Origin of the sequence: Streptomyces sp. NBC_01390, from assembly GCF_045040105.1 — a bacterium.
GTDB lineage: Bacteria > Actinomycetota > Actinomycetes > Streptomycetales > Streptomycetaceae > Streptomyces.
This window is the reverse complement of the sequence record NZ_CP109551.1, coordinates 7221323-7682695: the sequence shown is the minus strand read 5'-3', so window position 1 is coordinate 7682695 and position 461373 is coordinate 7221323. Positions and strand designations below refer to the sequence as shown.

Genomic DNA, 461373 nt, shown 5'->3' with positions numbered 1-461373 from the left:
CCAGGTCAGAGCCTGCTCCGTGCACCACCAGTACTCTTCCAGGGTCTCGCCCTTCCAGGCGAAGACCGGGACGCCCTGCGGGTTCTCGGGGGTTCCGTTCGGGCCTACCGCGATGGCGGCGGCCGCGTGGTCCTGGGTGGAGAAGATGTTGCAGGACACCCAGCGGACCTCGGCGCCCAGGGCGACCAGGGTCTCGATCAGGACAGCGGTCTGCACGGTCATGTGCAGCGAGCCCATGATGCGGGCGCCGGCCAGCGGCTGGGTGGCGGCGAACTCCCGGCGGATGGACATCAGGCCGGGCATCTCGTGCTCGGCGAGGGTGATCTCCTTGCGGCCGAACTCGGCCAGGGAGAGATCGGCGACCTTGAAGTCCTGTCGGCTGTCGACAGTCGTCATTACGGGCTGCTCCTCAAGATGGGGTGAGGTGGGTACGGCTGTTCTGCGCGGCGGCGGACACAGGGGTGCCCGCAGAGGGCACAGGCATGCCCGGGTACGCGCAGCGCAGTCCGTCGGAGGCCCTCTCTCCCTCGGCCGGTCCGCGGTGGGACCGCCCGACCGCCATCAGCAGCGACGTCTGGCTCCGTCCCAAGCTACACCTGTCGGCCCGGCCGCCCCCAGTCCGCCCGCGAACACATCAGGACAGATCCACACCGAGCGGAGGGGAACTCAGTGGGCGGCGGGCTGGGCCGGGCCGCCCGGGGTGGCCTCGCGGTCGGGACCCTTGGCGGCGTCCCTGTCGCTGTAGATGTCCGGTTCGAGGTAGATGACGCGGGCGATCGGGACGGCGGCGCGGATGCGGGACTCGGCGGCGTTGATCGCGGTGGCCACCTCGGCGGCGGTGTCGTCGTGCTGGACTGCAATCTTGGCGGCGACCAGGAGTTCCTCGGGGCCGAGGTGGAGCGTGCGCATGTGGATGATGCCGGTGACGGTGTCGCCGTCGACGATCGCCTTCTCGATCCGCACGACCGTTTCCGGGCCCGCGGCCTCGCCCAGCAGCAGGGACTTGGTCTCCACGGCCAGCACCAGGGCGATCAGGATGAGCAGGATGCCGATGCAGAGAGTGCCGATGCCGTCCCAGACGCCGTCGCCGGTGGCGAGGGCGAGGCCGACGCCACCGAGGGCCAGGACCAGGCCGACGAGCGCGCCGAGGTCCTCCAGGAGGACGACGGGCAGTTCAGGGGCTTTGGCATGGCGGACGAAGTCCTTCCAGGACTCGTTGCCGCGCAGCGGGTTGGACTCCTTGATGGCCGTACGGAAGGAGAAGCCCTCGGCGATGATCGCGAAGAGGAGGACGCCCACGGGCCAGTACCAGTGTTCGAGCTCGTGCGGGTGCTTGATCTTCTCGTAGCCCTCGTAGATCGCGAACATGCCGCCGACCGAGAAGAGCACGATGGAGACGAGGAAGGCGTAGATGTACCGCTCGCGGCCGTAGCCGAAGGGGTGTTGGGGGGTCGCCTCGCGCTGGGACTTCTTGCCGCCGAGGAGGAGCAGGCCCTGGTTGCCGGAGTCGGCGAGCGAGTGCACGGACTCGGCGAGCATGGACGACGAACCGCTGAAGAGGAACGCCACGAACTTCGCTGCCGCGATCGCGAGGTTGGCGCCGAGTGCCGCCACGATCGCCCTGGTGCCGCCTGACGCGCTCATGTGTTCGCGTTGTCCCTTCGTACGTTCGCTGTCCCGGGCTTTGCCCGCCCTTTGCCGGTGGGTCATTGTTGCAGCCCCCTCCGACAACAACCGGCCAGGCTGCCACACGGCCCCCGGCAACCAGTGCCCGGGATGTGCTCGGGCAGTCTCCGGCCGCCGGGTTTCCGGGTGGTGTCAGACGACGACTGTCGCCCTGAACACCGTTCCGGAGCCGGCGACCTCGGCCTTTTCGTTCGCCGGTACGAAGACGGACTGCCCGGGGGCGAGTTCGATGTCTCCGGTACGGACGGAGCCGGCCGTGCAGAGCAGGATCTGCGGGGTCGGGAGGGTGAGGTCGCGGGCGGGCGCGCCCTGCGGGAGGACGTGGCGGGACAGGCGGAACTCGTCGATCGGGGTCTCGTAGACCTCCTCGCCGTCAGGGGAGGCCTCCGGGCGCAGTACGCCGGGGCCGCTCGCCTCGAAGCGGACGACGCGCAGGAGTTCGGGGACGTCGACGTGCTTGGGGGTCAGTCCGCAGCGCAGGACGTTGTCGGAGTTGGCCATGATCTCGACGCCGAGGCCGTTGAGGTAGGCGTGCGGGATGCCGGCGCCGAGGAACAGGGCCTCGCCCGGCTGGAGTCGGACGTGGTTGAGGAGCATGGCGGCGATGACGCCGGGGTCGCCCGGGTAGTGCTGGGCGATGTCCGCGTAGGGGGCGTAGTCGCCGCCGAGACGGGCGCAGGCGGCCGCGGCCTCGGTGACCGTGCGGGCCATGTCCTCGCGGTCGGCGCTGAGTACGGCCGTCAGGACCTCGCGCAGCGCCGCCTCCTCGGGGTGGGCGCGCAGCAGGTCGACGTACGGCTTGAGGGAGTCGACATCCAGGCCTGCCAGGAGGTCGGCGGTCTGCGAGGGGTCGCGGAAGCCGCACAGGCCGTCGAACTCGGTGAGGGCGCAGATCAGTTCGGGCTTGTGGTTGGCGTCCTTGTAGTTGCGGTGCCCGGCGTCGACCGGGATCCCGCGGGTCTCCTCGTCCTCGTAACCCTCCTTCGCCTGGGCGAGGTTGGGGTGCACCTGGAGGGAGAGGGGGGCGCCGGCCGCGAGGATCTTGAGGAGGAAGGGGAGGCGGGGGCCGAACTTGGCGACGGCCGCCGCGCCGAGTTCGCCCTGCGGGTCCGCGTCGATGACCTCGACGAGCGTGCCGCGTCCGGTGCGCGAGGGGGCGCCGGGGTGGGCGCCCATCCACATCTCCGCCTGCGGTTCACCGGTCGGCTCGATGCCGAGGAGTTCCGCGATGGCGGTGGTGGAACCCCAGGCGTAGGGGCGGATGGTGTTGTCGAGGCGGTCCATACCGGTCTTTCTGCGCGCAGGTGGAGAAGGTGGGTGAGGATCAGGATCAGGATGAGGGTGAGACTGGTCGGGGCGGGGGCGTCCCGGCTGTTCTCTGTCGTTCGGATCAGGTGCCGGCGGCCAGTGCGAGGTACACCGCCGCGAAGTCCGTGGTGGCGATCAGTTCCGCCAGGGTCTCCAGTTCGGCGCCTTCCTCCGGTTCGAGCTCGCTGATCGCCGTGTCGTGGCCGATGGCGAGCTCGCGGGCGGCGGGGGCGGCACTGAGGCCGCCGGTCGGGCGGTCGCGGAGCAGGACCACGCGCGCGTGCAGGGCGGGCGCCTCGTCCACTCGGTCGCGGAAGAAGTCGTCGGGGTCGGCGCCGGCGGTGAGCCGGCTCGCGAGCAGGGCACCGTGCGCGGCGAGCGCCTCGGGGAGTTCGGCGGTGAGCGCGGGGCGGCCTGCGAGTTCCGCGAGGGCGGCGGCGAACCGGCGGCCCGCAGGCCCGGCCGATGTCCCCTCCGTCCAGATCACCGGCAGCATGTCCGCGAGTTCGACGGCGAGCGTCTTGGCCGGATTGCTGTACGTCGCGACGGTCGGACCGCATCGTTCGGCGATGTGGTCGAGGCGGTCGGCGACCTTCTCCAGGGCGTCCGGCGGAGCACTGAGCAGGCCGGTGCGGTCGAGGATGGCCAGCAGCGGGGTGAGCAGCGCCCACAGGACGCCGGGGGCAGACGCGGCGGGCGGCTGGTCCGCCTCCTGCTGGTCGTAGGGGGCGGTCGCCATCGGTACGAACAGGCCGTGGGCCGCGCCCCGCACCGTCTCGGTGAGCGGGGTGCCGTCGGGGGCGACGGCGACGACCGTACAGCCGCGGCGGTACGCCTGCTCGGCGAGCAGGGACAGGCCCGGTTCGGTGCCGTCGGGGGTCGCGATCAGGAGCAGGTCCACGGAGCCGGCCCAGCCCGGCAGCTCCCAGCGCAGGGCGCCTGCCGCGGGGGCGACGCCGGTGGGGGCCAGGCGGGTGACGGGACTGGCCGCGCCGGCGAGGGTGCCGAGGAGGTCGGCGACGCAGGTCGCGGCCGCGCCGGGGCCCGCGATCAGGACGGCGCGGGGTCGGCCGTCCGGTTTCAGGTTGTTGATGCCCGCCTCTGCCGCGTGGCGGGCGGCGGTGCGGACGCGGGCGCCCGCTTCGGCCGCACCGCGCAGGAGGCCGCGGCGGTCTGCGTCCGCCAACGCCTCGGGGGCGTCGAGCAGCGATTCGTCGAGCATGGGTGGCACCTCCGATCGCCGGGGCGGGCTTACGCGGGGCGGCGGGCCTCGTCGACGAGCAGTACGGGGATTCCGTCCCGGACGGGGTACGCCAGACCGCAGTCCTGGCCGGTGCAGATCAGCTCGGTGTCCTGCTCCTTGAGGGAAGCGTGGCAGGCCGGGCAGGCGAGGATCTCCAGGAGGCCGGCTTCGAGCGGCATGTGGTGTCCCTTCGGGGGTGCGCTGATGTGGCCTGGTCAGGGTACCGCCGTGGGGGGCGGGGTGTCGGGGGTGGAGCGGGTGAGGGCGGGGGTGTGGTTTTTCGCCCCCGCCGCCCCTACCCGTCCCATCCTGTTCCTGGGGGCTGTGCCCCCAGACCCCCGCTGTCGGCCTGAACGGCCTCGTCCTCAAACACCGGACGGGCTGGGGGTGCGGGCCTGCGCTGGAAAGGTGCCGCCGGGGCTGGTGGGTGCGGGTGGGTGGGAAGCAAGCCGGCCCTGAAGGGGCCTTGTCCTCAAGCGCCGGACGGGCTGGATGGTGTTGGTCAGGATCGGATGAGGGTCAGTACCTCGTCGCGGATCCTTGTCATCGTCGGCTTGTCGCGGGCCTCCGTGTTCAGGCGGAGCAGGGGTTCCGTGTTGGACGGGCGGACGTTGAACCACCAGTCCGCCGCGGTGACCGTCAGGCCGTCCAGCTCGTCGATCTCGATGCCCTCCTGGCCCTCGTACGCCGTCCTGATCGCGGCCAGGCGGCCTGTCTGGTCGGCCACGGTGGAGTTGATCTCGCCGGAGCCGGTGTACCGGTCGTACTGGGCGACGAGGGCCGACAGGGGGCCGTCCTGGCCGCCGAGCGCGGCGAGGACGTGCAGGGCGGCCAGCATGCCCGTGTCGGCGTTCCAGAAGTCCTTGAAGTAGTAGTGCGCGGAGTGCTCGCCGCCGAAGATCGCGCCCGTGCGGGCCATCTCCGCCTTGATGAAGGAGTGGCCCACGCGCGTGCGTACCGGTGTGCCGCCCTGTTCGCGGACGACCTCCGGGACCGACCAGGATGTGATCAGGTTGTGGATCACCGTGCCGGAACCGCCGTTCCGGGCGAGTTCACGGGAGGCCACCAGGGCCGTGATCGCCGACGGCGAGACCGGGTCACCGTGTTCGTCGACCACGAAACAGCGGTCCGCGTCGCCGTCGAAGGCGATGCCCAGGTCGGCGTTCTCCTCGCGGGCACGCTTCTGGAGGTCCACGAGATTGGCCGGGTCGAGCGGGTTGGCCTCGTGGTTCGGGAAGGTGCCGTCCAGCTCGAAGTACATGGGGACGAGGGTGAGGGGCAGGCCGGCGAAGACCGTGGGGACGGTGTGGCCGCCCATGCCGTTGCCCGCGTCGACGACGACTTTCAGGGGGCGGATGGAGGTCAGGTCGACGAGCGAGCGGAGGTACGCCGCGTAGTCCTCCAACGTGTCCCGCTGTGTGATCGTTCCCGGGGTGACGGGTTCGGGTTCCGGTGTGCCCGAGTCCAGCCAGGATTCGACCAGTTCACGGATGTCGGTGAGGCCCGTGTCCTGGCCGACCGGTGCGGCGCCTGCCCGGCACATCTTGATGCCGTTGTACTGGGCAGGGTTGTGCGAGGCGGTGAACATGGCGCCGGGCAGGTCGAGGGCGCCCGACGCATAGTAGAGCTGGTCCGTGGAGCACAGTCCGATCTCGGTCACGTCGACGCCGCGTGCCGCCGCTCCGCGCGCGAAGGCCCGCGACAGGCCGGGCGACGAGGGTCGCATGTCGTGTCCGATCACGATCGCGTCCGCCCCGGTCACCTGGACGAAGGCGGCACCGAACAGTTCCGCCAGCGGCTCGTCCCACTGGTCCGGGACCACACCACGTACGTCGTACGCCTTCACGAGCTGCGACAGGTCTGCGGACACGGCCACCCCTTCTGGAACAATCGGTCGCCCCAAACTACCCGCCCTCACTGACATCCCCACTGCGTGGCGCCTCGCCCGTACGCCCGGATGTCCGGGTGCCGGGGCGACCGTGCCCGCCAAGGCGGCGCCGACGTCGGCGAGTTGTACGAAGTCGTGGTGGGAAGCCGTGGTTGTGGGCTCAGTTGTCCGGTGAGCGCAGGACTCTGAGGTGTCCGCGGCGTGCGACCTCGCGCGGGTCCGCGGTGCGTGCCCTGCCGCCGTCGGCCGCCCGCTCCGGCGGACGGGCCGCTTCACGGACCGCGTTGGCAAGCGCTTCCAGATCGTCTCCGCTGGGCCGTGCGGGAGCGGAGGCGTCGAGGAGCCGGACGACCTCCCAGCCGCGTGGCGCGGTGAGGCGTGCGGAGTGCTCGGCGCACAGGTCGTAGCAGTGGGGTTCGGCGTAGGTCGCGAGGGGGCCGAGGACCGCGGTCGAGTCGGCGTAGACGTACGTCAGCGTCGCGACGGCCGGACGGCCGCAAGCGGTGCGCGAACAGCGACGTACAGGGCTCACGACGTTGGACGGTACCGCACTCTTGAGCGGGCCGCGACGACTCCCCAGCAGGCCACTCTCCCGTGTCGTGCTGTGAAACCGCCCACACAGGGCTTCCGGAACAACTCGTTGACCTGGGGCGACATCGGGTAACGAGATGCCGAACAACCCTGAAACCGATCCTTAGTTGGTAAAAACTATGCTAATTGCCCTGATTTTGACCGTCGGAGGATGTACGAAATCGAGCCCAACCTTGGCTTGAATGATCATCCTGTGTCAGTCGGTGGCAGGCGTGCCCGGCACCCGTGCGGCGGTCGCGGGGACTACGCTTCGTCAGTGATGGACAACCCCGTACCGCCCCGCGCCGCAGGCCCCGGGCCCCGCCGCCGTGATCGCCACGGCCGTGGCATGCGCGGCCCCGTGGCGCCGCCGCAGGTTCCGCTCTCCGCGAGCCGTGCCGAGGCGTTCGCGGATCTGGTGCAGGACTCCGTGGAGCGGTTGGAGCGTCGGTGGCCGCAGCTCTCGGACTTCGACTTCCTGGTCCTCGAAGTGCCCCAGCTCGAAGGCCCGCCCGAGGCCTGGGCGGAGGAGGCAGTCCCCTTGGGGGGCACGATTCCCGCCCGTGAGGGTCACCCCGCGCGCGTGGTGATCTATCGCCGCCCGGTCGAGATCCGGACCAAGGGCCGCGACGAACGTGCGGCACTGGTCCACGAGGTCGTCGTCGAGCAGGTCGCCGAACTGCTGGGACTCACCCCGGACACCGTGGACCCGCGGTACGGCGAGGAATGACAGAGCCGATCGCCCCTCCCCGGGGCGATCGCTTCCGTCCGTCGATCACTTCTGCAGGACCGAAAGATCCTGCTCCGCGTCCGGTACCGCCACCGTCCCCCGGTCGTCCGGCAGCGTCTGGATGGTGAAGGCCGGCACGCCCTCCGACGGGGCCGCGAGGGTCCGGGAGGCGTAGACGTCTCCCCCGGAGACCCGTTCGACCGTCAGCGCGTACGTGCCCTTCAGGCCGGCCGGGACGGGGAGTTCGACGTCCTGGGTGGTGCCGCCCTTGATCGTGTACGTCTTCGTCGCCGCCGTACCGCCCTCGCTGCCCGCGGACGCCGTGACCTTGACCTCGGCGGCGCCCCCCGGGGCGGTCAGGGAGAGCGTGGTGCCCTTGGCGGTGTTGCCGACGACCGTCGCACGCGCGGAGACCGGGCCCGTGGCCGGGATGAAAGCGGTCTCCTGCTTGGCGCCCTTGCCGCGTACGACCTCCAGGGCGGCGACGAACGGCACCGACCTGTCGGTCGGGGTGAGGACCAGGGAGCCCGCCTCGCCGCGCGTGAGGTCGCCGAGGTCGGCGGCGGCCGTCATGCCCGCCTTGATGTGCAGCGTCTCGTTGCCCGCCGGGGTGATCAGGCCGGTTGGGGAGGCGAGGCGGACCTTCAGGTCGGCGTCGCTTTCGCCGGGCGTGAAGGCGATCAGCCGTACGGAGGTGGCGTCCTTGGGGATGCCCGGCAGCACCAGGCTGCCCGCCGGTTCGGTGGACGCGCTCAGCCAGTCGCCGCCGGTCTTGGCGTCCAGGGCCTGGACGGCGGCGCCGACCCGGCCGCTGCGCACGCTCACGTGCACCGTGAGGTCGGGCTGCGGTCCGTCGGCGAGCGTGGACAGCAGGATCGGCTCGCTGCCGAGCGGCGGGACCGTGATGCCCTCGCCCACCTCGGACTTGAGGGTGCCGTCCTTGCCGTACAGCTCGATGTCGACGACCGCGGCGGAGTCGTCCGGATTGGTGAGATGCACGTAGTCCGTGCGGCCGGCGGCGGTGCTGGCGCCCGGGAACCAGAACTCGGTGTCCGGGACGGTGCAGTTGACGCCCAGTAGGCCGCGTCCGGTGCCCGCGGCGACCTCGGTGGTCTCCTGCACGGTCCAGCCCGGCGCGAACTTCCCCTCGGCGGTGCCGACGAGTGCGGGCGAGTCACCGCCCGAGGTGTCCCCGGTGACGGGCTTGCCGGGCTCCTTGGGGGTGAGGACGGGCTTGACCGTCTTCGCCTTGCCCTTGCCCTTGCCCTTCCCCTTCGCTCCGGTCGCCGACTCCGCCGTGGCGGCGGCCAGTTCGGCCTTGCCGCCGCTCGCGGTGCCCTCCGTGACGGGAGTGAAGGACGTGTACGTCGTCTCCGCGAGGTCGGACGTACTGGGAGTCGGGCAGAGCAGGCTCGTGCGCTCCACGGGGAGCTGGGCGGCTGCTTTCGCCGTGCCCGCGTCGGCCGCGTCCGGTGTGTTGAGCGAGGCGAACCCGGTGACGGCGGCGAGCACGGTCGTGCCGGCGATCAGGGAGATGGTGGTGCGGTTCACTGCTGGCTCCCGTCGGGGCGCTCACCCTGCGGGTGGGGCTGCTGTGGCTGCGCCGGGTCGTACGCGGGGTCGTAACCCTGGGTGTACGTCTGGTCGTACGCCGTCGTCTGCGGCGAACCGCCGTACGCGTACGGGTCGTACTGGCCGTTCTGGTACGGATCCCCCTGGTACGCCGGGTCGTAGGTGCCCGGTGGGTACTGCTGGGCGTTCTGGTACTGGTCGGCGTTGTAGCCGTCGTACTGCGTGCCCGGGTAGGCCGGGGTGTTCCATTCGTCGCCGTACGGCTGCTGTTGCGGGATCGCGGCCGGAGCCTCCTCCGGAGCCGGAGGGGTGCCGGTGTCGGCGGGGAACTCGGCCTGGTCGTCGCTCTGTTCGGCTTGGTCCGCGTCGGCCTGGGCGCGCAGACGGCGGGCTCGGCGGCCGTCGCCGGTGGCTGTCTGGGCGGGGATCTCGCGCTCTTCCTCGGGTAGGTCGTCGTCGACGTCCCGGCGTCGGCCCGGCAGGGCCATGACGACCAGGACGACGGCGAGCGCGCCCTGTGTCCACAGCCAGGCGGTGTGGCCGATCGGGGTGTCGAAGGTGACGTCCAGCTTCCCTCCGGAGGAGGGAAGCTCAAAGCCCTGGGCCCAGCCGTCGAGGGTGGTGGGGGTGAGGGGTTCGCCGTCCAGCGTGGCCGTCCAGGCCTCGTCGGCGGAGTCGGCGAGGCGCAGGACACGGCTGCCGGAGCCGGCCGGGATCGTGGTGTGGATGTCGGCGGGGCCGGAGGCGACGGGCTGGGCGGCGCCGGAGCCGGACGCCGGGACGATGGCGGCGCGCGAGACCTCCTGGTCGACGCGCCACAGCGCGCCGCCCTCCTGCTGGCTGAGCCTGCTCAGGCCGGGCGTGGCGTCCAGGATGCGGCTGATCTGGCGTGGGGCTCCCCGGTGGACGAGGACGTAGCGCACGGCGAAGCCGCCTAGTTCGTCGGCCTGGTCGGCGCCGGAGCCTGCGACGAGGTTGGCGACGACCTTGTCCAGCGACGCGTTCTCGCCGCTCTGGGCGGCGAGTTCGCCGTCACCGAGGCGGGCACCGGAGCCGCGGACGAGGGTGTAGCCGACGCGGGCGGTGGAGTCGCTGGCCAGGACCAGGGTGCGGGCCTGGTCGCGGGTGCCGCTCTCCTCGGCGACGAACGCGGGCACCTGGACCGGGTCGCGCCGTTCCAGTGGGCCGTCGGCGCCGCGGATCATCCAGCCGGCGGCCAGGAGCAGCGGGCCCGCCGCGGCGGCGAACGCGATCAGGGCGGCGACCGGCTGACGCCAGCCGAAGCTCTGCTCGGCCACGCGCGAGCGTGCCCCGTCGGCACCGAGGGCGGCGGCTGCCAGCAGGGCGAGGCCGTAGACGAGGGTGGCGGGCCCGGCCCAGGCGGAACTGTTGGAGAGGACCGCGAAGACGAGCGCCACCAGGGCCACCGTCCAGGCGGTCCAGATGCCGAACTGACGCTCCGTGCGCAGCAGGGCGGCCAGTGCGGCCAGCACGACGCCGATGAGCATCAGCCCGCTGACCGTGCCGGGGCCGCCCGGACTGGCGCTCAGGAGGTCGAGGGCGCCGGCGGCGCCGGACCCGTACTCCAGGCCGGCTTCCTGGAAGAAGCCGAACGGGAGCAGGGACAGCGACCAGGGGGCGAGGACCAGCAGGGGCACACCGAACTGGGCCAGGAAGCGCAGCCCGTAGGCGGTGATCTCGCCCCGCCGTACGACGAGGAGCGCGAGGCCGAGCAGCAGGGCGATGGGCCACACGATCGGGGTGAAGGCGGTGGTGATCGTCAGCAGCAGCGTGTACGCCCAGGTGGCGCGCCAGCTGCCGCGTGCTCCCGACGCATGTGTCAGGCCGCTGGCCGCGATGCCCGCGCGGGCCATCAGCGGGAGGAGGACGGCGAGTACGGCGGTGCCGATCCGGCCGCCCGCCAGTGCGCCGGTTGCAGCGGGCAGGAAGGCATAGACGACGGCCGCCCACGCGCGCAGGAGCCGTGATTCGACGAGCGGGCGCGAGGCGAAGTACGCGGTGAAGCCGGCCAGCGGCACCGAGGCGATCAGCAGGACGGTGACCGCGAGGCCCGTCGAGCCGAACAGGGTGGAGGCGAGCATCGCGACGAGCGCCAGATAGGGGGGCGCCGACGAGGTGTCGCCCACGCCCACCGGGTGCCAGGCGTCCAGATAGCGCGCCCATAGGTCGGCGGAGTCGGCCGGGGCGGGCAGCAGGGCACCGCCCGCGAGGGCACCGCCGCCGAGCAGTTCGCGGCAGGCGACGAGTGAGACGAGCAGGAGTACGAGGAAGAGCACCGGCCCGGGCTTGCGGGCGATGCGCTTGAGGCGGACGAACTGCTCGACCTCGAGGAAGTCGGCGTCGTCGCCGCCGGGCCCGGACTCCACGGCGTTGCCGTGCCGGCCGGCCCCTGAGGTGACTTCGGGGTCGGAGCGGCCGAGGAGGTCGCCCGCGGCCTGTTCGATGGTGGCCCGCACGGTCGCGCCGGGCGGCGGGAACAGGGCTCGCAGCTCGCCCTTGTCGATCTGGGAAACGCCTCGTCGGCGACGTCCGGCGATGATCCGCTCGGGTCGCAGCAGAGTGCCCAGGAGGCCGCGGATCTCGTCGACGGCCTGTCCGGGGGCCTTGCCGACGAGATACGCCACCATGCGCACCATCGTGCCGAGGATCACGCGCAGCAGCACCCAGGGCAGCTTCGCCGTACGGCTGTTGACGAGCAGGGTGTAGACCGCGCCGGCCTTGTCGACCTTGTGCGGGGACGCGGAGGTACGGCCCACACAGTCGACGGTGCGGCGCTCGCGGGAGGACGCCTCGGCATGCCGTACGACCGCCTCCGGGGCGACGAGGACGCGGTGGCCGGCGGCGGTGGCGCGCCAGCACAGGTCGACGTCGTCGCGCATCAGAGGCAGCCGGCGGTCGAAGCCGCCGAGTTCGTCGAAGATGTCGCGCCGTACGAGCATGCCCGCGGTGGACACGGACAGCACCGGGCGGACGTGGTCGTGCTGGCCCTGGTCCTGCTCGCGGCGGTCCAGGCCGGTCCAGCGGCGGCCGGAGTCGGCGATGGTCACGCCGACTTCGAGGAGTTGTCTGCGGTCGTACCAGCCGCGCAGTTTGGGGCCGACGACCGCGATGTCGTCGCGGCCCAGCTCGTGCTCGCTCTCCACGACCCGCAGCAGTTGGGCCAGCGCGTCCGGGTCGGGGGCGCAGTCGTCGTGGAGCAGCCAGAGCCATTGCACCGGTTCCCCGTGGGGTAGCTCCGGCATGTCGTACGCGTCGTCGCGCCAGCTGCGGGTGACGGGGTCCCAGCCGCTGGGGCGCTTCAGGTACGTCAGCTCGTCCGGGGTGAGGACGGGCGCGGTGCGGTTGGCCTCCTCGACCGCCTGGCCGAAGCCGGTGCGGCGGGCGAGGTGCAGGACGCGGTCGGCGCCGAGGGCGTCGGTGACCAGCTGGGCGGAGTCGTCCGCGCTGCCGGTGTCGGCCGCCATGACGTTCTGCACCGGGCGCTCCTGCCCGAGCAGCCCGGCGAGCACCTCGGGCAGCCAGCGGGCGCCGTCGTGGGAGACGAGTACCGCGGTCACCACGTGACGCGGGAACTCGGGCGTGGTGGCAGTGCCGTAGTCGGCTGCCGTGTGGCTGTGCGCGGACATCGAGGTACGGGCCCCGGTTCGGTGGACTGCGGTGGACGCCTGTGCCCTGATGTGAGCGGCGGGGCGTCTCGGACGAGCAGCCACACTATCGGCTGGGCAGCACGGCGGCCCGCCGCCTGTGGACAACCACCCGCGACGGGCCGTTCGCTGTGTTGCGTCGTGCGTTGCGTTGTGTGCTGCGTCGTGTACTGCGTTACGTGGAACCCGGTGCCGTACGCCTCAGACGGCGGCCTTCTTCAGCCGGCGGCGTTCGCGCTCGGACAGACCGCCCCAGATACCGAAGCGTTCGTCGTTCGCGAGGGCGTACTCAAGGCACTCGGAGCGGACCTCGCAGGCGAGGCAGACCTTCTTGGCCTCGCGGGTCGAGCCGCCCTTCTCGGGAAAGAAGGACTCGGGGTCGGTCTGGGCGCACAGTGCGCGCTCCTGCCAGCCGAGTTCCTCGTCCGCGTCGTCGACCAGCAGTTGCTGCACCGTCTCGGTCATGTGCGCCCCTCGTCTGTCTTTCGCGTCCCCGTGAGGTTGCCGTCAACCGATATCGGCCGAACGACACGAGTGAAATTACAAGTGTGCTGCTCCGGGCGAGTCAAGCTGAGATCTGCTATTGGGTCCCTTATTCACTCTGCGGAACCAAGGCCATGCGGAAAGTGTTCAAATCGGCATAAACCTTGACAGGGCAGAGGAGGCCCCGGAGGGCGACTACCCCCGCGCAGAGCTTGTACAGGGGATGACGCCCAGAAGTTCGATCTCGTTCCGACATACGCGCCGAAGCGAACCGGATCACATCGGACCGCCTGCGGGTCGCCCGCGGGTTGCCTGGGGACCATTGGGTCGCGGTGAGGTCCGTACGCCCGGTTGTGCGCCATGTGTCCTCGGAGGCGGACGCACAAACCTTTCGCCAGCGAGATGGACCGGATGAGGTGAAACTCGTCCCACATACCGGGTGTCGAGTTGACAGTGCAGGTGTGAACCGATGTCCTTGTGGGCATGCTCGCGAACTCGGCACTCACCTCGACCCGCCCCGCGCGGTCCCTCGGTGCTGCTCGTGCTCGCTGTAGCTGTTGTCGCCGTTCCAGCTGTTGAGCCCAACGCGCTCCGGCTGCCTCTGAGTCCACCGCGACTCGGCTGCTGCTCCCTCGAAGCCCACATCAGGGCGATGCCTTTCCCGCCCGCGACCCGGGCGGACGGTACGCGACACCCAGCCAACCCCCACACTTCTCCCGCCGAGGACCTCCGCACTCCATGAACAGCGACAGCGACCTCCAGATCGCCGGCGACATCCTCGAAGTACCGCACCTCCTCCAGGCCCCCCGCGAGCACCCGGCCACCGTCGCCGACTTCGTCGGTCTGGCCCGCGCCATCGCCGGGGACCGCTCCCAGTGGGAGCACCTCGTCCAGTACGACGCGACGTCGCGCTGGTACCACCGGCTGCGCACCGGCCCGGGATACGAGGTGTGGCTGCTGTCGTGGGTCCCCGGGCAGGGCAGCGGGCCGCACGACCACGGCGGTTCGTCGGGTGTCCTGACCGTCCTGGACGGGCAGCTGACCGAGCGGACGGAGCGCGGCACGCGCGCGTTGCGGGCGGGTGCGCAGAGGGCGTTCGCTCCGGGTTACGTGCACGAGGTGGTCAACGACACCCTCGAACCGGCCGTGAGCCTGCACGTCTACTTCCCGGGCCTGACGGAGATGCCGATGCACGCGGCGCGCTGCGCGCCGGCGACGGCGGAGGCGGCGGAGGCGGTCGTGACCGGCTGAGAGCGGCGCCCCGGCCCACGGCTCGACGACCGGTCGACGCGTTGTCGTACCCGCCTGCAAGACTTGGCGGCATGCGCATTGTGGTTCTGGCAGGCGGCATCGGCGGTGCCCGGTTCCTGCGCGGTCTTCAGCGGGCCGTGCCGGACGCCGATATCACCGTCATCGGCAACACCGGGGACGACATTCACCTCTTCGGGCTGAAGGTCTGCCCGGACCTCGACACGGTGATGTACACCCTCGGCGGCGGTATCAACGAGGAGCAGGGCTGGGGGCGGACCGACGAGACCTTCCACCTGAAGGAGGAGCTCGCGGCGTACGGCGTCGGGCCGGAGTGGTTCGGTCTCGGCGACCGGGACTTCGCCACGCACATCGTGCGGACGCAGATGCTCGGCGCGGGTTATCCGCTGAGCGCCGTCACCGAGGCGCTGTGCGACCGGTGGAAGCCAGGGGTGCGGCTCATCCCGATGTCCGACGACCGGGTGGAGACGCATGTAGCCGTCGAGGTGGACGGCGAGCGCAAGGCCGTCCACTTCCAGGAGTACTGGGTGCGGCTGCGGGCCTCCGTTCCGGCCGAGGCCATCGTGCCGGTCGGCGCGGAGCAGGCGAAGCCGGCGCCGGGGGTCCTGGAGTCGATCGCCGACGCCGACGTGATCCTCTTCCCGCCGTCCAACCCGGTCGTGTCCGTCGGCACGATCCTGGCCGTGCCCGGGATCCGCGAGGCCATCGCCGAGGCCGGGGTGCCCGTGGTGGGCCTCTCCCCCATCGTCGGGGACGCGCCCGTGCGTGGGATGGCCGACAAGGTGCTCGCGGCGGTGGGCGTGGAGTCCACGGCGGCGGCCGTCGCCGAGCACTACGGCTCGGGACTGCTGGACGGCTGGCTCGTCGACACGGTCGACGCGGGCGCGGTGGCGCGGGTGGAGTCGGCGGGCATCCGCTGCCGTGCCGTGCCGCTGATGATGACGGACGTGGAGGCGTCGGCGCAGATGGCGCGCGAGGCGCTGGCACTGGCGGAGGAGGTGCGGGGCGCGTGAACGGCGAGCTTTCCGGTGCGGGGGGCGGGGGCGGTCGGGTCCCGGGGGCCCCCGGGCGTGGAGTCGGCGGCGGGAGCGGACAGGTGCCGGGCGCCGTTGAAGGTGGAGTCGAAGGCGAGCTCGGTCAGGTGCCGGGGGCCTCTGAGGGTGGAGTCGGCGGCGGGGGCGGTCAGGTGCCGGGCGCCGTTGAGGGTGGAGTCGAAGGCGGAGGCGGCCAGGTCCGGGGCGCCGCTGACGGTGGAGTCGAAGGCGAGGGCGGTCGGGTCCCGGGGGTCCCTGAGGGTGGAGTCGGCGGCGGGGGCGATCTGGTGCCGGGCGCCGTTGAAGGTGGAGTCGAAGGCGAGGGCAGTCGGGTGCCGGGCGTCGCTGGCCGTGGTGTTGGTTCGGGGGGCGGGTATCGGGTCTGGGCTGTGGGTGGGCTGCCCGAGGTTCAGCGGGGGGACGATCTCGCGAAGCTCATCGCCGTTGCCGAGCCCGGGCTGCTCGACGGGGACGTGTTGCTCGTCACGTCGAAGATCGTGTCCAAGGCCGAGGGACGCGTCGTCAAGGCGGTGGACCGGGAGGCCGCCATCGACGCCGAGACCGTGCGGGTCGTCGCCCGGCGCGGCGCCCTGCGCATCGTGGAGAACCGGCAGGGGCTGGTGATGGCCGCGGCCGGCGTCGACGCCTCCAACACGCCCTCCGGGACGGTGCTGTTGCTGCCCGAGGATCCCGACGCCTCCGCGCGCGCGGTCCGGGACGGAGTGAGGGACGCGCTGGGCGTCAACGTCGGCGTCGTCGTGACCGACACCTTCGGGCGACCGTGGCGCGCGGGGCTCACGGACGTGGCGATCGGCGCCGCGGGCGTACGTGTGCTCGACGATCTGCGCGGGGGCACGGACGCGTACGGCAACCCGCTCTCCGCGACGGTCGTGGCGACCGCCGATGAGCTGGCCGCCGCCGGGGATCTCGTCAAGGGCAAGGCTTCGGGGCTGCCCGTCGCCGTCGTGCGCGGACTGCCGCATGTGGTGGTCGAGGGCGACGACGCCGAGGGGTCGGGGGCGCGGGACCTGGTGCGCGATGCCCGCGACGACATGTTCCGGCTCGGTACGTCGGAGGCCGTACGGGAGGCCGTGACCCAGCGGCGTACGGTGCGGGCCTTCACGGACGAGCCCGTCGACTCCGGTGCGGTACGGCGCGCGGTCGCCGCCGCGGTGACCGCGCCCGCTCCTCATCACACGACGCCCTGGCGCTTCGTACTGCTGGAGTCCGAGCGGTCGCGGACCGAGCTGCTCGACGCGATGCGGGACGCCTGGATCGCGGATCTGCGGCGGGACGGGAAGAGCGAGGCGTCCGTCGAGAAGCGGGTGCGGCGTGGGGATGTGCTGCGGGGGGCGCCTTATCTGGTGGTGCCCTGTCTGGTGATGGACGGGTCGCACACGTACGGCGACGCTCGGCGGGACGGGGCCGAGCGGGAGATGTTCGTGGTGGCGACCGGGGCCGGCGTGCAGAACTTCCTCGTCGCGCTGGCCGGGGAGCGGCTCGGGTCGGCGTGGGTGTCCTCGACGATGTTCTGCCGGGATGTCGTGCGGGAGGTGCTGAAGCTGCCCGCGGGGTGGGATCCGATGGGGGCGGTCGCGGTCGGGCATCCGGCGGAGGCGCCGCGTGCTCGGGTGGATCGGGATGCGGGGGCGTTCATCGAGGTGCGGTGAGTTCGGGGGCACAGACCTCGGGGTGCGGCTGTCCCTCTAGAGGGTTCGTTTCTTCTGGCTTTTCTTCGGGCTTTGTTCTCTGTGTGCTAGGAACGGTTTCGTGGCAGGACGGTTCGCTTCCCAGCCTTCCCGGCCCACTCGTGCGACTGTGCGGGGTGGGCATGTCGCCGTGCCCGGTGGGGTGCCTCGGCAGGCGTCCGCGCCGGGGCGGACCCGGACCTGGGTGCCCGGGGTGCCGCTCGACCTCGGGCTGGTGCTGGGGCCGTTGCGGCGCGGGCCCGGCGACCCTACGTTCCGGGCGGCGCCGGACGGGTCCGTGTGGCGGGCCTGTCGTACGCCCGCCGGGCCCGGGACGCTACGGGTCGCACTGCGGGACGGGGTGGTCCGGGGGGAGGCGTGGGGGCCCGGGGCCGAGTGGCTGCTGGAACAGTTGCCCGAGTTGCTGGGGGCCGCCGACGATCCCGAGGCGTTCGCGCCTCGGCACCGGATTGTCGCGCTCGCTCGGCATCGGCGCCCCGGGTTGCGGCTGACGCGGACCGGGCTGGTCATGGAGTCGCTGATTCCGTCCGTGCTGGAGCAGAAGGTCACGACCGATGAGGCCTATCGGGCTTGGCGGTTGCTCGTACGGAAGTTCGGGGAGCCTGCGCCTGGGCCGGAGAGTTCGCCTCGTGGGTTGTTCGTTGTGCCCTCGGCTCGGGACTGGGCTCTGATTCCGTCCTGGGAGTGGCATCGGGCCGGGGTCGACAACAAGCGGGCGTCGACGATTCTGCGGGCGGTACGGGTCGCGGCGCGGCTGGAGGAGGCTGTGGCGCTGGATCCGGAGCGGGCGCGGGCTCGGTTGGAGCTGGTTGTGGGGGTGGGGCCGTGGACCTCGGCGGAGGTGGTGCAGCGGAGTCATGGGGCGGCGGACGCAGTGACTGTGGGGGATCTGCATCTGCCGGGGATCGTCGGGTTCGCGCTGGCGGGGGATCGGGATGCGGATGACGAGGTGATGTTGTCGTTGCTGGAGCCGTATGCGGGGCAGCGGCATCGGGCGGCTCGGTTGATTCTGCTGAGTGGGCGTACGCCGGGGCGGCGGGCGCCGCGTATGCGCAAGGTGGATATTGGGCGGCTTTGAGTCGGCGGGGCGGTTTCCTCGCCCCCGCCGCCCCTACCCGTCCCATCCTGTTCCTGGGGGCTGCGCCCCCAGACCCCCTGTCGGCCCTGAAGGGGCCTCGTCCTCAAGCGCCGGACGGGCTGGAAATGCGGGCCTGGGCTGCAGAAGCGGTGGGGGCGGGTGGGTGGGAAAGAAGTGCGGGCCGAATCGAGCCTCGGCCCGCGCTGAGCACAGACGGTGAACGGGTGGGTGGGTGGGAAACCTCGGCCTGGGCTGAAACGGGCTCGTCCGTGGTCGCCGGGTCGGCCGAGACGCCTCGGCCCGCGCTGGGCACAGACGGTGAACGGGCGGGTGGGAAACCCCCGCCCGCGCCGCAGCACCGTTGGTCTACTGGTCCGACGAGAAGCGGAGCGCCCCCGCTGGGATTCTGGCGTCGCACCAGACCCGTACGCCCTCCCTCAGTTCGTTGTCGGCGCCGATGATCGCGCCGTCGCCGATGACCGTGCCGGTGAGGACCGAGCGTTCGCCGACGCGGGCCCTCGTACCGATCAGGGAGTCGGTGATGACCGCGCCCGGTTCGACCACCGCGCCCGCCAGGATCGTGCTGCCCGAGACGCGTGCCCCCTCCGCCACGAACGCGCCCTCGCCCACCACCGTGCCGCCGGTCAGCTTGGCGTCGCGGGCCACCCGGGCCGAGGGGAGGATCAGTCGGTCGCCGCAGCGGCCGGGGACCGCGGGGGACGGGGCCCGGCCCAGGACGAGGTCCGCCGAGCCGCGGACGAAGGCCGCCGGGGTGCCGAGGTCCAGCCAGTACGTCGAGTCGACCAGGCCCTGGAGGTGTGCGCCGACGGAAAGGAGTTCAGGGAACGTTTCTCTTTCCACCGACACCGGGCGGCCCGCCGGGATCGTGTCGATGACCGAGCGGCGGAAGACGTACGCCCCCGCGTTGATCTGGTCGGTGACCATCTCCTCGGGAGTCTGGGGTTTCTCCAGGAACGCGGTCACCCGGCCTGTTTCGTCGGTGGGGACCAGGCCGTAGGCCCTGGGGTCCGTCACCCGGGTGAGGTGGAGCGAGACGTCCGCCGACGTCGACTCGTGGGTGCGTACCAGGGCCCTGATGTCCAGGCCGGTGAGGATGTCGCCGTTGAAGACGAGGACCGGGTCGTCGGGGGCGGAGTGCAGGCGCGAGGCCACGTTGCGGATCGCGCCGCCCGTGCCGAGGGGTTCGTCCTCGGTGACGTACTCCAGATGGAGGCCGAGCGACGAGCCGTCACCGAAGTGCGGTTCGAAGACCTCGGCCAGGTAGGAGGTGGCCAGGATGATGTGCTCCACCCCGGCCGCTCTCGCTCTCGCCAACTGGTGCGTGAGGAAGGGGACACCGGCGGCCGGGACCATCGGCTTCGGGGTGTGCACGGTGAGCGGACGCAGTCGGGTGCCCTTGCCGCCGACCAGGAGGATCGCTTCTGTCACCTGTCGTCTCTGCTTCCTGCCGGGACCGACCGAACGTCGTTCGGTCGGCCAGTGTATGCAGACCGTTTGTATGCAGAACCGAACTCCGGTGGCCCGATGAAGGTGCTCAGCGCCCCTGGTATTTGGCCGCCGTCTTGCGCGCCGAGCCGAGCCTCCCGTAGAGCAGTCGGCCCGGACACTCGGTGGCGAAGCCGTCCCGGTGGCCGGAGATCACGTTCAGTCGTACGTTCTTTCCCTTTGGGTAGAGATTCCCACCACCTGACGTCAGGTATGTCTTTCCGTTCGGATTGCCCCCGAACAGGCCGAGCTTCCAGGCGGTGAGCCGGGCGATCGCCCCCACTGCCCGCTTGGACGGCTTGGAGTTGACGAAAGTTCCGAGGACGGCGATTCCCATGCTGTTGGTGTTGAAGCCGAGCGTGTGCGCGCCCCTCACCGGCTTCGCCACACCGCCGGCGCGTCCCTCGTAGATGTTTCCGCACCGGTCGACGAGGAAGTTGTAGCCGATGTCCCGCCAGCCGCTGCTTTCCACGTGGTAGCGGTAGATGCCGCGGATGAGGGACGGGACCTCCGAACACCAGTACTTGTTGCCCGAGGCCGTGTGGTGCACGAAGGCCGCCTTCACCGTCTTCGTGTAGACGAAGCCGCTTTCACGCAGGCCCTCGTCCGCACCCCAGCCGCGCCGGGTGACGATCCGCGGACGCGGGCCGATGAACGGCGTCACCCGTCGCTCTTCCGGTCGGGTCTCCTGCCGCCGCAGGGCCAGTGCCTCTTCTTCGGTCCGTTGTCTGTCCAGGGCCGGGATCTCGGTCGCGCCCAGCGGGGCCAGATCTACGTTGGCCTCGGCCGATTCAGCGGCCGATTTCGCGGACGCGGTGGCGTACTCCGGCTCCGTCGTTCCCTTCGGCCCCGTCTGGCCCGTCTGGCCCGTCGGTTCCATGGTGCGGGTGGGCTGCCCTGCGGGTTCGGTGGGCGCCTTGCCCGGGTCCACCAGTTCGAGGCGCATCCCTGCCGGGAGGGGGGACCGGGCGTCCGAGGCGTGCCCCTCGCCGTCCGCCCGTACGCGCACCTCGACGCCGTCCGAGTCGCCCACCCACAGGGGAGCCGTGGAGCCGCGGACCCGGCCCGAGACACGCTCGGCGGTGTCGGGGTCGGCCGAGTGCTCGTGGTTGTGCGTCTCGACGTCCTGCCAGCCGGACCAGTGACCGCCGACGGCCTCCCGGGTGCGGACCTGGACCTTGCCGTACAGCTCGGTGTCCGGGTTGTCCCAGATGACGCCGACCAGTGAGAAGTGCCGTACGTCCGGACGGTACAGGCCCTGTTCGGCGGCCGGGCCGAGCGTACGGTCACCGGGGCGGGGGGCGAGCGGGAGCGACTGGGTGCTGCCGGGAACGTCCGGCGCAGCGACAGCCACGGTGGCCGCAGGGGCTGCGGGGGTCGATGTTGTCGGTCGCGTCTCGGCGGGTCTCGCCGAGGCCGAAGCCGGGGTTGAGGGCAGGGTCAACGGAAGCGCCAGGGCTGTTGCGCATACGACGCCGATGGAAGAAGAAAGGTATCCACGCATGCCCCTGATCCTGGACATAGTCATACATACCTGTCCAACGATGAACTGACGGACAGTCCGCTGCGTTCACCCGAACCGGTGGCTCCGCGAGGCGGCCCGAGCCCACGGCCGGGCGCGCTCCTGCGTACTCTTGCGCGGGTGAACGCCACCGACCGCACCCCTGCCCACCTGCTGCGTTCCGCGCTCGCCGCGGACCCCGCGCGCCCGCTGGTGACCTTCTACGACGACGCCACGGGCGAACGTGTCGAATTGTCCGTGGCCACCTTCGCCAATTGGGTGGCCAAGACCGCGAATCTCCTCCAGGGCGAGCTGTCCGCCGAACCCGGTGACCGGGTCGCGCTGCTGCTGCCCGCGCACTGGCAGACGGCGGTGTGGCTGCTCGCGTGTTCGTCGGTGGGTGTCGTCGCCGACCTGGGGGGCGAGCCCGGCGCCGCCGACATCGTCGTCAGCGGGCCCGACACGCTGGAGGCGGCGCGCGCCTGTTCCGGCGAGCGGATCGCGCTCGCGCTGCGGCCGTTGGGCGGGCGGTTTCCGCAGGCTCCGGCCGGCTTCGCCGACTACGCGGTGGAGGTGCCGGGGCAGGGCGACCGGTTCGCGCCGTACGCGCCCGTCGACCCGGAGGCGCCCGCACTGATCGTGGCCGGGGCGCAGCTCACGGGGGCGGAGGTCGTCGAACGGGCACGGGCTGACGCGGTCGAGTTGGGACTTACGGGGCCTGGGTCGCGGCTGCTGTCGGGGTTGGACTACGACACGTGGGACGGGGTCAGCGCGGGGCTGTACTCACCTCTCGCGACCGGGGGGTCCGTGGTGTTGTGCCGGCATCTCGAGCGGGCGGACGAGGGTGTGGTGGCCAAGCGGGTCGAGGACGAGCGCGTCACGGCCACGCGCCACGGCCAGGGCCACGGATAGGGCCACAGATAGGGGCACCCTGCCCTCCTCCCGGCTGCGGGCCGGTGGGGCCCTGTCGCGCCCACGCGGCTGAGCCGCACATGTCACAGCCCCGCATCCCTGGGCGACAGCCCCGCACCCCTGGGCCGGTGCCCTCCCCCGCAGTCATCCGCAGTCATTCGTTCGGCCCAACAGCGGGCGCCCTCGCCTCTCCGCCGGGACATGGTCGTAGAACACGTACACGCCATGGAGGGGTGGGCCAGTCGTGACCGAGACCGTACGCGCCCTCGGGCCGGGTACCGGGGCCACCCGGCTCGTGCGGCGGCGTTGGGTTCGGCGGGCCGTTCTCGGGGTCGGAGTCCTGTCCCTCGCCACCGTCGGGGTCGGGATCGGGGTCTACGCCAAGCTCGACGGGAACATCACCCCGGACCACGATGCCGCCGCCGAGCTCGCCCGGTACGAGAAGGAGCGGCCCACCGCGCTCGTGCGCGGGGCGCAGAACATCCTGCTGATCGGGTCCGACTCACGGGCCGGGGACGGGAACCGCGAGTACGGGCGGGACTCGGGGACCGCGCGGTCGGACACGACGATCCTGTTGCATCTGGCCGCCGACCGCCGGAACGCCACCGCCATGTCCCTGCCGCGCGACCTGATGGTGGACGTGCCGAGTTGCCTGCGGCCGGACGGGAGTCGCGGGAAGCCGATGTTCACGATGTTCAACCAGGCCTTCCAGCAGGGGGGTTCGGCCTGCACGATCCGTACCGTCGAAAAGCTGACGGACATCCGGATCGACCATCACATGGTGGTCGACTTCCACGGCTTCAAGGACATGGTCGACGCCGTCGACGGGGTCGAGGTGTGTCTGGCGAAGCCGGTCGACGACCGGGAGGCCAGACTGCGGCTGCCCGCCGGGAAGGTGACTCTCGACGGCGAACAGGCGCTCGGGTACGTGCGGGCGCGCAAGTCCCTCGGCAACGGGAGCGACACCGGGCGGATGGACCGGCAGCAGCGTTTTCTCGGGGCACTCGTCAACAAGGTGCAGAGCGACGACGTACTGCTGAACCCGGTGAAGCTCTATCCGGTCCTCGACGCCGCGACGTCGTCCCTCACGACGGACCCCGCTCTGGCCAGTTTGCGCGGTTTGTATCAGTTGGTGCGTGGTATGCGCGACATTCCTACCGAACGTGTGCAGTTCCTGACCGTTCCGCGCGAGTCGTATGCCTACGACGCCAATCGCGACCAGTTGACCGAGCCGGCTGCCGGGCGGCTGTTCAACCGGCTTCGGACGGATTCCCCGGTCGCCGTAAGGGCGGAGAAGTCGGTTCCGGGCGCCACCTCCACCTCGCCTCCCGAACACACCCGCGTCCCCGTTTTTCGCGGGAACACGGCCGCCCAGGACGTCTGCGGGTAAAGCGCTTGCCAAGTCGGCGAACCTTAGTTCAAGAAATTGGGCGGATTGCCCAGTTGTAGGGACGTGGAATTTGTCACCGCCGTCACTTGACGCCCAACTGGACGGATAGTGTGAGCGATCCGGTGCGTCAGGACACGTGTCGTGTGCACACCGGCAGACCGAGACCCGAGCGCCTTTGGAGGGGGAAAGGCGCCGCGTGGCCCCGACGGAGGATGCAGACAACCGTGGACGCGCAAGGCCGTGGGCAGGCGGGCGACATCGACCCCGCAGACCAGTGGGTGCTCAACCCGAGCACCGGCGAATACGAACTGCGACTGACTCCCTCCGCACCGCAATCAGCGGTCCCGGGACCTCGTCGATCCGCACCCGCCAACGCGGGTACGGGACGCGGGCGTTCGGCGGCACCGGAGCGGGAGCGAGAGCGAGAGACGCACGGGGTGCCAGGCACTCCCGGGCAGGTACCTCCGCCGAGACGGCGCCGTGGTGTGCCCGAGGAGGATCCGCTGCCCGGGCGGCGCCGTTCGCGCGCCCCGCAGAAGAAGAAGTCGAAGGCCAAGAAGGTGCTGCTCTGGACGGGCGGGACCATGGCCTTCGTCCTGGTGGCCACCACCGCAGCCGGCTACTTCTACCTCAAGCACCTTGAGGGCAACGTCCAGACGACGGATGTCGGTACGGCGGCCAAGTCCGGCTTCAGCAAGGACGAGGCCTTCAACATCCTCATCATCGGCACGGACAAGCGCACCGGCGCGGGCAACGAGGCCTACGGTGACGCGGGTAGCGTCGGGCACGCGGACACGACGATCCTGCTGCACGTCTCCAAGGACCGGACGAACGCGACCGCGCTGAGCATTCCGCGTGACCTGATCGTCGACGTCCCGGACTGCCCGACCGTACTGAAGGACGGGACCGAGAAGATCGTCGCGGGCACGCAGGACGTCCGCTTCAACACCAGCCTCGGGCAGGACGAGCGCGACCCCGGCTGCACCATGCGCACGGTGAAGGAGGTCACGGGCATCTCGCCGGACCACTTCATGATGGCCGACTTCAACGCCGTGAAGACGCTGACGACTGCTGTCGGCGGGGTCGAGGTCTGTGTGACCAAGGCCGTCAACGACAAGGAGTCGAAGCTGAAGCTGCCGGCCGGCAAGTCGACGGTCGAGGGGGAACAGGCGCTCGCCTTCGTCCGTACGCGGCACAGCTTCGGCAACCAGGGTGACCTGGACCGGATCAAGGTCCAGCAGCAGTTCCTCAGCTCACTGATGCGCAAGATGGCCTCCAGTGACACGCTGACCAACCCGGCCAAGCTGCTGAAGCTCGCGGATGCGGCCACCAAGGCGCTGACCGTGGACACCGGTCTCGGCAAGGTCTCCACGCTCAAGGACGTGGCGCTGGAGCTGAAGAAGGTGCCGACGAAGAACATCACCTTCATGACAGTGCCGGTCATCGACAACCCGGCGGACGGCGTCGTACGCAAGACGGTGATCGTCAACCCGGTCTCGAGTCCCGAGGTGTTCAACGCGATCGCCAACGACGTGTCGTTCACCGCCGTCAAGCAGCAGAAGGCCAAGGAGGCGGCTGCCGTCGCCGCCCGCCTCAAGGGGACCAAAGCCGCCGCCTCCGACGTGCGGGTGCAGATCCTGAACGGTGGTGCCGTCGCCGGCTCCGCACAGGCGACTCTTAACTACCTGCAGAATGATGAGGGTGTGACCAAGTCCGAGAACGCGGGCAACGCCTCGGCGGAGCTCGCGAAGACAACGCTGGAGTACGCGCCCGACCAGGCCGACCAGGCCCGGCGGCTGGCCGCCATCATGGGGCTGTCCGGTGCGGCGATGAAGCCCGGCAAGAGTGTGACGAACTCCCAGGGGCTGCCCACCATGACGCTGACCCTGGGCAAGGACTTCAAGGGAGCCGGCGTCTCGCTCACCGCGCCGGCGAAGGCACCGACCGTGGAGGGACAGTCCACGGCGGACAAGGTGAAGTGCGCCAGCTGAGCACACCGATCGACTAGTGGGCGTCTGCGCCAGAAGTTTTTGGTGCGCCGATTGACCTGACAGGCCTGCCTTGCGTCTTACCCGACGCAAGGCAGGCCTGTTCGACGGCGGCGCAAGGGTGGGGAGGCAGGGGAATGACACAGAGCAGTGTGCACGGGGAGGGGACGCGACGAGGCGTCCGGCCTGCTCGGGTTCCGGGGCAGCGAAGCGGCTCGCACGAGCAGGAGGGCGACTCCGGCGACGGCGACAGCGGTGGTGGCGGCAATGCGGCTGACGGCAATGGTGGCAACGGGGACCGTGGTTCGGCGGGAAGACAGCGTCGGCCCGGCAAGCGCAAAGTGCTGCGCTGGTCGGCGGCGACCCTCTCGGTGCTGATACTCGCCACGGCCGGGGTCGGCTACCTGTACTACGAGCACCTGAACAGCAACATCCAGAAGGGCAAGCGCAGCAGCGGCGACTCCAAGGCGGAGAAGACCGAGCCGAACGCGGCCGGGCAGACCCCGCTGAACATCCTGCTGATCGGCTCGGACAGCCGTAACTCCGACGCCAACGTGTCCCTGGGCGGTGACAGGGCCAACCGCGGCAATCCGCCGCTGGGCGATGTGCAGATGCTGGTCCACGTCTCCGCCGACCGCAAGAGCGCGGCCGTGGTGAGCATTCCGCGCGACACCCGCGTCGACATACCCAAGTGCACCAACCCCGACACCGGTGAGAAGTTCGAGGCGACCAACGCGATCATCAACACCTCACTGGCCCGGGGCGGCGCCGGCTGCACGCTGGCCACCTGGCAGAACCTCACCGGGGTCTACATCGACCACTGGATGACGATCGACTTCGCGGGCGTGGTGAAGATGGCCGACGCCATCGGCGGCGTCGAGGTCTGTGTGAAGCAGAACGTGTGGGACCGCCCGCTGCCAGGCGTGTCCGGCGGCTCCGGGCTCAAGCTCACGGCCGGCAAGCACAAGGTCCAGGGCAAGCAGGCGCTGCAGTGGCTGCGTACCCGGCACGCCTTCTACAGCGACCTGGGGCGCGCGAAGGCCCAGCACATGTACATGAACTCGATGATCCGCACGCTGAAGTCGCAGAACGTCTTCACGGACGCCGGGCGGCTGACCGGTCTGGCCGAGGCGGCCACGAAGTCCCTGACGGTGTCGGAGGAGCTCGGCACGGTCAAGGAGCTGTACGACCTGGGCATGCAGCTCAAGTCGGTGCCGACCGACCGCATCACCATGACGACGATGCCGACCGTCGAGGACCCCCAGAACAAGAACCATCTGGTGGCGGCCGACGCCGACGCCGAGACGTTGTGGACGATGCTCCGCGACGACATCGCGTTCGACGGGAAGGGCGGCGCCGCGGCGACGAAGGCTCCGACGGCCGCGGCCTCGACGGCGGCTTCGACGGACCCGGCGGCCGATCCCGGCAAGATCGGTGTGCTCGTACAGAACGGCACCCGGACCGCCACGCTGGCCGCGGTCGGCGGCCGGGCGTCCGCGATCAGCGGGGTCCTCTCGGGCAAGGGATTCACCAACGCGGCGGCGGACAGGTCCGGTTCGCTGTCCCTGGAGAAGACGGTCGTGCGCTACCCGAGTGCCGATCTGGCGGGCGACGCCCAACTGGTCGCCAAGTCCCTGGGAATTCCGGTGAGTTCGGTGAAGAAGTCGACGGACGTCTCCGGTGTGACGGTGATCGTGGGCGCCGACTGGCGTGAGGGCGAGGCCTATCCGAAGCAGGCGGCGCCGAAGGCCGGCCAACTGCCCGCCACCGCCGACAAGGTGGTCGGTTCGGACACCGACGCGTGCATGGACGTCTACTCGCCCTACCGCTGGTAGCGGCGGCGCTCACATGGGGGCGCGCACATGGATGGGGAGCCTGCCGTCAGTGACTGACTGACAGCAGGCCCCCGTTGTCGTTCAGGCCGATTTCAGGCCGCGTTCGCGCCGTCCAGCACCGCCGGCCGACGTGCCGCGATCACCTTCCTGGCAAGCGACTTGGGGCTCGTCAGGAAGCCCCAGCCCCAGCACATGTGCATGGTGGCGAGGGCGACGGGGATCTGCAGCCGGGCCTTCAGGGAAAGTCCCTTGCCGGCCGGGACCGAGCCCGCCGTGATCGCCGCGAGGTAGCCGCCGGGCACCAGGAAGGCCCACGGGGTCACCACGGCGCCCAGCAGCACGCCCGCCACGATCGCGATCACGGCGGTGGGCGGGGCGAGGTAGCGCAGGTTGATGGAACCCTCGTGGTAGCGGGCCACGACATGGCGCCAACGGCCGTAGTCCTTGTACTGCTTGGCCAGCGCGCGCACGGAGGGCCTCGGGCGGTACGACACCCTCAGCTCGGGCGAGAACCAGATGAGGCCGCCCGCCTCGCGGATGCGGAAGTTCAGCTCCCAGTCCTGGGCGCGGATGAACTCCACGTTGTAGCCGCCCTGTTGCTCCAGGGCTGCACGCCGGAAGACACCGAGGTACACGGTCTCGGCGGGCCCGGCCACGCCTCCCGTGTGGAAGGCGGCGTTGCCGACCCCGATCTTCGAGGTCATCGCGGCGGCCACCGCGTGCTCCCAGGCGTTCTCGCCCTCGGCGTGCATGATCCCGCCGACGTTCTGCGCGCCGGTCTCGTCGAGGAGACGTACGGCGGTCGCGATGTAGTCGGGCGAGAGCATGCCGTGCCCGTCGACGCGTACGACGACGGGGTGGCGGGAGGCCTTGATCGCGGCGTTCAGCGCGGCGGGCGTACGGCCGGTCGGGTTGGGGACCGTGTGGACGCGCTTGCTCGTGCCGGCCGTTTCCCGTACCAGCTCGGCGGCGATCTCGTCCGTGCGGTCCGTGGACGGACCGAGGGCGATGACGACCTCCATCTCGCCGGCGTACTCCTGGGCGAGGATCGCTTGGACGGCTCCGCGCAGATGCCGCTCCTCGTCGAGGACGGGCATGATCACGGACACGGCGGGCAGCTGCACGTCGGGCTTGGCGTTCATAGGGGGCTCACGTTACCGCGAACGGGGGACACCGACGCGCGCCGCCCGCTTGCCGAACCGGTCCACAGATCGTATGGGCCTACGGTGCTCACGGATCCCACGTTCGGCCCCCGCTTCCCCTCGCTCCTCCCCCCATTCCCTCCCCCGGCCAGCCTTCGCGGAGGTGCTCCCCCATGCCCGTATCCCCCGCATCCCCCCGCTCCCCCGGTTCCCCGCAGCGCCGGCCACGGCCGTCGTCCGGGCGACCGCGTCCCCCCGTACGGCGTAAGAAGCCCCGTTGGGCCATGCGGGCGGTGACGACGCTGTCCGTCGTGGTGCTCGCCGCGGCCGGGATCGGGCACGCGGTGGTCTCCAGCCTCGACGCCGACATCGCCCGGGTCGACCCCTTCAAGGACATGAAGAACCGTCCGCGGGCCGGGCACGGTATGAACGTGCTGCTGGTCGGCACGGACAGCCGGGAGAAGATCAGCGAGGCCGAGCGGCGGAAGTACCGGCTCGGCGGCGCGCCCTGCCACTGCACCGACACGATGATGATCGCCCACATCTCGGAGGACCGGGAGCGCGCGAGCGTGGTCAGCCTGCCGCGCGACTCGTACGCCGAGACGCCCCCGCACATCGACCGGACCACCGGGCGACGGCACGGCGGGCATGTCATCAAGCTGAACGCGGCGTACGCGGAGGGCGGCCCGAACCTCACCGTGCAGACGGTGGAGAACATGACGCACGTGAAGATCGACCACTACCTGGAGATCGACTTCACCAGCTTCATGAAGACGGTCGATGTGCTCGGCGGCGTGGAGATCTGTACGCCGCGAGCGCTGAAGGACTCCTACACGGGGCTGGATCTGACCGCCGGGAAGCATGAGCTGAACGGCGGGGAGGCCCTGCAGTACGTCCGTTCACGGCACGCCGACGGGTCCTCCGACCTGGGGCGGATGCAGCGACAGCAACGCTTCATGGCGGCGCTGATCGCACAGTCCACGTCGTCCGGGGTCCTGCTGAACCCGATGAAGTTCCGGGACATCACACGGGCGGTCCTGGGGTCGGTGCGGGCGGACAAGGAGTTCGGTACGGGTGAGCTGCTGGACCTCGGGCGGGCCATGCGGAACTTCTCCCCTTCGTCGTCCGAGTTCACGACCGTGCCGATCGGGCGGATGGGGTTCGCCGTCAAGGGCATCGGTTCGACGCTGAAGTGGGACGAGGCGAAGGCCGGCCGCCTGTTCCGGGCGCTGCGCGAGGACGAGCCGCTGGCGGTACGCAAGGGTGGGGGCGGGGGCGGCGGCGGTAAGAAGGGCGCGCCGGTACGGGTCGAGGTGGCGCCGCAGCAGATCCGGGTGCAGGTCGAGAACGGGACGCTCACGGCAGGGCTGGGCCGGAAGGTGGACCGGGAACTGGCCGCGACCGGGTTCTCGACGACCCGGGCGCCGGTGAACGCGCGGGAGCGGGGGGCGGCGACGCGGACGGTGATCGCGTACGACCCCCGGTGGGACCGTTCGGCGAGGTCGCTGGCGACGGCGTTGCCGGGGAGTTCGCTGCGGGTGGTGCGGGGGCAGGGGGCGCTGCTGAAGGTGACTGTCGGGGCGGACTACCGGGGGGTCCGGAAGGTTCGGGTCGGGGAGTTCGGGGTGAGTACGGGGGACGAGGTGGTGTGCCGGTGAGTCGGTGAGCTGGCGGGTCGGTGAGCTGGTGAGTCGGGGAACTGGTGAGTCGGTCCGGGTCGGTGCGGTGCAAGCCGGGCTTGGCGCCCGCCCAGCCGTTTCCGGTCCGGTGGTCGGCCAGTGGCCCGGTCGACTACTGGGCCGGTGGGCCAGTGGGCCGGTCTGCTAGTCGGCCAGGCCCTCCGCCGCTCTCCGTTCCCTGAGTTCCATGATCGCCCGCCGCCTCGCCAGGCGGTGGGTGCGGCGGATCTGGGCCTCCTGGCAGCGCCGTTCGTCCCGTTCCGTCTCCGGGAGGACCGGGGGCACGCGGCGGGGTTTGCCGTCGGCGTCCACGGCCGCGAAGACCAGGTAGGCCGACCCGACCTGGGTCGCGGGCGTCGACTCGTTCCAGCGCTCGGCGAGGACCCGTACCCCGACCTCCATCGAGGTCCGGCCGGTCCAGTTGACCTGTGCCTTCACATGGACCAGGTCGCCCACCCTGACCGGCTCCAGGAACGCCATCTCGTCCATCGACGCCGTGACCGCCGGACCACCGCTGTGCCGGCCGGCCACCGCGCCCGCAGCGTCGTCGACCAGTTTCATGATCACACCGCCGTGCACCGTACCCAGGAGGTTGGTGTCGGCGTGGGTCATGATGTGGCTGAGGGTGGTGCGGGAGGCGGAGGTCGGCTTGCCCGGGGGCGCCGTTTCCGCCCCGCTGGCCTGGTCTGTCATGGCGTCCACCTTATGCCGGACGTACACGTGGGCGATTTGTGTCAGCTTGGCAACAGCACTGTTCCTAATTTCCCTCGACCCTTGTAAAGGGCACAGTCGGGCACTGCACACTGGTCGGCATGAACGATTGGCCCGACGCGTGGTCCGACGACAACCGCAACAACCGGCACGGACGCGGCAGCGCGAACGCACAGCCCGAGGGTGCGCGAGTGATGCGGCAGGTCCAGCGCGGCCAAGGCGGCCCGTACGGCCAGAACCCGAGCGCCCCGCCCTACGGCGGCGGGGTCCCGCAGCAGCAGCCGTACGCCGGCGGCTACGGCCAGGACCCGTACGGAAACGGAAACGGGGACGGCTATGACAGCGGCTACAACACCGGCCAGGTCTACGGCGGCGCCCCGGGCGGCAGCGGACCTGGCGGCGGCGGACCCGGTGGCGGGCAGGGCGGGCCCGGTTCGATGAGTGGCCCCCGCTCGGCCCCGGACTGGCGCAAGCGCATCAAGTGGACCGCGATCACCGTGGTCACGCTCCTGGTCGTGGTGTCCGTCGGTACGTACTTCTGGGCCGACGGCAAGCTGAACCGCCAGGTCGACCTGTCCAAGGTCATCGAACGGCCGGACGGCGGCAAGGGCACCAACTATCTGATCGTCGGCTCCGACAGCCGTGAGGGCATGTCGGCCGAGGAGAAGAAGGCGCTCCACACCGGCTCCGCCGAGGGCAAGCGCACCGACTCGATGATGATCCTGCACACCGGTGACAACGGGCCGACGCTCATCTCCCTCCCCCGTGACTCGGACGTCGAGATCCCCACGTTCGTGGGCTCCGAGTCCGGCAAGACGTACAAGGGCACCGGCAAGCACACCAAGCTGAACGCGGCGTACGCGACGGACGGGCCCGAACTCCTTGTGCGTACCGTCGAGTTCAACACCGGTCTGCGCATCGACCACTACGTCGAGATCGGCTTCGCCGGCTTCGCGAACATCGTGGACGCGGTCGGCGGCGTGGAGCTGACCATCCCCAAGGGCGGGATGAAGGACACGAAGTCCGGCGCGAACTTCACGGCGGGCAAGCAGACCCTCAACGGCGAGCAGGCCCTGGCCTTCGTCCGTACCCGGTACGCCCTCGCGGGCAGCGACCTCGACCGTACGAAGAACCAGCAGAAGTTCCTGGCGGCGCTGGCGAGCCAGACCGCGACGCCGGGCACGATCCTGAACCCGTTCAAGCTGTACCCGACGATGAGCGCGGGCCTCGACACCCTGATCGTGGACAAGGACATGGGCCTGTTCGACCTGGGCGACATGTTCTGGGCGATGAAGGGCGTCACGGGCGGCGACGGTAAGTCAATGAACATGCCGATCTCGGGCTCGACCGGCGGCAACCTCGTCTGGGACAAGACGAAGGTGAAGACCCTGGTGACCGAACTGAAGAACGACGACACGGTCACGGTCTCGGGCAACTGAGCCTTCCTTCAACCGCTTTCACGCCGAACCGCTCGTACGCCGACCTTGTGCGTACGAGCGGTTCGGCGTCGTGCATCGGGGCGACGAGCCCGACACGAACCCCCGCAGGCTCATCCGCCCACCTCGAACCAGAGCAGCTTCCCGGCCCGACGATCGGCCAGGGTGCCTTCCGAGAGCGACCAGCCACCCCAACAGTCGGCGTACTCCTGGACGAGGCCCAGCCCTCGCCCGCCCCCGGCGTCCAGCGGGGCGAGCGGGGCCCGGTCCCACGGCGGACCGGCGAAGGGCGCGGGAACGCGGGGTGAGCTGTCCCAGACGCCCACCCGCAGGCGTCCGTCCTTGAGCGCGGTGAGACGGAGGGAGGCGGGGCCGCCGGTGTGCAGGTAGGTGTTGGTGACCAACTCCGAGGTCAGCAGCTCCACGGCATCGAGGATCTCGGGGCGGCCGTGGCTCTCCAGCACCGACCGTACGGTCATGCGTGCGACGCGTGCCGCGCGCGGGTCGTGGGGCACGCGAAGGGCGTACGTCCAGGTGTCCTGCGGGGATACGGTGCCCATGAAAACCTCCTGCGGGAAGGGGAAAAGGTTGCGTGCTTGCCCAACAATCGCGCCGAGCGGTGGCAGTGCCAGGGTTGGTGCGCTTCCGGCTTACAGGAGCGGGGAGTTGAGCGTCGGACTGAAGCAAACCCTAGCGGCATCGATGTGATACTTAACATTGAACAAAGGGGATGATTAACAATTCCCTCGTGTGAGTGACGCGAGGGTGTACGCCGTGACGAGAGAAGGACAGTGCCGCCCAGCACCCCGCCCACCCTGCGCCAGCAACGTCTCGGCGCCGAACTCCGCAAGCTCCGCGAACACTCGGGGCTGACCGCGACCGCCGCAGCGGGACTCCTCGGCCTAAAGCAGGCGCAGGTCAGCAGCATCGAGGCGGGCCGCTACGCCGTCAGCGCGGACCGTGTACGCACCCTCGCCCGGGCTTACAACTGCGCCGACGAGGCACTGACCGAAGCCCTCGCAGCGATGACAGGCGGCCGCACCCGGGGCTGGTGGGATGAATACCGCGACCATCTGCCCGTCGGGCTGATCGATCTGGCCGAACTGGAATACCACGCAGCCGCGCTACGTGTGGCTCTCGCGCTCCACATCCCCGCATTGCTGCAGACTGCCGATCACGCCCGGGCGATGCTCAGGGAGGCCGTCCCGCCCTTCCGCCCCTATGAGCTTGAGCATCGTCTCTCGTACCGCATCAAGCGACAGGAAATCCTCCACCGCGCCGGGGGCCTTTCCTACACAGCCCTGGTACACGAAGCGGCCCTGCGCATGCAGTACGGAGGGCCGGACGTCACCCGTGCCCAACTGGTCCACATCCTCGAATTGAGTGAACTGGACAACATCACCGTCCGGGTCATCCCCTACGCCTCACCCCACTATCCGGGAAACGGCCAGCCCTTCGACTACGTGGCCGGACCGGTTCCCCAACTCGACACCGTTCAACTGGACACCCACCATGGCGGTTGCGAATTCCTCGACGCCGAGGCCCAGTTGGTCAAGTACCGGACCCTCCTGGCCCGCATGGAGACCTGCGCCCTCACTCCCGCCGCATCACGCAAGTTCATCGAACGCATCACGCCCAGCCTCTGAAAGGACCCGACGTGCACTCCCTCACCTGGCAGAAGTCCACCTACAGCCCCGACGGCTCCAACTGCGTCGAGATAGCCCCCGCTCCCAGCACCATCCACATCCGCGACTCCAAGACCCCCACTGGCCCCCGGCTCACCGTCCGGCCCGCGGCCTGGGCGGACTTCATGTCGTACACGGTGGAAGCGGAACACTGACCCCAAGGGCCCTGGTCCACTTACCCGGCCTTTGGGGTTGGAGTTGATGCGGAGCAGCGTCGTGATCGGCAACAGGGTCGTGCGGCCTGGCTGCCGGTCAATCACAATGCGCCTGACCGGCCCTCTTCCTCCCTGCTCAGACAGTGTCGGCCGATGACTCGCACCCACGGGTCTATGCGACTTCGTGACTAGCGGCCGGATCACCCTTGCCCGACGGGTGTCACGGTTCGTAGTTTGCTGACCACAGAGACTGGAAGGGGCTCAGTGGACGCACTACAGGTAATCGCGGGCGGGCCGTGCAGGAGCGGCGACGACGACAAGTGTGGGAACGGCGACTGCCCCACCGTGTACGCCACCCAGGAACCGGGCATGTTGGCCATCCAGGGCTACGACGTGACCCACCCGACGCCGGAAGGCGAGTCAGTTGTACTGATCCCGGAAGACATCCTCAAGGAGGCTGCGCGTGCCCGTGGATGGCTCTAGCCCCGTTCTGCTGGACGGCGACGAGTGGCAGGCGTACTTCCGCGGTTTCAAGCGCTCCGCCTTCCGGCTGGAAGTCCACCAGACCTACACCATGCCCGCGGAGGCTCAGACGGTTCGCGACTTCCTCGCAGGGGCGTCGAGGCCGGAGGGCTTCAACGCGTCGTGGCACCGGACGATTCGCGGCCACGCGGCGGCCGGTCGGACGATGACCCGCGCAAAGATCGTGCGTCGACCGCTCACTCCATACAGCCGCTACCTGTTCGAGTGGTGCATCCCCGGAAATGTCGCGGCTGGGGAGGACTATCAAATAGTTGATTTGATGGACCAGCCGAACCTCGGACTTCCTGACCAAGATTTCTGGCTGTTCGACGAAGCGACCGTGGTTCATCTCAACTACCGCCCTGACGGTACGCAGATCAATCGGGAACTGATCCAGAACCCGGACATCAGTAAGTATCTCGCGTGGCGGGATCTCGCGCTAGAAAGTGCCGTACCGTTCAGTGCCTATCGAACCTGAGACACAAGCACGGGAACGGAAGAATTTGGCGGAGGCCCTTCGGGGTCTCCGTCGCGCTTCCGGTCTCAGTGGCCAACGTCTGGCGTTGCGCTGCAACATGAGCCAAACGAAGATCAGCCGCATCGAGACAGGCCGTGCCCTGCCCACAGTCATCGATGTCGAGCGCATCCTCAGAGCTCTCGCTGTGCCTGACGAGGTGGCCGACGAACTTCTTCGACTGGCTCGCCGAGCCAATGTGGACTACGCATCCTGGCGGGCTTATGCGCGTGTCGGCCTGCATCACAAGCAGGCCGAGCTAAGAGCCCTTGAGTCTTCCTCGCGTGTGATGCGGCACTTCCTCCCAGCAATCCCTACCGGCCTGCTTCACGTACGCGAGTACGCCTTCGAGACTCTGTCACCTACGGTGACCAGCGACCCGGCCAGGGACATCTCGCGGGCGGTACAGGCCCGTATGGACCGTCAGGCCATCCTGGATGACACATCGCGCTCATTCTGGTTCTTGATGACCGAACAGGCCGTCAAGTGGCAACGGGCGAGAATCAACGTTATGGCAGCCCAGTGCTCACACATGGCCGAGATCAACAGGAAACCCAACGTCGAAATTGGAATAATCCCACAGAGCGTTCATATTCCCGGCACCCCTATGAACATCTTTGTGGCCTACGACGATCGCCTCGTGACCGTCGAACTCTTCTCCGGCGAAGTCGTGTTGCGTGATCCTCGCGACATAACCCAGCACCTCAGTTTGTTCGATCTCTTCTGGTCACACGCCCTTACCAGCGATGATTCTTCCGCCTTTCTGGAAGAGGCAGCAGACGGGTTTATGCGTCAACGTAACTAACACTCCACGCGGGCTCATCGAAGGGCCATGATGGAGTTATGGAGAGCGAACGGAAAACCCCGTCCAGCGAAGACGCTCCCGTTGACGGAGCGTTGCCCATCAAACTGGATCGCGAACCGCAGGCGATTCCTGGCTGCCCTGTTTGCCTTTCGCATTCGGTCGCAAGACAGAATGCCCGCTCCCTTTTCGACTACAGCGCCGTTGCTGATGCCAACGTACGGATGCGGCTGCACCAATCGACGGAGCACCACCCATGAGTCGCAATGAGGCAGCCGGGCTCTTCAGTGACCTGCCCTTGATGACCATGCGGGTCTCTCGTGACTCCGGGCAGACCTGGGAGCCGGAGCGGGCCGTGTACACCACGGAGGACCTTTCGCCTCTGCTCACGGGTGCTTGGCCACCATGCGAGTGCCGGCGGTGTGCGGGACGCGGTCAGGGTTCCAGGCGCTGACGCTTTCCCGCTCTCCTCCCCGATGAACTCCCGCCCGGCATGGGCGGGTGCGGTCAGCCATGGCCGCGACCAGTTGAAGAGGAAGGTGCAGAGATGCAGAACGGAACCGACCTGTACGCGCTCGACATCGGCGGGGCTTCGTTCGTGAAGGCCTGCGGGGGCAACACCCACCCGGACGGCGAGTCGTGCGTGACCCTGGCCCGGATCGGTGACGACGCCTGGGCGCTCGGCGACAGCAAGCAGCCCGGCGCGCAGCCGCTGCGGTTCACGACGGAGGAGCTGGGCGCGGCCGGGATCGACCCCGCGTGCTTCGGCCTGAGCACCTGATCCTCCGGCCTCTCTCCAACCGGCTCCGGTCCACCCTCCACAGGCTCGGGGCCGGTTGGTCTTTCGACCGACGACACGGAACAGGAACGACAGGTGCACCACCACGGCTATCTGTGGACCGGCCCCAAAGAACGCTTCGACCAGGAGGCGCTACGACGGCCTCCGCATCCCGTGCCGCCCCCGGCCGGAAGCAGGCCGGAACTTGTCCAGCGGTACCGCGAAGTGGCGGCAGAGTTCCCGGCCGTCGACCTCCCGCCCCTGGAAACGGCGTACTGGCTCATCAAGCCGCGTTCCCTGGTTCGTGGCACGTGGGATGAGGCGAAGGAGGCGGCGTCATGGCTCGGGGAGCGACTGACCGAGTACGCTCCCCGGTTCGCCTCCCGGACGCAGGGCGACACGACCCAACTGCCCCTGCTCCTGAACTCCGCTGCTGAGCGGCTGGATTCGAAGGCTGATGTGTCGCTCGGGTTCTACCTCGAACGCCCCTCCTATCTGTCCCTGGCGCTGGTGACGTGTTCCCCGAATCGCACGATGCCTCAACTGGTCTGCCCTGTGGCGTAGTCGGCCCGACAGACGAACGCCCCCGCCGTTGCCGGCGGGGGCGTTCGTTCAGCCTCCCCGAGGGGGCCCAAAATGGAGCTGACCTGCGAAGTCCCCGCTAGGGAAGGTTCCGCGCCATCACGATCCGCTGCACTTGGTTCGTGCCTTCATAAATCTGCGTGATCTTGGCGTCGCGCATCATCCGCTCCACCGGGTAGTCGCGGGTGTACCCGTACCCGCCCAGCAGCTGGACCGCGTCCGTGGTGACCTCCATCGCCACGTCCGACGCGAAGCACTTCGCCGCCGCGCCCTGGAAGGTGAGGTCGCTGTCGAGGCGTTCCGAGGCCGCTGCGGCCTGGTAGGTCAGGGCGCGGGCGGCGGCGATCTTCATCGCCATGTCGGCGAGCATGAACTGGATGCCCTGGAAGTCGGCGATCGGCTTGCCGAACTGCTTGCGCTCCTTGACATAGCCCTTGGCGTAGTCGAGGGCGCCCTGCGCGATGCCCAGCGCCTGCGCGGCGATCGTGATGCGGGTGTGGTCCAGCGTCTTCATCGCGGTGGCGAAGCCGGTGCCCTCCTCGCCGATCATGCGGTCGGCCGGGATGCGCACGTTGTCGAGGTAGACCTCGCGGGTCGGGCTGCCCTTGATGCCGAGCTTCTTCTCCGGGGCGCCGAAGGAGACTCCCTCGTCGGACTTCTCGACGACGAACGCCGAGATGCCCTTGCTGCGCTTGGTGGGGTCGGTCACCGCCATCACCGTGTAGTACTCGGACTCGCCCGCGTTGGTGATCCAGCGCTTCACGCCGTTGAGGACCCAGAAGTCGCCGTCGCGGACCGCCTTCGTCTTCATGCCGGCCGCGTCCGAGCCCGCGTCGGGCTCCGAGAGGCAGTAGGAGAACATGCCGTCGCCCTTGGCGAGGGGCGTCATGTACTTCTTCTTCAGCTCCTCCGACCCGGAGAGGATCACGGGAAGGGAGCCGAGCTTGTTGACGGCGGGGATCAGGGACGACGAGGCGCACACACGCGCCACCTCCTCGATCACGATCACCGTCGCCAGCGCGTCCGCGCCCGCGCCGCCGTACGACTCGGGTACGTGCACGGCGTGCAGGTCGGCCGCGACCAGCGCGTCGTGTGCCTCCTGGGGGAAGCGGGCCTCCTCGTCCACCACGGCGGCGTACGGCAAGATCTTCGCCTCGGCCAGGGAGCGGATCGCGTCGCGGAGCATGTCGTGCTCCTCGGACGGGCGGTACAGGTCGAAATCAGCCGATCCGGCCAAGGTCTCTCACGCTCCAAAGACGCTGTGTGACTGACGCTAACTACTGTTAAGTAACCCAGTCGGTAATTCAGATTTTAAGGGCCTGCCCACCCGACTGATACGTGAGCTGCGCGACAGAGGGATTCTGCCCGGTCAAGGGCCCCGACAGCCCTCGGCGGGCCCGCGACTATGCTCGCCCTCGCACGCCTGACCGCCCCCATGCCACACCCCAGGAGCACCCATGGCTCTCAAGATCACCGTGATCGGCACCGGATACCTCGGCGCCACCCACGCCGCCGCCATGGCCGAACTCGGTTTCGAGGTGCTGGCACTGGATGTGGTCGAGGAGAAGATCGACCTGCTGCGGCGCGGCCAGGCCCCCATGTACGAGCCCGGGCTCGACGAACTGCTGCGCAAGCATGTCGCCGGGATCGAGGGTTCCACCGGGCGGCTGCGCTTCACCATGGACTGGGCCGAGGTCGCCGCCTTCGGCGACATCCACTTCGTCTGCGTGAACACCCCGCAGAAGCACGGCGAGTACGCCAGCGACATGTCGTACGTCGACTCCGCGATCGAGTCCCTCGCCCCGCACCTGACCGCCCCCGCCCTCGTCGTCGGCAAGTCGACCGTGCCCGTCGGCTCGGCGGACCGGCTCGCCCGTACGATCGCCGGCCTGGCACCGGCCGGCGCGGACGCCGAGCTGGCCTGGAACCCGGAGTTCCTGCGCGAGGGCTTCGCCGTCCAGGACACGCTGCACCCCGACCGGCTCGTGGTCGGGGTCCGGAGCGAGCGGGCCGAGAAGCTGCTGCGCGAGGTGTACGCCACGCCGATCGAGGAGGGGACGCCGTTCGTCGTCACCGACTTCCCGACCGCCGAGCTGGTGAAGACCTCCGCGAACTCCTTCCTCGCCACCAAGATCTCGTTCATCAACGCCATGGCGGAGGTCTGCGAGGCCGCCGACGGGGATGTGGCGAAGCTCGCCGAGGCGATCGGCTACGACGACCGGATCGGCAAGAAGTTCCTGCGGGCCGGGATCGGCTTCGGCGGCGGCTGCCTGCCCAAGGACATCCGGGCGTTCATGGCGCGCGCCGGGGAGCTGGGCGCCGACCAGGCGCTGACCTTCCTGCGCGAGATCGACTCGATCAACATGCGTCAGCGCGGCCAGATGGTGGAGCTGGCCCGGCAGGCGTTGGGCGGCGGCCCGTTCCTCGGGAAGCGGGTCGCGGTCCTCGGCGCCACCTTCAAGCCCGACTCGGACGACGTCCGCGACTCGCCGGCCCTGAACGTCGCCGGGCAGATCCACCTCCAGGGCGGCCAGGTGACGGTGTACGACCCGAAGGGCATGGACAACGCACGACGGGTCTTCCCGACGCTCACGTACGCCGACACGGCCATAGAGGCGGTACGAGGCGCCGACGCCGTACTGCACCTGACGGAGTGGCGGGAGTTCCGCGAGCTGGACCCGGCGGTGCTGGGCGAGGCGGTGGCCCACCGGCTCGTCCTGGACGGGCGCAACGCCCTCGACCCGGAGCTTTGGCGGCGGGCCGGGTGGACGTACCGGGCCATGGGGCGCCCTACTGCCTGACGGCGTTTTTCCGTTGGCGGAATTACGGGACTCCTTCCCGAATTCCCAACGGCAGGCAAATTCGGGGAATTCAACGTTTGACCCGCCGTGGCAGCGACAACGCCGGCGGGCGCCCGATCTGCGCGAAATCCGTGACACGTGAAGGGTCACGGATGGCGGGTGGCGGAGTACCGTCACGCGCCACGCGAGGCCACTCGAGGCCTGGCGCCACGGCGCTGCAGCGCTGCGGACCGGCATATGCCGCCTCCCCGGAATCCCCAGAACTGGTTCGAATTCCATTCGAATTACATTCGGTGATGTGTGGGAATTGACATCCCTTCTGCGCGAATTCTTCACGTTCGCATTGCGCGTATTGACAGCGTTCTCGACCCATCTCACAGCGGGGGTGTCCCCGAAAGAGAGGTGGGTAACGGGCAGTTAACTCACGCGTAGTCGAGCGGAATCCGCACCCCCCTCCAATGGTCCGCATTCACCGACCTGATTGATCGGACCATGCCAGGGAGTGATCATGCCCTTGTTCCGCAGGGGGGAGTGGCCGAGGGACCACCGTGACGAGTTCGTCGCGGGGGCTCTCGTCGGGGCGGTGGTGATCGTGCTCGGCTACGCGTCGGGCATCGGCACCTCCACCACCCCCGGCGCCCCCGAGGCCGCCACTCCCCCGTCGTCGCCGCCCGCGGCCACGGCACCCCCGATCGCCGCCCCGGGCGACCCCGCCGCCCAGGCACCGGGCGGCGGCTGGATGGGCCAAGTCCCGGTGGGCGCCGGCGAGTTGCCGGTGTTCGGCGACACGGGCACCGGCGACGGCACCGCAGGCAACGGGAGCCATGGCGGACACGGTGGCCATGGCGGGCAGGGTGCTTCGCCCGCCCCGACGCCCACCCTTCCTCCTCCCGCCGCCTCCATGCCCCCGTCCCCGTCACCTTCCGACTCCGGGCCGCCGAGCGGTGACGGCGCCTGTGCCGACGGCGAGGTACGGCTCGTGGCGCCGCTCCTCACCGGCATCACGCAGCCCCTGTTCGGCCTCCTCAACGGCACGGACACCGGGGGTACGGACACCGGGGGCACTGGCGAGGAGACCCCTGAGCCGACGGCCTCGCCGTGCATCGGGCTCCCCCCGCTCTCCGCCCTGCTCGGCGGCTCCGGCTCCGCCTCTCCGCTGCCGGAGGCCACCCCGTGACTCGCCGCCGCGCGCTCCTCCCGCTCCTGGTCGCCGTCCTCGCCGCCTTCCTCTGCGGCGTGGTCGGCGCGTCCCCGGCCGCGGCCCACACCGAACTCGTCCGGTCCGCCCCGAAGGACGGCGCACGGCTCGCCAAGGCCCCCGACCACCTCACGCTCACCTTCGACGAACCCGTCGACCTCGGCGACGTCCGCGCCATGACGCCCGACGGCGACCGGCTCCCCGTAACGCGCCCGCCGCACACCAGCACCGACACCGTGCGGATTGCCACCGGCCGGCCGACGAACGGCACGCTCTCCGTCGTCTGGTCCGTCGTCGACATGGAGGACGGGCACGCCTCCTCCGGCCGGCTCACCTTTGCCATCGGTACGCCGGCGAGCGCGACGGGCGCCCAGGAGCACGCCGACGAGGCCGCCGCCTCTTCCCCCTCACCCCTGGTGCGCAGGGCCCTCGTCGCCGCTCGCTGGGCCGGTTATCTCGCGCTGGCCCTGTTCATCGGCGGGCTCGCCTTCGTCACGCTGCTCTGGCCGCGCGGCGCGGAGACGTCCCGGGCGCGGGCGCTGCTCACCCTGGCCTGGGTGTGCGGGCTGGTGTCGACGGTCGCGAGCATCGGGCTCCAGGGCGCGTACGTCTCCTTCGGCGGCCTGCGGGACGCGCTGCGGCCGGCGTCGTACGTCGAGGTGCTCACCACCGAGCCCGGTGTCGCGCTCGCCGCGCGCGGGCTGCTGTGGGTGCTCGCGGCCGTCGTACTGAGCGCGCTGTTGCAGGGCGGGGCCCCTGCCTCGCGCTCGCCCGGCTGGCGCGTGGGCGCCCTCGCCGTGGCTCTCGGGCTGTTGCGGACGACCGGTATGCGCGGGCACAACTCCGAGGGCAGCGAGCCGGCCTGGGGTGCGGTGGCCGACCTCGTCCACCTGCTCGGGGCGGCCCTGTGGATCGGCGGGCTGGTGATGCTGACGGTGGCCGTGCTGCCGCGCCGGGAGCCCGTCGAACTGGCGGCCGTGGTGCCCGGCTACTCACGGCTCGCCGCCGTCTCGGTCGCCGCGATCGCCGTCGCCGGGCTGGTGCTCGCCTGGCAGGTCGTGGGGTCGTACGACGCGCTGCTGCACACCTCGTACGGGCAGTTGCTGCTGGTCAAGGGCGCCGTGCTCGGGGGTGTCCTGGTGGCCGCCCACTTCAGCCGCCAGTGGGTGCGCACCCGCCTCGATCTCGCCGTGCTGCTGCGCGGCGACGCCGCCACCGTGCGGCCCTTCTGTTACTCGGTCGCGGCCGAGACGGGGCTCGTCCTCGTCGTACTCGCCGTGACGAGTCTCCTGGTCACTGCCGATCCCGGCCAGTGAACTCCCCCTGAAATCCAAGGAGTCGTAGTGAAACGCACCAACGAGACAGGCGAGGGCGCCACGCGCCCCGTGCCGCCCGCCGGGAACCGCTCCCTGCTGGTCGCGGGGCTCGGTGCGGCCTTCGCCGCCGTGCTCGGCCTGGGACTGATCCAGGCGACATCGGGCAGCGCGACGGCCACCACGTCGGACTCGGCGGCGGGCGCGGCTCAGGCGCCCGCAGCCGTTGCTGCCGCTGCCCAGGCGCAGCCCGCCGTCGCCGCGGCGCCCGACCACCAGGTCGACATCATGAACTACAAGTTCGGCGACGGTAAGCAGCTCGTCGTCAAGGTCGGCGAGACCGTGCGCTGGACCAACCACGACAGCGCGCCGCACACGGTCACCACCACCAAGGGCCCGAAGAAGTTCGACTCGGGCACGCTGGCGCAGGGCAGTTCCTGGTCGTACACCTTCACCACGGTGGGGACGTACGAGTACTACTGCGCGGTCCACCCCGACATGGTCGCGTCGGTGAAGGTCGTCGCGGCCGACGACGGCTCGTCGGGCGGCACTTCGGGAGGCTCGTCGGGCGGTTCCACCGGCGGTTCCACGGGTGGCTCCACCGGCGGGTCGAGCGGCGGTACGTCGGGCGGGTCGTCCGGTGGCACCTCAGGTGGCTCGACCGGCGGGTCGAGTTCGGGCGGCAGCAGCACCGGTGGCAGCACCTCGGGCGGCTCGACCAGTGGCGGTACCGGCGGTACCGGGGGCGGTGACGGCGGTTCCGGGCAGTGCGCCAGCGTCCAGGACGTGCTCATGCCGATCCTCCAGCACATCAACGCCGCGCACCTGGAGCGGTCTCCGGGCCAGCAGGTGCAGGACGCGCTCGCGCTGGACTCGTACATCAAGCTGCACACGGTGTGGATCGAGACGATCCTGACGCCCGCCGTCGAGGGCGGCGGCACGGTTCTCGACGACACGCTCAGCGTGCTGCTGAACCACATCAACTCGGCGCATCTGGAGGAGCCGCTCGGGCAGCAGATCACCGACCTGCTCAACGTGGACAGCTACGTGAAGATGCACACGGTCTGGGCCGAGCACCTGCTCGCCCCCACCGAGGACTTCCTCACCGGCAGCTGCTGACGGGGCTCGCCCCGATGAAGGACGCCGGTCCGGCCGAGGCTCAGTCGGCCGGACCGGCGCTGCCCCCATTCTCCACATGCCCGCCACACTTCGGGAACCGCCTTCCAAGGAGACCTGGGATGACAACCGTCACCCTGCCCACAACCGCTGCCGCCGCCGCCGCGCTGCCACACCCCGGCCGGTACACCGTGGCCCCCACCCGCTCGCTCGTCGAACTCACCACCTGGTACGGCCCGTTGCCCACTCGGCGCCGACGCGTCACCCTCACCGACGCCTCCCTGACCGTGCCCGACGACGACCTGACCCCCGCCACTTTCCGCTTCGAGTTCGGGGATCTCGACCGGGCCGACGGCGCCCCCACCGTCCTGGCCTCCGACACCGTCGAGCTCCTCGACGGCGGACGGAAGCTGCAGCTCATCGGAGACCTGAACCTGCGCGGAGTCCGTTTCCCCGCCCTGCTGCGCCTCCGGGTCGTCGAGCGCGCCGACGACCGCCTGCTCGTCGTGGGCACCGCCCGGCTGCCGTACCGCCTTCTGCGCCGAGCGACCGGTTTTCGACCCGGCCGCCTGCCACGCCCGGCCACACGGCTGCGGCTGCTGGTCGCCGCGGAGTTCGCATGACGACGCCAGGAGGGCAGACAAGAAGGCAGGCAGCCCTCCTCCTCGTACTCGCCCTCGTCGCACTGCTGTCGGCCGTGCCCGGGCAGGCCTCGGCGGCCACCTACCGGGTCACCATGCAGGGGTACGCCTTCGCGCCCGCGTCACTGACCGTCCCCGCCGGCGCCACGGTGACCTGGACCAACCAGGACACGGCCCCGCACGACGTGAAGACCACCTCGGGCCCGGTCCAGATTCACTCGCCGATGCTGAACAAGGGCGAGAGCTGGAGCTTCACCTTCACGACGGCCGGTTCGTACGCCTACTACTGCACCGTGCATCCGAACATGACGGCCGGAATCGCGGTACAGGCAGCCGCACCCGCCCCTGTCCCGGCCCCGACGCACTCCCACGCCCACACCGGCTCAGGCACCGGCACCGGCTCGGAGCCCCAAGAGTCCGGGACAGGGATGGGTATGGGCCGGTCGACGGCATCGAGCGGTCGTACACCAACACGCACGGCCCCGCCCTCCGCGTCCTCCGCGGCCGCGCCGAAAACTCCCGGCCGGGCCTCGCCGACACCCACGGCACCGGCCGCCGCGCCGGCCCCTTCCTCCCCACCACCGGCCGGGGCAGCGCCCCAGGTGCAGACCACCACCGTCGCCTCGGCACGACCACTGGACCCGCTGCTCCTCCTGACGGGTATCGTCGCCGGGATCGCCGTACTGTGCCTGCTGTTGGTGGGTTCACGGGCCGCCGCTCCCCGCGGGAGGGACAAGGCCGAAGTCGAAGCCGAGGCCTAGGCCCAGCAGCGCGGGGAACCACGGAACGCAGAGCGCAGAGCAGGCAATCAACGGAGGAAGCCATGCCCATCGCCAAGTTCGACAGCGTCGTCCTGGACTGTCCCGACCCCGGCGCGCTCGCCGCCTTCTACGCCGGGCTGCTGGGCGGCACCCCCGAGGTCGAGGAGGACTGGGTCGACCTGCGGATCCCGGACGGGCCGAACCTGGCCTTCCAGGCCGCCCCCGGCCACGTACCGCCGAAGTGGCCGTCGGCCGACGCCTCGCAGCAGTTCCATCTGGACGTGACCGTGGCCGATCTGGACGCGGCCGAGCGGGAGGTGCTGGCGCTGGGCGCGAAGCCGCTGGACACGGAGGACCGGGCTCGCTCCTTCAGGGTGTACGCGGACCCGGCGGGGCACCCGTTCTGCCTCTGCGTGGGCTGACCGCTGACCCCAGCACGGGCTGAACAGTCCTCATGGGCGCATCAGCCGTATCGACCGGAGGAACCATGACACCCGTAGCCCGTTTCCGTACCGTCGTCGTCGACTGTCCCGAGCCGCGCGCGCTGGCCCGGTTCTACGCCGAGGTCGTCGGGGGCACGCCCGCGGACGAGGACCCCGAGTGGGTCGTCCTCCAGGTCCCCGGCGGCCCGCGCCTCGCCTTCCAGCAGGCGCCCGGGTACTCCCCGCCCGAGTGGCCGCGGGCCGACCACGGCTCCCAGCAGTTCCATCTCGACCTGGACGCCGGCTCCACCTGGGCGGAGCTGGACGCGGCCGAGGAGGCGGTCCTCGCGCTGGGCGCCCGCCCGCTGGACCTGGACGACCAGGACGGGAAGCGGGACTTCAGGGTGTACGCCGATCCGGCGGGGCATCCGTTCTGCCTCTGCCGGATCGAGCGACCCTGAATCTCCTGAAACCCTGATCCAGTGAGCCAGGTCAGCCGTCCAGCGCCGCGATCCGGGCCGTCGACGGCTCGCGGCGCTGCTGGGCGGCCTTGGCCGTGAAGTCGGCGCTGCGCAGGACGCGTTGGACGTTTCCCCAGGTGAGAAGGGTGAGGTCGGGTTCGGTCCAGCCTCGGCGCAGGAGTTCGGCGATCAGGTTCGGGTAGCAGGAGGCGTCGCCGAGTTCCTGCGGGTGGGCGCTGCCGGAGTCGTAGGTGCCGGACAGGCCGACGCACTCCGGGCCCGCGACCGCGCGGACGTGGTCGAGATGGTCGGCGACGTCACGGACGGACGGCCCGGTCTGCTCGGCCGTCAGCGGCACCAGGCACAGGCCTCTGGCCGCGCCCAGCTCGGCGAGCATCTCGTCGGGGAGGTTGGCGGGGTGGGGGCGCAGGGCGCGGGCGGCGGAGCGGGTGCAAAGGACCGGCGCCTTGGAGATCGTGACGACCCGACTGATGGTTGCCGGTGAGGCGCCCGAGAGGTCCGCCAGCACGCCGAGGCGGTTCATCTCGCGGACCACCTCCTCGCCGAACCGGGTCAGCCCGGCCTTGCTAGCCCATGACGTCCCGGCGAGGGTGAGCACGCGCAGCCCCAGGGAGTGCAGGACGCGCAGGATGGCGATCGAGTCGTCGAGGGCGACCGCGGCGGCGGGCCCGAGGACGACGGCGACCCGACCGCAGTTGCGCGCGTCGGTGACCTGCCCGGCGGTGCCGGCGAGCCGCAGGCCCTCGGGGTGGCTCCGGACCACCGTCTTGACCAGGTCTAGCTGTTCCAGGGTGGCGCCCACGGCACGGTCACCGGCGAGGCCGTCGGGCAGGTGCAGCGCCCAGAACAGTGCGCCCACGTGGCCGCGTCGCATCCGGGGCACATCGGTGTCGACGGTGCTCTCACCGAGTTCCAGGTCGTACCAGGGCAGGTGGCGCAACGCCCAGGGCAGCCCGCTGTAGCCGTCGGCGACGGGGTGCGCGGTGAGGAGTGCGTGGGCGCGGTCGAGGGGATCGGCGTCCGGGTCGCGGAGGAGGGCGAGCGCGAGCGCCGCGTCCTGGTCGTCGCCGGGTGGCTCGTCGGGGTGCTGCTCGTCGGACTCTGGCGCGGGGACTGGCGGTGGGGCCGACGGGTCGAGTTTCCCGACCTCGGCTGTGGTGCGCAGTTCGTCCTGCAGGTCGGCCATGACGGGCTCCCGTACGTCGTGATCTACCTCGTGATCGCAATATGGTCACCGTCGCACGGAGGCGGGGAGGCTTCCTGGTGGGTGGGGCGTTCGGGGGTACGGCGGGCTCGGGCCCCCCATGGCGGAGCCACAGCAGCCCCACTCACCTCACTCGCCCCGTCCGCCTCCGTCCTCCACGTGACCTGCACAACTTCGACGGTCGCCGACAGCTCCCGTCGATTAGACATATGTCGATTGGGTACGCCCATTGAGACGGCAGCAGCGCGCTTACATCCATTCGGGTAACGCCGATTCGAGGTAGGGCGAGTCGACCTATACGATGGAAGTTTCGGCACGACAAGTGCCTAAACGCCGCTGTCAAATCCAGAGGGAGCATCATGCCCACGGCCGTGGACCCGAGTCTCAATCGCCGCAAGCTGCGACTGGCGCTGAAGTCAGCCCGCGACAAACGCGGTCTGACGCAGCGCGAGGCGGCCGACGCGCTCGAGTGGTCGCTGTCCAAGCTCATCCGCATCGAGGCCGGCACGGTCAGCCTGTCCGTCACGGATCTACGGGCGATGCTCCTCGAATACGGCGTGGACGACACGTCGGTCGTCTCGGAACTGGAAGAGGCGGCCCGGGGCAGCAAGGGCCAGTCATGGTGGTCCGAGTACAACGACGCGATCAGCCAGCCGTTCTCCCAGTACCTGGGCTACGAGAGCGCGGCGACCACGATCCGCGGGTACCACCCGGGGCTCATTCCCAGCCACCTCCAGACGGCCGACTACATCGCAGCCATCTTCGAGCCCGGCCCGACCAACCCGAAGACCAGCCAGCTCATCGACCTGCGCCTGGCTCGGCAGGAGAGGGTCTTCCAGGAGGGCGGCCCCCGGGTCGAGATGATCCTGGACGAGGCCGCCCTGCGCCGTCAGACCGGCGGCCCCGCGACCATGCGCCGCCAGCTGGCGTTCCTCAAACAACTCGTCACCGAGGAGCGGGCCGTCCTGCGGGCGCTGCCCTTCACGGCCGGCGCGCACGACAGCGTGGACAGCAGCTTCTTCCTGCTGGGATTCCGCGACGACGAGGACGTCCTGTATGTCGCCGGCCCCCGAGGCATGCTCACCAACCGGGACGACCGTGAACTGATCGCCCGTTACCAGGAGTGCTTCGAGGATCTGCAGAACAAGTCGCTCAACAAGGAGGACACGATGGCGCTCTTCGACGACCTGATCGAGAACTTCCACCGCTCCTGACACACAGTCAGTGCGCGCTCGACCCCGGGGGACGTGATGAAAAGCGACGACGAGTGCAAGGGTCCGGAGCTGGATCCCGGCCGCTCTCGCCGCCCCGGGCCCAGTTACAACTTCTTCCTGGAGACAGGAGCCACCGCCGCCGAGCCTCCGGCCCGTCCGGCCCGTCCGTCCCGTCCCCGGCGCGGACGGGCCGATGCCGACGGTACGGTCAGACTCCTGCGCAACCTCGCGGCCCTGCTCGTGTTCTCCTCCGCGCCCAGTGCCCTGGTGGCCATCGCCGGTGTCGGGCTGGGCGTATCGCCCTGGTTCTGCCTGACTGTCGCCTTCGGCGGCGGACCGCTCACGATCTGGGCGTTCGTCATGACCTTCGAGACGATACGTTCCTCGATGCCGGACGGTACAGAAGATCCACCGTCCAATGGCGAGCCGTAGCCGGTGAGCGCACCCACCACCAGCCCGCCGCCGCGGACACCGCGACGAGCACCGCCAGCCACATCACGAGCCGCACCCACGGCCTTCCGCCGAGCAGTGAGACCCCCGCGCCGGCAGCCGTCGCGAGTACACCGGCCACCACGCAGTACCCGGCCAGCCCGGGATACCTGGTCACCGCCTGCTTCCGGCGTTCGCCGCTCATCTCACATCCCGAGTGAATGCGTCAGTCACACGTTCGACGTCTGGCTCCGCCCAGAAGGCACCGGGGCGAGGAACAACGCTATCCCCGCGTGCCAGGCATCCGCTGTGAAAGTCACCAGCGCGCCGCCCGGTCGTTTGGAATCCCGGACCCAGACCGCCCCAGGCGATCCGGCGATCTCACAGCACTGATCATCCTGACCGCTGTAACTACTCTTCCGCCAGACGACGGCACCCCGGTCCCCGGCCAACACCGCCCCCTCCAACTCTCGCCCCGCTCCGAGAAACGCCGAACGCGCCTACGGTTCTTACCCGTTGTGGCCGCGGTTCAACAGAGGGTCGTGCCTCTGGCGCGTTCTGGGGGTCGGGCCGCGCCTCACCCGCCCCTCACCCGTCCAGTTCCTCCAGCGTGGCGTTAGAGGGCTGACGCCTCTCCCGCACCTCCCGTGCCACATCCTCCGCCGCCCCCAGCACCCGCACCGCGTTGCCCCAGGTCAGCTTGGCAAGATCACCCTTCGACCAGCCCCGGTCCAGCAGCTCCGCGATCAGGTTCGGATAACCGGAGACGTCGTTCAGCCCGTCCGGGGTGAACGCCGTGCCGTCGTAGTCGCCGCCGATGCCCAGGTGGTCGATTCCGGCCACCTCGCGCATGTGGTCCAGGTGGTCGGCGACCGTCGAGACCGTGGCGACCGGGCGCGGGTTGGTCTCCTCGAACGACCGGTGGACCTTCATCGCCTCGGGGGTCGTGGCGAGATGGTGGAAGCCGTGGGCGCGCATGTTGTCGTCCGCGGCGGCCGTCCAGTCAACGGCGGCCTGGAGCACGAACTTCGGTACGAACGTGACCATCGCCATCCCGCCGTTGACGGGCAGGCGTTCCAGCACGTCGTCGGGGATGTTGCGCGGGTGGTCGCACACCGCGCGCGAGGAGGAGTGGGAGAAGATCACCGGCGCGACCGAGGTGTCCAGGGCGTGATGCATGGTCGTCGCCGCCACGTGCGAGAGGTCGACCAGCATGCCGAGGCGGTTCATCTCGCGGACCACCTCGCGGCCGAACTCCGACAGCCCGCCGACGCCCGGCTCGTCCGTCGCCGAGTCCGCCCACGCCACGTTGTCGTTGTGGGTCAGCGTCATGTAGCGCACGCCCAGCTCGTACAACCCCCGCAGCGTGCCGAGGGAGTTGGCGATCGAGTGACCGCCCTCCGCGCCCATCAACGAGGCGATACGGCCCTCTCGCCGGCCCGCCTCCATGTCGGCGGCCGTGAGGGCGGGCCGCAGCTCGCTCCCGTACCGCGCGATCAACTGACGTACGCAGTCGATCTGTTCAAGTGTCGCCGGCACCGCGTCCGGCAGGTCCGAGCGGACGTACACCGACCAGTACTGCGCGCCGACCCCGCCCTCGCGCAGGCGCGGGATGTCGGTGTGCAGGTGGGCGTTCTGGGCGGTGGCGATGTCGCGGGCGTCGAGGTCGTAGCGGACCTGCTCGCGCAGCGCCCACGGGAGGTCGTTGTGGCCGTCGACGACCGGGAACTCGCGCAGGAGTTCCCGGGCTTCCTCCAGGGAGGTCACGGACGTCACTTCCCGAAGCCGAAGCCGCCGCCGTTGCCCGAGCCGCTCTCGACCTTGGCGCGCAGCCGTTTGCCCTTCTCGGTGGCCTGGTCGTTCAGTTCCTGCTGGAACTCCCGCATCCGGCCGAGGAGTTCCTCGTCGTGCGAGGCGAGGATGCGAGCCGCGAGCAGGCCCGCGTTGCGCGCGCCGCCCACCGAGACCGTCGCGACGGGCACGCCCGCCGGCATCTGCACGATCGACAGCAACGAGTCCATGCCGTCGAGGTACTTGAGGGGTACGGGGACGCCGATCACCGGGAGCGGGGTCACCGACGCCAGCATGCCGGGCAGGTGGGCCGCGCCGCCCGCGCCCGCGATGATCGCCTTCAGTCCGCGCTCGGCGGCCTGCTCGCCGTACGCGATCATCTCGTGCGGCATGCGGTGCGCGGAGACGACGTCGACCTCGTACGCGATCTCGAACTCGTCGAGGGCCTGGGCGGCTGCCTCCATGACGGGCCAGTCGGAGTCCGAACCCATGACGATGCCCACGACGGGGCTTGCGACGGAACTCATTCGGTGATCGTGCCTCTCAGGTAGCCGGCTGCGTGACGGGCGCGCTCCAGCACGTCGTCCAGGTCGTCGCCGTAGGTGTTGACGTGGCCGACCTTGCGGCCGGGCTTCACGTCCTTGCCGTACATGTGGATCTTCAGCTGCGGGTCGCGGGCCATGCAGTGCAGGTACGCGGAGTACATGTCGGGGTAGTCGCCGCCCAGGACGTTCGCCATGACCGTCCATCTGGCGCGCGGGCGCGGGTCGCCGAGCGGGAGGTCGAGGACCGCGCGGACGTGGTTGGCGAACTGCGACGTGATCGCGCCGTCCATCGTCCAGTGGCCCGAGTTGTGCGGGCGCATCGCCAGTTCGTTGACGAGGATGCGACCGTCGCGGGTCTCGAACAGTTCGACGGCGAGATGGCCGACGACGCCGAGTTCCTTGGCGATGCGCAGGGCCAGTTCCGTGGCCTGGAGGGCCAGCTCCTCGTCTATGCCGGGCGCCGGGGCGATGACCGTGTCGCACACCCCGTCGACCTGCTGCGATTCGACGACCGGGTACGCGACGGCCTGGCCGTGCGGGGAGCGGACGACGTTTGCCGCCAGTTCCCGTACGAAGTCGACCTTCTCCTCGGCCAGGACCGGTACGCCGGCCCGGAAGGGGTCGGCGGCGTCGGCCGCCGAGCGGACGACCCACACGCCCTTGCCGTCGTACCCGCCGCGGACCGTCTTGAGGACGACCGGGAAGCCGTCACCCTCGGCCGCGAAGGCCACCACGTCCTCAACATCGCGGACGATGCGATGGCGCGGGCACGGCACCCCGATCTCGTCGAGCTTCGCCCGCATCACACCCTTGTCCTGGGCGTGCACGAGCGCGTCGGGGCCGGGGCGGACGGGGATGCCGTCCGCCTCCAGGGCCCGAAGATGCTCGGTCGGGACGTGTTCGTGATCGAAAGTGATCACATCGCACCCCTGTGCGAACGCGCGCAGCGTCTCCAGGTCGCGGTAGTCGCCGATGACGACATCACCGACCACCTGCGCCGCGGAATCCTGCGGGGTGTCACTGAGGACCTTGAACCTGATGCCGAGCGGGATGCCCGCCTCGTGTGTCATACGAGCGAGCTGCCCCCCGCCGACCATGCCGACTACCGGGAACGTCACCCGCCAAGAGTATCGGCCCGGCCATCCCGGCCTGAATGGCACGCATTACACGCTTGTGACTCGATGCGCACAGGCAACCCTCAGAGGGGGTGGTTAGCATGGCTGGGTTGACGAAATCCCACACTGCGATCCCACAGACGGGGGCAGACAGACCATGGAACGTGGTTCCGAAGGTGGTTCCGACGGGCTTCATACCCCGCCCCGGAGCGCCGTACGCCGACGATTCGACCAGTTCGCGGCCGAGGTGGCGAAGTTCGGGGCGGTGGGCACGGCGGGGCTTCTCGTCAACCTGCTCGTGTTCAATCTGGTGCGCACCACGACCGATCTCCCGGTGGTCCGGGCCAGTGTGACCGCCACGGTCGTCGCGATCTGCTCGAACTACGTCGGCTTCCGCTACTTCACGTACCGGGACCGCGACAAGAGCGGCCGTACGAAGGAACTGACACTGTTCCTGCTGTTCAGCGCGGTCGGACTGGTCATCGAGAACGGCGTGCTCTACGCGGCGACGTACGGCTTCGGCCTGGACAGCCCGCTGCAGAGCAACGTCTTCAAGTTCGTCGGGATCGGTGTCGCGACCCTGTTCCGGTTCTGGTCGTACCGTACGTGGGTGTTCCGTACGCTTCCGGCGCGCGAGGCGGTCGCCAGCGCCGAATCGTTCCTCGAAGAGGCGCCCCTCGCGGAGGGACGGAAGATTCCCGAGGGCCGGACACAGCGCCAGCGAGTCGGCTGACAGCCCCCGGGCCTGCTCACCGCCCTACCGGACCGTCCGCTCCTCCTCGTCCCCCTGCGGCTTCTTCAGCGGCGTCCGGGACAGGAAGAGGCCGAAGACCGGCGGCTGGGCCTGGAGCATCTCCAGGCGGCCTGCGTCGGCCTCCGCGAGGTCTCGGGCGACGGCGAGGCCGATGCCGGTGGAGTTGCGGCCGCTGATCGCCCGCTCGAAGATCCGGGCGCCGAGGTCGGCCGGGACGCCGGGCCCCTCGTCCGTGACCTCGATCACGGCCTGGTTGCCGATGACACGGGTGCGCAGCGCGACCGTGCCGCCGCCGTGCATGAGGGAGTTCTCGATCAGCGCGGCCAGCACCTGCGCGACCGCCCCCGGTGTGCCCACGGCCTGCAGATGCCGCTTGCCGGAGCTGACTATGGCGCGGCCCTCGCTGCGGTAGGCGGGGCGCCACTCGGCGAGCTGCTGCTGGATGACCTCGTCGAGGTCGAAGGAGACCGCGGAGCCGGTGCGCGGGTCGCGGGCGTTGGTGAGGAGCCGCTGGACGACGTCCGTGAGGCGTTCGACCTGCGTGAGCGCGATCGTGGCCTCCTCCTTCACCGTGTCCGGGTCGTCGGTGAGGGTGATCTCCTCAAGGCGCATGGAGAGGGCCGTGAGGGGCGTACGCAGCTGGTGCGAGGCGTCCGCCGCCAGCCGGCGTTCGGCGGTGAGCATCCGGGCGATACGTTCCGCCGAGCTGTCCAGCACATCCGCGACCCGGTCGAGCTCCGGGACGCCGTACCGCTTGTGCCGGGGGCGCGGGTCGCCCGAGCCGAGGCGTTCGGCGGTCTCGGCGAGGTCGGTGAGCGGCGAGGCGAGCCGGTTGGCCTGCCGTACGGCGAGCAGGACGGCGGCGATGACGGCGAGCAGGGCGACGGCGCCGATGATCAGCAGGGTGCGGCCGACCTCACGGGTCACGGAGGAGCGGGGTTCCTCGACCCGGACGGTCTCGCCCTCCTCGCCGTCCTCCTCGGCGGAGATGACGTCACCTACGGGCTGCTCCCCGACCTCGATGGGCGCGCGGCCAGGGATGTGCACCACGGCGTACCGGTCGCCGGTGACGAGGCCGCCCAGCACCTTGGGGTTGATCTGCTCGTCACCGAGGATGCGGCTGTCGACAATGCTGGCCAGCCGCACGGCCTCGGAGTCCACCCGTTCCTGGGCGCTGGAGCTGATGGTCCGCGTCTCGACGATGACGAGGGACACCCCGAACACGGCGATCACGACGAGCACCACAGCGAGAGTGGACTGAATAAGACGACGACGCACAGTGCTCTCCGGACGATGGCATGAAGACGACCAGGCCCCCTGGAGGCAGCCCCGTCGGGGGCGCCTCCAGGGGCGCGGGGAACTGCGCGAGAAGCCCCACCGGCCGGCAGCCGCACACAGCGCCCGAACCCCCAGGACGTTACGCGCGTAGTTCGGCTAACTCTTCTCGAACCGGAAACCGACACCACGGACAGTCGCGATGTACCGAGGGTTCGCCGCGTCATCCCCCAGCTTCTTCCGCAGCCACGAGATGTGCATGTCGAGCGTCTTGGTCGACGACCACCACGTCGTGTCCCACACCTCGCGCATCAGCTGGTCGCGGGTCACGACCCGCCCCGCGTCGCGCACGAGCACCCGCAGCAGGTCGAACTCCTTCGCGGTGAGCTGGAGTTCCTCGTCGCCCATCCACGCGCGGTGCGACTCGACGTCGATACGCACCCCGTGGGTGGCGGGCGGCTGCTGCGGCTCGGACGCGCCGCGCCGCAGCAGGGCCCGGACACGGGCGAGCAGTTCGGCGAGCCGGAAGGGCTTGGTGACGTAGTCGTCGGCGCCCGCGTCGAGGCCGACGACGGTGTCCACCTCGTCGGCGCGCGCGGTCAGGATGAGGATCGGGACGGTCAGCCCCTCGGCGCGAAGCCGTCGGGCCACTTCGAGGCCGTCCATGCCGGGCAGTCCCAGGTCGAGCACGACCAGGTCGATACCACCCTGGATGCCGGCGTCGAGCGCGGTCGGTCCGTCCTCGCGCACCTCGACCTCGTAACCTTCCCGGCGCAGTGCGCGGGCCAGCGGCTCCGAGATGGACGCGTCGTCCTCAGCGAGCAGTACACGGGTCATGACCTGATGGTAGACCGCCCTGGACGCGGCCCGGGGTGTGACCAGGCGTTCTTGCTTCTTACCTTCGGACACCGGGACGAGGGCACTTAGGACGGCGCGACCCGCACTCACCGCCCACCACCGGCCGAACCTGCGCCTCTACGATGAGAACCTGTCTCTTACCTTGGAACAGGCGACCGGCATCCACCCGCCACCTGTGATTCACATCTCAAGTCCTTCTATTTACGACTGTGGAGCATTACAAGGGAAAAGGTGCCCTTCACGGCACTCATGAGTCTTGGGGTATTTCCGCCGAAGGTCTTCTTTGCGCCTGGGCGCGCAGGTATTCGATCTGCCCCGAGGTGGGGCGGCAGCGCTTCGCCGTCCGTGGTGACTGTGTGTCGCTGAAGGACGTAGGGGAAATAGGCCCGCCGAACGTGGGCATACGGCCCTGTCCACGCGGATTCCGCCCTGTTGACGCGGCATGCTCGTCCTACCTGCCTGAACACGCACCGTAATCCGGCGACTGCGTGCGTCACACAGCCCTGGCGCCGGAGCCTCCACCCGAGGAGTGACCCGCATGACGACGACCTCCCTCCCCCGTCTCCCCCGCCGCCCCCGCACCACCACCCACCGCACCGCACCCGCCCCCTCCTGGACCCCGTCCGGCGCCTGGGCGGCGCCGACCCCCGAGGTCCTGCGCTCGCTGGAGGCCGCCCTCGCACGGTGGTCGGTGTGAGCACGGCCGCCACGTCCCCAACACCTGCCCAGACACCGCCCTGTGACGTGTGCGAGGCACTGACCGCACAGCGGGACGCGGCTCGGGAGGCCGGACGTACGAGCGAAGTCGACGACTGCGAGCGGGAGTTGCGGGAACACGACGGCCACGGACGGCGTACTTCGTCTCCGTGAACCGCGCGGGAGAACGCCGGACCCCGCCCCGCCGCACACTCCGGAGCGGGGTCCCGACTCGGCCGGTCAGCGCAGGCGCCGCCGCCCCGGCATGAACGTGAACACCGCCACGCCCGCCAGGATCACCGTGCCGGACACCAGGCCCAGCGCCTTCAGGGCCCCGTTGTTCTCGGCGCCCGTGTTGGCGAGGCCGCCGCTGGTCGACGTACCGCCGGAGCCGGACGTCGTGCCGCCCGACGTCGAGGAACCGCCCGACGCCCCGCTCGCCTGTTCCTCCGTGTCCAGCGTCAGGGAGACCATGGACTCGGTCGGGGTGCAGGTGGTCGTCGTACCGAGGGCGCTCACCGTCAACACTCCTGGTGACAGGGTCGATTGACCGGTCGCGCCCGGCTTGTACGTGCCTGTCATGTCGGAGATCGTCATCGGATCACCGGTCTTGATCGGCTCGGTGTTGGCCGGACCCACGACATGGACCTTGCCCGTGTCGGAGCCACCCAGGACGACGTCCATGGACGGGTTCACCGAGTTCGCCGGCAGGTCGGCCGGGCTGTTCATCACGGAGCCCTTGAACTGCACCGTGATGTCGTAACTCCCGCCGTTCTTCTTGGCGTTGATCTGAATGGGGGACGTCACGTCCTTGTCGCCGATGGGCGTCACGCACTTGTACGGGACCTCGACGAGCTTGCCGGTGAAGTCCGTCTGGCCGTCGTCCGTCGGGGTGGGGGTCGGGGACGGGGACGTGGAATCCGTCTCGGTCGGTGTCGGAGTCGGTGTCGGGGTGGGGGTCGTTGTCGGGGTCGGAGAGGTGGACGTCGACGGTGAACCGCCGCCTCCCGCCGTCACCTTGATCGTCGCCGACGACTGCACCGGCTCGGTCGGCGCGCACTTCGTGTCCGTCCCGAACGCGTTGATCGTGTACGCGTCCGGCGTCAGCGTCACGTCTCCCGCCGTCGTCAGTTTCACCTTGCCCTTCATGGCGGACAGGACCATCGCCCCGCCCTTGGGGATCGCCGGGTTCTCGCGCGGGCCCACCATCGCGATGTCGGCCGTCTGTGCCCCCGCCGCCTTCAACACCCCGCTCGGCTGGACCGAGTTGGCCGGGAGGTCGATCAGGTCCGGGTTCTTGGACGCGGCCTGCGTGAACTGCCAGACCACGTCGACCTCGTCGCCCACCTTCGCCGTCGCGGGCGCGGTGATCTGCACCTTGGTCGTGCCGTTGACGGGCTCCAGACCGGAGGCCGCCGGCGGCACGCACTTGGTCGCGTACGACACCTCGGCGGCCTGGGCGGGCCCCGCCGCGGCCATGCCCAGCAGAACACCTCCCGCTCCGCCGAGCAGCAACAGGGCCCCTGCCGCACTCACGCTCCGTCTCCGTTGCGTTCTCACGTGTTCCCCTTCGTCTTCGTCGTGTTGGTCGTCGCAGTGCCCGCGCCCGTGTCGATGCCCTCGCCGATACCCACGTCCGCTCCCGCCCCCGTTACCGCGCCCGGGTCGGCCTCGGGGGTGAACCACGGCAGGGTCGAGGAAGCGGTCACCGGCTCGGGTTGCCCCTGGCCCTTCCTCGCACCCAACCGCGGCATCCGGAGGGTCAGTTCGGGTCTCCGCAGCGCCGTGCCGCGACGCGCCGACGCCCGCCCGCCCCCTCCGCCCGCGCCCGCCGCTCCGCGTGGCCGTACCCGGTCCACCACGGCCATCCCGACGCGGAACAGCGCCGCCGGTACGACGACACCCGCCAGGACCCAGAACAGGGTCACGCCCCACGGCCGGCCCACGCCCCAGGGCTGCTCCGCGAGCACCTTCCCGCCGTACTTCAGCGAGACCGTGTAGTCGCCGTGCGCCCCGCTCGCCAGGGTCACCGGCAGTTCGACGCGTGCTTTCCCGCCCGGCGGGATCGTGCCGCGCCACTGCTGCTCGTCCCACTGCGGGGCGAACACCCCGTGGGAGGTGCCGATGTGGAAGACCGGGTCCTTGACCGCCCCCGTGCCGAGGTTGCCGACGGTGACCGCCAGCGTCCGCGAGGGAGGCGCCCCGAACCAGGTCAGCAGCCCGCTCGAACCGTCGAGTCGCGGGTCGGTGAGGACCGAGAGACGGCCCGTGCCGACCTCGGCGGGCAAGGGTTCGACGGGGTGCCCCGCCACCTGGAACGCCGCGTCGCCCGACGCCGGAGACGAGCCCGTCACCGTCACCACATGCACCACGCACGGGCACGGCACCGGCGGTTCGACCACCGGCAGGACCTTGCTGAAGCCGCCGTTCGCGTCCGTGGTGACGGCCCGCCCGTCCGCGTTGGCGCAGGAGTTGGTGCCGCCGATGACCCCCCGGCCCGGCTCGGACCGGCCGCAGATCAGCATCATCAGCAGCGTCTTCGGCTGCCAGCCCGTCCCTGTCACGACGACGGAACCGCCGGTTCCCGCCTGGGCCTCGGAGACCTTGACGGTCGGCCCGTCGGCCGCCGACGCCGTGGTCGCGGTGGTCGCTGGTACCGAGAGCAGAGCGATCGCCAGTGCCGCGACCAGTGCAGGAATCCGCCGCATCACGTCATCGCCCCCGTCAGTCCGTCCGTCCTGGCCACCAACTCCTGCTGCGCGCGCGGCTGTTTCCCCCGCCTACGGCGCCCGAGCCGTCGTACGACCACGAGGGCCCCGCCCGCCGTCAGCGCCCCCGCGACCCCCGCCACCGCGCCCCACGGCACGAACCGCACCGACGTGCTCGCCTCGTCGCGTACCGTCCCGTCCGCCGCGGTGACCGTCAGCCGGACATCGACGGCGTCGAACCCGGGGCGCCCCGGCCAGGGTTCGGTGAGAGCGAGACGCCGACCCGGCGGCAGCCGTACGGGAAGCGTGCGCGGGGCCCGGTCGAGGAGCGGGCCGAGGACGCCGTCCGCGCGGACGGCGAGGGTCGGGGTCAGGGCGATGGTGCCGCGGTTGACCAGCTCGTACGCGATGCGGTCGCCGCGTACCGCCACGTGTTCGACGGTCAGCGCGGCCAACCGGGGTCCCCCGACCCTGAGTCGGACCCGTACCGTCGCGGTCCGGCCCGACGCCCGGGCGGTGATCGTCGCGGTGCGGTCACCGGGAGGCGTGCCCTCGGGGACGCGCACCGTGAAGGGCACGTCGGCACGCGTCCGGGCGGGGACCTCCACCTCGGGGGCGGCGAGGGTGATCCAACTGCTGCCGGTGAGCCGTACGGCGAGGGTTCGCTTCGTCGGGTTGCGGACGGAGAGGGTGTCCTGGAGAACCATCTTCGGGGTGCCCTCGGCGTAGAAGTACGGCCGGCCGGTGCCCAGGGGCGTGACGGACCAGCCCTCGGCGGCGACGGCCGGTGTCCCCGTGGACAGCAGCGCGAGGAGGCCGAGCAGCCCGAGAAGGCGGTGGCGGCTGGGGACAGGGCTGGGGCTGAGGACACGCATCGGCGGCTCCCGGAGGTCGTACGGGTCTCGTACGGTCCTCAGCGGCGGGCCGTCGGCTGCCGTCGTACCGTCCCCGTCTGGTTCCTGCGGGTCAGCCACAGCGTGCCCGCCGCGCCGGCGAGCAGCACGGTGCCGCCGAGCGTGCCCAGCGCCACGAAGGAGTCCTCGGGGCCGGTCTGCGGGAGTCCGCCGCCGCCCGTACCGCCGGTGGCGGCGCTGCCGCCCGTGCTGCTCGTGCCGCCCGTGTCGCCGCCGGAGGCCCCCGTGATGTCGAGCGTCAGGGACGGCTTGGGGTTGTTGGTGGGCGTGCACGTGGTGGTCGTACCGGCGGCCTTGATCGTCAGGACGCCGGCCGTGAAGGTGACCTTGCCGTTCTTCGACGGCGTGTACGTGCCGCTCAGGTCATTGATCTTGATGGGGGTGTTGGCGGGGAGTGCCGCCTCGTTCGCGGGCCCGCTGACGTTCAGCGTGCCGCTGTCCGCGCCGCCGAGTTTGATCGTGGCGCTCGGGCTCATCGCGCCCTTGCCCAGCTCGACCGGGCTGGACGAGACGCCCTTCTGCCAGGACATCGTCACCTTGTAGGCGGCGCCGCTCTGCACGGCCTTGATGTCGATGGACGAGAGGGCGCTCTTCACGCCGATCGGCGTGTCACAGCGGTAGTTGACGTCCACGACCTCGGCCCGGGCGGCGGGAGCGGCCAGCAGCACCGCCGATCCGGCCAGGGCCGCGGCGGACGCGAGCGCGGCGCCGTGTTTCGGGTGCGTTCGGCGGCATGTCCGGTGGTACGACATCGTCGTCCCCCATTCCTGGCGGTCCTGGCGGCGTTTCTGACGGCACATCAGATCGCGGATCGGCCGTCAAGGTACGCCGGGGGACCAACAGTTGGAAGACACAGCACACACCGGATCGGCGGTAATTCGGCCTGATTCCAGTGGTGCGCACTGATCCCAGTGGTGCGTCTCGCGCCGGAACGGCGGGAACTACGCCGGAGCGCCCAGCTCCGCCCAGACCCGCTTGCCCGCGACGCCGGGGATCCGTACGACTCCCCAGTCCAGGCACAGGCGCTGCACGATGAACATCCCGTGACCGCCGGGGCGCCCGGCACGGTGCGGGGTGCGCGGGGCGGGCTGACCCGTGCCCCGGTCCGAGACCTCGACTCGGATCACCTTGTTGTCGCAGCTGATCCACATCTCGTCCGGGCCCTCGGCGTGCAGACAGGCGTTGGTGACGAGTTCGGAGACGACCAGCAGTACGTCCTCGGCGGCGGCCCGCCGGTCGGCGGTCGCGGCGGGCAGCCAGCCCCACGCGTACAGCGCCTGCCGGGCGAAGTCGCGGGCGAGCGGAACGACACCGCTCGCACCCTCGAAACTCAGGTTGCGGGTCTGACGACCCCCGGAGGCGCCACCGCGCTCGGAGGGCTCGGAGGACTCCGAGGAGCCCGGCGAGTCGGGCCGGGTGGTGCTCATCAGCGCTTCACCTCACCGATTCACCAGTTGCGCGTACACGGTCGTCATTCAACACAGTTCCTTTACGCACGCCCTTGTGTGCATATTCAGGATGTCTCCTGCCCGGCGGAACCGACAGAACACCCCCCAAAAAGAGCGCGCTCGGAACCGGCCCGGCCGAGCAGGAGGACTCGGCCGGAAAGGTTAGGAGGATTCGACGGGCTCGGGCGACCCGGGCGACTCGGGCGGCTCCTCGGCAAGGGCGTCGGCGAGCGTCTCGTGGACGGTGAAAACGGCGTCCGCGCCCGTGATCTCAAACACCCTCGCGACCACCGGCTGCATTCCGGCGAGGTGTACCCCGCCACCCGCGGCCTCCGCCTTCAGGCGGGCGCCGAGCAGCACGTTGAGGCCTGTGGAGTCGCAGAACTCCAGCCGCGTGCAGTCGATGACCAGCCGTGCCACGCCCTTCGCGAGGCAGTCCTCAAGTGGTTCACGCAACAGATCGGCGGTGTGGTGATCGAGCTCACCCGTCGGCGTCACTACGGCGCTGGGGCCGTCCTGCCGAACCTCCACCAGAAGCCGGCCAGACTGTGCGCTGCCGACCGTCTCGCGGTCCATGCCGTCCCTCTCTCCCGAGACCTCTGCTGCTTACCGTGCTGCTTACCGGCGCATGCTCGCGCCCAACTGACGTCCACGAACACTACGCCTTCCTCACACTCTCCGACACCTGAACTAAAGCCCAAATGCGGACATATAGGAAGGGAACGCACTTGCGGCGGGCTCGGGAAACCGGGTAGGCCTAGTACTGAGCCAGTTCCCCCAGCGAGCCGGCCCGAGACACGCACCCGACACGGCCGGCATTGGAGGCGCCGCACACCGCACCGCACGCCCCGGCTTCGGCAGCCTTATGCCGAGAACCATGGAGGACACCATGTCACCCCGGCTCGACGCATCGCATACCCACTGGGCGACGTCGACACCCCCTCCGGAAAACACGGACTCCCAGCATCTGGACCATTACATCCCAGGCCCGCGCGTTCCGGAGGCCCTGGACGGGCTTCCCGAGATCCCGCCGTTCGACGAGGTGGGGGCGGTCGACGCCCGGGCCCTGTCCAAGACCCTCTTCGCGCGACTGGAGTCCCTCGAAGAAGGCACGCACGACCACGCCTACGTCCGTAACACGCTCGTCGAGCTCAACCTCGCGCTGGTCAAGTTCGCCGCCGCCCGCTTCCGTTCGCGCAGCGAACCGATGGAGGACATCATCCAGGTCGGCACCATCGGCCTGATCAAGGCGATCGACCGCTTCGAACTGAGCCGCGGCGTCGAGTTCCCGACGTTCGCCCTGCCCACCATCGTGGGCGAGATCAAGCGCTTCTTCCGCGACACGTCGTGGTCCGTCCGTGTTCCGCGGAGGCTCCAGGAGCTCCGGCTGGACCTGGCACGGGCCGGCGACGAACTGGCCCAGCAGCTCGACCGCGCCCCCACCGTGGGCGAGCTGGCCGAACGCCTCGACCTCTCCAAGGACGAGGTCGTGGAAGGCATGGCGGCCTCGAACGCCTACACCGCCAGCTCTCTTGACGCGCAGCCCGAGGAGGACGACTCCGAGGGCGCGCTCGCGGACCGCATCGGCTACGAGGACCACGGCATCGAGGGCATCGAGTACGTCGAGTCCCTGAAGCCGCTGATCGCCGAACTCCCGCCCAGGGACCGGCAGATCCTCTCGCTGCGGTTCGTCGCCAACATGACCCAGTCGGAGATCGGCGAGGAACTCGGCATCTCCCAGATGCATGTGTCGCGGCTGCTGTCACGGACGTTGCAGCGACTGCGGAAGGGCCTGACCGTCGAGGAGTGACGGTCGGGGTTCGTCGTCGGGACGTCGAGAACCGGCGTCCGTTCGGGAGGGGTTTCCGGTTACTCACGGAAACCCCTCCTCTCTTTTCCCAAAGGCCCCCTGCGTCACCGAGTGCGCCCTCAGACTGTCCGGTACGTCAGCACGGGGCCGGAGTCGGGGGTGCGAGGAGGCGGACGGATGTCCCAGGACACCGACGACAGCGGGGGGTACGAGGTGTACGTCGGCGCGTCCGACGCACAGCTCACGGAGTGGCTGCGCACCAACTCCCCCACCGCGTACCCGGCGTTGCAGGAACTCCGTGGCCGGCACCGGGCGTCCGTCCTCGCCTTCGCCCGCCTGTGCGCGGTGAGCGACTCCACGGCACGGCAGTTGGCGGACCAGGCGTTCACGGCGGCGGCCCGGGACACGGCGCGCGGTACCGAGCCGAGCGTCCCGTGGCGCCACCAACTCCTGCTGCTGACCGCCGATCTGGCGGCCGCCTGGGCCATGGACGAGCGTGCGGCGGGCCTCGACGCGAGCCTGCTCCTCGTCCTGAGCACCGGCGGCGGCAGCTGGCCGCCGCCGCCCATGCTGGGCCCGTTCCAGTCGCTGCCGTCCCGCACGCAGGGCCTCATCTGGTACGGCATCGTGGAGCGCGAGTCCGAGGACCGGACCGCCGCGCTTCTCGGCCTGACGCCCGAAGACGTGACGTACGAGACGCAGGCGGCGCTCCAGACCCTGGCCCAGGCCTGTCTGCGGTCCCGGCTGGCCGCCTCCGACGACCCGCGCTGCCAGGACTTCCGCCGGCTGATCGAGGAGTCGGTCCGCCCCGTCAACCCACGCCACAGCACGGACCTGAACTCCCACATGGTCATCTGCCCGCACTGCTCGGGGGCCTACGAGGAACTCTCCGCCCTGCGGGACCACCCGCGCACGGCGCTGGGAGAGGGCCTGCTGCCGTGGTGCGGTCCGGCGTACGCGAGGGACGCGCCGACGGTCACCCGCGCCAACACCCCTCCCCCTGAGCCCAGTTGGCCCTGGTCGCCGGCCCGGCGGTCCCGTCGGCGGTTCGTGCTGGCGTCAGCGGTGCTGGGTGTGACGCTGGTCCCGCTGCTGATCGTGCTGCTCTCGTCGGGCGACAGCTCGCCGAACCAGCGGGGAGTGTCGGAAACGCCCCCGCTCACCTCGGTACCGAGCGGCCTCGGCGCGGCGACCCCCTCGGCGTCGGCTTCCACCGGGTCCCCTTCCCCGCCGCCGACCTCACGACCGCGGACCACTCCGACAGCGACCGCCAAGCCGACGCCCACGCCGGATCCCTCCCCCAGTCCCACGCGCACGTCCGTGTTCCGGGCGCCCGGAGCCTCGTACGCCCAGGTGGTGAACCTTGCCTCGGGGCGCTGCCTGGACATCCGGGACGGTGAGCTGAAGAAGGGCACGGACGTCGTCACGGCGCCCTGTTCCGCCTCGTCCAGGACCCAACGCTGGCGTGTGGACGCCGACTTGGGGCTGGTGCGCTCGGCCGCCGACACCGAGCTGTGCCTGGACAGCCGGGGTGACGTGAACAAGGGCGTCGGCATCTGGGAGTGTGCGTCGGTGGACAGTGACAACGGCGACAACCTGCGCTTCACCGTGGACGACGACGGTGTGATCCGTCCGGCGATCGCCATCGCGACGGCGCTCACGCCGGACGCCGACGGCGGTCTGTCCCTCGAACCGCTGACGGGTGGGTCGGAGCAGCGCTGGCGCGCGGGCGCCAGCTGAAAAGTCCGTACTCGCCAAGCTCCCTCGCGGGCCCGGCGTTTGACTCGGCTGACCGTCCGGTTCGTTCAGAGCACGGGTACGCCCCGCCGCCACACCCCGCTGACCAGCGGAACTCCCGGCCGGTAGGCCAGGTGTACATGGCTCGGGGCGTCCAGGATCGTCAGGTCGGCGTACGCCCCGGGCGTGAGGCGGCCGATGTCGGTGCGGCGCAGCGCCCGTGCGCCCCCCGCCGTGGCCGACCAGACCGCCTCGTCCGGGGTCATGCCCATGTCCCGTACAGCCAGCGCGACGCAGAAGGGCACGGAGGAGGTGAAGGACGACCCCGGGTTGCAGTCCGTGGAGAGCGCGACCGTGACGCCCGCGTCGAGGAGCCGGCGGGCGTCCGGCCACTGGGCCCGGGTGGAGAACTCGGCGCCGGGCAGCAGGGTCGCGACCGTGTCGCCGTTCGCGAGGGCGTCCACATCGGCGTCGGTGAGGTGGGTGCAGTGGTCGGCGCTGGCGGCGTCGAGTTCGACGGCCAGCTGCACGCCGGGGCCGTACGAGAGCTGGTTGGCGTGGATGCGCGGGTGCAGCCCCTTCGCCTTCCCGGCGGTGAGGATCGCGCGCGCCTGGTCGCCGTCGAAGGCGCCCTTCTCGCAGAAGACGTCGACCCAACGGGCGTACGGGGCACAGGCGTCGAGCATCTCGCCGGTGACCAGGGCGACATAGGCGGCCGGGTCGTCGGCGTAGTCCGGGGACACGATGTGGGCGCCGAGGTAGGTGACCTCGTCGGTGTGGGCGGCGGCGATGCGCAGGGCGCGGGCCTCGTCCGCCACCGTCAGGCCGTACCCGGACTTGGTCTCGAAGGTCGTCGTGCCCTGGTGGAGTGCCTCGCGGAGGTAACGGGTGAGGTTGGCCTCCAGTTCCGCGTCGGTGGCGGCGCGGGTGGCGGCGACGGTCGTGCGGATACCGCCTGCCGTGTAGCTGCGCCCCGACATGCGGGCGTTGAACTCCTGGGTCCGGTCGCCCGCGAAGACGAGGTGGGAGTGGGAGTCGACGAAGCCCGGGAGGACGGCCCGGCCACCGGCGTCGACCCGATTGTCAGTGGTGGGTGCTTTGCTGGATTCACCGGTCCAGACGACGCGGTCGCCCTCTATGACGACGGCCGCGTCCAGGACCAGCCCAAGAGGAGAACTGTCGCCGAGAGAGGGGTCGTTGGTGACCAGGCTGCCGATGTTCGTGATGACAGTCGTCGTGCCGGTGGTGGTGTCGGTCGTGCTGCCGATAGCGCTGTTCGTCCGGTTCGGACTGCCCGGACTGCTCGGTGTGCTGGTGCTGTTCATGGCGTCCTCGTGGGTGGCGGGCCGGGCGGTGGGACGGACCGGTATGCGTGCGGGAGGCGTGCGTACGGGGTTCAGCCGCGCAGGGCTTCGACAGCGGCCGCAAGGGCCTGCGGCACCTCGGGTACGAGGGTGTGCGCCCCGTCGCGGACGACGTGCCGGCCGCCCACGACCGTATGACGCACATCCGCTGCCGACGCTGCGAATACCGCGGTCTCCGCTCCCAGTCGAGGCACCGGCCCCGCAGTTCTGACCGAGTCGAGCGCGATCGTCGTGAAGTCGGCGAGCGTACCCGCCTCAAGGGTGCCCGCGTCGTCCCAGCCGAGGGCCGCGTGCCCGTCGGCGGAGGCTGCCCGGAGCAGGGCCGCCGCTGTCCAGTGGCCGCGGGTGCGGGTGCGCAGGCGCTCGTTGAGTTCCATGGCGCGTGCCTCTTCGAGCAGGTCGATGACGGCGTGGCTGTCGGAGCCGAGGGAGAGCGGTGAGCCCGCGCGTTGGAGGGCGACGGCGGGGCCGATGCCGTCGGCGAGGTCGCGTTCGGTGGTGGGGCACATGCACGTACCGGTGCCGCTGCCGCCGAGGAGCGCGATGTCCTCGTCGGTGAGGTGGGTGTTGTGGACGCCGGTGGTGCGGGGGCCGAGGACCCCGTGGTCGGCGAGCAGACGGGTGGGGGTGCAGCCGTGGGCGGCGAGGCAGGCGTCGTTCTCCGCCGTCTGCTCGGACAGATGCACATGGAGCGGCGCCCGCCGCTCCTCGGCCCAGCGTGCCACGGTCGCCAACTGGCCTGCGGGCACGGCCCGTACGGAGTGGATGGCGGCACCGATCCGCGCGTGATCCCGGTCCTTGAGAACTGAACAGCGTTCCGCCCAGGCGTCGGCCGTGCCGTCGGAGAAACGGAGCTGGTGACGGTTCGGGGGCTGTCCGTTCTTCTTGTCGTGGATCCGGGAGGACAGGTAGGCGGTGTCGAGGAGGGTGATGCGGATCCCAGCGTCGGAGGCCGCCGCGAGAAGGGCCTCGCCCATCGCGTTCGGGTCGGCGTACGGGGTGCCGCCGGGGGCGTGGTGGACGTAGTGGAACTCGCCGACGGCGGTGATGCCGGCGAGGGCCATCTCGGCGTACACGGCACGGGCGAGGGCGTGGTAGCTCTCGGGGGTCAGCCGGTCGGCGAAGGAGTACATGATCTCGCGCCAGGTCCAGAAGGTGCCGGAGCCGACCTGGACTGTGCCGCGCAGGGCGCGGTGGAAGGCGTGGCTGTGGGCGTTGGCGAGCCCGGGGAGAGTGAGCCCGCGGAGGATCTCGGCGCCGGGCGGCGGGGCGTCGACTCCGGTGCGGACGGCGGCGATCCGGCCGTCCTTCACGTCCAGGCCGACGCCCGGCTCGACGTTGGTGTCGAGCCAGGCGTGCTCCAGCCAGTAGGTGCGCTGCGGATGAGGGTGCGTCACGTGCAGGCCAGCCCTTCCAGTACGTCGGCGAGTGCGGTCACCCCGGCCACGCAGTCGTCCTCGGCGGCGTACTCCGCCGGGGAGTGCGAGACGCCTGTGGGGTTGCGCACGAACAGCATGGCGGTCGGGATGCTCCCGGAGAGAATCCCGGCGTCGTGTCCGGCACCGGTGCCCAGGACGGGGACGGTGAGTGCGGCGTCCTTCTCGTCCCGGCCCAGCAGTCGGGCGAGTTCGTCGCGCAGGGCATGGTCGAACTCGACGACGGGGGTGAACGACTCCCGGACGACGTCGAGATCGACGCCGTGCGCCTCGGCGTACTCGCGGGCCGCCTTCTCTACACCGGAGACGACGGTGTCGAGGGCGTGCTGGTCGGCGGCGCGGGAGTCGAGCCAGCCGCGTACCAGGGAGGGGATGGCGTTGACCCCGTTGGGCTCGACGGCGATCTTCCCGAAGGTGGCGACGGCCCCGGCGAGCTGTGCCTCGCGCCGGGCGGCGAGGACGGTCTCGGCGTACGACAGCATGGGGTCGCGCCGGTCGACGAGGCGTGTCGTACCTGCGTGGTTGGCCTCGCCGCGGAAGTCGAACCGCCACCGGCCGTGCGGCCAGATGGCACTGGCGATGCCGACGCGGTCGCCGCTCAGGTCGAGAGCCCGCCCCTGCTCGACGTGCAGCTCGACGAAGGCGCCGATACGGGCGAGCCGCTCGGGGTCCGGCCCGATGGCGTCCGGGTCGTACCCGGCGGCCTCCATGGCGCGCGGCAGGGTGACACCGTCCCCGTCGGTCAGCAGCCGGGCCTGCTCGACGGTGACGGCACCGGCGGTGAGCCGCGACCCGACACAGGCGAGCCCGAACCGGGCACCTTCCTCGTCCCCGAAGTTGACGATGGCCAGCGGCTTGGTGAACCGCACACCCCGGCCCCGCAGCGCGTCGAGAGCTGCGAAGGAGGAGACGACACCGAGGGGACCGTCGAAGGCCCCGCCATCGGGCACGGAGTCGAGATGCGACCCGGTGACAACGGCGTCCCCGGCGTCGGGATCCCCGAGCCAGGCCCACTGGTTCCCGTTCCGGTCGACCTCGTAGGTCAGCCCCCGAGCCTCGGCCTGCTCCTTGAACCAGGCCCGGCATTCGAGATCAACCCCGGTCCAGGCGAACCGGCGATAGCCGCGAGAGTCGGGATGCCGCCCGATGGGCGCGAGGTCCCGCCACATCTCGTGAAAGGAGGCACCGGAAGACCCGCCCGGCCGCAGCCTGCCCGGCCGCGAACCATCAGCCTGTGAGCCGCCGGGCTGTGAGCCGCCAGCCCGTGGACCGCCGGGCTGTGGGCCGCCAGCCTGTGAGCCGCCAGGCTGAGGGCCGCCAACCTGAGGGCCGCCCGGCTGTGAGCCATCAGCCTGAGGGCCGCCAGGCTGTGAGCAGTCGTTCCGTGGGGCGATGGGGGTCCCCCCGCTCGAACGGAGTTGAGAGTGGGGGAGGGTGGGCACAGCCGAACCCGCAGTCGGCGACGACCCGCCCGCCCCCACCGAAGAGTTGCCGCCCCCGCCGGAAAGACCCGTCACGCGTCGTCACCCTCGCGCATCGGTACCCGCACACCGCGCTCGTCGGCGACGGTCTCGGCGATGTCGTAGCCGGCGTCGACGTGTCGGATGACGCCCATCCCGGGGTCGTTGGTGAGCACCCGGCGGATCTTCTCGCCCGCCAGCTTGGTGCCGTCGGCGACGGAGACCTGGCCGGCGTGGATGGAGCGGCCCATGCCGACGCCGCCTCCGTGGTGGATGGACACCCAGGACGCCCCGGACGCGACGTTGACCATGGCGTTGAGCAGGGGCCAGTCGGCGATGGCGTCGGAGCCGTCGAGCATGGCCTCGGTCTCGCGGTAGGGGGAGGCGACGGAGCCGGAGTCGAGGTGGTCGCGGCCGATCACCAGCGGTGCGGCCAGTTCACCGGACGCCACCATGTCGTTGAAGCGCTCGCCGGCCTTGTCGCGCTCGCCGTAGCCGAGCCAGCAGATCCGGGCCGGCAGGCCCTGGAAGTGGACGCGTTCGCCGGCCATCTTGATCCACCGGTGCAGCGACTCGTTCTCGGGGAACAGCTCCAGCATCGCCTTGTCGGTCTTGGCGATGTCGGACGCCTCACCCGACAGGGCGGCCCAGCGGAAGGGGCCCTTGCCCTCGCAGAACAGGGGGCGGATGTAGGCGGGGACGAAGCCGGGGAAGGCGAACGCCCGCTCGTACCCGGCGAGCTGGGCCTCACCCCGGATGGAGTTGCCGTAGTCGAAGACCTCCGCGCCGGCGTCCATGAAGCCGACCATCGCCTCCACATGCCGGGCCATGGACTCGCGGGCCCGGGTGGTGAAGCCGGCTGGGTCCTTCGCCGCGTAGGAGGCGAGGTCGTCGAAGTCGACGCCGACGGGCAGGTAGGACAGCGGGTCGTGGGCCGAGGTCTGGTCGGTGACGATGTCGATGGGGGCGCTCTCGGCGAGCATCCGCGGCAGCAGCTCGGCCGCGTTGCCCAGCAGGCCGATGGACAGAGGCCGGCGCGCATCCCGCGCCTCGACGGCGAGCTGGAGGGCGTGCTGGAGGGAGTCGGCGCGGACGTCGAGGTAGCGGTGCTCGATACGGCGTTCGATGGCCCGCGGGTCGACGTCGATACAGATCGCGACGCCGTCGTTCATCGTCACCGCGAGCGGCTGGGCGCCGCCCATCCCGCCGAGCCCGGCGGTCAGGGTGATGGTGCCGGCGAGGGTGCCGCCGAACTTCTTCGCGGCGACGGCGGCGAACGTCTCGTAGGTGCCCTGGAGGATGCCCTGGGTGCCGATGTAGATCCACGACCCGGCCGTCATCTGCCCGTACATCGTCAGACCGAGCTGCTCCAGGCGGCGGAACTCCTCCCAGTTCGCCCAGTCGCCCACCAGGTTGGAGTTGGCGATCAGCACACGGGGGGCCCACTCGTGGGTCTGCATGACACCGACCGGACGGCCCGACTGGACGAGCATCGTCTCGTCCTGCTTCAGCGTGCGCAGGGTACGGACCATGGCGTCGAAGGAACGCCAGTCACGGGCGGCCTTGCCGGTGCCGCCGTAGACGACGAGCTTGTCGGGGTGCTCGGCGACCTCCGGGTCCAGGTTGTTCTGCAGCATCCGCAGAGCGGCCTCCTGCTGCCATCCCAGGGCACTCAGTTCCGTACCGCGCGGCGCTCGTACGGGGCGGGGTCCTGACATGGTCTGCCTCCCAGCGGACTGATAGCGACTATTGCAGTGGATATTCACATCTTCGTCGCCTGAATAGAACTAGTCAATACATTCTTGCGCCAGCATGCGCGCGCCGGGGATGTTTGGCTTGCCCCATCGATACGGACGTCGATACGGACATCGACGCATACATCGACACGGACAACGACACCACGGGGGATGTCATGGAGCACAACAGGTCGGATCGGGTCAGCCGGCGGGACGAAGCCGTACGCGCCGCCGTGGAGCAGGGGCTGCTCCGCACCCACGCACCCATCGTCGGTCTGCTCGACGTCAACGGCATCCGCGAGTCCGCCGCCGAGCTGCGCGCCGCCTTCGACTCGGTCCTGGCGCCCGGCACGCCCGTACTGCACGCCTTCGCGGTGAAGGCGACCCCGCTGGTGCCCGTACTGCGGCTGCTGCGTGAGGAGGGGATCGGGGCCGAGGTGGCGAGCCCGGGGGAGCTGGCGCTGGCGCGGGCGGCGGGCGTGCCGCCACAGCGGACGGTGCTGGACTCACCGGCCAAGACGCCCGCCGAACTGCGCGAGGCGCTTGCACTCGGCATCGCCGTGAACGCCGACAATCCGCAGGAGCTGGACCGGATCGACGCCCTGATGAGGTCCGCGACGAGCCGGTCCCCGATCGGGATCCGGGTGAATCCGCAGATCGGCGGAGGGTCGATCGGGGCCACGTCGACGGCCACGGCTACCTCGAAGTTCGGGGTCGCACTGCTGGACGAGGGGGCGCGCGAGTGGATCGTGGGGGCGTACGCCGAGCGCCCGTGGCTGACCAGGCTGCATGCACACACCGGGTCCCAGGGCATCCCGCTGTCGCTGATGGTGCGGGGCGTCGCGGAGACGTACGCGCTCGCCGAGGAGATCAACCAGCGGGTCGGGCGGCGGCAGATCGACACGATCGACATCGGCGGCGGACTGCCGGTCAACTTCGCGTCGGACGCGACGAGTCCGACGTACGCGCAGTACGCGCGGCTGCTGGCCGACGCGGTGCCGGGGCTGTTCGCGGGGCGGTACGGGCTGGTGACCGAGTTCGGGCGGTCGCTGCTGGCCAAGCACGGCACGGTGGTGGCCCGGGTCGAGTACGCGAAGAGCGCCGGCGGACGCCCGGTCGCGGTCACGCACGCGGGCGTGCAGGTCGCCACCCGGACGGTGTACGCGCCGGGGTCGTGGCCGCTCAGGATCGCCGCGTACGACGGGAAGGGCCACCCCAAGTCCGGGCCGGACGTGGTGCAGGACGTGGCCGGGCCCGCCTGCTTCTCCGGGGACCTGCTCGCCGAGGGCCGGGCGCTGCCGCTGCTCGAACAGGGCGACTACGCGGCGGCGCTGGACACGGGCGCGTACTACTTCGCGCACCACTACGGCTACAACTCCCTCGCCCGGCCGGGGATCTACGGGTTCGCGCCGGTCGGGGGCGGTGCCAGCAGGGTCGGGGACGTCGCCTTCGCGGTCGTACGGGAGCCGCAGACCGTCGCCGAGATCGTGGCCGAATCCGGCGGGGCGCACGCCTCCGCGCTCACCACCCTCGCCACATCCGCCTCCCCCTCGGCGCGCCCTTGACGGACTCCGGGGAACATGCAGGTCAACTGCCCTGAAAACAGGCTCAGTCGACCCACCTTAGTCATCCAGCGCATGTTCCACTGGAAAATGCCAGATCTCTCACTCCTCGTGCACACGTTGCGTAGCGTCTGCGTCACTCAGCCGAACACCGGGCTGGCCGAACATCCGTCGGCCGAACGCCAGGTGGAGCGGCCGAACACCGGCCGGACAGACGCGAGCGGGACAGGCGGGAGGGGCTCAGGGTGCCCGGAATCGACGAGTGCTTACTGGAAGCCATGCGGCTGCCCGGTGCCCGGGGCGCCGCGCTGGTCGACTGGACCAGCGGGCTGGCACTGGGCACCGTCGGGGAATCCCCGGGCGGTGACCCCGAGACGATGGCGGCCGAGGCGGCCGAGCTGGCCCGGCTGGCAGCCGAGCACCGCGCCTTCGCCCCGGAGGAGGACTACGACGCCGACGCCGACGAGTTCAGCGGCGGCCGGCCGGGGCAGGAACCTCCGGTCGAGGACCTGATCATCAGCAACCGCGACAGCTACCACGTCCTGCGGTTCGTCACGACGAGCTTCGACAGCAGTGTGTTCCTGCATCTGTGGCTGGCCCGCGCGGACGGCAATCTCGCGCTGGCCCGCATCCGGCTCGGCGAGATGGCCGGACGGCTGGTGCTGGGATGACGACACTGCGCACGAACCTGACGACCCCGCCGCCACGCCTGCCGGTGCGGGACAGGGCGGCGGCCCGGCAGCGGGCGTGGGGCGGGGTCTCGCCGATGCTCGCCCGGCTCGCCACCGAGCGGGCCACGGGTGTCCTGGTCCGCGAGCGCGGCTCGCTCTACCTCGCCGACGGCCAGGTCGTGCACGCGGAGAGCCCGGCCGTACCCGGCCTCGACGTGCTGCTCACGGCGCGCGGCACGCTGGACGCGGACGGCTGGCGGGACGCGGTCGGCGCGGCCGGCGAGCTGCACCGGGTCGGGCGGTTCCTGGTGGAGAGCGGCCGGATCGGCGCAGGCGCCCTCGAGGTGTGCCACCTGGGGGCGCTGTACGACGCGGCGTACTTCGCCCTCTCGCCCAGCGGCACGCCGGGACACTTCCGGTACGGGGACACGCACTGGCTCGGCCCCGTGAGACCGGTGCCGGTGGCGGCGGTCGAGCACGAGACTCTGCGCAGGCGTGCCCTGCTGCACCGCATCTGGCCCGACCCGGCCCCCGACAGCGCCCCCCTGCTCCTCTCCGGCAGCCCGGCCGCACCGACGGTCACAGCCCGCCAGCACGCCGTACTGGCCCTGGTGAACGGGGTCCGGACGGCGGCGGACATCGCCCTGGCGCTGGCCCGCCCGACGTTCCACGCCCTCGTGGACATACGGCGGCTGGCAGCCGCGGGCGTCATCGCCCCGGAGGCCACCCCGGCCCCGATATCCGCCGACCCTGCCCGCGCCGACCCTGCCCTCGCCCCGCCACCACCGTCCGAGTCCTCCGCTCCCCCGGCTCCCCCCGGGACACTGCCGCCGTCGTTCGCCGACCCCAACATCACGCTGCTGAAGAGGCTCAGGGATGCGCTGGAGGCCCTTTGAACGGCAGCGCCCGCGTGCCGAGAGGAGACAACTCATGGCAGCCGAGGCCGAAGTCATGGACGAACTGCGCCGGTTGCGGGCCCGCGTACCCCAGCTCACCGGCGCGCTCGCGGCCAGCGTCGACGGTCTCGTCCTGGTGCAGGACACCCCCGGTGTCGAACCTGAGACGGTCGCGGCGCTCACCGCCACCGCGCTCAGTGTCGCCGTGCGGATGGCGGACGCGACCGGCCAGGGCGACTTCCGCGAGCTGCTGGTGCGCGGGGTGTACGGCTATGTGGCGACGTACGCGGCCGGCCGTACCGCCGTCCTGACACTGCTCGCCCAGGACCGCGTCAACGTCGGGCGACTGCACCTGGAGGGCCGCCGGGCCGGCCGGCGCATCGGGGAACTGGTCGACGCGGCGGCCGAGACCCGGTCACCACCGGCCGTGGCCGAACCGGCCTCCGAGCCCACCGACCCCACAGCGCCCGCAACGCCCCCCATGCCCACCGTCGCACCCGCCCCCATGCCCACCCGAACCAGAACCCCGCGCGCGGCACGCACACCGTCAACCACGCCCAACGCGCGTACCACCACGGATAGTTGAACCGGAAGCAGGAGAGGAACACCGTCATGGCCAACACCGAGACCGCGCTCAAAGAGGCGCTGACCTCCATCGAGGGCGCCACCGGAGTCGCACTCGTCGACTACACCAGCGGCATGGCCCTGGGCACGATGGGCGGCAGCAAGACGTTCGACCTGAACGTCGCCGCCGCCGGCAACACAGATGTCGTACGCGCCAAGATGCGGACGATGGAACACCTCGGCCTGAAGGGCGAGATCGAGGACATCCTGATCACGCTCTCCACCCAGTACCACCTGATCCGCATGATGAAGGGGCGCGGCGGCAACGGCCTCTTCCTCTACCTGGTGCTCGACATCAGCCGCTCCAACCTGGCGATGGCCCGCCACCAGCTGAAGAGGATCGAGGCGGACATCGAGGTCTGAGGAAGTAGTACCGACGGGCTAGACCAGTACGTCGCCGCGGCGGCGCGCCCCACCCGGGGTCGCGTCGCCCGCGGCGATTCCCGTGGTGCGGTAGGCCTTGACCGGCTTGCCCACCGGAGCTCCGGAGCGCGGGCCGAGCCAGTCGACCCGCACCCAGAGCAGTACGTCGTCGGCGCGCTCGCGGCGGCCCAGCCAGGCGGCCTTCAGCCGCAGCCCGGTACCGGCCCCGGCGAGCAGCAGCCCAACCGCCGCAGGTACGACGAAGGAGCTGCCCAGTGCGGCGGCGAAGGCGAGCAGCAGCCACCAGCGGTGGCCGCGGCGCCAGTTGCGTACCGTCACCGCGCGGTCCTGGAGCACATCGTGCCTCCCGGCCCGGGCGGGACCGGCGGCGAGCGCGGTGTAGCGCCCGCTCCGCAGGTACGCGACGACCCCGGCCGCGATGATGAACAGCGCGGCTCCCGCCATCACCCCTATCCGGCGGCCGGTGATCCCCGGCAGCAGTACGCCGATGCCCGCCGCGAACACTCCGAACCACCACATGGGCGCCGCTCCCGCCCGTACGACCACAGCCACCCGCGCCAGCCCCTGACCTCCGCGCGCCACGTCCGCCTCCCGGTTCCTCCAGCCCGCACAGCTCTGCCGGAGCGGGAGAGTAGCGAGCGAACGTGAGACGAGTCTGAGAGCCGGGGACGAGTGCGCGAAGGACCCTCGATGAACCCGCGCGGGCCTGCCTACTCGACGAACAGTCCCCGGGCCGCCGCCCTCGCGTCGAACTCCTCCAGGCGGGCCTGGGCGTCCGGCAGGTCGTCGCACATGGCCTCCAGCAGCACCCGGCCCAGCAGCATCGGCGCGCAGGCGGTGTCGAAGGCGAGGCCGGTACCGACGGCGGCCGGCAGCAGCAGGTCGGAGACCTTCGCGACCGGCGCGAACGCCGAGTCGGCGACGGTGACGACGGTCAGCCCCGCGCTCTTGGCGTAGGCGAGGGTGTCGACGACCTCGCGCGGATGCCGGGGCAGCGCGAAGCACAGCAGGGTCGTGGCGCCCGCCCGTACGGCGGCGTCGATACGGTCGTGGATCATCGTGCCGCCCTCGTGGAGCAGCCGTACGTCCGGGTGGACCTTGGCGGCGAAGTAGGCGAAGCCGTACGCCTGGGACGCGGCGGCGCGCAGCCCGAGGACGGGCAGGGGGCGGGACGCGGCGAGCAGCCGCCCCGCCCGGTGCAGGGGGCGCGGGTCGGCGAGCACCTCGGCCAGGTGCCTCAGGTTCTCGATCTCGGCCTCGACGGCCTGCTGGTACTCGTTGTACGAGCCAGGCTCGGCGCCCTGTTCGGTGGGGGCGACCTCGCGCAGGTGCTTGCGCAGCGCCGGGTAGCCGTCGAAGCCGAGGGCGACGGCGAAGCGGGTGACGGACGGCTGGCTGACGCCGGCCAGCTCGGCCAGCTCGACGCTGGAGAGGAAGGGCACCTCGGAGGCGCGGCGCACCATGCTGTGCGCGATGCGCCGCTGCGTCGGGGTGAGCCGGTGCCCTTCGAACAGTGTCTGGAGCCGGGCGGCGGGGCTGTCGGGAAGGTGTCCGCCCATGCCCACGTCTCCGCCCGCACCCACGTCTCCGCCCGCACCCACCTCTCCTGCGGCGCCCACCTCTCGCGCGGCGCCCTCCGTCCCCACCGTCCTCTGCATCCCCTCCGCGCCCGTACCGGCGTCCCTGTTGTCGTCCGCGCTCGGCGCGCTCGGCGTGCTCATTCCCCGCTCCCCCTCCAGATCTCCGTGAACCGGTCCAGCAGTGCCGACGCCGCTGTCACGTCGTCCGTGAGCGGCCGGTCGGCCGAGTCCGCGTCGAGGACCGACTCGGCCAGCTCCAGCGCCCGTCCGGCCGGCAGTTCCGGGTCCGGCCGCAGGTCGCGCTGGCGCAGCGCCCGTACGGCGGCGACCAGTTCGCAGCCCACGACGAGACGGTACGCGTCGCACGCGCGCAGTGTCTGGCGGGCGGCGAGCGAGGCGAAGCTGGCCTGTTCCTCGACGCCCCGGGAGAGTACAGCGTGCCCGAGCGAGGCGGGCGCGGAGAAGGCCCGCAGGTCACCGAGGGCCGCGCCGGCGGCGTACTCCAGGATCATCACCCCGGAGGCGGCGGGCTCGTGGTCGGCGAGGAAGGGGCGCAGGCGGGTGAAGGCGGGCTCGTTCAGGGTGGACAGGCGTGAGGTGGACAGCCGGGCCACCTGGGTGATGGCCAGCCTGAAGTGGTCGAGGGCGAGGGCGAGTTGGGCCTGGTAGAAGCCGCCGTGGTGGTAGGCGGTGAGGTCCTCGGGGGAGATGAGCGGGTTCTCGGCGGCGGCGTTGATCTCGATCGCGAGCACTCCCTCCAGCGCGTCCGCCGCGTCGTGCGCCGGCCCGTGGATCTGCGGCAGGCACCGGAAGCCGTACGGGTCCTGGATACGCCCGAGGGGAGGGGTGGGCCGGTCCGCGGAACCGATCAACTCCCGCATCCGGCGGGCGACTTCGACCGACCCCCGGTGCGGACGGGCGGCGTGTACGGGCGCCGCGTAGGCCTCGTGGGATCCGTCGACGGCGTGCAGCGAAAGCGCGGCGACGACCTGGGTGGCGGCGATGAGCCCGCGCAGTTCGTGCAGGGCGAGCGCAGCCTGCCCGAGGGTGAGCGCGTTGCTGCTGATCAGGGCGAGGGCGTCGTTGTTGTCGAGGGCCTGGGGCGCGGGGGCCCCGGCAGCGCTCCACCCCCGGGAGGCCGATCCACCCGTTCCCGCTACCGTTCCCGCTCCCGCTGCCGTTCCCGCTCCTTCTCCCGCGTCCGTCCCGATCCACTCGTGCTCCCCGGCCAGCGCCAGCCCCACCTGGGCCAGTGCCGCGATGTCCCCGGTGCCCACCGACCCGAACTCGTTGACCACGGGATACGCGCCGTTCTCCAGCGCCTCGCACAGGGCGGTGACGACCCCGGGCCGCAGTCCCGCGCCCCCCGCCAGCAGCTGGTTGGCGCGCACGGCGAGCATCGCCCGTACCTGCCGGGCCGGCAGTTCCGCGCCGATGGCACCGGCGTGACTGCGCAGCAGACGCAGGCCGTGGTCGGCGGCGGCCTCGGTGGGGACGGCCTCGTTGCGGTTGGCGCCGACGCCGGTGGAGCGGCCGTACACGCGGCCGGTCGCGGCGATCCGGCGGGCGACGTCCCAGACCTCCTCGACGCGTTTCATCGCGTCGGTGCCGGGGACCGGCCGCGCGGCCCCGTCGGCGAGGCGTACGACGTCGTCGACGCCCAGGCCGACGCCGTCCAGAACAACGATGCCGGTGGAGAGCGGCGATGACACCGAGGGCGTCGCATCCACGATCCGAGACGACATAAGGCGAATACTCCCCTCAAACAGGACGAAAGCCGGACGCTCGATCTTGCTTGCCGGACGTCCGTAACCTCGGATTAACACCAGGGCATTGACAATCTATTCAGACACAGAGAACTCTGCATGACGTTATACAAGCCCGGCAAGGGACACCCCATGATCCAGTTCGACGCGGTCCACAAACGTTTCCCGAACGGCACCACAGCGGTACACGATCTCTCCATCCGGATGCCGGAAGGCGGCGTGACCGTGCTCGTCGGATCCTCCGGATGCGGCAAGACAACCACCCTGCGGATGATCAACCGGATGGTCGACCCGACCTCCGGCACGATCAAGGTCAACGGTCAGGACGTCCTCCGGCAGGACGCCGCCGACCTGCGCCGATCCATCGGATACGTCATCCAGCAGTCCGGCCTCTTCCCGCACCGCACGGTCCTCGACAACATCGCGACCGTGCCGCTGCTCCTCGGCTGGGGCCGGAAGAAGGCCCGCTCCCGCGCGGCGGAGCTGCTGGAGACCGTCGGTCTCGCCGCCGACGCGGGCAAGCGCTACCCGCACCAGCTCTCCGGCGGCCAGCAGCAGCGCGTCGGCGTGGCCCGCGCGCTGGCCGCCGACCCGCCCGTCCTCCTCATGGACGAGCCGTTCGGCGCGGTCGACCCGGTGGTCCGCACCCAGCTCCAGGACGAACTGCTGCGCCTGCAGAAGGAGCTGAACAAGACCATCGTCTTCGTCACCCACGACGTCGACGAGGCCGTCCGGCTCGGCGACCAGATAGCGATCTTCCGTACCGGCGGCCATCTGGTCCAGTGCGCGGCCCCCGCCGAACTCCTCGCCCACCCGGCCGACGACTTCGTCGCCGACTTCCTCGGCGCCGAGCGCGGCCTCAAGCTGCTCTCGCTGAAGACCGTCGCGGCCCTCCCGCAGGCCCCGGCCCCCGAAGGGGCTGCCTGGACCCTCGTACTCGACGAGGCCCGCAGGCCGCTGAGCTGGCACGAGGCGGGTTCGAGCACGCAGGGCACGGACATCCCCGTGCGGCCGCTGCGGGACGGCGACTCGCTCCTCGCGGCGCTCAACGAGTCGATCGCCTCCCCCACCGGGCTCGTGGCCCGCGTGGACGCGACGGGCGCCCTCACCGGTGTCTCGTCCCGCGACGACATCCACGCGCACGCCGGCCGGGCGCACACGGAAGCCCGGACGGAAGCCCTGGCAGCCGGCCCGGAGACCACGGAATCCCAGGTCACGGCATGACCATCGACTGGTCGTGGATCGGCGACCACACCGACGACCTCACCAGCCTCACGGTCTCCCACCTGCAGGCGGCCCTCTCGGCGGTCTTCTTCGGCCTGCTGATCTCCCTGCCGCTGGCCGTGGTCGCCCACCGGGTCCGTCCGCTGCGCGGCTTCCTGCTCGGGCTGTCCAACGTCCTCTTCACGATCCCGTCGATCGCGATCTTCGTGCTCCTGCTCCCGGTGAGCGGCCTGACCCGCACCACCACCGTGATCGGCCTGACGGTGTACACCCTGGTCGTGCTGCTGCGGAACACCGTCGAGGGCCTGGACTCGGTGCCGGTGAAGACCAAGGAGGCGGCCAAGGCGATGGGCACGCGCCCGCTGCGCACCCTCCTCACGGTCGAACTCCCGCTCGCCCTCCCGGTGATCATGGCGGGCGTCCGCATCGCGACGGTCATGTCGATCTCGCTCGTCTCGGTCGCGACCTACATCGGCGACGGCGGCCTCGGCCAGCTCTTCACCGACGGCTTCCAGCGCGACTTCCCGACCCCGGTGATCGTGGGAGTGGTCCTCACCCTCCTCCTCGCGGTGGTCGCGGACGCGCTGCTGGTCGCCGTCCAGTACGTACTCACTCCGTGGACGAGGCGGCGAGCCTGACATGTACGAACTCTTCAAGGACCTCGGCTCCTGGCTGACCAGCGGCGACCAGTGGTCGGGCTACGACGGCATCGCGCACCGCCTCGCCGAGCACCTCCAGTACTCGCTGCTCGCCACCCTCATCGCGACGGTCATCGGCCTCCCGCTCGGCCTGCTCATCGGCCACACGGGCCGGGGCGCGTTCGTGGCGATCAACCTGGCCTCCTTCGGCCGCGCCCTGCCGACCGTCGGCCTGGTCGTGCTGGTGTTCCTGGCCAGCGGGCTGTCGATGTGGCCGGTGTACATCGCTCTCGTAGCGCTCGCGGTCCCGTCCATCGTCACCAACACCTACGCGGGCATGACCGCCGTCGACCCGGACGTGAAGGACGCGGCACGCGGCCAGGGCATGCGCTGGCACCAGGTCCTCCTCCACGTCGAGCTGCCCCTCGCCCTCCCGCTGATCATGACCGGCCTGCGCCTGGCGCTGATCCAGGTGGTCGCCACGGCCACCATCGCCGCGTACGTCTCCTTCGGGGGCCTCGGCCGCTACGTCTTCGACGGCCTCGCCCAGCGCGACCTGGTCCAGGTGATGGGCGGCGCCGTACTGGTCGCCGTGGTCGCCATCGCCCTTGACCTGGCCCTCTCCGGCGTCCAGCGCTTCCTCTTCCGCCACCGCCCCGCGTAACCCGAACCGGGTAAACCGAACCGCCCAGGAGTCCTTCCGATGGCCCTTCCGATGAACCGACGCGCCCTCCTCGGCGGCCTCTTCGCAGCCGCCGCCGTCCCCGCCCTCGCCGCGTGCGGCGGTGGCATCACCTCCCTCGACGAAGGCGGCGGCAGCTCGGGCGGGGGCGGCGGCTCCAGCGCCGGCGGCCTCACCATCGGCACCGCCAACTTCACCGAGAACCAGGTGCTGGGATACCTCTACGCGGCCGTGCTCGACGCGGCGGGCGTGAAGACGAAGGTCCGCCCGAACCTGGGCAGCCGCGAGATCCTCATCCCCGCGATGAAGGGCGGCGACATCGACCTCCTCCCCGAGTACCAGGGCGCCCTGCTGCACTACGTGGCCCCCAAGGCGACGGCGACGGAGGAGGGCGAGATGCAGAACGCCCTCACCATCGCCCTCCCGGCGGGCCTCCAGGTCCTCCCGTACGGCATGGCGGAGGACTCCGACGCCTTCGTGGTGACCCGCGAGACGGCGGCGAAGTACGGCCTGACCTCGCTGGCCGACCTGAAGAAGCAGAACGGCAGGCTGACGCTGGGCGCGGCGGCCGAGGTGAAGACGCGCGAGGTGGGCGTGGTGGGCCTCAAGGAGGTCTACGGGGTCGAGTTCAAGGAGTTCAAGTCGCTCGACTCGTCCGGCCCGCTGGTCAAGGGCGCCCTGAAGAAGGGCGACGTCGACGTGGCGAACCTCTTCACCACGGACACCGACATCCTGGACAACGGCTGGGTGGTGCTGACGGACCCCAAGAACCTGATCCCCGGCCAGCACATCGTCCCCCTGATCGCCGACCGCAAGGCCGACTCTACGGTCCGCAAGGCCCTCGCCGAACTCGGCAACGTCCTCACCACAGCCGACCTCACCGAGCTGAACCGCAAGGTGGACAAGGACAAGAAGGACCCGGAGGACGTGGCGAACGCGTACGCGAAGGACAAGGGCCTGACGAAGTAACCGCAAGTAGCCGCAAGCAGTCGCAAGCAGTCGCAAGTGGCCGCCCTGGGGGTCCGATGCTCCGGCGATCCGGTCCCCTAGGGTCCGGCCCAGGGGCAACAGGGGGGCTAACCCCAGTGCCCGGCGGATGCCGTTTCCCTACCGTGGTGTGCATGACCGGTATGGACGCGACGGGCGCACACGACGCCGACCTGAAGAAGGAACTCAACGCCACCCTGCAGGCCCGCAGGGAACTGGGCGACGAGTACGAGTCCGCGTTTGTCGACTCGTTCCTGGAGAAGGTCGAACAGCGGATAGACAGCTCGGTGGAGCGCCGGGTACGGCGGCAGCTCGCCGAGCAGCGGATGGTGGTGGCGCGTGACTCGCGCGGGCCCAAATCCACCGACAGCTTCGGCGAGCGCTTCGGCTTCGGCATCGTCTCGCTGGTCCTGGCGATACCCCTGTCCGCCATCGGCGGCGGCGTCTCGGGCCTGCCCGGTCTGCTGGTCGCCTGGGGCGGCATCGTGGGTGTGAACGCGTTCCATGCGGTACGCAGTTCGGCCTGGCTCTTCGGCAGCAGGCACCGCGGGTCCGCGCAGGGCGGCGACTGGGAGGACTGAGGAGTCGATGGGCCGCCGGGCCGCCGGGTGAGAAAGCTGTGCGCGGGGACCGCCGCACCCCCGTTGCCGGGGGGCGGGACGACGGCGGTCCCCGCGAGGGACGCGGGCCGGGTCAGGGCCGGGCTGGCGCGTCCAGGGCGTCGGTGGAGGTCCGGGAGCCGCTCCGGAAGTCCGTGACGCCGTTTGGGTGCCGGCCTGGGCGGGGAGCCGCTCCCGCCCTTGCCGACATCCACTACTGTGCCGGTCCCGTGTTAAGCGTGTGCTGCGCGGACGTGACGCCCTCGTACCACTTCCGCGAAGTCTCCGCCGGAAAGGAATCGGGACGGAACATCGCGGCGAACACCGCAAGTTCCGTCCCGACACGCCCCGTACACCGGACGTTCCCTACTGGTTGCCGCCCTTGGCCAGGAAGGCCAGCAGGTCCTGCCGGCTGACCACACCGGTCGGCTTGCCCTCGATCAGCACGATCGCCGCGTCGTGGGCGCCCAGTACGGACATCAGGTCACCGACCGGTTCACCGGAACCGACCTGCGGCAGCGGCGGCGACATGTGCTTGTCCAGCGGGTCGTCGAGGGAGGCCCGCTGGGTGAACAGCGCGTCGAGCAGCTCACGCTCGACGACCGACCCGACGACCTCCGCCGCCATGACGTCCGGGTGACCGGCGCCGGGCTTCACGATCGGCATCTGCGAGACGCCGTACTCACGCAGCACCTCGATGGCCTGACCGACGGTCTCGTCCGGGTGCATATGGACGAGGGAGGGGATGTGGCCGTGCTCCTTGTAGTCGAGGACGTCGGCGACGCGGGCGGAGGGCCCGGAGTCCTCCAGGAAGCCGTAGTCGGCCATCCACTCGTCGTTGAAGATCTTGCTGAGGTATCCGCGCCCGCTGTCGGGCAGCAGTACGACGACCACGTCGTCCGGGCCGAGCCGCTCGGCGACCCGCAGCGCGGCGACGACGGCCATCCCGCAGGAGCCGCCCACCAACAGGCCCTCCTCCTTGGCGAGCCGCCGGGTCATCTGGAAGGAGTCCTTGTCGGACACGGCGACGATCTCGTCGGCGACGGTCCGGTCGTAGGCGGTGGGCCAGAAGTCCTCGCCCACACCCTCCACCAGGTACGGCCGCCCGGATCCGCCGGAGTACACGGACCCCTCGGGGTCGGCCCCGACGACCTGGACGCGCCCGTCACTGGCGTCCTTCAGGTAGCGCCCGGTCCCGGAAATGGTCCCGCCGGTGCCGACGCCCGCCACGAAGTGGGTGATCCGCCCCTCGGTCTGCTCCCACAGCTCGGGGCCGGTGGAGTGATAGTGCGAGAGGGGGTTGTTGGGGTTGGAGTACTGGTCGGGCTTCCAGGCGCCCGGCGTCTCACGCACCAGCCGGTCGGACACGTTGTAGTACGAGTCCGGGTGCTCGGGGTCGACGGCGGTCGGGCAGACCACCACGTCGGCGCCGTAGGCACGCATCACGTTGATCTTGTCGGTGGAGACCTTGTCAGGGCAGACGAAGATGCACTTGTAGCCCTTCTGCTGGGCCACGATGGCCAGCCCCACCCCGGTGTTTCCGCTGGTCGGCTCGACAATCGTGCCGCCGGGCTGCAGTTCCCCGCTCTTCTCCGCCGCCTCGATCATGCGCAGGGCGATGCGGTCCTTCACGGACCCGCCGGGGTTGAAGTACTCGACCTTCGCGAGGACGGTCGCCTGAATGCCCGCGGTCACACTGTTGAGCCTCAGCAGCGGGGTGTTGCCGACGAGGCTGATCATCGAGTCGTGGAATTGCACCGTTGTCTCCGGTTGCCGCACATGAATGTGGTCGTCATTGGTGCCGCCAGCCTAAGGCTCAGCCCCGGCATTCACCTCACGTCACGATTGACGGACCGCCGCTACGGGGCAAGGAGTGGGTGTACGGCTACGAGGAGGTGGCGGCGACGCATGACGAGCATGTCCAGGGCAAGGGTGGCCCGGCGGATCGCGGCCGGAGCCGCGTACGGCGGTGGCGGGATCGGCCTGATGAGCGTGGCGGCCGTAGGACTGGTACTGGCCGAGGTACGGCTGGCGAAACGCCAGGTGGGCAACGGACGCGGTCCGCACCCGCCGAGCGCGGACGGCCTGTACGGACGCGGATACTCCACCCCGGGTGAACCCCCACTCAGACTCGTCCTGCTGGGCGACTCCACGGCGGCCGGCCAGGGCGTCCACCGGGCCCGCCAGACCCCGGGCGCACTGCTCGCGTCCGGCCTGTCGGCGTTCGCGGAACGCCCGGTGGAACTGCGCAACGTGGCGCTGCCCGGCGCCCAGTCCGACGACCTGGACCGCCAGGTGGGGCAGGTCGTCTCGGCGGCCGACCGGATCCCGGACATCTGCGTGATCATGGTCGGCGCGAACGACGTCACACACCGGATGCCCCCGACCCGCTCGGTCCGCCATCTCTCCTCGGCGGTACGCCGCCTCCGCACCGCCGGCGCGGAGGTGGTCGTGGGCACCTGTCCCGACCTGGGCACCGTCGAACACGTGCAGCAGCCGCTGCGCTGGCTGGCCCGGCGGGCGTCCCGGCAACTGGCGGCGGCACAGACGATCGGGGTCGTGGAGCAGGGGGGCCGCACGGTGTCGCTGGGCGACCTGCTCGGCCCCGAGTTCGAGGCCAACCCACGTGAACTGTTCGGCCCGGACAACTACCACCCGTCGGCGGAGGGCTACGCGACGGCGGCGATGGCCGTACTCCCGACGGTGTGCGCGGCGCTGGGCCTGTGGCCGGCGGAGGAGGAGCGCCCGGACGCCTCCCGCCGCGAGGGCTTCCTCCCGGTGGCGAGGGCGGCGGCGGAGGCCGCGTCGGAGCCGGGCACGGAGGTCGCGGCGGCGATGCCCACGGGGCCGCGTGGCCCCTGGGCCCTGTTGAAGCGCAGGCGGCGCAGGCGCGTACCGGCGACGGACCCGTCCCCTACAGCGAGGGGAGTGTCGAGCGGCTGATCCCGGCGAGGGCGTCCCGGAGGGTCGGACGACCCGAGTCCCCGGGAGCCCGTTCGACCCAGCGGGCACCGATATGCCCGTCGGGCCGGACGAGCAGTGCGCCACACGGACGAAGGCCGCACTGCTCGGCGTACGCACCGGGCAGAGCCTCGACGCGCAGGGGCAGCTGGGACCCCCGGGGCACTCGGGCCGAGGCGGCGGCCTCCTGCTCCCACTCCTCCGGAGCAGGAGTGAGCAGTGTGAACCACTCACCGAAAGAATCGAGGGTGGAGCGGCCGGGCGTGAGCCAGAGGTGGGGCATGCGATGCCCGGGCTCGGCGGTAGGCACGTAGTCAGTGCCGGGCTCGGGCAGCTCGGCGGAACTGCCGTGATCGCCGCCGTAGCCACTGCTGTGATCGCTGCTGTGATCGCTGCCGTGATCGCTGCCGCCGACGAAAACGGCGCCGCCGGAGCCGTAGACGACCCCGAGCACAAGCCCGAGTTGGGCGAAGTACCGCTCCGACCAGGGCAGTTCGACCTGCCCCGGGGCTGCCGGGCCCGCCCCGCTCCGGAGTTGTTCGCGGCGCCGGTCCTGGGCCTGGAACATCAGCTGGGCGTTGGCCACCGCTTGACGAAGCGTAAGTCGGGCAACGGGTTGCCGCTCCACCTCGTAGCTCTCCAACAACCTGGCTCCTGCCCACCCCTGCAGAACCCCGGCCAGTTTCCAGCAGAGGTTGTGGACATCGGCGATGCCGACGTTCATGCCCAGACCGCCGGCCGGGGGCAGCGTGTGCGCGGCGTCACCGGCCAGCAGGACCCGGCCGCGCCGGAAGCGCTCGGCGACGTACGCGGTCGTGGTCCAGTGCTGGACGCGCAGCACGTCGGCCCGTACGTCGTGTCCGTCGGGCCCGAGGGCGCGCGAGACGAGGCCGGGCCAGTCGGCGCGCGCGGGGTCGTCCGGGGTGGGAGCGATCCAGGCCCAGCCTCCCTCGGGGTAGAGCGGCAGGAACGAACCGTGGGCGGTGGCGTAGACGCCTGCGGGTTGACCGGCGGACCAGCTGGTGAGGTCGGCGTCGAACACGACGGTGGTGACGCGCCCCAGGGCGCCCGGACCGGCGGTGTCGATGCCCAGCAGCCCCCGGACGGTGGAATTGGCCCCGTCGGCGGCGAGGACGTACCGGGCCCGGACGCGGGTCTCCTCCCCACTCCCCCGGTCGACGAGCCGGGCGACGACGCTCGCGCCCTCCTCGACGAGCCCGACGACCTCGACCCCGAACCGCACCGTCACGTCGTCGTCGGCGGCGGCTCCGAGAAGGGTGGGCTCCAGCCGGTCCTGCGAGGTGACCACACCGATCGCGGGACTCTCGGGCACGGGCCCGTTGACCCCGATCATCGCCGCGCTGGCGAAGTCACGGCCGAGCAGGGTGTCACGGAAGCGGATACGCCCGTACTCCGGTGCGAAGGCGTTGCCGGCGATGGTGTCGGCCAGCCCGAGCTGCCGAAAGATCTCCATCGACCGCACATTGACCAGCCGCGACCGCGGAAAGGGCGACAACTCGACCCGCTTCTCGACGAGCAGCACCCGCACACCCCAGCGCTCCAGCAGCGCGCGAGCGGTGAGCCCGACGGGGCCGCCGCCGACGATCAGCACATCCACCGTCATGAGATCCATCATCCGGACTGGGCGCCCGCCCGCAAACGGCGAGGCGACCGGCGCGGGCAGCACGGGCGGCGGCGCATCGGGGGCGTACCGGGGATACCGGGGGTAGGCCGTGCGGGAAACCAGTGGGCTCGCCCCGGGCACATCGGGCAAGCTGCTCTATCCGATCAGGGGGAGGCTCTGGGATGGGTTACCAGCTGGAAGCAGTGATCGCCGGGGACGAGTTGCTCCGTACCGCGTCACGAGAGGTTCCGGGCGCCCGGGTGGCAAGGCTCCACCAGGGCCTGTCGCTGATGCCGATGACGGATGAGGTCTTCGACGCCGTCACGGACGGCAGCACAGAGCAGATCCTGGGATTCTGGCGACTGCCGGGAGGCTTCGACGGACTGCTCGCCCAGTGGTCCACCGCAGGGCCGGTCGCCTATGTCGAGGCCGAGTACTTCGGCGGCGCCGGTGAGCAGAGAGCTGTCGTGTGGGCCAAGGGTGTGCTGACGCTGGGGCCTGTGGACGATGCGACGAGCGAGGGCTTGTCCAGCGCGGTCAGCCCGATCTCGCAGGCGCTTCGACGCCTGGGCGCAGGCCGAGCTCCAGGCACGGACGAATTCGAGACCGTGGGCCTGAACCGCCACCGGGACAACGAGGGCTGGCTCTCTTCCAGTACCGGCTGAGCCGCCGCCCGCTCCCCCCTCCATGCACCACCCTGGCCCAGTCCTCCGTGACCTGTCCACGGAAAGGCCGGGCCTTGGCGTCACCCTCCGAGCCCGGAACCAGCGCCAACCTTGCGTGGTTCAGGGAACCTCACGCGCAGGTTTCCGTCGCCGTCTCCGGGGCTGGGGTCGGGAGCGGGTTCGGGTGGTGGCATGTGCAGGTGCAGACGAGGTAGTGGACTCCGGGTACGCCGGTGTCGCGGGGTTCGGAGTCCCGGCAGTCGGGGTGCTGGCTCAGAGCGCAGCGGGGGGAGCGGAAGGGGAGTTCCGGTGCCCAGGCGGGTTCGGGGGTGTGGGTCATCGCCCACCCATGTCCTCGCCGAGGCCTGACCCACCGACGAGGGGGATGACGTTCCAGCGTGCGCCCTTGGCGTCCAGGTGATCGTCCTCGTGCTCCTGGGGAAGGATGCACGCGCCGGTCTCGCTGAGGATGGGTGCCCGACAGAACAGAGAAGCGCGGATCGTCCCGCACTTGTCGGCCTCGCCGATGGGGCTGGTGGTCATCCGACACCTCCGTCGTACGCCTGGCGGTAGGCGCCCCACAGTCCCTGTCCGCTCTCACACCCTTCCTGCGCCGTCCGGACCCGCTTGCAGTGGTCGCATTTGCGGGCGTGCTCGAACCAGAGTCGGTAGGCGTGCAGCATGGGCAACTCGGCCTGGCGTACGGCGGCTTGGACCTTAGTACCCCTCGCGCTGGTCATCGGGCCATCACCGCATCCGACTCGGCGTGAATGTCCCGGATGCCGAAGTGAAACCCGAAGTCGGCTGCCAGCACCGCGACCTCGCGTCGGCGTAGCCGCACCGCCCGTGCACGCGCCGCCCCGTTGCGACGCACACGTGCAGTACGGCGCGCGGCGACAGCCTCCGACTCCAATTCCGGAACCGAGTCCGCGAGGGCGGGCAGGTAGGGCCGTGACAGTCGGGACGCGGAACCGTCCAGGGGACCCTGGTCGGTGCTGTACGGCGACCGGCGCACAGCCTGCACTCGTACCCGCCGATCGGCGTGGCCCCTTGGGGTCTCGCTGGTCACGACCATGCGCGTCGACGGCGTTGCTTTCCGGCGAGTGCCGGTCGGTGGGATCAGGCAGGTGATGCCCCAGAGAACCAGGGTCACCACAACCCAGTGCAGCGCGGCAGCGCTACGCTCGGCCACGTTCATCAACTCCAACCAGTTGGTGGGCCACGCCCCGGGAGTCCTGACCGACTCGCCGGGGTCTGTCTCATCTCAAGGATACGCGCATTCGCGCATTCGCGGTCGCTCGGTTTCGCGAAGACGCATACGTTCGAGGGCATGGATCTCGACCGGGGCAAACCTGTATGGACCCAGATCGCCGATGAACTGCGACGCAGGATCGATGCCGGTACGTACGTTCCCGGTGCGCGTTTCCCCGCCGTGGTGGACCTCGCCGCAGAGTTCGACGTCGCGGCCTCGACGATTCAGAAGGCTGTGGCCGCGCTGCGGACGGAAGGCAGGCTCCGCACTGTGCTGGGGCAAGGCTCGTTCGTTGAGGACGCTCCCCCGCGCCGCGGATAGACACGCGCGTCATATGGTTCACGGACTCGCACTGCGCTCTCCTGAACGACGATCCCGAGGTGCAGGCCGAAGCACTGGGAATGCTCGATATGTCCGTGCTGCATCAGGGATCCCTGTACAGCTCCACCCCGCCAGCGGCACTGTTCGTCACAGCCATCCTGCCCCACCGCCAGACTTTGGCCGAGCACGAGAGCTTCTTCCCCTGGGACGACCGGACTCGCCCCCTACGGGCCGCGCTACTCGACTGGCTCGGACAGATCGCCGACTCGGCCTCCTACGGTGAGGACCCCGGCAGCGAGGACGAGTACGGGGTTGAGTACGACGGCGAGGACGAGCTCGGAGCGATCCACGCATGCCGGAGTATCCGACGCGAGCTCTACGACGCGGTCGAACCGTTCCTTGACGATCCGCATCCGGACACCCGAGAGGCAGCCCTCGGAGCAGTCACGCTGCTTCTGAAGGCACCCGACCTCGCCGAGGTCGTTCCCCGCGCCGCCCACCGCCTGCGTAACGTTCTCTCAGCGGACGGCAGTCGCCGAGAACGCTCCTCCGCAGTTCTCGCCCTGGGTACCTGGGGCCAGGACACCACCAGCCTCCTCAACGATCCTGATCCAGCTGTGCGCACCTGCGCCGCTCTGGCCAGCGGATGCGCGCCAATGCCACGCGCCACCGCCGTCCTGACAACCAGGGCTACGGAGCCGCCTACGCGGCGGAACTCGCCCACCGCTGACCCACGCCGCTCAGTAATCGGTGGAGGGCTCTGCCGAGGCGTGCAGCAGCAGGTCGCGCAGCGCCGTGGCGGTGTCCGACGGCTCGGTGGAGGTGAGGACGACCTGGTCGGCGGTGGTCGAAGGGCCGGTGAGGGGGATGATGCGCAGGCCGGGTGGCTGGTGGTCGAGTGCGGACTCGAGGGTGATACCGATGCCCGTTCCCGCGGCGACATGAGCGGCGATGGCGTGCACGCTGTCGGCGGTTCTGATGATGCGCAGGTCGGCTCCGCCGATGTGGAAGGCGTCCAGGAGGCGGTCGCAGAGACCGCTGTTGATCTGGTGGGGCCAGGTGAGCAGGTCGGTGGTTGACAGTTCGGAAGCGGTCAACTCGGCGTGCCCAGCGAGGGGGTGGGCCGCGGGTACGAGCGCCATGAACCTCTCGGTGGACAGCACCCTCGCGCGTACGCCGGTGACGTCGCCGGTCGCCCAGCCGATGCCAAGGCCGATCGTCTCCGCCCGCAGGGCGGTGAGCTGGGCTGTGGTCGGCATGGCCTCCGGCACGATCGTCACGTCGGGGAAACGGCTCCGCAGTTGCGGCAGGCAGCGCAACAGCAGCTGGTGGCCGGTGTATTCGGCGTGAGCGACGACGAGAGTGGTGCGGGTTCCCTCGCCGGCGGCCAGGGAGCGTCCGCGCTGCTGGAAGCCGCGCAGCTGGGCCAGGGTGGCGTGGGCGTCGGGCAGCAGCGCTACGCCAAGATCAGTCAGTGACACCCGGCGGCTGGTGCGGTGGAACAGCCGCCCGCCCAGGGCGCTCTCAAGGCGCCTGACGGCGTCGCTGACGGTGGGCTGCCCCCTGTGTAGGCGCACGGCAGCACGGCCGAAGTGCAGCTCTTCGGCGACCGCGACAAATGCTTCCAGTTCCATCCTGTCCACGGGACCAGGCTAACGCGATCGATCGGTGTGACCGATCGCTGCGTGCCGAAGTTCGGCGTTGATGCTGTGCCGTCCGCCGAGTGTGATGGGTGGGCAAGCAGGGATTTCCCCACGACCGGAAGTAGTGAAGAGCAGATGGCAGTCAATGACGTTGTCCGTGAGCACGATGCGCTGATGGCCACGGTGACGGTGGTCTACCACTCGGTGCACGGGCACACCCGGGTGCTGGCCGAGCACCTCGCGGACGGGGCGCGGCTGGTGCCGGGTGCCCAGGTGCATCTCGTCGAGATCCGGCCCGAGGACGTCACTGCGGGCCGTTGGCACGATGCGGAGGTGCTGGCGCTGCTGGAGCGCTCCGATGCGATCGTCTTCGGCAGCCCGACGCTGATGGGCAGTGTGTCTGCCGTGTTCAAGGCGTTCATGGAGGCGGCGTTCACGCCGTTCATCACGCAGGCGTGGAAGGACAAGCTCGCCGGAGCGTTCACCATGTCCGCCTCGCAGAGCGGCGACAAACTGGCGGTCCTGGAGCAGTTGGCGGTCTTCGGCGCGCAGATGGGCATGCAGTGGATCGGCGTGGGCGACATGCCGGGCAACAACTGGAGCGGTGGCACCCGCGACGATGTGAACCGGCTGGGCTCATGGCTGGGCCTGATGAGCCAGAGCCACGCCGACCTGGGGCCGGAGCAGGCCGGATCGCGCGGCGACCTGATCACCGCGGAGCGGTACGGCGAGCGGATCGCCCGGCTGACTCAGCGTTGGGTCAACGCCGTGCCGTACGAGACTCCCCGGATGACCGAACACGAGGCCCGCGCCCTGTCGGCCTCCCTCAGGGAGACGGACGACGCACCGGCAGCGCTGACCAGCGCCTGACCTCGCAGATCGCCCCGCCCGCAGCGCACGGCACCTGACCGGCCGGGCCGAGCCATTCCGCAGCTTCCGATAGCCGGGCTTACCAATACACGTCCAGCAGACCCGGGTCGAGGACGCCTGGGTGACCGGGCAGCAGCGGGCCGCGAAGCGGCTGGAAGGACTGATGGGATGAAGTGGAACCTGCGGCTGACCGCTGCGAATAAGAGCCCGCGCAGATAGGCAGCGTGGAAAGCCTCGCCATCAAGGTGGGCACAGGCCCAGTGAATATTGAGTTGCGACGCTCTGTGACCGTTGGCGAGACCTGTGCGCATCCTTCGTTTCAGATCGCCTGCGTGGCCAGCCTGCGCAGGGCCCGCACGGCAGGTGATCCGGGGTCGGCCGTCATCAGGACAACCTCCTGGTCATCCTCGGGCACGAGCAGGACGTCGCAGTTCAACCGCAGCGCACCGGCCTCTGGATGGTCCAGGGTCTTGGTGCGATGCCCGGGAGCGTGGACGGGACGCGTCTCCCAGATCTGCCGGAACTCCTCACTGCCGGCGTGCAGTTCGGCCAGCAGCGCGGCCAGCTGCGGGTCATGCGGGTAGCGGTCCGCGGCCCGGCGCAGCCGCGCCACCACGATGTGCCCGAACTCCTCGGCGCTGGAGCTCTCGTACGTCCGCCCCTGGCCCAGGAAGCGGCGTCGGGCCAGGTTCGTCGTCCCGCCTCCAAGGTCGGCGCCGAGCAGTGCCCGGGCCAGGGGGTTCCAGGCGACAACGTCGTACGCCGCGTCAGTGACGATGGCACCGGTCTCCGGCAGCCGCTCCAGCATCCGGGCCACGTGCGGGCGCACCCGCCGCACGGCGCTGATGCCGGGCGGCGCGCTCGAACCCGCCAGGCGGAACAGATGGCTGCGCTCGGCCGGCGTGAGCCGCAGCGCGCGGGCCAGCGCGTCCAGGATCCGGGCCGATGGCCGCGGCCCCCGGGCCTGCTCCAGCCGCGTGTAGTAGTCGACCGACATGTGGGCGAGCTCCGCCACCTCTTCGCGGCGCAGACCCGGTGTGCGGCGGTCGGTGCCCGTCGCCGCCAGGCCGATCTCGTGCGGACGCAGGGCCGCCCGGCGGTCCCGCAGGTAGTGGGCCAGCTCCTGCCGCGCCATGTCGCCTCCTCCCACTGCCTGGTACAGGCTGTCCCTGGCAGGGCACCCACGACCAGGGAAGTGTGGTTGCCATGAATGAACGCACAGCTCTGGTCACCGGTGCCAACAAGGGCATCGGCAAGCATATCGCCCGGCTGCTCGCTGCCGAGGGCCTCACCGTGTACGTGGGCTCCCGTGACCCCGGGCGCGGGCAACGGGCCGTCGAGGAGATCGGAGCCGGGGCCCGTCTGCTGGTCCTCGACGTGACAGATCCCGACGGCGTCGCACAGGCCGCGGCTCAGATGGACCGCTTGGACGTGCTGGTCAACAACGCCGGCATCTCGCCGTCACTCGCCCCGCCGACCGACACCGGCGTCGAGGAGTACCGGCGCACATACGAGACCAATGTGTTCGGGGTAGTGGCGGTGACCAATGCCTTCCTGCCCGCCCTGCGCCGGTCCCCGAGCCCGCGCATAGTCAACATCTCCAGTGGCACTGCGTCGCTGACCTGGAGCACCACCCCCAACCCCCAGTTCACCCCGGGAAGCGGCGGCGGCGGCGCCTACCGGTCGTCCAAGGCCGCCCTCAATGCCCTCACCGTCCTCTACGCCCAGACGCTGGCTGAGGACGGGTTCAAGGTCAACGCGCTCGCCCCCGGCCTGCGGGCCACTGATCTCAACCCCCGGGCCGCCGCTGCCGACGGCGACCCGGCCGAGGCCGCGCAGGGTGCCCTCCGCCTGGCCCTGCTGCCGGACGACGGCCCCACCGGTGGCTTCTTCTCCTGGGACGGAACGCCCGTGCCCTGGTGATCAGTCATGGGCGGCGTCGAGGACGGGTGTCCCATCGGTGTGTGGTCCATGCCTGCCGGATCAGACTGCGCACGGTGATGATCGTGTCGGCGAGGTCGAAGAAGGCGTCGATGACGGTGGTGCGCCGCTCGTAGCAGCGGGCGAGCCGGTAGAAGGCGTTCTGTCAGGCGTGGGTGCGTTCGACATGCCACCTCTGACTGGCCTGGATGGGCGCCTTCTCCCCTTGTGCGCGATGCGTCCGTGCAGGCCGCGTTCGTTGAGCAGCGCGCGGGTCCTGTCCGAGTCGTAGCCGGCGTCTAGATGCACCGTGATGTCGTCGGGTAACAGCCCCAGGTCGTTCAGACGATCCAAGGTCGGGGCGGGCAACGGGGAGTCGTTTCGGTTGGTACCGGCCAGGACACGACCCAGCGGAATGCCGTACCCGTCCGTCATGCCCGAGCGTTTCAGGCCCTGTTTGCCGCGGTCGACCGGTGAGCGACCGGCCACCTCGCCGCCTCCGGGCGCCTTGGTGATGGAGCCGTCCACGGCGATCTGATCGAGGACGAGGCCGACGATCCGGTCGTAGGAGGCAAGAATGGCGCTGCCCGAGCTTGCGCAGCGCCATTCTTGCCTCCTACGACCAGGTGGGGATCACTGCGAACGAGCTTGCACGCCAGAGAAAGCCCAGCGCCACGAACTTGCGCGAACTTGCACGCGGCGGCGCCCCGCCGGGCGGGTGAAGGCCCCCAGCCATCACCCGCCCGCACCTCATCTCACCAGCAGCGCCACCTCAGCCCACCCGGTACCCCCGAATCACCCGGTACTCCACCGCTCCCCCGTCCGCGAACCCGGCACTCGCCCGCAGCGACACATACCCGCCGGTCACCGGCCGCCCCGGCAGCGGCACCGTCCAGGCATCCCGACCCACCTTCACCAGCCGGGCCTTCCGCCAGCTCGCCCCGTCGTCGTACGACACGTCCACCGACACCGTCCGTACCGCCGAGGGAGCCGCCCCCGGCTGCCGTACCAACCGCATCGGAATGACAGCCGTACGCCCCGTATTGGTCTGGTCGACGGCCGGAGCGAAGTCGAAGGCCGACAGGGCCACCGGCATGCTCCCGCTCACCTCTCCCGAGCGGAAGGTCCAGGAGCCGCTGATGTCCGTACCGAGGTCGAAGTCTCCCTTGGTGGCGCTGCGCGCGGAGGAGTACTCCAGGCGGTAGGTCGACTCGGCCGCCGGGACCGGGCCCGAGGCGTCGGTCCAGGGGTAGTCCAGCTCGACGATCTTCTGGTCGCCGCGGTAGAAGGCGACCCTGCTCGTGTCGCACTCCGTGTAGCCGGTGTGGCCCGCGTGGTCGCCGGCCATCGGGATGTTGAAGGAGAGGCGGTTGCCGTCGCGGGTGACGAAGGTCTGGCGGCCGAAGCGTGGGCCGGGTACCGCCTGCTGCCAGTTGATGGTGTAGCGCTTGCCGGGCCTGTAGGTCTCGTAGTTGTTCGAATAGAACTGCGTCTGGAACGTCCCGTCGGCCGCGTACTGGTTGTAGCGCGCCTCCCACATCGTGTCGGCGGCCTTGTAGTAGACGGTCCGGTGGCCCGGGTTGTCGAACCAGATCGCGCCCGCCGACAGCGCGCTCCCGCCCTCCGGCGGGAAGCCGAAGTTGTGCTGGAAGGCCCGCGAGGGCGCCCCCGTCACCGAGTAGTACTTCTGCTTCACCTCCGCCAGTTCGCTCTGGCGCACCACCCGGCGGAAGTTCGTCTGCAGATGGCCCCGTTCGAACCACACCAGCACGTATTCGTACGGCGAGTCGTCGTACGTTCCGTCCTTGCCCTTCTTCGCCCAGAAGCCGCGTACGTCGGCGACCAGCGCTCCCTCCCCCGGGCCCACGTCGTCGCCGAGCGCGGCCGTGAACAGTTTGCCGAAGGAGTCGGCGGTGACCCGCATGCCGTAGCCCGTCCCGTTGGTGAGCTCGCGGCGGAAGCCGACCGCGGCGAGACGCAGACTCGCGTCCTTGCGCGAGAGGGTCGCCGAGACGGGGGTGCCCTTGCGGGCGTCGAGGACGATCTCGCTGTCGCCGGTCACCGTGAGGGTGGGTCGGACCAGCAGGGTCGAACTGCCGTCCGACGGGGTGATGACCGACGCGTTGACCGTGTAGCGGCCCTCGGGGACGGAGACCGTGCCTGAGCCCGAGGGGTCGTACACGAAGCGGTAGACCTTGCCGTCCAGGCTCATGATGTCGGTCCAGTAGTCGGCCGCCGGATTTCCCGCGCGGTCGATGACCTTGACCGTCAGTTTGTGGGTGGGGGTGGCCTTGGTGATCGTCAGCGGTACGCGGACCGAGGTGTCGGTGGTCGTGTCCACGCCTACCAGCGCGCCCTCGAACACTCCCGTGCCGCTCTCCACGCGCGTGTCGGCGGTCACCGTCACAGTGGTCGTGCCGCCCGCCGGGACGGTCGCCCGCTCCGGGGTGACCGTGAACATGCCCGCCGGGGAGGGGGAACCGTCGGGGCCGGTCACCCGTGCCGCGAAGTCCAGGGTGCGTGGCTCCGTGCCGTCGTTCCGGTACGTCACGGACCTGACCACCGGTACGTCGTCGTCGGCCGGGGCCTCCTGGGTGCCCAGAGGCAGGGACGTGGGCGTGGCGAGGACCGACTGGTGAACGGCGCGGGCCACGTCCACCCGGCCCGCGCCCTGCGCGTCGACGTCGGCGCCGGGAGTGGGCGTCGCCGACGCCATCAGGGCCGCTTTCAGCTCGGCCGCGCGCCAGTCCGGGTGCTGCCCGGCGAGCAGGGCCGCCGCCCCGGCCACGTGCGGGGTGGCCATGGAGGTACCGGATAGGGCGGTGTAGCCCGGCTCGACCTCCAGGTAGTCGCTGGTCGCGTGCACGGCCCGCGCGGCGACGATGTCCACGCCCGGTGCGGTGATCTCCGGCTTGATCGCGCCGTCCTCGCGCGGGCCCCGGCTGGAGAAGGACGCCATCACGTCCTGCTTGTCGACGGCGCCCACGGAGAGCGCGGCGTCCGCGGTGGACGGGGAGCCGACCGTGCCCTCCGAGCTGCCTTCGTTGCCCGCGGCGATCACGAAGAGGGCGCCGGTCCGCGCCGTCAGCGTGTTGACGGCCTCTTCGAGCAGGTCCTCGCCCGGTGTGTCCTCGGCGCCCAGGCTCATGTTGATCACCTTGGCGCGGGGAGCGGCCCACTCCATGCCGGCCAGGATCGACGAATCGGCGCAGTTGCGGTCTCTGCACACCTTCCCGACGATCAGTGAGGCGCCGGGCGCGACCCCCTTGTACTTCGCGCCGCCGCCCGCCACCGTCGACGCCACGTGCGTACCGTGGCCGACGTTGTCGTCGGTGTCCGCCGCGTCCGTGAAGTTCACGGCCTCCGTGACCCGTCCGGCCAGGTCGGGGTGGGTCGCGTCGTACCCGGTGTCGAGGACGGCGACGGTCACTCCCCGCCCGTCGTACCCCGCCTGCCAGGCCGTCGGCGCCCCGATCTGCGGCACGCTCCGGTCCAGGCCGACCTGCCGTTTGCCGTCCAGCCAGAGCTTGGCGACACCGCTCGCCGTGCGCAGTCCCGCCGTAGGGCTGCCCGCGGTCATCCCGTCCCAGAAGGTGCCCGCGGTCTTCTTCTCCACGGCCACGGCCGCGCCGTCGACGGCCTGCAGGGTCCGGGTCACCCGGGCTCCGGCCGTGGCGCGCAGGCTGCGGCTGCCGAGCGTCGCGTCGGCGTACGTCACGATCGTGGGCAGTACGGCCGTACCGGCGTCGTCGTACCCGGCCGCGACCAGGCCCGTCACGTCGAACAGCCGCTCGTCGACCTGACCGCCGGTGACCAGGCGCAGGGCGTCGTTCGGGACGACGTACTGGTGGCCGTCGCGCTCGAACTGCTGGAAGCCCATCGCCTCGCGGCCCGCCCCTGGCTGGATGGCCACGGCGGCCCCCGACAGGTCGACGCGGTCGCCGGTGACGAGGGTGACCCGGTGGGTGGCGGCGCCCTGTCCGGTTCCGTGGGTCCAGTCGGAGGCGGTGGCGGTCGGGTCCGTCGTACCGGTCGCACTCATGCCGCCGGTCGCGCCGGTCGCGGGGGTGACCACGGCAACTCCCTGCACCAGCAGGGCGGTTACCAGTGCACCGCTCAGTCTTCGGGACATGCGGGACATACGGCCTCCACTGTTGTGGTGGTGGTGACGGTCGTGACTCCGGTTGCGATCGACTGTCCGCCCGGTGCGATCTTCCGGGTACTCCCAACCGCCCATAACATCGCGCTATGGAGCTGGAGGTCCGCCACCTACGCGTCCTGAACGCGATCGCCGACGCCGGCTCCATCAGCCGTGCCGCAGCGGCCCTCGGCTTCACCCAGCCCGCGCTGACCGCTCAACTCCAGCGCATAGAACGGCTTTTGGGCGCTACCTTGTTCATACGGGACGGGAACGGCTCGCGGCCCACGGCGTTCGGCGCGATGGTGCTGGCGCACGCGCATGGCATCCTCACCGCCCACGAGGACCTCATGCGTGACGTAAGGCAGCGTGGCCCCGACGACTCCGACCTGACCGCCCTGCGGCTCGGCTCGATCCCCGGCCCGCTCACCGCCGTACTGGTGACCACCGCGCAACGACTGCTGCCCCGGGCCGAGATCACCCTGCACACCTGCGACACGGAGGAGGAGCAGCTCGAACTGCTCGCCACCGGCCGGCTCGACTTCGGGCTGGTCGTGGACTACCCGGAGTACGAGCTCGCGTTGCGCCCCGGGCTCAGCGACGCCCTGCTGGCCGTCGAACCCGTCTTCGTGCTGATCTCCGAAGGGCACCCGCTCGCCGACCGGCCGGACATACCGCTGCGGGACCTGTCCGGCGAGGCCTGGCTGGCCGGGGAGAACAAGGACGTACGGATGCGGGCGCAGTTCAGGGCAGCGTGCCGCCTGGCCGGGTTCTCCCCGCGCCGGGTGCAGCGCCTCAGCGGGAGCGTGGTGTTCCCGCTGGTCGGGCAGGGGCACGGGGTCGCTCTCGCGCACCCGCTGGTGACCGAGCGCGAGGGTGTCGTCGTACGGCCGCTGACCGGGGACCCGATGGGCGTGCGCCAACGGCTGGTGTGGGCGGCGTCCAGCCCCCTCGCCGAACACGCGTCCGCCCTGCACGACGCGCTCACGAAGGCGTACTGGGCGGAGGCGCGGCGGGCGCGGGTGTACTGGGAGTGGCTGGAGAGCAAGGGGCAGCTGCCGCCGGCCTCTCCCTCTCCCTCATCCTCTCCCCCACCCATCTGAGCAAGCGCTTAGAAAAGTGCGGCCCGAGTCACACCGCCACACCCGTGACCGGGGCCATACGTACGGGTAACTTCCCAAGCAGGTCCGCCCGCAAGAAGTAAAGAAGTAAGAAGCCCGAGTCGCCCCCCCGTACGCCAATGGAGTCGTCATGCCGGAAGCCGTCATCGTCTCGACCGCCCGCTCCCCCATCGGACGCGCCTTCAAGGGCTCCCTCAAGGAGCTGCGCGCCGACGACCTCACCGCCACGATCATCCAGGCCGCGCTGGCCAAGGTCCCCGAGCTGGACCCGCACGACATCGACGACCTGATGCTCGGCTGCGGTCTGCCCGGCGGCGAGCAGGGCAACAACCTCGGGCGGATCGTCGCCGTACAGATGGGCATGGACCACCTGCCGGGCTGCACGGTCACCCGTTACTGTTCCTCGTCCCTCCAGACGTCCCGTATGGCACTGCATGCCATCAAGGCGGGCGAGGGTGACGTCTTCATCTCGGCCGGTGTCGAGATGGTCTCCCGGTTCACGAAGGGCAACTCGGACTCGCTGCCGGACACGCGCAACCCGATCTTCGCCGAGGCAGAGGCCCGTACCGCCGCCGTCGCGGAGCAGGAGGGCACCTCCTGGCACGACCCGCGCGAGGACGGCCTCGTGCCGGACGCGTACATCTCCATGGGGCAGACCGCCGAGAACCTCGCCCGCGTGAAGGGCGTGACCCGGCTCGACATGGACGAGTTCGGTGTCCGTTCGCAGAACCTCGCCGAGGAAGCCATCAAGAACGGCTTCTGGGAGCGCGAGATCACCCCGGTGACGCTGCCCGACGGCACGGTCGTCAGCAAGGACGACGGTCCGCGTGCGGGCGTGACGTTGGAGGGCACCCAGGGGCTCAAGCCGGTGTTCCGTCCCGACGGACTGGTCACGGCCGGCAACTGCTGCCCGCTGAACGACGGCGCCGCGGCCGTCGTCGTCATGAGCGACACGAAGGCGCGCGAGCTGGGCCTCACGCCACTGGCCCGCATCGTGTCGACCGGCGTCTCCGGCCTCTCCCCCGAGATCATGGGCCTCGGCCCGGTCGAGGCGAGCCGGCAGGCGCTGCGCCGGGCCGGTCTCACCATCGACGACATCGACCTGGCCGAGATCAACGAGGCGTTCGCCGCCCAGGTGATCCCCTCCTACCGCGAGCTCGGCATCCCGCTGGAGAAGGTGAACGTGAACGGCGGCGCCATCGCCGTCGGCCACCCCTTCGGCATGACGGGCGCCCGGATCACCGGCACGCTCATCAACTCCCTCCAGTTCCACGACAAGCAGTTCGGCCTGGAGACGATGTGCGTCGGCGGCGGCCAGGGCATGGCGATGGTCATCGAGCGCCTGAGCTAGACCCGGGCGACACCCTCGGCGGCCCCGGGCGGCACCCGCGATCCCCAACTGGCGGAATCGTTTCGGTAATCGCGCGGACGCGGTCAGTGACAACTCGGCCCGGAACCCTGTAACCACTGGGGTTCTGGGCCGATTTGTGATCCAATCTCCCCCAGGATGTGACCTATCTCGCTCCAGCGAGGCATTTGCGCAGCTCAAGGCAGGTTCGACCCCAAACCCCGGGCCCAAAGTCCTGTCCGTTTCGTGACGTTACGCACTGACAGGTGGTTAGTCCATCCTTCAAGCTGATGTAGGAAGTCGGGGGTCGACTTTGAACCGGGAGTACGTCAGTGAGCGCTACGCCTCTTGCTCTGCTGCTCGCCACAGCCACCATCACCACGGCCGTGGGCGTCGCCGTTCTGCGCACCCTGCTGGGGCTGCGTCGGCAGATCGCGGCCCTGCACGCCGAACTGGCCGCCCAGACTCTCGCCGTAGGAGCGCACGGTCTCGTACCGCAGGCGCGCACCTCCGGTGACACCGACCGGATACGCGCCGCCGTGGCCGAGGCGCTCGCCGAGGAGCGGGAGCGGGAGCTCGCCGAGGCACGTGCCTTCTGGGCCGCCCAGGAGGCCCGTGACACGTCTGACGCGCCCTCCCTGCTCGGCCTCCCCGACAGTGAGCTGTTCCTGCCGCGCCCGGCCGACTTCGCGGGCCTGGAGTCCCTGGAGCCGGTGACCGAGGCCAGCACGGACACCGACGAGTTCGCCGGGGAGTCCGCCGAACTGGCCGCCGCCCGTCGCCGGCACCCCTCGCACCCCGACTTCGTACCGGCCCAGTCGCCCATCGTGAACGACCACGAACGCACGGTCGCCTGTCTCGAGGATCTCGCCGACTCCCGCACCGCGCTGGCCGACGTCCGCCCCGGCCCCCTCGGCACCCTCGACGTCTACGTCTTCACCGACGGCACGACCCTCTGCATGACACCGGGCCACCGGGAAACCGCCGAACGCCTCTCCGCGGCCCTGCGCTCGGGCGCGGCCCCGGTCCTCCTCGGCGGCTCGGGCATCTCGGGCGCCTACGCCCTGACGTTCGAATGCGGCGAGGAGACGGTGTACGTCCTGGCGGACAGGGTCATAGCTTCCCTGTGAGGGTCCGCCGGACCGCAGCGTGAGGGTCCGCTACACCGCGGCCCGTTGCTGAGCCTCCGCGACCAGTGTGAGCGCCGAGGCCAACTCCCCCTCGTTTCTCAGTACCAGCGCCAGATCGTGCGCGGCCACCGTCACCTGGTCCGCCGCGGCGAACATCCCCACGTCGGGCATCACCCGGGGCTCGTCCGCCGGTGACTCCAGCAGCTGGGCACGCCGTGCCAACTCCCTGGCCAGCCCCAGTGCCTCCGCCGCGGCCCCTCTTTGCAACCGACTCTGCGGCGCTGCCCGCAACCGGTCGGCAAAGTGATCCACTGCGAGCGTCAAAGGCGAGGTATCCAGCACGCCGCGAGACTACGCGTCGCAACCGGACTGTTGCCAACAACCCAACCCTCAGGCACCGTGGCGTGAAGGACCGGCTTACATCCCCTTTGCGTCCGGAGGCGCCGATGTCCCACGTCCTCTCCGAGGAGACCCACCGCAACATGCTCGCCCGCATCCCCCAATGCACCGGTCGTGAGGTATCCGACTGGTTGCGCACCGTAGACGAAGGGCCCTCCCTCTTCTGCTTCGAGGAGAAGGTCAGCTGGCTCCGGCACGAGCACAATCTCGCGTACGGCCACGCCAAAGCCCTCATTCACGAGTACGACCTGAGGAGGGCCGCGCGCAAGTTTCTCTGAGAGCACGGCCCTCTGAGAGACCGAGGCACGCACCGACACCAAGCCGAAGGGCCCCGGGGTGACCCCGGGGCCCTTCAACCGCCTACTGCGTACTGCCTACTGCCTGGCGTGCTAGTCGTTGCCCTGCAGGATGGCGACCAGCCGCAGGAACTCCAGGTAGATCCAGACCAGCGTCATCGTGAGGCCGAAGGCGGCGAGCCAGGCCTCCTCGCGCGGTGCGCCGTACGCGATGCCGTCCTCGACCTGCTTGAAGTCGAGGGCGAGGAAGCACGCGCCGAGCAGGATGCCGATGATGCCGAACATGATGCCGAGGCCGCCGCTGCGGAAGCCGAGGCCGTCACCGCCGCCGAACACCGCGAACAGCAGGTTCACGGCCATCAGCAGCACGAAGCCGAGCGCCGCCGCCATCACGAAGCCGTAGAAGCGGCGGTTGACGCGGATCCAGCCCGCCTTGTACGCCACGAGTACGGCCGTGAAGACCGCCAGCGTGCCGATCACGGCCTGCATGGCCGCACCGCTCGCGATGCGGTTGTCGACGACGCTGGAGACGACGCCGAGGAAGACACCCTCGAGCGCCGCGTACGTCACGATCAGCGCGGGCGAGGCCTTGCGCTTGAAGGACTGGACGAGGCCCAGGACCATCGCGACGAGACCGGCGCCGATGGCGATGCCGTAGGACCGGTTGATGTTCGCGTCGTCGACCGGCAGCAGCGCCCAGGCGAGCGCCGCCGTGACGACGAGCACACCGAGCGTGGTGGCCGTCCGCATGACGACGTCGTCCATCGTCATCCGGCCGGTGGAGACCGGGGCCTGCGGCGGTGCGCCGTGCTGAAGGCCCTGCTGGGCGTAGGGGTTGGTCGCGTACGGGTTGCCGCCCTGCTGGGCGTGCGGGTCCGCATACGGGTTGCCCGGCTGCGTACCGACAGCTGCGCCCCCGGCCTGCGGCGCGGTGTTGAAGCCCGCGTAGCCGTTGTCGCGGCTGAACCCCCGTCGCGAGAAGACCGGGTTGCTGCTCCTCATTGCACTCCTCCATGGCCACACTGCGTGGTCTTGGGCTCAAGAGTAATAGGTGGGCAAAGGATTGACCCTAGTGCTTGGGGAGGATCTTTCCCTCGTCCTGCTGTCGCGAACACGCTACGCGTCCCCCTGATTCCCGGCCACGGAGGCCCCGGACCATGACCAACCCGGTACAGAGCCGAGACCGCCCGCTGATCTCGTGATCGTTTGGACCTCCGTCACCTGTCCCGTCAGTCGAGAGGGAAACCCGTGTACCCCTCAGCGAGGTCGGTCTCCGCCGAGGGGGCGCCGGCGATGCGTTCCAGCCGGGCCAGCTGGAGCCGGTCCTCGAAGGGGGTGGCGTCCGGGGTCCGGTGCAGAAGGGTCGTCATGTCGTACGAGAACCGCTCGGCCTGCCAGACGCGGCGCAGACAGGTCTCGGAGTAGGCGTCGAGCAGCTGTGCCGACCCCGTCTCCTTCTGGTGCGTCAGTGCGCGCGCGAAGGTCACGACGTCACCGACGGCGAGGTTGAGCCCCTTCGCGCCGGTGGGCGGCACGATGTGCGCGGCGTCCCCGGCCAGGAACAGGTGTCCGTGGCGCATCGGCTCGTGGACGTAACTCCGCATCGGTGTCACGGACTTCTGGGTGATGGGCCCCCGGTCGAGCTTCCAGCCGTCGGCGGTCTCGAAGCGGCGCTCCAGCTCGTCCCAGATCTCCTCGTCGCCCCACTCGTCGGCGTCGGTGCCGTCCGGCACCTGGAGGTAGAGGCGGGAGACGGACGGGGAGCGCATGGAGAGAAGGGCGAAGCCGCGGTCGTGACGGGCGTAGACCAGCTCGTCGTGCGAGGGCGGTACGTCGGCGAGGATGCCGAGCCAGCCGAAGGGGTACGACCGTTCGAAGACCTGGGTGAGTTCGGCCGGGATCGCGTTACGGGCCACCCCCCAGAACCCGTCGCACCCGACGACGTACTCGCACTCCAGTACGTCCTCACGCCCCTCGTGCCGGAACCGCACCCGTGGGCTGTCACTGTCCGCGTCCTCGACGGCGAGCGCCTCCGCCTCGAAGAGCAGCGGGCCGCCGTCCGCCAGCTGGAGGGCGATGAGGTCCTTGCAGACCTCGGTCTGCGCGTACACCATCACGGACCGGCCGCCGGTGAGGGCGGGGAAGTCGACGCGGTGGCGCTTCCTGTCGAAGCGCAGTTCGATGCCGTCGTGGCGCAGGCCCTCCCGGTCCATGCGAGCACCGGCCCCGGCGGCGCGCAGCACGTCGACGGTCCCCTGCTCCAGGATCCCGGCCCGCTGCCGCCGCTCCACGTACTCCCGGTCGCGGCTCTCCAGGACGACCGAGTCGATACCGGCGTTGTGGAGCAGCCGGGCGAGCAGGAGCCCGGCGGGGCCGGCTCCGATGATGCCGACGGTGGTACGCATCGGTCGTTCCCTTCGTACACCCACGCGGGATGCTCATATCGGTCGTTGACCGTTGACCGTTGACCGTTGATCTTGGCCATTGGCCGTTCTGTTCGTGTAGTGAAATTTCCTTCACGATCTGACTGTGATGAGTGTCTGACCGGATACGGCCGCTGTCAACGGCTCGACAGTTCTACGGTTCCGCGATGAAGACCTGAATGAAGGCAGCACCGACAAATCCGGCATACGACTGTCGAAAGTGCCCGGAGCCGGACTTGAACCGGCACGCCCGCGAAGGGGCAGCGAGGTTTAAGCTCGCCGTGTCTGCATTCCACCATCCGGGCAGGCCCTGGGCTCCGCATCGAGGTTCCGAGCCTATCGGGACGCCTCACCCCTACTGAGGGTGAGGTCCCCGATGTTGTCTTATTTTATTGACTTCTGAGGGTGCATCAGCACCTGGAACGGGCCATCCGCACTTGCCAATAGCCTTTCGCGAGGCCGCCCGGCGTGCATGCGGAATGACGGAATTTCACCGCCCGAACAAGGGGGCTCCACCTGTTCTTGCCATAACCCGTCGGGGTGGGACCTAGGGGACGACCGTCATCCCCAGGTATGACACCGGCCCCCGGGGTCCGTCCGGAGTCTGCCTTCGGAACCGGAACAGCGGTTGACTACACGGCTTCCTTCGGCCACGACGATGGTTCACGAGCCTCAGACCTCGTGCCGCCGTCCCGACAGGAGCCCCACCCGTGACCACCACCCCCCTCGCCGACCGGACCACCACGGTGGCCGCCCGCGCCACGGAACTGTCCAAGGTCTACGGACAGGGAGAGACGCGGGTCGTCGCCCTCGACCAGGTCTCCGTCGACTTCCGGCAGGCCGAGTTCACCGCGATCATGGGCCCGTCCGGTTCCGGCAAGTCCACGCTGATGCACTGTGTGGCGGGCCTGGACTCGTTCTCGTCCGGCTCCGTACGCATCGGGGACACCGAGCTGGGGTCGCTCAAGGACAGGCAGCTCACCAAGCTCCGCCGGGACAAGATCGGCTTCATCTTCCAGGCGTTCAACCTGCTGCCGACGCTGACCGCCCTGGAGAACATCACCCTCCCGATGGACATCGCGGGCCGGAAGCCCGACAAGGAGTGGCTGGACTCGGTGATCTCGATGATCGGCCTCGCCGACCGTCTCCGTCACCGCCCGTCCCAGCTCTCCGGCGGCCAGCAGCAGCGCGTCGCCGTGGCCCGGGCGCTGGCCTCCCGCCCCGACATCATCTTCGGCGACGAGCCGACCGGAAACCTCGACTCCCGCGCGGGCGCCGAGGTACTGGGCTTCCTGCGCAACTCCGTACGGGAGCTGGGGCAGACGGTCGTGATGGTCACCCACGACCCGGTGGCGGCGGCGTACGCGGACCGGGTGGTCTTCCTCGCGGACGGGCGCATCGTGGACGAGCTGTACGGCCCGACGGCCGACGGCGTCCTGGACCGCATGAAGCAGCTGGACACCAGGACGGTCCGAACCAGCTGACGCGCTGCAGCGGTAACGCGGTACTGCGCTGCCGGCGGTACGGGAGTTGACGACCGGTCAACTCCCCTACCCGGCCTCACCCCTCACCCGCCTCACCCCTCATCATCACGACCCCGACTCGACGGACTGAGACGACACCCATGTTCCGTACCGCCCTGCGCAACGTACTCGCGCACAAGGCCAGGCTTCTGATGACCGTGCTCGCCGTGATGCTCGGCGTCGCGTTCGTGTCCGGGACCCTGGTCTTCACCAACACGCTCTCCAACGCCCTCCAGAACAGCTCCGCCAAGGGCTTCGACCAGGTCGACGTCGCCGTGGAGCCGGGCTACCGGGAGGACGTGGGCGACAAGATCGGCAAGACACCGGAGCTGACGCAGGCCCTGCTGGAGAAGACCGCGAAGGTTCCGGGCGCCGGCTCGGTCATCGGCGTCGTGACCGGCTTCACGGCCATCGCCGACAAGGACGGCAAGCTCGTCGGCGACGGTTTCCAGTCACAGGGCGCGAACTACTGGGGCGACAAGGACGCCCGGTACCCGCTGAAGGACGGCGCCGCGCCCACGGGCGCCGGCCAGGTCGCCCTCGACGCGCGGACCGCCGAGCGGGCCGGCTACAAGGTCGGCGACACCGTGCGCCTGTCGGTGGACGGCCCGGTGCTCTCCCCCACCGTCTCCGGCATCTTCACCACGGACGACGGCAACGTGACGGCCGGCGGCAGCCTCGCCCTCTTCGACACGGCGACCGCGCAGCGGCTGTTCGGCAAGGCGGGCACGTACGACGAGATCGACGTCAAGGCGGCAGCCGGGACAAGCCAGGCCGCGCTCAAGTCGGCTCTGGACAAGGCGCTGCCGCGAGGCAGTGTCGAGACGACGACGGCTACCCAGCTCGCCGACGACCAGGCGCGGATCATCGCCTCCGGGATGAGCGGCCTGAAGCAGGGCCTGCTGGTCTTCGCGGGCATCGCGCTGTTCGTCGGCACGTTCATCATCGCCAACACCTTCACCATGCTGGTCGCCCAGCGCACCAAGGAACTCGCGCTGATGCGAGCGGTCGGTGCCTCGCGCCGGCAGGTCACCCGGTCCGTGCTGATCGAGGCGTTCGTGGTCGGCGCGGTGGCGGCGGTGACCGGGCTGGTCACGGGCATCGGTATCGGAGCGGGACTGAAGTCGCTCCTCGGCATGCTCGGCGCGATCGTGCCCGACGGGCCGCTGATCGTCACGCCGGGCACGGTCGGCGCGGCCCTCGCGGTCGGCATCCTCATCACCATGCTGGCGGCCTGGCTCCCCGGCCGCCGCGCCGCGAAGATCCCGCCGGTCGCCGCCATGAGCAGCGTCCACGCGACCGCGACCACCAAGTCGCTGGTGCTGCGCAACACGCTCGGCGTGCTCTTCTCCGGCGCGGGCGTCGCCGTGGTCCTGGCGGCCACGACGATGAACGGCTCGGACGGCCAGGCCCCCATGGGCATCGGCGCGGTCCTGCTCATCATCGGCGTCTTCATCCTCACCCCGCTCCTGTCCCGCCCGATGATCGCCGCCGCCGCCCCGCTCATGCGCGGGTTCGGCGTCTCCGGGAAGCTGGCCCGCCAGAACTCGGTCCGCAACCCCCGTCGTACGGCCGCCACGGCCTCCGCGCTGATGATCGGGCTCACCCTCATCACCGGCATGACGGTGATGGCGGGCAGCCTCCAGAAGTCGATCGACAAGATGGCCACGGCCGCGATCAGCGCCGACTACATCGTCTCGATGGCCAACGGCAACAACCTCTCCCCCGACGTCGCCCGGACCCTGGCGAAGACGTCCGGGGTGACCGCCGTGAGCCCCCTGCGCAACTCCTCCGTAAGCATCGGCGACGAGTCGGAGTGGGTGACCGGCGTCAACGGCAGCACGATCGGCAGGCTGACGAAGCTGACGGTCGACGACGGCACGTTCAAGGTCGGCGGCACCCAGGTGGTCGTGGACGACAGCACGGCCAAGTCCCGGGGCTGGAAGGCGGGTTCGGCCTTCACAGCCACCTACGACGACGGCCGGAAACAGCGGCTTACGGTGGCGGGCGTGTACGAGGGCAACGAGGTGCTGAGCGGCATCATGCTCGACAACACCCTGCTGGCCGCACACCGGACCGACGTGGCCGACCGGTCCGACGCGCAGGTCATGGTGAAGACGTCGGACGGCGCGACCGGCGCGACGAAGGACAAGCTGAAGAAGGCCCTGGGCACCAACCCGGCCATCAAGATCCAGGACAAGAAGGACCTCTCCAACGAGATCGCGCGGACGTTCACGCTGATCCTGAACATGCTCTACGGTCTGCTGGCCATGGCGGTCCTGGTCGCGGTGCTCGGAGTCATCAACACCCTGGCCATGTCGGTGTTCGAACGCTCGCAGGAGATCGGCATGCTCCGCGCGATCGGCCTCGACCGCAAGGGCATCAAGCGGATGGTCCGCCTGGAGTCCCTGGTCATCTCGCTCTTCGGCGGCGTCCTGGGCATCGGGCTCGGGGTGTTCTTCGGCTGGGCGGCCGGTGAACTGCTGGGCACCAGCATGCCGACGTACGAACTCGTCCTGCCCTGGGCCAGGATGGCGCTGTTCCTGCTCCTCGCCGCCACGGTGGGCGTCCTGGCGGCCCTGTGGCCGGCCCGCCGCGCGGCCGCCCTGAACATGCTGACGGCGATCAAGTCGGAGTAGACGTTCAGCAGTACCGGACGGTAGTTGGGCCCCGCTCACCCCTGAGCGGGGCCCAACTACCGTCCAATCACAGTCAGTTCCAGGTGCGGGCCCGCAGGGGCATCCCGGAGGAACCGGAGTCGGTGGCCCGCACGGCGAGAACCTGGTTGACGCCGAGGCGGTTGTGTTCGAAGGCGAGGGCACAGGCGGCCATGTACAGCCGCCAGACACGGGCCCGCCCCGGACCGGTGAGCCGCACGGCCCGCTCCCAGTCGGCCTCCAGATTGGCGACCCACCGGCGCAGGGTCAGCGCGTAGTGCTCGCGGATCGACTCGACGTCACGCACCTCGAACCCGGCCCGTTCGAGCTGGGTGACGGTGGTGCCGACCGGCGCGAGTTCGCCGTCCGGAAAGACGTACGCGTCGATGAACCCGTCGAGGGTGTACGCGCCCTCGTCCGTCTGCGGTCGGCGGGCGATCTGGTGGTTGAGCAGCCGGCCGCCCGGTCTGAGCAGGGCGTACAGCTCTCGCGCGTACGTCAGGTACTGCTCGCTCCCCACGTGCTCTGCCATCCCCACGGAGGAGACGGCGTCGAAGGGCTCGTCGGTGACGTCGCGGTAGTCCTGCACCCGGATCTCGACCCGGTCCGTGAGCCCCTCGTCCGCGACGCGCTTACGGGCGTACGCGGCCTGTTCCTGCGAGAGGGTGATCCCGACGACGTGGACGCCGTGCTCACGGGCGGCGTGGACGGCGAGGGAGCCCCAGCCGCAGCCGACGTCAAGGAGCCGTTGCCCCGGCGTCAGGGCGAGCTTGCGGCAGATGAGTTCGAGCTTGTCGCGCTGAGCGTCTTCGAGGGTGCCGGTGCCGGAGGCGCTGCCAGGGGCTTCCCAGTAGGCGCAGGAGTACACCATGGACGGGCCCAGGACGAGTCCGTAGAAGTCGTTGCCGACGTCGTAGTGGTGGCTGACGGCGCGCTTGTCGGTGCGCTTGGTGTGGAGGCGCCGGCGCCGCCGTGCCACCTCTTCACGGGGCGGAGCCGGAGGGACCGGAAGCCCGGCCAGCTTCACGAGCCCGCGCGCGGCGGCCCGCGCCTCGGGATCACGCAGGGTCTCGGTGAGGGTCCGGGCGTCCTCCCCGCGCTCCCAGACCAGCCCGGACAGCAGATCGAGGGCCGCGTAGAAATCCCCCTCAATGCCCAGGTCACCGGCGACCCAGGCCCGGGCCAGCCCCAGTTCGCCGGGTTTCCACAGCAGCCGGCGCAGGGCCCGGCGGTTGCGGACGACCAGTGTGGGAGCGCCGGGCGGCCCGGCCTGCGAGCCGTCCCAGGCGCGGATGCGCATCGGGAGCGGGACCCCCAGCAACTGTTCGGCGAATCTCTGCAGCCGCGACGCGGCTCCGGGCATGGCGCACACCTCCGTTACGACACAACCGAGAATGTCCAACACCCACCCAAACACCAACCCCCCGGGCCCGCAGTCCCCAGGGTTGATCACAACTGGGCAAAGGGGATACGAGGGCCGCACCCTCTCCAGCCCTGGCCGTCCGGCACGTGAGGACAAGGCCCCACCAGCCCCAGCTCTTTCCCACCCACCCGCCCCCGCCGCATCTACAGCCCAGGCCCGCATTTCCAGCCCGTCCGGCGCTTGAGGACAAGGCCCGTTCAGGGCCGGCTTCCTTCCCACCCACCCGCCCCCACCGCGTCTACAGCCCAGCCCGCACCCGCCTCCAGCCCCCAGCGGCACCTCTCCAGCGCAGGCCCGCACCCCCAGCCCGCGCCTCCTCCTCCCCAGCCCAGGCCCGCACCCCCAGCCCGTCCGGCGATTGAGGACGAGGCCCCTTCAGGGCCGACAGGGGGTCTGGGGGCGCAGCCCCCAGGAACGGGATGGGACGGGTAGGGGCGGCGGGGGCGAGAAAACGCCTGAAGGGGCCGCCCGCACCACGGATGGCGAGCAGCCCCTTCAGGGGTAATCCAGGTAACTCAGGTAACTCAGCGACCGGAGGTCAAAGGAACGAACGCGTCAGGAGGCCTTGGCCTCTGTCTTCTCCTCGGCCTTCGTCTCCGCCGCCTTCGCGGCAGCGACCGGCGCCGGCTTCGCAGCCTCGTAGAACTCCTCACGAGGAGTCTCCAGCGCGCCCAGCGCAACAACCTCACGCTTCAGGAACATCGCCAGCGTCCAGTCCGCGAACACCCGGATCTTCCGGTTCCACGTCGGCATCGCCAGACCGTGGTAGCCGCGGTGCATGTACCACGCCAGCCGGCCCTTGACCTTGATCTTCACCTTGCCCATGACGATCATCGCGACGCCCTTGTGCAGGCCGAGACCCGCGACAGCGCCCTTGTTGGAGTGCGCGTAGTCCTTCTGCGGGAAGCCCCGCATACCGGAGACCACGTTGTCGCCGAGCACCTTCGCCTGCCGCAGCGCGTGCTGCGCGTTCGGCGGGCACCAGGCGTTCTCCACGCCGGCCTTGCGGGCGGCCACGTCCGGCACCTGGGCGTTGTCGCCCGCGGCCCACACGTAGTCCGTACCCGTGACCTGCAGCGTCGGCTGCGCGTCCACGTGCCCGCGCGGCCCCAGCGGCAGGCCGAACCGGGAAAGCACCGGGTTGGGCTTCACACCGGCGGTCCACACGATGGTGCTGGAGTCGACCTCGAGGCCGTTCTTCAGCACCACATGACCGTCGACACACGAGTCCATCGACGTCGAGAGATAGATCTCGACCCCGCGGCTCTCCAGGTGCTCCTTGCCGTACTGGCCCAGCTTCGGGCCGACCTCGGGAAGGATCTTGTCGGCGGCGTCGACGAGAATGAACCGCATGTCCTCGCGGGACACGCTGGTGTAGTACTTCGCCGCGTCGCGAGCCATGTCCTCGACCTCGCCGATGGTCTCCGCACCCGCGAAGCCACCGCCGACGAAGACGAAGGTGAGCGCCTTGCGGCGGATCTCCTCGTCGGTCGTGGAGTCAGCCTTGTCCAGCTGCTCGAGGACGTGGTTCCGCAGGCCGATGGCCTCTTCGATGCCCTTCATGCCGATGCCCTGTTCGGCGAGGCCGGGGATCGGGAAGGTGCGGGAGACCGCGCCCATGGCGATGACGAGGTAGTCGAAAGGCAGCTCGTACGCCTCACCCACGAGGGGGGCGATCGTGGCGACCTTGCGGTCCTGGTCGATGGTGGTGACCCGACCGGTGAGGACTTCCGCCTTGGGCAGCACACGTCGCAGTGGTACGACGACGTGGCGCGGCGAAATGCTGCCGGCGGCGGTTTCGGGGAGGAAGGGCTGGTAGGTCATGTACGACCGGGGGTCGACGACCGTGACGGTCGCCTCGCCGTAGCGCATCTTCTTGAGGATGCGCCGAGCTGCGTACAGGCCTACGTACCCACCGCCTACTACGAGGATCCTGGGACGCTCCGTGGTGCTCATGCCATCGAGTATCCACCCGGTCCAGGGGGGTCGCTCGTGCGCCCCTTCACAAGCTTATCCGGACCCTCTGTTACACTGCGCGGCCCACCTCGCCGGGGCCATGCCACGCGAGGGGTACCAGCGGGCGGTACGCCCCGATGTCAATGCCGCGTGAACTGCTCTTCCGGGTCTCCGGGGCGACTGGACCAGCGCCCCGCAACACCCCCCGGAAACACCACCGCAATGCTCCCCCGAGCAGGCTCCCACCCCAGGTGAGCCCCCGAAAGGGCCCTCCGGACCACGTTCGTCGCCCAACAGGACCGAATTCCTTGTGAAGAACTTCACGAACTTTCCCGGGAGGGCGTCACCGAGGGGCCGCGAACAGCCCCTCAAGTGCGCTCATGCGTCATCCGACCTGCTCAGTCGAGGGGTTACGCGACCGACCAGGCGATGCCGTCGAGGATGTCGTGCTCGCTCACGACGACCTCCGACGCCCCGATCCGTTCCATGATCGACAGCAGCACCAGAGCTCCCGCGCCGATCACGTCCACACGCCCCGGATGCATGGACGGAATCGCCGCCCGTTCGGCGTGCGTGGACCGGAGAAGGGTCTCCGTGATCTCGCGGACGCGGTCGTAGGAGACCCGGGAGTGGTGGATGGCCGCCGAGTCGTACGCGGGCAGGTTCTGGGCGATCGACGACACCGTGGTGACCGACCCCGCGAGCCCGACCAGGGTCCGCGCCTCGCTCAGCGGGACGGTCTCGGCGGCCAGGTCGAGGGCGGCCTCGATGTCGGCCCGTACGGCGGCGATCTCGGCGTCCCCCGGCGGGTCGATGACAGCGCCGTCCCGAACCAGGTGCCGTTCCGTCATCCGTACGCAGCCGATGTCCACGGACCGGGCCCCGCGCACCTGGTCGTCGCCGACCACGAACTCGGTCGAGCCGCCGCCGATGTCCACGACGAGGTAGGGCTTGGCGAGGTCGTCGCGCCCCGTCAGTTCCCTGGTGGCGCCCGTGAAGGAGAACTCGGCCTCCTGGTCGCCCGAGATGACCTCCGGCTCGACACCCAGGATGTCCAGCACCCCTCGTACGAACTCGTCCCTGTTCTCCGCGTCCCGGGAGGCGGACGTCGCGACGAAGCGGAGCCGCTCGGCGCCGTGCTCCTTGATGATGCCCGCGTACTCACGGCAGGCCGCGAAGGTCCGCTCCAGCGCCTCCGGGGCGAGGCGGCCCGTACGGTCGACGCCCTGGCCGAGGCGGACGATGGTCATCCGACGGTCCAGGTCGACGAGTTCACCCGTCTCCGGGTCGGCGTCGGCGACGAGGAGGCGGATCGAGTTCGTACCGCAGTCGATGGCGGCGACACGGGTCACTTGTCGCCCTCCCCGGACTCCGCCGCGTCCACCGGTTTGAACGCGAAGTGGCCTGTGCCGGAGTCGTTCGTGTGCACTGTCCAGTCCTGCCCCACCGGAGGCCCCGCGCGCATCACGCACGGCCCCTTCGCCCACCACTCCGGCAGCATCGCGATCGCCTCGTCGCCCAGCGGGTTCACCCCGGGGCCGGCGGCCAGCGAGTGGCCCACGAGGACGTGCAGGCACTTCACACGGTCCGGCATGCCGCCCGCGCTCGGGAAGCCCTCCAGGACCTCGATCGCGTCCCGGCGGGCGATGTAGTCCTCGTGCGCGGCCCGGTACGCGGCGGCCAGCTCCGGGTCCGTCGCCAGCCGTTCCGTCATCTCCTTCATCACGCCGTTCGCCTCCAGCGTGCCGATCGCCGAGGCGGCGCGGGGGCACGTCAGGTAGTACGTCGTGGGGAAGGGAGTGCCGTCCGGCAGCCGCGGCGCCGTCTCGACGACGTCCGGGTGCCCGCAGGGGCAGCGGTGCGCGATGGCGCGCAGCCCGCGCGGCGGGCGGCCGAGCTGCCGCTCGAAGGCCGCGACGTCCGCGTCGGTCGGCTCGGTGCGCGGGGTGGGAGGCGGGGGCGTGTCCATACCTGTCTTCTCTGTTCCGTTCACTTCACTGGTGAGCTCACTGGTCGGCGGCGTCGGCCTTGTCCACGCCGTCCCAGACGTTCGCGTACCAGGGGCGGTCGGCCGCGCCCAGGTCGACGCGCGACTGCTTCGCCGCGTCCGGGTCGATCACGACGTATCCGGTCTCGCCCGGCATCACATAGTGCAGCCGCTGCCTGATCTGCTGCTCCGCGTACGAGTCGTCCTGCCAGCGCGCCTTAAGGTCGCGCAGCTGTTCGACCCGCCGGCTGGCCTGGTCGCGCTCGCGCTCCAGGTCGGCGATGTCGGCGCGCTGGGAGACGTACTGCCTTATCGGGTAGGCCAGCGCCACGATCAGCGAGCAGAGCACCAGGACGAGCAGGGCCGCACGGCCGGTCAGGCGGGAGCGGCGGGCCTGACGCTTGGTCTGCGAACGGTAGACGCGGGCCGCCGTCTGCTCGCCGAGCAGCTTGATCCTGGTCGCGGTGGAGAACCGGTCCCGGTCCTTCACGGCCATGTTCCCGCCTCCCGTTCACACGCGCGTACGTCCCCGCACACGGTACGGGACCGGGTACGGGGACGTACGTACGACTGGCTATGCCTTGACCCAGGTCGGGGTCAGCCCTTGAAGCGGGGGAAGGCCGAGCGGCCGGCGTAGACCGCCGCGTCGTCGAGGATCTCCTCGATGCGCAGGAGCTGGTTGTACTTGGCGACGCGGTCCGAGCGGGCCGGGGCGCCGGTCTTGATCTGGCCGCAGTTCACCGCGACGGCGAGGTCGGCGATGGTGACGTCCTCGGTCTCGCCGGAGCGGTGGGACATCATGCACTTGAAGCCGTTGCGCTGCGCCATCTCGACGGCGTCCAGGGTCTCGGTCAGCGAGCCGATCTGGTTGACCTTGACGAGCAGGGCGTTGGCCGAACCCTCCTCGATGCCACGGGCGAGGCGCTCCGGGTTGGTGACGAAGAGGTCGTCGCCGACGATCTGGACCTTGTCGCCCAGCTTGTCGGTGATGGTCTTCCAGCCGGCCCAGTCGTCCTCGTACAGCGGGTCCTCGATGGAGATGAGCGGGTACGCGGAGACGAGCTCCTCGTAGTACTCGGTCATCTCGGCGGCCGTGCGGGACTTGCCCTCGAACTCGTACTTGCCGTCCTTGTAGAACTCGGACGCGGCGACGTCGAGCGCCAGGCCGATCTGCTCGCCGGGGACGTAGCCGGCCTGCTTGATGGCCTCGATGATGAGGTCGAGCGCGGCGCGGTTGGACTCCAGGTTCGGGGCGAAGCCGCCCTCGTCGCCGAGACCGGTGGACAGGCCCTTGGTCTTCAGCACCTTCTTGAGGGTGTGGTAGATCTCCGCGCCCCAACGCAGCGCCTCGGAGAAGGACTCCGCGCCGATCGGGGCGATCATGAACTCCTGGATGTCGACGTTGGAGTCCGCGTGGGATCCACCGTTGAGGATGTTCATCATCGGGACGGGCAGCAGGTGCGCGTTCGGGCCGCCGAGGTAGCGGAAGAGCGGCAGGTCGCTGGCCTCGGAGGCGGCGTGGGCGACGGCGAGGGAGACGCCGAGGATGGCGTTGGCGCCGAGGGAGCCCTTGTTGTCGGTGGCGTCCAGGTCGAACATGGCCTGGTCGATCAGGCGCTGCTCGGTGGCGTCGTAGCCGACGAGCTCCGGGCCGATCTGCTCGATGACGGCGAGGACGGCCTTCTCGACACCCTTGCCGAGGTAGCGGTTGGGGTCACCGTCGCGCAGCTCGATGGCCTCGAAGGCTCCGGTGGAGGCGCCGGACGGGACGGCGGCACGACCGGTGCTGCCGTCATCGAGGCCGACCTCGACCTCGACGGTGGGGTTGCCTCGCGAGTCGAGGATTTCCCGGGCTACGACGACGTCGATGGACGGCACGAGCATCTCCTTATGGAATGTGACGCGGGTACGCGGGGCTGCTGAGGCCTCGCGAGTACGGGGCCGCGGCGGCTCCGCGTTGATGAGCCTAACCGGCTCGGGGGGATCGGCCAGCCGTCCGACCACCCCATGGACGGAACACGAACGGAACCGAGGGTAAACATTGTTCCCCCAGGGAACAAAAAGCCCCGCTCCGGTGCGTACGGGGGAACACGCACCGGAGCGGGGAGCCCGTGGGGGACGGGGGGTGACCCGCACGAGGCCTTCACTCTGGAAGGCACGGCTGTGAGGGTCCTGTGGTTCACCTTCGGGCCGGCTGGGATCTGGGGGATGCACGGCCCGAAGGTGACCGGGATCAGCTGAGGTGCAGCTGCTGGCCCGGGAAGATGAAGTCGGCGTCGTCGATGATGTCCTTGTTCAGCTGGAACAGCTTCTGCCAGCCGCCCTTGACGTGGTGCGCCTGGGCGATCGCACTGAGGCTGTCGCCCTTGACGACCTTGTACTCGCCGTCGCCCTTCTTGACCTTCTTGCCGGTCGGGGTGGTGACGGTCTTCTTCGCGGCGGGCCGCTCCTGCGAACGGGAGGCCTGCTGGCTGTCGGTGGAGCGGGTGGAGGTCTCGCTCGACCCGCTGGAGCTGGAGCCGCTGGACGAGTTGTTGTTGCTCGTACCCGTGCTCGTGCCGCCGCCGTTGCTGCTGCTCGAACCGCCGTCGTAGGAGGCGCTGGACAGGCCCGTGCCGCAGACCGGCCAGGCACCCTTGCCCTGGCCCGCGAGGACCTTCTCGGCGATGGTTATCTGCTGGGACTTCGACGCCTGGTCGGCGGTGCCGGCGTACGCCGTGCCGCCGTACGCGGCCCAGGTCGAGGCGGAGAACTGCAGGCCGCCGTAGTAGCCGTTGCCGGTGTTGATGGACCAGTTGCCGCCGGACTCGCACTGGGCGACGGTGTCCCACTCGGCGGAGGTGGCGGCGGAGGCGGAGCCGGCCGCCAGCAGCGGAGCGGCGACAGCGGCACCGGTCACGCCGGCGATGGCGACGACGCGGGTGGCCTTGGACGGACGACGGTGCTTGCCCTTGCCGGAAAACAGCATGAAAGATCCCCTCACCGACGCCTGCGAGGTGAGCTGTCGGGTTCGGGCCGGTTGAGTTGCCCGGCCGTACGCCCCTGTCGGGCGGCGTACGGCTTCACCCCGAGCCGCTCCGGACAACTGCCCGGTGCGGCACCTACCTTGGGTCCCCCGCTCCTGCCTACGGCGCTTTACGCGACGACTGTTCCCGTTCGGCCGTTGGCAGGATTCGGCGTTGCGACCGGCGGGGCCCACTGTGGCGGGCGATGACGACCGTAAACAGCTGATCCGATGAAATACAAAGACGATCAGGGCTTCTGAGACCTATCTCTCACCGCATCGATAACGGACATTCAGCCCGAAACCAGGACGTGAACTCCGGTTAGTTTTGCCCGGGTTCGCTACCTACCGCAAGGATCTGACCGGGGAGAACGAGGCCCGAGCCCGAGTCAAGGAAGTCGTCGCTCCCGGCGGTGGGCTCGGCGGGCTTGGAGGGTTCGGGCTGCTCGCCGACGAGATCGATGGAGCCGGTGACATCCCAGAGGGCGTCCCCGATGCTCGCGGTGTACGACCCTTCGGCCTTGCCGCGGTGACGGCCGGTACCGGCAGAGGTCTCGGTACTGCCCGAACCACCCGTCTTTTCCGCCTTCTGGCCTGATTTGGCAGACTCTTCACCCTTTACGTCCCCTACGGGTGAACTGTCGCCCTTCTTCGAGCCGTTCGCGCCGGGCGACGAGTCGGAAGGGGACGGTGAGGTGGCCGACCCGGCGGAGTCACCGGCGCCGGAGGAGCCGGTCTTCACCCCGCCGGACGGCGTCGGGGACGGCGACGAGTCGGAGCCCCCGGTCAGGGCCGAGGAGCCGGTGGAGGGGGATCCCGAGGGCGTGGGCGACGCCGAAGTCGAGGAGGAGGAAGAGGAGTCCGACCCCGAGCCCGAGATCACTCCCAGACCCAGCCCCGAGACGTCACCCTTGTCCCCGTCGGTGTCGCCCCCGGCCACACCGGTGTCGACGTCGGCCGAGCCGGTGTCCTTGCCGAGCCCGGACAGCAGCGCGCAGGCCTCCCAGGCCCCGGCGCCCTGGTCGGCGAGGATCTTCTCGCCGACGGCGATCTGCTGGGAACGGCTGGCCTGGTCGGCGCTCGGAGCGTAGGACAGACCGCCGTACTTCTCCCAGTCCGCCTGGGTCAACTGGAGCCCGCCGTAGTACCCGTTGCCGGGGTTGGCACTCCAGGAGCCGCCGCTCTCGCACTCCGCGACCCTGTCCCAGGTGGTGCCACTGGCCGCGCTGGCGCCGGTTGCGCCGAGCAGCGGGATGGCGATGGCGGAGCCGGCGACGCCGGCCGAGACGAGCAGCGCCGGGGCCTGGCGGGGGCGACGGTGACGACCGTTCCCGGAGAGCATGCGGTTGCCTTTCACGAGACAGCGGGGACCAGTGCGACGCGTGATGCCGGGCATCGCACTGGTGCACGAACGTAGCCGCAGGCGATCACTTGTCACAAGTTCATGCCGCACAGATCACGTGAAGATCACATTGTTGAGGGAGCGTCACCTTCTCGTGATCTTCTACGGCGCCGCCGGCAAGGTTTGGCCGGATTCGCGCACCGGCGTGAACTCGACGGGCAGGGTGCGCAGTCCACGCATGATGAGCCCGCCCCGCCATCGCAACTCGGCCGTATCCACGGCGAGTCGCAGGTCAGGGAGGCGGGTGAGGAGGGTGGCAAGCGCGCTGCGGCCCTCCAGGCGGGCGAGCGGGGCACCGAGGCAGTAGTGGATGCCGTGGCCGTATCCGAGGTGCTGGTTGTCCCGGCGGCCGAGATCGAGGGTGTCGGGGTCGGCGAACCGCGCCGGGTCCCTGTTGGCGGCGGCGAGGACGACGAGGACGGGGTCGCCGGCCGCGATGTCCTGCCCGCCGATGCTGACCGGGCGAGTGGCGTAGCGCCAGGTGGCCAGCTCGACCGGGCCGTCGTAGCGCAGGAGTTCCTCGACACCCGTTTCGAGGACGGAGGAGTCCTCGTCGGCCAGGGACGCCTGGAGGCGGGCGCGTTGCTCGGGGTGGGTGAGAAGGGAGTGGACGCCGTTGCCGATCAGGTTGACAGTTGTCTCAAAACCGGCGAACAGCAGGATGAAACTCATGGCGACGACCTCGTTCTCCGTGAGGTGCTCACCCTCGTCGGAGGCGCGGATGAGTCCGGAGATGAGGTCCTCACCGGGCTCGGGCACGTCGGACAGCGCCTCGCGCTTGCGGTGGATCAGCTCCGCGAGATAGCTCCGCATCTTCTTCACCGACCGGGCGACCCCGCCCCGGGGCCCTCCCCCGTGCCGGATCATCATCCCGGCCCAGTCCCGGAAGTCGTCCTGGTCCTCGCGGGGTACGCCCAGCAGGTCGCAGATCGCGTAGATGGGCAGCGGGAAGGCGAACTCGTGGATGAGGTCGGCGGAGCCGCTCGCTGCGAACCGGTCGATCAGCTGATCGGTGAGTTCCTGGACGCGGGGCGCGAACTCGGCGACCCGGCGCGGGGTGAACGCCTTGGCGACGAGCCTCCGCAGCCTGGTGTGGTCCGGCGGATCGATGTTCAGCAGATGGGTCATCAACTCGGCCTTGCGCTCACCGGGGATACCGGTCTTGCCCTTGGCGTGCGCGGGCTCGTCGTGATGGGCGGGGTTCTTGGAGAGCCGGGGATCGGCGAGGGCCTGCTTGGCATCCCCGTACCGCGTGACCAGCCAGGCCTCGACCCCGCTGGGCAACCTGGTCCGGTGCACGGGCGCGTGCTCACGAAGCCAGGCGTAGGCGGGGTAGGGGTCGGTGGCGAACTCCCAGGTGAAGAGTTCGGGGGCCGGAGGCGTGGAGTGGGGCTGGTTGGTCACTCGTCGACGGTATCGGGAGGATCGGGGGGCTCCGGGAGCGCCTGCTCGCCAGCCGGGTGGCCACCCCGCCGGTCCCGCGCTGCCGGCACTCTGTTCATCATTCATCGAGTCCGTGCTTCTTAGAGAGACGGGCGATGAGGCGGGCGACACGGGCGTCGTCACGAGCATCGTCATGGGCGTCGTCACGAGCATCACCTGGGGCGTCGTTATCCGTCTCACGGCCGCCGTCGCGCGGCGAGCTGTCCGCTGCGGGCTCCCGCTGGTCGAAGCCCCTCCCGAACTCCCTGTCTCCGCGCAGCAGAAGCAGCAGTTCGGGCACTCTCGCCGGGTCTTTCGACTCGGACGCCATCCCCAGCCACCAGAGCCCCCGGTCACGAAGAACGGTCCCGAGCAGGTGCGCCGCTCCGAAGTCCCCGGCCCTGGCGGCCATCTCCAGAAAGGGTTCCGCCTTCCGCTCTTCCCTCTTGTCCACCAGCAGCCGTCCCAGCTTCCCCGCGGCCTCCGGCTCCCCGGCCTTCACCGCCCGCCGAAACCAGCTCTCCGCCGCTTCCCAGTCCCCGAGGCTCTCCTCCAGTACGCCCAGCTCGAACATGGCCCGCACGTCACCCGCGTCCGCCGCCGCCCGGAAGGCTCCCCGTGCCCCTTCGACGACCACCGCGAAGTCGTACGCCGAGTTCGCCCGGGCCACCTCCAGCGCCACCCCCCACACCGCCACATCCACCGCCGGAAACGTCTCGTCCTGGGACGCGGTGTCCACCAGGGAGGGGGACGCCTCCCACGTGCTCGCCCCACTCCTCATCAGCATCCGCAGCACCCCGTGCCGCTGCTCCGCCGCCCAGGCCAAAGCGTCGTCCACGGACTCCCGTTCCAGGCCGGCCGCGCCGTCGTACCCCTCATACCCCTCGTGCACCTGAAGGAGGAGGTCCTGGGACAGCGGGCCCCGCAATCCGCACCGGGCCAGGTCGACCGCCGCCCGGACCAGGGCGTACCCGCGCGGATGCCGGTCCGCACGCCGGGCCCGCCGCCACTCCTCCCACAGCATCGGCCCGACCGCGAGATACCCCGCCACGCCCTCCGCCCCGGACCTGCGCGCTGCGTCCTTCAGCCTGGGGTCCTCGGTCTCCCCCGCCCGCTGCCGCTCCGCGTGGCTCCACTCCCGGGGCAGTTCGACGATGTGCGCCAGATCGAGAACGCGGCCCCGGGACGACTTCCGGAACTCGTCGTACGTGTCCTCGCTCATCGTCGCGACCACCGCCACCCCCTGCCCCGTCAACTGGGCCAGCAGCCGCGGTTCCAGGCCCCCGTCTCCGAGGTGACCGTCGAGGTCGTCGAGCCACAGCGCGCAGCGTTCGCCGGGCAGGCTTCTCAGCAGGGCGGGAAGCTGCCGCAGGTTCTCGTGCCGGGCGGGCGCGAACACCCGTACCCCGGGGAGCACTTCGGCCATCGCGGCAAGCGCCGTACGCGACTTCCCGACAAACGCGTCGCCTCGTACGACGACCAGGCCGCCCTTCGAAGCCGCCAGCTCCAGAGCCGAGTTGACCGCCGGATCGGCGTCCCGTGCCACATACGGCGGGAGTTGCGGAAGCCCATTGCCTCGCCATGTCGGCCGTACCCCGTATGCCAGCGGATCCATGCCCTCCGCCACGGGCCAGTCCTCCGAAGGGGACCGGGGAGCGTCCCTCGGGGCATCCCCATCCGTCTGCTGCACCTGCCGCACGTGCTGCACACCGACGAACTGGCCGTTGACCGTGATCCCTTGGAAGTCGAAGCGATCCCCCGGCACCACGGGATCCGGAGCGGAGGCCGGATCTGGAGCGGAGGCCGAAACCGAAGCGGAGGCCGAGACCGGAGCCGGAACGGAAACCGGAGCCGGAGTCAGCTCCGCGGCCGACGCCTCGCTCCTCGGGGGCAGCTTCAACTCCTCGATGACAATGGCCAGTTCATCAGCGCCGTCCAGATCCCACGCGTCGGCGAGTGCCTCGCTCAACCGGTCGCGCCAGATCGGCTTCTCCGTGTCGGCGAACTCAGCCGGTCCACGCAGCGCGCGGAGGGCATGGACGCAGTCGTCCTGCCCACGCTGGTCGAACCACTCGGCGAACCAGTCCCGAACCCGTTCCCAGTCGGCCGACCTGAGCCCGGCAACCAGTGCCTCGGCGCCCTCGGCCGCCAGCTGATCCATCTTCTCGTCCACGCACGCCCCCACGCCTCAGCACCGGCCCTGGGACAACCGTACTGATCCGGGGGCGCATCAGCGCTCCAGCGCCCCCTCCGTCGCCGCCCGCTACGTCACCGCCCCTTCCGTCGTCGCACCCTCACTCACCCGGACCGCGTCCCGGTAGGCCCGGGCGGCGGCCCGCAGCGCCCCCTCCGGATCCACTCCCTCGCGCTCCGCCCGTACCGCCAGCTCCAGCAGCTCGTATCCGATGCCCGCGCCCTGCGGCAGCGGAACGTCCAGGCCCGCAGTGTGGACGCGGGACGCCAGTTTCGCCGTGAGGGCCAGGGCGGGCTGGCCGAGCGGGATGCCCTCCGTCACCGAGGTCCGGCGCTTCTCGACCGCCTTGGTACGCAGCCAGAGCTCCTTGACGTCCTCCGGTGTGGACGCCGTCTCGTCGCCGAAGACGTGCGGGTGGCGGTGGATGAGTTTCGTGACGATGCCGGCGGCCACGTCGTCGATCGAGAAGGGGCCCGCGCCGTCCTCATCCTCGTCCTCCGCGCTCTCCTCACTCGCCCCGCTCCCCTCCTCGGCGATGCGGGCGTGGAAGACGACCTGGAGCAGGACGTCCCCCAGTTCCTCGCGCAGCTCGTCCCGGTCGCCCTCCTCGATCGCCTCGACGAGTTCGTACGCCTCCTCGATGCCGTACTTCGCCAGGCCCTTGTGCGTCTGGCGGGACGACCAGGGGCACTCCAGGCGGATGCGGTCCATGACCTGGACGAGGTCGAGGAGGCGGGCGCCGGGAAGGTCGTAGGAGGCGGGCAGAAGTTCCAGGTCCGGCATCTGTACACGGCCGGAGCCCGCGAGACGGGCCAGGCCGTCGGTGAGAGCCGGGTCCCCCTCGCCCGTCGTCACGACCACGACCGTCCGACCGCCGGCGCAGGCGTCGAGCAGGTCCTGGGCGGTCGGGGCGGTCTCCTCGACCGTTATGCCGGCGTCCCGCAGATAGGGCAGCTGCGGATGGTCACCGTCCGCGCACAGCACCCGGTCGGCCGCGTGCAGCACCTGCCAGGCGGGCCAGGACAGCAGGCCGGGGGCCACGCGGTGGCTGGTGGTGAGCAGGACGACTCGACCGGAGTCGGTCCGCGTCCCCATCTCCGTCTCCGGAGCCGTCTCGAAGCTGCTGGTTGCGTTCACCCTCCGAACGTAACCCACGCCACCGACAGCCCCACCGGTTGTCCACAGCCTGCTCAGTTGTCCACAGGCCGGGGCAGTCCGGGCGCGCCCATGAACCCGCGATCGCCCGTACGCTCGTACGCCTGTTCGGACAGCCGTTACGCCGTAGACGAAGCCGTAGCCGTTACGCCGTGCCCTGGGCCGTCTGCGGCGCTGTGATCTCCCGTACCCAGGGGGTCTTCGCGTCGACACGGCTGCTCTTCTTGACGTCCCAGGTGCCGTAGCGCGGGTTCAGGTCGACGTCGAGGGTCTTCGAGGCCTCGGACATCGCCTTCCAGAACGTGGCCTGGCCGTCCGGCGTATTCATGTCGGCGCCGAGGGCGGCGGCCAGTTTCTGGGCCACGATCTCGGTGTGGAGGCTGTCGTCGAGGCGGGCCGGAGCGACACCGTACTGCTGGAGCCAGGCGTCCTCGAGCGCCTTCGCGTTGCCCGCCTGCTGTTCCAGGGAGGCGCGCAGGCTCTGGACGTCCTTGCGGGTCACGGTCACGCCCGCGTTCTTCGCGGCCTGGTTCAGGACGCGGTCGAGGACCAGGGTGTGCAGGGTGTCCCGGGTGAGGCTGCCGGTTCTGGCGACTGTCTGCGCGTACTGGGCCTGGTCCGGGGTGGCCGCCCGCTGCGCCGCGCGCACCTCGTTCACCCTGCTCTCCAGCTGCGCGACCGTGATCCGCTGGCCGCCGACGACGGCCGCCGCGCCGGGATGCGCGTCACTTCCGCAGGCGGTGAGGAGCGGTGCCGCGGCGACGATCGCGGCGGAGAGGAAGAGCGCGGTGCGGCGACGGCGGTGCAAGGAAGCCTCCTGAGGAGATTGTGCAAACCAGCAGGTGTGGCGCGCAGCGCCTCGTTGAGGGGCGGTGGTCGGGCGACGGGCGGGCGCACAAAGTCTTGCGGTGATCGATGTTAGGCAGTGGCTCAGCTCTGGCCAAGCCATTCGACCAACGATTCACCAGGACTTCGGGCACCGCCTCACTACCTTGCGGCGTCGGTCGGGCCTCGGTCGCGCCTCAGCCGGTGATCGCCACCGGCGCGTCCCACGCGTCGCGGTCCACGGTGATCGTGTAACCGCCGCGCGTCTCCTTGCTGTTGACCATGTACTGGTGGGCCCGGCTGTGGTTGGTCCACTGCGTGGCGGCGAAGGGCCAGTCCGCGGTGGTGGTGTTCTGCTTGTCCCACAGCGCGTACCACATATTGCCCGGCAGGTTGGTGCGGTCGGTGGCCTGGGCGATCGCCTTCGCGCTGGAGCTGGTGAAGCCGTAGTAGCCGGTGCGGTACGTCTTGGCCTGCAGTGCCTTGTCGAAGGCGCGTACGTACGTCAGTACGGCGTCGTTGCACGCCTTGTTCGTGATGTCGTACGACTCCATGTCGAGGTAGACCGGGCTGCCGGCCTTCATACCGAGCGCCGAGGCCTTGGCCACCGCGTCCGCCGCGTCCGTCGCGCCGAGGGAGGCGGCCGTGGCGGCGGTGAGCTTCTCGGGGCTGGAACCGGTCTGGCAGGACGGCTGGGCGCCGACGTACAGGGGGATGAGTTTCCAGCCCTGGGTGCTGACCGACTTCACCCAGGACGCGGTGAGGTTGGGCTGGGCGCAGCCGCGGTTCTTGCCGCCGATGTAGACGGCGGCGGCGCCGTAGAAGTTGTTGGTGCGCCAGGCCTTCATCGCGGCGACGGAGGGCGCGGTGCAGGTGTCGAACGCGCGGCCGGTGAAGGTGCGCTGCGCGGGCCAGGTGGTGGCGGCCATCGACGACTGCGCGGCGAGCCCTGCCCCGGCGACGACGGCCGTACCGGCCACCGCCCAGGTGATGTACCTGCGCTTCTTGGACTGCCGGTGACTGGACACCACGTAAAACCCACCCCTGGTATGCGACGGTATGCGCCACGAAGTCTGCGACACGAAAGCAGGTCGCAACGTAACCGGCGTCGTTCCTGTGTTCGGAAAACATCGGTCCTGCGGACCCACAAGATTCCCTCAAGTCACGGCAAACCCTAGCCGCGCACCTGTCCCAGCCACTCCAGGGTCCGCCGGATCTCGGCCGCCAGCGGATGTCCGGGGCCGCGCAGGCGGTCCACGTCGTGGAGGAGGCGGGCGAGGGTGTCGCGGGCGGCGGTGCGGTCGCCGAGGGCGAGGAGAAGGTGGCCGATACGGCGGCGGACGTCGAGGGAGAGTTCCGGGTCGCCGGCGACGTACTGGTTCTCGTAGTACGGCAGCAGGGCGCGGTACTCGGCGAGAGCCGCCGCGGGTTCGCCGAGCTGTTCGAGGCACTGGGCGGCCTCGTAGCGGAAGCGCAGCGACTGGGGGTCGGCCTGGCCCGCCTCGGCGGCGCGTTCGTCGGCGAGGCGGCGCAGTTCGGGCAGCGCGCGGCGGTACTGGCCATCGTCCATGAGGGTGGCCGCGTACTGCTTGCGCAGGGTGCGGACGACCGGGGAGTGCTCGCCGTGCTGTTCGGCGGCGGCGGGCAGGATTCCGCCGAGGATGTCGACGGCCTGGGTGATCCGGCCCTCGCCGAGGAGGCGTTTGACCTCGTCGACGGCTCCGGCGACGTCGGGCCGCTCGGCCACCGGGGCGGCCGTCGGCTGGGGCGCGGGGGTGCGGGCGCGGTCCGGCCAGGGGGCGTGCGGGCGTAGGAAGGGGCGCGTGGGGTCGAGGGGCGCTCCGGTGGGCATCCCGCGCTCCGGGAGGAGCAGCGACAGGTGCTCGTAGACCTCCTGCGCGGAGGCGGGCCGGTGCTGCGGGTCCTTGGCGAGCAGCCGCAGGACGAGCGCTTCCAATGCCTCCGGCACCTCCGGCCTGAGCCGGCGCACGGGCAGCGGCGGCTCGTAGAGGTGCCGGTGGAGCACGCCGAGGGCGGTCGAGCCGGAGAACGGCACGTCCCCGCTGAGGAGTTCGTGGAGGAGTACGCCGAGTGCGTACAGGTCCGTGTACGGGCCGACCGCGCCGCCCATCGCCTGCTCGGGGGCCATGTAGGCGGGCGAGCCGATGGGGGAACCGGTGTGCGTGAGGCGGGTCGTGTCCGTGTCCATGACCGAGGCGACGCCCAGGTCGAGGACGGTGACCGTGCCGTCCTGCTTCACCATCACGTTGCGCGGCTTGAGGTCGCGGTGGACGATCGGCACGGCGTGCACGGCGCTCAGTACGGCGCACAGTTGTGCGGCCACGGCGACCGCCCACTGCCAGGGGTAGGGGTCGTGCTCGGCGAGGTGGTCGGAGAGGTCGGCGCCGTCGACGTACTGCATGACGAGGAACAGTTCCTCGCCCTCGCTGCCCGCGTCGTGGACCGTGACCAGACCGGGGTGGTCGACCTGCGCGGTCACCCGGCACTCGCGCACGAAGCGGCGGCGCAGCTCGTCGGCCTCCTGGCCGGCGACCTTGTCGGGGCGCAGCAGCTTGACCGCGACCCGCCGGTCGAGCCGCTGGTCGTACGCCGTCCACACCTGGCCCATGCCGCCCTGCCCGATGAGCGTGGACAGTTCGTACCGGTCGGCGATGACGCGTCCCGTCGCCACGCTCACCGTCCGCCCTCGTGACCGCTGCTGCCCCCGCTGCCCTTGCCATTACTGCCGTTGCTGCCATTACCGCCGTTGCCGTCGCTGCGGCGCAGGAAGTCGCTGAGCTCGTCGAGTTCGGCGCGGACCTGGTCGATACGGGCGGGCGCGGGGCGCGGCGGGTCGACGGGCGGGCGGCCCACGGGGGGCTGGGGTATCAGGGTCTGGCCATGGTTCTGGGGTACCGGCGTGTGAGGCTGGGGCTGGGGCTGGGGCGGGTACGGGGGCGCGGCGGTGTACGGCGACGGCGTCGGGGGCTGAGGTTGGGGCTGGGACTGGAACCCCACCGGGGGCTGTGGGTAGCCGTACGCGTGCGGGGGCTGCTGCGGGATGTACCCGGGGTGCTGCGGGCCGGCGAGGGCGGCATTTCGGAGCCGGTGGAAGTGGCGTACGTCCGCGGCGATGTAGTACCCGATCATGATCGCCAGGGTGCCGAGGAGCAGCACGAGGCCCGTGTAACCGCCCGGGGTGTGGATGTCCTCACCGGGCTCGTTGCCCAGCAGGACGAGGCTGAGGATGTCGGCCGCCAGTACGGCGACGAACAGGCCCCAGTCGAGCGACTTGCGGGTCACGATGGCCAGCCGCAGCAGCATCGTCCAGGTCAGGAGGCCGCAGCTCATCACGGAGATCACCACGAAGAGCACGCGCAGGAAGACCAGCCACCCGCTTGGGGGCGGCTGCTTCACCGGCTGCGGGTAGCCGTGGCCTGACATGGTTGCTCCTGATCGACTGAACCTGCGCGACTGAACCAGCTCGCCCGAATCCGATGACCTGACAAGGACGAATATCGCGTCGAGCGTATAGGCCGACAACGACAACAGGTCCCGGGTTGTACCGAACCGTTGTCCGACTCATCAGTTGATACGTCCATGTACGCACCTGCACGCGCCCGCGTGCCTCCGATACGCGTTTCCCACCGGCTCAGTCGGGCCGCTCAATCGGTCTGTTCAGTCGGTCCGCTCAGTCGGGCGCGACGGTTCCGTCCGTCAGCCCGTCGTACATGCCCCGGACGAGCTGCCCGCCGAGACGGCCCGCGTGCCGCAGGGCCTCCTCGAACTCTGCGAGCGCCCTGAACCGGGCGCCGTAGCGCCGCTGTTCGTCCAGGGGCAGCCGGGGCAGCTGCAGTCGGCGCACATCGAGCCGGGTCGAGGTGGACGCGTAGCTGCTGGCCTGCCGGTTGTTGGCGGTGCCGCGCAGGAACCCGGCGAGGAACCACGGGTCGAGGGCGGCCGGATCGGGCCTGAGGAGGACGAGGCTGCGGCCGAGAACGGCCCCCGCGGTCACGTCGTCGACCACCCGTGCGACGGACCCGCCGCCCAGCACCGGCACGACGACGTCACCCGCCGCCACCCGCACGGCCTCCTCGTCGCTCTCGGGCAGTGAACCGGAGGGAGCGGTGCCGGCGACGACGTCGTGGTCGGTGAGCACGGGCACGCGCGCGTGGCCGCCGTTTCCGCCCGTACGCATCACCAGGGCGCCCCCGCGCGCGAGTTCACCGATGGTGATCAGCGGCCAGCGCCCGGGCTGCCCCTCGGTGGGCCCGGCGGGGGCGGGCGGAGTGAGGTCCACGGTCAGCCGCAGGGTCTCACCGAGCCGCTCCCGTACGTCGCTCAGCTGCTCGCCGTCGCCCGCGGTGGCCGGCGGGAGGTGACGGGCGGGGGCGAGGTCGACGTCGTCGTCGAGGAGTTCGATGACGGGGACGGCACGCGCCACCCCCGGCCGCTCGACCGCCGTCCCGGCCCGCTCGAAGGGCCGCCAGGCATCGAGGACGGCCGTACGCACGGCCTCCCAGTCGAGCCCGCCGCGCCCGGTGTGCTCGGCGACGGTCCCGGTGTCGGCGAGCAGCACCTCGGGCTGCGCGGGCGCCTTGTCGGGCCGCCGCAGCACCCACAGGTGCAGCGGGATGTTGTACGGGGGTGCCGCGCCGACCGGCAGCGCGATCACCGCGCGCAGCGCCCCGCGCCGCAGCAGATCCGCGCGGATACGGCGCCCCGAACGCCGGGAGGCCGCGGCCGGCGGCATCAGCAGTACGGCCGTGCCACCCTCCTTGAGCCGCGCGAGCGCGTGCTGCACCCAGGCCAGCTCGGACTCGTTGCGGGCCGGGAACCCGTACTCCCAGCGGGCGTCGTACGCGAGTTCGTCGTGCCCCCAGTTGCGCTCGTTGAACGGCGGATGGCAGAGGACCACGTCGACCCTGAGCCCCGGATACGCGTCACTGCGAAGCGTGTCCCCGACAGCCGTGCGCACCACGTTCTGCCCCTGGAGTGCGAGCCGGAGTGCGGTGAGCGCGGCCAGCTCCGGGGCGCTGTCCTGCCCGTACAACTCCCGTTCGGAATCGTCCCGTTCGACCTCCCGCGCACCCCGCACGGGAACGGCGCGCAGGAGTGCGCCGGTGCCACAGGCCGGGTCGAGCACGGTGCGCGCCGGACCGGCGAGGTCCCCCATGAGGCGGGCGAGCTCGGCCGGGGTGAGCGTGTACTGCCGCGGGTTGGCGTCGAGATGCCGCCCGACCAGGAACTCGTACGCCTGCCGCGCCCCCATCTCGGCCGCGAGCTCGGCGACTCCACGGAGAAGGGGGACGGAGGGGAGGAGTGCGGGGCCGGTGGGGGTGTGTACCGCGGGTTGGGTGTGTACGGGTGGGGCGGTGAGGGGGGTGTGTACGGAGGGGGCAGGGGGCGGGGTGTGTACGGAGGATGCAGCGGGCGGGCTGTGTACGGCCGGGGCGGCGGGGTTGGTGTGTACGGAGGCTGAGCTGTGTACCGGGGGTGGGGCCGGGGCGGTGTGAACGCCGGGGGCAGGGTGGCGGGCGTGTACTCCGGGTGGGGTGTTCACAGCCTCCGCGGTGTTCACACCGCCCGACTCGTTCACGGCCGACGCGGCACGCACATCCGTCGGAGTGTGAACTCCCCGAACGTCAGTCGGACTGTGAACCCCTTGTTCGGCGGACGCCGTGTGAACTGCCCGCGCGGCCGGCGAGGTGTGAACCCCGCGCTTCTGAGCGACGCCGAAGCGTGGGGTGATCACCTGTTCCAGGGTGGCGGGGAGGCGGGCGGCGAGGCGTTCGTCGGAGACCGCGCCGAGTTCGAGCCAGACGGTGGGGCGGTCGTGGATGAGCAGCAGAACGCAGCCCGCGTGGACGAGGGCGGTGGCCGGCCCCTCAGGGTGGCCGACGAGTTGCTGCCAGACGCGTTCCCGGAGGGGCACTTCGGCAAGTTTCCCCTGGTGACGGAGCCAGGATTCGACCTCGGCGAGAGCGAAGGCGGGGCTGGTCTCGGTGCCGCCGACCGGTTTGGGGAAGTCGGCGTGACGGCGGCGCCAGTTGCTGACGGCGGCGCGGCCGACGCCTGCGAGCCGTGCGATACCGGCGGCGGTCACTTCCGTGGCGTTGTCCTGCACGCGCCGCGCTCCCCTCGTCCCGTGCACGGCCCCCGGTGTTCCTGTGTGCGGCTCTGGTGACCTGTACACAGCCCTGGTCGTACACCCTCGTTCAACGTGTGACGCCGAGCATACCGGCGCACACAAGATCTACCCCTTCACGGCCGTGTACATGAGTCAGCGCGTGAATCGTGTTGACTCGGTTCACACGGTCTGCTGTTATTGACCCAGCGAACGAGGGGGCCGCCGGGAAGAGGTGGCTTCTCCTCCTTCTCTTCCCCAACCCCTCGCGTCGCTTCGGGCCGGGCGGCGGTGGCGAAGCGCCGGGGACTGCGCCACCGCCGCCCACACCGCTCAGCACTCGTCCGCGCTTCTCGGCCCTTCTCGTCACTCCTAGCTCCCTCAGTCCTCAGTCCTCAGCGCTCTCAGCGCTTCCGGCTCAGTTCGTCCTCACCAGAAACCTCGAAGGAAATCCCATGCGCCGAACCACACTTGCCGCCCTCTGCCTCACCGCCGTCACTGTCGCCGGGGTCGCCGGCTGCCAGACCGGCGGGGACAAGGCGACCGACAAGACAACCGACAAAGCGGCCGGCAAGACCGCGGCCGACACCGCCGACACCGCCGACAAGAAGAAGGACCCGTTCGCCGGGCTGACCGCGGGCGAGATAGCCGAACGAGCGCTTACGGCCACCTCGGGTGCCTCGTCGCTCCGCATGACGGGCGATGTTGCGGACGACGAGGGCGGCGGCACGATCCGGATCGACATGGCCCTCAACAAGCGGGGCGAGTGTGCCGGGACGATGAGTATGAACGGTCAGGGCAAGGCCGACCTCGTGAAGTCCGGTAGCACCCTCTACATGAAGTACGACGAGAAGTTCCTGCGAGCGCAGAGCGAGGGTTCGTCGAAGGAGGAGACCGACGGGGTCGTGGCGATGCTGGCCGGCAAGTGGACCAAGATGGCCACGACGGGCTCGGACGCCAAGGACCTCGCGGGCTTCTGCGACCTGGACAGCGTGCTCGCCGATTTCAAGGACGGCACTTCCGGGACCGCCTCCGGGGTGACGCGCGGCGCCACGACGACCGTCGACGGCAAGTCCGCTGTCGCCGTGACGGAGAAGGACGGCAAGGACACGTACACGATGTACGTCGCCGGTGAGGGCAAGCCCTATCTCCTGCGCGTCGACAGCAAGTCGGCGAAGGACCCCGGGACCGTCGTCTTCAGCGACTACGACAAGCCGGTCGCCGTCCAGAAGCCCACGGGCAAGATCCTCGACCTGGACGCGCTGGACGGCTGAGCGTCAGGGGCCGGAGGGACGGTCACAGGGTGTGCCGCATCCACACGTTGGGCTCCACGTAGACCCCGTACCCGTGTGCCAGGTCGCACCGCACCGGTGCCAGCGCGCCAGGCACCTCCACCTCGCCCTCGCTGTCGAAGGGCAGGCCGGTCCAGGCGCGCCACTCCTCCAGCGAGGCCGCGACGCACATCGACGCCGGTGCCATGGCGACGATGGTGGCGCCGGCTCGGGCGTGCACGCGCAGCCAAGGGTCGTAGGGCAGGCCGTCCTCGCGCACCCGGTACGCGTACTCGGAGATCGGTGTCCGGGGCTCCAGGTGCTTGGCGCTGGGCCGGACGGGGGCGACGACCTCGCGGAAGCCGTGCGCGGCGGCGTTGTCGCGCATCGCCGCGAGCATACGTCCGGACAGTCCCGTGCCCTGTGCGTGCGGGGAGACGACGATCGAGATCGCGCTCACCGTGTCCGGACGGGTACCGGCGCGCAGGTCCTGGAACGCCCACACGAGGATCTGGTCCCAGCCACGGGCGGGCAGTTGGCCCCCGCCCCGCCCCTCGGCGGCGAGCGCGAAGGGCACGCTGTAGGCATGGGCGACAATCTCGCCCCGCTCGTCCTCGGCGAACAGGACATGCTCCGGGAGTTCGGTGGCGATCCGGTCGTAGTGGGCGTTGCCCGTGAAGTCGTGCTGCATCAACTCCGGCCAGGTGTCCGGCATTTCGACGACCTGGCGATACATCTCGGGACGCTCGGCAAGGGACGAGACCTTCAACTCCATGGGCGAAACGGTACTCGGCGGGGGCGGTGACGCACCGTCGAACAGGCAGATCCTTCCCCCCTCCCCCATGCGCGGAGCCCGGCACGCAGGAGGCCGTACCGCGGCTGAAAAACGGACCTTGATCTCCTGCACCCCTACACCAACAATGTGCATGCCAATTGCGGGTGGCCGGAGGGTCTCCGGTCGCCCTTTCGAAAGACGGGACCCCCCCCACGTGAGAAGACCTCTCGCCACCGCGATCGTCGCCCTGGCCGTCGCCGGAACGGTCACGGCGCCCGCGGCCGAGGCGGCCGAGCCGACGCTCAAGGCCGTCAGCCTCGCCGGCACGGTGGCGCTCAGCAACTGCTCCGGCTCGCTCGTCCGCTTCCCGAACTCCGTGGACACCGACCCGGCGCTGGTGCTCTCCAACGGCCACTGCAGCAGCCTCATGGCACCGGGCGTGGTCATGACCAACCGGTTCGCCAACCGGCCGTTCTACCTGCTCGACGCCTCAGGCGCACAGGTCGCCACACTGAACGCCGCCAAGCTGGCCTACGGGACGATGACCGACACGGACGTGGCGATCTACGAGCTCACCACCACCTACGAGGCGATCAAGAGCTCGTACGGGGTGTCGGCGCTGACCGTGCGGGACACGCACCCGGCCGTCGGTACCGCCGTCACCGTGGCGTCCGGCGCCTGGAAGAAGCTGCTGGACTGCAACGTCGACGGGTTCGTCCACCGGCTCAAGGAGGGCGAGTGGACCTGGAAGGACTCGGTCCGCTACACCTCCGCCTGCCAGACCATCGGCGGCACCTCAGGCTCGCCGGTGATCGACCAGGCCACCGGTGAGATCGTCGCCGTCCACAACACCGGCAACGAGAACGGCGGGTCCTGCACGCGGGACAACCCCTGCGAGGTGGACGAGAAGGGCAACGTCACCGTCCGCAAGGGCATCAACTACGGCCAGCAGACGTACCAGATACCGGCCTGCTTCACGACCGGCAACCAGCTGGACCTGAACGCCGCCGGGTGCACCCTGCCGAAGCCGTAGCGCTCCGGCAGGCGCGGTCCTCCGGCGGGGGCGGCGCACCGGCTCGGCTGTCCGCCGCTGCGGTTCCCGGCTCGGGGGACGCAGCGGCTGCGTGACGCATGGCCGTCGTCACGCAGCCGTCGTCACGCCAGGCCGTCGTCACACGTGACCGTCGTGACGCGTCCGGTGCGGGATCCCGCTCAGTTCACGTTGACCGCGCTCCAGGCCGCCGCCACCGTGTTGTATTCCGCACTGCCGGTGCCGTAGAGGTCGCGGGCGGCGTTCAGGGTGGCCGTCCTCGCTCCGGCGTAGTTCGTCGAGGACGTCATGTAGACGGTCAGGGCCCGGTACCAGATCGCGCCGAGCTTGGCGCGGCCGATGCCCGTGACGGTCGAGCCGTTGTACGTCGGGGAGTTGTAGGTGACCCCGTTGACGGTCTTGGTGCCGCTGCCCTCCGCGAGGAGGTAGGCGAAGTGGTTGGCGATGCCGGACGAGTAGTGGACGCTGAGGTTGGCGGTCGAGGGGCTCCAGTAGTCCGCGGAGCCGCCGTCCTTGCTCGGCTTGTCCATGTAGCGCAGGGCGTCCTGCCCGAGGCGGGGGCGGACGACCTTCTCGCCGATCAGATAGTCGCCCACGTCCTGCGCGTTCGCCGCGTAGAACTCGACCAGCGTTCCGAAGATGTCGGACGTCGCCTCGTTCAGGCCGCCGGACTCGCCCGTGTAGATCAGTCTGGCGGTTCGCGAGGTCACGCCGTGGGACATCTCGTGAGCGGCCACGTCCAGCCCGACCATCGGCCCGAAATAGGTGCCGTCGCCGTCGCCGTACGTCATGCAGAAGCAGTCGTCGTTCCAGAAGGCGTTGGAGTAGTTGTTGCCGTAGTGGACGCGGTTGAAGGAGCCCCTGCCGTCGTTGGCGATGCCGTTGCGGCCGTGGACGTCCTTGAAGTAGTCCCAGGTGACATCGCTGCCGTACTGGGCGTCGAGAGCGACTGTCGAGCGGTCGGCGGTCGTGCCCGTCCCCCACTGGTTGTCGTCGTCCGTGAAGAGGGTCAGGGGGACACGGCTGCTGCAGACGCCGCCGCCGCACACGTCCATCTTGTCGGCCGCGTCACCCGTGTATGTGTTGCCGCGTGTGGGGTCCTTGAGCTGGTACGTCGATCCCGAGAGGGTCGTCTCCAGCGGGACGGTGCCGCTGTACAGGGACGCGCCCTCGCCGCCGACCGTCTCCGTGGTGTCCCAGGCGTCGATCCGGGCGCCGGTGCGCGCGTCGGACAGCACCGCGCGGGCGACCGGGTTGCCGAGCGAGTCCAGGGCGGCGACGTTCGTACGCCAGGCCAGTCGCGGGGCACCGTGAAGGGCGTCGACGACGAGCTGGGGCTTGGCTGTCACCTGCTTCAGCGCCTCGCCCGGCTCGGCCGCGCGCAGGGCGTTCACGGCGCCGTCCGCGGCCTTGGGGGCCGACACCTTCGGGGTGGTGCTCGGCAGCGAGATCGCCGCCCCGGTCGCCCGGTCGGCGCTGCGGTAGGTGCCGTCGGGAGTCAGGTGGAGGACGAAGTCACCACCCAGTACCGGGAGTTGGCGGTAGGTACGGTCGTAGCGGACGTGCTGGGCGCCGTCCTGGTCCACGATGACGTCCTTGACGGAGGCGTCCTGCGCGGAGGTGAGGCCCAGGGACGCGGCCCGGTCGGCGAGGACCCTCGCCGCGTTGTCGAGCGCGAGGGCGCGGGTCGGCCTGTCGGCCGCGTCGGCGGCGCCGGCGGCCGGGGAGAACAAGCCGGCCAGAAGGGTGGCGGTGGTGGCGATCCCGGCGGTGGCGCAGCGGGCACCACGGACGTTCTGCCGTATCCGACTCATCAGTGTCTTCTGTCTCCTGGAGATGGCGCCGTGGGGGCGCGTGCGGTGGTGGGCACCGGGGGGGGGTGGCACATGAAGGGAGACCGGGAGCGTGACCGATGGTCAGCGCCGATCTTGTCCTGGCATTCAAGAGGGCCCAGGCCTGTCATGTCCACACCCTCCATCCAGAAGACAGGGTGTCCGTGGCCGACATTCCAGTACGTTGCGGAAGTTCGTGACGGGGCGGCACGGGGACGTGGCAGTACGGGGGCTTGGTGGTACGGAGACGTGGCAGCGGCGGGCGGCGACCCGGTGAACCGGTGACACGGGCGCCACCCGCGGGGACGTGAGCGCGAACAGCCGGCCGTCAGTTCGCGTGGAACCGCGTCCGGCCGGTTCTCTCGGACCCGGCCGCGCAGACAACCGACGGCGTCCAGCTGAAGAGGTCGCGACCTGGTGGCGCTGTTCGCGGCCGGTCAGTTGGTCGCCGAGGGGGCTTCGGCGGTACTGGACCTGCCGTCCGTCGCGAGCCCGGGTGACCGGACCCGTGACGCGGCTCGGAGTACGCACCTACGGTCGGGGCAGGTGGCGGGGCGTGTGCGCGCTCGTGGCATTGCCCACGTTGCTCGCCCTCGCCTGCCACGGGGTGGAGCTGTGCAGCCGGAGGCCCGGAGCTACGAGAAGCCGGTCACGGACACTGCCGAGGATCAGCCGATCCGCCCTCGTTGAGATACCTGTACTGCTCATCAACCGCCGCACTGGCGCAGCATCATCTGCTTGTCCGGGGCGGTCACCGGCATCTCGTACTTGATGGCGACCTGGGCGAACCGGACCGCGTACGCGCACCTGATCTGCTTGTTCGGTGGCAGCCAGGTCGCGGGTCCGGAATCGCCCTTGGCCGAGTTGGCCCGGCCCTCGACCGGGATCAGATTGAGCACGTCGTTCGCGAGCTGCTTGCGCTTGCTCACCGACCAGCGCGACGAGCCCATCTGCCAGCTGTAGGACAGGGGCACGACATGGTCTATCTGCACCTCGGACGCCTTCGCCTTGCGCCACTCGATGGTCGTCCCGGTGTACGGATCGTGCAGCGTCATCGCGATGACCACACAGTCGGAGCCGGATCGGAGGCGGAGGTTCTGGCCATCGCGATGGATGAGATCGTTCCGCGTGTCACACCCGTTCCTCGCGAGCGGCACTCCGTCGGCCGTGTCCATCCAGGCATAGCCGAACTTGTCCCGCGCGTAGCCCGTTTTGGGCCCCCGCCCTTTCGTGGCCAGCTCCTCAATGAGCTTTCGGGCCGCGGCTTTGTCCGCGTCTGTGGTCACGGCCGCAAGTCCCGGCTTCGTACCGTCCGGATTCTTGAGAGGGCTGATCGCCCGCCCATCCGGCGCAGGTGGACCCGACCCCGTCGAGGAACTGCCCTCGCCCAGCCCCTCGCATCCCGAGACGAGGAGTGCGGCGACTGCTGCCGTCGCTGCGGCGCGAAGGAAGCGCGTGCTCCCAGCGCCCCTGTGCCTCATGTCCCTCTCAGTAAGCACAGCCCACCACTCCCTGTATGAGCTGCACAAAGGCCTCGATCGCTCGGCGAGGCATAGAGATAACACGCGTATCGCACTTGTTGGAGTCGGTGTCCGCCCACGCGGTGCCGAACCGGTCCCGGGAGTAGCCCGTCTTGGGAGCCCGTCCCTTCACGGTCAGCGAGTCGACGGCCGTGAGCGCCGCTCCACCGCCGCCGCCTCCCCCGCCTGCCGCTCCGCTCGCGCTCTTCTCGGGCCCGGCCGACCCCAGGGTCTCGCCGTCGCAACCACTGACGCCGAACATCACCGCGAGTACGGCGGCGGCGACGCCCCCACCCCTCAGACACACCACGTTACGTCCCTCCCCTACTGCCCCGTTCACGTCCCGGCCTGCGGATTTCCGCTGGTCGACAGGCTAGCGGGCGCGCTCTCCCCGCCACAGGGCGCCATCCGGCACTCAAGGGGCGTATTACGCATACTGGGCGTATCGTCGATGCTGACCCACCTCCGGAAGGAGCTCCTGGATGGGCATCCTCGACAAGTTCAAGGACCAGATGCGCGGCAAGATGGGGCACAACGCCTCCGATGCCGCGGAAAAGAAGATCAACGAGAAGACGGGCGACAAGTACACGAGCCAGGTCGACGACGCGCAGCGGAGAGCCGAGGGCGCGATGGGCATGGATCGTGATCGCGACAGGCCCGAACAGCCGTAGAGCGCGCCGGAGGCAGGCTGAATCCTCGGCCCACCAACAGAAGAAGCCGCCCACGACCCCCAACGGGCCGTGGGCGGCTCCCTGTTGCCTGCTACCTGTTCTCTACGGCCTGTTCCCCAGCGCCTGTTCCTGACTGCGCTGCCCGCTCACTCGCTCGCTCACTCGCTCACGACCCCAGGATCGAAGCCAGGAACTCGCCGGTCCAGGCGAGCAACTCCCGCCCGACCACCGGCTTTCCGCCGACCTTCGCGGTCTTGGGGCGCGGTACGAGGATCTGGTGCGCGGTCGGCTTGATGACCGTCCCCGGGTAGAGGCGCTTGAGCCGCAGCTCCTGCGACTCCCTCAACTCCACCGGCGAGAAGCGGATGTTGTTGCCCTGGAGCACGATGTCGCCGACGTCGCAGGCCCGCGCGAGCATCCGCAGCCCCGCCACGAGCAGCAGGTTCTCGACCGGCTCGGGCAACTTGCCGTAGCGGTCGACGAGTTCCTCCCGTACGGCCTTGATGTCGGCCTCCGTGTTCGCGGAGGCGATGGCACGGTAGGCCGCGAGGCGCAGGCGCTCGCCGGGGGCGTAGTCGTGCGGGACGTGGGCGTCGACGGGGAGCTCGATCTTGACCTCCAGCGGCGGCTCCTCCTCCACCCCGCCGTCCAGTGAGGCCCGGTAGTCCGCGACGGCCTCGCCGACCATCCGTACGTAGAGGTCGAAGCCGACTCCCGCGATGTGGCCGGACTGTTCGCCGCCGAGGAGGTTGCCGGCGCCGCGGATCTCCAGGTCCTTCATGGCGACGTACATGCCGGCGCCCATCTCGGTGTGCTGGGCGATGGTCGCGAGCCGCTCGTGGGCGGTCTCGGTCAGGGGCTTCTCCGGGGGGTACAGGAAGTACGCGTATCCGCGCTCCCTACCGCGCCCGACTCGCCCGCGCAGCTGGTGGAGTTGGGAGAGGCCGAAGTTGTCGCCGCGCTCCACGATGAGGGTGTTGGCGTTGGAGATGTCGATGCCGGACTCGACGATCGTCGTCGACACGAGGACGTCGTAGCGCTTCTCCCAGAAGTCGACGACGACCTGCTCCAGCGCCTGCTCGGACATCTGGCCGTGGGCGGTCGCGATCCGCGCCTCGGGGACGATCTCCCGCAGCCGGGCCGCCGCCCGGTCGATGGACTCGACCCGGTTGTGGATGTAGAACACCTGGCCCTCACGCAGGAGTTCGCGGCGGATCGCGGCGCCGATCTGCTTCTCCTCGTAGGGGCCGACGAAGGTCAGCACCGGGTGGCGTTCCTCCGGCGGGGTGGTGATCGTCGACATCTCGCGGATGCCGGTGACCGCCATTTCGAGCGTACGGGGGATGGGGGTCGCGGACATGGTCAGCACATCGACGTTGGCGCGCAGCTTCTTCAGCTGCTCCTTGTGCTCGACGCCGAACCGCTGTTCCTCGTCGACGATGACGAGCCCGAGGTCCTTGAACTTGGTCTCGGACGAGAACAGCCGGTGGGTACCGATGACGACGTCGACCGAGCCCTCGCGCAGGCCCTCCAGGGTGGCCTTCGACTCGGTGTCCGACTGGAAGCGGCTCAACGCCCGCACGTTGACCGGGAATTGGGAGTAGCGCTCGCCGAAGGTGCCGAAGTGCTGCTGTACGAGGAGAGTTGTGGGCACGAGGACGGCGACCTGCTTGCCGTCCTGGACGGCCTTGAAGGCGGCGCGGACGGCGATCTCCGTCTTGCCGTAGCCGACGTCGCCGCAGATCAGGCGGTCCATCGGGACCGTCTTCTCCATGTCGTCCTTGACCTCGGCGATCGTGGTCAGCTGGTCGGGCGTCTCGGCGTACGGGAAGGCGTCCTCCAGCTCGCGCTGCCAGGGCGTGTCGGGTCCGAAGGCGTGCCCGGGGGCCGCCATGCGCGCGCTGTACAGCTTGATGAGATCGGCGGCGATCTCCTTGACGGCCTTCTTGGCGCGCGCCTTGGTCTTGGTCCAGTCGGCGCCGCCGAGGCGGTGGAGGGTGGGTGCCTCGCCGCCGACGTACTTGGTGATCTGTTCGAGCTGGTCGGTGGGGATGTAGAGGCGGTCGCCGGGCTGGCCGCGCTTGGCGGGCGCGTACTCGACGACGAGGTACTCGCGGGTCGCGCCCTGCACGGTCCGCTGGACCATCTCGATGTACCGGCCCACACCGTGCTGCTCGTGCACGATGTAGTCGCCGGTCTCGAGGGTCAGCGGGTCGATGGTCTTGCGGCGCCGGGCGGGCATCCGGGCGCCGTCCTTGCCGGCGGCCTTCTGCCCGGAGAGGTCGGTCTCCGTCAGCACGGCGAGCTTCAGCTTCGTGTCGACGAACCCGAAGTCGATCGAGCCGCACGCCACATGCACGACGGAGGGGCTCAGGGCGGTCAGGTCGGCGTCGAGACGGGCCGCGATGCCCTCTCCGCCGAGCACCTCGACCGTACGGGCGGCCGGGCCGTGCGCCTCGGTGACGTAGACCGTGCGCCAGCCGTCCGCGAGCCAGCCCTTGGTGTCGGCGAGCGCCTTCGCGGTGTCCCCGCGGTAGGTCTCGGGCGCGTGCATGCCCAGCTTGAGCGTGTCCGCGTCCAGTTCCTCGTCGGCGGCGAAGGGTGAGACGGACCACCACATCATGTCCAGCTCGCGCGCCCGGTCCCGTACGTCCGCGATGGACCACAGGGAGGCCGCGCCGACGTCGATGGGCGCCTCGCCGCCGCCCGCGGTGGCCGCCCAGGAGGCCTGGAGGAACTCCTGGCTGGTCGCCACCAGGTCGGCGGCACGCGTCCGGACCCGCTCCGGGTCGCACACGACGGCCATGGAGCCCTTGGGCAGCACGTCGAGCAGCAGTTCCATGTCGTCGACGAGCACCGGTGCGAGGGACTCCATACCCTCGACCGCGATCCCCTCGGCGATCTTGCCGAGCAGTTCTCCCAGCTCAGGGTGTGCCTCGGCGAGGGCTGCGGCACGCTCCCGCACCTCGTCGGTGAGCAGCAGCTCACGGCAGGGCGGCGCCCACAGTCCGTGCTCGGCGACTTCCAGGGAGCGCTGGTCGGCGACCTTGAAGTAGCGGATCTCCTCGATGTCGTCGCCCCAGAACTCCACCCGGAGGGGGTGTTCCTCGGTGGGCGGGAACACGTCGAGCATGCCGCCGCGTACGGCGAACTCGCCGCGCTTCTCGATCAGCTCGACGCGCGAGTACGCGGCGGCGGCCAGCGCCTCGACGACGGTGCCCAGATCGGCGGTCGACCCGGTGCGCAGCGCGACCGGCTCCAGCTCGCCCAGCCCCTTGACCTGCGGCTGGAGTACGGAACGCACGGGGGCCACGACGACCGACACCGGGCCGGTCTCCGGGTCGTCGGAGCTGGGGTGCGCGAGGCGGCGCAGTACGGCGAGGCGGCGGCCGACGGTGTCGCTGCGCGGGGAGAGGCGTTCGTGCGGGAGGGTCTCCCAGGCCGGGTACTCGGCGACCGTGTCCGGCGGCAGCAGCGTTCTCAGGGCGGCGGCGAGATCCTCGGCCTCACGTCCGGTCGCGGTCACGGCAAGCACCGGGCGCCCGGCCTGCCTGGCCAGCGCGGCCACGGCGAACGGACGGGCGGCGGGTGGTCCGACCAGATCGACGTGCATACGGTTGCCGTCGCCGGCGGCCTTGATCGCTTCCGCGAGGGCGGCGTCCTTGACTACGACGTCGAGCAGACCGTGCAGACTCATGAGCGAGCTTTCGTGAGGTGTGGGCTGTGAGGGGTGGGCAACGCGAACCGCCCGACACGTGTGACGGGCCGGGGGGGGTGTCCAGAGTACGTCGCCGCGTCGGCGAGCGCGGCGACCTGTGGACAACGCCCGCCCCGCCGTCCCCGGGCGCCACTCAATCATGACCTCAGGCAGCGGTCCGAGACGGTGAGCGCAAGCTCCGGGCCACCGCCGCCAAGCGGCCCCTCGGCGCCGGGTCCGTCAAAACCGCCCGCACCCAGCTCATCCAGGCAGCCGCCTTCCTTACCTGGCTCGCCGAACGGGACCGCGTCATCGGCGAGTGCACCCAGGCCGACCTCGACGCCTGGTTCGCCCAGGACGCCATCGTCCGCCGCGTCGTCCAGGCGTTCCTGCGCTGGAGCATGGACCACCAGGTCAGGCCCCGGTTGAAGGTCCTCACGATCCGCACGGAGAACCCGGCCCCGATCAGTCAGCACCACCGCATTGCCCTGATTCGCAAGATCATGACCCGCGACGATCTCCCGCTCATGGAACGGATCGCGGCAGCCCTGATCCTCCTCTATGCCCAGCCCGTCCGTCGGCTCGTCCGGCTCACCGTCCACGACGTCCAGCACGACGGCGACCAGGTCGCGCTCCTCCTTGGCGACCCGCCCACACCGGTTCCCGAGCCCTTCGCCGAGCTACTACTCGGCTACATACGTGACGGACGCCCAAACCGGCCAGACGGCTCTTCCCGCCAGCGACTGGCTCTTCCCCGGACGCCGGGCCGGACAACCCGTGGACCCCGCCACCCTCGGCAAGCGACTCACCGCCGCAGGCGTCCCTACTCTCAACGGCCGGACCGCCACCCTGCGGCAACTCGTCCTTCAGGCACCGCCATCGGTCGTCGCGGGCATGCTCGGCTACCACACCGTTCACGCCGAGGCCTTCGCAGCCCAAGCCGGAGGCACCTGGAAGAAGTACGCCCCCGGTGATCACACTCGACAGCCACCGATGCCGTCACCGGCCGTCAACGCCCGGAGACAGCAGCAACCGATTCGACAACACCGCGCCAGGTCCTGCGATAGCCCTCGCGAAGAGGCCCGCCGACCAGGTCGAGGATCCCTGATGTTGCGTCGATCATGAGTCCTGGGTCTCCCGACTTACACAGGTGCAGGTGCCCCTTGAGCAGGGCGGCCCCGCGCTCTGCGTCCGCCTCCAGGAGACGCCGCGGCAGCCACTTCCCGCCGCCGATCCACGCGTGGTGGTAGTCGCAGAGCAGATCGGCCGCGGCGTTGAGAACGAACCCGGCCACCGCAAGGCGCTCAATCTGGTCGCCAGCGTCGGCGAGATCGTCCAACGCGTCCGTCAGCCCATACCTCTTCGTTTCGACCGTCTCCGCTTCCAGCGCCGGCGGACCATCACGAAGGTCCGCATCGGCCAGGGCACGGGCACGCCCGGCCTCACCATTCGCATCTACCAGGACGAGACCGGTGGCATACATGCTCTGCAAGACAGCACGACGTGCGGCAAAGTCCGCCGCGAAGAGGTCCACGAGACCGGCACGGGTGTGGATAAAGAGCTCCACAACACGTCCCTCGAACCGGATCGTCTCCCGACAGGTCTCGCCACCGTCCCCGACGAGCACCGCGATGTCCAGGTCACTGCTTGCAGTAGCTCGCCCCGCAGCCGTCGACCCGGCAAGGATCACGACGAGCGCATCGGGAAAACGGTCACACGCAAGACGTCGAGCCTGGTCGACGGGGTCCGGGGTCATGACAGTCAGAATTTCAGGAACCTTGTGTCAACAGCGACTGGGTTTTCCATTCCCACCGGCTTGACCGCTACGGACCGTGGCGGATCCAAGAGCACCGAGTGCGGATACAGACCAGTCGAACAACGACTTCTACCAGTACGATACCCCTTCCCCGTCCACAACTCGGTGGAAGGCGACCGCCGTCGCGGATCGAAGCACGAAGACGCGCTCGACCGTGTCCGTCACGGAGCGACCGCGCGGACGAGGAGCGTGCCGATGTGCTCGGGGTGAGGCGCGTCGAGGATCCACGCGTCGGCCGTGGCGAACCCGGCCCGGGTGAGGAGGCGTTCCCAGACGGCGGTCCGGTAGCTGTAGCGGTAGGTGAACATCGCCTTCCCGGCGAAACCTCCCTTGTACATGCCCTGCGGCCCGTACGCGCCGGGGATGGCCGGAGGCTGCGAGAACACGAACACACCGCCTGGCGTGAGCCGTTGGCGGACGAGAGGGAAGAGACGGCCCGGGTCGGTGAACCAGGCGGCTCCGAAGATCGAGTAGACCGCGTCGTACTCCTCCTCGCGCTCACTCAGATGCTCCAGCACCTCGGAGCACACGAACTCCGCGCCCGTCCCGCCCCACTTGGCGGTGCTCTTCTTGACCATGACAGGGGACAGGTCGACGCCCCGGCCGGCGATGCCGCGCTCAGCGAGGCGAGCGAGTGCACGGCCGGTGCCGCAGCCGATCTCCAGTACGGAGCGCGGGTCGCCCAGAAGCTCCGGGCCGGGTCCGTGACCGGCGTATTGGGTCCAGCAGAAGCTCGGCTCCGCGTCGTCCTTGAAGGCGGAAGCGGCGAAGGTGTCCCACAGCTCCGTCTCGGCGGCGATGTCATGGTGTGCGGGCAAGGCGATTCCTCTTCGCAGGGGCCGACCCCAGTCCTCCGGGGGACCGTGGACTGGGGCCGGCGTAGGGCCGTTCAGTGGCTGTCGGGGACCTTGTTGTCACACGGGGAGCAGTCCGTGCCGTCGATCGCCCACAGCTCTTCGTCGATGTCGAAGCCGACGGACTTCAGAAAGTCTGCCGTGCGCAGGCACAGCCCGTCGCGGCGGCGCTCGACGAACGGGGCGTGGTGCTTGTAGCGGCCCTCGTTGTACGCGTCACAGAGGGCCCACCACACGGGTGTGTCGAGGATGAGCTGGTGAACGCCGATGTCGACGAGCTTGCCGACTCCGAGGTGAACCTCCGGGTGTTCCATGCAGCCGATGGTGTACATGACCGCGTTGCCGAGGACGCGTTCGGCCATGTCGCGGACCATCGTGTGGTCGCGCAGCAGCAGGGCGATTTCGCGGTCCCAGAGGGTCATGCCGCTGTCCAGCACGTTGATCGTCAGGTGCTTGACGCGGGGCTGGACGGCATTGAGAAGTTCCTTCGGGTCTCGTGTGCGGGTGCTCACAGGCCGGTCGAGTGTGGTGGTCATGGACTACTCCTTCGGAGACAGGTCATGTCGTACCGGTTCGAGCCCGCCCAGCCTGTCAGCCTGTCCCGGCTGAAAGCGCGGCGCGGGCGCCTTGCGGATCCCTTTCCAGCGAGGGCTACTGGGTGGCCTGGCTGGAACGGGCTGCTTGGGTGGAGCCCTGGCGGCTGCCCATCCAGCAGACATGGCCGAGGTGTCCGGAGTGGTCACGACAAGACCCCGCCACTGCTTGCCGAGTTCAGAGCGCGGGTTCGCTCCCGCATGGCCTGCTGCCGCTCCTCGTCCGTTGCACGGCGGACGCGCGCAGGGTCGACGTCCCACTCACGTCCGCCTGTCACCGGCCGAAGCTGCACAGCCCGTCCAAGGTGACCCATGACGTAGCCGAGCCTGTCGCGCTCGGTGTCGACGACCAGCGCACCCTCCGGCTGCTGTTCCTCAGGCATCACGTGTCGCCCCTCGTCGGATCGCTTCGGCCAGGCGGGCGGCCACGTCGGAGCGCACCCGCCCCAGCTCGACGTCGGACGGCGCCGCTCTCAAGGTCTCCGCCGCCGCGTGCGGGTCGGCGTTGTTCCGTTCATTCGTAGCCATGGGCAGGACGCTAGAAGCGTGGCGTTGACCGGCGATACGCTGTTTTCTCGAATTTGCTCGCCGTGCTCCCGAGATTGCTGGTGTTTTCTCCTGAGCCCTGCCTGACCCCGTAGTGCCAGGCCCGGACGCCCGACCATGCTGATGGGATCAACACCCCGCGGAAGGGAGAGCGTCCATGGTTCGTCGGTTGCGCTTCACCGGCACAGACAGCAAGGTCGACGGTTGCCCCGCCCTGCACACGGACGAGAGCAATGCTCAGGACTTGTGGATCGGTTCCGGGAGGGCGTGCGAAGGGCGTACCTTCCCGAATGATCCTTTGATGGTCACCGAGTAGGCCCGCGTTCGCAGCGCGGGTCGGGAAGGCACGCCCGTGCTCAGCGTAGTGAACGCCGATGGCTCGACCGAGACCGGCTCCCTGATCGACGAGATCGTCCGCGAGGGCGCCCGCCGGATGCTGGCCGCCGCCTTGGAGGCCGAAGTCAACCAGTACATAGCCGAGTTGACGACCGAGACCGACGAGCGGGGGCGTCGGCTCGTGGTCCGCAACGGTCATCACCGGCCCCGGACCGTGGTCACCGCAGCCGGGCCGGTCGAGGTCACCGCGCCTCGGGTGAACGACCGTCGAGTGGACGAGGCCACCGGTGAGCGCAAGCGGTTCTCGTCGAAGATCCTTGCGCCGTGGTGCCGCAAGTCGCCCAAGGTCAGCGAGGTGCTGCCGCTGCTCTACCTGCACGGACTGTCCTCTGGGGACTTCGTGCCGGCGCTGGAGCAGTTCCTCGGCTCGGCCGCCGGACTGTCGTCGGCCACCGTGACCCGGCTGACGAAGCAGTGGGGCGACGACCACGCCGCCTTCCAGGCCCGTGACCTGTCCGACCGGGACTTCGTCTACGTGTGGGCTGACGGGGTGCACCCCAAGGTCCGGCTCGGGCAGGCGCACTCATGCGTCCTGGTCCTGCTCGGGGTGCGCGTCGACGGCACGAAGGAGCTGATCGCGATCGCGGAGGGGCTGCGTGAGTCCACGGAGTCGTGGGCCGACCTGCTGCGCGATTGCCGCCGGCGCGGCATGCGCGACCCGGAGCTGGTGGTCGGTGACGGCGCGATGGGGCTGTGGCGGGCCCTGGCCGAGGTCTTCCCCGCAGCCAGGCATCAGAGGTGCTGGGTTCACAAGGCCCGAAATGTCACGAACGCCCTGCCGAAGTCCGCGCAGCCGGGCGCGACGAAGGCGATGCAGGAGATCTACAACGCCGAGGACCGCACGCACGCCGAGAAGGCAATCGACGCGTTCGCGAAGACCTACGGGCAGAAGTGGCCCAAGGCCGTCGCGAAGATCCTCGACGACCGGGAGGAACTGCTGGCGTTCTACGACTTCCCGGCCGAGCACTGGATCCATCTGCGGACCACAAATCCGATCGAGTCCACGTTCTCCACGGTCAAGCTCCGCACCAAGGTCACTCGCGGCGCTGGCAGCCCAGCCGCGGCCCTCGCCATGGTGTTCAAGCTCGTGGAGTCCGCCCAGGCCCGCTGGCGGGCGATCACCGGCGCACACCTGGTCCCGCTGGTCCGCGCGGGCGCGAGGTTCGAGAATGGCCAGCTCGTGGAGCGAAACGAGGTCGCGGCCTGATGACCGCCCTGGATCCCCTCACCGACGAGGAACTGGACGAACTCGACGAGCTGGCAGGGGCCGCGACTCCGGGCCCGTGGTTCGTCCGCAGCCTCGACGATGCCGACGCCATGAGCCTTGTCGCCGTGAGCACAGTGCCCGACACCGGCCTCGGCGAGCGGTGGCCGGGCTTCGACCACCGCGAAATCGTGGCGGCGACCCTCATCCAACAACCCCGCTACGTCGATGCCGTCGATGAGCGATGGGACGAGAACGCGCACTTCATCGCGGCCACCCGCGGCACCGTCCCCCGCCTCGTCGCCGAAATCAGGCGTCTGCGCCAACAGCTGGAGGCCACCAGTCCTACGAATGGTCAAGAAGCGAACTGATCCACAACTATTGACAATTGCTCCACGGACGAGGGCACCGGCGAGATCATCGTTCAGGGCACGCCCGTCACCGACCCCGAAGACCTCGCACAACTCCAGCACTTCGGAGTCGACGAGGCAGCGGTGGCCGTGCCGCGCGAACTGCTCGTGAACTGGGGGCCGAAGGAGATGGAGCGAGTGCCGGAACGCGTGGACCGGGCCACCTTCCGCCGCCTGTTCGAGACCTTCGAGCACACCGCCTGGCGGCTGGAGACGCGGCGCGGTTACGCCTCGGACCGGCAGGACCCCGACTTCCAGGCGTTCCTGGCCACCGGCTCGTCGCCCTGCGACCCCGACGAACCCTGGTTCGTCAACATCAAGACCCAGACGGGCGCCGGAAAGACAGTCGGCCGTGTCCGCATCGCCGACAACCCACCCACCACGGAACAGCTGTTCCTGCTCGACTACGCCAGGCACAACGCCACCTTCGGCGAGGACATCCGGTACTTGTGGCGCGAGGACGCCGCGCGGGCCGGCCTGCCCGCCGAGGACTTCTGGATCTTCGATTCACGGCTGGTCGCCCTGCTGCACTTCGATGACGAGGACAACATGCTCGACATCGAGCTGATCACCGAACCGGCTGAGGTCGTGCGGTACTCCATCGTGCGCGACGCAGCGATGCACCACGCGATCCCGCGCGAGCAGTTCGCCGCGCAGGTGGCCACGACCGAATAGCACCTGACCGATGAGCACTGACTACCAGCAGGCACGGGCGGCGTTGGGTGCGCGGCTGCGCGAACTCCGTTTCACCTGCCTCGGCGGTCGGCTCACCGGTCAACAGCTCGCGCAGCGACTCGGCTGGCCGGGCTCCAAGGTCAGCAAGCTGGAGAACGGCAAGCAGACGGCCACCCCAGAGGACCTGATGGCGTGGGCCCACGCGACCGGGCAGCCGGAGGTGTACCCCGAACTCGCTGCCCGGCTGGCCGGGTTCGAGTCGCACATCAGGTCATGGCGTCGAGCGCTGGCGAACGGCTTCAAGCCCCTTCACGAGGGGCTGAGCGCCGAGATCGACCGCACCTCGGACATGTGGGTCTGGGAGGAGTCGGTGATCGCCGGACTGCTACAGACCCCGGAGTACGCCCGACACGTCATCCAGCGGTACTCGGAGCTGCTGGGCGGCCCCGGCGACATCGAGGCAGCCGTCCTCTCCCGGGTGCAGCGCCAGGAATGGCTGTACCGGTCCGGCCGCAAGCTGCACGTGTTGATGTGGGAGGCAGCGTTGCGGTCGCTGATCTGCCCGCCCTCGGTGCTGGCGAGCCAACTCGACCGTCTCAGCGGCATGATCGGTATGGACACCGTCGAGCTGGGCGTCATCCCCTTCACGGCGTCCGTCAAGATCGTGCCAGCCAACGGCTTCTGGGTGCTCGATGACCGGCTGGTCGTCGCCGAGGACTGGCACGCCGAACTGTGGCTGGACGACGCCGACAACATCGCCTTGTACAAGAAGGTCTGGAAGACCCTCAGTGAGTCGGCGGTGCACGGGGCCGACGCCCACAACGTCATCAACTCGGCGCGCCGTGCCCTGAACCCGCCCTGATGACGTTGGGTGCGTGCGCAGGGCCCTGGGCAAGCACCCACCTGCCGAGGGCCCTGTCCCGGCTCAGAGCGCCGTGAACTCCACGAACGCGGTCCACGCCGTGGGTTCTACGGCGAGTGCGGCGCGGGTTGTGTCCTTTGAATCGCGGACGTGGACCGTGGCGGGGCGGGCGGCTACCTCGACGCATTCGCCGCCCGAGCCTGTGCTGTAACTGCTCTTGAACCAGGCCGACTCGGGCAGCGGCTCTATGAGCTGTTTGGCGTTCATCTCTCTCCAAGCAACTTCTCGATGAGGGCCAGCGACTCGCGCGGAGTGAGCGCCTGGGCCCGAAGGATGCCGTACTGCTCCTCGATCTCCCGTACCTGTTTCCGCTCCGTGTAGAGACGGCTGTCCTTGTATGCCTCTACGTAGGCGATCCTCTGCCCTTCGTGCGTCTCGATCAAGGTGAAGGGGCCTTCCAACCCAGCATGCTCGTCCCGCTCGATCGGCATCACCTGGACTTCCACGTTGCGCCGGTGCCCGTACAACAGAACCTGCTCCAACTGGCCTCGCATCACGGCCCGTCCACCGAGCGGTCGCCGTAGGACGAACTCCTCGATGACAAAGCTGATGGTGGGCAGCTGGGCCTGAGAGAAGACCTCCTGGCGGGCCAGACGAGCCGCAACCCGCTGGCTGATGGTCTCCTAGTCCAGCAGCGGACGCCACATGGAGAACACCGCTCGCGCGTAATCCTCCGTCTGCAACAGCCCTGGTACTGCCTTCGTCGCGTACACATGCAGGGCTGCCGCCTTGGCCTCCAACCTGGCCGCATCACGGAAGAACGCCGGATACTGAGCCCGAGCCACCTCCTCCTTGCTCGCGCTCAACACCCCGCCCGCATCAAGCACTTCGTCCGCCCGGTCGATGAACTTCGGCGGCGGGATGCGTCTCCCCTGCTCGAACGCCGCGATCGTCGAGGCGGAGTACCCGGTCAGCGAGCCGAGTTCCGCGCGGTCCATCCCCGCCCGCTCGCGGAACAGCTTCAACTGCCGCCCGAACACGTAGAGAATGCCCGCCCCGAACTCGTACTCCGGCTGCTGAACCTCGTCGTCCACGCCGCAGCTCCTCCCGTACGCCCACCACCGCCACCACCGGACTTCACCCAACGCGAGGCACCAGGAACCAGTCACGCCTCGCGCCGCATACAAGCGCGCAGCCCGCGCGTACAGCCCGTACCCGTCAGCGCGTCACTCCTGGTCAACGCTACGCAGAGTCGACGACCGTTGACCTCATGAAGTCAGCAACTCCCCCCAACGGGCATATGCCACAGCGCCTCGCACCCGAACGCGAGTTCACCATGCGCTTCACCTCAACCCCACGCGGCGCCCGCCTCGCCCGCCGACTCGTCTCCCACCGCCTGAACGACTGGGGCCACCCCTACACGACCCCGGCCAACGAGACGCTCACCCTCGTCACTGCGGAACTGACCGCCAATGCCGTACGCCACGGTCACGTCCCCGGCCGGGACTTCCACCTCCAACTCACCCTGGCCGAGGGCATCTTCCGCATCGAGGTGACCGACACTCGCGCCGAGAAGGAGCCCCCGTCCACTCCCCCGACCCCCGACTGCTCATCCGAGTCCGGCCGCGGCCTGCTCCTTGTCTCCGCCCTCGCGGACGACTGGGGCGTCACTCCTCGCCCGGCCGCCCCCGGCAAGACCGTCTGGGCCCAGCTGCGCGTACCGACCGGCGGCCACCCGCGCATTCACCGGGTGGCCCCTCGTCCAGGACAGGAAACGCGGCGGCCTCGGTGAGCATCAAGAACGCTCACCGAGGCCGCCGCTCCCCCGTATTCCCCCGTGCTCCCCCTGCTTCCCCCGCTCCCCCTGGCCCGTCAGTCCGTAGCGATAGCGTTCAGTACGTTCATCCGCCCCGCCCTGAACGCCGGTACCAGTGCCGCGAACAGGCCCACGAAGGCCGAGCCGATGAACACTCCGGTGATCGTCGGCCAGGGGATCTCCAGGACGTTCAGGCCCTCCAGGGCCAGCAGTTGCTGGGCCGTCGCGCCCCAGCCCATTCCCAGGCCCAGGCCGAGCAGTGCGCCGAAGAGGGCGATCACGACCGACTCCAGCCGGATCATCCGGCGCAGCTGCAGCCGCGACAGGCCGATCGCCCGCATCAGGCCGATCTCCCGGGTCCGCTCCACCACCGACAGGGCCAGGGTGTTCACCACGCCCAGGACCGCGACGACGATCGCCAGGGCGAGCAGGCCGTAGACCATGTTGAGGAGCTGGCCGATCTGGTCCTTCAGTTCCTGCTTGTAGTCGGTCTGGTCGCGGACCTGGTACTGCGGGTAGGGGTCCAGGGCCTTCTTCAGCGCCGCGTACGCCGCCTCCTCCTGGCCCTTCTTCGCCGAGGCGAACATCACGCTGCTCGGCGGGACCTTGGCGGCCGGCAGGTACTTCTCCATCGTCGCGATGGACAGGTACTGCGAGCCCTTGTCGATCGCCACGTCGTCGTCGGTGATCGCGGCGACCCTGAGTTTCGCCGTCGAGCCGCCCTCGAAGGCGACGGTCATCGTGTCGCCGACCTTCACACCGTGGTCCTTGGCGTAGTCGGAGCCCAGCGACATGGCGTCCCTGCCGTACGCGGCGCTCAGCGTGCCCGAGACGGTGGTGCGGCGCAGGTCGGAGGCGTACGTCGGGTCGGCGGCCGTCAGTTGCGTCTTCTCCCCCTTGCCGGTGGGCGGGGTCAGGGTGACCTCGACCTCCTTGTAGCGGGTGACGTGGGTGAGGCCCGGCGAGCTCTGCATCGCCTTCTCCGCCTGCGGCACGATCCGCTGGTTGCCCTCGACGATGAAGTCCGCGCCGACCGACTTGTCCAGCTCGCTCGTCGCCGAGGCGACCATCGAGGAACCGACCACCGACAGACAGGCGACCAGGGCGAGGCCGATCATGAGGGCCGCGCCGGTGGCGCCGGTGCGGCGCGGGTTGCGCAGGGCGTTGCGCTCGGCCAGCCTGCCGACGGGGCCGAAGCCCCGCAGCAGCACGGCGCTGAGCACCCGTACGACACCGCCGGCGAGCAGCGGGCCGATGATCACGAACCCGAGGAGCGAGAGCACGACGCCCGCGCCGAGGACCAGTGAGCCGTCGCTCGCCTTGTCGGCGGTGGCGGCCAGGTAGAGGGCGAAGCCGCCGGCACCCGTCAGGACGAGGCCGATGAGACCCCGTACGAGGCCCGCCTTGCCGTCGGCCGGGGTGCCGGCGTCGCGCAGGGCGGCCATCGGGGAGACCTTGCCCGCCCGGCGGGCGGGGAGGTAGGCGGCGAACACGGTGACGACGACGCCGAGGACCAGACCGATCACCGGGGTGGTCGCCTTGACGGTGAGGTCGTCGGTGGAGAGGTTCATGCCGGCCATCGCCATCAGCTTCATCAGGCCGATCGCGATGCCGACCCCCGCGCCGACACCGAGGATCGATCCGACGAAGCCGAGCAGCAGCGCCTCCACCAGTACGGACCGGTTGACCTGCTTGCGGGAGGAGCCGATCGCCCGCATCAGGCCGATCTCGCGGGTCCGCTGGGCGACCAGCATCGAGAAGGTGTTGATGATCAGGAAGATGCCGACCAGGAACGCGATTCCGGCGAAGCCGAGCATGGCGTACTTGATGACGTTCATGAACTGGCCGATGCCTTCACGGCTCTCGTCGGAGAACTCCTTCTGCGTCTGCACCTTGAACACACCGTCGGCCGTGAGTGCCTGGGTGACGTTCCGCTTGAGCTGGGTGTCGGTGACACCGCCCGCCGCCGTGACGTTGAGCTGGGTGAACCGGCCGGTGGCGCCCAGGAGTTCGCGTTGCGCGGTGGCGGTGTCGAAGTAGACGACGGCCGCACCGGGGTTGGTCACCTTGAAGGTGGCGATGCCGACGATCCGCGCCTTGATGTCACCGGTCTGCGCGATGGTACGAAGCTCGTCGCCCATTTTCAGGTGGTGCTTGTCGGCGGTGTCGGCGTCGACCATCACCTCGGTGGGCCCGCGTGGTGCGTGACCGCTGGTGATCTCCATCGAACGCAGGTCGTTGCGCGTCCAGTTGCCCGCGATGGTCGGAGCGCCGGTGGTGGACCCCATGTTCTCGTTGTCGCTGTTGACGACGGTCACGTTCATCGAACTGACCGCGCCCTCGGCCGACTTGACGCCCTGGGCCTGCTGCGCCTTGGCGAGCACGGAGGCCGGCAGCGACTCGGGTACCCCGTTCTGCGGGGTGTCGTCGGTCTTGGCCGCCTTCGGGGACACCGTGACGTCGGACGACGTGGTCGAGAAGAGCTTGTCGAACGTCGTGTTCATGGTGTCGGTGAAGACGAGCGTCCCGCACACGAACCCCACCGACAGCAGCACGGCCACCGCCGACAGGGCCATCCGGCCCTTGTGCGCGAAGAAGTTGCGCATCGAGGTCTTCAGCACAGTCATGACGTACGCCCCCGCGCGTCGAAGTCCTTCATACGGTCGAGGACGCTGTCGGCGGTCGGCCGGAACATCTCGTCGACGATCCGCCCGTCCGCCAGATACAGCACCCGGTCGGCGTACGAGGCGGCCACCGGGTCGTGCGTGACCATCACGATGGTCTGGCCGAGCTCGTCCACCGAGCGGCGCAGGAAGCCCAACACCTCAGCACCCGCACGGGAGTCGAGGTTTCCGGTCGGTTCGTCACCGAAGATGATCTCGGGGCGTGCCGCCAACGCCCTTGCCACGGCCACGCGTTGCTGCTGACCGCCGGAGAGCTGGTTCGGTCGGTGCTTGAGCCGGTCCTTCAGCCCCACGGTCTCGACGACCTGGGCCAGCCAGCCCTTGTCCGGCTTGCGGCCCGCGATGTCCATGGGGAGCGTGATGTTCTCCAGCGCGCTGAGCGTCGGCAGCAGGTTGAACGCCTGGAAGATGAACCCGATCCGGTCCCGGCGCAGTTGCGTCAGCTTCTTGTCCTTGAGCCCGGTGATCTCGGTGTCGTCGAGGTAGATCTGCCCGGACGTCACGGTGTCGAGACCGGCGAGGCAGTGCATGAGGGTCGACTTGCCGGAGCCCGAGGGGCCCATGATCGCGGTGAACTGTCCCCGCGCGATGTCCACGTCGACCTGGTCCAGGGCGACGACGCGGGTCTCACCGGACCCGTACGCCTTCACGACCTGCCGCGCCCGTGCGGCAACGGCCGTACGCCCTCCAGTGCCCCCGTGCCTGGTGATTGTCACAGCCGATGTCACGGTATGTCTCCTAAGTCGGTCAGTGCCGAAGCGCACTGAATCCCGCCGATGCGGATTCTGATGTGGATGCGTTGCCCTGCGGTATGGCTATGAGTCTGCTGGTCGGACGGGGGCCGGGTCTCTGGTGCCCGGCCCAGTCTTCTGCGGGGGAAAACCCCACCCCCGAAGTTCAGGAACGCCGTCCCCGGCGGCGTAAAGCCAGATTAAGGACGGCCGGGGTCCCGTCTCGTCCTCCGTCGGTACGAACCCTCCCCGAGCCGTAGTAAGGAGGTACCCCTAGGGGCAGTCCACCCGTCGGTGGAGCTGATCTCGGGGTCGCCTCCACCCTCCCGGCGCGTGAGGGTCAAGTGGCAGAGTGGTCGTCGGCAGATAGATGCAGGGGGAAAGGAAACCGGGTGGGCAGTGGCCGCCGTACGAGACCCGCGATACGCGACACCGCGCGGCGCACCGGAACCGAGAAGCGAGGGGCCGTCGTCGCCGCCCTGATGCTCGCCATGGCGCTGGCCGCGCTCGACTCCACCATCGTGTCCACCGCCGTACCGCAGATCGTCGGCGACCTCGGCGGCTTCTCCGTCTTCTCCTGGCTGTTCTCGGGCTATCTGCTGGCCGTCACGGTCACCCTCCCCGTGTACGGCAAACTCTCCGACACCTTCGGCCGCAAACCGGTCCTGATAGCGGGCTGCGCCCTGTTCCTCGCCGGCTCACTGCTCTGCGCGCTGGCCTGGAACATGGGCGCGCTGATCGCGTTCCGGATCATCCAGGGCCTCGGCGGCGGCGCCCTCCAGGGCACGGTCCAGACGCTGGCCGCCGACCTCTACCCTCTGGAGCAACGCCCCAAGATCCAGGCCAAGTTGTCGACGGTGTGGGCGACCTCTGCGGTGGCGGGCCCCGCGGTGGGCGGGATCCTGGCGGCCTACGCCGACTGGCGCTGGATCTTCCTCGTCAACCTCCCCGTCGGCGCGGTGGCGATGTGGCTCCTGGCCCGCCACCTCCACGAACCACAGCGCGACACCTCCGGCGCCCGTCCGCGTATCGACTGGGCCGGCGCACTGGCGGTGTTCGCGTGCGGCGGCGTACTCCTGACCGCCCTCGTCCAGGGCGGCGTGGCCTGGCCCTGGCTGTCGTGGCCGTCAACCGCCTTCTTCGGTACGGGACTTGCGCTCGTGCTGCTCGTCGTCGTGATCGAACGCCGCGCGGCGGACCCGATCATCCCCGGGTGGGTGTGGCGGCGCCCCACGATCGCGGCGGTCAACCTGGCGCTGGGCGCGCTGGGCCTCCTGATGGTGGCCCCGACGGTGTTCCTGCCGACGTACGCCCAGTCGGTGCTGGGCCTGACCCCGATCGCCGCCGGATTCGTGCTGTCCGTATGGACGTTGAGCTGGCCGGTGTCGGCGGCGCTGAGCCAGCACGTGTACCGCAGGATCGGCTTCCGCAACACGGCGATGCTCGGCATCGGCACGGCGACACTGATCCTGCTGGCGTTCCCTTTCCTGCCCTACCCGGGCTCGCCCTGGCAGCCCACGCTGCTGATGCTGCTGCTCGGCGGCGCTCTCGGTCTCTTCCAACTCCCGCTGATAGTGGGCGTCCAGTCGACGGTCGGCTGGTCGGAGCGCGGCACGACGACGGCTTCGGTGCTCTTCTGCCGCCAGAGCGGCCAGACGATCGGCGCGGCCCTGTTCGGCGCGGTGGCCAACGGAGTACTGGCGTCCCGGCTGGGCGGCGCGGGCGACCTGGACTCGGTGACCCGGGCCCTGGGCGCGAGCGTCGCCCCGGAGGCGACCCGGCGGGCGATCGCGGACGCGGTGCACTCGGTGTACTTCGGCGCGGCGGGCGCGGCGGCACTGGCGTTCGTGGTGCTGCTGGTGCTGGCGCCGCGAAGGTTTCCGGTACTGGAGAGGGACCAGTAAGGGAGCAGTGGGGGACCAGTAGGGGAACGGGCGGAGCGGGGCCTCAGTCCCACCAGCCGGAGTCGTCGAAGGCGTTTTTCAGGTCCTCGAACAGGCTGAGGTCACAGGGGCTCAGGCTGGTCGACTCGGCCGCGTTGACGACGGCACGCGCGATCCTGCGCACCACTTGCCAGTACTCGGACCGGTTCCCTTCGTCCATCAGCCTGGCCAGGCCCTCCGCCGGGTATCTGCCGCCGAACCGGGGGTCGATGTAGGGGACCGAGCGGGTGGCGAGGGGCCGTCGCCACTCGTCTGTGCCGGCCCAGAGGACGGGCACGATCGTGGAGACACCCTCGCTCTCCGACGCGAACTGCCGGCGGCGGCTGAAGGCGTCCCACTCCCTGCCGCACCACTGGCTCGCGAAATACTGGCGTGAGTAGAGCGGCACGAAGACCCGGGCGCTGGCGAGGGCGAGTTTCGTCCGCTCCTGCCGGTTCTCGTCGCCACGCAGCTCCTCCTCCGCGAAGAAGCCCGTACCGGAGACCAGGGCTGGGGTCAGACGGGAGATCTCGGCGGTCAGATCGCGGAAGAAGCGCCTTTCGCTGCCGCCGCCGCCCGCTCCGTGAACGCAGCTGAGATAGAAGTACGGCGGCTGCGGGGCCTCGCGCGTGGGCTGCGGCGCCACCGGCATACGGTCACGGGCGCGGACGCCGGCAGCGAGGTCCGCCAGCAGTCCCGGTGTGACCTCGATGGTCCCGGCCGAACCATCGGTCGAGTCCGAGTCCGGGGCCGCCGTCAGGGCGCGGGGCCGTCCGGCGGTGTCGATCAGCGCGGTACCGGTGGGCAGGCTGGTCACCGGCGCGGAGCCGGGCCGCAGCCGGATCAGCGGTGCCTCCCGGGTGCTCTCCGCCGGGGCGTACCACGCCGCGACGAGGTCGGCGTTCTCGTCCTCGCGGGAGAGATCGGAGTGTGCGGGCATCAGCCCCGGCACCCTCAGCAGGGTCAGCTGGGAAATTCCGCCGGCTCGGTCCCATCGGAACACCGGCATGTGCGAACGGCCCTGCCAGTGAACCTCGACGGCACCCGGCAGGTCCTCGATCACCGTGGTCAGCACCGCCCCGGGCCACGCGACCACCCCGGTACCGACGAAGACGCCGTCACGTGCGAGCCAGACGAGGGAGTCCCTGAACCCGGCGCCCCCCGCGTCTTCCAGTCGCTTCGCCAGCACCTGCTCGACATGGACATGGACGGGCCGACGAGCGTCCTTGACGGCCGCCACGGACAGGACGAGCTCGCGCGGGTGCCTCCCTGTCACCACGGCCAGATCGGCCAACTCGTCATCCCACACCCACAGTTCTCCGCGCTCGTCGGCGAGTGTGCTGTGCAGGTGGTTCAGGACGTCGAGGAAGCTCAACTCGCTCATCCGCACCCGCTCGTGCATGCGCCAGAACATGCTGTCGGGCCAGGGCCAGGACGCGTCCGTGTCGGCGGTCACCAGCAGGCTGCCGTAGCCCTCCGGCGGCAACCAGTGCGGGGAGAACCCGGAGGTGACTCCGTCGTAGATCAGCAGCCAGCCGGGGTGCTCGCGCAGATACCGGGTGAGGCCGTTCATGCGGGCAGGCGCATCGCCCTCGTCGGGGATCCCCAACTCGGTTGCGAGCGCGGTGAGATCGGCTTCGAAGTCCGCCCCGGTGCCGACCCGGATCCAGTGGACGGAGGTGAACCCCGCCGAGCCCTGTAGCTCCCGCACACAGTGGAGGGCCAGCGTCGTCTTGCCCGCACCGGGAGCTCCTTCGATCACACACTCCGCCACGCTGTCGACCGGATAGCTCACGCCGGTCGAGGGTGCGCCCCTGCGCAGCACCGCCAGGACATCGGCGGCTTCCGCAGGGGGGATGTACGACGCCGGTGCCGGGCCGGCCCAGGGCAGCGCCGGGACTTCCGCCCGCGCGTGCTCCGGGCCGTCGCCGGCCCCGGCTTCCGCAGGCCGCACACCCCGCCGCCTGCCGGAGAACCGTCCCAGGCCCCGCCCCAGCCTGACCGCGAGGCGGGCCCCGACCGTCCCCCGCTCCTCGTACTCATCCGCCTCTGTATCAGTCTCAGCCTCGGTCTCGGTCTCGGTCTCTGCCCCTGTGTCCGACCGTGTCTCCGCCTCCGCCTCTGCGCCGGCAGCGCCCGTACTCCCGACCGCCGCCACGCCCCCCGCCAACCGGTCCACCAGCCACTGGTAGTCACCCCCCGCCCCACCGATGACCGCCAGCGCGACCTCGGCGAACGCCCGGCTGTCCTCGGGGAGTTCGAGACCGTCCAGTACCGCGGCCCCAGCCCCGTTCTCCGCCGCTGCCATCAGCGCGGCGAAGTCGGTCACGCCTCCCAGGGTCGCCGCCACCCGCTCGCTCACGCCGTCGGTCACCTGCCGCAGCACCCGCCGGGACTCCGTGCGGGTCATCCGGGCCAGCAGCGCGTCCCGTACGCCGTCCCGGAAGTCGTACACCACCGAGTCGGGGTCCTCACCCGGTTCCACGGGGGTACGACGGACCAGGAGCCCGGAGAGGAAGAGCTCCGCGAGGTGCATCGGGGTGGACGCGGGAAGCAGGGCGCGCTGGACCAGGCGCATCACCGGCAGGCTGAGCGGGGCGGCGGAGAGCAGGCGCAGGAGGCGGAAGGCGTCCGGGGAGTAGCCCACCTCGAACCGTTCGATCCACCCGGCCGGGGTGTCGGGCTCGTCGGCCGGAGTGGCGCGTGCCGGGCGGTCCACGACCGTCAGCGCGGCAGCTCGCAGGGGCGTCCAGTCGCTCGTGCGGCCGGAGACCAGCCGGGCCCACGGGCTGAGCCACGGCTCCGAAACCTCCAGTACCGGCAGCCAGTCGACCCGGGCCCGGTCGGCCGTACCCGCTCGGCCCCGCGCGATCCCGGGCAGCGGAGCGGACGAGACCGCCTCGATCGTCGCACGGGGCGCCGCCGCTCCCCGGGCCCGGACGACCGCCGTACGCAGCGCCGTACGGTGCCACAGCCGGCTCGGCAGGACCTGAAGCGCGGCCACGGGACGTTGCCCGGACCAGCGGGCCAGCATCCTGGGCAGTTCGGCGCCGTACCAGGACGGGCCGACACCGTCCGTCAGGACCAGCACGACCCGGCGTCCGGTGGGGTCGTACAGAACCTCACCCCAGCGTCGGGTGGGGGCCGGTGCCTGCGGGCCGCGCCGGAAGGGTGCCAGCCTCGGCTCCGGACCGTCCGTGTGCAGCGCCCAGGCGCGTACGTCGGCGAAGGTGCCGTGCCGTTCGAGCAGGGTGCGCAGTTCGCCGGCGAGCCGGTGCCAGACGGTCATCGTCGTGCCCACGTCGACCAACAGGTCTACAGAGAAGCGGCGTTCGGTGGCCGGGCGCAGCACCGGCAGCAGCAGTCCCGTGTCGCCGGAGGCGGCTGCGGTGGCTGGGACGTCGAGGGTGCGGACATGGGCCGAGGGGACCGTCTGGCGCAGCGGGCGCAGTGCGCGGGTCAGGGACAGTACGTCGGGGAGTGCGGCCGGTTGGGCGACGCGGATGGCGTAGGCGCCGCCGGGTGCGGACGGGACACCGCGCGGCCCGCCGGGCAAGTGAAGCCGGGCGGCGGGGAGTTGCGGGGCGACGCCCTCCCGGCCGGAGGCAGGAGTCCGCTCCGGGTTCGGCGAGGTCGGCGCCGTGGAAGAGCCGGGGGAGGCGGGCGAGGCCGATGGGAGTGGAGCGGCGGCCGTCGTGGAATCCTGGCCCGGTCCCATAAGCGACGCGGGTGACACAGACGACACGGGCGACCGGTCCTCCGCGGTGAGGCCGCTGAGCCGGGCGATCCACAGCACGTCGAGCACGTCGCAGGCGTCCATTACGTCCGGTGCGGCGCCCGCTCCGGGTCCCGCACCCGGGTCCGAGCCGCCGTCCGGTCCCCAAGTCCCGGCGGCGAGCAGTCGGCCGAGTTCCTCCCGCAGGACACCGTCGGCGCCCCCCGCCCGCGAGCCGCCGCCCGGCACGGCCTCCCCCGCCTGGGGTAAGGCGCCCGGTCCCGGTCCCGGTCCCCCGCCCGTCCCCGGCACACCCCGCGCCGCGCCGCCCGCGAACCCTCGCGCCTTGTACCTCGGCACGGCAGCCCCTCAGCCCTGGTCCAGGGGGCGCATCAGGTGGTCGCGCACCAGGCTCTGGCCGACCTCCCCGTCCCCCAGGCCCCGTTCCGCCATCAACAGCGCGTTCAGTAGCTGGTCGTTGGCCAGCGGCCCCAACTCCCGTTGCCTGGTGAGGAACTCGGAGATGAGCCGGGCCCGGGTCGCCGCCGCACGTCCGGAAGCATCGGAGCCCGGACCTCCCGGACTTACCCCTTCCCCGTCCCGTTCCTCTGCCTCACCCGGGGCTTCCAGCCGACCGAGGTGCGCGGCGACGATGCCGGCCAGCCGCTCCCCGTCCGCCGCGCCGATCTCCAGGCGGATGCAGCGCCGCAGGAAGGCCATCGGGAACTCGCGCTCCTCGTTACTGGTCAGCACCACCAACGGGAACTCCGCGCAGGCCACTTCACCCCCGTCGACGTCGCGGCCCTCGCGGTCGGCCGTCTTCACCAGCTGTCGGCCCGGTCCCATCCGGGCCAGTTCGGGGATGACGAACTCGCCCTCCTCGAAGACGTTCAGCAGATCGTTGGGGAAGTCCATGTCACCCTTGTCGATCTCGTCGATGAGCAGGACCCGGGGGCGTGCCCAGGGCAAGAGCGCCGTTCCCAGCGGGCCGAGCCACAGGTACTTGCCGATGTCCGGCGGTTCCTGGACCGGGGCGTCGCGGCCCGCGAGGGCGCCCGCGTTGCGCAGGCCGGCGTCGTACAGCCGGCCGACGGCGTCGTACTCGTACAGGCCGTCCTTGAGGGTGGAGCGGCTGGTGACGGCCCAGCGCAGGACCGGGCCGAGTTTCAGCTCGTGTGCGACGGCGTAGGCGAGGGTGGACTTCCCGGTGCCCGGCTTGCCGGTGAGCAGGAGCGGACGGCGCAGGTGCAGGGCGAGGTTGACGAGGTGGATCTCCTTGTCGTCCGCCTGGTACGCCGCTCCCTGCCCGGCCCGGCCGAGGTGGCGCCGTACGGTGTCCCTGTCCGGTTGCGTCGGCGGCTCGGGCAGACTGCCGGGGTCGGCACCGCCGTAGCGGAAGGCCCGCCAGGGAGGCGCCGCGGGCAGTCGACGGATACCGTCGTGCGGGGTGCCGACGCCCTGGTAGACCCACCAGTCCTGGCTGTCCGGCCGCTGTGTCATGGCGCTCCTTCGCCGGCCCCGTGGGTGCCGGACATCTGGTGGTCCTGGTCGCTGTCGACACAGTTCGGGTCGTCCCACAGCAGGGTGACCTGACGGCGTACGTCCGTCTCGTCGTACCGGTTGCGTCTGCGGGCCTGGTGCACGCTGTGCGGCAGGTCGGCCAGCAGGGCGGGCGGCGCTGTCTGGCGCAGCGCGTCGAGCAACTGAGCGGGATCGCCCGGGTCCCGGCGCCACACCATGGCGGGGATGCCGTACGCCACCAGGGCTTCGCGCACCGCCTCCTGGAGGAGTGGATCCTGGTCGCCGTAGGGGGCGACCAGGCCCACACAGGCCATGTCGGCGTTGTCCAGCAGCCAGTCCTCGATGTCCGCGAGAGCCGACAGCTGCAGGGGCGGATACTTGCCGTCGGGCCAACTGAACTGCGGATCGGGTGAGTTCTCGCCGCCCGACGGGCCCGTCCCGGCGCCGACGCCCATCCAGCCGATGCGCTCCAGCGCGTCTCCAGGAGGGCAGCCCCGGTCGAGCGCCTTCCAGCGGAGGATCCAGTCGTCGTGGACCGCGCCTTCCCCGTAGCGGAGCAGAGACCGGACGACGACCTGGGCGTTGAAACCGACCTGCGCCCTGGGCGAGGTCGACCAGGCGTCGGCGGGGTACCCGAGCAGCGAGTGCGGCAGCAGGAACTCCACCCGCTTGCTCCCGCCCCGGGCCGCGAACCAGGGTTCAGTCCAGCCGGCCACGAACTCATGTCCCCGGCGGTCGAGTTCATCGCCGGTGAACAGTCCGGGCCCAGCCCGTGTGCCCTGGAGGACGAGCGGGTCGTCGCCGGTGCGCACGTAGTGGAAGCCGCGCAACAAGTAGCGACGCCGACGGAAGGGGAGGTCCGGCGGGTCCTTCTCCTCGACCCGTATCTGGATGATGGTCTGGAGCTGTGACTCGTCGCCAGCCGGGCGAAGGCGGGCCCGGTCCGGACCGAGGATCCGAACCAAAACGTCGACCAGGCTGCTCTTCGCCGCCGGGCCGCCGGCCTCCGCGAGCATCAGCTGAAGGAAGTCCAGCAGGTCGGCTCGTGGGCTGCCTGGGGCGGCGGCGGGCCGCCATGCGTCGAAGAGTTCGTGAAGCACCCTCGGCAGGGTGACGGCGCCGTCGCCCAGCGGCCGATGTTGACGGCGCCGCTCGGACAGGTACTGGGCCACCACCCGTCCGCCGAACTCCGGTGTACAGCAACGCAGTTCACTGATGAGGTCGATCATCTGACGACGAGACAGCGGGCCGTCCACGGTGAGCACGGTGACCACGAGGTCGAACCAGACGGTGCCGAGGTCACCCGGCTCGATGTCCTTGAGCGTGTCCCGCAGCGACTCCAACGCGCCTTCCATGCTCCGGGCAGTCACGACGATGGACCGCAGATGTTTCCGGGCGGTCGTGGAGTATGGAGTCTCTTCGATGAGCTCGTCTCGGGCGTCGCCAAGCAGTTCAACGCGTGCCTCAGGCGTTGACAGCCTCTCGACGCCGAGCAGGATCTTCGTCAGCAGCTGGTTCTCCTGCCGATACTCCTGCTGTTTGTCCTGCAGGTTCTCCTGGTTCTGTCGCGGGACCCCGTACTGGTACTGCCGGGAGGGCGCCACCGGCGGGTCGGCCTCGTCCCGGGCCTGTCGGCCGAGACCACGCCGACGCAGAGCGTCGAACACTCACTCCTCCCCGAGGGCCAGACCATGGACGACGAGCAGTTCCCGCACGCCGCGCGTGCCGCTGTCGTCCGGCGCGATCTCCACCAGGGCGAGATACAGGGCCTTGAGCACGGCATCCCGCAGCAGGGCGGTGCGCTCGACACGGCGGACGAGTGAGCGCAGGTGCGTCCGGGCATCGGCGCTCTCCGCAACGGAGAACGGGTGCCCGAGGCCCAGGTTCTCGCCCATCAGACCCAGTAACTCGTGCCGGTCGCCGAGCCGGTGGAGACCCTCGCAGGCGACGAGGCTGTCCAGCAGCACCTTGGCATCCGGGAACACGAACTCCGGCGAAGCCGGGACAGAAGGCACCACGCCCCGCCCTTCCCCCACGACGCCTACGGCACCCACGGCACCCACGGCACCCACGGCAGGCGATCCACCCCCTGCACTCACCGCAATCTCCCGCTCCGCCTCGTACGGTTGCCCCGTCAGCTTCCGCAGCAGCCGCTCCGCTCCCGCGCCGGTGAGGTCGTCGAGCCGGTAGAAGGTGTCCGTCCACCGGCCCAGCCACATGGGCAGGTCGTCGGGTGAACCCCCGGGCAGGACAACGGGGATGATCCGGTCGAGGGCGGCAGCGTGATCCTCGTACAGCATGTTCCGCAGCAGCCGCGCCTCCCACTGCACGCCCATCCCCACACCGGCCGGGGCGTCCCCGTCCGCCCTGCGCCGGTACTCCGGCGAGGCGACGACGATCACGTACCGGCTGTCGCGGATACCGCGCAGCATCCACAGGGCCCAGTCCTGGCGGCTCTCGTCCGCGGGCAGATCCAGCCCGGCGTCGATCCCGCACGAGCGGAGCAACTGCCAGAACTCCCTGACCTGCGCCACATGTTGCTTGTTGTCATGCGCGTACGAAACGAACACCCGCACGGGTGGCACCGGTTCGACACTCATGTGGCATCCCCCTTGCGTCCCCCACACCACCACGAGTGCGTACATCATGGCGCAAGCCGGTCTCACAGGTGGCTCATTGGCCATACTTCAGAACTTCGGTCGCCCGCTACTCCGCCGCCGCCCGCCCCGTGAGCGTGGTCAGGCTGCTGCGTACGTGATCCATGTGGGCCTGTACGTCGTCCCACTCCTGCCCGTGTTCCCGCAGCACGCGCTCCGTCTCGCGGGCGACACGGTCCTCCTGGACACGGGCCTCGGCGAGGATCTCCGCGGCACGGATCCGGGCGTCGTCCTCGGTACGCCCGACCGACCCCTCGGCCTCCGCGAAGGCCCGCTCCGCCTCGGACAGCGCGGCCTCGGCAGCCGCCATCCGTTCCGTGTTCCGCGTCTCCAGGGCGACTTCACGCTCGGCGGCGAGCCGTTCCGCCTCGGCCCACCGTTCGGCGTACTCCTTCTCCTGCTCGGCGAGCAGCCCCGAGGTCCGCAGCCGCATCTCGCGCAGCGCGGCCAGCGCCTCCCCCCGGCCCTCCTTGACCTCCCGCCGGGCGCCGATCCGGATCTCGTCGGCCTCGGCGCGGGCGGCTAGCAGCCGGTGCCTGGCACGTTCCTCGGCCTCGGTCCGTACGGCCTCGGCGGCGGCACCCGCGGCCTCCAGCAGGGCGTCGGCGCGGGCCTCGGCCTCCGCGACCAGCTGCCGCGCCTCGCTCCGCCCCCGCTCCCGTACGGCGCCGGCCTCCTCGACGCCCAACTCGAAGAGCCGCCGGGCGCGTTCACCGAGGGTGTCGTACGTCTGCGGCGCCAGTGCCGCCACGACCTGCCGCAGCCGCTCAGACTCCGCGGCCATCTCCCGGGCGAGCACGGTCAGCCGCGCGGCCCGCTCCCAGGCGGCGTCCCGCTCCGCGGAGAGCGCGGCGGCGTACGCGTCGACCTGATCGGGCCGGTAGCCACGCCCCCGTCCGGCCCCGAATCCGGCCACGAATCCGTGCGACATCGCTGCGCCGCTCATCCTGCGACCCCTCTCCGCGTACGACGTAATGATTTCGCGCACATCTTGATGGATTGGGGTGAAATGTGCCTAACGCGACACTCCGGGCCAGGACACGCTCGGCACACGAAGGGGGGTGGGTGACCGTACGGTCACCCACCCCCCTTCGTCGAAACGGCCGGTCGGCCGGCTAGAGCAATCCGTCCCACATCTGCTCCAGCAGCACCGACCACCAGCTCTCCGGCGAGCCGAGCGCCGCCGGGTCGAGGGAGGCGAGCTGAACCTGGAAGTCGACGGTCCAGCGGCCCGCCTGCTCCTGGTTGAGGCCGTAGCGCAGCCGCCACATACGGCCGAGCAGCGCGAGACAGCGCGCGAACTCGGGCAGCCCCGTGTTCACGAACTGCGGCGGTACGGGCGCTCCGCCCGGCCCCGCCTCCACGGGCACCGCGACGATGTTCGCCGTCCCGTACTGCACGCAGATCGCCTTGCCGAAGTCAGTGCCCATCACGAGATACGACCCGGCGTCCGACGCCGGCCGCACCCCACGCTCCTGCGCCAGCTCGGCGAGTGTCGGCACCGGCCGCCCCGGCTGGGCCTGAGCCCAGAAGAACGGCCCCATGTCGGCGGGCAGCCCGGCGACGACCAGTGTGTGCGCCACGATCGGCGGCACCCCCTGCCGCGACACCGCCGCCTGGTCGAACCGGAACACGCCCGGCCCGAACGCGCCGGCCAGCTCCTGCGCGACCCCCTCCGGGTGGATCGGCGGCGCGGGCTGCACGGGCGGAAGCGGCGCACGCACCGGCCCCGGTCGCGCCGGACCATCCGCCACCTGGTGCAACTCACCCTGGTGCGCGAGGAGTTGGGCCATGCCCTGCTGGCGGCTCGCGTGATCGGTGCCGTAGGGAGCGATGCTGGTGATGCGGGCGTTCGGCCACTGCTCGCGGATCATGCGCGCGCAGTAGGCACCCGGCAGCTCACAGCTCTCCAACTCGGTGTGCAGTTCGAGAACCTGATCCTGCGGGATACTCATCGCCCGCAGCTCGTGGAAGATCTGCCACTCCGGATGCGGCGTCCCCGGCGCGGACCGCCGGATCACCTGCTGCTCGGACCCGTCGGGCGCCCGGTAGCGGAGCACGGCCTGGTAGCCGGGACCGACCGTGGGCTGCCCGGGCGGCGGGTAGCCGTACGAGGGGGGCTGAGGGCCGGGAGGGGCAGCGAGGTTCGGCGCGGGCGGCGGCGGAAACCCTTCGGCGGACGCCGACTGGGGGTGCCCCGCGAAACCGGGCGCCGTCATACCGTGCACAGGCTGACCACCCGGCGCGGGCATACGCCCCCCGGGGTGCGGAGGCATCGCACCGGGGGACACAGGGGGCTGCGGACCACTGGGGGGCGCGCCCGGGAAACCCGGAGCACCGGACGTACCGGGGAAACCGGATCCGCCAGGGAAACCAGGAGCACCCGGCGCCCCAGGAGCACCTTGCGCGCCCGGGGTGGGGTAGCCGCCCGGAGCACCGGGGGCACCCTGCCCGCCGGGCGCGCCCTGGGCACCGGCGAAACCGGGGGCACCTGGCCCGCCAGGCATGCCGTGGCCACCCGGAGCACCGGGAGGCTGGGGAGCACCAGGAGCAGGCGGTACGCCCGGAGCACCTGGCGCACCCGGGCCGCCGGCGAAACCAGGAGCACCCGGCCCGCCAGGCATGCCATGGCCACCCGGAGCACCCGGCCCGCCAGGCATGCCATGGCCACCCGGAGCACCGGGGCCACCGGGAACGCCCTGCGCACCCGGGCTGCCGGGAAACCCGGGAGCGCCAGAGGCACCGGCAGCGCCCGGAGCGCCGGGGAACCCCGGTGCGTTAGGGGAGCCGGGAGGACCGGGAGGACCGGGTACACCGACGGCCGGGGGCGGCGGGGGCATACCGGGCCCGGCGACCGGGGGACCGGCCAGCACGGTCTCGGCATGGTGCACGGCACCCGGGGCCCCAGGAACGCCGGGAGGCTGGGGAGCACCAGGAGCAGGCGGGACGCCCGGCACACCCTGCGCACCCGGAGGCTGGGCAGCCCCGGGATTCCCAGGAGCACCCGGCGGCCGGGGCACGTTGGCGGCGCCGCCCTGAGGGTCGGCGAACATGGTCGCCGCCTGATGGACACCGCCGGGAGGAGTACCCCCGGGTGAGTGCGGAACGCCAGGACGGTTCGAGGCACCAGGTGCACCCGGAGCGCCGGGCGGACCGGGCGGCAACGGAGCGCCCGCCGGCTGGGCAGCCCCAGGATTCCCAGGAGCGCCAGGCGGACCCGGAGGCAACGGAGCGCCGGGCGGGTTCGGCGCACCCGGAGGCCGAGGAGCACCGGACACCCCGAGCCGACCGGACCCGGCCGACCCACCGGGGGCACCCGGCGCCTGCCCCCCGCCCGCGCCCGGAGCCTGACCCACACCCGGAGCCCCGGGAGCCGCCGGAGGCTGGGGCGCACCGGCCCCGCCGGGGCCACCAGGCCCGGAGAACATCGTCGCGGCCTGATGAACGCCCCCAGAGGGCGCGCCCGGCCGATTCGGTCCGCCGGCCGGACCCTGACCCGGACCGCCGACGCCCTCTGCCCCGTCAGCCCCGTCAGGCCGTTCGGCGTCGAGGGCCGACACGAACTGCGTGGGCACGTAGCCACCGGCGGGGCCGGGTCCCGGCGGCCCAGGAGGCGCAACTCCCGGACGGGCGCCCGGAGTTCCGGGGGCGCCCGGCGGAGGCGGGGTGCTCGCGACCCGGGCACCGCGTGGCGGCGGGGCCTTGCTGGTCGCCGCGTCGGCGATCTCACCGGCGTTGGGCGCGAGCGCCCGCGCCGGAGGGGTGGGCGCACCGGGCGCCCCCTGCGGGTAACCGTACGAAGGCGCACCGGCCCCCTGTGGATACCCGTACCCCGCGGTCGCGGCAGGCCCTGAAGCCGCCGCGGCTCCGTTGAAGGCGTCGCGGTCCTCGTCGCCGAGCGGCGGCGAGAACACGGTCGCCGGCAGGGGCACGGAACGGTCCTCCCCCGCGTCGACACTGGTCGTGTCGGTCCCGGTCCAGGGCGTGGCCCCCGGCGGCACCGCGTCCACCGGCCCCCCGGCCGAGGAGGCCGCAGCAACCGACGCCGCCCCACCGCCGGAGACACCCGCACCCGCACCCGTACCCACACCGGAACCCGGCCCGGACCCCGAACCCGACCGCTGATCAGGCTGGATCCCCAGCCTGTCCGCCGCCTCCTGCAACCACTCCGGCGGCGTCAGCAGGAACGACGTCTGGTTCAGGTCGACCCGCGCCGGAGGCGCCGGTACCGCGTCCTCGACCGAGGCCGCACGGCCGTACTCCTCCTCGTACCGGCGGATCACCTCACCGACCGGCAGGGCGGGCCACAGCGTGGCCTCGCCGCTGTCCCGGGCCAGGACCAGCCGCTGCGCGCCCCCGTCCGAACGCGGACCCTCAGCGCGGTCCTCCGCCCACACCACGAACCCGAGCTCGAACTCCCGTACCCGCACCTCCCGGTGCTGATACGACGGCACATCCCCGTTGACCCATTCCTCGGCGTGCTCCTGCGCCTGCGCGAAAGTCACCATCGGTCAGTCACTCCCCCACCGAAGACACCGCGGACGCCGAAGTCACCTGCGTCGGCACCGGAACCGCACGCGCGAAACCGCCGTCCACCATCAGGTTCGCCACCGTCTCCAGCTCCGGCGGATTACCCGCGAGCCGAGACAGGAACTGGTCGAAGTCGTCACCGCACGGCAGCAGCAGCCGCTCCACCCGGTCGGCCGGCGGCCACGTCGGATCGACATCCCGCGCATCGTCGTACGCGCAGAACCACACCGAACCGAGCCGCTCACCCTTCACCCGCACGGCCAGCAGACCACCCTGCACGAACCCGACGCACAGATAGTCCTTCGTCAGATGATCACGCAGACACTTGTTGACGTACACGAGGTCGTTGACCGCCGCCTCGTCCCGCACCGTGAAGAACGGCTGGTCCACCAGCAGTCCCAGCTCGGCATCGAGCGCCGCACCCACCGGCGCACACCCGCCCGCCGCCTTCAGGAACGACCGGTACGCCCCCGGCAGTCGGTAGCCGAGGTCCTCCTCGACGCCCTGCACCTGCAACTCGGTCACCGCCACCGCCGACTTCGGCAGCGCGAAGTGCGCGGGCCGCGTCTCCTGCAGGGGCCGCGTACCGCGCTTGTGCTGGTCGACGCCGGACGTCGCGATCCCGCCGTGATGCCGCAGCAGCGCCTTCACCTCGACCGGCACCAGCTCCAGCCGCCGCCCGCCGGGTACGTGGTGCCAGGTCCAGCCGTGCGGCGTCGCCACCGCCGGAACCGTGTCCCACAGCTCGTGCCCGGACGCGGCGAGCGCCGCGTTCGCCGACACGTAGTCCGTCAGCCGCAGTTCGTCGACGCCGAAGCCCTCGGGCGGCTCGGCGATCTCCGCCACCGCACGCGCGTAGAGCGAGAAGTCGGGATAGCCGCGCTCGTCGACCCGCACCCCTCTCGGGTGCCGGGTGGCCCGTACCGGATCCGGGAAGTGCACGACCTGCCCGGCATAGGCCGCGTTCGGCGGCACGGCTCGCTGCCCGAGCCGACCTGTCGTCATGGCGGTTGCCCCCTGCGGCGTTTAAAAAGGCCTGTACATCAGTACGACCCGTACGTCTGTCACAACACGTCACGTCACATCACCCCCGTCCCGCCTGTCAGCACATCAGTGCGGACAGCAACCCGGACGGCGCTGCGGATCGCGGCTGCCCGACAGCCTATGCGGTACGCCGACACCGGTCACCGGCGCCGGTCAACGGCCCCCCGCTTCCGTGACCTGCCGTCACCCCGCCGTGACGGTACGACGAAGCCCGGGCGTGTCACACCGCCCCAGCTACCGCACCAGGCACGCCATTTGGCACTCTGTCTCCGCCGGAGCGTTGTACGGGGGAGACACCGGAGGGGATGACGATCATGAACGCGACACAGACAGGGACTCAGACGGGCAGGCCGACAGGACGGCCGACAGACAACCCGACGGAACCACCCACGCCCGGAATGCCCGGTACGACCGGCAGACCCGGCGGCGACCCACGCGTCGGCTGGAGCTCCAACGAGACGCCCCGCGTCCCCACCCTCCGCCACCGCCGCGACGGCATACTCCCCACCGTCGCCGCCGCCCTCTCCGTTCGCGGCGCCACCCTCACCGGCACCGCCGCACGCACCGACCAGCCACCCGCCCTGCACCCCCTCGTCCAGGACTTCCTGGACACCCTCGCCAGCACCCAACGCGACCGATCCACCGGCCGCTGCGCCGAGGCACTCCTCATATCCCGGCAGATCACCCTCGCCGACGAAGGCCGCAGCCGACGCGCCGCCCGCAAACCCATGACCAACGGCGAAGCCCGCAGAGCACTCAAACAAGCCAAACTCACCACCCGCCGCATCCGCGAGGACGGCGACCCCCTCCACGGCAGCTTCGCCACACCCTGCCGCTCCTGCACAGCACTCAGCGCCCACTTCGGCGTCCGCATAGTCGACTCGTCGGCCCCCACCGACTGACGCCACCACCCCTCTCCCTCCCCAACCCCCCACCGCACCACGGCGCCGTACCGAGCACGCGCCCGCACCCGCGCCGGTCCATGACCTCGACGATCGAACGGCAGATGCACACCGACCGCACCTCAACCACCCGCTTCCCCGTGGCCGTCGACGCCGCACTGCGCGCCGCCGGCTGGCAGCCAGGCCGCTGGGACATAAAACAGGCCGAGATCTGGGCCGACGCCCTACGCGGCCACGCCTCTCCCGCCGGACACCGCCACGCCGTCTTCCCCGCCGCCGTCGAAGCCTGGGCCGAGTTCGGCGGCCTGCACATCACACCCCCCGGCCCCGGCCGCCAGCTCGCCCCCACCGCCCTGCACCTCGACCCCCTGCACGGCCTCCACATGGCCCGCACCCTCGCCGACCTGGGCCGCGCCCTCGACACCGAGGTCTGCCCCCTCGGCGAGGAACCCGAGACCCAGACCCTCCTCGCCATCGACACGACAGGCCGCGTCTACGCCCTCGACCACACCGGAGACTGGTACCTCGGCCCCGACCTCGACCAGGCCCTCGCCACCCTGATCACCGGCCTGGAACCCATACGCCTCACAGCCCCCTGAACCCACCCCGGCAGGGCAACACCGGGAACGCCCCAGGCCAAACCACTAGGTCTGGGTCGGGATGACCGCCGACACCCGAAACCCCCCGGCCTCCGTCGGCCCGGACACGAACACCCCGCCCAACGCGGCAACCCGCTCCCTCATCCCGAGCAGACCATTGCCCCCGGACGGAAACCGCACCGAAGAGCCCGACACGGGCTCGGGCGGCGGCTCGTTCTCCACCTGCATCGCGATCTCGTCACCCCGATGCGCCAGCCGTACATGCGTCTTCGCACCCGCCGCATGCTTGTGGACGTTCGTCAACGCCTCCTGCACCACCCGGTACGCCGTCTGCTCCACCTCCGCGCCGTACAACCGAACATCACCCTCGACCGACAGCGCCACCACCATCCCCGCAGCCGCCGACTGCCCGATCAACTCCTCCAACTCGGACAGACACGGCCCGTCCCCCACACCCTCACCACCCGACGCGGCACGAGACGCGGCCACCGCCGCCGCCACCCCCACCGCCGCCAACGGCACACCCTGCACCCGCCGCTCCAGCCCCTCCCCCGACCGCAGCACGCCGAGCATCTCCCGCAACTCGGTCAACGCCTGCCGCCCCATGTCCCCCACAAGAGCGGCATTCCGCACAGCCTTCTCAGGATCCTTCCGGGCGATCGCCTGCAGAGCCGCCGCATGCACCACCATCAGACTCACCCGATGCGCCACCACGTCGTGCATCTCACGGGCGATACGCGTCCGCTCCTCGTTCCGCGCCCACTCCGCCCGCTCCTCGGCCCGCTCGGCCAGCAACTGAAGCTCCCGCTCCAGACTGTCCGCCCGCTCCCGAAGACTCTCCATCAACCGCCGCCGCGCCCCCACGTACAACCCGAGCAGCAACGGCGGCGCAGTCACACCCAACGACGTGGTGATGGCGACGACGGGAACCAGCCAGTCCCCGATCTTCAGACTCCCGTCCGCCATGTCCTGGTGCGACCGCACGAACGTCACGATGAGCGTCCCCACCATCGCCATGCCGGCCAGCGCCCCGATGATCCGCCGGGGCAGCTCGGAGGCTGCGAGCGTGTACAGCCCGACGACGCCCATCAGATAGCCCATCTGGGCCGGCGCGACAGCGATCGACACCAGCACGACAGCGATCGGCCACCGCCGCCGCAACACCAACACCGACCCGGCGACAAGCCCGAACACGATCCCGGCGGACACCGGGATCCCCGCCTCCCGCGCGAACCGGACGCCCTCCCCCGCACACTCCCCGGCGGACACCAGCGCGAGCCCCACATCAAGCACCGCACCGCGCCACCTGGTCCACCACCAGGGCCCGGTCAAGGCCGCGGCGTGGTCTTCCCCCGTACTGGTCATGCGTCCAGCCTACGTTCGGGCGCGGCCGATTTTCCGGCGAGTTTCAACGACTGGCCTACACCACATCGGCCGCCGCGTCCGCAATCGAACAGAAGCGAAACCCACCAGAATCCCTCGAACTGCTGAATCGCGCACCGTTCGACCCCGGAAGCGACGATTCCGCCGGGAGGGTTTGTCCATGGAACATGCATGTGGCAAGTACGCAGACTTCGAGACGCTGCGGGAGCGGGCGGTGGCGTTGCGGCGGGAGGGGCTGAGCCGCCGCCAGATCCGCGACCAGCTTCGCGTCCACAACAACGACATCCTCAACCGCCTCCTGGAGGGCGAGCCGCCCCCGGACTGGACAAAGCGCCCGAACGCGAAGGACGACCTACGACACCGGGCAAGGGAACTCCGACTCCAGGGCTGGACATATGACCGGATCCAGGTGGAGCTGGGGTGCTCGAAGAGTTCGATCTCCCTGTGGGTACGGGATCTGCCGAAGCCGGAGCGGACGCGGTCCCGCGAGGAGGCGTCGGCGATCGCCAAGCGGGGGTGGGAAGCGACGCTGCGGCGGCGAGAAGAGGAACGGCAGCAGACCAAGAAAGCGGCAGCCACCACTATCGGTGAACTCTCCGACCGTGAACTGTTCGTCACAGGCGTCGCCCTGTACTGGGCCGAGGGCACTAAGGACAAGCCCTACGCCCGGCGTGAGCGGGTCATCTTCGTCAACAGCGATCGCAACGTGATCAGCCTCTTCCTGGCCTGGCTCGACCTCGTTGGAGTCGAACGGGAACTCATCAGGTACCACGTGATGATCCACGAGTCGGCCGATGTAGTAGCGGCCGAGAAGTTCTGGGCAGAGCTGGTTCAGGCCGACGGCAGCGCGTTCGGCAAGACGGTACTGAAACGCCACAACCCCAAGACGGTGCGCAAGAATACGGGCGACGACTACCGCGGCTGCCTCGCACTCACCGTGCGGCAAAGCTCCGAGCTGTACCGTCGCATCGAAGGCTGGTGGTACGGCATAGTAGGTGCCGCAACTAAGCCCGATTCCAAGAATCGGGCATAAAGGGCGAACCATCCCGGGTCGTCTAATGGCAGGACAAATGGTTTTGGTCCATTGAATGAGGGTTCGATTCCTTCCCCGGGAGCCCTACCAGAGTGGGCCCTGACAGCACAGTCAGGGCCCTTACTCATGTCCCCCACGAAACGCCCCGGTATCCTGCGGATGTCGTCCCGCCCCCCTCCGCAGCCGAAGGGCACACCCCGTGAGCGCCAATCGCCCCGCCGCCGTCGTCGTACTCGCAGCGGGTGAGGGCACCCGTATGAAGTCGGCCACACCCAAGGTCCTGCACGAGCTCTGTGGCCGTTCCCTGGTGGGCCATGTGCTCGCCGCCGCAGGCGAGTTGGACCCCGAGAACCTGGTCGTCGTCGTGGGGCACGCCCGTGAGCAGGTCACCGCGCATCTGACGGAGGCCGGCACCGGTATCCGTACCGGCATCCGTACCGCCTTCCAGGCGCAGCAGAACGGCACCGGTCACGCCGTACGCATGGGGCTCGAAGAGCTCGGCGGGACCGTGGACGGGACTGTCGTGGTCGTCTGCGGCGACACCCCGCTCCTCACCGGGGCTACCCTGCGCACGCTCGCGGCGACCCATTCCGGCGACGGCAACGCCGTGACCGTGCTGACGGCGGAGGTGCCGGACGCGACGGGGTACGGGCGGATCGTGCGGGACGAGGCGTCGGGGGCCGTGACGGCGATCGTGGAGCACAAGGACGCGACCGAGGCGCAGCGGGCGATCCGTGAGATCAACTCCGGTGTGTTCGCGTTCGACGGGCAGTTGCTCGCGGACGCGCTGGGGAAGGTGCGGACGGACAACAGTCAGGGCGAGGAGTACCTCACCGACGTCCTGGGGATTCTGCGTGAGGCCGGGCATCGGGTGGGGGCCTGTGTGGCCGGTGACCACCGGGAGATCGCCGGGATCAACAACCGGGTGCAGCTGGCTCAGGCGCGGCGGATTCTGAACGACCGGCTGCTGACGGAGGCGATGCTCGCGGGGGTGAGTGTGATCGATCCGGCCAGTACGTGGGTCGATGTGACGGTCACCTTCGAGCAGGACTCGATCGTCCATCCGAACACGCTGCTTCAGGGGTCCACGCATCTCGCGGAGGGTGCCGAGGTGGGGCCCAACTCGCGGCTGAAGGACACCTGGGTGGGCGCCGGGGCGAGGGTGGACAACACGGTGGCCGACGGGGCCGTGGTGGGGGCTCAGGCGACTGTGGGGCCGTACGCGTATCTGCGTCCCGGCACCCGCCTGGGCGTGAAGTCCAAGATCGGGACGTACGTCGAGACGAAGAACACGTCGATCGGTGACGGGACGAAGGTGCCGCATCTGTCGTATGTCGGGGACGCGACGATCGGTGAGTTCACGAACATCGGTGCCGCGAGTGTGTTCGTGAACTACGACGGGCAGGACAAGCATCACACCGTTGTCGGGTCGCACTGCAAGACGGGTTCGGACAACATGTTTGTGGCGCCTGTCACTGTCGGGGACGGTGCGTACACCGCGGCCGGGTCGGTGATCACGAAGGACGTACCGCCCGGTTCGTTGGCCGTGGCCCGTGGCCAGCAGCGGAATATCGAGGGCTGGGTGGCTCGTAAGCGTCCGGGGAGTGCGTCGGCGAAGGCGGCCGAGGCGGCTTCTCGGGAGCCGGGCGACGAAAGCTGACCGGAAACACTCGCGTCCGACTCGGGCTACCGTGATAGGCGCACACCCCGCACACCCCCAGCTGAGCAGGCCTCTCAGGGCTGATCACGGCTGAGAAACCTCTGAGGAGACAGTGCTGTGACCGCGACCAAGACGACCGGCGGGAAGAACGGGAAGAAGAAGATGATGTTCTTCTCCGGCCGCGCCCACCCGGAGCTCGCCCAGGAGGTCGCTCAGCAGTTGGGGGTCGAGGTGGTGCCGACCAAGGCCTTCGACTTCGCGAACGGCGAGATCTACGTCCGTTACGAGGAGTCGGCGCGTGGCGCGGACTGCTTTGTGATCCAGAGCCACACGGCTCCGATCAACCAGTGGATCATGGAGCAGTTGATCATGATCGACGCGCTGAAGCGTGCGTCGGCCAGGTCCATCACCGTGATCGTGCCGTTCTACGGTTACGCGCGGCAGGACAAGAAGCACCGTGGGCGTGAACCGATCTCGGCGCGTCTGGTCGCGGACCTGATGGCGACGGCGGGTGCGGACCGCATTCTCACCGTGGATCTGCACACGGACCAGATCCAGGGTTTCTTCGACGGTCCGGTCGATCATCTCTTCGCGTTGCCGCTGCTCGCGGACTATGTGGGCGCGAAGGTGGACAAGGGCAAGCTGACGGTCGTGTCGCCGGACGCGGGCCGGGTGCGGGTGGCCGACCGTTGGTGCGACCGTCTGGGTGCGCCGCTGGCGATCGTGCACAAGCGGCGTGACAAGGACGTGGCGAACCAGGTGACCGTCCACGAGGTCGTGGGTGAGGTCAAGGGTCGTGTGTGTGTGCTGGTCGACGACATGATCGACACGGGTGGGACGATCGTGGCGGCGGCGGACGCGTTGTTCGCGCACGGTGCGGAGGATGTCATCGTGACGGCGACGCACGGTGTGCTGTCGGGTCCCGCGGCCGATCGCCTGAAGAACTCGCGGGTGAGTGAGTTCGTGTTCACGAACACGCTGCCGACGCCGGGTGAGCTGAGTGTCGACCTGGACAAGATCAAGGTGCTGTCGATCGCGCCGACGATCGCGAGTGCGGTGCGTGAGGTGTTCGAAGACGGTTCGGTGACGAGCCTGTTCGACGAGCAGTAGGACCCGGCTGCTGGATCGCTTCTGCATGATCGATTTTTCTGCGGCCTCCCCTGCCGAGTACTCTGTCGGAGTTGCTCGGCGAGGGAGGCCGTTTCCGTGTCATTCACGGGCCGGTACTCCGTTATCGACGCGCTCTTCGTAGCAGGCCGTTCGTGGCCGGGTGACCTGTCCGTCTCGCACCCGTACGAGGAGTGAAAAGCATGTCCGAGGTAAAGCTCACCGCCGAGACCCGCACCGAGTTCGGCAAGGGCGCCTCCCGCCGCATCCGCCGCGAGGCCAAGGTTCCCGCGGTCGTCTACGGCCACGGTGCCGAGCCCGTCCACATCTCGCTGCCGGGCCACGAGCTCCAGCTCGCCCTGCGTACCCCGAACGTCCTGCTCACCCTCGACATCGAGGGCCGCACCGAGCTGGCGATCCCGAAGGCCGTGCAGCGCGACGCGCTGAAGGGCTACCTCAAGCACGTCGACCTGCTCACCGTGAAGCGCGGCGAGAAGGTCACCGTCGAGGTCTACGTCCACACCGAGGGCGACCTTGCGCCGGGCGCCTACCTGCTCGAGCACGTGCTGAGCACGCTGACGGTCGAGGCCGAGGCCACGCACATCCCCGAGTCCGTCACGGTGTCCATCGAGGGCCTGGAGGCCGGTGCCTCCATCCTCGCCAAGGACATCCCGCTGCCCTCGGGCACCACGCTGGCGATCGACGAGGACGCGGTCGTCCTCCAGGTCCTGGCCGCTCAGGCGGAGGAGGCCCCGGCCGACGCCGAGGGCGAGAGCACCGAGGCCTGATCGCCCCGGAGACTTCGTTTGCCGGCCGCCGCTCCCATCGGGGGCGGCGGTCGGCGCGTATCCAAGGAGAGATGGACGTGACGACCGACGCGGGCGGCCCCTGGCTGATCGTGGGGCTCGGTAATCCCGGGCCGGAGTACGCGATGAACCGGCACAACGTGGGGTTCATGGTGGCCGACCTGCTCGCGGAGCGGATCGGCGGGAAGTTCAAGCGGGCCGGTAAGGCGCAGGCGCAGGTCATCGAGGGGCGGGTGGGGCCGCCGGGTCCGGCGAACCGTCGGGTGATCCTGGCGAAGCCGATGTCGTACATGAACCTGTCGGGCGGGCCGGTGAACGCGCTGCGGGAGTTCTACAAGGTGCCGCTCGACCGTGTGGTGGCGGTCCATGACGAGCTGGACATCGACTACGGGGTGCTGCGGCTGAAGCTGGGCGGCGGGGACAACGGTCACAACGGTCTGAAGTCGATGACGAAGGCGATGGGTCCGGACTACCACCGGGTGCGGTTCGGGATCGGGCGTCCTCCGGGTCGTATGCAGGTGGCGGATTTCGTGCTGAAGGACTTCTCGTCGGCGGAGCGCAAGGAGCTGGACTACTTCGTGGACCGGGCGACGGACGCGGTGGAGTCGCTGGTGACCGAGGGTCTGGAGCGGGCGCAGACCGCGTACAACTCCTGAACCTGTTCGACGGGTGCCCAGGTGCCCGGGGATACGTGCGTACAACTGCCGACTTTGTCGGGCAGGAGTTGACCGATCGGCCGACCATGGCCAATGATCCCGGCCATGCCAGCCACCGCCCACCGTCGCAAGTCCGCCGCCTCGCCGCGGCTCGGGCGTCTGGGGCGGTTCGGGCGGCTCGCGGTGATGGGTACGGTCACCGCGCTGATCCTGATCGCGGGTGTGTGGGCGTCCTGGGGGACGGCTCAGCACGTGATGCTCTCCAAGGGCCGCGAGCAGGGCACGATGACCGTGGCGAAGTGCGAGGACAGCGTCTGTACGGGGTCGTACCGGCCGGTGTCGGTGGGTTCCGAGGCGCGGGACCAGGTGGTGCTGGACCAGACGGTCGGGGTCAGCGAGGGTGAGACGTACACCGTGGTCGTGAAGCCCGGCAGCCGTGACGTCGTACGGTCCGGCCCGGCCGGTTTCCTCTACGCGTGGGTCCCGCTGGGCGGTGCGCTGCTGCTGGCGTCGGTCGTGGTGGCGGGCGGCCTGGGGCTGACGCGGACGGGCTGGGCGTTTGCCGGTTCGGGAGTCGCACTGCTGACGGCTGCTTTTGTGGCGCTCTGAGCGGATTGGGACGTGAAAATTCCGTTCGTTGCCTGTTTGTGATTGACCGCAGGTCAGGCGGGGCCTGATGCTGAGCCGCCCCCTCCACATCTTCCCCGCTCGACTCCCGAAGATGGACTGCCCCATGCGCACACTCCTCCGCGCCGGCACGGTGACCGCCGGCATCTCGGCCGCGCTGTTCCTGGCCCCGGCTGCCCACGCCCTCCCCTTCACCGCGGTTCCGGGTGACAACGGCACCGTCAAGATCCACGACGCCACCACCGGTGAGGAGCTCCACCAGAACGAGCCCCATGTCTGCACCTTCTACCTCGACGCCTTCGGCTTCGACGCCGGCCAGGAGGTCGACTGGCACATCGAGGTGTGGGCCCCGTCCGCCGCGGTGAAGGGCACGACCGTGAAGTCCGGCGAGATCGCGCTGGATGCCGAGGGGCATGGCCGTACGGATGACCTGTCGCTTCCCGACGGGCACTACAAGCTGTTCTGGAAGTTCGAGGGCGAGAACGGCGCCGGCAAGCACAAGGTGTTCTGGACGGACTGCTCGGGCAGCGAGGGGGGCGGTGCGACACCGTCGTCCTCCGGGTCTCCTTCGACGTCCCCTTCGACGTCTCCTTCCTCTTCTGCTTCCTCGTCCTCTTCGCCGTCCCCGTCGTCGGCGGAGTCGGGTGGGGCGACGGCCTCCCCGAGTGCGTCCGAGGCCGGTTCCGGCGCGGTGCCGGAGCCGTCCGCGACGTCTTCCGCTCAGGGCGGCGCGGGTGATCTCGCGGAGACCGGCAGCAGCGCCCCGGCGGGCCTGCTGTCCGCCGCCGCGCTGGCGCTCGTCGCCGGCGGTAGCTATCTGGTGCTGCGCCGCCGGAGGGCGTCCGGCAACTGACGTCCGTACGGGTGTCCGTTCGACATGACGATGCCCCCCGTGCCGCTGAGGCGTACGGGGGGCATCGTCACGTTCCGGACCGGACCGAACCGAAGGGAACGGAACGGAGCGGATCGGTCAGCCGGTGTTGCGCAGGCCTGCCGCGACTCCGTTGACGGTGAGGAGGAGGGCGCGGGCGAGGAGCGGGTCGGGGTCGGTGCCGGCTGCCGCGGCGTCGCGCTGGCGCTTGAGGAGGGTCACCTGGAGGTAGGAGATGGGGTCCAGGTAGGCGTCGCGGATGGTGAAGGTCTGCTTCAGCACGGGGGTGGCGTCGAGGAGTTCGGTCTCGCCGGTGACGCGGAGGATCTCGGCGACGGTCAGCTCGTGCTCGGCCCTGATGATGTCGAAGATGTGCTTCAGCTCGTCGGGTACGAGGGTGTCGACGTAGTGGGCGGCGATCCTGAGGTCGGTCTTGGCAAGGGTCATCTCGACGTTGGAGATGAAGTTGCGGAAGAAGTGCCACTGTTCGTGCATCTCGTCGAGCACGGTGTCGAGGCCCGCGTCACGCAGGGCCCTGAGGCCGGAGCCGACGCCGAACCAGCCGGGGACGATCTGGCGGGACTGGGTCCACCCGAAGACCCACGGGATGGCGCGCAGCCCGTCGAGGGAGACGCCGGAGCCCGGGCGGCGGGAGGGCCGGGAGCCCAGGTGCAGGTCGGCGAGCTGGTCCACCGGTGTCGACGCGAGGAAGTACGTCGGCAGGTCCGGGTCCTCGACCAGGGAGCGGTAGCGGGCGTGGGCGGCGTCGGAGACGAGGTCCATGGCGGCGTCCCAGCGGGCGAGGGACTCGTCGGACTGGCGGGGTGAGGTGTGCAGGGCGGAGGCCTGCAGGGTGGCGGCGACCGTCAGTTCGAGGTTCTCGCGGGCGAGCGAGGGGACGAGGTACTTGTCGGAGATGACCTCGCCCTGCTCGGTCACCTTGATCTCGCCCTCCAGGGTGCCCCAGGGCTGGGCGAGGATCGCGTCGTGGGAGGGGCCGCCGCCGCGGCCGACGGTGCCACCACGGCCGTGGAAGAGGCGGAGGCGTACGCCGTACCTGTGGGCGACGTCGCGCAGTCGGCGCTGGGCGCGGTGGATCTCCCACTGCGACGTGGTGATGCCGCCGAACTTGGAGGAGTCGGAGTAGCCGAGCATGACTTCCTGGACGTCGCCCCGGAGCGCGACGAGGCGCCGGTAGGACGGGTCGGAGAGCATGTCCTCGAGGATGGTGTCGGCGGCCTTGAGTTCGTCGGTGGTCTCCAGGAGGGGCACGATGCCGATCTTGGCCCAGCCGGCGTGGAGGTCGATGAGGCCGGCCTCGCGGGCGAGTACGGCGGCGGCGAAGACGTCGTCGGAGCCCTGGCACATGGAGATGATGTAGGACTCGATGACCTCGGGTCCGAAGACGGTGAGGGCCTTCTTGACGGTCTCGAACACGCCGAGTGTCTTGGTGCCGGCGGCGTCGAGGGGTGCCGGGGTGGGGGCGAGCGGCCTGCGGGAGCGGAGTTCCTTGGCGAGGAGCTTGTTGCGGTACTCGCGGGGCATGTCCTCGTAGCGCCAGGATTCCTCGCCGAGGCGGTCGAAGAGCTGGCCGAGGGTGTGGTGGTGGGCGTCGGCGTGTTCGCGTACGTCCATGGTGGCGAGCTGGAGGCCGAAGGCGGCGAGGGTGCGGATGGTGCGGTCCATGCGGCCGTCGGCGAAGAGGCCGCCGCGGTGTTCGCGCAGGGAGGTCTGGATGAGGGTGAGGTCCGCGAGGAGCTGGCCGGTGCCGAGGTAGTCGCGGCCGGGCTGGTGCGGGGTGTCCTTGGCGAGGCGCTGCTTGGTGTTCTCGAGCTTCTGGCGGATGCAGGTGGCCTTGAGCCGGTAGGGCTCTTCGGCGTTTAGGCGCTTGTAGCGGGGGCTGATCTCGGGCAGGAGTTCGATGTCGGCCCGGAGGGATTCGAGGAGTTCCTCGGTGGCGCCGGTGTAGCGGATGGAGTTGGAGAGGAAGCCGCGCAGCTCGTCGATCAGTTCGAGCGCGTCGTTGATGCCGTGTTCGTGCTGGAGGATGAGGACGTCCCAGGTGACCTGGGGGGTCACGTTGGGGTTGCCGTCGCGGTCGCCGCCGATCCAGGTGCCGAAGGTGAGGGGCCGGGTGTCGTCGGGGAGCTTGACGCCGACGCGCTCCAGTTCCGCCGTCAGATCCTCGAGTACGTCGCCGACGGCGCCGGCGTGGAGTTCGTCGAGGTAGTAGATGGCGTTGCGGGCCTCGTCGGCGGGTTCGGGGCGTACGACGCGCAGTTCGTCGGTCTGCCAGACGAGGTCGATGTTCTCGGCCAGACGGGTGTCGTAGCGGCGGCGGTCCGCCTCGATGACGGGGGTCTCCAGCAGGGCGGCGATACGGCGCAGCTTGTTGAGGACCGAGCGCCTGGCCGCTTCCGTGGGGTGGGCCGTGAAGACCGGGCGAACGTTGAGGTTCTTGACCGTGGCGCGGAGGTGGTCGGGGTCCGCGTCCTTGAGGCGGTCGGCCGTGCGGGCGAGGAGGCTGCCTTCGGCGGAGCGCTTGGCGCGCAGTTCGCGGCCTCGGTGGACCTGTTCGGTGACGTTGGCGAGGTGGAAGTAGGTGGAGAAGGCGCGGACGAGCTTGGCGGCGGTCTCCAGTTCGGTGCCGCGCAGCAGTTCGGCGGCGGCCTCGCCGTCCTCGCGGGTCAGTTGGCGGACCTTCTCCACGAGTTCCAGCAGCTCAGGGCCCTCTTGGCGGACGAGGGTCTCGCCGAGGAGGTCGCCCAGGCGGCGGATGTCGGCGCGCAGCTCACTGCTGGTCGTCGTGGCGGCCATGTCGGTCTGGCCACGGTCGTCGGCACTGCTCACAGGTGCGGCTCCTTGCAGTGTGGAGGCTCGGCGGGTGGGTACCCGGCGGTTGTCCGGGCGGGCAGGCCGCACCGGAAGCGGGGTGCCGGGCGGCATAGGGGCGGGGCATCCGGGAAGAAAAGAGAGCGGACCGCGCTGTCCGACCGGCTCAAGGATAGGTGTCGGGGGGTACGCGCAGAATTTCGGGCTCTTGCCGCCGGGCGACGCGCTGACATACTTACGACGCCGTAGGTTACGCAACCGTAGGGAGCCTGAATCCGTGGGCGACCTCGGATTCCGTACCCCCGGCATCTGTCAGGACCCACCACCCCCCAGGGGATGCGCATGACCACCTCACCTTCCGACGCGCTCGAAGACGCTGGGAAGACGCCCGACGACTCCTCACTGCCCTCGGCCACGCTGGGTGGCGAACAGAAGCGTTCACTCGAACAGATCACGCTTCTTCTCTTCATCATCGTCCCGTTCCTCGCTGTGCTGGCGGCGGTGCCGCTGGCGTGGGGCTGGGGGGTCAGCTGGCTGGACCTCGGCCTGCTCGTCTTCTTCTACTACCTGGGCTGCCACGGCATCACGATCGGCTTCCACAGGTATTTCACGCACGGTGCCTTCAAGGCCAAGCGGCCGCTGCGGATCGCGCTCGCCATCGCCGGTTCGATGGCGGTGGAGGGTCCGCTGGTGCGCTGGGTGGCCGACCATCGCAAGCACCACAAGTTCTCGGACGCGGAGGGCGATCCGCATTCGCCGTGGCGGTTCGGGGAGACGGTTCCGGCGTTGATGCGGGGCCTGTGGTGGGCGCACATCGAGTGGATGTTCGACGAAGAGCAGACTCCGCAGGACAAGTACGCGCCCGATCTGATCAAGGACCCGGACATCCGGGCGATCTCCCGTCAGTTCATCTGGTGGGCGATGCTGTCGCTGGCGCTGCCCGCGCTGATCGGCGGTCTGGTGACGATGTCCTGGTGGGGCGCGTTCACGGGCTTCTTCTGGGGCTCGCTGGTGCGGGTCTGCCTGCTGCATCACGTCACCTGGTCGATCAACTCGATCTGCCACGCGGTGGGCAAGCGCCCCTTCAAGTCACGGGACCGCTCGGGCAACGTGTGGTGGCTGGCCGTGCTCTCCTGCGGCGAGTCCTGGCACAACCTGCACCATGCCGACCCGACGTCGGCGCGGCACGGTGTGATGCGCGGGCAGGTCGACTCCTCGGCTCGGCTGATCCGCTGGTTCGAGATGCTCGGCTGGGCCTATGACGTGCGCTGGCCGTCACGCTCGCGTATCGATTCCCGCCGGAACACGGACCTCGACGACTCTCGGCGCCGGAAGGAGCCGGCGAAGGCGGCATGATTGACGGCGTGGCGACCGACTCCAGCAGCACTCCGAGCAATGAGAAACCGCGGCGCCCCCGCCGCACCCGGATGACGGGTGCCGAGCGCCGGGCCCAGTTGCTGGAGATCGGCCGCACGCTGTTCGCCTCCAAGGGCTTCGAGGCCACGTCGGTGGAGGAGATCGCGGCCAAGGCCGGGGTCTCCAAGCCGGTGGTGTACGAGCACTTCGGCGGCAAGGAGGGTCTGTACGCGGTGGTCGTGGACCGCGAGATGCGGCGCCTGCTGGACATGGTGACGAGTTCCCTGACGGCGGGGCATCCGCGTGAGCTGTGCGAGCAGGCGGCGTTCGCGCTCCTCGACTACATCGAGGAGTACACGGACGGTTTCCGCATCCTGGTGCGCGACTCCCCCATCCCCCAGTCGACGGGTTCCTTCGCGTCGCTGATCTCGGACATCGCCACCCAGGTGGAGGACATCCTGGGCCGCGAGTTCAAACGCCGCGGCTTCGATCCTCATCTGGCCCCGCTGTACGCCCAGGCCCTGGTCGGCATGGTCGCGCTGACGGGCCAGTGGTGGCTGGACGTACGGCGCCCGAAGAAGGCGGAGGTGGCGGCGCATCTGGTGAACCTGGCGTGGCACGGGCTGGACGGCCTGGAGGCGAAGCCTCGCCTGATTGGGCGACGCAAAAGCTGAATGAACGTTCCTCTAGATTAACCTTGTGGCATCATTCGGCTATGACTGAGATTGCGATCAGCGCGGCCCGCTCCCAGCTCGGCGACCTGGTCCGCCGGGCCGCCCACGGCCGCGAGACCATCGCCCTCACCGACCATGGGCATGTTGCCGCGCTCCTCGTATCTCCCCAGGTGATAGAGGATCTCGAAGACGCGCTGGCCGTGGCCGACTACCAGCTGCGCAAGGCCCAGGGCACGCTCGGGCCGGGCATCCCCCACGAAGAGGTCGGACGCATCCTGGGGCTCCGCCCGTGATCTACCGCGTCATCTGGGAACCGTCCGCCACGGACCAGGCCGTCCGTTTCCTCAAGGACGACCCGACAGGCCTCGCTGCGGTCTACGAGGCTGTCGACACGCTCGCCCACACCCCACGCCCCACCAACTCAACCGCCTACGGCCCGGCCATCCGGCGCCTCCGCGTAGGCGCCTACCGCGTCATATACGTCATCGACGACGCCGTGATCCACATCCTCGTCACCCACCTGGGCCGGACACCCTGAGCGGCTCCAGAAACTCCAGCCGGTTGCCCACGGGGTCGGAGGCGTAGAAACGCAGGTGGGGCCCGGCAGAGCGTCGTCCCAGGTCACCTGCACCCCGCGAGCCTCCAGCCGGGCCGCGTACGCCTCGATCCCGACGACCCGCAGCCCCGGATGCGCCTTCCCGGCCGCCCTACAGCGACATTTTCCGCCTCCGGCGGGGGCCTCCTCCACCCCGAGGTGCAGCTGTACCGGCCCGGCCCGGAACCAGCAGCCGCCCCGCGCGGCGAGGGTCGGCGGCTTGGGGATCTCGGTCATGCCGAGGACGTCGACGTAGTACGCGCGCAGCTCACCCTCCGTTCCCGCCGGTGCGGCCAGCTGCACATGGTCGAGGGCGACGATCACCGCTCGGCCCGCCGTCCCCCGCCCTTCCGTGCCACGGCGAACAGCCGCTGGAAGGGCAGCACGGTGCCGTACGTCTCCGTCGGATACACGGCGCGCAGCAGGTCGCGGTACTCGGTGACGAACGCGTCCCGGGCCTCGGGGTCGTCGGCCAGGGCGGTGAACACGGGCCGCAGGCCGGTCCCCTTGGCCCAGTCGAGCACCGGGTCCTCGCCCTGCAGGACGTGGAGATACGTCGTCTCCCACACGTCCGCCTCGCAGCCGAGCCGGGCGAGCCGGTCGAGGTAGACGAGGGGCGGGTGGACGGAGTCCTCGCCGCGCAGCACCTCGCCGAGGCGGCTCCGCCAGCGGGCGCCGGTGCCGAGTTCGCGCATCAGGGTGTGCAGGGGCGCGTCGAGGTTGTTCGGCACCTGGAAGGCGAAGGTCCCGCCGGGCGCGACGGCGTCCAGCCAGGCCGGGAACGAGTCGAGGTGCCCCTCGACCCAGTGGAGGGCGGCGTTGGAGACGATCAGGTCGTACGTCTCGGAGGGCGTCCACCGTGAGGCGTCCGCGTGGGCGAAGTCGAGCCGGCCGCCGCCGGCCGTGGGGCCCACGTACCGCGCCGCCCGTTCCAGCATCGGTGCGGAGTTGTCGTACCCGGTGATGTGCGCGGTGGGCCAGCGGTCGGCGAGGAGGGCGGTGACGTTGCCGGCGCCGCAGCCGAGGTCGGCGATACGGGGTGGCTCGGCGGCCGGTTCCGAGGGGAGGTCGGGGACGCGGGCGAGGAGGTCGGTGAAGGGGCGGGCGCGATGGCCGGCGTGGCGGAGGTACTGGGCGGGGTCCCAGGTGGGGGTGGTCATACGGCTACCCTCCCGCGAAATATCTCTCGACGTCAAGAGACTTGACATCAAGAGACTCCACATCGACACAACCACTACACTGATCGTCATGGAGGACGAGGTCGATCGGCTGGTCGCTGCGTGGCGCCGGGAGCGCCCGGACCTCGACGTGGAACCACTCGAAGTACTCAGCCGGGTCAGCAGGCTGGCCCGGCATCTGGACCGTGCGCGCAGGCTGGCGTTCGCCGAGCACGCCCTGGAGCCCTGGGAGTTCGACGTCCTGACCGCGCTCAGGCGCGCCGGAGACCCGTATCAGCTCTCCCCCGGCCAGCTCCTCACCCAGACGCTGGTCACCTCCGGCACGATGACGAACCGCATCGACCGGCTGACCAAGAAGGGCCTGGTGGAGCGCCTCCCCGACCCCACCGACCGTCGAGGGGTGCTGGTCCGGCTCACGACGGAGGGGCAGGACAGGGCGGATCAGGCGCTCGCGGGTCTGCTGGACCAGGAGCGCGCGATCCTGGCGGAACTCTCGCGTGGGCAGCGAGGTGAACTGGCCGGGCTGCTGCGCCAGTTGACGGCGCCGTTCGACAACATCCCCGGCTGACCGTCGGGATGGGCCGGCCGGTCAGGCGCTGCTGCTCTCCTCCACCGTGATGCGCCCGCCGTGGCCCAGGTCGACGGGTCCGACGCCGGCCCGCCGGGCCAGTGCGACGGCGGCGAGGGTGGAGTGGACGCCGAGCTTGCCCAGCACGTTCTGCATGTGGGTGCGCACGGTGTGCGGGGAGAGGAACAGCCGTTCGGCGACGGCCTTGCGGCCCAGCCCGGCGACCATACATCGCAGCACCTCCCGCTCCCGGGGCGTCAGCGACTCGACGAGCCGTTCACTCTCGGTGCGGTGCTTACGGGCGGCGGTCAGCTCTCGCAGCACCCCGGTGAGCAGGGCGGGCGGCAGATGCGTCTCGTCGCGCAGTACGCCCCGTATGACGGTCAGCAGCCGGGACAGCGAGCAGTCCTTGGCGACCCACCCGGAGGCACCCGCCTGCAGAGCGAGCGCGGCCCTGCGGGGGTCGTCCTTCTCGGCGAGGACGACGGTCCGGACGTGCGGATGTCCCGAACGGACGCCCGCGACCAGCGAGATGCCGTCGACCAGGCCCTCCGCGTTGCCCTCCTGCACGGGCACCGCCGGACGCGCCCCGGGCATGTTGCCGCCCAGCTCGGAGTCGACGAGCAGGACGTCGAACCGGCGGCCCTCGGCCACCGCGCGCTCCAGACTGCGCAGCGCGGCGGGACCGCTGCCGGCGGCGGAGACGTCGACGTCGGGCTCCGCGGCCAGTGCGGCGGCGAGCGACTCGGCGAAGATGCGATGGTCGTCGACGACCAGGACTCGGATGCGAACCACTGAAACCCCCTTCCCCGAGCTCCTCAGGAGCTGGGGACACCCAATCGTCGGGGGGACAACCCGTGCGGACACGACGCCCGGAGCAATCCCCGGCTGCTGTTGCCGGCCTCGAACGGGGCTGCCGCAGTCACTGACGCGCGGCAGCCGCCGTGCGATGACTGCTACCCCCACTCCGGGCGTCGTACCCGGCTGTCTCGCCCCCTGATCAGCACCGGCCCCCACCGGTGCTGTTCATCAGGGTACGGCTGGGAGGCAGGAGCGGAAGGTAATTCGCAGAACTGATTGGCCAGCGCGTTTATGGTGTGCCGCATGTTTCGTATTGAGACAGAAGTCGACAAGGAATGGCTCTCTGTTCTCCGCGCGCGGTTGCGCGAGGCGAACACGGCGGCCTCGCCTGTCCTGCGCGCCCTGCGCGGCACCCCCGCCGAGCGTGAACTCCCGCTCCAGGTATGGGCGTTGGACGAGGAGGGAAACCTGGCCGGCGGCCTGGTCGGCCACACCTGGACCACCTGGCTGCACGTGACGTACCTCTGGGTCGACACCCGCTACCGGGGCAGGGGCCTGGGCTCCCACCTCCTCGCGGAAGCGGAGCACGCGGCACGGGAGGAGCGTGCGTGCACGAACGCACGCCTGGAGACCTGGGACTTCCAGGCACCGGATTTCTATCGCAGGCAGGGGTACGAGGTGGTGTGCGTGATCCCGGACTATCCACCGGGGGTCACGGAGTACACGCTGACGAAGAGGCTGGGTACCGTCGCACCCGGCTGACCGTCAGACCTCCTTGAGCGCTTCCGGCGAAAGAGATACCCGAGGTGCTGCGGGGGATGTGCCGGGCCCGGGGGTATCTGCAGGGCGGACCTAGTGGGCCCAGGGCGGGGTGACGATGCTGCCGTCGGACAGTTCGGCGCTGAGTCCGACGCTTGTGGTGACCCACATGTGCGCGGGCCGGTCGGTGGTGTTGGTGACTGCCAGTTCGGAGCCTGCCGGGGCCACCGCCGCGTCACCGGCGCCGAGTTCGGCGCTCTCGCCGCCGATGGTGAGCCGGAGGCTGCCGGACAGGACGTAGAAGGACTCCTCGTGACTGATCGTGTGGGCCACACCCACCGTTCCGGCGGGGATCTCGGCGCGCCAGGCGGTGAGGTCGCGGCTGCCCGTGTCCGGGCGGATGTAGGAGACGAAGCGGGCACCGTGGATCTCGTGAACGGCGGCCTCGCTGCTGCGAACGAAAGACATACCAACCCCCCATAGACAACCTACTTGTCCATAAAGACAAGCAGGTTGACGAGTTATAGTCAACCCATGGATGACGCCCTGGCCTTCTCCGCACTCGTACTGGCCCTCTCGGGGCAGTTGGTGCAGGAGATCCACGACCGCGTGTCCCAGCAGGGATTCGAGGACCTACGGCCGGCACACGGCTTCGCCTTCGTCCGGATCTCCCTGGGCGACGCCACCACGGCCGACGTGGCCGAGCACCTCGGGGTGACCAAGCAGGCCGCCGCCCAGCTGGTCGAGGACCTGGTCCGCAAGGGATACGTGGTGCGCCGTCCCCACCCCCACGACGCCCGCGCGCGGCTCCTGGAACTGACCGAGACCGGCTGGGCCGCCACCCGCGCCGCCGACCGGGCGGCCCGGGCCGCCGTCGCACCGATGCGAGAGACACTGGGCGAGCCCCGCTTCAGCGAACTCGTCACCGCCCTGACCCGCATCGCACCCTCGGGGCCCGTCCGCCCGGCCTGGTGAACCAGTGGGCCGCCTGCCCGGACTGCCGCGGATCGCGGTCAGGGGCGGTACGGGTGGGTGAGGTTCATGGGGGTGTGGGCGATGTCGGCGGCGGGCTGGGGGAACCGGGGGCCCGCGACGTAGATATACGTTCGTCGAGACCGCTCTCCTCGGCGAAGTCGGCGAGAGCCGTCCACACCCGGCCGGAGCGGACGAGGCGCCCTTGGACGGTCTGGGCCTGCTGGTGGTAGGCGGTGAGATTGAAGCGGACCCAGGTGGAGACATCCTGCCGGGGTGTGTAGTGGGTACCGCGGTCATTGAGTTGGCGGTAGCACTCCCAGGTGTTGCCGGGCCGCCCGAGCCGGCTCTCGATGGAGGAGAACTCCGGGGCGAGGACACCTTCCCTGGCGATCATGAGGTGTCGCCGCGCCCCGTGCCGGGGGTCCGAGGGCGGAGCCTCTCCGCCCTCGGACCTCACACTCTCGCCACTGTCACCGCACCCGCCTCGCCCCCGCCGAAGGCACCGCCGCGAACACCCGGGGGGCCGTGTACCCGGCTGCGCCGAATGACTGTTCCACTGCCTTGCCGATGCGGTCCGCGTCCTCCGCCTCGACCAGGACGATCGCCGAGCCGCCGAAGCCGCCGCCCGTCATGCGGGCGCCCAGGGCGCCGGCCTCGACCGCGGACTCGACCACCAGGTCCAGCTCCGGGCACGACACCTGGAAGTCGTCGCGGAGGGAGGCATGGCCCTCCGTGAGGATCGGGCCGATGGCGCGGGTGTCGCCGCCCGACTTCAGCAACTCCACCACCCGCTCCACCCGGTGGTCCTCCGTCACGACGTGGCGCACCAGACGGCGTACCTCCTCGTCGGCGCCCGCGTCGGCCAGCCGGGTCAGTGCCGCGTCCAGGTCCTCGTACGGCACATCCCGCAGCGCGTTCACGTCGAGGAGTTCCGCGCCCTGTTCGCAGCCCGCCCGGCGCTTGCCGTACTCGCCCTCGCTGTGGGAGTGCTTGACCTGGGTGTCCACGACCAGGAGGGTCATGCCCTCGGCCGCGAGGTCGAAGGGGATCTGGTCCTGGGAGAGGTCCCGGGTGTCCAGGAAGAGGGCGTGCCCGCCGGTGCAGCACGCCGACGCCGTCTGGTCCATGATGCCGGTCGGAGCGCCCACGTACACGTTCTCCGCGCGCTGGCACAGGCGGGCCAACTGCCAGCGTTCCAGGCCGAGTTCGTGCAGGTCGTTCAGGGCCAGGGCGATCACGACCTCCAGCGCCGCCGACGACGACAGGCCCGCGCCCGTCGGTACCGTCGAGGTCAGGTGGATGTCCGCGCCGGTCGCGACCGACTCGTGGCCCGCGTCCAGCAGCGCCCAGATCACGCCCGCCGGGTACGCCGTCCAGTTCTTGTCCGACTCGGGGGCCAACTCCGCCACCCGCAGCTCGGTGACACCGCCCTCGATGTCCGACGAGTGCAGGCGTACGACACCGTCCGTGCGGCGGGAGACCGCTGCCACCGCCGTGTGCGGGAGGGCGAAGGGCATGACGAAGCCGTCGTTGTAGTCGGTGTGTTCGCCGATCAGGTTGACGCGGCCCGGCGCCGCCCACACTCCCTCCGGTGCCGATCCGTACAGCTCCTCGAATACCTCGGCAACCTCGGCGACATCCGCAGTCGTCATGCCCTCTACCTCTTGCCTTCTCGTACGTTCCAGTACCGCTGGTTACCGCTACTTGTCGCTGTGCTGCCGCTGCGCGAACTCCCACGCGTCCGCGACGATTCCGGCCAGGTCGGACCGGGTCGGGTTCCAGCCGAGGCGGGTCCGGGCCCGGTCGGCGGAGGCGACCAGGACGGCCGGGTCGCCTCCCCTGCGCGGGGCCACGACCTCGGGGATCGGGTGCCCGGTGACCTGACGGACCGTCTCGACGACCTCGCGGACCGAGAAGCCCTCGCCGTTGCCGAGGTTGCAGATCAGGTGTTCGCCCGCTGTGGCGGCCGTGAGGGCCAGCAGGTGGGCGTCCGCCAGGTCCGCGACGTGGATGTAGTCCCGTACGCAGGTGCCGTCGGGGGTGGGGTAGTCCTCGCCGTAGACCGAGATCGCGTCCCGCTTGCCCTGGGCGACCTGGAGGACGAGGGGGATCAGGTGGGACTCGGGGTCGTGGCGCTCGCCCTGGGTGGCGTACGCGCCGGCGACGTTGAAGTAGCGCAGCGACACCGCGGCCAGGCCGTGGGCCGTCGCCTCGCTGGTGATCATGTGGTCGACGGCCAGCTTCGAGGCGCCGTAGGGGTTCGTCGGGGAGGTCCGGGCCGTCTCGACGATCGGGGTCTCCTCCGGTTCGCCGTACGTCGCCGCCGTGGACGAGAAGACCAGCTTGCGGACGCCCGCCTCGCGCATCGCCGTGAGCAGCGCCATCGAGCCGCCGACGTTGTTGTCCCAGTACTTCTCGGGCTTGACGACCGACTCGCCGACCTGGGAGGAGGCCGCGAAGTGGAGCACCCCGTCGAAGGAGGCGTCGAGCCACTTGGCGGCGTCCTTGATGTCGCCCTCCACGAACGTGGCACCTGCCGGGACGCCCTCCCGGAAGCCCGTCGAGAGGTTGTCGAGGACGACGACCTCGTGGCCGGCCTCCAGCAGGTGCTGGGCGACCACCCCGCCGACATAGCCCGCACCACCGGTGACCAGGTACTTACCGCTCATGAACTCGCTACCTCTCGCAGTCGCTGGGCCGCGGATTCCGGCTGGATGTCGTTGATGAACACGCTCATCCCCGACTCGGAGCCCGCGAGGAACTTCAGCTTGCCGGAAGTACGGCGAATGGTGAAAAGCTCGAGGTGGAGACCGAAGTCGTCGCGGCCCACACCCTCGAACTCCTCCAGCGTGCCGAACGGCGCCTGGTGCCAGGCCGCGATGTACGGCGTCGGCGGTTCACCTTCGCCGAAGATCCGGTCGAAGCGCCTCAAGAGTTCCAGGTAGACCTTGGGGAACTCTGTGCGGGCGTCCTCGTCGAGAGCGAGCAGGTCCGGCACGCGGCGGCGCGGGTACAGGTGCACCTCGTACGGCCAGTGGGCGGCGTACGGCACGAAGGCCACCCAGTGGTCGGTGGCCAGGACGATGCGCTCGCCCGCGAGTTCCTTCTCCAGGATCGAGTCGAAGAGGTTCTCGCCGCCCGTCGCCTCCTTGTGCGCGGCCACCGAGCGGAGCATCAGGGCCGTACGGGGGGTGGTGAAGGGGTACGCGTAGATCTGGCCGTGCGGATGGCCGAGGGTGACGCCGATCTCGGCGCCGCGGTTCTCGAAGCAGAACACCTGCTCGACCGCGGGGAGGTGCGACAGCTCGGACGTGCGGTCGGTCCACGCCTCCAGGACCAGCCGGGTCTGCTCCTCGGTGAGGTCGGCGAAGGACGAGTTGTGGTCGGAGGTGAAGCAGACCACCTCGCAGCGCCCGGAGTCGCCGGCCAGGGAGGGGAAGCGGTTCTCGAAGACGACCACGTCGTACGACGAGTCCGGGATCTCGCTCAGCCGGTCGCCCTGGGTCGGGCAGAGGGGGCACTCGTCGGCCGGGGGGTGGTAGATGCGGCCCTGGCGGTGCGAGGCGATCGCCACGTCATCGCCGAGCAGCGGGTCCCGGCGCACCTGCGACGTGGTGACCGTGCGCTCCAGGGGCCGCCGGTCCACCGCGTCACGCACCGTGTCGTCGCGCAGGTCGTAGTAGATGAGCTCACGACCGTCGGCGAGCCTCGTCGAGGTCTTCTTCACGCCGGACTCTCCATCCGTACCAAAAACCTAGCTTCAAACAGAACCGAACACATTAAATCATAAATCCACAACCACCGATATGGCTAGAGAGGTCGTGAACGGGTGCCGTGAACGGATGCCGTGACACAGGAGCGGAGCCGGAGTTCACGGGAACTCCGGCTCCGCGGTCCGAGGAGAGCTGCCTGGTCAGAAGTCCGGGCCAGGAGGTGAGTGCTGCTGCACCGGGCCCGCCCGGTCCAGCAGTCCCGTACGGGCCGCCAGCGCCGCCGCCTCCAGTCTCGACCCGACCCCCAGCTTCATCAGCACCCGCTGCACATGCGTACGGGCCGTACTGGGCGCGATCCCCATGCCGGCCGCGATCAGCCGGGTGTCCTCACCGTCGGCGACCCGGACCAGGACCTCGACCTCCCTCGGCGTGAGCAGCTGCAGCAGGCGCTGCCCCTCGTCGTCAGGCTGGGCGGCGGGGTTGAGGAGTTCGCTGAACGCGCCCTGCAGCAGCTGCGGGGAGACCGCCACCTCGCCCGCCCTGGCCTTCATGATGGCGCGCTCGACGCCTTCTATGCGCTCGTCGTGACGTACGTATCCGGAAGCGCCCGCGGCGAAGGCGGCGGCGATGCCGCGCGGACTGGGCACCGGGCCCAGCACCAGGACCGCCACCTGCGGACGCTCTCGCTTGATCCGTACCACCGGGTCGAACATGCCCGGCTCGGCCGGTGTGGCCGTGCCCAGCAGGCACACCTCCGGCGCGCGTGTGATCACCAGTTCCGCCGCGCCCGCGGCGGGCGCCGCCGCGGCGAGCACCCGGTGCCCGCGCAGCTTCAACGCCGAGGCGAGAGCCTCGGCGAGCAGTCGGTGGTCGTCGACCACCATCAGCCGCACTCCCATCGAGCCACCCCCCAGTCCCCCCAACGGTTGTCCCTTCTGGATGCCCATTGGTCCCCACGGACGGGAGCCCCCCGGCTCCCCCCGCTTCTCATGACCCCGGAAGCTACACGCTTGTTCGACGTTGCGCTTCCCCTACTGGAGAGAAGTGCCCCGGATCGTCGAAAATCCTCTCATTCGAGGGTGATGAGTAGTACGTGCCCGACCCCGCCCCTGAACAGGGACGGGGCCGTCAACGGCAGCGGTCGGCGATCATCCGATCGTGTTCGGTTCGTGTGCGGTCAGTTCGTGTGTGGTCAGTTCGTGCCGTACGCGATCGCCAGGTACCTCTTCTCCCCCGTGGCGGAGGGCTTGTGGGCGTACACCTGGGACATGTAGAGGCGGCCGTCGGCGTAGATGAGCTCGGCGTACTCGGGCTGCATGCCGAACTCGATCTCGCGGACCGTCTTCGTCGCCGGGTTCTCCATCAGCTTCGTCTGCGCGAAGGAACCGCCGTCGATGCTGACGACCTGACCGCCCTTGTCGTAGGGCGGGCGCTTGTACGCGATCACGTTGCCGCCGTCCATGGTCAGCGGGGAGATCGAGTAGCCGTCGCCCGCGTCGGCCCGTTGGCCGTCCAGCTTGCCGGTGCCGAGGTCGAAGGCGACGATCTCGTTGGTCTTGCTGTACTCGCCGGTGCCGTCGTGGTCCTCGGTCGGGAGGTACAGCCTGTCGTTGCCGACGGCCAGCTTGGTGCAGTACTCGATCCTGGTGACGCCCTCGCACTCGGCGGCGTACCGGTCGCCGGGCGCCGAGATCTTCGTACGGAGCCGGCCGGTCGTGTTGTCGATGGAGAAGAAGTCCGAGATACCGCTGCCGTCGCCCGCCGAGCGGTTGACGTCGGCGGCCACGACGAGCGGGTTCGTCGACACCACGCTGGCGTCCTCGATGCCCTTGGCCATCGCGTACTCGGAGAGCACCTTGCCGGAGACCGGGTCGATGGTCTGGATGTTCAGCTGCCGGGCGCCGTAGGAACCGCACTTGCGTACCGCGACCAGCTTCTCGCCGCCGCCGTAGCCCGCGTCGTAGCAGGCGTCGGCCGGCTTCGGGGCCCAGAGGGCCTTGCCGGTGATGTCGAAGGCGGCGCCGCCGCTGGTGCCGCCCACGGCGACCGTGTTCGCGCTGACCGTCACGTTGTCGAGGTTGATCACCTGGTCGCCGGTCTTGACCGTCCGCGTCCACAGCTTCTTGCCCGCGCCGAGGTCGATCGCCGCGACCTGGCTGCAGCCGTGCGAGGGCTTGTCCTTGGTCGGCATGGCGGGCTCGTACACGATCGCCGTCCGGTGGTCGGCGGTGGCGTGACGGCTCGCCTCGCACACCGGGCCGGGCAGCGGGACCGTCCAGAGCTTGGTGCCCTTCACGGGGTCGTATCCGACGATCTCGGCGCGACCGGTCTTGGCGTACACCGTGTCGGTGAGCCAGGACCCGACGACGGTGGTGCTGTTCTCGTCGGCGCTGACGACGGGCTCGGGGACCTGGAAGAGGACCTTGGAGGCGGTGTTCGCGGGTGCCTTGTCCGTACCGCCGTCGCCACTGGTCTCCCCGGTGCCGCCGGTGCCGCCGGTCGTGCCGGAGGCGTTGTTCTTGTCGTCGCTCCGGCCGTCCTTGGAGGAGGAGTACCAGACACCGCCACCGATGATCAGTGCGATCGCGGCGACGGCCGAGACGATGATGACCGCCTGCGCGTTCGACTTCCGTCCAGGACTTCCAGGAGAAGGAGGTTGAGGCGGATAGACGGGGTGGGGCTGCTGCTGCGGGTAGCCGTACTGGGGCTGCGGCGGCTGGGTGTACGGGTTCGGCCCCTGGGGATAGCCGTAGCCGGGGGGCGGCGGAGGCTGGTTGGGCGGAGGCGGGGGCGGCGGCTGGGTCATGACGTGGGTACCTCGGGAGCGGAGAGAAGAAGAAGGGGAGGGGAGAACTGGGGAGGGGGAGCGCGGGGAGAGGGCTGGGCCTACTTGCCGTAGGCGAGCATCAGTTTCTCCTTCAGCTCGTCCTTGCCGCTCAGCCTGGTGGTGGAGAGGAAGAAGCGGCCGTCCACCCAGTCGTACGCCTTGGAGTAGAAGCCGTTCTCCACCTTGGCGGCGCCCGCCGGGTTCTGGAGCAGCTTCTTCGGGGTGTGGCTCGCGCCGTTGACGGGGATCGACACGACCTGGCCGCCTGCGTCGTACGGCGGCTCGACGTACGCGACGAGTTCGCCGCCCTCGACCTTCATCGGCAGCATGGGCTGCTCGGCCGGTGACTTGACGCGCCACTTCTCCTTGCCGGTGGCGAGGTTGATCGCGACGACCTCGTTCGCCTCGGTCGGGAGATAGAGGGTGTCGGCGTCGGTGGCCACGCCCTGGCAGCCCTGGAGGTCGCGTTCGAGGATCGCCCAGCCGCACACGGGGGCGAAGGACTCGTCGACGGAGACCTCGGAACGGAAGGTGCCGTCGTCCTTGAGCGTGGAGATGTTCCACGACTTCTTGTCCTCGTTGGTGAGGTAGAGGACGACAGGGTCGACGGAGTAGGTACGCCCGACCGCCCAGCCCTTCGGAATCGGCCGGGTCCAGCGGGCCGCGCCGGTCTTCGGGTCCAGTTCCTGCACCTCGTCGTGTTCCGTGGAGGTGGACGCCCCGCAGGACGACACGACGATCAGCCTGGCGCCGCCCGCGAAGGCGGCGGGGAAGCAGGCGGCCCCGTACTTCACCTTGTCGAACAGTTTGGCGCCGGTGTTCAGGTCGTACGCCGTGCCGGACTGCGAGCGCCCGACCATCAGCGTCGTGCCGGTGACCGACAGCTCCACACTGAGCGAGCTGTCGAACAGCGCCCCGTCGGCGACCTCACCGCTCCAGCCCTTCGCACCCGTGTTCAGGTCGAGCAGCTGGAGCTTGTTGCACTTGGCCCGCTCGCTGGCCCCGCTCATATAGGCGACCACGATCTTGTCGTCGGCCGACTTCTGCGGAGTGACGGCGCAGATCTTCTGCGGGAAGGTGATCGGCCCCCACGCGGTGCCCCCGTCCCCGACCCGGAACGCGAACACCTCCTTGTACGCCGTCTTCACGGCCACCTTGTCGGTGATCCACATGCCGTCGGCGTTGGCGCCGGAGGCGGGTGCGTCCGGCGCGTCCTTGGACCACAGCACCTTCGCGTCGCCGGCCTTGCGCCCCGCGTTGAGGTTGTCGGGGTCCGCGCCGGCGGTACCGCCGCCACCGTTGTCGTCGTCGCCGGCGGCGGGGTCGGCGGGGCCGGAGGCGGGCGCGGAGAGGTCGGGGCCGGCCTGGCCGCCTCCCGAGCCGGGCTTGTCGTCGCCGCCACCGCTGGTCACGGCGTACACCGTGCCCCCGATGACGAGCAGCGCGGCGACGGCCGCTACGAGCATCAACGCGGGCCGCCCCTTGAAGGGGCCGCGGGAGCCGCCGCCGGGCGGGAGCTGCGCCGGGGGTACGGGCGCGCCGGGGAACTGCGGGGGCTGCGGGCCGGGGTAGCCGTACCCTGGCGCGGCGCCGTACGCCGGGGGCTGGGGGGCGTAGGGGCCGGACTGGCCGCCGTACGGGCCCGGTTGGGCGTAGGGGCCGGGATGCTGCGGCTGGCCGTAGCCCGGCTGGGGTGTGGGCGGGGCCGGTGGCAGGGGTGGCGGCGCGCCGTGCGGCATGGGGGGTGGTGACCCGTACGGCGTGGCCGGCAGCGCGCCCGGTGCCACGCCCGGGGGCCCGCCCTGCGGTACCTCCGGTGACGGTCCGAAGCCACCCTGGGGCGGGCCCTGGGGTGAGCCCTGGGGTGGTTGGCTGGGCGGCTGGGTCATCAGCGCGTTCCCCCTTCAGCTGACTTTTAGCCACGCCCTGAGGTACCCGAAGGGCGCGCGGACGCACTCGGCAAGGTCCTCAGGGGAGTTCTCAGAGGGCTCTTTCTACCACTCCGTGGCCACCCCGCACCTGACTGTATCCGCCCTGTCCGCCTCTGTTCCCAAGGGCGAACAGGCCCGTGATACCGCCGTTATGCGTGTTCACGCGCCCTTCACGCCACGTCTGCGAACTCCACGCCCTGGCCGCCTTCGGCTATGGCCCTGGCCGCCGTCGGCTATGCCTCGTCCGCGAGTTCCAGCCACCGCAGTTCCAAGTCGTCGCGCTCGCCGGAGAGTTGGCGCAGCTCGGCGTCGAGCTTGGCGACCTTCTCGAAGTCGGTGGAGTTGTCGGCGATCTGGGTGTGCAGCTTGCTCTCGCGCTCGGACATCTTGTCCAACTGCCGCTCGATCTTCTGGAGTTCCTTCTTGGCGGCGCGGACGTCGGCGGCACTCTTCTCGGTGCCGGCCCTGGTCGCGGCGGGGGCGGACTGGATCGCGGCAGCGGCGACCTCCTCCATCCGCTTGCGCCGCTCCAGGTACTCGTCGATGCCGCGCGGCAGCATGCGGAGGGAGGCGTCGCCGAGGAGGGCGAAGACCCGGTCGGTGGTGCGCTCGATGAAGAACCGGTCGTGGGAGATGACGACCATGGAGCCGGGCCAGCCGTCGAGGAGGTCTTCGAGCTGGGTGAGGGTCTCGATGTCGAGGTCGTTGGTGGGCTCGTCGAGGAAGAGGACGTTGGGCTCGTCCATGAGGAGACGCAGGATCTGCAGCCGCCGCCGCTCACCACCGCTCAGGTCCCCGACCGGGGTCCACTGCTTCTCCTTGCCGAACCCGAACGTCTCGCAGAGCTGTCCGGCGGTCAGTTCGCGCCCCTTGCCGAGGTCGACGCGGTCGCGGATCTGCTGCACGGCCTCCAGCACCCGCAGGTTCGGGTTGAGCTCGCCGACCTCCTGGGAGAGATAGGCGAGCTTGACGGTCTTGCCGACGGCGACGCGTCCGGCGGCGGGCTGCTTCTCGCCGTCGCTGCGGGCGGCCTCGGCCATGGCACGCAGGAGGGAGGTCTTGCCGGCGCCGTTGACCCCGACGAGCCCGATGCGGTCACCGGGGCCGAGCTGCCAGGTGAGGTGCTTGAGGAGCACCTTTGGCCCGGCCTGCACGGTCACGTCCTCGAGGTCGAACACGGTCTTGCCGAGCCGGGTCGAGGCGAACTTCATCAGCTCGCTGGTGTCGCGGGGCGGCGGTACGTCGGCGATCAGCTCGTTGGCGGCCTCGACGCGGAAGCGCGGCTTGGACGTACGGGCGGGCGCCCCGCGTCGCAGCCAGGCCAGCTCCTTGCGGACCAGGTTCTGCCGCTTGACCTCTTCGGTGGCGGCGATGCGCTCACGCTCGGCGCGGGCGAAGACGTAGTCGGTGTAGCCGCCCTCGTACTCGTACACGTCGCCCTTCTGCACGTCCCACATGCGGGTGCAGACCTGGTCGAGGAACCAGCGGTCGTGGGTGACGCAGACGAGCGCGGAGCGGCGCTCGCGCAGATGCCGGGCGAGCCAGGAGATGCCCTCGACGTCGAGGTGGTTGGTGGGCTCGTCGAGGACGATCAGGTCGGGCTCGTCGATGAGCAGCTTGGCGAGCGCGATCCGACGCCGCTCACCACCGGAGAGCGGCCCGATGACGGTGTCGAGCCCCTGCGGGAACCCGGGGAGGTCGAGCCCGCCGAACAGCCCGGTGAGTACGTCCCTGATCTTGGAGTTCCCGGCCCACTCGTGGTCCGCCATGTCACGGATGACCTCGTGGCGGACGGTGGCGGTGGGGTCGAGGGAGTCGTGCTGGGTGAGCACGCCGAGACGCAGGCCCCCGGAGTGGGTCACACGCCCGGTGTCGGCCTCCTCCAGCTTGGCGAGCATCCGGATGAGGGTGGTCTTGCCGTCGCCATTACGACCCACGACCCCGATCCGGTCCCCCTCGGACACCCCGAGCGAGATCCCGTCGAGCAGGGCACGGGTCCCGTACACCTTGCTGACGTTCTCGACATTGACGAGGTTGACGGCCATTTCGCTCCTGAGGTGGGGTGGATCGACCTTCCAGGGTAGTGGGCGGGGTGGGTGGGGTGTCGGGGGTGGGTTCTGCAGGGCGGGGGCCGCCCTCTCACCGGCGCCTGCGGTCGGGCGACCACGACCGGGCCACCGAGACCGCGGACTCCGGCCACCGCGCAGGTGAAGTGTGGCACCCTAACGAACGCGGCCCTTCGATGATCGCGGAGTTCACATACGGATGAAGCAATGGCTGGCCCGACGGGGCATTCACTATCTTTTCCTCCTCTTCTCCGCAGGCCTCGGTGTGGCCGTAGCCGTTGTCTCGGTGTGGGCCGACGGGGCCCAGGGCGCGGACAAGGAACACTGGGCTCTCATAGCCGGCGTATCCGCCTTCGGTGTCGTGCTGATCACCCACTTCGAGAATCGCTCCGTGGAGAAGGCCAAGAAGCGGGCCGAGGATCGCGCCATCCGGGCGGAGGCGGACATGACGATGCTGTACTCGACGACGCTTCGCCCCTTGAGCAACAAGGTCAAAGAGCTGGCCGCGCTGTACGCAACGGCGGCGCCGCTGTCGTCCTCTGTCCCGTCCCAGACGGTCGACGACCTCAAACAAGCGCGTAGGGACATCCTCAACCAAGTCCTGATGGGAGCAGTCACCCTCACCGCTCCGCCGGTGGGTCCGACCTTCATTCCTCGGGCCCGGTGCAGCTTCTACCTCTACGACGCCGCCACCGGCGATTTCACGCTGGAAGGCTCCCTTCCCGGGTACCGGGCTCCCAGGGGAGTCATCGATCCGGTCGGCGCAGCGCACATGAAGAACCACATCCTCGTCGGAAGCGGGAAGACGTTCAGAATCGACGGCACCAGTGTGTCTCAGTCCTACCTGCTTCCCGCTGGCACTGGATACAAAGCCGTGATCGCCGTCCCCGTCATTCACGGAACGGAGAAGATAGGTGTTCTCTCCGTCGACGCGCCCAACCTCTCGGACTTCATCGACCCACATGTCACGCTGATGGAGACACTGGCAGACATTCTCGCGGCTTCCTACGCACTGAAGTAGGGAGGAGGCTTCCGATGGCACAGCGAAACCGGCGCCGCCTACGTAGGCAGTCCGGCGAGCCCCCCATGCCGGACCACATGGAGGGCGTCAGCGACGAGACCTGGGAGTTGCTTCAGGCTCACGAGTACACGCGCCGCGCCGCCCTCGCGGCGGCTCGCCGCCATGTGGAGGCCGAACTGGCTCGGCCACGCGAGGAAACCCTGTCGAACCTGAGCATCACCGCAGTCGCAACGTTCGCGTTCGGCGTCATCGCTGTCGCCCTGTTCAGCATGGGGTTCTGGGGGTGGGGCCTCTTGCCGGCGGCTCTACTGGTGCCGACGTTCGCACTGGCCCTTCTCTTCGCCTGGCGGTTGCTGCGCCCCGAGAATGAGGGTCGTACGTCTGGCCCCGGGCGCAGTGGTAGCGGTGCACCTGGGTGATGGTCGGTACCCGTCGCGCGGAACCACCCGCAGGGCTGCCGTGCTTGGCAACTTCCGCATCCTGCCCAAGGGATGGGTACCGTTCTTAGGGACAGGCCCGAAGGAATGGAGCCCCGATGCCCTGCCGACCACGTCAGCACGACAGGCCCGCCGCGCTCCGGGAAGTGCGCTGATGCTGGAGGAAGCCGAAGAGATCGGGCGCCGGGTACGCCGGGCACGACTGCGTCTAGGGATGCCGCAGGCCGACCTGGCCACAGCCCTGGGGAAGACGCAGGGGTGGGTGTCCAAGATGGAGCGCGGGCAGATTGAGATAGACCGTGTGGGTCTCCTCAACGCTATCGCCGCCGAACTGCACATCCATCCGAACGACCTGACCGGGCGCCCGTATGCGAGCAGTCCGGCCGAGAACCAGTGGCGGGTTGCCGCGACCTCGATTCTGCGCGAGCTGCGTCGCTACGACCTGACCCCGGTGTTCGACGGCATACCTCGGACTTCCGTTGAGCTGTGGCGGGACATGACCCGTCTGCACCGCCTCCGGGATGCGGCGGCCAACTCCGCGATCCTGCGCGTCCTGCCGGACCTGCTCCGCGAGGCCCGAGCACTCGCCGAGGTCTCCACTGGCCACGAGCGGGAAGAGGCGTACGCGGTGTACGCCGTCGCCTGCAAATTCGCCCATACCGCCGCGCATTCCCTCGGTCACCCCGAACTGATCACCATGGCCGCCGAGCGTGCAGCATGGTCCGCCCGTCTGTCTGGCGACCCCGTCATGCCTTCGCTCGCCGACTGGATGCGTGCGTGGGACATGTGGGCGACGGCTGACTGGGCCGACTCGATCGCACTGTCTGACAAGGCCCTCGCGCACCTTCAGAGCGACTACGACGACGGCGACCCGCTCGCCCTTCGCATGTGGGGCTCACTCCAGCTCCGCGCCGCCGTGTCGGCAGCCCGCGCGGGACGGCCGTCCGAGGCCGAGGACCGCATCGGGCATGCCCGTGACGCGGCCAACCGCGTACGCGACTGCCGGGGGCGACCGGTCTACGACCGCCACTCGCTCACGTTCTCACCCGGCAACGTCCAGATCCACGCGATCAGCGTTGCTCTGGAAACCGGCGACCAGACCAGGGCCCTCGCCATAAACCACCGCACAAGCCCCGAGTTGGTCGCCGCACTCCCCAACTCCCGCCAAGGGCACCACCACATGGACCTGGCCCGGGCATGGCTGTGGGACGGCAACCGGAGCAAGGCCCTTGCCGAGTTGGAAACGGCCGAGCGGATCGCCCCCCAGCTGGTACGCAACCACCCGATCGCCCGATCGACCCTGCGGAGCATCGTGTACGCCGAGCGAACCTCGACGCGCGAGAGGTTGCGCCGCATGTCCGATCGGTTCAGTCTGGACGGCTGAGGACCATATTCCTCTGATTCATATTGGGCTCCTGGCGCACTTCTAGCGTCAGTGGCATGACGCAACAGTCAAGCTCCAATCTCTCCTGTCCGGACAACGAGTTAGGGTCGGAGCCCTTCCGCCCACGGCTCGGTGACCTCGCCCGGGACATCGCCCGGGAGGGGCAGATCGGCGTCGTCGTCGCCTTGCCCGGCGAAGGACGACGCACCTATCACCTACGCCCGCCGGGTGGCGGTACGGAGTGGTCCGCCGCTGCCGACGGCACGACACTCGCGCCCGTCCCCGCGAAGATCACTCACGTCACACCTGAGAGCCGGGAGCTGGCCTACGACCAGCGGGCGCAGCAAGGCGCTCTGTCCGTCCGCATCCACTACGAGGACGGCGGAACAACCGAGACCCTGTTCATCCTCACTACCGATCAACTTCATTTGTACGGCAGCCAGTTCACGCGCTTCCATAAGCGCCACGACAAAAACGCCGGGGGCAGCTCGTGAAAGACGGACGGATCGGCGGGGCCGTACAGGCCGCCGAGGACCCCACGCTACGCGCCTACCGACTCTGGTTCGAGCACACCCGCAAGTGCGACCACTGCAAGGGCGTGCGCAAGGCGTCGGACGGCTGCGCGGACGGACGCGAGCTGTGGGGCACGTACCGCCTCGCCTGCATCGGACGGCTGGAGACGAAGGGGGACCCCTCATGACCTGGAAGGTCGAGCGCATCCCCGGGCGTCCCTTGCGCCGCACCGACGACGACCGCCTGATCCTCCCTCTGCGCCTGACTCGCAACAGCGACCAGACGGCCGACACCGAACTGACCCTCACCCCCGCCGAAGCCGAACACCTCCACGCCGCCCTCTGCCGCGCTCTCGACGGCCACCCGGCGCCGCCGTCCGGGCCGGACTGCCGCCAGTCCGTCCAGGTGTCGTCCGGCACGGCGCGCGTCACAGGGCGCACGTAGGGGCGTAGATCTACGTCGGTCCTCGCACAGGGGGCGTGGAACGCGCGCCCCGGGGCGGTCCCACCGCGCCCGGGGCCGCACGCTTGTGTCAGGCCCAGCAGCCGTTGACGGTCGCGGCGAGGCCGTCCATCGCGTCCTTGATGGCGCTGCCGGCGGCCGTGGAGTCGTTCTCCACGAAGGAGAAGACCTTCCACCGGCCGTCCTTGCCCTGGGTCAGCCCGCTCAGTGCGATGGCGCCGGTGAGGGTGCCGGTCTTCGCGTACACCTTGCCCACGGCGCACTGCGAGTTCGCGTCGTCGAAGCGGCCCCACTCCGGGCCGAGGGTGCTGCCTGCCTCGCCCGCGACCGGGAGTCCGTCACGGATCGAGATAAGCAGGGGCTCGTAGCGCTTCTCCGTCAGCAGGTCGAGGATCTCCGCCAGGGTCCGGGCCGGGATGCGGTTGGCACGGGAGAGGCCGCTCCCGTCGTACATCTCGAAGTTCTGCAGCGACACTCCGTACTGCCGGCTCAGCACATCGCGTACGACCGCCGTGCCGCCCTCGAACGTGGCGGGCTGGCCGGCGCCCAGCGCGGTCATCCGCAGCAGGGTCTCGGCGGTGTTGTTGTCGCTGACCTTGATCATGTGGTGGACGATGTCCGACAGGTTCGCGGACGTGTGGCGGGCCACCGGTACGTCGGTGATGCTCGCCGTCCGGCGGGTGATCTCGCCGTCCACGGTGACGCCGTCGGCGGCGAGTTGCTGGGCGAAGACCTGTCCGGCGTCGATCGAGGTGTCGTCGACGCTGTGTCCGTCGACGACGAGGGCGCGGACCGGAGCGACGTCGCCGGGGAAGTAGTCGGGCTTCCAGCCGTTGGCCAGGGTCGGTTCGGGGAAGAGACTGTCGTCCACGGCGACCTTCACGCCGGTGAGGCCCGCGGCCTTGAGCCCGGCCACCGCGTCCTTGGCCATTTCGGCGAGGTCCGCGCTGGTCAGCGTCCGGTCGCCGCCGCCGACGAGGGTGAGGGTGCCGTCGCCGTAGACGACCCTCGTCTTGAACCGGTGGTCCGGGCCGAGCACCGTCAGGGCGGCGGTCGCGGTGGCGAGCTTGGTGTTGGACGCCGGCATCAGCGCGGTGGCGGCGTTGTGGTCCCAGACGGTGCCGTTCGACTCGGCGTCCAGCACCACGCCGCTGACGTTGGTGCCCAGGCGCGCGTCGACGACGCGGGTGTCGAGGTTCGCGGCGATCGCCTGGTCGGCGGTGTCGAGGCCTTCGTTCGTGTCCGGGGCCGTGTCGGGGGCCGTCGCGGTGGTGTTCCCGTCGGCGGCGAAGGCCGAGGGTCCGACGAGGGCCGCCGACGCGACGGGCACGGCCAGAGCCAGGACCAGGGCGCGGCGGGCGCCCGCACCGAGCTGTCTCGGCTTGCGGTGCCCGTGGCGACCACCCGGCGTGAAGGTGGGCGGGACTACGACTTCGGTGCTGTCGTTCATGGGGGGACTTTCCGTGATGTGCGTCGGCGGAAGCACAAGCCGACGCGGTGGGAAGGCAGTTGGCCCCTGGGGCGCGAATGATTTGTACCTCACCAGTGATCCCATGACGTCATGGCCCCGACAGGCAACTCACAAGTAAGAGACGAGGATCACGAGTTGGCACACTCCACGCTCAGACCTTCCGCACGCGACCTTATGAGGGTGGCCCCGACGCCCGTGACCGGGATTCGCGTCCGGCGCTCCGGCGCTCCGGCGCTCCGGCGCTCCGGCGCTCCGGCGCTCCGGCGCTCCAGCAGCTTCAACGTCGATGTCACGCGTCAGGCAGCGGCACGCTCTCGCCCACTGGCGGGTTGAGGCGGGCGAAGCCTTCCTGGCGTTGGTAGGGGAAGTGCGGGTAGGGCGCTGTCCTGGCGCTCGCCGCGTTGAGTCTCGTCAACTGGTCGGGGGTGAGCGTCCAGCCGACGGCACCGAGGTTCTCGCGGAGCTGTTGCTCGTTGCGGGCGCCGATGATGACGGAGGAGACGGTCGGCCGCTGCAGCAGCCAGTTGATGGCGACCTGCGGGATTGTCCTGCCGGTCTCCTGTGCGATCTCTTCGAGGGCGTCGACCACCCGGTAGAGGAGTTCGTCCTCGACCGGGGGGCCGAAGTCCGCGGTGTGGTGCAGTCGGCTACCGGCCGGCAGGGGTTGGCCCCGGCGGATCCTGCCGGTGAGGCGTCCCCAGCCGAGGGGGCTCCAGACGAGGGCGCCGAGTCCCTGGTCCAGCCCGAGCGGCATCAGCTCCCACTCGTAGTCGCGGCCGACGAGGGAGTAGTAGACCTGATGTGCGACATAGCGCGGGTGGCCGTACCTCTCCGCGATCGAGAGGGACTTCATGGCCTGCCATCCGGAGAAGTTGGAGATGCCGACGTAGCGGACCTTTCCCGCTCGTACGAGATCGTCGAGCGTGGACAGGACCTCCTCGATCGGCGTGCCGGCGTCGTAGGCGTGCAGTTGGAACAGGTCGAGGTAGTCGGTGCCGAGCCGGCGCAGGGCGTCCTCGCACGCGGTGATCAGACGCGAACGAGAGGAGCCCGCGTCGCCCGGACCGTCGCCCATCGGCAGGCTGGTCTTGGTGGACACGAGCACCTGGCCCCTGCGGCCTTTGATCGCCTCGCCCAGCACCTCCTCCGAAGCACCGCCGGAGTAGACGTCGGCGGTGTCGAACATGGTGATTCCGGCGTCCAGGCAGATGTCCACGAGACGGCGCGCTTCCCGCGCATCGGTGTTGCCCCAGGCACCGAACAGCGGTCCTTGGCCGCCGAAAGTGCCGGCGCCGAAGCTCAGTTCGGAGACCTTGAGGCCGGATGCACCCAGTCGTCTGTATTCCATGACTGTTTCCCCATCTCGTTGCCCGCGGCCCGCTAATGGCTCTACAGTTCCATTAGTGGCAGTCAGCGGTACGGTAGCAGGCATGCGCCATTAATGAAACTGGAGTCCCTTTATGGAGTTCGAGGGTGTTGACCCGGGGACCGTCCGTCCTGGAGGGCGTACGGCGAGGGTGCGGGCGGCGGTGTTGCGGGCGGCCGGGGACGCCCTGGCCGAGCAGGGCTTCGCCAAGCTGGACCTCGCCGACGTCGCGCGCCGTGCCGAGGTGGGCAAGACCACCGTGTACCGCCGTTGGGGAACGGTGACCGGCCTGGTGGCCGACCTGCTGCTGGACATGGCGGAGCAGTCGCTGCCACGGACCGAGACCGGCTCACTGCTCGGCGACCTCAAGGCAAACGCCCGGCTCGTGCAGAGCACCTTGGCCGACCCTCGGCAAGGATCGCTGTTCAAGGCAGTGATCGCCGCCGCCACCTGCGAGGCGAAGACGGCCGAGGCACTGCACCGCTTCTACGACATCCGCGTCAGGGAGTGGGCCCCCTGCGTCCAGCAAGCTGTCGACCGGGGCGAGGTGCCCGAGGGCACCGATGGCAACGAGGTGATCCGCGCCGTCTCCGCCCCCCTCTACTACCGCCTGCTGACCACCGGCGACCGCCTCGACGAAGCAGCGGCGGACCGAGCCGCCGAGACCGCCGCAGCCGCAGCGCGCGCGGGTAAATTCGTGCGGGGGTGAATAAGGATGAATGGGGATTGATAAGGAACAGTCAGGAGGTCAGCGAGGTCTACTCGCCCCGCTGCTGCGGAATCAGTGCCGCCGCCGGTGCCAGGGACTGGCCGGGCATGTCGTCGCGGAGGAGGTTCTCGGGAATGAGGACCGCCGCGGTGACGCCGCCGTTCGGGGAGTCGCGGAGTTCGACGCGTAGGCCCTGGCGTGCCGCGATGCGGTTCACCACGAACAGGCCGATCTGCTTGGCGTCGAGGAGGTCGACCTTCTCCGAGCGGAGCTTGCGGTTGGCGTCGGCCATCGCGTCCTCTTTCATGCCGAAGCCGCTGTCCTCGACCTCGATGATGACCCCGTCGCTCAACCGGGCCGCGCGCAGCCGCACCTTGGTGCTGGGCGGGGAGAACGACGCCCCGTTCTCGACGAGTTCGGCGAGCAGATGGATGACGTCGGCCACCGAGCCGCCGTTCAGCGACACCCGGGGGACCGGCCAGAGCTCGACGCGGCTCGCGTCCTCGATCTCGGACACCGCCGCGCGCAGGGTGTCCGCCAGTGGGATCGGGTCCCGCCAGCCGCGGCCGGGCGCGATGCCGGAGAGGATGAGAAGGCTCTCGGAGTGGCGGCGCATCCGGGTGGCGAGGTAGTCGACGCGGTACAGCTCGTGCAGCTCGGCGGGGTCGCGCGGGCGCTGCTCCAGCCGGTCGAGGATGTCGAGCTGGCGGTGCAGCAGCACCTGACTGCGGCGGGCGAGGCTGACGTACACGCCGGAGATGCCGCTGAGGAGTTCGGCGCGTTCGGAGGCGGCCTTGAGCGCCGCCCGCTGTACGGCCGTCAACGCGGTGCCCACCTGGGCGAGTTCGTCCCCGGCGAGTCGGCGCAGCGGGGCCTCGGCGTCGATGTCGACGCCCTGCCCGGCGTGCAGCCGCCGCATGGCCTGCGGAAGCCTGCGGCCGGCCACTTCGAGGGCCGAGTTGCGCAGGTCGAGCAGCTCCACGATCAGCCCCCGGCCGACCGACACGGAGACGAGGAGGGACAGCAACACGCCTACGAGGCCCAGGATCACGGCGATTCCGGAGGTGCCGAGCGTGGCCCAGCCGAACGGGTTCGCCTTGGCCGCAGCCGCCGTACCAGCCTCGGTCTCGGCGGTGCCGAGTGCGCGCAGCACACCGCTCGCAGCGTTGTCCCAGCCCCTCAACAGACCGTCGCCGACCGCCGATTCGCCGGCTCCGGCACTGCGTACGCGGTTCTCGGTCTCCACCAGCTGACGGTAACTCCCGCTCTGCAGAAGCTCGTTGTACGCCTTCTGGTGTTCGGGCCGCAGATCGGCGACCGCCGGCTTCAGCAGACCGCGCTGGACGGTGACCGCGCCGACGAACAGCGCGTACTGCTCGCCGGTGAGCTTTCCGGAGGCGGCGCCCGCCGCGAGGAGTGCCTGTTCCTGGGCCACGGCCTCGCGGGCACGGGCGAGTTCGAGGACGACGCGGGCCTCGGAGGCGGTGGTCGTGCCCTTCTCTCCGGTGAGCGCGCCGGTGACGGCGAAGGCGTCCTCGACGAAGCCGGTGTACGCCGTGAACGCCTTGTTCGCGGCGGAGGCGGCGGAGGCCGTGGCGGCGGTCTGCTTCGCGTTGCTGTCGCCGGTGGCCGACGCGCGCAGCGCCGTGAGTCCCTTGACGTCGTCGGTGAGCCTGCCGAGGCGGTCGGGCAGGGCGGAGTTGAGGAGCGTCGCGTCGGAGCTGGTGGAGTTGACACCGTCGAGCAGGGCCTCGGCCGCCTTGTCGGTGGCCACCTGGGTCCGGGTCAGGACGTCCGAGTCGCCGGCCCCGGGGTCGCCGGCGTAGCGGGCGGCGACGGTGCGCTCGGTCTGTATCGCGGTGACGAAGTCGGCGACCGGGGCGAGCAGTTCGGAGTTGACCTCCTTGGCCCGTTCGGCGTCACCGATGGTGGAAGCGGTGGTGACCGCCGCGAAGCTCCACAGAGCCATGAGGGAGACGACGGGCAGCATCAGCAGGGCGACGATCTTCGCCCGGACGGATCTGGGGCGCAGCCGTTCGGATGTGCGAGCCATGCTCATGGGGAACCTCGATGTTCTTGGTGGTTCTTGGTGCTTTTCGGCCTGTCCGGGGAGTGAGGACGAGCGCGTTCAGCGCGAAAGGGGGGTCTTGGGGGGGGCGAATCAGGCGGTGGACAGCTCGACCTCGCGGAGCAGCTCCGCCGCGATCGCCGACTCCGCCCGCTGCCCAGTGGGCGACAGCGCGACATACGCCGACGCCAGGAACAGGAACGACCCGAGCAGTACGGCCAGCGGGAACAGGAACTCCGTGGACGTGGCCCCCGGCAGCTCCGCGCTGCTGGGCGCGAGTGTGACCTTGACCGCGAACATCGCGGTGTAGTGCATGCTGCTCACCGCGAGGCCCATGACCAGCGCGGCGATCGTCGCCAGCACGGGCCCGCGCACGATGAGCGTGAGGGTCAGCGCGGCGGTGGCAGCGACGACGGCGATCGCGACGGAGGCTACGACGAGCAGCGGGTCGTACGAGATGTCGCCGTGCAGGTTGAGCGCGTACATGCCGGCGTAGTGCATGGCGGCGACGCCGAGACCGGTGCCGAGGCCGCCGAGGATCACCGACCTGACGCGGGAGCGGCCGTACCCGGCGGTGAAGACACCGGCGGCGACGACGGTGATCGCGGTGACGAGGCTGACGATGGTCAGCGGGACGTCGTAGCGGATGGGGGTGCCCTCGACGCTGAAGCCCATCATCGCGACGAAGTGCATGGTCCAGATGCCGGACCCGATCGCGAACGAGGCCAGCGTCAGCCAGTTCCGCTTGGAGGAGCCGTCGGAGTCCAACGCCCTCACCGTGCAGCGCAGTCCGAGTGCCGAGCCCAGACAGGCCATGGCGTAGGAGAGAACGGGGGTGACCCATCCGGCACTGAAGTGGTCCATGTGGCCCATGGGGAGTTCCTCTCGCCCGGGCGCGGGCAGGGGGCCGCGCCCGGGTAGTACCGCAGGTGAGCGGGGATCACGGATGCCGTGATCAGGGATGTCGTGACAAGGCGGACGCCACGATCAAGCGGACGCCATGGTCAGGCGGACGGCCTGACCAGGCGAAGGGCGTGTTCAGGCGGACTTGCCGTCGGCGACAGCCGTGCGGACCTCGCCGAGGAGGTCGTACATCGTCTGGCCGGGGCAGTCGGTCGACAGCCAGTCGCGGTGGCCGCTGATCGCGTTGACGTCCTTCGTGACGCCGTTGACCGGGTTCACATAGGTCAACTTGGCTTGCGGGTCCAGGCCCTTGAAGCGGGCGATCACCTTGATCAGGCGGATCAGCGACGCCTTGGCCGCGTCCGTCGGCGGCTGGTCGACCAGCGTGCCGATGAGGGCGATACCGAGGTTGCCGGAGTTGAAGCCGCCGGTGTGGAAGGCGGTGACGAGCTTGCCGTCCTTGTCGAAGGCCGGGATGAGGTCGTCGCCGGAGTAGCGGCCCTCGTAGACGTCGCCCGCCTCGTCGATGAGGAAGTGGTAGCCGATGTCGCCCCAGTCGAGGGTGATCGCGTGGTACTCGTAGATGCCGCGCACGGTCGACGCCGGGTCGGGGTCGGCGTTCGGGGTGTCGGTGTGGTGGACGGTGACCGTCTGGAACGGGTAGTACACCTCGGGCGAGTTGACCTTGCCGTCCTTGTACCGCTTCGACTCGTCGGCCCCCCACGCCGGTCGCGACAGGTACTGCACCCCGCGCACCCGGGTCGGCTCGGTCGGCACCCGGAAGGTCTTGCCGGCCCCGCCGGTCGTGTCGATCGCCAGCGACAGCGCCCCGCCCGCGCTCGCCCCGTCGGGCAGCTTCAGCTCGTACGCGGTGGCGTCCCCCGCCGCCACCAGCGCCGTGCCGCCGTCCTCGACGGTCGCGCAACCGCCGCTCAGCTCCTGCCACTTGCCGGGCGCGGAGGCACCGTCCGCGAACCTGATCCCGGCGCCGTCCGCCGCACCGCCCCAGCGCACACCGACGTACGAGATAGCGAAGGCCGCCTTGGCCTCGGTGGTGCCGGTGGCGGCCTCGGTACGGGTGGCCGGGAACTTCTGCGGCTCGGTGCCGTCGGTGCCGGACGAGCTGACCGTCGTACCGGACGCGGAGTCCTCGCCGTTGGTGGCCGCGAAGACCACCGGGGTCAGCGCGCCGCCGACGGCGACAGCGCCCGCGGCGCCGATCACGCCGCGCCGGGTGAGGGGAACCTTCCGGCGGTGGGAGGGAGAGGGTGAAGGAGTGGAGGAGGGAGAGGAGGGGGGAGGTACGGACACGGAGATGCCTTCCGGAAGTGCTGGGGCAGTTGGCAACTCAAGGGGGACCCCACGCCATCGCGCGCACCCAGGGGACTCGTGAGAGGCGACGAGCCCTGCGACGGACGGCGAGTGCTTGAAGTTGAAAAGACCCTACGTGTCACGTCCGCCCCACCTGCGCTCCCTCAGGCCAAGGAACGGTGAATTCCCTGTGGAGGTCGGAAAAATGGGTTAACTCAGAAGTAACTCTGTGTGTTCACCGTCACAGCACGGTCGCGCCCGGTACCGGTCCTGCGGCAACGCGTACGGACCGGCAGGTGCCGGACGCGGACAGTGCCCGTGCCACCTGCTGTGCGGCCTCCGCGTCGCGGGCGAGAAACGCGGTCGTCGGGCCGGAACCCGAGACCAGCGCGGTCAACGCACCCGCCGCGCGGCCCGCCGCGAGGGTGTCGGCGAGGGCGGGGAAGAGCGAAAGGGCAGCGGGCTCAAGGTCGTTGGAGACGGTTGCGGCGAGCGCCTCGGGGTCGCCCTTGGCGAGTGCGCCGAGGAGTTGGGGCGAGGCTACGGGCACCGGAACCTCACTGTCAGCGACCAGCCGGTCGAACTCCCGGAACACGGCGGGCGTCGACAGCCCGCGCTCGGCCATCGCGAACACCCAGTGGAAGGTGCCCCCGGTCTCCAGAACGGTCAGCTTCTCCCCGCGCCCGATCCCGAGTGCGGCCCCGCCCACCAGACCGAACGGCACATCGCTGCCCAACTCGGCGCAGATGTCGAGGAGTTCGACGCGCGAGGCGCCGGTCCCCCACAGCGTGTCGCAGGCGAGCAGCGCACCGGCGCCGTCGGCACTGCCGCCTGCCATGCCCCCAGCGACGGGGATGTCCTTGGCGATGTGGATGTGCACGGCGGGCGTACGGCCGTACCGCTCGGCGAGCGCGACGGCGGCGCGGGCGGCGAGATTCGTACCGTCGAGGGGGACTTGGGCGGCGTCGGGCCCGTCACAGGTGATCCGGAGTTCCGCCGCCGGGGTGACGGTCACCTCGTCGAAGAGGCCGACGGCGAGGAAGACGTTGGCGAGGTCGTGGAAGCCGTCGGGGCGCGCGGCACCCACCGCGAGCTGGACGTTGACCTTGGCGGGAACCCGTACCGTCACGCTCACAGCTGCCCGGACTCCTCGTGATCGGTCTTCTCTTCGACCTTGTTCTCCGCGATGCGGACGAACTCCTCGACGCTCAGCGACTCGCCGCGGGCCTGCGGGGAGACACCCGCGGCGACGAGGGCGACCTCGGCGGCGGCGGCCGACCCGGCCCACCCGGCGAGGGCGGCACGCAGGGTCTTGCGGCGCTGTGCGAAGGCGGCGTCCACGACCGCGAAGACCTCACGCCGGTCGGCGGTCGTCTTCAGCGGCTCGGCCCGCCGGACGAGCGAGACGAGCCCGCTGTCGACGTTGGGCGCGGGCCAGAACACGTTGCGCCCGATGGAACCGGCCCGCTTGACCTCGGCGTACCAGTTGGCCTTGACGGAGGGGACGCCGTACACCTTCGACCCGGGCGGCGCGGCGAGCCGGTCGGCGACCTCGGCCTGCACCATGACCAGCGTCCGCTCGATGCTCGGGAACGTCTCCAGCATGTGCAGCAGCACGGGCACGGCGACGTTGTACGGGAGGTTCGCGACCAGTGCGGTGGGCGGGGGCCCGGGGAGTTCGGTGACGCGCATGGCGTCGGAGTGGACGAGCGAGAACCGGTCTGCCCGGGTGGGCATCCGGGCGGCGACCGTGGCGGGCAGGGCCCCGGCCAGCACGTCGTCGATCTCGACGGCCACGACCCGGTCGGCGGCCTCCAGCAGCGCGAGGGTGAGGGACCCGAGCCCCGGCCCGACCTCGACGACCACGTCATCGGGCCGCACACCGGCGGTGCGCACGATACGGCGGACCGTGTTCGCGTCGATCACGAAGTTCTGCCCGCGCTGCTTGGTCGGCCGCACACCAAGGGCGCCGGCCAGCTCACGGATGTCGGCAGCGCCGAACAGGGCGTCGGGGGTGGAGGGCGCATCGGGGGCGGGGCTGGTACTCACGGGTCCAGGGTACGGGGGGTGGGGGGTGGGGGTGTGCGGGCGGCCTGGGGGCGAAGCACTGCGGAGTAATCCAGGAGGAAAGCCTGGAAAAGGTCCCTTATCGTCCGAATATGTCAACTTCACGTACCCGTCTCTCCGTGATGACAACGGTCCTCGGTCTGATCGCGGTGCTCGGTGTCCTGTGGCTGGTCAGGTCGGCCACTACCGGAAGCGAGAGGACGAGTAGCAACAGCGCGGAGACGACCAATGCCACGGCGCCATCGGATGACACGGACGGGGGAACGACGGGGTCCGATGGGGGAACGACGGGGTCCGGGAAGGCAACGGGGTCCGGGAAGGCGTCGGATCCCGGAGAGACGTCGGGAACCGGAGAGACGACAGGGAGCGCGACCGGGGACGGGAGTCGTACACCGGGCGGTGGCAAGACGGGTGGAGGGGGTCGGCGGTCGATTCACGTGAACGGGCTGAACCTCGCCGGCGCGGACGACGAGAATGGCTGTGTGATGTTCATGAACACCTACGGCACGGCCGCGAACATCACAAGCGTCTCCTTCACCGTGACCGACGGGCCGGCGGGGCCGAATAACCCGGCGCTCCACTCCGGCAACGCCGACTGCCCCGACCGTCCCACGTGCGTCGGCGCCCGGCTGGTCAAGGACGGGCGGTGCGAGGCGGGCACGACCCTCCCGTCGGGGGCCCCATCCGGCGAATACCAGATCACCGCGACGGCCGCCTTCACCTTCCTGTGCGAGAACGCCACGACCGATCCGTGCAAAAACGCCTTGAAGGCGGGCGGTCCACCGCCGACACCCAAGGACCCTGTACTGATCCGCGCCTCGTCCACCATGACGACGGAAATCTCTGGCGACGGCCCGCCCACCACGACACCCCCGGGCGACAACCCACCCCAGCCCGTCAACCCCCCACCGGACACCCCGACCACCCCCACCGCCCCGGAACAGTGATGACGGCCGACGACGCACCGCCGCAACCGCAACCGCAACCGCAACCGCCGGCCGAACCCCCCGACCAGCAGCCCGTCTCCGCCCGTGTCCGGCACCTCGCGGAGGCACTCGGTCCGACGACGCTCGCGACCGCGCTGCTGATCTACTTCGGCTACGTCGCCACTCGCGCGCGATACGCCTACTTCGGCGTCCCCGTGGACATGACCGGCCGGTCCAACCAGAGCCTGATGCTCGACGGCATGGAAGTCGTCTTCGTCCCGGCGGCAATGATCTTCCTCGGCGTCCTGGCCCTCGTGGCGATCCACGCCCTCGTCACATGGGTGCTGGCCCGCGACGCGGGGGACGACGCGTCCGCCGCCGCCTTCCTCGCGTACGGCTTCGTTCTCGTCGGCGTCCTCCTGATCGGTGAGGCGCTCATCGGCATGTTCGTCCAGAGTTCCGACACGAGCGTGAAGTTCGGCATCGTGCCGCTGGCCCTGGCCTTCGGACCTGCGGCGGTGGCGTACGGGACCTGGATCTACGGCCGCCAGCGCGGGCGCCCGCTACTGTCACAGCGCATGGCCAGGAACGGCGTGATGTGCGTACTCGCGCTGGGGGTGGCCGGACTGTTCTGGGCATCGACGCAGCTGGCGTGGGCGTACGGCAACGGCCGGGGCGAGGAGGATGCGAGCGCTCTGGGTGACCGCCCCGAGGTCGTCATCGACACCAAGGAACCGATGGAGTGGCTGCCGACGGGGGTGACCGCGACCCGTCTCGGAAAAGCCGGCGAGAGCGGGCGGGAGTACCGCCACCGCTACCGGGGATTCCGGCTGCTGCTGTCGTCCGGCGGACGGCTGTTTCTGGTCAGCCCGCAGTGGCAACTCGGCCGGGACCAGACGATCGTCCTGCCGTACGCCGACGACATCCGGGTGCAACTCGTGCCGCAACCCTGAAACGCGGCCCCGCGCTTGTCTCCGGAGGACTGGCCGATGGACCCGGGGCCGTGCTCATCGCCCGTGGATGAAGTCACGCGACCGTCCGGGGTCGAGCGACACCGCCTCCACCGTGTCCAGCTTGGCTACGGTGCCTGCCGCGTAGGTCATGGCGCCCGCGGCGCCGGCGAACCCGTCCAGGTCGAAGGGGATGACGCGCACGGTGATGTGGTCCGCACCGGAGAGTTCGAGGACGGGCGCGGCCTGGGCATGGTGCGGGCCTGTGCCGATCTCTGGGGATGGCAGCCGCTGTCCCGGTTCGGGAACCGGGGCAAGTTGGTGTGGTGCGAACTCGCGGGCGCCGGTGCCGTCGGCGGCCGCCCAGCGGCACGTGTCCCCGCGGCCTAGCGCCAGAGCGTGCGTTCCGCGAAGCGGGCCCGGAAAGCCAAGGACCATACCGGATGCCGTCCTTGCGGATCGAGAACCGGACAGCCACCAAGAGGGCGGGTGTCAGGCCGCGTCCTGCAGTCGGTCAAGAACCGCCCCGCCCTGCGCACGAATCACATCCAGGTCCGGGAGACAGCTCCTACCCGTGCAACCGCCCCCCGCAATGCGGCCAGGGCCCCGCCCCCCGCTTCACATACAGCCTCTTCGCCCGCAGCGTCTGCTCCGCGCCCGTCGCGTCCTGGGGGCGCCCGGAGCCGCCCAGGCTCTGCCAGGTCTGGGTGTCGAACTGGTACAGGCCGCCGTACGTGCCCGACGGGTCCACCGCGTTCGGGCGGCCCCCGGACTCGCAGGCCGCCAGGGAACCCCAGTCCAGATGGTCCGCCCCCCGCACCGAGGTCGGCAGGGGTTTCGTGCCGACCCTCACCAGCTGGGCCCGGGGCTCGCGGACCACCTCCGTGCGCACCCGGCGTGGTTTCTGCTTCACGCCGTTGACCGCGCGCAGGGCGAAGGTGACCCGGCGCAGGCCCGGGCTGCCCGCCTGGTCGACGATCTCCGTGCCCTTGAACAGGGACGCGTCCTGGGTGCGCCGGACGTCGTAGGGGATTTCCTCCTCGCGTACCTCCGTGGAGCCCGTCACCCGCAGCACCGTCACCGCCTGGCCGTCGCGCGGGAAGCTCCCGGCGGCCACCGACAGGGTGTCCTCGCCGCGCAGGGTGATCCCGGCCTCCCGCACCGCCTCGCCGACCGTCGCCGCGTTCGTACGGATCGTGCGGGCCCGGCCGTCCGCCATGATCGTCACCGTGCGCTCGGTGCGGACGTCGATGGTGAGCCCGTGCCTGCCGATCTTCTGGGAGCGCGCGAGCGACAGGTACGCGCCCTCCGCGCGCACCCCGAGCTGCCTGAGTGCTTCCTCCACCGTGTGTGCCGTCGTCCACACCTCACGCCGTTCACCGTCCAGAGTGATCCGTACGGGTCGCCCGTAGTGGACGTGGACCTCGTCGCCGCTGGCCAGTGCGGTGCCCGGCGCGGGGGCGATGACGTCGTGGGCGCCCACCGCGACCCCCTCGTCGGCCAGCAGTTCGGTCACGTCGTCGGCGAAGGTGTGCAGGGTGCGCGGCTTGCCGTCGACGTTCAGTTCGATCGCCTTGTCCTTGGCGACGAAGGCCGTCGTACCGCCCGCCAGGAACGCCACGACGAGTGCCTGCGGCAGCAACCGGCGGATGGCGTCGGGCCGTTCGGAGCCCTTGCGGCGCCTGGCCGCCCGCCCCTCGCGGGACCGTCCGTCCCGGGCCCGCCCGTTCGCCGCCTGCTGCCGGGGCAGCCCGGGCGGCGGCAGCGGCGGCTCCGGGGGCTCCGGGGGCGCCGGGGGCTCATAGGCGGGCCGGTACGTGTCCGCGTACGGCAGCACCCCGTACGCCACCGTCTCTGCGGTGTGCGGGTCGTACCCCTCGTATGGCGGCGGTGGCCCGCCCACAGGGCTGTACGTCTCGTACGGCGGCGAACTGCTCACGACGACACGCTCCAGGTTCCGGCGACGGGCACCAGAACCTAGCGGAGCGGCCGTCACTCTCCAAAGCGACGCGACTACCGAGCGTCAACGCACGTCAGTGCTGTCAGTAATCGAAGGCACGTGCGGTGTTGGTCGCGATCGCCGTCGCCAGCGTGTCCTCGTCGATGCCCCGCACCTCGGCCATCGCCCGCAGGGTGACCGGGATGAGATAGGGAGCGTTGGGCCGGCCCCGGTACGGCGCCGGGGTGAGGAAGGGCGCGTCCGTCTCGACGAGGACCAGCTCCAGGGGTGCCACCGCGAGCGCGTCGCGCAGCGGCTGGGCGTTCTTGAAGGTCATGTTGCCGGCGAAGGACATGAAGTAGCCGCCCGCCGCACAGACTTCGGCCATCGCCGCGTCCCCGGAGTAGCAGTGGAAGACGGTCCGCTCGGGGGCGCCCTCCTCCTTCAGGACCCGAAGGACGTCGGCGTGGGCGTCCCGGTCGTGGATGACCAGTGCCTTGCCGTGCCGCTTGGCGATCTCGATGTGCGCCCGGAAGGACCGCTCCTGGGCCGCCTTGCCCTCGGGCCCGGTGCGGAAGTAGTCGAGTCCCGTCTCGCCTACGCCCTTGACCTGCGGGAGTCCGGCCAGCCGGTCGATCTCCGCGAGCGCCTCGTCGAGGGCGGCGTCTCCGCCGGGCACCCGCGCGCCCTGCCGGGACCAGCCGTCGGGGTCGCCGTGGACGATGCGGGGGGCCTCGTTGGGGTGCAGGGCGACGGTCGCGTGCACGCTCTCGTACGTGGCGGCCGTCTCGGCGGCCCAGCGGGAGCCCTTGAGGTCGCAGCCGACCTGGACGACCGTCGTCACCCCGACCGACGCGGCCTTGGCGAGGCCTTCCGCGACGGTGCCGGACTGCATGTCGAGGTGGGTGTGGGAGTCGGCGACCGGCACCCGGAGGGGTTCGGGCAGCGGCGGGGCTTCGGCGGCACGGGACTTGGCGGGCATGCCCCTGATCCTACGAAGAGCGGAAGACCCGCGCCCCAAAGGGGCGCGGGACTGCTTCACTCTGCGGCTCCGCCGCGTGGGCGCGGCCGGCCCCCACCGGCCCGCAGCAGACGGACTACCCAGCCGGCGGAGCCTAACTCGCCTTGCGGTGGAAGGGGTGGAGGAGATCCGAGAGGTGCCAGTGATGGTCTTCCTTCGGTGCCCCTGAAGCCTCGTCCGGTGTCCCTGAAGCCTCGTCGGCCACGGGGACCGCCCTGGGCGCCGTGCGCTGCCGCTGCATCGAGTTCTGCACCGACGACACCTGGCCCGCGCGCATGATGCGTACGACATGGCCGTCGCAGTTCTGGCAGGTGGGCCGGGTCAGCGGGGACGGGACGACGCGGCCCTCCGCCACGTACATCACCATCTGGCCGCCCTCGGTGTCGGTGTGGTGCTCGATCTCGTACGACTGTTCCCAGCCGTGCCCGCAGCGCATGCAGGCGAAGGAATACGACTCGTGTACGACGGCGGTGGCCGTGCTGCGGTGGCCGGTGATCTCGCTCATGCCAGCTCCTCTTGTCCGCTGGACACAGGACGGGTGCGTCCCTGTGAACCAGTGGACGCCTCTGCCGCCGCGAAGGCATCAGACCTGTCGACTGTTGAAGGCGTCTTGGCCATTCCTTGTCGGAACGGCCCGGATCCGAGGTCTGGGCTTTGCCGTTCGCCGTCCGTCTTTGCCCCCTTATGGCGTGACCGGCGTCGCAGTCCCCGTGCCACCGGTACCGCCCGCACCCTGCGCGTTCTTCGCCGCCACGACCGCGTCGAACACCTCGCGCTTGGGCAGCCCCGCCTCCGCCGCAACGGCCGCGATGGCCTCCTTGCGCCGCTCCCCCGCCTCCTCCCGCACCCGCACCCGCCGCACCAGTTCCTCGGCCCCGATCTCCCCGCCGTCCTTCTCGGGGGCGCCCTCGACGACGACGGTGATCTCACCCCGTACGCCCTCGGCCGCCCACTCCGCCAGCTCCGCCAGTTGACCGCGCCTGACCTCCTCGTACGTCTTCGTCAACTCCCGGCAGACGGCGGCCCGTCGGTCCGTGCCGAACACCTCCGCCATGGCGGCGAGGGTGTCGTCGAGGCGGTGCGGGGCCTCGAAGTAGACGAGGGTGCGGCGCTCTTGTGCCACCTCCCGGAGGCGGGAGAGGCGTTCGCCCGCCTTTCTCGGCAGGAAGCCCTCGAAGCAGAACCGGTCGACGGGCAGCCCGGAGAGCGCGAGCGCGGTGAGCACCGCCGACGGGCCCGGTACGGCCGTCACCTTCACATCCTTCTCCACGGCGGCGGCGACCAGCCGGTACCCCGGGTCGGACACCGACGGCATGCCCGCGTCCGTCACCAGCAGCACCCGCGACCCGCCGAGCAGCGCCTCGACCAGTTCGGGGGTGCGCGCCGCCTCGTTGCCCTCGAAGTACGACACCACCCGGCCCTTCGGCTGCACACCGAGCGCCTGGGTGAGCCGGCGCAGCCGCCGGGTGTCCTCGGCCGCGATGACGTCGGCGCCCTCCAGTTCCGCCGCGAGCCGGGGCGGCGCGTCCGTGACGTCGCCGATGGGAGTGCCTGCCAAAACCAGTGTTCCTGTCACGTTTCCATCCTCGCAGGGCCCTTCCACGGGACGCACACAGCGCTGTTCCCTACGATGGCGCGGTGACCAGTACCGCGCCCTCCACGGACACCCGGCAGACCGCACCCTCGCCAGAGCAGCGGCCGGCGTGGCAGCAGCGACTGCGCCGCTACGGATACACGGCGCAGCCGAGAAGCGATGTCCGGGACCGGCTGGTGCCGCCGTACACGAAGCCGAGCCCCCGCCTCTGGGCGACCCTCGGGCTGCCGCCGACCCTCACCGACCGGATCACGCGCTGGTCCGGCTGGGGCGGCCCGCTGCTGGTGACGCTGCTGGCGGGTCTGCTGCGCTTCTGGGACCTGGGCAGTCCGAAGCGGGTGATGTTCGACGAGACGTACTACGCGAAGGACGCGTGGGGTCTCATCCACCGCGGCTTCGAGGTCAGCTGGGACAAGGACGTCAACGACCTGATCCTGAAGACCGACGGGCACGTGCCCGTCCCGACCGACCCGGCCTATGTCGTACACCCGCCGGTCGGGAAGTACGTCATCGGGCTCGGCGAATGGATGTTCGGGTTCAATCCGTTCGGCTGGCGCTTCATGACGGCGCTGCTGGGCACGCTGTCGGTCCTGATCCTGTGCCGCCTCGGGCGCCGTCTCTTCCGCTCCACCTTCCTCGGCTGCCTGGCGGGCACGCTGATGGCGGTGGACGGCCTGGCCTTCGTGATGAGCCGCACGTCACTGCTCGACGGCGTCCTGCAGTTCTTCGTCCTCGCCGCCTTCGGCTGTCTGGTCATCGACCGCGACAAGGCCCGCGAACGGCTGGCGGCGGCGCTGCCACCGGACGCGGACGGCGCCGTACGACCGGACGCGCACATCGCCGAGACGACACTCCTCGGCTTCCGCCCCTGGCGCCTGCTCGCGGGTCTGATGCTGGGTCTGGCCATCGGCACCAAGTGGAACGGCCTGTACATCCTGGTCGCGTTCTGTGTGATGGCGGTGCTGTGGGACGTCGGCTCCCGCAAGGTCGCCGGCGCCCGCCACCCGTACCAGGCGGTCGTCAAGCACGACCTGGGCTGGGCGTTCCTCTCGACGGTCCCGGTGGCCGTCCTCACCTACCTGCTCTCCTGGACGGCCTGGATCCTCTCCCCGTCGGACGGCACCGGCGGCTACTACCGCAACTGGGCCGCGACCGAGGGCAAGGGCAGCAGCTGGTCGTGGCTGTTCCCCGACTGGTGGCGCAGCCTCTGGCACTACGAGCACGCGGTGTACGAGTTCCACGTGGGCCTGCACACCCCGCACAACTACCAGTCGAACCCGTGGAGTTGGCTCGTCCTGGGCCGCCCGGTCTCGTTCTTCTACGAGTCCCCCGCCCCCGGCAAGGACGGCTGCCCCACCAACGCGGGCGAGCAGTGCGCCCGCGAGGTCCTGGCCCTCGGCACACCCCTCCTGTGGTGGGCGGCCTGCTTCGCCGTCCTGTACGTCCTGTACCGCTGGCTGTTCCGGCGCGACTGGCGGGCGGGCGCCATCGCCTGCGGGATCGCGGCGGGCTACGCGCCCTGGTTCATGTACCAGGAGCGCACGATCTTCTTCTTCTACGCGATCGTCTTCCTGCCGTTCCTGTGCCTGGCCCTGGCGATGATGATCGGCGCGATCGTCGGCCCACCGGGTTCGAGCGAACGGCGTCGGGTCGCGGGTGCGGCGGGCGCGGGTGTGCTGGTGCTGCTGATCGCGTGGAACTTCATCTACTTCTGGCCGCTGTACACGGGGACGGCGATTCCCATCGACAGCTGGCGTTCACGGATGTGGCTGGACACCTGGGTCTAGCCGCCCCCGGACGGCCCGCACCGAAAAGTGCGGGCCGTCGCCGCGCGCCGATGCTCAGAGGCCCGTCGAGCATTCCTTCACGCTGTTCGCGGTGAGGACTATGCAGACCCGCGACTGCGCACTGCCGCCGTTCCAGTGCCATGCGGTCTTCCGCCACTCGCCGCTCGGGACGAAGTAGAGGTCCGAGACCCGCTTCCAGTTGTAGGCGTCGGTCTTCCGTTCCAGCCAGCCTTCGCACCCGAAGCCCGAATACGCCTCGAAGAACCCTTGTACGTCCGAGTGGTGATTGCTTTCGACGTCATTCTTTATCGATGCGTAACACGCCAGCGCGGAGCCGGCCTTGATCGTGGCGGAGTACGTGTTGGAACTCGCGCCGGCCGGGGACGCGGTTGCCGCGAGGAGCAGTGCGGCAGCACCGAGCGAGACGGCGATCTTCTTTTTCATGAGGTGTCTCCCGTGAGATGTGGCTGCCTCAGGGGGAGATCGTGGCATTCCGTGCGCTTACTGCCGTCCCATCCTGGTATGAGGTGTGGGTAAACCTGTGACGTACGTACGGGTAAACCCACGTGATCGGGCAGACGGTGACGGACCGGCGGCGCATCGACTCGTCAGACGAGATGTAGACAACATCATGGCAACACTCCCCACAGCAGCCCCTCGGCCCACATACAGTGCTGTGGCCAACGGGGAGGGGAAGTACGCATGCGCAAGGGAGCGAAGGCCGCCATCGTCGGGTCCGTGTTCACGGTGATGGTCGGAGGGGCCGGGTACGGCGTGTTCAACGTCGTGTCCGCGCTCAACGAGGACAGCGGCGGTACGGAGACGGTGAAGACCGGGCCGCCGTCGAAGGACGAGATCGCGGAGACCAGCGAGGAGTTCTTCGCGGCCTGGGAGAAGGGGCAGGCGCAGGCTGCCGCCCAGCTCACGAACAACGCGGCACCGGCGGCCACGCTGATCGGCGACTACAGCGCGACCGCGCACATCACCGGCCTGAAGATCACCCCCGGGACGGCCACCGGAGCGACCGTGCCCTTCTCGGTGAAGGCCACGGTGTCCTTCCAGGGCAGGAGCAAGCCGCTCGCCTACACCAGCAGCCTGACGGTCGTCCGGGGTACGACGACCGGGAAGGCGCTGGTCGACTGGAAGCCGTCGGTCGTCCATCCCGGCCTCAAGGCCGTCGGGGACTCACTCGTCACCGGGGAGGCCGGCAGCCCGCCGATCGAGGCCGTGGACCGCGACGGCAAGGTCCTGACGAAGGAGAAGTACCCCTCCCTCGGGCCGATCCTGGACACCCTGCGGGCGCGCTACGGCGACAAGGCGGGCGGTAAGCCGGGTATCGAGCTGATGGTCAGGCACGCCGACACGAACATCGCCGACACCTCGCTGGTGACCCTCGCCGAGGGCACACCGGGCAAGCTGGAGACGACGCTGAGCGCGAGTGCGCAGGCCGCCGCCGAGAAGGCGGTGCTCAAGTTCTCCGAGTCGTCCGTGGTCGCCGTACAGCCGAGCACCGGTGAGGTGCTGGCGGTCGCCAACCACCGCAAGGACCAGTTCAACGCGGCCTTCGAGGGGACGCTGGCGCCGGGCTCCACGATGAAGATCATCACGGCGGCGACGCTGATAGACAACGGCGTGACGTCGATGAACGGGCCGGCGCCCTGCACGTCGACCGCGGTCTGGAAAAGCCAGACCTTCAGCAACCTCAAGGGCATGGCACCGAACGAGAACGCCACCCTCGCCAACGACTTCCTGCGCTCCTGCAACACGGGTTTCATCAAGCTGATCGACGGCACCGACGCGAACCCGCTCACCGACGAGTCGCTGACGACCGAGGCGCAGGAGCGGTTCGGGCTCGGGCAGGACAACTGGAAGACCGGGATCACGTCCTTCGACGGCAGTGTCCCCGCCTCCCCCGGCCCGGACCGCGCGGCCAACGCGATCGGCCAGGGCCAGGTCCAGATGAGCCCGCTGAACATGGCGTCGGTGACGGCGACGGCGATCACGGGCGAGTTCCGCCAGCCGTACCTCATCTCGCCCGACCTGGACAAGCGTGAGCTGGCGACGGCGAAGGGCCTCCCGGCGAGCACGTCCGCGCAGCTCAAGCAGATGATGTGGATGACGGCGACGCAGGGCACCGCGACGCAGGCCATGGCCGGGCTGAGCGGGGACATCGGGGCGAAGACGGGGTCGGCCGAGGTGGACGGGCAGGCCAAGTCCAACAGCTGGTTCACCGGATTCCGGGGCGACATCGCGGCGGCGGCCATGACCCAGGAGGGCGGCCACGGCGGCGACGCGGCGGGCCCGATTGTCGCAGCCGTGCTACGGACCGGAGGCTGAACTCACCCTCGCGGAACGGGACTCTAGGGTGGTCGTTGTCGTTGAGGTGCATGAGGGCAACGGGGACCCTGGGGATTTCGCGGAGGATCGGGAGCTGTGGGCAACAGAAGGCGCGTCGCCGAGCGACGGAGTGCACGCAAGACCAGACCCGCCGTGGTCGGCGGGATGATCGCCGTGGTCGTCGGCGGCGCCGGTTTCGGCGTGTACGCGCTGTACGGCGGCGGAGCGGCGGCCGAGGACGGTTCCTCGACGGCCGCCACGGCCGACAAGAAGCCGTCGGTTCCGACGGGCCCGGTGCCCGCGACCCAGGTCAAGGCGGTCGCCACCCGGTTCCTTACGTCCTGGCAGACGGGCAAGGTCGCTGCTGCGGCGGCGTCGACGAACGACACCACGTCATCGGCCGCCACCCTCCTCACCGGCTACACCAAGGACGCCCACATCTCCGGCGTGACGATCACCCCGGGCACGGCGACGGGCGCCAAGGTCCCCTTCACGGTCAAGGGCACGGTGAAGTACGGCGACACGAGCAAGCCGCTCACCTACGAGAGCGCCCTGACCGTGGTCCGCCGTACGTCCGACGGGAAGCCGCTGGTCGACTGGCACGCGTCGGTGATCCACCCCGACCTGGCGGACGGCGACAGACTCCTCACCGGGGAGTCCGGCACCCCGCCGATCAAGGCCGTCGACCGGGACGGCGGTGAGCTGACCGTTGCCAAGTACCCCTCACTCGGCACTGTCCTGGACAGCCTCAGGGAGAAGTACGGCAAGAAGGCCGGCGGCAAGGCGGGCATCGAGCTGCGTGTCGTGCGCGGCAAGGAGTCCAAGGCGGCCAAGTCGGCCGACAAGACGCTGCTGGAGCTGAGCAAGGGCACACCGGGCACCGTGAAGACGACGCTGAGCCCGGCCCTGCAGACGGCGGCCGAGGCACAGGTGGCCAAGAAGCCGAAGTCGTCGGTGGTGCTGCTGCGCCCCTCGACGGGCGAGATCCTGGCGGTGGCGAACCAGTCGCACGGCTTCAACACGGCGTTCCAGGGCTCGTTGGCGCCGGGCTCGACGATGAAGGTCATCACGTCGTCGCTGCTGATCGAGAAGAACCTCGCGTCACCGGACAAGCCGCACCCCTGCCCGAAGTTCTCGACGTACGGCGGCTGGAAGTTCCAGAACGACGACAAGTTCGAGATCAAGGGCGGCACGTTCAAGGCGAGCTTCGCGCGGTCCTGCAACACGGCCTTCATCAGCCAGGCGCCCAAACTCGACAACGACAGTCTGACCAAGCAGGCGCAGCAGGTGTTCGGCCTCGGCATGGACAACTGGGCGATCGGCGTCTCGACCTTCGACGGCTCGGTGCCGGTGCAGTCGCAGGCCCAGATGGCCGCGTCGCTGATCGGGCAGGGCGGGGTGCGGATGAACCCCCTCAACATGGCGTCGGTGGCGGCGACGGTCGGCTCCGGCGTCTTCCACCAGCCGTACCTGGTCTCACCGGACGTGGACGGCCGTACGTTGGCGACGGCCGCGCGGACGATGTCGTCGTCGACGCTGTCGCAGCTGCGGGAGCTGATGCAGTACACGGCGGCATACGGAACCGCGGCGGAGGCGATGGCCGGCCTCGGCCCGAACTACGGCGCGAAGACGGGCTCCGCGGAGGTCGACGGCCAGGACAAGCCGAACGGCTGGTTCACGGCATACCGGGGAGACCTGGCAGGCGCGGGAGTGGTCGTGGAGGGCGGCCACGGCGGCAGTACGGCGGGCCCGATCGTGGCGGCGCTGCTGCGCGCGGGTTCGTAACGGAGGCCCACATTTCCAGCCCGTCCGGCACCTGAGGACCAGGCCCGCATTTCCAGCCCGTCCGGCGTTTGAGGACAAGGCCCGTTCAGGGCCGGCTTCTTTCCCACCCACCGGCCCCCACCGCTTCTACAGCCCAGACCCAGGCATATCCAGCCCGTCCGGCGCTTGAGGACAAGGCCCCTTCAGGGCCGGAGCGGGGGTCTGGGGGCGGCAGCCCCCAGCAACGACGGCGGGACCCGAACACCCCGACGTCAGCTCGACACCCGCTCCGCCGCCATATACGTACGCCGCAGGAACCGCATCAACGTCTTCCTCTCGAACTGCACCACCGACACACCCCCCGCCGAGTGAAACTCGACGACCGCCTGCACCCGCCCGCACGGCCACACCCGCACCTCCCCGGACCCCACCGGCGCCCGCAGCCCCTCCTCCAGCAGGGACCGGGAGAACGTCCACTCGTGGGGGCCGGGCAGCCCGACGCGCACCGCGCGCGGATCGGTGTCCGGGTCGTAGCGCAGGACCACCGGGACCGCGTCGCGATCGTCGTCCTCAGTGTCCGTGACGATATGGGCTCGCGCGTACTGCTCGACTACGGACATCGGACTGCCCCTTACGCTGCGTAACCTGTGCGGAAACTGTGGATCCGCTTCCACTTCCTCTCCAATGTCGCATATTTTCCCATTTACGCCTCAGATTGCTTTCATCTCGCTCTTGCGAAAGGTTCGCAACAAGCCACTATCATCAGACGGTGCATGTGCCCGATGGATTCATCAACGCCCCCGTCTCCGTAGCGGCCGGAGTCGTCGCCGCCGGTGCCGTCGCCGTGAGCCTGCGCGGCGCCCGGCGCGAGCTGGACGAACGGATCGCGCCCCTCGCCGGTCTGGTGGCCGCGTTCATCTTCGCCGTGCAGATGCTGAACTTCCCGGTCGCCGCCGGGACCAGCGGACACCTGCTCGGCGGCGCGCTCGCCGCGATACTCGTGGGCCCCTACACCGGGGTCCTGTGCGTGTCCGTCGTCCTGCTCATGCAGGGCATCCTCTTCGCGGACGGCGGCCTGACCGCGCTCGGCGTGAACATCTCGGTCATGGCCGTGACGACGACCGTCGTCGCCTACGCCGTCTTCCGCGGACTGGTGAAGGTGCTGCCCAGGAAGCGCCGTTCGGTCACCGTGTCCGCGTTCGTCGCCGCCGCACTCTCCGTACCGGCCGCCGCCCTCGTCTTCACGCTCGTCTACGCGATCGGCGGCACGACGGACGTACCGATCGGCCGGGTCCTCACCGCCATGGTCGGCGTGCACGTCCTGATCGGGCTCGGCGAGGCCGCGATCACCGCGTTCACGGTCGGCGCCGTCATCGCCGTACGGCCGGACCTCGTGTACGGCGCCCGGGGCCTGCGCCAGAAGCTCCAACTACGGGTCGGCGGCGAACTGGTGGACGCGACCCCCGAGCCGGCACTCACCCCCTCCCTCACCCCCTCCCACCGCACCCGCAACGTCTGGCTCACCGGCCTCGCCGCCTCCCTCGTCCTCGCGGGCGTCGTCAGCTTCTACGCCTCCGCCAGCCCCGACGGCCTGGAGAAGGTCGCCGCCGACAAGGGCATCGACGCCAGGGCCGAGGCCCACGCCGCCGCCGACTCCCCGCTCGCCGACTACAGCGTCGAGGGCATCACCGACGGCCGGCTCTCCGGCGGCCTCGCCGGGGTGATCGGCGTCGGCGTCACGGTCGTCGCCGGGACAGGGATCTTCTGGACGGTCCGCAGACGCAGCACCACAAGCGAGACCACCACTACCGCCGCCTCCACCTCACCCACGAGCGTCTGACATGGGCGCCGGACACGCCCACAGGCTCTACAGGCAGGCGCACTCCCCCGTGCACGCGCTGCCGCCGCACACCAAGCTCGCAGCCGCGTTCACCTTCGTGATCGTGGTCGTCTCCACGCCCCGCGAGGCGGTGTGGGCCTTCGCGGTGTACGCCGTACTGCTGGCGGCCGTGGCCCGCGCCGCCCAGGTGCCCGCCGCCTTCCTGCTCAGGCGTCTGCTGATCGAGGTCCCCTTCGTCGCCTTCGCCGTGCTCATGCCGTTCGTGGCGCAGGGCGAGCGGGTGGACGTGCTGGGCATGTCGCTGAGCGTCAACGGGCTCTGGGGCGCCTGGAACGTGCTCGCCAAGGGCACCCTCGGCGTCGCCACCTCCGTACTCCTCGCCTCCACCACCGAGCTGCGCGAACTCCTCCTCGGGCTCCAACGCCTCAAGCTTCCGCCGCTGTTGGTGCAGATCGCCTCGTTCATGATCCGGTACGGCGACGTCATCGCCGACGAGATGCGGCGGATGCGGATCGCCAGGGAGTCACGGGGCTTCGAGGCGCGGGGCGTACGCCACTGGGGGGTGCTGGCGAAGTCCGCCGGGGCACTGTTCATCCGGTCGTACGAGCGGGGCGAGCGCGTACATCTGGCCATGGTGAGCCGGGGGTACGCCGGTTCCATGCCCGTCATCGACGAGGTGAGCGCGTCCCGGGCGCAGTGGTCGTACGCCTTCGCCCTGCCCGTCACGGCACTCGCCGTATGTCTGCTGGGATGGACCTTGTGACAACCTCAGCCGCTTCCGCTCCCGCGCCCGCCTCCCTGGAGGTCTCCGGGCTCGCCTACGCCTACCCCGACGGCCACCAGGCCCTCTTCGGCGTCGACTTCACGGTCGGGCGCGGTGAGCGCGTAGCGCTGCTCGGGCCCAACGGGGCCGGCAAGACGACGCTCGTGCTGCATCTCAACGGCATCCTCACCGGCGGGGCGGGCACGGTCACCGTCGCCGGGATGCCCGTCGGCAAGCGGCACATGGCCGAAATCCGACGCAAGGTCGGGATCGTCTTCCAGGACCCCGACGACCAGCTCTTCATGCCGACCGTGCGCGAGGACGTCGCGTTCGGACCGGCCGCCGCCGGGATGAAGGGCGAGGAGTTGGAGCAGCGCGTCCGTACGGCCCTCGACCTGGTCGGAATGGCCGACTTCGCCGGCCGGCCGCCGCACCATCTCTCCTTCGGGCAGCGCCGCCGGGTGGCCGTGGCGACGGTGCTCGCCATGGAGCCCGAGATCCTCGTCCTCGACGAGCCGTCCTCCAACCTCGACCCCGCCTCGCGCCGCGAACTGGCCGACATCCTGCGGTCGTTGGACGTGACGGTCCTCATGGTCACGCACGATCTGCCGTACGCCCTGGAGCTGTGCCCGCGTGCGCTGGTCCTGAGCGAGGGCGTCATCGCCGCCGACGGCCCCACCGGGGACCTCCTGGCCGACGACGACCTGATGCGCGCCCACCGTCTGGAACTGCCTTTCGGGTTCGACCCGCGTTCCGTCTCCGCCCGCACCGCGTGACGCCCACGGCATCCGTGACAATGGGCTTGTGATCGAACAAGAGGACGCGCACAACCCCGGGTCGCCGCGCCTCGACGACCAGTTGTGCTTCGCGCTGTACGCGGCCCAGCGCGCGATGACCGCCGCCTACCGCCCGCTCCTCGACGAGCTGGGCCTCACCTACCCGCAGTACCTCGTGCTGCTGGTCCTGTGGGAGCGCGGCGAGGTGACCGTGAAGGAGCTGGCGGCCGCCCTGTGCCTCGACTACGGCACGGTCTCGCCGCTGCTCAAGCGGCTGGAGGCGGCGGAGCTGGTCCGCCGGGAGCGGTCGGCGCTGGACGAGCGGTCGGTGTCCGTCCGCGTCACCGTGCGCGGCGAGGAACTCCGGGAGCGCGCGGCCCGCGTACCGGCAGCGCTGCTGGCGGCGACGGAGCTGAGCGGGGGCGAGGTGGCGCGGCTGCGGGGCGAGTTGTGGGCGCTGGCGGAGCGGGCCCAGGTGGCCGCCGATCGCGCCCGTCTGACCTGAGGTTATTCGCGGTCCGCACCCCCGGATGACGGATGCACCCCTACCAGCCGGTATCTTGTGCACGATGTAGTTGTGCTATTCGCAGTTTCTACACATGGCCCTGTTGTCCGCTTTGGGGGAGGTTCTGCCGTGACTGACGCCGGTATCGACGTCGAGGCCCGTACCGCCGAGACGCGTCCGGACTCCCGTCCGACGAAGATCATGTACGTCGCCGAGGCCACCGCCCACGGCGGCCGGAACGGGGATGTCACCAGCCAGGACGGCCAGATCGCCCTGAGGGTGGCGATGCCTCCGCAGATGGGCGGTGACGGCAACGGCACCAACCCGGAGCAGCTGTTCGCGGCCGGCTACAGCTCCTGCTTCCACAACGCGCTGGTCCTGGTCGGCCGCCGCGAGGGCTACGACCTGACGGGTTCGACGGTCGCCGCGAAGGTGGGCATCGGCCCCAACAAGCAGCAGGGTTACGGCCTCGCGGTCGCCCTGAGCGTCTCGCTGCCGATCCTGGACCAGGACATCGCGGCCAAGCTGGTCGACGCGGCCCACATGGTCTGCCCGTACTCGAACGCCACCCGCGACAACATCGACGTGACGATCATTCTGGGCTGAGGAATCGCAACCGGGTGAGCGCGCGTTGCACCCGCGTGGACCTGAACGTGGACCAGAACCTGGGCGTGGCCGTGAACGGCACTGTGGCGGAGGGCTTCGAGCCCGTACGAGCGGCCTTCGCGGCGAACTTCGCGACCGGCGGCGAGCACGGCGCCGCCGTCACCGTGTACCGGGACGGGCGCCGGGTCGTCGACCTGTGGGCCGGAACCCGTGATGTCGACGGCGACGCGCCCTGGGAGCACGGCACCGCGCAGATCGTCCGCTCGGCGACGAAGGGCGTCGTCGCCGCCGCGCTCCTGATGCTGGCCGAGCGCGGCAGGCTGGACCTGGACGCCCCCGTGGGCGAGTACTGGCCGGAGTTCAAGGCGGCGGGCAAGGACCGGACCCTCGTACGGCATCTGCTCGCGCATCGCGCGGGCGTCCCCGTCCTCGACCGGCCGCTCACCCCCGCGCAGGCGGCCGATCCCGACCTCGGCGCCGCCGCGGTCGCGGCGCAGACGCCGGCCTGGGAGCCGGGGACGGACCACGGGTACCACGCGCAGACGTACAGCTGGCTGACGGGCGAGCTCGTCCGCCGGGTGGGCGGGCGCCCGGTCGGAGAGTGGGTAGCGGCGGAGATCGCGGAACCGGCCGGCCTCGACCTGTGGCTCGGGCTGCCGGACGCGGAGGCCGGACGTGTGGGCCACGTGGGCCGGGTCGAGACCCCTCAGACGGGTGGCCCGGGCCTTAGGACGCGCCCCAAACGGTCCGTCGCCGACGCCTACGCCGACCCGGACTCCCTCACCAGCCGTGCCTTCGCCGCGATCACCCCGATGCCCGACGAGAACGATCCCGCGTACCGGGCCGCCGCCCTCCCCGCCTCCAACGGCATCGCCACGGCCGACGGACTCGCCCGCTTCTACGCCTCCCTCATCGGCCCGGTCGACGGCGGGACCCGCCTGTTCACCCCGGCGACGGTCGAACTGGCCCGGCGCGAGCAGTCGGCGGGCCCGGACCGCGTCCTGGTCATCGGCACCCGCTTCGGCCTCGGCTACATGCTCCACGGCACGGCCGCGCCCCTTCTCTCCCCCGACTCCTTCGGCCACCCGGGCAGGGGCGGCGCCCTCGGTTTCGCCGACCCCGAGTCGGGCATCGCGTTCGGCTATGTGACGAACGGCTTCCGCAAGACCGTGACGGCGGACGGACGGGCCCAGGCGCTGGTACGGGCGGTGCGGGCATCCCTCCTCGCCGAGGGCCAGTGAACCGGCGTCGGCGTCCTATCGGAGGCCCAGTGAACGGGACGTACGCCCCGAGGCCTCGTCGATCTCGTCGTGGGCCTTCGTCAGCAGCCTCATCGCCAGTTCGTTGAGGGCGCGCGCCCCGGCGATCTCCTCGCCGATGCGCGGCTGGTTCTCGTCGGACCGGTGACGGCTGGCGTACCCGTTGGCCCGTACCTCGCTGCCGTCCGCCAGCCGTACGAGGGCGGCGGCGCGTGTGCGCTGCTCGTCCTCCTCGAACTCCAGCTCGACATGCCATCCCACTGCGGTGTGCGTCATGACGATCACCTCCGGTACCGCTGCTTCCAGGGTGCGCCTGTCGGCCCCCGCACGCACATGTGCCGCGAGTACCGAGTCCGGCGTATATCCGGCGCGTCCGTTGTGTGACGTTCGTCGCGATCGCCCCGGGCGAGGGATGGGTGCTCTCCCCTCAGCCGTACGCTGCAAGAGCCCCCGCACCGAACTCCCATCCCACCCCCACCCCGACCGCACCGACGCCAAGGAGTTGTCGTGCCCCAGACCTTCGGCCGCCCCCGCCTCCACGGCTGCCGTTAACGGGCCACGGGCACGTTCCGATCATGCGCTGCTGTCTCTCCGCTCCCCTCGCCGCCCTGGCCGCCTTCCCCGACCCCCGCGACCTCGCCCGGTCCGGCGCGCTTCTCACGCCCGCCGTCCTGCGGTCCGCGCTCGCCAGGCGCCGGGAACGGGTCACGCGCGCCGACGTCGTGACGGCGCTCAACCTGGAGCTGGTCACCCTCACCGAGGACCGCGCCGTCATCACCTGGTACACGGCGGTGCCGGGCACGGACGACGGTTTCGGCCATCTGATCCCGGCGGTCACCGAGGGCGAGGTCGTGTACGGCACCCACCCCGCCCACCTCGACCGCACGGCGTCCGAGGGCCACCCGACCGCCCACCACCACGTCGAACTGACGGACCTGGAACCGGGCCAGACGTACTACTACCAGGCCCGTTCACGCGGTCGGGCGGCCACCCCGACCCCGCTGCACCTGGTGCGCGGCAATGCGGTCGGCACCTCGCTGCACGGTCTGGGCTCGCACGGCGGCCCCTACTCCTTCACGACCCCCGAGCCGCCTCCCGGCCGCCACCTTCTCTCCATCGCCCTCTGCAACGACCTGCACCTCGGCGAGACCACGGCGGGCCGGGTGGCCGGCGTTCCGATGCTGCGCGGGGTCTCGCAGCAGCCGGGCCTCGACCCGTACCCGGAGATCATGAGCGTGGCGATGGTCGAGGAGGCCCACCGGCGCGGCGCGGACGTACTTCTCGCCGCCGGGGACATCTCGGCGGCCGGCGCACCCCGGGACCTGGCGGAGGCCCGCCGCATCCTGGACGGCTTCGGTACCCACGGGCGGGACTACTTCGTCGTACGGGGCAACCACGACCGCCCCAGGCACCCCGACGACGCCTTCCGCGACGGTTTCCTGGGCGGCGCCGACGGCCCCGGCTACTTCGCGCGCGACCTGGGCGGCCTGCGCCTGATCGGCCTCGACACCTACGAGAAGGAAGGCAACGGCGGAGACGCGGGCGGGCTGAGCACGGAGCAACTGGCTTGGTTCCAGGGCGAGTTGCGGACGGACAAGGACCAGCCGACGATCGTCTTCGGCCATCACCCGCTGACGACAAGGGACTCGGTCTTCCCCATGGGACGCGGTCAGCGCCTGGACCGCGCCCAGGCCCGTTCGATCGTCGACGCGTACGCCTCCTCCCCCGGAGTCTTCCTCCACCACGCGGGTCACACCCACCGCAACAAGCGCACGGTCCTGACCAGCGCCCCGCACGTCACCCAGCAGGAGGTCAGCGCGGTCAAGGACTACCCGGGCGGCTTCTGCCTGCTGCGCGTCCACACCGGCGGCTACGCCCTCAACTACTACAAGAACAGCAGCGTCCCGGCCCGCGCCTGGGTCGAACGCAGCCGCCTCACGGCGGGCGGCCTCTGGCCCCACCACGCCCTCGGCCGCTCGGTGACCGACCGCAACAGCATGCGCCCGCACGACCTGTCCGGCGTCCGTGCTTACATGACCGGATGACCGTCACCACAGACAACAGCCCCGTCGGCACAGCCCAGTTCCACATCCGCCGCCGCACGGAGGCCGACCTCGACGCATGCGTACGGGTGCTGGCGACGATCCACGAGCAGAACGCGTACCCCCTCAACTGGCCCACCGACGCGGCCGGTTGGCTGACCCCACGGTCACTCCTCGCGGTGTGGGTGGCGGAAGGGGCGGGCGGTGAGGGGATCGTCGGCCACGTCGTCCTGTCCCGCAGCGACGCCGGCAACGCGGCAGCGAAGCTCTGGAACGACGGCCCCACCGCCGTGATCAACCGCCTGTACGTCGATCCGGCGGCCCGCGGCCGGGGAATCGCCGCGGCCCTGATGGCCCGGGCGGAGGCGGAGGCGAAGTCCCGCGGCCTGCACCCGGTCCTGGACGTGGCATCGACGGCCACGGCAGCGGTGACCCTGTACGAGCGCCTGGGCTGGACCCTGCTGGCCGCAGACGTTGAACAGGAGTGGCTGCCGGGCCAGTTGGTGAAGCTGCACTGCTACGCGGCGCCGGCATCCTGAGCAAGCGCCGCCGGAATCGCGAGAGCGCGCCCGGCGTTGGCCCGACATGAGCTCCGACCAGCGCACGATCACCAACCCGCCCGCCCTGCACGACCCGACGCCCTTCGGCTACAGCCACGCCGTCTCGGCGCCCGGCGAAGCCGTGTACATCGGCGGCCAGTACGCCTCCGACGCCACCGGCGCACCCGTCCCCGGTGACTTCGCGGCCCAGGTGGACCTGGCCTTCGACCGGCTGCGCTCGGCACTCGAAGGGGTCGGCCTCGGCTACGAACACGTCGTACGCCTCGGCACGTTCATCGTCGACCACGACCTCGACAAGCTGGAGATCCTGGGCAAGGCGCTGCACGCCCGCTTCGGCGACCGCCTCCCGGCGCAGACCCTCAGCGGTGTCGCCTCGCTGGCCCTCCCGGGCATGCTGTTCGAGGTGGACGCGGTGGCGGTACGCCCGTAGGCAACCACCAAAACGCCGGGGGCCGCCTACCCCGCGTGCAGCATCAGCCCGATCCCGAGGACGAGCAGCCCGGCGGCGGCGATCCTGGGCGCTCCGAACCGCTCCTTGAAGAACACGGCTCCGATGGCCGCCCCGACGATGATCGACGATTCTCTGAGTGCGGCCACGGGGGCGAGTTCGGCCCGGGTCTGCGCCCACAGCACCAGCCCGTACGCGGCCACGGACAGCGCGCCGCCGAGCAGTCCGACGGCGGCGAACGGCCGTACCGTCGCGATGAATCGGCCCCGCCACCGGTACAGCGCGTAGGCGGGTACGGCGATGCCCTCCAGGGCCATCAGCCAGGCGATGTAGGCGAGCGAGGAGCCCGAGGCCCGTACGCCCAGCCCGTCGACGACGGTGTACGCGGCGATGGACAGCCCAGTCGCCAACGCGGCCCCGATCGCCGCCCAGTTGGGCCGCCGCCCGCGCAGTCCCCACAGCGCGACGCCGGTAAGTCCCGTACAGGACACGGCGATTCCGGCCGCCGCCCAGCCGTCGGGCACCTCGTGCGCGAACACGGCGGCGAGGACGGTGACGACGAGGGGTGCGGTGCCGCGCGCGATCGGATAGGCCTGGCCGAAGTCGCCGAGCCGGAACGACCGCATGAGCAGCATGTAGTACGCGATGTGGATGAGGGCCGACGCGGCGAGATACGGCCACGCCCCGGCGGCGGGGACGGGCAGAAACGGCACAGCGACCAGCCCGATGAGCATCCCGCCGCCGGCGATGAGGGTGAACCCGACCAGCTTGTCGGTGATGCGGTGCGCGAGCGCGTTCCAGCAGGCGTGCGTGACAGCGGCGAGCAGTACGGCGGCGGTGACGGCCGGGGTCACGAGGTGGCCGACTCGCGCACATCCACGAGGGTCGCACCGGCGTGGGCGATCAGAGCCTTCGGCTCCATGGGGAACACGGTGTACGGCGTGCCGGCGGCGGCCCAGACGACGTCGTGCTCCAGCAGCGAACGGTCGGCGAGGACACGGGTCCTGGTCCGGTGCCCGAAGGGCGGCACGCCCCCGATGGCGTACCCGGTGGTCTCCCGTACGACGTCCACCTTGGCCCGGGTGACCTTCGCGGCGCACAGCTTCCGCCGGACGAGCTCGACGTCGACCCGGGAGGCGCCGTCCATGAGGACGAGGACCGGGACCCCGTCGGCGGAGAAGATCAGCGACTTGCAGATCTGGCTCAGCTCACACCCGATCGCGGCGGCGGCCTCGACGGCGGTACGGGTCTCGTCCGGGAACCGGCGGATACGGGAGGTGAGTTCACTGAGGCCCAGCTCATCGAGGCCCTCGGCGAAACGGGTAGAGGTGGTCATGCCCGGCACGTTAGCGGGCGGACAGATGCGTCACGAACGAATTCCAGGTGGTGGGCGCAGGGGTGAGATGCGGGGTCGCGACCTCTACGCAGTCGCCGGGTTCGCTGCTGTAGTTGTAGCTGCTCTTGAGTGAGACCCGACCACCGGGATGGCCGCGTCGATGAGGACGGCGGCGATGGCGCCCGCGGTGGGGAAGGACTCGGCGTTGAGGACTCGGGTGCGGGCCGCGGCACCGTCGAGGAGCAGCGCGAGTTGTTCGCCGAGCTGTTCGGGGTCGGCGGCGCCGGCTTCACGGGCTGTCTCGGCCAGGCGTGCGGCGATGGCCTTCTTGTAGTCGCGTGCGTATTGGGCCGCGGGGTGTTGGGGGTCGTGCAGCTCGACGGCCGCCGCGATGTAGGGGCACATGGGCGTGAGGTCCTGTGACCCGGACACGGGCAGCTCGAAGGCGGCGAGCAGTCTCTCGCGGGGCGTGAGGTCGGGGCGGTCGAACACCGCGGCCATGAGGTCGGGATCGAACCGGCGCAGGTATTCGGCAACGAGTTCGTCCTTGCCGGCGAAGTGCTGGTAGGCCGTGCGCTTCGAGACCTGGGCCACCGCGCACAGCTGGTCCATGCCCGTGCGGTTGATGCCCTGGTCGCGGAACAGCTGCCGGGACGCGCCGAGGATGCGCTCGAACGCGCCCCTGCCGCGCCGCCGGCCCTGGGGGCCCTTCTCCAACTCCGTCATGCCTCCAGCCTAGCCCCTTTGGGTACCGGCCGGTGTACATAGCTTGCGCTCCCGGCGACCCTCGCCTACGTTAAGCACACAGCCCGGTGTACATAACTTCGCCGGGCCGTTCCGAAATACCCCACCAGTTCAGGAGTGATCGTGGGAAAGCTCGATGGCAAGGTCGCGGTGATCACCGGCGGCACGACCGGCATGGCACTGGCCGGCGCCCAGCTCTTCGTTGATGAGGGAGCCCACGTCTTCGTCATGGGCCGGCGGCAGGAAGCGCTGGACGAAGCCGTCAGGCTGATCGGCCGCAACGTCACCGGCGTGCGGGGCGACGCGGCCGAGCTGGACGACCTGGACCGCCTGTACGCCACGGTCGAGAAGGAAAAGGGCTCGATCGACGTTCTGTGGGCCAGCGCCGGGACGGGCGAGCCGGGCAACCTCGGCGAGATCACCGAGGCCCAGTTCCACGACGCCTTCTATCTCAACGCGCGCGGCACCCTGTTCACCGTACAAAAGGCGTTGCCGCTGCTCAACGACGGCGCCTCGATCTTCATGACCGGCTCGAACGCCTCCCTGAGGGGCTTCCCCGGATGGAGCGTGTACGCCGGCAGCAAGGCCGTACAGCAGGCGTGGGCCCGCGTATGGCTCAACGAGCTCAAGGACCGGCGCATCCGCGTCAACGTACTCACCCCCGGCCAGGTCGCCACGGCCAAGCAGGAAGAACTGTTCGACGAGGCAACCATGAAGGCCTTCGAATCCCTCATCCCCCGCGGAAAGATGGGCCGCCCCTACGAGATCGCACAGGTCGCGCTCTTCCTCGCCTCCGACGACTCCAGCTACGTCAACGGCCTGGAACTGGTCACCGACGGCGGCGCCACCGTCGTCTGACCCCAACTTTCCTGGCCCCCACACATCTCGCATCTCGCACCCCGCATCGCGAGAACAAGGAAGAGGGCATACCTCATGAGCAGCATCAGCATCATCGGCACCGGGAACATGGCCCGCACCATCGGGGCGCGAGCGACATCGGGCGGCAACACCGTCGAGGTCATGGGCCGCGATCGATCCAAGGCCGTTGACCTGGCCAAGGCTCTCGGCGGCGGCGCCACGACCGGGGAGTGGGGCGCCGCCCCGGCCGGGGACATCGTCATCGTGGCCCTGTTGTTCGACGGTGTCGTTCCGGCCGTCACCCGGTACGGAGACGCCCTCGCGGGCAAGATCATCGTCGACATCAGCAACCCGTTCAATGCCGCGTTCGACGGGCTGGCCCACGGCGAGGAGACCTCGATCGCGCAGGAGGTCGCCGATGTGGCGCCGACCGGCGCCAGCGTGGTGAAGGCCTTCAACACCGTCTTCCGCGGCGTCCTGGAGAAGGGCAGCCCCGACATCTTCATCGCCGGTGACAGTGCACGGGCCAAGGCGAGCACGGAGGTGTTCGTCAGGAGCCTCGGGCTGCGCCCGGTGGACGTCGGCGGCCTGAAGATGGCGCACTGGCTGGAAGGGGCGGGCTTGATCACGGTGGGCCTCGCCCAGCACGGAGTGGGGCACTGGGACCTCGCCCTCGGCGTCACCGAGTTCCACGGCTGAGCCGCACCGCCCCGCAACGCCCCGCTCCGAGCCGTCAACAGACAAGGAACAGACGAGGAGGGGCACCCCGCGCTGCGGCGGGGTGCCCCTCCTCGTCTGTTCCTTGTCTGCTCCTGGCCGGCGGCCGGCTCAGACCTGTACGAGCTCCCGGTCCTCGTCCTTCGGGCGGGTGTCGTCGTCCAGGGTGCGCAGGCCCTCGCCCTCGACGTCGACGTTGGGCAGGACGCGGTCGAGCCACTTCGGCAGCCACCACGCCCGCTTGCCCAGCAGGGCCAGTACCGCCGGGACGATCGCCATGCGGACGACGAACGCGTCGAAGAAGACCGCGATCGCCAGGCCGAAGCCGAACAGCTTGATCATCGACTCGCTGGAGCTGATGAAGCCGCCGAAGACGGCCATCATGATGATCGCGGCGGCGACCACGACCCGGGCGCTGTGCTTGAACCCGGTCACCACGGCGTCGGACGGCGACTCGCCGTGGACGTACGCCTCCCGCATCCGGGTCACGAGGAACACCTCGTAGTCCATCGCGAGGCCGAAGACCACGCCGACCATGAAGATCGGCACCATCGACATGATCGGGCCGGTCTCGTCGACGCCGATCAGGCTGCTCAGCCAGCCCCACTGGAAGACCGCGACCACCGCGCCGAGGGCGGCGAGGACGCTGAGCAGGAAGCCGAGGGCCGCCTTCAGCGGAACCAGGATGGAGCGGAAGACCAGGATGAGGAGCAGGAAGGCGAGGCCCACCACCAGGCCCAGGTACGGGATCAGGGCGTCGTTGAGCTTCTGCGAGAAGTCGATGTTCATCGCGGTGGCGCCCGTGACCAGCACGGTCGCGCCGGTGTCGGCCTTGACCTCGGCGCTCTCGGCGCGGATCGCGTGGACGAGGTCCTCGGTCTGCGTCGAGGACGGCTTGGAGTTCGGGATCACGGTGATCGTGGCGGTGTCGCCGGCCTTGTTGAACTGGGCCGGGGTGACCGTGACGACGTCCTTGAGACCCTTGATCCTGTCGACCAGCTTGTCGGCGCCGGCCTGGGGGTCGGCGACGCCCTGCGCGTCGTACACGGCCAGCAGGGGACCGTTGAAGCCGGGGCCGAAGCCCTCCGACAGCAGGTCGTACGCCCTGCGCTGGGTCGTGGACGTCGACTGCGAGCCGTCGTCGGGCAGGCCCAGCTCCAGCTGGGTGACCGGCAGCGCGACCGCTCCGAGCCCGAGGACGCCGAACATCAGTACGGCGACCGGGCGGCGGATGACGAAGCGCGCCCAGCGGGTGCCCATGTTGGGCCCGGCCGGCTTCTCGGACGTGCCGCCCTTCGCGTCGGACTGTGCGTCGGAGAGCTGCTCGCCCTTCTTGTTCCGCCTGCTCTTCTTCTGGCCGGCCGGTTGGACCTTCCGGCCCGCGTAGCCGAGGAGCGCTGGGATGAGGGTCAGTGCGATGAGAACGGCGACCACGACCGTGCCGGACGCGGCGAGGCCCATCTTGGTCAGCATCGGGACGTTGACGACGGCGAGGCCCGCCAGGGCGATCACGACGGTGAGGCCGGCGAAGACGACCGCCGAACCGGCGGTGCCGGTGGCGCGGCCTGCCGCCTCCTCGTGGTCGCGGCCCTCGGCCAGCTCGCCGCGGTAGCGGGAGACGATGAACAGCGCGTAGTCGATACCGACCGCGAGACCGATCATCAGCGCGAGCGTGGAGGTGGTGTCACCGAGGTCGAGCGCGTTGGCGAGGGAGGTGATGGTGGCGCCTGCGATACCGACGCCGATGATCGCGGTCAGCAGCGGCAGTCCCGCCGCGACCAGCGAGCCCAGGGTGATGACGAGGACGATCGCGGCGATGGCGATACCGACGGCCTCGCCGACGGCCCCCGGCTCGGACGCGGCCTGCAGCGCGTCACCACCGACGTCGACGGTCAGCCCGGTGGCCCGTGCCTCGTCCCCGGCCTTCTCCAACGCGTCCTTGGTCGAGTCCGCCAGTTCCATGCCGGGAAGCTTGTACTTCACCGACGTGTAGGCGACCGACCCGTCCTTGCTCACGGCGTTCGTCGTGAACGGGTCGGTGACGGAGATGACTTCGGAGCCGTCACCCAGTTGCTTGACGGTCTTCTCGACGGTCGCCTTGTTGGCGGCGTCCGTCATCTTCTGGCCCGCGGGCGCCTTGAAGACCATACGGCCGGTCGCTCCGTCGGCGCTGGCGCCGGGGAACCGCTGTTCCAGCAGGTCGAAGGCCTTCTGCGCCTCCGTACCCGGAATGGAGAAGGAGGTGGTGCCCGCGGCGGGCGCGCTGGCCGCGCCGACTCCCGCGAGCGTCAGCAGCGCCACCCATATCAGGGCGACGAAATGCCGTCGCCTGAAGGCGAGCCGGCCGAGTTTGTAGAGGAACGTGGCCACGAGGGCGAACTCCCGGTCAGGTCGTTGAACAGCAACAGGACGTGTTGACCGGCCTGTTGGGGCGCAGGCGGGATCAGCCCGACGACGTGAGCGGTCGCGTCAGGTTGGCAGGTGATGTGTTGTGCAAACGGCCCGGCGTACTGAGTAGGTCGGTCGGGTACAGACGAACTCAGCAGCTGGTACGGACACCGAGGGCGGGGAGCACCACGGCATCGATGTACGAGCGCAGATAGCCCTGCGTCGGAGGCTGGTCGTCGATGACCGTGCGGGCGATGAAGCCGCCGATCATCATGTGCAGCACATAGTCGATCGCCGGGTTGTCCGCACTGACCTCACCCCGGTCGATCGCCCGCTGCAGCACCTTGCGGAACGCTGCCATCTCGGGCTCGATGAGCAGTTCCCGGAACGCCTTCAGGAGATCCGGATTGGCGTGGATCGCCATGCCCAGAGCCCGCATCAGCGCGGAGTTCTGTTCCATGGCGCAGTCGTCGTCACGGAGCAGCAGCGCGTACATGTCACTGGCCAGGGATCCGGTGTCGACGCCGACGAGGGCGAGGCCGCCCGGCTTGCTGTGCCGCATCGCCCTGACGACCAGTTCGGCCTTGCCGCCCCACTGGCGGTAGAGCGTGGCCTTGCTGGACTTCGTACGGGCGGCGACGGCGTCCATGGTGAGTGCCTCGTAGCCGACTTCCCGGAGCAGGTCGAGCGTGGCGCCGTACAGCTCGGCCTCGCGCTCGGGCGTGATCCGACTACGGCGCGCCGTTGCGACCTCGGTCATGTCTCTCACCCTTTCCAGCTCCGGTATCGGACGACACCGTGGCGTACAGCTCCGCCGTACGTCAATGAACATACCCTGAGAACCATAGAAACGAAACCGTTTCGTACGTGTCGTCACTCACGGGCGGTATCGGGAACCATCCGGACCGGACACCACCCGGGACGTTGCCCGGGTCGGCTCCCGGGACATCGGCACCGGACATTTCACACATTGACGGAAATTGAAGCGCGTCCGAAGTTGCTGGGGCCCCGTTCCCGGAAAAGCATGGGGAGGTGAGCTATCTGCGCCTGCCCCACCTCAGCGGAGACCTGCTGTGCTTCGTCGCCGAGGACGACCTCTGGCTCGCCCGCCTCGACGGAGACGAGGAACCGGGGTCGCCCGGAACCGACGCCCGGGCCTGGCGGCTCACCGTCGACCGTACGAAGGTCGGGCACCCGCGTTTCTCGCCCGACGGCCGGCACATCGCGTACACGAGCTGGCGCAGTCTCGTGCCCGAGATCCACCGGGTGGCGGTGGACGGCGGCCCGGCCCGGCGGCTCACCTACTGGGGCACTGCCGACACCCAGGTCTGCGGCTGGTCCCCGGACGGCGACATCCTCGCCGTCGCCTCCCACGGCCAGCCCTTCTCTTACTTCACCTGGGCCTACAGCGTGCCCGCGGACGGCGGCCCCGGCGGCCGGCTCCCCTGGGGCCCGGTCTCCGACATCCAGGTCGCGGACATCGAGGGCGAGCGCAGAACCCTCCTCCTCACGGGCACCCCGCCCCACGAACCGACCGCCTGGAAGCGCTACCGGGGCGGCGCGACCGGCCGCCTCTGGCTGCACGGCGAGCGGCTGCTGCCCGACCTCGACGGCCACCTCCACTCCCCCATGTTCGTCGGCGACCGCATCGCCTTCCTCTCCGACCACGAGGGCGTCGGCAACCTGTACTCGTGCGCGTACGACGGATCCGGCCTGCGCCGCCACACCGACCACGACGCCTTCTACGCCCGGCACGCCTCGAGCGACGGCAGCCGCGTCGTGTACCAGTGCGCGGGCGACCTGTGGATCGTCGACGACCTCTCGGCCGACTCCCTCCCCCGCCGCCTCGACGTGCGCCTCGGCGGACCGAGCGCCGGCCGTCGTACGTACCAGGTGCCCGCAGCGCAGCACGTCGACGGCATCTCGGTCGACGAGACGGGCCGCGCGAGCGCCGTCGTCGTACGCGGGAGTCTCTACTGGCTGACGCACCGGGACGGGCCGGCCCGGACCATCACCGACACCCCGGGGGTACGGGTCCGGCTGCCCGAGATGCTCGGCTCGGGCGGGCAGGTCGCGTACGTCACGGACGCGGAGGGCGAGGACGCCGTCGAGATCGCCTACCTGCCGAGGGCCAGCGGCGAGCGGGAACCGAGGCGGCTGGCGTCCGGCGGGCTGGGCCGGGTCCTGGAACTGGTGTCCGACCCGGCGGGCGAACGCCTCGCCATCGCCGCCCACGACGGCCGCCTCCTCCTCATCGACGCGGCCGAGGAGTCGGACGGGGAGGTCACCGAGCTGATCTGCTCCCTCAACGGCCCGGTCACCGACCTCGCTTTCTCTCCGGACGGCGCCTGGCTGACCTGGTCGCACCCGGGCATCGGCCGCTCCCTGCGCCAGATCAAGATGGCCCGTATAAAGGACCGCCTGATCGTCGATGTGACCAACGGCCGCTTCGAGGACGAGAACCCGGTCTTCACTCGCGACGGCCGCTACCTCGCCTTTCTCTCCTGGCGTGGCTTCGACCCCGTGTACGACGTCCACACGGGCGACCTCTCCTTCCCCCTCGGCTGCCGTCCCTACCTCGTCCCCCTCTCCTCCGCCACCCCGTCCCCCTTCGCCCTGTCCCCCGACGGACGACCGGCTGCCGGGGGCCTGGACCCCGCCGAGGAAGAGGGCGCCGACGGCACGGTGACCGTCGAGGTCGAGGGCCTGGAGAGCCGGGTCACACCCTTCCCGGTCGCCGCCTCCAAGTACTCGGCGCTGTATCCGGTCGCGGGCGGCGGGCTGGTGTGGCTGCGCTGGCCGATTTCCGGCGCGCTGGGCGAGACGTTTGCGAACCCGGACGACACGAGCGGCCGGCCCACCCTCGAACACTTCAACCTCAGCAAGGGCAAGAAGTCCGAACTCGTCGACCACCTCGACTGGTTCGCGGTGAGCGGCGACGCCTCGCGGCTGGTCGTGGTCGACGAGGACGAGTTGCGCGCGGTGCCGTCCACCGACCCGGGCGACTCCGACACGACCGTCTGGATCGACCTGCGCCGGGTCCTGCACGAGGTCGACCCCCCGGCGGAATGGCGCCAGTCGTACGAGGAGGCTGGCCGCCTGATCCGCGCCTACTTCTGGGAACCCGGGATGTGCGGCATCGACTGGGACGCGGTGCTCGCGCAGTACCGCCCGCTCGTCGAACGGGTCGCGTCCCCCGACGAGTTCGCGGACCTGCTCAGGGAGGTCCTGGGCGAACTGGGCACGTCCCACGCGTACGTCACGGCCGCCCGCCGTAACGAGGGCCCACCCCACTACCAACGCCGACAGGGCCTGCTGGGCGCCAACTTCGTGCGCAGGGAGGGCGGTTGGATGCTGGACCGAATTCTCCCCGGCGACTCCTCCGACTCCAAGGCCCGTTCCCCGCTGGCCGGTTCGGGAATCCGGGAGGGCGCGCTGCTCACCCAGGTGGACGGCCGCCCGGTGGACCCGGTGACGGGCCCGTTCCCGTTGCTCGCGGGCGCGGGCGGTACGACGGTGGAGCTGACGTTCACCCCGGCGGAGGGCGAGGGACCGGCCAGGCGGGTCGCGGTGGTCCCCCTGATCGACGAACGCCCGCTGCGCTACCAGGACTGGGTGGCCAAACGCCGGGAAGTGGTACGGGAGTTGAGCGGCGGACGGTGCGGCTATCTGCACATCCCCGACATGGGCGGCTCGGGCTGGGCCCAGTTCAACCGAGACCTGCGCATGGAGGTGTCGAGGCCGGCCCTCATCGTCGACGTGCGCGGCAACGCGGGCGGGCACATCAGCGAACTGGTGGTGGAGAAGCTGACGCGCACGATCCTGGGCTGGGACCTGACACGCAACGCCCAGCCGGTCTCGTACGCCTCGAACGCTCCCCGGGGCCCGGTGGTCGCCCTGGCCGACGAGGCGACGTCCTCCGACGGCGACATGATCACGGCGGCCTTCAAGCTGCTGGATCTCGGCCCGGTGGTGGGCCAGCGGACCTGGGGCGGAGTGGTCGGCATGACCGGCCGCCACCGCCTGGGCGACGGCACGGTGATCACGGTCCCGATGAACGCGGCCTGGTTCGACGCCTACGGCTGGACGATCGAGAACCACGGCGTCACCCCGGACCTGGAGGTCCTGCGCACCCCCCTGGACTGGGCAGAGGGCCGCCACGTAGAAACGGACGCCGCCATCAAACTGGCCCTGTCCCTCCTGGAAACCCACCCAGCGGCAACCCCCCCGACCTACAACAAGGTCCCCAACAGAACCAGACCAACCCTCCCCCCACGCCCCTGACCGGCCGCGAACACCGGCCAGCCCCTCACCAGACACGGGGTCCAGGTACTTATCCGGACGCGGAGGCCAAGTTCTTGACAGGCACAGGGGTCAAGTTCTCAACGGGCGCCCGGGGAACCCACCTAGGGGCGCGGGGAACTGCGCGACAAGCCCCCACCCACCCGCACACCCCCACCACCCCTAAAACCAAAACGCAGGGTGCCCTCACCAAAGCCGAGGGCACCCCACGCAAACCAGAACCGGAGCCGAACTACGCGTCGTAGTCCCGGTTCATACGGTCCTCTTCCTCCCGCATCGCCCGCTCCGTCTCCTCATCCCGAGCCCGCCCCCGCTCCGGAGTCTCCCCCTGCCCCGGCCGGCGCTGACCCTCCTGCCCCGGCTGGCCGCCCGGCTGGCCCGGCTGACGCTGACCCTTCTGGGCCCGCTCCATCTTCTCCTTGGCCTGACGGGCCTTGTCCTGCATCTCGTCCTTCATGCCCATGTGGGTTCACTCCCGTAAGTGGGTGAGGGGATGGGGGCTCGACCACATTTGCACGCCCGAACAAAGCACGCATTTCGATCAGTAACGTTCAGTCACCGACCGTGTCCGACCCCCGCCCCACAGCCACCCCCCGAGCCTCCTCGTCCGCCGCCCCACCCGCACCGACCAGCCCCGTACCCATCCCCTGCAACCGCCCCGAGAACCGCCCGACCTCGCGCTGCCCCACCGCACCGATCAGCCCCGGCAGATACCCCCGTACCCCCTGCATCCCGCGCAGCCACCACTGCCCGTACACATGGCTGGACCGTCGCTCAATGCCCGCCACAAGCCGGTCGACGGCCGGCCCCAGCGGATACGTCTTGCCGGCCGGCCACGGCAGCCGCTGCCTCAACTCCCGCATGACGTCGTCCTGGTCGGCCCCCCGCACCATGTCGGTGTCGGTCCAGGACAGATACGCGACGCCCACCCCGACACCCTTGTACCCGACCTCGGCGCGCAGACAGTGCGCGTACGCCTCGACGCCCGACTTGGACGCGCAGTACGCGGACATCATCGGCGCCGGCGTCATGGCGGCCAGGGACGCGATCTGCAGCAGATACCCGCGGCTCTCGGTCAGCACCGGCAGGAACGCCCGGCCCGTGACCGCCGAGCCGATCAGATTGACCTCGATGACCCGTCGCCACGACTCCGGATCGGAGTCGACGAAGGGCCCGCCGCTCGCGACCCCGGCGTTGGCGACGACGATGTCGACCTTCCCGAACCGTTCCTTGACCTCCGCCGCGACCCGGGACATCGCCTCGTGATCGGTGACGTCGGCGTACCAGTACGCGCTGTCGGTATGCAGCCGGCCGGCCACCTCCTTGAGCGCCTCGGCCTCCAGCCCGACCAGCGCGACCCTGGCCCCGCGGGCGGAGAGCTTGCGCGCGAGCAGCTCACCGACCCCCCGAGCGGCCCCCGTGACGACAGCGACCTGCCCGTCCAGACTGACCTTGCTCATGCGCTCTCCTCCATACGTACGCTGCTGTCGGCCTGTGTGCTCCGCCTGCCCGGCGACCCCAACTCCCGGTATGTCAGCACCAGTTCCCGGATCAGGCCGGTCACCGCCTCCGGCGCCTCGACCGGCGTCATGTGCCCGAGCCCGGGCAACTCGGTCACGCCGTGGCACTTGGGCAGTAGGGCGGCCAGCGCCCGCGCGTGAACGGGCGGGGTGAGCCGGTCGGCCGTACCGACGACGACAGCGGTCGGCACGGTCAACTCCCGTACCTGGCCGTCAAGTTGAAGCCCGTCCAGCACCCGCGCCCAGGCGTACCGCACCTTGCGCGGACACGCGTGCACGATCCGGGCACACGCCTCGACCATGGCGGGGGTCGAACCGGCGCCCAGCGTCGCGTACTTGAGGATGCGCCTGGAGACCGGCGTGACCGGACCCATCGGGGCGCGTGAGCTGAGGCTCCGCCGGGTGAGCCAGGTACGCAGCCGCCCGGCGCGCATCGGGAGGACCAGCGCCTCGGCGACGAGCCGCGAACTGCCGGTGCTGCACAGCAGTACGGCCGACGCGTGCTCCCGAAACCCCGGGCGCGCGGAGGCGGCCAGCACCGTCATCCCGCCCATGGAGTGGCCCACGACCACGGCTTTCTCACCGGGCGCCAGGGTCGCCGCGAGGACGGCTTCCAGGTCGTCGGCGAGGAGGTCGGTGCTGCAGACGGGGCTCGCCGGGCTGCGTCCGTGACCGCGCTGGTCGTAGGCGACGACCCGGTGGTCCAGGGCGAGTTCACGGATCTGGGCGGCCCAGAAGGCGGTGGAACAGGTCCAGCCGTGCGCGAGAACGACCACGGGCCCGTCGGCCACGCCGTGCACCTCGACATGCAGCCGGGCGCCGTCGGCGGAGACGACGGTCAGCTCACGGGAGGGGACGGGCGGGGCGTACGGCCCGTCCGCCACGGAGGCCGGCCGCCCCGGCCGCCCCGATCGCCCTGGCCGCGTCAGCCGGCTCACGCGCCCACCTCCACAGCGGAGTTGGCGCCCTTGATGCCGTTGCCCGAACCACCGGTCGCCCGCAGGACCTCGTACTCGGCGAGATCCACCCGCCGGGTCGCCCGCCGGAACTCGGAGGTCGTACCGGGCCAGATGGTGGTGTTCTGCCCGGTCCCGTCGATGTACCAGCTGCTGCACCCGCCCGTGCTCCACACCGTGCGCAGCATCCGCTCCTGGACCCGGTCGTTCCAGGCGTCGACGGCGGCAGGCCGGGCATCGAGGGCCACCCGGCCCCCGAGGACGTCCAACTGCCTTATGTAGTCGGCCATATAGTTCAGCTGGGACTCGATCATCAGGATCATGGAGGAGTTCCCCAGGCCGGTGTTGCGCCCGATGATCGTCATCCAGTTGGGGAACCCGACGACGGAGGCCCCGCGCAGCTCCCGCATCCCGCCCCGCGCCCAGGCCTCGGCGAGCGTATGCCCGTCGGCGCCGACGACCCGGTCCGCGATCGGTATGTCGTTCACGTGGAACCCCGTACCGAAGACGATGGCATCGACCTCGGCCGTGCTCCCGTCGGCCGCGACGACGGTGGAACCCCGTACCTCGCTCAACCCGCTGGCCACGACGTCCACGTTGGGCCGGGTGAGCGCCGGATAGTACGCGCTCGACAGCAGGATGCGCTTGCAGCCGATGCGGTAGTCGGGGGTAAGCTTGGCGCGCAGGGCCGGATCCTTGACGGCCCGGTGCATGTTGCGCTTGGCCAGCGCCTCCACGGCCCCGAGCTCGCCCGGATGCTTCGTGAACGCCTGGACCTGCAACTCCCTTACGCCCCAGGAGAGTCCGCGCCGCAGCCGGGTGGTGAAGGGCAGCGCGCGGTGCACTGCGCGCTCGGCGCCGCCGATGGCTCGGTCGATGCGGGGCATCACCCAGGGCGGGGTGCGCTGGAAGAGGGTGAGGCGGGAGACGTCCGGCTGGATGGCGGGCACGATCTGGATGGCGGAGGCCCCGGTCCCGACGATCGCGACCCGCTTGCCGCGCAGGTCGTAGTCGTGGTCCCAGCGAGCGGAGTGGAAGACCTTGCCGGGGAAGGTGTCGAGCCCCGGGACGTCCGGAACCTTGGGGTCGGAGAGCGGGCCGGCCGCGGAGACGACGAGATCGGCGAGGAGCGTCCCGCTACTGCTCTCGATGACCCACACCAACCGACCGGCGTCCCAAGTCAGCTTCTTCACGTCGGAGTTGAGGCGGAGATGGGGCCGCAGCCCGAAGACGTCGGTGACGTGCTCCAGATAGGCGCGGATGTGCTCCTGCCCGGAGAAGGCGCGCGGCCAGTCGGGATTGGGCGCGAAGGAGAACGAGTACAGATGGGACGGCACGTCGCAGGCGCAGCCGGGATAGTCGTTGTCGCGCCAGGTCCCGCCGACGCTGCCGGCCCGCTCCAGCACGACGAAGTCGGTGACCCCTTCGCGACGCAGCCGCACGGCGGCCCCGAGCCCCGCGAACCCGGACCCGATCACCGCCACCCGCACATGTTCGTGTCCGGCTTCGCGTTCGGCTTCCTGTTCGGCCATGCCGATGCCCTTCCCTGCGCGACCGCGCCAGTGAACACTGGCGCAATGGGGAGAGTAGAGGAGGTCCGTACCGATGGGTAGGGTCCGGAAGGGGGAAAGTTACCGGCGGTACGTCTTAAGGTTCCGACGTGGCAGACGCAGAGAACGCCGAACATCGCGAGGACCGGGACGAGGACCGGCGCGAGGACCGGCGTGAGTACCGGATGGAAGAGCTGGCCGGGCTGGCCGGCATCACCGTCCGCACCCTGCGCTTCTACCGCGAACGCAAACTGATCCCGCCACCCCGCCGCGAGGGCCGCATCGCCTGGTACGACGACCACCATCTGGCCCGTCTGCGCACGATCTCGGCGCTGCTGGAACGCGGGCACACCCTCAACGGCATCGCGGAACTGGCCGAGGCCTTCGACCACGGCCGGGACGTCGCCGACCTGCTCGGCCTCGGCGACCCCACCGACGAGACCCCGGTCCGCCTCACCCCCGAGGATCTCGCCGCCCGGTTCGGCCCGGACGCCACCCCCGAGAATTTCGCGGCCTCGATGGACCTCGGCTACCTGGGCATCGACGGCGAACAGATCGTCCACATCAGCCGCAGCCTCCTGGACGCGTCGTCGGCGCTGGTCCAGGAGGGCATCCCGCTGTCAGCCGTCCTGGCAGCGGGCAAACAGGTACGCGAACACACGGACGCCCTGGCCGAGATCTTCACGAACGTGATCCTCACCCACGCCACGGACGCGAACCCGGACCGCCTGCGCCCCCTGGCACAACGGGTGGTGGAGGCGGAACTGTCCCTGGCGCTGGACCGACGGATGCGCCAGGACACCTGAAGCCCCTGACAAGGCGACCCAGAAGGCGACTCAGAGGTCGTAGACGACCGTGACGGGCGCATGGTCCGACCAGCGCTCGGCATGCGTCGCCGCACGCTCGACGTACCCCTTGACCGCCTTGGCGGCGAGCCCCGGCGTCGAGATCTCGTAGTCGATCCTCCAACCTGAATCATTGTCGAAGGCCCGCCCCCGATACGACCACCACGAGTACGGCCCCTCCACCTCCGGATGCAGCGCCCGCACCACATCCACGTACCCGCCGTCCGCCTCGTCGAGCACGCGCCCGAGCCACTCCCGCTCCTCCGGCAGGAACCCGGAACTCTTCTGGTTGGCGCGCCAGTTCTTGAGGTCGGCCTGCTGGTGGGCGATGTTCCAGTCGCCGCAGACGACGACCTCGCGCCCGTCGGCGGCGGCCCGCTCACGCAGGCCCTTCAGATAGGCGAGGAACTCGTCCATGAAGCGGATCTTCTCGTCCTGCCGGTCCGTGCCGACCTCACCGGACGGCAGATACAGACTGGCGACGGTCACGCCGGGCAGATCGGCCTCGACGTACCGCCCGCTGCCGTCGAACTCCTCCGAACCGAAGCCGACCTGGACACGGTCGGGCTCGCGACGGCTGTAGAGGGAGACACCGGCGCGGCCCTTGGCGGCGGCGGGCGCGTGCGTGACGTACCAGCCCTCGGGCGCGCGGACCTCCTCCGGCAGTTGCTGCGGTTCGGCGCGCACCTCCTGGAGGCACAGCACGTCGGCGGAGGTTGCGGCGAGCCACTCCACGAAGCCCTTTTTCGCGGCGGCCCGGAGTCCGTTCACATTCACACTGGTCACAGTCAGCACGCGGGCACGATACCCGTAGCCGGAAAGCCCCTGGCGACAGCGGCGTGCATAGATGTACCGTGTTCAGCATGAATATCCGCCGGGTCTCCTTCGACCACCCCGACGCCGTCAAGCTCAACGACCAGGTCCAGGCCGAGTACGCCGCCCGCTACGACGACGAGGGCGACGCCACCCACCTCGACCCGGCGATGTTCGACCCGCCCTCCGGCCTGTACCTGATCGCGTACGACGAGCGGGACCGCCCCGTCGCCACCGGCGGCTGGCGCGGCCACGATGAGGAGAACGACGAGGGGTATCTTCCCGGCGACGCCGAACTGAAGCGGATGTACGTCGTCGCGGAGGCCCGTGGACTCGGCCTGGCCCGCCGCATACTCGCCGCCCTGGAGGAGGACGCCCGCGCCGCCGGCCGCACCCGCATGGTCCTGGAGACCGGCGACAGACAGCCGGAGGCCATCGCCCTCTACACCTCCAGCGGCTACGAACCCTCCGCGAAGTTCGGCTACTACCGCCACCACGAGGCAAGCCTCTGCTACGCCAAGAGCCTGTAGGGACTCTCGTACGGGGGCCGGTTGCTCACGCCCGCAGAAAGGCCAGCACCGCCAGCACCCGGCGATGCGTCTCGTCCGCCGGCGGCAGATCCAGCTTGGTGAGGATGCCGCCGATGTGCTTGCCGACGGCCGCCTCGGAGACCACCAGCTCACGGGCTATCGAGCCGTTGGACCGCCCCTCCGCCATCAGCGCCAGCACCTCGCGCTCACGCGGGGTCAGCCGCTCCAGCGGGTCGCGGCGCCGGCGCAGCAACTGCCGTACGACTTCCGGGTCGACGACCGTCCCACCGGCCGCGACCCTCCGCAGCGCGTCGACGAACTCCTCGATCTGCCCGACCCGGTCCTTGAGCAGATACCCGACGCCCGTGCCGTCCCCGGAGTCGAGCAGTTCGGCGGCGTAGGCCCGTTGGACGTACTGGCTGAGGACCAGGACGGGCAGTGCGGGACTCTCCTCGCGCAGCTTCACCGCGGCGTGCAGCCCCTCGTCCTGGAAACCTGGCGGCATGCGTACGTCCGTCACCACGATGTCCGGCTTCTGCTCGGCGACCGCCGCGAGCAGCGCCTGGGCGTCCCCGACGGCCGCCACGACCTCGTGGCCGACCCGGGTGAGCAGCCCGATCAGCCCCTCCCTCAGCAGCACGCTGTCCTCGGCGAGGACTACGCGGAGCGATGGGCTCGATCCGTCGACTGGCTCAACTCGCAAGGAATCTCCACCCGCAGCAGCGTCGGTCCACCCGGCGGGCTGGACAGGGAAAGTCTGCCATCGAGCACTGACACCCGGTCCGCGAGCCCGGTGAGCCCGCTGCCGCGCCCAGCGTCCGCCCCGCCGCGCCCGTCGTCCCGTACCTCCAGGAACAGCCGTCCGTCGCGGTGTCCGCCGCCGACCTCGGCCCGGCTCGCCCCGCTGTGCCGGTCGACGTTGGCGAGCGCCTCGCAGACCACGAAGTACGCCGCCGACTCGACCGCCCGGGGCAGGCGCCCGGGTACGTCGAGACCGGTGACGTCCACGAGGGCCGCCGCCCGGTCGGCCGCGTCGGTCACCGCGGCCTGGAGTCCGTAGTCCGTGAGGACCTGGGGATGGATCCCGTGGATCAGCTCGCGCAGTTCCTCCAGGGCCCTCCCGGCCTGTTCCTGCGCCTTGGCCAGTTGTTCGGCGAGCGGCCCCGGCGGTGCGTCCAGCCGGGCCAGGCCGAGCGTCACCGACAGGGCGACCAGCCGCTGTTGAGCACCGTCGTGCAGATCACGTTCGATGCGTCGGCGTTCCGCCTCGAAGGCGTCCACCAACCGCACCCGGGAGCGGGCGAGTTCGACGACCCGCTCGCCCAACTCGACGTCCCTGGCGCTGATCAGCAGCCGCGTCAGCCCGGCCCGCGCTCCGGCGGCGACCCCGAGCCCATAGGCGCCGAGGGCGAGCAGCACCAGCCCGCCGACCGAGCAGCCGAATGCGGCCGGCCAGTCGGTGACCGTCCACTGCTTGAGCACCTTGGCCTCCTGCCCGGCACCAACGGTCGCCATGAGCACCGGAGTTGCCACCAGAGACACCGGGATGAGCAGCGCGACGGTGACGACGAGGGCGTCAACGGGCCACAACAGGCCCGCGAACAGCAGCGCGTACCCGAGCTCCCGCCAGGTCGCCCTCTCCCGCAGCCGGACGATCAGCCAGGGCCGGAGGCCGGGCGCGCCCGGCTCCCGATGCGGATCGGACGCCGGTTGCGCTTCGACCATCCGCAGCCTGAGCCGCTCGACCCTGGCCACGGGAAGCCCGGCCAGGGCAAGGGCACCGAGCAGCGGCAGGCCGACGAGCACGATGGCGAGCGCCCCGCCGGCCACTGCCAGCAACAGGAGCGACAGCAGGACGAACACCCCGGCCACGACGCCACTGACGAGATAGGCGACCGACCTCCAGGGCCACCAGGACAGCAGAAATCCCGGCCGGGTCATGGCCTGCCACACGTTCCTCGGGTCCATGGAGATCACCGTAGGAGGCAGCCGCAGGGCAGGACCATCGGGCCTGTGGGCGAACCGGGAGTATGCCTGGCCCTACCCCAAGTCTCGTCTCTGCCGCACTGTTTCACCGCCCGGCGCGGGGTTGCCTTGACCCCATGAACATCGACGCCATTCAACTGCGGTCCGTCACCCGTAAGTTCGGCACCGGCAGGACCGAAGAGGCGGTGACCGCCCTGGACTCGGTCACCCTCGGCTTCCCTCGGGGCACGTTCACCGCCGTGATGGGGCCTTCCGGCTCGGGCAAGTCGACGCTGCTGCAGTGCGCGGCAGGCTTGGAGCGGCCGACGTCCGGGTCGGTCAGGATCGGCGGCACCGAGCTGACGGCCCTGAGCGAACGCGGGTTGACCCTGCTGCGCCGCGACCGCGTCGGTTTCGTCTTCCAGGCGTTCAACCTGCTGCCGTCCCTGACCGCCGAGCAGAACGTGGCGCTTCCCCTGCGCCTGGCCGGCCGCCGCCCCGCCAAGTCGCGGATTCGTGAGGTGCTGACGCAGGTGGGCCTCGCCGACCGGGCCCGTCACCGTCCGCCGGAGCTCTCCGGCGGTCAGCAGCAACGGGTGGCGCTGGCCCGTGCGTTGATCACCCGGCCGGAGGTCCTGTTCGCCGACGAGCCGACCGGCGCCCTGGACTCCCGAACGGGCCACGAGGTACTCCGGCTGCTGCGCGCGATGGTCGACACGGACGGCCGGACGGTCGTCATGGTCACACACGACCCGGTGGCGGCGTCGTACGCGGACCGGGTGGTCCTCCTCGTCGACGGCAGGGTGCACGACGAGGTGGCGGCCCCGTCGGCGCAGACCGTGGCGGCCCGTCTGGCGACCCTGGAAACCGCCCGGCCGATCAACTTCCGCCCGGAGTCCGCCCCGTGCTGACCACAACCACTCTCCGTACCCGCTGGAAGGCCTTCACCGGCAGCTTCGTGGCCCTCTCCCTCGGCGTCGCACTGGTCGCCGTCATGGGCCTGGCCCTGGCCGCCACCCTGGACGCCCCCACCCGCGGCCCCGAACGCTTCGCGGCCGCACCTGTGGTCGTACGAGGCGCGGACACCCTCCGCGTACCGACCCCGAACGGCACGAAGACACAGCGACTGGCCCATCCACGCCCCGTGCCCAAGGAGATCGTCGCCCAACTACGCACCCTCGGAAGGGTCGTGGAGGACAGAACACTGCCGGTGCGAGCCCGCGCGGGCGCCCCCGGCGACCTGCTGGCCCACCCCTGGTCGACCGCCGCCTTCGCCCCCTACGAACTCACCGGGGGCCGGCCTCCGCGAACCGCCATGGAGGTTGCCGTGACCGGCGCCTGGGCGCAACTCGGTGACCGAGTGCCCACCGACCACGGCACGGTACGAGTCGTAGGCACACTGAGCCTCCGGGACTCGCCGACGCCGCCGGGCTTCGAGAACGCCATGTTCCTCACGGATGCCCGGGCAGCCGAACTAGCGCCATACAGCGCCCAGTTGACAGTGGAAACCAACGACGTGACGGCCGTACGGGAGACAGTGCGCGCGTTCGACGGCGTCACGGTCCTGACCGGCGACGCCCGGCGCCTCGCGGACGCGGACCCCGACCGGGACAGCGAGGCACTCACCGCTCTGAACGCCCTGTTCGGCACGGCGGGCGGGGTCACCGGCTTCGTGTCGGTGTTCGTCGTGGCGTCGACGTTCGCGTTCACGGTGGCCCAACGGCAGCGTGAGTTCGGCCTGTTGCGTACCGCCGGAGCGACCCCGGGCCAACTCCGCCGCATGGTGTTCGCGGAGGCCCTGACAGTCGGCGTCCTCGCCTCGGCCACGGGCTGCGTACTCGGCGCGTACGGCGCACCGCGACTCGTCGAGTGGACGGTCGAGGGAGGCGTCGCACCGCCCTGGTTCGCGCTCGGCGACCACGCCTGGCCGTACCATCTGGCCTTCTGGACAGGCCTGTTGGTGGCCCTGTGCGGCGTGGCGACCGCGTCCTGGCGTGCGGGTCGCACAGCTCCGACGGAGGCGCTGCGAGAGGCCGCGCCGAACACCCGCCCCCTGCCCCGCACCCGCCTCCTGATCGGCGCGGCACTGCTGCTCACAGCTGTACTGACCCTCGCCGTCTCCCTCCTCACCGAGCCGGGCGATCTGCTGCACCGCAAGACGTACACGAGCCGCCCCCTGCTGCTGATCACCGCGACCGCGCTCCTCACGCCAGCCCTCGTGGGCCCCCTGACCCGCCTCCTCACCCGGCCGCTGGCCCGACTCCCGGGCGCCACCGTGCTGCTGGCGCGCGAGAACACGACCGCGAACGTCCGCCGTACCGCCACGATCGCGGCCCCCGTCCTGGTCACCGTGGCCTTGGCGGGCTCGCTCCTGGGCGCCACCGCGACCCTCACCGAGGCGAAGGCGACCGAGCTGCGCCACGCGACGACAGCGGATCTCATCGCCACCGCCCCCGTCGGCACGCCCTTCGGCACACAACTGGCAGCCCGCCTGCGGGCCATGCCCGGCGTGGCCGAGGTCTCCGCGACCGCGCCGACCGCCGTGTACGCCCTGGAGGAAGGCGTGGCCCTCGTCAAGTCCGAGGCACGCGCCGCCGATCCGGCCCCCCTCGCCGCGACGACCCACCTGCCGGTGACCTCGGGCCGGGTGACCGACCTCGACGACGACTCGATCATCGTCAACGAGGAGTGGGAAGAGCACACGGTGGGCGAGCAGGTGACGGTGTGGCTGGGCGACGGCACGAAGCGCTCACTGCGGATCGCCGCGACCCTGGCCACGGGCACGGGAAACAACGGCGCGTACGTCACCCCGGCCAACGCACGAGGCGCCCGCCCCGACCGCCTGGACGTGACACTGACGTCCGACGCGGACCCGCCCGCGACAACAGCGTCCCTGCGCGAGACCATCGCGAAAACGGGCGGCCGACTGTTCACCAACGCCCAATGGACAGAGGCAGGGACAGATCACCAGCCTCCCCCCGTGACCCGCACAGGCCTCCTCCTGGTTCTCGGCATCGCGCTCGCCTACACGGGCATCTCCCTCGCCAACACCATGACCATGGCAACGTCCGACCGAACCCGCGACCTGGCCGCACTGCGCCTGGCCGGCGCCACCCGCCGACAGGTACTGGCATCGGTCGGCGCGGAGGCCCTGCTGGTGGTGACGGTGGGTGCGATCCTCGGCCTGCTGGTCGCCGCGCTGAACCTGCTGGGCATGTGGAGCGCGCTGCGCGTCCTGTCCGTACGGACCTCGCTCAAACTCCCGTGGCCGGCCCTCGCGACAACGACAACGGCCTGCGCGGCCCTGGCCGTGACCTCGGCCCTGGCCCCGGCGGCCCTGTCACTGCGCCGAAGGCCGACGGACCCGGCGGCAGCCCGCCAGTGACCCCCGCCCGCCCCGGACATGCCGAAGCCCCGAAGGGAAACTGTGCGTGGGGTGTTCCCGAGTACCGCTGATCGGGCGGGCCAGAAGCGGCTGGAGCTCGCTTCTCAGTCGACGGGAGATCATTTCCCGAAAATCAGGTCGTCGCAGGCCGGCCGTCCGGGCCAGACTGCACCGGTGAATACCCGCCGCCCCTGCCCCTGTTGCGGTCGCCTCGTCTTCGACATCGAGGACGGATGGCCCGGATCGTTCGCCATCTGCCCCATCTGCTTCTGGGAAGACGACGCGCAGCAGTTCCGCTGGCCTTCTATGCCGGGCGGCGCCAACCGTGTGTCGCTTGTCGAGGCTCAGGAGAACTTCCAAGCCTACGGCGCCTGTGACCAGCACGGCAGACGGTTCGCGCGACCGTCGGCGGACGATGAGCCGCTTGATCCCGATTGGCGCCCGATCGACCTGGCCGTGGACTTGTTCGAGGACTGGAGGAGTGGCACGCATCGTCCCTGGCCTACAGCCCCATCGGTTCTGTGCTGGTGGCTCCCATCCTTCTGGGGATCCGCCGAGGAGCCGGAATCAGCGGTACCCCACAGTGTGGTGATCGATGTCGGGACGGTCAGTAGCGACCACGACCTTCACAACGTTCTGAAGCAGGAACTCGGCTTCCCCGCCTTCTACGGCATGAACTGGGCCGCATTCTGGGATGCGATCACCGGCCTCGTCGAGATGCCCGGACTATTGTGCTTCGTCCGCTGGGCCGAGCTGGAACGGCGAGTGCCTCTGGCAGCGTCCGCGCTCCGCCAACAGTTGAACCGGTACGAGGAGACGACCCGGGGCTTCACCGTCGTCTACGACCAGTAGCTCTGGACTGTCGCTCGCTATCGGCAAGCCTGCCCAGCTCAGCGTCCGTGAGTGGCGCCGATCGTCAGTCGTTGCCCTCCCGCTGGCTCGAGCATGGCGAGTACTCTTCGCCGCAGCGTCGACGGGAGGGGCGTACAACTCCGGTGCCTACGGCGCCTACGGACGCCTGGCACTCTCTGGCCGCGACTGACACCGACTGACGATCCCTGTTCTGGGGTTGAGCTTCTCCTGAAGAGGTGTAAATGGAGCAGGCGGTCTTCGAGTCGATCGGCTATTCGACTGCATGCCCGGACTGTGGTGCGGAGTTGGAGTGCTGGGGTGTCCAGGCTCTCGTGAACGGCTCCTTGCGCTGGGACACCGAGTCCACGTGTTCGGCGTGTCGGTTTACGCTGGCTGCCTGCGGCGGTGACATGCCAGCTGAGCTGCGAAGCCGCCTGCTCTCCGAGCGCGGACCTGCTCGGCTCCAGGTGGATCCGTCGGCTAGCAACACTGTGATCATGCGCGTACTGCGGGCAGAACTCGGCCTTGGTCTGGCCGACGTCAGGTCGGTGCTGAGCAGGGTCGTGACCGGCGGATACTCAGGCACGCTGCCCGAGATGGAATTCCTGGCTCGCAAACTCCGGGCGTCGGGGATCGATGCCGCTGCTGATCAACTGAAAGAGCTCTGACCTGACCGTTCAGACGGATCTCCGGGGCTTGGTATGACCACTCCTTGGGAGTCCACGGGTTGAGGGCCTGCCGAGGTCTGTGTCGGTGGTGCCGTGCATGATCGGGCACATGACTCATGGTTCCCGAGATGCCCTGCGCTCTCTCGCCCTGCAACACCTGTCGCCCGAGGTTGCAGAGAAGTGGCTCGGTCTCCTGCGCCCCGGTGCGCGTCTGGAGGCGGCGGCCAGCTCTGACGACGGTGTCGGTCAGCTCGGAGGCCTCCCGTCCTTGCCGGTCAATGTCGAGTGGCCGGTGTGGGACGACCACGGTCCGCTCTCTTTCATTGCCTCCATCGACTGCGCGAGCCTGCCGAAAGACGCGTTGGACATCGATCTGCCCGAGGCGGGAACACTGCTGTTCTTCTACTTCGACGGGCACATGGACGGCGGTGAAGCTCTCGTCCTTGCTGAGGACCGGGAGAGCCGGGCGGGCGCCCGCGTGCTCTTTGTGGCGGCGGCCGAGGAGGTGGTGGAGCGCGGGACGCCTGCAGGACTCAAGCCGTATCCGGCGGTGCCGCTGGCCGCTCGGACGGCGATGACGGCGACCGAACCCTGGCACCCCTCTGTCCGGGCCGCCTTCGCCCCGGATGCCCCACTGGGGAACCGGTACGACCACCCCGTCTGCTCTCAGGAGTTCCTCGACGCGCTGTGGGACTTCGACGACGAGGTGGGGCATCAGATCGGCGGGCACGTTCACTCGGTGCAGAACCCGGTCGAGATCGAGATCGCGGAGGCGGTCCTGGACGGCGAGGTGCCCTGGGACGACCCGCGACTGTCCAAGGAGGCGGGCAACTGGGTGCTGCTGGCCCAGTTCGACAGCGAGAATGCCGCGGACATGATGTGGGGCGATGCCGGAGCCCTGTACTGGCTGATCCACCCGGAGGACCTGGCCGAGCGACGCTTCGAGCGGGCGATGTTCACCTGGCAGTGCAGTTGATGACTGCGGCACATCCCGCTTGGGGTGTCCAGTACACGCTGAGCCTGCCGAGCGAGGGCGCTGCCCGCGCCGCCGCGGCCGAGCTGTCCGGGATGGGGCACCGTCTGACGGCAGTGCGCGTCCACGATCACTTCCGGTTCGTTCCGTCGAGCTTTTGGTACGGCCGGCCGTCGATGGATCCGGAGCTGGAGGGGTGGTGGCAGGTCTTCTCGCTGGCCGTCTACAGCGGGTACGAGCGCATGGCTCTCGAGCCGTTCTTCCGGAGTGAACGGACTCGGATGGACTGTGTGGCCCGCGCCCATGGCGGTTTCCAACTGGGGTACAGCGAGGGACATGCCGCCACTGCCGAAAGAGTCTTCCAACGGGACGGCCTGGTCCATGAGCAGGCCGACGCCGACGTCGCCCTTCCGAGTCCTCTGCCCAAGGATCCCGTGCGACCTCCGGCCGGTCCGCGGTGGAAGTGCAGTGAGGTCGGTGAGCCCGCAGCAGTGGTCCGGGCCGTGGTAGCGGTTGCAGAGCGCATGTACGGCAGCGCGGAGGACGTTCCGAATGCCGTGGGGTGGCTGCTCGATGAGGAGTTCGCGTTCGGCGAGCCCTATGGGTCGACGGGTGAGTTCCTCGGTGATCTCGCCGATGCCGTGGCCCACCAGGGCACCTGCACCGACGCCACGGTCGAGGCTGTCCCGTTCCTCATGGAGCTGGTTTGCGACGACAATGTCGCGCCCGGCAGCCGGTTGGTTCTGCTCGGCGACCTGTTGCGGCTTGCTGCTTCGGGGCCGGCAGCCACGGTTTCCCTGGCCGATCGCATCGCCGCACTCGGGGGTGTCTGGGAGGAGTCTGCGGCTGAACACCTGACACGGCGGGCCATCGGCAGCGACCTGCCGAGGCTGCTGTCCCGCTGGGAGGACGAAAAGGATGCCGCCCGATTCGCTCTCGCCGCCCTAGCGGCGCTTTGTGGCACTCGTAACCAGCGCGCTCTCTCAGGGCTGGCCGCTCTCCCGGCTCCAGCAGGCAGCTCCCGTGCCGATGTCGTGTTGCTCGTGGCAGCCCTGCTCAGTAACGACCGAGAAGGGTTGGTATCTGCGCTGGACCGGCTGGCCTCCTGGTCGCCCCGCGTTGCAGAGAAGGCAGCCAGCCCGAACGTGGATCTTCAGAGTCTGGGACTGGCCGTCCTTCCGGACCTCGTCCTCGAAGACGTGGTGTCACGAATCACAGCAGAGCGTGATCTGCCGTAACTGTTAACGACGTGAAGAATTACGACTGGCATCGCAGACTCACAGGCCCTCGCCTCCCACGTCTCAACCGCCTTGTGGTACCGAAGAGTTGGCTCGCCTGCGGAATTGGGTGAATCATCTGCCGGACCAGGCTCGACTCAACGGCCTCCCCCTCATGGCACTCGGAGCCGGGTGCGGCCTGACGCCGGGCGAGGTCCCGCCCAGGCGAGGCAGTCACGTTCGCGTGACCTCTGGTGGGGTCGCAGCGCTGGAGGAGAAGCTGCTCGGCCGACTCGTGGCGTGCCACTCCGATCGGGAAGGCACGCCGGCCGAGCTGGCAGAGACCTCCGGAACGGGATTCCTCTTCAGGCCGGAACGAAAGGTCGCCGCAGCCAAAAACCTCGTCTCGCCCTGGCCTGCCCGCCATCGGCCGCAACCGGGCCTGCCCCCACTGGCGGGCCCGGCGGTTGCAGTCCGACGATGCGGGCGCACGCGCCGGCGAGGGCGTCGAACTCGGGCAGGGCGGCACGGTAGTCGCCTCCGGGGAGGCGGACCGCTGCTTGCTCTCGGAACCGAGGGCGTGGGCGACGGGTTCGATGACTTCACCGAGCACCTCGGCGGCCTGCACGAAGCGCTCTTTCCCCAGGACGGCGTCGGAGTCGGCGTACGCTTCCTTGATGTCCTCGCGTTCATGTCCTCTCGCAACTGGGCGGGGACGGGCACCGGCTGGGCGCCCGGGAGGACCGCTGTCGGCGTCGAACCCACCGGGTCCGGGGGCCTGGGCGCGGGCGCGGGGCGCAAAAGAGTGACGGAACACGCCCGTCGGGTCGGGTGCGCCGACTGGCCCGGCTTCGGCCGTTCCGGGTTCTCCGCCTGGCGGCGGAAGAAACGGCAGCAGCCGCGCGTACACCGGCGGGCCGCGCCGCGGACGCCTTGTGCGGCAGGTGCAGGACCGGCGCCTCCAGCGCCTCGGGCACGGTAGGGGCACGGGCACCTTGGGAACAGCGGGAGTTCGTAAGATGGCGGGCAAGGCGGAGCCGTAGCGCAGAGGTCGTCGCGCGCGGTCTCCAAAACCGCGAGGACGCCGGTTCGAATCCGGCCGGTTCCGCCGGTCCTACAGCCCTTCGTCGCGGGCCAGGATCAGGCTGCCCGAGCCGTCTTCGAGACTGATGTCGGCCTCAAGATGCTCGTGATACCCGTCGCTGATTTCGGGATCCGCGAGGCCATGAGTCGCTCAGCCAGGTCCGCAACCCTGCGGCATTGGCCGCTACCGTGATTTCGGTCGCTGAGCCGTACACACCACGCTCCCACTGCCGAAGATCTGGGTAACCGCTCTGCAACTCCACCTGAAGGAACAGGAGTTGACGAAGAAGCCGTCGGCGAACCTTGGGGCGCCTCCGACTTCGTGTTCACCATCCGCTACGGCACGCCATTCGGACACGACACCCGGCACACCTGCGGCTCCCTGCTCGCGGCGCTCGACGTGCACTCCGGGTCGCGGTGCAGATCCTCCACACAGCAAGATCGCGGTGACATGGACGACGCCAAAGAGCCCCAGCCGGATCTCTCCGACTGGGGCTCTGAGCTGCGGTGGACCTGTGGGGATTTGAACCCCAGACCCCCTCGATGCGAACGAGGTGCGCTACCAGACTGCGCCACAGGCCCTTGCAACGAGTGAAACTCTAGCATCCCGATCCGGGTGCTCGGAAATCCGTTCCGCGCTGGTCAGTCGGGGCCGACGCATGCTCTCCCACCTGCCCGGAGTCCGGGCCGAGGGTGGCCCGGAACAGCCGGGAACGGCCGAGCGGCGCTCGCTACTCGTTGGCCGCCCTGGGCCGCTCGCCGTCCTCGTACTGGTCGAACAGGGGCGTGCGGCCGCGCTCCCGGGCCCTGCGGGCGGATGCCGCGCGGCGCGCGTCGGTGCGGCCGTCCGCGTCCTCCGGGCCCAGCTCCGCGTCGGACTCCGGCGACAGGTCCTCGTCCGTCTCCGCCGCGTCCTCCGCCGGCATCGGCTCGTCCGCCGACGCCTCCGACTCGCGGCCCACCGTGCTGGACCGCGCCGCGCTCCACGCGTCCGGTGCGCCGAGGTCGACGTCGGAGGTGGCGCGGGGGGCGACCGGGGCGGTCACGTACGTCGGCAGGGGTACCGGGACCGGGTCCCAGCTGTCGCCGTGGCCGGGGCGGCGCTGGCGTTCGCGCTGCTGGTCGACCCACTCCGCGTGGTCGGTCTGCTCGACGAGCGCACGCCTGTCGGCGGCGAGCGCGGACAGCCCGGGGTCCGTCTCCGGCTCCGGGTGCTCGTCCTGCTCCTCGGCGCCGGGGTCGGTGGACGGCCGTCGCCGGGGCTGGCGCTCACGCAGTCGCTGCGCGGCGAGCTCGGCCTGGCGCCGGTCCATCTGGTAGGTGAAACGGCGCCGTTCCTGCGTACGCAGATAGGCGATGTATCCGCTCAGCATGACCGCCGGGACGGCGGGGGCCCAGAGCAGGCCGAGTCCGCCGACCGCCGCGACGATCGCGCCGAGCGTGAAGGCGATGAACAGCATCACCGTCGTACGCCGACGGCGCGCGAGGACCTTCGAGCGCCGGGCGCGCGCGGCGGCTTCCGCCGAGGTGCCCGCGCTCCGACGAGCCGCCGGTACGCGCTCGCGCTTCCGTTCCCTCGCCTGAGCCGGAACGGGAGCCGAAACCGAAGCCGACGCCTGTGCGTGCTGCTCCCGCTTCGGCGCCCTCGGCGGTTCGTGCGCCTGCGCCGGTGACTGCTCCTGGTGCGCCTGTGCCTGTACCTGGACCTTCGCCTTGTGGCGGGTCGGGGGCGCGGCGAAGGCCCGGACGTCCACCGAGTCGGTGGCACCCTCCGGGTCTCCGGCGCTGTGCTCCCCCTCGTCGGTGGAGCGCGCCCGCAGGTCCTTGGCGTACCGGCGCTCCATGCCCGCCCGTCCGGACAGAAGCCGGATGGCGGTGCTGAAGCGTTCCGTCGGACGAGCCTCGTTCAGCTCGTCCTGCCTACGGAGCCACATCGGCACCAAGTAGGCGGCCCAGGCCCCGACAATGACTGCGTAGATGAGGCCGCTGCTGCTCACGCCTCACACGGTAGAGGGGTTTGCGTGAGGCCATCTGCCAATTGAGCCGGTGTGTCGCACGATCTGGCTGATATTTCGAGCTTTTTTTGTGATCGATGCGATCAGCGGGTCATCGAAGGCGTGAATTTAGCGTCCCAAGTCGATCGTCGGACGGACGCCAGTCGGTCACCGGCCGACCGTCCGTCAGTCGCAACCGAATACTTTTCGAACACTTATTCAATTTACGCGGGATTCCTCGGTGTGTTCTGAGAGCGTGCCCGCTGCCAGCGGCTCAGCAACCCCTCCGGCACCTCTTCCGCGGTGAGCGCGAAGACGAGATGGTCGCGCCAGGCGCCGTCGATGTGGAGATAACGGGGCCTGAGTCCCTCCTCGCGGAATCCGAGTTTCTCGACCACCCGACGGCTGGGCCCGTTCTCGGGGCGAATGCAGACTTCGACCCGGTGCAGTCCGACCGTGCGGAAACAGTGGTCGACCGCGAGTGCGACCGCCGTCGGCATAACGCCACGGCCCGCCACCGCCTCGTCCACCCAGTAGCCGACGTGGCCCGAGCACATCGAGCCCCAGGTGATGCCGGCGACCGTCAACTGGCCGACCAGCTGCCCCTGGTACTCGATGGCGAAGGGGAGCATCCGGCCCGCGTTCGCCTCCGCGCGCAGATGCCGGATCATCTGGCGGTAGGTCGGCCGGTGGGCGATCGGGCCGCTGGGCGTGGGCGGCGGGATCGTCGCCTCCCAGGGCCGCAGCCAGTCCCGGTTGCGCCGGTTGATCTCGCGCCAGATCCGCTGGTCGCGCAGCCTGACGGGCCGGAGGACGACATCGCCTTCCACCAGCTCGACGGGCCATGACGGGCTGTTCAGCTCGCACCCCCGCTGGTTCCGGCGGGTCTTGGGTGATCGCCGCCCCTGATCTGGTCCACCACGTGCTTCAACAGGGGCTCCAGGACGGCCAGTCCGTCCTTCACCCCGCCGGTGGAACCCGGCAGATTGACGATCAGCGTCCCGCCCGCGACGCCGGCGAGTCCGCGCGACAGCGCCGAGGTCGGCACCTTTTCCCGGCCGAACGCCCGGATGGCCTCGGCGATGCCCGGCACCTCCTGGTCGATCACCGCGCGGGTCGCCTCCGGGGTGTGGTCGGTGGGCGAGATGCCGGTGCCGCCGGTGGTGACGATGACGTCGTACCCGGCCTCGACACCGACCCGCAGGGCGTTCTCCACCGGGTCGCCGTCGGGCACGACCCACGGTCCGTCGACGGCGAAGCCGAACTTCTCCAGGCCCGCCGCGATCAGGGGGCCGCCCTTGTCCTCGTACACGCCCGCCGCCGCGCGGTTGGACGCGGTCACGACCAGGGCGGCGTACGGCGCGAGCAGCGCGCCCCCGGCGTCGTAAGGCAGCGGTACCGGTGTCATGACCTGCTCCAGGTGCCCGACTTGCCGCCGGTCTTCTCCTCCACCCGGACGTCCGTGATGACCGCCCCCTTGTCGACCGCCTTGACCATGTCGATCACGGTGAGCGCGGCGACCGAGACCGCCGTGAGGGCCTCCATCTCGACGCCCGTACGGTCCGTCGTCTTCACGGTGGCCAGGATCTCCACGGCGTCGTCCGCGACCGACAGGTCCAGTTTCACACCCGACACCGACAACGGGTGGCAGAGCGGGATGAGATCCGGGGTCCGCTTGGCGCCCATGATGCCCGCGATCCGCGCGGTGGCCAGGGCGTCCCCCTTGGGGACCCCTTCCCCTCGCAGCAGTTCGATCACGCGCGGCGATACCAGGACACGGCCGCTGGCGCGAGCGGTGCGCGCGGTCACGTCCTTGGCGGATACGTCGACCATGCGGGCGGCGCCCGTCTCGTCGATGTGCGTCAGTCGGTCGTCCTGCGTGCTCATGTGCTGCGGCGCTCCCGGTCGGGCCTGTTGTGCGCGACACGGTACTCCCAACCGGCGCTCCTCAGCCGCCCCGCCCACCCGGTCGGGCGGGCCCCTGGTCGGCGTACGGCGCGCCCCGGTCAGCCGAGCAGCACGACCTCGACCTCGGTGCCGGGCTCCACGGACTCCTTGTCCTCGGGTACGACGATCAGCGCGTCGGCGTGGGCGAGGGCCGCGATCAGGTGTGATCCGGCGCCGCCGACCGGCGTCACCCGGCCGTCCGCGTAGGTGCCGCGCAGGAACTGGCGGCGCCCGGCCGGCGAGGTGAGCGCCTTGTCCGTTGCCAGTACTGCCCTGGTCGTGGGCCGGTGGATGTCCTTGAGGCCCATCAGGGCACGGATCGCGGGCCGCACGAACAGTTCGAAGGAGACGTACGACGACACGGGGTTGCCCGGCAGGGCGAGCAGCGGGGTGTGGTCGGGGCCGACGGTGCCGAAGCCCTGGGGCTTGCCGGGCTGCATGGCGAGCTTGCGGAAGTCGACGCCGGTGCCGGGTTCGTCCTCGTCGGCGACGTGCGAGAGGGCCTCCTTGACCACGTCGTAGGCGCCCACGCTGACGCCTCCGGTGGTGACGACGAGGTCGGCGCGGACGAGCTGGTCCTCGATGGTGGAGCGGAGGATCTCGGCGTCGTCGGCGACCGCGCCCACACGGTAGGCGATCGCCCCGGCGTCCCGGGCGGCGGCGGTGAGGGCGAAGCTGTTGGAGTCGTAGATCTGGCCGGCCGTGAGTTTCTCGTCGGGCTGGATCAACTCGCTGCCGGTCGACATGACCACCACGCGCGGGCGTGGGCGCACGCGCACGGTGCCGCGGCCGATCGCGGCGAGGAGGGCGATCTGCGGCGGCCCGAGGACGGTGCCCTCGGCGAGGGCGCGGTCTCCGGCCTGGACGTCGCTGCCCTGCGCGCGCACGTGCGCGCGTGCCGGTGCCGGGCGGTGCACGCGGACCTGGCCGTAGGCGCCGTCGGGGTCCGCGCTGCGGGCGCGCATCCCGGTGACGGGACCCTCCCCGAGGCCCCCGTCGGTCCATTCCACGGGGACGACGGTCTCGGCGCCGGGTGGCAGCGGGGCGCCGGTCATGATGCGGGCGGCCTGGCCGGGGCCCACGTGGAGCAGGCCGTCCTGGCCGGCCGCGACGTCCCCGATCACCGTGAGGGCGGCGGGGTACTCCTCGCTCGCGCCCGCGACATCGGCGACCCGGACCGCGTACCCGTCCATGGAACTGTTGTCGAACGGCGGCAGGGACACCTGCACCGTGACGTCCTCGACCAGGACACAGCCCTGGGCGTCGAGGAGCTGCAGCTCGATGGGTTCGAGGGGGCGGACGGTCGCGAGGATGTCCTCCAGGTGTTCGTCCACCGACCACAGTTGGTCCTGGCCGGCGGTGCGGGGCGCGGCGCTGCTCAACGTTGCTACATCTCCTCGGCTACGTAACTGCGGAGCCAGGTCCGGAAGTCCGGGCCCAGGTCCTCACGTTCGCATGCGAGTCTGACAATGGCACGCAGGTAGTCGCCACGGTCCCCGGTGTCATAGCGGCGGCCCTTGAAGACGACGCCGTGCACGGGGCCGCCGATCTTCTCGTCCGAGGCGAGCTGCTGGAGGGCGTCGGTGAGCTGGATCTCGCCGCCGCGGCCGGGCTCGGTCTGGCGGAGTATGCCGAAGATGTGCGGGTCGAGGACGTAGCGGCCGATGATCGCGTAGTTCGACGGGGCGTCCGCGGCGTCCGGCTTCTCGACCAGCCCGGTGACCTTGACGACGTCGCCGTCGTCGGTGGTCTCGACGGCCGCGCAGCCGTACATGTGGATCTGCTCGGGGGCTACCTCCATGAGGGCGATCACGCTGCCGCCGTGCTGCTCCTGGACCTCGACCATGCGCTGGAGCAGGGGGTCGCGGGGGTCGATGAGGTCGTCACCGAGGAGGACGGCGAAGGGCTCGTGGCCGACGTGCGGGGCCGCGCACAGGACGGCGTGGCCGAGGCCCTTGGGGTCGCCCTGACGGACGTAGTGCATGGTCGCGAGGTCGCTGGACTCCTGGACCTTGGCGAGTCGCGCGGCGTCGCCCTTCTTCTGAAGGGCGGACTCCAGCTCGTAGTTGCGGTCGAAGTGGTCCTCGAGGGGGCGCTTGTTACGGCCCGTGATCATGAGGACGTCGTCGAGGCCCGCGGACGCGGCCTCCTCGACCACGTACTGGATCGCCGGCTTGTCGACGACCGGCAGCATCTCCTTGGGAGTGGCCTTGGTGGCCGGCAGGAACCGGGTGCCGAGGCCTGCTGCGGGGATGACAGCCTTGCTGATCCTGGGGTGCGACTCAGTCATGGCGGCAACCTTATCCGGAGCCTTTGTGCTGATTCTGTGGCACCGATGAACTGATGCTCATATCCACATATGAAGCACATGAGAACACCGGACACGGTAGAGGGAGCGTCATGGGGGCAGAGCCCGACAAGCGCACGTCACGGCGGGACCTCCTCGCGGTGAGAGGCGGGCTGACGGCCGCCGACGTCGAGGCGGCGGGGGCCGAGCTGGCCGCCCGCGCGCTCGGCCTTCCCGAGCTCGCGCACGCGCGCACGGTCGCCGCGTACGTCTCCGTCGGCACCGAACCCGGCACCCGGGCACTGATCGACGCCCTGCACGCGCGCGGGGTACGGGTCCTGCTGCCGGTCCTCCTCCCGGACAACGACCTCGACTGGGGCGCGTACGCCGGTGCGGGGTCCCTGATGGAGGTGCGGCACGGCGGGCGGATGGTCCTGCTGGAGCCGTCCGGTGACCGCCTCGGAGCGGAGGCGGTCACCGGCGCCGACGCCGTCCTGCTGCCCGGCCTGGCCGTGGACGACCGCGGGATGCGCCTCGGGCGCGGTGGGGGCTCGTACGACCGTGTGCTGGCCCGGCTGGAGCGCTCGGGCGTCGATCCGGCGCTGGTGGTGCTGCTGTACGACTCGGAGGTCGTCGCGCGGGTCCCGGCCGAGCCGCACGACCGGCCGGTGCACGCGGTGGTCACCCCGTCGGGGGTACGGCGCTTCCGCGGCCCCTCCTGAAGCGAACCGGAACCGGCCCTCCACGCGCGCGTGGAGGGCCGGTTCGTGGTTTCGGGGACTACCGCGCGCTCACGACGGCTTCAGCAGCAGTGTGTCGCTCGTGCTGTCGTCGACCGCCTTGTCCGTGAAGGACCAGTCCAGCAGTTCGCCCTGGACCCACTTGCTCGTCTGGTCGGTGTAGTGGTCGCTGAAGGCGTGCCCGGAGGCGCCCGTCAGGTTGATCCACTTCGACTTGTCGAGGTCACCGAGGTTGACCACCATCCGCATCGACGGCACCCAGACGACGCCGTAGCCGCCGGCCGAGTTCCAGCCGGTCGCGTTGACCGTCGCCTCGCCGCCGCCGAGGTTCCAGGGGCCGCGGTTGAGGATGTACTGCACGAAGCCGGGGCCTTCGGTGCCCAGGGTCTGGTTCTTCAGGAACAGGCGGTGCAGCCGGCCCCAGCTCCAGGTGTCGATGTCCTTGCCGAGCTTGGCGGTCAGCTCCCAGCGGGCGTCCGACAGGGCGCGTGCGAACAGCTCGTCGCGGTTGGTCGCGGCCTTCTTGGTGCGGGTGGCCGGCGTGCTCCACCAGTCGTTGTCCTGGTCGTTGATGATCTTGCGGACCACCTCGAACCAGCGGTCGCCGCCGTCCGGCTGCGCCTGGTCCGCGTCCCGCTCACCGCATTCGAGCACGGGCTGGTCGGCGTCGGCGGGGCCGGTGGTGTTCACCGGCCTGACGTACAGGCACTGGCCCTCGACGCGGACCTCCTTGGGCAGCTTGTTGCCGAAGGCGAGCTTCAGGATGTTGCGCCAGACCGAGTTGAAGTAGGCCGCCGCGGCCGAGTCGGAGTCCTGGGTGTAGTCCCAGCCCACGAGGAGTTTCTGCGCCTCACGGACGTACTTGTCGTCGACGTCGATCGCCAGCAGCTTGGGCACCAGCAGCTTGGCGATCTCACTGCTGTTGTCCAGCTGCATCTGACGCATGTCGTCGGTGGAGATCTTGCCGCCGCCCTTTATCTTCGAGGCGATCAGGTCGGCGATGCGCTGGCTGCGAGTGCCGTAACCCCAGTCCGTGGTGAGCGTGTACGGGTACTTCGACTTGTCGACGACTGCCTGGTTCGCGGTCACGATGTAGCCGCGCTTGGGGTCGAACTCGAAGGGCAGCTCGGACTGCTTGAGGTAGCCCTTCCAGCGGTACTTGGAGTCCCAGCCGGGCACCGGGAGCGAGCCGTCGTCGCCCGCCGCGCGCGTGGGAATGCGTCCCGGCATCTGGTAGCCGATGTGGCTTGCGGTGTCCGCGTAGACCAGGTTCTGCGAGGGCACGTCGAAGGAGGCCGCGCCCGCGCGGAACTCGGTCCAGTTCGACGCCTTGTCGATCAGGAAGACGGCGTCCATGGAGGTGCCGGGGTCCAGCGCGGTCCAGCGCAGCGCGATGCCGTAGCCGTCGCCCCGGTCGGGGGCCGCGGCGTCGACGGTGGCCTTTTTGCCGACCTGGACGAGCTCGTCGTCGCGGTCGGACAGAAGAGGCCCGTTGTCGGTCTCCCGGACGACGATCTTCTTCGACGCGCCGCCTGCGACCTTGATGGTCTCCTCGCGCGAGGTGAAGGGCTTCGTCTTGCCGTCGTACAGGTAACCGTCGCCGGAGAGCTTCTCCAGGTAGAGGTCGGTGACGTCGGCGCCCGAGTTCGTCATGCCCCAGGCGATGCTGCCGTTGTGCCCGATGACCACACCGGGCATGCCCGCGAAGGTGTACCCGGAGACGTCGTACTGGCACTTGGCGGAGACACTGCGGCAGTGCAGGCCCATCTGGTACCAGACGGACGGCAGCGCGGGCGACAGGTGCGGGTCGTTGGCCAGCAGCGGCTTTCCGGTGATGGTGTGGGTGCCCGCGACGACCCAGGAGTTGGAGCCGATGCCGTTGCCGTTCACCCCCACGGCGGTCGGGACGTCGTCCAGGACCCGGTAGAGGCCCTCCAGCTGGCTCTGGAAGGCCGCGGAGTCGACGGACGAGGTTCCGGAGGTACCCGAGGACCCCGACTGCGTGCTCGTGCCACTGCCGCCCTGGACGAACGTCTGCGTCGCCGCGTCGTACTCGCCTTCCTGGACGATCGGCTTGTTCCGGCTGTACGGGTACTCCGGGTACAGGTCGGCGATCTGCTTCGGTCCGAGGCGGCTGGTCAGCAGGGAGCGGTCGATCTCGTCCTGCATGTTGCCGCGCAGGTCCCAGGCCATCGCCTTCAGCCACGCGACCGAGTCGACCGGGGTCCACTCCTGCGGCTTGTAGTCGTTCTCGAACCCGAGGGCCGCGTACTCCAGGGAGATGTCCGCGCCGTCCTTGCCCTTCAGATAGGCGTTGACTCCCTTGGCGTACGCCTGGAGGTACTTCTTCGTGGCGGCCGACAGGGTCTTGTCGTACTCCTCCTTGGCCACCCGGTCCCAGCCCAGGGTGCGCAGGAACTCGTCGTTGTCGACCTGCCCCTTGCCGAACATCTCGGACAGGCGGCCCGAGGTCATGTGCCGGCGGACGTCCATCTCGTAGAAGCGGTCCTGCGCCTGGACGTAGCCCTGCGCCATGAACAGGTCGGCGTCGGAGGAGGCGTAGATCTGCGGGATTCCGTAGCTGTCGCGCTTGACGTCGACGGGCCCCGACAGGCCTTCGAGGGTGATGGAGCCCTTGGTCTGCGGGAAGGAGGCCCGGACGGTACTGACGGACCAGTACGCGCCGTAGGCCACGCCTCCGATGATGGCCAGGACCAGGACAATCACGAACAGTCGGGCTTTGCGCCCCTTCTTCCTGCCGGACTTGCCGGGCTTGTGTCCGGAAGAGCTGGTGGTGGTGGGGGGCATCGCTGTCCTTGCTGTCCTAACGCGAGCGGCAGGCGGTACTGGAGTGCTGGAGCAACCATAGGCGCAGGGCCCGGCGCGACTTGACGCGGAGTCGGGTACGCGAACGGACAGGCATTCGATCATGCCTGTGGAAGTGTCAAGAAATCGTCAAGAGTTAGGTAAGGTAACGAAGTACTTGGTTACGCGGTGGCCTCACCTCGTGTCCGATGTACGTGACCCGCGCGCGTGCCGTGCGCGGGCCAGGGAAGGGAACGGCCCGCTGACTGTCCACGACCTCAACCAGCTCCTGCTCGTCTGCTCGCTCGTCCTCCTCATCGCTGTGGCAGCGGTCCGGATCTCCTCGCGCAGCGGGCTCCCCAGCCTGCTCGTGTACCTGGGGATCGGCGTCGCCATGGGCCAGGACGGCATCGGCGACATCCACTTCGACAACGCCGAACTCACCCAGGTCATCGGGTACGCGGCCCTGGTCGTGATCCTGGCCGAGGGCGGACTCGGCACGAAGTGGAAGGAGATCAAACCGGCCCTCCCGGCCGCCTCCGCCCTGGCGCTGGCGGGCGTCGCGGTGAGTGTCGGGGTCACGGCGACAGCCGCGCACTACCTGGTCGGGCTGGAATGGCGGCAGGCGTTCATCATCGGCGCGGTGGTGTCCTCGACGGACGCGGCGGCGGTCTTCTCCGTCCTGCGGAAAATCCCCCTCCCCGCGCGCGTGACGGGCACCCTGGAGGCCGAGTCGGGCTTCAACGACGCCCCGGTGGTCATCCTGGTCGTCTCGCTGTCCACGGTGGGCCCGGTCGAGCACTGGTACAAGCTGCTCGGCGTGATCGTCATGGAGCTGGCCATCGGCGCGGCCATCGGCATCACGGTCGGCTGGCTCGGCTCCTGGGGCCTCAGGCACGTGGCCCTGCCCGCGTCCGGCCTCTACCCCATCGCCGTGATGGCGATCGCGGTCACCGCCTACGCCTCGGGCGCCATGGCCCACGGCAGCGGCTTCCTCGCGGTCTACCTGGCCGCCATGGTCCTCGGCAACGCCAAGCTGCCGCACTGGCCGGCCACCCGCGGCTTCGCCGACGGACTCGGCTGGATCGCCCAGATCGGCATGTTCGTCCTGCTCGGCCTGCAGGTGACCCCGCACGAGATGGGCGACGACATCTGGCCCGCGCTCGTCATAGGACTGGCCCTGACCATGGTGGCGCGCCCACTGAGCGTGTTCGTCAGCCTGACGCCGTTCCGCGTGCCGTGGCAGGAGCAGACCCTGATGTCCTGGGCCGGGCTGCGCGGAGCGGTGCCCATCATCCTGGCGACGATCCCCATGGTGAGCGGCATCGAGGACAGCCGTCGCATCTTCAACATCGTCTTCGTCCTGGTGGTCGTCTACACCCTCATCCAGGGCCCGACGCTCCCCTGGCTGGCCCGCCAGCTGCACCTCGGCAAGGGCGACGAGGCGACCGACCTCGGCATCGAGTCCGCCCCCCTGGAGCGCCTGCACGGGCATCTGCTGTCCGTCGCGATACCGGACGGCTCCAAGATGCACGGCGTCGAGGTGGGCGAGCTGAGGCTGCCCCCGGGCGCCGGGGTCACCCTGGTCGTCCGCGATGAAAAATCGTTCGTTCCGCTGCCGACGACCATCCTGCACCGCGGTGACGAACTCCTCGTGGTGACCACCGACCCGGTCCGCGACGCCACGGAACGCCGGCTGCGGGCCGTGGGACAGGGCGGCAAGCTGGCACAGTGGCTGGGGACGGGCGGGAACGGAGCAGAGGCGTGACGCACCTCTCCACTTCCTTTCACAGGCCCACAGGGCCGCTTGCCCTGTACAGTGAAGGCGCACCCTGATCGAACCAACTCTGTCTGAAGCAGAGCTGGCGCGACCGTATGGCGGCCGGGACATCCTCGTACAGGGGCGTCGGCATCTACCGCAGTCCGCGCAAGAGGACAGCTCTCGGCGCCGCCCGCCTTGAAAAGAGGGGCCGCGCCACCAGGCGGCAGAAAGGCATGGGCCGTGGCATCCACGGTCACCTACGGACAGCTGCTCCGCACCCCCGGCGCCTGGACGTTCCTGCTCCCCGGTTTCGCCGCGCGACAGCCGTTCGCGATGCTCACCATCTCCATCGTCCTGCTCGTCCAGCACACCACCGGCTCGTACGGCACCGCCGGCGCCGTGGCCGCCGTCACCGGCGTCTCCATGGCCCTGTGCGCGCCCTACGGAGGCCGCCTGGCCGACCGCCACGGCCAGCGCACGGTCCTCGTCCCCGGCGTCGTCCTGCACACCCTGTCCGGCCTCACCCTGACGGCGCTGGCGCTGACCGGCGCCCCCCTGTGGACACTGTTCACCGCCGCCGCCCTGACCGGCGCCACCACGCCCCAGATCGGCCCCATGGTCCGTGCCCGCTGGGCGGCGAAGCTCCAGGACTCGCCCCTCATGCCGACGGCGGCGGCCTTCGAGTCCGTCACCGACGAGTTGACCTTCGTCTTCGGCCCGCTGCTCGCCACCGCCCTGTGCACCGCCTTCGACCCGGCCACCGGCCTGGTCACCGAGGCCGCGCTGACCCTCCTCGGCGGCCTCCTGTTCGCGGCGCAGAAGAGCACCCAGCCGCCGGTGGCCGCCGGCAGCGCGCTCGGCGGGACGCACGCGCGCGGGGAACGTGTTTCGGCTCTGGGCATCCCCGGGGTACGCGTCCTGATCGTCGCGTTCCTGGGCATCGGGGCCGTCTTCGGCGGGATGCAGGTCTCGCTCGCCGCGTTCAGCGAGTCCACCGGCAACCCCGGCCTGAACGGCGTCCTGTACGGGGTCTTCGCCGCCGGCAACATGCTTTCCGGCCTCGTCTGCGGAGCCGTCGCCTGGCGCATGGCCCCGCAGCGGCGCCTGGTCGCCGGTTACGCGGCCCTCGCGGTCACCGCCTCCGGCCTGTGGACGGCGGAGTCCGCGCTGACGCTGGCCGGGCTGGGCCTGCTGGTCGGCATGTGCATCGCGCCCGCGCTGATCACCGGCTACACCCTGGTCGACGGTCTGGTCCCGGCGGGCGCCCGTACCGAGGCGTTCACCTGGCTGACCGGTGCGGTCGCCCTCGGCCAGGCGGCGGCCGTCACCGTCGCCGGGCAGCTGGAGGACCACCTCTGGGACGGCGCCGGGTTCCTGGTCCCCATGGGCGGCACCCTGCTGGCCCTCGCGACCCTCGTGACCCTGCGTTCACGGCTCACGCCGGAGTCGGCGAACCGCCCGGCGAGCCGGACTCTCGCACGTGGCGTCGGTCACCGCGTACCGGTGACAGTGGACTGATCCCCGGGAATACGTCACACTGGACCGTCGTTAGCACTCATCGAGTGAGAGTGCCAGGAGGAAGACAAAGTGCCGACCTACCAGTACCAGTGCACCGCGTGCGGCGAGGGCCTCGAAGCGGTGCAGAAGTTCACCGACGACGCCCTGACCGAGTGCCCCGCCTGCAATGGCCGCCTGAAGAAGGTGTTCTCCGCGGTCGGCATCGTCTTCAAGGGCTCCGGCTTCTACCGCAACGACAGCCGCGGCTCGTCGTCGAGCAGCGCGCCCGCGTCGAAGCCGTCGACGTCCTCTTCTTCGACGTCGTCCTCCTCGGACTCGTCGTCGAGTTCGTCGAGCTCCTCGTCGTCGGGTTCGTCCTCGTCGTCCAGCTCCTCGTCGGGCTCCAGCAGCTCGTCGAGCACCAGCTCGGCCGCGTAGCACCGCCTCTTTGCCTTCGGGACCCTGTCGTCGTACGACGACAGGGTCTTCGGCGTTCCCGCGTGCTGACGGGGTGGTTCCCGTGCCGGGCTAGGGTGCGGGCATGGTGAATCAGGTGAGTCCCGCGGGTGCCGAGATCGGCGTGATCGGTGGCTCCGGCTTCTACTCCTTCCTCGACGACGTGACCGAGATACAGGTCGACACGCCGTACGGCTCCCCCAGTGACTCCCTGTTCTTCGGCGAGCTCGCCGGCCGCCGGGTCGCCTTCCTGCCCCGGCACGGACGCGGTCACCATCTGCCGCCGCACCGCATCAACTACCGAGCCAACCTCTGGGCGTTGCGTTCGGTCGGCGTACGCCAGGTGCTCGCCCCGTGCGCGGTGGGCGGGCTGCGGCCCGAGTACGGCCCGGGCACGCTGCTCGTGCCGGACCAGCTGGTCGACCGTACGAAGTCCCGGGTGGGGACGTTCTTCGACGGACTGCCGCTGCCCGGCGGCGCTGTCCCGAACGTGGTGCACGTGTCCCTCGCCGACCCCTACTGCCCGGTCGGCCGCAAGGTCGCCCTGGAGGCGGCGCGCGGGCGGGACTGGGAGCCGGTGGACGGCGGCACACTGACCGTGGTCGAGGGACCGCGCTTCTCCACCCGCGCAGAATCGCTCTGGCACCGGGCACAAGGCTGGTCGGTGGTGGGCATGACGGGCCATCCCGAGGCGGCGCTGGCCCGTGAACTGGAGCTCTGCTACACGACGTTGGCCCTCGTCACCGATCTCGACGCGGGCGCGGAGACCGGCGAGGGCGTCTCGCACGAGGAGGTGCTCCAGGTGTTCGCGCAGAACGTGGACCGGATGCGGGGCGTGCTGTCCGACGCGGTGGCCGCGCTGCCGGCGGGCGAGACGCGGGACTGCCTGTGCACAAAGGCACTCGGCGGGATGGATCCGGGGTTCGAACTGCCCTGACAGCGGGGCGGAACACGAGGTCGGCGGGGCCAAACCTCCCGTTCGGGTGAGCGAGTTGTCCACAACCGGCGAGTAACACACAGGCCTCGGCACGATTCGCCGAAAAGCCTCATCGTGGGAGCGCAAGCAGCTCCCTCGTCACAGGTGGTGGTCCCCGTGTCCTCCGTACGCTCCGCGTCCTCCGTGCATTTCGCGCCCTCCGCGTCCTCCGCTCTCTCTGCTCCTCTCTCTGCTCCCTCCGCGCATCCGGTACGTCCCGTGCGTTCCGTCCCCCTCGTCCCCGCGCCCTGCGAGGTGCCGCACTTCGCTCCCGTGCGGGTGCGCGGCGGGCGGTATCAACTGCGGCGCCTGGTACGGCACCGGAGGCGGGCGCTCGCCCTCGGCCTCGCCGTGACGGCCGCGGCCATCGTCGCGGCGGGCCCACGCGAGGCGACGGGTCCACCGCCCGACGTCGGCCGGGTCCGGGGGCACCCCGTGGCGGATCCCGTACGGGCCCGCCCGGCGCTGGAGATGGTGACGGCGCCGGTACGGATCGCCGACGCGGCCACGGTCCGGTTGCTGCGGCCCGGCGACCGGGTCGACGTCATCGCGGCAGAGGAGTCTCCGACGGGCACCGCCGCCAGGGTGGTCGCGCGCCGGGCACGGGTGACACAGGTGCCCGAGGCCCCGACGTCGCCGGACAGTGTTGCCGAAGGCGGGGCGCTGGTCGTGCTCTCGGTGCCGCACACGACGGCGTCCCAGCTGGCCGGCGCGGGTGCGACAGCGCGGTTGGCGGTGACCCTGTGGTGAACCGACGCGTGATCACCTCGAACCGTCCACCGTCAAGTCCCTCGTTGGAGTCACCCAATTGGACAGGCCTGCCGGGCGTTGACGTAAGTTGCGGAGCTGTTTGTTCCACCATTCGCGTGTACGACGCGTACGAGGAGAGGCCCCGCGGTGAGCGAGAAGAAGCAACCGAGCATCTGGGAGGGCTTCAAAGCCTTCCTGACGCGCGGCAACGTCGTCGATCTGGCGGTCGCGGTGGTCATCGGTACCGCGTTCACCAACATCGTCAACTCGGTGGTCAAGGGCGTCATCAACCCCATGGTGGGGGCGTTCGGGACCAAGAACCTGGACAACTACAGTTCCTGCATCAAGGACCCCTGCACCGGCACCGGCGACACCGCGACCGGCATCCGGATCATGTGGGGCTCGGTCCTGGGCTCCACACTCACCTTCCTGATCACCGCGGCCGTCGTCTACTTCCTGATGGTCCTGCCGATGGCGAAGTACCTGGCCAGGGTGAGCGCACGCCAGAAGGCGAAGGAGGGCGCGCAGGAGGTCATCGAGGTGAGCGAGCTGGAGGTCCTCAAGGAGATCCGCGACGCCCTGGTGGCCCAGCGGGGCACCGGGCACAACGAGCGGTAGAGGACGGCCCGGTCCGACGGGGTCAGAGGTGGTGGGGCGGCTTCTCGTCGAGGAAGCGCCTCAGGTCGGCCGCACTGTCGCCGCCGTCGCCCGGGCGCTCGCCCCACCCCCGGTCCGTGTCGTCCGACGACTGCTGGTCCAGTGGGTCATCGAAGATCAACGCGGGCTTCGGCTCGCACGGTCCGGGGGCGGCAGGGCTGCTCATGACTCCAGGGTACGTCCCGCCTGCCGGGGCCTGTCCGGGCCGTGCGGCACCCGCCGGATCACGATCACGCTCCGGCGCCGCACTTCGGCCTGCGCCCTGTGTGTCCGTCTGCTGTGCTGGGGCGTATGACGTCCAGTTCCTCACCCGCGTCCGACCTACCCGACACGCACGACGCTCACGACGCCTCGGCCGGTGGCAGCCTCGACGCGCCCCTGCGCAGGCTGACGGCGCGCGAACGCGACGAGTCGCATCGGGTCGCCTCGCCGCTGGAACTCTTCTTCGACCTCTGCTTCGTGGTGGCCGTCGCCCAGGCGGGCGTCCAGTTGGTGCACGCCGTCGCGGAGGGGCACGCGGGCGAGGGCATCCTCAGCTACACGATGGTCTTCTTCGCCATCTGGTGGGCCTGGATGAACTTTTCCTGGTTCGCCTCGGCCTACGACAACGACGACGTGCTCTACCGGGTCGTGACCCTCGTCCAGATCGCCGGCGTCCTGGTGCTGGCGGCCGGGGTCTCGCGGGCCTTCGAGGACCACGACTTCGTGATCGTCTGGCTCGGCTATCTGATCATGCGGCTGGCGATGGCCGCCCAGTGGCTGCGGGCCGCCCGCGCGGCCGACGGCGCCGAGCGGACGACGGCACTGCGGTACGCCGGTGGCGTGCTCCTGTGCATGGTCGGCTGGCTGGGGCTGGTGGTCCTGCCGGAGTCGGGGCGCCCCTGGGTGTTCCTGGTGATGGCGCTCATCGAACTGGCGGTCCCCCTCTACGCGGAGAGCGGCTTCACGACGCCCTGGCACCCGCACCACATCTCCGAGCGGTACGGGCTGTTCACCATCATCGTGCTGGGCGAGGCGATCGCGGCGGCGACGGTGGCCGTGAAGTCGGGTGTGGAGGAGAACGACGCGCTGGCCGAGCTGCTGCCGATCGCTGCCGGCGGGCTGCTCATCGTCTTCTCCGCTTGGTGGATCTACTTCGCCGTCCCCATCCACGGGCGACTGCGTACCAGCGGCCAGGCGTTCCTGTGGGGGTACGGCCACTACCTGATCTTCGCGTCGGCCGCCGCGATCGGCGCGGGCCTGGAGGTGGCGGTCGAGCAGACGGTCGGCAAGGCGCACCTCTCCACGACGGCCGCGTCCGCTGCCGTGACCCTGCCGACGGCGCTCTACCTCGTCACGGTCTGGGCTCTGCACTCGCGCTATTTCAAGGTGGGCATCGCCGAGCAACTGGTCCTGCCGTGCGCGGCGTTGCTGGTGATCGTGTGCACGTTCCTGGGCGACTGGGCGGTGCTCGCGGCGGGACTCGTGTCGGCGCTCGCGGTGGCGACCGGGGTGACCTTGACCGCTCGGACGGTGGCCGGGGCGCGCCATGCCCAAGACGCGGAAGCGGCGCTGGAAGGCTGAGCAAGAAGGAAAGCCGAGCAAGAAGGAAGGCTGAGGAAGCGGGAGAAGGGGGCGCTGCACAACACTGGGTGTCATGACAGTTGACGCTCTGACAGATGTCGCCGGCCTGCGGGTGGGCCACGCGACCCGTATCGGCGACGGGTGGCTCACCGGGACGACGGTCGTGCTCGCACCGGAGGGTGGAGCCGTGGCGGCCGTGGACGTACGGGGCGGCGGACCCGGCACCAAGGAGACCGACGCCCTGGATCCGCGCAACGTGGTGCGAACCGTCGAGGCGGTGGTGCTGACCGGCGGCAGCGCGTACGGGCTGGACTCGGCATCGGGGGTGATGGCGTGGCTGGAGGAGCGGGGTCGCGGGGTGCGGGTCGGCCCCGGTCCCGGGCACGTTGTGCCGGTGGTGCCCGCCGCCTGCGTCTTCGACCTGGGCCGGGGTGGTGACTTCCGGGCCCGGCCGGACGCGGCCACCGGTCGGGCAGCCGTCGAGGCGGCCGCCGCGAGCAAACCCGGCGCGCCCGTCCCGGAGGGGTGCGTGGGCGCCGGTACGGGGGCCGTGGTCGGGCACCTCAAGGGCGGGGTCGGCACCGCGAGCGCCGTCCTCCCGTCGGGGATCACTGTGGCGGCGCTGGTGGTGGCCAACGCGGCGGGGTTCTCGGTGGATCCGGAAACGGGGGTGCTGTACGGGGAGTTGTTCGAAGGACGGCGGGTCCGGTATCCGGCGGCCGGTGTGCACGAGGCGGCGCGGCGGCGGCTGGCCGAGGTCGCCGCGCAGGCTCCCCTGCCGCCGCTGAACACCACGCTGGCGGTGGTGGCGACCGACGCGGCGCTGTCGAAGGCTCAGGCGCAGAAGGTGGCCGGCACGGCGCACGACGGCATCGCACGGGCCGTACGGCCGGTGCATCTGCTCACCGACGGGGACACGGTGTTCACGTTGGCTACGGGGGCGCGTCCGTTGGCCGAGGACAACCCGCTCGCGCTGAACGAGATCCTGGAGGCGGGTGCGGACCTGGTGACGCGGGCGATCGTCCGGGCGGTGCGGGCAGCAGAGTCGGTGGCGGGACCCGGCGGGGCGTGGCCGTCGTACGGGGAGTTGTACGGGGAGCCGGCTGGGGAGCTGTCCGGGGACGCCGGGGGCCGGTAACTCCGGCTGTCTTCTTCTTGGTTGAGGTGTGATTGTCGCGGTTCTGTCACGTGATGGGCGTGGGCATGATCGGCGGGAACCCGGGCCGGGGGTGATCCCCTCTTTCCTCACGCAGCGGAACGGATCACCCACATCACACAAAACTGGAGCAGCCCGTGACAACGCCGAACACAACAGCTCGGCGCGCACTGGGGGCATGTGCCGTCCTGATGGTCGGCGCCCTGAGCCTCACCGCGTGCGGTGGCAACAACAGCGGAGACGACGACAGCAAGGGGGGCAAGGGAGGTAGTGGCAGCGGCAAGGGCGGCAGCGGCTCCGTGGCGACGTCGGACGTGCGGATCGCCATCTCCGCGAAGGACGGTTCGGCGGGCGCGTCGGTCAACACGACCGGCGTGAAGGTCAGCGGCGGCACGCTGACCGACGTGCGGATGACCGTCGCGGAGACGGGGACGGCCGTGGCGGGGGCGGTCTCCGCGGACGGGCACAGCTGGCGGCCGGCGCAGCAGTTGGAGCGTGGGACGCGGTACCGAATAGCGGCGACCGCGAAGGACGCCGACGGGCAGACCCGGGCCGCCGGCTCGACCTTCACGACGATCACCAAGGCGAACAGCTTCATCGGGACGTACACGCCGGACAACGGGACGACGGTCGGGGTGGGGATGCCGGTCTCGTTCACCTTCGACAAGGCCATCAGCGACCAGGCGGCGGTGCGGTCGCACATCACGGTCACGTCGAGCAGCGGGCAGGAGGTGGTGGGGCACTGGTTCGGGGCGCAGCGGCTCGACTTCCGGCCCGAGGAGTACTGGAAGGCCGGTTCCAAGGTCACGATGAAGATCGACCTGGACGGGGTGAAGGGTGCCAACGGCGCGGTCGGGGTGCAGAAGAAGACCGTGAGCTTCACGATCGGGCGCTCGCAGGTGTCCACGGTCGACGTCAACACGCAGACCATGACGGTCGTACGGGACGGACAGCCCCGCAAGGACATCCCGATCTCGGCCGGCGCCCCGGAGTTCACCACGTACAACGGGCAGATGGTGATCTCCGAGAAGCTGCGGGAGACGCGGATGGACAGCCGTACTGTCGATCTGGCCAACGCGTACGACATCAAGGACGTACCGAACGCGATGCGGTTGACCACCTCCGGGACCTTCATCCACGGCAACTACTGGTACAAGCAGGGCAACCCGCCCTTCGGGCGTACGGGCACCAGTCACGGCTGTGTGGGGCTGCGGGATGTGCAGGGGGCTCAGGGGGACACGCCCGCCAGGTGGTTCTTCGACAACTCGATGATCGGGGACGTCGTCATCGTGAAGAACTCCGCGGACAAGCAAGTCGCGCCGGACAACGGTCTCAACGGCTGGAACATGCCGTGGAGCGAGTGGACGGCCGGGAGCGCTGCCTGAGGAGACGGCTGAGCACCAGTAGCATGTGAAGTGCCGTCGGAGCAGGGCGTGTTGGGCGGATCATTTGACGGTTTTCGGGGCCGCGCGGGAACTTTTCGTGCGGCCCGGGCGTCTTCCGGGCATACGTTTTCTCGGTTCCCGGACATGATGTCCGACCGAGGGGCTACGGTATGCACCCACAAGGTGACATGCAGCAACGCCGGGAGAAGCCTTGAGCGTTCCGTACGAGACGGCAGCGTACGAACCACCCGAGTCGCCCGAGTCTCCGGAGGAGCATCTCGAGCGGCTCCTGGGTCGTGCGCTGAACTCCTTCGAACTGCCCGACGACGCGATACGGCGGCTCGACTGCGCGCTGGCGCACGACAGTTCGCTGCACTCCGCGCACCACAGCGCGGGCCTGCACCGCGAGACGTACCGCCACACCTGGCTGCTCGCCGACGGTTCGGCGCTCACCCTGTGGGAGCTGGTGCACAACACGGCGCCCGGGGCGGGTCCACAGGCCGAGGTGTACGTCGACGAGGAGGAGCTGCGCGCCGCCACGGCCCGGCTCCCGCTGCCCGCGGACACACCTGACTTCGAGCTGCCGGTGACGGTCCAGCTCGCCGCGGTCGTCCAGCCGCGGCACATGTACGTGCCGGACGACTCGGCGGACCACGCGCGCAGGTTACTGAGGCGCGCGGAGAACGCGGACCGGCCGGGGGCGGAGACCGCCGAGCTGCTGCGTGAGGCGTTCGCACACCAGATCACGCAGGCGTTCGGGCGCCCGTGCCGCGCGGGCCGGGCCGGTATCGGCTTCTCGCTCTACGAGCACGCCTTCCTGCTGCCCGGCGGTGAGGAGGTCTCCCTCTGGGAGATCGAGCACACGGCCACCCCCGACGGCCGGCACATGTGCGAGGTGTATCCGACGGAGGACCGAGCGCGCGACGCGATGGAGCGCCGGGCGGCGCGGACGTCGTAGCCCGGACCGAAGTAGTCGAACGCGCGGGTGGGCCGGTCGTCTCTACGACCGGCCCACCCGCGCGTTGACGTGCTCGTCACTCCCCTTACGACTTCCCCTACGCCGCCACCGGCTCCTTCTTCGCCGGCGCCGCAGCCGTCGCGCCGTCCGGCGTCTCGGCGGTGGTGGTGCCGAGGGCGGGCTTGCGCATGCTCTTGAGGAGGATCACCAGGGCCGACGTGACGCACGTGCCGGCCGCGACGGCGACCAGGTAGAGGAACGGGCTGCCGATCAGCGGGACCACGAAGATGCCGCCGTGCGGGGCGCGGAGCGTGGCACCGAAGGCCATCGACAGGGCACCCGTGACAGCGCCGCCCGCCATCGAGGCCGGGATGACGCGCAGCGGGTCCGCCGCCGCGAACGGGATCGCGCCCTCGGAGATGAAGGAGGCGCCCAGTACCCAGGCGGCCTTGCCGTTCTCGCGCTCGGCCGGGGTGAAGAGCTTCCGGCGGACGACGGTGGCCAGCGCCATACCCAGCGGCGGGACCATGCCGGCGGCCATCACGGCGGCCATCACCTTCATCGCGGCGTCGCTCGGGTCCTGGACGGCGATTCCGGCGGTGGCGAAGGCGTACGCGACCTTGTTGACGGGCCCGCCGAGGTCGAAGCACATCATCAGGCCGAGCAGGATGCCGAGCAGGACGGCGTTGCTGCCGGAGAGGCCCGAGAGCCAGTCCGTCATGCCCTTCTGGGCCTCGGCGATCGGCTTGCCGACCACGACGAACATCAGGAAGCCGACGATCAGCGAGGAGATCAGCGGGATCACCACGACCGGCATGATGCCGCGCAGCACCGGCGGGATCTTGATGCGCTGGATGGACAGGACGATTCCGCCCGCCAGCAGACCCGCGACCAGACCGCCGAGAAAGCCGGCCGCGATGTTCGAGGCGATCATGCCGCCGACGAAGCCGGGGACGAGACCGGGCCGGTCGGCCATGCCGTAGGCGATGTAGCCGGCGAGGACCGGGATGAGGAAGCCGAAGGCGACGCCGCCGATCTGGAACAGCAGTGCGCCCCAGCTGTCGACCTGGGTCCAGGAGAAGTGCTCCATGACCGAGGGCGCCTTGTTGATCTCCCAGCCGCCGATCGCGAAGCCGAGGGCGAGCAGCAGACCGCCCGCTGCGACGAACGGGACCATGTAACTCACGCCGGTCATCAGCCACTTGCGCAGCTTGGTGCCGTAGCTGTCGCCGGAGTCGCCGGCCCGCTCGACGGGCGTGCTGCCGCCCGTGGCGCTCGCGGTGACCTCACCGCGCTCGGCCTTGCCGCGTACGTCGGCGATGAGCTGGGCGGGCTTGTTGATGCCGGCCTTGACGCCCACGTCGACGGTCGGCTTCCCGGCGAAGCGTTCCTTCTCCCGTACGGGCACGTCGTGGGCGAAGATCACGCCGTCGGCGTCGGCGATGAGCGTCGGGTCGAGGCGGGTGAACCCGGCCGAGCCCTGCGTCTCGACGACGAGTTCGACGCCCGCCTCACGGCCGGCGTTCTCCAGCGACTCGGCCGCCATGTACGTGTGCGCGATACCGGTGGGGCAGGAGGTGACGGCGACGATACGGAACGGCCGCCCCGCCCCCTCCTCCTCGGCGGTACCCGCGGCGGCTTCGGCGGAGGCCGCCGCCGAAACCGCCGCGGAGTCTGTGGACGCGGTCGCCGGAGCCGGAGCCTCGTCGCCGCGGATCAGCGCGGCGGCGCTCGCCGCGTCGCCCACCGAGCGCAGCGCGGCCGTGAACTCGTCGTTCATCAGCTGCCGGGCCAGCGACGAGAGGATCGTCAGATGGGCGTCGTCGGCGCCGGCAGGGGCCGCGATCAGGAAGATCAGGTCGGCGGGTCCGTCGGCCGCGCCGAAGTCGATCCCTGCGGCGCTGCGCCCGAAGGCGAGCGTCGGCTCGGTCACGTGTGCGCTTCGGCAGTGCGGGATGCCGATGCCGCCGTCGAGCCCGGTCGGCATCTGCGCCTCACGGGCGGCCACGTCGGCGAGGAAACCGTCGAGGTCGGTCACCCGGCCCTTCGCCACCATGCGCTCGGCGAGGGCACGGGCCGCCGCGTCCTTGGTCTGGGCGGACAGGTCGAGGTCGACCAGGTCCGCGGTGATCATCTCGCTCATCGCGGGCTCCTTCGCACGCGTATTGCCCGGGGAGTGGGGTGGGCGGGGCTGGGGACTGGGGTGGTGCGGGTGATGCGGTGGGGGCTCATGAGGGGGGTGGCTGCGGCGGGGCCGGGGGAACCCCGCCGCGTCAGGGCCTGTTCAGGGGGACAGCCGTACCGAGGAGTGCGGGTCGTCATGACACCGGCTCCCTCAGTACGCGGTCCACGGGTACCTCGCTCGTCACCGTCACGGCGGACGGGTCGAGATCGGCGGGGGTCGGCATCACGCTGCCGGGCAGCTGGACGGCGGCGGCACCGTGTGCGACAGCGGAGGCGAGTGCCTCGGGTCCGCTGCCGCCGGCGATCAGGAAACCGGCGAGGGAGGAGTCACCGGCGCCCACGTTGCTGCGTACGGTGTCGACGCGTGCGCTGCCGAACCAGGTGCCGGTGCCGTTGACGAGCAGCTGGCCGTCGGCGCCGAGGCTGGCGAGGACCGCGCCCGCGCCGAGTTCGCGCAGTTCCTCGGCGGCTTTCAGGGCGTCGCCGATCGTGGCGAGGGGGCGGCCGACAGCTTCGGCGAGCTCCTCGGCGTTCGGCTTGACGACGTCGGGCCGCTCGCGCAGGGCGGCGAGGAGGGCCGGGCCGGAGGTGTCGAGGGCGATCCGGGCACCCGCGGCATGCGTACGGGCGACGAGGTCGGCGTACCAGGACGGGCCGAGCCCCCTGGGGAGGCTGCCGCAGCAGGCGATCCAGTCGGCGTCGGCCGACTGCCGGCGTACGGTCTCCAGGAGCAACTCCTGCTCGGCGGCGGAGAGTTCGGGCCCGGGTGCGTTGATCTTCGTCAGGACGCCGTCGGCTTCGGCGAGGGCGATGTTGGACCGGGTCGCGCCCGCGACCGGTACCGGCGCGACCTCGATGCCCTGGGCGTGGAGCAGGTCGGCGACGAGCGCCCCGGGCGCGCCGCCCAGCGGCAGCACGGCCACGGTGCGCTGCCCGGCGGCGGCGACGGCCCGCGAGACGTTGACGCCCTTGCCGCCCGGGTCCATCCGCTCGCCGGTGGCCCGGATGACCTCGCCGCGGTCGAGGGACGGGACCTCGTACGTACGGTCGAGGGACGGGTTGGGAGTGACGGTGAGGATCATGCGCACTCGTTTCTAGACATACAGCACTTCCGTGCCGCCGAGCTCGATGTCGTGGGCGTCCTCGGGGCTCAGACCGCCGTCGGTGATCAGCAGGTCCACATCTCCCAGGGCTCCGAAGCGGGCGAAGTGCTCCTGTCCGTGCTTCGTGGAGTCGGCGAGGAGCACCACGCGTCGGGCGGCGTCCACGGCGGCCCGCTTCACGGCGGCCTCGGCGAGGTCGGGCGTGGTCAGCCCGTGCTCGACGGAGAACCCGTTGGCGGCCACGAACAGGACGTCGGCGCGGATCTCGCCGTACGCCCGCAGCGCCCAGGCGTCCACGGCGGCGCGCGTACGGTGCCGGACGCGCCCTCCGACGAGGTGCAGCTGGATGCCGGGGTGGTCGGCGAGCCGGGCCGCGATCGGAAGGCTGTGCGTGACGACGGTGAGCGTCGCCTCCAGCGGGATGGCGGCGGCGAGGCGTGCGACCGTCGACCCTGCGTCGAGGATCAGGGTGCCCTCGGTGGGCAGCTCGGCGAGGGCGGCCTTGGCGATCCGGTCCTTCTCGTCGGCGTAGGTCGACTCGCGCTCGGTGAGGTCCGGCTCGAAGTCGAGGCGACCGGCCGGTATGGCCCCGCCGTGCACACGCCGCAGCAGGCCCGCGCGGTCCAGAGCCTTCAGGTCCCGCCGGATGGTCTCCGCGGTGACCTGGAACTGCTCGGCGAGAGACAGCACGTCCACCCGCCCGCCCTCACGGGCGAGCCGCAGGATCTCCTGCTGCCGCTCCGGTGCGTACATGCCCGTTTACCTCCGCCCGATGCCCGAGTCTGTGGATTCATCCGGAGGCTACGCTCAGATTTCCGGAAAGTAAACAGGTTCGGGCGCGATACGGACACAATCAGGCATCCAGCTATGGCCGTGGGCTGTGACCGTGGGCTGCGGTGGCGTTCGTACCGGCGGGCCCGTACAGCCGGAAAGGGCCCCGGCACGCGAGTGCCGGGGCCCTGCTCCACCGTCCTGTCCGCGCTCAGCCGACGAGGACCTTGTCCCGCTCCTCCTCCGTCGCGGTCGCTGTCCCCTCCCGCTCGTCCGTCGCCGCGGCCCGCCCCGGCAGCGCGAACATCACCAGGAAGATCGCCCCCATCAGCCCGGCCACCCATCCCAGCGCGTTCTGGAACGCGTCCACGAACGCCGGGCCCACCTCGGCCTGGGTCAGTCGGTCGTTCATCGTGCCGAAGAAGACCACCGACACCAGGCCGAGACCCAGCGCGTAGCCCATCTGCTGCACGGTGTTGATCAGGCCGGACGCCGACCCGGCATGCTCCTTCGGGACCTCCGAAAGGACCGCGTCCGTCAGCGGGGCGACGATCAGGCCCATGCCGGCGCCCATGACGACCAGCGGGAGGGCCATCTGCCAGGACGCGATGGCCATGCCGTAGCGGCCGGCCTCCCAGATGTAGATGAGCACGCCGAGGCCCATCACCAGGGCGCCCGTCTGGAGCACCTTGCGGCCGAAGCGCGGGACCAGTTTCTGGACGGACATCCCGGCCGCCACCGACACCGCGATCGAGAAGGGCACGCCGGTCAGCCCGGCCCGCAGCGGGCTCCAGCCGAGGCCGAACTGCATGTACAGGGTCCAGACCAGGAAGAAGACGCCCAGGCCGACCCCGAAGACGGTCTGTACGGCGATGCCCGCCGCGAAACTCCTCACCTTGAACAGCGACAGCTCGATCAGCGGGGAGCCGTCGATCCGCGTCTTGCGCTTCTCGTACGCCACCAGCGCGCCGAAGACACCGAGCGCGCCCGCCATCGACAGGTACCCCCACAGCGGCCAGCCCAGCTCGCGCCCGCGCGTCAGCGGGTACAGCAGCATCAGCAGGCCCAGGGTCACGAGGGCGACGCCGACCAGGTCCAGCTTGAGGGCCCTGGGAGCCTTCGACTCCGTGATGAAACGGTGGCCCAGGACGAAGCCCGCGATGCCCACCGGCAGGTTGATCAGGAAGATCGGGCGCCAGCCGAGGCCGAACAGGTCCCACTCCGTCAGCAGTGCACCCAGCAGCGGACCGGTCACCGCGCCCATGCCCACGATCGCGCCGAAGAGGCCGAACACCTTGCCGCGCTCGTGCGCCGGGAAGGTCGCGTGGACGATCGACAGGACCTGCGGCACCATCATCGCCGCCATGGCGCCCTGGAGGATGCGCGAGGCGACCAGCATCTCGGGGTTCGCGGCGAAGCCGCAGAGGGCGGAGGCGAGGGTGAAGCCGCCGATGCCGACGAGGAACAGCCGCTTGCGGCCGTGGATGTCGCCGAGCCGCCCGCCGGTGACGAGGCCCGCGGCGAAGGCGAGCGCGTAGCCCGCGGTGATCCACTGGATCTGGCTGAAGGAGGCGCCGGCCTCGCGCTGGATCGACGGGATCGCGACGTTGACGATCGTGACGTCGACGAGGTCCATGAAGGCCGCGGTCATCACGATGGCGAGGGCGAACCAGCGTCGCCGGTCCGGCACGGCGTCCGGCACGGCGTCCGACGTGCCCAAAGGGGTCTCGGTGGAGTTCATGCCCTCAACCTAGGACCCCATTAGGTCAGATTGTGTCCTAGTCATACGGCATCCTCGTATCCATGACGACGGACACCCCGGCCCGGCTCCTTCAGCTCCTCTCCCTCCTCCAGACGCCCCGTGAGTGGCCCGGCGGTGAGCTCGCCGACCGGCTGCGGGTGTCCCGGCGTACCGTCCGGCGGGACATCGACCGGCTGCGGGAACTCGGTTATCCCGTGCGGGCGAGCAAGGGTTCCGACGGCGGGTACCGGCTCGTCGCGGGCAAGGCGATGCCGCCGCTGGTCCTCGACGACGAGGAGGCGGTGGCCATCGCGGTCGGCCTGCGGGCGGGCGCCGGGCACGCGGTCGAGGGGCTGGACGAGGCCTCCTTGCGGGCGCTGGCCAAGCTGGAGCAGGTCCTGCCGTCCCGGCTGCGCCGCCGCGTCTCCACGCTCCAGGCCGCGACCACTCCGCTCACCAGCGGAGACGGCGCGGTCATCGCCCCCGAGACACTGACCGTGATGGCCTCGGCGGTGGCCGGCCAGGAACGGCTGCGGTTCGCCTACTGCGCCAAGGACGGCACCCCCACCAAGCGGCTGACCGAGCCCCACCGGCTCGTGTCGACCGGCCAACGCTGGTATCTCGTCGCCTACGACCTCGACCGCGCCGACTGGCGCACCTTCCGCGTCGACCGGGTCAGCGACCCCCTCGCGACGGGCGCCCGTTTCGCCCCGCGCGAGCTGCCGACGGGCGACGCGGCGGAGTATCTGCGCCAGTCGATGCACGCACGGCAGGAGGCATACGTGTTCGAGGCGACGTTCGCCGCCCCGGCCGCGTTCGTCACCGCACGTCTCCCCGCGTGGCTCGGCGTCCCCGAGCCCCTCGACGAGCACAGCTGCCGCGTCCGGGCCTCGGTCGGTGATCCGGTGGAGTGGCTGGCGGTACGGCTCGCGTCGCTCGACTGCGAGTTCACGGTCCGGGAGCCCGCCGAACTGGTCGGAAAGCTAAGGGAGTTGGGCGCCCGTATGACTCGCGCGGCAGGTAACTGACCGACGTGCGTCCGGACAGGGTCGCTACCTGATGGCGCTGTGGCACAATCTGCCATTCGGCGGGCCACCCCGGGGTTCAGGTACGGGGTGCCCCGCCCTTAGGACCTGTCCGCCCGGGCACAAAAGAGCCGGGCCCCGGCACCTGGGGGGGGGTAGGTGCCGAAGCCCGGCTCGGGATGAGCCCCGACGCTGGGGGGGGTTGCGTCGGGACTCGGCTCAGGGGGTCCGAGGCGTTGCCGTCTGGACCCGAAGTCCTGGGCCCGGAGTTCTTGTGCCCCGGACCCGGTGGTTTGAAGCAGCCTTGCACCACTGTCTTTGCGCGGCCTTCCGCCACCCCGCGCACGCGACCCCCAACAGTCGTACGCCGCCCGGCGTGCGGAGCGCTCTCGTGCGCCCCCAGGTGCCGGAACCGGTACGCCCATCAGGCCTCTCGACGGCGGCGGCCCGCTCCACGGCGACTACGCCGCCGCGTCGAAGCCCGTGTCGCGGGCCAGCTTCTTCAGCTCCAGCAACGCGTGCTTCTCGATCTGCCGGATCCGCTCACGGGTCAGCCCGTGTTCCTTGCCGACCTCCGTCAGCGTGCGCTCCCGGCCGTCGACGATGCCGTACCGCATCTTGATGATGGAGGCCGTGCGCTGGTCGAGGCGGCCGATCAGGTCGTCCAGTTCCTCGCTGCGCAGCAGGGTCAGGACGGACTGCTCCGGCGATACCGCCGACGTGTCCTCCAGGAGGTCGCCGAACTGGGTGTCGCCGTCGTCGTCCACCGCCATGTTCAGTGACACCGGGTCGCGTGCCCAGTCCAGGACGTCGACCACGCGCGCCGCGTTCGTGTCCAGCTCGGCGGCGATCTCCGCGGGCTCCGGGTCCCGGCCGTTCTTGCGGTTGAACTCGCGCTGCACGCGCCGGATCCGGCCCAGTTCCTCGACCAGGTGGACGGGAAGGCGGATCGTGCGCGACTGGTCGGCGATGGAACGGGTGATGGCCTGACGGATCCACCAGGTGGCGTATGTCGAGAACTTGAAGCCCTTGCGGTAGTCGAACTTCTCGACCGCGCGCACCAGGCCGGCGTTGCCCTCCTGGATCAGGTCGAGAAGGGGCAGGCCGCTGCGGGGGTAACGGCGCGCCACGGCGACAACCAGCCGGAGGTTGGAGCGGATGAAGACGTCCTTCGCCCGCTCGCTCTCGGCGTAGAGCGCCTCGAGCTCCTCGACGGTGGCGTCCGCCTCGGCCTTCGCCTCGCCGTCGAGGATCTGGCGGGCGAAGACACCGGCTTCGATGGTCTGCGACAGCTCGACCTCCTTCGCGGCGTCGAGCAGCGGGGTGCGGGCTATCTCGTCCAAGTACATGCCGACCAGGTCGCGGTCGGCGATCTCGCCGCCATGGGCGCGAACACTGCGTGCGCCGCCGACGGTCCCGCCGGTGGCGGACGACGTACGACGGGCGACGGCACGGGTTGCCATGCTTGCTCCCTTGCGATGGTGGGCCAGCGGGTGGTCCTGGGGGTCCCTGTTTGTTACTGAACGCTCAGCACACTGCTCGCGTGCCCAGCTTCCGAAGGAAACAACGACTGGAATCAGGACAGAATTCCCAACCCGTCCCCCTATTTTTCTGATCTTGCAGTACCCTGTGCCGCCGCAGAGGAGGCGTGATGTCGTCGGAATTCGCGAAGGTGCAGGTCAGGCCAGGGACCGAGGAGGACCTCGAAGGTCTGACCGAGCTCTACAACCACTACGTGCTCAACACGCCCACGACTTTCGACACCAGAATCTTCACAGCGGAGGAGCGCCGTCCCTGGCTGCTCTCCTACCCCCAAGACGGCCCACACCGCCTGATGGTTGCCACGGATGTGGACTCACAGCGGATTCTGGGGTACGCCACGTCCGGGACCTTCCGTGCGAAGCCGGCGTACGGCACCACCGTGGAGGTCACCGTCTATCTCGCGCCGGACGCGGGCGGGCGCGGGGTCGGCACCCTGCTCTACACGGCGCTCTTCGAGGCACTGGACGGCGAGGACGTGCATCGCGCTCTCGCGGGGATCGTGCCACCGAACGAAGCGTCCGTGCGGCTGCACGAACGCTTCGGGTTCCGGTACGTCGGTACGTACCGCGAGGTGGGCCGCAAGTTCGACCGCTACTGGGACGTGGCCTGGTACGAGAAGGAGCTCTGAGCCCCCTGTTCGGCCCCGAGAAGCCCCCTGTCCGGCCCCGGGCGTCTGCCCGAAGGGGCCGAACCGAGGGCCGCAGGGGTCAGCCGAACTGCACCGAGCGCTTGGCCATCCCGAGCCAGAAGCCGTCGATGACCGACTTCTGCGAGTCCAGCTCGCCGGCCACCTCGGCCGCGCCCATCGTCACGAAGAGCGGCGCGAAGTGCTCGGTGCGCGGGTGGGCGTACCGGCCCGCGGGAGCCTTGTTCAGGAAGTCCAGCAGGCCGTCCACGTCGCGTGTCTCCAGTGCCCGGTGGCCCCAGTCGTCGAACTCGCTGGACCAGGTCGGCACTCCGGAGCCGGTGTGCCGCAGGGCGGCCAGGTTGTGGGTGAAGAAGCCGGAACCGACGATCAGGACACCCTCGTCGCGCAGGGGCGCGAGCTTGCGCCCGATGTCCATCAGTTTCACCGGGTCGAGGGTCGGCATCGAGATCTGCAGGACAGGGATGTCCGCCTCGGGGAACATCTCCACCAGCGGGACGTACGCGCCGTGGTCGAGGCCGCGGTCGGGGACGTCCTGAACGGGTATGCCGGGGGCACGCAGCAGCTTGCGTACGGACTCGGCAAGTGCGGGGGCGCCAGGGGCGGCGTACTCGACCTTGTAGTAGTGCTCCGGGAAGCCCCAGAAGTCGTAGACGAGGGGGATCGTTTCGATGGCGCCGATGGCGAGCGGGGCCTCTTCCCAGTGGGCGGAGACCATGAGGATCGCCTTGGGGCGGGGCAGGTCCGCCGACCAGGCGGCGAGTTCGCCGGGCCAGATCGGATCGTCCGCCAGAGGAGGCGCGCCGTGACTGAGGTAGAGCGCGGGCATGCGCTCCTGGATGCCGGCCGACATGACGACTACTCCCTTCCCGGGACCTTTACCACTCCTGCTTCAAGTCTGCATCTTGAAGTCTCAAGCTTCTCGCATACTGAACATACATCGTTTTGGTTTAAAATTCAAGGACGGGGAACGTAGAGTGGAGTACATGAATACGCCATCCACATCCGACGAGGAGCCCCGCTGGCTCACCGAAGAGGAACAGCGCACCTGGCGGGCCTATGTGCACGCCGTCACCCTTCTTGAGGACCATCTCGACCGCCAGCTCCAGCGCGACGCCGGCATGCCGCACGTCTACTACGGCCTGCTCGTCGCCCTCGCCGACTCTCCCGGCCAACGGCTGCGGATGACCGAGCTGGCCATGAAGGCGAAGATCACGCGCTCGCGCCTCTCGCACGCCATCGCCCGGCTGGAGAAGAACGGCTGGGTTCGGCGCGAGGACTGCCCCTCGGACAAGCGCGGCCAGTTCGCGGTCCTGACCGGCCAGGGCCAGGAGGTGCTCAGGCGCACCGCCCCGGGCCATGTCGCCGCCGTACGCCAGGTGCTGTTCGACCGGATCAGCGACGAGCAGCGCCAGACGCTCCACGACGTCATGGACATCGTCGCCCAGGGCCTTCAGCCGAAGGACGCGGGCGCGGATCTGCCCTGGCTCCGCTGAGCGGAACCAGGGCAGATCCTGGAGTCGTACGTCACGAGGCGTCCCCACCCCGCGTGACGTACGGAGTGGCCCGAAGGGGTAAGAGGGGTACCGGCGGAGCGGGGGCCGGGGTCAGTGGGCGACCACCGGAACCTTCAGCTCCTCCTCCGCACCGTCACCGCTGACCGAACTCATGTCCGGGCGACCGGCGTTGATGAAGGTGAAGGCGATACCCGCGGCGACCACCAGGATGCCGACGGCGAACCAGATGGCGCTGGTGTAGCCCTTGACCATGGCCTCCAGCTGGACCAGCTGCTGCTGGGAGCGGGAGGTCGCGCCGCCGATGTGGTCGGCGATGTACGACGTGGTGGCCGAGGCGGCGATCGTGTTCAGCAGGGCCGTACCGATCGCACCGCCCACCTGCTGCGAGGTGTTGACCATCGCGGAGGCGACACCGGAGTCACGCGGCTCGACGCCCAGCGTGGCCAGGGACATGGCCGGCATGAACGCCGTACCCATACCGAGGCCGAGCAGGAGCATGGCCGGCAGGAGCAGGGCCGCGTACGAGGAGCCGATCTCCATCTGGGTCAGCAGCAGCATGCCGAGCGCGGCGAGCAGGAAGCCCGGGCCCATCAGCAGCCGCGCCGGGACGCGGGTCATCAGTCGGGCGCCGATCTGGGTGGAGCCCGTGATCATGCCCGCGATCATCGGCAGGAACGCGAAGCCGGTCTTGACCGGCGAGTAGCCCTTCACGATCTGCAGGTAGTAGGTCAGGAAGAGGAACAGGCCGAACATCGCGATGATGGCGAGGCCGAGCGAGAGGTAGACACCGCCACGGTTGCGCTCGGTGATGACGCGCAGGGGCAGCAGCGGGGCCTTGACCTTGGACTCGACGAACACGAAGGTCGCGAGGAGCAGCGCCGAGGCGACGAACAGGCCGATCGTCACCGAGTCGCTCCAGCCCTCGGACTCGGCCCGCGTGAAGCCGTAGACGAGGGAGACCAGACCGAGGGTGGACAGGACGACGCCCGGGATGTCGAGCGGCGAGCGGTTGCGGCTGCCGGACGGCTCACGGATGACGAAGTACGCGCCGAGGGCGGCGACGATCGCGAACGGGATGTTCACGAAGAAGGTCCAGCGCCAGTCCAGGTACTCGGTGAGGAAGCCGCCGAGGATCAGACCGACGGCGCCACCGCCACCGGCGATCGCACCGTAGATGCCGAACGCCTTGGCGCGCTCCTTGGCGTCGGTGAACATCACCGCGAGCAGGGAGAGCGCGGCGGGCGCCAGCAGTGCGCCGAAGGCACCCTGCAGGGCACGGGAGCCGAGGAGCATCGCCTCGTTCGTCGCCGCGCCACCCAGGGCGGAGGCGGCGGCGAAGCCGATCAGACCGGTGACGAAGGTGTTCCTGCGGCCCCAGATGTCGGCGATCCGGCCGCCGAAGAGGAGCAGTCCACCGAAGGCCAGCGCGTAGGCCGTGATGACCCACTGGCGGTTGCCGTCGGATATCCCCAGGTCCTGCTGGGCGGAGGGGAGGGCGATGTTCACGATGGTCGCGTCGAGCACGACCATGAGCTGGGCGAGCGCGATGAACGTGAGCGCCTTCCAGCGGTTGGAGTCGGGAGCCGGCGCCTTGGCGGCGACAGCCTGGGCTGTTTCGGACATGGAGATACCCACTTCGGGACTTCGTGACGGAAAAGTGTGTGAAAGGGGACCGGCTCGTCAACGCTGACGGCCGAAAGTCTGTGGCGAACGGTGTTGCGAGTGGTGACCCGGATACTGCGATGAACTAATCGGTGACGAACTAATCGGTCAGGATCGGCGCAGGTCCTCCATCGTCGCGGCCTTGCCGGGCAGTTCGGAGGGGGCCGGGGCCCGCAGTCCGTCCAGGAACAGCTGCAGGTGCCGGTGGACGTAGCGGTCGATGCTCGTGCACGCCGTGCCCGCCGGAGGACGGCTGAGCTGGGACACCACGACCATCACGTCCCCCACACCCACGTCGGTGCGCAGCTGACCGGCGACCATGGCGCGCGCCATGATCTCCGCGATGAGCTCCTCGACCCGCTCCCGCGCGGCCTCCAGGTCCGGATGGTTCTGGTCGAAGGTGCTGGTCATCATCGGGCAGAGCGCGCTGAGCCGCTCGTCCGCGGCGACGTGCACGAAGCGCGACAGCGCCTCGAAGGCGTCCCCGGTCTCCGCCAGCGCTCGCTCCGCCGCCTCGGCCGTACGGTCCATGACCGAGCAGACGACTTCCCGTACGAGGGCCTCTCGGTCCGGGAAGTTGCGGTACACCGTGGCATTGCCGACGCCGGCCCGGCGGGCGATCTCGTCGATCGGCACCTCGGGGCCGAACTCGACGAACATCTCGCGGGCGGCGGTGACGATCCGCTCCCGGTTGCGCAGGGCGTCGGCGCGGGGCCGGGTCGCCTTCTGCGCGGGGATCGCGGTCTGCACGGTGTCTCCTTGAGGAGTTTGAGATGCGATCCGGGGAAGCAGTCCCCGTTTCGCTCGGACACATGGCTAAACGGGGAATCGGTCCCCGGTTATTTCCCGCAACTGAAGAGATTCCATGTGACCTGGGTCACATATCCCTCGGCAGCCCTCGGGCGGGATACCCACGATCGGTCTCCTCCAGCGCGCGCCCGCGCCGACCTCGACACAGGGTGATCGAAAGGGTGCAGTCCGACACCGCCGGCTGCCGTGGCGCGAAGGGTCCGTGCATGCAGCAGCCGACCGGCCGTCGTCGGATACGTCGGATACGCCCGCCCGGCCCCCCGCGCCCCCGCCGGATGGCCGCCCTCGTGTCCGTGGCCGCGCTCACCCTCGCGGTCAGCACCTCGGCCGGCACCGGGCAGCTCACCCGGGACGCCACGACGGCCGCGGGGCCCCTCCCGCTGGCCCGCTCCTCACCGCTCGGCCCCTGTCTGATCCGGGGCGGCCTCGGCGTCCAGATGTCCGAGGGTCTGCCCACTCCCCTCGGCTACTCCCGTTCCACCGGCACCGTCCGCGCGCTGAACCTGATGGTCGACTTCTCCGACGCCCCGGGCCAGGGCAGCGCCCTCGACCGGCTCTCGGAGTTCTTCCCGCAGACCCGGGACTGGTTCACCACCAGTTCCTACGGCCGCCTCGACTACCGCCCCGAGGCACCCATCGCCGACTGGCTGCGGATGCCCCGGTCCTTCCGCTCGTACGGCATAGAGCGCGGCGCCCCCTTCGACCCCGGCTACCGCCGGCTGGTCCACGACATCGTTGCCGCCGCCGACCCGACGGTCGACTTCCGCTCGTACGACCTGCTGAACGTGCTGGTCACCCCGAACGCGGGCCCCTCCGCCCTGGACACCGTCCTGTCCGTCACCTTCGCCGGCAACCGCGACGCACCGGTCGCGGACGGCGTCCCCGTCGCCAACGCGTCCTTCGTCTACTCCCGCCAGGACGACGGCTCCGGTTCGTACGACACCACGGGCTACCGCGTCCTCCCGCACGAGAACGGCCATGTGTTCGGGCTGCCCGACCTGTACACACAGGCCGGCGGGGGCGCGGTCGGCCACTGGGACATCATGAGCGAGGACTGGGGGGCCAACAACGACCTGCTCGGCTGGCACAAGTGGAAGCTCGCCTGGCTGGACCCCTCGCAGGTCCGCTGTGCGGTGACCGCCGGGACGACCGAGTACACGCTCACCCCGCTGGCCCGTCCCGGCGGCGCGAAACTCGTGTTCGTGCCCCTGACCTCCCGTACGGGATACGCCGTCGAACTGCGTACGCGCGAGGGCAACGACGAGACGGTGTGCCGGCCGGGCGTGCTGATCTACCGGGTCGACGCGAACGTCGACACCGGCCGCGGCCCGGTCACGGTGTACGACTCCCACCGGGGCAGCGGCGGCTGCACCCGCAGCCCGAACGTGCACGCGGAACTCTCCGACGCGCCCTTCGCGCCCGGTGAGTCCTTCACGGACCCGGGGCGGCGCGTCCGGATCACCGTGGCGGGCGCGGACCTCGACGGGAACTACCGGGTCCGGGTGACTCGTGCGCTGGGCGGTTAGGTCGCAGGAACGTTTCTCTAGGAAGCGCGTCGGGACCTGGCCCTGCCCCCGGCCATCCGGTGGTCCCGCCGACGCCGCCGGATGGAAGCCGTGTACGTGGCCAGGCTCACGACGACGATCGCGACAGTGATCCCGAGAGTCAGCTGATCGACGGTCGTCACCCTGGTCACCGCGAACGCGATGGCCGCGAGCACCGCGCAAGCCCCCAGACCCTTGAGGGTGTTCATCTCTTCCTCTACTTCCAGGCAGACACGCGGGTCACATAGGACTTCGCGATGGACGACACGAGCCAGTACGACCGCACGACGGTGTAGACCAATTCCGGAATCAGCAGGGCCTCGACGAGCATCGCCTTCCAGCCGAGGTTCCGTACCCGCAGGGCGGGATAGACGATCCAGAAGCCGAACAGCGCCCACAGCAGCGGCTGGTGGTAGAAGCCGTACTTGGCGAGCAGTACGAGTTGCCCCGAGCCCCATCCCAGGATGTAGACCATGCCGACGAGCCCGAGGATCATGGTGGTGATGGAGTGCCAGGTGAACCTGGTCCAGCCGCGGCGGCGCAGCGTGTCCACGGTTCCGCGGCTCCACCGTTCGCGCTGCTGGATCAGCTCGCGCAGGGTGGGCATGAGGTCGGTGTACGCGATGCAGAGCTGGTTGGCTGTCACCTTCCAGCCGGACTCCTTGAGCGCCAGCGTGGTCTCGTAGTCCTCGACCAGGTTGCGGTGGTCCTCCCAGAAGACCTCACCCCGCCAGTCGATCAGGTTCTGCAGGGCCTCGGCCCGGTAGAAGGAACCGGCGCCCGACATGGTGTGGACGTCCTGGCGGTAGCGCGCGTGGGCGGCCCGGCCGTACTCGATGATCTGCATGCCGAGGAGGAACCGCTGCCAGGGGTTGCGCCACAGGTCGGTGCGGCCGAGGCAGGCGGCGCTGACCCCGCCGAGCTGCGGGTCGGACGCGATGACGTTCTGGGCCCGCTCGACGAACCTGGAGTGAAGCTCGGTGTCGGCGTCCATGACCAGGATGTGGCCCACCCGGTTGGTGAGCCGTCCACCGACGGCCTCCCTCAGCCAGCGCAGGCCGTGGTTGAGAGCCCCCGCCTTCTTGTGCGGGTTGTCGGGGAAGTTCAGGACGACCGTGGGCGGCGTGTTCTCGTCGGCGGCGAACCGGCGGGCGTATTCGTCCGTGCGGTCGGTCGAGTTGTTGACCACCACGACGATGAGGTCCGGCGGGCGGGACTGTCCGGCCAGGGACTCCAGCGAGGTGAGGACACCGGCCTCCTCGTTGCGGGCCGGCACGAGCACGACAGTCCCGTAGACCATCGTCTCCCGCGTCGCCGGTTCCGCGAGCGTCCCGTATTCACCTCGGCCTCTTCGGTGCCGGCTGCGCGAGGCGCGCCGCGGTTCAACTCGCGCAGGGCGCGCCGTCGTACCGGACATTGACATTTCCCCCACACGGTTCATTCAGGTTTATTCACACAGCGACCCCCCGCCGTGCCCAAGTCATGAAAGCTGCATGGAAAATACCCCAACTCCATCCGGCCGCCACAGACGCTCCCACCTGCCGGGACTTGTCGACGATCATGCGCTTGACCTGCGAATGAACATCGCAAGACCATTTTGAGTGGCAAAAAGGCAATAATTCGGACGCTTGGAGTTCATAAGGCACAACAGGCGACAGTGACGAAAACCACACGATAATGGCAAGGAAATCCACTTCCTGGCCGGTTTGGTGAAGATATGCGTACGATACGCCGCGATGTTCAGCCATATCAGCCGTAGAAACGCCGTCCGTAGACCTGCCCAGGAGCCTTCGTGAGCCGCCGCAAGCCCCCTCGTCGCGGGCGGAAGGCCCTCATATCGCTGCTCGTCACCGGTGCGCTCGCCGGCGCCGGGGCCGCACTCTGGTTCCTGTGGTGGCCCTCCGACGACACCGCACCCTCCGCACTGACGGTCCGCTACCGGACCGGCGCGCCCGCCACGGGCGCCGTGGCAAGGCCCTGGCTGGAAGTCGTCAACACGTCCGACAAGGCCGTGGACCTCAGTGACGTCACCCTGCGGTACTACTACTCGGCGGACGACGGTTCCGTGTATGCCTCCAACTGCGTCCAGACGTCCCTGGGCTGCTCGCACGTCACCCAGAAGACCGTGACGGCCCACGATGCGGTGCCCCACGCCGACCACTACCTCGAGGTCGGCTTCAGACAGGCCACGGGCACCCTGGCGCCCGGCGGCAGCACCAAGGGCATCGGGCTGCAGCTCTACCGCGTCGACCACGGGAGGCTGGACCAGGACAACGACCACTCCTTCGACGCCGGCGACACCACGTACACGCCGTCCAAGCGCGTGACCGCCTACCTCGGCGGCGCACTCGTCTGGGGCGAGGAACCGAACGGCGAGACCCCGGCGCCGGGCGGCTCTGCCGCGCCCGGGCGGGCTGCGGTGGCCGGGGCGCCCGCACCACCCGCACCACCCAAGGGCGTCCTCTTCGACGACTTCGACTACAGCGGTCCCGGCGATCCGGCGCTCGCGGCCCACGGCTGGGTGGTACGCACCGGTGAGGGCGGCCCCGGGATCAAGGACACCTGGTCGAAGGACGGCGTCAGCTTCCCCGCCGGGGAGGACGCCACGACCGCCCAGGTTCTCCAGTTGCGGGCCGAGACCGACGGAACCGCGAAGGGCACCCGGCAGTCCGAGTTCCACAGGGCCAGGGGGACCGTCTTCGAGGGAACCCTCGTCGCCCGGGTCCACCTCGACGACAAGCCCACCAGCGGCCGCGACGGCGACCACATCGCCGAGTCGTTCTTCACGATCTCGCCGGACCACACGTCGAAGAAGTACAGCGAACTCGACTACGAGTACCTGCCGAACGGCGGCTGGGGAGCGTACGGGCCACGGCTGGACACCACGAGCTGGCGCGACAGCGCGACGAACGACCGGGTCACCAAGTCCCGTATCACCAAGCTCGGCGGCTGGCACACCATGGTGATCACCACGCACGGCGGCAGGACCACCTACTCCCTCGACGGCCGTGAACTGTTCACCAACGGCAGCAAGTACTCTCCGCGCGAGCCCATGACCGTGAACTTCAGCACCTGGTTCATCGACCTTCCCTTCAGGGGAGCCGGGGCACGTACCTGGGACATGAAGGTCGACTGGCTCTACTACCAGGCGGACCGTGCGATGTCCGGCGAGGACGCCCGGAAGGCCGTCGCGGGCCTCACGGCCGACGGAACCCACTACGTGGACACCCTGACCAAGCCCTGAGCCCCGTTACGGTGTCCCGGAGACACTCCACGGGGAGCACACACCACCCATGCCACTGCCCGACGCCACCACGGCGTCATCCACGGACGCCACCGCCTCTGTCGACGCCACCATCCCTGAGGCCGCCGTCCCTGCCGAGGCCGTGGCCCCGCTGATGCGTGGCCTCGCCGTGCTGAACAGGCTCACCGAGGCGAACGGCGTGCTGAGCCTCAGCGCGCTCGAACGCGCGACCGGACTGGCCCGTTCGACGGTCGACCGGATCACGGCGACGCTCGCCCGCATGGGGTACGTCCGTCTCGACGGCCGGGACGCCGTTCTCACCCCTCGGCTGATGGAACTCGGCAACGCCTATCTGGCCGCCCTCCGGCTGCCCGCCCTGCTCGACGCGCACGCGGACGCCCTCGCCGACGAGCTGGACGAGTCGGTGTCGCTCGCGGTGGGCGACCGGGACGGCATCCGGTTCATCCACCAGGCCACCCGGCGCCGCGCGATGTCCCTCAGCTTCCGTATCGGCGACCTTCTTCCCGCCGAACGCACCGCCCCCGGCCCGCTGTTCGCCACCGAGTGGACGGCCGACGACTGGCGCCGCTGGCACGAACGCCGGGCGGCGGACCCGGCCGACCACGGTTTCCCGGCCGTGCCGCCCCGGACCGATGATTCGGGGGCCTCGGGCGCCGACTTCGAGGCGTATGTCGAGCAGGCCCGCGCCGACGGCTGGGCGCTGGACGACCAGCTGATCGAACCGGGGCTGGTCGCCGTCTCCGTACCCGTACGGGACCCCCGTACGGGACGGGTGGCCTGTGTAGCGAGCGTCGTCAGCCACACGAGCCGCCGTACGGTCACCGGCCTGCGCGACGACCTGCTGCCGCGACTGCGCTCGACGGTGGCCGCGATGGAGGCCGAGCTGCGGGTGCGCCCGTCCTCCGGGACACCGGCGTCTCCCTCGGGCCTCGCGGCCTGGACCGGGGCCTCGAAGCAGGAACTGGGCCGCGAGTTCGTCGAGTCCCTGGCCCGGGGTCTCACCGTCCTGACGGCCTTCGGCGAATCCCGCGCCGAGCTGACCCTGACAGAGATCGCGCGGGCGACGGGCCTGGCCCGGGCGACCGCCCGCCGGGCTCTGATCACCTACGAGCACCTGGGCTACGTCGAGACACACGGCCGCACCTTCGCCCTCACCCCCCGGGTCCTGTCCCTCGGCTTCCCGCCCCTCTCCCGTACGTCGCTGCCCGAGATCGCCGCCCCGCACCTGGCCGAACTCGCGGGCCGGGTACAGGAGTCGGCGTCACTGGCGATCCTGTCGACGGACTCGGGGACGGGTTCGGGGGCGGAGATCCAGTACACGGCGCGGGCGGCGGCGAGGCGCATCGTGAGCGCGCACATCACCGTGGGGACGCGGGTTCCCGCCTACCCGACCTCGATGGGCCGGGTGCTGCTGGCCGGCATACCGGAGGCGGAGCGGCAGGTGCGGGACCTGGCTCCGCTGGCCCCGCTGACTCCGCACACCGTGACGGACCCGACGGCCTTCGCCCGGGTGCTGACGGAGGTGCGGGAGCAGGGATACGCCCTGGTCAGTGAGGAGTTGGAGGAGGGACTGCGGTCGATCGCGGTCCCGGTGCGAGACCGTACGGGCCGGGTGGTCGCCGCGGTGAACGTGGCGATGCACACCACCCGGCGTACGGCGGAGAACTGCGTGACGGAGGTCCTGCCCGAGCTGTACGGGACGGCGTCACGGATCGAGGGCGAGCTGCGGACAGCGGGACGGTTCACCCGGGTGCCGCTGGCCTGAAGGGCTCAGGGGCTCGTCCCGTAGGGGCTCAGCGCCAGTCGGGGGCGCCCGGGGCCAGGTGGAGCTGGGTCTCGATCTTCGCGCGGATCTCGCGCATGACGGCGACGATCCTCAGCTCGTGCTCCGGGGTGAGCCGGGCCACCGGCACCGAGCAGCTGATGGCGTCGATGGCCGGGGTCTCGTAGCGCAGGGCGAAGCCGAAGCCCGCGATACCGGTCACCGTCTCCTCGCGGTCGACGGACCAGCCGCGCTCGCGCACCTGGGCCAGATCGGCGTGCAGGGCGGCCCGGGTGGTGTGGGTGTTGTCCGTGAGGGCGACCAACTCTCCTTCAGGGAGCGGGAGTTCGTCGTCGGGGCGTTCCGCGAGCAGTGCCTTGCCGAGGGCACCGGCGTGGGCCGGGACGCGGCGGCCGACGCGGCTTATGGTGCGCGAGTACTCGTGGGACTCCCGGGTGGCCAGATAGACGACGTCCGGGCCGTCGAGACGCGCCAGGTGGATCGTCTCGCCGAGCGCGTCCGAGGCCTCGTCGAGGTGGGGGCGGGCCGCGCGGATACGCCGGTCGCCGTCGAGATAGCCGGTGCCGGTGAGCAGGGCTCGGATGCCGATGCCGTAGAGGGAGCCGGTGGCGTCGGAGCGGACCCAGCCGCAGTCGACGAGGGTCTGGAGCAGCTGGTACATGCTGCTGCGCGGCACTTCCAGCCCCTCGGCGAGTTCGTCCAGACGCGAGGGCTCCTCGCCCCGCGCGGCGAGAAGTTCCAGCAGCGCGACGGTCCGGGCCGCCGACTTCACGCTGCGGACACCTCTCTTCTCCGGCATGGGCCCCATCGTAGGTCGGCCGTGATCCGCTCCGCTCCGCCGCCGACCGCCGCTCCTGCCGCTGCCATTGACCTCATCCGTTCACCCACCTAATCTCCATCTTCATACGCAGACGGCATCCGCATAGGGAGACAGGGTTCATGGCAGTGATCAACTCGGAGGTCGAGGGAGTCGTCCAGCGGCTCCGTGACGGAATGACCGGCGGGGTGCTGTCCTTCCCCCTCACGAGCTTCCGGGACGACGGCGTTCTCGACCTGGACGGATACCGGGAGTACCTGACCGGCCGGCTGGCCGCCGCCCCCGGAGCGGTGTTCCCCGCCTGCGGAACGGGCGAGTTCTTCTCGCTCGACGAGGACGAGTACCGCGCGGTCGTCACCGCCACGGTCGAGATCGCCGACGGCCGGCTGCCGGTGGTCGCGGGCATCGGCTACGGCTGGGCGCAGGCGCTGCGGTTCGCCCGTATCGCGGAGGAAGCGGGCGCGGACGCCCTGCTGGTCCTGCCGCACTATCTGGTCGGGGCACCGCAGGACGGCCTGGTGGAGCAGCTGCGCCGCATCGCCGCCGGGACCCGGCTGCCGCTGATCGCGTACCAGCGCGGCCAGGTCACGTTCACGGCGGAGGGCGTGCGCCGGATCGCCGCGATCGAGGGGGTCGTCGGCCTCAAGGACGGTCACAGTGACCTCGACCGCCTCCAGCGTCTCACCCTCGCCGCCCCCGACGGCTTCCTCTTCTTCAACGGCGCCTCGACGGCCGAGATCCAGGCCCGCGCCTACGCCACGGTCGGTGTCCCCGCCTACTCCTCCGCCGTCCACGCCTTCGCCCCCGAGATCGCGAACGCCTTCTTCGGCGCGCTGCGGGACGGGGACGACCCGGTCCTGACGCGACTGCTTCGCGAGTTCTACGTCCCCCTGGTCGAACTCCGCGACCGGGTACCGGGCTACGCCGTGTCCCTGGTGAAGGCGGCGGCCAGACTGCGCGGCCTCCCGGTCGGCCCGGTCCGCGCCCCGCTCACCGACCCGGGCCCGGACGACCTCGCGGCCCTGGCGAAGGTGCTGGACCACGGCCTGGGGCTGGTGGGGGCGGTACGACAGCCGGCCTCCTGACCAGCCGGCCATTGCCCTTCAGCTCACCTGACCCCACCTCGCCTCGCCCCACCTCAGTTCGGCTCGGTTCAGTTCAGTAGCTCACAGTTCAAAGGGGAACTGTCTTGCCTCTCCTCGTGGTCGGCATCAGCGTTCTGATTCTGCTGCTCCTCATGACCAGACTGAAACTCAACGGCTTCGCCGCCCTGCTCCTCGTGGCGGTCGGCGTCGCGCTGGTCCGGGGTATCCCCGTGGCCACCATCCCGGACGTCCTCTCCGACGGCATCGGGGGTCAGATCGGCGACACGATGCTCACCATCGGGCTCGGTGCCATGGTCGGCCGGGTCATGGGCGACTCGGGGGCCGCCCAGCGGATCGCCGGGAAGCTGCTGGACGCGGGCGGACCGCGCGGGGTCCAGGTGGCGATGGTGATCACGTCGATGCTCATCGGCGTGACCATGTTCTACGAGGTCGCCTTCATCATCATCGTGCCGATCGCGTTCACGCTGGTCAGGGTCACCGGCGCGAAGCTGCTGTGGGTCGGGCTGCCGATGTCGATCACCCTCTCCACGATGCACAGCTTCCTGCCCCCGCACCCCGGCCCGACCGCCGTCGCGGCCACCTTCCACGCCTCCGTCGGACTGACCCTGTTCTACGGCCTGTTCATCGCCGTCCCGGTGGGCGCGCTCATCGCCCTGGTGTGGCCGCGCCTGCCGTTCATCAGGGCGATGGCCCCGTCCATCCCCAAGGGTCTGGTCAGTGAGCGCGAGTTCACCGACGAGGAGATGCCCGGCCTCGGGTGGTCGCTGTCGGTGGCCCTGTTCCCGGTGGTCCTGATAGCGGGGGCGGCGGTGACCGACCTGGCCACCTCCGCCGAGAGCCCGTTCCTGAACGTCGTCGCGTTCGTCGGCTCGGCCCCGATCGCGCTGCTGCTCACCCTGTGTCTGGCGGTGTGGGCGTTCGGTCCGCGTATCGGCCGGAGCCTGGAGGAGGTCGGCGCGTCCTGCACGTCGGCGGCCCAGGCGATGGCGATGATCCTGCTGGTGATCGGCGCGGGCGGCGCCTTCAAGAACGTCCTGGTGGAGGGCGGTATCTCCGACTACATCAAGGACGCCACCGACACCTGGTCCGTCTCCCCCATCATCCTCGCCTGGCTCATCGCCGTGATCCTTCGCGTGGCGCTCGGCTCGGCGACGGTCGCCGTCGTCACCGCCTCCGGCGTGGTGCTGCCGCTCCTCGCGGGCAGCGGCGTCCACCCGGAGATCATGGTGCTCGCCGTCGCCTGCGGCTCGATCGCCTGCTCGCACGTCAACGACCCGGGCTTCTGGCTGTTCAAGGAGTACTTCAACCTGTCCGTCGTCGAGGCCATCAAGGTCCGTACGAGCTACACGACCGTACTGGCGGTACTGGGCCTGGGCGGCGTGCTGGCGACGGAATGGGCCCTGGACATCCTCAGCATCTGACCCCCACCGACCCCGCGTATTCGACTAAGGACCCTGACGACCATGAGTACGAGTCAGCCGACCGTCACCGCCCTCGCCGTCTACCCCGTCGCCGGCCGCGACAGCATGGAGCTGAACCTCTCGGGCGCCCACGGCCCCTACTTCACCCGCAACATCGTGATCCTCACCGACTCCGAGGGCCGTACGGGGCTCGGCGAGGTGCCGGGCGGCGAGAAGATCACGCGGACGCTGCGCGACGCGGAGTCCCTGGTCGTCGGCGCCAAGGTGGGTGACTACCAGCGCGTCCTGCGGGAGATCGGCGCCCGGTTCGCCGACCGCGACTCGGGCGGACGCGGCGCCCAGACCTTCGACCTGCGCACCACCGTGCACGCGGTGACGGCCGTCGAGTCGGCTCTGCTCGACCTGCTCGGCCAGCACCTGGACGTACCCGTGGCGGCCCTGCTCGGCGACGGCCAACAGCGGGATTCCGTACGGGTGTTGGGCTACCTCTTCTACGTCGGCGACCCGGACCGGACCGAGCTGGACTACGTCCGTGAACCGGATGCGGACGTGGACTGGTACCGCATCCGGCACGAGGAGGCCCTCACCCCGGAGTCGATCGTCCGCCAGGCCGAGGCGACCCACGCCCGCTACGGCTTCCGTGACTTCAAGCTCAAGGGCGGGGTCCTGGAAGGCGCGGAGGAGGTCAAGGCCGTACGGGCGCTGAAGGACCGCTTCCCCGAGGCCCGGATCACCCTCGACCCGAACGGCGCCTGGTCACTGGCCGAGGCGATCGAGCTGTGCGGCCCCCTGACCGACACCCTCGCCTACGCGGAGGATCCCTGCGGCGCGGAGGGCGGTTACTCGGGGCGCGAGATCCTGGCCGAGTTCCGCCGGGCGACCGGTCTGCCCACGGCGACCAACATGATCGCCACGGACTGGCGGCAGCTGACCCACGCCCTGGCCCTCCAGTCGGTGTCCATCCCGCTTGCCGACCCCCACTTCTGGACCATGCGCGGCTCGGTGCGCGTGGCCCAGCTGTGCAACGCGATGGGCCTGACCTGGGGGTGTCACTCCAACAACCACTTCGACATCTCCCTGGCCATGGTCACCCACTGCGGTGCGGCGGCCCCGGGCGAGTACAACGCCCTCGACACCCACTGGATCTGGCAGGAGGGCCTGGAACGCCTCACGGTCGCTCCGCCGCAGATCATCGGGGGTGAGATCGCGGTGCCGGACGCGCCGGGACTGGGCGTCCAGGTGGACATGGAGCGGGTGCTCGCGGCTCACGAGCTGTACCAGGAGCGGGCGTTGGGGGCGCGGGACGACGCGATCGGGATGCGGTACCTGGTGCCGGGGTGGGAGTTCGACGGGAAGCGGCCCTGCCTGGTGCGGTAGCGGGGCAGCTCGACACCAACGGTCCGGAGAGGGGCGACGCGACAACGCGTCGCCCCTCTGGCGTTAAAGGATGCGTGAACGCTACGGATCACTTCTTAATTGATGCTTTCATGTTGCGTTTTATCTTGGAACTGATACATTGATGAAGCTGGTCGGGGAGGTGCCCCGATCCCGGAATCAGGAGTCCAAGATGGCAACAACACGTCCGGTAGCCCTCGTCACGGGTGCGTCCTCCGGCATCGGCAAGGCCGCCGCCCTCGCGCTGGCGGCGGCGACCAGCAACTGAGCAAGCTCAACCACCTCCCCGCCGCCTGACCACCGCCCGACACCCCTCTACCCCGCTCCCCCCTGCTCCCTTTCCAGCACGCCAAGGCCTTCGTCACCCAAGTGACGGCCTTCCTCGCCGACTGACCACTCGACGAAGCCCGGCCACACGGGAGTCGGAACGTCTCGGTCGCCCCCGTTCACCAGGAGGAGTTCATGGGCATGTCCGCCAGTACCGTCCTCGTCACCAGAGCCCACCGGGGCCTTGACTGGGCGCTCGCAGTTGAGCCGTTCAACCGTGGCGCCGCCGTCCACGCCGGTGCCCGCGACACCGACCGGACGGCGTCCGGGCACGGGCTGACCGGCGTACGGTCGGGCGGCGGGAGCATCACGGCGGAGATCGCCGTACTGATCTGTGACACCCAGGAGTTGACGCGGGCCGGACTGCGCATGCTGGTGGGGGGCCAGCCGGACCTGACGGTCGTCGGCGAGGCCGGGGACGGCGAGACGGCCGTGGCGCTGGCACTCACGCTGCGTCCGGACCTCGTCCTCATGGAGGCGCGGCTGCCGGGCCTGGACGGCATCTCGGCCACCGAGCAGTTGCTCGCCGCACTGCCCGATACGCGGGTGCTTGTCCTTACCGCCTGCGACCGCGACGAGTACGCCTACGCGGCGCTCCGTGCGGGAGCGAGTGGTTTCCTCGTCAAGGACACGACGGCCGCCGAGATGCTCGTCGCCGTACGTGGCGTCCTGCGCGGCGACACGATGGTCGCCCCTTCGGTGACCCGGCGGCTGATCGACCGGTATGTCACGGGCGTTGTCACTCCCGTGGCCGATGCGCGTCTCGACGTACTGACCGATCGTGAGCGGGAGGTGCTGGGGCTGGTCGGTCGGGGGCTGAACAACGGGGAGATCGCCGGGAAGCTGTTCCTCGGCGAGAGCACGGTCAAGACCCATGTGGCCCGTATCCTCGCCAAACTGCAGCTCCGCGACCGGATCGAGGCCGTCGTCCTGGCCTACGAGAGCGGACTGGTTCACCCCGGCGGATGACCTCGTCGAGCGCCCGGGAGGACGCCCGACGACACAGCCGGTCCCTAGTTTCTGAGCATGTCGATCATGCGGGAGTTCCGTCGCCGCCCCGGACTCACCGGCGCGGTCGCTCCCAGCTCCCCCACCCTCGCGCGGGCCATGACCTCGACGAGCCCGGCTTGACGAAGTCGCCGGGTCATCAGCAACAGCTCCACGATCCGTGCGGTCCGCGGACACGCGTACGCGGAGCGCACGGCAGGTCCAACGCGCCGGAGAAGACCTCCGGCCCGACTCAAGGAATGCGCATGTCCTCGACCAATCGACCCACCCGTACCCGTATCTCCCGGCGCACCGCGATGGCACTGGCCACCATGTCGGTCGTCGCGGCTGTCGCCGCCACCGCGCCGAGCATGGCCAACGCCGTGAGCGGAGACTCCAGCGGCACGCGGCAGGCGGTCACCCGGACGCAGAACGAGGTGAGCGCCAGCACCGCCCCCAACCTGCGTGTCAAGGCAGCAGGCGGCGTCACGTACCAGTACCGCCGCTTCGGCCACCCCAGCGCGGGCAGCGTGCCCCTGGTCTTCCTCCAGCACTTCCGCGGCAACAACGACGGCTGGGACACCAAGCTCATCGACACCATCGCCGCCGAACGCGAGGTCATCCTCGTGGACAACGTCGGCGTCGGCGGCTCCACCGGCACCACCCCCAGCACCAACCAGCAGATGGCCCTGGACGCCATCGACTTCGTCGACGCCCTCAAGCTGCCCCGCTACGACGTGTTCGGCTTCTCCCTCGGTGGCGAGGTCGCCCAGGAGGTCGCTCTGCGCCGCCCCTGGCAGGTCCGCCGTGTCGTCCTGGCGGCCACCGGCCCCCAGGGCGGAGTGAACCAGCGCGCCTCCGACCCCGCCATCCTGCAGCACTCCCTGAAGGACAACCCCGGCCCCGAGGACTACCTCTTCCTGTTCTTCAAGAACACCCCCACCAGCCAGGCCGCGGGCAAGGAGTTCCTGCAGCGCCTCGGGGAGCGCACCACCGACCACGACACCCCCACAAGCCTCACCACCCGCGACCACCAGCTCACCGCGTGGTCCGAGTGGGGCATCACCGACAAGTCCAAGCTGGTCCGTCTGAAGTCCCTCTTCCAGCCGGTCCTGGTCGCCGACGGCGAGAGCGACATCCTGATGCCCGCCGAGAACTCCAAGCTGCTGGCCAAGTACCTCCCCAACGCCCAGCTGCACATCTACCCGGACGCCGGTCACGGGTTCCTCTACCAGTACGCCGTCAAGTTCGGCACCGAGGTGAACACCTTCCTCGACCGCTGACACCCGCAGACACCGCGACACCCCATCCGCGTACCCCGCCGGCACGGAGCCCGGCGGGGTACCGCCACTTCTATCAGCTTCATCCATGTATCAACTAGTACAACACTCGTAACAAATAAGAAGCTCTTAATTGAGTAGTCGTATCGTTCACGTATCCTCTACAGAGGATCAGGAACCGACGACACGACAGGAGGCCGACATGGGCCGAGCACTGCGGGCAGACGCCGAGCGCAGTGTGCGCGCGATTCTGGAGGCGGCCGAGCGGGTACTGGCCGAGGACGCCGGCGCTTCCATGGAACAGATCGCCGAGGCGGCGGGACTGACACGTATCACCGTGCATCGGCGGTTCGCCAACCGGCAGGCACTCCTGGAGTCGCTGGCCGTCTCCGCGAAGCAGCAGCTCTTCGACGCCATCGAGGAGGCCCGGCCCGACACCGCCCCCGCCCTCGTCGCGCTCCACCGGGTGACCACGAACGTCCTGAGGGTCAAGAGCACATGGCGGTTCACCCTCGACCACGCCACACCCCACACCGAAACCGCGGCCGCCCTCTGGGAGGACATCAACGCCCGCGCCCTCCACCTCCTCGCCCGGACACAGCGCGAGCGACTGATCGCCCCGGACGCGGACCTCACGTGGACGCGGCAGGTCTACATCGCCCTCCTCAGCGAGGCCGTCAACCGGCCCGGCACCCCCGGGGATCCGGCCGCCCAGGACCCGGAGTCCCTGGCCGCCCTCGTCGTCGACACACTCCTGCACGGCGCGGGACCACACGGCTGAGCCCTGCCGGCCCGGCTCACAGCGGACCCGGACCCGGGCCCGTCGGCGTCGTACGGAACGTACGGCGGTACGCCAGCGGGGACACCCCGATCGCCGCGTGCAGATGCTTCCGCAGCGAGGCTCCCGTCGCGAAGCCCACCTCGCCGGCGATCTGGTCCACGGACAGATCGCTGGACTCGAGCAACTGCCGTGCCCGCTGGACCCGTTGCTGGATGAACCAGCGTCCGGGGCTGGTGCCGGTCTCCTCCTGGAAGCGGCGCGCCAAGGTCCGTGCGCTCATCCGCGCGTGCCCGGCCAGGTCCGCGAGCGTCAGCGGCTCGTCCAGGTGCTCCAGGGCCCACTGGCGGGTCGCCGCCGTTCCCGCCGAGGACGGGTCGGGAACGGGCTGCTCGATGTACTGCGCCTGCCCGCCCTCCCGCCACGGCGGTACGACGCAGCGCCGCGCCACCCGGTTGGCGAACTCGCTGCCGTGGTCCTTGCGTACGACATGGAGGCAGACGTCCAGACCGGACGCGGCCCCGGCCGAGGTGAGGATGTCGCCGTCGTCCACGAACAGCACCTCGGCGTCCAGCGCGACCTTGGGAAAGAGCCGGCGGAAGGCGTCGGCCAGCACCCAGTGCGTGGTCGCGGGCCGCCCGTCGAGCAGCCCGGCGGCCGCGAGCAGGAAGGCGCCCGTGCAGATGGACACGATCCGCGTGCCCGGCCTGATCCGGGCGACCGCGGCGGCCAAAGGTTCCGTCAGCCGGTCCGAGACGATGGTGTGGTCGAACGGTGGGACGACCACGGTGTCGGCGGTCTCGAGCGCCTCGGCGCCGTGCTCGACGGCCACCGTGAAGTCGGCGCTCGTGCGCACCGGGCGCCCGTCGACGGTGCAGGTGCGCACGTCGTACCGCCCGTCGGCGTAGCCGAAGACCCGGTTGGGGATGCCCAGTTCGAACGGGTAGACGCCTTCGAGTGCCAGTACGCCCACGCGATGAGGGCGGTGTCCCGGAAGCTGAACAGGACGACGCCGATGTACCTCGTGCCCCATGGCAAGTTCCTATCGAATACTGGCAATCCGGCCATTGCGGGTGGTCAGTGGCTGGCGCAGCCTTGCCGTATGACTGATTCGAATGCATCGATGCGCGCGATGGGCCAGGACGTCCACGGCGGCCCCGAAGTGGTGAAGGAGATCGAGGTTCCGCGCCCGACGCCCGGCGTCAGTGAGATCCTCGTCGCCGTCCACGCGGCGGGCGTCAACCCCACTGACTGGAAGCACCGGGCAGGCGGAGCGTTCGTCGGCGAGCCGCCGTACGTCCTCGGCTGGGACGTCTCCGGGGTCGTCGAGGCGGTCGGCTTCGGCGTCACCCTGTTCAAGCCGGGCGACGAGGTCTTCGGCATGCTGCCCTACCCGTACGGCAGGGGCTCCCACGCCGAGTACGTCACCGCCCCCACCCGGTCCTTCGTGCCCAAGCCCCCCTCCCTCGACCACATCCAGGCGGGCGCCCTCCCGCTCGCCGCCCTCACCGCCTGGCAGGCGCTCGTCGACACCGCCGACGTCCGCCCGGGACAGCGCGTCCTGATCCACGCGGCCGCGGGCGGGGTCGGCCATCTCGCCGTACAGATCGCCAAGGCCCGTGGTGCGTACGTCATCGGCACGGCCAGCGCGGGCAAGCACGCGTTCCTGCGCGAGCTGGGCGCCGACGAGGTGATCGACTACCGGAGCGTCGACTTCGCCGAGGCCGTCAGCGACGTGGACGTGGTCCTCGATCCCCTCGCGGGCGAGACCCGTACCCGCTCTCTGGACGTACTGCGCAAGGGCGGAACCCTGGTGTCGCTCCTCGGCGGTGGCACGCCGGAGGAGGCCGAGAAGGCCGCGGAACTCGGTGTGCGGCTCGAGGTGCTGCTCGTGGAGGCCGACCACGCGGGTATGCGCGCCATCGCCGACCTGGCCGGCTCGGGCAGGCTGCGGGCCCACATCGAGGCCACGTTCCCGCTCGCCCGGGCCGCCGAGGCACACACGCTGGGCGAGACGGGACGTACGACGGGCAAGATCGTCCTCACCGTCCGCTGACCCGACGGCCTCGCCCGCCGTACGTGCCTGGTCCCGAGGCGACACCGCGGCCGTCCCCGCGGACCTGGCGTCGCAGGCCCGGGAGAGGTGTCAGCTCTTGGGGCCGAACATGTAGGCGTTGGAGACGTCGATGAGGGCAGCGCCCTGGTAGTCGGGGTAGCGCTCGGTGATGGCCTTCTTGTACGCGTCGCCGTCGTCGCCGAGCAGTTCGCGGCCGGCGTTGACGTACTCCGTGAGCTCGGCCCAGACGGCCGGGGTGGTCGGCTCGCCGTGGCCGGGCAGGATGGTGTCGTACTCGGACTGGGCGGCGAAGCGGTCGATGTTGGCCTGCCAGCCGTCGAAGTCCTTGTCCAGGAACCACAGGTGGGTGCGGTTGTAGACGACGTCCTGGGCGACCAGGACGCCCTGCTCGGGCAGCTTGATCACGAGGGTGGTGTGGATCTCGCCGCCGGTGACCTTCTCGAACTCGAAGGGGATGCCGTCGACGACCTCGGTGCCCGGGGTGATCTCCACGGTCGGGGTCATGTCGGCGAGCGGGATCGGGGCGCCGGTGGGCAGGTCGGTCTTCGCGCCCGTGGCGACGATCTCCGCGATGGTCTCCGGCAGCGCGTGCACGGGAACGCCGAAGCGGGCCGCGCCCTGGTAGTGGTCGGGGTGCGCATGGCTGATGACGAGACGGTCGAGCGGCTTGCCGAGGCTCTTGGCGTAGGCGACGACCTCGTCGGCGTAGGCGAGGACGAACTGCGCGTCGACGGCGATGATCCGCGACGGCGTCTCGATCAACTGGGTATTGACGTCCAGGCCGTCCTCGGGCGCGGTGTAGCTGTGGATACGGACCGATCCCTTGTCGATGACCGTGAGGGTTCCGTGCATGGCTCTGCTCCTGTCGACGTGCGTGAGGGGATGGGGGGAACTGGAATGGGGGAACGGGGATGGGGGAAGGGGCCGGATCGTTGGTGGCCGGCTCACGACCGACCATCGGCCGCAACGGACACAACGGCCGGCTTCCGCGCCGTAGGCCTGCCTTAGGCCTGTCACCCCTGGAACGACTCCATACTGCGACGGAACCCGGCGGTCGGCGAGGTACGCTCCGGTCTCGTGATGGTCCACAGGCGACAAGCGCCGCAGCAGCCCGGTCGGCGGGAGACGGGACTGCCGAAGGTGGTCTTCCAGCCTCCGGCCGGAACCCCGGCGGGCCTGGAGGTGATGACCCTGGCCGACTTCCGCGACCGCACCCGTGACTGGCCCTGGCACATCGCCACCCCGCACAGGCAGGACTTCCACGCCCTGCTGCTGGTCACCTCCGGCACTCTGCGCCACCGGGTCGACTTCACCGGGTACGTACTGCCGCCCGGCTCCTGGCTGTGGATCCGGCCCGGCCAGGTGCACCAGTGGCAGAATCCCGACCGGGCCGAGGCCGTCATGATCCTCTTCCAGGAGGACTTCGTGGCCCCCGAGACCGCCGAACTGGCCGGCCTCGGCGTCACCACCGCCCCGATGCCCCTGTGCAGCCCCGATCCTTCGGAGGCCCCCGTCCTCGCGGCCGCGGCCGAACAACTGGCCGCGGAGTTCTCCCGGTCGGACCGCCGTCCGCCGCCGGTGCACACCGCGCTGCTGCACCGCCTGCTCGACGTCGTACTCCTGCGCCTCGCCCACCTGCAGCAGCACGGCCAGGGCACGGAATCCGCCCCCGAGCCCTTCCTCCGCTTCCGCGACGCCGTCGAGCGGGACTTCTCCCGCACCCATCGCATCGACGACTACGCCCGCGAACTCGGCTACTCCACCCGCACCCTCACCCGCGCCACCCAGACCGCGGCGGGCCTCAGCGCCAAGGACTACCTCGACCAGCGCCTCGCCCTGGAGGCCAAGCGCCTCCTCGCCCACGGCACCGAACCGGCCGCCACCATCGCGGCCCACCTCGGTTTCACCAGCGCCACCCACTTCGGCAAGTTCTTCCAACGCCACACCGGCCGCACTCCTCTGGCCTTCCGCGCCTCCCAACGCGCCTCGCCGCAGGCCTCGGGGTCCTTCGGCCAGGCCACCTGAACCGCGCCTTCCTGGGCCATCGAGCTACTGAGGGTGGCTGACCGTCCGGTAGACGCGGGCCCCGCCCGGTGCCGGGCGTCGGCCGGCGGCCTGGGTAGGTTGGTGGCCACCGACCCAGGAGATACCCCGTGCCCGACCGCCCCCGCGTTCTGTTCGTGACCGATCTCGCCTACGAGGCCCGGGGCCGGCGCTACTGCGATGAGGACATTTTCCTGTCGTCGCGGCTACGGAACGACTTCGACGTCGCCCTGTGCCATCCACTGGACGCCGCGGCTCTGATGGACGCCTTCGACGCGGTCGTGGTCCGCAACAGCGGCCCCGTGCTGCACTATCAGAAGGAGTACGACGCCTTCCGCGACCAGGCCGAGGCGCGCGGCACCCGGGTCTACAACCCGCTGTCCGGCCGGGCCGACATGGCCGGCAAGCAGTACCTGCTGGACCTGACCGCAGCCGAATACCCGGTCATCCCCACCATCGACCGGTCCCAGGACCTCGGCAGCCTGCCCGAGGCCGAACAGTACGTGGTCAAGCCGAAGGCAGGGGCGGACTCCATCGGCCTCCGCTTCGTGCCTCAGGAAGAACTGGCCGGCCTCACCTACGGCGAGATCCTGGTCCAGCCGCGCATCGACTTCCGCTACGAGGTGTCCTTCTACTACGTGGACGACACCTTCCAGTACGCCCTGCACGCCCCCGACCCCGACCGGCGCTGGGTCCTTGAGCCCTACCGGCCCACCGAAGCCGACCTCGACTTCGCGCGCCGCTTCATCGACTGGAACACCCTCGACCACGGCATCCAGCGCGTGGACGCCTGCCGTACCCAGGAGGGCGACCTGCTCCTGGTCGAGCTGGAGGACCTCAACCCCTACCTCTCCCTCGACCACGTCAGCGACGAGACCCGGGAAGCCTTCGTGACGAGCATGACGGCCTCCCTCCGCCAGTTCCTGGACACCTCGCCCCGCCCCTGAACCGGCAGTTGGCACAGCTCATGGGCGCGGTCACGGCGGCGCGGTCGAGTTCGAGGCGGTTGCAGCTTGGTCCAGGCGCCGGGCCACGACCGCCATCAGGGCACCGACGCGACGGCTGACACAAGGAGTTCGCCTGACGCAGCGTCAAACCACACTCCCAGGCGCCGGCATCGGGGACCACGCCACGGCTGACCGGTTGAGGCAGGTCCTGATGAGGCAGGCCCTGGCAGGTCCGCCCTCACCGCGGGTCGGCATGCGCGAGTACGCTGTCCCGTGCTCGCGCTGATCCATGTCCACCTGGCCCGGGGCAAGTTGGAACAGAGTGCCGGTCAGGACCGTCGTTGACGGTCGCGTCGGCAGGGACTGCGACCGCAGCGGGACGGTGGCGCCCCCGGTGACGACCACCGTGCGCCCTCCGAATCGCTCATCGTGACCGGTCGTTTCTCACCGATGGTCGGGGACCAGGACGATCCGGCCCCGCAGCCCGCCGGCGGCGAGGGCGTGGTGGGCATCCGCGATCCGCTCCAGCGGGTAGGTACCGGCCACCCGCAGGCTGATCAGACCGGCGCCCGCGTAGGCCGCCAGCTTGGCCAGGCGCTCGGCGTCGGTGTGCCACGCCAGGTTGGTCATCCGCACCTGGCGGCGCGCCATGGGCGCGGAGTTGAGCAGCGACACGAACGCACCGCCGTGCCGCACGGCGTCCGCCGCCCCGGCGGCCAGGTTGGCCGCGTCGACCGCGCCGTCCACGCCACCGGGCACCAGCCGGCGCACCGTGGGCACCAGGTCGTCCTCGCGCGAGACGAAAAGCTGCGCGCCGGCCTCCAGGAGTAGCTTCTCGTCGGCCGCTCCGGCCTGAGCGATCACTCGCAGGCCACGCAGTCGCGCGAGTTCCACGGTGAAGAGCCCCACCCCACCGGCGGCGCCCGACACCAGCAGCCACTGCCCCGGCTCCAGGGCCAGTGCGTCCAGCGCCTGGTCGGCGGTGGTGGCGTTCAGGCCGACCGTGGCCAACTGCACCAGGTCCGTTCCCCTGGGTGCGGGGGCGAGTTCCAAGGCCCGTCGTCCACGGTCTCCTCGGCTCCCGCTGTTGAACCGAGGGCGGGGGACGCTGCGGCGGGCGAGGCGGTGGCGGCTAACGCGCCGAGGGCGGCACCCGCTCCGGTGGCGAGCAGGCGGCGGCGACCGGGAAGGTCGGTCATGTGGCGCGGGCCGCGGTGCGTGGCCGCGCGGATCTCCAAGGTCAGCGTGTCCGGGTCCAGGCGGAAGCGCCACTGCTGGGTGTTGTGGATCGACGGGGCGGCCACGGCCGCGGAGACCAGGGTCTCCAGGTTCGTCGCATCGAGGACTGCGGTACGCATCGGGATCTCCTCCCCGACCTACGCCGGGGCGACAGGGCGTCGGGGCGTTTCGGTGACCGAATCAGCGTGGCGTCCGGCGAGCGGGACAGCAGGGGCCGTCCGGCCCCGGGTGGGCTCTGGACAGCCCGGTCGGAGCTCACTTCGTGGAGCGGTCGCCAGTGTCCGGCTGCTCCAGCTGGGAGGCGAGGACCGCGGCCTGGACGCGGCGCTGGACGCCGAGCTTGGCCAGCAGGCGGGAGATGTGGTTCTTGACGGTCTTCTCGGAGAGGTAGAGCTTCTTGCCGATCTCGCGGTTGGTCAGGCCGTCGCCGATCAGGGCGAGGATGTCCCGCTCGCGGGGTGACAGGCTCGCCAGCTCGGGTGCGACGGCGGGCGTCGCCGCGGGGTCGGCGCGCAGCGAGCGCATCAGGCGGGCTGTGGTCGCGGGGTCCAGCATGGACTGGCCGGAGGCGACCGTGCGCACGGCCGAGACCAGGTCGGAGCCCCTGATCTGCTTGAGGACGTAGCCCGAGGCTCCGGCCATGATGGCGTCCAGCAGGGCGTCTTCCTCGTCGAACGACGTCAGCATCAGACAGGCCAGCTCCGGCATCTGGCTGCGCAGCTCCCGGCAGACCGAGATGCCGTCGCCGTCCGGGAGGCGTACGTCGAGCACGGCGACGTGCGGACGCAGCGCCGGGCCGCGGACGAGGGCGTGCTCGACGGTGTCGGCGTCGCCGATCACCGAGATGTCCGGTTCGGCGTCGAGGAGGTCGGTGATGCCGCGTCGTACGACCTCGTGGTCGTCCAGCAGGAACACGCGGATCGGATTCTGTTCCGTGAAGGTGCGTGCCTCGGCCATGACGACCCCTTGTTCCCCGATGGCGGACAGGCTGCGGGTGGCCCGTGACGACGATCATCGCTCGCCGGGGCCGGATGCACTAGGGCCGACCGGCCCTACTGGGCTTCGGGACACGCCCCCTCATCATGCCGTGGAGGAGCTCTTCACCCAGCTCGAAGGGCCGCCGCCACCATGATGAGGACGGTGCTGGACGACCCTGCCGGTGCACTCACCGGCCGTCGGCCGCTCGACGCCGAGAAGCGCCCGCACCTGGCCTGGTGGATGGCCGCCCGGATCCCTCCCTCCTCTTTCTCGGTCCTCGGCCTCGGCCCTCGGTGCCTTGCCGGGCTCAGGCATGGGTGCCGGCGCCGTAGGGGGCGTACAGGTCCAGCAGCCGGGTCCGGGCGGAGCGGAGGCGGTGGGCGAGCACGTCGCCGACCCACTGGGCGACGGTGCGCCCCATCGCCGGATCCTCCTGGCACATCAGCCGGACAGCCGTGGCGTCGAACTCGTACGCCCGTACCGGGGTCGTCGCCTCGGCGCCCATGTGCCAGACGTGCGGCCCGAACAGCCAGGACCAGCCGACGAGTTCGTTGTGGCGGAGGGTCTCGATGACGGCCGCGCGGCGGCCCGGCACGTGCATGTCGAGCTCGACGGTGCCGGTGCGGATGATCCAGAACCGGTCGGCCTTGCCGCCCTCCTCGAACAGGCGCGTCCCCTGGGGGACGGACACCTCGCGGGCGACGCGCATGAGTCGCTGCCGGTGGTCTGCGGGCAGGGCTCGCAGCATGCTGGGGGTGGGGGTGGTGATCATGAGGTGGCCTCCCTGCGGAGTGTGGGACCTGCCATGACCAGCGTGTGCCCGACGCCCGGCGGCAGGCCATGGGCCACCCGGTCCCTCGACCGGGCCGTCCGGCTCCGGCTCGGAGACCTCCGGCCCCCTGCGGTCACGCCGGACCGGCTGTTCGCCGAAGGGGTGAGACGACCCGCCCATCGGAGGGGGCCTGCCGTTCCGCAGGCTCGGCACCGCGAAGTACGAGGCCGGGCGCACGGTCTGCCGGCCTACTGATCACGACACCGTTCCCGGTACGCGGCCACCGCCGTCGGCAGGGTGGGGAAGATCAGCTCTCTCCCCACGGCGTCCGCGAGGCCGTACGCCTCAAGGTCGTCCAGGAGGTCCTGCTTGACCCGTGCCAGGGCGAAGACGATGCCCCGGCGGCCGAGTTCGCGGCGGAGTTCGTCGACCGCGTCCAGCGCGGTGATGTCGACCTCCACGTTGGCCTCGGTGTTGAGGACGAACCAGCGGACGGGCGCCGTCTGTTCGTCCAGGGCGGCCAGGGCGCGGCGGCGGAAGTTCTCGGCGTTGGCGAAGAAGAGCGGGGAGTCGTAGCGGTAGACCAGGAGGCCGGGAATCGTGCGGGCCTGCGGGTAGTCGTCGACGTCGTGCATGCCGGCGACCCCGGGCACCATTCCCTCCACGGCGTCGTGCGGGCGGGCCACCCGTGTCAGGAGCTCGGCCACCGACAGGCCGACGGCCACGAGGACGCCGTACAGGATGTCGAGGGTCAGCACCCCGGCCAGGCAACCGAGGGCGAGCAGAAGTTCGCGACGGCGGAACGAGGCCAGGCGGCGAAAGCCCGCGAGGTCGATCATCCGCACCGCCGCGTACACGACCAGCGCGCCGAGCACCGCCGACGGCGTGCGGCTGAGCAGCGGGCTCAGGAAGAGCAGTACCGCGAGGACCACGGCCCCGGCCACCAGGGAGTACGCCTGGCTGCGGGCGCCCGCCGAGGAGGCGAGGGCGGTACGGCTGGCGCTGCTGCTGACGGGGAAGCCGTGCAGGACGCCGGCGCCGAGGTTGGCCGCGCCCAGTGCGAGGAACTCCTGGTCGGCGTCGAGGCCGGGGCCGTCGCCCTCGTCGTGGCCGGTGAACGCCCGAGCGGTGAGGATGAAGTCCGTGTACGCGACCAGGAGTACGCCCAGGGCGGGCAGGACCAGGCCCGGCAGCTCGGACAGGTCGGGCCGGGCGAAGCTCGGCAGACCCGAGGGGACCTCGCCGATCACCTTGATGCCGTACCGGTCGTCGAGGCCGAAGGCCACCACGGCGAGCGTGCCGAGGACAACGGCGAGCAGCGGGCCGGGCACGGCACGGACGTACCTCGCCGTCAGGAGGAGCAGTACGAGTACGGAGACGGAGAGGACGGCCGTGGCCGTGTGGACGTCGGCCAAGTTCCCTGCGAAGGACCACAGTTGGGGGAAGAACCGGGTTTCCGCCGTCCCCACTCCGGTGAGTCTGGGCAGCTGGTCCACGATCATGATCAGGGCGACGCCCGCCAGATAGCCGATCAGGACGGGGCGGGAGAGCAGGTCCGCGAGGAAGCCCAGGCGTATGGCCCGTGCCACCAGGCACAGCAGGCCGACCGTGACCGCGAGGGTGGTCGCCAGGACGGCGTAGCGGCCGGGGTCGCCGACCGCGAGCGGGCCGACGACCGTGGCCGTCATCAGCGCGGTCGTGGACTCGGGACCCACCGAGAGCAGGCGTGAGGACCCGAACAGGGCGTACAGGGCGAGGGCCGGGAGGATCGCCCAGAGCCCGGCGACCGGGGGCAGTCCGGCGACGCCCGCGTACGCCATGACCTGGGGGACGAGGTACGCGGCCACCGTGACGCCGGCCAGCAGGTCGCCGCGCAGCCAGGCGCGCCGGTAGCCGAGGAGGACGACGGCGCCGGGCAGCAGGCGGCGCCATCCCGGGATGTGCCTGCCCGTGTCCTGCCTCATGAGCCACCTTCCTCGGTCCGCCTCAGGATCCACCGGCGCGCCCGCGACGGCGAGTTCTGTCCGGCGGAGGTCGATCATGCACCCCAACGGTCCCTGCGGACAGGGCCGTTCAGCCCAACGGCCACCGCCCCGGCGAGACGGGAGCGGGCCGGTGGGTCCGCCGCTCCGAAGCACCGGCCGGCTGGGCCGGTCGGCCCTCGGCCGGGACCTGCGGCCCCTGCCGAGGGCCTTGTCCGGGGACGAGTCTCGTATCGGAGCCCCCGATTCAAGAGGTGGAGATCATGACCCGCACCATCACCGTCGGCCTCGACGGTTCGAACGAGAGCCTGGCCGCCGCCGAGGAGGCTCGGCGGCGAGGCGCCGAGCTGACGGCCGTACGGGCCTGGCGGTGCCCCGCGCACGAGACGACCGACCACCCTCTGCTGGCCGGGGAACCCGCCCGGCTGCACGAGCAGCAGGCGGTGGAGACGCTGGAGAAGGCGCTCCAGGACGTCCCCGCCGGGGTCGAGGTGCGTCGCCGTTCGGTCGAGGGTCACGCGCGGACGGTACTGGTGGACGCCTCGCGCGACGCCGACCTCCTGGTCCTCGGGGCCCGTCGCCGGCAGCGGCACTTCGGGCTCCAGCTGGGCCGGGTCGCCCACGGCGTGCTGCACCACTCCGCCTGCCCGGTCGTCATCGTGCCCGAGGGGGTGTGACCGAGGTGGCCGGCTGCTCAGAGGCTCGCCGCGTGGTCGGGGACGTAGGTCTGCAGATCACGCGGCGGGCGCTGGTAGCCGGTCGACGGCGGGCGCTCGGGCAGTGTCAGCACCGGTGGCGGGACGTCGTCGTAGGGCACCGAGCCGAGCAGGTGCGCGATCGTGTTCAGGCGGGCCCGCCGCTTGTCGTCGCTCTCCACGACGTACCACGGCGCCTCCGCGATGTCGGTGTGCACCAGCATCGCGTCCTTGGCCCGGGAGTACGCCTCCCAGCGGGTGATCGACTCCAGGTCCATCGGGGAGAGCTTCCAGCGTCGAAGCGGATCCTCCAGGCGGCGCCGGAACCGTTCCTGCTGCTCGGTGTCGCTCACCGAGAACCAGTACTTGCGCAGCAGGATCCCGGCCTCGGCCAGCATCCGCTCGAAGATCGGGCACTGACGGAGGAACAGCTGGTACTCCTCCCCGGTGCAGAAGCCCATCACGTGCTCGACCCCGGCCCGGTTGTACCAACTGCGGTCGAACAGCACGATCTCGCCGGCGGCCGGCAACTGCTCGACGTACCGCTGGAAGTACCACTGGGTGCGCTCGCGCTCGGTCGGCTTCGGAAGCGCCGCGATCCGGGCGACACGGGGGTTGAGGTGTTCGGCGACCCGCTTGATGGTGCCGCCCTTGCCCGCCGCGTCCCGTCCCTCGAAGACCACGACCAGCCGGGTGCCCGTCGCTCGCACCCACTCCTGCAGTTTCACCAACTCCGTCTGCAGGCGCAGCAGTTCCTTCTCGTACGTCTCCCGCGGCAGCTTCGCCGCCTTCTTGCCGGCCATGCCGCCTCCACCGTCCGATGACCCAACCACGGAGCCATCCCATGTCCGAGGCCGAACGCGTCGAACACCTGGACGCCACCGTACTTTCCGACGACGAACTGCGCACCCTGGACGCCCACTGGCGTGCCGCCAACTACCTGGCCGCCGGACAGATCTACCTCCTCGCCAACCCCCTGCTGACCGAGCCCCTCAGGCCCGAGCACATCAAGCCCCGGCTGCTCGGCCACTGGGGCACCTCGCCCGGCCTCAACCTCGTGTACACCCACCTCAACCGGGTGATCGGGGCACGTGGACTGGACGCGCTGTGCGTGTGGGGGCCGGGGCACGGCGGACCGTCCGTGCTCGCCAACTCGTGGCTGGAGGGCAGCTACAGCGAGACCTACCCCGACGTGCCGCGCGACGGGGAGGGGATGGCGCGGCTGTTCCGGCAGTTCTCGTTCCCGGGCGGGGTGCCCAGTCACGTCGCCCCCGAGACGCCCGGCTCGATCCACGAGGGCGGTGAGCTCGGCTACTCCCTCTCCCACGCCTACGGCGCCGCCTTCGACAACCCGGACCTGCTGGTCGCCTGTGTGATCGGCGACGGTGAGGCGGAGACCGGTCCGCTGGCCGCCTCCTGGCACTCCGACAAGTTCCTCGACCCCGTCCACGACGGCGCCGTCCTGCCGATCCTGCACCTCAACGGCTACAAGATCGCCAACCCGGCCGTCCTGTCCCGTCTCCCCGAGCACGAACTCGACGAACTCCTGCGGGGCTACGGCCACGAGCCGATCCACGTCACCGGCGACGACCCGGCCAAGGTCCACCGCGCCATGGCCGCCGCCCTCGACTCGGCACTGGACCGCATCGCCGGGATGCAGCGCTCGGCCCGCGAGGACGGGGTCTCCGAGCGCGTGCACTGGCCGGTGATCGTGCTGCGCACCCCGAAGGGCTGGACCGGCCCGGCCGAGGTCGACGGCGTGCCCGTCGAGGGCACCTGGCGGGCCCACCAGGTGCCGCTGGCCGCCGTACGCGAGAACCCGGCCCACCTACGGCAGTTGGAGACCTGGCTGCGCTCGTACCGGCCCGAGGAGCTGTTCGACACCGACGGCCGCCCCCGCGCCGACGTCCTGACCTGCGTCCCCGACGGTTCCCGACGCCTGGGCTCCACCGCGCACGCCAACGGTGGCCTCCTCGTCCGGGACCTGCCCATCCGGCCGCTGGACGACTTCGCCGTACCGGTCGAGAAGCCGGGCACGACGCTGCACGAGCCGACCCGCGTCCTCGGCGACCTCCTGGCGCAGGTCATGCGGGACACCCGGCTGCGCCGGGACTTCCGGATCGTGGGCCCGGACGAGACCGCCTCCAACCGCCTCCAGGCCGTCTTCGACGCCAGCGGCAAGGCATGGCAGGCCGAACACCTGCCGGTCGACGAACACCTCGACCGGCACGGCCGGGTGCTGGAGATCCTGTCCGAACACACCTGCCAGGGCTGGCTGGAGGGTTACCTCCTCACCGGCCGGCACGGGCTGTTCTCGTGCTACGAAGCGTTCGTGCACATCGTCGACTCGATGGTCAACCAGCACATCAAGTGGCTGAAGACGTCCAGGGAGCTGCCCTGGCGTGCTCCGATCGCCTCCCTCAACTACCTGCTGACCTCGCACGTCTGGCGCCAGGACCACAACGGCTTCTCCCACCAGGACCCGGGCTTCGTCGACCACGTCCTCAACAAGAGTCCCGAAGTCGTACGGGTCCACCTGCCGCCGGACGCCAACACCCTGCTGTCCGTGGCCGACCACGCCCTGCGCAGCCGCGACTACGTCAACGTGATCGTCGCCGGCAAACAGCCCTGCTTCGACTGGCTGTCCATGGACCAGGCCCGCGCCCACTGCGCGCGCGGGGCCGGGATCTGGGAGTGGGCGGGCACGGAGGACGGCTCCAGTGAGCCGGATGTCGTGCTGGCCTGCGCCGGGGACGTCCCGACCCAGGAGGTGCTGGCCGCCGCCCAGTTGCTGCGCCGCAACCTCCCCGACCTCGCGGTCCGCGTGGTGAACGTCGTCGACATGACCCGTCTCCTCCCGCGCGAGGAACACCCGCACGGCATGAGCGACTTCGAGTACGACGGCCTGTTCACCACCGACAAGCCGGTGGTCTTCGCCTACCACGGCTACCCGTGGCTCATCCACCGCCTCGCCTACCGCCGCACCGGCCACCAGAACCTGCATGTGCGCGGCTACAAGGAGTCCGGCACCACGACCACCCCGTTCGACATGGTCGTCCGCAACGACCTCGACCGCTACCGCCTGGTCATGGACGTCATCGACCGCGTCCCCGGCCTCGCGGTGCGCGCCGCCGCCGTACGCCAGCGGATGGCCGACGCCCGTACCCGCCACGCGGCCTGGATCCGCGAGCACGGCACCGACCTGCCCGAGGTCGCCGACTGGACCTGGAACAGCTGAACGGCCGTTCCTGCGACCGGAGTTCACCGCCATGACCGTACGCGTCGGCATCAACGGCTTCGTACGAGGCGGTCGTGGTCGGTGGCGCCCTGTACACGGGGCGCCGGCACAAGGATGCCCGCCGCTTCGTCCGCCGCCACCGCCGGGCACTCACCGGACGCCCGCTGTGGCTTTTCAGCAGCGGTCCGCTCGGCGCCGAGACGGCTGGGCGGGACATCCCGCCCGTGCCCGGGGTGAGGAAGGCCATGACCCGGCTGGACGCCCGCGAGCACGTCACTTTCGGCGGCTGTCTGGAGGAGGGCGCGAAGGGATGGGTGGCCGGGATGATCCTGCGCTCGGGGAAGGGCGGGGACTTCCGGGACCTCACCGCCATCGAGGAGTGGGCGGGGCGGGTGGCCGCCGAGCTGACCGGACGGTGAGGGGATGGCGGAGGGGGCGGTCCTGGTGGCAGGACCGCCCCCTTGCGCGGCGTACGCCTATGCCGGCACCACGGCGACGGGAGACCGTGCCTCGCGCACGAGCCCGCGCGCGACCGTCCCCAACCCTTCACCCTGCCCGCTCCGCCCCACGACCACCAGACCGGCGCCGGCGGACCGCCGCACCAGGGCCTGGACGGGCGTGAGCAGCCGGACGTCCTCCAGGACCTCCACCTCCGGGTACTTCTCCCGCCAGGTTCGCAGTGCGTCGGACAGCAACTGCACCTCGTGGTCCTCCCAGGCGGCACGGTCCTCCTCCGGTATCCCGAAGGGCAACTCGGCGGCGCAGGAGGGGAACCGCCAGGCGTGCACGGCACGCAGCCGTACACCCAGGCGCCGGGCGGCGTCGAAGGCGAAGCCGACGGCTCCCGCCCCCGGGTGGCGGGCGTCCATGCCGAGCACCACCTCCGCGAGGAGGAGTTCCCTGGACTCCTCCTCGGGAACCAGGACGACGGGACAGGGCGAACCGGCCACGGTGTCCAGGTCCCGCGCGCCGGCCACGACCAGTTCCGCAGCCTCGGGGACGGCGGGCGTCCAGTGTCGGTTCACCCGGAGCGGCAGCCCGCGCCGGGTCGATTCCCGGGAAGCCCACCGGACGACCGCCCGGCAGGGTGCCGGGTAGCCGACGTGGGCGACGACGACTCGTTCCATGAGATCTGCCTTCTTCCTGCCGCCCTCACTGGGTCAGCCGATGTCGACCGGCACCTCGGGCCGGCGGCGCAGGGTGTGGTGCACCGTGTGGTGGCGGCCGGGCCTCAGCCGGTGCGGTGCCCCCACTGCGGGCCGACCATGTCCCACTCCCTGTCCCAGCCCGCCATACGCCGCTGGTCGAGCCGCCAGCGGGCGAGCGCGCCCACGGTGTAGACGCCGCCGATCAGGGAGAAGCTTGCGAAAGTACCCATGACGGCACCCTCAACGGTGGCCTCCCTGGCACTCGGCGGCTCGGTGACCAGCGTGCCCTGGCCGTCCTGCCAGACCACGACACGGGTTCCGGACTTCAGACCGGTGCCGACCAGGGTGCTGTGGGTGCGGCTGGAGCCGTCGGGGGCCGTCCAGCGGACCTCGGCAAGGGCCTTGTCGCCCGAGGACCACTCCCCCGACGTGGGTTTCGGTACGTCGGAGAGGAGGACGGCGTGGACGGAGTGCCGTTCCACGCGCTGCTCGTCGAGGGAAGCTTCGGTGGCGTGTGCCGCGACCAGGCCGACGGTGGTGCCTCCCACGACGGCGAGTATCCACACGGCCAGTACGACCCATGCCTCGACGATGTCGTCGCGCCGGCGCAGCGGGTTGCTCCGCAGGCGCCAGAACCGCTTCCTCATCGGCTTGCCATGTCCCATGGCTCCGCACCTCCTCCGGTCGTTCGTCACACCTCGAAGGTGGCAGTCCTGGCAGGTGCCGGGCACGGGCCGACCAGGTGCCGTCCTGGGGCCGCTCGGAACCTGTTCGCGACGGCGTACGGGGCCGAACGGCCTAGATCGCGACGGGGCTCGGCAGAACCTCGGACAGGCAGGGCTGGATCTCGAAGACCTCACCGAGCCCGGCGGCGCGGACGACTCGCAGGATGCTGCCGCTGCCGGTGACCAGCCGCAGTCGTCCGGCACGCGCCTGGATCCGCCTGCGGGCCCTGCACAGGGCTGCCAGTCCGGAGCAGTCGATGAAGGACACGGACGTGAGGTCGACCACCAGGTCGGGGTGCGGGCCGTACGTCAACGAGTCTAGGAGTGTCGACAGCGGGACCGCCACCGCGAGGTCGATCTCGCCGGACGGCGTCACGACGGTCGTTCCGGCGACCGTGCGGACCGTGAGGGGCGGCACGGAACTCGTGAGGTTTTCGGACATGGTCAGATCCAAGCCGCGCCGACGGACCGGCCGGGAGGGCCGAACGGTCCCCTCCGGCCCGGTCCGGCCGGCCCTGGACCACCCTTCGTGGCGGGCCAGGAGGGCCCGACCGGCCCAAGCGGCATCCGCGCACGAGGGCCAGGCTGGACATGCGGGGCGTTTCCGGCGCGAGGAGGCAACCGGTCCCCGACCGGCTGCCGACACCTCACCGCCGAGCCCCGCAGCGGAACGAACTGGGTGGTCGAGGCCACCCGGGACGCCGTCGTCGTGGTCGTCGGAACCCACAGACACGGCGGTCACCCGGGACCGGTCACCCACGCACTGCTGCACGGCGCGCACTGCCCGTGGTCATAGTCCCCGGCGGGTGAACAGCCGCCACCCGCCGCCACCCAGGTTCCGCCCGCCTCGGACGGCCGGACACGGTTCACACCGGGTCCGGCCAGCCGTCCGTCGTGAGCAGGACGCCGGTGACCAGGTCCGGCCGGATCCGGACGGCCCGGTCCATGCTCTGCTCGGCCCACGGCCGCAACATCCGCTCGTAGCGGGCGAGTTCACCGGGGTCGGTCACCAGCCGGGCGTACCCCGTCACCACCACGCTCCAGCCGAGGTGCGTGTCGGGGTCGATGGCGTCGGCCTCGTAGGCGACGACGACGCCTGGGCCGCCGTTCCCCTGGGCGGAGGACGTCAGCGCGGCGGCCTCGTGGGTACGGATGACGATGTCGCCGCGGTCCAGGACGTGGTTGACCGGGCGGACGGTCGGCAGGGCGTGCCGGGTGAAGACGATCCTCCCCAGGGACACCGTGCCCAGCAGTCGCAGCGCCTCCGCGCTGTCGAGTTCGACACGGCGGCGGGACGCTGCGACTGCTGGGCTGTTGTCGTGGGCCATGTGGGCTTCCATATACGTGATACGTGTCGTCTTCGGGCTGCCAGGGGTACGGCTCGGAGCGGTACCTCGGGGATCGCTACAGCTCCAGCCCCCACTGTCGTCCGGGGCACGGCTCCTTCCCAGGGGCCAATGGGCCCCGATGAGGATCTGATCGGCCCCTGCCAGGCCGGGCAAGGACCCTCGGTGGACACGGGACCAGGACCTTCCTGCCCCACCCCGGTGCGCGACCCGCTGCACCTGGGCGCCCAGCTGGTCCTCCAGCCGGTCCGCGAGTGCGGGCGCGTCCGCCTCCCGCGCGTGGAGGACGACCGGATGGCTGCCCACCCTCGGCCCTGGCCGCCCACGGCGGCATCGCGTGGTGGGCGGTGGCCCCGCTGACGGTGATCCGGCCGGTGACGGCCGGCAGCCCCGGCCGGGCGAGGGCTGTGCCGGCCTTGCCCGGGAGGCAGGGGAGCGCCTCGCCGTCCGCGTCGCCGTTCGTGCGGATCTGTACGGCGGCGAACGCGTCTTCGGCGCTGCGATCCGATCCCGCACCACCGCGCTCCCCGCACCGGTAGCGTGACTCCTGATCGGAGCGGCCGGTGTCAGCCCGCCCCAGGGACCGGAGGAGACGCAGGTGGGAACCCCCGAAGAGCCCCGGGAAGCCCAGCCGGCCCGGGTGCGGCTGCCGCAGCTGAGGCTGGACGAGCTGCTGGAGGAGCTCCAGGCACGCCTGGACGCCGCCCGCGGCACCCGGGACCGGGTGCACAGCCTGCTGGAAGCGGTGCTGTCCGTCGGCCGGGAACTGGACCTGGAACAGGCCCTGCGCGGCATCGTGGAGGCCGCGGCGGTGCTGGTCGACGCCGAGTACGCCGCCCTCGGCGTGATCGGCCCGGACGGCAGGCGGCTGTCCGCCTTCCACACCGTCGGCGTCAGCGAGGAGCAGATCACCCGGATCGGCCCCTTCCCCGAGGGCCACGGCATCCTCGGCGAGCTGATCCACCACCCCGAGCCGCTGCGGCTCGCGAAGATCTCCGAACACCCGGCGTCCTACGGCTTCCCGCCCAACCACCCGCCGATGAACACCTTCCTCGGGGTTCCCATCCGGGTGCGCGAACAGATCTTCGGCAACCTGTACCTGACCGAGAAACGGGGCGGGGCGCAGTTCGACGAGGAGGACGTCTCGGTGACGTCGACCCTGGCCGTGGCGGCCGGAGTCGCCATCGACAACGCCCGTCTCTACGAGGAGTCCCGGCTGCGGGAGCGCTGGCTGCGGGCGAGCGCGGAGATCACCCACACCCTGATGGCCGGTGGCGAGCAGGGGAAGGTCCTCGGGCTGATCGCCGACCGCGCCCGGGAGATCACGGGTGCGGCGCTGGCCGTGGTCGCGGTGCCGATGGCGGACACCGGCTCGCTCGTCATGGAAATCGCCGTGGGGACGGACTCGGAGGCGCACCGGGGTCTGGTGGTGCCCGGGGAAGGCAGCCTCATAGGCGCGGCCTTCGCCTCCGGCACCCCTGTCACCAGCGGCGACGTGTCCCACGACGAGCGGGTGTCGCCCGAGCCCGCCCGCTTCGCCGGGCTCGGCCCGGCCGTGGCGGTCCCGATCGGGACGGACCCCGGGGCGGTCCGGGGCGTCGTACTGCTGGTCCGGGAGGCCGACGCCACGGCGTTCTCCGGCAAGGAGATCGAACCGCTGAAGGGCTTCGCTGCACAGGCGGCGGTCGCGATCGAACTGGCGGAGCGGCGCGCGGCCGCCGAGGAGGTCGCGGTGCTCCAGGACCGCGACCGTATCGCCCGTGACCTGCACGACCTCGCCATCCAGCGGCTCTTCGCCACCGGCATGACCCTGCAGAGCGCGGGCCGTTTCATCGAGCACTCCGAGGCCTCCGAGCGGGTGGTGCGCGCGGTGGACGACCTCGACGAGACCATCAAGATCATCAGGTCGACGATCTTCGGCCTGCGCTCGCGAGACGGCGCCGACGGGACCGGGCTGCGGGCCCGCGTCGTACGGATCGCCGGTGAGGCGGCCCCGGTGCTGGGCTTCGCACCCAGCGTGCGGATGGAGGGCCTGATCGACACCGACGTGCCGCGGGAGACCGCCGACCACGTCGTCGCCGTCCTTTCCGAGGCCCTCACCAACATCGCCCGCCACGCCCACGCCGACCGTGCCGACGTCGCCCTCACGGTCGGCTCCGGCCAGGTGCGCCTCACCGTTACCGACCACGGCGTCGGCATCCCGGCCGACGGCCGCCGAAGCGGGCTGCGCAACATGGCGGAGCGGGCCCGGCAGCTCGGTGGCGAACTGGAACTCAGCAGTCCTGAGGACGGTGGCACGACGTTGGTCTGGTGGGTGCCCGTCGCGTCGGCGTAGCCGGAACCGGAACATGGGCCGCTCGGCCCAAGCGCCGGGCCCCGCGATGTTCGACCCTGGGGGTGACGCGAAGACATCCCAGCACCACACCACGGGAGGACGCCATGCACGGCACCCCGTACGTCGTGGACGACGTGATGACCCGTACCGTCGTCGCCCTGCGTGACGCGGCGGAGTTCAAGGACATCGCCAAGGCCATGCGGCACCGGCGGATCAGCGCGCTGCCCGTGCTGGACACCGACGGCAGGGTCGTCGGCGTCGTCTCCGAGGCCGACCTGCTGCCCAAGGAGGCGTTCCGAGACCAGGACCCGGCCGACCCTCGGACCCGGCACGCGACCGGGCGGGCCAAGGCCCGCGCGGTGACCGCCGGAGAGCTGATGAGCAGCCCCGCGGTCACCGTCACCGCGGACGCCACCCTCGCCCAGGCGGCCCGGCTGTTGGCCCGGCACCGGGTCAAGCGACTGCCCGTGGGGAGCGCGTGCGTGCGGCTCTGGTGGAGGCGGAGGAGGTGCTCCGGTGCCGGGTGATCGGCCTGGAGCAGTATCTGGAGACCCGGCACCGAGCGCACGCCCGGGTCGAGGACCGCATCCGCACCGCCAAGAACACCGGCTTCGACTGAACGACCGAGGCTTGGTCTTCCGGTGCGCCGGGCGCGGGCCGGGGGCCAGCCCGAAGTAGCCGGGTTGCAGCCTGTCGCGCCGCCGGCGCAGGAAGTCCGCCAGCTCCTTCTTGTGCATGATCTCCATGGTGACCGCCTGCGGCTGGGTCAGCCAGGGATCGGCGATTCCTGGCTGAGCCGTTGCGCTGACGAGACCAGGCGAGGCCTTCGGGAGGATCGCCGGTCCACGGACAAGCGGTCCTCTCCCGCCCCGGCCGGGACGCCCGCATAGTCGGGGTTGCCGGGGCGCGCCCCGGCAACCCCGCAGCGAAGGAGAGCTCACCTCATGAAGATCACCGGAAAACACGGTCCTGATCACCGGCGGCACCTCGGGTATCGGGCCCGGACTGGCCCTGCGCCTGCACGAGGCCGGCAACACGGAGATCGTCGCCGGCCGGCGTAAGGACCTGCTCGACCAGATCGCCACCGAGCACCCGGGCACCCGGGCACCCGGGCATCGAGACGCTCGTCCTGGACGTGGCGGACCCCGCGTCGATCACCCGCGCCGCAAGCACCCTGGCCGCGAGCCGTCTTCAGCTCAAGGTGCTGGTCAACAACGCCGGCATCATGCTGCCGGAGAACCTGCTCGATCAGGCCTGCCTGTCGACCGCCGAGGACCACGTCACGACCAACCTGCTCGGCCCGATCCGGATGACGTACGCCTTCCTGCCGCACCTGGTGACCATGGACGACGCCGCCGTCCTGAACGTCACCTCGGCGCTGGCGTTCGTGCCGTGGCCGGTAACCCCGACCTACAACGCGACCAAGGCCGCCCTGCACTCGTTCTCCGAGAGCCTGCGCGTCCAACTGGCCGGCACGCCCGTCCAGGTGATCGAGGTGGCGCCCCGCCGGGGGTCCGGACCGGACTGATGGGCCAGCAGGACAACGGGCAGGCCATGCCGCTGGACGAGTTCCTGACCGAGACACTGACACCGCTGGACGCCCAACCCGACGCCAAGGAAATCGTCGTGGAAGGCGCCAAGTTCGCCCGCTACGCCGAGGCCACCGGAACCTACGACCAGGTCCTGACCATGCTCAGCAGCTTCAAAGCCTGACCCGTACAACCCGCGGCCCTGTCCAGCACGCAGATCGAAACGCTCGATGTGAACGCCGGGTACTTCTCGCCCATTACTCGGCGAGCGTGAGGCGGGTGTTGAGCATGGCCGCCCGTGCGGCCGATGCGACAGCGAATCGGGAGTTGGTGATCCAGGAAACGACGACCTGATCGCTGGTAGCAGATCTGCTACCGACGGAGGACTGACCATGACCCACGAGGGAACGACCGACCTGGTCGACACCTTCGCGATGAACACCTTGGCCGTTGCGCTGCTCGGTTGCTGCTTGACGCCGGACTGCCCGCGCCGTTCGCCGCCCTCCTGGTCGACTCCGACCTCGGCGTGAGCCGCGGCGAACTCTTCGTCGCCAGCACCGACCTGCAACGACTCATCGGACGCCCGAGCAAGCCGCTCACCGACGTCGTCGCCGCCGCGGTCAAGACAGCCTGAACCGGCCGCAGCGCCAACCGGGCAGCCGTCTCAAAGTGTCCCGGCCTTCTGTCCCATTCTCCTTAAGGAGCGCCACCCCGTGAGCCCTACCACGCGCGCCCGCAGCGCACTTGTCGCAGTCCTCGCCTCAACCGCCCTGCTGGGTGCCGCCGCCATGCCCGCCGCCGCGGTACCGCCGACCGCCTCCGCCGACCACGCCGGTTACGACTCCCTCGCCCGCCTCGGCTACCAGAAGGCCGTCGCCGTCCGCGTCCTCAAGGGCGTGTTCGAGCAGGGCGACACCAACGTCGTCGACCGCTACGTACGCCCCGGCTACATCCAGCACAACCCGTTCGCGCCGGACGGCGCCGAGGCGCTGAAGAATCTGGGCGTCGGCTTTCACCAGCAGTTCCCGGACGCCGAGTACGACGTCAAGCGGGTGATCGCCGAGGGCAACCTGGTGGTGGTCCACTCGAACATGGTGACGACGCCGGGCACGCGGGGCGCGGCGGTGTTCGACATCTTCCGCTTCCAGGGCGGGAAGATCGCCGAACACTGGGACGTGAGCCAGAACGTTCCGGAGACCTCCGCGAACGGCAACGACATGTTCTCGACGGAGAGTTGGCCGCGCACACGGCAGCCGGGGCCCGCGTGGCTCACGGCGTCCAGCAGGAAGCTGGTCACCGAGGCCTTCGACGAAATCGTAGTACGGAAGAACCTGTCGGCGATCGACCGCTACTTTGGGCCCGAATACCACCAGCACAACCCATTCGCCGTCGACGGGGTTGAGGGCGCGAAGGCGGGCCTCGGTGCGTACCTCGAGGCATTCCCGGAGGTGGCATTCTCACGGAAGCGGGTGATCGCCGAGGGCGACCTCGTCGTGGTCCACAGCCACGCCCTGACCGCCCCCGGTGAGCGCGGTACGGCGTTCATGGATCTCTTCCGGGTGCGGAACGGGAAGGTCGTGGAGCACTGGGATGTGATCCAGGACGTGCCGGAGACCTCCGCGAACGACAACACCATGTTCTAGCCCCGTTTGAGATCTTGGTTCAGGCCCGGGTTGTAGGGCGGCTACCGCGTGATCGTCTGTGTGTTGTGGACAACACTCGAATCTCGCGGTGGCCGCTGGTCACCACGCAGACGTCGCCGGAGGGCGGCAGGTCGTGGCCTCGCCGGCCGCGAAGGCGGCCGGGGTGAGACCGGTGCGGTCGCGTCTGTGTGCTGGCGGGCGCCGTCTACGGCCTCAAGCGCCTACGGGCCGGTACCGACGTGCGGGGGCTGCTGCCGGCCGCCGCCTGCGCGGGCGCAGCAGTCGCAGTCGGGGCGGCAGCCGAAGGCGTCTGTCTCCCCGCCGGCGGCCGGAACCACCGCGGTGGGTCGGTGTCCGGACCCGGGCAGGAGTTCCGGTTCCACCTCTTCCGCGATGCTCTCCACTCAGGTCCAGGCGTCGACCGAGGAGCTGCCGCCCGCAGGGCCCCGGACAACCGTGGCGGTCAGTTCCCTCACGCGGTCGGCAGGTACCGGAACGCCCGGGGTCTGGAAGATCCATTCCATCGTCTTGTCCAGGCTCACGTCCTTGGGCACTTCCCCGTAGTAGGGCTTGCAGTAGAGGGGCGTGCCTGGTTCGCTGCGCCAGCTGTCGGCGAGCGTGCCGATGTCCACCGCGTCGTAGCCGAGGAGGTCGAGCAACTCCACGACCTCCGCCTTGGCGGCGGCATCGTCGCCGGCGATCGGCATGGCACTGCGGTCCGGCGCACCCGCGGGGCGGGCCAGGCTGAGCAGCTGGCTGACGACGATGTTGCTGGCCGCCTTGACCACACGGGAGTCGGCCAGGTGGCGCTGCACCAGCTCGCTGCTCGTCAGCTCGTTCGCGTCCAGTTCGGCGATGCGGCCGTCGCGCTCCGGGTAGTAGTTCAGCGTGTCGATCACGATCTTGCCCGCCAGCGGCTGGGCCGGGATCTTCTCGTAGGCGCTCAGCGGGATGGACACCACCACCAGGTCCCCGGCCTCGGCGGCCTCGGCGGGAGTGGCCGCCCGGGCGCGGGGGCCGAGTTCGGCGACGAGACCGGCGAGGGACTCGGGACCGCGGGAGTTGCTCAGGACGACGTCCAGGCCGGCGGCGACAGCAAGGCGGGCCAAGGTGCCGCCGACGTTGCCACTGCCGATGAAGGCGAGTGTCTTGCTCATGGTGCTCTGTTCTCCCATGGGATGAGGAAATGCCGGACCGGCCACAGCCACGAACCGTAACCGGACCGGCTGGTCATGTTGACTACCGTAGCACCTAACCGGACCGTCCGGTCATGTTGCGTAGAGTGGACCCATGAGCACTGAAGAAGAAGCTGTTGAAGCGCCGCCCGCACGACGGATGAGAGCCGACTGGCTGTGTAGGTGTCAGTGGGTGGGAGGCGTTTGTTGCTGACTTCGGATGGCGGTTGGCGGCTTGAGGGCCCGTGAATGTCGATGAGATTTGAAGTCGCTCAGAAGCCGTGCCATACCCCCTCGGTCGGTGATGTCCTGTGAGGATCGGCCCGGAGGGCATCGCCGTCGCCCCTACCGGATCGTCGGCAGCAGGGAGTCGTGGACGAGTGCCGGGGGCAGGGGCTCGGTGTCGGTGGCGCACATGCCGTCGAAGGTGAGCCGCAGGTAGCGCCGCCAGGCCGATGGATCGGCAGCCAGCAAGGGTGCGGCGGTGTAGTACACGCCGCAGATCAGCAGCATCACGTCCTGCCCGTTCAGATCCGCACGGAGTGAGCCGTCGCGTTGTGCGCGCCGGGCCAGTGACCCGGCTGTGGCGATCAGCTGCTCCTGTCCGGCCTGGATCTGCGGGTGCCGAACGTCCGACACCACGCGGAGCGCCTCCGCGAGGGCCCGGTTGTTTGCGTAGATATCGACGCCCGCGCTCATGAACTGCAGCAGGGCAGTGTCGGCGTCGGCCTGCTCGGCCTGCTGGCGGCCCACTGCCACCAGCCCGTCGATTTCCTCGCTGATGATCGCGGCGAACAGGTCCTCCTTGGTGGGGAAATGCCGGAAGACGGTTCCCTTTCCGATCCCCGCCCGTGCCGCGATCTGCGCAGTGGACGCTTCTGCGCCGTGCTCGGCGAACACCTCCGCGGCAGCCTCCAGCAGCGCCTTGCGCGTCCGCACCGCGTCGGCTCTCATCCGTCGTGCGGGCGGCGCTTCAACAGCTTCTTTTTCAGTGCTCATGGGTCCACTCTACGCAACATGACCGGACGGTCCGGTTAGGTGGTACGGTAGTTAAAGTGACCAGCCGGTCCGGTTACGGTTCGTGGCTGTGGCCGGTCCGGCATTTCCTCATCCCATGGGAGAACAGAGCACCATGAGCAAGACACTCGCCTTCATCGGCAGTGGCAACGTCGGCGGCACCTTGGCCCGCCTTGCTGTCGCCGCCGGCCTGGACGTCGTCCTGAGCAACTCCCGCGGTCCCGAGTCCCTCGCCGGTCTCGTCGCCGAACTCGGCCCCCGCGCCCGGGCGGCCACTCCCGCCGAGGCCGCCGAGGCCGGGGACCTGGTGGTGGTGTCCATCCCGCTGAGCGCCTACGAGAAGATCCCGGCCCAGCCGCTGGCGGGCAAGATCGTGATCGACACGCTGAACTACTACCCGGAGCGCGACGGCCGCATCGCCGAACTGGACGCGAACGAGCTGACGAGCAGCGAGCTGGTGCAGCGCCACCTGGCCGACTCCCGTGTGGTCAAGGCGGCCAGCAACATCGTCGTCAGCCAGCTGCTCAGCCTGGCCCGCCCCGCGGGTGCGCCGGACCGCAGTGCCATGCCGATCGCCGGCGACGATGCCGCCGCCAAGGCGGAGGTCGTGGAGTTGCTCGACCTCCTCGGCTACGACGCGGTGGACATCGGCACGCTCGCCGACAGCTGGCGCAGCGAACCAGGCACGCCCCTCTACTGCAAGCCCTACTACGGGGAAGTGCCTGAGGGGCCTCGCGTTTTCCGGGCAGGCATCTGACCGTCTATTTCACGCGGTGATTCGCAACTTCTCGTACTGGGCGTGGACTTCACGTGGAGGGCGGTAACCCACTGCCGAGTGGAGGCGTTTGCGATTGTACCAGAATTCAATGTAGCGAGTGATGTCCTGCCGGGCGGCCTCGCGAGTCAGGTAAGTCACCCTTGATACACGCTCGTTCTTCAGAACCCCGAAGAACGATTCGGCCATGGCATTGTCGAAACAGATCCCGGTGCGGCCCGAGGATCTTCGGAGCCCAAACCGGTTGAGCACCTTCCCGAACTCGGCTGACATGTAGTTGCTTCCGCGGTCGGAGTGAAATATCGCGCCCGCCGAGAGGCTCCTGTTCCGTGATGCGTTGCGGATCGCCCTGGATATCAAAGGAGTTCGGTAGTGGTCGTCCATCGCGTAACCGATGACTTCCTTCGTACAGCAGTCGATTACCGTCGCGAGGTACAGCCAGCCCTCCCCGGTCGCGATGTAGGTGATGTCACCGACGAGCTTTTCGCCGGGTGCGTCGGCGGTGAAGTCACGGCCCACCAGGTCCGGCACCTCGCCGGCCGCGGCCTGGGTGAGGCCGAACCTCTTCGGCCGTGGCTGGCAGGGCACCAGGCCCAGTTCGCGCATGAGGCGGCGGACCAGCTCCATGCCCGCGGCGACGCCCCAGCGGTCCAGCTGGGCCTGGACGCGCCGGTGTCCGTAGGTGCTGTCGGACATGTCGAAGGCTTTCCTGATGAGCAGTTTCAGTTCGTCACGCCGCTGGACCGTCGCGGATTCCGGGCGGGATCGCCAGTCGTAGTAGCCGGATCTGGAAACGCCGAGTCGGCCGCACATGAACTCGACGCTGTATGCGTACTCCTCGGTGTCGAGCCGCATCTCGTCGATGAACTCGTACTTGCTTGTTACCGGGGTTCCTTCGCGAAGTACGCTGCGGCTTTTTTCAGGAAGGTAACTTCCATCTCCAGCTCGCGGTTGCGTCGTTCGAGTTCCTTCAGGCGCGCCCGCTCGTTCAACGTCAGTTCCGCATCGTGAGCCGGTTCCTGCTGCTTCTGGTGCTTCTTCACCCAGCCGCGTAGCGTCTCCGAGTTCAGCTCAAGCTCCCGGGCGACTTCGGAGATCGTCTTGCTGGACCTCAACGCGATCTGGACGGCTTCCTCGCGGAACTCCGGAGAGTACTTACTGGGTGGCGCCACTTCTTCCTCGTTTCCTTGTTCAGGACAACCCTATTGGGTGCCTGTCCGGAAACTTCGTGGCCCGTCAGCCCAAGGACGTGAGCCTGGACAAGACGATGGAATGGATCTTCCAGACCCCGGGCGTTCCGGTACCTGCCGACCGCGTGAGGGAACTGACCGCCACGGTTGTCCGGCCCGCGGGCGGCAGCTTCTCGATCGCCGACTGGAGGTGAGTGGAGAGCATCGCGGAAGAGGTGGAACCGGAACTCCTGCCCGGTCCGGACACCGGCCCACCGCGGTGGTTCCGGCCGCCGGCGGGGAGACAGACGCCTTCGGCTGCCGCCCCGGCCTGATCCAGCAACGCCCAATATGGAGAGCCGAACGTTGAAACCCACGAATGAGGACACTGCCGAAATCAGCAGGGCGGTGGCGCTGTGGGCGCACATCATGGACGACCATGAACTGGACCGTCTCGGCGAATGCCTCACCGACGACGCGGTGTGGGACGGCAGCGTCTTCGGCGGCGACCCGGTCGTCGGGCTGGACGCGATCGCGGCCTTCATGAACGCCCCCGGACATGCGAAAGCGCACCACACGACGAACATCGTCGTGTCGGAAGGCCCGGGCGACGAGGTGCGGGCCCGATCCAAGGGTCTGAGCCTGCTGGAGGGCGGCGGTGTCGCCAGCGTCGTCTACGCCGACGACCTGCGACGCACCGATGACGGCTGGCGCATTTCCCAGCGGGTCATCCATCTCACGTGGCCACATCGCTTCTAGGGGTGCTTTCGTCGTGGCGGTGACCGCCGGTCAGCGCCACCCACAGCGGAGTGCCGCGGGCATCGGTCAGCACGTGATGCTTCGAGCCCGGCCGCCCGCGGTCAACCGGGCTCGGACCGACTTTCGGGCTGCTTCGCCCCCGCTTGGCCTGCACATGAGAGGCGTCGATGGTGGCGCGGGAGAAGCCGAGACGGTCCGCCGCCCGCAACCCGTCCAGCAGCACCCGCTGGAGCTCCTCCCACACCCCGGCCTCCCGCCACTCGGCCAGCCGCCGTCAGCAGGCAGGACCGGAACCGAACCCCAACTCCTGCGGCAGGAACTCCCACTGGACACCTGTGTACAGGACGAACAGCACACCCTGGAGCGTCCTGCGGTCATCGACCCGCTTACGCCCCGGGTACCGCAACCGCCGCTCACGCTTCGGCAGCAGCGGCTCGATCACCACCCACAACCCGTCACCGACCTCCCACGGCTTCCGCCGCGGCTGGTCACACCCCCCAGAAACACGGGATCACGTACATCCCCACCGTGCGACAACACGATCTTCCTGCAAGGACCCCTAAAAAAGGACGTAACACCGCCATGAACGCTTTCACCACCGCCGCAGCCGTCGGGTCGGAGGAGCCGCTCAGCCCCGGCTACGACGCGGCGACCAAGGACGACGCCGAGTTCAACGAGCTCTTCCGGCACGGCTTCACCACCATCGACGACGTGCAGATGCACTACGTCATCGGCGGCGACGGCCCGCAGGTCATGGTGCTGCTGCACGGCTGGCCGCAGAGCTGGTACGAGTACCGCCCGATCATGCCCTCACTGCTGCCCGGCCGCACCGTCATCGCCATCGACCTGCCGGGCATGGGCGACTCGACCGGGAACCCGCCCTCCATGACCAAGACGGTCCTGGCCACCTACGTCCACAAGTTGCTCAACCACCTCGGCCACCACGAGAACGTACAGGTCGTCGCCCACGACCACGGCCTCAATGTCGCCTACTCACTGGCCGCCCAGTACCGCGAGCAGGTGGCGGGCCTGTTCCTCATGGACGCCGCCCTCGTCGGCAAGAACCTGAAGTTCGCCACCCTCGAGTCGATGTTCTGGCACTTCTCCTTCTTCCTGCAGAATCCGCTCGCCGAGGAACTGGTCACCGGCCGGGTCGAGACCTTCCTCACCTACTTCTTCCAGAGTGTGAAGACCGCCGGCGAGAACGTCTCCGACGACGAACTGGCCGAGTTCGTCCGGGTGTACTCCCGACCCCAGGTCCTGCACGCCGGCTTCGGGCTCTACCGGACCCTGACCCAGGACGAGGCCGACAACACCAAACTCCAGGAAACCCCGCTGACCATCCCGGTCCACCTGATCACCCAGGCCGGCCTCGCCGACGCGTTCCTGCCGCCTCTCCAGGACGCCGCCCCCCACGCCACCTCCGCCGTCGTCCCCGGCGCCGGACACTTCCTCCTCCACGAAGCACCCGACCGCGTCCTGGCCGAGATCAACGCCTTCTACCCCACCCCCACCCCCTGACCAAAAAGCACTACACGACCACACGACCACACGACGTCCAAACCGTCCGATGCCAGAACTCGCGCGGTCCCTGAACGGCGACCTCGAAAGCCGGCACACCGAGGCCAACGTAAACGGAGCCTGACGACGTCTCAGCCGGATCACACCTGCCGGCATCCGCGTACGAGTGGATCCGCACCCCGGTCGGGGAACACGTCGGGCCGGTCCGCGGGCAGACCGCCGAGCTGGTGATCACCGAGTGAGGTGTCTGTCGCCTAGCGTCACCACCTGTGGCAGTTGACTGACTTTCAGGAGAGCAGAAGGCCGGTACGCACGCTTCGCCGGCGAGCCGTCCCGTTCAGCAGCTGGAGGGGTTCTCCGGCTGGACGTAGTGGCCTTGGAACAGGCCGGGGCCGAGCGCCGGTCTCATGACCGGCTGGACTGGACGGTGCAGTGAGGCACCGCCCAGATGCTGGGACACCTTCTTGTCGGTGCCGGCCGACGTGCCGCCGGGGGTGGCGGCGTTCGTCGCGGAACAGCTGGAGACGGGGACGGGATACGAGGACCTCTTACGGGTCACCGCGTCAGCCCCGTCCCTGCTCACATGCAAATCGCGCGGTTCAGGCGGACAAGATATTCCGCGTCTGGTTGCACGCCTGCCCCGAAGCGTTCCTGGACCACGGCGAACCCGAGGTCGCGCCGCTTCGGTGATCGCGCCGCGTCGGACGCCGCCAGCGCGTTGGGCAGCTCCTGACGGGCGAGATCCGTGCAGTAGGCGGGTGTTCCGGGCTGCTGCCGCCACGATTCCCCGAGCGGCCCCGCGTCAAAGGCGTCGAAACCGGTGTCCTCGACGAGTGCCATGGCCAGGTCACGCTCTCGCGGACTGTCGGCCGCGACGGGGAGCGAGATACGGTCCGCACTTCCCGCCGGCTTGTTCCTGTGCGCGAACGACCCCGCTCCGATCGAGTTCCAGGCCTTGACGATGGACCGGCCCAGCTGCTCGGCAGCCCACACGCTCTCCACTTGGCCGGCTTCGATCGCCGCGATTCTGCTGTCCCGATGCGGGATGTAGTTCGACGTGTCGATGACCACCGTGTCAGCCGGCACGTTGGCGAGCAGTGGTGCGACCTGCGGAATGCGGTCGAAGGGAAGGGAGAGGATCACGGCGTCGACGTCCACTACCGCTTCCGCCGCTGTCACCGCTCGTCCGCCCGAGGCCAGCACGTCCGCCTCGATCGTCTCCGGGCCGCGCGAATTGGCCGCCTTCACCTCGTGCCCGGCCGCGCTCAACCGCCTGGTCAGCGTCTTGCCGATGTTCCCGGTGCCGAGAATGCCGATCTTCATGGTGAAACTCCTTGTCCGGAACGGAACCCCGGTCCCGGTGACCGGAGTTCCGGGGCTTGGTCCCTTCGGCGCGACCGGGACTGCGGGCCGACCGCGGACGCGGTGGTGTAGGTGAGTGATGACGACCCTGCCGAAGTGAGCCCCGCTCTTCGCGTTCGTCTTGTGTGTCGGGGGCTGCCGACGCTGCCGCTGTCGTGCGTTGCGTGCACGAGAGCCGCGTCGGGTGACTCAGCGGTGGGCGGCGCGGTTCATCTCGACGACGTCGTCGACGGTGGGGTTGGCGCCGAGGGCGGCGATGCGTTCCGGGAGGCTGTCGCGGACGGCCGCGTCCTTGGCGCGGTCGGCCGCGGCCAGGGCCGCCGGCAGCGCATCGAGCGTGAGCTCGGTGCAGTAGGCGGGGCCGTTGGGCTGCTGGCGCCAGGAGTCGGCCAGGGTGCCGGCGTCGTAGGGGTCGAAGCCGGTGTCGTCCACCAGCTGCATGGCCACCTTCCGCGCCTGATCGCTGTCGCCGGCGACGGGGATGGCGAGGCGGCCGGGTGTTCCGGCCGGGACGCCCTTGGTCCGCTGGGTCTCGGCCAGCGCGGCGTTCCACGCCTTGACCACAGGGCGGCCGAGCAGCTCGGCGGTGTACTCGCTCTCCACCTGGCCGTTGTCCACCGCCTCGATCGGCTCGCTGAGCATGCCGGGGTAGTAGTTCGAGGTGTCGATGACCACCGTCTCGGCGGGGACCGACGCGAACAGGTCCGCCAGCTGGCCCGCCACACCGAACGGGATCGACAGGATGATGACGTCCCGGCCCTGGACGGCATCGGCGAGGTCCACCGCGCGGGCCCCGGACTCCAGCACCTCCGCCCGGATGGCCTCGGGCCCGCGGGCGTCGGCCACCTGCACGTGGTGACCGGCCGCGCTGAGCTTGGCGGCAAGGTTCCCGCCGATAGCACCGGCGCCTATGACAGTAATTTTCATGATTTGTTCCTTCAGAGGTTATGCCGCCCCGAGGGCAGCGCGCCGTGACGGCCGGGTGGCGGTCCGCCTGATGTTGCGGGGCGGGGTGGGGTGCCGGGCGGTTTACGCCTGGGTGCCTTGCTCGCGGTAGCCGCTCGCGATGAGCATGCGGAGCCGGTCGAGCGACTCCTCCTCGGTACCCGTGCCCTTGATCCAGGCAACGGAACAGGCCGCGAGAAACAGGTCGTTCCCCCGCACCGACGCGCGCACACGCCCCGCGAGCTGCGCGGCTCGCACGTACTGATCGGTGGCGGCGATGAGGATGTCGCAGGGAATCGTGAGCGGGTTGTCCGGCTCCTGCGCCCGGGCCGCGGCCATGAGCGGCTCCGGCAGCCCGCTGAAGGCGCTGAAGTACTCCTCCATCGCCCGCAGCCACTGCTCCAGCGCCTCGGCGGAGTCGCCGAGCTGATCGATGTCCGCCTGGCGGGCCACCAGCTCCTCGGAGCGCGTCTGCAGCACCGCCGCCAGCAGCGCTTCCCGGGTGGGGAAGTGCCGGTACAGGGTGCCGGGCCCGACGCCCGCCTCCTTGGCCACCGCTTCGAGGGAGGTGCCGACCCCGTGCTGCAGGAAGTGACGCTGCGCGGTCTCCAGGAGTGCCGCGCGGTTGCGCTGGACGTCCGCGCGGGGCTTGCGTTCCCGCTGTTCACCGGCGCTCATGCGCCCTCCTGCCTGCCGTGATCCTGCGACCGCATCAAAACGGATGCCGCCTCCGTACGCTTTCGAGAGTAAAACGGAGGCAGCGTCCGGTCAAATGGGCGGCCTGAGCGCGGAGCCCGAGCCTCGCAGGAGGCCGACATATGTGGCCGTAAAGCGCAGGGCCAAAGCCGTGCGGGCTGCACCATTCCAGGGACCCTGTCCGGCCCCTCCCGCGCCGAGCCCGGCCCGGTCTCCAGTCCAGGAGGTCAGGGGGTGAGCTGTTGGTGTCCGATGACGGAGAGCAGTTCGAGTTTGCTGTGGCTCTCCGTGCCGGGGCGAGTGGTCAGTACCACCAAAGTTTGGGCGCGGTTCTCGGTGTACAGGAGCTGGGCGTCGACCTCGATGCGACCGAGTTCGGGATGCAGGAGGGTCTTGCAGTCGCCGTAACGGGCGACCTCCTGAAGTTCCCACATTCGCACGAACTCGGGGCTGTGTTCCTGGAGTTCCGCGAGGATCCGGGCGGCCCGGGGGGTGTCACTGCCCGCTGTCAGCGCGGCTCGCAGGCGTGCCGCCTGGGCGCGGCCGTGCTGTTCGTGGGTCTCCTCGGGATACACCAGACGTTCGGCCGGGTCCATGAACCAGCGGTAGTAGCCGCTACTGGCCAGACCGGTGTGGCGGGTCTGGTCGCCGAGCAGCGCGACGGCCAGGGGGTTCATCGCGAGGGTGTCGACCAGGTCCGTCGTTACCAGGGCCGGGGAGTCGTCCAGGCGGTCCAGGACTCGCATCAGCGTCGGGCTGACGTGCTCGGAGCGCTCGAAGCGGGCCGGGGCGTTGTGGCCGATGAGGACGAAGAGATGGTCGCGTTCGTCCAGAGTCAGCCGCAGCGCGCGGGCGAGAGCCGCGGTGATCTGGACGGAGGGCTGGGGAGCACGCTGCTGTTCCAGCCGGGCGTAGTAGTCGGTGGACATACCGGCGAGCTGGGCGACCTCCTCGCGGCGCAGCCCCTGGGTACGCCTGCGCGGCCCCTCGGCCAGTCCGACGTCGCGGGGGCGCAGCGCCTCACGCCGGTGGCGCAGGAATTCCGCCAGTTCCTTCTTGTCCATGCCCCCATCCTCGCCGCATCCCGCCCGGCTATCCAGAGACCGCCGATCCATGGCTGAGCCCTCCTCTTCTGCCCGCGTGAAGCCGCTCGGACGGCCGACGCCGAGGGCGCGCGCAGCAAGAAGACCCGTTGGTCACCGGACCTGCATGACCCGCTGGGAAATGCGCCGACCGTCGGCGGTGCGGCGCAGCCCGTCGGTATGGAAGACGGCCCGCGACGGCCCCCGTCGAGGACACCCAACGCTTTGAGCGGTCCCGAGCCTCGTCGCCCGGCCGACACGACTATGGTCCGTGCCAGACGGCCGCTCACGTGCCGCTCGGCGCTCAGGAAAGAGCCGGTCGCCTCCAGTGCGACCGGGGCGAAGCCGAAGGCGCTTCCTGACCGTTCTGCGTCTTGGGCGAGGACCTCCCCGAAGTGGGTCCAGCTCGCGTTCGTCCCTCATGTGGCCCCACAGGACCGCCCGCGTGCTGCTGTTCCGCGTCGGTCACTACAGGTCGGTCAGCTGCCGGTCATCATGGCGAGGACGTCGTCGTAGGTGCCGGTGGCCACCGCGTCGCGGATGAACCTGGCGGGCTCGACGACGATCTCCTTCGCGTCGGGCTTCTCGCGCAGCAGGTCGAGGACCTCGGTGAGGAAGTCGTCCAACGGCATGGACTGCTCGCTGTCCTGCTGGCCCATCAGCGTCGTGCGCACGCCCGCCGGGACCACCTCGATCACCTGGACGCCGGCGTCGGCACCGGCGAGCTGGATGCGCAGACTCTCGGAGAAGGAGTGCAGGGCGGCCTTGGTCGCGCTGTAGGTCGGCGTGATCGGGAACGGTACGAACGCCAGAGCCGAGGTGACGTTGATGACGACCGCGTCGTCCTTGCCCACCAGCAGCGGCAGGAAGGCGTACGTCATCCGGATCGGGCCGAGCAGATTGGTCGCGACGTGATCCTCGGCGACCTGGAGTCCGGCCGGGTCAAGGACGCTCTCCAGCAGCTGAATGCCGGCGTTGTTGACCAGGACGTTCAGCCCCGGGTGGCTCGCCGCCACGGTCTCACGGGCCCGGGCGATCGAGTCGGGGTCCGCGACGTCGAGGACGAGCGCGTCGATACCCGGGTGCTCGGCCGTGATCTCGTCGAGGAGTTCCTTGCGCCGGCCGGCGACGATCACCTTGTTGCCGGCCTCGTGCAGGCGCAGGGCCAGGCCCAGGCCGATGCCCGAGGTGCCGCCGGTGATCAGGATCGTGTTGCCGGTCATCTTCATGGGGTCTTGCTCCTTCGTTACGGCGGGCCGGTGAGCGCCCGCGGCTTCGAACGTAGGGGCTCCCGCGCAGGGGCGGGAGAGGACGGCTTATCCATGGATCGGCGGTCTCTGACTGATGGAATGGTCCCTGCACCGCACGCCTGTCAACGTGTCCCAACACGGCGAGGAACCCCCGCGACGTGGCCTGCCGCGCTTCCTCGCCATCCGCACCAGTAGGGCCTCTTTCGGTCCGTCGTCAGGGTCGATCACAATCCCGCTGCCGGGAACCTGAGCAGCGACCAGGGCAGCAGCGGCGACGGCTTCCACCCCGTCTCCGCCATCCACCCGTGTGCCGGAGTCTGCGACACGCTGGAGGGCCCCGTTCAGCGCATCGATGATCTGCCCAGAGGAGAGTCCCTCCAGCTCATCAACAAAGTCTGCGGCGAGGTCACTGTCGAATGGGCCGGTTCCCCACGTTCCCATGTTCGTCTCCTGGTATGGCTGGTCATTGGCTGAGGCAGCATTCCAGCAGCCACTGACAGAGGTCACGAAGCGAGGAGTACTCGCTTGCGCAGGAGAGCGAATCCGGCGCGGCCGAACATCTGGCGTTTGAGCATCTGAGCCGTTCCCGCAGCGGGTCGAAGATCCAAGGGGTGTGCATGGCCCCGTGCACCAGGACGACGGCGGCTTTCGTTCAGAGCATCCTCAAATGCGGGCCGCACACCGCGACATGTGCCCCTGTGCATGGCAAGTGGGCCACATCGGCTGAACGCTGGGGCCTCACACGACATGGCATCCGCACCCTGGCCGGGGGCAGATGCCACCATCGCGGACCTCAGAACATGGTGTTGCCGTTGGCGCTCTTCTCGGGCACCTCCTGGATCACGTCCCAGTGCTCGACGATCTTCCCGTCGGCGACGCGCCGGAAGTCCGCGACGGCCATACCGCGGTCGCCGGGCTTGAGGTGCAGATTACTGTGGGCGACCACCAGGTCCCCTTCGGCGACGGCCTCTTGATGTCCAGGCGCAGGTCGGGGAACTGCCCGCGCAGCCAGTGGACGTAGCCGACGAACGCCTGCGGGCCGTCCTGCGCCTCGGGGCTGTGCTGGGTGTATCTGTCGCCGAGGTGGGCTTCGGCAGCCTGTTCCGGCTGGTAGGCGTTGAACGCCTGCTCGTAGAAGGCGACCACCAACGTCTTGTTGCCGTCCGCCGACATGCGGACCTCCTGCCTTGCGGTGGTACGGAAGATGTCAGTCCGTCGGCATCGCGGACGAGTGCCGTGTCGACGAACTGTTCGAAGCGCACGATCAGGCCGCGGTGTACGACGAAGTGGTGTGCCACGCGCACGTCGATCGGTTTGCCGGTGGCCTTGTTGGCGGCCGTGTAGCGGGCCAGGACGACGACGTTCTCGCCATCGACGACGTAGCGTCGTGTGCGGCCCAGCCCTCCCAGTCCTGGCCGAGCTTTTCCATCACGTTGGACGTGACGCCCTCGGGGTGCGGTAGGTACCGGCGAGGGGGAAGCCGGACATCTCCGTCCACTCCACGTCGGGGGCGAGGGTGGCCCGCAGGGCCGCCAGATCACCGGCCGCAGAGGCGAGGTACTGGCGCCGTACGACGTCGGCGGGGGCGGTGGAGGTGGCGAACCAGCCCGCTCGCCACCACGCCGAACCGCTGGGTGATGCCCGACGGGCACCCGTTCGTGGGATGGGGGCAGCGGATCGCGATCCTGAAGCAGGCCGCCAACCCCACAGCAGCCAAGCTCTACCTCAACTGACAGCTGTCCACCGAGCGCCAGACCTCCAACAGCTGGTCGGTGCGCACCGACATCGCGCCCCCCACCGGTCTCAAGCCGATCTGGGAGTACCCCAACGCCAACGTGGACGGGTTCCCGCGCTTCATGGAGGACCGGGGCCAGGTCGAGCGGCTCAAGCAGACATTCGCCCTCTACTTCGGCGAGGTCAAGGGCGACCCGACCCCCGGCTGGCCCGGTCTGCACCCGGGCGCCTGACCGCCGGCAGGCCCCGTACGGGTCGGGCCCGGAGATTCCGGGCCGTACGACGATGTCGCATCCCCATCAGCCCTTCGGCGGGTGGGGATGCCCAGGCGGTTGTCACCGGGGTGCAGACACACCGACGTGGGGTGGGGCGGGCACGGTCAGGGTGTGGAGCAGGTGACCGTCAGGGGGTAGCGGCGGACTGAGCCGGCACCCCACATCGCGGCCCACAGGCAGCCCTCCTCTTCGACGGTCATCCGTCGGGGCTGCCTTCGGCGTCGCGCAGTCGGGCGAAGGTCTCCCGGCTGGCGACGAGGTCGCCGGAGGCGGGGTCGACCCGGCAACGGAGGATGGTGCCGACGGCCGTGTCGGCGAGGTACATGGTCGTGCCGTCGGCGGTGAAGGCCGGCCCGTTGGGGATGGTCAGGCCGTCGAGGACGCGTACCACCGTGACGTCGGGGTCCGTTCGGTAGAGCGAGCCCGCGCCGGGGGTGCCGTCGTAGGCCATGTGTCCTGCCCAGAAGCGGCCGGCGGGGCGCGACAGCGTCGTTCATGCGGCTGGGGACGGCAGTGCGGTCCCCGGGGCGGTCCAGCCATTCCAGTGCGCCGTCGGCGGTGAGCAGCACGATACCGGTGCCCGCCGCGGCGATCCACGCCCCAGGCCAGTCCCCCACCGGCGCGACGGCGCCCAGCGGCACGTCGAGCCGGGCCAGTTGGCGCGAGGTCGTCGGCCCGGTGCCGGGAACGTGCCAGGCCATGCGACGCCGGCCGCTTGCCGGGTGGCGCCCCACGGAGACGCCCAGTGAGGAGCGGCCCGTCCTCGGTCAGCCGTCCTGGCTCTGCGGTGCGACGAACTGCATGTCCAGGTGAAGCTTGACGACATCGCCGAGGAGCCCGGTGCCGAAGTCCAGCCCGAAGTCGCTGCGCCGGATCTCGCCCGTCGCCTCGAACCCGGCGTGCTTCCTCTGGTCCATGGGGGAGTCCACCACCCCGCCGAACTCGACAGCGAGCGTGACCGGGCGGGTCACGTCCCCGATGGTCAGATCCCCCGCGATCGTCCAGTCCTCGCCCTCTCCGGACACCTGCGTCGAGCGGAACGTCATCGTCGGCCGCTTCTCCACATCAAGGATCTCGGCGGAGCGGGTGTGCGCGTCACGGTCGGAGTTGCCGGTGTCGATGGAGGCGAGCGCGATCTCGGCGCTCACCCGCACATCGTCGGCGGTCTCACCGACGTACAGCCCGGTCTTGAACTCGGTGAACCGGCCCCGCACCTTGGCGATCCCGAGGTGGCGGATGGTGAAGCCGACCGCCGAGTGAAAGGGGTCGAATTCCCAGTCGCCCGGGGAGAGGGGCAGCGCGGCGACGGACGCGGCGGTGATGTTCGCGGAGTTTTCAATGCTCATGGCTTCATCGTGCGAGCTACGAGGCGGGGGAGGGAGACCGGGCGAAGGGTAGTAGTGGCAGGGCCATCCTCCGCGACGGCACGCGTTGTACGGTTCGACAGGTGAACGACAACGAGTTGGGCACCTTCCTGCGCGCCCGCCGTGAAGCTGTCACCCCCGCCGCGGTGGGCCTGCCCGCGGGCCTGCGCCGCCGCACTCCGGGACTGCGCCGGGCCGAGCTGGCCACCCTCGCCGGCATCAGCATCGAGTACCTCACCCGGCTCGAACAGGGCCGCGACCGCAACCCCTCGCCCCCGGTCCTCGGCGCCCTCGGTGACGCCCTGCGCCTGTCGCACGCGGACCGTCTCCTGTTGCACCGGCTGGCCAAGGACCACGGCGATGCCAAGGCTGTGTGCCAGTCGGTCACCGTGCCGCCGGTGCGTACAGTGCGCGCCACCGTCCAGTCGCTGCTGGACCGCCTGGAGCCCGCACCGGCCGTCCTGCTCAACTGGATCGGTGACATCGTGGCCTGCACCCAGGGCTATGAGCGGTATGCCCGCCCGCTCGGCCTGCTCGACGGTGAGCCGCCCAACATGATGCGGTATCTGTTCACCGATGCCCGGGCACGCGCGGTGTACCCGGGATGGGACAGGCTGGCCGACGAGCAGGTCGCCCATCTTCGCGACGAGGCCTCGCCGCACGACCCGTATGTAGCCGCCCTCGCGGAGGAGTTGACCGCGACGGTGGGGGCGCCGTTCAGCGACCGGCTCGCCGTTCCGGCCCTGCCCACCCGATTCGGGACCGAGCTCGTCGACCACCCTGCGGCGGGCCGCCTGCGCCTGTCGTACGAGACGCTCACGTTCTCGGACGAGGGCCAGCGCCTGGTGGTGCACCTCCCGGCCGACGACGCAACGGCCACCGCGCTCGACCGTCTCAACGGCCGCAGGCCCGGAGCCCTGCGAGCGGTGAGCGGCTGACGCCACGGGGTCGCCCCGGTCGGCCCGCCGACCCCGTCGCCGTCTGCCCCGTGCACCGTCGTTCACCCAGCTCATCAACTTGCGGAGTTGATTGCCTCTGCCTTGCCGACGCCCGCACATGGCGTCGGCGTTCGCACGGACTGCGGGCCAGGCTGTAGACGGCCCTCGTTCATCCCTGTGCTGCGGAAGATACGGGTCCGCAGGCCCGTAGGCCGCCCTCCCGCCCGGCATGGCACGGTCGTCGGGGACAAGACACCCCACGCGGACCAGCGTCAAGCCGCATGGACAGAAAGATCTTGTGGAACTGTAGACGGTCAGGCGCGCGCTGATCGGGGACGGTGTTGGCAGTGCGGACGTCCGAGTCCCATACGATTTCGCCGGCGGCCGGGGGTTGAGGCCCTTCGCGCCTACGGTGTGGTCTGCGCGAAGGGGCTCATCAGTGTGCGGCCTGCGGACTGCTGGTCTCCCGTGGGCAGTTCACCAGTTCGCCGGCCCCCACCTGCCGACCGGTTCGAGCAGGGGCAGCTCTCGGGCGTCACGAACGTTCGGAGATTCCTCGTGTGGCGAGTGGGTGTCGACGATCGTGCGTGATCTGTGCGTCCTGGGGCGCCAGGACACACGCTTCGTAGTCACCGCGCTGCTGCCGGCCGCAGGCGACGACGTCGAGGCGGCGATAGCACTGATTCGTCGCGCACGGGCTGGCCGGTCGAGGTCGCGGACGACGTCGCCTGGAAGTCACCGGCAACCGAGAAGGCGCTCGAGCTGCTGCGGTCTACGACCCCGACCTGGTGTTCCTCCGGGACCGGCACGCCTCTGGTCTCAACATCGTGTAGTCAGCCGAAAGTCCGTCGGGTGCTCACGGCGGCGGAGGCGACGCCATGGTGGCGGGGTGGATCACAACCTCGGCGCGCCGAGTTCACGGGACTGCGAGCAGTGTATGCGGCCAGCACTAGGTCCATGTGCCGAGGGCGGATCGGGCCGAAGGCGGATCTCCACGCCCGGCCACGTCGCTAGCGTGGGCGGTCAGATCACACGCGTGACGCTCCCTGGCCGACCGACGACCCAGGTGGAGCGGGTGATCGCTATTTGGACGCACACGAGGAGTTCGATGCCCACCGACGGCTACGCCTATGTCTGCAAGTCCGACGTACTGGAAAAGGGCGTCGCCCGACGTTCGAGGTGGAGGGCGTGCCGGTCTCGCTGGTCCTGACCGGGGATGAGGTGTTCGCGATCCACGACGTGTGCTCGCACAGTGCGGTCTCGCTCTCCGAAGGAGAGGTGGATGGGTGCACGGTCGAGTGCTGGCTGCACGGCTCCCGCTTCGACCTGCGCACCGGCAAGCCGCTCGACCCGCCGGCCACGCGGCCTGTCATGGTGTATCCGGTGCGGATCGAGGGTGGATGCGTATACGTCGATGTTGTACCCCGGAGCGATGGATGACCGAGCCTTCGGGCGAGTTTACGGGGGAGCGTGCCGACGCCGTCCGCAACCGTGCCCGGCTGTTGGAAGCGGCTGCCTGGCTGGTGGCCGAGCGGGGCGCCGAGCGCGTGACGATGCACGAGGTCGCGCAGGTCGCCGGGGTGGGCAAGGGCACGCTCTTCCGCCGGTTCGGCGACCGCGACGGACTTCTGCTGGCTCTGCTCGACCACGTCGAGGCGGAGTTCTATGACGCATACACCTCAGGTCCGCCCCCTCTGGGGCCAGGAGTATCGGCGCAGGACCGGCTGACGGCCTTCGGCTGTGCTCTGATCGAGCGCGTCGCGGACGAGACAGACCTGGGCCCGGCGCTGGGCCGTCGGGTCCCCATCGGGCGCCGCCGGACGTCACGCTACGGCCGGGCCTTCCGCCACCACGTCACCTCGCTGCTGCGGGAGGCGGGAGTCGTGGGCGACCACACCATGATCGCCCACGCCCTGCTCGCCTTCGTGGACCTGGAGACCCTCGACCACCTGCGCAACGACGACCAGGTCACCACCGCCCGCCTACAGAGCACATGGTCGGATCTGGTGCGACGGGTGACCGGCGCCGACGAACGATGAACGCTCGCCTCCCGCGCGTCCGTTGTCACGCGAGGAAGACGCGCACGGCGTTCGGCTCACCCATGGCCTCCTCCTCTTCATTGTTCTGGGCGATGCGGTGGATCACGAGGTCGCCGTGCCAGTCGGCCTGGGCGGTCGGCGGAGGTACGACGATCAGCTCCAGTACGCCCGCGGGACGCGTGGCTGTTCCCTCGACGACGGCACCGTTGACGGCCAGGTAGTCCGGTGCCGGTTCGCGGCATGCCTGTCGACCATGTCGATGACAGCGCCGCGCAGGTCTGTCAGCTGGCGTAGGGAGCCCCAGGCGACATGGCCGGGCGCGAGATGTGTGGCTCGGGCCTCTGCGCCTGGGCGCGACGAGGCCGAGCGGGCCGAGCCGGAAGAGTGCCACTTCCAGCTGGGCCGACCTCACCGCGGCGTTCTTGGACAGCTCGTCGAGAGGCAGCGGCCCGACCGCGTCGGCGCTGTGATAGCCGACGAGGGCGGTGAGGAGTCGGCCCGAGGTGCCGGGGAACAGGGCGGCCAGCGGGGATCCGAGGTTCATATTCCGTCCTCGGTGGAGGTTCTCGCCGGCTTCGCAGGCAGGTGGGCACCGACGACGAAGCCGACGAGAGTCTTGGAGCCCGGGGCGCCGTTTTGAGCGGTCAGGCGCCGGAGGGCCATTCCTCCGTGAGCACGGTCGCTGCCTCATGGAACTCCGCGAGAACGTCGAGGAATCCGGTCCTGCCCCACAGCGCCAGCCCCAGAACGACCACGCCCACGGCCGTGATGTGCACGGCCCCGGTCGGATCCCGGCACGAAACCGCGCGCATCGCCGATTGGTCACCGCGAGCCCACGCCCGCGTCGCCTCGGACACGGCGAGTTCGTAGTGGAGCGGGGCAACTGTGGCGACAGCGTCGGCCTGCCGAACCAGGTCCTCCAGCGCGAACGGCCTGCCGGTCAGCTCCATGATGCTGATGGTGGAGCGCACCAGGCCGTTCAGGATCGCGTGCACCTCCAAGGAGCCGGCCGTGTCCAGACTGTCCAGCGCCTCACGGACCGCGACGCCGTCGTGGTCCACGTAGCCCCGGACCACGTCCATCGCGCGGTCGCTGGAGGTCTTGTGCGCTGCGTTGCTCATGTAGATCACCCTAGGAGCGCCCGCACGAAAACGGATCGGTCTTTCGGCGCAGCCTGCCTCGGAACAAAGCACTAGGTACTCCAGCCGGACTTCAGCTCGACCAACGTCCTTACCGGGCCGTCCGCACAGAGCAGGGCGTCACTCAGCTCGCACAAGGCGTCGGGGCGCTGGGTCAGGCAGGCATAGAACTCCATCTGGAAGCATGACAGTTCAGCAAACGCATCCTGCGGGACATCCCGCTGCAGCAGACTCATGGCTACGACCTTCGCGCTGGTCAAGTGCCTCTGTGACGGAGCACAGGATCAGGCGAAGGCCGCTCTCACGTCCGGCAGCCAGCCGAAAACTTCAGCAAGTTCGAGGTCATGTTCGACTACGAACCATAAGCCTCAAGCCAAGCGCAGGCCGGAAAGCGGGCGATGCCGGTCAGGGCGGCTTGCAGTGCGCTCCGAACTCTCGGTACCGCCACGCCCCCGACAGCCGACAGCCTCGCGGAGCTTCTCGACGCTCTCCCCTGCCTGGCCGCTCATCTCGCCGATGCCCCGCGCAGCAGCAACGACGCCCGTACGAAATCACCCAGCTCACCGTCCGCCTGCACGCCGACAACGACGACGTCTCCTGCCCGATCACCTTGCCGGAGGCTGGCCCGGACGCCCCAACTACCGCTGGTGTGCTCGGCGTTGATCGGCACGTTCGTCCTGGTCGCGGCCGACCTCGCGGCCCGTTGCGCTGCTGCCGCTTCGGCCCTCCGACTGCCTGCATCACCGATCCTCCAGCCATGCACGACACTGTGGTCCCAGTTTTGATCCCACCGGTGACTCTGGTGCGCAATTCGCTGCGGGGGTAAGGCCGGGTCGGCGATGATCGTTGGCGGGGTCGCCTTCCTGTCGTGCGGTCCTGGAGGCGGTACGGATGTCGATGCGGCCGGTGGGGTTGCCGGAGATCCCGGAACAGACGGTGGTGGTGGCCCGGGCGGCGTTTCCGAAGGGGAGCCTGGCGATACGAGTGCGGGATCGCCTCACGGCCGCGCCGCCCCTCTCGTCGTCCCGGCACCACCGTACCGATCACGTAGGGGACGGCCGGCGCAACGGAATCAGCCCGCCCTGTCGCCGAACCAGGCAGTAGCGCCCACCGGCTCTCATGGCGCGCGGGCGGGGTTCAGGCCCGCCATCAGGGCCCCCTGCTACTCGGTTCGCATCGCGATCCCGAGTCGGCAGGAGGCCCTTCGTCAAGCCGTTCAGTTGATGCGGACGATCTTCCAGAGCTGGTCGTCGATGTTCAGGTCGTTCCACTGCACGACTGCCGCGCCGTTGGCGGTGGAGGACTGGGCGACGGCGGCGTTGAAACCGCTGCCGACGTTCTTGAGTTTGTAGTAGCCGTTGCCCGCTTCGGTGAGGGTCCACTTCTGCGAGTTCGCGGTGGACGGCGTGTTCTGGACGACGGCGGCTCCGGCGGTGGTGGAGCCGCTACGGATGTCCAGGTTCAGGTTGCTGTTGGCGTTCTTGATGGTCCAGGCTCCGCCGCCGGCGGACTGGAAGGTGTACAGCTGGCAGAAGCAGGCCGAGTTCTGCCACTGCTGGACTGCCGTGTTGGTGGCGGTCGAGCCCTGCGGGATGTCCAGGTACTTCCCGCTGTTCTTGTTGACGAGGACGTACTGCCCGGTGCCCAGCGCCGGCAGAGCGGTCTGGGTGACGTTCCAGCGCTGGCAGGCGCAGCTGGTGGCGCTCCACTGGCCGGCGGCAGTCCCGGTGGCGGTGGAGGCGTTCGGGATCTCCAGGTACTTGCCGGTCACGCGGTTGGTGAGGCTGTAGCCGCCGGCCGGGTTCGGGGCGACGGCCCACTCGTGGTCCAGGGTGCCGTTGTCGTCCCACTGGAGGATCTTCGCTCCGTCGGCGGTGGACTGGTTCTCCACGCCGAGGACCTTGCCGCTGGCGACGTTGAGGATCTTGAAGTAGCCGGAGCTCTGCTGTATGAAGCGCCACTGCTGGTCGGTGGCGTTGTCGGCGTTCTGCTGGGTGGCGTTCGTGCCGTTGGTGGCGGAGCCGCCCGAGATGCTCAGCTGGAGGTTGCTGCCCGCGTTCGACACGGTGTAGGTGGCACCGTCCGAGATGCCGCCGCCCAGGTCGATGGTGCTGTAGGTGACGGGGTTGGAGAGGTTGGGGCCGCCGCTGCCGCCACTGAGCACGAGCAGGCTGTGGCCGTCGGACAGGGGCACCATGCCGCGGCTGTAGCCGCCGGCGACGTTGGAGCTGATGCGCGTCCAGGTGTTCGCTGCGCCGTTCTGGGTGTTCAGGAACAGGTCACTGGTGCTGTAGGCACTGACGACCAGCGTGCCGTTCGGACCGCCCGTGGGCAGCCACGTGATGTACGGCGTACTGGTGGGTATCGTGCCGTCCGTCGCCTGCAGGGGAATGCCCGTGACGGAGTTGAAGGCCTCCGGGTCGGCGGAGATCTTGTAGTAGACGGCGAAGTTGCCCGAGGGCGAGCCGCCGTATTCGTACGTCATGACGTAGTTGCCGTTGGGCAGCTTCGCGACGGTGGGCATGCCCGGGCGCTGGCTGTAGGTGGGCATCGCCACGTCATCCACGACCGGACCCCAGGTGTGCAGGTCCGTGGTGACCTGGTGCACGACCTTCTGACCGTGGGCGGGGTCACGCTGGTCGGAGTAGTAGACGATCAGCTTGCCGTTGGCGTAGAGGAAGAACGGCTCCCACACGGGAGTGTTGCCGTTCGCGTCGAACGCCGGACCGCCGGTCGCGATGTTGCCGGCGAAGGTCCAGGTCTGTCCGCGGTCGGTGCTGGCGTAGACATCGATCTTGATGGCCGAGCGGTCGGAGGGAACCGAGGCGCCGGCGGCCAGGATGGTCCCGGCCGGGAAGTCGCCCACCGCCGCGGGCAGTTCGAACAGCTCGGGCTCCCAGCGCATGCCCCAGCCGTTCTGCGTGTCGGCGACCTCGGAGATCTTCGACCAGGAGTTGCCGTTGTCCGTACTGCGGTAGATCGGCAGGACTGGCGTGCCGGTGGTGTACTGCTCGAACGTCGCGAGGATGGTGCCGTTGGCGGAGCCGTTGTGCTGCATCCGCATCGCCCGTGGGTAGAGCGATCCGGGCGAGGGTGCGCCCGACGGCGGGGTGTACATCGTCTGCGAGGGACGCGCCAGGGCGTCCGCCCGGCCGGCGGGTACGACCATGGTCAGCACCGAGACGAGCAGGATGAAGGCCAGGGTGACGAAGGAGACGGGACGGGAACGCGGAGCGGCGCCGGGTCTGGCGCCTGTGCGGGCAAGGGACATTGCGGCTCCCAGGGGAAGGGGAAGGTGTGTTTCGGTGTCCGCCGGCTCGGAGTGACGCGGCGGGGTTTGTTGGGCGCCTGGCCCGGGGACAGCCGGGCGACACCGCCGGGCGCGGCACGCGGGCGCGGGGGGCGCGGGGGCGCGGCGCGACAAGCGCGGAAGGGCGGAGATGGGGTGCCCCAGCGGGTGGGTGTGCCGGGGCAGTGGCACGAGGGGGTGGGGTGGGTCAGAGGGAGGGCGGCGGTGCTGTCGAGCCGCGGACGACGAGTTCGACGGGTGGGTCGTTCGCGGGCGGCAGTTCGGTGTCGGGCTTCTCGATGGCGTGGAGGAGAAGCCGGATTCCTTCGCTCGACGCGGCCTCGAAAGGCTGACGGACGGTGGTCAGAGGCGGGGAGACGTAGGCGAAGACGGGGTTGCCGTCGAAACCGACGACGCTGACGTCTTCCGGCACCCGGCGACCGCTTTCCCGCAGGCCGTGAATGAGGCCGATGGCCATCTCGTCACCCGCGGCGAACACCGCGGTCACCGATCGGTCCGAGGCCAGCCCGAGGCCCGCGGCATACCCGGAGGCCGCCGACCAGTCGCCGTTCAGTACGGGGGGCTCGTGCGCGCCCCGGTCCGCCAGCGCGGCCTGCCATCCCTCGATACGGTCCTTGGTGGCGTACCACCGCCGCGGCCCCGCGAGGTGATGGACGGTCGCATGCCCCAGGTCCAGCAGATGTTCCGTGGCCGCGCGTGCCAGCTCGTGGGCGCCCACGCCGACGGTCAGTGTCCGGGTGGCGCTGAAGGCGGGTGGGGCTCCGACGAAGAGGACCGGCACGTCGACGCCGAGCGGGACTTCGCCCTCGACGACGGGTACGGAGACGACGATGCCGTCCACGCCCTGCTCCAGGAGCGATTCCAGTGCGGCGGCGATGCTTCGCGGGTCGCCGTCCGGGGTGTTGACCACGCGCAGCGCGTAGCCGGCGTCCCGTACGGCCTGTTCGATGCCCACGAGCAGGGAGGCAGTTCCGTACCCGGCGGTTGCCAGCGCGACCACACCGATGGACCGGGTACGGCCGGAGGCCAGTGCCCTGGCCGCGTGGTTCAGGCGGTAGCCGAGTTCCTCGGCGGCCGCCAGGACGCGTCGGCGGGACTCCTCGGAGACGTACGGCTCGTTGTTGAGGACGCGGGAGACCGTCTTGCGTGAGACGCCGGCCAGCCTGGCCACGTCCTCACTGCGCGGCGCGGAGGAGCCCGCACCGCGCTCCAGCCCAGTTGTCATGACGTCTCCCATGGCCGTGCGTTCTTCATCGAACGGGGTCAAATTACGTGACCGCGCGGTCTGACCGCGCGGTCAATGTGTACGCATCCGCCTGGCGCACGTCAAGGGTTCACGCAACGTCGCTTGCTTCCGACGGGACGGCATCGAGGCCTGCGGGCCGGCGGAGCGAGGCGCTCGAGCCGTCCGAGGAAGGCGTGACCGCGAGGCAATCCTGCAGCTCAATCGCCAATTGGGGAGCCCGGGACGGTTCGATGCCCAGCCATGTCGGCCCCGTCCGCCCCGCCCGGCTGCCGGCAGATGGGACTTACGGCCGGAGCCGCCCCGTCATGGATTACCGGACGGAAAGTCTTGACAGCGAGTCCACACAGCGTTCACGCTTCCTGGCGTCCGACGATCGTGTTTGTTCGATCGTGTTGGATTCCGGCTCGCGACCGACCTCCAAACGGTCCCTCGACGACCCGCCCTCCGTCATACCCCCGTCCGGCTGACGTGCCATACCGGGGTACCGCCAGCCCTGTAGGAGCCGAAATGCACCGTTCCTCCCCCGGTCAGCCCATGTCCGGAACCAGCCGCCGCACCGTGCTCCGCGGACTCGGCGGAGCCGCGGTACTGGGTACCGGCATCCCCCTGCTGAGCGCCTGCGCCGGCAGTTCCGCCTCGTCGGACACCAAGACCGTCACCGTGGGCTCCAACGCGTCCGACGCCGTCCCGAAGAAGGGATACGGCGACGTCTACGCGGCCTTCACGAAGCAGTCCGGGATCGCGGTCGACATCAACACCAAGGACCACAACACGTTCCAGGAGCAGATCAACACCTATCTGCAGGGCACGCCGGACGACGTGTTCCAGTGGTTCGCCGGCTACCGGATGCAGTTCTTCGCGGCCAAGGGTCTCGCTTCCCCGATCGACGACGTGTGGAAGACGATCGGGGGCAACTTCCCGTCGGCGATGCACGACCTGAGCAAGGGTCAGGACGGCAAGTACTACCTGGTGCCGCTGACCACATCGCCGTGGGCGGTCTTCTACCGCAAGAGCGTCTTCCAGAAGTACGGCTACGAGGTCCCAACCACGTGGGACGCATACGTCGCCCTGTGCAAGCAGATGAAGAAGGACGGCCTCGTCCCGATCGCATTCGGCGACAAGGACGCCTGGCCGGCGATGGGCTCCTTCGACCAGATCAACTTCCGCCTCAACGGCTACGACTTCCACGTCGAACTGATGGCGGGCAAGGCATCGTGGACCGACGCGAAGGTCCGCAAGGTCTTCGACACCTGGGCCGAGACCCTCCCCTACCACCAGGAGGGCGCGGTCGGCCGTACCTGGCAGGACGCCGCCCAGACGCTGGTGGCGAAGAAGGCCGGGATGTACATGCTCGGCATGTTCGTGGCCCAGCAGTTCAGCAACAAGGCCGACCTGGACGACCTCGACTTCTTCGCCTTCCCCGAGATCGACCCGGCGTACGGGCAGGACACCGTCGAGGCGCCGACCGACGGCATCATGCTCAGCAAGAAGCCCAAGAACCACGCCGGCTCCGTCAAACTGCTCGAATTCCTGGGCACGGCCCAGGCCGAGGAGATCTACCTCAAGGCCGACCCGAGCCTTATCGCCGCCTCCACGAAGGCCGACACCTCCGGCTACAGCACCCTTCAGAAGAAGGGCTACGAGATGATCAGCGGCGCGAAGCATCTCACCCAGTTCATGGACCGCGACAGCCGGCCGGACTTCACCTCGACGGTGATGCAGCCCGCGCTGCAGAAGTTCGTCCGCGACCCCAAGGGGATCGACAGCCTGCTGTCCTCGATCGAGCGCCAGAAGAAGACGATCTTCGCGTCCGGCTGAGACCGATCCCCCTTCTGAAGCGGATGAGCACCGACACCATGAGCTCCGAAACGACCACGAAGACCCCGGAGGCGGCCGCGGTGCTGCCTCCGGGCCCCGCATCTCCGAAGAAGCGGGTTCCGCAGGGCCACCGGCGCCTGTTGACCCGCCGTGACCGGATCACGCTCGGCCTGATGGCCGGCGTGCCCACCATCCTGCACGTGGCACTCGTCTGGGTCACCGCCCTCGCCTCGATCGCCCTGGCCTTCACCAGCTGGGACGGCATCGGCTTCGATTCCATCAAGTGGGTGGGGCTGGACAACTTCCAGCAACTGTTCGGTGACAACCCGCAGTTCTGGCCCGCCGTCCAGCACAACGTCATCTGGTTCGTCGTCCTGATCCTGGTCCCGACGCCGTTCGGCCTGTTCCTCGCCGTCCAGCTGGACAAGAAGATCCGCTTCAGCCGGGTCTACCAGACCGCCCTCTTCCTGCCGGTCGTGGTCTCGCTGGCCGTGACCGGGTTCGTGTGGCAGCTGGTCTACAACCCCGACACCGGCCTGATCAACAGCCTCATCGGGGCCAACAAGCCCGGCCACTACATCGACTGGATCGGCGACCCGCACCTCAACCTGTGGGCCATTCTGGTGGCCGCCTGCTGGCGGCACACCGGCTACATGATGATCCTCTACCTGGCCGGTCTCAAGGGCGTCGACCCCTCCCTCAGGGAGGCGTCCTCGCTGGACGGCGCGAACGAGTGGCAGACGTTCAAGAACGTCATCTTCCCGACCCTGCGCCCCACCAACACCGTGGTCCTGGTCGTCACCATCATCGAGGCGCTGCGCGCCTTCGACCTCGTCTTCGTCTTCAACAAGGGCGCCCAGGGCACCGAACTGCTCTCGATCCTGATCACCAACAACATCATCGGCGAGTCCAGCCGCATCGGCTACGGCTCCGCGATCGCCGTCGTCCTGCTGGTGATCTCCCTCGTCGTGATCATCCCCTACCTGATCTCGACCTTCCGCAAGGAGCGCAGCGCATGAGCACCCCCACGGTGGCGCTCGGCGCCAAGCAGCGCACCCCCGTCCGCCCCGCCCGCGTCCTGCTGCACACCTTCCTGGTCGTGACGGCCCTGGCCTGGCTGGCCCCTCTCCTGTGGGCCGCCTTCTCAGCACTGAGGCCCTACTCCGAAACCAGCGAGAAGGGTTACGTGTCCTGGCCCGACAAACTGAGCCTCGACAACTTCACCAACGCCTTCGAGCAGTCCGACATGCTCCACTACTTCGGGAACACGCTGCTCATCGCGGTCCCGGCGGTGCTGGTCACACTGCTGCTGTCCTCGATGGTCGCCTTCTACGTCAGCCGCTTCGACTTCCGGCTCAACCTCGCCCTCCTGCTGGTCTTCACCGCGGGCAACCTGTTGCCACAGCAGGTCATCATCACCCCTCTGTACCGCCTGTACCTGCTCATCGACCTGCCCGGCATCACCATGAGCGGCAAGCTGTACGACTCCGCGCTGGGCCTGGTCCTGATCCACGTGGCGTTCCAGTCAGGCTTCTGTGCCTTCGTGCTCGCCAACTACATGCGCTCGCTCCCGCACGAACTGACCGAGGCCGCCCTCGTCGACGGCGCCTCCGTCTGGCGCCTGTACTGGCAGATCGTGCTGCCGCTGTGCAAGCCCGCGATGGCGGCCCTGGCCACGTTGCTGTCCATCTGGATCTACAACGACTTCTTCTGGGCACTGGTCCTGATCTCCACCGGCGACAACATGCCGATCACCTCGGCCCTGAACAACCTCTCCGGCCAGTACTTCACCGACCCCAACCTGGTCGCCGCGGGTGCACTGTTGACCGCGATCCCGACGCTGATCGTGTACTTCGCGCTGCAGCGGCAGTTCGTCAGCGGCCTCACGCTGGGCGCCAACAAGGGCTGATACACCCCCAGTTGCCCCTCCCCTACACCCCTCCCGGAGCATCACCAGTGAGTACCGCACGCCGTCTTCGCATTCCTGGAATCGCCTACGGGGGTGACTACAACCCCGAGCAGTGGCCCGAGGAGGTCTGGGCCGAGGACATGCGCCTGATGCGCGAGGCCGGGGTGACCATGGTCAGCGTCGGCATCTTCTCCTGGGCGCTGCTCGAACCGGCCGAGGGCGTCTACGACTTCGCCCGGATGGACAAGATCCTCGACCTGCTCCAGGAGAACGGCATCGCCGCCGACCTGGCGACCCCGACGGCGGCGCCGCCGGCCTGGTTCTTCCACACGTACCCGGAAGCGCTGCCGGTCGACAGGGACGGCAGGAAACTGTCGTACGGCAGCCGCCAGACGTTCTGCTCCAGCAGCCCGGCCTACCGCAGAGCGGCGCTGCGGATCGCCGGTGCGCTCGCCGAGCGCTACGCCGATCACCCGGCCGTCGCCATGTGGCACGTGCACAACGAGTACGGCTGCCACAACGACGCCTGCTACTGCGACACCAGCGCCGCCGCCTTCCGCACCTGGCTGCGGGCCCGCTACGGCGACGACCTGGACGCCCTCAACCATGCCTGGGGCACCACGTTCTGGAGCCAGTGGTACTACACGTGGGACCAGATCCTGCCGCCCCGCACCACCGCGGCTCCCCCGAACCCCACCCACCAGCTGGACTGGCGCCGCTTCTGCTCGGACGAACTGCTCTCCCTGTGCACCGCCGAGCGCGACGTACTGCGCCGGGCCGCCCCGGGCACCCCCGCGACCACCAACTTCCTGGTCCTGCGCACCATCGACGCCCTCGACTACTGGCGTTGGGCTCCGGAGTTGGACATCCTCTCCAACGACCACTACCTGCTGTCCGACGACCCGGAGGCCGAGGTCGACATCGCGCTTCACGGCGATCTGATGCGTTCGCTCGCGGGCGGGCCGTGGTTCCTCATGGAGCACTCGACCGGCGCCGTCAACTGGCAGCCCGTCAACCGCGCCAAGCAGCCGGGGGAGATGCGCCGCAATGCGCTCGCGCACGTGGCGCACGGTGCCGACGGCATCGCGTTCTTCCAGTGGCGGGCCGCGAAGGCGGGCGCCGAGCAGTGGCACTCGGCAATGCTGCCGCACGCCGGCACCGACAGCCAGATCTGGCGGGACGTCGTCCAACTCGGCGCGGACCTGCGGGCGTTGGCCGAGGTGCGGGACTCCACCAGCACGGCGCAGGTGGCCATCGTGTGGGACTGGGACGCCCGCTGGGCTCTGGAACTGCCCTCCCAGCCCAGCGGCGAGCTGCGCTACCAGGACCTGGTGCGCGACTGGTACACCCCCCTGTGGGGGGCTGGGGTCGCCGTCGATTTCGTACGCCCCGACGACCCCGGACTCGACCGCTACAAGCTCGTCCTGGCACCCTCGCTGTACCTGGTCGCGGAGGCGGCCGCGGTCAACCTCGCCCGGTTCGCCGAACGCGGGGGCACGCTGGCCGTAGGCTTCCACAGCGGCATGGTCGACGAGAACGCCCATGTGTACCTGGGCGGTTACCCCGGCGCGTTCCGTGATGTCCTCGGCGTGGTCACCGACGAGCTCTTCCCTCTGCTGCCGGGCGAGACGACCGGCCTGACCGGCGACGTGGCGCCTGGTGCCACGGCCGATCTATGGTCGGAGCGCATCCGGCTGACCGGCGCGCAGGCCGTGGTCTCGCACGCCGACGGCCCGCTGGCCGGCCACCCCGCCGTCACCCGCCACGGGCACGGCGACGGCTCCGCCTGGTATCTGGCCACCCGTCCCGACCCGGACACGCTCGCCGCCCTGCTCGACCGCATCCGCCGGGAGGCCGGCGTGACACCGGAGCAGGACGCGCCCGCCGGGATCGAGGTCGTCCGGCGCCGGGGCGCGGAGGCCGACTTCCTGTTCCTCATCGACCACACCGGAAAGGGGGCCGACGTACCTGCCGAAGGTGTCGAAATCCTCACCGGCACACCGGTTGCCGGAACGGTCACCGTCCCACCGGGAGGCGTCGCCGTGGTCCGCGAGCCCCGCTGATCGCCTGGCGGTGTGGAGAGCGGGTCAGTGCCGGGCGCGCCAGGAGCAGGCCGGTGTTCCCGCGACCGGTGCGGGAACGCTCAGCACCGCGCCGGAGGCCGCGGTCGGGTTCTGTACCCCGTAGCGGGCCGTGGTGACGTAGAGGAGGTGCTTGATCGACCCGCACGTCAGCACGTCGGTGGGTCAGCCGAGGCCGTCCGCGCCGACCTGCACGGCGGACTCGTCCAGCACGGCGTCGGTGACGGGCTGCGGGCTCCCTTCGAGGTCGAGGACCGGGGTGGCTTCCTTGTACCAGGCCTCGATCACGGCGTTGCCCCAGAAGTCGCGGCGGCGGTCGTCGTGGACGTTCCAGCGGTAGGTCTCGTGGTCGGGGTCGCCGGTGTAGTAGTCGGAGGTGTAGATCTCCACCCGGTGGCCGTCGGGGTCGCGCAGGTAGAGGTACAAGGCGTTGGAGACACCGTGCCGTCCCGGGCCGCGTTCGATGTGGTGCTCCTGGCGCAGGGAGCCGAACAGGTCGGCGGCGCGCAGGACTTGGTGCGATTCGTGGGTGGCGACGCCGAGGTGGTGCAGTCGGGGCCCGGCGCCGCCCGTGAAAGCGACGTCGTGGACGGTCTGTTTGCGGTACATCCAGGCCGCGTACAGCTCGTGCTCGTCGCCCTCGATCGTCTCCGAGCAGCCGAAGCCCAGTGACTTGTAGTGGGCGTAGGCGGCGGGGATATCCGGGGTGCAGATGTTGAAGTGGTCCAGGCGGGCCACCTCGGCGCCGTGGCGCAGGTCGTAGCGCTGGATGAGGCGCTCCGCGCGGTCGATGTCGTGGAAGAACTCCACCGGGAAGCCGAGCGGGTCGATGACGCGGACGGCGTCTCCGACACCAGGCGTGCCCTCGCCCTTCCGCACGCGCCGCATCGGTCGGCCGAGTCGGCGGAAGAACCTCTCCGCCTTGTCGACGTCCTCGGGGGTGCGGACCCGGTAGGCGATGTGGTCGAGGGCGGCGAGCTCGCCCCTGCGCAGGACGAGGGAGTGGTGGGTCAACTCGTCGGTGCCGCGCAGGCACAGGGTGCCGGCGTCCTCGTACTGGACGTGGAAACCGAGCATGTCGACCCAGAACCAGCGGGAGGCAGCGAGGTCGGTGACGGCCAGCTGGGCGTAGGCGGAGCGGATCACATCCGGCGCGGTCACGAGGCGGCTCCGAAGCGGGGGGTGTGGACGTCGCCGAGTGCGACGTGGACGATCTTCGACTCGGTGTAGAAGTCGACGGAGTGGGCGCCGCCCTCCCGGCCCACGCCGGACGCCTTGACGCCGCCGAAGGGTGTGCGCAGGTCGCGGACGTTGTGGGAGTTGATCCAGATCATGCCGGACTCGACGGCGTGGGCGATGCGGTGGCCGCGCTTGAGGTTCGACGTCCAGATGTAGGCGGCGAGGCCGAACCGGGTGGCGTTGGCGAGTTCGACGGCCTCGGATTCGTCGTCGAAGGGGGCGACGGCGACGACGGGGCCGAAGATCTCCTCCTGGAAGATACGGGCGTCACGGGGGACGTCGGCGAAGACGGTCGGCTGGAGGTAGTTGCCGTCGGCGAGGTGCGCGGGCCGGGTGCCGCCGGCGACGAGGCGGGCCTCCTTCTTGCCGATCTCGACATAGTTCAGGACGCGTTCGTAGTGCTCGGGGTGCACCAGCGCGCCCACCTCGGTGGCCGGGTCGGAGGGCGGCCCGACGCGGACGGCGTCCGCCCGCTCCGCCAGACGGCGGGTGAACTCCTCGTACACCGGGCGCTCCACGAGGACGCGTGAACCGGCCGTGCAACGCTCCCCGTTGAGGGAGAACACCCCGAAGACGACCGAGTCCAGGGCGGCTTCGAGGTCGGCGTCGGCGAAGACGACGGCCGGGGACTTGCCGCCCAGCTCCATCGACACCGTCTTCAGGTGCTCGGCGGTGGACCGGATGATGTGCCGGCCTGTGTCGGAGGAGCCGGTGAAGGAGATCAGCGGCACGTCCGGGTGGTCGACCAGTGCCTGGCCCGCCTCCTCGCCGATGCCGTGCACGATGTTCACCACCCCGGCGGGTACGCCTGCCTCTTCGAAGATCTCCGGCCACAGCGACGCGGAGAGGGGGGTCCACTCGGCCGGCTTGAGGATCAGCGTGCAGCCGGACGCCAGCGCGGGTGCCAGCTTCCAACTCTCCAGCATGAAGGGGGTGTTCCAGGGAGTGATCAGCCCGGCGACTCCCACCGGTGTGCGCACCACATAACTGAACTGGTCGTCGCCCTGCCGGAACGCCTCCTCGCCGAGGGCCACGATGACATCCGCGAAGTAGCGGAAGTTCTCGGCGGCCCGCCGCGCCTGGCCGCGGGCCTGCGTGATCGGGAGCCCGGAGTCGTACGACTCTAACGCGGCGAGCCGGTCATGACGAGCCTCGACGGCGTCCGCGATCCTGACCAGAACGTCGGCACGCTCCCGGTTGCCGAGGGACGACCAGGCGGGGAAGGCGGACCTGGCTGCGGCCACCGCCCGTTCGACGTCGGCCGGACCGCCGGCCGCGGCCTTGGCGTACGGCGTGTTGGTCACCGGATCCGCCACGGGGAACGTCCGCCCGTCGGCGCTGTCGACCAACTCACCGCCGATCCAGTGCTGGATGACGGGCGGCAGGTTCTCGATGCTCATGGTCAGGCTCCGATCTGTGCGGTGAGGTCGCCGCCCTCGGAGAGCAGCGCGCGGATCTTCGCCAGGCCCGCCTCGGTGGGCGTCGTCAACGGCGGGCGGACGTGAGCGGAGGCGATGCGGCCCTGCTGGGCGAGGACCCATTTGGCGGGGGCCGGGTTGGTCTCGACGAACAGCAGGTCGACCAGCGGGTGCAGGCGGTAGTGCAGGTCACGGGCCGCATCGAACTCGCCGGCCTCCCACAGCTCGTACATGCGTGCCACCGCGCCGGGCGCGAGATTGGCGACGGCCGACACGAAGCCCGCGCCGCCGAGTGCCATCAGCGGCAGGCAGAGCAGCTCGATGCCCGACCACACCAGCAGCGAGCGTCCGCAGGCGTGGAGCACGCGGGAGAAGTGCTCGAAGTCCTTCGTGGTCTCCTTCACGCCGACGAAGTTGTCGAAGTCGGTGAACAGCCGCTTGACCGTCTCCGGTGCGATGTCGACGGCGGTGCGCGAGGGCACGTTGTAGGCGACGATCGGCAGGTCCGGGAACTCCCGGGCCACCCTCGCGTACCACTCGTAGAGGGCCTCCTGCGTGGGCCGCGCGTAGTACGGCGTGATGACCAGGGCCGCGTCCGCGCCCAACTCCTGGGCGGCTGCGGTGAGTTCCATGGTCTCGTCGAGCTTGTGGGAGCCGGTGCCGGGCAGGAAGGGCACCCGGTCGCCGATCTCCTCGACCGCCGTGCGCATCGCGGCGATCCGCTCGGTGACGCTCTGCGCGCTCGGCTCGCCGGTCGATCCTCCGAGCGAGATGCCGTGCGAGCCGGACTCCAGCTGGAAGCTGATCAGGTCACGCAGGCTGTCGTGGTCGACGGCACCGTCCGCGGTGAACGGTGTGACGACGGGGGCGATGGACCCGCGGATGGCCGACGGGTCGCTGCGGAACTTCACTGTGTTTCTCCCTTGCACCAGTTCTCGTAGGCGTCCCGCCAGGCCGCACCCAGCGGATACAGGCCGGCGACGCTTTCCCCCGCGGCGACCTGCTTGGTGATGAAGCGCTCCTGCCGTTCCTGTTCGCGGCAGTCGGCGATCAGTTCCCCGGCGAGGTCGGGCGGTACGACGACCACGCCGTCGGCGTCGCCGACGATCAGGTCGCCGGGCTGGACCAGGGCCCCGCCGCAGGCGATGGGCACCCCGGTGTCCCAGGGGACGTGCCGGCGACCGAGGACGGAGGGGTGTCTGCCTGCCGCGTAGACGGGCAGGCCCAGGCCGGCGATGGCGGCGGCGTCGCGTACGGCGCCGTCGGTGACGACACCGGCCGCGCCCCGCTTGGCCGCTCTCAGCGCGAGGATGTCGCCGAGCGTGCCGGCGGTCGGGTCCCGCCGGGCGTCCATGACCAGGACGTGTCCGGGGCGCAGCTCCTCGATCGCCCGCTTCTGGGCGTTCATGCCCGTGCCGTACCGCTTGAACAGATCCTCGCGCAGCGGCAGATAGCGCAGCGTGTGGGCCACGCCCACCATCGCCGTGCCGCCGACCGGCCGTACGCCGTCGATCGACATGTGCGGCAGACCGCGCGAGCGCATCTGTGCGCTCAGCGTCGCCACGGCCACCGAGCGAAGTCCGTCGGCAAGGTCGTCGGCCAGCAGCGGCTGGGGCACGTGTCCGGCCCCGTATGCGGATTCCTCCTCGGCCCGGTCGGTCCTGGGCTGCGCGCCCCACGGCTCCAGGTCGTGATCGGCGTCTGCGATCGGGTTGCGCAGCACTCCGGTGCTCAATCGGCCGTCGCCGACCTCGACTTCGACCACGTCGCCCGGTTCGGCCACCGACGCGCCGGCCGGTGTGCCGGTGAGGATCACATCGCCGGGTTCCAGGGTGACCAGTCGGGACAGGTCCGCGATCAGCTCACCGAAGGGGAAGAGGAGGGTGTCGGTCGTGTCGTCCTGGACCAGCTCGCCGTTCACCCATGTCCTCAACCGCAGTCCGGCGGGGTCGAGTTCGGTGGCGTCCAGCAGCCGTGGGCCGATCGGGGTGAAGCCGTCAGCGCCTTTGGAGCGCAGGTTGGAGCCGCGGTCGGCGTGGCGCAGGTCGTACACGCCCGCGTCATTGGCGGCGGTCACCCAGCGCACATGGCGCCAGCCGTCCTCCGGCCGCACCTGTTGGGCCCGCGAGCCGATGACGAGGGCGATCTCGCCTTCGAAGCCCATCAGTCGGCAGCCTCGCGGCCTGATGATCGGCTCCTGGGTGCCGGCCAGCGACGACGGCGGCTTGAGGAAATAGGAGGGGTGGGCGGGGGTCCGGCCGCGCTCCTCAGCGCGGCTGCGGAAGTTGAGGTGGACAGCGATGATCTTCGTTGGGGGGTTCCCCAGAGGGTGTGGCACCGGGGCTCCTTCAGCTGCCGGCCGTCGCGTCGCTGCCGCAGACGCGCTCGCGGAGCACGAGCAGTCCGTGCACCGCGTCAAGGGAGGGGGACGGGACACCCGTGCGGCGCGCGAGTTCGCGTACGGCACCGATGAGGGCGTCGAGTTCGAGGGGCCGGCCGCGGTCCGCGTCCTGCAACATCGAGGTGCGGAACGCGCCGAGCTTGCGGGCGATGTCGAGCCGGTCGTCGGCCGTCATGGCGCTCTCGATGCCGAGAGCGGCACCGACGGCCGCCGTCTCGTCGAACATGGCGGCACACACCTGCCGTACGTCCGGGTCGTCGAGGATGTCCAGGACAGTGGCGCCGGTGAGCGCGCTGACGGGGTTGAGGTTGACGTTGCCCAGGAGCTTCTCCCAGATGTCCCGGCGGATGTCGGTGCTGGGTTCGGGGCGGACGGGGCCCGTGGACAGGGCTTCGGCGCACTGTGTGACGCGCTGGGAGACGCCGCCCAGCGGATCGCCGATGATCAGACGGGTACCGCTGACATGTGTCACCCGGCCCGGTCCGTCGACCGCGCTGCTGAAGTGCGCCACTCCGTGCATGACCCGCTCGGCGGGCAGGAGCCGCAGCAGTTGCCCGTCGGGGTCGACCGACCTCAGTACGGGATCCTGCCCGGTGTGCTCGACGGCGGACAGCAGCCACCAGGGCACTCCGTTGGCCACGACCAGCACGTCCGAGCCGTGCTCGACCCAGGTGCGGATACTGCGGGCGGCCGGAAGCAGGTACTGGCTCTTGACGCAGACGACGGCCAGGTCCGGGACGGGGAGCCGCGCGGCGTCGTGTGCGGTGGGGAAGTGGTGACGGACCTCGGCTCCCGCTGACGGGCCGTCTTCCGTCTCCCCGCCGCGCAGCAGGAGTCCTTGCGCGGCGATCGCGTCGAGGTGCGGGCCCGGCCGTCCGAGCAGACAGACCTCGGCGCCCGCGGCGGCGAACGCCCCGGCGAGGGTGGCGCCGACGGCGCCCGGGCCCACGACGGTGATCCGCGGTGGCCGGCTGCGCGGCGGAGATGCGGGTGGATGCGACAACGCCGTCGCACCTCCTTTTCGGGTGTGGTCGTGGGCTGGTGTGACCGTTCGCAGCGAGCATGCGCCGCCTGACGGCCCGCAACAATGTCGGTTCCTCCACTCACGGACCTTGCGTGATGTAGATTCCGACATCCCTTTGAAACGGAGGTCGGCATGACCGCGATGCCCCTCGAGCAGCTCGTCGAGGCCCTGCGAGGCGGTGTCATCAGCCTGCTGTCCGACGGCGCCGCGGCGGAGTGGCGCGTCACCGGCGCCGAGTTGCTGGATCACCCGGAGGCGCTTGCGACCACCGCGCCCGGACACCTGTTGCTCGGGGTCGGCCTGGACATCGCCGACCGCGACGCGTTGGGCGCCGCGCTTCGGACGGCGGCGGACCGGTCCTGCGCACTCGCCGTCAAGTGCCCCACTCCGCCGCCACCGGAGGTGTCGGCGCAGGTCGCCACGACCGGAGTCCCCGTCCTGGCCGTCGATCCGCGGGTGCCGTGGACGCGGGTGCAGCGCCTGGTCACGACGATCCTGGCCGCACGCCGGGCGGTCACAGAACCGGGCGGCGGTGGGACCACGGGCGGCGACCTGTTCTCCCTGGCCAACGCGGTCGCCGGAATCGTCGGCGGCGCAGTCGCGATCATGGATACCCAGCAGGTGGTGGTCGCCTACTCGAACCTGCCCGACCAGCCCATCGACGAGACCCGGCGGCGCGGGATCCTGGGCAGGCGGGTGCCGGAGGACGCGCTCGCCGATCACCTGAACCGGGAGGTGTGGGTGAGCGACACGGTCGTCCGCCAGCACCGGCCCGGCGATCTGCCGCGCACGGCCGTGGTCATCAGGGCGGGCGAGGACGTACTCGGTTCCCTCTGGGTCGCGTTCCCCGACGAGGCTGCGGCCGCCGGCTGTGGGCCCGCCTTGCAGGAGGCGGCCCGAGTCGCGGCACTGCACATGCTGGCGCTGCGCCGTCAGGTCGACGCCGAGCAGGAGAGCCGCGACCGCGCCCTGCGTCACGCGCTGGAGGGCCGGTCGGGGCAGGGCGACCCGCCCGGCGGTGTCCGCCTTCCCGCCGTGCTGGTCGGGCTGGCCGAGGCGGCACAGGAGCGCGCCGACGAGGAGTCATGGGAAGCCGGCACCGCGGCCCGCCGCCGCGCGGCTCTGCTTCGGGCGCTGGACCTGGCCGTCCTCGACGGGCGCTCCCTCGGGTACGAACCGGCGGCAGCCCTGCTCGGGGACCGCGTGTACGTTCTGCTGCCGGCTGCCGGTTCCGGCACCGTGTCCACTGGTGTCCTGCTGGACCACCTCTTGGACCGGGCTCGGCACAGCTTGCACCGGTCGTTCACGGCAGTCGACTCCCCCACGGTCGAAACGACTTCCGCCCTGCTCGCGGCGCGCCGCGACATCGACGCCGCGCTCGACCACCTCCGGGAGCGGCGGGCCGGGCCTGGCGCGTACCACGCCGAGGACCTGCGTCCGGAACTGGTCCTACGGCGGCTCGTCGGCGCCGTACGCGAGGACGCCGAACTGCGCACCGGCAACGCCGAACGCCTGCGGGCACACGACGCCGAACACAGCACCGACTACTGCGCCACGCTGCTCACCTATCTCCGGCATTTCGGCGATGTCGCCGCGGCCAGCGGCGAGTTGCACATTCACCAGAACACGTTGCGGCTGCGGTTGCGCCGGGCCGAGGAACTCTTCGACGTAGCGCTCGCCGATCCGACACGGCGCCTTCTGCTGACGCTGGAACTGACGGCCCTGACCGGCCTGTCGGAGCCACCGGCGAGGGGCTGATGTCGTATCCGCCACCGCTCCACCGGATTCACTGTCGAACCCGACATTGGCTCGCGAGCGGTCGCGCACCCATGCTCCTGCACACCGAGGCCGTCGCCCGATACCGGCGATGCCCACGCAGCAATCAAGGAGCACGGCAGTGACCGTTCTGGACACCCCGACGAGCACGGCGAAACCGGCGTACATGAGTGATGCGGAGTGGCAGGCGCGGCTCGAACTCGCCGCCTGCTACCGCGTCTTCCACCACCTCGGTTGGGTGGAGATGGTCTTCAACCACATCACCGTCCGGGTGCCCGGCGAGGAGGGACACCTGCTGATCAACCCGTTCGGTCTGATGTACGACGAGGTGACCGCCTCGAACCTGGTGAAGATCGACCTCGACGGCAACGTCCTGTCGGACTCGGACTGGCCCGTCAACGAGGCGGGATTGCTGATCCACTCGGTGATCCACGCCAACCGGCCCGACGCGCACTGCATCATGCACACCCACACCACCGCGGGCACCGGAGTCGCCTGCCTGCGGGACGGTCTCGACCCCGACAACTTCTACGCCGCCCAACTGCACGACATGGTCGCCTACCACGACTTCGAGGGCATCACCGTCGACCCCGAGGAGAAGCCACGGCTGGTGGCCGACCTCGGCGACCGCGACCTGATGATCCTGCGCAACCACGGTCTGCTGGCGGCGGGACCGACCGTGCCCGCCGCCTTCGCCGCCCTGTGGACTCTCCAACGGGCCTGTGAGATCCAGCTCACCGCCCAGCACTCCGGACAGCCGCTGACCCCGGTCAGCCGCGAGGCGGCGGTGCGCTCGACCAAGGAGTCCTTCCAGATGGGCGACCGCACACAGGCCGGCCGGACCCTGTTCGACGCCCTGCGCCGCAGGATCGACCGCATCGCCCCCGACTACGCCGTCTGACAGCACGGCACCCCGTCCCCTTCCCGGGCCAACGACGACCCGACGACGATCGGACTCCCCATGTCCCCATCCGCTCAGACATCCGGCAACCGGAGTCAGCACCGCACGGTCGCGCTCGCCGCCATGGCGGGCACCACGATCGAGTGGTACGACTTCTTCATCTACGCCCTGTGCACCGGACTGGTGTTCAGCAGCGAGTTCTTCGACGGGCTCGGCGAGGACTCGCTGGTCATCTCCTTCGCGACCATAGGCATCAGCTTCTTCTTCCGACCGGTCGGAGCCGCACTCGCCGGCCACCTCGGAGACCGGCTCGGCCGCCGCGCGATGCTCATCGCCACCCTGCTGCTCATGGGCGTCTCCACCACCCTGATCGGCCTCGTGCCGTCGTCCGCCTCCATCGGCATGAGCGCCCCGGTCATCCTCGTCCTCCTGCGCATCCTCCAGGGCCTGTCCGCAGGCGGCGAATGGGGCGGCGCCGCGCTGATCTCCGTGGAGCACGCACCGCCGGGACAGCGCGGGAGGTTCGGCTCCTACCCCCAGCTCGGCGCACCGCTCGGCCTGCTACTGGCCAACGGCGCCCTGGCGGCCGTCACCGCGCTCACCACGGACGACCAGTTCCTCGCCTGGGGCTGGCGCATCCCCTTCCTGCTCAGCGTCGTCCTCGTCGCCGCCGGGTTCGTCATCCGGCGCAAGGTCGAGGAGAGCCCCGTCTACCGGGAGCTGAAGGAGTCCGGGAACCAGTCGCGCGCCCCGATCGCCGTGCTGTTCAAAAACCACTGGCCGCTCGTCGTGGCCGGCGCCCTGCTCTTCGCCGCCAACAACGCCGTCGGCTACATGACCACCGGCGGCTACGTCCAGAGCTACTCCGTGAACCATCTGGGCATGGACCCGACGCTGATCCTCATCTGCGTCATGGTCGCCGCGGTCGGCTGGCTGGCCAGCACCCTCGCGGGCGGCCGGTTGTCCGACCGGTTCGGCCGCCTACGCGTCTACCGAATCGGCTTCGTCATCCAACTCGCCTGGATGTTCCCGTTCTTCGCCCTGCTGAACACGGCGAACACCGGTCTCGTCGTGGTGGCGCTCGTCCTCTACAGCGTTGGCCTGGGGCTCACCTACGGGCCGCAGGCCGCCCTGTTCTCGGAGCTGTTCCCCACCGCCGTCCGGTACAGCGGTGCGGCCCTGTCGTACGCCATCGGAGCTGTCCTCGGCGGCGCCTTCGCCCCCATGATCGCCGAGACCCTGCAGTCCGGCACCGGCACCGTTTACTCCGTCGCCGTCTACCTCGCGGCGGTGACGGTGATCGGACTCGCCGTCACCTTCGTGCTTAAGGAGCGCCAGGACGTGCCGCTCAGCGAAGCCGAGGCCGGCGAGAAGGACGAGCAGGCAGTCGTGACCGCCTGAGGACCTCGGACCGGCGACGCAGCGACACCGGCGACGGACAGCCGGTCACACCGGACGACACCACCCACCCCATCCCTCCCCCCTCCACCTCATGGAGCCCCGCATGAACGAGCCGCAAACCGAGCCCACCCGCCCGGCATCGCCCCAAGGACGCCCACACGGAGCCCTGACGCGCCGCCGCTTCTGGCAGCTCGGCGCCGCTGCAGCGGCCACCGCCGGCGCGGCGTCGCTGCTTCCCGAGCGCGCCTTCGCCGAGACCTCGGCGCCCGCGGACCCGACCGCACAGGACTACTTCGACCACGCCGCCGAACTGGCCGGAGACAACCCCGTCCTCACGAGCATCGTCAGCGCGCTCACCGCCGGCTACACCCCGCCGAGGCCCCCCGCTCCCGCACCCTTGCGGATCTTCGACAACGTCGCCGTGCTCAGCGTCGGTTTCGTCTCCGCCACGGCGATCCTCACCCCACGGGGCATCATCCTCATCGACGCCCTCGACAACCCGGACGAGGCAGAGCAGTACATCGTCTCCGGACTGCGCAGCCTGAGGGCCGACCCGTCGACGATCAGGTACATCGTGGTCACCCACGGCCACGGCGACCACTTCGGCGGCGCCCAGTACCTGGCCGACCAGTACGGCGCCCGGGTCATGATGGCTCCGGCCGACTGGGACCTCCTCGCCTCTACCTCCCCGGCCAACGCCCCCACCCGCGACCTGGACATCACCGACGGCCAGAAGCTGACGCTGGGCGGCACCACCGTGACCCTCAACCACACACCGGGCCACACCCCCGGCACCGTCTCGCCGATCTTCCCGGCCCAACTGCGGGGCCGCACCCACACCGCGATGCTGTGGGGCGGGACCAACCCGCCCGCGGCCACCGCGAGCAAGGAGACCTACCTCGCCTCCGCCCTCACCTTCGCCTCCCGCACCAAGCATGCCGGCGTCGACATCGAGCTGAGCAATCACGCCTTCGCCGACTACGGCCTCGAGCGCATGGAGGAGCTGCGCAGCGCGCCGAACGGCCGCGAGAACCCGTTCATCGTGGGCGCCTCGACAGCACAGCGCTTCATGAAGATCGTGGAGACCATGCTGCGCGGCCGCATAGCCCAGGATCAGGAGGCCACCACCACGACTGCGACGACGATGGCGGCCACGAGCGCCCACACAGCAGGCTGCTGCTGAGGTCCGCGACAAAAGGACGGTCACCGACTGCCGGCGCAGCGGTGACCGTCAGTCGCTGATGAGGGAAGATCTGCGCCATCTCCTACTTGAGGATGTCTTCGCTCCTGAGGTCGGAGGCAGGGTCGGAGGGGGCGAAGCGGGACCAGCCACCCGAAGACGCCGGCATAGCCAGGAACCAGTGGTTCTCGGCAGAAGCGGCCAGCGAGACGCTCTCGCCAGTGATCACTTTCTGAGGTCGGCTGCAGGGCGCACCACCGGTGATCGAGTTCAGCCAGAGCGAGTCAACAAAGACACCTCGTACATGTACTTCCGCGTACCTCAGCGCCCGAGGTGTCTCCTTCAGAGCGACACCGGACCGCATTTGACACCCGGAATGCCCGAATATGCAGCACGGACAGCGGACAGAAACGACGATACCCGTAGCGCAGATTCGCCCCGGATTCGACCCCGAGGGTTTATTCAGGTAGTAAACATGGACTCTTACCTGCGGAAATGCGAGGCGGCAGACGAGTCGGGCTGTACGCCGGGTTCTGCCGCCTCCGGCTTTGGCGCCTGGCCGCCTCTCGCCAACGCTCGTTCCGGAAATAGCCGGTCACACGGTCCAAGCACTCCAGCCCCCAGGGGCGTTTCAAAGTCCCGGGCGATCATGTGAGTAAGCAGGCCACAGCAGGACGGGCAGGTCGGGCTGACCCGACCTGCCGGAGTTTGGACGTGCCGTCAGTTTGGCACCGTCGCCTGCACGGGAGGAATCGTGGGACTCTCGCTGGTGGAGCGATTGCAAAAGCGGCCCTGCAGTCGGTGGACACGCCCAGGATGAGTCAGCGAAGTACGGTTCCCCCGTCGACGTTGACGACCTGCCCGTTGATCCAGGACCCCTCGTCCGAGAGCAGATAGGCGACCATGCTGGAGATGTCGCCGGCCTGGCCGTGGCGGGTGCTCCGAGTCCGGGCGAGCTTGGCCTGCAGCATCTCAGGCGGCGCTCCCTCCAGGATCTCGGGGGTCAGGATCAGGCCGGGGGTGACGGCGTTGGCGCGGATGCCCTCCTTGCCCCAGCGCGAGGCCACATGCCGGGCGAGGGCGTTGATCCCGGCCTTGGTCACGGCGTAGGCGGGGCGCTCGGGCTCGCCGGCGAACGAGGCGATGGAGGAGGTGTAGACGATCGCCCCGCCGCCGCGTGCGAGCAGTTCGGGGATGGCGTGTCGGCTGACCAGCATGTGGCCGCGCAGGTTGACGGCAACGGTGCGGTCCCACACCGCGAGGTCGATGTCGACGACATCGGTGTCCTTTCGCACCGCGCCCATGTCACCGGCGTTGATGTGCACGGCGTCCAGCCCCCCGTAGGTCCGCACCGTCGCGGCGACCAGCTGCCGGACAGAGGCGTCGTCCGCGATGTCGAACTCCACCGCGACCGCCTCGGCGCCGGCGTCGCCGATGGCACCCGCGGTCTGCTCGGCTCCGGCCAGGCTCAGATCACCGACCACCACCCGGGCACCTTCCTGGGCCAGTCGCTGCGCCGAGGCTGCGCCAAGCCCGGTGGCGGCGCCGGCGACCAGGACAACCTTGCCCTTCAACCCCTGCATGACACTCTCCCCTGCTTCCAACAAGTGACGGAACGGTATTCGCGTTCATCGAGAATCATATTCTCACCAGGGTAGGTCTCCGACCGCCTTAAGGGAACCGCGTTCCTCTGAGCACCCCTCGACGCACCGGTCCCGCACCCCTTGCCACCTGCCGAGATGCCTCGCGTGCGCGTAAAGGCGCGCCGATGACTTCGCTCGCAGCCCACCCCGGTAGCCCGCACCGAGTCCTCTGCGACTGCACCACCGAGAGCGCACTTGTCGTCGCACCTCAAAACGTCCCTCCGCAGCACGAGGTGCACTTCGGCTGCGTGCACGTTCATCTTCCCTGGTCATCATGGGTGCACCCAAAGCAGCCAGTCGCAGCGCACCTACGAGTGAATGCGCATCGCGAGTGTTTCTGGACTCGCGCTACGTGCCGCATCTTCACCCGGGCGGGGAGGCTGCCGTCGCCGTCGAGGGCGTCATCGACATCATTTCCGCGGCTCCTGGCTGCATGGGAGTCCTCTACGACGGCGCATTCCGCGGCGTACACCGCGACACCATTGCCCGGTACGGCGGTCTCATCGTGAATAAACAGCACAAGGGGAACGAACCTCAATTCTATGAATCACTGCGCCCCGGTCGCTGCATCCACGAATTGTGGGCGGCCGACGGACGTATCGCGGAGAAAGTCCACTACGCGGACGGCACTGCGGAGCTCGTCCCCGTACCGATCAAACGACTGGAGCGACGCGGAATCCAGACGTTCCGCTGGTATCACCTGCTGGCCATTCCCTGCCGCCACGGCCTCCACGAGCACAGAGTCGCCGTCGGGACGACAAGCCGAAAAGGCGAACGGCCACCCGGTAAAAGTGACGAGGAACGCGGCTTCCATCGCGCCGAGCACCTGCAACAGATTCCGGAAATCAGCCGCACTCATCAACTCGTCTACCCCTACAGGAGCGACGCCGAGTCGGGCCACTCGCAACTCGACGCCTCTCTGTGGAACGGACGTCTCATCTCCTACGGAGTCGAAGCCCAGCAACTCCTGACCCTTGGTTTCGTCCTCGCCCAGAACTCGACCAGCCGCGCACTGCACGAGGAAGGAGCCCCTATGTTCAGCCACACAGCCTGACCACCCCCTCCGCCTCACTCCAAGACCCCAGCGCCTGCCCGAGCCCCGATCCGGTACTCTGTGGATCGAGCGCCCTGGCGGGCGTTGCGGCGTGTCACGCGGGCTCCGCTCGCCTCTTCGCCACAGCAGCCTGCCCCAGGCCGCTCAGGGCTTGACGAGAGACCTGACCGCGACCCGTACACCGAGTTCCGCGCAAGGTTTCGCACAAGCCCCGCCTTCGTAGCTCAGGGGATAGAGCACGGCTCTCCTAAAGCCGGTGTCGCAGGTTCGAATCCTGCCGAGGGCACAGGACGAAAAGACTCAAAGCCCAGGTCACGGAAGGGATTCCGCGCCCTGGGCCTTCGTCTTGCGCACTGATCATGGACTTCGCGCAGGTCAGGGACGACGAGAGATCAGATCCTGGTGGCGATCGCCAGGGTGTCGTTGCCCGCCAACCGCGTGATCGCCCGCAGGAGAATCGTGAGGCGGCGGTCGTCCAGCTCCCGCACCAGAGACAGGCTGGTCACTCGCGGGCCCGCGAGTGACCGTAGGGTGGTATGAGGCCATGACCACTCGGACCCTGTACCTGTTCGGCTCGGCAGCACCTCCCGTGTTCGACCTTGCGACCGTGATCGAGGAGGCGCAGCAGCGCGGATTCGATGTGTGCCTCGGGTTGACGCCGACGGCGGCCCGCTGGCTCGCGGACGACCTCGACAACCTCGCGGATCTGACCGGGCACCCCGTGCGCTCGAGGTACAAGGCGCCTGGCGAGGCCGACGTCTGGCCGACGGCCGATGTCATCGTGTTCGCGCCGGCCACCTTCACCAGCATCAACGCCTGGGCACTCGGGCTCACTCACGACTTCGTGATCGGCGTGGTCGCAGAGGGGATCGGCAAACGGATCCCGATGGCGGTGATGCCGTGTGTGAACGCCGCGTACGCGCGGCACCGCCAGTTCGAGCGGAGCGTTGCCGAGCTGCGCGAGATGGGCGTCCGGGTCCTGTACGGAGAGGGCGGCTTCGTGCCGAATCAGCCGGGCCAGGGAAAGCCGAAGGAGTATCCGTGGCGCCTGGCCCTCGATGAGGCTGAGCGGCTCACGACCCCGCCCGCGTAGGGCTATGGCGTGTTCCCCGACTCTCCGTCCCGTGCTTCCGTGCGGTCTGCCACGCAGCAGCGGCGGGAGTACGAGGTCCTCGTGAGGGGACGCCCTCTCCCGTCCCCCCCAACCCCCCGCCTAACCCGCCGTCAATGGCGCGGCGTGGAGTTGGCGTACCAGTTGCGGGGTGAGGAGTTCGCCCGCGCGGTCGGCGAGTACGGCCATCTCGTAGCCGACCAGGCCCACGTCGCAGCCCTCGGCGGCCAGGACGCCCAGGCAGCTGCCGTCGCGGATGCGGCCGACCATGAGGAAGCCGCCGAGCATTTCGATCATGACGAGCTTCATACCGCGGAAGCCGTGTGTCGTCGCCGCGTTCTGGGCGAGGCTGGTGATGCCGGAGACGACGGCGGCCAGGTGGTCGGCGCGGTCTCGGCCGAGGTTGTCGGAGGCCGCCATGAGGAGGCCGTCGGAGGAGACGGCGACCGCGTCGGTGACGCCGTCGGCGGTGCGGACGAACTCCGATACGAGCCAGCCGAAACTCTGGACGGCGGTGGTCACGATGACGCTCCTTGGGTGCTTCGGGGTGTGTTGCGGGCCTCGGCGCGGGCGACACCTGCCCGGAAACCGTTGAGCAGGGCGGAGACAGCGGGACGTGCGACGGGCGGGGCCGACGGTGGGAACAGGGGCGCGCCCGGGAGGACTCGCGGGGTCTGTGCGGGGGCGGTCTGCGCGGGGGCGCTCTGTGCGGGGGCGAGCAGACGGCCGGGCAGGACGAGGAGTGCGGACAGGCCGCCGCCCGGGGTGTCGAAGAGGTGGACCTTCGCGCCGTCGCCGAGGCGGTGGGCGAGTCGGCCGACGACGAGGTGGCCGAGGAAGCGGGTGGGGGCGGCGAGGAAGGCGTCCTCGCCCGAGCCGGCGAGACGTTGGCCCGCGCGTTCCTTGTCGTCCACGGACATGCCGACGCCGTGGTCGACGACGGCGAAGCTGTACGTGTCGTCCGACGAGTCGTACCAGCCGTGCACCTCGACCCGCTCGGTCGGCGGCGAGAACGTCAGCCCGTTCTCGATGAGTTCGGCGAGGAGATGGGCGACATCGGCGACGGCGTGGCCGCGTACGCGCACCGGTTCCACGGCCGCGATCAGGACCCTCCGGTACTGCTCCACCTCGGCGACGGCCGACTGGACGACTTCCAGGCCGTCGGCGGGTGCCGCCGTGGCCCGGGGCGGATTCTGTCCGGCCAGGACAAGCAGGCTTTCGGCGTTGCGCCGCATCCGGGTGGCGAGGTGGTCGAGTTCGAAGAGCTCGGCGAGGGCGTCCGGGTCGATCTCCTGCCGTTCCAGGCGGGTGATGAGGCCGAGCTGACGGCGTACGAGGTTCTGGTTGCGGCGGCCGAGGTTGGCGAGCGACTCGGTCGTGTTGCGGCGCAGGACGGCCTGCTCGGCGGCCAGTTGGAGGGCCGTGTGTTCCACCAGGCGCAGGGACTCCGCGACTTCGGCGATCTCGGCCGCGCCGCCCAGTTGCGCCGCGGGGAACTCCACCTGGTCCTGCGGTGACTGCTGGATCCGGGCGACCGTCGCGGGCAGCCGGTGCCGGGCCACGTCGTGGGCCGCCTCGGCGAGGGCACCGAGCGGGCGGGTGAGGGAACGTGAGGCGAAGGCGGCGAGGCCCGCCACGAGGGTCGCCATGAGCGTGCCCGCGAGGAGGTAGGCGGCGAGGGCGAGTTCGGCGTCGTGACTGAGACGGTCGGCCCGGTCCCGTACGTCGTCACCGACCGTCTGCTGGACGTCGTACAGATCGTCTACGAGCACGGTCATCGCGTCCCACCAGGTGGCGGCGTCGACGCGCAGCGCGGAGCCGTCGGCGGCGACCTCCGCCCGGGCCTCGTAGGTGGTGGCGCGCACGGCGTCCTTCGTGGCGAACGCGCGTTTCAGCGCGGCGAGTTGGGGCGCCGCCGCGACCTCTCGGAAGCGGGCGAGGGCGGCGACGCGGGTCGCGCGCACCTCGGTGAAGGTGAGGTACTCGCGGCCGTGGAAGGCGCCCTCGGCGAACACGCCGTTGAGGAGGCCGCGTTCGAGGGCGACGGACTCCTTGGCGGCGGCCAGTTCACGCAACGCCGCGAGTCCGTCCCGCAGTTGACGGTCAGCGCTCGACGCGGTGTCCGCCACCGGGTCGACGTCGTTGAGGGCGTCCACGGCGGTGGTGTAGAAGGTGAGGGTGGCGGTGCGGTCGGCTGTGCGGTCGGCGGTGGACTTGCTTCCGGCTTTCAGATCGGCGGCGGTACGGACGGCGGCGAGCCGGCGCAGATGCCGCTGGATGACGTCCTGCACCTCACGTTCGGGGCGCATCGCGCGCAGCGCCGTGTCGACGCGCTTGCGCGTGGCGGTGAGCTGTGTGCGGTAGCTCTTCTCACCGCCCAACAGGCCGTTCGTCAGGCCGCGTTCGCGTTGCAGCTGGTGCACCAGAGCCTGGACCCGCAGGCTGAGGCCGACCTCGGCACGGGTCGTCCGGGCGTCACCGAGTGCCTCCGCGCGGCCGTACACGGCCACACCGGCCACGGTCAGAAGCAGGCAGATCGGGACCGTGATGACCACCGCCACCCGGCCCCGGATGCTGCGCCAGCCGGGCAGCGGACGGCGGCCGGGAGTCGTTCGGCCGAGCTTCTCGAACAGCGGCCGAAATGGCGTCCACACCCTCATGTCACGACGCTAGTCCGACCGCCACCGCCGTCGGTTTCCAACCTGTAAGAGACCGTGGGGAGTTGAGTTGCGCCACCCTCACATCCCAGGTCGGAGAACCGTGACAGCGGGGGCGGAGCGCGCCCTCGCCGGTCGTCGTCCGGGCGGCCCGAGGACACCGGCGGCTGTTCACCCTGGAACATGTGAGGCTCCTGTGAATATTGAACTTTCAGGCTTCCTCGTGTGCAATGCCTCCTGAAAGGCTGGAAGCACACAACTCGGCTGCTCCACGCGGCCGTTGAACCTCACCCCCCACGAGGCACACCATGGCGAAAGCCACCTTCTCGCGCAGAACTCGCGCGACCATATTCACCGCGACGGCCGGCCTCTCGCTGGCCGTCGCTCTGCTTCCCGGTGGCGCGAACGCGGCCCCGGGCGATCCGGCGGGCCGCCCCGCCGCCGACTCGGGCGCACCGTCAGGCTCCCCGGCGGCCGACGACGCGCCGCTCATACCCTCGCAGCAGTCCCTGGCACGAAGCGACGCCCGGCTGACGAAGGCCGAACAGCGGTCCGGTGTACGGCAGTTGCGCAAGCAGCTCGGGGCGCAGGGCGTGCTGGAACTGGACCCCGACACCGGTACCGCACGTCAGGTGGCCCGGCTCGACGGATACCTGACGGCAGCCAGTGGCGCCACCCCGGAGGACATCTCCCGGCAGTACCTGCGCGCGCATCCCGATGTGTTCGGGCTCTCCGCCGCTCAGGTCCAGGGCCTGAGCCTGCGCAAGCAGTACACCGATGTCGCCGGGATACGTCATCTGTCGTTCGTCCAGTCGGTCGACGGTGTCCCGGTGTTCGGCAACGGTGTCAAGGCGAACGTCGCCCGCGACGGACGGCTGATCAGCGTGCTCGGCGCCCCGGTGCCGAAGCTGCCGTCCGCGCTGGCGCCCGCCAAAATCACCGGAACACAGGCCCGGCGCACCGCCGTTCGCGACATCGCCGGCGGCGAGAACACCAGCGTCGGCGCCTCGGACACCGCCAAGCAGGTGGTGTTCACGGCGCCGGGCGGCGCGGCCCGGCGTGCGTGGCGGACGGTCACCACGCCGGACGGGCAGGACATGTGGCTGCACGTCGTCGACGCGGCCAACGGCCGGGTCCTGTACCGGCAGAACCTGTCCTCCGACCTGACGTCGGGGCAGTCCGATACCCCGGCCGCCGATCAGTCCGCCCGGGAGGCCGGGAAGTCCGCGACGCCGTCCTCGGCGGGCACGCTCCGGCAGACCGGCAAGGTGCTGGTCTGGGACCAGTTCGCGGGCGCCCGGTACGGCGGCAAGCAGCACACCCGCCATCTGACCGCCCGGGGCTGGCTCCCCGAGGGCGCCGAGACCCTCAACGGGTCGGTGGCGCACGTCTTCAGCGACGTCAACGACAACAACAAGGTGGACCCGGGCGAGGAGGTCACCCCGGCTGCCGACGGGACGTTCTCCTTCCCGTTCAAGCCCTTCACGGGTGACGAGTGCGGCACCCCGCTCCCCTGTTCCTGGGACCAGAAGACGCCGTACTCCTGGCAGACCAACCGCGAGCAGAACGCCGCGCAGGTCTACTACTTCCTCGGCACCTTCCACGACCACCTGCAAGCCGCGCCGATCGGATTCACCCGGGCGGCCGGCAACTTCGACAGCCGGGACGGCGACGCCGTACAGGCGCAGACCGACGACGGCGCGGCCATGCAGAACGGGCTGCCCGACAGCAACCACCTGAACAACGCCAACATGGGTACGCCGCCGGACGGCCAGGCGCCCACCATGCAGATGTACCTGACCGGATCCGAGCCCGAAATCCCCGTTCTGCAGGGCAACTTCGGCGACGTCGCCGCCATCGTCTTCCACGAGTACACCCACGGGCTGTCCCACCGGCTCGTCACGGACGCCGACGGCGTCCCGGCCCTCAACAGCTGGCAGTCGGGGTCCATGGGCGAGGCGTGGAGCGACTGGTACGCCCTCGACCTGCTCAACAACCAGGGGCTGGTGAAGGACAACCCGCGCGTCGACGGCGAGGCCGCGATGGACCCGGCGGGCTGGAGCGACGTGCTGCAGGTGCGCACCCAGCCGCTGGACTGCTCGGTCGGCTCCACCTCGGCCGTCTGTGACGGAACGAAGGCGGCCGGTCCGGGCGGGTACACCTACGGCGACTACGGGAAGATCTCCTCCCGCGGTGTGGAGGTGCACGCCGACGGCGAGATCTGGGCCGAGACGCTCTGGCAGCTGCGTACCGCCCTCGGCAGCCGGCTCACCGAATCACTCGTGACCCGGGCGATGGAACTCTCGCCCGTGAACCCGTCCTTCCTCGACCAGCGCAACGCCATCCTCCAGGCCGACACCGTGGTCAACGGCGGACGCGCGCACGACCGGATCTGGAAGACCTTCGCCAACCGGGGCATGGGCTGGTTCGCCGCCGCGCTCACGGGTGACGACGTACGGCCCGACGAGGACTTCTCCCTGCCGCCCGGCCCGAACACCCCGGTGGTCACGCTCACCGGCAAGGTGACCGACGACGAGTCCGGCACGCCGGTCAGCGGGGTCACGGTCAGCATCAGCGGCCACTCGTCCGGCTTCCCCGGCGCCGACCTCTCCGCCGTGAGCGCGGCGGACGGCACCTACGCGATCCGCAACGTGCCCGAGGGCACCTACCGGAAGGTCTACGCGAGCGGCAACGGTTACGAGCCGCAGATCCGTACGGTCACCGTCTCCGCCGGCGCCGCCGACTGGTCGGTGCGCCGAGACTGGTCGGCCTCCTCCGGTGGCGCGGAGGTCGCGGAGTTCAGCGGCGCCGACTACAGCGACTTCGGCTGCGGACCGGCCGGTCTGATCGACTTGTCGTCCACCGTCTGGGGCTCCGAGGCCAACGGCGGCACCAACGGCACCGGAATCGACCCGGTCCACAACACCGTACGGCTGCCCCAAGCCGTGGACATCAGCCGGCTGCGCCTCGACCCGACGTCCGGCTGCGGCGACGACCTGACGGCCTCCCTCGGCGACTACCGGATCGAGACGTCCACCGACGGCACGACCTGGGCCACCGCCGCCGAGGGCCACTTCGGTCCCGCCGACACCGGCCGGGACAACGCCGTGCCCCTCAACACGGGTACCGCGCAGAACGTCCGGTACGTCCGCGTCACGATGCTGGGCAACCAGGCCGTCGACAACGGCGTGGACTGCGCCCAGGACAACGGCCCCTCGGGCTGCCGCTTCCTGGACATGACCGAACTCCTCGTCAACGGCACACCCCACCAGGGCTGACGGACCCGGTATCCAGTAAGCCAGAGGGCGGCGTTCCGGCAACGGGTCGCCGCCCTCTGGCATTCGCCTTCGGCAGCATGGGGCAACGGCCGAAGAAGGTTCAAAGGACGGATTCGAGGTCCGCCATGACGTCCTCGTAGCGGGCGTGTTCGAGGACGGCGCGTACTGCGTCCTCAAGACTCGGCAGTTCGGCGGACACCAAGTCCTCGGCGAAGATGCGGCCCGGGCGGACCCGGGCGTACGCGGACCAGGTTCCCGCGTCGGACGGGGTCACGTGGCCGATCGGAACGCCGCCGGGGAAGCCGTCGTCCACACATACGTACATGGCGTTTGTGGCGGCGGTCCGTTCCGGCTCCGGGCTGAGGAAGAGCCGCCGCTTGTTCAGCAACCTCATGAGAGACCTTTCGACGACTGCCAAGTCCGTGTTCCTTCCTCGGGGGCGGCGGCCGTTCCCCCCGCCAACGGCCGCCGCCCGGCACAGCGCGCCCTGCGGCGCTTCCCCACAGCTGCGCCTGGGGTCGCGATGGGCACTTGCAAACCGTCGCGGGAGGCGCTGCAATGCGGATGAAATTTCGATGATGCGCGACGGGGCGGAGGCTTCGGGTGGGCGCGGGATCTCCCCGGCGGCTTCGGCTCGCGGTGCTCGGGCCGGTGCGGGCGTGGCGTGGCGATACGCCCCTGACACTGGGGCCCGTACGGCGCCAGGCCGTGCTGACCGCCCTGGCGCTGCGTCCAGGCGTCCTGGTGAGCCAGGAGCAGTTGCTCGACGCCGTGTGGGGGGAAAATCCACCGAAAACCGGTCGCAGTGTGCTGCCCAGCTACGTCTACGCCCTTCGGAAGACACTCGGCCATCCCGTTCCGATCCACAGCGGACAGGGGGGCGGGTACCGCTTCGTCGCCGACGGCGTCCGGCTCGATGTGGCGGAGCTGGCCGAGTGGGTCGACCGTGCTCAGCGGGCCAGGGAGACCGAGGACATGGACGCTGCGCTGGACCTGTTTTCCAAGGCGCTCGACCTGTTTCACGGCGAGCCGTTGACCGGGCTGCCCGGGCCCTTCGCCGAGGCCGAACGGCAGCGCCTGTCGGAGCGACTGCGCACGGTCCGGCTCGAACGGCTCGAATGCCTGGTACGGCTGGGCCGGTTCACCGATGCCCTGGACGACATCGCCGGCCTGGCCGCATCCCGTCCGTACCATCCGTACGACGAGTCGCTGGCCGCGTTGCGCGTGCGCGCCCTGTACGGCGGCGGACGTCAGGCGGAGGCGCTGACCGCCTTCGAGGACACCCGCAGGTTCCTGCGTGCCGAGCTCGGGGTCGGTCCTGGTGCCGAACTCCGGCGCGTGCACGAGGCGGTGCTGCGCCGGGACGACGTACGCCTCCTGGGACCGGCCGCCCCTCCTCCCCCGCAGCGCCGACCCCAACCACAGCCCCGCCGTACCGTCAATGAACTGCCGGGAGATGCGGGCCAACTGGTCGGAAGGGAAGCCGAGTTGGCGCAACTGGTCGCGCCGTCCGCGCCCGGGGCCGTGTCGGTCGTGACCGTGGACGGTACGGCCGGGGTCGGCAAGACGGCGCTCGTCGTACGGGCGGCCCGTGAACTCAGTGGCCGATACCCGGACGGCTGCCTGTTCGTGGATCTGCGCGCGCACAGCACGCAGCGGCGGCAGTCGCCGGAGCAGGCGCTGCAGCGGCTGCTGCGTTCGCTCGGCGCGGCGGGCGGTGAGCTGCCCGGCGACATCGAAGAACTCATCGCCGTATGGCGCGCGACCACCAGCCCGTTACGGCTCCTCCTCGTCCTGGACGACGCCCTCGATGCCGACCAGATACGGCCGCTGCTGCCCGCCGGAGCGGGAAGCCGGGTGCTGGTGGCCGGCCGGCGGCGGCTGGCAGAACTGGACGCCGAGCGACGGGTCACCCTGGAGCCGCTGGCCGGCGGCGACGCGGTGTCCCTGCTCACGCACATCATCGGCGAGGAGCGCGCGGGCCGGGAGCTGGAGGCGGCGCATCGGCTGGCCGGGCTGTGCGACGGGCTGCCGCTGGCCCTGCGCATCGCCGGGTCGCGACTCCAGAACCGCCACTCCTGGACGGTGGAGTACCTGGTGGGCCGCATGACGGGCGACGAGCACCGGCTCGGCGAGCTGAGCGTCGGGGATCGCAGCGTGGAGACGGCCTTCCACATGTCGTACGACCAGCTGGAACCGGAGCAGCAGCGCGGATTCCGCGCGCTCGGGCTGGCGCCGACGGTCGAGTTCGATGTGCTGACGTCGGCCGTCATGCTGGACCTGCCGGCCTACGACACCGAGCGGATCCTGGAGAGTCTGGTCGACGCCAGTCTGCTGCAGGAGCCGCGGCCCGGTCGCTACCGGTTGCACGACCTCGTACGCGTGCACGCACGGCGGCTCGCGGAGGCCGCGCCCACCGAAGCAGCCGCCGTACGTACGGCGGCTTTCCGCCTGTACCTGGATGCCGCCCGGCTCACCAGCGACTGGGGCACCCGCGGATTCCCCACCGGGCCGCAGCCCTCCGGTGCGCCGTTCGCGGACTGGCAGGGGGCGGAGGCCTGGCTGGACACGGCCGGTGGAGAGCTGGTCGATGTGGTCGGACACGCGGCGGCCCACGGCGAGGCCGACTACGCCTGCTGGCTCGCCGAGGCGCTGGTCGACTACTTCGTACGGCAGGGCCGTTACCACGAGTCCCAGACAGCGCTGGAGATCGCGCTCGCGCACGCGGACGCGGCCACAGACCCACGGATGGCCCTCGCGCTGAGGAACTGCCTGGGCTATACCTGCGTATACCAGCGCAGGTACACACAGGCGCGCGCCTGTCTGACCGAGGCGCTGGACCTCGTGCGGCGCCGCCCCGACCCGCACGAAGAAGCCCGGACTCTCGGCGGGCTGGCGGCTCTCGACCTGAGTGTGGGCGACAGCGAGCGGGCGATCCGCCATGCCACGGCGGCCGTAGACCTGGCCAGGCGAGTGCGTAACGACTGGGTCGCCTCGATGACCCTCGTCATCCTCGGCCTCGCCCATTACTTCGCGCGACGGAACGAGGAAGCGCTGGCCTGCTTCACCGCCGCCCATACCCATGCCGAACGGGACGGCAGACCGCGCATGCTCGGCAGATCCCTGAGCTGCGCCGCCGACGTCCACCTCCGCCTCGGCCACTACCGCGAGGCAAGGAACCTGCTCCGACAGGCAGTCGACCTGGTTCAGCAGCGCGGGGACATCTTCCTCTGCGCGCGCAGTCTGACCCGGCTGGGCACGGCGGAGCTGGGCGAGGGAAACCCGGGCGCGGCCGTCGCGCTCCATCACCAGGCCCTCCTGCAGCACCAGTTGCTGAACCCGCTCACCGACCCCAGCCACGACTGGCTGGAGATGGACATCCGTTCCCGCCTGGGCCACACCTACGTGGCGACAGGCCGCGTCCGCGAGGCGCGCGAGCAGTTCCAGGCCGTGATCGACGTGCACGACGCCCGCGCTCAGCGCGCCGCACAAGCAGCGCGCTGAGCGGGGGGATCAAGTGGTCGTGCAGGTGGTCCCGTTGAGCGTGAACGACGTAGGTGCCGGGTTCGTCGCCCCCTTCGCCCCGATGAAGCCGACCGAGACCGAGCCTGCGGCCGGGATCGTGGCCGTGTAGGAGGCGGGTACGACGCTCACGTTGGCGCCGGTCTGCGTGGGCGTACCGCCCCACATGTTGCTGATGGTCTGGCCGCCCGCGAAGGCGAAGCCCAGCGTCCAGTTGGTCAGGGCGGTGGCGCCCGTGTTGCGCAGGGTGATGTCGCCCTGGAAACCGCCCTGCCAGTCGCCGACGACCCGGTAGGCGACGGAGCAGCTGACTCCGGGAGTGCCGCCGCCCGGGGACGTGGTGACGTTCACCGTGGCCGAGCGGGTCGAACGGTTGCCGGCCGCGTCCCGTGCGTACACGGCGAAGGTGTAGGCCGTGGCCGCGGTGAGGCCGGTGACCGTGACGGTGTTGGTGGTGGAGGCGGCGGCCGTGGTCTCCGTACCGCCGCTCACGCGGACGACGTCGTAGCCGGACACGCCAACGTTGTCAGTGGCCGCTGCCCAGGTCAGGGTGGTGGACGTGGCGGTGGTTCCGGACGCGGCGGGGGTGCCGGGGGCGGTCGGGGCCTGGGTGTCGGTGCCCGTGCCGCCGCCGTAGACCGTGGCCTCCTTCGCGGTCTGGGCGATGCCGTTGGCGCCGTTGAAGATGCGCTGGCCCCAGGCGCTGAGCTGCTTGGGGTCGAAGCCGATCGACAGGTCGAGGATCGGGTCCGTGTTGCCGCTCCACGACCAGGCCAGGTAGCCCAGCTTCAGCTGCTGGGCGGTCGCCATCATCGTGTCCTCGTCCGGATCGCCCCACTGGTCAGCCGGACCGCCGAACTCGCCTATGAGGATGGGGAGTCTGGCCGTGACGAAGGCGTTCAGGTAATCGGTGATCTCCGCCGCCGTGTCGAAGACGCTGTACATGTGGATGGAGAAGATCAGGTTGCCGGTGGTGTCGGCGTTGTACACGGACTGCGCGTTGGCGCGCATGACGCCCTGCCAGTCCTGACCCCAGTTGGGCGCGTCCACCATGATCGTGTGCTGGAAGCCGGCGGCACGCAGTTTCTGTACGGCGGCGATCGTCGGGGCGGTCCAGCCGGCCGGATCGGTGTTGCCCCAGGGCTCGTTGCCGATGTTGATGACGACGTAGTCCTCCTGACCGGCGAGCACGCTTTTCAGGCCGATCCAGTAGTCGGCCGCCTGGTCGAGTGTCCCGGCGGCGGCGTCCTCGCCGTAGCCGGTGGTGTCGTGCACCTCCAGTACGCAGATCAGGCGGTTCGCCTTGCACTGCGCGACGACGGCGGCCACGTCGTCGGCGGTGTTCCTGGTCCAGCGGTGCCCGTCGGCGAGGACGACGCGGACGGTGTTGGCGCCCAACGCCTTGACGTCCCTGAGGGATTGGGTCTGGGTCAGGTACCAGGTGTGGGCGTGGTTGACCCCCCGCATCACGAAGTCGTTGCCGTTGCCTTCGAGGAGACGGCCGTTCGAGATGTGGAGGCCGGTGGCCAGGGCGCGGGGCGGCTCGGCCTGCGCCTGGGCGGGGGTCGGGGCGAGCGCCAGCAGGCCGAGGAGGGTGGCCAGGGCGGTCAGCAGGACGGTTAAGGGGCTCTTTCGCGTGGTGCTTCTCGTTGTTCTCACTGCGACTCCAGGGAGTGAGCGTCAAGAAACTTCAGCATCAGAGGAATGTGGGAGCGCTCCCATACACCCATGGCGACAGGGACACGTCAAGCCATCGCGCACACCGGCCGCCCGTCAGCCGGTGCCGGAACGTGTGCTGCGGAACGTACGGCGATACGCGTCCGGGGGCACGCCGATCGTGCGGTTGAAGTGGCGGCGCAGGGTGGTGGCCGTGCCCATGCCGACGGCCTCGGCGATGGCGTCGACACTGTCGCCGGTGGCCTCCAGCAGCTCCTGGGCGCGCCGGATCCGCTGGGTCAGCAGCCACTGCAGCGGGGTGGTGCCGGTGACGGTCCGGAAGTGGCGGCCCAGGTGGCGCGAGCTCATGTTGGCCCGGCGGGCCAGGTCCTCCACGGTCAGCGGGCGGTCGAGCCGTTCGATGGCCCAGGGGAACAGCTCGGCGAGCGGATGGTCGTCCTGGTCGGGCACCGGCGCGGTGACGAACTGCGCCTGACCGCCCGCCCGATGCGGCGGTACGACGAGGCGGCGGGCGACGGTGTTGGCGATCGCCGAGCCGTGGTCGAGCCGTACGAGGTGCAGGCACAGGTCCATCGAGGCCGCCTTGCCGGCGGAGGTGAGCACGCTGCTGCCGTTGTCGACGTACAGCACGTCCGGGTCGACCTCGACGAGGGGATGACGGGCGGCCAGGACATCGGTGTGCGCCCAGTGCGTGGTCGCGCGCCGCCCATCCAGCAGTCCGGCGGCGGCGAGCACGAAGGCGCCGGTGCAGAGCGAGGCGACGCGCGCTCCCGCCTCGTGGGCCGCGCGTACGGCGTCGACGAGTTCGACGGGCGGGGCGACGTCGACGTCGGCCCAGCCGGGGACGATCACCGTGTCGGCGTAGGGGAGTTGATCGAGGCCGGCGTCGGGCTCCATGCGGAATCTGCCGACACGGACGGGGGCGGGGCCGCAGACGGTGAGGTCGTACCAGGGGAAGGCCAGACCGGGGAGACCGGAGAGGTCGGAGCCGAACACCTCGTACGCGACGGCCAGTTCGAAGTGGAGCATGCCGTCGGTGAGGGCGAGGGCGACAGTCCTGGTACCCGGGTTCATGCTCATGTCCGGAATTGTACGGGGCGTGTCGTTCCGGACACTCGTGCGGGGCGATCAACGTCGCCAGGATAGTGGTCATGCGAACACGACGGGGAGAAGTCATGGGATCGGCAGCGGTATCCGGGCAGGCGGTTGTGGTGTACGGCGCGTACGGGCACACCGGACGTTTCGTGGTGGCGGAGCTGCTGGAGAAGGGGTTCACCCCGGTCCTCTCCGGGCGGGACCCGGAGCGGTTGCGGGAGTTGGCCTCGTCGTCCCAGCCGGGGCTCGAGGTCCGGCCGGCCTCGGTCGACGACCCGGGCTCGCTGGACCGTGCGCTGGCCGGAGCGTCGGCGGTGATCAACTCCGCGGGGCCGTTCGCCGCGACGGCGGCACCGGTGATCGAGGCGGCGCTGCGGGCCGGGATCCCGTATGTGGACGTGGCGGCGGAGATCGAGGCGAACCTCGACACGTTCACGCACTTCGGGGAGCGGGCGCGTGCGGCGAACACTCTGGTGGTCCCGGCGATGGCCTTCTTCGGCGGCCTCAGCGACCTGCTGGTCACGGCGGCGATGGGCGACTGGACGTCGGCCGACGAGGCCAACATCGCGTACGGCCTGAGCAGTTGGCACCCGACCGCCGGCACGCGTGTCGCGGGGGCGGTGTCCCGGGAACGCCGGGACGGCCGCCGGGTCCGCTACAGCGGAGGGCGGCTGGAGTACCACGACGACGCGCTGCCGACCCTGAAGTGGCCATTCCCGGAGCCGATGGGGACCCGGGAGGTGATCGGCGAGTTCTCCATGGCCGACGTGGTCACCGTCCCGAGCCATCTGGACGTACCCGAGGTGCGCACGTACATGGCGGCGGACGCGGCCAGGGACCTGGCGGCGCCGGACACCCCGGCGCCGGTCGCGGTCGACGAGGACGGGCGGTCCGCGCAGACGTTCGTCGTGGACGTCGTCGTACGAGCCGGTGGCGTGGAGCGGCGGGCGGTGGCGAGCGGGCGGGACATCTACGCGGTCAGCGCACCGCTGGCGGTGGAGGCGGTGCGGCGAGTACTGACGGGGCGGACACGGGCGGTGGGGGTGCTGTCGGCCGGGGCGGCTTTCGACGCGGGCGACTTCCTCGGCGCGCTGTCCGGCTCCGGGCACATCTCGCTGGAGCTGTTCCGGTGAGGGGCGGCGGGCCGGACACGCACCCGCACCCCCACCCGGCCGGGATCGCCTCAGACCCTGCGCCAGGCGCCGAGCAGTTCCTCCGGTCCGTACGCCGCCTGGTGCCCGGAGCAGCTGACCCCGTTGCGCGAGACCGCCACCAGCGGCACGGGCTCGTCGGTGATCGCCGCCCGGTGCTTCTGCAGCGCGGCCAGGTCGTGGCTGTCGAACGCGGAGTTCTCCAGCCACTTCACGGACCCCAGGAAGAGCAACTGCTTGGCCACCGGCTGCCGGTCAGCGCCCACGAGGTCGATCTCGATGTCGTTGGCACGGGTCCAGTAGCCGCCGACCGCCGGAGCGGCGGGCAGTTCCCCGTCCGGGAGGAGCCGGGCGAGGGACTCCCGGACCAGGGGTTCGATCGCGCGGCCACGCCAGCTCGTCCACTGTTCCTTGATCCGGCTCAGCGTGAGATCTCCCCGCATCCGCTCGATCTCCGCCATGTGCGGATCCAGGAACGCGAGCCAGAACCGCAGGTAGGGGTCGGCCACTCGGTAACGGCGTTCCTTCGACGGCCTTAGTGACAGCGGCAGTTCGGCCGCTACCACCCGCTTGTCGATCAGGACGTCAGCGGCGCGGGTGAGAGTGGAGTGGGAGATGCCACCGGCGGCACGCGCGATGTTGGTGAAGGTCCGCTCGCCGCTGCCGATGGCCCGCAGGACCTCCCTGCCCATCGCCTGCGGCGGAAACTCCGCGCCCAGTGAGCGCTCAGCGGAGACCAGCAGTGCCGAGATCGGGTTGTCGAGCGATTCGCGGAGGAACTCCCACACGTCCGCCCCGGGCCGCCACTCCGCGCAGATCAGCGGAAGACCGCCGGTGACCAGAGTGGCGTCGAAGGTGGCCGCCGGTTCCAGGTCGAGCATCTCGCCGATGTCGGCCGGGTTCAGCGGCCCCACGACCATCTCGCGCCCTCGCTGGTGGAAGGGCCGGTCGTAGCTGTTCAGCGCCTCCATCATCGACAGGTCGGAGCCGACCAGCAGGAGAAGCACCGGTTTACGGCTGAGCAGCCGGTCCCACGCCCTCTGCAGCATGCCCTCGAAGGCGTCGATGCGGTCCATGAGATACGGGACCTCGTCGATGACGACCACACTCGGGCGGTCTTCGGGCAGGATCTCCGCGAGCAGCCTGAAGGCCGCGTTCCACTGGGTCGGGGTCTCCTCCGCGAACAGTTCCCGCCCCGGCAGGGTGGACCGGGCGACGGCGTCGAGCAGCTCCGTCAGCTCGTCCTCGGCGGTGCCACCGGCCGCCGTGAAGAAGAGGTACGGCGTCTCGGTACGCCGCAGAAACTCCTCGACGAGGCTGGACTTGCCGACGCGGCGCCTTCCGCGCATGAGGATGCACTGGCCCAGTTTCACCGAGGTGGCGGCGTCGCCGACGGCCTGCAGGGCGGTGCCGAGCACGTTCAGCTCGCGGTCACGACCGATGAAGCGACGCATGGGAACACTTCCGTAGAGAATAGTATCGACGGCGATACTATCGCCACCGCTACCATCTTGCTCGCGGTCTTGCTGGCGGCCTTGCTCGCGGTCCTGTTCAGAAGCCCACAACCCACATGCACTCTGCCGCCGCCTTGCGCGGGCAGCAGCGGATGGCCCGCCGCAGGGCTATGCGGAAGCCCAGCCGCTCCACCGCTCGACGCGAACGGCGATCACGGGACCCTGCGGAGGGGAGTCCCCGTACTGGCCGTACTGGTCGTACTTGCCGCACAGCGACTCCACCGCATGGAGCCGCTCCTCGCCGTCCTCCAGGACTTCCCCGCGACCGTCGGCACGCGCCCACCACAACCGCGCCCAGTTCTCGTCATAGTGATCGACCAGCGCCGTCACCGGCGGGTTCGCCCGGATGTTGCGCAACCTGCGTAGGTTCCACGTGCTCTTGGGCTTGTGGTCGACGGCGAAGTACAGGGTGTCCTTCAGGACGACAAAGGTCACGGGCACCACGTGGGGTACCCCTTGGGCGTCGGCCGTCGCCAGCCGGGCTACGGGGGACGGAACAAAACGATCCCGCGCAGCGAGTGGCGAGAGTTTCATGCGTCCCACCGTAGTCATGCAGACCTCCTCCATGCTCCTGCCGTCATCCGCCACGAAACGGTCGCTGCAAGCCACGCCCGGGATGTCGTCCACGTCCGTCAACGGACGCACGCCCACCGCCCCGAACTGCTGCGGTCGACAGACGCAGGCCGACTCCTGCGCGGCCACCTGCCCGTGAGGCTGGATACCTGTGATGTTGGATAACGGGGAACTGTCGGCGCGCGGGCGCCGGGAGTTGGAGAGCATCCGATACGCGGTCCGCCTCGCCGAGGCGTGAGAGGAGTCCGACGGTGGCCTGGCCCAGGATCTGAGCCCGCGGCGACGTGGCGCTGTCCTTGTTGATCTGGCGGCCCTGGGCATCCACCGGGGCGACGTCGACCAGGCGCTCCACTACGCCGACGCCGCCCTGGCCGTCGCCCACCAGACCCACTCGGGGTACATCGGCGCAAAACTCAGTGGCTTCCGGCCGCATCTTGCCTCTCTGGCCTCGCATGCCCGAGTCTCAGAATTGGACCACCGGATCGCGGCTCTCGCGGGTACCGCATGACGACGAGGAACGGCATGTCAGACGGCAGGATCTTCCGCGAGGCGTGGATCGCGAGCGTACTCAAGCACTTTCCCGGCGAGCCCAAGTCGGGTTACGTGACGCCGTGGGAGGACACCCCGGCGTGGGAGCGCGAAGCCGCAGCCACCGTGTGCGAACAGGTACGTCAGTTTCTGGAGCTGAGCGCCGGCCACGCGGCACGTCTGAGCCGCGAGCAGAAGGGCCGCTTCGTCGCGACCTGCTGGACAGCCCAGATGTACAAGCACTTCGAGAACCCGAAGCCGGGGTACGTGGCCGACTGGCCCGATCTTCCCGAGTGGCAGCAGGAGACCGACGCTGACATCTTCGAGGCGATCGAACAGACGGCGTAGCCAGAGCCCCGCCAACCCGCTCTCGTCGACCGCGAGGGCGGGTGTCCAGGGGAAGGCCCGAGGCTCGGAGTTCAGGGCCCGAGTCCTGGTGTCCGGGTCGCTGTCCGCGCCGCCTTCGTCGCACCCTCGCAGCCGCAACCCGGCGAAGCCTGAGCCCCGAGTTCCAGGCACCGAGATCCGAGCCCCTTTTGTATGGAATGGGCGGGAAGTTGAACCCACCCTCCCACCCTCCCCCGGTCGTGGCGCAGGCCGCGCCCGCGCCTCAACTGCCATCCATACCAGCGAATGTCACTTTTGGTGACCGGCTCGCGACGCGCCGTGGTGACCGTCTAGCGTTCGCGACAACAAACAACCCCGGTCGGGTGCTACCAACACCCGCCGGGGTCTGACCGACAAGATCCTCGAAGGAGATCTCGTGGCGTACGACGACTTTAACGCTGCCCTGGCCGCCCCCGCAGCCCCTCCCCATCCCGATCCTCATCCTCACCCCATGGCCAGTCCCGGCTACGGCAAGCGCTCCGCCCCGGACCAGTCCCCGCCCCGGAGGAGCGACTTCGACCACCTCCCCGCCCGCGCCGCCTACCTCGCGAGCCTCCTCGACCGGCTCTGCGAGAACGCGGCCATGGACGCCAAGACCATCGCCAAGTCGCAGCCCCTCTACGGCCAGGCGGCCGTGCGCACCACGCTCAACGAACTCGGCGTGGCCGGGCATCTGCGCCGGGTACGTCTGAGCGTCCCGCCCGGCGCGGGAGTGAACGCCACGCGGTGGGTCGTCCACACCTACTGGTCCCGGACCGCACGTGACGACGAATGGTGGGCCACCTTCCTCAACGGTGACGTGACTCCCGGGGCGGTCGCGTCGACACCGGGAGCCGCCGAGGTCCAGGAGACCGGCGCCGAGGAGCCCCGGGAGGCCGAGGAAGACCCGGAGCCCTCCCGCGCCCTACCGCCCCGGACCGCCAACTCCCCACGCCCTGGAGGAGATTCGGGCCCCTCCACCGCGTACGACACCCTCGCCCGGCTCGGCCTCCGGGAGCCCCGTCTCGCTCTGTCCGCCGCCGACTGCGCGGCCCTGGAACAACTGGCCGCCGACTGGCTGACCCGGGGTGCGACGCCCGAGCTGCTCACCGGCGCCCTCGTCGCCGGGCTGCCGGACCCCGTGCACTCGCCCCGGGGGCTCGTCCGGAGGCGACTGCTCGACAAGATGCCGCCCGAGCGGACCGTCGTACCGCCGGCTCCTGCGGCGACTGTGGCTCCTGGCCCCCGGCGCGCCCTGCTGGTGGCGTGCACCGACTGCGGGGTGCCGGGGCGGCCGGAGGCGTTGCCGGGTGGGCTGTGCCGAGGGTGCCGGAGCGGACCGGGAGTGTCTCGGCAGCCGGTACATCGCCCCGATCCGGCTGTGCACGCCCTGGCCGTCGAGGTGCGCGCCGGGATGCGCACACCTCAGCGCGGCCCGGCAACTCCTGGGCCGACACCGGCTGCGGACCCTACACTGAGCGCATGACCGTACGCGAAGAAGCACACCGGCTGCTCGACGCGCTGCCGGAGGATCGGCTGCCCGACGCCATAGAGCTGCTGCGGCAGTGGGCGGAAGTGGAGCGCGGCGAGCGCCCCCGCCGGCGGTTCCGCACGACCGGCGTCTTCGACGGCGAACCCGACCTCGCGGTCCGCTCCAAGGAGATCGTCCGCGACGCCTGGACCAACGAGGGGCCCCGCAGCGCGTGATCGTCATCGACACCGGCCCAGTGGTGGCGGCCGCCAACCGCAAGGACGACTACCACCTGCAGTGCGTCGACCTGCTCCAGAACTTCCCCGGCCCGCTCCTGCTGCCCGCCCCGCTGCTGACCGAGATCGGTTACATGCTCGCCAGTCGTGCCGGAGCCAAGGCGGAGGCCGATTTCCTGCGCGACGTCGCGGACGACGTCTACGAACTGGTGCCCGTGACCTCCGCCGAGGTCAACCGGGCCGCCAACCTGGTCGAGCAGTACGCGAGCCTGCCCCTGGGCACCGCCGACGCCTTCGTCGTCGCGGTCGCCGAGAAGTACCGCGCGGTCAACATCGCCACCCTGGACCGCCGCCACTTCAGCGTGGTGCGCCCGAGTCACCTCCCAGCATTCACGCTGCTGCCGTAGCCCGAGCGCCGCACTGGCCGGTTCGTGTACTCATCAGGCTTCCACCCCCAGGCGCTTCCAGCCCCTCGCCACCGCCGAAGCCCAGCAACCAACCTGCGCACGCCACGCCCAAGGTGGACCGGAGGACGTTCAGGTGTTCGCGGACCTTCGAGCCGGCGGCCTACCCACCGCAAGTCCGGTTCGGGCCGGCGGCTCAGGGAAACGGAACGACGAAACGTCGTTACCGCGCCCTGAGCCGCCTCTGACAGCCTCACTCCAGCCAGTCGATCTCCCACTGGGACGTCTCCACGAAGGCCTCGAGCTCCTCGCGGTTCTCCACCCAGTAGTCACCTCCGTCTGTCGGAGCGGTCAGGTCATCGACGAGGAAAATATAGTACCCGCCGGTGATATCGGAATCATCGTGCAGTTTCACGAAGTAACCCTCGTAAAACCCCGCGAGAATGCGTCCTTGTTTCTCCAGCTCAATTTTCGGCATCCGACTATCCTGACGCATCGACGAGAGGGACATGATTGTTCGCCAGGAATTTTTTCCCGGTCTCGTCGAACAATTCAAAGTGCACGTGCGGGATGTCAGGCCAGTGCCCGCCAGCGAGTGATTGCGGGTCGATGCGGAATCCTCGACGTCCGTCAGCGCTTTTCCATACGCCTCTCCCGCGGCTTACGTCGGTCGCTCCTTCACCCAGGAAGTCCATACCCGTGGCCATGGCGTCCTCCATGGTGATCGAGAACTGACTCACGAGGCTGGACTTCCGCTTATGCGCGACGATGTCAACGTTGGAGTCAGCGACCGCTTGTGTTTCCTCGACGATTTCGTTACGAACGGTGCCACAGTTGTGGACAAGGACCGGGGTGGCACCCGCCAGCACATAGTACGTGTGAAGGCTACTGATGGTGAGGTTGTGGACGGTGGCGTTCTGGCCAGTCCAGCGTTCGATCGAGGTGATCTGGACGAAGGTCCCTGCACCGGTCTGGAGCGACTGGCCGGCCGTCAGGTCGGACGCCGTGATCCATTCCCGGAGTTCGGGGACCCAGAAGGGGTGGCCCTCGGTCGCAGTGACCTCGGCGGTCTTCGAGCCCTTCTCGCCATCGGTGTCGATGGTGACGTTGACCAGGTGCTTGAGGCCCTTGCCCTTGATCTCGGCAGTGACCGTCTCGGCCTGCGTCTGACCCGTTTCGGGGTCGGTGGCCATGACCTGGTCGCCGACCCTGACGTCCTTGATCGCCTTGGTCGAACCGTCGGCCATCAGGACCCGGGTCTCCGGCGTGAAGCTGTTGCTCGGGTCGGCGTTCCCCGCCTTGCAGCTACCGCCGGACCCGCCGTCGGATCCACCACCCGAGTCGGCGTCATCCCGCCCCGAATCCCCCCGCTTCCCGCCGGACTTGTTCTCCGCCCGGCCTCCGCCCGAAGACCCCTTCTCCTGAGCCGACTTGCGGGCCTTGACCTGCGGGGCGTTGCCTCGGGCGCCCTTCGAACCCGTGTGGGCCTTCTTCTTCGCGGCCTCGGCTGCGGCCTTCGCCGCGTCTCTTGCCTTGCGTTTGGCTTCCGCTGCCGCGGCCTCCGCCGCCTTCTTCGCCTTGATCAGCATGGCCTTGGCGGCCTTCGCCGCCTTCAGGCCGATCTCCGCTGCGGCCTTGGCTGCCTTCCAGGCCTTCACCGCGCCCATCGTCGCCTTGAACGCCTTGAACATCTTCTTGCCCTTGGAGAAGATGCTCGTCCACGGAATCGCGTCCATCAGCAGGCTGCCGCAGGCCCACAGGTCGCCCTGGGAGAAGCAGCCGACCACGTCGTTCCAGCCGATGAACTCCTTGAACACCGCCCAGCCGACCGACAGGATCACGTCGCCGATCGACGTCGACAGGGTGTGCTGGAAGTCGGCGATCTTCGCGTCCAGCGCCGCGATCGACGCGTCGAAGCTCGACGCCGACGAGGTGAGGCCGCTCGGGTCCGAGTGGGTGACCGGGTTGTTGTTGGCGTAGGAGTAGCCGTTCGCCTGGAGCGGGTCGCTCTGGTCCAGGACCGGGTCCGCCGAGACGAAGCGGCCCGTCGCCGGGTCGTACTCGCGGGCGCCCAGGTGGACCAGGCCCGCCGAGCTGTCGGCGTCACCCGTCGCGTACGCCGTCCTCGATCGTGACGTGTTGTAGGCCTTGCGGTCGTCGCCCCACGGGTCCTTCTTCGTCACCCGTACTGCCTGGCCGCCGTCCAGCCGGACCTCGGCCAGCGGGGTGCCGTTGTTGTCGACCGCCTGGGCGAAGAGGTGTTCGCTGGTGCCCGTCGTCGAGGACGCCTCGCGGAAGCGCGTCACCGTCGGGGCGCCGCCGTGGCCGTAGGTGCGCTCCGCCGAGCGGACCTTGCCCGACACCGTCAGGGAGACGGTCGTGTCGGGCAGGTGCAGGACCGCACCGGCGGTCGAGCGCTCCAGGACGCGGTTGCCCATGCCGTCGTAGACGTACGTCGTCTTCGAGGCCGGCTTGAACACCTGGCCCGTCGCCGATGCCGAGCAGGTCGCCAGGACCAGGTCGGTGCTGTTCGCGGTCGACGGGGCGTTCATGCACAGCGTGGTGCCCTTGAGCTTGAGGAGGCCGGTGTCCTGGACCTCCCAGAGCTGCGTCGCCGTGTCCTTGTTGCACGGCTGGACCTGGACGGCCGCGCCCGCCGCCGCGCTAGTCGGCTGGGCGCAGGCACCCGCGACCACGAACTGTCCGACAGCCGCGTTCTCGACGGTGCCGTTGTTGTCGGCGTCGAGGGCCTTGAGGCGGAAGTTCTGTGCCTTGGACGCGTTGCAGGCGTAGATCTGGATGACGGTGCCGGCCGCGGGGTTGCCGCCGGCGAGGTCCATGCACATGTCGGACGCGCCCAGCCAGGGACCGGAGCCGTCCGGGCCGAAGCCCGTCACCGTCTCGATCTGGCCGTCCCAGGTCCAGGTGAGGCCCTGGGAGGTGTCGCCGCCGGTGGAGCGGTTGATGAGGTTGCCCGCCGCGTCGTACGTCTGCGTGGAGCGGGTCTTCACCTCGGCCCCGGCCGCGGTGTGGCTCGTCGCGTCGTACGAGGTGAGGGTGTGCGGCTGGTCGTTCTTGACCGCCGTGTCCTCGCTCTTGCCGTAGTTGTAGACGGTGGACACGTCGCTCGTGGTCACCCGGGCGCCGGCCGCGGTGAAGGTCGGGTCCGCCTTGTAGACCGTCTTCGACTTCCGGTTGCCCAGCACGTCGTAGTCGTACGACTGCCAGTAACCGTCGTTGTTGGACGAGACGTTGACCTTGCCGTCGGAGTACACCGGCTCGGCCGTCGTCTTGCCGGCGGCCGTGCAGGCGCCGCCGCTCGGCGTGGTCCAGGCCGTCTTGAGCTGGCCCAGCGTGTCGTACGTGAAGCACTGCTGGTCGACAGCGGCCGTGCCGGTCTTGTCGGCGACCGAGAGGATGTTGCCCGAGGGGTCGTAGGCGTACGAACGCCTGCTCACCGTGTTGCCGGTGATGCTGGTGTCGGTCGCGTTCTCCCGGACCAGCTTGCTGGTCGACAACTCACCGGTGGACTCGTCGAAGCTGTTGTCCTGCCAGACGCGGTGGCCGACCTCGCCGACCGTGGAGCGCATCACCTGGCCGTAGGGCGAGTAGGACGTGTCGGCGACGTACCAGTCCCGGCCGGAGACGGTGGTGGGGAGTCCGGCCTCGTTGTACCGGTTGATCACGGTCTCGGCGGTCAGTCCGCCGACCTCCGGAGTCGTGTACTTCTCCAGCTGCCCGTCGTCGTTGTAGGTGTAGTCGTACGTGTAGTTGGTCTTGAAGCCGTCCGCGGTCGTGCCCGAGGTGGTGCCGTCGGGCAGGGTCAGCGTCATCGACGTCGGCTGGTAGTCCGCCGTGTAGCCGGCGATCGACGTCCTGTACGCCTTGCCACCGTCGTTGTAGCGGGTCGCGAAGGCCAGCTGGCCCTTGCCGCCGGGCGCCGAGTCGTAGCCGTACGACTGGACGGTGGTGCCCGAAGTGCCGCCCGGCGCCGTGTACTTGACCTCCGAGACCCGGTGGTAGCGCTCGTAGCTGTAGCCGGTCTTCCCGCCCAGGCCGTCGGTCGCCGTGCCCACGCGGCCGTAGGCGTCGTAGTCGGTGTGCGTGGCGCCGGTGTCCGGGTCGGTGGTGTCGGTGACCCGGCCGAGGGCGTCGTACTTCCAGGTGCGGGTGTGGCCGACCTCGTCCGTGGACGTGGTCATGTCGCCGCGCAGGTCGTAGTCGTACGTCGTGCTGATCGCGCCGGCCTCGGTCAGTGCCGTGTCGCTGTACGTGTCCTGCTGGACCGTGCGGCCCAGGGCGTCCGTCCACACCCGGGAGCCGGGGGTGCCCTTCGGCTGGCGGACGATCGTGTAGTCGAGGCCGTACTCGTAGCGGGTGCGGCGGTCCGTCGTCTGCACCGTCGTGTTGCCGTCGGCGGCCGGGGAGCCCGTCTGCGCGAAGGAGTGGTGGACGGGGGTGACGGTCAGGACGCGGCCCAGGCCGTCGTACGTGTAGGTGGTCGCGTTGGGGACGAGCGACTCGGAGGCGGGGACGATCAGGTCGGTGTCGGGGTTGCCCGCCATGTAGTAGGCGTTGCGGGTGAAGCTGACCTGGCCGGCCGCGTTGTGGAAGGTGTCGGTGATCAGCTTGCCGCCGCCCACCGCCGGGGTCTGGGACTGGCGTTCACGGCCCAGGCCGTCGTAGATCGCGGTGGACGCGGTGTACACGCCGTCGCCGGCGGCGCTGGTCGGGTTGTCCTGCAGCGACTCGGTGACCACGGACACCGGCTTGCCCTCGACGGTGTTGTACGTGTACTTCGCGTCGGGGTCGTCGGCGCCGGACTGGGTCGGGCCCCAGGCGGCCGTGGTGCGGCCCAGCGGGTCGTACGTGAACGACGTCACCCGGTTGTTGGCGTCGGTCGAGGTCAGGGTCGCGCCTCGGCCGGGCTCCACCTTGGTGGTCGAGACGAGGCCCGTCTCCGCGCCGGCGCTGTCGAGCTTGGTGCCCTGGATCGTCTTGATCTCGTAGACCTGGCCGGAGTCCGGCGTGTAGGTCGTGAGGTTGGTCAGCCCGCTCGCGTCCACCACCTTGGTGACGCGGCCGAAGTCGTCGTACGTCGTCCGCGACTCGGGGTTGGTGGACTCCCAGCCCGTGCCCGCGCCCGTGGGCGCCTGGGTGAGCGTCGACTGCCCCTTGGTGGGCGCCGCGTTCAGGTCGGTGGAGCCGTCGTAGAACACCCGTGAGCCGGAGACCAGCGTCGACGCCGTGGATGCCGACAGGGAGGTCGAGCAGGTGCTGGTGCCGGTCGTCGTGATCGTCTGGCTGACCAGGCCGATCAGGTAGACGCCGTTCGTGCCGGTGGAGTCGTTGTTCACGTACGACGTGCGGGTGCACGAGTCGTCGGTGGTCTTCGCCTCGTCGCCGTACTCGCGGACCACGGTCGGCAGACCGTACGAGTCGTAGTCGGTCTGCGTCTTCACCGTGCGCAGCGTCGCCGTGTCTCCCGGCCGGGTGCCCGAGGACTTGGTGATCGTCTTGACGGTGTCGAGCGTCACCCGCTCGGAGACCACATCGGGACCGTCCGTCCGGTCACGGGTGGCCAACCGCACTGGCGTGTCAGGGTAGTTGACCGTGCGGGCCAGCCAGCCCGACGACGTGGCGGCGCTGGAGTCGGGGTAGGTCAGCGACTCCGCGACCATGCCCGCGTACGCCTTGCGGTCGTCCGCGATGTCCGCGCCGGTGACGTCCTTGAACTTGAAGGAGCGCTTGACGTCGTCCTTCGGGTTCGTCGGCGTCTCGTCCTTCAGGACGTCGTCGCTCATGCCCCGGAAGTAGCGGGTGACCGACTTGGAGGCGACGCTGCCGTCCGGGGCCGACGGGACGCCGGAGATGGTCGTGATGACCGGGTAGCCGCGCCAGTCGTCCCAGGTGCGGGTCTTCGGACGGGAGAACTCCGCCTGGTTCTTCGCCCACAGGGCGCCGACCGTCTTGTCGGCGGTGTCCGTCTCGTACTCGTACGTCGTCGTGACGTCCGTCGCGTCCGCCAGCTGCGGATACTCGGTGATCGACCCGACCACGTACTTGTGGAACCAGGAGATCCGCTTGTCGGTCAGCTCGCCGTCCGCGTGCCAGTAGGCCGGATAGCAGCGCAGCGTGTTCTTGTCGACGTCGGGGAAGTTCGCGCCGGTCGCGCAGGCGCCGTCGGGTGCCAGGTAGGTGACGTGGGTGCGGCCGCCGTACTCGGAGACCACGTCCTGGATGCGCAGTCGACCGAAGAGGGGGTCCGTGTCGCCCGACGCCTTCTTCACGCGGTTGGGCAGGACGAGCTTGTTGCGGCCGAAGACGACCGGGTTCAGGCGCTCGGTCGAACCGTCCACCGCGTAACCGGTGCGGGTGATGGACTCCAGCCACAGCGCGGTGTACTCACCGGTCAGCCCCCAGGGGAACGACTGGTCGAGGCTCCAGGAGTCCACCTTCGAGAGGGCGGTGGTGCCGTACGTCGAGTCGTCGATGCCGCAGGCGTTGCGGGAACCGGTGTCGTCCGTCGAGTTGTACTCGGTGAGCTTGACGCCCTGCTCACGCTGGGCGCACGCCGTGACCGTGGCAAGGCGCTTGCGCGACCAGAACGTGGGGGCGTACGTCGAGCACTTCGCGCCCGTCTTGCAGGCGAGGTCGGCGGGGGTGTCGAACCACGGACGGGTGAGGTACGACTGCTTGGAGTCGAAGTTGGCGTCGGAGCAGTTCCACTTCCAGTCGCCGTCCTTCTCGAAGCAGCGTTGCTGCGCCGTGAACTTCATCCGGCCCAGCGGCTCGGCCGAGAAGAGGGTGTTCGAGCGCTGGCCGTAGTCGATGCGGGAGAGGTAGCCGGCCCGGTCGTACTCGACCGCCTTGGCTTCCTTGTTGTTCCTGGCGTAGGCGTTGGTCTCCCTGTTCCACCACAGCGACATCGCGTTGCCGTTGCGGTCGACGACGTAGTCGAGCTGGAAGCGCCAGCCCTGGTCACAGAAGGAGTCCTCGAACTTGGGGGCGTAGCAGGGGTCCGCGGGTATGTTCTTCGCCGCGTCGCCGGGGTGGTTGCCCGCCACCGGCACCTTCAGGACCGACTTGGTCTCCTCCTTGCCGGAGGTCCAGCCCGGCAGGCGGTTCATGCCGAAGTAGTACTGGGTGCCGTCGCTGGTGGTGGCCCGCCAGAACTCCCCGTTGTTGTCACCGTTGTTGGAGCTGTCGATGCCGGTGATGTCCTTGTAGTCGGCCGAAGTCAGCAGTTCCACGCGGGTGTTGTCGCCGCGGGAGGTCGTCCATTTGCCGGTGGTGTCGTCGAGGACCAGCTCGGTGGTGGTGCCGTTGAGCGTCAGCACCGCGTTGTTCGAGCCCCAGCACTGGTCGCCGGTGAAGTGCTTGTCGTTGTTCGCGCCGGAGGTGTCCGCCGCGCAGCCGACGAAGGTGCGGGTGATCGCGCCGGGGTTGTAGTCCCAGCCCTCGCCGATCCAGGAGACCTGGTTGTTGGTGGCCGACGTACGGCCGTCCGAGGACTGCGAGTTGTAGCTCAGCGTCACGTTCGGGGACGGGCCGGAGGGAACCTCGGGGCCCGCCATCGTGTACGCGTAGGTGAAGGCGCCGGAGGAGCCGCCCTGCGACCAGGTGCCGGACGAGGCGAGCGGGGTCGCCGCGAAGTCGCCGCCGGAGCCCGCGCCGTAGGAGGTGCCCACCAGCAGTCCGCCGGCGGAGGAGTCGGCCGCCTGCTGTACACCGGCCCGGCTGTCGCCGCGCCACACCGCCGAGTCGACCGAACCCTTGTCGGTGCTCGCGGCGGTGGAGGCGCTCGTGCCCGTGGACGCGGAGGTGGAGGTGCCTGTTGCCGTGGACACCGATGCCAGGGCGGCGGTGTCGACGGTCAGGTTGAGCAGGGTCTCCTGGATGTCCTTGGTCTTGTCGGTGGAGTCGTTGGTCTCGTCGGTCGCGCCGTCCTCGCCGGGGTCCGTCTCCGAGCCGGAGGAGTCGCCGCCCTCGTCGACCGAGACGGTCACCTCGTCGGTGGTGCGTTGGACCTCCGTGGTCACCGGGACGCCCGTCGAGCACTCCTCCAGCTCGGGAGTGGTCGCGTAGCAGGCGGGCATCAGGGCGAAGGACAGCCGGTCCAGCCACTGCGCGCTGTACGTCTCGGCGAAGCGTGTCGCGTCGATCTGGACGACCGCGTTGCCGGTGGCGGTGTCGGGGGCGTCGACCTGGAGCAGCAGGCCCTGCGTACCGGCGGCGACGGCCTCGGTCTCGGGCTTGACCGTGACGTTCCAGGCGCCCTCCAGGGAGTCGGCCTGTGCCTGCGAGGCGCCCTCGGGCGCGGTGACGCCGACGGTCACGCTGCCGTCGGCGGAGGCGGCGACCTGCTTGGGGGCGCCACCCGCGGTGACGTCGGCGACCGGTGCGGTCAGGTCGACAGCCGCCGGGACCTCGACCACCGCGGCCGGGGTGTAGTCCGTCAGCTTCTCCAGCGCGGGCGCTTCGAGTTGCTCCAGGTTGCCGGTCTTGGCCTCGTCGAGCGGGACGGCGTCCGTCTGCTGCAGCTCGTCCAACTCGACGGTCGTACGGGCGTCGTTGTCGGGGCCGAACGCCACAGCGCCCTGCAACGAGGTGACGTTGAGGGCGAGGAACAGCGCGGCGACGACTCCGAGGCGCGCTCTTCGGCGCAGGAGCCGATCACGCGGCGATCTGTCCGTCAGCCGACCTCTGCCGCACCACGACAAGCCCCCACGCATGGCCGACCGACCTCTCCCCGTTTCCCCGTATCACCGTGCCGCAGCCATCCGGAAAACGTTCCGAGTGATGGCACACGGTGATCAATGACGGGATGAAATTCGCGCGTCCCGAAGATCTGCGTCAAGGTTGCATAAGTTTGTGTTAGCTATGTCACGCACCAAAATCAGACAAAGAACGGCAAAGAATCTCCATACCCCGCAGTCACTTACGCCCCTCCTACTTCTCGGCTTCACAGGGGTGTTGATCTCGCCGGGGTGGCTTGCACATACTCCACACGTCCAAAACGGGGGGTCGTGCGTTCAAGCGAGACCCAAGGACAACGGGAGAAGGGTCCCTTGAGCGACCACGCCAGTCATGACATTCCATCAACGCCCCCTGACAGGAAGGGAGTTCGACGCGGCGTCGCCGCCGCTGTCGCCCTCGCGCTGCTGGCCGGCGGTGCCACCGTCCTGGCCCTGAGCGACGACGGGCCGGCCGCGAAGGACTCACCCGCGGCGGGCGCGAAGGCCAAGCCTGCGAAGAGCGAGGCCGGGGCGGAGGACGCGGCCCAGCGAAAGGCGCGCAGGACCGGCAGACAGGTCGAAGTGGCCGCGCTGACCGACGAGTTCTCCCGGACGTTCGCCAATCCCGACGGCTCCTTCACCTACACGGCCTCGGTGGCGCCGGTGCGGGCGAAGAACGCCCAGGGAAAGTGGGCCCCGGTCGACACCTCGCTGCGGGAGGGAAAGGCCGGCTGGTCCACCGTGAACAGCCCCAATCCCGTGACTTTCAGTGCGGGGGACCCGGACCGCGCCCCAAGTGGAAGTAAATCCCAGGTAAACAGCGCGAGTTATTCCGGTAAATCGGCCAAGTCGGCGGTCAACACCGGAACAACGGCCGTCAACTCCGCCGTCTATCGCGCCCCGAGCAACAACTCGGCCGTCGCCGTACCGGCCGCCGATGACGCCGAACCCGACTGGACCTCGCTCCTGACGATGTCCGTCGAGGGCCACGAGATCGGCGTCGAGTGGCCCGGCACGCTCCCGGAGCCGGTCGTCGAGGACAACCGGGCGCTGTACGAGGGTGTGCTGCCGGACGTCGACCTGATGCTGACCGCGCGGGACAGCGGGTACACCCACGTCCTGGTCATCCACACCCCCGAGGCCGCCGCCGCGCTCGCCGCCGACCCGCCCCGCTACCGCTTCACCTCACCCACGCTCACCTTCTCGCTCGACCCGTCCACCGACGTCATGCGGGGCGAGGACAAGGACGGCAACGAGATATCCGTCTCGCCCACCCCGTTCCTGTGGGACTCGGCGGGCACACACGACACGGACACCCCGGCCGCCGACCCGGACACCGCCACCGGCACCAACGAGGACCCCGAGGAGGTCGAGAAGGCAGAAGTGGTCGCGGAGGCCGACCCCGTCGCCTACTCCCTCCCGGCCGCCGCCGCGAACGAGACCCTCGCGCTGCCCGCCGTCAACGGTCCCGGCGAGGGCGGTCACGCCGCCACCGCGGGGGCTGCCCTGAACCAGGTCAGCCGCGTCCTGACCATCACCCCGCCGGGCGACTACCTCGACCGGACGGGCGCCAAGGCACCGGTCTACCCGCTGTTCCTGGACCCCTCGACGTCCGCGCTGCGGTCCAACTGGACCAGCGTGTACAAGAAGTACCCCAGCTCCAGCTTCTACGACGGCGCCAACTACAACCAGGACACCAAGGAGGCCCGCGTCGGCTTCGAGCGGGACACCTGGGGCACCTCGCGTTCGTTCTTCAAGCTGAAGCTCCAGAAGTCCATCAAGGACGCGGACGTCTCCAGCGCCACCCTGAAGATCCTGGAGACCCACTCCTGGTCGTGCAGCAAGCGCACGATGCAGGTGTGGCGCACCGGCTCATTCTCCAGCGGCACCACCTGGAACAGGCAGCCGAGCTGGAGCAGGAAGATCACCTCCAAGTCGTTCGCCTACGGCTGGAAGTCCAACAGCGCCTGCCCCGACACCAACGTCAACTTCACCGTCACCTCGCTGCTCCAGGAGGCCGCCGACAACGACTGGACCTCCTTCAACGTGGGCCTGGTGGCCTCGACGTCCTCCTCCGCGCCGACCACCTCGGCGTCGAGCCTGGAGACGGACACGTACTCCTGGAAGAAGTTCCAGGCGGAGGGCGGCGGTTCGCCGACGATCGCCGTCACCTACAACCGCAAGCCGGGCAACCCGACCTCGGTCACCATGAGCCCCGGCTCCTGCGACACCAGCGCGTCGCCCTACATCAACCTGGGCAAGACCGTCCCGACGATCAGCGCCAAGGCCACCGACCCCGACAGCGACCTCGCCAAGCTGGAGTTCGAGGTCTGGCGCGAGGGGTCGTACGACGCCACCCACAAGTACTTCTCCGACCCGTCGGACGACGGCGAGACCGCCTCGGTCAAGCTCAGCTCCGACAGGTTCACGCTGTCCAACGGCAACAACTACGTGTGGCGGGTGCGTTCCTGGGACGCGAAGGTCAGCAGCGCCTGGTCGCCCACCAGCGGCTCCGGGTTCTGCCGCTTCCACTACGACGCCGACCTTCCCGACTCGCCCACCAACGTCACCTCGGTGGAGTTCCCCGCCGACAGTGACAACGACAGCAACGGCGAGGTCTGGTCCACGGTCAAGTTCGGCACCGCCGGGAACTTCACCTTCACCAAGGGCGCCGACAGCGACATCGTGAAGTTCGTCTTCTCGGTCAACAACACCACCTACGACCACTACGCCTGCGCGGGCACCAAGCAGGGCACGGGCGCGGCCACCTGCACCACCGTCATCACGTCGACGGAGGACTACACCGGGATGCAGCCCCCGGCGGCCGGCCCCAACACCCTGTACGTGAAGGCCGTCGACTCGGCGGGCAACATCTCGCCCAACCCGTACAAGCACACCTTCTACGTCACCCCGCGCCCGAGCGCCGACGCCGCCGGTGACCTCAACGGCGACGGCTCGCCCGACTACGGTCACGTCACCGCCGCGGGCAACCTCTGGATCAACACGACGGACCAGAACGGCAAGTGGAACGTCAGCTCCTGGGGCCAGCACGACAACGGGACCCTGCTGCGGGACGCCGGCACCGCCCCGCACATCTGGAACGGCGACAGTGCGAACCCCCTGTACGCCCTGGTGACCCACAACGGCGACTTCGCCCCCGGCGACGGTGTCACCGACTGGGTGATCCGTACGCCCGACAACCGGCTGTTCATCTATCCCGGTGACGGCTACGGCGCCATCAACGTCAGGGAGCGCGTCGAGGTCCGGCTGCCCGCCAACATGCCCGCCCCGTCCACCTGGTCGGAGATGAAGGCGGCGGGCGACCTCACCGGCGACGGCCGGCCCGAGCTGTTCGTCGCGGGCGGCGTGGGCGGCGGCGAGCTGTGGATCCTCTCCGGGTACACGGGCGGCGCCTTCACCACCGCCACCCAGCACACCACCACCTCCTGGGAGGGCCGCGACTTCGTGGCCATCGCCGACTACAACGGCGACAAGGCGATGGACATGACGTACCGGACCACGGCGGGCAACATCGTGCTGCGCAAGGGCATCCTCGGCAGTGACGGAGTGAGCACGGTCCTCAGCAGCCTGGGCACGTCGGGCGGCAGCCTGGACGGCGACCACGTGTACGGCGCCACCGCGTTCACGACGGCCGCCTACCCGCTGCTGTACGGCAGTCCGGACATCTCAGGCGACGGCGTCCCCGACATGCTGGCGACCAACAGCGCCGGTGCCCTGCTCCTGTTCGCGGGCTCCGCCACCGCCAACGACACGTCCCCGGACACGCTGGACGCCGACGGATGGACGACGGTGCAGCGCCTGGGCTGACGCCAGAGGTACACGGCCGAGGCACACAGCAGAGGGGCCCTTCCGTCCGGTGACCGGACGGAAGGGCCCCTCGTCGTTTCCCCTCAGGGACGCGTCAGGCAGCCGTTTTCCCCGTCGCCGTCGCCGGTGGCGTGGTCGCCGACGCCTTCCCCTTCGCCAGCGGCCACTCCTTGTGCAGCTCCCCCAGCGGAATCCGCTGCTGGAAGATCGGCGTGCCGAAGATGGTCAGCTGGAGCTGCAGGGCGCCGGACAGGTCCACGCCCCCGTAAAGGGCCCAGGAGCCCGACGCCGAGCCGGTGCCGTCGCTCGAACCCCCGGCCGAGGCGTCCGCCGCCACCCGGAGATACGGGGCGAGGTCGGCGCTGACGCCGACGGTGCCGTACAGGCCGATCGACGCCTCGGCGCCCAGGGACGCCTTGACGTCACCGGTCGCCGCGACGTCGACGTCCAGCGGGGTCCCCGTCATCGCGGACTCGCTCACCGGCGTCCAGCCCTTGCTCCAGGAGAAGGTGCCGCCGACGCGGAAGTCGCCCTTGAGGTCCTGCTCGACGTCGACGGTCACCTTGCCGTCGGCGGCGACCTGGAAGTAGCAGACGAGGTCGAGGTTCACGACGATCGGGATGGGGCCCGCCTGGATGACGGGGTCGGCGTGCAGCTTCGCGAAGGGCACGCGCAGGGGCTTGCCGTTGGTCGTGGTCGTACCGGCCGCGCGGCCCTTCAGCGACCACTTCGAGGCCCAGTCACCGGTCAGCCCGAGGAACGCGCCGCCGGGTGCGGAGCCCGTCCCGCTGCCGGAACCGTCGTACGAGAAGGCGACCTCGGGGGCGAGCTGGACGAAGCCGTGCACGGAGGCCGCCGCCGAGGCGGGAGCGCCCTCGGCCGTGGCGATGGCGGCGCCCACGTCGATACGCAGGCTGCCCAGCGGGAGCCTGGCGCCCTCGGGGCCGAAGGTGAGGTCGCCGGTCTTGGCCCAGGAGACCTTCACGCCCTCGATGAGCGGATCGACGTCGATGGCCGACGGGTCCACCGGAACGTCACCCTCGGCCTTGCTCTCACCGAGTACGGAGCTGAGTTCGGCGTCCTTGGTGACGACCTCCGTCCCACCGCCGGCGGCGTCACCGACGACCTCGGTCACCTCGGCCAGCAGACCGTCGGGGGCCCCGGGAGCGGGCGCACTGGCGATGACGTCACCGACGGCAACAGCCGCTGCGGGGGCGGCCGTTGGCGCCGACGCGGAGGTCGAGGGCGAGGCGGTGGAGGAGGGGGACGAGGGCGAGGACGGGGAGGAGGGGGAAGAGGGGGATGCGGAGGTCGGCGTTGCCGTGCCCTTGGCGGGCGGGGTCACGGACTTCGCGGTGATGACCGCCCGCCCGCTCTTCCTTTCGTACGAGGCGACCTTGAGCGACGACTTCCGCGCCACCCTGCCCGCCTTCGCGGCGTCCTGGGTCGCCACGGCCGTGGGGGCCGCGCCGCCCAACGGTGCCTGTACGACGGCGAGTTGGTCCGGAGTCGAGGTGGCGGCGGGGGTCTCGGCCGCAGCGGCGGCCACGTCGGCCTCCGGCGACGAGCTTGCGGAGCAGCCTGTGGTGAGCAGGGCCGCGACGGTGACCGACGCCAGCAGGGCATGTCTGGTGAGCTTGTGCACGCGTGGGGGTCCTCGGGATCGAGTTGCTCGAAGTACGGGACGGGGCACGGGGGTTGGGAGTCGGGCACGACTGACCGCCCGACTGGTTACCCTTCAGTAGCCACGCATGAGCATGCCAGCCCCACGCACCCCCCGAGGCGCGCTTCCTTCACTTTCTTCACATCACACTCCTGTGATGTGAATCACCCTATGGATCACTCTGTGGATCCGCCTTCTCCGTCGAGGCGGTACTGGTCCGACTGCACCAGGTACATCCGCCGGAAAAGCCCCGGTCCGTCACCGTCGGCCCTCATCAGGCCCTCGAACGTGCCGTGTTCGGCGACCCTGCCCCGCTCCATGACGTAGATCTCGTCCGCGTGCCGGACGCTGTGCAGCCGGTGGGTGATCAGGATGATCGTCTGGCCCGCCGCGGCAAGGCTGCGGATCTGGTCGAAGACGCGCTGCTCGGTCTCCGCGTCCAGGGCGCTGGTCGGTTCGTCGACGACCAGGATGCGGGCGTCCCGGTGCCGGGCACGGGCGATGCCGAGGCGCTGCCACTGGCCGCCGGAGATCTGGTGCCCGCCCTTGTAGCCGCGGGCGAGCAGCGTGTCCCACCCCCGGGGCAGGTCGGCGATGGTCTCGTCGGCGCCCGCGTACTCGGCGGCCGCGTGCAGGAGTTCGTCCTCGTGCGGGGCCTCGGGGCGGCCGATGGCGACGTTGACCCGGGCGGTGAAGGGCCAGCGGTAGAAGTCCTGGGCGACGACCGCGATCCGGTCGAAGAGGTCACCCCGGTCGAGCTCGGTGGAGTCGATCCCGTCCCACAGGATGCGGCCCGCGTCAGGCGCGTACAGCCCGCACAGCAGCTTCGCCAGGGTCGACTTCCCGCTGCCGTTGTTGCCGACCAGCGCGACGATCCGGCCGGCGGGGATGGTGACGTTCACCGCGTCGAGGGCGGGCTCGGTGGCCGTGCCCGGGTAGGTGAAGGAGACGTTCTCGAAGCGGATGGCGTTCACCTGGGCGGGCAGCGGGCGGCCCGTCTCCGGGATGAGCCGGCGGTCCGCCTCCTGGCACAGCCGCTCCAGGTCGGCGACGAACAGGCTCTCCTCGTAGAGGTAGTTGAGCTGGACCACCAGCCCCTCCAGGTTGGCGGAGCCGGTCCGGATGGCGATGACCGCCGTACCGGCGACGGCCAGGTCCATGGCCCCCGTCCACAGCAGCAGCCCGAGCACCCCGTAAGCGGCGGCCGTCGTGACGCCCGTCCACCCCGACGCGATCAGCCCGGTACGGGCGGCCAGCGAGGCGAGCCGGGTCTGTTCCCGCTCGCCCGTCTCGGCCATGGTCCTGAAGTGCCGCAGCAGGAACGGCCCGATGTTGTGCACCCGCACCTCGGACGCGGCCTGCGTGTCGATCAGCAGCCGCCCCAACAGCTGCCCTGCACGGGCGTGTTGGACCCAGGTGTGGAAGGAGACGTACCGGCGGCGGGCGATGGTGAGCGCGCTCCACGCGCTGGGCAGTGTCATCAGCGCGAGGAGCGGGAGCAGGGCCGGATGCAGCACGGTGAGCACCCCGGCGGCCGCGGCCAGCGCGATGCCCGCCGTCATGACGGACGTACAGAACCGGATCATGCGCCGCGCGGACTCGGCTCCGTACTGCGCGGAGTCGAGCAGCTTGTGGAACTCCTCGTCCTCCACGGCGGCCAGTTCGACCCGGGCCACTCGCTCCAGGTACTCCTCGGTCGCCACCCGGAACACCTTGGGCTCCAGCCGCCCGGTACCGGCGGTGGACGCGGACCGCAGCAGCGCCCCGACGATCGCGGTGACCGCGACGACCACCAACGCCGGTGCGGCGGAACGCAGTCGGTCGGTGGTGTCGCCGCCGCCGAGCAGTTCGGTGAGCACCCGGTTGACGGCGACGAGCCCGACCGCCTGCGCCACTCCCCCGCCCAACTCGGCGACCGCCACCCGGCGCAGGGCGCGCGGGTCGGCCCGGTGGGCGAGCCGGATGGTGGCCCCGATCAGCCGGGGCATCCGCGCGACCATGGTCCGTAACCCCAGCTCCAGAAACGACCCCTGGTGCTGGTTCCACCCCATGTCGTACCTCAACGGGCCGCCGAACAGCAGCCGTTCGGACTCGGAGACACTGTCGTCGTCGGGGGCCGGTTTCTCAGTGCCCGGTTCGTCGGAGGTGGGTTCGTCGGAGGTGGGTTCGTCGGAGGTGGACTGTTCCGTATGTTCGTCACGCGTCGTCATCCGGGTGATTCCCCCTTGGCGAACCGGTCGCTCGAGAACGGTCAGACGGTCACGCCCAGTTCTTCCCCCGCCTCACGCACGGCGCACGCGGCGACGGACTCGTTCTAAGTTCGAATCGCTCCCGAATCACCCTCGCGTCGCCCCGAGTTACCCCCGAACCGCTCCCTCGCGGAGTTCGTCGTCCGGTCCGGGGACCACCGTCCGGCGCTCCGCCCGTCGCCCGGCCGCCACCAGCCCCACCGTGACGCACACCGACCCCGCCGCCATCACCGTCATCGCCGTTGCCGGAGAAGTGAGTTGGGCGACCGTGCCCGCCAGGGCCGCGCTCACGCCCTGCATCGTGAGCATCCCGGCGGAGTGCAACCCGAGGGCATGGCCGGAGAGTTCGGGAGGGGTGAGGGACATCAGGCGTTCCTGCTGGACCAGGCTCGCGCCGTAGCCGATCGAGGCCACGCAGACCGTAACGGCCGCCGCCCACACCCCGGGGCGCAAGGCGAACAGCAGGTTCGGCACCGCCAGCAACAGCAGTAGCGGTACGGCCAGTTGGCGGCGCCGCCCGGGAGGTACGAACCGGCCGATCGTCACGTCCCCGATGAGCATGCCCAGGGCCGCGAAGGCGAAGAGGGTGCCCGCCGAGCGCGGATCGTAGGACACGTACAGGGACTCGACGCCGACGACCAGGCCGTTGGGGATCCAGAGGCCCAGATAGGTGAGCCTGCGGGGCCGGGCCGACCACAACTGGGCGTTCGTACGCCAGGTCTGGGCGATGGACGGGCGGCCGGAGAGTCGGGGCGGGCGGCGGGTCAGGCCCAGGCGGGTCACCAGCGCGCCCGCCAGGTAGAGGGCCGCCGAGGTCAGGAGCGTGGTGCGGGGAGAGAGGGCCGCCACCATGATCCCGCCCGTCGCGAAACCCGCGATCTGCATCAGCCCGTTGGACATGTTGAAGACCGAACGCCCCAGCAGATAGCCCTTCTTCTCCAGGATCTCGTTCTCCAGGATCTCGTTGAGCAGGCCCCAGCCGACCCCCGCCCCCAGCGACGCGATCAGCCCCAGGACGAGCAGCAGCGCGAAGACGGCCCCGATCGGCAGACCCGGGATCGCCATCGCGGCCGTACCGAGCGCGAAGGCCAGCGCGATGCCGGTCAGGGTCGCGCGCGGCGGCAGCCGGTCGGAGGCCGAGAGGAGGGTGGTCGCGCCGACCACCTGGGCGAGCTGGGGGCCGAACATGCTCAGAGCGGAGAGCAGGGGCGAACCGGTGGCGCGGTAGGTGAGGGTGGCGAGGGCCAGGCCGCCGATCGTCGAGGCGGCCGATCTGAGCGCCGTGGAGAGGAAGAGGGGAGTGAACTCGGGGGTGCGGAACAGGGCGGAGTAGCTACGCATGGGCGGAGTCTGCGAGGGACGCCGGCTCCTCGTTATTGTTTCGCGCACACGCGAAACGTCGTGAGAGTGGGATGAGAATGGGAGGGGGGCCGGCATGGGCTGGTGGCAGGTGAACGCCGACACCCTCGCCCGCAGCCGGTTCGTCGTCTCGCCCCTCGCCGAGACCTTCGCGAGCCTCAAACTGCTGCACGCCGGGGCGGCCACGCACCCCGGCGAGCGTGCCTGGCTGGCCGCCCACCTGCCCGCGTACCGCCGCCGTCTCGCGCAGGACCCCACCACCGCCCTTCTCGTCCGCATCGGCCTCGGGCGGGACTGGATCGCCGACTTCCTGACTCCCACCCCCCGGTACGGCGAGACGTTCGAGGAGGGTGTCGCGCGCGTCCGTGCGGTCGCCCCCGCCCTTGCCCGCGAGCACCTCGTCCGCTCCCGCCCCGGCCCGCTCCCCACCGCCCTCGCCGACCGGGACGACCTCCCCGAACGCGCCGCCGACCTCCTCACCCACATCTGGGAGGAGGCCGTACTCCCGGACTGGGACCGACGTCGGCGCGTCCTCGAAGCCGATGTGGCCGCGCGGACCTCGCGGGTCGGTCAGGACGGCTGGGCCGCCGTACTGGACGCCCTGCGCCCCGGCACCCGCTGGCTCGACGGCGACCGGCTCCAGGTGAACGCGCACGAATACCCGCCCCGCGAGATCTCCGGCGCCGAGCTGGTCTTCGTCCCCGTCACACCGAAGGCCGGGTGGGTGTCGTGGGAGGCGCCGGAGCGGTACGCGGTCATCTACCCGTGCGCGGGCGCGCTGGCGGGCCTGGACGGTCGTCGTGGCACCGCCTCCGCCGCTCTGGGGGCGCTCCTCGGACCGGCCCGGGCCGCAGTCCTCGTCCTCCTCGACTCGCCCCACAGCACCACCCACCTCACGGCCGTGACCGGGCAGACACTCGGCTCGGTCGGGCGGCATCTGCGGGTGCTGCTGGACGCGGGGCTGGTGGAGCGGCGGCGGGCGGGGCGGTCGGTGCTCTACTCGCGTACGGCTTCCGGTGAGGTCTTGGTCAAGGCTGCGGGGGCGGCGCCCGGGTCCGACACCTACCGGAGTTAGCATCCGCTTATGACCACTGATGCCAGTTCCCCCGCCTCCACCCCCTCCCCCGACTCCCCCCTGGCCGTCGAGATCGGCGCTCTCACGGGCGGTGCCGCGGACCTCGCCCAGTACGCGGGCAAGGCCGTCCTCATCGTCAACGTCGCCTCCAAGTGCGGGCTGACCCCGCAGTACGCGGGGCTGGAGAAGCTCCAGGCCCGGTACGCCGAGAAGGGCTTCACCGTCCTCGGGGTGCCCTGCAACCAGTTCATGGGCCAGGAGCCCGGCAGCTCCGAAGAGATCGCCGAGTTCTGCTCGGCGACGTACGGCGTGACCTTCCCGATGACCGAGAAGGTCGAGGTCAACGGGGACGCACGGCACGCCCTGTACGACCGTCTGGTCGGTTTCGCCGACGGTGAGGGCCACACCGGCGACATCCGCTGGAACTTCGAGAAGTTCCTCGTCGGCCGCGACGGCCAGGTCGTCGCCCGCTTCTCCCCGCAGACCGAGCCGGAGACGGACGAGCTGGTGAGCGCGGTGGAGAAGGCCATCGGCTGACCCACCCGCCGAGAACGCGCACAACGCCGGCAACCCGCCCCGCGCTCCACTCTGCGGCTTTCAGGCTGAAGCCTTCAGGGTGGGGCGCGGGGCGGCCTGGTGACGGCCTGGTGAGGGCCTCCGAGAAGTGTCCGGAAGAGTGCGGCGTAAAATATCCGGTCGCGCCCACGCGGGAACCGCCTGAAGCTGATGGGACTCTCTTCCGTCATGCCCCGGTCACCGCCCGGTCACATGGGGCCCTGTCAGCCAACGCTCGGGACACCATTAGCGTCTACCTCGGAAAGACCCCCTCAGGACAGACGCCCGCCAGTCGTCCGCGCGCGCCCGAGCCGAACGGAAACGGAACTTGCAGTGGCCTTTGCCGAGCTGACCCCACGCCGACCTGCCATGCGCGCCGACAAGCCCACGCAGGCACGTGAGGTGTGGCACGAGCGTCACCGGGTGGCACTGACGGTGACCGCGTTCGCGGTGCCGCTGTACTTCGTGTGGTGGGCGGTGTTCGCGACCGGCGGCGGCGACCTGGCCGCCCAGGTGGCGTGGGCCGAGTTCGCGAAGATGTACCCGGACTCCGCGTACAACCTGTTCTGGTACGGCGGACTCCACGCGGCCAACTACAGCCTGATGTCGCCGTACCTGATGGCCGCCATCGGGGTCGTCGCGGCCACCATGCTGTCGGGGGTCGCGGCCACCCTGCTCGGCGCGGAACTCGTGGCCCGGACGGGCGTACGCAAGCCGCTGTGGCCGGCCCTGGCGGTGGGGTTCTCGCTGTGGTGCCAGGTGATCTCGGGGCGCTCGACGTTCGTGCTGGGCACGGCCTTCGGGATGGCGGCCGTGCTGGCCGTGGTGAGCGGGCGCGGCGCACGGCACCTCGGCATTGCCGCCGTGTGCGCGACGCTGGCCACCACCGGCAGCCCCGTCGCAGGTCTGTTCGTCCTCGTCGTCGGCGCCGCCTACTTCCTGTCGCGCGACTGGGGCCGGGCGGCGGCCCTGCTGGTGCCGCCGGTGGCCGTCGTGGGCGTCACGACCCTGCTGTTCCCGTTCGAGGGCGAGCAGCCCATGCCGTTCAGCCGCATATGGCCGCCCGTCGTGCTGTGCGCGATCGTCGTCCTGACGGCCCCGAGCACCTGGCGCACGCTCCGTCTGGGCGCCGCGGTGTACGCGGCCGGCGTGGTCCTCTGCTACCTGATCCCGACCCCGATCGGTACGAACGTCGAGCGGCTCTCGGAGCTGGCGGCCCCGGCGACGCTGCTCGCCATCATGATGTACCGCACCGAGCGGCGGCAGCAGCAGGGCGAGGAGCCCGGCGCGGAGCAGGACGCCACCGTTCCCCGGCTGCCCCTTCCCTGGTTCACTGCCCGGCGGCGCATGGTGGCCCTCGGGCTCGCGATGGCCGTCGCCGTGAGCTGGCTGTCCGGCAAGACCATCGCCGACATCGTCACCAACACCACGGTGCCCGAGTGGGCCGTCAAGACGGACGGCGTCGTGAACGAGCTGAAGCGGCTGGGCGCCGAGGAGACGCGCGTCGAGGTCGTACCGGCCCGCGACCACCGCGAGGCAGCCATCCTCGCCCCGTACATCAACATGGCCCGCGGCTGGAACCGACAGGCGGACGTCGAACGGGGCCGGCTCTTCTACGAGGGCCACGGCGGCACCGCGGAGCCCGAGGGCGGCTTCTCCCCCGCGGCCTACAAGGCCTGGCTCTCCCAGTGGGCGGTAGGCTTCGTGGTCCTCGTCAACGGCGAACCGGACGGCCCGGCGAAGCTGGAACACGCCCTGGTGACCAGCGGGCCGAGCTATCTCCAGCCCGTCTGGGAGGACGCCAACTGGAAGATCTACCGGGTCAAGAACGCGACCCCGCTGGTCGACAAGCCCGCCTCCGTGGTCAGCGCCGACGGCGCCAACATGGTCGTCCGGATGCCGAAGGCCGGCGAGGTGACCGTACGGATCGCCTACTCGCCGTGGCTGTGGGCGGAGAACGGCTGCCTGACGGACGAGGGCGAGTTCACCAAGCTGACCGTCGAGCAGCCCGGTGACATCCGGATCAGCTCCACGTACGGCGGTCCGTCCCGGGAGACGGCGTTGCAGTGCGAGAAGGAAAAGGAAGCGGACGCAGACAAGTAGCGAAGCGGTAAGCGCAGAGGTCAGCGCAGGGACACAGGAACGCCCGCCCCGGTCGTACTACCGGGGCGGGCGTTCCTACGTACCAGCTGCTGCTGCTCAGCCGACGCGCGTGAGCTTCTTGTCGAAGCCGGGCTCGGTCAGGTCCTTCTGGAGCTGCACGGGGACCTTCACGGCGCCGTCGGCGCCGTCGCCCACGCTGAGGGTGCCCACCGGGGTACCCGCCTTGGCGGAGTGCGGCAGGTCGTCGGCGGCGGCGAACGACAGCTCGACCTTCCGGCCGGCCCAGCCGATCGCCGTGACGTCCTTCGACAGCACGACCGGGGTGTGCCCGCCGAGCCCGTCGTCGACGTATCCGACGACGTCGCCCTTCTTCAGGATCTTCGACGAGAGCAGTGCCTCACGGGCGGCGATCATGGCCGTTCGGCTGACGTTGTTGACGGTGTCGATGATCGGCGCCGTGTGCTGGCCGAGGATCGCGCCGACGACGATGGCGGTCTCCCCACCGACCTCCTTGGTGGCGGCGAAGAGGAGGTTGCCGCCGGCCGCGCTGGTGGTGCCGGTCTTGATGCCGATACCGCCGTCGGCCGGGATGACCTCGTTCCAGTTACGCCACTTCTTGCCCGTCGGGTCGTACCAGAAGGGCTGCTTGGTGATGTCCATCAGGGCCGGGATCCGCACCAGCTGGTTGCCCAGCTTCACCTGGTCCTCGGCGGTGGAGACGGTGGTCTCCTTGAGGCCGGAGGCGTCGGTGTAGGTGGTGTTCTTCATCCCGAGTTCCTTGGCGGTGTCGTTCATCTTCTTGATGAACGCCGTCTCGGTCCCCGCGTCCCAACGCCCCAGCAGCCGCGCGATGTTGTTCGCGGACGGAATCATGACGGCCGACAGCGCCTGCTGCAGGGTGAGGACGTCGCCCGTCTTGACGGTGTCGAGGGTCGACTCGCCCTTGCCGTCCGTGTTGTAGCCGCCCTCCTTCTCGGCGGTCGCGTCGATCTTGATCTTCGGGCCCTCCTCGCCGGACTTCAGCGGGTGGTCCTTGAGGACGATGTACGCGGTCATGGCCTTGGCGACCGACCCGATGGCGACCGGCTTCTGCTCGCCGAAGTTCCCCATGGTGCCGATGCCGTTGACATCCATCCAGCCCTGTCCGTCGGACGGCCACGGCAGCGCGGCGGCCGTCCCGTCGAAGGTGTAGGAGTCCTTGGCGGTCAGGGTGAGCTCGGGGGTCGGCAGCGGACGCAGAGCCTGTACGACTGCAAAGACGATCGCCAGCAGGATGGCGACCGGCGTCCAGATCTTGACGCGCCGCGCGATCGTCCGCACGGCGGTGTCCCGGGGCGGCGGCGTGTTCGTCAGCTCGGCGAGCAGATCCAGCGGCGGCAGGGGCGGCAACGGCTGCTGCGTCGTCCGCTCCGGCCCGACCTGCGGGATCGCGGCGGTGGCCTCGGCGGGCGTCACCTTGGCCGGCTGCGCGACCGGCGCCTTGCCCGGAGCCTTGGCCGGCTCACCGGCGGGCGGCACAGCGGGCGGCGCCTTACGGGTGGCCGGATCCTCCAGCTGCCTGAGCGCTACGAATTTGCTGGTGCGCTCAGCAACGGACTCACCCTTCGCCTCCGCACCGGCACCGGCATCGTCAGCCTTGGGCTCACCGGCCCCCTTGCCGGCCCGGGCGGGAAGATCCCCCAGCTTGAGCATCGTCGTCGGCTGATCAACCGCCGGCACGACGGGCGGCCGAGCAACCTTGAAAACGGCGGTGGGCTGATCGACGGGGGGCTTGTCGGCGGTGCTCTTGTCGGCGGCGGGCTGTTCGACGGACGGCTTGGGGGCCGCCGGGCCGTCGGATGCCTTTTCGGAGGCGGGGGCCGGGTCGGAGTCGACGTCAACACCGGGGGCGGAGCTGCCGTCGGGGGTGGAGCTGCCGTCGGCGTCGGCCTCCGCGTCGGGCTCGTGCCCCGAATCGGCCACGCTCCCGGACTCGGGGCCGGTGCCGGACTCAGGGCCAGTGGCGGACTCAGACTTGGTCTCGGCGTCGGTTACGGACTCGGCCCGGACTCCGGCTGCGGACTTGGACTCGGGCCCGGCCTCGGTGCCAGCCTTGGGCTCGGTCCCCGACTCAGTGCCGGCTGCGGAGCCGGACTTGGACGCCGCCTCGGACGCAGACCCCGTCTTCGACCGGGTCTCGGTCCCCGACCCGGAGCCGGTCCCGGTCCCGGTGACGGGCGCGGACGCAGGCGCGGTGCCCGCCCCGACTGCCGTCCCGGTGTCGGACTTGGCCTCCGGAGCGGAGTCGGCGCGGCCCACGCTCTCGGACCCCGCTCCGCCGACAGACCCGGGCTTGGACTGGGCGCCGGTTACGGACCCTGTGCCGGACTTGGGCTCGGCCCCCGACTCGGCTCCGGCTGCGGAGCCGGACTTGGACGCCGCCTCGGACGCAGACCCCGTCTTCGACTGGGACTCGGTCCCCGACCCGGAGCCGGTCCCGACCTCGGTGACGGGCGCGGACACAGACGCCGTGCCGGCCCCGGCTGCCTTCTCGGTGCCTGACTTGGTTTCTGGCGTGGCCCCCTTGCCGGTTGCCGGCTTCTGCTTCTGGTCCGCCGCGGGGCCGGACTCGGACGGAGACGCGGGGGCGGTGGCCGCCCCGGCTGCCGGCTCGGTGTCGGGCTTGGTCTTCGGTGTGGGAGTGCTGTCGGGTTCCGGCTTCTGGTTCTGTTCCGGTTCTGGCTTCTGAGGGCTCTCCGGTCCGGAGGCGGCCTCGGCGGTGTCGGCGGATGCCCCGTCAGCGGCCTCAGGGGCCTCCTCGGCGGCCTCGGAGGGCTCTTCGGGTCCGGCGTCGTCGGCGGCGCCGTCCGCGGGCTTCTCGGCGCCCTCAGGCGCGTCGGCAGGAGTCTCCGCGTCCGGGGTCGGGTTGGCGTCCGCATCGGGGTCGGGTTCCTCGGCGGCACCCTCGACGCCCTCACCCTCGCCCTTGTCGGCGCTGGAGACCCACGCGGCCACCGCCGCACGCAACCGGGTGCTGCCCGTGCCGTCGGTGCCGTCGGTGCCGCCGGCCGAGCCGGGCTCGGCGGCCTCGGGCTCGCTCGCCGCCTCCGGGGACGTGTCCCCCGTACTCGCGTCATCGGCGGAGCCGCTCGCACCCTCCGGGACCTGCGGGCGCTGGAACACCCGGGTCGCCGTGTCCACGCCACCGCGCGCCGGGGACTCCCGGTCCCGGGCCACCGCGAGCCGTGGGTCTCGGGCCCCGGCGCCGGATTCACCCCTGGCCCCGGGAACCGGACTCGCGCTCCCCGACGTCGGTTCTTCCGACGACTCGCGCTGCTTCGACCTGTCGGGGGACTCGCCCGCCACCGATGCCTCCTTGATGCGCCGCACGCTCACCGTGCGTGTACCGAACCGTGGACCGTCAATCGCCGCCCGAACAACACTGTCCGAACCGCCTACCAGTGTCCTGTGCGCGACCTTGACTCCTGAGGTAGACGAGAACGACATACCTACTGGTTCCACAACGAACCGGTCACGCCCTCTCGACAGATGAATGTGAGAGGGGTCACCCTGTCATTCATCCACGCGGGGAGGCATGGATGGGCAGGAGCCGCAGATCAATTCCGGAAGAGCTTCTTCTGCTGGCGTTGGACCCGGCCACGGGTACCACCGCACAGCCGCAGTCGCTCGACCTCGGTCTGGCCGGAGCACAGCTAGTGGAGCTGGCGATGGCCGGACGAATAGCCCCGGACGGGGATCGTATCGCCGTGGTCGTTCCACGGCCGACTGGAGATCCAACACTCGACAGTGCGTTGGAACTGCTTCGCCGACGCGGAGCACCCGTACGCGCAGTCAACTGGATTGGCGGGCCCCGCCTGGGGCTGCGTCAGACCTACCTCTCGCATCTCGAGCGGTGCGGCATGGTTCATGCCGTGGCGGGACAGATGTGCGGGGTGCTGCCGACAACTCGCTATCAGGCGACGGACACGGAGATCAGCCGGGAGATCAGAGCCCGACTGGACACCGCCATCCGCACCGGCGTCCCGCCGGACCCGCGGACGGCAGCGCTCGCCGCGCTGGCCCATGCGGTCGGTCTCGGCAAGCACCTGTATCCGGGTAACGAGGGACGTTCGTCCCGCTCCCGGCTGCGGGACCTGATCCGGCACGACCCCATGGGCGGTCTGGTGGCCCACGCTGTCATGGACGTGCAGAACGGCGTCGCGGTCCAACCGCGCCGCAGCCCGGCACCGGCCGGCCGTCAGGCCGCCCCCGGAGCCAGGCCCGCACCGGAGCCCGCACGCGGCGTTCCGATGCAACCGCACCGCGGATCGATGGCGCGCGCCGTGGCTCACTGAGCCGCAGTCCCACGGCGAACACCCGTTCCGCGAGGCACCCGTACGACCCCGCAGGACCCGCACGCGCACCACGCAAGACCTCAACAGCGCCGCACCGCAGTCCCCAAGACCGGTTCGGGAGCCGTCGGCCCGCGCGGGTCGGTGAGGGAACGTAAGGATGTCCGCACGGACTCCGACACGGCCCTCACCGCCCCGCGCGGCCGCATGTCCGGGGCCAGTTGCCCAGAGCAGGCAGCCGCAGGCACTCAGCGGGCAGTCGACAGGCACCCAATGGGCATCCGGCACATGCCGTCCGGCACATGCGGGTCCGAAGACGACCGGAAACGGACCCGGGAGGATAAGCGGAATCCGCCGAACTGGCGTGTACCGCGCGCATATCTCCCGCCTCGGCACCGCATATCCGCAGTTTCCCAGCGGTACCACGCACCTTGGTGGCAGTCTGCTCAACAGCAGATACGGAAAGTGGCAAGTACAGGCACGCAGCCGGAGGTGCACGTCCCATGGCGTCCAACGTCAATCCCACCGTCAGGCGACGCCGACTCGGCCAGGAGTTGCGCAGGCTGCGCGAACAGAAGGGCATGACGGCCGAAGAGGTCGCCGAGCGGCTGCTGGTCTCCCAGTCGAAGATCAGCAGGCTGGAGAACGGCCGCCGCAGCATCAGCCAGCGCGATGTCCGCGACCTGTGCGGGGTCTACGAGGTCGAGGACCAGCGGATGGTCGACTCCCTGATGGAGATGGCCAAGGACTCCCGCCAGCAGGGCTGGTGGCACGCGTTCGGGGACGTCCCGTACAGCGTGTACATCGGACTGGAGACGGACGCGGCGTCGCTGCGCGTCTACGACCCCCAGGTCATCCCGGGGCTTTTGCAGACCCGTCCGTACGCGGAGGCACTCATCACCGGCGCGCTGCCGGAGACGGCCTCCAGCGACATCGACAACCGGGTCCAGGTCAGGCTGCGTCGGCAGGAACGAATCACCGCCGTGGAGAACCCGCTGCGCCTGTGGACGGTGCTCGACGAGGCGGCGCTGCGCCGGCTCGTGGGCAACAAGCTGCTGATGCGGGAGCAGTTGGAGTCCCTGGTCGAGCAGTCGCAGTTGCCGCACGTCACGGTGCAGGTCATCCCCTTCGAGATGGGCGCCCACCCGGGCCTCAACGGCCAGTACGCGATCCTGGAGTTCCCCGACGCGGCCGATTCCAGCGTGGTCTACATCGAGGGCGTCACCAGCGACCTCTATCTGGAGAAGGCGCAGGACGTTCAGAAGTACAGCGTCATGTACGAACACTTGCGGGCACAGGCCCTGAACGTGGACCAATCCCGGCAATTCATCGCGGACTTGGCGAAAGAGTACGCACGCTGACGCCCTGGAGAAGCAAGGGCCGCACAGTACACCTCCGCATCACGCCAGTGGAAGACCCAGCTGGTATATGCCACCCGGTCGAGTGAACGGTTGGTCCGCATAAGGGCGTTGGCGAGTAGCGTCGATCAGGCCATCGAGGAACAACGTTGGCGCAAACCGTGCCGAGGGCTCCGCAGGGCGCCCTCCGGTCGGCGACAGCAACTCACCCCCTGGTCAAAGCGGAGCGAACATGGCAATTCAGCAAGGCGCCACGAGCACCTGGACGAAGTCCTCGTACTCCACGGGCAACGGCGCGTGTGTCGAGGTCAAGTCCCCGGTTCTCGCGGCGATGTCGGTCCGGGACTCCAAGGTCCCGGCAGGACCGACGCTGGCTTTCCCGGCCGACTCATGGAACTCGTTCGTGGCAGAGATCAGCCGGGGAGCGTCCGACCTCATCTGATGTTTCACGGCCACTTCTCACAACTCCATAAGCAGCACAGAAAGAGCCCTCTCGACTGGCCCGCCGTCCTGGCCGAGGGGGCTCGGCCGTGCCCGGAGACCCGAGCCACCACAACCGCTCCTGCACGCCGACGACGTCTACGCCCGCCGCGGGGGCTGGCGAGTCGTCGACGTACAGCACGACACCACTGGCCAGAGCGATCCGGCCAGCCCCCGCCAGCGCCCCGCCCCGGCCCGCGCCATCGAGACCCTCAGCACCACCGAAGCGTCCGTCCTGCTGACCATCTCAGCCAAGATGATCTCGCCGCTCTCGACGGGGCGCGCACAGGTCACCAGCCGCGTGAAACACGCCGGCGGTTTCATCCGCGCCATGGGCTGGGCCGAGGTCCGGTCCGCCACCAGGAGATCCGCATGAACAAGCCACACCGAGTCGGCACCCGGGACCGTCGGGCCGGGCCGCCCGGTGCGACGCGAGCCTGGCGGTAGTCCTCGTAGCCCGGCTCCCCTGTGGAGCACGGCGTGAGCCGGACATGGGGAGGATGCAGAGGAGACGCCGGATGCCGAGACCGGCCGTAGCGGGAGATCCCGCCGACCTCCCGGCTCATCAACTCTCACCCTAAGGGTTGTCCCGTAAATGATCTCCGAGCTGCCTCGGGCGTCGTTGGCCGTCGTGCGGGCCGCTCGCCTCCGGCGAGGGCGAGGTTCTGCATCCGGGCGATGCCGAGCACGGCGTGGTGGACTCCGTCGCCTTTGAGGCGGCAGTCGCGGAGGATCTTCCATCCGCGGACAGCGCCCCGGCGATCCGGTCCAGCACATCTGTGACCGAGCACGGTACCTGGCACGGATGGACAACTCCGAAGCACAGAATGGGCCCGCAGGTGACGTCAGATGGCCGACGCAGTAGAAGAGCGCCGGGCGCCTGCGCGTCGAAGACCGTACGAATCCTCGCTGCCACGCGCTGCGGCCTTCAGCTGCTGAGGTCGAACACGCCCCACGGGGTGAACGGCTCGGCCTGGACGTAGATCCTGCTTCCCCTGCCGACGACCCGGCGGCGGCCGGGAAGGTGGCCGTCGGGCAGGGTGAGCAGGTCGACGTCCGTTGGCTCGACGGATGCTTCGGTGAGCTCTCCGCGGGTGAGCCAGTCCAGCTCTTCTCCGTAGCCGCTGTAGAAGGCGACCCGCTCGCCGTGGACAGCCACCGCCTTGGCGCCCCGCACTCGGTTCGCCCACACCCTCACGGGCCGGTCGGGGCGTATCTCGACGAGCGGGAAGTCCGTGTACGTGCACGCCCAGGCGGTGGTGCCCGACACGTTCAGGGCGTAGCAGTCGAAGAGGCCGGGGATGCTTTCGCCGTCCGACGTCCAGTAGATGTGGCCTGTGGGGCTCCAGCGGCGGATTCCGGCCGGGTTCTCGTCGAAGTGCCCCACCCAGACGTGGCCGGCCTCGTCCACGAGCAGGTGCTCGATGGCGTCCCCGACGGAGAAGGACGAGGCCTCGCAGCCGAGCGCGTCGAAGACCTGGACCTGGACCTGGTCCGCGTCCTCGTACCGGCGGGTGCGGGATGCCGCGACGACGAACCCGCCGTCGGGCAGGCGGTCCAGGTGCGGCCAGCGGGCCCGAACGGCGCTCAGCACGGTGAGTTCGACGCTGCCGCCCGGATGGACGGAGACGACCAGAGCGTCGAAGGGCCGGGCATCGCCGCCGGGCTGCGGAGCGCGGTTGGCAAGCAGCCAGTGGGCGACGCCGAAGACGTCGACAGTACTGGTCAGAACCCGTCTTTGAACCTCGCTGGTGGGTCCCGTGAGGTGAGTGCGTGTTCCAGGGCTGTGGGGCCGGTTCGCAGAAATCCTGCTGGTGCCCGCTCGTTGAATCCGGATCACCTTCCGCTGCAAGTCATCCAGACCGGCACCGAGCCCTACCGCCTCGCCATCACCCAGGCCCAGGCCGCCGCACAAGGCAACACCGGCTGAGGGCGCCAGGCCGCTATCGTCGCCCGATGGCTGAAGATCTTGAGAAGTTCAACACCGCGATAACCGCCTGGCAGGAGTGGCAGGACGCCCCCTGGGGACGACTGCGCTACTCGATCGCTGAGGCAAACCTGCTCCGTCACCTTGGCGACATGGGCGGCGAATCGCTGCGGATACTCGACCTCGCCGGCGGCGACGGCGGAGACGCCGTCCGCCTCGCGGCCCGCGGGCACCATGTCACCATCGTTGACTACGCACCCGCCATGCTCGCAGCGGCCACCGAGCGAGCCGTGGCAGGCGGCGTGACGGAGCTGATCAGCTGCGTCGAGGCCGACGCGACCGATCTGCCCCGCGACCTCGCCAACGGGGAATTCGATGTCGTGCTCTGCCATAACCTTTTGCAATACATGAACGACGTCTCAGGCACTCTCGCCTCGGCACTCTCCCCGGTGAAGGCCGGGGGCCTGATCTCCGTCATGGCGATCAACCGGCATTCGGCGCCCTTGAACATCGCCGTCCGGGAGATGGACCCCGCAGCCGCGCTCGCCGCACTCGACACCGATCAGGCACGGACGCAGATGTTCAACTCGGCGTTGACACTCCACACAGCTGAAGAGGTCATCCGCACCCTGCGGGAGCTCGGATGCCGGGACATCGCCCACTACGGCATCCGCAGCTTCTGCGACTACATCACCAACGACGCACGCAAGCACGAACCGGACTTCTACGCAGCCCTCGAACGCCTCGAACTCGCCACCACCGCACGGTCGCCCTACATGCACACTGCCCGGCTCTTCCAGCTCACCGCCTGGAAACCGAGCTAAGGATCACCCTTCCACGGTGCCAGTTCTCGGTTGACGTCACTCAGTAGCTGATCACCTGATCGTTCGCTGAGAGAGCCTGCCGCCCTTGAGCGTGTGAGCGAGGACGGCGGGTTCTGGGTGGTGCAGCCAATGGCGCTGCTGTGGGCGTTGATTCGGAAGCAGGCCGTTGGCATCCTGAAGCAGATGATCAAGCGAATCGTAATGGTGGGGGCTGCGGGGTCCGGCAAGACCACGTTGGCCAGGGCCCTCGGGGAGACCCTGGAGACACCGGTCACAGACCTAGACCTGCTGTTCTGGGGGCCAGCTTGGAGTCGTGTCGAGCTCAACGTGTTCCGTGAGCGGACGCAGAAGGTGCTTACCAACGAGCGTTGGATCATCGCAGGTAGCTACTTCAGGCAGGTCGCCGATCTCGTGTGGGCTCAAGCCGATACCGTTGTGTGGCTTGACCTGCCGCGACGAGTCTCCTTCTCACGGGTACTCAGAAGGACAGTCCGGCAGTTCGTGCGACGCGAGGATGTCTTTCCTGGCTGCCGACAATCGCTGTGGGCGGCCTGGCGCGACCGGTTGTTCCACTCGGCCTGGCGCGAACCTGAGAAGTACCGCTCGGTGATTCCGGAACTGCTGGACCGGCCTGAGTACGGCCACGTGCGCTTGGTCCATCTGCAGAGCAGAAGGGCTGTGGCTGCCTGGTGGGCCAACTGCGTCGAGCCTGAGGGAAGTTTGCGGCAGGAGTCGGACGGCAGCAGCTAAGGGTTGTCCCGTAAATGATCTCTAAGTCGCCTCGGGCGGGGTCGGTCCTTGTGGGTCGTCTCGCCTACCCGGCGAGGGCGAGGTTCTGCATCCGGGCGATGCCGAGCACGGCGTGGTGGACTCCGTCGCCTTTGAGGCGGCAGTCGCGGAGGATCTTCCAGGTCTTCATGCGGGCGAAGACGTGCTCGACGCGGGCGCGGACCTGCTTGTGGGGTTTGTTGTGTTCCACTTTCCAGTCCGGCAGCTCGGTCTGGCCGCGTTCGCGTCGGTGCGGAATGACGAGTCCGGTTCCTGGAGGACAACCGGCTGGCGTTCCTCGACGCGGCCCGAGCGGTTATGGGATAGCCCCCAGTTGCCGGGCCCGTCGAAGATCTTTGCAGGACACCCCTTTAGGAGAGTTCCTTCCGCATCAACGTGCACATCGTTTCGTGACGGCGCAACGATCCATCGGGGGCTTGTTCGTCCCACGAGTCCGGCCGGCGGTCGTACGCGACATAGCCCAGTCGCTGGTACAGCGAACGAGCCCGGGGGTTGCCTTCCTCCACAGCCAGCTCGGCCCCCCGCAGACCGCGGTTCCTGATCCGCAGCTCCGCGGCTTCGACAAGGAACGTGCCGATCCCACACGACTGCAATGCGGGGTGGACTGCCAGCTGCCACAACGTGCCGACTCCCTCCCTGGCCTGGTAGTCGACACCGCCCTTCGCCACAGGGATGTCCGTCCCAGGGCAGACCGCCAGGTAGTCGACCTCACCAGCCCGGGCGCGTTCCAACTGCTGGGCGACGCCGGCCAAGTGGTGGTCAGACCCCGCCCACCCGCACGACGCCAGGTCCGCATGCACCAGATCACGGGCTGACAGCCTCAGTACAACATCGATCATCTTAGGTACCTCCGGCCAGTCAGCATCCACGCCGATCCCACGTGGCGCCAACCCGTTTCCTCAGCCCACGGCAGACCGCGCCCGCACCGATCGGAAGATCCTTTACGGGACAGCCCATAGGCAGCGGGGTTGGTGAAGACCTCGGAGCATCCGAGGTTCGAAGCCCGCGAGCGGCTGTCCGGCCAACTGCGTCCGGCACTCGAAGGCACGGTCCGCACGAATCTCCACCTGGGCGTGCAGCGCATTACCTCCAACCGGGAAGAGGGTGACCCTCAACAGCTTGCACACCGCACACAGTTGGACGGCCCCCCGCCAGTGAGCCGACCCATACGGCCACGCTCCTGAACCACTCCGACGGCTACCTCACCGCGAGGCTCTCTGGTCAACGCAGCTCGGCAACGTACAGGTCCGTCCCCGGCACCGTCGGAATGAACGGCGCTACAAACTCCACCCGCCCGAGGCCGACTTCGTTGACCGCCTCCTCCAGGCCCGTGAAGTGCCCCTCCCAGCAGTCCCGTGGATCCGCCTCCAGGAACCACAGCAGCGTCAGCCGTACGTCCACGCCCTCGACCTGCTTCACGTACGTCATCCGGTCACCGGGCAGCGGAGTCGGGTGGAAGACGGTGACCATCGCGGCGGGCGACCCGGCCAGCTTCCCGGGCAGGTACCGGGTCCGCAGCCACTCCAGCAACTCCGCCCGCGCCACCGGACTTTCGGCGTCGATGACCTGCAACACCAGCCCCGCGTAAGGGTGGTCGAGGGCGTGGAAGTCACGGGGGCCGGCGTCGCCGTCCCGGTAGACGGTCGTCTCGTGGTCCTGGAACGCGGTGAAGACGTGGGTACGGTCCTGGTAGACCCGGGCGTCGCGATTGAGCCGTTTGTTGATGCCGACGGTCCAGCGCATGTGGTCTGCGTAGCGGCCCTGGGTGATCCAGTAGGTGGAGAGGTAGCAGCCCGCCGTGACCGGTTGCGCCACCGCCGACTTCTCTGGGTAGCGCAGGAGTTGGAGGTCCCGGGTCGCCACCCAGCGGCGGCCCGAGAACATCCAGGGCATGGCCATCGCGCCCGCGTAGTAGTGATCGTCTTCGTACCAACGATTGTACTGACGTTCATGGCCCAGGTGCGGCTCGACCATGGTGATGAGCGCGTGGCCCGGGTGGACGCCGTACGGGCCGAGGGCCGCGAGTTCGGCGTACACCTCACTGCGGGTCTCCTCGATCGTCTCGTTCCCGGCCTCCCCGCTCCCGGCCTCCTCGTTCGCGACTGTTCCCTTCCCTGCCGTTCCCTTCTCGTCCATGTCCATCCCCTCTCCTCCTCTTCCTTCCTCCTTCGGACGCCCATACTCTGACGCTCCGTCAGATAATCCGCCAGAGTCGGGGAGGGCTTCGATGTCGCTGCTCACAGGGAAGACCGTGGTCGTCTCGGGTGTCGGTGCCGGGCTGGGGCGTCAGGTCGTGGCGGCTGTCCTGCGGGACGGGGGAAACGTCGCGCTCGGGGCGCGTACCGAGGCGCAGCTCGCGAAGACCGCCGCCGAGCTGGATCCGGACGGGGCGCGGACGGCGTACCGGACGACCGACATCACCGACGAGGGGCAGTGTCGGGCGCTGGCCGCGCTGGCGTGCGAGCGGTTCGGGCGGATCGACGCGGTTGTTCATGTGGCCGCCTGGGACAGCTACTTCGGGGGGATCGAGGACGCGGACTTCGAGAGCTGGGCGGGGGTCGTCGACGTGAACCTGCTGGGCACGCTGAGGATGACACGGGCCTGTCTGCCGGCACTGAAGGAGCGGGGCGGGAGCGTGGTGTTCATCGGGACGCAGTCCGCCGTGGCCGCGCCCTCGCAGGTGCGGCAGGCCGCGTACGCCGCCTCCAAAGGGGCGTTGACGAGCGCGATGTACTCGCTGGCCCGGGAGTTGGGACCGCACCGGATACGGGTCAACACCGTGCTGCCGGGGTGGATGTGGGGGCCGCCGGTGGAGGCGTACGTGCGGTTCACGGCCCAGGGGGAGGGGGTGCCGGAGACCGAGGTGCGGCGGCGGCTCGCGGAGCGGATGGCGTTGCCCGAGCTGGCCACGGACGGGGATGTCGCGGACGCGGTGGCGTTCCTGGCGTCGGAGCGGGCTCGGGCCATCACCGGACAGTCGTTGCTGGTGAACGCGGGTGAGCTGATGCGGTAGCTGATATTCCGCCAAACTTTCAGTGGTCGCGCCGAGTTCATGGACATGAACCAAGGTCAGTGCGGCGAACTTCTTTACTCCCTCTTGACCATACGAGCTGTTGTCGCTGCCATGCCAGCGAATCGACGATGAGCGGGCGCTCGACACCCGCGCTCGACCTGCTCGACGCCCCTGGGAGGGAGCACATGAACGGTCTCGACTGGACCGTGCTCATCGCGTACTTCGGTGTGATGGTCGCCATCGGTGTCTGGTCCCACAAACGGGTCGACAATGTCAGCGACTTCTTCACCGCGGGCGGGAAGATGCCCTGGTGGCTGTCCGGCATCTCCCATCACATGTCCGGATACAGCGCGGTGATGTTCACGGGTTACGCCGGTATCGCGTACACGTACGGCGTCACGTCCTTCGTCACCTGGTCCTTTCCCATCGCCCTCGGCATCGCCATCGGCTCCAAGCTGTTCGCGCCCCGCATCAACAGGTTGCGGTCCCGGCTCCATGTGGCGTCCCCGCTGGAGTACCTGAAGAACCGGTACGACCTGAAGACACAGCAGGCCCTGGCCTGGTCCGGGATGCTGCTGAAGATCGTGGACGTGGGCGCCAAGTGGGCCGCCATCGCGACCCTGTTGTCCGTCTTCACCGGCATGTCCCTCAACCAGGGCATCCTCATCACCGGCGCGATCACCGCCGTCTACTGCACGATCGGCGGGCTCTGGGCCGACGCACTCACGGAGTTGGGACAGTTCGTCATCCAACTCCTCGCCGGTATCGCCATGTTCGTGGCCGTCGTCGGCAAACTCGACGACCACGGAGGGTTCTTCGGGGTCTGGGACGAGCCCGCGCTGCAGGGTCACGGCAAGCCCCTGGTGGGTCCGTACGGCACCGTCTTCCTGCTCGCGTTCCTCTTCATCAAGCTGTTCGAGTACAACGGCGGCATGCTCAACCAGGCCCAGCGGTACATGGCCACGGCCAGCCCCCGGGAGGCCGAGCGCTCCGCGCGGCTGTCGGCGGTCCTGTGGCTGGTCTGGCCGTTGGTGCTGTTCTTCCCGATGTGGATGTCCCCGCTGCTGGTCCAGTCGCAGAAGCCGGACGGTTCCGACTCCTACGCCCTGATGACCGAACAGCTGCTGCCGCACGGCCTGTTGGGGCTCGTCATCGTCGGCTTCTTCTCCCACACGATGGCCATGTGCTCGTCCGACGCGAACGCCATCGCCGCCGTCTTCACCCGGGACGTCGCTCCGGTGGTCTGGAAGCGGGCGCGGACGTGGACGGACTCGTCGGGGCTGGTCGCGGCGCGCGTGACGACGGTTGTCTTCCTCGGGCTGTCGATGGCCGCGGCGACGCAGGTCAACTCCCCCGCGTTCAAGGACATCATCACCGTCGTCATCAAGTGGGTGGCCGGTCTGATGGGTCCGATGGCGATTCCGATGATGCTGGGTCTGCTGCGGCCGTTCCGGCGGTCGGGGCCGACGGCGGCGCTGGGCAGCTGGTCGATGGGGCTGCTCGCGTTCTGGCTGGTGAACTACCCGATCAACTGGAGCGTGGACGGCGGGGTGCCGCTCCAGTACCAGGTGTCGATCCCGCTGGCCGTGTCGCTGGTGCTGTACATCCTGATCGGTTTCCTGCGGCCCGAGGACACGCCGGAGCGGTTGGCGATCATCGAGACGGTGAACACGGACGGGGACGACGGCGGGAGTGCGTCGGTGCGGGTGGCTGTGCCGGAGCCTGCGGAGGCGGCGCCCGGCAAGGAGTGAGTGTGCGGGTGGGTGGGGGTGGCCGTGGGAGAAGGTCGCCCCCGCCGCCCCTACCCGTCCCATCCCGTTCCTGGGGGCTGCGCCCCCAGACCCCCCTGTCGGCCCTGAAGGGGCCTCGTCCTCAAACGCCGGACGGGCTGAGATACCTGGGCCTGGGCTGGATACATGCGGTGAACGGGCGGGTGGGCGGGAAAGAAGGTCGGGCTGGACGGGCCTCCTCAGGCCCTTGGGTACCGTGCCAGCCAGCCCGGTGAGGAGCCCGCTGGGCCGTGCAGGGCCGGGCCCTGGGTCATTTCCATGGCGAAGTCGTCGGCGATGACCAGCATCGTCGGTCGGCCCTCCAGCTCCGCGAGCCAGGCGGGTGGGAGGGCCGTCTCGCCGTGCAGGGCGCCCAGCAGGCCGCCGGTCAGGGCGCCCGTCGCGGCCGAGGAGCCGCCGTGGTTGACCGCCAGGGACAGGCCGTGGCGAACGTCCTCGCCGACCAGCGCGCAGTACACCGCCACCGCCAGGAGTCCCTCCGCCGTGCCGGCGCCGGCCAGGTCCGTGACCCGCGCGGGGGACGGGATGCCCTGGCGTACGGCGCCCAGGGCCCGCTGGAGGGCCTCCGCCACCTGCTGGTGGCCGGGTCTCGCCGCCAGCAGGGCCAGCGCCCGCTGGACCGCCGCGTCGAGGCTCTCGCCGCGCGCCAGGCCGTGCACGATCACGGCGTACGCGCCCGCCGCGAGGTAGCCCGTCGGGTGGCCGTGGGTCTGCGCGGCGCACTCCACCGCCAGCTGCATCACGAGCTGCGGCTCCCAGCCGACCAGGAGCCCGAACGGGCCCGAGCGGGCCGCCGCCTCCACGCCCCCCTCACCGGGGTTCTTGGGCGCGTCCAGGGTGCCCATCGTCTCGTCGCCGAGGCCGAGCAGACAGGCGAGGGCGGGGTCGCGGCGGGCGTACAGCCACTCCTCGCGGGCCAGCCAGCCGTCCTCCTTGCGCCGCTCGTCGGGCCCCCAGTCGCTCTGGGTGGCCGCCCAGCGGCGGTAGGCGCGGTGCAGGTCGGTCGGCGGATGCCAGGCGCCGGTGTCGCGGCGCACCTGGGCGCGGATCAGGCCGTCCAGGGTGAAGAGGGTGAGCTGGGTGATGTCGGTGATCGCACCGCGTCTGCCGTACGCGAACGCCAGATCGGTGAGGCCCTCCGCGCCGTACGCCTCGTGGATGGAGTCGAGGGTGAGTCCTTCGAGCGGGGCGCCCAGTGCGTCGCCGAGAGCCGCGCCGAGCAGGGTGCCGCGGACCCGGCTGCGGAAGTCCTGCTGTTCGGAGCGGCCCCAGATCGCGCCGGACGCGGCACCGGTCACTCCACCGGATGTCATCACGCCCACCTCGGACCTCCCTCACAGCAGCGTTCGTACGATTGACAGCTCAGCACTGTAATCGACCGGGAACGGTCTGCTCAGGGCCCGGATTGGTATGCGGAATCTGGCCCGACTGGGCATGAGTGGTCCCAGCTGGTCACCAATCGGGGGCCTTACGCCCTCCCCCACACCCCCTTCACACGCCTCGCACGTCTCCCGGCTGGGTCAGGGCGCGTACCGTCCGCAGATCGCGTCCCGCGCCTCCCGCACCCGCGCCAGCCGTACGGCGAGCCGCTCCGCCTCCTCCGGCGTACCGCCCGGTGCCCGCGCCAGCTCGCCCAGCAGGTCGGCCAGCCACGCCACGTCCACCCACTCCCGCACTCCCGTGAGCAGGCCGGCGAGATGCTCGTCCAGGTCCGCCCAGTCGCCGAGACCCGCCGCGATCACCGCGTGCAGGAAGTCGGAGGCGCCCTCGGTCAGCTCCCAGCCGGAGGCCAGCCGGTCCGCCTCGCGCCAGACCGGGCGGGCGGCGTCCTGGCCGCGCTCCCCGGCGATCGCGAGGGCGAGGCAGAAGACGCCGCCGGCCTCGTGCAGGGCGCGCATCCGGTCCGCCGTCTCCCGGGCGGCCCGCCACTCCCCCGCCCTGCGCTGGGTGCGGGTCAGCTCCTCCAGGCCGGCCGGCTCCACGAGCCCGAGCCGCGCGGCCTCCGCGAGCGCCGCCGCCGCGTCCTGGTGGCGCCCGTCCAGGAGGTGGAGCTGCGCGAGGGTGTGGTGCGCCCAGGCCAGGTCGTCGCCGATCACGAGATAGCGGTGGAGGTCGGTACGGGCGTCCTCGGGGCGGCCCACCGCCAGCAGGGTCATGATCCGGCGCATCAGCTGCCAGGCCCCGTCGGGGTCGAGTGCAACCGCTCGGTCCAGATCCGCCAACGCCTCGCCGTACAGCCGTAGTTCGTGGAGTACGGCGCCACGGCAGCCGACCGCCCACACACTGTCCGGGGACAGTGCGAGCGCCCGGTCCAGGTCGGCGCGTGCCTCCTCGAACCGGCCCAGACAGCGCAGCGCCTCGCCCCGGTTCCACAGGGCCCACGCGCTCTCCGGCTCCAACTCCACGGCCCTGTCGGCGTCTTCGTACGACGCCGCGTATCCGTCGGTTCTCCGGTGCACCACCGAGCGCTGCACCAGCGCCCAGGGATACGCCGGATGCAGCGCCAACGCCCGGTCGAGGTCGGCCAACCCCCCTTCGTGGCGGCCGAGTCGGCTGTGGGAGACGCCCCGGCTGGCGTACGCCGAGGCGTAGGCCGGGTCGAGTTCGAGGGCCCGGTCGTAGTCGGCGAGTGCCTCGGTGTCGCGGCCGGCGACCCGGAGCGCGTCGCCGCGCTGGCACCAGACCCAGGCCAGCTCGGGGCCGAGGGCCACCGCCCGGTCCAGGTCGGCGAACTGCCGGTCCCGCTCCTCGCGCGAGCGGTGCACCCTGGCCCGCCGGACCAGCGCCCACACGTGCTCGGGGTCCAGTTCGAGGGCCCGGTCGAGGTCGGCGAGGGCCTGTTCGATGTCGCCGGTGCCGTGCCTGGTGACGCCTCGGGACGCCCAGGCGCCGGCCAGGTCGGGGCCGAGGGCGACGGCCCGGTCCAGGTCACGGACCGCTTCCTCGTGGTGGCCGAGGATGCGGTGGTAGTCGCCGCGTACGAAGAGGACGCGGGCCGTGTCGGGGGCGAGCCGGTCGGCGTGGTCGAGGTCGGCGATGGCGGCGGCGTAGTCGCGCTGTTCGGCGCGGGTGACGCCCCGGCCGTAGTAGGCGCGCTCCAGCTCGGGATCGAGGGCGAGGGCCTGTTCGTACTCGCCGAGGGCCCTCTCGTAGGCCCCGCTCAGCCGCAGTTCGCGCCCGCGCAGCATGCGTGCGACGGCCTGCCCGCGCGCGTCGAGCCCGGCCCTGCCCAGGAGCAGCGCGAGCGCGCGCAGCACTCCGCCGGTCTCGCTCTCCTCTCCGCCGCCCTCCCCGCCACGGGGGTCGCTGTCGCCGCCCGCTGCGTCGTCCGCGAGCGCTTCGAGGAGGTCGTGGCCCCAACTTCGTACCGCTGAAGCCTCGTTGTCGTCTCCGGCCTCCACCAGCACCCGGGCCAGGCGCCGGGCGACCACCTCCCCGTGGTCGCAGGCGTCGACGACGTCCCGCAGGACGAGGGGCAGCGCGGTACGGGGGGACGCGCACAGCAGGTGGTACGACTCCGCGAACCGCAGCTCCCGCCACTCCTCCGTCGCCCACAACTCGACGGCGGGGAGCGGCACTTCGGCCTCGGCGCGCCAGCCGGCGAAGGTGTCCGCCAGCCGGCTGTGCTGCTCTGCCCAGCGGCGCGGGGAGCGGCGGCGCTGGAGACGGAGCATGGGGGCTCGTACGACGTCGTGGTACTGGACCCGGTCGCCCCGGTCGCTCACGAAGGGCAACTCCCTCAACCACGTGAACAGCAGGTCGAGTTCGGCCTCGTTCCGCGCCTGCGCCGGGGCGGGGAGAGCGGCCCGGAAGATGTCCGCGTCCAGGCGCCGGGGCAGCGCGCAGGCGAGAGCGGCGGCCCGGCGCAGGGGGTCGGACTCCCACTTCAGGAAGCGTTCGACGGCGGTCGCGCTCGGGTCGCCGATGTCGTCCGGGTCGGCGGGGCGGGCCGCGGCGAGGGTCGACACCAGCACCGGCAGCCCGCCGGTGAGCCGCAGTACCTCCTCGACGACCGGCTCGTCCGTCACGCCCCTGTCGGCGAGCAGTCCGCGTGCCTCGGCCTCCGTGAACGGCCCGAGGGGCACCTCGGTGACGAAGTCGGCGAAGCCTCCCCAGCGTCCCGTGTCGAAGGGCCGCTGACCTGCGGTGACGAGGACGAGGTTGGCGGGGAAGGAGAGGTCGCCGTAGCGGTCGGTGGTCATGATGTCGTGCAGCCAGCCGTCGAGGAACGGGCCGGTGCGCTCGTACGTGTCGAGGAACAGGACGATCCAGGGCACGGCCGCGCAGAGGTCGTCCAGCTCGGCGAGCAGCACCGGGGTGAGGACCCGCTCGGGCGCGAGGACGAGCTGTACGTCGTCCTGGTTGCGCAGCCGGGCGGCGATCCCGGCCCGTACCCGGTCGGCGCCCTGGGCGATCCGATCGGCGTCGAGTGCGCCGGCGAACGGTCCGACGACAGGGATGAGTCCGGCGCCGACCAGCCCGATCCGGGCGGCCGCCAGACTGCCGGCCGAGGGACCTGCGGCCGAGGCGCTCTCGGGCTGCGGTTCGAGGCTCGCGACGGCGGACTCGGCCTCGTGCCGCCGCTCACGATGGGCCGCGAGGAGCCGTTCCAGCTCCTTGAACCGCCTTCCCTGTGCGGCGAACTGACGGCACATCACCGCCAGCGCCTCCGGCACACCGCCGGCGCCCTCGTCGACGTAGACGGTGAGCGCACCGCGTTCCTTCGCCTGCTGCTCCAACTCCCTTACGAGGAACGTCTTTCCGACGCCGGCGTTGCCGTGCACATGAAAGCGGAAGTGGTGGCGTTCGTCGTCCGGCGGCAGGTCGAAGTTGGCCCGGAAGGCAGCCCGTTCGGCACTGCGGCCGACGAAGCCGGCGCGTCTGCGCTGCTGGATCAGCTGCCGCATCGACGGCCGCGGGGCCTGAGCCATCCGTACGTCTCCCTGTGTCATGCGCTGCGTCGTGGCGAACCTTCTGCCTCGTCCATCAGTCTGACCCAACTCCCCTACGGTGAACGGGAGGTCAATGGGACAGGGGACGTGGAGACGGTGCCCGAGCCGATCCATAGAGTTGCCTCATGACCACAACAGGTACCCCCCACTCCACGCGTACCACTCCCCCCACTCATACCGCCCTCACCCTCGCCGCGACCGTGTTGACGGCGACCGTCGCGCTCTACATCGCCCTCGTGGCGCTCGGCAACATCACCGACTTCGATTCGAACCAGCAGTTCGTGCGCCATGTCCTCGCGATGGACACCACGTTCAAGGACGACGACCTGATGTGGCGCGCCATCACGTCGAAGGGCCTGGCGGACGCGGCGTACGTGGCGATCATCGCGTGGGAGACGCTCGCCGCGTTCGTCCTCGTCGCCGGTACCTGGCTGTGGGTCCGGCGCGACGTCGAGCGGGCGCGGAGCGTCTCGACGTACGGCCTGCTGATGCTGATGCTGCTGTTCGGCGCCGGTTTCATCGCGATCGGCGGCGAGTGGTTCGCCATGTGGCAGTCGGACGACTGGAACGGCCTGGACGCGGCGACGCGGGTGTTCCTGCTGAGCGGGGTGGTGCTGCTGGTGCTGCACCTGCCGGCGGGGACGCCCCGAGCGGCGGCCGAGGAGTCGTAGGGAGCGGCGCCGGCTACTTGACGACCGTCACCTCGGTCCCCGTGTCCCCGAAGGCCCACAGGGCGGTGCCGTCCGCCTTGGACATGCGGATACCGCCCGTCTGGACGCCGGACACGGGCCGAGGTGAGGCGCCGTCGACGGCGTTGGAGAAGGCGGAACCGGCGGCGAAGAACATGACGTGCTCGATCGCGACGCCGTCGGAGCCGGTTCGGGCCTCGTCCCGCTGCCCCACCGTGTACTTCCCCGGGGCGGGGCTCACCGAGCCCGGCCACACCACGAACGTACGGCGCGTCTGCTCGCTCGCGTCGACCAGCCAGACCCGCTTCTGGCCGAGCGAGTAGACGACCCGCCGCCCGGTCCCCGACCCATCAGGCACGGCCACGTCGACAGGCTTACTGGGCTTGGCGGAGGGCTTCGCCGACGCGGAGGCGTTGGGCCTGGCGGCGGCGGTGGCATGGGGCTGCGGACCTTGCTCGGCCTTCACCGCCAGCACACCTACGGCGGCGACCGCGCCCAAGGTCAGACCGGTGACCCAGACCGATGAGGGAAGCCGTCGGGCAGCCACGGTCACGCATCTCCTCAGCTACGGAACCCGCCGCCGGGTACTCCGCCGGGGGTCGGATCATCGTACTCCGACGCCGATGCCCTCCCCGGACGGTCGAGGACCGGGGAGGGCATCGGGTGGGTGGGGTTCCGGTGTCAGTTCTGGCGGACGACGTTGCGGCCGGGGCCGCCGCTGAGGACGTCCTTGCCGGGACCGCCGTACAGCTTGTCGTTGCCGCTGTTGCCCTGGATCGTGTCGTTGCCGCTGTTGCCGTAGAGGACGTCGTTGCCGGGGCTGCCGTAGATCAGGTCGTTGCCGGTGCCACCGCGGACCGTGTCGTTGCCGGTGCCGCCGGTCAGGGTCTGCCGGCCCGCGCCGCCGGAAATGAGGTCGTTGCCCGCGCCCCCGTCCACTCGGCTCCCCTCGCCGTCGGCAGAGATCGTGTCGTTGCCGTCCTGGCCCCAGACGCGCCCCTTGCCGTGCACGGCGATGTTGTCGTCGCCGGGTCCGCCGTAGACCAGGTTGTAGTCGAGGCCGCCGGTGTGGGTCGACGTGTCCTTTCCGGCGCCCAGGTCGATCACCGTCGGGTCTCTGTACAAACCGGTTTGGTCGTCGTAGGCGACGGCGTCGTTGCCGTCGCCGAGTTTCATGTTCAGTGCCACGTGCTCCTGGATGTCATCCCCCAGGTACAGCTCGCAGGAGATTTGGGTGCGGTCCGTGGGGTCGAGGTGGCGGCAGAAGTCCCCCGGGCTCTCGATCGGGACCACGTCGTCGATGTAGTAGAAGAAGACGACCGACATACCGCCGTCGTTCGACGCGGTGACTTTCACGTTGTTGGTCTGGCCCGGCGCCGCCGTGTAGATCAAGGACCGGCCGTCAGGAGCTTTCGTCACGGTGGCCACAGATTCCGCGGCGCCGGCGGTGGCGGGCAGGGCGACCAGGGCGGTCAGTGCGGTGGTGGCCGCCAGGGTCAGGGCCGAGGCCGTGCGGAGTGCCTTTCGGCCGACGCGGCGGCCTGCGGGGCGAGAGGACATGGCACAACCTCCATGCGGAGCGGGCGTTTTCAACACCCCCAGGTGACTCACAGGGCGCACGAAGGGTTGTGCGCAAAGAATCCCCACAGCGTCGTCAGAGTGATTGACGAGCAGGGTGGGGCGATCTACCTTCTGATCGACTTTCCGAACCGAGTTCGAAATCTCGACCAATTCGCTTGCCTGGCTGCGCCTTTCACGTCCCCCATCCCCACGGATCGCGCAGCCGCTCACTCCCCTCCTGGACCCGCATCCACCCCCGCTTGGAGACAAAGATGAGCGCACGCCCCCAGCCGTCCCGCCGTCTCTTCCTCGGCATGGCCGCCACCGCCCCGCTCGCCGCGTCCGGCGTCCTGACCCTCGGCGCCGGCACCGCCCACGCGGCCGACTCCGCGTACGTGATGTGCTACTTCACCGAGTCGACGAGCCTCGGCGCGGGCACGGACTACGGCCTTCACCTGGCCGTCAGCACCGACTCGCTCAACTGGACGCCGCTGAACCAGAACAACCCCGTGGTCACCCCGACCGCCGGCGCCCTCGGGCTGCGCGACCCGTTCCTCATGCGCAAGCAGGACGGCACGTTCGTCGCCATCGCCACCGACCTCAAGGGCACGGACTGGTCGTACAACAGCCAGTACATCCACGTCTGGGACTCCGCCGACCTGCGCACCTTCACCGGCTACCGGCGCCTGAAACTCCACGACATGACCACGCACAGCTGGGCCCCCGAGGCGTTCTGGGACGCGGGCCGGGGCCAGTACGCGGTGATCTACTCGGCGGTCAACTCCAGCGGCCACAACGTGATCATGGTCAACTACACCAGCGACTTCGTCACGGCGTCGGCTCCGCAGGTCTTCTTCGACCCGGGCTACGACGTGATCGACGGTGACATGGCGGTCGGGGTGGGCGGCTACAACTACCTGTTCTTCAAGAAGAACCAGACGCTCGTCTCCGCCCGCTCCACCTCCCTCAACCCGGGCAGCTTCACCGAGTACAGCGCGGGCGTGGCCCACGGCGGCACGGAAGCCCCGACGGTCTACAAGTCGCTGACGTCGAACAACTGGTACCTCTGGGGCGACACCTACACCCCCAACGGCGTCTTCTACGCCTGGCAGACCTCCGACCTGGCCTCCGGCACCTGGACCGCGCTCGACCAGAAGACCTACACGCAGCCGGTCAACTCCAAGCACTGCGGCATCACGACGATCACGACGACCGAGTACAACAACCTGCTCACCAAGTGGGGCGCCCCGGCCTGGAACCGCCTCAAGTCGTACAACTTCCCGGCCCGTTACGTCCGTCACGCCAACTACGTGGGCCGCATCGACGAGTACCCCTTCGACCTGTACACCGACTCGGAGTGGAAGCTCGTCCCCGGCCTGGCGGACAGCACCGGCATCTCGTTCCAGTCGGTCAACTACCCCACGCGCTACCTCCGGCACTACAACTACGCCCTCCAACTCGACGTGAACGACGGCACGTCGACCTTCGCCGGCGACGCGACCTTCTACCGCACGGCGGGCCTGGCGGACAGCTCCTGGGCATCCTTCCAGTCGTACAACAACCCGACGCGGTACATACGCCACTCGAACTACGTCCTGCGCATCGACCCGATCTCGACAACCACGGAGAAGCAGGACGCCACGTTCCGCGTGGGGTACTGAGCCCGGAGGACCGGCCGAGGATGTAGCCGGCCGGGCGGGGTGGGCGGGAAACCCCGCCCCACCCCCGCCTCGGCGATTGAGAGGGCTGAGGCGGCCCACAGCGGGTAGCAGAAGGGGAGACGCTCGCCGGTATCCGGGGGCCGGTATCGAGGGGTGGAGTCGCATGCCAAGCATGATCGAACGGATCAAGCAGTTCGCAAAGAGCCCTCAGGGGCGTCGTGCGATCGAGCAGGCGCGGCGGGCCGCGGCCGACCCGCGTCGACAAAGCCAGGCCAAGCGCCTGCTGAGCAAACTCCGCGGCCGTCGCTGACTACCCAACCCATCGTGGTCTGCCGCCAGTGTCCCGCCTCATCCCGCCTCCGGGTCGGTCAGCCCGTCACGAACGTCGTCACGCTGCGACCGGGCAGCGTGGCCGTGAAGGAGCCGTTCGACGCCCCGGACGCGCCCTGGGGCGCGACGTTCCTGCTCCCGTCGGTCAGCCAGGACGAGACGCCGGCCAGCGTGCCGCTCGCCAGCGTGAACTGCTGACTCACCGCGGCGGCCCCCTTGTTGACGGCGACGACCACGACCGCGGAGCCACTGCTCCGGTACGCCGAGACAAAGACGTCCGACGCCGGTTTCGCCGTCGCCTCGATCCGCACGTATCCGGGACGGACGAACCTGGCGAACTGGGCCATGCAGGCGCCGCGTTTGCTGATCCCGCCGTCCTCGCGCATGGGACCGTAGCCGCGCCGGATGTACCACCAGATGTACGCCTGGAACTCGGCGTCCACCATCGCGTGATGGATGTGCTCCCCCACGTCGAGCGCCTGGGGCCAGAGGTCCGCCGAGTCGCTGCTGTTCGGATAGTAGACCTCGGTCATCCAGAGCTCTTTGCCCGCACCCTTCTGCTTGAACAGGGGGTAGGGGAAGTTCGCGTACGGCGTGCCGTAGAGGTGGGCCCCGATCACGTCCACGTTCGCGAGTGCCGCCGGGTCGTTGAGGATCGGGTCCGACATGTTCTTCAGGTACTGGAACGACTCCGGCGCGATGACCCTGGTGCCGATCGAGCCGGCGTTCTCCCGCAGGAAACGGGCCATTTCCGCAGGCGTCCACCACGTCCAGTCCTGCGCGTAGTCGGGCTCGTTCTGCACCGAAATGCCGTACAGATTCACGCCGTTGTTCCGCAGGTAGGTCGTGAAGTCGTTGAGATGCTGGGCGTAGGCGCCGTACATGTCGTACCTGAGGCGTCGGGCGTTGGTCTGGCTGCCGTGGACGAAGGTCTCGACCATGGAGGCGGGAGGATTCCACGGCGACGCGATGACGGCCGCCCCGAGTTCGGCCGCGCGTTTCGCCGTCGCCAGGTCACGGTTCCAGGCCGCCCGGTCCTCGGGGACCGGGATCCGCAGCAGCGACAGTCCGAGCCGTCCCTCTCCCGTGCCGAACGCCGTGTCCCGCTGGGCAGTTGTGAGGTCGCCGATCCACGCCGTGTGGTTCATGCCGCCGAAGCCCCGGATCGTCTGGCGGCGCGCCGACGGGTCGATGACCACCGTGGCGGCGACTGTCGCCGCGGCGACTCTCGAAGCACCGGCGACCGACGCCCCGGAGGTGAGGACCGGCAGGGCCCCCATCGTCGCCAGGACGGTCCTACGGCTCGGTGCTCCCTGGCGCCCGTTCACGGGCCCGCTCTGACTGCGCGTCATGTCTCCTCCTGGCTGCCTACTCCGATCCGGACTGCCTCGATCCCAATGGGAGCGCTCCCAAAGGTAAAAAGCGATTCCACAACGCGCCATTCTCAACGCATGGGTCCGGGGCTGCGTGGACCACACCCGGCGGTACGGCGGGGAGACGGCCACCCGCCCTTCGGGCACGTCCAGCGGGCCGCTAGATTCCGGTGGGCTACCAACCAGGAGGGGCAGTCGACCGTGATGCTCAAGGTGCGAGGTGTCGTACTGCCCGAGCGGGAGCAGCGGACCTTCTGGATCGACCAGGGCCGGTTGTGGACCGAGCCGGTTCCGGGGACGGGTTCGGATGCCGAACTCGTCGTGGACGGCGGCTGGTTGCTGCCCGGGCTCGTCGACGCCCACACCCACCCTGGTGCGGAGGGCGTCAAGGACCCGTTCAGCGACGAGACGCTACGCCGGCACCTCACCGATCACCGGGACGCCGGCGTGCTGCTCGTGCGTACGCCGGGATCCGCCGCCCGTATCCCGGCCTGGGTGGACGAGGATCCGGAGTTGCCGCGCGTTCGCTCGGCCGGGCGTTGGCTGGCCACGCCCGGCCGGTTCTTCCCCGGGTTCGGGCGGGACGTGAGCGAGGCCGGCCTGGTGGACGCCGCCGTCGAGGAGGTCAAGGCTTCCTCGGGGTGGTGCAAGGTCATCGCCGACTGGAAGTACGACGCGCCTGCGCTGCCCCTGGAGATTCTCACCTCTCTCGTGGAGGCGGTGCACGCCGTCGGCGGCCGGGTCGCCGCGCACTGCCAGACCGCCGACGGCTGCCGCAACGCCGTACTGGCCGGGGTCGACAGCCTGGAGCACGGAATGCATCTGGACCCCGGCCTGATCGACCGGATGGCGGCCCAAGGGACCGCGTACGTCCCGACGTTGAGCGTTTTCGGCGCCGGTGCCGAGCGGCGGCGGGCCGCCGAGCCGAGCGCCGCCCGGGACTGGTGGCTGGCCGGATGGGAGGGCATGCTGCCCAGCGTCCGGGCGGCGTACGAAGCCGGTGTCACCGTCCTGGCCGGCACGGACAGCTTCCCGTGCGGCACCGTCGCCTCCGAGGTCGAGTGGCTCGTGCGGGCAGGGCTGCCGGCCGAAGAGGCGCTGGGCGCGGCCTCGTGGTCGGCGCGCTCCTGGCTCGGCCTGCCCGGTCTGGCGGACGGAGCCCCCGCCGACCTCGTCGCCTACGACACCGATCCGACACGAGACACATCCGCGCTCGTCCGCCCGAGCCGGATCATCCTGCGGGGCCGGGTCGTCGTCTGACGGACAGACGGACAGACTGGTGTGAGCGCCGTCACAGGGACGGGAAGTGTCGGGCGGACAGGGCTGGTTGTGGAACTTTCCCTGCGTGACCGGATACGGGCCGGTGACCCCGAGGCCTTCGCCGAACTGTTCGGGGCGCATGCCAGGGCCGTGTACGGCCATGCCGCCCGGCTGACCGGGGACCGGGGGCTCGCGGAGGACGTGGTGTCCCTGACCTTTCTTGAGGCGTGGCGGCTGCGGGAGAAGCTGAGACCCGGGGACACCGCCCTCGACGTCGTGGATGTCCCAGGTGGGGGCGCAGAAAACAACGGAGACGACGGGGACGGAGGTGCCCTCGGCGACGGTGGGCTGCGGCCCTGGCTCTTCGGCATCAGTACCAACGTGCTGCGCAACACCCGCCGGGCCGCCCGTCGGCACAGCGCCGCGCTTGCCCGGCTGCCGGAACGCCCGGCGGACCTCGGCACCGTGCCCGACTTCGCAGACGGTGTCGTCGGGCGTTTGGATGACGCCGAGCGGCTCGCCGCCGCTCGTACCGCGCTCGGCCGCCTCCGTAGACCTGAGCGTGAGGTGTTCGCGCTGTGCGTCTGGTCGGGGCTGAGCTACGCGGCGGCGGGCGAGGCCCTCGGCGTACCGGCGAGCACCGTACGATCGCGGCTCGCCCGGGCCCGGGGACGGCTTCGGCGCCTGGCGGAGGCGGAGTTGGCGAGGCGAGCGTCCGGCTCCTTCGACGAAAAACCGAGACTCACCCCTCGTACCGGACAGGTACTGGGTGGCCGCACCGAAGCGGCCCGGTCGACACAGGAGAACCCCCGGTGAACCCCATGAAGCGTGAGCAGCACGTGGAGCGCGTAGAGGGCCTGGAGCGCGAGGCACTGGCCGAGTTGCTGCCGAGCCCGGGGGAACCGGTCCTGTCGAGCGACCGCCATGACCTGCTGAGGGACCATTTGATGCGAGAGTTCACCCAGGAAATCCAGGAGTCGCGAGAGACGCGGGAGACGGGGCACGCCCAGGCGACTGCCCCCGGCGCGCATGAGCCCACTCGCCGCCCCCGGCCCCGTCGCCGGTTCGCCATGATCGCCGTACCGCTGGCCACGGCCGTCGTGGTCGCCGGTGCTGTCATCGTCGGGACCGTCGTGTCCTCGTCCCCCGAGCCCGATCGGCGGGCCGTCGACCTCCTGAACCGCATCGCCACGGTGGCCGCCGCGAAGACGCCGGTGAGCGTACGTGACGACCAGTACGTCTACGTCAACTTCCAGGGCTCGCTGGAGATCACCGACGTGCCGGACAGCGGCGTCCAGGTCTTCCGCCGCGCGGACTGGATCGCCGTCGACGGCAAGCGCGTCGGACTGGCCCGCATTACGGTGCTGTCGGGCCCGAACCTCCCAGGGGACCGCGCCCCTAAGGGTGTCCCGGAGGACATGACGCTGAGCGCCGACCCGAACGTGACCACGTACCGCGAGTTGGAGGCACTGCCCACCGACCCCGACGCGCTCCTCAAGAAGATCTACGCCGATACCGGGAACGGCGACTCGGCCGATCGGGGCCAGGCCCTGGAGCGGATCGGCGACATGCTCGACACCGCGACGCTACTGCCCGAGGTGAACGCCGCGCTCTATCGCGCCGCGGCGAAGATCCCGGGCGTCTCGGTGGTCGACAACGCCAAGGACCTGTCCGGCCGGCCGGGTATCGGCCTGCGCTTCGAGGACCGTGACGACCACGACACCTGGGTCTTCGACAAGAAGTCCCTGGCCTACCTGGGCTCGGACGAGAGTGCCTTGCTCGGCACCGGCATCGTCGACAAGGTCGGCGAGACACCGGCAAGTTGAGGCCTGGCCGAACGGGACAGCTGCCGACACCGCCGGTGCTGGAGGGCGACTCCAGCACCGGCCGTGTGGCGGGCCCAGGCGGTAGCGCGTCCTCCTGCTCGCCGCCGTCGTCGGCGGCACGGCGGCCGTCGTCGGCGGCACGGCGGCCGTCGTCGGCGGCACGGCGGCCGTCGTCGGCGGCACGGCGGCCGTCGTCGGCGGCACGGCGGCCGTCGTCGGCGGCACGGCGACTTCATGGCGTTCATGACGTCGGCGACGGTGAGACTACTCGCCGGGCCGACCTGGCTGCGCTCGAACACCAGCCGTCGACGATCGGGGCGTAAACGGTAGTCCGGCAACCCCGGCGCCAACCAAGCGGGCTGCAACGGTAGTTCGTAGGGTGGCCTGCTGCGCGGCGGGCGGTGCCCGTCAGCGGGACGGCGCGCGATGCCGACAACCAAGGGCGGCCCATGACCTGCCCTCCGGCAGTCCCCTCGTGCTCAATTATTCAACAAAGTGTCTCCGCGGCCGGCAAAGGGATCTACCCGCATAGATGATCCCGGTGCTGTCATGTTCGCGACCGCCCGGAATTCCTGCCGGGCACCGCTCCGGGAGATCCTCCATGCCCCGAATATCCCGCTCGCGCTCGCTGGTCACCGCCCTCTCCTCGCTCGCCCTCGCGGCCGCCGGCCTCACCGTCGCAGCCGGCACCGCCCACGCGCAGAGCTGCAGCCAGGACTACCTTCCCCTCCCCGACCCCAGCTGCCAGCCCGGTGACTTCAACCCGGACGTCACCCAGTCCACCATCGGCTCCACCATCTGCGTCTCCGGATGGACCGCGACCGTCCGGCCGTCCAGCTCCTACACCACCGCGCTGAAGAAGACGCAGATCGTCGAGTACGGCTTCACGGACACCAGCACCTCGGACTACGAGGAGGACCACTTCGTCCCCCTCGAACTCGGCGGCTCCCCCAAGAGCGCGCTCAACCTCTGGCCCGAGCCGCAGTACGGCACCAAGACCGCCGCCAACAAGGACACTGTCGAGAACAAGCTCAAGAAAGCCGTCTGCGCCGGCACCGTCACCCTCGCAGACGCCCAGGACGCGATCGTCACGGACTGGACGACCGCGCTGTCGGACCTCGGCCTGAGCTGATCCCTGATCCCTGATCCCTGATCCTTGATCCCGTCCGCTCCGCGTAGGGGCCGGTCTTCTCCTCCGGGAGAAGACCGGCCCCTCACTCGTCGACGCCGAACCCAAAACGGAGCCAGTCAGTAGTCAGTCCAGCACCGGCAACAACTCCGGCAGATGCCCGTCCGACAAGGCCGCCGCCTGCTGCCGTTCCTCCGCGACCTCCCCGTAGAGGGTGGTCCGGGGCTTGGCCGGGCGCCCCGCCGCCTCCGCGACCGCGATCAGGTCCTTCACCGACTTGTACGAGCCGTACGACGACCCCGCCATCCGCGAGATCGTCTCCTCCATCAGCGTGCCGCCCAGGTCGTTCGCGCCCGAGCGGAGCATCTCCGCCGCGCCCTCCGTGCCCAGCTTCACCCAGCTGGTCTGGATGTTGGGGATGTGGGTGTGGAGGAGGAGGCGAGCCATGGCGATGACCGCCCGGTTGTCGCGCATCGTCGGGCCGGGGCGGGCGATGCCGGCGAGGTAGACCGGGGCGTTGGTGTGGATGAAGGGAAGGGTGACGAACTCCGTGAAGCCGCCCGTCTGTTGCTGGATGCGGGCCAGGGTGCGGAAGTGGCCGAGCCAGTGGCGGGGCTGGTCGACATGGCCGTACATCATCGTGGACGAGGAGCGGATGCCCAGCTCGTGGGCGGTCGTCACGACCTCGATCCAGGTGGCCGTGGGCAGCTTGCCCTTGGTGAGGACCCAGCGGACCTCGTCGTCGAGGATCTCCGCCGCCGTGCCGGGGATCGTGTCGAGACCGGCTTCCTTCGCGGCCGTCAGCCACTCGCGGATCGACATCCCGGTGCGGGTCGCGCCGTTCACCACCTCCATCGGCGAGAAGGCGTGGACGTGCATGCCGGGTACCCGTTCCTTCACCGCCTTCGCGATGTCGAAGTACGCCGTCCCCGGCAGGTCGGGGTGGATACCGCCCTGCATGCAGACCTCGACTGCCCCGAGATCCCAGGCCTGTTGGGCGCGGTCCGCCACCTGGTCCAGGGAGAGTGTGTACGCGTCGGCGTCCGTACGGCGCTGCGCGAAGGCGCAGAAACGGCAGCCGGTGTAGCAGACGTTGGTGAAGTTGATGTTCCGGGTGACGATGTAGGTGACGTCGTCCCCGACCGCCGACTTCCGTACGTCGTCGGCGACTTGGCAGAGGGCGTCCAGGGCGGGACCGTCCGCGTGGAACAGCGCCAGCGCCTCGTCGTCGGTGAGCTTCGTCGGGTCGTCGGCCGCCGTGCGCAGCGCCTGCCGTACGTCCGTGTCGATGCGCTCGGGCACCATCCCGGGCGCCGCCGCCTCGCGAAGGGCGCCCCAGTCGCCGTACACCTCGTCGAAGTCCTCGCGCCGGTCCGACGTACGGCCGTCGGTGTCGATGGACGCGTGCAGATCCGTACGGCCGCTCGCGACGAACACCTCCTCCGGCTCCTGCCACGGGTGACCCTCGACGACCGCGTCCTCGCGGGCGAGGCCCGTCTCCGGGTCCGCGAGTGCTCGTACGTGCGGGAGCAGACGCGGGTCGAGCCAGGGTTCGCCGCGCTGGACGAACTCCGGGTAGACACAGAGGCGTTCGCGCATCGCGAAGCCGGCGGACGCCGATTTCGCGGCCAGCTCCTCGATCTGGGGCCAGGGGCGTTCCGGATTGACGTGGTCGATGGTGAGCGGGGAGACACCGCCCCAGTCGTCGATGCCGGCGCCGATCAGCCGCTCGTACTCGGAGTCGACGAGGTTGGGCGGGGCCTGGAGGCAGGCCGCCGGGCCCATGATGTGGCGGGCCACCGCCACCGTCGCGACGAGCTCGTCCAGTTCCGCGTCCGGCATGCCGCGCATCGCGGTGTCCGGCTTCGCGCGGAAGTTCTGGATGATCAGCTCCTGGATGGAGTGATAGGCGCGGGAGATCTTGCGGAGGGCGAAGAGGGACTCCGCGCGCTCCTCGTACGTCTCGCCGATGCCGATCAGGAGGCCCGAGGTGAAGGGGACGGACGACCGGCCCGCGTCCTCCAACACCCGCAGCCGTACGGCGGGTTCCTTGTCCGGGGAGCCGTAGTGCGGGCCGCCCGGCTCGGACCAGAGGCGGGTGGCCGTCGTCTCCAGCATCATGCCCATGGAGGGGGCGACGGGCTTCAGGCGCTGGAAGTCCGTCCAGGACATCACGCCCGGGTTGAGGTGGGGCAGCAGGCCCGTCTCCTCCAGGATGCGGATCGAGATGGCGCGGACGTACGCGATCGTGTCGTCGTAGCCGTGCGCGTCGAGCCACTCGCGCGCCTCGGGCCAGCGGTCCTCGGGCTTGTCGCCGAGGGTGATCAGCGCTTCCTTGCAGCCGAGGGCGGCGCCCTTGCGCGCGATGTCGAGAACCTCGTCCGGGGACATGAACATGCCGTGTCCGGCCCGGCGGAGCTTGCCGGGGACGGTCACGAAGGTGCAGTAGTGGCACTTGTCCCGACAGAGCCGGGTCAGGGGGATGAAAACGCTCTTCGAGTACGTGACGACGCCGGGGCGGCCCGCGGCCTCCAGGCCGGCGTCCCGGACGCGGGCCGCGGACGCGGTGAGGTCGTCGAGGGCCTCGCCACGGGCCTGGAGCAGCACCGCCGCCTCACCGACGTCGAGGGCGACGCCGTCCCGGGCGCGTTTGAGGGCGCGACGCATGGAGTTCTCGGTCGGGCCGGTGGCGCCGCCGGGGCGCTCGGTGGGGCCGGTTCCGGAAATCTCGGGAGTCGTCATCCTTCGAGCATACGATCGGTTTGATCAGGTCCTATAGGACCGCCCTGTCCGTTCTGGGTGCCGAACGTCACAGGGCGGTACTGGCGGCCGCCAACAGTGGAACCGGTGAAGCTGGTGGAACTGGTGGAGCCGATGAAGCTGGTGGAACCTGCCGGGCTACAGATACTCCGCGTACCCGTCCAGCAGGCCCAGCACCTCGGCCTCCCCCGCCGGCGGCAGCTGCACCACACACTCCTCGATGCCCAGCTCCGCGTAGTGGGCGAGCTTCCCCGGAGTGGGCTGAACGGCGTACGGGACGACCTGGAGCGCGGCCGGGTCGCGGCCCGCGTCCGCCCACACCGACCGCAGCACGGGCAGTGACTCGGACAGACCGCGCCCGCCGATCGGCAGCCAGCCGTCGGCGTACTCGCTGATGTGGGCGAACAGTTTCGGCCCGGCCGCGCCACCGATGAGGGTGCGGGGCCCGACGACCGGCCCGCGCGCCTTCTGCACCGGCTTGGGATACGCGCTGCTGGCCCGCACACTCCCGAACTCGCCCTCGTACGCGGTCGGTTCGTCCGCCCACAGGGCGCGCATCAGCGCCATCCGGTCCCGGGTCAGCTCGCGCCGCGTACGCCATTCCACCCCGTGGTCGGCGGCCTCCTCGACGTTCCAGCCGTAGCCGAGACCGAGGGTGAAGCGTCCGCCGGAGAGGTGGTCCAGGGTCGCGATCTGCTTGGCGAGGTCGATCGGGTCGTGCTGGGCGACGAGCGTGATGCCCGTGCCGAGGGCGAGCCGTTCGGTGACGGCGGCGGCCTGGCCGAGCGCGACGAAGGGGTCGAGCGTACGGCCGTACTCGGGCGGCAGGTCGCCGCCCGCCGGGTACGGGCTGGTCCGCTCGACCGGGATGTGCGTGTGCTCGGGCAGATACAGCCCGGCGAACCCGCGCTGTTCCAGCTCACGGGCGAGTCGGGTCGGCGTGATCGTCTCGTCGGTGAGGAAGATCGTGACGGCTAGGCGCATGGACATATCTGTACCGGGCGGTGCCTTGTCTGTCCATACCGACCGGTCGGCACTGCCGTGCGGCCGGTACGCGCCGCGCGCTCGAAAGATGGCGATTCCCTTGTCTTGTACGCGAGTTCACCGACGGGTACGAGAGTGAACGGAGCACCACTGCGTCACCCACGTCACACTCCGACACCCTGGGAGCAGCGGCATGTGCGAAGACGACCACGATCACGGTGTCCAGGCCGGTTCCGGCACGGGCCTCGGCAGACGCGCCCTCTTCGTGACGGGAGCCGCCGCCGCGCTTACCTTGGGAAGCGTGACCTTCTCCGACGGCACCCAGGCCGAGGCGGCCCCCGGCACGGAGACCAGGACGGTACGGGGAACGCTGCCCACCGGCTCCCCCGACTTCGTCTACCTCCCTGTCGAAATCCCGTCCGGCGTACGGGAGTTGAAGGTCGCGTACAGCTACGAACGCCCGCCCGTCCCGGCCGGCACCGCGGGCAACGCGCTCGACATCGGCGTCTTCGACCAGCGCGGCACCGAACTGGGCGGCAAGGGCTTCCGGGGCTGGTCGGGCGGGGCACGCACCGAGTTCTTCGTCCGCGCGGACGACGCCACGCCCGGCTACATCCCCGGCCCGGTGAAGGCGGGCACCTGGCACATCGCACTGGGCCCCTACACGGTCTCCCCGCAGGGCCTCGCGTACGAGATCACCATCACGCTGACCTACGGCGAGCCCGGCGAGGTCGTCGACCCGGTCTACCCGCCGGAGCGGGCGAAGGGGCGGGGCCGGGCCTGGTACCGGGGCGACTGCCACCTGCACACCTGGTACTCGGACGGCCGCCGCACCCCGGCCGAGATCGCGGCTCTCGCGCGGGCGGCGGGCCTGGACTTCATCAACTCCTCCGACCACAACACCCAGTCCTCGCACGCCCATTGGGCCGACCAGGCGGGCGACGACCTCCTGATCATGGTGGGCGAGGAGGTGACGACCCGCAACGGTCACGTGGTCGCGCTCGGCACCGACCCGGGCACGTTCGTCGACTGGCGCTACCGCGCCCGTGACAACCGCTTCGGCAAGTACGCCCGCCAGATCCGCCGCGCCGGCGGCCTGGTCGTCCCGGCCCACCCGCACGCCACCTGCGTCGGCTGCAACTGGAAGTTCGGCTTCGCGGACGCCGACGCGGTGGAGGTGTGGAACGGCACCTACTCGCCCGAGGACGAGGTGGCCCTCGCGGACTGGGACGGCATGCTGGTGGCGTCGGTGCGAGAGGGCCACTCGGGCTCCCGTGACTGGATTCCGGCCATGGGCAACAGCGACGCCCACCGCGACCCCGACCCGGTGGGCGTCCCGCAGACGGTGGTCCTGGCCGAGGACCTGACCCGGGAGGCGATCCAGGACGGGTTGCGGGCAGGCCGCTCGTACGTCGCCGAGTCCAAGTCTGTCGCCCTCGCCTTCACGGCGTCCGGCCCGAAGGGCGAACACGCCGACATCGGGGGCCGGTTGAAGGTCGCGAAGGACGCCCCGGTGACGGTCCGCCTGGAGATCTCCGGCGCCCCGCGCTGCACGGTCCGCTTCGTCACCGACCAGGGCGTGCTGTTCACCAGCGCGGTGCTGCCGGTGGAGGGCGCGGGGGTCGTGGAGTGGCGTACGACGGCCCAGTACGCGGCGTACGTCCGGGCGGAGGTGCGGCACGAGGCCGTAATGGCGCCGCTGCCGGGGGCGTTGGCGGCGTTCACGAACCCTATTTTCCTGGGCCGGTAGGCGGGTCGGGGAGCCCGCTCTTCCTGGTCGGCCGCGCCAGGAGTGGGCTCCCTTCTCAGGCGCCGGCGCCGCCGTCGACCGGGAGGATCGCGCCGGTCACGTACGAGGCCCGGTCGCTGAGCAGCCACGCCGCTGCCTCGGCGATCTGCCGGGGCTCGGCCATCCGGCCGAGCGGGATCGTCGCGGTCATCTGCTTGACGATGCCGGGAGTCGCCGCTTCCCAGGCTTCGATCATCTCCGTGTCGGTGCCGCCGGGGGTGATGCCGTTCACCCGGATTCCATCGCGGGCCCAGTTCACCGCAGCGGTCTCGGTGATGCTGTTGAGGGCGCGCTTCATGGCGCCGTACGCAGGCAGGGCGGGGTTCGCGCGGCGGCTGCCGATGCTCGAGGTGTTGACGATCGCCCCGCCGCCGCCCCGCCGCATGAGCGCCGCCTCGGCGGTCATGGCGGTCCAGTGCGAGCGGAAGTTCACGGCGAACTGCTCGTCGATGTCCTCGTCGCTGGTCGTATCGAGCGGGCCGACCGTCTGCTGAATCGCCGCACCGTTGTTGAACGCGCCGTCGAGCCGTCCGTGCAGCTCTTCGACGCGGTCGACCGCAGCGCGGATGCCGGCGCGGTCGGCGAGGTCCAGGGTGACGGCGTCGGCAACGCCTCCGCCGGCGCGGATCTCGGCGACGATGCGGTCGAGGGCGTCCGTACCGCGGGCCGCGAGCACGACGGCGGCGCCCTCGGCGGCGAAGAGCCGGGCCGCGGCCGCCCCGATGCCGCGGCTGGCGCCGGTGATGAACACGACCTTGCCGGCGAGCAGGCCAATGGGGGCGCTGGGTGCGATGGGTGCGATGGGTGCGCTGTCAGTGTTGTTGTTCGTCATGCCGGACAGTGTCGGACCGGTCTCCGGACCGGATACAGGCACAGGCGGTACCAGGATCCGCCGCCGGGCGGCGTGCAGACTTGGGGTATGGACAAGCAGGAGCTCGGGGCGTTTCTCCGTAGCCGTCGCGAGCGGCTCCGGCCGGAGGACGTCGGCCTCCCCTCCGGACCGCGACGCCGGACACCAGGTCTTCGCCGCGAGGAGGCAGCGGTCCTCGCGCACATCTCCACGGAGTACTACGTCCGGCTCGAACAGGGCAGGGCGCCACGGCCGTCGGGCGAGGTCCTCGCCGGGATCGCGGGCGCGCTGCGGCTCACCGACCCCGAGTCCGACCACCTCCACGTCCTCGCGGGTACCGCGCCGACCCGCACCCGGACGCACCGGCGCGACGTCCGCCCGAGCATCCTCGCGCTTCTCGAACGGCTGCCGCAGACGGCCGCGTTCGTGACGTCCGCCGCGTTCGAGGTACTCGCGTGGAACGATCTCGCGGCCGCGCTCATGGAGGACTTCGCCGAACTCGCCGAGGAGGACCGCAATCTCGCCCGCCGGGCGTTCCTCGGACCGGCGCGACCCGACACGCCGCTGTACGGGATCTCCGACGCCGCCGAGTTCCGCCACCACGTCGTCATGAGCCTGCGATCCACCCTCGCCCGGTACCCGTCGGACCCTGCGGTGACCGGCCTCGTCGACGAACTCCGCGACGCCAGCGCCGAGTTCGCCCGACTCTGGGAACGGCACGACGTACAGAGCGCGCAGGTGCTCACGAAAACCTTCCGCCACCCTGTCGTCGGGGAGATCACCGTCGACTGCGACTCACTCACGCTCACGGACCGCGACCAGCACCTCGTGCTCTACAGCGCGCCGGCGGGATCCCCGGGCGCCGAGGCGCTGGCTCTGCTGAACGTACTGGGAGCCAAGGCCGGCGACTGTCCGCGCTAGCGGCGCGGCCGATGCCACGACGAACACCGTCCCCGGCCGGGAGTGACCTGCCGATTCGGTCGGCCGCGGTCGGCCGCCGTCTCCCGCGTCTCAGGCGGACGCCAGATCCGCCACCACCGCCGCGTGATCGGACGGCCAGATGCCCCCGACGGCGCCGTGCCCCGCCCGTTCGACCTTGCGTACGTGCCCGAGCCCGCCGCGCCCCGGAGGCCCGACGAAGACGTAGTCGATCCGCGCACTGGGCCCGAACCCGGCGGCGACATACGGATTGGCAGCGTCCCAGGTCGCCGAGGGCGCCGCAGGATCGGCCAACTCCCAGGCGTCCAGGAACACTTGGCCGGGGACGGCCGGGGCGGTCTTGTAACCGCCCATCAGCCGGATCTCGTCGGAGTCGGGCCAGGCGTTGAAGTCGCCGGTGATGACGGGCGGAAAGGCGGTGCCGCCACGTCGCTCCGCCACGAACTCCGCGAGGGCGGTGACCTGTTGGCGGCGGACCGCCGAGGCGTGGGGCGCGGAGGTGAGGTGGGTCGTGAAGAAGGGCACGTGGTGGCCGGGGGCGGCGAGACGCGCGTACAGCGCGAGACGTCCGTCGTCCAGCTCATCGGGCGCCGGCAGCCGCATCGCCTCGCTCTCGACGACGGGCCAGCGGCTCAGCACCGCGTTGCCCACGTCGACCTTCTCGCCCCCGATACGCCGCTGCCAGCGCTCGGGTGCCTCGGAGGGGGCCCAGGTCCAGTGCAGTCCGAGTTCGTCGGCGATCCAGGCGGCGATGTTCTCCCCGTCGCACTCCCAGACCTCCTGGAGGCCGACGACGTCCGGCCGCAGATCCCGCAGCACGGAGAGGATCGCCTTCTGCCGCGCCTCCCAGGGCCCGAACCGCCACCACAGGTTCCAGGTCACCACACGCATACCCGCCACCGCCCACCCGTCTCGCCCACCTCTTGCCCACTGGGAGACCATTCAAGAGCACACGGCGCCAGCGGCACGACGCAGGAGGCACAAGACCAACATGTCCCGCTTCACGGAGTTCAGATTCAAGGCAGCCACCGCCTTCCAGCGCCGCATCGGCAACCCGGTCACCCGCCGCCTCCCCTTCCAGACCCTCCTGGAGACCACGGGCCGCACCTCGGGCCTGCCCCGCGTCACCCCGCTCGGCGGACGCCGTATCGGTGACACGTTCTGGCTGGTCTCGGAGTTCGGCGAGAAGGCGCACTACGTACGGAACATCAAGGCCGACCCGAGGGTGCGGGTGCGGGTCGGCGGACGCTGGCACACGGGTACGGCCCACCTCCTCCCGGACGACGATCCGATCGCCCGGCTGCGGACGCTTCCGCGCGTCAACAGCACGGGCGTACGGGCGATGGGGACGAATCTGCTTACGGTGCGGGTCGACCTGAAAACCACCGGGCGACCCCAGGAGAAGTGAACGAGGATCCTCAACCTGGGCGAGCACAAGCCGAGTTGGCGGGCGGCGATGCGCGGGAAGGGGCGAGGTTCCTGGTTGGATGGGTTGACGACAAGTACTCCTTGCGCCCGGCCGGCACACCTCGACAAGGTCGTGTGACGAACACCTGCTTGGCAACTGGCGAGTACGGCCGACAGAAGCAGGCAGACGAAGGATTGGGTCTCATGGGAACGACGCGGAACCGGCCGGCGGAGCACGAGGACGACACCCAGGTCTCCCCGGGACGGACCAGGTGGTGGGTGGTCGCCCTCATCCTGGGCCTTCCGGCACTGCTCGTCATCGGCTTCATCGCCATGGTCGTGATCTGGGTACTGGCCGACGACTCGTCCAAGGCTGAGCCGCTACCTGCCCACTCGCTTCAGGTGAGCTTGGCATCCTCCCCCTCTTAAAAGAGGGGGATTCCAACCCAGTTGGGTTGAGGTTCACGGGCGCTCGAACGACCGGTGGCCGTTGTCACCCCTCCGGCACCGGCTGAGCACCGGGGGCGGGGAATCCCGCCCTGTCCTGCCACGACGTTGGTTGCTGCGTTGGTGTCCGCGTTGCAGGTGAAGCCGCAGGATACGCACTCGAAGTCAGCTTGGCTCTTGCGTGACTTCTTCTCGATCCATCCGCAGGCGCTGCACCGCAGGCTGGTGTAAGGGGCGGGGACGTCTTCGACCCGGCCGGGGGCTTTGTGCTCGGTGCGCTGCCGCAGCAGGCCCCAGCCCTGGGCGAGGATCGACCGGTTCAGGCCGGACTTCTGCGCCACATTCCTGCCGGGCTGCTCCACGCTTCCCTTCGCAGAGCGGGTCATGTTCTTGATGTTCAGCTTCTCGAACCGGACCAGGTCGTAGGAGCGGGCGAGCATGGTGCTGGACTTCTCACACCAGTCCTTGCGCCGGTTTACCTCCCGTGCCTTGAGCTTGGCGGCCTTCGCGTACTCGGCCGCCTTCTGGGGGCTGCCCTTCTTCGCTCGGGCCGCCCGCCGCTCGTGCTTTCGGATCTGGGCGCGTTCCTTGACGGTGAGCTGCGGGCAGTTCAGCTTCCGGCCGTCCGACAGGGCAGCGGTGATCGTGACACCCCGGTCGATGCCGATCACCTCACCCGTGCCGGGCGCCGGGGTCGGCCCGGGGATGACCGCGAAGGCGATGTGCCACTGCCCGTTACGGAAGACGACCCGGAACGTCTTCGCGTCGGGCAGCTTCGCACCCTTGCCCTTGGTGCTGAGGCGGAAGCGGACCCAGCCGCAGCCGGGCACCTTGACCTGAGCCCACCGCCGGTTGATCCTGTGCACGACCACTGACCGGGCCATGACCGGCCTGCCGGTCTTCGCGTTCAGCCTCGGCGACCCGTCTGCGCTGTACGCCGGTACGCGGTCGGTGCCGATGACCCGGAAGCCCTCATGCCGGAACTTCTTGCGCCAGGTCGGCTCACCGAACCCGGACGTGAACCTGGCGTTCTTGGCCTTGGCGAAGTCGTTCAGTGCCTGCTGCTGCACGTCCGCGTTCCCGGAGCCCAGCCACTCACTTTCCCGCCGGGCCTCGGTGAGCTGACGGCACTGCTCCGCGAAACCGGGCGCGCTCCTACGCCACCGGCGCCAGTGTGAGTGCTGCTCGACAGCGAGGTTCCAGGCGTACCGGGCGTGCGCGCAGTGTGTGAGCGTCTGCTCGGCCTGCGCAGGTGTCGGATACATCCGGAAACGCGACATGCCGTCATCATGGCGGCATAATGACGGCATGGTCAAATTCACGTTGCGCATCCCCGAAAAACTCCACGAACGGCTGACCGCCCAGGCCACCACAGACCGGCGATCCCTCAACTCCGAGCTGCTGCACCTGCTCGAGGTCGGCCTCACCACCATCTCGCCCCAGACGCCGAATCGCCCTGACGGCGATTCACCTTCCCCTGCCCCGCTCCGCGGGAGCGGGCATTCACCCCGGCCCTAAAGGACCGGGTACCCTGCCCGGCAAGCGAGGTGGAACACCTCCGAGAGATGGAACTGTGGGAGGGCCTCGGCACCGGAGGCCCCCTCACGGACGCGGAACTGGACACGATCGTCGGCCCGCTCACGGTCCGGGAAGCGCCGCTGTTCTCCTGAGAAGCCCCCGGGGTACTACCAGACGCCGGAATCGATGAGGCCACCGACGGTGAGCAGGGCGGCGGGCCCGAAGATGAGCGCCACCGAGAACAGCCAGCCCATTTTCCGGGATGTCCGGTTACCGACCTTGACGCACAGCAGAGTGACCAGCATCAGATAAAGGAACAGTGGGATGACCAGCACTACAAGGCCAGCTCCCATTCTGTTTCTCCTTTTCCGAGGGCGCAGAGTCGGCCTGTGTCCGACCCACCCCTAGGATTCAACCATCCGACGCGAAGTCGGCCGCCGGTGGGGTCAGGGAGCCGCCGATCAATAGCTCGTCGTCTTGATCTTGCGCGGGCCCAGCAGCGCGTCCGGTCAGACTGCGTGAACGATGGCCTCCTGGGGAGGAGTTATTGATCGGCGGCTCCCTGAACGCCGTTGAGCTTCTCCTGCCGCACTAGAAACTCGCCGTACGAGACAGCGTCCACATGTAGTGCCACTTGTCCTCTCGCAGCCGCCTCGTACTGTTCTCCGAAAGGGCGCTGATCACGCCCCAGAGGCCGCCGCTGGTTCCGACCGTAGCGACGGCGGACTCCAGCGCAGGACCGTAGACAGCCACAAGCGCGGCTCCCACAGTGCCTATCACTGCCCCGCTAGCGGTGAGAATCCTCTTGTGTTTCGCCTGTTCCATCGCGGCTCGGGAATCACGAATCTGTTCTTTGATTTCCAATGCCAATCTTAGGACCTGACGCTCTGAATCGACCGCGTTCAGCGCCGGGTCGAGATCGAGCAGCTTCAAACGCAGATAATCGCGGAACTTGATGTAAGAGTTGAACTCACCCACGGTGATCTGGCTGAAATCGCGCAGTCCAACTCCATCAATGAACGGAAGGTCAATCGAGAGTACCGGCCGGATCAGCTGACTTTTGATGGGATCAGCTCCCGAAGCGTCGATAGCCCGCCCGTCTTCGATGAGATAGTCAACTGCCCTGGCTCGTTCCGCTGCGCTCAGCTGTCTCGGTACTGCCTCACTGGTCTCCACGAAGGCGGTGGAGTACGTCGGCAGGTACCACGCCAGTCCTGCCTCAAGCAGGGGTTGTGCATCCAACAGCCATCGGCCGAGGGCGTCCAGATCCGGACAGTGCATGCCGTAGCGAGTCCCACGATTATTGTCCCGCATCCTCTCGTAGGCGCCGCCGAGGGGAAATCCGGCCGCCGCCATCCCGCCCATCCCGCTGGTGTCCCGGGCGGATCCTTGCTGGCCGAGGAAGTGGATCGCGGCCGTGGAATCATGTGCCAGTAGCAGGGTGTCGGAGATCAGCGCCACTCGCTTGGTGACATCCTCGAACCCCAGACGGCCCTCACCGACCTGGAGTCCCAGGTAGAAGCGCGACCGGGTACGGCTCTTATCCTCCACGAGCGTCACCGAACGGCTGCGCGTCCATAGAAATTTTCCGTACTCGACAGCCACCTCTTCAGCGCTGAGATGTCTTCCAGGCCGGACACTGGAGAAGAACTGCCTCATCTCTCTGGTCACACTGGCGTTCTGAGAACGATCCCTTCGCCCAAACATCAGGCCACCACCCCCATTGGAGAGGCGCTGGAGGGTCGCGCCGATCCGGCTCTTGGCCAGGCCGGTTGCCTCGGCGAGGGGCGTCTGGGCCATGGACCAGCGCTTCGTGAGGAGGAAGACGACAAGCTGGTCAGCGACGGAGAGTCGTCTGCTGCCGGCGCCGGGGCCGCCGTCGGGGCGTTTGCCGGGCAGGAAGATCGGCGGGTGCTCGGCACACCAGGCTTGGTAACGGGCGGCGAGATCGTCGAAGGCGGCGGGTTCGAGTCCGGTGAGGCTGGGGTGCCGCAACCAGGCGGGGAGCTTGTCGCCGGTGAGAAAGCGTCCGAACTCGACGCTGGGTGGGGACAATTCGGGAGCGAGCGGTTCGGGCCGCAGGGTGTAGTTCCACGTGCCGTGCCACTCGTGCGGCGTCAGGGGCAGGCGTTCCATGACGGTGTCGGGGACGGTGACGCCGGTGGGGTAGGCGCCTGGGTCGAGCTCGGCGTGGACGGACAGTCCGCTGCGTGTCGTGGTCGCTCCGATGGTGCTGACGACGACTTCGTGGCTGGTCAGGGTCCTGCCGCGCCAGTTGATACTGATCTGTGAGAACAGCCGGTGCTCTATTTTGTTCCATTTCGATGTTCCCGGGGGAAAGTGACAGACAGTCACATCAAGGCCCGACTCATAGGCGAAATCGGCGAGTTCCTTCTTCCAGGCGCGCACACGGTAGCCGTTGGAGCCTCCGGCGTCGGCGGTGACCAGCAGGCGGGAAGCGTGCGGGTAGCGGCGGCGCCCCTCACCGTTCCACCAGCGGCGCACAGTGGCCACCGCGAAGGCAGAGGTGTCCCCGTCGCAGCCCACCGACACCCAGCCGGTATCCGCGCCGATGTCGTAGATCCCGTACGGCACCGCTTTCTGGGCACCCTTCTCGGGGAAGTCGTGCGCACGGACCTGCACCGGCTTCCCGGCGCGGTGCCACTCGCGTCCGATGACCGCGTAGTTGCCCAGCGTCTCCTTCTTCTTGGCATCCACGCTGATCACCGGCTGCCCGTCGGCAAGGTACGCCGTGACCTGGTCGTTGATGTAGCGGAACTGGGCGTCCCGGTCCGGATGCCGGGCCCCTTCGGTGGTCCTCGAGGTGCCCTGCAGGGAGAAGCCCTCCGCCTTCAACAGCGTGGCCACCGTGTCCGAAGCGACCCGGTGCCCCTGGCGCGTCAGCTCGGCCGCCAGATTCCGGGTGGACCTCACCGTCCAAAGCAGCGGAGACTCCGGGTCGCCGCGCTGGTCCGGCTCGACCAGCGCCAGCAACGCGGGCACCAGCCCCGGATCGGCCTCCCGCAAGGGCTTCCGCCCCGCGCCCGGCGCCCGGACCCGGCCGGCGGGCTCCTCCGCGTGCTCCAGCTCCCGCTTCCCGCGCGACACCGTGGACTCCGCCACCCCGGCCGCTCCGGCCACCATGCGGATCCCGCCGTGGCCCAGAACGCGGGCCGCGGCGCCCAGCATCAGGCGCTGCTGGCGTTCATCGAGATGCGGCAGCAACAGCCCGAACGCATCCACCAACTCTGCCTTCGTCCCCTCCGACACCCCCGCATCCTACGACCCAACAGCCCACGAAAACCTAAGAGTTATTGATCGGCAGGCCCCTGCTGGTGGGGTCGGATGCGAGTCCGCCGGCGCCTTGCAACGCCGGATCGGTCAGCTGTCACCTACCGATACCCCGGACAGGGCAGCGAGTTACATCGGGACGGGCTTGATCACCGCGAAGACAGCCCCCTGCGGGTCCGCCACGACCGACATCCGGCCCGCGACGAAGTCGAACGGCGGGACCAGGACGTTGCCGCCCGCCCTGACCAGCGCGTCCACCGTGCTGTCGGTGTCGTCCACCGAGAAGTAGGTCAGCCAGTGCGGCGGCGTCCCGGGCGGCGCCTGCTCACCCATCGTGGTCAGGCCGCCGACGGCACGGTCGCCTACGGTGATCGAGTGGTACTCCTCCACGCCCGCCATCGGCTCCGAGCCGATGCCGAGGGCCTCCGCGTAGAAGGCCTTGGCAGCGGGGACGTCCGGGGTGTGCAGCTCGTTCCAGGTCAGTGCGCCGGGCTCGTTGACCACCTGGGCGCCGTAGAAGTCGACGGGCTGCCAGATGCCGAAGGTGGCGCCGGTCGGGTCCGTGGCCACCAGCATGCGGCCGACCGTGCCGACGTCCATCACCGGGAACATCACGGTGCCCCCGGCCGAGGTGATCGCGGCCTGGGTGGCGTCCGCGTCGGCGCTGGCCAGATAGGTGGTCCACACCGTCGGCGGGGTGGGGTCCCCCTCGTTCATCGGCTGGGCTTTCATGATCCCGGCCACGGGCTTGCCGTCCAGGGTGCACATCGCGTACCCGCCGAACTCCGGCGGGCCGATCTCACCCTGCCAGCCGAACAGGTCCCGGTAGAAGTCGAGGGCGGCCTGCTGATCGGGGGCCATCAGATCGACCCAGCAGGGCGTGCCGGGCGGGTAGTGCTCAGCGGTCACTTCAGGCATCTGCGATCTCTCCGTTGCGGTGCGGCCCCGGGCGCCCCGGAACCTGTGGGCGGCCCCCAACACTCACCTTCACCGCCCTGGGCGCGGCCCGCCACCTGTACGGTCCGGCCGGCTTTCTTTTCGTTGCGTGCCTCTACGACGCCATGCTCCCTCTCGCGCTGGTGGCGTGTGATCACCCGGACACCCCCGCCCGCCCGCACTCGGCCCACAGCAGCTTTCCGCCCTTCGAGGCGCCCAGCTCCCGCAGCACGGACACTCCCCACGCATCGGCGCACGCCTGTACGAGGTGCAGCCCGCGTCCGCCTTCGGCGTCGTCCGGGGGTACGGCGGCCAGGGCGCCCTTCTCCCGGAAGCCGGGCGGGACCCGGTGGTCGGTGTCCCAGACGGCGACGCGGAGGTGGTCGGGTTCGTTGGAGAGGAGACGGAGGGTGTAGGGGCCCTTGGTGTGGAGGTGGGCGTCAGTGAGCAGTTCGGAGGCGAGGAGTTCGGCGGTGGGCGTGAGGTGGGCGAGGTCGTGGGCGGCCAGGACGGTTCGCAGGGTCGCGCGGGCGATCCCGGGTGCGCGTGGATCGTGCGGGAGCTGGAGGGCGTAGGCCCAGGAGGGGGATGACGGCGATACGGTGGCCATCGGAAGTCTCCGATCACGGAGGGGAGTTGGGTGGTGTCGGTACGTTGTGCTGCAGTGCGTACGTTGCTCGCGTTGCCCAGTGACCGTGGCCGCTCCGTCGAGCGGGGTGCTTCTGGGCGGGGGCGCCTGGGAACGAAGATAGAGGCTCGCAAATGACATTTGCCTGAGATCGAGATACT

400 protein-coding genes, 5 tRNA genes, 16 pseudogenes and 1 riboswitch (1 of these 422 running past the window's edge) are annotated in these 461373 nt (G+C 70.1%); of the genes and pseudogenes, 201 read left to right on the top strand and 220 right to left on the bottom strand.

The annotated features are described in order from the left end of the window. The 7 genes from ahcY to OG241_RS34695 form a co-directional block, all read right to left on the bottom strand. A protein-coding gene (gene ahcY, locus OG241_RS34725; protein WP_405821031.1) for an adenosylhomocysteinase crosses the window boundary here: on the bottom strand, positions 1–396 show its beginning. 1062 nt of this gene lie to the left of the window's left edge; the window shows 396 of its 1458 coding nt (coding positions 1–396); the start codon lies at positions 394–396; its stop codon lies off the left edge, out of view. A 270-nt stretch (positions 397–666) separates the two neighbouring features. Next, complete coding sequence (locus OG241_RS34720) at positions 667–1644, bottom strand: cation diffusion facilitator family transporter (RefSeq protein ID WP_405821029.1); 978 nt, start codon at positions 1642–1644, stop codon at positions 667–669. A gap of 174 nt (positions 1645–1818) precedes the next feature. Then, on the bottom strand, positions 1819–2970 hold the full coding sequence (gene manA, locus OG241_RS34715) for a mannose-6-phosphate isomerase, class I (RefSeq protein WP_405821028.1): 1152 nt from the start codon (positions 2968–2970) through the stop codon (positions 1819–1821). Positions 2971–3076: 106 nt separating this feature from the next. After that, positions 3077–4216, bottom strand: coding sequence for an SIS domain-containing protein (locus OG241_RS34710; RefSeq protein ID WP_405821026.1), 1140 nt, complete (start codon positions 4214–4216; stop codon positions 3077–3079). A 29-nt stretch (positions 4217–4245) separates the two neighbouring features. Continuing rightward, the gene (locus tag OG241_RS34705) at positions 4246–4416 is read right to left on the bottom strand and encodes a Trm112 family protein (RefSeq protein ID WP_405821024.1); all 171 of its coding nucleotides are present in this window, start codon (positions 4414–4416) and stop codon (positions 4246–4248) included. A 323-nt stretch (positions 4417–4739) separates the two neighbouring features. Further along, positions 4740–6107, bottom strand: a complete 1368-nt coding sequence (locus OG241_RS34700) for a phosphomannomutase/phosphoglucomutase (protein WP_405821022.1) — start codon at positions 6105–6107, stop codon at positions 4740–4742. 178 nt (positions 6108–6285) lie between these two features. Further along, complete coding sequence (locus OG241_RS34695) at positions 6286–6705, bottom strand: DUF3499 domain-containing protein (protein ID WP_405826578.1); 420 nt, start codon at positions 6703–6705, stop codon at positions 6286–6288. Positions 6706–6975: 270 nt separating this feature from the next. Between OG241_RS34695 and OG241_RS34690 the strand changes: the two genes are divergently transcribed. Further along, the gene (locus OG241_RS34690; protein ID WP_319292691.1) at positions 6976–7425 is read left to right on the top strand and encodes a metallopeptidase family protein; all 450 of its coding nucleotides are present in this window, start codon (positions 6976–6978) and stop codon (positions 7423–7425) included. 45 nt (positions 7426–7470) lie between these two features. Here the strand turns inward: OG241_RS34690 and OG241_RS34685 are convergent, their stop codons facing one another. The 3 genes from OG241_RS34685 to OG241_RS34675 all read right to left on the bottom strand — a co-directional run bounded on the left by OG241_RS34685 (position 7471) and on the right by OG241_RS34675 (position 13127). Beyond that, positions 7471–8976, bottom strand: a complete 1506-nt coding sequence (locus tag OG241_RS34685) for a DUF5719 family protein (RefSeq protein ID WP_405821020.1) — start codon at positions 8974–8976, stop codon at positions 7471–7473. After that, positions 8973–12644 carry a glycosyltransferase gene (locus OG241_RS34680; protein WP_405821018.1) on the bottom strand — a complete coding sequence of 1224 codons (3672 nt, stop codon included), beginning with the start codon at positions 12642–12644 and terminating at the stop codon, positions 8973–8975. Before OG241_RS34680 ends, OG241_RS34685 begins: the two co-directional genes overlap by 4 nt. Positions 12645–12863: 219 nt before the next feature. After that, positions 12864–13127 (bottom strand): WhiB family transcriptional regulator, encoded by a 264-nt coding sequence (locus OG241_RS34675; RefSeq protein ID WP_010034659.1) that lies wholly within the window; start codon positions 13125–13127, stop codon positions 12864–12866. Between the two features lie 756 nt (positions 13128–13883). On the opposite strand from OG241_RS34675, the gene OG241_RS34670 reads away from it, so the two are divergent. From OG241_RS34670 to OG241_RS34650, 5 genes and pseudogenes are all read left to right on the top strand, one after another. After that, positions 13884–14396 carry a cysteine dioxygenase gene (locus OG241_RS34670; RefSeq protein ID WP_405821017.1) on the top strand — a complete coding sequence of 171 codons (513 nt, stop codon included), beginning with the start codon at positions 13884–13886 and terminating at the stop codon, positions 14394–14396. A gap of 71 nt (positions 14397–14467) precedes the next feature. Beyond that, on the top strand, positions 14468–15427 hold the full coding sequence (cofD, locus tag OG241_RS34665) for a 2-phospho-L-lactate transferase (protein ID WP_405821015.1): 960 nt from the start codon (positions 14468–14470) through the stop codon (positions 15425–15427). Positions 15428–15780: 353 nt separating this feature from the next. After that, complete coding sequence (locus OG241_RS34660) at positions 15781–17118, top strand: coenzyme F420-0:L-glutamate ligase (RefSeq protein ID WP_405821013.1); 1338 nt, start codon at positions 15781–15783, stop codon at positions 17116–17118. Positions 17119–17218: 100 nt separating this feature from the next. Continuing rightward, complete coding sequence (locus tag OG241_RS34655; RefSeq protein WP_405821011.1) at positions 17219–18235, top strand: DNA-3-methyladenine glycosylase family protein; 1017 nt, start codon at positions 17219–17221, stop codon at positions 18233–18235. Continuing rightward, positions 18174–18393, top strand: a pseudogene (locus tag OG241_RS34650) (cobyrinic acid a,c-diamide synthase); the annotation flags it as partial. The gene OG241_RS34655 and the pseudogene OG241_RS34650, both read left to right, overlap by 62 nt. Before the next feature lie 208 nt (positions 18394–18601). On the opposite strand, the gene OG241_RS34645 reads toward OG241_RS34650, so the two are convergent. Both OG241_RS34645 and OG241_RS34640 read right to left on the bottom strand, forming a co-directional pair. Further along, the gene (locus OG241_RS34645) at positions 18602–19684 is read right to left on the bottom strand and encodes a sugar phosphate nucleotidyltransferase (RefSeq protein ID WP_405821010.1); all 1083 of its coding nucleotides are present in this window, start codon (positions 19682–19684) and stop codon (positions 18602–18604) included. A gap of 106 nt (positions 19685–19790) precedes the next feature. Then, the gene (locus OG241_RS34640) at positions 19791–21263 is read right to left on the bottom strand and encodes a peptidoglycan recognition protein (RefSeq protein WP_405821008.1); all 1473 of its coding nucleotides are present in this window, start codon (positions 21261–21263) and stop codon (positions 19791–19793) included. 120 nt (positions 21264–21383) lie between these two features. Between OG241_RS34640 and OG241_RS34635 the strand changes: the two genes are divergently transcribed. The 4 genes from OG241_RS34635 to OG241_RS34620 all read left to right on the top strand — a co-directional run bounded on the left by OG241_RS34635 (position 21384) and on the right by OG241_RS34620 (position 27367). Then, the gene (locus OG241_RS34635; protein WP_405821006.1) at positions 21384–22154 is read left to right on the top strand and encodes a TIGR03089 family protein; all 771 of its coding nucleotides are present in this window, start codon (positions 21384–21386) and stop codon (positions 22152–22154) included. Positions 22155–22398: 244 nt separating this feature from the next. Further along, positions 22399–23544, top strand: a complete 1146-nt coding sequence (locus tag OG241_RS34630) for an LCP family protein (protein ID WP_405821005.1) — start codon at positions 22399–22401, stop codon at positions 23542–23544. A gap of 224 nt (positions 23545–23768) precedes the next feature. Further along, positions 23769–25535: an LCP family protein gene (locus OG241_RS34625; RefSeq protein WP_405821003.1), complete on the top strand. Its 1767-nt coding sequence runs from the start codon at positions 23769–23771 to the stop codon at positions 25533–25535. 134 nt (positions 25536–25669) lie between these two features. Beyond that, positions 25670–27367, top strand: a complete 1698-nt coding sequence (locus OG241_RS34620) for an LCP family protein (protein WP_405821002.1) — start codon at positions 25670–25672, stop codon at positions 27365–27367. A 92-nt stretch (positions 27368–27459) separates the two neighbouring features. Here OG241_RS34620 and OG241_RS34615 read toward each other — a convergent pair whose 3' ends face one another. Continuing rightward, entirely contained in the window at positions 27460–28509 is a 1050-nt protein-coding gene (locus OG241_RS34615) for a glycosyltransferase family 2 protein (RefSeq protein WP_405821000.1), read from the bottom strand. A 284-nt stretch (positions 28510–28793) separates the two neighbouring features. Here OG241_RS34615 and OG241_RS34610 point away from each other — a divergent pair, with 284 nt between their 5' ends. Beyond that, a complete protein-coding gene (locus OG241_RS34610) occupies positions 28794–30167 on the top strand; it encodes an LCP family protein (protein WP_405820998.1) in 1374 nt (457 codons plus the stop codon). A 165-nt stretch (positions 30168–30332) separates the two neighbouring features. Here OG241_RS34610 and OG241_RS34605 read toward each other — a convergent pair whose 3' ends face one another. Next, entirely contained in the window at positions 30333–30881 is a 549-nt protein-coding gene (locus OG241_RS34605) for an acyl-CoA thioesterase (RefSeq protein ID WP_405820996.1), read from the bottom strand. 119 nt (positions 30882–31000) lie between these two features. Between OG241_RS34605 and OG241_RS34600 the strand changes: the two genes are divergently transcribed. Beyond that, complete coding sequence (locus OG241_RS34600; RefSeq protein ID WP_405820994.1) at positions 31001–32338, top strand: LCP family protein; 1338 nt, start codon at positions 31001–31003, stop codon at positions 32336–32338. A gap of 110 nt (positions 32339–32448) precedes the next feature. Here the strand turns inward: OG241_RS34600 and OG241_RS34595 are convergent, their stop codons facing one another. After that, positions 32449–32895 (bottom strand): ATP-binding protein, encoded by a 447-nt coding sequence (locus OG241_RS34595; protein ID WP_405820992.1) that lies wholly within the window; start codon positions 32893–32895, stop codon positions 32449–32451. A 231-nt stretch (positions 32896–33126) separates the two neighbouring features. Here OG241_RS34595 and OG241_RS34590 point away from each other — a divergent pair, with 231 nt between their 5' ends. The 7 genes from OG241_RS34590 to OG241_RS34560 all read left to right on the top strand — a co-directional run bounded on the left by OG241_RS34590 (position 33127) and on the right by OG241_RS34560 (position 37355). Then, on the top strand, positions 33127–33981 hold the full coding sequence (locus OG241_RS34590; RefSeq protein ID WP_405820990.1) for a helix-turn-helix domain-containing protein: 855 nt from the start codon (positions 33127–33129) through the stop codon (positions 33979–33981). 11 nt (positions 33982–33992) lie between these two features. Continuing rightward, complete coding sequence (locus OG241_RS34585; RefSeq protein ID WP_405820988.1) at positions 33993–34175, top strand: DUF397 domain-containing protein; 183 nt, start codon at positions 33993–33995, stop codon at positions 34173–34175. 264 nt (positions 34176–34439) lie between these two features. Further along, entirely contained in the window at positions 34440–34658 is a 219-nt protein-coding gene (locus tag OG241_RS34580; RefSeq protein ID WP_405820986.1) for a hypothetical protein, read from the top strand. Further along, positions 34645–35175 (top strand): DUF6879 family protein, encoded by a 531-nt coding sequence (locus OG241_RS34575; RefSeq protein WP_405820985.1) that lies wholly within the window; start codon positions 34645–34647, stop codon positions 35173–35175. The genes OG241_RS34580 and OG241_RS34575 overlap by 14 nt, the downstream gene beginning before the upstream one ends. Then, positions 35144–36016, top strand: coding sequence for a helix-turn-helix domain-containing protein (locus OG241_RS34570; protein ID WP_405820983.1), 873 nt, complete (start codon positions 35144–35146; stop codon positions 36014–36016). The genes OG241_RS34575 and OG241_RS34570 overlap by 32 nt, the downstream gene beginning before the upstream one ends. Positions 36017–36560: 544 nt before the next feature. Beyond that, positions 36561–36794 carry a DUF397 domain-containing protein gene (locus OG241_RS34565; protein WP_405820981.1) on the top strand — a complete coding sequence of 78 codons (234 nt, stop codon included), beginning with the start codon at positions 36561–36563 and terminating at the stop codon, positions 36792–36794. A gap of 93 nt (positions 36795–36887) precedes the next feature. Then, positions 36888–37355 carry a hypothetical protein gene (locus tag OG241_RS34560; RefSeq protein ID WP_405820980.1) on the top strand — a complete coding sequence of 156 codons (468 nt, stop codon included), beginning with the start codon at positions 36888–36890 and terminating at the stop codon, positions 37353–37355. A 97-nt stretch (positions 37356–37452) separates the two neighbouring features. Here OG241_RS34560 and OG241_RS34555 read toward each other — a convergent pair whose 3' ends face one another. Next, positions 37453–38610, bottom strand: a complete 1158-nt coding sequence (locus tag OG241_RS34555) for an acyl-CoA dehydrogenase family protein (protein ID WP_405820978.1) — start codon at positions 38608–38610, stop codon at positions 37453–37455. Positions 38611–38830: 220 nt separating this feature from the next. Between OG241_RS34555 and OG241_RS34550 the strand changes: the two genes are divergently transcribed. The 8 genes from OG241_RS34550 to OG241_RS34515 all read left to right on the top strand — a co-directional run bounded on the left by OG241_RS34550 (position 38831) and on the right by OG241_RS34515 (position 46086). Continuing rightward, complete coding sequence (locus OG241_RS34550) at positions 38831–40174, top strand: UDP-glucose dehydrogenase family protein (RefSeq protein WP_405820976.1); 1344 nt, start codon at positions 38831–38833, stop codon at positions 40172–40174. A 508-nt stretch (positions 40175–40682) separates the two neighbouring features. Then, the gene (locus tag OG241_RS34545; protein WP_405820974.1) at positions 40683–41351 is read left to right on the top strand and encodes a hypothetical protein; all 669 of its coding nucleotides are present in this window, start codon (positions 40683–40685) and stop codon (positions 41349–41351) included. Continuing rightward, positions 41348–42688, top strand: a complete 1341-nt coding sequence (locus tag OG241_RS34540) for a copper resistance CopC/CopD family protein (protein ID WP_405820972.1) — start codon at positions 41348–41350, stop codon at positions 42686–42688. Before OG241_RS34545 ends, OG241_RS34540 begins: the two co-directional genes overlap by 4 nt. A gap of 27 nt (positions 42689–42715) precedes the next feature. After that, on the top strand, positions 42716–43804 hold the full coding sequence (locus tag OG241_RS34535) for a plastocyanin/azurin family copper-binding protein (RefSeq protein ID WP_405820970.1): 1089 nt from the start codon (positions 42716–42718) through the stop codon (positions 43802–43804). A gap of 119 nt (positions 43805–43923) precedes the next feature. After that, positions 43924–44424 (top strand): hypothetical protein, encoded by a 501-nt coding sequence (locus tag OG241_RS34530; protein ID WP_405820968.1) that lies wholly within the window; start codon positions 43924–43926, stop codon positions 44422–44424. Then, entirely contained in the window at positions 44421–45203 is a 783-nt protein-coding gene (locus OG241_RS34525) for a plastocyanin/azurin family copper-binding protein (RefSeq protein ID WP_405820966.1), read from the top strand. The genes OG241_RS34530 and OG241_RS34525 overlap by 4 nt, the downstream gene beginning before the upstream one ends. A 62-nt stretch (positions 45204–45265) precedes the next feature. Further along, positions 45266–45625 (top strand): VOC family protein, encoded by a 360-nt coding sequence (locus tag OG241_RS34520; protein ID WP_405820964.1) that lies wholly within the window; start codon positions 45266–45268, stop codon positions 45623–45625. Between the two features lie 65 nt (positions 45626–45690). Continuing rightward, on the top strand, positions 45691–46086 hold the full coding sequence (locus OG241_RS34515; RefSeq protein ID WP_405820962.1) for a VOC family protein: 396 nt from the start codon (positions 45691–45693) through the stop codon (positions 46084–46086). Positions 46087–46117: 31 nt separating this feature from the next. Here OG241_RS34515 and OG241_RS34510 read toward each other — a convergent pair whose 3' ends face one another. Beyond that, complete coding sequence (locus OG241_RS34510; RefSeq protein WP_405820960.1) at positions 46118–47293, bottom strand: dipeptidase; 1176 nt, start codon at positions 47291–47293, stop codon at positions 46118–46120. Between the two features lie 377 nt (positions 47294–47670). Here OG241_RS34510 and OG241_RS34505 point away from each other — a divergent pair, with 377 nt between their 5' ends. Both OG241_RS34505 and OG241_RS34500 read left to right on the top strand, forming a co-directional pair. Beyond that, positions 47671–48525: a helix-turn-helix domain-containing protein gene (locus OG241_RS34505; RefSeq protein WP_405820958.1), complete on the top strand. Its 855-nt coding sequence runs from the start codon at positions 47671–47673 to the stop codon at positions 48523–48525. A 36-nt stretch (positions 48526–48561) separates the two neighbouring features. Further along, positions 48562–48957, top strand: a complete 396-nt coding sequence (locus OG241_RS34500) for a hypothetical protein (RefSeq protein WP_405820956.1) — start codon at positions 48562–48564, stop codon at positions 48955–48957. 227 nt (positions 48958–49184) lie between these two features. Here OG241_RS34500 and OG241_RS34495 read toward each other — a convergent pair whose 3' ends face one another. From OG241_RS34495 to OG241_RS34480, 4 genes are all read right to left on the bottom strand, one after another. Continuing rightward, on the bottom strand, positions 49185–49409 hold the full coding sequence (locus tag OG241_RS34495; RefSeq protein WP_405820954.1) for a DUF397 domain-containing protein: 225 nt from the start codon (positions 49407–49409) through the stop codon (positions 49185–49187). 133 nt (positions 49410–49542) lie between these two features. Next, positions 49543–50721 carry a dipeptidase gene (locus tag OG241_RS34490; RefSeq protein WP_405826577.1) on the bottom strand — a complete coding sequence of 393 codons (1179 nt, stop codon included), beginning with the start codon at positions 50719–50721 and terminating at the stop codon, positions 49543–49545. 5 nt (positions 50722–50726) lie between these two features. Continuing rightward, on the bottom strand, positions 50727–51272 hold the full coding sequence (purE, locus tag OG241_RS34485) for a 5-(carboxyamino)imidazole ribonucleotide mutase (RefSeq protein WP_405820952.1): 546 nt from the start codon (positions 51270–51272) through the stop codon (positions 50727–50729). Then, entirely contained in the window at positions 51269–52408 is a 1140-nt protein-coding gene (locus OG241_RS34480) for a 5-(carboxyamino)imidazole ribonucleotide synthase (RefSeq protein ID WP_405820950.1), read from the bottom strand. Before OG241_RS34480 ends, purE begins: the two co-directional genes overlap by 4 nt. A gap of 154 nt (positions 52409–52562) precedes the next feature. Between OG241_RS34480 and OG241_RS34475 the strand changes: the two genes are divergently transcribed. Next, the gene (locus OG241_RS34475; RefSeq protein WP_405820949.1) at positions 52563–53138 is read left to right on the top strand and encodes a GtrA family protein; all 576 of its coding nucleotides are present in this window, start codon (positions 52563–52565) and stop codon (positions 53136–53138) included. A gap of 24 nt (positions 53139–53162) precedes the next feature. Here OG241_RS34475 and OG241_RS34470 read toward each other — a convergent pair whose 3' ends face one another. Both OG241_RS34470 and OG241_RS34465 read right to left on the bottom strand, forming a co-directional pair. Next, positions 53163–54437 (bottom strand): ATP-binding protein, encoded by a 1275-nt coding sequence (locus tag OG241_RS34470; protein WP_405820947.1) that lies wholly within the window; start codon positions 54435–54437, stop codon positions 53163–53165. A 156-nt stretch (positions 54438–54593) separates the two neighbouring features. Next, positions 54594–55271: a response regulator transcription factor gene (locus OG241_RS34465; protein ID WP_006383781.1), complete on the bottom strand. Its 678-nt coding sequence runs from the start codon at positions 55269–55271 to the stop codon at positions 54594–54596. A 559-nt stretch (positions 55272–55830) separates the two neighbouring features. Between OG241_RS34465 and OG241_RS34460 the strand changes: the two genes are divergently transcribed. Continuing rightward, on the top strand, positions 55831–55989 hold the full coding sequence (locus OG241_RS34460; RefSeq protein ID WP_405820944.1) for a hypothetical protein: 159 nt from the start codon (positions 55831–55833) through the stop codon (positions 55987–55989). Between the two features lie 239 nt (positions 55990–56228). Here the strand turns inward: OG241_RS34460 and OG241_RS34455 are convergent, their stop codons facing one another. From OG241_RS34455 to OG241_RS34430, 6 genes are all read right to left on the bottom strand, one after another. After that, complete coding sequence (locus OG241_RS34455) at positions 56229–57467, bottom strand: hypothetical protein (RefSeq protein WP_405826575.1); 1239 nt, start codon at positions 57465–57467, stop codon at positions 56229–56231. A gap of 77 nt (positions 57468–57544) precedes the next feature. Then, a complete protein-coding gene (locus OG241_RS34450) occupies positions 57545–58696 on the bottom strand; it encodes a hypothetical protein (protein WP_405820942.1) in 1152 nt (383 codons plus the stop codon). Next, positions 58696–59571, bottom strand: a complete 876-nt coding sequence (locus OG241_RS34445) for a hypothetical protein (protein ID WP_405820941.1) — start codon at positions 59569–59571, stop codon at positions 58696–58698. Before OG241_RS34445 ends, OG241_RS34450 begins: the two co-directional genes overlap by 1 nt. Before the next feature lie 38 nt (positions 59572–59609). Continuing rightward, the gene (locus tag OG241_RS34440) at positions 59610–60362 is read right to left on the bottom strand and encodes an LPXTG cell wall anchor domain-containing protein (RefSeq protein ID WP_405826573.1); all 753 of its coding nucleotides are present in this window, start codon (positions 60360–60362) and stop codon (positions 59610–59612) included. Between the two features lie 189 nt (positions 60363–60551). Then, a complete protein-coding gene (locus tag OG241_RS34435; RefSeq protein WP_405820939.1) occupies positions 60552–61037 on the bottom strand; it encodes an ATP-binding protein in 486 nt (161 codons plus the stop codon). Positions 61038–61220: 183 nt separating this feature from the next. Further along, the gene (locus tag OG241_RS34430) at positions 61221–61634 is read right to left on the bottom strand and encodes an STAS domain-containing protein (RefSeq protein ID WP_405820937.1); all 414 of its coding nucleotides are present in this window, start codon (positions 61632–61634) and stop codon (positions 61221–61223) included. 301 nt (positions 61635–61935) lie between these two features. Between OG241_RS34430 and OG241_RS34425 the strand changes: the two genes are divergently transcribed. Together OG241_RS34425 and OG241_RS34420 are read left to right on the top strand one after the other, a co-directional pair. Further along, positions 61936–62868 carry an RNA polymerase sigma factor SigF gene (locus tag OG241_RS34425; RefSeq protein WP_405820935.1) on the top strand — a complete coding sequence of 311 codons (933 nt, stop codon included), beginning with the start codon at positions 61936–61938 and terminating at the stop codon, positions 62866–62868. Positions 62869–63045: 177 nt separating this feature from the next. Continuing rightward, on the top strand, positions 63046–64608 hold the full coding sequence (locus tag OG241_RS34420; protein WP_405820933.1) for a ricin-type beta-trefoil lectin domain protein: 1563 nt from the start codon (positions 63046–63048) through the stop codon (positions 64606–64608). Between the two features lie 65 nt (positions 64609–64673). Here the strand turns inward: OG241_RS34420 and hutI are convergent, their stop codons facing one another. From hutI to hutU, 4 genes are all read right to left on the bottom strand, one after another. Beyond that, the gene (gene hutI, locus OG241_RS34415; protein ID WP_405820931.1) at positions 64674–65930 is read right to left on the bottom strand and encodes an imidazolonepropionase; all 1257 of its coding nucleotides are present in this window, start codon (positions 65928–65930) and stop codon (positions 64674–64676) included. Positions 65931–66001: 71 nt separating this feature from the next. Further along, positions 66002–67366, bottom strand: a complete 1365-nt coding sequence (locus OG241_RS34410) for a formimidoylglutamate deiminase (protein WP_405820930.1) — start codon at positions 67364–67366, stop codon at positions 66002–66004. Continuing rightward, positions 67363–68574 (bottom strand): allantoate amidohydrolase, encoded by a 1212-nt coding sequence (locus OG241_RS34405; protein WP_405820928.1) that lies wholly within the window; start codon positions 68572–68574, stop codon positions 67363–67365. Before OG241_RS34405 ends, OG241_RS34410 begins: the two co-directional genes overlap by 4 nt. A 344-nt stretch (positions 68575–68918) precedes the next feature. Then, positions 68919–70583 carry a urocanate hydratase gene (hutU, locus tag OG241_RS34400; RefSeq protein WP_405820926.1) on the bottom strand — a complete coding sequence of 555 codons (1665 nt, stop codon included), beginning with the start codon at positions 70581–70583 and terminating at the stop codon, positions 68919–68921. A gap of 194 nt (positions 70584–70777) precedes the next feature. Here hutU and OG241_RS34395 point away from each other — a divergent pair, with 194 nt between their 5' ends. The 5 genes from OG241_RS34395 to OG241_RS34375 all read left to right on the top strand — a co-directional run bounded on the left by OG241_RS34395 (position 70778) and on the right by OG241_RS34375 (position 74717). Continuing rightward, a complete protein-coding gene (locus OG241_RS34395; protein ID WP_405826572.1) occupies positions 70778–72166 on the top strand; it encodes a diaminopimelate decarboxylase in 1389 nt (462 codons plus the stop codon). A 242-nt stretch (positions 72167–72408) separates the two neighbouring features. Beyond that, the gene (locus OG241_RS34390) at positions 72409–72834 is read left to right on the top strand and encodes a hypothetical protein (RefSeq protein ID WP_405820924.1); all 426 of its coding nucleotides are present in this window, start codon (positions 72409–72411) and stop codon (positions 72832–72834) included. Then, positions 72831–73730: a transcriptional regulator gene (locus tag OG241_RS34385; RefSeq protein WP_405820923.1), complete on the top strand. Its 900-nt coding sequence runs from the start codon at positions 72831–72833 to the stop codon at positions 73728–73730. The genes OG241_RS34390 and OG241_RS34385 overlap by 4 nt, the downstream gene beginning before the upstream one ends. A gap of 34 nt (positions 73731–73764) precedes the next feature. Continuing rightward, positions 73765–74316 (top strand): roadblock/LC7 domain-containing protein, encoded by a 552-nt coding sequence (locus OG241_RS34380; protein ID WP_405820921.1) that lies wholly within the window; start codon positions 73765–73767, stop codon positions 74314–74316. 26 nt (positions 74317–74342) lie between these two features. Next, positions 74343–74717, top strand: a complete 375-nt coding sequence (locus OG241_RS34375) for a hypothetical protein (RefSeq protein WP_405820919.1) — start codon at positions 74343–74345, stop codon at positions 74715–74717. 18 nt (positions 74718–74735) lie between these two features. Here OG241_RS34375 and OG241_RS34370 read toward each other — a convergent pair whose 3' ends face one another. The 3 genes from OG241_RS34370 to OG241_RS34360 form a co-directional block, all read right to left on the bottom strand. Continuing rightward, positions 74736–75320: a hypothetical protein gene (locus tag OG241_RS34370; protein WP_405820917.1), complete on the bottom strand. Its 585-nt coding sequence runs from the start codon at positions 75318–75320 to the stop codon at positions 74736–74738. A 128-nt stretch (positions 75321–75448) separates the two neighbouring features. Then, entirely contained in the window at positions 75449–76297 is an 849-nt protein-coding gene (locus tag OG241_RS34365) for a MurR/RpiR family transcriptional regulator (RefSeq protein ID WP_405826570.1), read from the bottom strand. Positions 76298–76455: 158 nt separating this feature from the next. Further along, on the bottom strand, positions 76456–78063 hold the full coding sequence (locus OG241_RS34360; protein WP_405820915.1) for an aromatic amino acid ammonia-lyase: 1608 nt from the start codon (positions 78061–78063) through the stop codon (positions 76456–76458). Between the two features lie 153 nt (positions 78064–78216). On the opposite strand from OG241_RS34360, the gene OG241_RS34355 reads away from it, so the two are divergent. The 5 genes from OG241_RS34355 to OG241_RS34335 all read left to right on the top strand — a co-directional run bounded on the left by OG241_RS34355 (position 78217) and on the right by OG241_RS34335 (position 82196). Continuing rightward, complete coding sequence (locus tag OG241_RS34355; RefSeq protein WP_405826569.1) at positions 78217–79308, top strand: ABC transporter ATP-binding protein; 1092 nt, start codon at positions 78217–78219, stop codon at positions 79306–79308. Beyond that, positions 79305–79946 (top strand): ABC transporter permease, encoded by a 642-nt coding sequence (locus tag OG241_RS34350; protein WP_319096788.1) that lies wholly within the window; start codon positions 79305–79307, stop codon positions 79944–79946. The genes OG241_RS34355 and OG241_RS34350 overlap by 4 nt, the downstream gene beginning before the upstream one ends. 1 nt (position 79947) lies before the next feature. Next, entirely contained in the window at positions 79948–80610 is a 663-nt protein-coding gene (locus tag OG241_RS34345; protein ID WP_405820913.1) for an ABC transporter permease, read from the top strand. Positions 80611–80661: 51 nt separating this feature from the next. Further along, positions 80662–81597, top strand: coding sequence for an ABC transporter substrate-binding protein (locus OG241_RS34340; RefSeq protein WP_405826567.1), 936 nt, complete (start codon positions 80662–80664; stop codon positions 81595–81597). A 152-nt stretch (positions 81598–81749) separates the two neighbouring features. Beyond that, a complete protein-coding gene (locus tag OG241_RS34335) occupies positions 81750–82196 on the top strand; it encodes a hypothetical protein (RefSeq protein WP_405820911.1) in 447 nt (148 codons plus the stop codon). A 384-nt stretch (positions 82197–82580) separates the two neighbouring features. Here the strand turns inward: OG241_RS34335 and OG241_RS34330 are convergent, their stop codons facing one another. Further along, on the bottom strand, positions 82581–83972 hold the full coding sequence (locus OG241_RS34330; protein WP_405820909.1) for a cystathionine beta-synthase: 1392 nt from the start codon (positions 83970–83972) through the stop codon (positions 82581–82583). A 150-nt stretch (positions 83973–84122) separates the two neighbouring features. On the opposite strand from OG241_RS34330, the gene OG241_RS34325 reads away from it, so the two are divergent. Next, positions 84123–85157: an SGNH/GDSL hydrolase family protein gene (locus tag OG241_RS34325; protein WP_405820907.1), complete on the top strand. Its 1035-nt coding sequence runs from the start codon at positions 84123–84125 to the stop codon at positions 85155–85157. Here the strand turns inward: OG241_RS34325 and OG241_RS34320 are convergent. Further along, the gene (locus OG241_RS34320) at positions 85129–86799 is read right to left on the bottom strand and encodes an FAD-dependent monooxygenase (protein ID WP_405820905.1); all 1671 of its coding nucleotides are present in this window, start codon (positions 86797–86799) and stop codon (positions 85129–85131) included. The two genes, OG241_RS34325 and OG241_RS34320, sit on opposite strands and share 29 nt — an antisense overlap. A 182-nt stretch (positions 86800–86981) precedes the next feature. Here OG241_RS34320 and OG241_RS34315 point away from each other — a divergent pair, with 182 nt between their 5' ends. Then, the gene (locus tag OG241_RS34315; RefSeq protein ID WP_405820903.1) at positions 86982–87464 is read left to right on the top strand and encodes a hypothetical protein; all 483 of its coding nucleotides are present in this window, start codon (positions 86982–86984) and stop codon (positions 87462–87464) included. 130 nt (positions 87465–87594) lie between these two features. On the opposite strand, the gene OG241_RS34310 is transcribed toward OG241_RS34315, so the two are convergent. Genes OG241_RS34310 through OG241_RS34295 form a run of 4 tightly spaced genes read right to left on the bottom strand, consistent with a single transcriptional unit; the run spans position 87595 to position 88656 of the window. Next, positions 87595–87804, bottom strand: coding sequence for a hypothetical protein (locus OG241_RS34310; protein WP_405820901.1), 210 nt, complete (start codon positions 87802–87804; stop codon positions 87595–87597). Then, a complete protein-coding gene (locus OG241_RS34305; protein ID WP_405820899.1) occupies positions 87801–88007 on the bottom strand; it encodes a hypothetical protein in 207 nt (68 codons plus the stop codon). The genes OG241_RS34310 and OG241_RS34305 overlap by 4 nt, the downstream gene beginning before the upstream one ends. Continuing rightward, complete coding sequence (locus OG241_RS34300; protein ID WP_405820897.1) at positions 88004–88204, bottom strand: hypothetical protein; 201 nt, start codon at positions 88202–88204, stop codon at positions 88004–88006. The genes OG241_RS34305 and OG241_RS34300 overlap by 4 nt, the downstream gene beginning before the upstream one ends. Next, on the bottom strand, positions 88201–88656 hold the full coding sequence (locus tag OG241_RS34295) for a hypothetical protein (RefSeq protein WP_405820895.1): 456 nt from the start codon (positions 88654–88656) through the stop codon (positions 88201–88203). Before OG241_RS34295 ends, OG241_RS34300 begins: the two co-directional genes overlap by 4 nt. Before the next feature lie 138 nt (positions 88657–88794). On the opposite strand from OG241_RS34295, the gene OG241_RS34290 reads away from it, so the two are divergent. Further along, on the top strand, positions 88795–89037 hold the full coding sequence (locus tag OG241_RS34290; protein ID WP_405820893.1) for a GntR family transcriptional regulator: 243 nt from the start codon (positions 88795–88797) through the stop codon (positions 89035–89037). Between the two features lie 740 nt (positions 89038–89777). Here OG241_RS34290 and OG241_RS34285 read toward each other — a convergent pair. Continuing rightward, the gene (locus OG241_RS34285; protein WP_405826565.1) at positions 89778–90671 is read right to left on the bottom strand and encodes a LysR substrate-binding domain-containing protein; all 894 of its coding nucleotides are present in this window, start codon (positions 90669–90671) and stop codon (positions 89778–89780) included. Positions 90672–90854: 183 nt separating this feature from the next. Here OG241_RS34285 and OG241_RS34280 point away from each other — a divergent pair, with 183 nt between their 5' ends. Then, a complete protein-coding gene (locus OG241_RS34280; RefSeq protein ID WP_405826563.1) occupies positions 90855–91550 on the top strand; it encodes a flavodoxin family protein in 696 nt (231 codons plus the stop codon). Between the two features lie 319 nt (positions 91551–91869). On the opposite strand, the gene OG241_RS34275 is transcribed toward OG241_RS34280, so the two are convergent. Then, positions 91870–92685 (bottom strand): helix-turn-helix transcriptional regulator, encoded by an 816-nt coding sequence (locus tag OG241_RS34275; protein ID WP_405820891.1) that lies wholly within the window; start codon positions 92683–92685, stop codon positions 91870–91872. A gap of 71 nt (positions 92686–92756) precedes the next feature. Here OG241_RS34275 and OG241_RS34270 point away from each other — a divergent pair, with 71 nt between their 5' ends. After that, positions 92757–93473, top strand: coding sequence for an SDR family oxidoreductase (locus OG241_RS34270; protein WP_405820889.1), 717 nt, complete (start codon positions 92757–92759; stop codon positions 93471–93473). A 4-nt stretch (positions 93474–93477) separates the two neighbouring features. Here the strand turns inward: OG241_RS34270 and OG241_RS34265 are convergent. After that, positions 93478–94046, bottom strand: a pseudogene (locus OG241_RS34265) (transposase); the annotation flags it as partial. 196 nt (positions 94047–94242) lie between these two features. Further along, the gene (locus OG241_RS34260; protein ID WP_405820888.1) at positions 94243–97611 is read right to left on the bottom strand and encodes a S8 family serine peptidase; all 3369 of its coding nucleotides are present in this window, start codon (positions 97609–97611) and stop codon (positions 94243–94245) included. Positions 97612–97718: 107 nt separating this feature from the next. On the opposite strand from OG241_RS34260, the gene OG241_RS34255 reads away from it, so the two are divergent. From OG241_RS34255 to OG241_RS34245, 3 genes are all read left to right on the top strand, one after another. Next, positions 97719–98711 carry a LysR family transcriptional regulator gene (locus tag OG241_RS34255; protein ID WP_405820886.1) on the top strand — a complete coding sequence of 331 codons (993 nt, stop codon included), beginning with the start codon at positions 97719–97721 and terminating at the stop codon, positions 98709–98711. 148 nt (positions 98712–98859) lie between these two features. Continuing rightward, positions 98860–100080 carry an acetyl-CoA C-acetyltransferase gene (locus tag OG241_RS34250; protein ID WP_405820885.1) on the top strand — a complete coding sequence of 407 codons (1221 nt, stop codon included), beginning with the start codon at positions 98860–98862 and terminating at the stop codon, positions 100078–100080. 329 nt (positions 100081–100409) lie between these two features. Beyond that, complete coding sequence (locus tag OG241_RS34245; RefSeq protein ID WP_405820883.1) at positions 100410–101207, top strand: hypothetical protein; 798 nt, start codon at positions 100410–100412, stop codon at positions 101205–101207. Between the two features lie 30 nt (positions 101208–101237). Here OG241_RS34245 and OG241_RS34240 read toward each other — a convergent pair whose 3' ends face one another. Then, positions 101238–101549 (bottom strand): hypothetical protein, encoded by a 312-nt coding sequence (locus OG241_RS34240; RefSeq protein ID WP_405820882.1) that lies wholly within the window; start codon positions 101547–101549, stop codon positions 101238–101240. Positions 101550–101653: 104 nt separating this feature from the next. Here OG241_RS34240 and OG241_RS34235 point away from each other — a divergent pair, with 104 nt between their 5' ends. After that, positions 101654–101884, top strand: a complete 231-nt coding sequence (locus OG241_RS34235) for a DUF4287 domain-containing protein (protein ID WP_405820880.1) — start codon at positions 101654–101656, stop codon at positions 101882–101884. A 111-nt stretch (positions 101885–101995) separates the two neighbouring features. Here OG241_RS34235 and OG241_RS34230 read toward each other — a convergent pair whose 3' ends face one another. The 3 genes from OG241_RS34230 to OG241_RS34220 form a co-directional block, all read right to left on the bottom strand. Beyond that, entirely contained in the window at positions 101996–102904 is a 909-nt protein-coding gene (locus OG241_RS34230; RefSeq protein ID WP_405820878.1) for a Bax inhibitor-1/YccA family protein, read from the bottom strand. Positions 102905–103131: 227 nt separating this feature from the next. Then, positions 103132–104307 carry a 4-hydroxybenzoate 3-monooxygenase gene (locus OG241_RS34225; RefSeq protein ID WP_405820876.1) on the bottom strand — a complete coding sequence of 392 codons (1176 nt, stop codon included), beginning with the start codon at positions 104305–104307 and terminating at the stop codon, positions 103132–103134. A 239-nt stretch (positions 104308–104546) separates the two neighbouring features. Continuing rightward, positions 104547–104630 (bottom strand) — tRNA-Leu (locus tag OG241_RS34220). Positions 104631–105035: 405 nt separating this feature from the next. Here OG241_RS34220 and OG241_RS34215 point away from each other — a divergent pair. Together OG241_RS34215 and OG241_RS34210 are read left to right on the top strand one after the other, a co-directional pair. Next, positions 105036–105809 carry an ABC transporter ATP-binding protein gene (locus OG241_RS34215; RefSeq protein WP_405820874.1) on the top strand — a complete coding sequence of 258 codons (774 nt, stop codon included), beginning with the start codon at positions 105036–105038 and terminating at the stop codon, positions 105807–105809. A gap of 140 nt (positions 105810–105949) precedes the next feature. Beyond that, entirely contained in the window at positions 105950–108487 is a 2538-nt protein-coding gene (locus OG241_RS34210) for an ABC transporter permease (RefSeq protein ID WP_405820872.1), read from the top strand. A gap of 73 nt (positions 108488–108560) precedes the next feature. Here OG241_RS34210 and OG241_RS34205 read toward each other — a convergent pair whose 3' ends face one another. The 16 genes from OG241_RS34205 to OG241_RS34130 form a co-directional block, all read right to left on the bottom strand. Next, entirely contained in the window at positions 108561–109868 is a 1308-nt protein-coding gene (locus tag OG241_RS34205; protein WP_405820870.1) for a class I SAM-dependent methyltransferase, read from the bottom strand. A gap of 615 nt (positions 109869–110483) precedes the next feature. Continuing rightward, the gene (locus OG241_RS34200) at positions 110484–111884 is read right to left on the bottom strand and encodes an NAD(P)/FAD-dependent oxidoreductase (RefSeq protein ID WP_405820868.1); all 1401 of its coding nucleotides are present in this window, start codon (positions 111882–111884) and stop codon (positions 110484–110486) included. 410 nt (positions 111885–112294) lie between these two features. Further along, the gene (locus OG241_RS34195; protein WP_405820867.1) at positions 112295–113236 is read right to left on the bottom strand and encodes an exopolyphosphatase; all 942 of its coding nucleotides are present in this window, start codon (positions 113234–113236) and stop codon (positions 112295–112297) included. Beyond that, positions 113233–113853: a DUF501 domain-containing protein gene (locus OG241_RS34190; protein ID WP_405820865.1), complete on the bottom strand. Its 621-nt coding sequence runs from the start codon at positions 113851–113853 to the stop codon at positions 113233–113235. The genes OG241_RS34195 and OG241_RS34190 overlap by 4 nt, the downstream gene beginning before the upstream one ends. A gap of 37 nt (positions 113854–113890) precedes the next feature. Further along, a complete protein-coding gene (locus OG241_RS34185; protein ID WP_405820863.1) occupies positions 113891–114367 on the bottom strand; it encodes a septum formation initiator family protein in 477 nt (158 codons plus the stop codon). Positions 114368–114468: 101 nt separating this feature from the next. Continuing rightward, positions 114469–115755 (bottom strand): phosphopyruvate hydratase, encoded by a 1287-nt coding sequence (gene eno / locus OG241_RS34180; RefSeq protein WP_319096763.1) that lies wholly within the window; start codon positions 115753–115755, stop codon positions 114469–114471. A 349-nt stretch (positions 115756–116104) separates the two neighbouring features. Further along, positions 116105–116839 (bottom strand): transglycosylase family protein, encoded by a 735-nt coding sequence (locus OG241_RS34175; RefSeq protein ID WP_405820861.1) that lies wholly within the window; start codon positions 116837–116839, stop codon positions 116105–116107. A 3-nt stretch (positions 116840–116842) separates the two neighbouring features. Next, positions 116843–117014: riboswitch (cyclic di-AMP (ydaO/yuaA leader) on the bottom strand. 183 nt (positions 117015–117197) lie between these two features. After that, positions 117198–118217, bottom strand: coding sequence for a transglycosylase family protein (locus OG241_RS34170; protein WP_405820860.1), 1020 nt, complete (start codon positions 118215–118217; stop codon positions 117198–117200). A gap of 162 nt (positions 118218–118379) precedes the next feature. Beyond that, positions 118380–119681 (bottom strand): cytochrome P450, encoded by a 1302-nt coding sequence (locus tag OG241_RS34165; protein WP_405820859.1) that lies wholly within the window; start codon positions 119679–119681, stop codon positions 118380–118382. Between the two features lie 97 nt (positions 119682–119778). After that, entirely contained in the window at positions 119779–121872 is a 2094-nt protein-coding gene (locus OG241_RS34160) for a hypothetical protein (protein ID WP_405820858.1), read from the bottom strand. Between the two features lie 90 nt (positions 121873–121962). After that, on the bottom strand, positions 121963–123030 hold the full coding sequence (locus OG241_RS34155; protein ID WP_405820856.1) for a nucleoside triphosphate pyrophosphohydrolase: 1068 nt from the start codon (positions 123028–123030) through the stop codon (positions 121963–121965). Between the two features lie 163 nt (positions 123031–123193). Further along, positions 123194–123856 carry a SurA N-terminal domain-containing protein gene (locus tag OG241_RS34150; RefSeq protein WP_405820855.1) on the bottom strand — a complete coding sequence of 221 codons (663 nt, stop codon included), beginning with the start codon at positions 123854–123856 and terminating at the stop codon, positions 123194–123196. A 214-nt stretch (positions 123857–124070) separates the two neighbouring features. Further along, a complete protein-coding gene (locus tag OG241_RS34145) occupies positions 124071–124901 on the bottom strand; it encodes a glycoside hydrolase domain-containing protein (RefSeq protein ID WP_405826561.1) in 831 nt (276 codons plus the stop codon). A gap of 146 nt (positions 124902–125047) precedes the next feature. Further along, on the bottom strand, positions 125048–126529 hold the full coding sequence (locus OG241_RS34140; protein WP_405826560.1) for a protein kinase domain-containing protein: 1482 nt from the start codon (positions 126527–126529) through the stop codon (positions 125048–125050). Positions 126530–126567: 38 nt separating this feature from the next. Then, entirely contained in the window at positions 126568–127317 is a 750-nt protein-coding gene (locus OG241_RS34135) for a hypothetical protein (RefSeq protein ID WP_405820853.1), read from the bottom strand. Between the two features lie 247 nt (positions 127318–127564). After that, positions 127565–130000 (bottom strand): N-6 DNA methylase, encoded by a 2436-nt coding sequence (locus tag OG241_RS34130; protein WP_405820851.1) that lies wholly within the window; start codon positions 129998–130000, stop codon positions 127565–127567. A 455-nt stretch (positions 130001–130455) separates the two neighbouring features. Here OG241_RS34130 and OG241_RS34125 point away from each other — a divergent pair, with 455 nt between their 5' ends. After that, positions 130456–131274, top strand: coding sequence for a hypothetical protein (locus OG241_RS34125; protein WP_405820849.1), 819 nt, complete (start codon positions 130456–130458; stop codon positions 131272–131274). 22 nt (positions 131275–131296) lie between these two features. Here the strand turns inward: OG241_RS34125 and OG241_RS34120 are convergent, their stop codons facing one another. Further along, the gene (locus OG241_RS34120) at positions 131297–132046 is read right to left on the bottom strand and encodes a GNAT family N-acetyltransferase (RefSeq protein WP_405820847.1); all 750 of its coding nucleotides are present in this window, start codon (positions 132044–132046) and stop codon (positions 131297–131299) included. A gap of 214 nt (positions 132047–132260) precedes the next feature. On the opposite strand from OG241_RS34120, the gene OG241_RS34115 reads away from it, so the two are divergent. Continuing rightward, on the top strand, positions 132261–133079 hold the full coding sequence (locus OG241_RS34115; RefSeq protein WP_405820845.1) for a trypsin-like serine peptidase: 819 nt from the start codon (positions 132261–132263) through the stop codon (positions 133077–133079). Positions 133080–133258: 179 nt separating this feature from the next. On the opposite strand, the gene OG241_RS34110 is transcribed toward OG241_RS34115, so the two are convergent. The 3 genes and pseudogenes from OG241_RS34110 to OG241_RS34100 all read right to left on the bottom strand — a co-directional run. Next, positions 133259–134911: a M4 family metallopeptidase gene (locus tag OG241_RS34110; protein WP_405820843.1), complete on the bottom strand. Its 1653-nt coding sequence runs from the start codon at positions 134909–134911 to the stop codon at positions 133259–133261. 725 nt (positions 134912–135636) lie between these two features. Continuing rightward, positions 135637–136410, bottom strand: a complete 774-nt coding sequence (locus tag OG241_RS34105) for an HNH endonuclease family protein (protein ID WP_405820841.1) — start codon at positions 136408–136410, stop codon at positions 135637–135639. 82 nt (positions 136411–136492) lie between these two features. Beyond that, positions 136493–136711 (bottom strand): annotated as a pseudogene (locus OG241_RS34100) (hypothetical protein); the annotation flags it as partial. Positions 136712–136931: 220 nt separating this feature from the next. On the opposite strand from OG241_RS34100, the gene OG241_RS34095 reads away from it, so the two are divergent. Then, positions 136932–137120, top strand: a complete 189-nt coding sequence (locus OG241_RS34095) for an antitoxin (RefSeq protein ID WP_405820840.1) — start codon at positions 136932–136934, stop codon at positions 137118–137120. 166 nt (positions 137121–137286) lie between these two features. Here the strand turns inward: OG241_RS34095 and mfd are convergent, their stop codons facing one another. The 7 genes from mfd to OG241_RS34060 all read right to left on the bottom strand — a co-directional run bounded on the left by mfd (position 137287) and on the right by OG241_RS34060 (position 144608). Then, positions 137287–140817, bottom strand: a complete 3531-nt coding sequence (gene mfd / locus OG241_RS34090; protein WP_405820838.1) for a transcription-repair coupling factor — start codon at positions 140815–140817, stop codon at positions 137287–137289. 158 nt (positions 140818–140975) lie between these two features. Next, positions 140976–141431, bottom strand: coding sequence for a hypothetical protein (locus tag OG241_RS34085; protein ID WP_405820836.1), 456 nt, complete (start codon positions 141429–141431; stop codon positions 140976–140978). A gap of 395 nt (positions 141432–141826) precedes the next feature. Continuing rightward, on the bottom strand, positions 141827–142573 hold the full coding sequence (locus OG241_RS34080; RefSeq protein ID WP_405820834.1) for a nucleotidyltransferase domain-containing protein: 747 nt from the start codon (positions 142571–142573) through the stop codon (positions 141827–141829). Between the two features lie 221 nt (positions 142574–142794). Continuing rightward, a complete protein-coding gene (locus OG241_RS34075) occupies positions 142795–143451 on the bottom strand; it encodes a class I SAM-dependent methyltransferase (protein WP_405820832.1) in 657 nt (218 codons plus the stop codon). 71 nt (positions 143452–143522) lie between these two features. Beyond that, complete coding sequence (locus OG241_RS34070) at positions 143523–144023, bottom strand: hypothetical protein (RefSeq protein WP_405820831.1); 501 nt, start codon at positions 144021–144023, stop codon at positions 143523–143525. 203 nt (positions 144024–144226) lie between these two features. Further along, positions 144227–144463: a hypothetical protein gene (locus OG241_RS34065; RefSeq protein ID WP_405820829.1), complete on the bottom strand. Its 237-nt coding sequence runs from the start codon at positions 144461–144463 to the stop codon at positions 144227–144229. Next, positions 144456–144608, bottom strand: coding sequence for a hypothetical protein (locus tag OG241_RS34060; RefSeq protein ID WP_405820828.1), 153 nt, complete (start codon positions 144606–144608; stop codon positions 144456–144458). Before OG241_RS34060 ends, OG241_RS34065 begins: the two co-directional genes overlap by 8 nt. Positions 144609–144978: 370 nt before the next feature. Here OG241_RS34060 and OG241_RS34055 point away from each other — a divergent pair, with 370 nt between their 5' ends. Genes OG241_RS34055 through OG241_RS34040 form a run of 4 tightly spaced genes read left to right on the top strand, consistent with a single transcriptional unit; the run spans position 144979 to position 148173 of the window. After that, the gene (locus tag OG241_RS34055) at positions 144979–146229 is read left to right on the top strand and encodes an IS256 family transposase (protein WP_405816475.1); all 1251 of its coding nucleotides are present in this window, start codon (positions 144979–144981) and stop codon (positions 146227–146229) included. Continuing rightward, complete coding sequence (locus OG241_RS34050) at positions 146229–146597, top strand: hypothetical protein (RefSeq protein ID WP_405816476.1); 369 nt, start codon at positions 146229–146231, stop codon at positions 146595–146597. The genes OG241_RS34055 and OG241_RS34050 overlap by 1 nt, the downstream gene beginning before the upstream one ends. 9 nt (positions 146598–146606) lie before the next feature. Beyond that, the gene (locus OG241_RS34045; protein WP_405826558.1) at positions 146607–147311 is read left to right on the top strand and encodes a DUF6879 family protein; all 705 of its coding nucleotides are present in this window, start codon (positions 146607–146609) and stop codon (positions 147309–147311) included. A gap of 10 nt (positions 147312–147321) precedes the next feature. Further along, positions 147322–148173 carry a helix-turn-helix domain-containing protein gene (locus tag OG241_RS34040; RefSeq protein ID WP_405820826.1) on the top strand — a complete coding sequence of 284 codons (852 nt, stop codon included), beginning with the start codon at positions 147322–147324 and terminating at the stop codon, positions 148171–148173. A 63-nt stretch (positions 148174–148236) separates the two neighbouring features. Here the strand turns inward: OG241_RS34040 and OG241_RS34035 are convergent, their stop codons facing one another. Then, on the bottom strand, positions 148237–148440 hold the full coding sequence (locus tag OG241_RS34035; protein ID WP_405820824.1) for a DUF397 domain-containing protein: 204 nt from the start codon (positions 148438–148440) through the stop codon (positions 148237–148239). After that, a pseudogene (locus OG241_RS34030) lies at positions 148437–149267 on the bottom strand (helix-turn-helix domain-containing protein). Before OG241_RS34030 ends, OG241_RS34035 begins: the two are co-directional and overlap by 4 nt. 176 nt (positions 149268–149443) lie before the next feature. Here OG241_RS34030 and OG241_RS34025 point away from each other — a divergent pair. Continuing rightward, positions 149444–149965 carry an ATP-binding protein gene (locus tag OG241_RS34025; RefSeq protein WP_405820823.1) on the top strand — a complete coding sequence of 174 codons (522 nt, stop codon included), beginning with the start codon at positions 149444–149446 and terminating at the stop codon, positions 149963–149965. 80 nt (positions 149966–150045) lie between these two features. Here OG241_RS34025 and OG241_RS34020 read toward each other — a convergent pair whose 3' ends face one another. Together OG241_RS34020 and OG241_RS34015 are read right to left on the bottom strand one after the other, a co-directional pair. Beyond that, positions 150046–152616 carry an ABC transporter permease gene (locus OG241_RS34020; protein ID WP_405820822.1) on the bottom strand — a complete coding sequence of 857 codons (2571 nt, stop codon included), beginning with the start codon at positions 152614–152616 and terminating at the stop codon, positions 150046–150048. Further along, the gene (locus OG241_RS34015; protein WP_044473866.1) at positions 152613–153401 is read right to left on the bottom strand and encodes an ABC transporter ATP-binding protein; all 789 of its coding nucleotides are present in this window, start codon (positions 153399–153401) and stop codon (positions 152613–152615) included. Before OG241_RS34015 ends, OG241_RS34020 begins: the two co-directional genes overlap by 4 nt. Before the next feature lie 395 nt (positions 153402–153796). Here OG241_RS34015 and OG241_RS34010 point away from each other — a divergent pair, with 395 nt between their 5' ends. Continuing rightward, on the top strand, positions 153797–155308 hold the full coding sequence (locus OG241_RS34010) for an MFS transporter (protein WP_405820820.1): 1512 nt from the start codon (positions 153797–153799) through the stop codon (positions 155306–155308). A gap of 43 nt (positions 155309–155351) precedes the next feature. Here OG241_RS34010 and OG241_RS34005 read toward each other — a convergent pair whose 3' ends face one another. The 6 genes from OG241_RS34005 to OG241_RS33980 all read right to left on the bottom strand — a co-directional run bounded on the left by OG241_RS34005 (position 155352) and on the right by OG241_RS33980 (position 167151). After that, complete coding sequence (locus OG241_RS34005; RefSeq protein WP_405820818.1) at positions 155352–159401, bottom strand: TIR-like protein FxsC; 4050 nt, start codon at positions 159399–159401, stop codon at positions 155352–155354. A gap of 9 nt (positions 159402–159410) precedes the next feature. Further along, on the bottom strand, positions 159411–160541 hold the full coding sequence (locus OG241_RS34000) for an AAA family ATPase (RefSeq protein WP_405820816.1): 1131 nt from the start codon (positions 160539–160541) through the stop codon (positions 159411–159413). After that, complete coding sequence (locus OG241_RS33995; protein ID WP_405820814.1) at positions 160538–162229, bottom strand: effector-associated domain 2-containing protein; 1692 nt, start codon at positions 162227–162229, stop codon at positions 160538–160540. The genes OG241_RS34000 and OG241_RS33995 overlap by 4 nt, the downstream gene beginning before the upstream one ends. Continuing rightward, positions 162230–163162, bottom strand: coding sequence for a TIR domain-containing protein (locus OG241_RS33990; protein ID WP_405820812.1), 933 nt, complete (start codon positions 163160–163162; stop codon positions 162230–162232). Positions 163163–163268: 106 nt separating this feature from the next. Continuing rightward, positions 163269–164165, bottom strand: coding sequence for a cellulose-binding protein (locus OG241_RS33985; protein WP_405820810.1), 897 nt, complete (start codon positions 164163–164165; stop codon positions 163269–163271). A 169-nt stretch (positions 164166–164334) separates the two neighbouring features. Then, a complete protein-coding gene (locus OG241_RS33980; protein ID WP_405826556.1) occupies positions 164335–167151 on the bottom strand; it encodes an SUKH-4 family immunity protein in 2817 nt (938 codons plus the stop codon). 31 nt (positions 167152–167182) lie between these two features. On the opposite strand from OG241_RS33980, the gene OG241_RS33975 reads away from it, so the two are divergent. Further along, positions 167183–167344, top strand: a complete 162-nt coding sequence (locus OG241_RS33975) for a hypothetical protein (protein ID WP_405826929.1) — start codon at positions 167183–167185, stop codon at positions 167342–167344. A gap of 390 nt (positions 167345–167734) precedes the next feature. Here OG241_RS33975 and OG241_RS33970 read toward each other — a convergent pair whose 3' ends face one another. Continuing rightward, positions 167735–168754 (bottom strand): SMI1/KNR4 family protein, encoded by a 1020-nt coding sequence (locus OG241_RS33970; protein WP_405820808.1) that lies wholly within the window; start codon positions 168752–168754, stop codon positions 167735–167737. A gap of 344 nt (positions 168755–169098) precedes the next feature. Here OG241_RS33970 and OG241_RS33965 point away from each other — a divergent pair, with 344 nt between their 5' ends. Together OG241_RS33965 and OG241_RS33960 are read left to right on the top strand one after the other, a co-directional pair. Then, entirely contained in the window at positions 169099–169695 is a 597-nt protein-coding gene (locus tag OG241_RS33965) for a YwqJ-related putative deaminase (protein WP_405820806.1), read from the top strand. A gap of 104 nt (positions 169696–169799) precedes the next feature. Beyond that, complete coding sequence (locus tag OG241_RS33960) at positions 169800–170294, top strand: SUKH-3 domain-containing protein (protein WP_405826554.1); 495 nt, start codon at positions 169800–169802, stop codon at positions 170292–170294. Positions 170295–170339: 45 nt separating this feature from the next. On the opposite strand, the gene OG241_RS33955 is transcribed toward OG241_RS33960, so the two are convergent. After that, on the bottom strand, positions 170340–171659 hold the full coding sequence (locus tag OG241_RS33955; protein ID WP_405820805.1) for a sensor histidine kinase: 1320 nt from the start codon (positions 171657–171659) through the stop codon (positions 170340–170342). A 178-nt stretch (positions 171660–171837) separates the two neighbouring features. On the opposite strand from OG241_RS33955, the gene OG241_RS33950 reads away from it, so the two are divergent. The 8 genes from OG241_RS33950 (at position 171838) to OG241_RS33915 (ending at position 178419) form a co-directional block, all read left to right on the top strand. Beyond that, positions 171838–172710 (top strand): hypothetical protein, encoded by an 873-nt coding sequence (locus OG241_RS33950; protein WP_405820804.1) that lies wholly within the window; start codon positions 171838–171840, stop codon positions 172708–172710. Between the two features lie 11 nt (positions 172711–172721). After that, positions 172722–172792: transfer RNA gene (locus OG241_RS33945), tRNA-Gln, on the top strand. Between the two features lie 117 nt (positions 172793–172909). Continuing rightward, entirely contained in the window at positions 172910–174370 is a 1461-nt protein-coding gene (glmU, locus tag OG241_RS33940) for a bifunctional UDP-N-acetylglucosamine diphosphorylase/glucosamine-1-phosphate N-acetyltransferase GlmU (RefSeq protein ID WP_405820802.1), read from the top strand. Positions 174371–174487: 117 nt separating this feature from the next. Beyond that, positions 174488–175480, top strand: a complete 993-nt coding sequence (locus OG241_RS33935; protein ID WP_405820800.1) for a ribose-phosphate diphosphokinase — start codon at positions 174488–174490, stop codon at positions 175478–175480. Between the two features lie 200 nt (positions 175481–175680). Further along, positions 175681–176265, top strand: coding sequence for a 50S ribosomal protein L25/general stress protein Ctc (locus tag OG241_RS33930; protein WP_405820798.1), 585 nt, complete (start codon positions 175681–175683; stop codon positions 176263–176265). A gap of 71 nt (positions 176266–176336) precedes the next feature. Then, the gene (pth, locus tag OG241_RS33925) at positions 176337–176939 is read left to right on the top strand and encodes an aminoacyl-tRNA hydrolase (RefSeq protein WP_405820796.1); all 603 of its coding nucleotides are present in this window, start codon (positions 176337–176339) and stop codon (positions 176937–176939) included. 93 nt (positions 176940–177032) lie between these two features. Further along, a complete protein-coding gene (locus tag OG241_RS33920) occupies positions 177033–177548 on the top strand; it encodes a hypothetical protein (protein ID WP_405820794.1) in 516 nt (171 codons plus the stop codon). A gap of 124 nt (positions 177549–177672) precedes the next feature. Beyond that, positions 177673–178419 (top strand): LPXTG cell wall anchor domain-containing protein, encoded by a 747-nt coding sequence (locus OG241_RS33915; protein WP_405820793.1) that lies wholly within the window; start codon positions 177673–177675, stop codon positions 178417–178419. A 117-nt stretch (positions 178420–178536) separates the two neighbouring features. On the opposite strand, the gene ppc is transcribed toward OG241_RS33915, so the two are convergent. Continuing rightward, entirely contained in the window at positions 178537–181287 is a 2751-nt protein-coding gene (gene ppc, locus OG241_RS33910) for a phosphoenolpyruvate carboxylase (protein WP_405820791.1), read from the bottom strand. A gap of 324 nt (positions 181288–181611) precedes the next feature. Here ppc and OG241_RS33905 point away from each other — a divergent pair, with 324 nt between their 5' ends. Genes OG241_RS33905 through OG241_RS33890 form a run of 4 tightly spaced genes read left to right on the top strand, consistent with a single transcriptional unit; the run spans position 181612 to position 183837 of the window. Beyond that, positions 181612–182625 carry an acyl-CoA desaturase gene (locus OG241_RS33905; RefSeq protein ID WP_405820789.1) on the top strand — a complete coding sequence of 338 codons (1014 nt, stop codon included), beginning with the start codon at positions 181612–181614 and terminating at the stop codon, positions 182623–182625. Continuing rightward, positions 182622–183299 (top strand): TetR family transcriptional regulator, encoded by a 678-nt coding sequence (locus OG241_RS33900; protein WP_405820787.1) that lies wholly within the window; start codon positions 182622–182624, stop codon positions 183297–183299. The genes OG241_RS33905 and OG241_RS33900 overlap by 4 nt, the downstream gene beginning before the upstream one ends. Positions 183300–183340: 41 nt before the next feature. Continuing rightward, a complete protein-coding gene (locus tag OG241_RS33895) occupies positions 183341–183592 on the top strand; it encodes a type II toxin-antitoxin system Phd/YefM family antitoxin (RefSeq protein WP_405820785.1) in 252 nt (83 codons plus the stop codon). Then, on the top strand, positions 183589–183837 hold the full coding sequence (locus OG241_RS33890; RefSeq protein WP_405820783.1) for a type II toxin-antitoxin system RelE/ParE family toxin: 249 nt from the start codon (positions 183589–183591) through the stop codon (positions 183835–183837). The genes OG241_RS33895 and OG241_RS33890 overlap by 4 nt, the downstream gene beginning before the upstream one ends. Here the strand turns inward: OG241_RS33890 and OG241_RS33885 are convergent. Next, positions 183812–184218 (bottom strand): annotated as a pseudogene (locus OG241_RS33885) (VOC family protein). The gene OG241_RS33890 and the pseudogene OG241_RS33885 overlap by 26 nt on opposite strands. Further along, positions 184215–185054, bottom strand: a complete 840-nt coding sequence (locus tag OG241_RS33880) for a trans-aconitate 2-methyltransferase (protein ID WP_405820781.1) — start codon at positions 185052–185054, stop codon at positions 184215–184217. Before OG241_RS33880 ends, OG241_RS33885 begins: the two are co-directional and overlap by 4 nt. A gap of 88 nt (positions 185055–185142) precedes the next feature. Between OG241_RS33880 and OG241_RS33875 the strand changes: the two genes are divergently transcribed. After that, positions 185143–185640 (top strand): MarR family winged helix-turn-helix transcriptional regulator, encoded by a 498-nt coding sequence (locus OG241_RS33875; RefSeq protein ID WP_044473481.1) that lies wholly within the window; start codon positions 185143–185145, stop codon positions 185638–185640. Positions 185641–185661: 21 nt separating this feature from the next. Here the strand turns inward: OG241_RS33875 and OG241_RS33870 are convergent, their stop codons facing one another. After that, entirely contained in the window at positions 185662–186435 is a 774-nt protein-coding gene (locus tag OG241_RS33870) for a LuxR C-terminal-related transcriptional regulator (protein ID WP_405820779.1), read from the bottom strand. Positions 186436–186732: 297 nt separating this feature from the next. On the opposite strand from OG241_RS33870, the gene OG241_RS33865 reads away from it, so the two are divergent. Then, on the top strand, positions 186733–187203 hold the full coding sequence (locus tag OG241_RS33865) for a GNAT family N-acetyltransferase (protein WP_405826552.1): 471 nt from the start codon (positions 186733–186735) through the stop codon (positions 187201–187203). Positions 187204–187293: 90 nt separating this feature from the next. Here the strand turns inward: OG241_RS33865 and OG241_RS33860 are convergent, their stop codons facing one another. Next, positions 187294–187668: a cupin domain-containing protein gene (locus OG241_RS33860; protein ID WP_405820777.1), complete on the bottom strand. Its 375-nt coding sequence runs from the start codon at positions 187666–187668 to the stop codon at positions 187294–187296. 66 nt (positions 187669–187734) lie between these two features. Between OG241_RS33860 and OG241_RS33855 the strand changes: the two genes are divergently transcribed. Next, positions 187735–188175 carry a MarR family winged helix-turn-helix transcriptional regulator gene (locus tag OG241_RS33855; protein WP_405820775.1) on the top strand — a complete coding sequence of 147 codons (441 nt, stop codon included), beginning with the start codon at positions 187735–187737 and terminating at the stop codon, positions 188173–188175. A 64-nt stretch (positions 188176–188239) separates the two neighbouring features. Here OG241_RS33855 and OG241_RS33850 read toward each other — a convergent pair whose 3' ends face one another. The 8 genes from OG241_RS33850 to OG241_RS33815 all read right to left on the bottom strand — a co-directional run bounded on the left by OG241_RS33850 (position 188240) and on the right by OG241_RS33815 (position 198691). Next, positions 188240–188569, bottom strand: a complete 330-nt coding sequence (locus OG241_RS33850) for a hypothetical protein (RefSeq protein WP_405820774.1) — start codon at positions 188567–188569, stop codon at positions 188240–188242. A gap of 76 nt (positions 188570–188645) precedes the next feature. Then, a complete protein-coding gene (gene galK / locus OG241_RS33845; protein WP_405820771.1) occupies positions 188646–189827 on the bottom strand; it encodes a galactokinase in 1182 nt (393 codons plus the stop codon). 48 nt (positions 189828–189875) lie between these two features. Beyond that, entirely contained in the window at positions 189876–190844 is a 969-nt protein-coding gene (gene galE, locus OG241_RS33840) for a UDP-glucose 4-epimerase GalE (protein WP_405820767.1), read from the bottom strand. Further along, positions 190841–191902, bottom strand: coding sequence for a galactose-1-phosphate uridylyltransferase (gene galT, locus OG241_RS33835; protein WP_405820765.1), 1062 nt, complete (start codon positions 191900–191902; stop codon positions 190841–190843). The genes galE and galT overlap by 4 nt, the downstream gene beginning before the upstream one ends. Positions 191903–192088: 186 nt before the next feature. Beyond that, positions 192089–192787: a LuxR C-terminal-related transcriptional regulator gene (locus OG241_RS33830; protein ID WP_405820763.1), complete on the bottom strand. Its 699-nt coding sequence runs from the start codon at positions 192785–192787 to the stop codon at positions 192089–192091. A gap of 293 nt (positions 192788–193080) precedes the next feature. Next, positions 193081–194694, bottom strand: a complete 1614-nt coding sequence (locus OG241_RS33825; RefSeq protein WP_405820761.1) for a PQQ-binding-like beta-propeller repeat protein — start codon at positions 194692–194694, stop codon at positions 193081–193083. Positions 194695–194774: 80 nt separating this feature from the next. Then, on the bottom strand, positions 194775–196604 hold the full coding sequence (locus OG241_RS33820; protein ID WP_405820759.1) for a PQQ-binding-like beta-propeller repeat protein: 1830 nt from the start codon (positions 196602–196604) through the stop codon (positions 194775–194777). 275 nt (positions 196605–196879) lie between these two features. Further along, positions 196880–198691, bottom strand: a complete 1812-nt coding sequence (locus OG241_RS33815; protein WP_405820757.1) for an ABC-F family ATP-binding cassette domain-containing protein — start codon at positions 198689–198691, stop codon at positions 196880–196882. 220 nt (positions 198692–198911) lie between these two features. Here OG241_RS33815 and OG241_RS33810 point away from each other — a divergent pair, with 220 nt between their 5' ends. The 6 genes from OG241_RS33810 (at position 198912) to OG241_RS33785 (ending at position 202511) form a co-directional block, all read left to right on the top strand. Further along, positions 198912–199733 (top strand): GAF domain-containing protein, encoded by an 822-nt coding sequence (locus OG241_RS33810; protein ID WP_405820755.1) that lies wholly within the window; start codon positions 198912–198914, stop codon positions 199731–199733. Between the two features lie 14 nt (positions 199734–199747). After that, a complete protein-coding gene (locus OG241_RS33805) occupies positions 199748–200152 on the top strand; it encodes a hypothetical protein (protein WP_405820754.1) in 405 nt (134 codons plus the stop codon). Positions 200153–200324: 172 nt separating this feature from the next. Continuing rightward, on the top strand, positions 200325–201554 hold the full coding sequence (locus tag OG241_RS33800; protein WP_405820753.1) for a helix-turn-helix domain-containing protein: 1230 nt from the start codon (positions 200325–200327) through the stop codon (positions 201552–201554). A 56-nt stretch (positions 201555–201610) separates the two neighbouring features. Next, a complete protein-coding gene (locus OG241_RS33795; protein ID WP_405820751.1) occupies positions 201611–202048 on the top strand; it encodes a hypothetical protein in 438 nt (145 codons plus the stop codon). Beyond that, positions 202045–202254, top strand: a complete 210-nt coding sequence (locus OG241_RS33790) for a hypothetical protein (protein ID WP_405820749.1) — start codon at positions 202045–202047, stop codon at positions 202252–202254. The genes OG241_RS33795 and OG241_RS33790 overlap by 4 nt, the downstream gene beginning before the upstream one ends. Beyond that, a complete protein-coding gene (locus OG241_RS33785; RefSeq protein ID WP_405820747.1) occupies positions 202251–202511 on the top strand; it encodes a hypothetical protein in 261 nt (86 codons plus the stop codon). The genes OG241_RS33790 and OG241_RS33785 overlap by 4 nt, the downstream gene beginning before the upstream one ends. 88 nt (positions 202512–202599) lie before the next feature. Here the strand turns inward: OG241_RS33785 and dacB are convergent, their stop codons facing one another. Beyond that, positions 202600–203979, bottom strand: a complete 1380-nt coding sequence (gene dacB, locus OG241_RS33780; protein ID WP_405820745.1) for a D-alanyl-D-alanine carboxypeptidase/D-alanyl-D-alanine-endopeptidase — start codon at positions 203977–203979, stop codon at positions 202600–202602. A gap of 310 nt (positions 203980–204289) precedes the next feature. Continuing rightward, positions 204290–205348, bottom strand: coding sequence for an aldo/keto reductase (locus OG241_RS33775; RefSeq protein WP_405820744.1), 1059 nt, complete (start codon positions 205346–205348; stop codon positions 204290–204292). A gap of 112 nt (positions 205349–205460) precedes the next feature. Here OG241_RS33775 and OG241_RS33770 point away from each other — a divergent pair, with 112 nt between their 5' ends. Beyond that, a complete protein-coding gene (locus tag OG241_RS33770; protein ID WP_405820742.1) occupies positions 205461–206075 on the top strand; it encodes a TetR/AcrR family transcriptional regulator in 615 nt (204 codons plus the stop codon). Between the two features lie 49 nt (positions 206076–206124). Here the strand turns inward: OG241_RS33770 and OG241_RS33765 are convergent, their stop codons facing one another. The 5 genes from OG241_RS33765 to rsmA form a co-directional block, all read right to left on the bottom strand. Further along, on the bottom strand, positions 206125–208128 hold the full coding sequence (locus tag OG241_RS33765; protein WP_405820740.1) for a nitrate- and nitrite sensing domain-containing protein: 2004 nt from the start codon (positions 208126–208128) through the stop codon (positions 206125–206127). 108 nt (positions 208129–208236) lie between these two features. After that, positions 208237–209016, bottom strand: coding sequence for an MHYT domain-containing protein (locus OG241_RS33760; protein WP_405820739.1), 780 nt, complete (start codon positions 209014–209016; stop codon positions 208237–208239). A gap of 165 nt (positions 209017–209181) precedes the next feature. Continuing rightward, a complete protein-coding gene (locus OG241_RS33755; protein ID WP_405820737.1) occupies positions 209182–210270 on the bottom strand; it encodes an N-acetylmuramoyl-L-alanine amidase in 1089 nt (362 codons plus the stop codon). 328 nt (positions 210271–210598) lie between these two features. Continuing rightward, the gene (locus OG241_RS33750; RefSeq protein WP_405820736.1) at positions 210599–211492 is read right to left on the bottom strand and encodes a 4-(cytidine 5'-diphospho)-2-C-methyl-D-erythritol kinase; all 894 of its coding nucleotides are present in this window, start codon (positions 211490–211492) and stop codon (positions 210599–210601) included. After that, positions 211489–212406: a 16S rRNA (adenine(1518)-N(6)/adenine(1519)-N(6))-dimethyltransferase RsmA gene (rsmA, locus tag OG241_RS33745; RefSeq protein WP_405820734.1), complete on the bottom strand. Its 918-nt coding sequence runs from the start codon at positions 212404–212406 to the stop codon at positions 211489–211491. Before rsmA ends, OG241_RS33750 begins: the two co-directional genes overlap by 4 nt. A gap of 455 nt (positions 212407–212861) precedes the next feature. Here rsmA and OG241_RS33740 point away from each other — a divergent pair, with 455 nt between their 5' ends. Both OG241_RS33740 and OG241_RS33735 read left to right on the top strand, forming a co-directional pair. Further along, the gene (locus OG241_RS33740) at positions 212862–213371 is read left to right on the top strand and encodes a hypothetical protein (RefSeq protein ID WP_405820732.1); all 510 of its coding nucleotides are present in this window, start codon (positions 212862–212864) and stop codon (positions 213369–213371) included. Then, positions 213371–214303 carry a hypothetical protein gene (locus tag OG241_RS33735; protein ID WP_405820731.1) on the top strand — a complete coding sequence of 311 codons (933 nt, stop codon included), beginning with the start codon at positions 213371–213373 and terminating at the stop codon, positions 214301–214303. Before OG241_RS33740 ends, OG241_RS33735 begins: the two co-directional genes overlap by 1 nt. A gap of 54 nt (positions 214304–214357) precedes the next feature. On the opposite strand, the pseudogene OG241_RS33730 reads toward OG241_RS33735, so the two are convergent. The 5 genes and pseudogenes from OG241_RS33730 to rsmI form a co-directional block, all read right to left on the bottom strand. Next, positions 214358–214552: pseudogene (locus OG241_RS33730) on the bottom strand (transcriptional regulator); the annotation flags it as partial. 316 nt (positions 214553–214868) lie between these two features. Then, the gene (locus OG241_RS33725) at positions 214869–216239 is read right to left on the bottom strand and encodes a ubiquitin-like domain-containing protein (RefSeq protein WP_405820729.1); all 1371 of its coding nucleotides are present in this window, start codon (positions 216237–216239) and stop codon (positions 214869–214871) included. 103 nt (positions 216240–216342) lie between these two features. Next, on the bottom strand, positions 216343–217221 hold the full coding sequence (locus OG241_RS33720) for a TatD family hydrolase (RefSeq protein ID WP_405820728.1): 879 nt from the start codon (positions 217219–217221) through the stop codon (positions 216343–216345). A gap of 133 nt (positions 217222–217354) precedes the next feature. Next, entirely contained in the window at positions 217355–217765 is a 411-nt protein-coding gene (locus OG241_RS33715; RefSeq protein ID WP_405820726.1) for a hypothetical protein, read from the bottom strand. A 177-nt stretch (positions 217766–217942) separates the two neighbouring features. After that, the gene (gene rsmI, locus OG241_RS33710) at positions 217943–218836 is read right to left on the bottom strand and encodes a 16S rRNA (cytidine(1402)-2'-O)-methyltransferase (protein ID WP_405820725.1); all 894 of its coding nucleotides are present in this window, start codon (positions 218834–218836) and stop codon (positions 217943–217945) included. A gap of 62 nt (positions 218837–218898) precedes the next feature. Between rsmI and OG241_RS33705 the strand changes: the two genes are divergently transcribed. Further along, a complete protein-coding gene (locus OG241_RS33705) occupies positions 218899–220641 on the top strand; it encodes a dolichyl-phosphate-mannose--protein mannosyltransferase (protein WP_405820723.1) in 1743 nt (580 codons plus the stop codon). A 54-nt stretch (positions 220642–220695) separates the two neighbouring features. On the opposite strand, the gene OG241_RS33700 is transcribed toward OG241_RS33705, so the two are convergent. Next, a complete protein-coding gene (locus OG241_RS33700; protein ID WP_405820721.1) occupies positions 220696–221085 on the bottom strand; it encodes a hypothetical protein in 390 nt (129 codons plus the stop codon). A 258-nt stretch (positions 221086–221343) separates the two neighbouring features. On the opposite strand from OG241_RS33700, the gene OG241_RS33695 reads away from it, so the two are divergent. Next, positions 221344–222978 carry a penicillin-binding transpeptidase domain-containing protein gene (locus tag OG241_RS33695; protein WP_405820719.1) on the top strand — a complete coding sequence of 545 codons (1635 nt, stop codon included), beginning with the start codon at positions 221344–221346 and terminating at the stop codon, positions 222976–222978. Positions 222979–223074: 96 nt separating this feature from the next. Continuing rightward, positions 223075–224763, top strand: a complete 1689-nt coding sequence (locus tag OG241_RS33690) for a penicillin-binding transpeptidase domain-containing protein (RefSeq protein WP_405820717.1) — start codon at positions 223075–223077, stop codon at positions 224761–224763. A gap of 251 nt (positions 224764–225014) precedes the next feature. On the opposite strand, the gene OG241_RS33685 is transcribed toward OG241_RS33690, so the two are convergent. Next, positions 225015–225362 carry an SsgA family sporulation/cell division regulator gene (locus OG241_RS33685; protein WP_405820715.1) on the bottom strand — a complete coding sequence of 116 codons (348 nt, stop codon included), beginning with the start codon at positions 225360–225362 and terminating at the stop codon, positions 225015–225017. A gap of 149 nt (positions 225363–225511) precedes the next feature. Here OG241_RS33685 and OG241_RS33680 point away from each other — a divergent pair, with 149 nt between their 5' ends. From OG241_RS33680 to OG241_RS33655, 6 genes are all read left to right on the top strand, one after another. Then, a complete protein-coding gene (locus OG241_RS33680; protein ID WP_405820713.1) occupies positions 225512–226582 on the top strand; it encodes an energy-coupling factor ABC transporter permease in 1071 nt (356 codons plus the stop codon). 1 nt (position 226583) lies between these two features. Continuing rightward, a complete protein-coding gene (cbiQ, locus tag OG241_RS33675) occupies positions 226584–227345 on the top strand; it encodes a cobalt ECF transporter T component CbiQ (RefSeq protein WP_405820711.1) in 762 nt (253 codons plus the stop codon). Then, positions 227333–228121: an energy-coupling factor ABC transporter ATP-binding protein gene (locus OG241_RS33670; protein WP_405820709.1), complete on the top strand. Its 789-nt coding sequence runs from the start codon at positions 227333–227335 to the stop codon at positions 228119–228121. The genes cbiQ and OG241_RS33670 overlap by 13 nt, the downstream gene beginning before the upstream one ends. 28 nt (positions 228122–228149) lie before the next feature. Next, a complete protein-coding gene (locus OG241_RS33665) occupies positions 228150–228626 on the top strand; it encodes a MarR family winged helix-turn-helix transcriptional regulator (RefSeq protein ID WP_405820708.1) in 477 nt (158 codons plus the stop codon). A 201-nt stretch (positions 228627–228827) separates the two neighbouring features. Continuing rightward, on the top strand, positions 228828–229232 hold the full coding sequence (locus OG241_RS33660) for an organic hydroperoxide resistance protein (protein WP_405826550.1): 405 nt from the start codon (positions 228828–228830) through the stop codon (positions 229230–229232). Between the two features lie 65 nt (positions 229233–229297). Then, a complete protein-coding gene (locus OG241_RS33655; protein ID WP_405826549.1) occupies positions 229298–230473 on the top strand; it encodes a serine hydrolase domain-containing protein in 1176 nt (391 codons plus the stop codon). A gap of 15 nt (positions 230474–230488) precedes the next feature. On the opposite strand, the gene OG241_RS33650 is transcribed toward OG241_RS33655, so the two are convergent. Continuing rightward, a complete protein-coding gene (locus OG241_RS33650) occupies positions 230489–230767 on the bottom strand; it encodes a DUF1876 domain-containing protein (RefSeq protein ID WP_405820706.1) in 279 nt (92 codons plus the stop codon). A 299-nt stretch (positions 230768–231066) separates the two neighbouring features. Here OG241_RS33650 and OG241_RS33645 point away from each other — a divergent pair, with 299 nt between their 5' ends. The 3 genes from OG241_RS33645 to OG241_RS33635 are packed head-to-tail and all read left to right on the top strand — an operon-like array spanning position 231067 to position 233523. Further along, positions 231067–232536 (top strand): metallophosphoesterase, encoded by a 1470-nt coding sequence (locus OG241_RS33645; protein ID WP_405820704.1) that lies wholly within the window; start codon positions 231067–231069, stop codon positions 232534–232536. Further along, positions 232533–233072, top strand: coding sequence for a GNAT family N-acetyltransferase (locus tag OG241_RS33640; protein WP_405820702.1), 540 nt, complete (start codon positions 232533–232535; stop codon positions 233070–233072). Before OG241_RS33645 ends, OG241_RS33640 begins: the two co-directional genes overlap by 4 nt. A gap of 46 nt (positions 233073–233118) precedes the next feature. Beyond that, positions 233119–233523 (top strand): RidA family protein, encoded by a 405-nt coding sequence (locus OG241_RS33635; RefSeq protein WP_405820700.1) that lies wholly within the window; start codon positions 233119–233121, stop codon positions 233521–233523. A gap of 26 nt (positions 233524–233549) precedes the next feature. On the opposite strand, the gene OG241_RS33630 is transcribed toward OG241_RS33635, so the two are convergent. The 3 genes from OG241_RS33630 to OG241_RS33620 form a co-directional block, all read right to left on the bottom strand. Then, complete coding sequence (locus tag OG241_RS33630; RefSeq protein ID WP_405820698.1) at positions 233550–234395, bottom strand: EamA family transporter; 846 nt, start codon at positions 234393–234395, stop codon at positions 233550–233552. Further along, positions 234392–234877, bottom strand: a complete 486-nt coding sequence (locus OG241_RS33625) for a YbaK/EbsC family protein (protein ID WP_405820696.1) — start codon at positions 234875–234877, stop codon at positions 234392–234394. The genes OG241_RS33630 and OG241_RS33625 overlap by 4 nt, the downstream gene beginning before the upstream one ends. An 84-nt stretch (positions 234878–234961) precedes the next feature. Further along, positions 234962–235603, bottom strand: a complete 642-nt coding sequence (locus tag OG241_RS33620; protein WP_405820694.1) for a TetR/AcrR family transcriptional regulator — start codon at positions 235601–235603, stop codon at positions 234962–234964. Between the two features lie 141 nt (positions 235604–235744). Here OG241_RS33620 and OG241_RS33615 point away from each other — a divergent pair, with 141 nt between their 5' ends. Both OG241_RS33615 and OG241_RS33610 read left to right on the top strand, forming a co-directional pair. Further along, positions 235745–236479, top strand: coding sequence for an SDR family NAD(P)-dependent oxidoreductase (locus tag OG241_RS33615; protein WP_405820692.1), 735 nt, complete (start codon positions 235745–235747; stop codon positions 236477–236479). Between the two features lie 75 nt (positions 236480–236554). Next, entirely contained in the window at positions 236555–237178 is a 624-nt protein-coding gene (locus OG241_RS33610) for an NADPH-dependent F420 reductase (protein WP_405820690.1), read from the top strand. A 129-nt stretch (positions 237179–237307) separates the two neighbouring features. Here OG241_RS33610 and OG241_RS33605 read toward each other — a convergent pair whose 3' ends face one another. After that, positions 237308–239566: an MMPL family transporter gene (locus tag OG241_RS33605; RefSeq protein WP_405820688.1), complete on the bottom strand. Its 2259-nt coding sequence runs from the start codon at positions 239564–239566 to the stop codon at positions 237308–237310. A 169-nt stretch (positions 239567–239735) separates the two neighbouring features. Further along, positions 239736–240344, bottom strand: a complete 609-nt coding sequence (locus tag OG241_RS33600; RefSeq protein WP_405820686.1) for a TetR/AcrR family transcriptional regulator — start codon at positions 240342–240344, stop codon at positions 239736–239738. Positions 240345–240616: 272 nt separating this feature from the next. Here OG241_RS33600 and OG241_RS33595 point away from each other — a divergent pair, with 272 nt between their 5' ends. Next, positions 240617–243868 carry a S41 family peptidase gene (locus OG241_RS33595; RefSeq protein WP_405820684.1) on the top strand — a complete coding sequence of 1084 codons (3252 nt, stop codon included), beginning with the start codon at positions 240617–240619 and terminating at the stop codon, positions 243866–243868. Positions 243869–244118: 250 nt separating this feature from the next. Here OG241_RS33595 and OG241_RS33590 read toward each other — a convergent pair whose 3' ends face one another. The 4 genes from OG241_RS33590 to OG241_RS33575 all read right to left on the bottom strand — a co-directional run bounded on the left by OG241_RS33590 (position 244119) and on the right by OG241_RS33575 (position 247894). After that, complete coding sequence (locus tag OG241_RS33590) at positions 244119–244349, bottom strand: hypothetical protein (RefSeq protein WP_405820682.1); 231 nt, start codon at positions 244347–244349, stop codon at positions 244119–244121. An 88-nt stretch (positions 244350–244437) separates the two neighbouring features. After that, the gene (locus OG241_RS33585; protein ID WP_405820680.1) at positions 244438–245346 is read right to left on the bottom strand and encodes an SDR family oxidoreductase; all 909 of its coding nucleotides are present in this window, start codon (positions 245344–245346) and stop codon (positions 244438–244440) included. After that, the gene (locus tag OG241_RS33580) at positions 245343–246344 is read right to left on the bottom strand and encodes an alpha/beta fold hydrolase (protein WP_405820678.1); all 1002 of its coding nucleotides are present in this window, start codon (positions 246342–246344) and stop codon (positions 245343–245345) included. The genes OG241_RS33585 and OG241_RS33580 overlap by 4 nt, the downstream gene beginning before the upstream one ends. Then, on the bottom strand, positions 246341–247894 hold the full coding sequence (locus OG241_RS33575) for a flavin-containing monooxygenase (protein ID WP_405820676.1): 1554 nt from the start codon (positions 247892–247894) through the stop codon (positions 246341–246343). Before OG241_RS33575 ends, OG241_RS33580 begins: the two co-directional genes overlap by 4 nt. 203 nt (positions 247895–248097) lie before the next feature. On the opposite strand from OG241_RS33575, the gene OG241_RS33570 reads away from it, so the two are divergent. Then, the gene (locus tag OG241_RS33570; RefSeq protein WP_405826547.1) at positions 248098–248718 is read left to right on the top strand and encodes a MerR family transcriptional regulator; all 621 of its coding nucleotides are present in this window, start codon (positions 248098–248100) and stop codon (positions 248716–248718) included. A gap of 30 nt (positions 248719–248748) precedes the next feature. Here the strand turns inward: OG241_RS33570 and OG241_RS33565 are convergent, their stop codons facing one another. Further along, complete coding sequence (locus OG241_RS33565; protein ID WP_405820674.1) at positions 248749–249552, bottom strand: exodeoxyribonuclease III; 804 nt, start codon at positions 249550–249552, stop codon at positions 248749–248751. A gap of 68 nt (positions 249553–249620) precedes the next feature. Between OG241_RS33565 and OG241_RS33560 the strand changes: the two genes are divergently transcribed. After that, on the top strand, positions 249621–250100 hold the full coding sequence (locus tag OG241_RS33560) for a GNAT family N-acetyltransferase (protein WP_405820672.1): 480 nt from the start codon (positions 249621–249623) through the stop codon (positions 250098–250100). A gap of 25 nt (positions 250101–250125) precedes the next feature. On the opposite strand, the gene OG241_RS33555 is transcribed toward OG241_RS33560, so the two are convergent. Both OG241_RS33555 and OG241_RS33550 read right to left on the bottom strand, forming a co-directional pair. Then, positions 250126–250803 (bottom strand): response regulator, encoded by a 678-nt coding sequence (locus OG241_RS33555; RefSeq protein ID WP_405820670.1) that lies wholly within the window; start codon positions 250801–250803, stop codon positions 250126–250128. Then, positions 250758–252068, bottom strand: coding sequence for a sensor histidine kinase (locus OG241_RS33550; protein WP_405820668.1), 1311 nt, complete (start codon positions 252066–252068; stop codon positions 250758–250760). Before OG241_RS33550 ends, OG241_RS33555 begins: the two co-directional genes overlap by 46 nt. Positions 252069–252202: 134 nt before the next feature. On the opposite strand from OG241_RS33550, the gene OG241_RS33545 reads away from it, so the two are divergent. From OG241_RS33545 to OG241_RS33510, 8 genes are all read left to right on the top strand, one after another. Further along, positions 252203–252976, top strand: coding sequence for an ABC transporter ATP-binding protein (locus OG241_RS33545; protein ID WP_405820666.1), 774 nt, complete (start codon positions 252203–252205; stop codon positions 252974–252976). Further along, positions 252970–255450, top strand: a complete 2481-nt coding sequence (locus OG241_RS33540) for an ABC transporter permease (RefSeq protein ID WP_405820664.1) — start codon at positions 252970–252972, stop codon at positions 255448–255450. The genes OG241_RS33545 and OG241_RS33540 overlap by 7 nt, the downstream gene beginning before the upstream one ends. A gap of 174 nt (positions 255451–255624) precedes the next feature. Next, positions 255625–256302 (top strand): CPCC family cysteine-rich protein, encoded by a 678-nt coding sequence (locus tag OG241_RS33535; RefSeq protein WP_405820662.1) that lies wholly within the window; start codon positions 255625–255627, stop codon positions 256300–256302. A gap of 7 nt (positions 256303–256309) precedes the next feature. Beyond that, on the top strand, positions 256310–256492 hold the full coding sequence (locus tag OG241_RS33530; RefSeq protein WP_405826545.1) for a DUF6183 family protein: 183 nt from the start codon (positions 256310–256312) through the stop codon (positions 256490–256492). A 52-nt stretch (positions 256493–256544) separates the two neighbouring features. Further along, positions 256545–256970 carry a hypothetical protein gene (locus OG241_RS33525; RefSeq protein ID WP_405820660.1) on the top strand — a complete coding sequence of 142 codons (426 nt, stop codon included), beginning with the start codon at positions 256545–256547 and terminating at the stop codon, positions 256968–256970. Between the two features lie 109 nt (positions 256971–257079). Continuing rightward, positions 257080–257946, top strand: coding sequence for a YwqG family protein (locus OG241_RS33520; protein WP_405820658.1), 867 nt, complete (start codon positions 257080–257082; stop codon positions 257944–257946). A gap of 92 nt (positions 257947–258038) precedes the next feature. Then, positions 258039–259181: a hypothetical protein gene (locus OG241_RS33515; protein ID WP_405820656.1), complete on the top strand. Its 1143-nt coding sequence runs from the start codon at positions 258039–258041 to the stop codon at positions 259179–259181. A 1012-nt stretch (positions 259182–260193) separates the two neighbouring features. After that, a tRNA-Trp gene (locus OG241_RS33510) sits at positions 260194–260268 on the top strand. Between the two features lie 483 nt (positions 260269–260751). On the opposite strand, the gene OG241_RS33505 is transcribed toward OG241_RS33510, so the two are convergent. The 7 genes from OG241_RS33505 to galU form a co-directional block, all read right to left on the bottom strand. Beyond that, positions 260752–260825: transfer RNA gene (locus OG241_RS33505), tRNA-Ala, on the bottom strand. Between the two features lie 149 nt (positions 260826–260974). Further along, positions 260975–262240, bottom strand: coding sequence for a gephyrin-like molybdotransferase receptor GlpR (gene glpR, locus OG241_RS33500; protein WP_405820654.1), 1266 nt, complete (start codon positions 262238–262240; stop codon positions 260975–260977). Between the two features lie 221 nt (positions 262241–262461). Then, positions 262462–263067 carry a GNAT family N-acetyltransferase gene (locus OG241_RS33495; protein WP_405820652.1) on the bottom strand — a complete coding sequence of 202 codons (606 nt, stop codon included), beginning with the start codon at positions 263065–263067 and terminating at the stop codon, positions 262462–262464. Positions 263068–263093: 26 nt separating this feature from the next. Further along, positions 263094–263645, bottom strand: a complete 552-nt coding sequence (locus tag OG241_RS33490) for a molybdenum cofactor biosynthesis protein B (protein WP_405820650.1) — start codon at positions 263643–263645, stop codon at positions 263094–263096. Beyond that, positions 263642–264124 (bottom strand): cyclic pyranopterin monophosphate synthase MoaC, encoded by a 483-nt coding sequence (moaC, locus tag OG241_RS33485; protein ID WP_006380873.1) that lies wholly within the window; start codon positions 264122–264124, stop codon positions 263642–263644. Before moaC ends, OG241_RS33490 begins: the two co-directional genes overlap by 4 nt. A 119-nt stretch (positions 264125–264243) precedes the next feature. Continuing rightward, complete coding sequence (glp, locus tag OG241_RS33480) at positions 264244–265566, bottom strand: gephyrin-like molybdotransferase Glp (RefSeq protein WP_405820648.1); 1323 nt, start codon at positions 265564–265566, stop codon at positions 264244–264246. 5 nt (positions 265567–265571) lie between these two features. Next, the gene (gene galU / locus OG241_RS33475) at positions 265572–266474 is read right to left on the bottom strand and encodes a UTP--glucose-1-phosphate uridylyltransferase GalU (protein WP_405820646.1); all 903 of its coding nucleotides are present in this window, start codon (positions 266472–266474) and stop codon (positions 265572–265574) included. 110 nt (positions 266475–266584) lie between these two features. Between galU and OG241_RS33470 the strand changes: the two genes are divergently transcribed. Beyond that, positions 266585–267193 carry a 5-formyltetrahydrofolate cyclo-ligase gene (locus OG241_RS33470; RefSeq protein WP_405820644.1) on the top strand — a complete coding sequence of 203 codons (609 nt, stop codon included), beginning with the start codon at positions 266585–266587 and terminating at the stop codon, positions 267191–267193. Between the two features lie 69 nt (positions 267194–267262). On the opposite strand, the gene OG241_RS33465 is transcribed toward OG241_RS33470, so the two are convergent. Continuing rightward, positions 267263–270019, bottom strand: a complete 2757-nt coding sequence (locus tag OG241_RS33465) for a penicillin acylase family protein (protein ID WP_405820642.1) — start codon at positions 270017–270019, stop codon at positions 267263–267265. Positions 270020–270218: 199 nt separating this feature from the next. On the opposite strand from OG241_RS33465, the gene OG241_RS33460 reads away from it, so the two are divergent. From OG241_RS33460 to mscL, 6 genes are all read left to right on the top strand, one after another. Beyond that, positions 270219–271784, top strand: coding sequence for a potassium/proton antiporter (locus tag OG241_RS33460; protein WP_405820640.1), 1566 nt, complete (start codon positions 270219–270221; stop codon positions 271782–271784). 234 nt (positions 271785–272018) lie between these two features. Beyond that, positions 272019–273296 carry an MFS transporter gene (locus tag OG241_RS33455; RefSeq protein WP_405820639.1) on the top strand — a complete coding sequence of 426 codons (1278 nt, stop codon included), beginning with the start codon at positions 272019–272021 and terminating at the stop codon, positions 273294–273296. A 69-nt stretch (positions 273297–273365) separates the two neighbouring features. Beyond that, the gene (locus tag OG241_RS33450) at positions 273366–273713 is read left to right on the top strand and encodes an FmdB family zinc ribbon protein (protein ID WP_405820637.1); all 348 of its coding nucleotides are present in this window, start codon (positions 273366–273368) and stop codon (positions 273711–273713) included. A 103-nt stretch (positions 273714–273816) separates the two neighbouring features. Beyond that, positions 273817–274668 carry an S-methyl-5'-thioadenosine phosphorylase gene (locus OG241_RS33445; protein WP_405820635.1) on the top strand — a complete coding sequence of 284 codons (852 nt, stop codon included), beginning with the start codon at positions 273817–273819 and terminating at the stop codon, positions 274666–274668. A 183-nt stretch (positions 274669–274851) separates the two neighbouring features. Then, positions 274852–275457, top strand: coding sequence for an RcpC/CpaB family pilus assembly protein (locus OG241_RS33440; protein ID WP_405826543.1), 606 nt, complete (start codon positions 274852–274854; stop codon positions 275455–275457). Positions 275458–275604: 147 nt separating this feature from the next. Beyond that, on the top strand, positions 275605–276075 hold the full coding sequence (gene mscL / locus OG241_RS33435) for a large conductance mechanosensitive channel protein MscL (protein ID WP_405820633.1): 471 nt from the start codon (positions 275605–275607) through the stop codon (positions 276073–276075). A 22-nt stretch (positions 276076–276097) separates the two neighbouring features. Here the strand turns inward: mscL and OG241_RS33430 are convergent, their stop codons facing one another. Then, a complete protein-coding gene (locus OG241_RS33430; RefSeq protein WP_405820631.1) occupies positions 276098–276280 on the bottom strand; it encodes a hypothetical protein in 183 nt (60 codons plus the stop codon). A gap of 125 nt (positions 276281–276405) precedes the next feature. Here OG241_RS33430 and OG241_RS33425 point away from each other — a divergent pair, with 125 nt between their 5' ends. The 4 genes from OG241_RS33425 to OG241_RS33410 all read left to right on the top strand — a co-directional run bounded on the left by OG241_RS33425 (position 276406) and on the right by OG241_RS33410 (position 281176). After that, positions 276406–277677, top strand: coding sequence for a low temperature requirement protein A (locus OG241_RS33425; protein WP_405820629.1), 1272 nt, complete (start codon positions 276406–276408; stop codon positions 277675–277677). A gap of 73 nt (positions 277678–277750) precedes the next feature. Continuing rightward, positions 277751–278815 carry a P1 family peptidase gene (locus tag OG241_RS33420; protein WP_405820627.1) on the top strand — a complete coding sequence of 355 codons (1065 nt, stop codon included), beginning with the start codon at positions 277751–277753 and terminating at the stop codon, positions 278813–278815. A gap of 209 nt (positions 278816–279024) precedes the next feature. Continuing rightward, the gene (locus OG241_RS33415) at positions 279025–280218 is read left to right on the top strand and encodes an Ig-like domain-containing protein (RefSeq protein ID WP_405826542.1); all 1194 of its coding nucleotides are present in this window, start codon (positions 279025–279027) and stop codon (positions 280216–280218) included. 211 nt (positions 280219–280429) lie between these two features. After that, the gene (locus OG241_RS33410) at positions 280430–281176 is read left to right on the top strand and encodes a DUF6227 family protein (protein WP_405820625.1); all 747 of its coding nucleotides are present in this window, start codon (positions 280430–280432) and stop codon (positions 281174–281176) included. Between the two features lie 97 nt (positions 281177–281273). Here OG241_RS33410 and OG241_RS33405 read toward each other — a convergent pair whose 3' ends face one another. The 4 genes from OG241_RS33405 to OG241_RS33390 all read right to left on the bottom strand — a co-directional run bounded on the left by OG241_RS33405 (position 281274) and on the right by OG241_RS33390 (position 286975). Then, positions 281274–283319: a fructose-specific PTS transporter subunit EIIC gene (locus OG241_RS33405; protein ID WP_405820623.1), complete on the bottom strand. Its 2046-nt coding sequence runs from the start codon at positions 283317–283319 to the stop codon at positions 281274–281276. 175 nt (positions 283320–283494) lie between these two features. After that, the gene (pfkB, locus tag OG241_RS33400) at positions 283495–284442 is read right to left on the bottom strand and encodes a 1-phosphofructokinase (protein ID WP_405820621.1); all 948 of its coding nucleotides are present in this window, start codon (positions 284440–284442) and stop codon (positions 283495–283497) included. A gap of 12 nt (positions 284443–284454) precedes the next feature. After that, positions 284455–285216, bottom strand: coding sequence for a DeoR/GlpR family DNA-binding transcription regulator (locus OG241_RS33395; protein WP_405820620.1), 762 nt, complete (start codon positions 285214–285216; stop codon positions 284455–284457). Between the two features lie 229 nt (positions 285217–285445). Next, positions 285446–286975: an MFS transporter gene (locus OG241_RS33390; RefSeq protein WP_405820618.1), complete on the bottom strand. Its 1530-nt coding sequence runs from the start codon at positions 286973–286975 to the stop codon at positions 285446–285448. 62 nt (positions 286976–287037) lie between these two features. Here OG241_RS33390 and OG241_RS33385 point away from each other — a divergent pair, with 62 nt between their 5' ends. Further along, the gene (locus tag OG241_RS33385) at positions 287038–288003 is read left to right on the top strand and encodes a helix-turn-helix transcriptional regulator (RefSeq protein ID WP_405820617.1); all 966 of its coding nucleotides are present in this window, start codon (positions 287038–287040) and stop codon (positions 288001–288003) included. Positions 288004–288461: 458 nt separating this feature from the next. Here OG241_RS33385 and OG241_RS33380 read toward each other — a convergent pair whose 3' ends face one another. Continuing rightward, entirely contained in the window at positions 288462–289463 is a 1002-nt protein-coding gene (locus tag OG241_RS33380; protein ID WP_405820615.1) for an RNA polymerase sigma factor RpoD/SigA, read from the bottom strand. A gap of 188 nt (positions 289464–289651) precedes the next feature. On the opposite strand from OG241_RS33380, the gene OG241_RS33375 reads away from it, so the two are divergent. Beyond that, positions 289652–290170, top strand: coding sequence for a GNAT family N-acetyltransferase (locus OG241_RS33375; protein ID WP_405820613.1), 519 nt, complete (start codon positions 289652–289654; stop codon positions 290168–290170). A 79-nt stretch (positions 290171–290249) separates the two neighbouring features. On the opposite strand, the gene OG241_RS33370 is transcribed toward OG241_RS33375, so the two are convergent. After that, the gene (locus tag OG241_RS33370) at positions 290250–291041 is read right to left on the bottom strand and encodes a DODA-type extradiol aromatic ring-opening family dioxygenase (protein WP_405820611.1); all 792 of its coding nucleotides are present in this window, start codon (positions 291039–291041) and stop codon (positions 290250–290252) included. A gap of 133 nt (positions 291042–291174) precedes the next feature. Between OG241_RS33370 and OG241_RS33365 the strand changes: the two genes are divergently transcribed. After that, positions 291175–291684 carry a MarR family winged helix-turn-helix transcriptional regulator gene (locus OG241_RS33365; RefSeq protein WP_405820609.1) on the top strand — a complete coding sequence of 170 codons (510 nt, stop codon included), beginning with the start codon at positions 291175–291177 and terminating at the stop codon, positions 291682–291684. A 111-nt stretch (positions 291685–291795) separates the two neighbouring features. Here OG241_RS33365 and OG241_RS33360 read toward each other — a convergent pair whose 3' ends face one another. Together OG241_RS33360 and OG241_RS33355 are read right to left on the bottom strand one after the other, a co-directional pair. Then, positions 291796–293328, bottom strand: a complete 1533-nt coding sequence (locus OG241_RS33360; protein WP_405820607.1) for an MFS transporter — start codon at positions 293326–293328, stop codon at positions 291796–291798. A 147-nt stretch (positions 293329–293475) separates the two neighbouring features. Next, the gene (locus OG241_RS33355; RefSeq protein WP_405820606.1) at positions 293476–294117 is read right to left on the bottom strand and encodes a TetR/AcrR family transcriptional regulator; all 642 of its coding nucleotides are present in this window, start codon (positions 294115–294117) and stop codon (positions 293476–293478) included. Between the two features lie 266 nt (positions 294118–294383). On the opposite strand from OG241_RS33355, the gene OG241_RS33350 reads away from it, so the two are divergent. Next, complete coding sequence (locus OG241_RS33350) at positions 294384–295703, top strand: M6 family metalloprotease domain-containing protein (RefSeq protein WP_405820604.1); 1320 nt, start codon at positions 294384–294386, stop codon at positions 295701–295703. 17 nt (positions 295704–295720) lie between these two features. Here the strand turns inward: OG241_RS33350 and OG241_RS33345 are convergent, their stop codons facing one another. Both OG241_RS33345 and OG241_RS33340 read right to left on the bottom strand, forming a co-directional pair. Beyond that, positions 295721–295930: a hypothetical protein gene (locus tag OG241_RS33345; protein ID WP_405820603.1), complete on the bottom strand. Its 210-nt coding sequence runs from the start codon at positions 295928–295930 to the stop codon at positions 295721–295723. Between the two features lie 8 nt (positions 295931–295938). Then, the gene (locus tag OG241_RS33340) at positions 295939–297021 is read right to left on the bottom strand and encodes a glycosyltransferase family 2 protein (RefSeq protein WP_405820601.1); all 1083 of its coding nucleotides are present in this window, start codon (positions 297019–297021) and stop codon (positions 295939–295941) included. Between the two features lie 492 nt (positions 297022–297513). Here OG241_RS33340 and OG241_RS33335 point away from each other — a divergent pair, with 492 nt between their 5' ends. Continuing rightward, on the top strand, positions 297514–298965 hold the full coding sequence (locus OG241_RS33335; RefSeq protein ID WP_405820599.1) for a cellulose binding domain-containing protein: 1452 nt from the start codon (positions 297514–297516) through the stop codon (positions 298963–298965). Positions 298966–299014: 49 nt separating this feature from the next. After that, on the top strand, positions 299015–300751 hold the full coding sequence (locus tag OG241_RS33330) for an IclR family transcriptional regulator C-terminal domain-containing protein (RefSeq protein ID WP_405820597.1): 1737 nt from the start codon (positions 299015–299017) through the stop codon (positions 300749–300751). Positions 300752–300779: 28 nt separating this feature from the next. On the opposite strand, the gene OG241_RS33325 is transcribed toward OG241_RS33330, so the two are convergent. Continuing rightward, the gene (locus OG241_RS33325; protein ID WP_405820595.1) at positions 300780–301568 is read right to left on the bottom strand and encodes an IclR family transcriptional regulator; all 789 of its coding nucleotides are present in this window, start codon (positions 301566–301568) and stop codon (positions 300780–300782) included. Positions 301569–301708: 140 nt separating this feature from the next. Between OG241_RS33325 and OG241_RS33320 the strand changes: the two genes are divergently transcribed. The 7 genes and pseudogenes from OG241_RS33320 (at position 301709) to OG241_RS33290 (ending at position 308883) form a co-directional block, all read left to right on the top strand. After that, positions 301709–302671, top strand: coding sequence for a 5-dehydro-4-deoxyglucarate dehydratase (locus OG241_RS33320; RefSeq protein ID WP_405820593.1), 963 nt, complete (start codon positions 301709–301711; stop codon positions 302669–302671). Between the two features lie 104 nt (positions 302672–302775). After that, complete coding sequence (locus OG241_RS33315; protein WP_405820591.1) at positions 302776–304113, top strand: gluconate:H+ symporter; 1338 nt, start codon at positions 302776–302778, stop codon at positions 304111–304113. Positions 304114–304155: 42 nt separating this feature from the next. Further along, positions 304156–305490: an enolase C-terminal domain-like protein gene (locus OG241_RS33310; protein WP_405820589.1), complete on the top strand. Its 1335-nt coding sequence runs from the start codon at positions 304156–304158 to the stop codon at positions 305488–305490. A gap of 190 nt (positions 305491–305680) precedes the next feature. Further along, positions 305681–305764 (top strand): annotated as a pseudogene (locus OG241_RS33305) (short-chain dehydrogenase/reductase); the annotation flags it as partial. 389 nt (positions 305765–306153) lie between these two features. Continuing rightward, positions 306154–306804, top strand: a complete 651-nt coding sequence (locus OG241_RS33300) for a response regulator (RefSeq protein ID WP_405826541.1) — start codon at positions 306154–306156, stop codon at positions 306802–306804. Between the two features lie 284 nt (positions 306805–307088). Beyond that, positions 307089–308105 carry an alpha/beta fold hydrolase gene (locus OG241_RS33295; protein WP_405820587.1) on the top strand — a complete coding sequence of 339 codons (1017 nt, stop codon included), beginning with the start codon at positions 307089–307091 and terminating at the stop codon, positions 308103–308105. Between the two features lie 199 nt (positions 308106–308304). Then, on the top strand, positions 308305–308883 hold the full coding sequence (locus OG241_RS33290) for a TetR/AcrR family transcriptional regulator (protein ID WP_405820585.1): 579 nt from the start codon (positions 308305–308307) through the stop codon (positions 308881–308883). Positions 308884–308899: 16 nt separating this feature from the next. Here the strand turns inward: OG241_RS33290 and OG241_RS33285 are convergent, their stop codons facing one another. Continuing rightward, complete coding sequence (locus tag OG241_RS33285) at positions 308900–309913, bottom strand: GlxA family transcriptional regulator (protein WP_405820583.1); 1014 nt, start codon at positions 309911–309913, stop codon at positions 308900–308902. A 90-nt stretch (positions 309914–310003) separates the two neighbouring features. Here OG241_RS33285 and OG241_RS33280 point away from each other — a divergent pair, with 90 nt between their 5' ends. Next, positions 310004–310936: an NADP-dependent oxidoreductase gene (locus OG241_RS33280; RefSeq protein ID WP_405826540.1), complete on the top strand. Its 933-nt coding sequence runs from the start codon at positions 310004–310006 to the stop codon at positions 310934–310936. Positions 310937–311026: 90 nt separating this feature from the next. On the opposite strand, the gene OG241_RS33275 is transcribed toward OG241_RS33280, so the two are convergent. Then, on the bottom strand, positions 311027–311809 hold the full coding sequence (locus OG241_RS33275) for an MBL fold metallo-hydrolase (protein WP_405820581.1): 783 nt from the start codon (positions 311807–311809) through the stop codon (positions 311027–311029). A 228-nt stretch (positions 311810–312037) separates the two neighbouring features. Between OG241_RS33275 and OG241_RS33270 the strand changes: the two genes are divergently transcribed. Both OG241_RS33270 and OG241_RS33265 read left to right on the top strand, forming a co-directional pair. Further along, a complete protein-coding gene (locus tag OG241_RS33270; protein WP_405826538.1) occupies positions 312038–312982 on the top strand; it encodes a helix-turn-helix domain-containing protein in 945 nt (314 codons plus the stop codon). 128 nt (positions 312983–313110) lie between these two features. Continuing rightward, the gene (locus OG241_RS33265; RefSeq protein ID WP_405820580.1) at positions 313111–313947 is read left to right on the top strand and encodes a hypothetical protein; all 837 of its coding nucleotides are present in this window, start codon (positions 313111–313113) and stop codon (positions 313945–313947) included. Positions 313948–314391: 444 nt separating this feature from the next. On the opposite strand, the gene OG241_RS33260 is transcribed toward OG241_RS33265, so the two are convergent. The 5 genes from OG241_RS33260 to OG241_RS33240 form a co-directional block, all read right to left on the bottom strand. Next, positions 314392–314964, bottom strand: coding sequence for a zinc-binding dehydrogenase (locus OG241_RS33260; RefSeq protein ID WP_405820578.1), 573 nt, complete (start codon positions 314962–314964; stop codon positions 314392–314394). Continuing rightward, complete coding sequence (locus tag OG241_RS33255; RefSeq protein WP_405820576.1) at positions 314940–315305, bottom strand: hypothetical protein; 366 nt, start codon at positions 315303–315305, stop codon at positions 314940–314942. Before OG241_RS33255 ends, OG241_RS33260 begins: the two co-directional genes overlap by 25 nt. Before the next feature lie 136 nt (positions 315306–315441). Continuing rightward, on the bottom strand, positions 315442–316143 hold the full coding sequence (locus tag OG241_RS33250; protein ID WP_405820574.1) for a response regulator: 702 nt from the start codon (positions 316141–316143) through the stop codon (positions 315442–315444). Positions 316144–316471: 328 nt separating this feature from the next. Beyond that, entirely contained in the window at positions 316472–316936 is a 465-nt protein-coding gene (locus OG241_RS33245; RefSeq protein ID WP_405820572.1) for a cyclic nucleotide-binding domain-containing protein, read from the bottom strand. Positions 316937–317184: 248 nt separating this feature from the next. Further along, positions 317185–318900: a SulP family inorganic anion transporter gene (locus OG241_RS33240; RefSeq protein WP_405820570.1), complete on the bottom strand. Its 1716-nt coding sequence runs from the start codon at positions 318898–318900 to the stop codon at positions 317185–317187. A gap of 221 nt (positions 318901–319121) precedes the next feature. Between OG241_RS33240 and OG241_RS33235 the strand changes: the two are divergent. Continuing rightward, a pseudogene (locus OG241_RS33235) lies at positions 319122–319595 on the top strand (universal stress protein); the annotation flags it as partial. Between the two features lie 17 nt (positions 319596–319612). On the opposite strand, the gene ppk2 reads toward OG241_RS33235, so the two are convergent. Then, positions 319613–320416 (bottom strand): polyphosphate kinase 2, encoded by an 804-nt coding sequence (gene ppk2, locus OG241_RS33230; protein WP_405820568.1) that lies wholly within the window; start codon positions 320414–320416, stop codon positions 319613–319615. Between the two features lie 41 nt (positions 320417–320457). On the opposite strand from ppk2, the gene OG241_RS33225 reads away from it, so the two are divergent. Further along, a complete protein-coding gene (locus OG241_RS33225) occupies positions 320458–322851 on the top strand; it encodes a phosphoketolase (RefSeq protein WP_405820567.1) in 2394 nt (797 codons plus the stop codon). A gap of 50 nt (positions 322852–322901) precedes the next feature. Further along, positions 322902–323270, top strand: a pseudogene (locus OG241_RS33220) (flavodoxin domain-containing protein); the annotation flags it as partial. A 57-nt stretch (positions 323271–323327) separates the two neighbouring features. Here the strand turns inward: OG241_RS33220 and OG241_RS33215 are convergent. The 4 genes from OG241_RS33215 to OG241_RS33200 all read right to left on the bottom strand — a co-directional run bounded on the left by OG241_RS33215 (position 323328) and on the right by OG241_RS33200 (position 326052). After that, positions 323328–323978, bottom strand: coding sequence for a universal stress protein (locus OG241_RS33215; RefSeq protein ID WP_405820565.1), 651 nt, complete (start codon positions 323976–323978; stop codon positions 323328–323330). 104 nt (positions 323979–324082) lie between these two features. Then, a complete protein-coding gene (locus OG241_RS33210; protein WP_405820563.1) occupies positions 324083–324664 on the bottom strand; it encodes a hypothetical protein in 582 nt (193 codons plus the stop codon). Positions 324665–324797: 133 nt separating this feature from the next. Beyond that, positions 324798–325166 (bottom strand): STAS domain-containing protein, encoded by a 369-nt coding sequence (locus OG241_RS33205; RefSeq protein WP_405820561.1) that lies wholly within the window; start codon positions 325164–325166, stop codon positions 324798–324800. A 424-nt stretch (positions 325167–325590) separates the two neighbouring features. Next, positions 325591–326052 carry a pyridoxamine 5'-phosphate oxidase family protein gene (locus OG241_RS33200; protein ID WP_405820560.1) on the bottom strand — a complete coding sequence of 154 codons (462 nt, stop codon included), beginning with the start codon at positions 326050–326052 and terminating at the stop codon, positions 325591–325593. Between the two features lie 616 nt (positions 326053–326668). Here OG241_RS33200 and OG241_RS33195 point away from each other — a divergent pair. From OG241_RS33195 to OG241_RS33170, 6 genes are all read left to right on the top strand, one after another. Continuing rightward, the gene (locus OG241_RS33195; RefSeq protein WP_405820558.1) at positions 326669–328405 is read left to right on the top strand and encodes a GAF domain-containing protein; all 1737 of its coding nucleotides are present in this window, start codon (positions 326669–326671) and stop codon (positions 328403–328405) included. Between the two features lie 104 nt (positions 328406–328509). Further along, positions 328510–328932, top strand: coding sequence for a CBS domain-containing protein (locus OG241_RS33190; protein ID WP_405820556.1), 423 nt, complete (start codon positions 328510–328512; stop codon positions 328930–328932). A 608-nt stretch (positions 328933–329540) separates the two neighbouring features. Continuing rightward, positions 329541–329933, top strand: coding sequence for an SDR family NAD(P)-dependent oxidoreductase (locus OG241_RS33185; RefSeq protein WP_405820554.1), 393 nt, complete (start codon positions 329541–329543; stop codon positions 329931–329933). Further along, complete coding sequence (locus tag OG241_RS33180; protein ID WP_405820552.1) at positions 329933–330118, top strand: hypothetical protein; 186 nt, start codon at positions 329933–329935, stop codon at positions 330116–330118. Before OG241_RS33185 ends, OG241_RS33180 begins: the two co-directional genes overlap by 1 nt. Before the next feature lie 279 nt (positions 330119–330397). After that, a complete protein-coding gene (locus tag OG241_RS33175) occupies positions 330398–330568 on the top strand; it encodes a hypothetical protein (protein WP_405820550.1) in 171 nt (56 codons plus the stop codon). Positions 330569–330647: 79 nt separating this feature from the next. Continuing rightward, on the top strand, positions 330648–331577 hold the full coding sequence (locus OG241_RS33170) for a nuclear transport factor 2 family protein (RefSeq protein ID WP_405820548.1): 930 nt from the start codon (positions 330648–330650) through the stop codon (positions 331575–331577). Positions 331578–331981: 404 nt separating this feature from the next. Here the strand turns inward: OG241_RS33170 and OG241_RS33165 are convergent, their stop codons facing one another. Continuing rightward, positions 331982–332734 (bottom strand): NADPH-dependent F420 reductase, encoded by a 753-nt coding sequence (locus OG241_RS33165; protein WP_405820547.1) that lies wholly within the window; start codon positions 332732–332734, stop codon positions 331982–331984. 363 nt (positions 332735–333097) lie between these two features. Continuing rightward, positions 333098–333751: a TetR/AcrR family transcriptional regulator gene (locus OG241_RS33160; protein WP_405820546.1), complete on the bottom strand. Its 654-nt coding sequence runs from the start codon at positions 333749–333751 to the stop codon at positions 333098–333100. A 133-nt stretch (positions 333752–333884) separates the two neighbouring features. Between OG241_RS33160 and OG241_RS33155 the strand changes: the two genes are divergently transcribed. Beyond that, positions 333885–334526 carry an NADPH-dependent F420 reductase gene (locus tag OG241_RS33155; protein WP_405820545.1) on the top strand — a complete coding sequence of 214 codons (642 nt, stop codon included), beginning with the start codon at positions 333885–333887 and terminating at the stop codon, positions 334524–334526. Positions 334527–334535: 9 nt separating this feature from the next. Here the strand turns inward: OG241_RS33155 and OG241_RS33150 are convergent. After that, a protein-coding gene (locus tag OG241_RS33150; RefSeq protein ID WP_405820544.1) for an IS3 family transposase occupies positions 334536–335716 on the bottom strand; the annotation gives its coding sequence in 2 pieces (ribosomal slippage) (positions 334536–335452 and positions 335452–335716; 1182 coding nt in all). A 56-nt stretch (positions 335717–335772) separates the two neighbouring features. Here OG241_RS33150 and OG241_RS33145 point away from each other — a divergent pair. Next, a complete protein-coding gene (locus OG241_RS33145) occupies positions 335773–335928 on the top strand; it encodes a hypothetical protein (RefSeq protein ID WP_405820542.1) in 156 nt (51 codons plus the stop codon). A gap of 151 nt (positions 335929–336079) precedes the next feature. Beyond that, a complete protein-coding gene (locus tag OG241_RS33140; protein WP_405820540.1) occupies positions 336080–336472 on the top strand; it encodes a nuclear transport factor 2 family protein in 393 nt (130 codons plus the stop codon). A 10-nt stretch (positions 336473–336482) separates the two neighbouring features. Here the strand turns inward: OG241_RS33140 and OG241_RS33135 are convergent. Continuing rightward, positions 336483–336923: pseudogene (locus OG241_RS33135) on the bottom strand (IS5 family transposase); the annotation flags it as partial. Between the two features lie 131 nt (positions 336924–337054). On the opposite strand from OG241_RS33135, the gene OG241_RS33130 reads away from it, so the two are divergent. Next, complete coding sequence (locus tag OG241_RS33130) at positions 337055–337993, top strand: alpha/beta fold hydrolase (protein WP_405820538.1); 939 nt, start codon at positions 337055–337057, stop codon at positions 337991–337993. Positions 337994–338330: 337 nt separating this feature from the next. Here the strand turns inward: OG241_RS33130 and OG241_RS33125 are convergent, their stop codons facing one another. The 9 genes and pseudogenes from OG241_RS33125 to OG241_RS33085 form a co-directional block, all read right to left on the bottom strand. Beyond that, positions 338331–338552, bottom strand: coding sequence for a hypothetical protein (locus tag OG241_RS33125; RefSeq protein WP_405820536.1), 222 nt, complete (start codon positions 338550–338552; stop codon positions 338331–338333). Positions 338553–338572: 20 nt separating this feature from the next. Next, positions 338573–339316, bottom strand: coding sequence for an NADPH-dependent F420 reductase (locus OG241_RS33120; protein ID WP_405820534.1), 744 nt, complete (start codon positions 339314–339316; stop codon positions 338573–338575). A 228-nt stretch (positions 339317–339544) separates the two neighbouring features. Next, positions 339545–340282 (bottom strand): NADPH-dependent F420 reductase, encoded by a 738-nt coding sequence (locus OG241_RS33115; RefSeq protein WP_405820532.1) that lies wholly within the window; start codon positions 340280–340282, stop codon positions 339545–339547. A gap of 102 nt (positions 340283–340384) precedes the next feature. Next, positions 340385–340978: a TetR/AcrR family transcriptional regulator gene (locus tag OG241_RS33110; protein ID WP_405820530.1), complete on the bottom strand. Its 594-nt coding sequence runs from the start codon at positions 340976–340978 to the stop codon at positions 340385–340387. 245 nt (positions 340979–341223) lie between these two features. Further along, the gene (locus OG241_RS33105) at positions 341224–342060 is read right to left on the bottom strand and encodes a helix-turn-helix transcriptional regulator (RefSeq protein ID WP_405820528.1); all 837 of its coding nucleotides are present in this window, start codon (positions 342058–342060) and stop codon (positions 341224–341226) included. A gap of 497 nt (positions 342061–342557) precedes the next feature. Next, positions 342558–343307: an SDR family oxidoreductase gene (locus OG241_RS33100; RefSeq protein ID WP_405820526.1), complete on the bottom strand. Its 750-nt coding sequence runs from the start codon at positions 343305–343307 to the stop codon at positions 342558–342560. An 87-nt stretch (positions 343308–343394) separates the two neighbouring features. After that, a complete protein-coding gene (locus OG241_RS33095) occupies positions 343395–343769 on the bottom strand; it encodes a DUF4259 domain-containing protein (protein WP_405820525.1) in 375 nt (124 codons plus the stop codon). A 352-nt stretch (positions 343770–344121) separates the two neighbouring features. Further along, positions 344122–344274 carry a hypothetical protein gene (locus tag OG241_RS33090; protein WP_405820523.1) on the bottom strand — a complete coding sequence of 51 codons (153 nt, stop codon included), beginning with the start codon at positions 344272–344274 and terminating at the stop codon, positions 344122–344124. Between the two features lie 271 nt (positions 344275–344545). Then, positions 344546–344993 (bottom strand): annotated as a pseudogene (locus OG241_RS33085) (nuclear transport factor 2 family protein); the annotation flags it as partial. Between OG241_RS33085 and OG241_RS33080 the strand changes: the two are divergent. After that, positions 344945–345295 (top strand): annotated as a pseudogene (locus tag OG241_RS33080) (ABC transporter substrate-binding protein); the annotation flags it as partial. The pseudogenes OG241_RS33085 and OG241_RS33080 sit on opposite strands and share 49 nt — an antisense overlap. A 238-nt stretch (positions 345296–345533) precedes the next feature. Here OG241_RS33080 and OG241_RS33075 read toward each other — a convergent pair. Together OG241_RS33075 and OG241_RS33070 are read right to left on the bottom strand one after the other, a co-directional pair. After that, positions 345534–345788, bottom strand: a complete 255-nt coding sequence (locus OG241_RS33075) for an SMP-30/gluconolactonase/LRE family protein (RefSeq protein WP_405820521.1) — start codon at positions 345786–345788, stop codon at positions 345534–345536. Between the two features lie 316 nt (positions 345789–346104). Further along, complete coding sequence (locus OG241_RS33070; protein ID WP_405820519.1) at positions 346105–346683, bottom strand: YceI family protein; 579 nt, start codon at positions 346681–346683, stop codon at positions 346105–346107. Positions 346684–346784: 101 nt separating this feature from the next. On the opposite strand from OG241_RS33070, the gene OG241_RS33065 reads away from it, so the two are divergent. The 3 genes from OG241_RS33065 to OG241_RS33055 all read left to right on the top strand — a co-directional run bounded on the left by OG241_RS33065 (position 346785) and on the right by OG241_RS33055 (position 349678). Further along, a complete protein-coding gene (locus OG241_RS33065; protein WP_405820517.1) occupies positions 346785–347639 on the top strand; it encodes a helix-turn-helix transcriptional regulator in 855 nt (284 codons plus the stop codon). Between the two features lie 1134 nt (positions 347640–348773). Beyond that, entirely contained in the window at positions 348774–349079 is a 306-nt protein-coding gene (locus tag OG241_RS33060; RefSeq protein WP_405826536.1) for a non-heme iron oxygenase ferredoxin subunit, read from the top strand. Next, positions 349076–349678, top strand: coding sequence for a TetR/AcrR family transcriptional regulator (locus tag OG241_RS33055; RefSeq protein WP_405820515.1), 603 nt, complete (start codon positions 349076–349078; stop codon positions 349676–349678). Before OG241_RS33060 ends, OG241_RS33055 begins: the two co-directional genes overlap by 4 nt. Positions 349679–349703: 25 nt before the next feature. Here the strand turns inward: OG241_RS33055 and OG241_RS33050 are convergent, their stop codons facing one another. The 5 genes and pseudogenes from OG241_RS33050 to OG241_RS33030 form a co-directional block, all read right to left on the bottom strand. Beyond that, complete coding sequence (locus OG241_RS33050; RefSeq protein ID WP_405820513.1) at positions 349704–350222, bottom strand: hypothetical protein; 519 nt, start codon at positions 350220–350222, stop codon at positions 349704–349706. 100 nt (positions 350223–350322) lie between these two features. After that, the gene (locus OG241_RS33045; protein ID WP_405820511.1) at positions 350323–350799 is read right to left on the bottom strand and encodes a hypothetical protein; all 477 of its coding nucleotides are present in this window, start codon (positions 350797–350799) and stop codon (positions 350323–350325) included. A 92-nt stretch (positions 350800–350891) separates the two neighbouring features. Continuing rightward, positions 350892–351053 (bottom strand): annotated as a pseudogene (locus OG241_RS33040) (transposase); the annotation flags it as partial. Positions 351054–352033: 980 nt separating this feature from the next. Beyond that, positions 352034–354088, bottom strand: a complete 2055-nt coding sequence (locus OG241_RS33035; protein ID WP_405820509.1) for an RICIN domain-containing protein — start codon at positions 354086–354088, stop codon at positions 352034–352036. Positions 354089–354314: 226 nt separating this feature from the next. Further along, positions 354315–355352: a LacI family DNA-binding transcriptional regulator gene (locus OG241_RS33030; protein ID WP_405820508.1), complete on the bottom strand. Its 1038-nt coding sequence runs from the start codon at positions 355350–355352 to the stop codon at positions 354315–354317. A gap of 528 nt (positions 355353–355880) precedes the next feature. On the opposite strand from OG241_RS33030, the gene OG241_RS33025 reads away from it, so the two are divergent. From OG241_RS33025 to OG241_RS33010, 4 genes are read left to right on the top strand one after another with little or no spacing between them, the layout of a single operon-like run. Next, positions 355881–357191: an ABC transporter substrate-binding protein gene (locus OG241_RS33025; RefSeq protein ID WP_405820506.1), complete on the top strand. Its 1311-nt coding sequence runs from the start codon at positions 355881–355883 to the stop codon at positions 357189–357191. 38 nt (positions 357192–357229) lie between these two features. Beyond that, a complete protein-coding gene (locus OG241_RS33020; RefSeq protein WP_405820504.1) occupies positions 357230–358210 on the top strand; it encodes a carbohydrate ABC transporter permease in 981 nt (326 codons plus the stop codon). Further along, on the top strand, positions 358207–359100 hold the full coding sequence (locus tag OG241_RS33015) for a carbohydrate ABC transporter permease (protein ID WP_405820502.1): 894 nt from the start codon (positions 358207–358209) through the stop codon (positions 359098–359100). Before OG241_RS33020 ends, OG241_RS33015 begins: the two co-directional genes overlap by 4 nt. A 47-nt stretch (positions 359101–359147) precedes the next feature. Beyond that, positions 359148–361163 (top strand): beta-galactosidase, encoded by a 2016-nt coding sequence (locus OG241_RS33010; RefSeq protein WP_405820501.1) that lies wholly within the window; start codon positions 359148–359150, stop codon positions 361161–361163. A gap of 24 nt (positions 361164–361187) precedes the next feature. Here OG241_RS33010 and OG241_RS33005 read toward each other — a convergent pair whose 3' ends face one another. From OG241_RS33005 to OG241_RS32980, 6 genes are read right to left on the bottom strand one after another with little or no spacing between them, the layout of a single operon-like run. Then, the gene (locus OG241_RS33005) at positions 361188–361337 is read right to left on the bottom strand and encodes a hypothetical protein (protein WP_405820499.1); all 150 of its coding nucleotides are present in this window, start codon (positions 361335–361337) and stop codon (positions 361188–361190) included. Positions 361338–361346: 9 nt separating this feature from the next. After that, a complete protein-coding gene (hpaD, locus tag OG241_RS33000; protein WP_405820498.1) occupies positions 361347–362342 on the bottom strand; it encodes a 3,4-dihydroxyphenylacetate 2,3-dioxygenase in 996 nt (331 codons plus the stop codon). Then, positions 362339–363820, bottom strand: coding sequence for a 5-carboxymethyl-2-hydroxymuconate semialdehyde dehydrogenase (gene hpaE / locus OG241_RS32995; RefSeq protein ID WP_405820496.1), 1482 nt, complete (start codon positions 363818–363820; stop codon positions 362339–362341). Before hpaE ends, hpaD begins: the two co-directional genes overlap by 4 nt. 2 nt (positions 363821–363822) lie before the next feature. After that, a complete protein-coding gene (gene dapA / locus OG241_RS32990) occupies positions 363823–364749 on the bottom strand; it encodes a 4-hydroxy-tetrahydrodipicolinate synthase (protein WP_405820494.1) in 927 nt (308 codons plus the stop codon). Continuing rightward, complete coding sequence (locus tag OG241_RS32985; protein WP_405820493.1) at positions 364746–366176, bottom strand: fumarylacetoacetate hydrolase family protein; 1431 nt, start codon at positions 366174–366176, stop codon at positions 364746–364748. The genes dapA and OG241_RS32985 overlap by 4 nt, the downstream gene beginning before the upstream one ends. A 10-nt stretch (positions 366177–366186) precedes the next feature. Beyond that, complete coding sequence (locus OG241_RS32980; protein WP_405820491.1) at positions 366187–367242, bottom strand: ketopantoate reductase family protein; 1056 nt, start codon at positions 367240–367242, stop codon at positions 366187–366189. A 1533-nt stretch (positions 367243–368775) separates the two neighbouring features. Here OG241_RS32980 and OG241_RS32975 point away from each other — a divergent pair. The 4 genes from OG241_RS32975 to OG241_RS32960 all read left to right on the top strand — a co-directional run bounded on the left by OG241_RS32975 (position 368776) and on the right by OG241_RS32960 (position 372524). Then, positions 368776–369021: a helix-turn-helix domain-containing protein gene (locus OG241_RS32975; RefSeq protein ID WP_405826534.1), complete on the top strand. Its 246-nt coding sequence runs from the start codon at positions 368776–368778 to the stop codon at positions 369019–369021. A 139-nt stretch (positions 369022–369160) separates the two neighbouring features. Continuing rightward, on the top strand, positions 369161–369940 hold the full coding sequence (locus tag OG241_RS32970; protein ID WP_405820490.1) for a class II aldolase/adducin family protein: 780 nt from the start codon (positions 369161–369163) through the stop codon (positions 369938–369940). A gap of 60 nt (positions 369941–370000) precedes the next feature. Continuing rightward, positions 370001–371341 (top strand): MFS transporter, encoded by a 1341-nt coding sequence (locus OG241_RS32965; protein ID WP_405820488.1) that lies wholly within the window; start codon positions 370001–370003, stop codon positions 371339–371341. Between the two features lie 103 nt (positions 371342–371444). Then, positions 371445–372524, top strand: coding sequence for an MBL fold metallo-hydrolase (locus tag OG241_RS32960; RefSeq protein ID WP_405820487.1), 1080 nt, complete (start codon positions 371445–371447; stop codon positions 372522–372524). A gap of 818 nt (positions 372525–373342) precedes the next feature. On the opposite strand, the gene OG241_RS32955 is transcribed toward OG241_RS32960, so the two are convergent. Continuing rightward, entirely contained in the window at positions 373343–374104 is a 762-nt protein-coding gene (locus OG241_RS32955) for an SDR family NAD(P)-dependent oxidoreductase (protein ID WP_405820485.1), read from the bottom strand. 334 nt (positions 374105–374438) lie between these two features. On the opposite strand from OG241_RS32955, the gene OG241_RS32950 reads away from it, so the two are divergent. The 3 genes from OG241_RS32950 (at position 374439) to OG241_RS32940 (ending at position 376311) form a co-directional block, all read left to right on the top strand. Further along, entirely contained in the window at positions 374439–375218 is a 780-nt protein-coding gene (locus OG241_RS32950) for a hypothetical protein (protein WP_405820483.1), read from the top strand. Between the two features lie 213 nt (positions 375219–375431). Next, positions 375432–375504, top strand: a tRNA-Arg gene (locus OG241_RS32945). Between the two features lie 258 nt (positions 375505–375762). After that, positions 375763–376311 carry a flavoprotein gene (locus OG241_RS32940; protein WP_405820481.1) on the top strand — a complete coding sequence of 183 codons (549 nt, stop codon included), beginning with the start codon at positions 375763–375765 and terminating at the stop codon, positions 376309–376311. Between the two features lie 120 nt (positions 376312–376431). On the opposite strand, the gene OG241_RS32935 is transcribed toward OG241_RS32940, so the two are convergent. Together OG241_RS32935 and OG241_RS32930 are read right to left on the bottom strand one after the other, a co-directional pair. After that, positions 376432–376851 carry a roadblock/LC7 domain-containing protein gene (locus OG241_RS32935; RefSeq protein ID WP_405820479.1) on the bottom strand — a complete coding sequence of 140 codons (420 nt, stop codon included), beginning with the start codon at positions 376849–376851 and terminating at the stop codon, positions 376432–376434. Beyond that, positions 376848–378989 carry a nitrate- and nitrite sensing domain-containing protein gene (locus OG241_RS32930; RefSeq protein WP_405820477.1) on the bottom strand — a complete coding sequence of 714 codons (2142 nt, stop codon included), beginning with the start codon at positions 378987–378989 and terminating at the stop codon, positions 376848–376850. Before OG241_RS32930 ends, OG241_RS32935 begins: the two co-directional genes overlap by 4 nt. 305 nt (positions 378990–379294) lie before the next feature. Between OG241_RS32930 and OG241_RS32925 the strand changes: the two genes are divergently transcribed. Continuing rightward, on the top strand, positions 379295–382264 hold the full coding sequence (locus OG241_RS32925) for a M36 family metallopeptidase (RefSeq protein ID WP_405820475.1): 2970 nt from the start codon (positions 379295–379297) through the stop codon (positions 382262–382264). Between the two features lie 100 nt (positions 382265–382364). Here OG241_RS32925 and OG241_RS32920 read toward each other — a convergent pair whose 3' ends face one another. Further along, on the bottom strand, positions 382365–382658 hold the full coding sequence (locus OG241_RS32920; protein ID WP_405820473.1) for a hypothetical protein: 294 nt from the start codon (positions 382656–382658) through the stop codon (positions 382365–382367). 209 nt (positions 382659–382867) lie between these two features. On the opposite strand from OG241_RS32920, the gene OG241_RS32915 reads away from it, so the two are divergent. Next, positions 382868–385768, top strand: a complete 2901-nt coding sequence (locus OG241_RS32915; RefSeq protein ID WP_405820472.1) for an AfsR/SARP family transcriptional regulator — start codon at positions 382868–382870, stop codon at positions 385766–385768. Between the two features lie 9 nt (positions 385769–385777). Here OG241_RS32915 and OG241_RS32910 read toward each other — a convergent pair whose 3' ends face one another. Both OG241_RS32910 and OG241_RS32905 read right to left on the bottom strand, forming a co-directional pair. Then, positions 385778–387445, bottom strand: a complete 1668-nt coding sequence (locus OG241_RS32910; protein ID WP_405820470.1) for a cellulase family glycosylhydrolase — start codon at positions 387443–387445, stop codon at positions 385778–385780. 114 nt (positions 387446–387559) lie between these two features. Further along, the gene (locus tag OG241_RS32905) at positions 387560–388537 is read right to left on the bottom strand and encodes a helix-turn-helix domain-containing protein (protein WP_405826532.1); all 978 of its coding nucleotides are present in this window, start codon (positions 388535–388537) and stop codon (positions 387560–387562) included. 101 nt (positions 388538–388638) lie between these two features. Between OG241_RS32905 and OG241_RS32900 the strand changes: the two genes are divergently transcribed. Next, positions 388639–389691 carry a saccharopine dehydrogenase family protein gene (locus tag OG241_RS32900; RefSeq protein ID WP_405820468.1) on the top strand — a complete coding sequence of 351 codons (1053 nt, stop codon included), beginning with the start codon at positions 388639–388641 and terminating at the stop codon, positions 389689–389691. Between the two features lie 50 nt (positions 389692–389741). Here OG241_RS32900 and OG241_RS32895 read toward each other — a convergent pair whose 3' ends face one another. Both OG241_RS32895 and OG241_RS32890 read right to left on the bottom strand, forming a co-directional pair. Next, positions 389742–391163: an ATP-binding protein gene (locus OG241_RS32895; RefSeq protein WP_405820467.1), complete on the bottom strand. Its 1422-nt coding sequence runs from the start codon at positions 391161–391163 to the stop codon at positions 389742–389744. Between the two features lie 168 nt (positions 391164–391331). Then, positions 391332–391757 (bottom strand): TIGR03668 family PPOX class F420-dependent oxidoreductase, encoded by a 426-nt coding sequence (locus OG241_RS32890; protein WP_405820465.1) that lies wholly within the window; start codon positions 391755–391757, stop codon positions 391332–391334. Between the two features lie 561 nt (positions 391758–392318). Between OG241_RS32890 and OG241_RS32885 the strand changes: the two genes are divergently transcribed. From OG241_RS32885 to OG241_RS32870, 4 genes are all read left to right on the top strand, one after another. After that, entirely contained in the window at positions 392319–392672 is a 354-nt protein-coding gene (locus tag OG241_RS32885) for a hypothetical protein (protein ID WP_405820463.1), read from the top strand. Between the two features lie 490 nt (positions 392673–393162). Continuing rightward, positions 393163–394176, top strand: coding sequence for a hypothetical protein (locus OG241_RS32880; RefSeq protein WP_405820461.1), 1014 nt, complete (start codon positions 393163–393165; stop codon positions 394174–394176). Further along, entirely contained in the window at positions 394173–394397 is a 225-nt protein-coding gene (locus OG241_RS32875; protein WP_405820459.1) for a hypothetical protein, read from the top strand. The genes OG241_RS32880 and OG241_RS32875 overlap by 4 nt, the downstream gene beginning before the upstream one ends. Next, positions 394394–394804 carry a type II toxin-antitoxin system VapC family toxin gene (locus OG241_RS32870; RefSeq protein WP_405820458.1) on the top strand — a complete coding sequence of 137 codons (411 nt, stop codon included), beginning with the start codon at positions 394394–394396 and terminating at the stop codon, positions 394802–394804. Before OG241_RS32875 ends, OG241_RS32870 begins: the two co-directional genes overlap by 4 nt. A 250-nt stretch (positions 394805–395054) precedes the next feature. Here the strand turns inward: OG241_RS32870 and OG241_RS32865 are convergent, their stop codons facing one another. Beyond that, positions 395055–395279, bottom strand: a complete 225-nt coding sequence (locus OG241_RS32865; RefSeq protein ID WP_405820456.1) for a hypothetical protein — start codon at positions 395277–395279, stop codon at positions 395055–395057. A 4-nt stretch (positions 395280–395283) separates the two neighbouring features. Continuing rightward, the gene (locus OG241_RS32860) at positions 395284–403536 is read right to left on the bottom strand and encodes a ricin-type beta-trefoil lectin domain protein (RefSeq protein WP_405820454.1); all 8253 of its coding nucleotides are present in this window, start codon (positions 403534–403536) and stop codon (positions 395284–395286) included. 336 nt (positions 403537–403872) lie between these two features. Here OG241_RS32860 and OG241_RS32855 point away from each other — a divergent pair, with 336 nt between their 5' ends. Further along, positions 403873–407367, top strand: a complete 3495-nt coding sequence (locus OG241_RS32855; RefSeq protein WP_405820452.1) for an FG-GAP-like repeat-containing protein — start codon at positions 403873–403875, stop codon at positions 407365–407367. 94 nt (positions 407368–407461) lie between these two features. On the opposite strand, the gene OG241_RS32850 is transcribed toward OG241_RS32855, so the two are convergent. From OG241_RS32850 to OG241_RS32840, 3 genes are all read right to left on the bottom strand, one after another. Next, positions 407462–409012, bottom strand: coding sequence for a hypothetical protein (locus tag OG241_RS32850; RefSeq protein ID WP_405820450.1), 1551 nt, complete (start codon positions 409010–409012; stop codon positions 407462–407464). 194 nt (positions 409013–409206) lie between these two features. Beyond that, positions 409207–411081, bottom strand: a complete 1875-nt coding sequence (locus tag OG241_RS32845) for an ABC transporter ATP-binding protein (RefSeq protein WP_405826531.1) — start codon at positions 411079–411081, stop codon at positions 409207–409209. A gap of 306 nt (positions 411082–411387) precedes the next feature. Continuing rightward, the gene (locus OG241_RS32840) at positions 411388–412620 is read right to left on the bottom strand and encodes an MFS transporter (protein ID WP_405820448.1); all 1233 of its coding nucleotides are present in this window, start codon (positions 412618–412620) and stop codon (positions 411388–411390) included. A gap of 94 nt (positions 412621–412714) precedes the next feature. Here OG241_RS32840 and OG241_RS32835 point away from each other — a divergent pair, with 94 nt between their 5' ends. The 3 genes from OG241_RS32835 to OG241_RS32825 all read left to right on the top strand — a co-directional run bounded on the left by OG241_RS32835 (position 412715) and on the right by OG241_RS32825 (position 416371). Next, a complete protein-coding gene (locus OG241_RS32835; RefSeq protein ID WP_405820447.1) occupies positions 412715–413713 on the top strand; it encodes an ArsR family transcriptional regulator in 999 nt (332 codons plus the stop codon). A 9-nt stretch (positions 413714–413722) separates the two neighbouring features. Beyond that, a complete protein-coding gene (locus OG241_RS32830; protein ID WP_405820445.1) occupies positions 413723–414250 on the top strand; it encodes a glutathione peroxidase in 528 nt (175 codons plus the stop codon). A gap of 387 nt (positions 414251–414637) precedes the next feature. Continuing rightward, positions 414638–416371 carry a hypothetical protein gene (locus OG241_RS32825; protein WP_405826530.1) on the top strand — a complete coding sequence of 578 codons (1734 nt, stop codon included), beginning with the start codon at positions 414638–414640 and terminating at the stop codon, positions 416369–416371. Positions 416372–416467: 96 nt separating this feature from the next. On the opposite strand, the gene OG241_RS32820 is transcribed toward OG241_RS32825, so the two are convergent. After that, complete coding sequence (locus OG241_RS32820) at positions 416468–419740, bottom strand: D-alanyl-D-alanine carboxypeptidase (protein ID WP_405820443.1); 3273 nt, start codon at positions 419738–419740, stop codon at positions 416468–416470. Between the two features lie 209 nt (positions 419741–419949). On the opposite strand from OG241_RS32820, the gene OG241_RS32815 reads away from it, so the two are divergent. From OG241_RS32815 to OG241_RS32805, 3 genes are all read left to right on the top strand, one after another. Next, entirely contained in the window at positions 419950–420705 is a 756-nt protein-coding gene (locus OG241_RS32815; protein WP_405820441.1) for a GPP34 family phosphoprotein, read from the top strand. A gap of 500 nt (positions 420706–421205) precedes the next feature. Beyond that, positions 421206–422063, top strand: a complete 858-nt coding sequence (locus OG241_RS32810; RefSeq protein WP_006380955.1) for a helix-turn-helix transcriptional regulator — start codon at positions 421206–421208, stop codon at positions 422061–422063. Positions 422064–422292: 229 nt separating this feature from the next. Beyond that, complete coding sequence (locus OG241_RS32805; protein WP_006380954.1) at positions 422293–422502, top strand: DUF397 domain-containing protein; 210 nt, start codon at positions 422293–422295, stop codon at positions 422500–422502. 685 nt (positions 422503–423187) lie between these two features. On the opposite strand, the pseudogene OG241_RS32800 reads toward OG241_RS32805, so the two are convergent. Both OG241_RS32800 and OG241_RS32795 read right to left on the bottom strand, forming a co-directional pair. After that, positions 423188–423289, bottom strand: a pseudogene (locus tag OG241_RS32800) (IS5/IS1182 family transposase); the annotation flags it as partial. A gap of 179 nt (positions 423290–423468) precedes the next feature. Further along, entirely contained in the window at positions 423469–424134 is a 666-nt protein-coding gene (locus OG241_RS32795; protein WP_405820438.1) for a hypothetical protein, read from the bottom strand. A 24-nt stretch (positions 424135–424158) separates the two neighbouring features. On the opposite strand from OG241_RS32795, the gene OG241_RS32790 reads away from it, so the two are divergent. The 3 genes from OG241_RS32790 to OG241_RS32780 all read left to right on the top strand — a co-directional run bounded on the left by OG241_RS32790 (position 424159) and on the right by OG241_RS32780 (position 426041). After that, on the top strand, positions 424159–424470 hold the full coding sequence (locus OG241_RS32790; protein ID WP_405820437.1) for a hypothetical protein: 312 nt from the start codon (positions 424159–424161) through the stop codon (positions 424468–424470). 26 nt (positions 424471–424496) lie between these two features. After that, on the top strand, positions 424497–425291 hold the full coding sequence (locus tag OG241_RS32785) for a class I SAM-dependent methyltransferase (RefSeq protein ID WP_405820435.1): 795 nt from the start codon (positions 424497–424499) through the stop codon (positions 425289–425291). Positions 425292–425384: 93 nt separating this feature from the next. After that, positions 425385–426041: a hypothetical protein gene (locus OG241_RS32780; RefSeq protein WP_405820433.1), complete on the top strand. Its 657-nt coding sequence runs from the start codon at positions 425385–425387 to the stop codon at positions 426039–426041. A gap of 64 nt (positions 426042–426105) precedes the next feature. Here OG241_RS32780 and OG241_RS32775 read toward each other — a convergent pair. The 3 genes and pseudogenes from OG241_RS32775 to OG241_RS32765 form a co-directional block, all read right to left on the bottom strand. Beyond that, a pseudogene (locus tag OG241_RS32775) lies at positions 426106–426336 on the bottom strand (transposase); the annotation flags it as partial. A gap of 94 nt (positions 426337–426430) precedes the next feature. Further along, a complete protein-coding gene (locus OG241_RS32770; RefSeq protein ID WP_405820431.1) occupies positions 426431–426919 on the bottom strand; it encodes a GNAT family N-acetyltransferase in 489 nt (162 codons plus the stop codon). Positions 426920–427301: 382 nt separating this feature from the next. After that, positions 427302–428216, bottom strand: coding sequence for a hypothetical protein (locus OG241_RS32765; protein ID WP_405820429.1), 915 nt, complete (start codon positions 428214–428216; stop codon positions 427302–427304). A 91-nt stretch (positions 428217–428307) separates the two neighbouring features. Here OG241_RS32765 and OG241_RS32760 point away from each other — a divergent pair, with 91 nt between their 5' ends. Next, the gene (locus OG241_RS32760; protein ID WP_405820428.1) at positions 428308–429093 is read left to right on the top strand and encodes an SDR family oxidoreductase; all 786 of its coding nucleotides are present in this window, start codon (positions 428308–428310) and stop codon (positions 429091–429093) included. Between the two features lie 185 nt (positions 429094–429278). Further along, on the top strand, positions 429279–430844 hold the full coding sequence (locus OG241_RS32755) for a sodium:solute symporter family protein (RefSeq protein ID WP_405826529.1): 1566 nt from the start codon (positions 429279–429281) through the stop codon (positions 430842–430844). 218 nt (positions 430845–431062) lie between these two features. Here the strand turns inward: OG241_RS32755 and OG241_RS32750 are convergent, their stop codons facing one another. Together OG241_RS32750 and OG241_RS32745 are read right to left on the bottom strand one after the other, a co-directional pair. Further along, positions 431063–432196, bottom strand: coding sequence for an ADP-ribosylglycohydrolase family protein (locus OG241_RS32750; RefSeq protein ID WP_405820426.1), 1134 nt, complete (start codon positions 432194–432196; stop codon positions 431063–431065). A 207-nt stretch (positions 432197–432403) separates the two neighbouring features. Further along, positions 432404–435814 carry a tetratricopeptide repeat protein gene (locus OG241_RS32745; RefSeq protein WP_405820424.1) on the bottom strand — a complete coding sequence of 1137 codons (3411 nt, stop codon included), beginning with the start codon at positions 435812–435814 and terminating at the stop codon, positions 432404–432406. A 146-nt stretch (positions 435815–435960) separates the two neighbouring features. Here OG241_RS32745 and OG241_RS32740 point away from each other — a divergent pair, with 146 nt between their 5' ends. Then, the gene (locus OG241_RS32740; RefSeq protein ID WP_405820422.1) at positions 435961–436506 is read left to right on the top strand and encodes a DUF2165 domain-containing protein; all 546 of its coding nucleotides are present in this window, start codon (positions 435961–435963) and stop codon (positions 436504–436506) included. Positions 436507–436519: 13 nt separating this feature from the next. Here OG241_RS32740 and OG241_RS32735 read toward each other — a convergent pair whose 3' ends face one another. Further along, positions 436520–437077 (bottom strand): hypothetical protein, encoded by a 558-nt coding sequence (locus OG241_RS32735; protein WP_405820420.1) that lies wholly within the window; start codon positions 437075–437077, stop codon positions 436520–436522. A gap of 128 nt (positions 437078–437205) precedes the next feature. Then, positions 437206–438084 (bottom strand): calcium-binding protein, encoded by an 879-nt coding sequence (locus tag OG241_RS32730; RefSeq protein ID WP_405820418.1) that lies wholly within the window; start codon positions 438082–438084, stop codon positions 437206–437208. 272 nt (positions 438085–438356) lie between these two features. On the opposite strand from OG241_RS32730, the gene OG241_RS32725 reads away from it, so the two are divergent. After that, complete coding sequence (locus OG241_RS32725) at positions 438357–439745, top strand: glycoside hydrolase family 43 protein (RefSeq protein ID WP_405820416.1); 1389 nt, start codon at positions 438357–438359, stop codon at positions 439743–439745. Positions 439746–439917: 172 nt separating this feature from the next. After that, positions 439918–440055 (top strand): hypothetical protein, encoded by a 138-nt coding sequence (locus tag OG241_RS32720; RefSeq protein WP_405826927.1) that lies wholly within the window; start codon positions 439918–439920, stop codon positions 440053–440055. Between the two features lie 58 nt (positions 440056–440113). On the opposite strand, the gene OG241_RS32715 is transcribed toward OG241_RS32720, so the two are convergent. Then, a complete protein-coding gene (locus OG241_RS32715; RefSeq protein ID WP_405820414.1) occupies positions 440114–441427 on the bottom strand; it encodes a glycoside hydrolase family 30 beta sandwich domain-containing protein in 1314 nt (437 codons plus the stop codon). Between the two features lie 225 nt (positions 441428–441652). Here OG241_RS32715 and OG241_RS32710 point away from each other — a divergent pair, with 225 nt between their 5' ends. The 4 genes from OG241_RS32710 (at position 441653) to OG241_RS32695 (ending at position 445666) form a co-directional block, all read left to right on the top strand. After that, entirely contained in the window at positions 441653–442708 is a 1056-nt protein-coding gene (locus OG241_RS32710; RefSeq protein WP_405826527.1) for an amidohydrolase family protein, read from the top strand. A 69-nt stretch (positions 442709–442777) separates the two neighbouring features. Next, entirely contained in the window at positions 442778–443524 is a 747-nt protein-coding gene (locus OG241_RS32705; RefSeq protein WP_405820413.1) for an RNA polymerase sigma factor, read from the top strand. 5 nt (positions 443525–443529) lie between these two features. Then, on the top strand, positions 443530–444534 hold the full coding sequence (locus OG241_RS32700) for a CU044_5270 family protein (RefSeq protein ID WP_405826525.1): 1005 nt from the start codon (positions 443530–443532) through the stop codon (positions 444532–444534). A gap of 601 nt (positions 444535–445135) precedes the next feature. After that, positions 445136–445666 (top strand): hypothetical protein, encoded by a 531-nt coding sequence (locus OG241_RS32695; RefSeq protein ID WP_405820411.1) that lies wholly within the window; start codon positions 445136–445138, stop codon positions 445664–445666. Between the two features lie 123 nt (positions 445667–445789). On the opposite strand, the gene OG241_RS32690 is transcribed toward OG241_RS32695, so the two are convergent. Both OG241_RS32690 and OG241_RS32685 read right to left on the bottom strand, forming a co-directional pair. Then, positions 445790–448405: a bifunctional FO biosynthesis protein CofGH gene (locus tag OG241_RS32690; protein ID WP_405820409.1), complete on the bottom strand. Its 2616-nt coding sequence runs from the start codon at positions 448403–448405 to the stop codon at positions 445790–445792. A gap of 156 nt (positions 448406–448561) precedes the next feature. After that, the gene (locus OG241_RS32685) at positions 448562–449407 is read right to left on the bottom strand and encodes an LLM class F420-dependent oxidoreductase (RefSeq protein WP_405820407.1); all 846 of its coding nucleotides are present in this window, start codon (positions 449405–449407) and stop codon (positions 448562–448564) included. A 193-nt stretch (positions 449408–449600) separates the two neighbouring features. On the opposite strand from OG241_RS32685, the gene OG241_RS32680 reads away from it, so the two are divergent. After that, positions 449601–451157: a CehA/McbA family metallohydrolase gene (locus OG241_RS32680; RefSeq protein ID WP_405820405.1), complete on the top strand. Its 1557-nt coding sequence runs from the start codon at positions 449601–449603 to the stop codon at positions 451155–451157. Positions 451158–451212: 55 nt separating this feature from the next. Here OG241_RS32680 and OG241_RS32675 read toward each other — a convergent pair whose 3' ends face one another. Further along, positions 451213–452028 carry an SDR family NAD(P)-dependent oxidoreductase gene (locus OG241_RS32675; protein ID WP_405820403.1) on the bottom strand — a complete coding sequence of 272 codons (816 nt, stop codon included), beginning with the start codon at positions 452026–452028 and terminating at the stop codon, positions 451213–451215. Between the two features lie 87 nt (positions 452029–452115). On the opposite strand from OG241_RS32675, the gene OG241_RS32670 reads away from it, so the two are divergent. Then, positions 452116–452967: a helix-turn-helix transcriptional regulator gene (locus OG241_RS32670; RefSeq protein WP_405820401.1), complete on the top strand. Its 852-nt coding sequence runs from the start codon at positions 452116–452118 to the stop codon at positions 452965–452967. 90 nt (positions 452968–453057) lie between these two features. On the opposite strand, the gene OG241_RS32665 is transcribed toward OG241_RS32670, so the two are convergent. Beyond that, on the bottom strand, positions 453058–453876 hold the full coding sequence (locus OG241_RS32665; protein ID WP_405820399.1) for an endonuclease/exonuclease/phosphatase family protein: 819 nt from the start codon (positions 453874–453876) through the stop codon (positions 453058–453060). Positions 453877–453976: 100 nt separating this feature from the next. Here OG241_RS32665 and OG241_RS32660 point away from each other — a divergent pair, with 100 nt between their 5' ends. Both OG241_RS32660 and OG241_RS32655 read left to right on the top strand, forming a co-directional pair. After that, complete coding sequence (locus OG241_RS32660) at positions 453977–454393, top strand: nitroreductase/quinone reductase family protein (RefSeq protein WP_405820397.1); 417 nt, start codon at positions 453977–453979, stop codon at positions 454391–454393. A 203-nt stretch (positions 454394–454596) separates the two neighbouring features. Next, the gene (locus OG241_RS32655; RefSeq protein ID WP_405820395.1) at positions 454597–454821 is read left to right on the top strand and encodes a hypothetical protein; all 225 of its coding nucleotides are present in this window, start codon (positions 454597–454599) and stop codon (positions 454819–454821) included. Here OG241_RS32655 and OG241_RS32650 read toward each other — a convergent pair. Continuing rightward, positions 454818–456119 (bottom strand): RNA-guided endonuclease InsQ/TnpB family protein, encoded by a 1302-nt coding sequence (locus OG241_RS32650; protein WP_405820393.1) that lies wholly within the window; start codon positions 456117–456119, stop codon positions 454818–454820. The two genes, OG241_RS32655 and OG241_RS32650, sit on opposite strands and share 4 nt — an antisense overlap. Between OG241_RS32650 and OG241_RS32645 the strand changes: the two genes are divergently transcribed. Continuing rightward, positions 456118–456357, top strand: a complete 240-nt coding sequence (locus OG241_RS32645) for an Arc family DNA-binding protein (RefSeq protein ID WP_405820391.1) — start codon at positions 456118–456120, stop codon at positions 456355–456357. The genes OG241_RS32650 and OG241_RS32645 overlap by 2 nt on opposite strands. Positions 456358–456524: 167 nt before the next feature. On the opposite strand, the gene OG241_RS32640 is transcribed toward OG241_RS32645, so the two are convergent. From OG241_RS32640 to OG241_RS32625, 4 genes and pseudogenes are all read right to left on the bottom strand, one after another. Continuing rightward, entirely contained in the window at positions 456525–456710 is a 186-nt protein-coding gene (locus OG241_RS32640) for a hypothetical protein (RefSeq protein WP_405820390.1), read from the bottom strand. A gap of 1381 nt (positions 456711–458091) precedes the next feature. Continuing rightward, positions 458092–459600: pseudogene (locus OG241_RS32635) on the bottom strand (ISAzo13 family transposase); the annotation flags it as partial. A 177-nt stretch (positions 459601–459777) separates the two neighbouring features. Then, positions 459778–460566: a VOC family protein gene (locus OG241_RS32630; protein ID WP_405820388.1), complete on the bottom strand. Its 789-nt coding sequence runs from the start codon at positions 460564–460566 to the stop codon at positions 459778–459780. A 172-nt stretch (positions 460567–460738) separates the two neighbouring features. Next, complete coding sequence (locus tag OG241_RS32625; protein ID WP_405820387.1) at positions 460739–461194, bottom strand: ATP-binding protein; 456 nt, start codon at positions 461192–461194, stop codon at positions 460739–460741. Positions 461195–461373: the final 179 nt, after the last annotated feature.

What these genes read in the sequence shown, in the direction of transcription:
- cofD (WP_405821015.1), top strand. Translation starts at nt 14,468, where the DNA reads ATGCGCATTGTGGTTCTGGCAGGCGGCATCGGCGGTGCCCGGTTCCTG.
- OG241_RS33860 (WP_405820777.1), bottom strand. Translation starts at nt 187,668, where the DNA reads ATGTCTTTCGTTCGCAGCAGCGAGGCCGCCGTTCACGAGATCCACGGT.
- OG241_RS33600 (WP_405820686.1), bottom strand. Translation starts at nt 240,344, where the DNA reads ATGACCGAGGTCGCAACGGCGCGCCGTAGTCGGATCACGCCCGAGCGC.
- OG241_RS32810 (WP_006380955.1), top strand. Translation starts at nt 421,206, where the DNA reads ATGGCGTCCAACGTCAATCCCACCGTCAGGCGACGCCGACTCGGCCAG.
- OG241_RS33900 (WP_405820787.1), top strand. Translation starts at nt 182,622, where the DNA reads ATGATTGACGGCGTGGCGACCGACTCCAGCAGCACTCCGAGCAATGAG.
- OG241_RS34080 (WP_405820834.1), bottom strand. Translation starts at nt 142,573, where the DNA reads ATGACCCCGGACCCCGTCGACCAGGCTCGACGTCTTGCGTGTGACCGT.
- OG241_RS32785 (WP_405820435.1), top strand. Translation starts at nt 424,497, where the DNA reads ATGGCTGAAGATCTTGAGAAGTTCAACACCGCGATAACCGCCTGGCAG.
- OG241_RS33290 (WP_405820585.1), top strand. Translation starts at nt 308,305, where the DNA reads ATGGGCCGAGCACTGCGGGCAGACGCCGAGCGCAGTGTGCGCGCGATT.
- OG241_RS34040 (WP_405820826.1), top strand. Translation starts at nt 147,322, where the DNA reads ATGAGCACTGACTACCAGCAGGCACGGGCGGCGTTGGGTGCGCGGCTG.
- OG241_RS33160 (WP_405820546.1), bottom strand. Translation starts at nt 333,751, where the DNA reads ATGAGCACTGAAAAAGAAGCTGTTGAAGCGCCGCCCGCACGACGGATG.
- OG241_RS34720 (WP_405821029.1), bottom strand. Translation starts at nt 1,644, where the DNA reads ATGAGCGCGTCAGGCGGCACCAGGGCGATCGTGGCGGCACTCGGCGCC.
- OG241_RS34350 (WP_319096788.1), top strand. Translation starts at nt 79,305, where the DNA reads ATGACCATCGACTGGTCGTGGATCGGCGACCACACCGACGACCTCACC.
- OG241_RS33095 (WP_405820525.1), bottom strand. Translation starts at nt 343,769, where the DNA reads ATGGGAACGTGGGGAACCGGCCCATTCGACAGTGACCTCGCCGCAGAC.
- OG241_RS34210 (WP_405820872.1), top strand. Translation starts at nt 105,950, where the DNA reads ATGTTCCGTACCGCCCTGCGCAACGTACTCGCGCACAAGGCCAGGCTT.
- OG241_RS33865 (WP_405826552.1), top strand. Translation starts at nt 186,733, where the DNA reads ATGGTGTGCCGCATGTTTCGTATTGAGACAGAAGTCGACAAGGAATGG.
- OG241_RS32745 (WP_405820424.1), bottom strand. Translation starts at nt 435,814, where the DNA reads ATGGCTCAGGCCCCGCGGCCGTCGATGCGGCAGCTGATCCAGCAGCGC.
- OG241_RS34430 (WP_405820937.1), bottom strand. Translation starts at nt 61,634, where the DNA reads ATGGACCGCGAGACGGTCGGCAGCGCACAGTCTGGCCGGCTTCTGGTG.
- OG241_RS33950 (WP_405820804.1), top strand. Translation starts at nt 171,838, where the DNA reads ATGGAACATGCATGTGGCAAGTACGCAGACTTCGAGACGCTGCGGGAG.
- OG241_RS32710 (WP_405826527.1), top strand. Translation starts at nt 441,653, where the DNA reads ATGCTCAAGGTGCGAGGTGTCGTACTGCCCGAGCGGGAGCAGCGGACC.
- OG241_RS34445 (WP_405820941.1), bottom strand. Translation starts at nt 59,571, where the DNA reads ATGCGTGTCCTCAGCCCCAGCCCTGTCCCCAGCCGCCACCGCCTTCTC.
- OG241_RS33275 (WP_405820581.1), bottom strand. Translation starts at nt 311,809, where the DNA reads ATGCACGGAACCCTCACGGTCATCGACAAGGGATCGGTCCGTATCCAC.
- OG241_RS33075 (WP_405820521.1), bottom strand. Translation starts at nt 345,788, where the DNA reads ATGGCCTACGACGGCACCCCCGGCGCGGGCTCGCTCTACCGAACGGAC.
- OG241_RS33965 (WP_405820806.1), top strand. Translation starts at nt 169,099, where the DNA reads ATGACGATCATGAACGCGACACAGACAGGGACTCAGACGGGCAGGCCG.
- OG241_RS34270 (WP_405820889.1), top strand. Translation starts at nt 92,757, where the DNA reads ATGAATGAACGCACAGCTCTGGTCACCGGTGCCAACAAGGGCATCGGC.
- OG241_RS33320 (WP_405820593.1), top strand. Translation starts at nt 301,709, where the DNA reads ATGGCAGTGATCAACTCGGAGGTCGAGGGAGTCGTCCAGCGGCTCCGT.
- OG241_RS34185 (WP_405820863.1), bottom strand. Translation starts at nt 114,367, where the DNA reads ATGGCCGTGAAGGACCGGGACCGGTTCTCCACCGCGACCAGGATCAAG.
- galE (WP_405820767.1), bottom strand. Translation starts at nt 190,844, where the DNA reads ATGAGCGGTAAGTACCTGGTCACCGGTGGTGCGGGCTATGTCGGCGGG.
- OG241_RS33370 (WP_405820611.1), bottom strand. Translation starts at nt 291,041, where the DNA reads ATGTCGGCCGGCATCCAGGAGCGCATGCCCGCGCTCTACCTCAGTCAC.
- OG241_RS32730 (WP_405820418.1), bottom strand. Translation starts at nt 438,084, where the DNA reads ATGTCCTCTCGCCCCGCAGGCCGCCGCGTCGGCCGAAAGGCACTCCGC.
- OG241_RS32805 (WP_006380954.1), top strand. Translation starts at nt 422,293, where the DNA reads ATGGCAATTCAGCAAGGCGCCACGAGCACCTGGACGAAGTCCTCGTAC.
- OG241_RS33985 (WP_405820810.1), bottom strand. Translation starts at nt 164,165, where the DNA reads ATGAGCGGCGCAGCGATGTCGCACGGATTCGTGGCCGGATTCGGGGCC.
- OG241_RS32650 (WP_405820393.1), bottom strand. Translation starts at nt 456,119, where the DNA reads ATGTCGCGTTTCCGGATGTATCCGACACCTGCGCAGGCCGAGCAGACG.
- OG241_RS34345 (WP_405820913.1), top strand. Translation starts at nt 79,948, where the DNA reads ATGTACGAACTCTTCAAGGACCTCGGCTCCTGGCTGACCAGCGGCGAC.
- OG241_RS32825 (WP_405826530.1), top strand. Translation starts at nt 414,638, where the DNA reads ATGCGCGCCGACAAGCCCACGCAGGCACGTGAGGTGTGGCACGAGCGT.
- OG241_RS33205 (WP_405820561.1), bottom strand. Translation starts at nt 325,166, where the DNA reads ATGTCCGAAAACCTCACGAGTTCCGTGCCGCCCCTCACGGTCCGCACG.
- cbiQ (WP_405820711.1), top strand. Translation starts at nt 226,584, where the DNA reads ATGGGCGCCGGACACGCCCACAGGCTCTACAGGCAGGCGCACTCCCCC.
- OG241_RS33270 (WP_405826538.1), top strand. Translation starts at nt 312,038, where the DNA reads ATGGTCCACAGGCGACAAGCGCCGCAGCAGCCCGGTCGGCGGGAGACG.
- OG241_RS33825 (WP_405820761.1), bottom strand. Translation starts at nt 194,694, where the DNA reads ATGACCCAGCCGCCGCCCCCGCCTCCGCCCAACCAGCCTCCGCCGCCC.
- OG241_RS34070 (WP_405820831.1), bottom strand. Translation starts at nt 144,023, where the DNA reads ATGACCACCACACTCGACCGGCCTGTGAGCACCCGCACACGAGACCCG.
- OG241_RS34440 (WP_405826573.1), bottom strand. Translation starts at nt 60,362, where the DNA reads ATGTCGTACCACCGGACATGCCGCCGAACGCACCCGAAACACGGCGCC.
- OG241_RS32965 (WP_405820488.1), top strand. Translation starts at nt 370,001, where the DNA reads ATGTCCCCATCCGCTCAGACATCCGGCAACCGGAGTCAGCACCGCACG.
- OG241_RS33515 (WP_405820656.1), top strand. Translation starts at nt 258,039, where the DNA reads ATGGGGCACCGTCTGACGGCAGTGCGCGTCCACGATCACTTCCGGTTC.
- OG241_RS32860 (WP_405820454.1), bottom strand. Translation starts at nt 403,536, where the DNA reads ATGCGTGGGGGCTTGTCGTGGTGCGGCAGAGGTCGGCTGACGGACAGA.
- OG241_RS34230 (WP_405820878.1), bottom strand. Translation starts at nt 102,904, where the DNA reads ATGAGGAGCAGCAACCCGGTCTTCTCGCGACGGGGGTTCAGCCGCGAC.
- OG241_RS32640 (WP_405820390.1), bottom strand. Translation starts at nt 456,710, where the DNA reads ATGGGAGCTGGCCTTGTAGTGCTGGTCATCCCACTGTTCCTTTATCTG.
- OG241_RS32660 (WP_405820397.1), top strand. Translation starts at nt 453,977, where the DNA reads ATGTCCCGCTTCACGGAGTTCAGATTCAAGGCAGCCACCGCCTTCCAG.
- OG241_RS34435 (WP_405820939.1), bottom strand. Translation starts at nt 61,037, where the DNA reads ATGAGCACCACCCGGCCCGACTCGCCGGGCTCCTCGGAGTCCTCCGAG.
- OG241_RS33295 (WP_405820587.1), top strand. Translation starts at nt 307,089, where the DNA reads ATGTCCTCGACCAATCGACCCACCCGTACCCGTATCTCCCGGCGCACC.
- OG241_RS34035 (WP_405820824.1), bottom strand. Translation starts at nt 148,440, where the DNA reads ATGAACGCCAAACAGCTCATAGAGCCGCTGCCCGAGTCGGCCTGGTTC.
- pth (WP_405820796.1), top strand. Translation starts at nt 176,337, where the DNA reads ATGGACGTGACGACCGACGCGGGCGGCCCCTGGCTGATCGTGGGGCTC.
- OG241_RS34375 (WP_405820919.1), top strand. Translation starts at nt 74,343, where the DNA reads ATGGCCAACACCGAGACCGCGCTCAAAGAGGCGCTGACCTCCATCGAG.
- OG241_RS34530 (WP_405820968.1), top strand. Translation starts at nt 43,924, where the DNA reads ATGACAACCGTCACCCTGCCCACAACCGCTGCCGCCGCCGCCGCGCTG.
- OG241_RS34640 (WP_405821008.1), bottom strand. Translation starts at nt 21,263, where the DNA reads ATGTCCAGGATCAGGGGCATGCGTGGATACCTTTCTTCTTCCATCGGC.
- OG241_RS33445 (WP_405820635.1), top strand. Translation starts at nt 273,817, where the DNA reads ATGGTGAATCAGGTGAGTCCCGCGGGTGCCGAGATCGGCGTGATCGGT.
- OG241_RS32715 (WP_405820414.1), bottom strand. Translation starts at nt 441,427, where the DNA reads ATGACGCGCAGTCAGAGCGGGCCCGTGAACGGGCGCCAGGGAGCACCG.
- OG241_RS33800 (WP_405820753.1), top strand. Translation starts at nt 200,325, where the DNA reads ATGCTGGAGGAAGCCGAAGAGATCGGGCGCCGGGTACGCCGGGCACGA.
- OG241_RS34060 (WP_405820828.1), bottom strand. Translation starts at nt 144,608, where the DNA reads ATGGCTACGAATGAACGGAACAACGCCGACCCGCACGCGGCGGCGGAG.
- OG241_RS34420 (WP_405820933.1), top strand. Translation starts at nt 63,046, where the DNA reads ATGTCCCAGGACACCGACGACAGCGGGGGGTACGAGGTGTACGTCGGC.
- OG241_RS32765 (WP_405820429.1), bottom strand. Translation starts at nt 428,216, where the DNA reads ATGGACGAGAAGGGAACGGCAGGGAAGGGAACAGTCGCGAACGAGGAG.
- OG241_RS34225 (WP_405820876.1), bottom strand. Translation starts at nt 104,307, where the DNA reads ATGCGTACCACCGTCGGCATCATCGGAGCCGGCCCCGCCGGGCTCCTG.
- OG241_RS32905 (WP_405826532.1), bottom strand. Translation starts at nt 388,537, where the DNA reads ATGAACCCGGGTACCAGGACTGTCGCCCTCGCCCTCACCGACGGCATG.
- OG241_RS33190 (WP_405820556.1), top strand. Translation starts at nt 328,510, where the DNA reads ATGCACGGCACCCCGTACGTCGTGGACGACGTGATGACCCGTACCGTC.
- OG241_RS33165 (WP_405820547.1), bottom strand. Translation starts at nt 332,734, where the DNA reads ATGAGCAAGACACTCGCCTTCATCGGCAGTGGCAACGTCGGCGGCACC.
- OG241_RS32675 (WP_405820403.1), bottom strand. Translation starts at nt 452,028, where the DNA reads ATGACGAACAACAACACTGACAGCGCACCCATCGCACCCATCGCACCC.
- OG241_RS33625 (WP_405820696.1), bottom strand. Translation starts at nt 234,877, where the DNA reads ATGACCACCTCTACCCGTTTCGCCGAGGGCCTCGATGAGCTGGGCCTC.
- OG241_RS34615 (WP_405821000.1), bottom strand. Translation starts at nt 28,509, where the DNA reads ATGAACGCCAAGCCCGACGTGCAGCTGCCCGCCGTGTCCGTGATCATG.
- OG241_RS34260 (WP_405820888.1), bottom strand. Translation starts at nt 97,611, where the DNA reads ATGTCCCGCATGTCCCGAAGACTGAGCGGTGCACTGGTAACCGCCCTG.
- OG241_RS34105 (WP_405820841.1), bottom strand. Translation starts at nt 136,410, where the DNA reads ATGAGGCACAGGGGCGCTGGGAGCACGCGCTTCCTTCGCGCCGCAGCG.
- OG241_RS33785 (WP_405820747.1), top strand. Translation starts at nt 202,251, where the DNA reads ATGACCTGGAAGGTCGAGCGCATCCCCGGGCGTCCCTTGCGCCGCACC.
- OG241_RS33575 (WP_405820676.1), bottom strand. Translation starts at nt 247,894, where the DNA reads ATGGCCGAACAGGAAGCCGAACGCGAAGCCGGACACGAACATGTGCGG.
- OG241_RS33100 (WP_405820526.1), bottom strand. Translation starts at nt 343,307, where the DNA reads ATGAAGATGACCGGCAACACGATCCTGATCACCGGCGGCACCTCGGGC.
- OG241_RS33760 (WP_405820739.1), bottom strand. Translation starts at nt 209,016, where the DNA reads ATGGGCCACATGGACCACTTCAGTGCCGGATGGGTCACCCCCGTTCTC.
- OG241_RS33250 (WP_405820574.1), bottom strand. Translation starts at nt 316,143, where the DNA reads ATGGCCGAGGCACGCACCTTCACGGAACAGAATCCGATCCGCGTGTTC.
- OG241_RS33350 (WP_405820604.1), top strand. Translation starts at nt 294,384, where the DNA reads ATGCAGCAGCCGACCGGCCGTCGTCGGATACGTCGGATACGCCCGCCC.
- OG241_RS33650 (WP_405820706.1), bottom strand. Translation starts at nt 230,767, where the DNA reads ATGACGCACACCGCAGTGGGATGGCATGTCGAGCTGGAGTTCGAGGAG.
- OG241_RS34565 (WP_405820981.1), top strand. Translation starts at nt 36,561, where the DNA reads ATGCAGAACGGAACCGACCTGTACGCGCTCGACATCGGCGGGGCTTCG.
- OG241_RS33585 (WP_405820680.1), bottom strand. Translation starts at nt 245,346, where the DNA reads ATGAGCAAGGTCAGTCTGGACGGGCAGGTCGCTGTCGTCACGGGGGCC.
- OG241_RS32930 (WP_405820477.1), bottom strand. Translation starts at nt 378,989, where the DNA reads ATGAGGGTGTGGACGCCATTTCGGCCGCTGTTCGAGAAGCTCGGCCGA.
- OG241_RS33795 (WP_405820751.1), top strand. Translation starts at nt 201,611, where the DNA reads ATGACGCAACAGTCAAGCTCCAATCTCTCCTGTCCGGACAACGAGTTA.
- OG241_RS32815 (WP_405820441.1), top strand. Translation starts at nt 419,950, where the DNA reads ATGGGCAGGAGCCGCAGATCAATTCCGGAAGAGCTTCTTCTGCTGGCG.
- OG241_RS33020 (WP_405820504.1), top strand. Translation starts at nt 357,230, where the DNA reads ATGAGCTCCGAAACGACCACGAAGACCCCGGAGGCGGCCGCGGTGCTG.
- OG241_RS33245 (WP_405820572.1), bottom strand. Translation starts at nt 316,936, where the DNA reads ATGATCACCACCCCCACCCCCAGCATGCTGCGAGCCCTGCCCGCAGAC.
- OG241_RS33490 (WP_405820650.1), bottom strand. Translation starts at nt 263,645, where the DNA reads ATGACACCGGTACCGCTGCCTTACGACGCCGGGGGCGCGCTGCTCGCG.
- OG241_RS33325 (WP_405820595.1), bottom strand. Translation starts at nt 301,568, where the DNA reads ATGCCGGAGAAGAGAGGTGTCCGCAGCGTGAAGTCGGCGGCCCGGACC.
- OG241_RS32720 (WP_405826927.1), top strand. Translation starts at nt 439,918, where the DNA reads ATGATCGAACGGATCAAGCAGTTCGCAAAGAGCCCTCAGGGGCGTCGT.
- OG241_RS32950 (WP_405820483.1), top strand. Translation starts at nt 374,439, where the DNA reads ATGGGTGCACCCAAAGCAGCCAGTCGCAGCGCACCTACGAGTGAATGC.
- OG241_RS34135 (WP_405820853.1), bottom strand. Translation starts at nt 127,317, where the DNA reads ATGTCAGGCCACGGCTACCCGCAGCCGGTGAAGCAGCCGCCCCCAAGC.
- OG241_RS34360 (WP_405820915.1), bottom strand. Translation starts at nt 78,063, where the DNA reads ATGTCGTCTCGGATCGTGGATGCGACGCCCTCGGTGTCATCGCCGCTC.
- OG241_RS33155 (WP_405820545.1), top strand. Translation starts at nt 333,885, where the DNA reads ATGAGCAAGACACTCGCCTTCATCGGCAGTGGCAACGTCGGCGGCACC.
- OG241_RS32695 (WP_405820411.1), top strand. Translation starts at nt 445,136, where the DNA reads ATGCCCCGAATATCCCGCTCGCGCTCGCTGGTCACCGCCCTCTCCTCG.
- OG241_RS33590 (WP_405820682.1), bottom strand. Translation starts at nt 244,349, where the DNA reads ATGGGCATGAAGGACGAGATGCAGGACAAGGCCCGTCAGGCCAAGGAG.
- OG241_RS33390 (WP_405820618.1), bottom strand. Translation starts at nt 286,975, where the DNA reads ATGAACTCCACCGAGACCCCTTTGGGCACGTCGGACGCCGTGCCGGAC.
- ppk2 (WP_405820568.1), bottom strand. Translation starts at nt 320,416, where the DNA reads ATGGCCGGCAAGAAGGCGGCGAAGCTGCCGCGGGAGACGTACGAGAAG.
- OG241_RS34505 (WP_405820958.1), top strand. Translation starts at nt 47,671, where the DNA reads ATGCCCACGGCCGTGGACCCGAGTCTCAATCGCCGCAAGCTGCGACTG.
- OG241_RS33360 (WP_405820607.1), bottom strand. Translation starts at nt 293,328, where the DNA reads ATGTCCGAAACAGCCCAGGCTGTCGCCGCCAAGGCGCCGGCTCCCGAC.
- OG241_RS34315 (WP_405820903.1), top strand. Translation starts at nt 86,982, where the DNA reads ATGGGTTACCAGCTGGAAGCAGTGATCGCCGGGGACGAGTTGCTCCGT.
- OG241_RS33855 (WP_405820775.1), top strand. Translation starts at nt 187,735, where the DNA reads ATGGATGACGCCCTGGCCTTCTCCGCACTCGTACTGGCCCTCTCGGGG.
- OG241_RS32865 (WP_405820456.1), bottom strand. Translation starts at nt 395,279, where the DNA reads ATGCCGAAAATTGAGCTGGAGAAACAAGGACGCATTCTCGCGGGGTTT.
- OG241_RS33225 (WP_405820567.1), top strand. Translation starts at nt 320,458, where the DNA reads ATGTCCGAGGCCGAACGCGTCGAACACCTGGACGCCACCGTACTTTCC.
- OG241_RS33465 (WP_405820642.1), bottom strand. Translation starts at nt 270,019, where the DNA reads ATGCCCCCCACCACCACCAGCTCTTCCGGACACAAGCCCGGCAAGTCC.
- OG241_RS33345 (WP_405820603.1), bottom strand. Translation starts at nt 295,930, where the DNA reads ATGAACACCCTCAAGGGTCTGGGGGCTTGCGCGGTGCTCGCGGCCATC.
- OG241_RS34455 (WP_405826575.1), bottom strand. Translation starts at nt 57,467, where the DNA reads ATGGCCGCGGCGGGGCCCGCCCAGGCCGCCGAGGTGTCGTACGCGACC.
- OG241_RS32835 (WP_405820447.1), top strand. Translation starts at nt 412,715, where the DNA reads ATGGGCTGGTGGCAGGTGAACGCCGACACCCTCGCCCGCAGCCGGTTC.
- OG241_RS33880 (WP_405820781.1), bottom strand. Translation starts at nt 185,054, where the DNA reads ATGACCACCCCCACCTGGGACCCCGCCCAGTACCTCCGCCACGCCGGC.
- OG241_RS34320 (WP_405820905.1), bottom strand. Translation starts at nt 86,799, where the DNA reads ATGACGGTGGATGTGCTGATCGTCGGCGGCGGCCCCGTCGGGCTCACC.
- purE (WP_405820952.1), bottom strand. Translation starts at nt 51,272, where the DNA reads ATGAGTTCCGTCGCAAGCCCCGTCGTGGGCATCGTCATGGGTTCGGAC.
- OG241_RS33380 (WP_405820615.1), bottom strand. Translation starts at nt 289,463, where the DNA reads ATGGCAACCCGTGCCGTCGCCCGTCGTACGTCGTCCGCCACCGGCGGG.
- OG241_RS33375 (WP_405820613.1), top strand. Translation starts at nt 289,652, where the DNA reads ATGTCGTCGGAATTCGCGAAGGTGCAGGTCAGGCCAGGGACCGAGGAG.
- OG241_RS32690 (WP_405820409.1), bottom strand. Translation starts at nt 448,405, where the DNA reads ATGACGACTCCCGAGATTTCCGGAACCGGCCCCACCGAGCGCCCCGGC.
- OG241_RS34120 (WP_405820847.1), bottom strand. Translation starts at nt 132,046, where the DNA reads ATGGAGTTGAAGGTCTCGTCCCTTGCCGAGCGTCCCGAGATGTATCGC.
- OG241_RS32665 (WP_405820399.1), bottom strand. Translation starts at nt 453,876, where the DNA reads ATGCGTGTGGTGACCTGGAACCTGTGGTGGCGGTTCGGGCCCTGGGAG.
- OG241_RS33670 (WP_405820709.1), top strand. Translation starts at nt 227,333, where the DNA reads ATGGACCTTGTGACAACCTCAGCCGCTTCCGCTCCCGCGCCCGCCTCC.
- OG241_RS34550 (WP_405820976.1), top strand. Translation starts at nt 38,831, where the DNA reads ATGGCTCTCAAGATCACCGTGATCGGCACCGGATACCTCGGCGCCACC.
- OG241_RS34385 (WP_405820923.1), top strand. Translation starts at nt 72,831, where the DNA reads ATGACGACACTGCGCACGAACCTGACGACCCCGCCGCCACGCCTGCCG.
- OG241_RS33810 (WP_405820755.1), top strand. Translation starts at nt 198,912, where the DNA reads ATGAAGCAATGGCTGGCCCGACGGGGCATTCACTATCTTTTCCTCCTC.
- OG241_RS34305 (WP_405820899.1), bottom strand. Translation starts at nt 88,007, where the DNA reads ATGACCACCAGCCCCATCGGCGAGGCCGACAAGTGCGGGACGATCCGC.
- OG241_RS34290 (WP_405820893.1), top strand. Translation starts at nt 88,795, where the DNA reads ATGGATCTCGACCGGGGCAAACCTGTATGGACCCAGATCGCCGATGAA.
- OG241_RS33130 (WP_405820538.1), top strand. Translation starts at nt 337,055, where the DNA reads ATGAACGCTTTCACCACCGCCGCAGCCGTCGGGTCGGAGGAGCCGCTC.
- OG241_RS33210 (WP_405820563.1), bottom strand. Translation starts at nt 324,664, where the DNA reads ATGGGACATGGCAAGCCGATGAGGAAGCGGTTCTGGCGCCTGCGGAGC.
- OG241_RS34545 (WP_405820974.1), top strand. Translation starts at nt 40,683, where the DNA reads ATGCCCTTGTTCCGCAGGGGGGAGTGGCCGAGGGACCACCGTGACGAG.
- OG241_RS33550 (WP_405820668.1), bottom strand. Translation starts at nt 252,068, where the DNA reads ATGGACCCGAGGAACGTGTGGCAGGCCATGACCCGGCCGGGATTTCTG.
- OG241_RS33180 (WP_405820552.1), top strand. Translation starts at nt 329,933, where the DNA reads ATGGGCCAGCAGGACAACGGGCAGGCCATGCCGCTGGACGAGTTCCTG.
- OG241_RS33635 (WP_405820700.1), top strand. Translation starts at nt 233,119, where the DNA reads ATGAGCTCCGACCAGCGCACGATCACCAACCCGCCCGCCCTGCACGAC.
- OG241_RS34310 (WP_405820901.1), bottom strand. Translation starts at nt 87,804, where the DNA reads ATGACCCACACCCCCGAACCCGCCTGGGCACCGGAACTCCCCTTCCGC.
- OG241_RS33045 (WP_405820511.1), bottom strand. Translation starts at nt 350,799, where the DNA reads ATGAGCAACGCAGCGCACAAGACCTCCAGCGACCGCGCGATGGACGTG.
- OG241_RS32875 (WP_405820459.1), top strand. Translation starts at nt 394,173, where the DNA reads ATGACCGTACGCGAAGAAGCACACCGGCTGCTCGACGCGCTGCCGGAG.
- manA (WP_405821028.1), bottom strand. Translation starts at nt 2,970, where the DNA reads ATGGACCGCCTCGACAACACCATCCGCCCCTACGCCTGGGGTTCCACC.
- OG241_RS33035 (WP_405820509.1), bottom strand. Translation starts at nt 354,088, where the DNA reads ATGTCCCTTGCCCGCACAGGCGCCAGACCCGGCGCCGCTCCGCGTTCC.
- OG241_RS33415 (WP_405826542.1), top strand. Translation starts at nt 279,025, where the DNA reads ATGGTCGGCGCCCTGAGCCTCACCGCGTGCGGTGGCAACAACAGCGGA.
- OG241_RS32880 (WP_405820461.1), top strand. Translation starts at nt 393,163, where the DNA reads ATGGCCAGTCCCGGCTACGGCAAGCGCTCCGCCCCGGACCAGTCCCCG.
- OG241_RS33070 (WP_405820519.1), bottom strand. Translation starts at nt 346,683, where the DNA reads ATGAGCATTGAAAACTCCGCGAACATCACCGCCGCGTCCGTCGCCGCG.
- hutI (WP_405820931.1), bottom strand. Translation starts at nt 65,930, where the DNA reads ATGAACAGCACCAGCACACCGAGCAGTCCGGGCAGTCCGAACCGGACG.
- OG241_RS33645 (WP_405820704.1), top strand. Translation starts at nt 231,067, where the DNA reads ATGCGCTGCTGTCTCTCCGCTCCCCTCGCCGCCCTGGCCGCCTTCCCC.
- OG241_RS32900 (WP_405820468.1), top strand. Translation starts at nt 388,639, where the DNA reads ATGGGATCGGCAGCGGTATCCGGGCAGGCGGTTGTGGTGTACGGCGCG.
- OG241_RS32645 (WP_405820391.1), top strand. Translation starts at nt 456,118, where the DNA reads ATGCCGTCATCATGGCGGCATAATGACGGCATGGTCAAATTCACGTTG.
- galU (WP_405820646.1), bottom strand. Translation starts at nt 266,474, where the DNA reads ATGACTGAGTCGCACCCCAGGATCAGCAAGGCTGTCATCCCCGCAGCA.
- OG241_RS32790 (WP_405820437.1), top strand. Translation starts at nt 424,159, where the DNA reads ATGGACGGAGACGACCAGAGCGTCGAAGGGCCGGGCATCGCCGCCGGG.
- hpaE (WP_405820496.1), bottom strand. Translation starts at nt 363,820, where the DNA reads ATGAGCATCGAGAACCTGCCGCCCGTCATCCAGCACTGGATCGGCGGT.
- OG241_RS34050 (WP_405816476.1), top strand. Translation starts at nt 146,229, where the DNA reads ATGACCGCCCTGGATCCCCTCACCGACGAGGAACTGGACGAACTCGAC.
- OG241_RS34475 (WP_405820949.1), top strand. Translation starts at nt 52,563, where the DNA reads ATGGAACGTGGTTCCGAAGGTGGTTCCGACGGGCTTCATACCCCGCCC.
- OG241_RS32700 (WP_405826525.1), top strand. Translation starts at nt 443,530, where the DNA reads ATGAAGCGTGAGCAGCACGTGGAGCGCGTAGAGGGCCTGGAGCGCGAG.
- OG241_RS32885 (WP_405820463.1), top strand. Translation starts at nt 392,319, where the DNA reads ATGTCAGACGGCAGGATCTTCCGCGAGGCGTGGATCGCGAGCGTACTC.
- OG241_RS34680 (WP_405821018.1), bottom strand. Translation starts at nt 12,644, where the DNA reads ATGTCCGCGCACAGCCACACGGCAGCCGACTACGGCACTGCCACCACG.
- OG241_RS34520 (WP_405820964.1), top strand. Translation starts at nt 45,266, where the DNA reads ATGCCCATCGCCAAGTTCGACAGCGTCGTCCTGGACTGTCCCGACCCC.
- OG241_RS33120 (WP_405820534.1), bottom strand. Translation starts at nt 339,316, where the DNA reads ATGAAGATCGGCATTCTCGGCACCGGGAACATCGGCAAGACGCTGACC.
- OG241_RS33215 (WP_405820565.1), bottom strand. Translation starts at nt 323,978, where the DNA reads ATGGAACGAGTCGTCGTCGCCCACGTCGGCTACCCGGCACCCTGCCGG.
- OG241_RS33330 (WP_405820597.1), top strand. Translation starts at nt 299,015, where the DNA reads ATGCCACTGCCCGACGCCACCACGGCGTCATCCACGGACGCCACCGCC.
- dacB (WP_405820745.1), bottom strand. Translation starts at nt 203,979, where the DNA reads ATGAACGACAGCACCGAAGTCGTAGTCCCGCCCACCTTCACGCCGGGT.
- OG241_RS34500 (WP_405820956.1), top strand. Translation starts at nt 48,562, where the DNA reads ATGAAAAGCGACGACGAGTGCAAGGGTCCGGAGCTGGATCCCGGCCGC.
- OG241_RS32925 (WP_405820475.1), top strand. Translation starts at nt 379,295, where the DNA reads ATGGCGAAAGCCACCTTCTCGCGCAGAACTCGCGCGACCATATTCACC.
- OG241_RS32840 (WP_405820448.1), bottom strand. Translation starts at nt 412,620, where the DNA reads ATGCGTAGCTACTCCGCCCTGTTCCGCACCCCCGAGTTCACTCCCCTC.
- OG241_RS33895 (WP_405820785.1), top strand. Translation starts at nt 183,341, where the DNA reads ATGACTGAGATTGCGATCAGCGCGGCCCGCTCCCAGCTCGGCGACCTG.
- OG241_RS33990 (WP_405820812.1), bottom strand. Translation starts at nt 163,162, where the DNA reads ATGAGTGTCGAACCGGTGCCACCCGTGCGGGTGTTCGTTTCGTACGCG.
- OG241_RS33525 (WP_405820660.1), top strand. Translation starts at nt 256,545, where the DNA reads ATGGAGCAGGCGGTCTTCGAGTCGATCGGCTATTCGACTGCATGCCCG.
- OG241_RS34275 (WP_405820891.1), bottom strand. Translation starts at nt 92,685, where the DNA reads ATGGCGCGGCAGGAGCTGGCCCACTACCTGCGGGACCGCCGGGCGGCC.
- OG241_RS32755 (WP_405826529.1), top strand. Translation starts at nt 429,279, where the DNA reads ATGAACGGTCTCGACTGGACCGTGCTCATCGCGTACTTCGGTGTGATG.
- OG241_RS33385 (WP_405820617.1), top strand. Translation starts at nt 287,038, where the DNA reads ATGACGACGGACACCCCGGCCCGGCTCCTTCAGCTCCTCTCCCTCCTC.
- OG241_RS33425 (WP_405820629.1), top strand. Translation starts at nt 276,406, where the DNA reads ATGACGTCCAGTTCCTCACCCGCGTCCGACCTACCCGACACGCACGAC.
- OG241_RS33340 (WP_405820601.1), bottom strand. Translation starts at nt 297,021, where the DNA reads ATGGTCTACGGGACTGTCGTGCTCGTGCCGGCCCGCAACGAGGAGGCC.
- OG241_RS33770 (WP_405820742.1), top strand. Translation starts at nt 205,461, where the DNA reads ATGGAGTTCGAGGGTGTTGACCCGGGGACCGTCCGTCCTGGAGGGCGT.
- OG241_RS33520 (WP_405820658.1), top strand. Translation starts at nt 257,080, where the DNA reads ATGACTCATGGTTCCCGAGATGCCCTGCGCTCTCTCGCCCTGCAACAC.
- OG241_RS34450 (WP_405820942.1), bottom strand. Translation starts at nt 58,696, where the DNA reads ATGCGGCGGATTCCTGCACTGGTCGCGGCACTGGCGATCGCTCTGCTC.
- OG241_RS33115 (WP_405820532.1), bottom strand. Translation starts at nt 340,282, where the DNA reads ATGAAAATTACTGTCATAGGCGCCGGTGCTATCGGCGGGAACCTTGCC.
- OG241_RS34095 (WP_405820840.1), top strand. Translation starts at nt 136,932, where the DNA reads ATGGGCATCCTCGACAAGTTCAAGGACCAGATGCGCGGCAAGATGGGG.
- OG241_RS32960 (WP_405820487.1), top strand. Translation starts at nt 371,445, where the DNA reads ATGAACGAGCCGCAAACCGAGCCCACCCGCCCGGCATCGCCCCAAGGA.
- moaC (WP_006380873.1), bottom strand. Translation starts at nt 264,124, where the DNA reads ATGAGCACGCAGGACGACCGACTGACGCACATCGACGAGACGGGCGCC.
- OG241_RS34340 (WP_405826567.1), top strand. Translation starts at nt 80,662, where the DNA reads ATGAACCGACGCGCCCTCCTCGGCGGCCTCTTCGCAGCCGCCGCCGTC.
- OG241_RS34510 (WP_405820960.1), bottom strand. Translation starts at nt 47,293, where the DNA reads ATGGCCGACCTGCAGGACGAACTGCGCACCACAGCCGAGGTCGGGAAA.
- OG241_RS32920 (WP_405820473.1), bottom strand. Translation starts at nt 382,658, where the DNA reads ATGAGGTTGCTGAACAAGCGGCGGCTCTTCCTCAGCCCGGAGCCGGAA.
- OG241_RS34235 (WP_405820880.1), top strand. Translation starts at nt 101,654, where the DNA reads ATGTCCCACGTCCTCTCCGAGGAGACCCACCGCAACATGCTCGCCCGC.
- OG241_RS33695 (WP_405820719.1), top strand. Translation starts at nt 221,344, where the DNA reads ATGCGCAAGGGAGCGAAGGCCGCCATCGTCGGGTCCGTGTTCACGGTG.
- OG241_RS33470 (WP_405820644.1), top strand. Translation starts at nt 266,585, where the DNA reads ATGGGGGCAGAGCCCGACAAGCGCACGTCACGGCGGGACCTCCTCGCG.
- OG241_RS32760 (WP_405820428.1), top strand. Translation starts at nt 428,308, where the DNA reads ATGTCGCTGCTCACAGGGAAGACCGTGGTCGTCTCGGGTGTCGGTGCC.
- OG241_RS32725 (WP_405820416.1), top strand. Translation starts at nt 438,357, where the DNA reads ATGAGCGCACGCCCCCAGCCGTCCCGCCGTCTCTTCCTCGGCATGGCC.
- OG241_RS33285 (WP_405820583.1), bottom strand. Translation starts at nt 309,913, where the DNA reads ATGGGGCACGAGGTACATCGGCGTCGTCCTGTTCAGCTTCCGGGACAC.
- OG241_RS33775 (WP_405820744.1), bottom strand. Translation starts at nt 205,348, where the DNA reads ATGGAATACAGACGACTGGGTGCATCCGGCCTCAAGGTCTCCGAACTG.
- OG241_RS34605 (WP_405820996.1), bottom strand. Translation starts at nt 30,881, where the DNA reads ATGACAGACCAGGCCAGCGGGGCGGAAACGGCGCCCCCGGGCAAGCCG.
- OG241_RS33955 (WP_405820805.1), bottom strand. Translation starts at nt 171,659, where the DNA reads ATGACCAGTACGGGGGAAGACCACGCCGCGGCCTTGACCGGGCCCTGG.
- OG241_RS34285 (WP_405826565.1), bottom strand. Translation starts at nt 90,671, where the DNA reads ATGGAACTGGAAGCATTTGTCGCGGTCGCCGAAGAGCTGCACTTCGGC.
- OG241_RS34335 (WP_405820911.1), top strand. Translation starts at nt 81,750, where the DNA reads ATGACCGGTATGGACGCGACGGGCGCACACGACGCCGACCTGAAGAAG.
- OG241_RS34690 (WP_319292691.1), top strand. Translation starts at nt 6,976, where the DNA reads ATGGACAACCCCGTACCGCCCCGCGCCGCAGGCCCCGGGCCCCGCCGC.
- OG241_RS33420 (WP_405820627.1), top strand. Translation starts at nt 277,751, where the DNA reads ATGACAGTTGACGCTCTGACAGATGTCGCCGGCCTGCGGGTGGGCCAC.
- OG241_RS32845 (WP_405826531.1), bottom strand. Translation starts at nt 411,081, where the DNA reads ATGGGGTGGAACCAGCACCAGGGGTCGTTTCTGGAGCTGGGGTTACGG.
- OG241_RS32830 (WP_405820445.1), top strand. Translation starts at nt 413,723, where the DNA reads ATGACCACTGATGCCAGTTCCCCCGCCTCCACCCCCTCCCCCGACTCC.
- OG241_RS32670 (WP_405820401.1), top strand. Translation starts at nt 452,116, where the DNA reads ATGGACAAGCAGGAGCTCGGGGCGTTTCTCCGTAGCCGTCGCGAGCGG.
- OG241_RS33915 (WP_405820793.1), top strand. Translation starts at nt 177,673, where the DNA reads ATGCGCACACTCCTCCGCGCCGGCACGGTGACCGCCGGCATCTCGGCC.
- OG241_RS33660 (WP_405826550.1), top strand. Translation starts at nt 228,828, where the DNA reads ATGTACGTCGCCGAGGCCACCGCCCACGGCGGCCGGAACGGGGATGTC.
- OG241_RS34460 (WP_405820944.1), top strand. Translation starts at nt 55,831, where the DNA reads ATGACGACGACCTCCCTCCCCCGTCTCCCCCGCCGCCCCCGCACCACC.
- OG241_RS33715 (WP_405820726.1), bottom strand. Translation starts at nt 217,765, where the DNA reads ATGAGCGAGATCACCGGCCACCGCAGCACGGCCACCGCCGTCGTACAC.
- OG241_RS34200 (WP_405820868.1), bottom strand. Translation starts at nt 111,884, where the DNA reads ATGAGCACCACGGAGCGTCCCAGGATCCTCGTAGTAGGCGGTGGGTAC.
- OG241_RS33850 (WP_405820774.1), bottom strand. Translation starts at nt 188,569, where the DNA reads ATGATCGCCAGGGAAGGTGTCCTCGCCCCGGAGTTCTCCTCCATCGAG.
- OG241_RS33960 (WP_405826554.1), top strand. Translation starts at nt 169,800, where the DNA reads ATGCACACCGACCGCACCTCAACCACCCGCTTCCCCGTGGCCGTCGAC.
- OG241_RS33560 (WP_405820672.1), top strand. Translation starts at nt 249,621, where the DNA reads ATGAATATCCGCCGGGTCTCCTTCGACCACCCCGACGCCGTCAAGCTC.
- OG241_RS33875 (WP_044473481.1), top strand. Translation starts at nt 185,143, where the DNA reads ATGGAGGACGAGGTCGATCGGCTGGTCGCTGCGTGGCGCCGGGAGCGC.
- OG241_RS33570 (WP_405826547.1), top strand. Translation starts at nt 248,098, where the DNA reads ATGGAAGAGCTGGCCGGGCTGGCCGGCATCACCGTCCGCACCCTGCGC.
- OG241_RS34190 (WP_405820865.1), bottom strand. Translation starts at nt 113,853, where the DNA reads ATGGACACGCCCCCGCCTCCCACCCCGCGCACCGAGCCGACCGACGCG.
- OG241_RS33395 (WP_405820620.1), bottom strand. Translation starts at nt 285,216, where the DNA reads ATGTACGCACCGGAGCGGCAGCAGGAGATCCTGCGGCTCGCCCGTGAG.
- OG241_RS33365 (WP_405820609.1), top strand. Translation starts at nt 291,175, where the DNA reads ATGAATACGCCATCCACATCCGACGAGGAGCCCCGCTGGCTCACCGAA.
- OG241_RS34380 (WP_405820921.1), top strand. Translation starts at nt 73,765, where the DNA reads ATGGCAGCCGAGGCCGAAGTCATGGACGAACTGCGCCGGTTGCGGGCC.
- OG241_RS34020 (WP_405820822.1), bottom strand. Translation starts at nt 152,616, where the DNA reads ATGACTGTGCTGAAGACCTCGATGCGCAACTTCTTCGCGCACAAGGGC.
- OG241_RS34710 (WP_405821026.1), bottom strand. Translation starts at nt 4,216, where the DNA reads ATGCTCGACGAATCGCTGCTCGACGCCCCCGAGGCGTTGGCGGACGCA.
- OG241_RS33110 (WP_405820530.1), bottom strand. Translation starts at nt 340,978, where the DNA reads ATGAGCGCCGGTGAACAGCGGGAACGCAAGCCCCGCGCGGACGTCCAG.
- OG241_RS33970 (WP_405820808.1), bottom strand. Translation starts at nt 168,754, where the DNA reads ATGACGACAGGTCGGCTCGGGCAGCGAGCCGTGCCGCCGAACGCGGCC.
- OG241_RS34250 (WP_405820885.1), top strand. Translation starts at nt 98,860, where the DNA reads ATGCCGGAAGCCGTCATCGTCTCGACCGCCCGCTCCCCCATCGGACGC.
- OG241_RS32625 (WP_405820387.1), bottom strand. Translation starts at nt 461,194, where the DNA reads ATGGCCACCGTATCGCCGTCATCCCCCTCCTGGGCCTACGCCCTCCAG.
- OG241_RS34425 (WP_405820935.1), top strand. Translation starts at nt 61,936, where the DNA reads ATGGAGGACACCATGTCACCCCGGCTCGACGCATCGCATACCCACTGG.
- OG241_RS34205 (WP_405820870.1), bottom strand. Translation starts at nt 109,868, where the DNA reads ATGCCCGGAGCCGCGTCGCGGCTGCAGAGATTCGCCGAACAGTTGCTG.
- OG241_RS34325 (WP_405820907.1), top strand. Translation starts at nt 84,123, where the DNA reads ATGACGAGCATGTCCAGGGCAAGGGTGGCCCGGCGGATCGCGGCCGGA.
- OG241_RS33610 (WP_405820690.1), top strand. Translation starts at nt 236,555, where the DNA reads ATGAGCAGCATCAGCATCATCGGCACCGGGAACATGGCCCGCACCATC.
- OG241_RS33620 (WP_405820694.1), bottom strand. Translation starts at nt 235,603, where the DNA reads ATGACGGAGTTGGAGAAGGGCCCCCAGGGCCGGCGGCGCGGCAGGGGC.
- galK (WP_405820771.1), bottom strand. Translation starts at nt 189,827, where the DNA reads ATGACGACTGCGGATGTCGCCGAGGTTGCCGAGGTATTCGAGGAGCTG.
- OG241_RS33920 (WP_405820794.1), top strand. Translation starts at nt 177,033, where the DNA reads ATGATCCCGGCCATGCCAGCCACCGCCCACCGTCGCAAGTCCGCCGCC.
- OG241_RS33720 (WP_405820728.1), bottom strand. Translation starts at nt 217,221, where the DNA reads ATGCCCGCCAAGTCCCGTGCCGCCGAAGCCCCGCCGCTGCCCGAACCC.
- OG241_RS34365 (WP_405826570.1), bottom strand. Translation starts at nt 76,297, where the DNA reads ATGGGCGGACACCTTCCCGACAGCCCCGCCGCCCGGCTCCAGACACTG.
- OG241_RS34675 (WP_010034659.1), bottom strand. Translation starts at nt 13,127, where the DNA reads ATGACCGAGACGGTGCAGCAACTGCTGGTCGACGACGCGGACGAGGAA.
- OG241_RS34065 (WP_405820829.1), bottom strand. Translation starts at nt 144,463, where the DNA reads ATGCCTGAGGAACAGCAGCCGGAGGGTGCGCTGGTCGTCGACACCGAG.
- OG241_RS34255 (WP_405820886.1), top strand. Translation starts at nt 97,719, where the DNA reads ATGGAGCTGGAGGTCCGCCACCTACGCGTCCTGAACGCGATCGCCGAC.
- hutU (WP_405820926.1), bottom strand. Translation starts at nt 70,583, where the DNA reads ATGTCAGGACCCCGCCCCGTACGAGCGCCGCGCGGTACGGAACTGAGT.
- OG241_RS33700 (WP_405820721.1), bottom strand. Translation starts at nt 221,085, where the DNA reads ATGAAAAAGAAGATCGCCGTCTCGCTCGGTGCTGCCGCACTGCTCCTC.
- OG241_RS34705 (WP_405821024.1), bottom strand. Translation starts at nt 4,416, where the DNA reads ATGCCGCTCGAAGCCGGCCTCCTGGAGATCCTCGCCTGCCCGGCCTGC.
- OG241_RS34125 (WP_405820849.1), top strand. Translation starts at nt 130,456, where the DNA reads ATGCGCCGAACCACACTTGCCGCCCTCTGCCTCACCGCCGTCACTGTC.
- OG241_RS32940 (WP_405820481.1), top strand. Translation starts at nt 375,763, where the DNA reads ATGACCACTCGGACCCTGTACCTGTTCGGCTCGGCAGCACCTCCCGTG.
- OG241_RS33830 (WP_405820763.1), bottom strand. Translation starts at nt 192,787, where the DNA reads ATGGGAGTGCGGCTGATGGTGGTCGACGACCACCGACTGCTCGCCGAG.
- pfkB (WP_405820621.1), bottom strand. Translation starts at nt 284,442, where the DNA reads ATGATCCTCACCGTCACTCCCAACCCGTCCCTCGACCGTACGTACGAG.
- OG241_RS33240 (WP_405820570.1), bottom strand. Translation starts at nt 318,900, where the DNA reads ATGAGGCAGGACACGGGCAGGCACATCCCGGGATGGCGCCGCCTGCTG.
- OG241_RS33905 (WP_405820789.1), top strand. Translation starts at nt 181,612, where the DNA reads ATGACCACCTCACCTTCCGACGCGCTCGAAGACGCTGGGAAGACGCCC.
- OG241_RS34175 (WP_405820861.1), bottom strand. Translation starts at nt 116,839, where the DNA reads ATGCTGTTTTCCGGCAAGGGCAAGCACCGTCGTCCGTCCAAGGCCACC.
- OG241_RS33545 (WP_405820666.1), top strand. Translation starts at nt 252,203, where the DNA reads ATGAACATCGACGCCATTCAACTGCGGTCCGTCACCCGTAAGTTCGGC.
- OG241_RS33765 (WP_405820740.1), bottom strand. Translation starts at nt 208,128, where the DNA reads ATGGCTCGCACATCCGAACGGCTGCGCCCCAGATCCGTCCGGGCGAAG.
- OG241_RS34000 (WP_405820816.1), bottom strand. Translation starts at nt 160,541, where the DNA reads ATGACACAGCGGCCGGACAGCCAGGACTGGTGGGTCTACCAGGGCGTC.
- OG241_RS33405 (WP_405820623.1), bottom strand. Translation starts at nt 283,319, where the DNA reads ATGAGCGAGATGATCACCGCGGACCTGGTCGACCTCGACCTGTCCGCC.
- OG241_RS33200 (WP_405820560.1), bottom strand. Translation starts at nt 326,052, where the DNA reads ATGGCCCACGACAACAGCCCAGCAGTCGCAGCGTCCCGCCGCCGTGTC.
- OG241_RS32895 (WP_405820467.1), bottom strand. Translation starts at nt 391,163, where the DNA reads ATGCGTCGCTTCATCGGTCGTGACCGCGAGCTGAACGTGCTCGGCACC.
- OG241_RS34465 (WP_006383781.1), bottom strand. Translation starts at nt 55,271, where the DNA reads ATGACCCGTGTACTGCTCGCTGAGGACGACGCGTCCATCTCGGAGCCG.
- OG241_RS33685 (WP_405820715.1), bottom strand. Translation starts at nt 225,362, where the DNA reads ATGTCCGTAGTCGAGCAGTACGCGCGAGCCCATATCGTCACGGACACT.
- OG241_RS34110 (WP_405820843.1), bottom strand. Translation starts at nt 134,911, where the DNA reads ATGAGTCGGATACGGCAGAACGTCCGTGGTGCCCGCTGCGCCACCGCC.
- OG241_RS33255 (WP_405820576.1), bottom strand. Translation starts at nt 315,305, where the DNA reads ATGCGTACCGCAGTCCTCGATGCGACGAACCTGGAGACCCTGGTCTCC.
- OG241_RS34595 (WP_405820992.1), bottom strand. Translation starts at nt 32,895, where the DNA reads ATGGGCACCGTATCCCCGCAGGACACCTGGACGTACGCCCTTCGCGTG.
- OG241_RS34405 (WP_405820928.1), bottom strand. Translation starts at nt 68,574, where the DNA reads ATGTGGCGGGACCTCGCGCCCATCGGGCGGCATCCCGACTCTCGCGGC.
- mfd (WP_405820838.1), bottom strand. Translation starts at nt 140,817, where the DNA reads ATGAGTCTGCACGGTCTGCTCGACGTCGTAGTCAAGGACGCCGCCCTC.
- OG241_RS34170 (WP_405820860.1), bottom strand. Translation starts at nt 118,217, where the DNA reads ATGCTCTCCGGGAACGGTCGTCACCGTCGCCCCCGCCAGGCCCCGGCG.
- OG241_RS34280 (WP_405826563.1), top strand. Translation starts at nt 90,855, where the DNA reads ATGGCCACGGTGACGGTGGTCTACCACTCGGTGCACGGGCACACCCGG.
- OG241_RS32740 (WP_405820422.1), top strand. Translation starts at nt 435,961, where the DNA reads ATGACCACAACAGGTACCCCCCACTCCACGCGTACCACTCCCCCCACT.
- OG241_RS32955 (WP_405820485.1), bottom strand. Translation starts at nt 374,104, where the DNA reads ATGCAGGGGTTGAAGGGCAAGGTTGTCCTGGTCGCCGGCGCCGCCACC.
- OG241_RS32750 (WP_405820426.1), bottom strand. Translation starts at nt 432,196, where the DNA reads ATGACATCCGGTGGAGTGACCGGTGCCGCGTCCGGCGCGATCTGGGGC.
- OG241_RS33280 (WP_405826540.1), top strand. Translation starts at nt 310,004, where the DNA reads ATGCGCGCGATGGGCCAGGACGTCCACGGCGGCCCCGAAGTGGTGAAG.
- OG241_RS33640 (WP_405820702.1), top strand. Translation starts at nt 232,533, where the DNA reads ATGACCGTCACCACAGACAACAGCCCCGTCGGCACAGCCCAGTTCCAC.
- OG241_RS34600 (WP_405820994.1), top strand. Translation starts at nt 31,001, where the DNA reads ATGAACGATTGGCCCGACGCGTGGTCCGACGACAACCGCAACAACCGG.
- OG241_RS34620 (WP_405821002.1), top strand. Translation starts at nt 25,670, where the DNA reads ATGACACAGAGCAGTGTGCACGGGGAGGGGACGCGACGAGGCGTCCGG.
- OG241_RS33930 (WP_405820798.1), top strand. Translation starts at nt 175,681, where the DNA reads ATGTCCGAGGTAAAGCTCACCGCCGAGACCCGCACCGAGTTCGGCAAG.
- OG241_RS32630 (WP_405820388.1), bottom strand. Translation starts at nt 460,566, where the DNA reads ATGCCTGAAGTGACCGCTGAGCACTACCCGCCCGGCACGCCCTGCTGG.
- OG241_RS33735 (WP_405820731.1), top strand. Translation starts at nt 213,371, where the DNA reads ATGACGGCCGACGACGCACCGCCGCAACCGCAACCGCAACCGCAACCG.
- OG241_RS33025 (WP_405820506.1), top strand. Translation starts at nt 355,881, where the DNA reads ATGCACCGTTCCTCCCCCGGTCAGCCCATGTCCGGAACCAGCCGCCGC.
- OG241_RS33430 (WP_405820631.1), bottom strand. Translation starts at nt 276,280, where the DNA reads ATGAGCAGCCCTGCCGCCCCCGGACCGTGCGAGCCGAAGCCCGCGTTG.
- OG241_RS33105 (WP_405820528.1), bottom strand. Translation starts at nt 342,060, where the DNA reads ATGGACAAGAAGGAACTGGCGGAATTCCTGCGCCACCGGCGTGAGGCG.
- OG241_RS34525 (WP_405820966.1), top strand. Translation starts at nt 44,421, where the DNA reads ATGACGACGCCAGGAGGGCAGACAAGAAGGCAGGCAGCCCTCCTCCTC.
- OG241_RS33030 (WP_405820508.1), bottom strand. Translation starts at nt 355,352, where the DNA reads ATGACAACTGGGCTGGAGCGCGGTGCGGGCTCCTCCGCGCCGCGCAGT.
- OG241_RS34395 (WP_405826572.1), top strand. Translation starts at nt 70,778, where the DNA reads ATGGAGCACAACAGGTCGGATCGGGTCAGCCGGCGGGACGAAGCCGTA.
- OG241_RS33805 (WP_405820754.1), top strand. Translation starts at nt 199,748, where the DNA reads ATGGCACAGCGAAACCGGCGCCGCCTACGTAGGCAGTCCGGCGAGCCC.
- OG241_RS32685 (WP_405820407.1), bottom strand. Translation starts at nt 449,407, where the DNA reads ATGCGCCTAGCCGTCACGATCTTCCTCACCGACGAGACGATCACGCCG.
- OG241_RS34025 (WP_405820823.1), top strand. Translation starts at nt 149,444, where the DNA reads ATGAAGTCAGCAACTCCCCCCAACGGGCATATGCCACAGCGCCTCGCA.
- OG241_RS34670 (WP_405821017.1), top strand. Translation starts at nt 13,884, where the DNA reads ATGAACAGCGACAGCGACCTCCAGATCGCCGGCGACATCCTCGAAGTA.
- OG241_RS33820 (WP_405820759.1), bottom strand. Translation starts at nt 196,604, where the DNA reads ATGACCCAGCCGCCCAGCCAACCACCCCAGGGCTCACCCCAGGGCCCG.
- OG241_RS34610 (WP_405820998.1), top strand. Translation starts at nt 28,794, where the DNA reads ATGCGGGCGGTGACGACGCTGTCCGTCGTGGTGCTCGCCGCGGCCGGG.
- OG241_RS33050 (WP_405820513.1), bottom strand. Translation starts at nt 350,222, where the DNA reads ATGAACCTCGGATCCCCGCTGGCCGCCCTGTTCCCCGGCACCTCGGGC.
- OG241_RS34355 (WP_405826569.1), top strand. Translation starts at nt 78,217, where the DNA reads ATGATCCAGTTCGACGCGGTCCACAAACGTTTCCCGAACGGCACCACA.
- OG241_RS33815 (WP_405820757.1), bottom strand. Translation starts at nt 198,691, where the DNA reads ATGGCCGTCAACCTCGTCAATGTCGAGAACGTCAGCAAGGTGTACGGG.
- OG241_RS32655 (WP_405820395.1), top strand. Translation starts at nt 454,597, where the DNA reads ATGGGAACGACGCGGAACCGGCCGGCGGAGCACGAGGACGACACCCAG.
- OG241_RS34515 (WP_405820962.1), top strand. Translation starts at nt 45,691, where the DNA reads ATGACACCCGTAGCCCGTTTCCGTACCGTCGTCGTCGACTGTCCCGAG.
- eno (WP_319096763.1), bottom strand. Translation starts at nt 115,755, where the DNA reads ATGCTCGTGCCGTCCATCGACGTCGTCGTAGCCCGGGAAATCCTCGAC.
- OG241_RS33055 (WP_405820515.1), top strand. Translation starts at nt 349,076, where the DNA reads ATGACCGAGCCTTCGGGCGAGTTTACGGGGGAGCGTGCCGACGCCGTC.
- OG241_RS32680 (WP_405820405.1), top strand. Translation starts at nt 449,601, where the DNA reads ATGTGCGAAGACGACCACGATCACGGTGTCCAGGCCGGTTCCGGCACG.
- OG241_RS33015 (WP_405820502.1), top strand. Translation starts at nt 358,207, where the DNA reads ATGAGCACCCCCACGGTGGCGCTCGGCGCCAAGCAGCGCACCCCCGTC.
- OG241_RS32770 (WP_405820431.1), bottom strand. Translation starts at nt 426,919, where the DNA reads ATGATCGATGTTGTACTGAGGCTGTCAGCCCGTGATCTGGTGCATGCG.
- OG241_RS32890 (WP_405820465.1), bottom strand. Translation starts at nt 391,757, where the DNA reads ATGAAACTCTCGCCACTCGCTGCGCGGGATCGTTTTGTTCCGTCCCCC.
- OG241_RS33310 (WP_405820589.1), top strand. Translation starts at nt 304,156, where the DNA reads ATGAGTACGAGTCAGCCGACCGTCACCGCCCTCGCCGTCTACCCCGTC.
- OG241_RS34300 (WP_405820897.1), bottom strand. Translation starts at nt 88,204, where the DNA reads ATGACCAGCGCGAGGGGTACTAAGGTCCAAGCCGCCGTACGCCAGGCC.